Genomic DNA, 461373 nt, shown 5'->3' on the forward strand with positions numbered 1-461373 from the left:
GCGCGACTGGGGCAGACCATCGTCAAGCATGGCACCTTGCTGCCCAAGACACCGGTGTTGGTGTACAACGATGCACGATTGTTGCCTCAGACCTACCAGGGTACGCAGCTGACCAGTACCGATGTCGATGGCCTGACCCTGACCGCCGGCCACCTGGACCGCTTCAAGCAGCGGGACTCCTCGGACAGCACCGGTCTGTTCCTGGATGGTTATGGTGGCGGCGAGTCTGGCGATTTCAACTTTGCCGGGGCCGACTATGCCGTCAGCAAGCAGCTGCGCCTGAGCTATTTCCACGGCCAGCTCGAACACTTCTATCGCCAGGACTATGCCGGCCTGGTACACGACCTGCCGTTGGGTGGAGGGGTGTTCACCACCGACTTGCGCTATTTCAAGAGCCGCGACAGCGGAGCCGCTCATGGCGGCCAGATCGACAATGACATGTTCAGCGGGCAGTTGTCCTATACCCACTCCGGGCACACTGTCGGTGCCGGTTACCAGGTGCTCGACGGCGAGGCAGGGCTGCCGTACATCAGCGGCGCGACGGTTTACTCGTTCAGTAACGTTGGCATAGGCAAGTTCATCGAGGAGGAAGAGAAAACCTGGATGGCGAGCTACGCCTACAACTTTGCAGCGGCCGGTGTGCCCGGGCTGACCTTCATGGCGCGTTACCTGAGCGGGGACAACGGTCGTTCCGGTGAAGCCGGGCTCAGCGAGTGGGAGCGTGATGTGGAGCTTGCCTACGTGGTGCAATCCGGGCCTGTGAAAGGTCTGGGTGTGAAGCTTCGCAACTACGTCTACCGCTCTGACTTTTCCCGAGGGCGCGACAGCAACCGGATCTACCTGACCTACGATATTGCGATCTGGTAATGCGGCCGTGCGAGCATGCATGCCTCGAGGTGCTTGCTCGCACGCGTTTCATGCTTTGGACGGCTGTGGCGCTTTCTTGCCAAGTCGGATCAGCTCATTGGAGAAGCACAGGCCGAAGAGAATCAGCCCGGCCCCCAGGTACAACGTGTCCCGCGGTACTTCATTGAGCACCACGAACGCCAGCAGTGCGGCAAACAGCGGCTCGGTCAGCTCCAGCGCCTGGACTTGCGAGGGTTTCAGGTACTCGATGGCCTTGGTGGTACAGAAGAAGCCGAGGATAGTCGGCAACGCAGCCAGCGCCAGCAATGCCAGGACCGCTCCCGGCGACAGTTCACCAATGATGAACCCATCGGTTGCAGCCGGCATCAGCAGGTAGAGGCTGCCGAAAAACAAGAGTTGCCGAGTGAAATGCAGCCCCCCGGAAACGCCCATGCGCTTCATGGCAACTGAAAATGCACCGTAGCCGCAGCCCCCAGTCGCAGCAAGCATTGCGCCTTGCAGCGTGAAGCCTTGGTCCAGGTCGGCTCCAAAAATCACGGCAATACCAGCTATGGTCAAACCGGCGCCTACTGTCGCATTGGCGGTGATTGGATCCTTGAGGACTATCCGTCCCAGTAATATCGAAGAAATGGAGGCGCTTGCCATCAGGATCACCACGACGCCTGCCGCGGCGTAATGGCTATAGGCCGAAGTCTCAAAGTGGAACAGCACAAAAATGCCGAGAAAGGCGCAAACGGCGGCATGGAACCATTTGGCCGTATGCAGTGGCCGCTTGAGGAACAGTAGCAGTGCTGACAGCAACAGGCAGCCGAGGACTGTTTTTATCAGGGCGATGCTGCTGGAGCTGAATCCACTGTTCATCAATACCTTGCTGAGTACACCGATCGTTGCATTCAGTGCAGCGGCGCAGAGTGCAAAGAGCAAGCCTTTGCTGAAATGAGATTGCATTTATACATTCCTTGTTATTTGGCTTTATGTCTTCGCCCGGTCGACATGGAGGCGATTGCGGCCGGCCTGCTTGGCGATATAGAGCGCCCGGTCGGCGCGCTCAATCAGTGATGGCGCGCTGTCCAGGGCCGTACCTTCGGAGCAGGCGATGCCGATACTGGCGGTTATGTGTCCGAATGGGCTGCCGTTGTGAGGGATGGCTTGCAAGGCCAGGCGCTCGAGCATCAGCCTGGCGACGACGGCCGCTCCATCGTTGTCGGTATCGGGCAGGATTACCGCCATTTCCTCACCCCCGTAGCGTGCCAGCAGGTCGCGAGGGCGGCGAATGCAGGAAGAGAGCAGGGAGGCTATCTGCTGCAGGCAGGCATCGCCCGCCGGATGCCCGTAGGTGTCGTTGTAGGGTTTGAAATGATCGATGTCGATCATCAGCAAAGCCAGCGTGGTGCCATTGCGATGGGCCGTGCGGATTTCCTGAGTCAGCGCTTCGTCAAAGCAGCGCCGGTTGGCAAGCCCCGTGAGCGCATCGTGCATCGCCAGGCTCTCGAGCTGCTGGTTGCTGTCGAGTAGCCGTTGCTGGGTCAGTCGAAGCTCGCTTTCGACCGCATTTCGCCGGCTCATGGCGCGAATCAACAGCCAGCCAATGGCCCCGGTCAGTGCCAGCAGCACAGCGACCACCAGCGTTGACAGCAGCGCCTCGAGCCGCCAGGCCGAGAGTGCCTCCTGCTTGCCCAGCGCGACCGTTGTCACCAAAGGTAGCTTGTCGCTCTTGCGAAACGCATAGAGGCGCTCCACGCCGTCCAGGCTGGAGGTGAACGATGCAGTGCCTGCTGACTGGTCGACGAGATACTTGGTAAAGATGGGCGACTTCGAAAAGTTGCGCCCCATGTCCTGTTCCCGAAACGGGTAGCGCACCAGCATGGAACCGTCGGTATAGGCCAGCCCGATGGCACCCTCATGGCCGACATCGAGTTTGCCGAATAGCTGCAGGAAGTTCTCCACGCCAAGCGTCATGGCGACAACGCCGGCGAATTCGCCATGGTCATCGTTGAACCGCCGGCTGATGGTGATCACCCATTCCTGGTTGACGCGGCTACGGATTGGCAGGCCGATGAAAGGGTCGCGGGACGGGTCGTCACGATGGTGTATGAAAAAGGCGCGGTCGCTGCTGTTGGCACCGACGGGGGTCGGCTGGTTGGACGACATCAGCCAGCGTCCGTCCCTGGCGTAGATCATGATACCGCTCATTGGCGGCATCAATGGTTGCTGGCGCTTGACCAGTTGATCCAGCCGCTCGATCTGCGCAGGTCCCGAGCCCTCGGTTTCCAGGCGCTCGACCAGCCCGAGCAGCAGCATTGAGCTCTGACGGACAATACCTTCCGAATAGGTGGACAATGCCTGGGTCAGGTTAAGGCCATGGACATTGATGTCTTCCAGGGCACGCTCGCGAGAAGCCATGACCTTCCACAGCGTTAGCGAGGCGAGAGAACAACCGATGACCGATAGCAGTAGCACAACGAGGTGGATGTCACGCTTCACGTCAATTCACACGCCTTTTTCCCTAAAGACCAAGTTGAGCGTCGACACGCTTTAGCTAACCGGACGGTCAGAAAGTAACCAATCGGTTCATGTGCAACAATATAACACCGAAGTTGCTGGAATGTTCGACAGAATCACGCGTTCTGTCAGAACCCGTTTGTTATCTTCCGGCAGGATATGCAGAAGTATGAACATGACGATTGGGCAAGTAGCCCTCAACGTAGCGCACCGTCTTTTCCAAAGTTCGCGTCATGTCGGGATGGGCCAACTGATACTTTCGTTCCAGTTGCTGGCTGTCGTTCATGTCGAACCGCTGCGTCTGGATGAAGTTCAGTGACTCCGCGCTGATCGATAATCGGTTGGCCAGTCCTGGAATCGCCAACAGCCACTTCAGCAACCCTATGGGTACATGGCGGCGGGGGGGCTCTATATCCAGCGTTTGTGCCATTTGCTCAAGCATACCCTGCAGGTTCGGCGTGTACTCATACAGCGCCAGGACCTGCCGGTTGACCATTGATGGGTCGAACGCCACGCACGTCATCATCTTTACCAGGTAATCAACGCTGACCAGCGGCAACCAGTGCCTGGCGGAACCGGGGACAGCCTTGAACCGGCCCAGTGCCAGGTTTCTGATGAGGTCCACCAGAGGTTGACCTTCAGGGATATGCCCACTCTCGCTGTGACCACATACCGTAGCAGGATGAACGATCGAGTAATCTGCGCCTACCTCCTGCATGTAACGGATGACTGCGAAATGGGACTCCAGCTTGCTGCCTTCGTAGCCCCCGACACGGCCATATACTGCAGGCCAATTGGTGTTTTCAGGGTGCGCGTTATCAACCCCGATACTTGCAAGATGGGTAAGGTTCTGCAGCATATAACCGCCAGCCATTAGCAAGCGGATACGCTGGCTCGCCGCAAGCCTGGCGACCCTCAGCGCCCCTTGTACGTTGACTGCGCGGGCCTGTTCCATTGTAAGGCCCCAGGTAAACTGCGCCGCGAGGTGAAAGACCACCGCGGCCGAAGTTACGCATTGCCTGTCTGCTTCGCTGAGTCCAAGCCCATCCCTGCTGATGTCTCCTTCAACTGCGTTTAAATAGGCGGGATTACCTCCCAGCTGGCCTACCTGCTCTTTGAGGCGTTCGATGTTTGCAGGGTTGCGCATGAGCACCCAGGTCTTGTGCCCTGTCGCGGTAAGATGGGCCAGCAGATGTTGACCCACAAACCCACTGCCGCCAGTGACGAAGCATTCCACGCTCATATCTGAATCCTTGTCTGGATGATCGGCGCAGGCTAAGGTGTAGAGCCTACTCTACAGTCAAGGAATTTTTATCGTGAATGTCGGAGAGTTGGAGCGCCGGAGTGGGGTGGGCCGCCATACATTGCGTTATTACGAGCAACTCGGGCTTATCGTGGCCCATCGCCAAGCCAACAATTACCGCAGCTACAGCGACCAGACCGTTGTTGACCTGGCCTTTATTCAAAGTGCCCAGAGTGGCGGTTTTTCGCTCGCCGAGATTGGCGACATCCTTGCGGCCAAGCGCGGTAACACGATCGATTGCGCCCAAGGCGCGATGTTGGTAGCCGGCAAGATGGCCGAAATTCAAGCGAAGATCAACACGCTGCAAGCCGCCTATGTGTTTCTGGATGCGGAGCGTGCAAAGCTGGAAGCCAGTGCCATTGCCAACGGTCTGACCATTCCTCGCCCTCTCTCGGTTTAGCATGGCTCGATGCAGTAGCTTGTTTATTCGCAATTATTTCTCATTTACACTTGTGTCTTGTTTTCGAGGCCTACCTCTTATCCAGGATGCATCGTGTCGTTCGATCCCGCCAAACCGTCGCTGCTGTCTACATTGGTCCGTCACTATGACGAGCTGGTGGACCACATTCGCCGACGCTTCGGCGACAGAAGCGTGGCGCGCGATGTAGTGCATGACGTGTGTGTGCAGTTGCTTGAGCGCGGTGAGAAAGAAGACGTCAGAACCCCACTGGCCCTGCTACGAAAAATCTCCCACGACACCGCCGTGAGCCGCTATCGTAGCGATCGCCGCCGAGGCGCCTGGGTAGAGGCAATTTCCGAGCTGCCAGAGGTGGCCTGCCCGGCAGCCACCCCGGTGACCAGGTATGACAGCGCGCGCGAGTTTCAACTGCTCGTCAACGCTATCGCTGATCTCCCACCACGCTGCCAGGCTGTTTTCGTCATGCACAAGATTCACGAAATCCCCCAGGCAGAAGTCGCTGCGCGCCTCGGTATTTCCCTCAAGACTGTGGAAAAGCATCTGCGCCTGGGGTTGGCGGCGTGCAGGCAACGGCTTGGGCGCGATGAGGTGCATCCATGACCAAGCAGCCCGAACAGGTGCCATTGGACGAGGCACTGGGGCGACATCGTGAAGAGCTCAAGCAGCTGTTCCCCATGCCGCCGTCCAGGTCAGCGCCCTCCAAAGCGGTGAAGTCGGCCGGTATCACACTAGCGGTTGCGATCGCCTTTGCGGCCCTGGCGTGGCTGAACCCAGCCTACAAGAGCGAGCGTTTCTCTACCGCCATTGGTGAGCGGCGCGCTGTGCTGCTGAGCGATGGAAGCAAGCTGCTGCTCGACAGTGGCACGCATGTCGATATCAGTTGGCGTCTGCTCAGCCGCGAAGTCGACCTGCGCGCAGGGCAGGTGCTTTTCGATGTGTCCTCGGCCGTGTACCGCCCCTTCGTAGTGTCCGCTGGCATCGCGAAAGTCGAGGTGCTCGGTACGCTGTTCAATGTCCGCCGGCTGGATAACGACGCGGTGCGTGTGACCCTGGCCCGTGGGCGCGTGGACGTCACCGCTGCTGCAGCACAGGCGCCTGTCACCCTGACGCCAGGGCAACAGGTCGACTCGATTGGCGGGCAACTGATGCCGGTTGCAAAGGCTGACGCCTCCAAGGCGATGGCATGGAAAGATGATCGCATCGTGTTCGAGCAGACGCCGCTGGATGAAGCGGTGTCGTTGTTGCGCCACTATCGCAAGGCCCCCATCGAGCTGAGCGACCCAAGCCTGGCCGCACTCAAGGTGACGGGGGTGTTCGAAGCGCGCAATGTCGACCTGCTACTGGATCTGCTCCCCAGCATTCTGCCTGTCGCCGTGCTGCAGGTAGGGGACGGCAGTGTCCGGATTCAACGCAAACCGACAAGAAAATAATTCTCAGGCGCAGGTAGGGTTTCTCGATCCCCATGGCGGCTACTGAAAAAGCCCAACCACAAAAAGGAACTCGAGAAGTGCATTTTCCCCTCCGCAGTCGCCAGCTACGCCTGTCATTGCTTGCCAGTAGCCTGCTCATCGCAATGTCGGCCCAGGGCCGGGAAAAGGTGAACGTGGATCTCCCCGCCGCACCGCTGGGCGATGCCATCAACGCACTCGCACAGCAATCTTCGGTACAGATCATCTTCGCCAGCGATCTTGGTGCAGGCCGAAACGCGCCTGCGGTGAAGGGGCGGTTCACACCCGAGGAAGCACTTCAAACACTGCTCAAGGACAGTGGCTTGCAGGTACAGGCCAAGGATGAGCGCACGTTCGTCATCGTCGCGCAGGGTGCCCCTGCATCAAGTGCTGGAATCCAGAGCGGACCCGTGGAAATGGCGCAGATGGAAATCACCGCCTCGCGCACCAGCAGCAGCCTGGTTTCCGCAACGCGGCAATCCACCATTCTCGAGCATGAACAACTGCAGGAGCTGCGTCAGGGGTCAGAGAGCCTGGCTACGGTACTGGCCAAGGCGGTTCCCGGCATGTCCGACTCCAGCCGCACCGTCACCGAGTATGGCCAGACCCTGCGCGGGCGCAGCATGCTGGTCATGGTCGACGGGGTGCCGCTCAATACCAACCGCGACTCCTCGCGCAACCTGGCCAACATCGACCCGGCACTGATCGAACGGGTCGAAGTCATTCGTGGCAGCAGCGCCATCTACGGCAGCGGCGCCACGGGGGGCATCATCTCCATTACCACACGGCCCGCGGGGGGTGAAAACCGCGCCGAAACCAGCCTGAGCGCGACCTCGCCGCTGACCCGCCTTGGCAGCGATGGCCTGGGGGGGCAGTTCCAGCAATATTTCGCGGGCTCTCAGGGTGCGGTGGACTACTCGTTCGACTTCGGTACCCGCCATATCGGTGCCTCGTACGATGCGCACGGTGACCGGATTGCCCCGGAGCCAAGCCAAGGCGACCTGTTCGATTCGAACATCTACAACATTGGCGGCAAGCTGGGGCTGCACATTGACGAGAACCAGCGAGTGCAGCTTGCAGTCAGCCACTACGATGCCCGCCAGGACACCGATTACGCTACCGACCCAAGCGTCGCGAAACTCCCTGCAGGCTCTGTGCCGGCCAATGCGATCAAGGGCCTGGATCTTGACGAGCAGAACCGCATTCGCAACACGCTGGTGAACCTGGAGTATGAAAATCTCGACATCCTCGGCAGCCGGCTTTCTGCCCAGATGTACTACCGGGACTACTTCACACGCTTCACCCCGTTCGATGCCCGTGCCGTTGCTACCCGCGGCGGCAATGTTGACCAGATCATGCAAAACAGCGAAGTCTTCGGAAGCCGCCTGACCCTGCGCACGCCGATTGGTGACAGCGGCAGTACCGAACTGGTGTGGGGTGGTGACTATAACCAGGAGCGCAGCGACATGCCGCTCGATGTCTTCGACCCGGCGGCTTATGACGCCAGTGGCGGCCTGGTTTTCGACAAGACTGGCAAGCTCACGTACATGCCCCCGCTGAGGACGCGAAGCGCCGGTGCCTTCGCCCAGCTGCAGCATCGCTTCGACGAGCATTGGTCGGTCGACGGCGGCCTGCGCTACGAATACTCCACCGCCGAATTCGATGACTTCGTTCCGTTGTCCGAATCCACGTCTGCCTCCCCGGTGGCGGTGAAGGGTGGCGACATTCATTACGATGCGGTGCTGTCGAACCTGGGCATCGTCTACTCGCCGGTACTTGGCCAGGAAATCTACGCCTCCTTCAGCCAGGGCTTCCAGTTGCCCGACGTGGGCATCCAGCTGCGCAATGCGCGCCGTGGCTTCGACATCGGCGCATCGAACCTGGAGCCGGTCAAGACCAACAACTATGAGCTTGGCTGGCGAGGAGACCTGGGCAGCAACACACTCGGCACCCTGGCACTGTTCTACACCACCTCCAAACTGGGGGATGTGCAAAGTTTCAACAATGGCCTGATTCTGACCCGCACCAAGGAGCGTATCTACGGTGCTGAAGCCAGTGCCGATTGGCTGTCGGACGATGCTGTGTGGGGCGCAGGGGGGAGTGCGACCTGGATGCGCGGACGAGAAAAACCGGACGGTAAAGACTGGCAAGACATGACCGGCTATCGCGTTCCGCCGCTGAAGCTGACCGCCTACGTGCAATACAAGCCGACCCTGGATTGGAGCAACCGCTTGCAAGCCACGTTCTTCGATGCCAAGGACTACAGGCTCGATGGGGTGGACAGCTTTGGTCGACATCAGGTTAGCAGTTATACGACAGTCGACCTGGTCAGCCAGTACCAGATCTCCGCAGACGACAAGGTGAGCGTCGGCATCCAGAACCTGTTCAACCGCGACTACTACCCGCTCTACAGCCAGTTGCTGCGCAATAACAACAACACCAGCCACTTGCCGGCCCCCGGCACGGTATTGACTGCCAGTTACACGCACAATTGGTAAGGTAGTGAAAAACCACCGGGCTCGATGTCGGCCCCGGTGGTCATTGTCATGTTTCACACCAATAGCTGGCCTGTAGGGTAGGGAGTCTACGATGGAACGGTCTTGCACCACTTATTATCTGGAAATGGTCTCGGCATCCGAGCTGAAGGAAAAACCACAGCCTCACGAACTCCAGATCATTGAATGTGAAGTGCCTCAGGCGGAATTCAATCGGTTTCTGTACAAGCTGGTAGGCACACCTTGGGAGTGGGGCGATCTTGACACCTGGGGGATTTCTGACTGGCAGGCACTCGTCGAACAGGATTGCCACCGTACCTGGGTTGCCTATTACCGTGGTGCGATAGCCGGCTATTACGAGCTCTATCGCCCCGATGGCAGTAACGCAGAGATACGCTACTTCGGGCTGGCACCTCAATTCCTGGGGTGTGGCTTCGGCGGAGCGCTCCTGAGTCACGCTGTTCGAGCAGCGTGGGAGTGGAGCGGTACAGAGCGGGTGTGGGTACATACCTGCACCTTCGACCATCCTGCCGCGCTTCTAAATTATCAGGCGCGAGGGTTCCGTATTTTCAAGCAGGAGCAGGTGGTGGAGGCAAGCCAATAAGCCCTTTGTCCTGGAGCCGCATTCGTCTTTGACAGATTTTGGATGTGGCTGACTATTTTAATTTTTCGATATAAAATTCCATTTTTACATTATTTATAGCAATAAATGTTCGCCAGTTGCCGAATTGGTGCTCAATAACGCAATCGAGGTAAGCCAGGTTCTGTGTAAATTGGATCCAATATTTTGGCTTGTCCATCACGGGCAAGTACAAGGTGTTACACAGGCCCAGGAGAAAGCCGCCATGATGCTCAAGGATCCATCAATCAAATATCGCCACTTCGCCACAGTCGACCTGCCAGACCGCCAGTGGCCCAATCAGGTCCAGAAGGTCGCTCCCACCTGGTGCAGCGTCGACATGCGGGACGGTAACCAGGCACTGATCGAGCCGATGAACGCCGAACGCAAGCGTCGATTCTTCGACCTTTTGGTGAAGGTCGGTTTCAAGCAGATCGAGGTTGGCTTCCCGGCAGCATCGCAAACCGATTTCGACTATGTGCGTGAATTGATCGAGAGCGGTCGGATCCCCGAAGATGTGACTATCCAGGTCATGACACAGGCCCGTACACACTTGATCGAGCGTACCTTCGAAGCGCTCAAGGGGGCGCCACGGGCCATCGTTCATGTGTACAACGCAACGGCTCCCGTATTTCGTGATGTGGTGTTCGGCGTGGATCGCACAGGTTGCATCGGCATCGCCACGCAGGCTACCCGGGAGATCAAGGCGCTGATGCAGGCCAATCCGCAGACGCAGTGGACTTACCAGTATTCACCAGAAACCTTCTGCTTCACCGAGCTCGATTTTGGCCTGGAAATTTGCGAAGCGGTGATCGACGTATTCGAACCGTCTCCCACCAACAAGATGATCCTGAACCTGCCTACCACCGTGGAAGTTTCGACCGCCAACGTGTTCGCCGACCAGATCGAATGGTTCTGCCGCCACGTACGCAAGCGCGATAGCGTGATCATCAGTATCCACCCGCACAATGACCGTGGCACAGGTGTGTCTACCGCCGAGCAGGCCTGCCTGGCAGGCGCCGAGCGGGTCGAGGGCACCTTGTTCGGCAATGGTGAGCGCACCGGTAATGTCGATATCCTGACCTTGGCCATGAACCTCTACACCAGTGGCATCAGCCCGGAACTGGATTTCTCTGACATCATCCATGTCCAGCGTGAGGTCGAGTTCTGCAACCAGTTGCCGACCCATCCACGCCATCCCTATGCGGGAGAGCTGGTGTTCACGGCATTTTCCGGCTCTCACCAGGACGCAATCAAGAAGGGCTTCGCCCAACGGCGGAAAAACCCCGACGGTTTCTGGGAGGTGCCGTACCTGCCGATCGACCCGGCCGACATGGGGCGCAGCTACGAGGCAGTCATCCGGGTCAACAGCCAGTCGGGCAAGGGTGGTGTGGCCTATCTCCTGGAGCAGCAGGGTATCGTCCTGCCGCGCCGGTTACAGATGGAGTTCAGCGGCCTGGTGCAGCAGGTCGCCGATAGTGAAGGGAGGGAGATCACCAGCGAAATGATCTTGTCGTGCTTCACCAGAAACTACCTGGAGCAGGGTAATCCCTACGCCTTGCTGCACCCCATGGTCACCACTGACGAAGCCTGCACTTACCTTGACGCTCAACTGCTGGTCGAGGGTGAACGCCTGGCGTTCGCTGGCAAGGGTAATGGCCCAGCGGCCGCACTGGTCCATGCGTTCGCCCAGCAGGGGCTGGTCTTCGATATTGCCGATTACCACGAGCACGCCGTGCGTGATGGTGCTGAGGCCGAAGCCATTGCCTACGTCGAAATACGTGTCAAGAACCAGTTGCTGTTTGGCGTGGGCAGGGACGGCAGCACACTCCAGGCATCACTCAAGGCTGTGGTGAGTGCTGTCTGCCGGGCCACGCGCCTGGGGCTGCTCGATACAGTGAAAAGCACGGTCGCCACGGCTTGAGGGATACTGGCTGGCGCTGCTCGGCGGTGTGGTGACCAATGCTGCTGCGGCCACGGCGAAAAAGGTGAAATGCCAGCTTTGTAACCCTGAACCGCTATTGACCTCGAGTTAACTCAAGGTTTTAGAGTGGCGGCACACTCGCTGCTTGCGCAAACGAACTCGCAAGCACCAGAAATGGACACTCCGACTTCACTGCTGGTTTTCCAGATTATCGGCTTCATCGCCTTGGGCCTGTCGAAGGCTATGACCGATCCAGTGAGGCCTGGAGCAGATCAGGGAAAGAGGAACAGCATGTGAAGACGATGATCGTAGGCGCCAGCAGAGGGCTGGGGCGGGCTTTGCTCGAAGGCCTCGGCAAGCCCGGGGACACGCTGATTGGCGTATCACGCAAACAGCCGAAAGATCTGGCCCTTGCGCCGGGCATCGACCTGTACTGGATCGATGCCGACCTTTCCAAGCCAGTGGCGGCTGTAGCACGGATCGCGGACCGAACACCTGCCGATCTGGACGTACTGATATACAACGTCGGCATCTGGGAAGAGCATGCCTTCAGCGAGCACTATGCATTCTCCGAAGACAGCGACGAATCGATCACCCGGCTGGTCGAGGTGAACGTCACCGCCACGCTGCTCCTTCTCAAACGCCTGATACCCAGATTGCTCGGTGCTCCCCGGCCGCAGTTGATCCTCACCGGCTCGACTTCGGCTCTTCGCCAGAGCGGGCGCCCGGAGGTAGCGTTCGGTGCCTCCAAGTTCGCCCTCAACGGCATGGCTGATGCGCTACGCGAAGGCTTCAGGGATGACAACCTGGCGGTGACCGTGCTTCAGCTGGGTTACCTGAATACCGATGACGCCCTGTCCACGCCATTGATGCAGGCTGCTGCGCGAGGTGAGCGGCGTTGGGTACCGGTACATGATGTGGTCACCATGGTCGATGCGTTGTTGCGCCTGTCAGGGGCTTCATTCGTACGGGAGTTGATCTTGCCCGCGATCGGGGATGAGCGCTTCTGACTCGCCCTGAGTCCGGATAGCAGCTGACGCGTACCAGGGCGCGACAGAATCGACATGCACGTGTTTCTGCTTCCTTGGCAGAAACGGTGTATCAAAGGTACCGCTGAACGGTCAGTGGTTGCCAAACTGCGCACGATACCTCATGGGCGCCAACCCCACGGTCTTGCGAAATGCTGCCCGGAAACTTTCCGCCGAGGCGAACCCGCAGCGTTCGGCGATTTGCTCATTGCTCAATGGGCTGCTTTCCAGCAACTCACGCGCCACGTTCATGCGCACCTGAAGCAGCCAGGTTTTCGGCGTGATGCCTGTCGCTTCGATGAAGCGTCGCAGGAAGGTACGTTCGCTCATCAGTGCCTTCGCTGCCAGCTGCTTGACCGTAAGCGGCCTGCCCACATGCAAGGTCGCCCACTCCAGCACCGCGGCAAGATCATCGCGAGGCTTCTGGGCAACGGGAGCGGGGAAGAACTGTGTTTGCCCTCCGGAACGCTGGGGTGCCATAACCAGGCGACGGGCAACGGTGTTGGCAACCTGGGTACCAAAGTCTCGACTCACCAGGTGCAGGCAGGCATCTATACCGGCAGCGCTGCCTGCCGAGGTAATCAGCTGGCCGCAGTCTACGTAAAGCACGCCAGGGTCAACTTCAATGAGTGGATAGCGTGCCGCGAGTTCGTCCGTATAGCGCCAATGGGTGGTGGCACGCTTGCCGTCCAGAAGGCCCGCAGCCGCGAGCACGAACACCCCCGAACAGATGGAAAGCAGCCGCGCCCCGCGTTGATACGCGGCGCGCAAGGCGTCCAGCAGCAACTGCGGCGGGCGCTCATCGCGGCTACGCCAGCCCGGAATGATGATGGTATGGGCATCAACGAGCGACTCCAAGCCGAACTCGGCAATGACCTGCATGCCACCTGCCGCGTGCATTGGTGCGGGATCGACGGCGACGATGCGATGTGTGTACCAGGCGAATTCGAACTCCGGGCGTGGCAGCCCGAAGATCTCCACGGCAATGCCGAACTCGAAGGTGCACAGCCCGTCATAGGCCAGCACGGCGACCAAACCAGGGTTCGTGAGCATTGGCGGAAAACTACCGGTGACTGTCGAATGCGCCACTGTAGCGATACAGGCGGGCTTCCTACAATGGGCGCACCTTCAACCGAGGAGTGAAATCCATGCCAAGCCTGGTCAGCGAATATCCTGCCGCAAGCCCATCCGATGCCCTGCTTCATTTCAGCCGCCGTCTGGCGTTCGAGACGGATTGTTCGGATGTTGAACGTAGCCAGCGGTCGGGTGATGTCGACTATGTGCTGGTAGATGTAAGGAGCAGCGAGGCGTTTGCGCAGGGCCATGTGCCGGGCGCGATCAATATTCCTGGCCGCACCATCAGCGCAGACCGCATGGCTGACTATGCGCGCCAGACGCTTTTCGTTGTTTATTGCGCAGGGCCGCATTGCAATGGCGTACATCGGGCGGCGGTTCGTTTGGCTGAGCTGGGTTTTCCGGTGAAAGAAATGATTGGCGGGGTTACCGGCTGGCTTGACGAAGGTTTTTCGTTGGTGGGGGTGGACGTTGCCGCACAGGGTAACGGCGTTTCCTGTGCATGTTGAGTCGAGAGGGCACAGTTCGAGCGGCATCACCCGAGGACGTACCCAGCGTGATCGAGGAAAGGCGGCCCGAATGCAGCCGCATCGCCAAGATTTCCATCCACCATGAGGGTCTTATCCGAGCAGGACCAGGGCGACAACGCCCCGGTCCTGATTGCCGCTGTCACTGGAGGTGTTGCCTGATCGCCTGTGCAGCCTGGTCCATCGCACTTCGGGTGCCAGGGACTTCGCCGAGGACATTCAGCAGGCCGAAGTCGTGAATCATCCCGTTGTAGCGTACGGCGGTTACCGGAACACCGGCGGCATTCAACTTGCGGGCATAGGCTTCACCTTCATCACGCAGCACGTCCATTTCAGCAGTTTGTACTAGTGCCGGCGGTAAACCTTTCAGCTGATCCAGGCTGGCACGTAGCGGCGATGCGTGAATGTCGTCGCGCTGCTTCGAATCAGTGGTGTAGTTGTCCCAGAACCACTGCATCATGTTGCGTGTCAGGAAGTGCCCTTCGGCGAATTGGTTGTAGGAACTGTTGTTGAAGTTGGCATCAGTCACGGGCCACAGCAGTGCCTGGAAGCGCAGCTTCGGAGTTCCGGCTTCCTTCGCTTTGATGGCTACTACTGCAGCCATGTTGCCGCCGACGCTGTTGCCAGCCACAGCGAGGCGGCCGCCGTCGACACCAATCTCCTTGCCATGCTCGGCGACCCAGCGGGTGGCGGCGTAAGCCTGGTTGATCGCTGTGGGGAACTTGGCCTCGGGCGATGGCGTGTAATCGACGTAGACCGCTGCCGCACGAGAGCCCACTACCAGGTCGTGGATCAGTCGCTCGTGGGTCGGATAATCGCCCAACACCCATCCACCACCATGGAAGAACATGAACACCGGCAGGTCACCCTTAGCCCCCTCCGGCCGCACTACCCGGATTTCCAGCGGCTGGCCATCGGCCTGGATGGTACGGCGCTCGACCTGAATACCGGACAAGTCGACCTTCACGCTTGCCTGGGCGCCTGTCAGCACTGACCGGGCGTCTTTCGGCGACAAGGTCTCAAGCGGCTTGCCGCCGCCTGCAGCCAGAGCCTGAAGGAAGCCTTGGGTGGTGTGTTCCACGCCCGGGCTACCAGCGGCGAAGGCACTGTTGACAGCCAGAGCCAGCAGGCCGGCGGTGAGGGTACGGGGCAGTTTCATGATTGTGCTCCTAGGGTGTGGGCAGGTGTTCAGTTCTGGTTGGCTGCAAAGTCCGGACGGATGTAGCTCACCTTCTGCTCCTCGCCGTGGCTGTCACGGTAGGTCAGAGTCGCAATGCTGTTTGGGCCGCCGTTGCTGGGTGTGGCCTCCACAGAGACGATTTTGTCGATATCCAGATCCATTCCGTAGTGATACGGAGTTGCGGTCTGCGCAAAAGCACCAACATTGGCGCCGAGCGTAAGGGTGACGATGGCGAATGCTTTGGTAATGGTCATGATCGTTCTCCGGTGTCTCGTAGGTGTGAGCGGTTGCTTCGTACTTGGGGTTAACTTTGCGCGATAATAATTAGTGCGCAAAATATATTTCCGCTATGGTCACGATTGAGTCAGTGCATCAGCGTCGGATAACCGCAGGCTCCGACAGCCAATAATGGGCGCCTTGCTTTGTTCTGGTAGCGCCATCAGAGAGCTCTCGCTGTCCGCCTGGTCGCGCTCGCACCCGACGGGGCCGTCGAATGTGCACCTGAGCAGTACCAAAGGCTCTCCTCACCACCTGGCGTCATCAGCCATGGGCTGGGATAGGGTCCTACAACAGGAGGTCAAACGCTGAGGCCGCCCAGGAATTCATTCCAGGTACCACTGGGGCGCGCGCCTTTAATCGAAGAATTCACCTGATGGTGCTTGACCGGAGAGAACGATCGTTCTACATTGAATCCATGAGCAGACCAACGATAGATCACAGAGCCCAAATCCTGGCCACCGCCGAGAAACTCATCTACGAAAACGGGATTCATGCCACGGGCATGGACCTACTGGTGAAGACCTCTGGCGTGTCAAGGAAGGGTATCTACAACCATTTCGCTACCAAAGATGATGTCGCAGCTGCGGCCTTGAGCGCTCGCGACGTACGCTGGATGCAATGGTTCAGGACCGAATGCGACAAAGCGGCTACACCGTACGATCGAATACTGAGCATGTTTACTGTTTTGAAGGGCTGGTTCGAGACGGATGGTTTCCGCGGCTGTGCGTTCATTAACACGGCAGGCGAGGTAGGGGATCCCGATGACCCCATCCGCCAGATCGCGAAACTGCACAAGCAAAAGCTCTTGGACTATACGCTTGAACTGACTGAACAATTGAACACTGAGCAACCGTTGGTCTTAGCCAGGCAGTTATTTATTTTGATGGAAGGCGCAATCACCACGGCTCGTGTTATGGGTGATTATCACGCTGCTGATAATGCAAAGGAAGTTGCGCAGATGTTGCTGAAAGAGCTTGTGCCCTAAAGCTTGAGCGTCAGAGACGCTACTCACACTTATCTATCCAACTAGGCTGGAGTCACTACCATGTCCAATGCCCAAACTCGCCCGCCACTTCCTCCTTTCACTCGCGAAACAGCGATTGAAAAAGTTCGACTTGCTGAAGATGGCTGGAACAGCCGCGACGCGGAAAAAGTCTCACTTGCCTACACGCTGGATACCAAATGGCGTAACCGCGCTGAGTTTGCTACCAACCGCGAAGAAGCTAAAGGGTTCCTTACCCGCAAGTGGAAAAAAGAGCTGGATTATCGCCTGATCAAAGAGCTCTGGGCGTTCACCGATAATCGCATCGCTGTCCGTTACGCTTACGAGTGGCATGATGATTCCGGTAACTGGTTCCGCTCCTACGGTAACGAGAACTGGGAATTTGAAGCTGATGGTCTGATGCACCGTCGCTTCGCCTGCATAAACGACATGCCTATCAAGGAAAGCGAGCGCAAATTCCACTGGCCGCTGGGCCGCCGCCCAGATGATCATCCCGGGCTGACTGAGTTGGGGCTGTAACTCCGGCTCCACTGTAAATTCTTTCAAACTCAGGGTGCTCGGCTAGGCAGAACGAAATTTAAATTCGATTGCCTACACTGCAGGTAGAGTACGAACGCTTTTAGCATAAGCATAGTTCTTATGATATTCCACGGAAACATAGTTTCGAGGATACGTGCGCCTGCACCTATAGCATCTCTATTAGTTGCAACCGCCTCCATCAAGGCGCGGCAATAGAGTTTAATTTAATGCTGTCGTTAGCAGTGCGATTCAACTTTCACAGATTGATAATTCAAGCGGCCTTGCTATAGGCCCGCGATCCACTGGCACTGGTTTACTCAATTATCCAATTAATCTGGAGGCACCACCATGTCCAATATCCACACTCGCCCACCACTTCCTCCTTTCACTCGCGAAACGGCGATTGAAAAAGTCCGACTGGCAGAAGATGGTTGGAACAGCCGCGACGCGGAGAAAGTTTCGCTCGCCTATACGCTGGATACCAAATGGCGTAACCGCGCTGAGTTTGCTACCAATCGCGAAGAAGCTAAAGGGTTCCTTACCCGCAAGTGGAAAAAAGAGCTGGATTATCGCCTGATCAAAGAGCTCTGGGCCTTTACCGATAACCGTATCGCCGTCCGTTACGCATACGAATGGCATGATGATTCCGGTAACTGGTTCCGCTCCTACGGCAACGAGAACTGGGAATTTGAAGCTGATGGCCTGATGCATCGTCGCTTCGCCTGCGTAAACGACATGCCTATCAAGGAAAGCGAGCGTAAGTTTCACTGGCCACTGGGTCGCCGTCCGGATGACCACCCAGGTCTGACCGAGCTCGGCCTGTAAGTCACCGTCAACCTGATCCTTTTGTCTTAAAGGATCAGGTTTTTTTCGTTCAGAAGCGATTCGTCATCCCTATTGCGGTTTGTGATACACAACAGCGCCGTCGGCGGCTAGAAAGCCAATAGAGGGCTTTCCTCTCCTTCCAGTCTCCGCTTCGTCGGTCAGGCAAAGCGTCATCGTTGCACTTTTCCTTCACCCTTGGGCCCTGTTGCACACGCGCATCCTGCGGTCACGCAAAACCTCACTGATCAAGATCGCTGGATACTTCTTTAGCCAGCTCGAGGAAGACGCGCACCGCCGCGCTCAGAAAGGCGTCTTTGCGCCGCATTAGAACGGCTCGTCGCTCCAAGCGCTCCGGCTCCAACGTGATGGCCACCAGGTCGTCATGGGCCAACGCAATTCTGGCAGGCAATAAGGTCGAAAGATTCGTCCGGCGAACGATCTCGATCACTGCGCCTAGGGCATTGGCCTCCATCTGCACCTTAGGGTTAATCTCATATTTGCGGCAGTAGCGGTCGATTTGCTCGCGAGTGGCAAACTCTGTGCTGAGCAAGACTAAAGACTCAGCACTCAGGCCGTGCGAGGTAATGGAGCGTTCCTCGGCCAGGCGGTGTCTGCGGTTCATAACCAAAGCGAGCGTTTCGTTCAGCAAGGGGATGGCTTCGATGTCCGATGAATGTATTTCATCGAATGCGATGCCTACGTCCAACTCTCCCGCCAACAGCAGCTCCTCGATCCGTTCCTGGGAGATCTCTTTCAGGTTGACGGTGATCTTGGGGTATCTGAGGTGAAATGCCTCGATGAGTGGCCCCACCAGATAGCTCGTAAACGTCGGCGTTACGGCAACACGCAATGAGCCACGGCTGAGGTCGCTGACATCATGTATAGCCCTTTTGGCTTCCTGCAATTCCTGATGCGCACGGCGCGCATAGAGAAGATAGACATCCCCCGCGTCAGTCAAACGCGTGGTGCGGCCTGATCGGTCAAACAACTGGGCTCCCAGGCTCTCTTCCAAGTGCCTTACTTGCTGCGAAAGGGCCGGCTGAGAGACATGCAGCGCCGCTGCAGCCTTCGTGAAACTGAGGTGCTCCGCAACGGCTAGAAAGTACTGGATATGTCGAGCGAGCATGTCTAAGCCCATAAGATAATCGAATCCGACTCATAATAAATGAGACTTTTACCTTATGTCATGCACTGCTTAATCTTTGTCTCACACCCAGCGACATTGAGACAGCAACCATGAAAGCGATCATCGACGGATTTCTGAAGTTTCAAAAAAACGCTTTTCCTGAGCGGGTCAAACTGTTCAAGGACCTTGCCAATCAGCAGGCGCCGAAGGCTCTCTTCATCTCCTGCTCTGATAGCCGGCTGGTGCCTGAATTGGTCACCCAACGCGAGCCAGGCGATCTGTTTGTAATCCGCAACGCCGGCAATATCGTGCCGTCGTATGGGCCAGAGCCGGGTGGCGTTTCGGCTTCGGTCGAATACGCGGTCGCCGGACTCAACGTTGCAGACATCGTGATCTGCGGCCACTCCGACTGCGGCGCGATGACCGCCATCGCCACCTGCAAATGTCTGGATCACATGCCCGCTGTGGCCGGCTGGTTGCGGTACGCCGACTCGGCCAAGGTAGTTAATGAGGCCCGTCATCACGTGGATAAGCGCAGCAAAGTCGCCTCCATGGTGCGCGAGAACGTGATCGCGCAACTGGCCAACATACAGACCCACCCATCCGTTCGCCTGGCTCTCGAAGAAGGCCGCGTGACCCTGCATGGCTGGATCTATGACATCGAGACCGGACGTATCGACGCCTTTGATGGCAGTACCGGCACCTTCGTGTCTCTCGCGGAAAACCCGGAAGTCCACGCCGTTTCCCAGCAAGCCAGGCACGTCGCCTGAAACCTGTACCTGCACCTTTACTTACCCAGGAGATTCACCATGATCCAGACTCAAGCCACCCGCACCGCCCGCCAGGAACTGACCGAAGTTATCATTCTGGCCAAGGCTCGCAAGGACCTGTCCTTTGCGCAGATCGTTGACGGTACCGGCCTGTCCGAGGCCTTTGTCACCGCTGCCTTGCTTGGCCAACATCCGCTGCCTGAAAGCGCCGCGAAGGTCGTAGGCGATAAGCTCGACCTCGATGCTGATCAAGTTGCACTGCTGCAATCGATGCCGATCCGCGGCAGCTTCTTCGACGGAGTGCCGAGCGACCCTACCATCTACCGCTTTTACGAAATGATCTCGGTGTATGGAACCACCCTCAAAGCTCTGGTCCACGAGAAGTTCGGCGACGGCATCATCAGTGCCATCAACTTCAAGCTGGACATCAAGAAGGTCGAAGATCCGGACGGTGGCCATCGCGCTGTGATCACTCTGGACGGCAAGTACCTGCCTACCAAGCCCTTCTGATGTAGCTCAGCCCGGCGCCTGACTGCGCCGGGCCACACCCAATCGTTTATGACGACCGAGCGCCGATTGGATGCTCAGGCCTTCTTACGCCCTCAGTACAGGTGATTACCATGAAACTGTTACTCGTTTTGTTCCTAGGCTGCCTTGGTTCTGTTGCTATGGCCGATGACCAAGGTACTCAAACTGCACAAATTACGGTTGAACCCTATCGCTACTCCCAGAACCTGGATATCGCGCACGTTGTGGCTGTTACGCCGGTGCCCAATGTCTGCGATGTTGTGCCGATGCAACTGACTTACGACGACTCCAAAGGCGAACGGCATATCATGGAGTACCGCATTGTGGGGAATGGGTGTTCTGACAACTGATGCGCCGTCCATACCCCCGCCTGACAGTGAGCTCCTGGGCATTAGGGGCGCTGCGATCGAAGCTTAATGTTCTGCATGGAAGGGAGCCCACTCCGAAGATCGCTGTGGGCTCTCTGGCTTTCGACAGATGGAGATCCGCCCAAGCAAGCTACGAGCCTGCAATCTGACCAAGCTTCGCGTACGCGACATTGCTCATGGGGAGCACTGGCCTTGCAAACTGCTACGCGGAACCCTCGCTCGGCGTCCATGCTGATCGATACGTCGCAGCGAACATCCCGATGGTATTCGCGCGATGTCGCAGGATGATCAGTTTTTGATCTGGCGCAAAGTATTTACCCTCCATCGGCGTACTTTTTTTATTACCAAGACCTTTCCTCGCCACGCCGGAAATTTGCGCTCACCTTCACGTGTGTCAGTGTGTTTTTGATGAGTTTTTGTCTTTTTCATGCTTTCAAGGGAGCCCTATGAAAACCTCATATTTCGTGGCAGCGACAATCCTGGCCGCGTCTGCCATCGCATTTCATGCCAACGCGCAGACCCTCGAAAAGGTTGCCGATAGTAACAAAATCACCGTGTCTTACCGGGAGGCGTCGGTACCTTTCAGCTACTTGATTAGTCCCGGCAAAGCGGTTGGTTTCTCCGTCGATTTGACCGATGCCATCGTTGCTGATGTGCGTAGCAAGCTCAAGAAGCCGAACTTGGAAGTGGTTTACATTCCTGTGTCTTCACAAACCCGCATTCCGTTACTGGTCAACGGCACATACGATCTGGAGTGCGGTTCCACCACTAACAACGCCGTGCGTGGGAAGGACGTGGCTTTTGCAATCAGCCATTTCTACACCGGCACACGCCTATTAACCAAGAAGACCTCCGGCATAAAGAGCTACGCCGATCTTGCAAGGAAAACTGTTGCCAGCACCGCCGGTAGCACGAACGAGAAGGTCCTCCGTCAATACAGTGCCGACCACAATCTAGACGTACAGGTCGTCTTGGGCAAAGACTATGATGACTCCTTGGCGCTGGTTGAGAATGATCGTGCCGTGGCGCTTGCCCTGGACGATGTCCTCCTGTTTGGCCTCATGGCGAACTCCAAAAATCCCGACTCGCTCGAAGTCGTGGGTGATGCGCTGCAAGTAGAACCCTATGGCTGCATGCTTCGAAAAGATGATCCTGAATTCAAGGAATTGGTCGATGGCACCATAACCCGTCTCATGAAGTCGGGTGAATTCGCAAGGCTATACACCAAGTGGTTTCAATCACCGATTCCTCCAAAAGGGATGAATTTGAACATGCCGATGAGCGAACAGCTCAAAGCCAATCTCGAGGCGCGGAGTGACAAACCAGCGCTGTAGAGTTTGAGTGGTTGCGAACGTCTTCTTTGAAGCGCCTACAAGCATTTTGATGCGCGGGATGATGGCTGGACGAAGGTGGTGCTCAAGCCTGCTGCTTGATCCGTACACCGATGCTTCCAGGGAAGGAAGCTCGGCGAGCGAAGGTTTCGCCGTGTGTGCTAACCGGCCCCTGTTTGAAACAAGCCCCGTACCACCTCCCTGATCCAGCGATTCCCGCTGTCTTGCTGGTACCGTGCGTGCCAGTGCTGCTTGACCGTGAAACCTTCCACTGCAAACGGGCAATCGTGCACGTGCAAACCATGCATGTCGGCGAGTGTCTGGCCGATGTGCCGTGGCAACGTAGCCACCAGGTCGGTCGACCCGACAATCATCCCCAACCCCAGAAACGCCGGCAGCTCCAGCATGATCCTGCGTTCGATGCCGGCCCGCGCCAGGCCGGCCTCCAGCAACTTCTGCCCGGTCCCGGCACTGATTTGTACATGCCCCTCGGCCTGGTAACCCGCCACGCTCATGCCGTTGCTCAAACGCGGGTGTAGCGGGTTGCTCAGGCAGACCCAGTCCTGCTCGAACAACACTTGCTGATACATCCCCGCACCCAGCCAGGGCACGAAGCCGATGGCCAAGTCCGCCTCGCCCGACTCCAGCGCGCTCTCGGTATTGCCATCGATGCGTGCAGCTTCCAGGCGAATACCCGGCGCGTGGGTGCGCAGGTGGTTGAGGATGCTGGGCAGCAGGGTGATATGGCTGGCATCACTGACGCACAGGCGAAAGCGCCGCTGCGCCGTGGCCGGAACGAACTGCGGCTCCCAGGTAGTCAGGCGCCGCAGCGATTCCAGCACCTCGCGGCATGGCCCGATCAGCTGGTCTGCCCGCGGGGTTGGCGCCATGCCGCCTGGCGTACGCACGAACAGTGGGTCGTTCAACTCTTCACGCAAGCGCCCCAACCAGATGCTCACGGTAGGTTGGCTCTGGCCGAGCTGTTCAGCACTGCGAGTGACGCTGCGGCATTGGTACAGCACATCGAACAGTTGCAGCAGCTTGGGGTCGGGCAAAGCGTCGAGCGCACTCATTATTGCGAAATCCAATAAGTGTATTGAGTCCATTGTATAGCCGAAATAAGGCTCGCTGCATAAGGTAGTCGCAAACCACAGGAGGTCAGCGATTTGAAAATCTGCATTCTGGGCGCCGGCGCCTTGGGTTGTGCCATTGGTGCGGCCTTGAGCGAAGCGGGGCACGAAACCTGGCTGTTGAACCGTGGCCATGCACATGTCGAGGCGATGAACCTGCACGGGCTGCGGGTGCAGGATGAACGCGGCGAGCGGCAGGTCCGGGTGAAGGCAGCCTGCGACGCGGCAACCGTGGGCGTGGCCGACCTGGTGGTGGTGCTGGTCAAGTCATTCCACACCGGCGAGGCGATTGCCGGGGCCAAGGCGCTGATCGGGCCGCAGACGCTGGTGCTGTCACTGCAGAACGGTCTTGGCCATGAAGACATCCTGGCCGAGGCCGTGGGCCGTGAGCGGGTGCTGGCTGGCAAGACCTACGTCGGTGGCGTGCTGCTGGCGCCGGGTTCGATCCGCGCCGGTGTTGCGGGCAAGCAGACTTTCATCGGCGAGCTCGACGGCCAAAGGACGCTGCGTGTGCAGGCCATCGCCGAGGTCTTCAATGGTGCCGGGCTCGCCACCACGGTCAGTGACAACATTCTCGGCACCATGTGGGACAAGCTGCTGGTCAACGTCGCGACAGGCGCGCTCAGCGGCATCACCAGGCTCGGTTATGGCCAGTTGTACAGCGAGCCGCTGCTGGAAAGCACCGCCAAGGCAGCGGTGGCTGAAGCCATTGCCGTCGCTGAACGAGCAGGCATCCGCCTGAGCCTCACCAGCCCGGATTCTGCATGGCGGCTGGCCGCCGAAGGCCTGCCGGCAAGCTTCCGTACCTCGATGTTGCAGAGCCTGGAAAAGGGTTCGGTCACCGAGATCGATTTCATCAATGGCTCCGTCGTGCGCTGGGGCCAGCGCCATGGCGTGGCCACGCCGGTCAACGCGACCCTGGTGGCCTGCATCAAGGGCATCGAACGCGCCATGGCCGATCAGCAGAAGGGGAGTAATCCATGAGCCAGCCGAAAGCCTACCTTGAACACGTTGCGTTCTGGGTGCGCGACATCCAGTGGCACATCCGCTTTTTCAGCGAGGTGTGTGGCATGACCATGCGTGAAATACAGGGTGACGTCGAGCAGCCTGCACAGTACTGGACCCTTGGTGGCCTGCAGTTCATCCACCAACCGGACTTTGCCGGCCCGGAAGGGCGCATGGCGCACCTGGGCATCATGTGCGAGGACCTCGAAGCCACCCTGGCCGCCGCACAGCGTTTCGGCGTCAGCGAAATGCCCCAGGGCCGCAACTGGCTGCGCCTGCCTGACGGCCTTGCGGTCGAGTTCATTCAGGCATCGCCGGCGAAATGCGTCGCCCAGGCACTGGCCATCGACCCACGTGCAGAGGTGGTGGCATGAGCGTAGTGGAAAGATACTGGGACGATGCCCGCGAAGGCGATGAATGCATCAGCCCCACCTACACGGTGACCCGCGAACGTATCCTGGCCTACGCAGACCTCACCGGCGACCACACCCCGGTGCATGTCGACGAGGCCTACGCCAACGCCAGTCATTTCGGCTGCCTGGTTGCCCACGGCCTGTTCGGCCTGTCGATCGCCGACGGCCTGAAGACCCAGTGCGAATACCGCTTTGTACCGGGCATGTCGCTGGGCTGGACCTGGGACTTCGTGCTGCCGATCAAGGTCGACGATGTGCTGCACGTGCGCATGCGCGTGGGGGCGATGCGCCCGAGCAACAGCCGACCGGGCTGGGGCATCGTGGTCTTGCCGTCGGAGCTGATCAACCAGCACGGCGAAGTCGTGCAGCGTGGCGAGCACCGGCTGATGGTGCCCCGGAGGGTGCAGGCATGAGCCAGGCATTGCCATTGGCAGGTATCCGCGTCATCGACTACAGCCACTTCCTCGCCGGGCCCTATGTGGGCCGCTGCCTGGCAGCACTCGGCGCCGAGGTGATCAAGGTCGAACGGCCGGGCAGCGGCGATGCCGGGCGCCAGCATGCATTTACCCTGGATGAGCAGCAGAGCGGTTACTTCCTGCAGCTGAACATGGGCAAGCAGGGCGTCAGCGTGAACATGAAGGACCCGCGTGGCAAAGCGTTCATGCAACGCCTGACCGACTCGGCCGATGTGTTCATCGAAAACTATCGCCCCGGCGCCCTGGACAAACTGGGCCTGGGCTATGCCGAGCTGTCGGCGCGCAACCCGCGTCTGGTGTACTGCTCCATCTCCGCCTATGGCCATACCGGGCCGGATGCCCACCGCGCCGGTTTCGGGCTGATCGCCGAGGCCAAGAGCGGGATCATGCAGATGGTCGGCGTGCCGGGCGAAGCGCCGCCGTTGCTGCGCATTTCCCTTGGCGACATGTACACCGGCATTCATGCCGTGGCGGCGATCAATGCGGCATTGCTGGGCCGGGTGAACAGTGGTCGCGGCCAGCACATCGACATGGCCCTGTACGACACGCTGGTGTCGATGCATGAATATGCGGTGCAGTGCTACACCTTGTCCGACGGCACTGTCCTGCCCGAGCAGACCGGCCATGACATGCCCACCTCCACCCTGTACGGCGTGTTCCGCGCGGCCGATGGCGACCTGGTAATCGCCGCCCAGGTCGACGATGCCTGGAAGCGCTTTGCCGCGATGCTGGAAGCCAACGGTGGCCCGGCCGGGTTCGGCAGCGACAGCCGCTACCACAACCTCAATGGCCGCAACGCCCATCGCCAGGCGATTCTGGCCGTGGTTCGCGACTGGGTCGGCGCGCGCCAGGTGGCGGATATCCTGCAGTTGCTCGATGACATCGACATCCCCAGCGCCAAGGTGCAGCGCATCGACGAGGTGGTGGCCGACCCGCAGATTCAGGCGCGCAACATGGTCATCGAGCAGCAGCACCCGCGCTACGGCACCTTGCGCCTGCCCAACCTGCCGTTTCGCTTTTCCGACTGCGACACCACGATCCACCAGGTGGCCCCGGACCTCGGTCAGCACAATGCCGAAGTGGCCGCCGGCCTAGGTTTCACCCCTGAAGAAATCACCGCCATGCAGGCAGACGGTGTGCTGTTCACCCACGGAGATGCACGATGAGCGACCGCTATGCAGTGATCGGCCGGCCGATCAACCACACCAAGTCCCCGTTGATTCATGGCCTGTTCGCCCAGGTTGCCGGCCAGTGCCTGGAGTATGGCGCGCTGGAGGGCGAGCTCGAGGGCTTCGAGGCTCAGGTACTGCAGTTTCGCAGTGATGGCGGGTTGGGCATGAACATCACCGCGCCGTTCAAGCTGCGAGCCTTCGAGCTGGCCGACCAGCGCAGCGAGCGCGCCCAGTTGGCGCGGGCGGCCAATGCGTTGAAGTTCGAGGATGGCCGTATCTTTGCCGAAAACTTCGACGGCATCGGCTTGCTGCGGGATATCGAGGAAAACCTCGGTGAGCCGCTGGCCAATCGACGGGTACTGTTGCTCGGCGCCGGTGGCGCGGTACGCGGTGCATTGCTGCCGTTCCTGCAGGCGGGGCCGAGCGAGCTGGTGCTTGCCAACCGTGACATGGCCAAGGCGCTCGCCCTGCGCAACGAACTGGATCATCCAAGGCTGCGCATCAGCCGTTATGAGGAGCTGGAGGGACAGTCCTTCGACATCGTGGTCAACGCCACCTCTGCCAGCCTCACTGGCGAGCTGCCGCCACTGCCTGAAGGCGTGCTGGGCGCGACGCAGCTGGCTTACGAGCTGGCGTATGGCAAAGGCCTTACGCCGTTCCTGCGCATGGCCCAGGCGCAGGGGGTGGTGCGCCTGGCCGACGGTGTCGGCATGTTGGTCGAACAGGCGGCGGAGGCTTTCGCCTGGTGGCGCGGGGTACGGCCAGAAACCCGCGCCGTCATCGATCGCCTGACCATTCCCCTCAAGTAGGATCACGGTCCCTGTGGGAGCGGGCAAGCTGCACATAACCTATTGAATCAGCAGGGCCCCTGTGGGAGCGGCTTTAGCCGCGAACACCGGCGCAGCCGGTCCCATGCTCCGCGTTGGATTCTTCGCGGCTAAAGCCGCTCCCACAGGGTACGCGGTCGCTTTCGAATTGAGTTCTCTACGCGACAGCGCAGCCCACAGGGATCCCTGCCAATCAGTAGGGCGGCGCTGGCAGTTCGGCCAACAGTCTTTTTAGCCCGTCGCTCCACTGCCTGCGTATCTGCTCGTAGTACACATCGTCGCTGGCGATACGCTGGCGTTTCGGTGTTTCCAGGCTGTCCTTCTGATACACCAGCAGGTCCAACGGCATGCCCACCGACAGGTTGCTGCGAATGGTCGAGTCGAACGAGATCAGGCCGCAGCGCAACGCTTCATCGAGTGGCATATGGTAGCCGAGGTTGCGGTCGAGAATCGGCCGCCCGTACTTGCTTTCGCCCAGTTGCAGGAACGGGGTGTCCGGCGTGGCCTGGAAGAAATTGCCCTGCGCATAGACGTTGTATATGCCCATGGGGCCGCCGGCAATCTGGCCGCCGACGATGAACGAACTGCTCAGGTCGATTCCAGCCGAAAGCTTGCTGCGATCACGGCTGACCACCTCGCGCAAGGTGTCGGCGACCAGTACCGTTGCATCGTAGAGCGTCGCAACGTTCAACAGGTGGGGGCCGGGGCCCTTCGTACGTTGCTGGAGCAGGTTCACCACCGATTGCGAGGTCGCCAGGTTGCCAGCGGTCTGCAGGACGATCAGGCGCTCCCCCGGCACGCCGAACACGAACAGCTTGGCAAAGCTGGCGATCTGGTCGATGCCCGCATTGGTGCGTGAGTCGCTGATGAAGACAAGCCCGTCCGCCAGGTGCATGGCGACACAATAGGTCATGCTGTTTCCCTTGTTTTTTTCATGAACGGATGCCGCACCTGTCATTGGCGGTGCACGTGTACGCTGGCCTGCATCGATTCGGCGCCGCCCCCGCGGCGCACGCCCCTGACCGGGCAGGCATCGAGGTAGTCCAGGCCCACTGCCAGCTTCAGGTGGCGTTCTGGCCGGGTCAGGCGGTTGGTGATGTCGAAGCTGTACCAGGCGTCATCGACCCAGGCTTCCGCCCAGGCATGGCTGGCCAGGTGCTGCTCGTCTTCGGTACATAGGTAACCGGACACATAGCGTGCCGGAATACCCAGGCTGCGCGCGCAGGCGAGAAACGCATGGGTATGGTCCTGGCACACCCCGGCAGCGCCGCTGAACGCTTCGATGGCAGTGGTGCCCACCGATGTGGCACCGGGGCTGTATGGCATGTGCTCGGCCAGGCCTTGCATCAGCCCGATCAGCGCTGCCCGGTCACGGTGCTTGCCACAATGTCGGCTGGCGAAGGCCTTGAGTGTGTCATCGGCCTGGGTCAGGTGGCTGCCGCGCAGGAAGGGCAGGGGTGAATGTTCGCCGGCCTCTTGCTCGCGATCCGGGTCGATTTCTACCTGGCCGCTGGCGGTCAGTGCCAGGTGGCCATGGGGTTTGTCCAGGGTCAATACATGCAGGATGTTGCCATACGGGTCGATCTGGCCGTTGACCTTGCAGGGCAGGTCGAGTTGCCATTCAGTGATGCGCTGGCGCTCGCTGCTGCGTGGCGTCAGGCGCAGGAACTGGATGCTGTTGCACACATCGCTTGCATAGCTGTAGGTTGTGTCGTGGCGAATGGACAGTTTCATACGACCTCCAGATAGGAGTGGTGGACCGCCTGGCCCAGTTGATTGATGCGCCCGATGAAGTCGCTCAACCACGGGTGCAACCCTGCTTCGAGTATTTCGTCGATCGCGGTGTAGCGCAGGCGAGCGTTGAGTTCGGCGGCCATGCGCTGGGCGGCGCGCCCGGTGCTGCCCGGCAGGCTGGCAAGGATCTGGTCCAGCTCCTCGATACAGGCATGCAGCGAGCGGGGCACATCGACCCGCAGCAATAGCAGCTCGGACACCGGTCGTGCACTGGGTGCGGCGCGATACAGTTCGTTGAAGGCTTCGTAGGAGGTCAGCGCGCGCAGCAAGGCGCTCCATTGGTAATAGCCGCGGGCAGAATCATCGCTGACTTCCTCGGAGGCCTCCCCGAACATTTCATAGCGTGCATCGAGCAGGCGCAGGGTGTTGTCAGCCCGCTCCAGGAAGGTCCCCAGGCGGATGAAGCTGTAAGCGTCGTTGCGCATGATGGTGCCTGAAGTAGCACCGCGGAACAGGTGCGAGCGTTCCTTGACCCAGTCGCAGAACTGGCTGATGCCATAACGGCCGAGGCCATTGCTGGCAATGTTGCGCATCTCGATCCAGGTAGCGTTGATGTTCTCCCACATGTCGGCAGTGATGCGGCCACGCACTGCGTGGGCATTGGTCCTGGCCGCCTGCAGGCAGCAATAGATGCTGCCGGGGTTGGTCGCATCCAGGGCGAAGAAGTGCAGCATGCGCTCGGTGTCCAGCTCGGTGTGCCGGCGGCGGTAGTCGTCCAGCGTTCCGGATGCCAGCAGTGACATGGCCAGCTCGGCATGGCCGTCGCTGCGGCCAGCCTGGGGCATCAGCGACAGCGAATAACTGACCTCGAGCATGCGCGCAAGGTTTTCTGCACGCTCCAGGTAGCGCGACATCCAGTAAAGGTCGGAAGCAGTTCTCGAAAGCATGGTTCAGTCCTCCACCACCCAGGTGTCCTTGGTACCGCCGCCTTGCGACGAGTTGACCACCAGCGAACCTTCCTGAAGGGCCACGCGGGTAAGGCCGCCTGGCACCAGTCGGGTTTCACTGCCGGACAGCACGAACGGGCGCAAGTCGATGTGGCGCGGTGCGATGCCGCTGTCGACGAAGGTCGGGCATGTGGAAAGGCACAGGGTAGGTTGAGCGATGTAGGCGTGCGGGCGGGCCTTGATGCGGGCGCGGAAGTCCTCGATCTGTGCGCTGGTCGCCGCAGGCCCGACCAACATGCCGTAGCCACCGGAGCCCTGGGTTTCCTTGACCACCAGCTCGGGCAGGTGGGCCAGGACATGGGAAAGCTCTGCAGGCCTGCGGCACTGCCAGGTAGGAACGTTGTTCAAGACCGGCTCTTCGCTCAGATAGAAGCGGATCATGTCGTCGACATAGGGGTAGATCGACTTGTCGTCTGCCACCCCGGTGCCTACCGCATTGGCCAGCACCACGTTGCCAGCGCGGTACACCGAAATCAGCCCCGGCACGCCCAGCATCGAGTCAGGGTTGAACGACAGCGGGTCGAGGTAGTCGTCGTCCAGGCGGCGATAGATCACATCCACCTGTTTTGGACCAGCGGTAGTACGCATGTAGACGTGCTCGTCACGGATGAACAGGTCCGCACCCTCGACCAGTTCGATGCCCATTTCCCGGGCCAGGAAGGCGTGCTCGAAATAGGCACTGTTGAAGCGGCCAGGGGTGAGCAACACGGCAGTGGGGTTGTCCAGTGGGCTGGCGCTCTTGAGCGTGTCCAGCAGCAGGTTGGGGTAGTGGTCGATGGGCGCGATACGCTGTGCGGCGAACAGCTCGGGGAACAGCCGCATCATCATCTTGCGGTCTTCGAGCATGTAGCTGACCCCGCTGGGGGTGCGCAGGTTGTCCTCCAGCACGAAGTAGCTGCCATCCCCGTCACGGACCAGGTCGACGCCAGCGATATGGGCATAGAGCCCGCGGTGCAGGCCCAGGCCCTGCATGGCGATCTGGTAGCCTTCGTTGGCCAGCACTTGTTCCGGCGGGATGATGCCGGCCTTGAGGATGCGCTGGTCGTGGTAGATGTCCTGCAGGAACAGGTTCAACGCCTGAACCCGCTGGATACAGCCGCGCTCGACCATGCGCCATTCGCTGGCGCGAATGCTGCGCGGGATGATGTCAAAGGGGATCAGGCGCTCGGTATCCTCTTTGTCACCGTACAAGGTGAAGGTGATACCGGCGCGGTGAAACAGCAGGTCAGCTTCGCGTCGGCGTTGCTCCAGCAACTCCAGCGGGGTGTTTGCCAACCAGCGGGCGAACTCCTGGTAATGCGGGCGGCAACTTCCGTTCGTATCATACATTTCATTGAAAAATGCCCGGGACATACCCACTCCTTGCCACCGTTGCCGGCAGCTTCATTGCGGTTCATCTACGTGTTTCAGGGTGCGGCCTTGCGGGTCGGTGGGTGTTTTGTCTGCGGTGAGCCTCGAATCCGATCAATTGCTGTGCGTTGTGCACGCAAGAGGCCATTGCAATGAAGGTGCCGAAAGCCGGGCACAGCTCTGGAGTGGCAACAGGCTGGCGGTAACACCTTGAAACTCTTGGGTTTTATTGCTGAATTCGATGACTGCGCCGCATGCAGCCGTGCGGGAACGTCGGGAGGGGGGGGCAGGCGCGCCTCAAAAAAAGGCGCGCTATGCACCGAGCTGCAGCTTTTGCTCCGAATTGGAGCGAGTCCATGGCGAGGCGACACTCCGGCCGCGCAAGCAAGGAGTAGTGCGTTTCGTTCCGAGTGTCAGGTTATGACGCAGTCACCGACGCAGAATGTTCTGGACGTCGCTTGCAGATCGAAAACGGTCACTATCAATCAATGGATTTGGCCATTTCCGATGTTCCAGCCGCGTCGTTCCAGGATGAAAATGCATTTCGTCGAGTGGGCGGAGGAGGAGTCGGCATGATGGACGAATCCTCCTCCTGTAGTCCGTGACGACGATCAGGCTTGTACCGCGTCGGCCCCCCCAGAGAGCACGGATTTTTTGCGTACCGCTTGATAGAGAAGGCTGGACACCATGAAGCCTGCAATGGCCAGCACGCTCATCAGAATGAACACATAGTTGTAGCCCTGTTGACCAGGGAAGTGGTCGAGGATCGCGCCATAGATGACGTAGGCAAACATGCCAGGGGCATAGCCGATCAGGCAACCGATGCCGAAGGCCGAGCCGGTGATGTGCTGGGGAATGCCGACTTCGCCCATGGGTGCCCAGAACACGCCGCGCATCGAGAAAACAATCAGGGCGAAGGATAGGGTGGCCGCCATCCCCGCATAGATGAAGCCCGGGCTTTTAGGAATCAGCATGATCACGGCCATCAGCGGCAATAGCGCCAGAAATGCCCACTTCAGATAACGGCTGGTGCTCTTGAACTGCTTGTCGGCAATGAAACCGCCGGCAGGCCCGCCGAGGATTTTCAGGAAGTATTGATTGATGATGCCGTAGGCGCCTACCAACGCTACTGGCAACCCGTACATTTCCTTGAGGTAGGGGATGAAATAGGTCAGGCCGCAGTAGACGATGTAGACCATGAACACATTGAGGCTGACCAACCAGATACCGGGTACCTTGATAGCCTCCATCAGGTTTGCCAGACCGTTTTTCGGCTTGGTAGCCGATTGCGCATTACCGCCCTTGAGCAGGACCCAGGTCAGGGTGCCAGCCAGAATGTCGATGACCGAGTAGAACAGGATCGCCGATTTCAGGCCGGCTTCCCCCGAGCCCATGGCGACGAACACGCCCAGTGCGGAAAAGGCCACCAGCGTATCAACCACGCCGCGCCCGCCTTCCAGCAGGCCGAACAACCGGCCTTGCTCCTGATCGTCACCCAGATTGCGGATGGCCTTGAGCAGCGATGGCCAGAACAGGCAGTCGGCACAGACGGCCAACAGACTGAACACGATCAGCAAACTGCTGAAGGGCGGAAAGGTCGCCAGGTACAACCCCAGGCTCCCGGTCCCGATCAGGCCGAGGGGGATCAGTTTGCGCGTGTCGTAGCGATCGGCGAGCAGGCCACCAACCACGAACAGTGCAGTCGCGATGATTGCGTTGGCACTCAACAGCATGCCGATTTCAGTGTGGCTCAGGCCCATGAATTCCTGCATGGGGACATAGAAGGCGTCCTTGAGATTCGCCAACTTGTAAATGGTGCCGCCACCAAGGATGAGAATCAGGAATCTGAGCCATTTGGCCTTGTTTTGAGTTGTCATTATTGTTCTCCGGGCGTAATCGGGTCTTCAGGTTCAGGCGTTGGAAGGAGCGGCCAGGGTCAGTTCAGCCAAGGTGCGCAGTTCGCCCAGCAAACCTCGGACATAGGCCACCTGATTGTTCGCCCAGCGGTGTTCGTCGGCCAGCATGCGCTCGAGCGAGTAGCCTTTCGGGAGCGGCGTTTCGCTCATCTCCCGGTAAGCAATGAATGGATCGGCTGCTTCGAGGCTCTGGCGGAAGGCCGGGGCCACGTAGTGATTTTCCTGCTCGAGAATGAACGCGATCACTTGTGGGGTTGCTTCGCCCAGCATCAACAGTTCGAACAGCATGCGGGCGCTGGGCAGATCGTCTTCGTCGCTGCCTTGCAACACGCCGTAATGGCCGAAGCCGTTTTGTTCGGGGACGATGCGTACGCCCTTGAGGTGAGCCTGGCGGATGTGCGGCGCCAGGTTGTGCAGGGCCTGCAGGGGCTGTTCGCAGGCATTGATCATGTTGCCGAAGTCGAACAGGGCATGCAGGCGAGGGTGGTTGACACGGTTGAGCAGCTGCGCAATTTCGCTGCTCTTGAGTTCTTCATGCTGCTCGAAGTCAAAGTACAGATCGTTGGCATCGGCCTGTTGTGCGAGGTAGTGCAGGTCGGTCTCGATCACGTCCATGACCCGCGACAGCGGACCCTCGTAACGTGAGTAGACACGGATGTTGCGCACGCCCAGTGCGTTGGCGATGGCGATCACCTGGTCGACATCCTTTTTCAGCGTGCTGCTGATTTCCAGGTGCACATCCAGCCCCAGCGCCTTGGCCTTGCTGGCAAACGCCTGGAGCTGCTCTGGCGACATCTGGCTCAGGCTGTTTTCCTCGCCGTCGAGCAAGTGCAGGCTCAGGCCTTGCAGTTCGTGGCGATAGGCGAAGTCCAGCATGTCCGCGGGTGTGACACGACCGTGGGTGAGGTTGGTCAGAAGCGGGTAGGCGTGGGCAAACAGGCGCAATTGCCCGAGACGCTCAAGCAGCCGCTGGGCCAGTGCCGCTGTCAGCACTGGAGCAGCCACGTGTTCGACCACCTTGTGGCTCAGCAAGGCGTTGAATCGTTCCTGGATCTTGTTGTTCATTAGAGTTGTTCCTGGTTCAGGCACCGGTCTACCGGCGCAGCCTTTATCGCGCCAGCCAGGAACTCTCGATAGATCCATTATCAATTAATTGATAAGGCCACTTTCCACGCATCAAGTGGTCGGCGGAAGATAACCCAGCGTGCGCAAAGCCTGGGCCAGCTCCTCGACACGCTCCCGGGCCTGCTTTTCAGGCGTGCCGGCAAAGCCGATCAACAGGGCAGGCGGCAGGTCATGCTTGATGCGGTAGTCGCTCAAAGCGTAGGTGTGGATGTTGTGTCGGGCCAGTTGCCGGGCGATTTCAGTGTCACTGAGTTCGGGGGGCAGCCAGGCGATCAGGTGCATGCCAGCATCCGTCGGAGTGATCCTGAAAAAGCTGCCGATCTGCTTTTCAAGTTGTTCGATCAACGCCTGCTGGCGCGCCTTGTACAGTGCACGCATGCGGCGGATGTGCCCCAGGAAGTGGCCTTCGCTCATGAAATCGGCCGTTGTGGCCTGAAGCAGTGTGGGCGGGCTGCGATCCATGACCGCGCGCAGGGTGCAGAAGGGCTCGACCAGAGCCTGCGGCAGAATCACATAGCCCAGTCTCAGTGACGGGAAGAGCACTTTGCTGAACGTGCCGACGTAGATCACTCGGGCCATCTGGTCCATGGCATACAGTGCCGGAAGAAGTCGACCACTGTAGCGAAACTCGCTGTCGCAATCGTCCTCGATGATCCAGCTCTGATGCTTCGCAGCCCAGTCGATGAGTGCCTGGCGCCGCACATAACTCAGGGTGACACCCAAAGGATGCTGACGCGAAGGCGTACAGAATACCAGGCGCGCATCAGGGCACTCGGCAAGGCCTTGCTGGACATCGATCCCCTGTTCATCAATACGCAACGGAATGATCCGGGCCCCCTGGGCTTGCAACGCAATTCGCGCGGCGATGTGCCCAGGGTCTTCCATCCAGACACTGTCCTGCGGATTGAGCAGCAGCATGCCCAGCAGGTTGAATGCTTGCTGCGCGCCGGAAACGATCACTACCTGCCCGGCATTGCAGTCGATACCTCGCGCATCGAAGACATACTCGGCAATCGCTGTGCGAAACGCCTGCAAGCCTTGCAACTCGCCATAACCCAGGATCGCCTTGGTTGGCTTTAGCAAATGACGGTTCATCAGGCGCCGCCAGATTGCTTGCGGAAACCCTTCATAGGTGCTGTGACTAGGCAGGAAGGAGGTCGGCGTCGCCGGATCCCAGTCGGCATAGGACACCCCGCGAAAATGATCGCTGCGCAGCGACAGCATCGACTGGCTCAGTTCGGACAGGCGCGGTGGCTGGCGCGGTTGCTCGTCCTCGATACTCCGGTTTTCCCACTCAGTACCGACATACGTACCTGCACCCGTGCGCGAGGCCAGGAAACCTTCGGCAATCAACTGATCGAAAGCATTGAGGATGGTGATCCGCGACAGCCCCAACTCGATGCTCAAGGTCCGCGTCGACGGCAGGCGCACGCCCCCCTGAATTCTGCCGTTGAGTATCTGTTTGCGAATTTGCAGATACAGTTGACGGTACAGAGGTATGGCACTGGCACGGTCCAGTTCGATAGCCGACAGCAGCAAACCTGTGGGGGATTTCATGACATGCTCGTCTGGTGAAATGGGACTTGACCTGGAAACCGTCAGGCGACGGGGCTTTCAGGGTAGCGAGCGATACCCGATAAGTCATCCGTCCGGCTTTGATGTCCGGTGCAGTTTGATGGCTGGATACTGCAGAAAAGACCGAATAAAGCGTCCGCTTTGGGTCGTTGACGCTCAGTCGCGAATGGCTGCTAACGATCCATTGCGGACACCTGTAACCGGGGCCGCTTCGCGGCCCATCGCCGGCAAGCGCGGCTCCCACAGGTACAGCGCATGCCTGAAAGTTGGTGATATTCCTGTGGGAGCCGGCTTGCCGGCGATGAGGCCGGTACTGACTACAGAGCTTTGGATCAGTGTCTGCCGTGGGTCGTTAGCCGCCATTCGCGGTCGATCGCTTTTGGCCCAAAGCGGACGCTAAAGGATAACTGGTTTCGTAAGCGCGACGCCGCTCCTGTGGGAGCGGGTTTACCCGCGAAGAGGCCGGTGCAGGCGACACAACATGGTGATCACTGCTGATTCGCCGGCCGGTGATAAGTGAGAGGCGCCAACGGAAGTGTTACTGCACATTCCCTTCGCTTGAAACGCTTCCCTGACACCGGTAGTCTTTGCCCGCTGCTGTAAGTCCAGCGGCCGGGTTTGGTCACCCGCAATCATCAAGGCGCACAAGCGCCCGCTCTGCGATACAGTTGGCGCATTTTTTGTGCCCGCTGTTTCGTTTTATGGCGGCTGTGCGTGGGGCGCCTCCGTGCGCGCCGGTTTCCTTGATTCCCGGTTGACCAACCCGCGTACAGTCGCCACCCATTCGTTTGGTCACGTTGTGTGGCGGCTCCAGTGAATCAAGGAGCGACACAATGACAAAAGGCTTACCCGATCCTCCCGTACGCGCCACCACGGCGTCCTCCAGTTTCTCCACGTGCGAATGCAGCCATCCGCCGTTGTTTGCCGTGCGTTCTGGGGTGGACTACGAAGATGCGCTGGTGCATCTGTCCACGCTGCTCAAAGGCGCTTTTGCGACCAATCTCAAGGCACTGGAGCTGGCCAAGGGAACCTGTCGTGATCTGTTGTTGAGCAATGACCATGGGCTGGATTCGGCCAAGGCGGTGGTGGAGGCGTTGCTGGATGGGGTGGAGAGACAGCAACTGGTTGGGCGGAAGACGGTACCGGGTGTCTGACGAGCGTTTGGGCTTTGTTTGACTCAAGCGGCAGCCGTGATTGACCTCGAGGGCCCCTTCGCGGGTGAACCCGCTCCCACAGGTTCAGCGCCAACTCGAAGCCCGCGCAGTATCTGTGGGAGCGGGCGCGCCCGCGAAGCAGGCGACGCGGTGGATGGCACCGGCTTTGCCGGTGTTCGCGGGCAAGCCCGCTCCCACAGGTACCGTGTGATCTCAAGTGCGACGCCGGCCCTGTGGGAGCGGGTTTACCCGCGAAGAATGCGACATGGTGCATGGCACCGGCTATGCCGGTGTTCGCGGGTAAACCCGCTCCCACAATGATCGCCGTTGGGCAAAACGACAGCTATGGGTCGTTATCCGCGGTACGCACCAGAACCGTTATCCAACCTGGCGGTCGTTCACCGCTGGCAGGCCCCCGCGCTGTGCTGACCATAGCCCCGTATCAGGCTCTAGGTTGCCTTTCGCCAACCACCGATCGTCAGCTCCATCGACCTCCAAGCCTGCCGCCCGGTCAACCGGGAGACCCTAGGCCGCGATGGTGAACCAATGGACGTCCTTGCTGACAATGAAATGTCGACCCGTAGTCATGTGGTCGGGCAACTGATCGTGGTGTTTTCCTTGATTCTGCTGCTGGCCTTGTTACTGGGGCTGTTCTCCCTCTACCGCCTCGCCGAGGCGCTGGATGCCCGGCAAGTGCAGCAAAGCCGCTTCTATGCTGAATCCGCCATGGCCCAGTTGCAGAAAAACGACAAGACGTTCCTGCTGACCCATGCCAACTGGCAGGCCGCCTATGATCACTTGGGCGGGCAGGTCGATGCACATTGGGCATACGACGAGGACAACGTCGGCGCCACGCTCTATACCTCCGATGGGTACGAAGGCGTATATGTGCTCGATGACGACGGCACTCGGTACGCAATACTGGACGGTAAGCTCAGCCAGCAGGGCCTGGAGCATCATACTGTCAGTGCTGGCAAGATCCTGCAGGAGGCTCGGCAAGCAGCGCAGCACGATCAGGCGTCGTCAGGCTACCTGGTCTTTCGTGGCCAGCCGGCGGTGTACGTCGCTGCACTGATCCGCCCGCAGACCCAGCCGGCCCGCCCGCCGGGACCAACTGCGGTGTTGGTGTTCATTCGGGTACTATCGCCACAGGTGCTTTTGCCGCTGGGCCAGGCGGCGGGGTTGTCCGGCCTGGCCGTGTACGATTCGGCCGATCAGCGCCAAGGGCGCGGTGCCCTGCCACTCGAAGGCAGCGGCCACGCCTTGACATGGGATATTCCGCAGCCTGGCACCGAACTGATCCAGACGGTTATCGCGCCCTTGGCTATCGCGGTTCTATTCATCGCGATGAGCATGGCATTGTTTGCACGCTATGCGATTCGGGCCAGCACCAGGATCGATCGTAGCCACCGTGCTCTGATGACTTCCCGGGTTGCCCTGCAATCGAGTGAAGAGCGCTTCAAGGCCGTGGCCGAAGCCGCGTCGGACTGGATATGGGAAACTGATGTACTCCTTCGGCTGACCTACCTTTCGGACCGGTTCACCGCACTCACCGGGCACCCGGTCGAGTCGTGGCGACAGCGCCCGATTACCGAGTTGCTGTCGTGTGACACCAGTAACCTGCGGACCTCGCTGCACAGCCTGGCCGCGACAGGCTCTTCCGGCACGCTGCGTTGCCAGTACCAGGACCATCTCGGTCAACAGCGTATCTGAAGGATCGCATCTCGTGCGATCGTGGCCGAGGGCGTCTGTACCGGCTTTCGTGGCACGTGCAGCGACATCACCGACGAAGTGGCCGCCCATGCCCAGATTCAGCACCTGTCTTTGCACGACGCCCTGACCGGCCTGCCTAATCGCAACAAGCTGTTCCGTTTTCTCGAACAATCAACGCCTGGCGCCCAGCTGGCGCTGTTGATGCTGGACCTGGACAACTTCAAGCCCATCAACGACAGCCTTGGGCATCCAGCCGGCGACGCGGTGCTGCTCGAGGTAGCGAGCCGCCTCGGTCAAGCTACCCGTGACAGTGATCTGGTCGCCCGTCTGGGAGGTGATGAATTCATCGTCGTACTTACCCGGCCGGGCGATCACGAAGACATGGACCGGTTCTGCATGCGCGTGATCGAGGCGATCAAGCGCCCCATTCAGGTCGAAGGGCATGTCGTGCAAGTGGGGGTGAGCCTGGGTGTAGTGCTGTCGGCCGAATACCCCGGTACACCGAGCGACCTGATCCGGCACGCCGACGTGGCCCTTTACAGCGCCAAGCAGGCGGGCAAGAACACCTGGCGCTTCTTTTCGGCACAGATGAACGCAGCATTGATGGAGAAACGTGTGCTGGAAAGCGAGTTGCGCGAGGGTATACCGCGTGGCGAACTGGTGCTGCATTTTCAGCCGCGCTTCAAGGTCGATGGGGTCTCGATCGCATCGGCCGAGGCCCTGGTGCGCTGGCAACACCCTCGCTTGGGCCTGCTGCGCCCGGACCGTTTCATTCCACTTGCCGAAGAGTCCGACCTTATCGTGCTGCTTGGCAACTGGGTGCTGCATGACGCCTGCATCAAGGCGCGGGGCTGGCCGCAGGCGGTGATGGTTTCGGTCAACATGTCGCCGGCCCAGTTCAGCCGCAGTGATGTGGTCCGCGACGTCGGTAACGCGTTGCGCGCCACCGGGCTGCCAGCCCACCGCCTGGAGCTGGAAATTACCGAAAACGTCATGCTCAACGATGTCGAAGGCGCACTGCACACCATGCTTGCACTGAAGGAGCTGGGCGTGCGCCTGAACATGGACGACTTCGGGACCGGTTACTCCTCGCTGGGCTACCTGCGTACCTACCCGTTCGACAGCATCAAGATCGACAAGCGCTTCGTGCAGCACCTGGGCAAGAGCGGCAGCGACCGTAGCGTGGTCCAGGCCATCATCAACCTCGGCAATGCAATGGGCATGACGGTGACTGCCGAAGGTGTCGAGACCGCCGAGCAACTGGCCTTGCTCAGCGATGACCAATGCCATGAAGTACAAGGCTTTCTGCTCAGCAAACCGCTGGAAAACGAGGCACTGATGGGGATGATGAAAGACCAGGTGTCGTTAGCGCAATGACGCCTCGCAGAGGAGCGCAGTTTCATTCGGATGCAAACGACGGCCGTTCCGCGAACCATGCCACCGCCAGCTCCTTGAACGCCTCAGCCGAAGGCGTCAACGGATAGCGTTGATCATGCGCCAGCACGATGCTGTGCGCTGGCAATTTCTCCTCGGTCGGCCGACATACCAGCGCTTGACCATCATAACTGCGGTCACCAAATGGCCGGGTGTAGATCAGCGCCACGCCAAACCCGTTGGCGACCAGGCTACGCTGCATCTCGAAGGTGCGCACACGGTGCACAGCGGCGGGCGAAAGATCGTAGAAGCTGAACAGATCCAGCACATGCTGCCAGCTGTGGACCTGATCGGTGACTACCAACGTGTATTCGGATAGCGCTTTGAGGCTGACGCGCGATTCCTTGGCCAACGGGTGATCGGCAGCCAGCAGTACCTGAGCGGTCAGCTGGCACAACTGGGTGCATTGAGTGTTCGGCGGCAGACCCAGATCGTAGGTGATCGCCAGCTCTATCGCACCCTCACTCAGCCGCTTGCCAACATAATCGAAGCTGCCTTCGCGCATATCGACCGTGACCCTCGGGCAGGACTCCTGCATCCGTCGCACGATCTGTGGCAGGCAATAGGGCGCCAGGTCTTCAAAACATCCGACCACCAACTCTCCGACACACTCTCCTGCATTGGCATTGATCTCGGCAAAGGTCCGAGCCTCGCTCAGAACGCGGCGGGCCTGGACCATGACGGTACGCCCGAACGGGGTCAGCGATATGCCGAGGCCACGTTGGCGCACGAAAATCGATTGGCCCAGCACCTCTTCCAATTCGCTGATGGCCGCCGAAATGGAGGGCTGCGAAACATGAAGCTCCATGGCGGCAGTCGTGAGGTTCCCGTGCTTGGCCGCTGCGAGCGCGTAGCGCAGTTGTCGCAGTGTGAACTTCATAGGTTTTTCCGTTGTGATACATCAGGACATATTATTTTATCCTTTTTTGAGGTTGTGAAATATTTCCTCTGTGTAGTGGCAACCGATCACAGGTGCCACGCCGATGCCGATTGCAAGGCTGATCAGCCAGTTTGGCGACCATCTTTGGGCCGGATGCCCTCGACTACTGCAATCCATGTTCTTGTTTGGGAGCGTCACAATGAAAATTACAAAGGCTCTGCTGACCACCACACTATCTTTCGGGCTGCTGGCGGCCGCTGGTGCCAGCCAGGCGGCCGGCTGGTGCGAGTCTGGCAAACCGGTGAAATTCGCCGGATTGAACTGGGAAAGCGGGATGCTGCTCACCGACGTGATGCAGTTCGTGCTGAAAAATGGTTATGGCTGTGAAACCGACAGCCTGCCGGGTAACTCCATCTCCATGGAAAACGCCCTGAGCAGCAACGACATTCAGGTGTTTGCCGAAGAGTGGGTAGGGCGCAGCGAGGTCTGGAACAAGGCGGCGGCCGCCGGCAAGGTCGTTGGCGTCGGCGCGCCGGTCGTTGGCGCAGTCGAAGGCTGGTATGTGCCGCGTTACGTGATCGAAGGCGACCCCAAGCGCAAACTCGAAGCCAAGGCACCGAACCTCAAGACCATCGCCGATCTTGGGCAATACGCCCAGGTATTCAAGGACCCGGAAGAGCCGGACAAGGGGCGCTTCTACAATTGCCCGGCCGGCTGGACCTGCGAGCTGGACAACAGCGAGATGCTCAAGCACTACGGCCTGGAAAGCAGCTACACCAACTTCCGCCCGGGCACCGGCCCGGCACTGGATGCCGCCGTGCTGTCGAGCTACAAGCGTGGCGAGCCGATCCTGTTCTACTACTGGTCGCCGACGCCGCTGATGGGCCTGGTCGACCTGGTCAAGCTGGACGAGAAGCCAGGCGTGGATAAATCCCTGACCATCAAAGTGGGCCTGTCGAAGGCCTTCCACGAGCAGGCGCCGGAACTGGTGGCGGTGCTGGAAAAGGTCAATCTGCCGATCGACCTGCTGAACCAGAACCTGGCGCGCATGAGCAAAGATCGCATCGAGTCGCCGGAACTGGCCAAGTTGTTCCTTAAGGAGCACCCCGAGGTCTGGCACAGCTGGGTCAGCGAAGACGCAGCCAAAAAGGTGGACGCGGCACTCTGAGCGTGTGGGTTCGTCCGGCTCCTGCCGGACAAGGCACGCGACAGTCCGTTTCATGCACTTGCTCGAGAGAATTCCATGTTTCCCAAGAACTTCACGTTTTCCATTGCCGACTGGGTCAATGGCTGGGTCGATGCGCTTGTAACCAACTACGGTGACGTGTTCCGGCACATCTCCGACACCCTGCTGTGGGCCATCGTCAACCTCGAAGGCCTGCTGCGCGCAGTACCCTGGTGGCTGATGCTGGCCATTGTTGCTGGTATCGCCTGGCACGCCACCCGCAAAGTCGTGACCACTGCCGTGATCGTCGGCTTGCTCTTTTTGGTCGGCGCGGTCGGCCTCTGGGACAAGCTGATGCAGACCCTGGCGCTGATGCTGGTCGCAACGCTGATATCGGTCCTGGTCGGCATTCCGCTGGGTGTGCTGTCGGCGCGCAACGATCGCCTTCGGGCGGTGTTGATGCCGCTGCTCGACATCATGCAGACCATGCCCAGCTTCGTGTACCTGATACCGGTGCTGATGCTGTTCGGCCTGGGCAAGGTGCCGGCGATCTTTGCCACCGTCATCTATGCCGCGCCGCCGCTGATTCGCCTGACCGACCTGGGCATTCGCCAGGTGGATGGCGAGGTCATGGAGGCGATCAACGCTTTCGGTGCCAATCGCATGCAACAACTGTTCGGCGTGCAGCTGCCACTGGCGTTGCCGAGCATCATGGCCGGTATCAACCAGACCACCATGATGGCCCTGTCGATGGTGGTCATCGCCTCGATGATCGGTGCCCGCGGCCTGGGTGAAGACGTCCTGGTCGGCATCCAGACCCTGAATGTGGGCCGCGGCCTCGAAGCGGGCCTGGCCATCGTGATTCTGGCGGTCGTGATCGACCGCATTACCCAGGCCTATGGCCGACCACGGCATGGGGTGGGCAAATGAGCGCCAAACAGACAATGAACAAGATCGAAGTCAAGAATGTCTTCAAGATATTCGGTGCTCGCGCCGAAGATGCCCTGAAACTGATCCGCCAGCAAAAAGCCAAGGATCAGGTCCTGGCCGAAACCGGCTGCGTGGTTGGGGTCAACGATCTCTCGTTGTCCATCGGCAGCGGCGAGATCTTCGTGATCATGGGGCTGTCGGGCTCGGGCAAGTCGACCCTGGTGCGCCACTTCAACCGCCTGATCGACCCGACCAGCGGCCAGATCCTGGTCGATGGCGAAGACATTCTGCAGTACGACATGGACGCCCTGCGCGAATTCCGCCGGCACAAGATCAGCATGGTATTCCAGAGCTTCGGCCTGTTGCCGCACCGCAGCGTGCTGGACAACGTCGCCTACGGCCTGAAAGTCCGTGGCGAGAGCAAGGCCAGGTGCGCGGAGCGTGCCCTGCACTGGATCAACACCGTGGGCCTCAAGGGTTACGAAAAGTCGTACCCGCACCAGTTGTCGGGCGGCATGCGTCAGCGCGTCGGCCTGGCCCGCGCCCTGGCAGCCGACACCGACATCATCCTGATGGACGAAGCCTTCAGTGCGCTCGACCCACTGATTCGCGCCGAAATGCAGGACCAGTTGCTGGAGCTGCAGAAGACACTGCACAAGACGATCGTCTTCATCACCCACGACCTGGACGAGGCGGTGCGCATCGGCAACCGGATTGCCATTCTCAAGGACGGTCGCCTGGTGCAGGTCGGCACGCCGAAAGAAATCCTCTACCAGCCTGCGGACGAATATGTAGATCGTTTCGTGCAGCGTCGCGTAGCTTCGCTTTAAGGAACCGGGTGTATGTCGTTTGCCGAAAGAATCATCATCGCCGACGCGCCAGTGCGTTGGCAGGACGTGGTGGCAGTGGCCCGGCATGGCGCGAAGCTTGAGCTGGCCCCATCGGCCTGGGCACGGATCGAGAACGCCCAGGCGATTGTCCAGCGCATCGTTTCCAGCGGTGACCGCGCCTATGGCGTCAACACCGGGCTTGGCGCCTTGTGCAATGTCTCGTTGCAGGACGAACAACTCAGCCAGCTGTCGCACAACACCTTGCTCAGCCATGCCTGTGGCGTGGGTACGGCGCTGTCGGACGAACAGACCCGGGCGATAATGTGCGCGGCGATCATCAATTTCTGCCAGGGCCGTTCCGGCCTGCAGCGCAAGGTGGTCGAGGCGCTGCTGACCTTGCTCAACCAGCACATCACACCGCAGGTGCCGAAGCAGGGGTCGGTGGGGTACCTGACCCACATGGCGCATATCAGCATCAGCTTGCTGGGCGTCGGCCAGGTCAGCTATCGCGGCCAGATCATGCCGGCACAGCAGGCCTTGGCCGAGGTCGGCCTGGCGCCGGTCAAACTGGGTGCCAAGGATGGCCTGTGCCTGGTCAACGGTACCCCTTGCATGACCGGCCTTAGCTGCCTGTCCCTGGACGATGCCACGCGGTTGAGCCAATGGGCGGATGTTATCAGTGCCATGAGCTTCGAGGCCCTGCGCGGCCAGCTCGATGCCTTCGACCCTGAAATCATCGCGATGAAACCGCACCCCGGCATGCAGCGCGTGGGCAGTAACCTGCGGCGCCTGCTCGACGGCAGCGAAATCATTGCCAGCAGCCAAGGCATTCGCACCCAGGACGCGTTGAGCATTCGCTCGATTCCGCAGGTTCATGGCGCCGCCCGCGACCAGCTGGACCACGCTGCGCGGCAGATCGAAACCGAACTCAACTCCACCACCGACAACCCGATGCTGCTGGGTACGCCCGAGTCGTATCGGGTGGTTTCCCAGGCGAATCCGCACGGCCAGTCGGTGGCCATGGCGGCTGACTTGCTGGCCATCGCGGTGGCCGAGATCGGGGCGATTGCCGAGCGTCGTCTCGATCGCCTGATCAACCCGTTGGTCAGCGGTTTGCCGGCTTTCCTGGTCAGCCAGCCGGGAGTTAATTCGGGGATGATGATTGTCCAGTACGTGGCTGCTTCACTGTGTGCAGAAAACCGTCAGCTGGCACAACCGGCAGTCGTCGACAACTACGTCACCTCCGGCCTGCAGGAGGATCATCTGAGCATGGGCACCAATGCCGGGTTGAAGCTGCACCGCGCCCTGGAGAACTGCACGCAGATCCTCGCCATCGAATACCTGTTGGCGGCCCAGGCATTCGAGTTCCTCAAGGAGCAGCGCTTTGGCGCGGGTACCAACGTTGCCTGGCGGTTGTTGCGCGAACGGGTCCCGGCGTATGCCCAGGACCGTTGGCTGGCCCCGGATATCGCCAGCAGCGCATCGATCCTGAAGGATCCGGGCCTGCTTGGCGCTGCATTCCCCGAGCTGCTATGACCAATGCAAGGGCCACTCATGGCTTCGGATCGTGAGGGGCAGGACCTATGCAATCGGGGGGGCAAATGCCCCCTTGATTGCGAACGACCAATAAAACGTTGACTTTGCGCGCGCCCAGGAACATTCATGATTCCAGGGTCATTGATGTTCGAGGTGAGATCATGGCGCAGACCGACGTTCTCATTGTCGGAGCCGGTCCGACCGGGCTGGTTCTTGCTCTTTGGCTCAACAGGCAAGGCGTTGCCGTAAGGATCGTCGACAAGAGCAGTGGTCCTGGCGAAGCTTCTCGCGCAATGGCTGTTCAAGCCCGCACGCTGGAGTTCTATCGCCAGCTCGACCTAGCCGAGCCAGTGATAGAGGCTGGCTATAAAACCCCTGCCATGAACATGTGGGCACGCGGTCGGCACAGGGCGCGTATCCCCTTGGGCGACGCAGGCAGAGAAGTTTCAGCGTATCCCTTCGTGTTGATCTACCCCCAGGACCGCCATGAGCGCCTGCTGGTGCAGCAGCTCCAGTCACTCGGGGTGGATGTGGAACGGCAGACCGAACTGCTGTCCTTCGAGGAGGGTGAAAGCCATGTCACGGCCCTGCTGAAACATGCTGATGGGCGAGAAGAGTCCTTCACTGCGGCTTTTCTGGCGGGGTGCGATGGCGCTCGTTCGCTCGTTCGGCAAGAGATCGGCAGCGGTTTCGATGGCGGCACCTACAAACAGCTTTTCTATGTTGCGGATGTCAGGGTAACGGGCGTCGAGCCGGCAGGCGAGGGGCATATCGCTTTTGATAAATCCGATTTTGTGCTGCTTTTGTGCTATGGCGAAAAGGACCAGTACCGCTTGATTGGCACCGTGCGTGATGAGCGAGCCGAGCATCCTGAACATCTGACGTTCGAGGACGTTGGTCATGATGCCATCAACGGCTTGAACCTCAGGATTACCGCCGTGAACTGGTTTTCCACCTACCGTGTTCACCATCGCGTCGCGGACCATTTCCGCCGTGGCCGGGCGTTTCTGCTCGGTGATGCTGCGCATGTGCATAGCCCGGCGGGAGGGCAGGGCATGAACACCGGCATTCTGGACGCGATCAACCTGGCATGGAAGTTGGCCGCGGTGTTGAAAGGGAAGGCGCCCGACACATTGCTCGACAGCTACCAGATCGAACGCCAGGCATTTGCCCGCACGCTGGTAGAGACAACTGACAAACTGTTCACCTTCGTTACCGCTCAAGGCGGATTTGCCGACTTTGTACGCACTCGCATCGCGCCGATGTTCGCGAGCGTTGCGTACAAGAGCGAAAACGTCCGTGAGTACCTGTTCCGAGTGGTTTCGCAAACCACCCTCGATTACCGCGAAAGCCCGCTGAGCCAAGGCAAGGCCGGTGGCGTTCAGGGCGGTGATCGCCTGCCTTGGCTGCCTGTGGGCACCGAGGACAACTACGCTTCACTGGCAGCCATTCAGTGGCAGGTGCATGTTTACGGCGAAGCCAAGGCCGACTTGTCCCAATGGTGCGCAAGGCACGGTATTGCACTGCATGTTTTCGCTTGGGAGCATGCGTACGAGAAAGCCGGCGTTGCCAGAAATGCTGCTTACCTGTTGCGGCCTGACAACTATGTCGCGCTGGCTGATCCTGAGGGGGAGGCGACCGCCTTGAGTCAGTATTTCGAGGAGCAGGGGATGATGCGATGAGCATCGCATGCCAGATTTGTGCAGGTTGTGGTCGACAGCGCATGAACTATCGATGCCGGGAAATTCTCGGGTACTGCCTAAGATGCGTTAACCACATGCAGCGGAACGATCGGTGGTGGCGCTGAGCATTCTGCTGCACGGATTGAACGTTCAACCGCTGCTTGCCAGTACGAAGCGTGGAAGGGGCGGCTCACTGCTTCGTTGTAGCTTGAAACCGACGCAGAGCGTTTGGTGGCCACTGCGGTTAAATCCAGAAAAAAAGGCCAGGGTGCCGTGCACCCTGGCCGAGCTCATTTCAAGTTAGCGATTTTCGCTGCCACGACCGCCGCCGTGGCTGTTCTGTCCGCCTTTACGTCCAGCCTCAGAGGCGCGTTCTCTGTCGTTGGCAAAATTGCCCCCAGAGCTTTGTCCGCCTTTGCGACCTGCCTCCGACGCCTTCTCACGGTCATTGGCAAAATTGCCTGGATTGTTCTGGGCGGTACCACCTTGGTGGCCACGATTGCTTTGGTTGTCAGCCATGATCTTTCACCTCATGTCGTCACACAGGAAAGTCTGTGTTCAACTCTGACGTCAGGCAGAGGGGCGTTTGCTCTACTGCATTTTGCTCGGCCCGACGGGTTGCGCGAAAGAACCCGTGCGGGCGCCTGTGGTGCAGCAGAGCTTTGTTCGCCAACCTTTGGGAAGGATCGGGCTTGCATCGACTTTGACGGCACGGTCGTTCAGCTCCTGCGTCGTGAATGGGTGATTGCAAAACCTACGATCATTCCAAGCGCCGCTGCGCCGATCAGTAGTGGCGTCTTGTCTTTTGACTTCCTCCAACCCCCGTCGATACTCCTCCTGCCACTCGGCGGCTCAAAGAGGTTGCCAGATGATGTTTCGGCTTTGGGACTGCGGTTTATCCCCCGACGCGTCAGCCACCCCGATAACAGAGGCAGGCCTGGTACCAGGTAACTGGCCAGATGCGCCAGGCGGGCCGTGGCACCGACCGTGGTGTGAGCGCGTGGCGAGATTGCACAGGCCACCATGGCCTTCGCCACAAGTTCGGGATCATATACAGGGCCCGGAGGCGTCAGCGCATGGCCTGTGTAGTTGCCGCCGTCTCGGAAGCCCGGTGTGTCCATGACGGCCGGATAGATATCGCAAACATGGATATCGGGAAACTCCGTCAGTTCCCTCCGCAGCGCCTCGGTCAGGCCGCGCAAGCCGAACTTGCTCGCGGAGTACGCGGCTGCATAGGGTTGGGCCACCCAGCTGCCCAGTGACAGCGTATTGATCAGGATGCCGCTGCCCTGGGCTTTGAAGAGGGGGAGGGCTACGAACGCACCGCGCAGGTAACCCATCAGGTCGGTCTGAATGACCTGCTCGTGGGCCTCCAGCGGTGTTTCCTCGAAATTGCCGACCGCCCCAACGCCGGCGTTGTTGATCCAGATATCGATTCGCCCGTGGCCGAACTCTGCTGCCTGTGCGGCCAGCGCTTGCACCTGGTCGTTGCGGGTGACGTCGGTCGTGATCGCGATGGCATCGGTACCGCAGTCGGTGCATTCATCCAGCACGTCGAACAACGCCTCTTCATCGCGCGCAGCGAGCACCAGGCGAGCACCCTTGCAGGCAAATGCGTGCGCGGCGGCCCGGCCGATACCGCTGGAAGCGCCAGTGATCACCACGACTTTGCCGCGCAGTGGACCTCTGCTCTGAACGCCCCCGCGGGGCGCTTCCTGTTCTGTGCCAGATTTCTTGTGGTCGTCAAGTGGCGCGATCGTTTCGCTGGCCTCGATCCGAGAAAGCTCAAGAGCGGTGCCATCGACCAGGGTCAACCTCAGCCCTTCAATCGTGCCAGCCTCCCGGTTCGGAAACACGGGTTCACCCTCGGCATCCACGCTGTCGTAGATGAAGCGCGTGCCTTCGATCCACCCCACGGCGGTCAAAAGCTCAGGGCCGAGATAATACTTCCCGTCTTGAAAGAAGCCAGGGAACTGATGAGCCCGCTCCACGTTTTCCACGCGATAGCGTTCTCCTGGTTTCATACCTGTCGCTTGATCGATCATTTTGCAAACCCCTGTAGTTGGACCTCGGAAATGCCAGCCTTTGCTGTGCTAGTCAGAAGCAGGCCCGGTGCGCTTGACGCCGCGCGGGCCAGCAACGCTCCGGATACCAACGCGCTCGTTGGCACCTGCCCGGCAGGCGCATCTTTGCGTGTTGGATATGCAGGGGAAGCCAGGGCGGACGGCAAAGTTCAGACCAACAAGTCCGGTGGTACCAAACGGTGCTTCGTTGCATCCGTGTGTCACTGGATGATGTCCTGAACCGCCGCGCCCGTATTTCCGCTGGTTCCTCGGCCCTGGGCAGTAAACGCTGTGCTATCACTACCTGCATGGTTTTCGCCATAGGGGCCCGGGGATTTCATGATGAAGCGCCTTTATTGCCTGCTGTTGATTCTTTTCACCCTGCAGCCCTTGGCCGGGCACGGTATCGACGTTGCAGGCAGTGCCACAGATGGCGTACCCGGTGAACCGGCCGAGCTGACCATCGCCAATCGCAGCATCTTCATCTTCCACGCCACCTTGCTGGGGGAAACGCCGGCGGCGCGGGTGCAACGGGCCACAGCCGTGATCGAAGAGGCATTGCGCGGGACTGATGAGCTGAAGGTCAGCGTCGACCCCATCCTGAATAGCCACCTGGTGCTATTGGGAGAGCGGCGTGCCTTCATCATTGCGCCGCAGGACCTGGGCCTGGCCGGTGGCGATACTCGCGAAGCCGCCGAGCAGGCAGCCGCTATGCTGCGCCTGGTGGTCGACGAGACCGGTCAGGCCCGCAGCCTGCGCTTTCTGCTCAAGGCAGCAGGCTACTCGGTGCTGGCCACGTTGATCTACGTGGTGCTCATCAAGGGCACCAACCTGGCTCGGCGCAGGCTCCAAGGCCTGTTGCCGCAGCTGATGCGCGAGCGCGCCCGGCAGATACGGCTCGGGCAGATGCCGCTGTTGGACATGCAGCTGGTCTACACCGTGATCGAACGCCTGTTGCGGCTGCTGCACTGGGGCGTAGTACTGTTGCTGAGCTACCAGTGGCTGAGCTTCGTGCTGTCGCAATTCCCCTACACCCGGCCTTGGGGGGAAAGCCTCAACGTCCACTTGATCGACCTGTTACGTTATCTGCTCGACGGCATTTTGCAGGCAATTCCCGGCATCGCCGTGGCCATCATCATTTTTTTCATCGCCCGCGGTATCAGTGGCTTCAGTCGGCGCCTGCTGGAGCGCATGGCCCGGCCGGGCACCCTCAAGTGGCTGACCGAGGAAACCCTGCAGCCAACCACACGCCTGACCTCACTTGCCATCTGGCTGTTCGCCCTGGTGATGGCGTACCCGTACCTGCCGGGTTCCGGCACCGACGCCTTCAAGGGGCTGTCAGTGCTGCTCGGTCTGATGATTTCTCTCGGCGCCTCCAGCATTGTCGGGCAGGCGGCAGCGGGCCTGATCCTGACCTATTCACGCACCTTGAAGGCTGGCGAGTATGTGCGGGTAGGTGACCACGAGGGCACGGTGACCGAAGTCGGCATGTTCAACACCACGATCCGCACTGGACTGGGCGAAGTCTTGACCTTGCCCAACTCGATGATCACCGGCTCGGTGACACGCAATTTTTCACGTGTTGTACAGGGGCAGGGCTACATCGTCGATACTGTGGTCACCATCGGTTACGACACGCCGTGGCGCCAAGTGGAGGCGATGCTGGTGGAGGCGGCCAAGCGTACCGACGGCATACTGGAAAAAACCAGGCCGCAGGTGTTTCAGACCGGGCTTTCGGATTTCTACCCCGAGTATCGCCTGGTGGCGCAGGCGGTGCCGAGTGAGCCACGGCCTCGGGCAGAACTGCTGAGCCTGTTGCACGGCAATATTCAGGATGTGTTCAACGAGTACGGGGTGCAGATCATGTCGCCGCATTACCTGGGCGACCCCGCGCAGGAAAAGTGGGTGCCGCACGAGCGCTGGTTCACGGCACCTGCGCGGAAACCTGATGTTGGCCAGCAGGGGGAATAGCGTCATAACCGGCGATCACGGGGTCGCCATGCTGCCGACGGTGCTCCCGAACCCGCGTTGGCCAGGCCGTTGCCTTCCTGGCCGGCTTCGTTGCGGGCACGCCTCTTCAGGTTGCTGATACAACCTCATATCAAAAGCCCCAGCCACATTGCGCCGAGGATGACCAGTTGGCCGGGAACAAGGTATCTCCCGAAGCTGCAGCCGCCGCTACCGAGGGACAGAATACATTTGGTCAATGTATTGCCGGTCAATGCCAGTAAACCGGGTACTACCAGGCCATCTACACCGAGTCTACCGGCAACGACCAGTGAGGCGACCGACGCTGTCGCTACGTGAGCATCGGCCAATCCGCTGATGAAGGCCGCGATTCTGACCCCGTTGTGGCCCAGATGGTGAAGTAGAAATGCACAGAACAAGGCGATTCCGGTCAGCGCGACGGTGATGATCAGGGCTGTGAAGAGATCGAAGGCACCATCGCCCTGATGCGCTGTTGAAGTGCCTTGGTCGCTGCGCCAGGGCGCAAGCAACAAAGTGCCGTAAACCACCGTACCCGCGGTACCGAGCCCGATCGAGGCCACGAAAGGCTTCAACAGGTGTCGGTCGACGATGCCTAGCACCAGGGCGAATTGCGCGATGCTGGCGAGGTTCGACAGTACGGCAGCGGCGGCCAAGGGCCTCACGGCTGTGACTTGCCGACGTGCCTCATGGGCAAGCAGCGCAATGGTTGCCGTGCCGGAGGCGAAACCTGAGGCGATCGCGCTCAGGGGCAAGCCGTAGCGTGGGCCCACCAGACGCATTGCGATATGCCCCAGTGCACCGACGGTCATCAGCAGGACGACCAGCGTACAGATGGTGCGAGGGTTGAGTGCGCCATACGGCCCCATGAACCTGTCCGGTGTCAACGGTAGCACCACCAGCGCTACCGTCAGCAGCATCAAACCATCGCGCAGCTCTTCCTCGCTCAGCTGCTGGAGCACGAAATGGTGCAGCTCGCGGCGCAGTGCCAGCAGCACGGTCAACACCACGCCGACCGCCGTGGCAAGTTCTGGCTCGTCAAGGCTCAGTGCGCCCAGCGTCAGCACCAGTAGCAGAGCGATTTCGCTGGTGACTTCAGGGTCTTTGTCGGCGTGTTTGCGGTAATGCATGCACAGCATCAGAACCAGGCCCAGGCTGGCGACCCCGACCAGCACCGGCCCGGCCAGCAACATGCTGACGTAGCCCAGCAGGGCGGTGATGGCGAAGGTCCTAAGGCCAGCAGCGGCATGATCTTCATTGCGGCCTTTCTTGCGCTCGCGCTCAAGCCCCACCAGCATGCCGATGCCCAGCGCGATGGCACCGTGGCCGACATTCACCGCGTCGAGCATGGCGCCTTCGGGGTGTCCTTGGGGGTGACTTCCGCGCTGCCTTGCTCGAGGGCTATCAAGGCTGGCAAATCGAGTATCTCGACAAGCCTGCCACGCATGCTGACGATGCCCAGCGCGCGCAAGCGGGCGACCGAGCGACACACGGTTTCCAGGCGCAGGCCCAGGTACGAAGCCATGTCTTCCCGGGACATGCGCAGCATGAAGCCGTGGGCAGAGTAACCGCGGCTGACGAAGCGCTGTGACAACCCAACCAGGAAGCTTGCCAGGCGCTGTTCGGCGGTGAGGTTGCACAGCATCAGCACCCGCTCATGCTCACGCACGATTTCTCGGCTCATCAAACGGTTCAGGCTTTGCTGCAGGACGGGAAAGTCACGCGCCAATGCCTGCAGCCGGCGATAGGGGACAGGGCACACCTCGCTGTCTTCCAGGGCAATGGCATCGCATACGTGATGTTCGGTGGCGATGGCGTCGAGCCCAAGTACATCGCCCGGCATCCAGAAATTGATCACCACTCCCTGGCCTTCGGCGCTGTTCAGGCTGGTCTTGAAGCTGCCACAGCGCACGGCATAAAGCGTCGTCAGCGGATCGTTGGCGTTGAACAGCGCGGCGCCTTTGCGAATACGCATGCGCGGGCCGATCAGTGCGCCCAGGCAACTGTTGTCATGCACGGGTAAACCGGTGGGCAGGCACAGCCCGCTGACACGGCACTCTGTGCACAGGGTCGTCAGCGGTTTCAGGTGAATCGGTGTTGCCGGGCTCGACGCTGCAGGTTGGTCGAGCAAGGTCACTTTCAGTAGGCCAGTCATTTTCAGGCCTCCTTCGCGCATCGGAGACCTGCCTGGGCTGCCATCCCTGCATTGGTTTTGCCAACGCTGCCCATACCTGGGCGTGGTGACCAGTCGGCGAGCATGTCCCGCGAGTGGGGCGCGTTGAGGCGCGCATTCAACCGGTCGACAAAGGCTTGCGCTTCGGCGGACGTAACGAAGCTCACCCGGCAGTCGTCCATGCGGACCCACCAGCGGTTCTGCTGAGGGCTATTTTCGACGTAGATGTTCATGGAAGCCTCCAAAAGCATGCATGAGCAAACCAACTGCAAATCCATGCGAAAACGAAGGCATCCCTGCCGGCAACAGGGGTGTTCAGGGCGTGATGGCCATTTTCATCGCACTATCGCGCCGGTTGGCGAACGACCATAGGCGACACTCGATGGTTTTCATGAGCGCCATGGCACGCCTCCGGGGCATTCGATGATTGTTGTTGGTGTAGGGTCAGATTGCGCCGTTAAGGGCCAGGAGCTTTGACCAGCATCAAATTTTCGCCCAGCGGGCGTTGCCGTTTGTCCGCCCAGTGGTTCAGTTGATAAACATCAAATCCGCCAGGTGCGGGTGATGGATGATCCAGGAACACTTCCCAACCGCTGAGGTGCGCCATGGACAACCCGCAAAGACTCCTGCTGATCGCCTCGCCTCTGATGCGGCGCACCCCGGTCTACGACCGTGCGGCTGCGCTGGCCAAGGCCAAGGGCATGGCCCTGCATATCGTTGCTTTCGACTATCTCGAAGGCCTTGCCACGGCGGGCCTGGTCAACGACAAGGCACTGGCTGTGATGCGTGAAGGTTATGTACAGCAACACCGTGGATGGCTGGAAACCCAAGCGCTTTCGATGCGCCGTAACGGGGTCACGGTCACCACCGAAGTGGTATGGGTGCAGCATCCGCTGGACGAGATCCTCGTCCACCTGCGCGAGCAGCCGTTCGCCATGCTGATCAAGGCTTTCGAGCATGAACCCTGGTGGGCGCGGGCGATGTTCACCTCGCTGGACATTCAGTTGCTGCGGGAAACCCGCATCCCCCTGCACCTGGTGCATCAGGCCAGCCACGCGCTGCCGCGCAAGATTCTGGCTGCCGTGGACCTGTCCCGCCCCGAGGACCAGTTTGAGGGGTTCAACGACCAGATCATCAGTGAAGCACTGAAACTGGCATTACAGTGCAACGCCCAGATCGAACTGCTATATGCCTACGACCTGGGGTCCATGTACCTGGACTCAGGCGGCAGCCGCGAGCATTCGTTTCTGTTTGACTCCAACCTCGCCCAGACACTGCACGAGGCGCAAAGCGAGGCATTCCAGGCACTGGCCGAACGTAACGGTATCGGCGCCGAACACCGCCACCTGCGGCTGGGAGACCCGGCCAAGGTGCTTGCGCTGTTCATGGAGAACAATGATATCGATGTGCTGGTCATGGGCAGTTACCACCATCGCGGCATTGGCTGGTTCATCGGTAGCACTGCGGAGCGGGTATTGCATCGGTTGTCCAGCAGCGTGCTGGTGATATCACCAGAGCATTCCCAAGGCTGAGAGACAAGGCCCGAAAGGGCCTTGCTTTCAGGCGTGAAGATCGAGTTCGTGAAGGATTTCGCTGACATCGCCACCCAGGTAGCGGGAGGTGAACCCCAGGGTCTTGGTCAGCCGGTGCATGGCGTAGTTGTTCGCCAGGTCCCTGGAGATCATGCAGTGGAAGCCATTGCGCTTCGCGGCCGCGATCAGGTGCTGCATCAGCAGCCGGCCCAGCCCCTTGCGTTGCCATTCTTCATTTACGGCTACCGCGCATTCGCACTGGAGGCTGCCGGGAACACTGGCATACCGGCTGACCCCGATCTGGCGCAACTGGCCATCTGCATGGACCAGGGCAACGTAGGCTTCGCACTGGTGATGATCCACTGGCATATGCTGCGCATCCAGGCTCGGCACACCGCCACAGAGCCCGGCAATGAAGCGGAAACGCCGGGCCTCGTAGGCGATCGTGCTGAGAAAGCGGCGGTCCCTTTCGCGGTCTTCCTCGCGCAGGGGGCGGATCAGTACGGCAGAGCCATCAGAAAGCTTTTCGATCCAATGCTCGCACGCGTCTGGCTTTTCAGTCTGCTGCCTGTTCATGTCGCCTCCCGGTCACCTGGTCGATGCTTGCCAGAGCTGTTGTACCGTGCTGGGCGGCGCTGATTCTGACAATCGTCAAGTTCCGGCTCGGATGGTGGTTTTCTGATCTGCATCAAGCGCGAACAGGCCTGCTTTCGGACAATCGCCTACATCATCACGCCAGCCGCGCAAGCCCGGAGGTTCGCCATGGGTCAATATCGACAACTGCTGGTGCTGCTCACCGAGCTCGATCCGCATTCGGCCGCGCTGCGCCGGGCCCTGGCGCTGGCGCATGTCAGTGGTGCCAGTGTGCATGTACTGGGCTTGTTCGAACCGACGCAGGAGCACCTGCTGCGCGAAGAGCGATTGAACGAGGCCGATATCCAGCGTCAGTTCGACCACTACGGTTTGCGGCTGGCGGGGTTGGTCGAGCATCACCGTGGCAGCGGCATCGCTCTGACGGTCGACACCTTGCAGGCAGATGACATCCGCAGCCAGGCCATCGACTACATCAGCGAACTGCACCCCGATATGGTCATCAAGGACAGCGAAGTGACGCCAACCATGGTGCGCCTGTTCAGCACGCCCCTGGATTGCGCGTTGATGCGGGGCTTGAAGGGCATCACGCACTTCGTACCGGAGGCGGCGGTGTCGCTGCCCCGGCGCGTGCTGGTCGCCGTGGACACCTCCTTCAGCGAAACCCCCGAGGACCAGGCGTCCTTCAACCGCAGGCTGATTCGTGCCGCGCAGGCGCTGGCACTGCAATGCGATGCACAGCTGCACCTGCTCTCGGCCTACAACCTGGCGGGCGTGTTCGCCTCGGACATGAACGTTACCCAGGCGTGGATCGATGAGATGCGCAATGCCTTGAAAGAGCCGTTCGACACCTTGGCGGATGCCGAGGGGGTCCCGGCCGATTGCCGCCACTTCCTGGAAGGTGGCCCGGTTCAGGTGATTCGCGAGCAAGTCGCTGCGCTGGATATCGACGCGGTGGTCATGGGCGTCGTGCAGCCAAAGGGCCTGGACAAACTGCTCGGCGACACCACTGAACGCATCGTCAGCCGCCCGCCGTGCAGCGTCCTTGCGGTTCACCCTCAAGCGGCCGAAACCTTGGAGCCCTAGCCATGCAACTGACATTCCTCGGTGGTACCGGGACCGTGACGGGCAGCAAGTTCCTGTTGACCCGCGACAGCAGCCGCGTGCTGATCGACTGTGGGCTGTTCCAAGGCTACAAGCAACTGCGCCTGCGCAACTGGGAACCGTTATCGGCGGCGCTGCGCGCGCTCGATGCCGTGGTGCTGACCCACGCCCACCTCGACCACAGCGGTTATCTTCCGGTGCTCGCCAAGGAAGGCTATACCGGGCCGATCTACGCAACACCGGCCACCTGTGCCTTGGCCGAAATCCTGTTGCTCGACAGTGCCCGGCTGCAAGAAGAGCAGGCAGAGCATGCCAACCGGCACGGCTACTCGAAGCATTCGCCGGCACGCCCGCTTTACACCGAACAGGATGCAAAGCGTGCCTTGGCATTGTTGCGCCCTGTGGAGTTGCATCACCCGACCATGATTGCGCCGGGGATGGAGCTGCTGTTGCGCACAGCTGGGCACATACTCGGCGCGGCGACGGTACAGATCAAGGTCGACGGCCAGACCTTGGTCTTCTCTGGCGACCTGGGCCGGCCACAAGACCCGATCATGCGCGCGCCGGAACTGATCAGGACGGCAGACGTGCTGCTGGTGGAGTCCACCTATGGCGATCGCCAGCATCCAAGCGAATCGACCGAGCAGTTTCTGGCCCAGGTCATCAACCAGACTCTCCTGCGCCACGGCATCACCTTGGTGCCCTCATTCGCGGTTGGCCGGGCCCAGTTGCTGATGTATTACCTGTACAAGCTCAAGCGCGATGGCCTGATACCCGACATTCCGGTCTACCTCAACAGCCCGATGGCTACAGACGCAACCACCCTTTACCAGCAGTTCCGGAGCGAGCATCGCCTGACGTTGGCGGAATGCGCCGAAATGTGCAGGGGCACGCATATCATCCGTACCGTCGATGAATCCCGGCATCTGGATCAGCTGCGTGAGCCCGCGGTCATTATCGCCGCCAGTGGCATGGCGACCGGTGGACGAGTCTTGCACCATCTCAAGGCACTGGCACCCAACCCGCGCAACAGCATTCTGTTCTCTGGTTTCCAGGCCGGTGGTACGCGCGGTGCCGACATCGTCGCCGGTGCGCGCAGTGTCCGCCTGCACGGTGAAGACGTGCCTATCCGGGCCCAGGTGCATGCGATGGATAATCTCTCTGCGCACGCCGATGCCGACGAGATCATGGAGTGGTTGCGCGGTTTCGCCCGCCCGCCACGCCAGACCTATGTCATCCACGGTGAGCCGCACGCCGCCGACACGTTGCGGCGGCGGATCAGCATCGAGCTCGGTTGGCAGGTGTACGTACCCGAGTACCACGAAACGGTTGCTATTGACCCAGTGCGCTAGCCTGGGCCGGGAGGCTGTCATGGATACACAAGCAAGGGCGAAACTCCGGGCCTGGATGCATCGGCCACGGGGTAGCCTGGGGTTTATCGTGGCAATCTTCGCACTGCTCGTCGTGATCGCTGCCTACCGGTCGTTGAACCCGAACTGGCGCCTGCCGATGCAACATCCACTTATGCTGCTGGCCTTGCTCGCCCTGTGCGTGGCGTTGGGGTGGGTGGTGCAGCGTGGCGTGAAACGCACGGTAGGCAAGACCATATTCAACGGCCAGGCCACGGGCTGGCAGGCTCGGCTTGCCTTCCTGCGCTCGGTCACCCAGGAGTCGAACGTGCTCTTGGGCATGTTGCTGTTCCTGGCGTTGCTCGCTGGCGGCACGGTTTGGCTGGCGGGGCGCTCGGTGGACCGAATCGTGGAGAATTGCACAGACAGCCTGCAGGCCCGGGTGAACACCCCTGAGGATGAAAAGCTCACGGCATTGGTCGGCAAGCCGGTGTGTACCTGCCTGGCGCAAACGTTTCTGGACCGTAATGGGGTGATACGCCTGGCCTTGTTCGATACGCCGATGCGGGAAGTGAGCGCATACAAGGCGTTGACGGCAGACGATGAACAGCGCTGCCTCGAGCAGTTCGACCTGCTGCCTGAAGAGGCCCGGGCGACGCTGCCTTGAATGGCGGTAGTGCTTGCCAGTAGCTGAAACGACAGGCGCCCGTCGCGGCGCGGGAGGTTTCCATGTCGCATGATCTTGCTCGTCGCACCCTGTACCCCGACCGTGCTGAAGCCGGTCGCTGCCTGGTGGCGTCGTTGAGCCGATATGCCGGACGGGCTGATGTGATCGTGCTCGCCTTGCCACGAGGCGGCGTGCCGGTGGCTTACGAGGTCGCTACCGCCCTCAAGGTTCGCCTTGACCTGCTGGTAGTGCGCAAGCTTGGAATACCGTCGCACCCTGAATATGCCATGGGTGCGATCGCCGGGGGCGGGGTGAAGATTCTCAACGACGATGCACTGCGGGCTTACCCGGTCGATCGCACCTTGCTGGAAAGCGTGGTTGCCAGGGAAACCCAGGAACTGATACGTCGCGAGCGCGCTTATCGAGGTACCCGACCACCGCTTCGGCTCAAGGACCAGACCGTAATCCTGGTTGATGATGGCCTGGCAACCGGGGCCTCGATGATGGCGGCCATTCAGGCGACACGAGCGTTGTCCCCTTTGCGTATCGTAGTCGCGGTGCCAGTCGCGCCACCGGAAACGCTGGAGGCCATGTGGGGCGAAGTGGACGAGGTGGTCTGCCCGCTGGTGCCTGAGCGGATGGTTTCGGTCGGCTACTGGTACCAGGACTTTCCCCAGACGTCGGACGAAGAAGTCATCGCGCTGATGGACAAGGCCGGGCTCGCGGAGTCCTCCAGAGCGCGTGCCGGGGAGGCTGAAGATGACCATGCTCGCTAGTCGCGGCCCCCAAGCCTCTTCTCTTGAGGCTTGCAGGCCGGATATTCAGACACCGAACGGATAGGTTTCGTCTTCCGGTTCGAGGTGCTGTTGTTTCGGTAGTGGCAGGGCGTTGACCGGCTGGGTCTGTTCGATCCAGAGCATGGCATCGAATTGCTCGGCCAGCACTGCTTCGAAGTAATGGCTCAGCCGTTCGCTTTCCGGTCGGTAGATGACGCCGATCGCGCGCTCGAGCAGTGGCATGGACAAGATGCGACGCAACTCCTTGCGCTGTGGGTCTCGCCAGTCGGTCAAAGAAGCCGGTACGCCTGCCAGGCGGAACTGGTGCTCCCAGCTGTCCGACCGCGAAGGGCGGACGTCCTTGATCAGCATGTCGCCATCCCAGTCACTGGCGGCGGCCACTTGACCGCGGTCAGTGGTCATGCCAATCAGCACGGCCTCCCGGCCAAAGGCTTTACGGCACAGTTGGCCGATGTTGAACTGGCCTTTCCAACCCATTTCCGTGGCATCTGCGTTGCCGATGTGGGAATTGTGTGCCCAGACCACGGCTTTGGCGTGTGGTCCGCGATGTTCCAGCAGTGCGCGCAGGGTATCGAACATATGCCGGTCGCGCAGGTTCCAGGAGGCGGTCGAGCCTCGGTAGATCGCGCGGTAATATTGCTCCGCAGCGATGATCACCCGTGCGTTCTGGGTGGCATTGAAGAACGCTTCGTCATTGCGGATCAGGCCCGACAGCTGTTCGGCCAGCATCACATTCAGTTGTTCTACCACAGGCTGCTCGCACGGCATGACGCCACCGCGCTCGACGAAGTGGCCGTACAGGGCCGGGTCATCCTGCCAGGGCGTCAGGCAACCATAACGGTGGCGCGCTTCGCGGGCCAGGTGCGGATCTGCCCGGTCCAGAAAGGCCAGCACTTCATGAATGGAGTTGCGCAGGCTGTAGACGTCCAGGCCTCTGAACTCCACGCGGCGCTCGACGGCCAGCAGGCGGTTGTGTCCATGCAGCCAGTGGGCGAATGCCTTGACCTCGTTGTTGCGCCACATCCAGGTTGGGAAACGGCTGAAAATATGGCGCTTCCATGCCGAATGGGCCAAGCCCCGCACCTACTGGTCGACGTGCCCGGCATCCGGCCAGTCGGCTTCTACGGCCACGATGTTGAAGCCGTGCTGTTCGATCAACCGGCGGGTAATTGCCGCGCGGGCGCGATAGAACTCGCTGGTGCCATGGCTTGCCTCGCCCAGCATCACCACACGGGCGTCGGCGTAGCGGTCGAACAGCGCAGCGAAAGCGGGGGAGTCCAGGTCAGGCAAGGGTTCGGCGAATTGATGCAGCAGGGGGGCGATCTCAGCGCTGTCGACCTGGTATTGCTTGCCGTAGAGCTTTTCCATCAGTTTCCGCGAATTACCGTTCATGGATACCCTCCTCGTGCGGATAGGGCCGGAGGTCGTGGGGCTTGCAGCGGGCGGGGCAGCACGGTGGCTGCCCCAGGCGCTGGCGCAGCGGCGCTTCAGGTCAGGTTGAGGCGATGGATGACCTGGGCCGGATCATCCGGATCGGTAGTGGTGGTGAATCCTGCCGCCTTGGCCAGGTCGCGCATCGCCAGGTTGGCGGCTGAGTCGATCGAGTACATCTGCCGCAGGCCTTTTGCCCGGGCATGATCGGTCAGGTGCTTGAGCAGCAGGCGGCCCAGGCCATGGTGCTGCCAGCTGTCGAGTACTGTCACGGCGCATTCGCATTCATCCTTGCCGGCAATGGCGGCATAACGCGATATGCCCACCTCCTGCAGCTCGCCGTCCACATGGGCGAGGGCGACATAAGCCGCTTGTCGGTCCTGGTCGACCGCCATCAACTGGTCGAGCATCGCCTCACCGGGCTCTTTGATCTGGCACAGGAAGCGAAAATGCCGCGACTGCGGTGACAGCCGTTCGATGAAGGCCCTCTCGCGCTCCCGGTCCTTGGCTTGCAGCGGCCTGATCAGTACATGGGTGCCATTGTCGAGGGCTTCGATCCAATGTTCGCCCGCAGGCTTGGGAAACGAGGGCGCGGTATGTTGACGGGAAGTATCAGCAGAAGCCATGGCAGTATCCTCGTGTGATTGAGATGGGGCGGTTGGGCGCTTGAATTTGCACTCCAGCTAATGCCATTGATGTTTTATTTCCAGCCATTGACTGTTTGAAAGCCATTTTTCTGCAGCTGGAAAGAATATGTTTTCCTCCGACTCCATGTGGTCGTAATATTTTTCGATATAGTCATCGACAGTGTCAGCGATAACTTTCGTGTCTTTTGCCGTAGCCGCTAATGTCTTCAATTGCCCAGCAATGCGCGCAAATGCCTGGTGATCTCGCTCGATATCCAGGATCCGCGGGTGGATCGGCGCCTCCGTGGCCAGCAAGGCTCGCCGAATGATTTCTTCATTCTCATGGTGGTGCCGCTCTGCGTTGCTGTGCAAGGCCTCCAACATTTCGAACAAAAGCTTACAGTCATCAGTGGCATCGGGTTCATGCTTTAGCTTTTTCAGCAACTTCCTGATCTGGCTTATCTTATTGGCCATGTCATGATGATAGGCGTGAAGTTCGTTCAGTAAGGTATTCATGACACATCCTCTTCACGTTACCAGACAATGCAGATTTATAAGGCCCAGGGGCCTTCAGACAGGAACACGGGTTGAAGGCTGTCTAAGTCGAGCATGAGGGCAGCGCATTGGCCTGACTTGATCTTGATCAAGCTTTAGTGGGGCACCACCATGACCCTTGGTCAGTTGCCTCAGAAACCTCGGGCGAAGCGGCTAGCGTTTATAGAGCCCGCAAGAAAAAGCGGAGACATCGTCATGTCAGGCCCTGAAGATATGGGTATAAAGCCCCAGGTAAAGTGCCTTGCGTGCTCTTTGAGCCGACTTTGCCTGCCCGCCAGCCTAAGCGTCGATGAAGTGGAAAAGCTGGAGCGTATCATTCGCCGTAACCGCCCTTTGAAGAAGGGCGAGTATCTGTTCAAGGCCGATGAGCCCATGGGGCATGTGTTTGCCCTGCGCTCAGGGGTCATCAAGAATTTTCTGATTGATTCCGAGGGCAACGAGCGGGTCATCGGCTTCGTTCTGCCGGGCGAAATCTTGGGGCTGGACGCTATCGGGGCAAGTCATTATCGGAGCTATGCGTTGGCGCTGGACGTTTCGCTGGTCTGCTCGATCCGGCTGGACCAGTTGGTTGATCTGTCGGGGCAGATACCCGGATTGCGCTATCAACTGTTGCACATGCTCAGCCTGGGTATTCAAGGCAAGGACGAACACCTGCGCTGCTGCCACGGGCGAGCCGAGCAGCGCCTTTCGCTTTTCCTGTTGGGCATGGCGGCGCGTTATCAAGAAAGAGGTTTGCGTGCAGACGTCCTTAATCTGCCCATGTCGCGAGGAGATATCGCAAACTACCTGGACCTTACCCTGGAAACTGTCTCCCGGCTGTTCAGCCGGTTCAATCAGGCTGGGCTCCTGCAATGCGTTGGCCGGGAAGTCCGACTCATCGATCAACAGGGCCTGCTCAAGCTCAGTCGGATGGAGGAGCCGAATTGAGGGCCTCGAGAATCCTGTCATAACGTTGCACAGGCCCATTCAGAGGAAATTGACAATTCCAGAATGGACGCGACACATGGTCTGCCCGCAACCAGATACGCTGTATCGGGACACCTTTTTGCCAACAGATGCGCGCGGCATGCCTTGCCACCAAGGATGGCGCGCAGCAGTAGACAGTGTCCGGCTTGAAATCCTCCAGCTGTTCAGTCAGTTGACTCCAAACGCTTCTGCTGTTGCGCGGCACCGAGGTAAACGCTGAGATCCATGGCTTACATTCAGCGGGCAGGTGCTCCTGCTCAAAGCTTTCGTGCAACAGCCTCACCTCTACCCAAGGTAGCCAACAGCGAACCTCATCCAGTGTGCAAAGTAGCGCCAAAACCCCCTCGCCGTGAGTGATAGCCAGCAGTCGCACAGTCTGCAAGGGCACCGGCCATGCGCTGCCCAGAGGGCCTGAGTACTCGAGCAGATCTCCGACCTTCAATGCCAGGACGCTGCGGGTGGCGACCATGAACCGACCTGCTGCGCCAGGCATGCTGATGTAGTTGCAGGTCCAGCGCTGGGTTTGATTCGTCAGTTGGCAATACTGGCCTGGCATCGCCTCGCTGCGTTGCGGGTTGCACAGCATCAGGCGAAGGTACTGTATGCCGGGCCCCGGCAATGTTTCCAGCAAACGGACACACTCACTGTCATCCTGGTCCATATGCGTCTCGAACAGGTTTGGGCGGGCCACGTTCCATATAAGCTAAGCCCCTGCGATGGCAACACTTTGATCAGGATCAAACCGACAGAGGATGGTGGCCGCATCCTGATTGATAAAGGTCAAACGGGGGCTTGCCTGCCAGCGCAATATCGAGGCGTCTCCCAGGGAGGCATTACTCATTAGAGGAGGTCGCCATGTCCGAAACAGCGAAGAAAGTACCTGTCACTTCCGCAACCACCCAACCTGCCAAGGCTACGCCGCCAAGTACCGAGCCATCGGACCTGTGGCGCCCATTCCAGCAGTTGCGGCGTCAGATCGACAGCCTGTTCGACGATTTCGGTCGCCGGCCATTGCGCATGCCGTTCAGCCATACCCCGTTCGATGTCGAGCCATTCTGGCGCCGTGAACTGTTCAGCCATGGCATGCCGGCGATGGATATCAGCGAACTGGCCGATGAGTTTCGCATCAGCGCCGAACTGCCGGGTGTGGACGACAAGGACATCGAGATCAAGCTGGTCAATGGCAACGTTGTGATCCGCGGCGAGAAGCAGGAAGAGGTTGACGAAAAACGCAAGGAGTACCACTTGTCAGAGCGGCACTACGGTAGCTTCGAGCGGGTTTTCCAACTACCCCGTGAAGTAGATGCGGAAAAGATTAATGCACAGTTCGCCAAGGGCGTGCTGCTGGTGCATCTGCCCAAGCGTGCAGAAGCGATTCACCCTGAGAAAGTGATTCCTATCAAAAGCAGCAAGTGATTGACCTGACCGATTTCAGGAGCAGGGACGCTCCGTCTTCGCATTCCAAAAAGGTGAAGCATCATGTCCATCGGCAAATACTGCAACCGGGATGTGGTCACTGCGCTCCCCAGCATTTCGATCTTCGCCGCAGCGCGGATGATGAGTCGGTACCACGTCGGTGACCTGGTGCTGGCCGAGCCCGTCGATCGAGACCGTTACCGGCCTATCGGCCTGATCACCGACCGTGACCTTGCGCTGAGGATCATCGCCTGCAACCCTCCTGACCAGGAAGACCTCCAGGCCATCGATGTCCTGCCACGCCCATTGATTACCGCAAACCAGAATGAAGACCTGTTCGATGTGATTCTGAACATGCGACGGGCCAACATCAGGCGGATCCCGGTGGTCGATGACTTTGGCCTGTTGGTCGGCATTGTCACTGCAGACGACCTGGTGGGGCTGTTGGCCGACCACCTGCACGAGCTGACCTTGCTGATCCGTCAGCAGAGCCGACGGGAAGAAGATATCCGCGCCGGGGATATCTGAACGCCTCCACATAAGCGTGCGCGCCATCGACAGAGGGGCGATCATGAACGATTATCCAGGTACCGAGGAACTCGAATGGCTGGATGCCTACTGGCGGGCCGCGAACTACCTTACCGTTGGCCAGATCTATCTCCAGGGCAACCCCTTGCTGGCCACCCCGCTGAAGTTGGCCGACATCAAGCCCCGGTTGCTGGGGCACTGGGGTACATCGCCGGGGCTGAACCTGATCTACACCCATCTGAACCGGCTGATCCGCCATTACGATCTCAACATGCTCTTCGTCACCGGCCCTGGCCATGGCGGCCCGGCCATGGTTGCCCAGGCGTATCTGGATGGTACCTATACCGAGCTGAACCCTGCGATAGAACGCAATGCGCAGGGGATGGCACGGTTGTTTCGTCAGTTTTCATGGCCGTATGGCATTGGCAGCCATGTCGGCCCGCATGTCCCGGGTTCTCTGCACGAGGGTGGCGAGCTTGGCTATGCCCTGGTCCATGCCTATGGCGCTGCCCTGGATAACCCGCAGTTGATCGTGGCCTGCGTCATAGGCGACGGCGAAGCGGAAACCGGCGCGCTGGCCGCAAGTTGGCATTGCAACAAGTTCCTCAATGCCGCGCGCGACGGTGCGGTACTGCCGATCCTGCATCTGAACGGCTACAAGATCGCCAACCCGACGGTGCTGGCGCGGATCAGCGAGGACGAGCTGACCAGCCTGATGTATGGCTATGGCTATGACCCCTATTTTGTCGAGGGCGACGAACCGATGGAAGTTCATCGGGCGTTGGCCAGGACGCTTGATGTGATCTACGAGAAAATCTGCCAGATCCAGCGCCTTGCCCGGCACACCGAATCGGGCGTAGCCATCGACCGGCCGTTGTGGCCAATGCTGGTATTGCGCACCCCCAAAGGCTGGACGGGGCCGAAATTCGTCGATGGGCAGCGGGTAGAAGGGACCTGGCGCTCCCACCAACTGCCCCTGGGTGATCTTCGCAAGCCGCTGCACTTGCAGCAATTGCAGCAATGGCTGGAAAGCTACCGCCCTCATGAGCTGTTCGATGCCCAGGGCGCGTTGTTGCCGGAACTGGCCGCACTGGTCCCGACCGGACGGCGGCGCATGAGCGCAAACCCTCATGCCAATGGCGGGCTGCTGTTGCGGGCGCTCGACCTTCCGCGCTTCAGCGATTACAGCGTGAAGATGGACGCACCTGGACAGGTGCGTGCAGAGGCGACGCGGGTTCTTGGCAGTTACTTGCGCGATGTCATGAAGAACAGCCTGGTGTCCCGCGATTTCCGCCTGTTCGGGCCTGACGAGACGGCGTCCAACCGGCTGGACGCCGTGTTCGAGGCGACCAGCAAGGTCTGGCTGGATCCCCACGGCGTCGAAGATAACCACCTCGGGCCAGACGGCAGGGTAATGGAGATACTCAGCGAACATATATGCGAAGGTTGGCTGGAAGGCTACCTGTTGACCGGTCGGCACGGCCTGTTTTCCTGCTATGAAGCATTCATTCATATCGTCGATTCGATGATCAACCAGCATGCCAAATGGCTCAAGACCGCCGCCGAAGTGCCTTGGCGCAAGCCGATCGCCTCGCTGAACATCCTCCTGACTTCGCATGTCTGGCGCCAGGACCACAACGGCTTCTCGCACCAAGACCCAGGTTTCCTCGACCTTATGGCGAACAAGAAGGCCGATCTTGCGCGCATCTACCTGCCACCGGACGCCAACTGCCTGTTGTCCGTGGCTGACCATTGCTTGCGTAGCCGTGACTACATCAATGTGATCGTTGTCGGAAAACAGCTGGAATGGCAGTGGCTGGATGGGCAGGCGGCGAATCTGCATTGCCAGGCCGGCATTGGGCGTTGGGCATGGGCCAGCCATGACGATGACCTGCCGGAGGTGGTCCTCGCCTGCGCAGGCGATGTGCCGACGCTGGAAGTGTTGGCGGCCGTGACCCTGCTTCGTGATTACGTTGGCGATCTGCGGGTGAGGGTGGTGAACGTGGTTGACCTGATGGCACTGCAATCACCGCAACAGCATCCGCACGGGTTGCCCGACAGTGACTTCAACGCGCTGTTTACCGAAGAGCAGCCGGTGATCTTCGCCTTCCATGGTTATCCTGCCCTGATTCACCGCCTGATCTACAAGCGTGCCAACCCGCAGCGCTTCCATGTGCATGGTTTCCGTGAAGAAGGGGCCACCACCACGCCGTTCGACATGGCAGTCATCAACAACCTCGACCGCTACCAGCTGGTTCTCGATGTGTTCGAACGCGTGCCTCGCCTGCGAGCACAGGTGGAGCAGGCGCGAACCCGCTACTGGTCGACCATGGAAAGGCACAAGCTGTACCTCATCGAGCATGGCGAAGACATGCCTGAGGTTGCGCAATGGCACTGGACGCCACACCCAGACGCCTGAACAGGCGCTATTTGGCTTTCCAGTATTTCTGCATTTCGAGGAACAGGAACGACGCGGTCCAGGTGATCAGCACCAGGCCTGTCAACGCTTGCAGGCCGGTGAGGTACTTCAGATGGCCGTTAGGCGCGATGTCGCCAAAGCCTATCGTGGTGTAGGTAGTGAAGGAAAAGTACACGCAATCCAGGAAGCTGCCGTCGAAGTTGCCACTGAGCGTGCCCCAGCCTTCGGCGTGAATCATCAGGTAATACACCAGGGCGAAACACCAGACCTCCAGCGCATGAGCCAGCAGCGCGCCGAATACGCCTGCTACGATCCGGAATCGGCTCCACAGTTTCAGCCGCGGTAGCCAGTCGTTCAGGCGCAGCAGGCATTCGTAGTGGATGATCACCACCAGGATCACCACCAGCATGTTGATCAATGTGACGGTGAGCATGGTCGGTACTCGGACTGGATCGGAGTGTCATTTGGCCGCATCGACCAGATTATAGGTGGCAGGGTCCTTGGCCACCGGCAGCAGCGCCGGGAATTCTTCCGGGGTGATGGTTTCCCTGGCCAACAACAGGCGTGCCCCAGTGTCCAGGTCGGTGCGTCGTTGCTCGAGCAAGGTCCGGGCACGGGCGTAAGCGTCTTCCAGCAGGCCTCGGATACCCAGGTCGATTTCGCGCGCGGTCTGCTCTGAGTAGTCCTTGCGCTCCTGGCGCAACAACGATTCGCCCAGGTAACTGGCCTGTTGGCGCTCCAGCACTGCCTGGCCCAGTTCCGTGCTCATGCCGAATCGGGTGATCAACTGGCGGGCGATGTCGGTGGCGCGTCCCAGGTCGTCGGCAGCCCCGGTGGACACCTGGCCGAATACCAGGCTTTCGGCGGCTCGTCCGGCCATCAGCACGACGATCCGGTCGCGGAGCATCTGCGCGCTGATCAGGTAGCGGTCATCGGTCGGCCGTTGCAGGGTGAACCCCAGCGAGCCAGCGGCCCTGGGGATGATCGACACCTTGTGCACCGGGTCCATCGCCGGCAGGCTGCTTGCGGCCAGCGCGTGGCCCATCTCATGGTACGCCACGACCTGGCGTTCATCGTCGCGCAGCACGTTGCCCTTGCGCTCCACGCCTGCCACCAGGCGCTCGACGGCAGCGGTGAAGTCCTGCAGCTCGACCCATTGGCTGGCACGTCGGGTGGCGACGATGGCGGCTTCGTTCACCAGGTTGGCCAGGTCGGCGCCGGTCAGGCCGGGGGTGATGTCGGCGATGCGTTCGCAGTCCAGGTCGTTCTTGTAGACGATCTTGTGCAGGTGCACCTTGAGGATCGCCAGGCGACCCTTGCGGTCAGGCCGGTCGATCAGGATCTGCCGGTCGAACCGTCCGGCTCGCAGCAGCGCGGGGTCCAGTATCTCAGGGCGGTTGGTCGCCGCCAGCAGCACGACGCCTTCGCGTGGGTCGAAGCCATCCAGTTCGGCCAGCAGTTGATTGAGCGTCTGTTCCTTCTCGTCATTGCCGCCCAGGCTGCCGAGGCCACGCATCTTGCCCAGGGCGTCCAGTTCGTCGATGAAAATGATGCAGGGCGCGGCGCGTCGGGCCTGGTCGAACAGGTCGCGCACCCGCGCCGCGCCCACGCCGACGAACATCTCGACGAACTCGGACCCGGAGATCGAGAAAAAGGGTACCGCCGCTTCGCCGGCGATCGCCTTGGCCACCAGGGTCTTGCCGGTGCCCGGGGGGCCGACCAGCAATGTGCCCTTGGGCACATGCGCCCCCAGACGGGCATAGAACGCCTGGTTCTTGAGGAAGGACACCACTTCGGTGAGTTCGCCCTTGACGTCGTCTATGCCCGCCACATCGGCGAAGGTGACCTTGATGTCACGCTCGACGTAGACCCGGGCGCGCGACTTCCCCACACCCATCAGACCGCCCAGGCCTTGTTTATCGGTTACCCCACGAAACAGGAAGAACCACAGCGCCAGCATCATTATCAGCGGCATGAGCCAACCCACCATGGCAGCCAGGTTGCTGTCCTCGGCTACTCCGGTGAAGGTCACGCCCGTGCGGCCCAGTTGCTCGCTCAGTTGCGGATCGATCCGCACCGTGGAGAACATCGAGCGGCCTGCGATGGGTTCCTGCAGCTTGCCCAGGATACGGTCGTGTTCGACCCGAAGGTCGCTGACCTTTTGCTGCTCCAGCAATTGCAGGAACTGGCTATAGGAGATGGTCTGCACGGCCGCACGGTCGAATAGGCCGAACTGAATGGCGGCGAGCACGGAAAGCCCGATCGCCAGCAAGTACAGCTTCCAGGGCTGATCTTTGTTCATGACCATATCTCGTGGTGGGCAGCCGGGTCAGGCGATCAACAAGTAGTCTTCGACCTTGCTCACGTCCAGGCAGCGCGCTCGACCAATTTCCGTTCGCGAAGCAAATGCACCTTGGCTTCCAGCCCACCGTTGACGGTGTCGCGCAAATCAAGGTCGTTCGGGTGGTCTTCGCTATTCGTTGGAAAGGTGGGCTGAGATGCCCTCAGCCCATGTTTCTACCCCCAAGCGGTATTACGTGATTGACAAAGGTCAAAACCGGCGCGCTATCGCACGCTGGGCGAGATTGATAAATGTCAGGCTGCGCTGAGTGGCGATGCCGATACTGAGGGTGTCTTGGGCATGCGCGAGGGCACCAACATGCAACGCTATCTGCTTGCCGGATTGTCCAGTCTGCTGCTGGCATCGGCTTCGGGCTGTACCCCTTGGCACGCTGAAGAATACGACGCGCGCCTGGAGTCGGCCGAGAACAACGCGGCTACCGCCCGTTTGCGGGCCGACCAGGTGTGCTACCGCATCGACCTGGTCGAGCAGACCGCCAACGAGGCACTGCGCAGAGCGACCCAGGCCCAGGAACAGGTCCAACAATTGCTGCAGCAGGCCAAGCGCAAGTGACCGCCATGTCACGTCGATGGCTGGACCCAAGCCTGTTGCTGGTCTGCGTCCTGGCCTTGCTGCTCGGAGGGCTGGCCTATGCGGCGCAACGGCCGACCTGGGCTGCGCTGATCTGGGCCGCCGGCAGCGCGATCATGGCAGCGGTGCTGGCGGTGGAAATGGCCCGGCGCCTGGCCAGGCGTGAGGCGGGCATTGACCTGATCGCGCTGATGTCGATTGGCGCGGCCCTGGCCCTTGAGCAGATGCTGGTAGGCGCCGTGGTTGCGCTGATGCTTGCCTCGGGCCGTACATTGGAGACTCTCAGCTTGCGTCACGCCGAGCGCGAGTTGCGGGCACTGATCGACCGGGCCCCTCAGCGGGCCTGGATTCAAGAGCAGGATGGTTTGCGTGAGGTACCGGTGGACGAAGTCCGCGCTGGGCAGAGTGTACTGGTGCGCCTGGGTGAGATCGTGCCGGTGGACGGGTGGTTGCAATCCGAGCAGGCGACCCTGGACGAAGCGGCGCTGACTGGCGAATCGTTACCGGTTACCCGCCATGCCGGTGAGCCGGTGGCCAGTGGGGTGACCAACTCCGGTGCGCCGCTGCTGTTGCTGGCCACGCATACCGCGGCGCAAAGCACCTACGCTGGCATCGTGAAACTGGCCGAAGCGGCACGTCAGTCACGGGCACCTTTCATGCGCCTGGCCGACCGCTATGCGCTGGCGCTGATCCCGCTGACATTGCTCATTGCTGCGCTGGCGTGGTGGGCCAGTGGCGATGTGCAGCGAGTGCTTGCCGTGCTGGTGGTCGCCACGCCTTGCCCGCTGATACTGGCGGTGCCAATTGCCATCATCTCGGGTATTTCGAGGGCTGCACGGCGCAACATACTCGTGCGTGACGGCGAGGTGCTTGAAGCCCTGACCGGCATCCGCCAGGTGTTCCTCGACAAGACCGGTACCTTGACCAGTGGTCATGCCCAGTTGCAGTCGATCGAACTGAAGGGGCAAGGCGCGCCGTTGCAGATGCTGCAGTTGGCCGCTTCGTTAGCCCAGTCATCGACCCATCCGATTGCCCAGGCCATCGTTCATGCTGCCCGCCTGCGCAACCTGACGCTGACCGCGCCCGAGCAGGTGCAGGAAAGCCCCGGCCAGGGGCTTGCCGGGATCGTTCAAGGCAAGGCTGTACGCTTGGGCGCCCTGGCCTATGTGCAGAACGAGAAGGACAATGGCCAGTGGGCACAGGCACGTTTGCAGCAACTGGACTACCTGGCCAACAGCGGCAGTTTCGTGGCGGTTGACGGTGAGTTGAAAGCGGTACTGCGGCTGGCCGATGACTTGCGCCGGGAAACCCCCCAGACACTGCGCCGCCTGCGGGCGCGCGGGATCGAAAAGGTCGTCATGCTCACCGGTGACCGCCCGGAAACGGCGGAAATGGTTGCGCTGGCGGCGGGTATCGATGAGCTTCGCTCGGGGCTCTCGCCAGTCGACAAGATTCGCCTGGTGCAGGACGGCTGCCGCATGGCGCCCTCGCTGATGGTCGGCGATGGCATCAACGATGCGCCAGCATTGGCGGCGGCCGATGTCGGGGTTGCCATGGGCGCTTCTGGCGTCACGGCCTCTGCCCAGGCGGCCGGTGTGGTGTTGCTGGTCGATCGTCTCGATCGATTGGTCGATGCCTTGGATATCGCCCGGTACGCCGTGTACATCGCCCGTCAGGGGGTATGGGTGGGCATGAGCTTGTCGTTGCTGGCCATGCTGGTTGCCGCCGCCGGCTACCTGCCCGCGCTGCTGGGGGCGGTGTTGCAGGAAGGTATCGACCTGTTGATCATCGTCAACGCCTTGCGTGCGCTGGGCCCCTTGACGGCCGGACGACGCAGCGGGCTTGCCGTCGAGGACCTGGATCGGTTGCAGGATGAGCATCGGCAACTCGACGGGTTGCTGACGGAGCTGAGCCAGATGGCCTGCGATTTCGCCAAACGCCCCATCGAGCAGGCGCGGGACGACCTGGGCAAACTGGTCACCGGCCTGCATGACCTTCTGGAGCGCCACGAGCGCGATGACGAGCGTCGTTTGTATCCGCTGCTGAGCCGCTTCATGCAGGGCGAAGATCCGCTCTCGGCGATGAGCCATACCCACCGGGAAATCTTCCGCCTCATCCATCTTCTTTCCTGCATGAGCCAGGATTTCAACCGGGCGGCAGCGAGCCCGAGCCCTGACGACATCCAGCACCAGCTGATACGCCTGGACACCTTGGCCAAGTTGCATTTCGACCAGGAAGAAGCCCTGTACCGGTACCTGGATCAACGCTGAGCGCGGCGTTCAGCGCCCTGTAGGGTTGATAAAAATCAAGCACCCAACACGGTGCAGCGGGATGCTGGCAGCAGTTGTTCTCTGCCCTGGCCTGAACGGGAGGCAATACCATGCCCCACAGCAAAATCCTGTTTCGCTCCGCAGCGCGGGAGAAAATCCTCAGTGGTGCCACCCAGCTCGCCGATGCCGTGCGCGTTACGCTAGGGCCCAAATCGAAATCGGTACTGATGCAAAGCAGTTGGGGTAAACCGACTGTCTGCAACGATGGCGTGACCATCGCCAAACGCGTCTTTCTGCAGGATCCGGAGGAAAACCTCGGCGCACAGATGCTGCGCCAGGCGGCCGAGCGCACTGGTGAAGCGGTGGGTGATGGCACCAGTACCGCAACTGTGCTCGCTCACGCGATCCTGGCCGACGGCGTGCGCAACGTGGTGGCCGGAGCCAGTGCCATCGATCTCAAGCGAGGCCTGGACAAGGGCTTGGCGCTGGTCATCAAATCGTTGCTGGCGCAGTCACGACAGGTCTGCACTGCCAAGGAAAAAGCACAAGTGGCGACGTTGTCAGCGCACAACGATCCGTTGATTGGCCAGTTGGTCGCCGATGCCCTGGAAAAGGTTGGCGTGGAAGGTGTGGTCAGCATCGAGGAATCCAAGACCACCGAAACCAAGGTCGAGATCATGGATGGCATGCGCTTCGACCGAGGCTATGTGTCGCCTTACTTCGTCACCGACACCGAGAAGATGCAGGTCGAACTGACCGATGCCTGTGTCTTGCTATGCGATCACAAGATCGGCGCACTCAACGATCTGCTACCCCTGCTGGAACAGGTGGCGAAAAGCGGTCAGCCGCTGGTGGTTATTGCCGAGGACATCGACGGCGAGGCCCTGACCACGCTGGTAGTCAACCAGATCCGCGGCGTACTGCGCGCGGTGGCGGTGAAGGCTCCTGGGTATGGCGACCGGCGCAAGGAAATACTTCAGGACATCGCGGTGCTCACGGGGGCGACCCTGGTGTCGGCAGAGCTTGGCGTCACGCTCGATCAGTTGCAGCTGTCCCAGCTTGGCCAAGTGCACCGTGCGGTGGTGTTGAAGGACAGCACCGCGTTGATTGGAGGCAGTGGCACGCAGCAAGCGGTGGCTACCCGCGTTGCGCATATCCGCGCCCAGATCGAGGCCAGCACCAGCGATTATGATCGGGAAAAACTGCACGAACGCCTGGCCAGGCTTGCCGGCGGAGTGGCAGTGATACGTGTCGGGGCACCCTCCGAGGCGGAGATGAAAGCGCGCAAGGACGCATTGGACGATGCCCTGGCCGCCACCCGTGCAGCCATCGCCGAAGGCATCGTGCCTGGCGCCGGCCTGGCTTTGCTGAAGACTGTGTCGGTGTTGCTCGCTGAAGAGGCGAACAGCGAAGGCGATATGCGTACGGGCCTGCAGATACTGCGCCGTGCGCTGGAGGCCCCGGCGCGGATGATTGCCGATAATTCCGCGGTGGATGCGGGTGTGGTGGTGGCACGCATGCTCGCCGAAACGGGCAGTATCGGGTTCGACGCGGCGGCCAACACCTATGTCGACCTGTACGAGGCCGGCATCATCGACCCCACCAAAGTGGTGCGCATCGCCCTCGAGAATGCTGTTTCCGTCGCCAGCATCCTGCTGCTGACCGAGGCAACCATGACCGATATCCCGGAAAAACCAGCACCTTTGATGCAACCCCCAATCCCTGAGTGATCAGGCGAACCGATCATTGGAGGCTACCATGAGCCACTATCAACGCCTGTTGCTGATCCTGCGCCCGGCATTGTGCCAGTCCTGTGCCTTGGAACAGGCTGCCGCCCTGGCCAGGTCAAGTTCGGCCAGCCTGCACATAGTGGGTTTGCTGGAGTCGCTGGACAAGCTCAGGTTCCTGGAGACAGGTGACCCTCGGAGCGAGCGGCAGGCTTACCTGCAATCCCAGCAAGACCAGCTTGAGGCTCAGGCCAAGGTGCTACGAGCCTCGGGTGTGCAAGTGACGACGGAAGTCGCCTGGAGCAGCGATCTGCAGGCGGATATTCTCGAACATGCCCTGGAGATGCAGCCGGATGTACTGCTCAAGCAGGTCGAGCACGAGCCGGTGCTCAAGCGGGCCTTCTTTACCCCGTTGGACTGGCAGTTGCTGCGCCATTGCCCGATCCCGGTCTACCTGTTGGGCGCCGCCAGACCGGCCTTGCCTCGCCAGATCGTCGCGGCGGTGGACGTGGCCGATCAATCACCCGAGGGTCAGGCGCGCAATAACAGCATCGTCCAGCAGGCCAATGCGCTGGCCTTGCAGACCGGCGCGCAACTGGACCTGCTGTTCGCCTGTGACCTGACCATGGCCTACATGGGCGACATGGGATATGGCGCCTGGGCTATTGGCGACGTCGGCGAGTCCTTGCGCCACGCCCTGGAGGACGATTTCAAGGCGCTGGCCGACCGCTACGGTGCGCCGGCCGAACGCAGGCACTTCCTGCTGGGCCGCCCGGTCGCGGTGCTGAGTGAATATGTCGAGACCCACCCGGTGGACGTCATCGTCATGGGCAGGCCGCTTGCCCGTGGGCTGGACCGACTGTTCGGCAGCACCACGGAGCATGTGTTGTACCAGATACCCTGCAATATCCTGGCGGTGTAGGGCGATGTCTGGGGTTCATGCTCCCCAGCCCCGGCGGTTGGCAAGCAACTCGGCGACCAGGGCGCTGGTATCGACGATATCCAGCTGCTGCAGGCATCGCACGGGCAGGCGAAAGGGCGCAATGCTATCGGCCACCAGTACCCGTTCGAATACCCCGCTGTCGAATAGCTCGCCACCAGTGGTGAACAGGCCATGGGTGGCAGCGGCCAGCATGCGGCTGGCTCCGGCCTGTCGGCAGGCCTGAGCTGCGCGCAGCAGCGTCTGCCCCGTGCTGATCAGGTCGTCGAACACGATGACAGTGCTACCTGCCACGTCACCCACCAGGTGTTCGCCGCTCAGGCCCGTCTGCTGGCGGTGCTTTTCCATCATGGCCACAGATACCGGGCGCCCGAGCAGGTCCGCCAGAACCTGGCGAAACTGCTCGGCGCGTTTGATGCCGCCAATATCCGGCGACACGACCGTGACTGCCTGCTCACCGAGCAGCGGGGCCAGGTGTTGGGCGAACAGCTCGGTGCATTGCAGGTTCCAGCTCGGGACTCGGTAGGCGTTGTCGAAGGCGCTGGGGTTGTGTACGTCCAGCGCCACCACGCGGTCGACACCGATGCTTTCCATCAGGCAAGCCACATGGCGGGTGATGGTCGCATCCTGAAACTCCACCTTGCGGTCCTTGCGGCCATAACACAGGTAAGGCGTGACTGCTGTCACCTGGCTGGCACCGGCGTCCTTGAGCGCACCACAGAAGAACAGCAACCGGCACAGCTTGTCGTGTGCGCTGTGGTGCGCGTCGCCATAGAGCGAGTGAAAGACGATGACCGATCGACCGTCGACCGATTCGCCAGGCCAGCATTTGTGTTCTCCGTCCTCGTAGTCACGCTCTTCATGTGCTGACAGTGTCCACCCCAGGCGTTGCGCCACGGCATTCCCATAGGCCTGGCTGCCTCGCAGGGCGAACAGTAACGGCGGTGTGTCATTCATGCCCTGCGCTCCATTGGTCGTACATAGCAACATAAGCTGAGTTGGACTGTGGGGTTTGACGTTTATCAAGTCGAGCATAGCCAGCAGGCGGACACTGGGCAGGTCAGAGCATGCCAAGGCCTGCGCACCTATACCCTGCACGGAGAGTACGCCAATGGACAAATACCAGAAAAGCCACAAGGACAAACTGTTCAAGCCACACCCGTTCGACCCCTATGCCACGCCGCTTCGTTCTGGCGGCAGCGCGCGTTGTCCGCAATGTGGCGTTGTCTACCACGGAGGGGAGTGGCACGCCTATGGGGCGATGGGGCCTGGGCCGGTGGATTCGATTGTCTGCCCCGCATGCCGACGTATCGAGGACCGTGCCGCTGCCGGACAAGTGCGGGTGTCGGGCCGTTTTCTGGCAGCGCACGAAGAGGAGATTCGCAAACTCATGCATAACGTGGAGCAACAGGAAAGGCAAAGGCATGTTCTTGAGCGCTTGATAGCCATCGAGTACCAGCAGGATCAACTGGTAGCAACCACCACTGGTACCCACCTGGCCAACCGCATCGGTCATGAGCTGGAGGCCGCCTACGATGGAACTTGCAGCTACCGTTACAGCGACAGCGATGTGTACTTGAGTATCGACTGGCATCGCGACTGAGGTCAGTTCGCCTGGTTTCACTCCAGGGAGAAGGTGAAACCAGGCAGGTGATCGTTCAACCGTGGATCGCCAGAATGCTGGAGTGAACCTTGTACAGGGTTTGCTCTGTAGTACTGCCAACGACCTTGCTCACCCCCTCGTGGTAGAGCGTACCCATCACTACCACATCGAAGCCATGCTTGTTCGCGTAGTCGCTGACCACGTTACGGGCAGCGCCTCGCACCAGGTGCAGATGATCTGGCTTGATGCCGTAGCGGCCGCCGAACGTCGCCATGCGCTCGCGCGCGCGACCAGATATTTCCTCTACCAGCTTGTCAGTCCAGGCCACGGGTGCGGCGGCATAGGCAACGAAGCTGGTGCTGGGTTCATAGGCCTGCAGCAGGTGCAGTTGCGCCTTGCATCGCTGTGCCAGTGCCTGTGCCGATTGCAGGATGTGGTCGTTGAGCCTGTCGATCACCGGGTCGTGCTCGACAAGATCCACGGCGACAAGGATGCGCGCTGGCAGCTTGGTTTCAGCCTGGGCCACCAGGTGCATCGGGATCGGGCAACGGCGCAGCAGTTGCCAGTCCAAGGGGGTGAGCAGGGCACGGCTCAAGGCGGTTTCGTGCCTGATGTCCTTGATCACCATCTCCACCCGGTGCAGTTGGGCCAGCCGGATCAAGTCCTTGAGCGGGTCTTCATCGTCCAGTGTCTCGGCGTAGGCGGTAATGCCCAGTTCGCCCAGCGCCTTCACCTGGTCGGCGAGCCAAGCCTTGCGGTGCTCGGCGTCCTGCTTGCGGGCATTGCTGCGCAGCACCTGGTCCAGGGTGGCCAGGCGTGAGGGCAGTTGACTGAGCACCACGAGGTGCAAGGTGGCGCCTGTCGTACTGGCCAGCGCCTGAGCACGCGTCAGGGCAGGCGAGGGGTGCAGGTCTGGATGGCAGATCAGTAGCAGTCGCGAGTAAGCGTTCATGATGGCCTCCACGGCGATGGCAGCCTCGATGAAGGCCCACCGGTACAGGCCAAGGGTGACGCACTGGGGCTTGATGGCCTTGATATTTATCAAGATTGGCTGAGCGGCAGCTTCGATAATGACAGCGGTGCGGCACCCCATATTCGCGCCAGGAGGTGGCTGATGAGCCCGTACCGCCGGATTCTTCTGGTCATGACCAAGGTCCAGGCCCATGCCGCGATGCATCGGGCCATGGCATTGGCTCGAGCGTCAGGTGCCTTGTTGCACGTACTGGGCATCCACGCCACCACTGAGCCTGGCCTGCCCGAGCCAGGGCAGCAAGCTTCACAACCTTCAGCCGCGTTCGCGCACTTCAGTGCCGGGCTAAAGGCTTTGCTCGACGAGCAGGCGCCCGCAGGGTTGCACACCACCTTCGAAGCGCTGGAAAGCTCCATGGCGCGTGACCTCGTACCGGCGTGCATTGCACGCTTTGCGCCTGACTTGGTGATCAAGGGGCTACCCGCCAGTCCGGTACCTGGCCTGAACGACAAATCCTCGGTTGACCATGTGTTGCTGCATACCAGTAAGGTGCCATTGCTGCTCGTGCCTGCCGAGGCCAGGGCCATGCCCGCGAACATACTGGTGGCCGTGGATGTGGCCAAGGCCGACCTTGCGCAGCAAGCGCTGAACCATGCGCTGGTGGAGGCAGGCCGGCAACTGGCGAGCCCATGCAACGGCCAGGTCCATCTGCTGTCGGTCTACGATCTACCGTTGGCCATGCTGGCCAATCCCGACCTGGCAGCGCCATGGGCGGAGCAAGTGCGCGAGTCACTCCAGCTACCATTCGATGAACTGGCCGATATCCATGGCATTCCCTATGCGCAGCGCCACTTTATCGAAGGTGCGCCGCTGCGCGTCATTCAGTCTCTCGTCCCCACGCTGAAGATCGATGTGGTGGTGGTCGGCGTGGTGCAGCCCAGACGTTGGGCCAAGCTGATCGGCGATACTACCGAACGGCTCGTCAATCATGCCCCGTGCAGCGTTCTGGCAGTCAGGCCCCCGTCAGCCGATTGATTCAGGCGGTATCGCCGGCTCGGCCGTGGCGAATCACTTCCACGCTGAAATCCGCTTCGAAAGGCGGCACATGACATTCGACGATGTCCTGCTCGGCGACTTGCAGGTGTATGCCCACGATGTGTGCATGCACGGGTTGGCGGCAGGCGTGACGGTCAACGAGCACCGCGCTGAGTACCCGTCGCGCCCCAATCTCAGCCAGGTAAGCGCAGGTGCGCAGCAGGGAGTGCCCTTCGTACAGCACGTCATCGACCACCAGCAAGGTGGTTTCGGCCAGATTCAGTTTGGCCAGCTCAGGGTTCTCGGTGAGCTGCGTATGGGCATGCAGGAGGCTGAGGTCGTCGGCGTAGCGCTTGACCTTGATCGGGTAGAGCGGCAGTGGCGCGGCACTTCCGGTCAGTTGCTGCAAGTGCAGTTGCAAGCGCCGTGCCAAAGGCTCACCTCGGCGTTGAATTCCCACCAGTACCAGGGGCTGCGCAGGCATCAGCGCCAGGGCCTGATACGCCATTGTACGCAGCACGCTATCGAGATCTTGTTCGTCATACAGGCGAACGCGTGAGGGAGCGGGGCGGTTCATGATTCTTGTCCGTAGCCGGCCAATGGTCATTGGCAAATTACGCTGCCACCGCCAATTGGACTTGATAAAAGCCAAGCACAGGTCAGTTCCATGACAATGCTTGCGGTCGATGTCGAGGGCATTGGGGCTGGCACCGCCCGATGCGCAGCGGTCTTGCAGGTTAATTACTTCAACTGTTGACCTAAGATAACTTCTGCCGCCTTTGGGATCGCCGCGCCACGGACGCAGTGGTAGCGTTTTTATACAGTCGTGTCGATCACGGTGGGTTGTCATGTATCAGAATCTGGCTGTCCTGGCTGCCTTGCTGGTGCTTTACGCCAACCTGGCCGGCGCGCTCGAATCCAGACCCGTCAACGGGCCGCTGTTGTTCCTGCTGGCGGGCCTGGTGGCCGGCCCGGCCGGGCTCGGGTTACTGAACCTTTCCCTGGACCGCCATGATCTTCGGCTACTGGCCGAGCTTACCCTGGCGATCGTGTTGTTCAGCGATGCTGCCCATGCTGATCTGGCTCAGTTACGCCGCAACCGGAGCCTGCCGCTGCGCCTGCTGGCGATCGGCTTGCCGCTGACCCTGGTCGCCGGTTGGCTAGCTGCGTGGCTGATGTTTCCACGCATGCCCTGGCTGGAAATGGCCCTGTTGTCGACAATCCTGGCCCCCACCGATGCCGCCCTTGGCAAGGCAGTGGTGACCAACCCCCTCGTGCCAGCCAGCGTGCGTGAAAGCCTGAATGTCGAAAGCGGGTTGAACGATGGCATTTGCGTGCCGGTGCTGCTCTTGTTGCTGGCATTGTTGATGGAGAGCCGCTCGACGATGCCTTTTGCCCTGGGGGGATACTTCTTGTTTGAGGAGTTGGGTATCGGCGCACTGACGGGGGCTGTGCTGGCGCTGATGGTGGGAGGGTTGTTGCGTCTTTCGCAGCGCCGCTGCCTGCAGGTGGAGTCTTGGCAACAACTGGTAATGCCCGCCCTGGCGTTGCTGAGTTTCGCCAGTGCCCAGGCAATGGGCGGAAGCGGTTTCATCGCGGCATTCTGCGCAGGATTGCTTACGGGGTACCTGTTCAATCGGGAAACGCAACTGCTGCTCAAGACCGGCGAATCCTGCGGTGAAGCGCTTTCGCTGCTGACCTGGGTGGTGTTCGGTGCCTACGTTGCGCCCAAGGCCTCGCAAATCCTGTCGCCCTCGGTATGGTTCTACGCGCTGCTGAGCCTGTCGCTGGTGCGTATGGTGCCTGTCTGGGTCAGCCTTGCCGGGAGCGAACTGACTGCCGATAGCCGTCTGTTCATTGGCTGGTTCGGGCCGCGTGGTCTAGCGTCTATCGTTTTCGCTGTGCTGGTACTCGATGCACGGTTGCAAGAGGGCAGCACGATCATCGCCACGACTATCGCTTGCGTCGTGCTCAGCGTGGTATTGCACGGCATAAGCGCTGCACCTGGGGCCCGTCGGTTGGGACGCAGCGTTGGAAAGTGACGATCGGTTCTTCGACAGGCTTTCGCGGAGGTTGCCGCCATGCGTGAAAAAGCAAAGAAAATGGGCCTGGTCGGACTGACGACACTGGTCACGGTAAACATGATGGGGTCCGGCATCATCATGCTGCCGGCGAGCATGGCGCAGATCGGCGCTGTCTCGCTGTTGTCCTGGGTGATCACGGCCATAGGCTCGATGGCTATCGCCTACTGTTTCGCGCAATGCGGCATCTACTGCACGCAATCGGGTGGCATGTCTGCCTACAGTGAACAAGCCCATGGCAAGTCTGCTTTCTTTCTGTGCTCCTACCTTTACTTTCTGTCACTGATGATTGGCAACGTGGCCATCGCCATTTCCGCCGTGGGCTACCTCACGCCTTTCATTCCCTGGCTTGGCAGTGGCGGCGGGCCGCTACTGGCAGGAGCGGTGATGTTGATCTGGTTTACCACCTTGTCCAACCTGGGTGGCGCCGAGGTTACCGGTCGTATTGGCGCGGTCAGCGTGTGGGGTGTCATCGTCCCGGTTGCCGGCTTGAGCTTGATCGGCTGGTACTGGTTCAGCCTCGCAACCTTCCAGGACGCCTGGAATCCAGGTCAAATGCCGGTGGCTCAGGCCATAACCAACAGCATTCCACTGACCTTGTGGGCGTTCCTGGGTATGGAATCAGCTGCGCAGAACTCCGACGCGGTGGAAAATCCGAAGCGCAATGTGCCTCTGGCATGCTTGCTCGGCACCCTTGGCGCGGCCGTGATCTATATCCTCTCGACCAGTGTCATCCAGGGCATCGTGCCGAATCCGGAGCTTGCCAACGCCAGCGCGCCCTTCGCCATGGTCTATGCACAGATGTTCAACGACTCCGTCGGCAACGTGATCATGGCATTGGCGGTGATCGCTTGCGTCGGTTCGTTGCTTGGCTGGCAGTTCACCTTGGCTGAAACCGCCAGGGTCACCGCCGGGCAGGGGCTTTTCCCAACGCTGTTTACACGCACCACGGCCCGTGGCGTGCCACTGGCGGGCATGCTGACCTGCGCGGTGCTGCAGAGCCTCATTGCCCTGTCGACGCTCTCGCCCAATGCCAGCGCCCAGTTCAGCAAACTGGTGAACCTGGCTGCCGTGACCAACATCATCCCCTACATCACCTCGCTGACCGGGCTGTTGGTGATCATGTACAAGGCCCAGGTACAGGCAGCCATTATTCGCCGTAACAGCGCAATCATGGTGGTCGCGGTTTGCTATTGCTTCTACGCACTGTACGCCTCGGGCCTGGAAGCCGTATTCGGTGCGGCACTGATCATGGCGCTGGGTTACCTGCTGTTCGGCTTCATTGCCAAACGTTTCGTCAAGGCGCTGGACATGATCGGAGGTGCGCCATGAAGCGCGGATCGAAAGTGACCGGTTGGTGTCTTTTCAGTTTGCTGTCGTGCGCGTCAGCGGACAGCACCGTCGCCGCTGCCGACACGTTGGGCCGGTTACGCCAGGAGCAGGTGCTGAACCTCGGATTCATGGAGGGGTTCGCACCCTTCTCATCAGGCAGCGATCAGGCTCCGGAGGGGTATTCCATCGACCTTTGCCAAGCAGTCGTCGCACGTATTCGGGAATTGCCAGGGCTCGCTGGCTTGCAGGTGCGCTGGCACTCACTGGCAGAGCCAGAGGCTGTTCGGGCCGTGGGCAACGGGCAGGTCGACCTGCTGTGTACACCGATGGTGGAAACCAAAACCAGACGAGGCACGTTGGATTTTTCCATTCCGGTGTTTACCTCCGGCCTCGCGGCTTTGGTCAGGCGCGATGCACCTGCCAGCTTGCTCAGCCCCCTCAGCGGTAGCACGGACAATACCGGCCCGCGCTGGCGCGCGACGATCAATGCAGGGCTGAGCAAGCACAGTTTCGCCGTATTGCGTGGCACCTTGAGCAGCCGCTGGGCCCATGAGCGGATCCGCCAGCTTGGCTTGCAATCCACGCTCGAGGAAGTGTCGACGTACGAGGAGGGGGTGCAACGGGTGGCCGACCGCAAGGTCGACGCGTTCCTCGGAGACAGGGTGGTCCTGCTGGCCCACCAGGCCCGGCAAGCCGAACGCGACCAGCTGTGGGTTCCGGATCACCTGTTCGTCATGAGCCGGGTGGCGTTGTCGATGCCAAGGGGAGATGTTGATTTTCGCTTGTTGGTGGATACCGCCTTGAGCCAGGCCCTCTCGGGCCCGCAAGGTGAGGCGCTGTTCGTTCGCTACCTAGGTCCACAGTCCGCACAGGACCGCTTGCTGCAAAGCCTGTATCCGCTGCCGGACTAGTTGGCGGGGATGGTGATGACTGGTGTTTCCGGCGCGACGCCGGTTTCGGCAAGGGACAAGAGCACAAGGATGAACAGAAACTCGGACTTGGACCTCAGGTCGCGATCGTCTATCCAGAACCAGTGATCGCGATAGCGCACGGCCGTATAGGCATTATCTGGCTTGTGCTCGCTTGAGAAGATACGCACCAGTGGCGCGTCCCACTCGCTGGAAACCACAGGAAGGGCAGGCGCGGGGTTTGCCCGCCCTTCTTGCACATGGATGGGCGGGGCGTCGATGGTGGCGGCAATTTCCGAGAAGATCTCCGACATCGAGCGCGTCAGCAAGGCCACTTCGGAATCGTTCCGCTGCACCGAGCCGAAAGTGAGGTGCAGTACCTCCGCATCGGGTCGAAGGTGCAGCGACTGGCGCACCAACCGGCGATCATTTTCGACGATCTCCGACCTGGAGTCGGCAATCAGCAGCAACTCACTGTCAGCCCCGGCACGTTGACTGATCCGCATACCCAGCTTTTCCGAACGCTGAATCCGTCTAAGTGCATCCAGCACCGCATAGAACTCAGGGTCTGCTGAACGTAAACGAGACGGGGAGGTAGACCTGTTGTACAAGCCGTTTGCAGCACGCGTGGTCAGGTGCAGCACGCGATCGACCGGATAGCCCGCCTGAATCAGCGAGAATATCGCCGCTGGCGAAAGCGGCGTGAGCAGATAGCGGGAAAAGCGTTCACCGGATAGCGGTGTGTAGCTGATGGTAGGGCGATCCGTATAAAGGCCCGAAGCGCCCAATGTCTGGCTGTTACCCTCGGCTGGTGAACCGCTGAACCAACTTGCGGAAAGGTTTACCTGGCTTTGGATGGCCGTGGAACTGATCACCGAAGACACCTCCAGATACACAGGGGCATCGGCGTAGCGCAACTTGACGATGTTCAACAGGGTCTGTTCTTTCCAGGTCGTGGCTATGACGGTCGCGTAATCGCTTCTATCGCGCTCGATAGTAGAGGGGCCGAGCGTGGAACAGGCGGTCAACATCAGTGTGGCCGCGACGAGAGCGGTTCTGTTGAAACGGAAGGAGCTTGAATGCACAGTGGAAACACGATTTTCATTCATCTTCTTGAATCCAGATAAATGCAGTCGGGTCACTCCCGGGCATAGGCCATGGCAGTGCTCAATCGTCTTCCTCGCGAAACGCTTTTATCCTGCCTTTTTTCTCGGCGTTGACCAGCGCCGCGTGGTACCTGGCATTCTGCTCGGCATAAGCCAGGGCAAACTTGCCAAGGGCCTGATCGAAGGCGTCCGACTTGCCGAGATATCCGCTGATCAGTGCTGCGTCCCCTGACTTGGCATGCGCCCGCGCCAATGTCATGCCGCACACCTGCGCATACATGTTCATCTGCTCGAAAGACGCACCTTCCACCGGCAATGACATCTTCATATCGCGCAGTTGTCTGACGAAAAACTGCCGGCCCTTGCTGCTTTCGGTCCAGCCCAGAAAAATGTCGCTGGCGGACTGCGAAAGGCGCTGGCCGGTAACCACGCGCTGACCTTGATTGGCAAATTCGCTCTTGCCGGCATAGGGCGCCAGCACTGATGGGCAGGCTTCCTTGAATTGCAGCAGTAGCGGATGGTTTTCGGCCGAAAAGAACAAGCCAACGAAGCAGAACGTGCCCACGCTGCCGATGCCTACGGCTTTTACTGCAAAGTCCTCGAGGCGATAACGGTCGTAGAGAAATCTGCGCTCGGGTAGCAATGAACTGCGGTAATCCTCAAGAGCCAGCTTCACGCGCTTGGCAAAACCGGCTTCATGGATATGGAACAGGATTGGCGGCTGGTCGACCAAGCGCCGCCTACCGCCCACTTCATCACTGATCTGGGGATACAGGTAGTCCCCAATGCGCGTTCTGGCCCTGGCTATCAACTCTTGCCGCGCTTTGCGGTATTTCATGCTGGGTGCCATGTCGATGATCGCTTGAGCGTCCAAGCGGTCGTACCAGACGTCAAGCGGACTCATCTCCGACAATTCACGCATGCGTTTGCGGTAGGCCTGCACGCAGGCCATGGCCAGTTGTCCTGCCTCCTTATCGTTCAGCCGATTGTCTTGGGCGGCGACGGCAAAACTGACCGCCAACCGTTTGATGTCCCATTCCCAAGGTGCAGGAAGCGTCTCGTCGAAGTCGTTGATATCGAAGATCAGGTTGCGTTCAGGGGTGGCGAACAAGCCAAAGTTGAGCAGGTGGCAATCGCCGCACGCCTGGACGCGTACGCCGGTGCAAGGCAGTGTGGCGAGGTCGCGTGCCATCAGGCCGGCCGAGCCGCGCAAGAAGGTGAATGAACTGCGCAGCATTCGCCCGTAACGCACAGGCACCAGTGCCGGATGTCGGTCACGGTTGGACAGTTCGAGCAAGCCGACAGGATCACGCTGCTTGGGCTTGCATTTCCACGTTGCATGAGCCGCTCGCGGCACGACATCTCGTAGACGTTTGCCGGCCTCCAGTCTCTCCTTGAGCGAGTGAAAATTCTTATCTTCACGGATGTCGTCTATTACCCTGGACAACCGTTTGGTTGAACGCTTCTTGAACTCAGCCATGTCGGCACCTTGGATGAGCAAAGGGTGGGCCCGACCGACAACGGAACTCGTCTGTGATGAATCACTAATGCGGCGTCGAATATTCCCGGACAGCTACTGAAAAGCGTAGCAGTAATTCACTTATCCCAAATTGGCCGTGCAGCTACCAGTCTGTTGAGGCGGGCAGTGGCGTGACAAGGAGCGGTAATTGCCTTCGACACTGTGTTCAATGCTGTTGTGTTGTTGTTTGTCGTGCCTGCGCCGCTGCTGGTTTGCATCAAAGTGGTATTGGCGCGCAGGGCCAGAGGCGCACAAAGAAGCCCTGGCCAACATTGAGCCAGGGCCGCCAATTACCTTCAGGCGATAAGGTCCACTGCAAGTTGGAGGGCTACCCATAACGCCAGGCCAGTGGCGAATGCCAGCGCGATGTTTTCAAACCAGTTGTTGCGGTACGCCTTGCCCAGCAGCGATTTCTGGTTGGACATGATCAGCAGGCCCAGCGAGATCACCGGCAGGCCGATGATGTTCAGCGCGCTGACACCGATGGTAAGGGTCACGAAGTCGGGCATGCCCGGGATCGACCAGACCAGTGGCGTCACCAGGATGAACAACATGAACCACTTGTGCATCGGGTCGTTGTGGAATTCCTTTCCATAGCGTTCGCGCCGTTCGGGCTTCACATGTTGGAAAGCGTCGGTGATCAGCATGGGGAACGCAGTGGTCTTGCCGGAAATGCTGGCGAACAAAGTGGCGAATACGCCTACGAAGAAGATGTACCAGCCGATCGGGCCGAAGAACAGTTCCAACGCCTTGCCCAGGTCGCCGAGCGTTTTCACCTCGATGCCGTTGGGCCGCAGGATTTCCGCGCCGACGATCCAGATCGCCAGGTTGATGACGATACCGACGAATACCGCGAACAGCAGGTCGTTGCGCTGGATGCGTTTGTGTTGCGGGCCGACCCAGCCTTTTTCACGCATGACATAAGGGTGCACGAAGTTGGCTACCGAACCTGCCACGGCACCGATCACCGATACCGCTACCAGCAGAGCGCCGTGAACGCCTTCATCGGCTGGAATGCTGAAGCCGAAGTGAAGGGGCAATCTCAAGAGGGTGGGCCGAGACGACACCGAGAGGCTTCCTCAAATAGTGAGGGAAGGCCGCATTTGTCGCGGCCTTTACTCGTTAGACTTGCGCCTGGCCACCGTCGACGAACAGTTCGGCCCCGTTGACGAAGCTGGCGTCGCTGGACGCCAGGAACAGAGCGGCTTTGGCAATCTCTTCAGGCTCGCCGACGCGCCCCAAGGGAATCTGCGATGCCAGGTAGTCCAGCAGGCCTTGCTGCTGAGCTGCGTCCGGGCCGGCGAGGTCTACCAGACCCGGGGTGCGAGTCGCGCCGGGGCTTATGGTGTTTACCCGGATGTTGCGATCTTTCAGGTCGAGGATCCAGTTACGGGCGAAGGCACGCACTGCAGCCTTGGAGGCCGCGTACACGCTGAATGCGGGTGTGCCCGAGCTGGCCGCAGTGGAACCGGTCAAAATTACCGAAGCGCCTTGGGCCAGAAGTGGCAGCGCTTTCTGAACCGTGAACAGCGTACCTTTGACGTTACGATCAAAAGTGTCGTAGTAGTGCTCTTCAGAAATGTCTCCCAGAGGCAACATCGAGCCACCCCCTGCGTTTGCGAACAACACGTCAATACGCCCGTGCTCTGCAGCGACCTGCTGGTACAGGGCATCGAGTTCGTCCGGCTTGGAAGAATCCACTCGAACCCCGACTGCGCTACCAATCTGTGCGACGGCGTTGTCCAGCTCCGCCTGGCGGCGGCCAGTGATGAATACTCGTGCGCCTTGTTGAGCGAAAAGCTTGGCAGTTGCCAAGCCGATACCCGAAGTTCCGCCAGTCACGATTGCGATTTTGTTTTCAAGCTTGCCAGTCATGATCTTCTCCAGTGTTTGTGATGTTGCGTTGGGAGAAGCGTATCGACGACCGGAAAAAACCAAAATAGAATTGTTGTAAACTCATCGTTGCAGAAATGAAATGAGCAAACTTCCGGATTTTGAAGGGTTGGCGATGTTTGCCAAGGTAGCTGAGGAGGGTTCGTTCGCAGCCGCCGCCAGAGTCATGGGCGTTTCAGTGCCCACAGTTTCCAGGGCGGTAGCACGGCTGGAGGAGCGACTGGGGGGGCGCCTGTTCAACCGCACGTCTCGACAACTTTCATTGACCGAGTTCGGTCAGAGCATGGCGGGCAGGGCTGGGGAAATCTACCGACAGGCCGAAGAGGTGGAAGGCGAGGCGATGGAGCTCTCCGTTCGACCTCGCGGCCTGGTTCGCCTCGCGATCCCCATGTCGTTCGGCTTGAGATGGGTCGCGCCCTTGATGCCCCAACTCATTCGGCAGTATCCAGAGCTCTCGGTAGACCTCCATTTGTCCGACGCTTCGGTCGACCTGATCGCGGATGGTTTTGACGCGGCCTTGAGGATCGCTGCATTACCCGACTCCTCATTGGTGGCTAGAAAACTCTGTGCCGTGACTCAGTTTCTTGTCGCCTCACCGGCCTTCCTCAATCAGCACGGTAGGCCGAAGCACCCCCGAGAGCTGGCAAGTATGCCTTGCCTTAGCTACGCCTACCGTGCTCGGACGCAGGTCTGGAGATTCACTCATGCATCTGGAGTAGAAGAGGATATCGTGCCTACCGGGCCTTTGCGTGTCACTAATTCGGAGGCGATGATCCCAATGTTGCTAGAAGGGATGGCCATCTCTGAACTGCCTGAGTTCATCGCGAGTGAGTACCTGACGGATGGGCGCTTGGAAAGAATCTTGCCGGAGTGGAGTATGACTCGGGGCGGCTTGTATTTCGTGACACCGTCTGCGCGAACCCGGCCAGTGAAGATCAGAGCTGTTTCCGATTTCTTCTTTGAACACTTGTCCGCGCCGACGTGGCGCTGGACGCCCGGGTATGAGTCATCAGGTGATATTCAGCGAGCAGGGCTGTAGTAAGGTTGGTTCATCTACGGAGAATGACATGGGTAGTCAACTTCCAAAGGCCCTGGCCCATGAGAAACGCCGGAATCAGAAAAATTTTCCCGAAAATACCCTTTGATACTCCAGCAGCCTATGGCTGGTGCTTGCCAGCGCCGTAGCGCTTCTTGCGGGATCAGTATCCGCGCTGCTTCTGTTCTCCCTCGATCACGCGACCCAATGGCGTGCAACCCACCGCTGGGCCATCTGGCTGTTGCCTCTGACCGGCTTTGCAGTGGGGCTGGTTTATCACTTGATCGGCAAGCCGGTGAACGCAGGCAATAACCTACTGATCGAATAGATTCACGCCTCGAAGAAAACCGTTCCGCTGCGCATGATGCCTCTGGTTCTTGCGGGCACGGATATATCCCACTTCTGGAACTATCGTGCTGTTTCAAGCAATCGATTTTGTCATTCTACGATCCCTCTCCAAGCACTATTGAGCTGCATAAATCAAAGGTTTCAAGGCCCGTCGGGATTTCTCGCAAAAAGCAATGCTGGCACGTTGACTCTCCCCTTAGGGGGAGACTTTAGACTCCCGGCCCTCGATATATCTGGCCTGAAAACAGCATTTTTTGGCCCGATGAATTTATTCATTCAATGCGGCTTTTGTAGGGAAACAATCAATGAACAATCCCTTGGAATTGGACAGCGTTATCAGCAGTACACAGGAGATTCTTGCGCAGTTGCTGGTGTTGGACCGGGCCGACGTGGCAGAGCACAGCAGTATCGTTGACGACCTCGGCGCCGACTCGCTGGACATCGTCGACCTGAGCTTCCAGCTGGGCCGTCAGTACGGTTGCACCTTGCCGAAAACCAGCGTGCTGGATCACGCGGTAGCGGTGTTCGGCGACGCCACCCGGTTTGTCGAAAAAGGTCGAATCACGCAGGACGGCGTGGCCTTGCTGGAGCAGAGCCTCAGCGCTTATGCGCCGGGCCAGTTGCACGCGGGCATGCAGCCGGGCGATGTCTTCTCGGCCACCACCGTGCGCAACTGGGCGCAGCAATGCCATAACGTTTTCAACTACCTCCCCGAGACCTGCCCTGAGTGTGGCGCGGTGCATGCCCAACTCAATGAACGCAAACAAGTGGTGTGTGGCGGTTGCAGTGCTCGTCTGACCCCTCTGGACGGTGACTCGATCTCGCGTCTGTTGGTTGAGCAGTACGCGGCCGCCCAGTTGAAGGCTTCGGCGTAGGGGTTGCCTTGATGCAGGCCCGAGAGGTTCTGGTCACCGGCTATGGTCTGGTGGCTCCCACGGCACTGGATGCAGCCTCGCTGTTCACGACGATCAGCGAAAACCGTTCCTGCATTCGCCAGCACCCGGCGTTTGTCGAACTGGGCTTTGCGAACCCGGCGGCCGGGTTTATCGATGAGCAACAATGGCAGGTGATCGCTGCGGCCTTTCCGGGCGATCTGCAGACCACCTCCCGCCAGGAATGGCTGGCGCATTACGTGGCCCGTCAGGCGTTGGCCCATGCCGGGTTGGCCGACGGCGCATTTGCCCGGGTCGCCAGCGGTATTTTCGTCGGGGCCAATAAATACTGCATGAGCGGTGATTTGCGGGACGCCAGCCGTTACATGGACGATCAGGGGCGGGTCGATCTTGACCAGTACCTGGATAACCACACCCTCAGCGGTGGGGCGTTCGCCCGGCGGGTTGATCAGCAAACCCGCCATCTCGCCGAATGGCTGGGTGTACGTGACCATATCTCCACACATTCCGATGCCTGTGCCGCTGGCACCATGGCCATCGGCAGCGCCTATCGAGCGATCGCCCGTGGCGAGATCGACCTGGCGTTGTGTGGCGCGGTGGAGTTGATGGCCCATGAATTGTCCTACTACAGCTTTGATGGGCTGGGCGCACTCTGCCAGCGAGTGGACTTTTCCCCACAAGAACAAAGCCGGCCGTTCATGCCAGACCGCTGCGGTTTTGTGCTGAGTGAAGGGGCGGCGCTGTTGGTACTGGAATCCCGCGAGCATGCCGAGCGTCGTCAGGCCCGCTCGCTGGGCCGGGTGCTGGGTTACGCGAACCTGTGCGAGGCAGAGAAAATCACCTCCAGCAGCCGCGATGGCAGCAAGTACGCGGCCTGCATGACCGCGGCCCTGGCCGATGCCGAACTGCCCAGTGCCGCTGTGGACCATGTGAATGCTCACGGTACGTCGACACAAGCCAATGACCGTTGCGAGGCCCTGGGCCTGGCGCAGGTGTTCGGCGAAACCCTGGAGCAGATGACGTTCACCGCCAACAAATCTGCCGTAGGGCATTCGTTGGCCGGCAGTGGTGCCATTGAGGCGGTGCTGTCGTTGATGAGCATTCAGTCGGGAGTGGCCTTGCCGACCCTCAATTTTCAGCCGGAAAAATCCGAATTTCCGGAGTTGAAATTCCTTTGCGAACCGTTGCAGCAACCGATCAATGTCGTGCTCTCAAACTCCTTCGGGTTTGGTGGCGTGAACAGTTCGTTGGTGCTGGGCAGGGCATGACATGACCAGATCCAATTCAACTGCTGTTTATATCACTGCAGCGTCGGTACTCAACGCCGCCGGTACTGAATGTGCGCCTCGTGACAGTCAACCTCAGGCCGCGCAACCGCTGGATTTCGACCCGGCACGCCTGGCCCGTTGTGTCACAGCGCCCGCCTTGCCGGCTGGTGTGTACGACCGCAAATTGTCCCGCAGCCTCGAGCCTCAGGGCGCGCGCCTGCTGTATTGCGCCGGCCGCCTCGCCGAGGCCTTGCGTGAGCTGGAACTGCCCGATGAGCGGATCGCATTGACCGCTGCCATTCCGGAAGTGGATGGCCCCAGCTCGTGCTGGGATGCAGTGCAGGCCATTGGCGCACAACCGGCGGATCTGTTGGCGCAATTCTTTGCCCACACACCGCCGCTGCATGCGCTGATGATGCTCAACAGCAGCGTCATGGCCCACGCGGCTGAGGCCTTGCATTGCAAGGGCCCCATGGGCGGTTTTTGCTCCCAGGGCAATGCAGGACTGGATGCTTTGATGGAAGCCGCCGCCCATCTGAGCGAAGGCCGTGCCGATGCTGCCGTCGTGGTCAGTAGCAGCCCGAATATCACCCCGGCATTGTACCTGCGTGACGCTACACACCCACCTGTGAACCCCGGCCCGTGGGTTTTCGGCGAAGGTGCTGCGGCATTGTTGCTGACGACCAAACCGGACCGCGGTGCTCAATCTGCGTTGCGCATTGCCGGGTTTGCCCGTGGTTACAGCGCGCAACCCGAGCGTGGGCTGGCGGTTGGTCGCGACGTCATCGAGCGTGCTTTGAGCAACGAAAAACTATGCCTCAGCGATGTCGGGCAAGTCGTCGCCGATGCACAGGACCCGCAGATTGCCGCGTTGTTCACCCTATCGGGGCACACCCTCGAACACTCCAGGGCGTTGGTAGGTGACTTGGGCGCCAGCGCCTTGCTCAGCGAAATCGCTGTGACCTGGGCACTGGATTGCAGCCGTTACACGCTGTTGCTCGAACATAGCCGAGGTGGGCATTGGGGCGCGGTGCTGCTGGCCAGAACGTCGTCGGACACAGAGACAATGGAGAGTTACCCATGAGCCCCAGGCGGATCGTGATCACGGGCATGGGCGCCGTCACCGGCTTCGGTTTCGAGTGGCAGTCCATGTGGCAAAGAATGTTGGCCGGCGAGCATTGCATTCGGCCATGGCAACCGGAAGGTGTCGAGGCGGGTGCGTTCCCCGTGCGTTACGCAGCACCCGTGGATATGGGCTTGATGCCGGCACACTTGAAAGACCATCCGGCCTGGGGGTTGTCGCTGGAAAAACGCACCCGTTTTGGTTGGGTCGCGGCCACCCAAGCCATTTCCGACAGTGGCCTGAGCCCCGAACAGTTGCGTGGCGCGGCGGTATTGTCAGCGTCCGGCGCACCTGCTCATCGTTTGCAGGACATGCTGCTCAGCCTGGCGGATGACCCGGCGCAGGCACCGTCCTGGGCTCAGTTGATGGCGCGACAGGCGCAGGTCGATCCTGACAGTTCACTGTTTCAGAGCAACGACCGCCTTGCGCGGGTAATTGCCGATGGCATCGGCAGTGAAGGCCCGGTGATCAATATCAGCAGCGCTTGCGCGGGAGCATCCCAGGCCATCGGCAATGCATTCCAGATGATCCGTCGCGGCGAGGTCGAGCTGGCCATTGCCGGGGGCGCCGATTCGGTGCTGAGCCTGGACACCATGACCGCGCTGTATCTGCTCGGCGCCGCCAGCAGCGAGCAGCGTTGGGGCACCGAACTTTGTCGGCCATTCGACCGCCATCGCAGTGGCTTGATTGCGGGTGAAGGCGGTGGCTTTGTCGTGCTCGAAACCCTCGAGCGGGCGCTCGCCCGAGGGGCAACGCCGTACGCCGAAGTGCTGGGTTTCGGCAGCAGCCTGGATGCCTACAAAATCACCGCACCCGACCCGCAGGGCCGGGGAGCGGTGCTGGCGATGAAGGCGGCCCTGACAGATGCCGGGCTGGAGCCGCAACAGGTCGATCTGATCAATGCCCACGGTACGTCGACACCCCTCAACGATGCCGCCGAAACCCTGGCGATCAAGACCCTGTTCGCCGAGCGCGAACATTATCGGCGGTTGTTGGTGACGGCCAACAAATCCCAGTTCGGCCACCTGATTGCGGCCGCCGGAGCACCCGAATTCATGCTCACGGCCTTGGCCTGCCGGGATGATCGGGTCACGCCGACCCTGAACCTGCATGATGCTGACGAACAATGCGACCTCGACTACTGCGCCCATCAAGCGGTCAAGCGCAAGGTGGACGTTGCCCTGAGCAACTCCTTCGGTTTCGGCGGCCTCAACACTTCACTGGCGCTGGGCAAGTACCGGGAGGCGCCGCGATGAAACAGGCGGTCGCGATTGCCGGTGCGGGTTGCGTGTTGCCCAGCGGCTGGGGTGTCGAATCTTTCTGGGCGGCTGCGAACGAAGGGCGCAGTGCAATTACGGCGCTGAACGCCCGAAGGTTCAGCAGCGAACGCGTGGTGGCGTTCGGGCAAATTCAGGATCAGGACCACCAACGCAGCCGACAAGACCTTGCGCAAAACCTTCAGCGTTACTGCACGCCGGCAGTGATCTGGGGTGTCAGCGCGGTACGTCAGGCGTTGGAAGAGGCAGGCCTGGCCGATGAGCAGGCGGATGTCCGTTTTGGTTTGTATTGCTGTCAGGGCGGCTACACCCATCCGTCTCTGGAGTCCTATGCCGAGTTGTTGCTCGGCTGTCGGCAGGACGGCGTCGCCGACATGGCGGCGTTCGCCAAACGGATCCTGCAAGACCGTGCCCAGGACCCTTTTCTGGTGCTCAAAGGCTTGAGCAACTGCTTGCTCGGTGTCACCAGCCTGGCGCTGAAACTGGTGGGTGAGTGCAACGCCTATATGCAAGGTGTCGCCGGCAACCTGGCAGCCTTGCGTGAGGCTACGGCCGCTTTGCAGGATGGCCGAATCGACGCGGCAATCGTTGTCGGTGCGGGCAGCGAGCTGGATGCCTTGGCGCTGTCCGGGTTGGTCCAGGCGGGGGGCATCAGCGCCAACGGCTCGAACACTCTGCTGCCGTTTGACCTTCGGGGCACCGGCGGCATTGCCGGGGAGGGCGCGGCAGCATTGGTGCTGCGCCGGCGCGAAGACCTGCCGGCCGGCCCTCAGGCGTGCCTCGGCGACATGACGGCCCATGCCACCCTCGGTCGCTTGAGCCTGCCCGACAGCCCAACCGATCTGTTGGTGTGCAGCGGCACCGGCGATGCGCACAAAGACCGCGTGTTGTGCCAGACGCTGGCCCTTGCGCGCGCCTCGCACATCACCAGCGGGTTGGCGATAAACGGCATTCTCAGCGCAGCGCCGAGCCTGGTGGATCTGATGCTTGCGCGTTGCGCATTGCAGGCCCAAAGCGTGCCGCCGATTGCCGGTTTGCAGCAGCCAGTGGCAAACCTGCCGTTCATTCAGGGCGCGCCCCACGCCGCGAGCCTTGAGCATTGCCTGGTGCTGAACCGCGACGACAACGGATTCAGCGCCGCCTATCAAGTGCTCTACAGCGCAAAGGTCACTCAAGACTGACGCTGACTACCGCCTATTTTTACTTTCAGGGATATGACAGTCATGGATTATCGCGATTTCGTTCGGCCCAAATTCGTCGGCCTGCTCCAGGCACTGGGCCTGGAGTGTGAGTTTCAGCGCGCCCTCGGTAGCCAGTTGTTCTACCGCAACCCCAAGGGCGACATGGTCACGGTCACCGACTTTCTCGGCGGTTACGGTGCGGCACTGTTCGGCCACAACGACCCACAGTTTGTCGATCAGCTCTGTGCGCTGCTGCGCAGCGACGTGCCGTTCAACGCACAAATGTCGATCCGCGGTGCGGCCGGGCAATTGGGGCGAGAGCTCAGCGACGCCTTCAATCGCGAACTGAAGAACACCGAACGTTACATTTCGACTTTCTCCAACAGTGGCGCAGAGGCGGTGGAAATCGCCGTCAAGCACGCGGAGTTCCGTCGCCAGAAGAGCCTGCAAAAGCAGTTCGACGACATCGATTTCACCCTGGCCAGCCTGACCGCCAGCGAACGCGCTTATCGCGAGCTGGATGTGGCCGACCTCGACCTGCCTGCAGGTGTCCTGCCAGCCACACTGAACAGCGTGACCTTGCGTCAGGTGGTTGAGGCCGTTCGCCAACACAACCTGGCGCAGCTGCATATCGAACCGGTATTCATCGCCCTGCGCGGCAGCTTCCACGGCAAATTGGTCAATACCGTGCAACTGACCTATGGCCGTCAGTACCGCGCGCCGTTTGCCCGTTTTGGTCTGAACGTCGAGTTCATCGACCCCCAGCAGCCCCATCAGTTGCAGGAATTGCCGGCCCGGCACACGCACCATTGGCTGAGCCTGCAATGGGACGGCGAACACCTGAACGTGCTGAAACTGCCGTTCAGCGCGATTACCGCCGTGTTGATGGAGCCGATTCAGGGTGAAGGCGGTATCAACGAGTTCGCGGCCGAGTTCTACCTGGGGCTGCGCAAGCTGTGTAACGAGCAACAGTGCCCGCTGGTCATCGATGAAGTGCAGTCAGGTTTTGGTCGCGCCGGGACGTTTCTTGCCAGCAGCCAGTTCAACCTGCAAGGCGACTATTACTGCCTGTCCAAGGCCCTCGGCGGCGGCTTGATGAAAATCGCAGCGACGGTGATCCGCAGCAGCCACTACGAAGGCGAGTTCAGCTACATCCACAGCTCGACCTTCGCCGAGGACGATCCGTCCTGCCATATCGCGCTGTCGGCATTGCGCCGGTTGTTCGCCAATGACGACGCGATGCTCAAAGACATACGCACCAAGGGCGCCTACCTCAAAGCCTCGCTCAATGAACTGAAGATGGCCTATCCGGATGTGATCGCCGACGTGCGCGGGCGCGGCTTGCTGGTGGGTTTGGAATTGCACGACCTGAGTGTCAGCAGCTCGCTGGTACAGGCGTCGGCCCAGTACAACGATGCCTTGGGTTACTTGATCGCCGGCTACCTGTTGCAATTCGAAGCGTTGCGGGTAGCACCGTCGGGCAGCAACTCCAACGTGATTCGCCTGGAGCCGCCAGCCTGTATCACCCTGAGCGAAATCGACGGGCTGATCGGTGCCTTGCAACGGGTCTGTGACATGCTGCGCCGTGGCGATGCGTTGCCGTTGGCGGCGGGTATCTGCGCGGACTCGATTCCCGCCGTGCCAGCCCGTCAGGACGATTTTCGGATGGCCGAGCCCGTTGAAAACATCGATGCCAAGGTCGAAGTCGTCGCCCGGGTAGCGTTCATCAACCACCTGATCGATGCCGATATCCTCGGTGACGTCGATCCCTCGCTGGCAGCCCTGAGCCCGGAACAGAAACGCACGTTCATCAACCGCACCAAGCCTGAACGCCGCGCTGCGCCAGTCGGCCCGGTGATCATTCGGTCGCGCCTGGGCATGGCGGTGGAGTTCACGTTGTACCCGCTGTGCATGGATTCGGATGCCATGGCCGAGTACATCCTCAGCGGTGACCTGGACAGCATTCGCGAAGAAGTCGGCAGGCGTGTCACCGATGCCCGCGCCGATGGCTGCAGCATCGCCGGCCTCGGGATGTACACCTCGATCGTCACCAACAATTGTCAGGCGCTGAAGATTGCCGACATGGCGCTGACGTCCGGCAATGCCCTGACCATCGGCATGGGGCTCGAAGCCATCGAGCAAGGCTGTGTACAGCAAGGCCTGGCACTGCGCGAGCAAACCGCTGCCGTTGTTGGTGCCGCCGGTAACGTTGCCTCGACCTATGCCTCGGTGCTGTCCGCCACCGTCGATCACCTGATTCTGATTGGCAGCGGTCGTGACGGCTCGGTTCGGCGCCTGGAGAAAACTGCCCAACTGATTTACGCCGACGCGGCCCGTTCGATCCTCAAGGGCACAGCCGAACACGACCGGTTGGCGCAGCGACTGCTGAGCCTTGATGGTTTTTGTGACTTGTTGCGCTCACATGGACAAAAAGCCGACCTCGGTTTGCACATCGCCCGTCTGGTGGATGAGCGCCTTGGCGCGAACGCCTTCATCACGGTCACCAACGATCTCGACGCCCTCAAGGGCGCACGGGTTGTCCTGTGCGCGGCCAATGCGCCTCAGCCATTCCTCGGCGCCGAACATTTCGCCGAGCGCAGCGTGATTTGCGATATCGCCGTGCCGCTGAACGTTCATCAAGACATGCCGAGCCAACGCGAAGACGTGCTCTACATGCACGGCGGCATCGTCCAGACGCCGTTCGACGACGGCCTGGCGCCCAACGTGCGGGCATACCTGAAAAAAGGTCAGCTGTATGCGTGCATGGCCGAGTCGGTGTTGATGGGCTTGTCTGGCATGAGCCAGCACGGCTCCTACGGCGATATCAGCCGTGAGCAAGTTCAGCAGGTCCGCGCACTGGCCGCGACCCACGGCTTCACCCTCGCGCAATTCAAAACTCAAAACTCGCTTTAAGGAGCGGTCATGACTCAGAAAATAGCCGTCGTGACCGGCGGCAGTCGCGGCATTGGCAAGTCCGTCGTGCTGGCCCTGGCCGGCGCGGGTTATCAGGTTGCCTTCAGTTATGTCCGTGACGAGGCGTCAGCTGCTGCCTTGCAGGCACAGGTCGAAGGGCTCGGCCGGGAGTGCCTGGCTGTGCAGTGTGATGTCAAGGATGCGCAGAGCATTCAGGCGTTTTTTGAACGGGTCGAGCAGCGTTTCGAGCGTATCGACTTGTTGATCAACAACGCCGGTATTACCCGTGACGGTTTGCTCGCCGCGCAATCGTTGAGCGACATCACCGAGGTCATCCAGACCAACCTGATCGGCACGTTGTTGTGCTGTCAGCAGGTGCTGCCCTGCATGATGCGCCAACGCAGCGGGTGCATCGTCAACCTCAGTTCGGTGGCCGCGCAAAAGCCCGGCAAGGGCCAGAGCAACTACGCCGCGGCCAAAGGCGGTGTAGAAGCATTGACGCGCGCACTGGCGGTGGAGTTGGCGCCGCGCAACATCCGGGTCAACGCGGTGGCGCCCGGCATCGTCAGCACCGACATGAGCGAAGCCCTGGTCGGCGCCCATGAGCAGGAAATCCAGTCGCGGCTGTTGATCAAACGGTTCGCCCGGCCTGAAGAAATTGCCGACGCGGTGCTGTATCTGGCCGAGCGCGGCCTGTACGTCACGGGCGAAGTGTTGTCCGTCAACGGCGGATTGAAAATGCTATGAGCCAGGCACGCACGATTGTGATCACCGGCGCGGCCAATGGTATTGGCCGCGCCGTCGCGGAAAGTTTTGCAGCCCAGGCCGAGCACCTTTTGATCTTGCTTGATCGGGATCTGGCAACCTTGCAGAGGTGGGTCACCGAGGGCGAATTTGCCGCTCGCATCGAAACCCATCAAGCGAACATCGCCGATCTGGCCAGCCTGCAACTTCTGTTCAAGGGCCTGGCCAACCGGGTCGGCTTTGTCGATGTGCTGGTCAACAGCGCCGGGGTTTGCGACGAGAACGAGCCCGAAGACCTCGACAACTGGCACAAGGTGATTTCGATCAACCTCAACGGCACCTTTTACGTCACCTCGTTGTGCCTGCCACTGATGGCGGATGGTGGGCGGATCGTCAACATGTCGTCGATCCTCGGCCGAGCGGGCAAGGTCCGCAACACCGCTTACTGCGCCTCCAAGCACGGCATCATCGGCATGACCAAAGCCTTGGCGCTGGACCTGGCGCCACGGCGAATCACCGTCAATGCCATCCTGCCCGCCTGGATCGATACCCCGATGCTGCAAGGCGAATTGGCGGCTCAGGCGCGCATCGCCGGAATCACCCATGAGCAAATCCTGCGCAATGCCAAGAAGAAGTTGCCCCTGCGGCGCTTCATTCAGGGTGACGAAGTGGCGGCCATGGTCCGTTATCTGGCGAGCCCGCAGGCGAGTGGTGTCACAGCGCAAAGCCTGATGATCGACGGCGGTGCCGGGTTGGGAATGTAGCCATGGCTCGACTGGGATTGAACCGCGGCCTTTTGGCCGCGCTGGTCAGCCTCGGCTCGCCGGTAGCGATCGCCGAGTGGTTGCCGGAGCATCATGAAGCGGAGATCGGCGTTGCCACGGCCGTGCGTCTGCACGGTGACGACCAGGTCACGCAAAAGGCCGTGTACCTCAAGTTCAGCCTGGAGGATGCTTGGGACAGCGGCTACTACAAGGCCAAGGGCCGAGCCCGTTACGACTTCCGTTATGACGGCAACAACCCCTACAGTGCGCAAGCCCGGGACGATTACCGGGCGACCGCCGATTGGCGGCACCTTTACTGGGGGCTCTACGTCGGTGACGGCGAGCTGACGGTGGGCTGGCAGCAGGTGGTGTGGGGGCGTGCAGATGAATTACGGGTGCTCGATCAGATCAACCCGCTGGACTATCGCGAGGGGGTGATCGGTCTGTTGGAAGACAGCCGCATCGCGGTGCCGATGATTCGCCTGGTGCAGCCGGTCGCCGAGTGGGAGCTCGAAGCGCTGGTGATCACTGATTTCGTGAAAAACCAGGCGCCGGCCGTCGGCAGCGAGTTCGATGCACCGATCTTTGCCACACCCGATCCGCAGATGTTTGTGGTCGATTCGCGGCCCGGTTATGACGGTCACAGTGGCTTCGGTTATGGCGCCAGTGCCAACGGCCGGATCGGCACGGTGGATGTCAGCTTCGTTGCCCTCAACGCCCGCCAGCAGGACCCGGTTTACGCCGTCGAAGGCCAGACCGAAGAGGGCCTGATTCGCCTCGAACGGCAATTCCCGCGCTATTCCATGGGCGGCGCCAGTGTGGCCATCGATGCCGGCCACAGCATCGTGGTACGCAGTGAAGTCGCCTACTTCGACAATTGGCGCGTCACCAATCCTTACCGCGCTTACGGCAGCGACCAGACGGCGATGACCAAGTCGCTGCTGGGCGTCGATTACCTGTTGCGGGACTGGCTGATCTCGACGCAGTGGCAACATCAGCGGCTGCTCGACTGGCAGCCCGGCATGGTCCAGGACAAACGCGACGACCTGTTCACCGTGTCTGCCGAAGGCTCGCAGTTCCAGGATCGCCTCAAGACCCGCCTGGTTTTCGGCATGTCGCCGCCAGCGCAGGACGACAGTTTCGTTCAGGGGATCTTCACCTACAAACCGGTGGACTGGCTCAAGTTGGGGCTCGAAGTCGATGTGTTCTTCGGCAAGCCCGACCGCCAGTTCGGTGCTTACGCCAACCGCGATCAGGTGCGCTTGTCCGCCGGTTATCTGTTCTGACCACACCGGTCCCGGTGTGCGAACCACTCAAACAATGAAAAGGAAATCGCGATGTTGCCCATCTTCAAGACCCTGACTGTAAGCGCACTGTTGCTGAGCGCCGCTGCCGCCATGGCAGCTGAACCACGCACGGCCGACGACATCATTCGCCAGGCCCGGGACCGCGATGACGGCAAGAGCTTCATGTCCCAGGTGTCCCTGATCCTGATCGACAAGCAAGGTAACAGCCGCATCCGCGAGTTCAGCTACCTGCAAAAGGATTACCCGGACAGCGACAAATTCACCATGTATTTCTCCGCGCCGAGTGATGTGCGTGACGTCGCCTTCCACATCGAAAACCCGCGCGAGGCCCTGGGCCTCGAAGACAGCCAATGGATGTATTTGCCGGTCAGCCGACAGACCCGAAGGATTTCCACCACCGACAAACGCGGGGCGTTCATGGGTAGCGACTACTCCTATGCCGACCTCGACAAGATTCGCGCCGAAGACTATCGCCAAACGCTGGTTGGCGAAGAGCAGTTGCAGGGCCGCGATTGCTACGTGATCGAGCGTGAGCCGGCGACGCCTGCCGTGCTGGCCAAGACCGGCTACAACAAGCTCAAGGTCTGGGTTGACAAGAAGAACTCACTGGTGCTGCGCCAGGACTTCTTCGATGTAAAAGGTGTGATGTTCAAGCAGATGCGCACTCTGAAGACTGAAACCATCGACCAGATCGACAGCATTACCTTCAGCGAAACCGAAGACTTCATCGCCGGTACGCGCTCTCAGCTGCGCTTCAACCAGTTGCAGTACAACGTCGCACTAGACGACCGCCTGTTCACGCAGACCGCGATCAAGCGTGGGCTGAAAGCCGGCGACTTGCCGGAATACACCGTGTCTGCCCGCTAAGCGCCGCTTTCGATTCATCTGGAACCCTCATTCATGGAAAGATACCTGAACTTCGTCGAGCGCTATGCGCGGGCAATTGTGTTCGTGCTGGTGGCGATCACCGCCTACTTCACCTACACCCTCGGCGCGCTGATGTCGGACACCAATCCGTATCTGCTCAAGGACACTCACCCGGCGCGCAAGACGATCATTGATTTGCAGCGCGAGTTCACAGGCACATATGACTCGGTCATGGTGGCGCTGAGCAACCCCGAGAGTGTCTTCAACACCACGTCGCTGAACGCGCAGTTCGAGTTGTCCCAGGCCATACGCCGGCTGATGCTGGCGAACGATGAGGACCGTGTGGAACTGCAGCGCATCGTTGGCCTCCACAGTGGCGACCCCGATGCCCAGGCCTTGCTGGTGCAGATCCTCGCCGAAGGTTTTTCGCAGAACGATTACGCTGCCGCCAAAGCGCTGCGCGACCATGGGATTGCCCGGCACTGGGACAGCCACGACCTGCAGTTCCTGAGCTTTCTTGCCGAGCGGCTCAACCCGATCCAGGAAATGGCCTCGATGGCTGACCTGGAAAACATCAGCTTGAGTGCCGATGGCGAGTTGTGGATCCACAAGACCCTGCACGCCCTGGATATGGACCCGAGCAAGGTCGAAGCGCAGATCATGGGCAACGAGCAGATGGTTGGTGGCGTCGTCTCGGCGGACAAGAAAGTCGCCATGGTCGTCGCCGAACTGGGCACCAAACAGGACGACGCTCAGGCCCAGTTGCGTGCCTATCACCAGGTCCGCGAGATCATCGCGAAGTACCAGGCCGCTCACCCGGAGTTCACCGATGAGGTGTTCATCGCCGGCATGCCGATCTTCATTGCGGCCCAGCAGGAGATCATCGATCACGACCTGGCGATGCTGTTCCCGATCGTGTTCCTGTTGGTGACTTCTCTGCTGGTTTTCTTCTTTCGCAAACCACTTGGCGTGGTGCTGCCGCTGTTCAATATCCTGTTCTGCACCATCTGGACCCTTGGCCTGATGGCGCTGCTGCGTGTACCGATGGACTTGCTCACCAGTGTGTTGCCGGTGTTCCTGTTCACCATCTGTTGTGCCGACGCGATCCACGTCATGGCCGAGTATTACGAACAGCTCAATTCGGGCAAGTCTTTCCGCGAAGCCAACCGAGAAACCCAGCGCCTGATGGTCACGCCCGTCGTTCTGACAACGGTCACGACTATTGCGACGTTCTTGATTTCCACCACCAACAACATTGTCAGCATCCGCAACTTTGGCGTGTTCATGTCCATCGGCCTGACGGCGGCGCTGATCATTTCGTTGCTACTGATCCCGGCGTGGATTTCGATCTGGGGCAAAGATGCCGTCCCGCGCAAAGTGCAACTCAAAGAGTCGCTGATCTCCCACTATCTGGTGGTGTTCTGTGCCTGGCTGATTCGCTGGCGCAAGCCGGTATTGCTGGTGACCCTGCCGTTGTTGGCGATGATGACGGTGTTCACGTTCAAGGTGGATATCGAAGACTCGGGTATTGCCTACTTCAAGAAGGACAGCCCGGTGCGGATGTCCGACGAGTTCATCAACCTGGCCGGGGTCGCGGGTACCTCGCCGGGCTGGATCGCTTTCGACACCAAGACTCCGCGTGGCGCGCTGACCACTGAAACCGTGCAGTTCCTGGAACGTCTGGACCAGTTCATCAGGGCCCAGCCGAACGTGAGTTACACCTATTCGGTGGCGACCTACATCAAGCGCATGAACCTTGTGCTCAACGACATGAACCCTGCTTTCCTGCGGGTGCCGCAGGCGGTGGAGCAGGTGACGGTGGTCGATGATGACGGGAAACCGGAGACCTTCGATGTCGATGGCAACTCGCTCATCGAACAACACATCATGATGTTCGAAAACGGTGGCGGCACCGACTTGCAGAACGTGCTCAATGCCGATTACTCGAAGGCGGTGACGCTGTTCACCATGACCTCCTCTGTGGCGGGCGATTACCAGGCGATGCTCGATAAACTGGACGCCTGGCTGGCGATCAACAAACCGGCCAACCTGCAAGTCACCCATGCCGGTACGCCGTACATATGGACCGGGGTGTTGCAGGAAATCACCCAGGGTCAGGTGCTGAGCTTCTCGCTGGCGTTGCTGGCCGTGACCTTGATGATGATGTTCTGGCTCAAGTCAGTACGCCTGGGCATCCTCGGCATGCTGACGTTGCTGACCACGTCGGTGACGGTGTACGGCAGCATGTACCTGTTGGATATCGAGTTGAACATCGGTACCACACTGGTGACGTTCCTGGTGGTGGGCGTCGTGGATTACGCCGTTCACCTGCTGTCACGGATCAAGATGCTGGTGCAGAAGGGCGCCGAGATCGACGAGGCCATCCTGGCGGCCATGCAGGGCGTCGGGCGTTCGACGGTGGTCAATGTCGTGATCTTCTCGATGGGCTTTGTCGCGCTGCTGTTCTCCGCCTACAAACCCGTCATTGACCTGGGTGTACTGGTGATACTGGCGCTGTCATCCAGTGGCTTCATGACCATTTTGTTGGTCACGCTGATTTCGCCGTGGTTCTTTGCCTCGATTGTGCCGCAGCCAGCAGTGCAAGAGGGCGAGCAGCCGCGGGGTGAGGCTGTGCCAGGCTAAATCGCCGGGGCGCCTGCGTGTTGAAAACGGCACGGGGCGCCATGGCCGTTCAGCGGCGGCGGTGCGGATTCAGCGGGCTTTTTCCAGGTGTTCGAACTGGCATTGCATCTGAGCATCTTTGAGGCTCAGCTCAAACTCGACCAAGCCGTCATGCACTTTCTGCAACGCCTGGATCTGCCCCATCAATTCCTGCTTTTTGTTATCGATGGCCTGCATGGCCAGATCCCAGGGCAGCTCCTGGCCGCGATGATCCTGCAGAATGGCCTGCATTTCCTTGAGCTTGAAACCGAGTTGCTGAGCGCATTTGATGAAGGTCAGCAGCTCTACGCTTTGCTGGCTGTAGATGCGGTACTTGCCTTCGCGTTGCGGGGGGGGCAACAGGCCGATTTCTTCGTAATGTCGAATGCTTTTGACGGTGGTGCCCGACAGCTGGGCGGCTTTGCCGATGTACATGAAAATCCCTTTTTGACGCATCAGAAGCGAAAAGATGTCGCGCGCTCGCACAGGCGCGCGACATCTTTGCACAAGCGTCAGGGGGTTGGAAGCCAGTTTGGACAAGGTGTCGCAGCAGGTAGGCTCGGCTGGGCAGTGCAGGGGCACGGCACGACCGGGGCCGATCAGCGGCTGGCGACTGCCTGGACTTGTTTGAGCCAGGCTTCACGCTGTTCCGGCTTGGAGCCCAATACCGGACCGAAGGTCAGGGTTTTCAGGGGCTTTATGCCGCAGAACTCCAGGGTGGTCTTGCGCATTTGGTGCAGGCCCGGCATGCGATACACCCATCGGTAGTACCACGGCGGCGTGTCCATGGTCACCAAAAGGTGAGCCGTGCGACCCTTGAGCAGCTTATCCGGGAAGGGCGAGCCCTTGCGGTACTTGAAGGCAAAACCGGGCAGAAACACGCGGTCGAAGAACCCCTTGAGCAACGCCGGAATGCCGCCCCACCAGATCGGGTACACAAATGTCAGGTGTTCGGCCCAGGTAATGTCGTTCTGTGCGGCGATCAAATCGGGCTCAAGCAACTGGACCTGGTTATAGCCATCGTGCAAGACCGGATCGAAAACCAGGGTGTCCAGGCGCAGCAAGCGCACCTCATGGCCTGCTTGCGTGGCGGCCTCGACGTAACGTTCGGACACAGCGCCGCAAAAGCTGTCGTTCGAAGGGTGGCCGAGGATTACGAGCATGCGTTTGCTCTTCATGACAAACTCCAGGTAATGAAGTGCCAAGGGTAAAGTCTGCCCCTTACGGTAGAGTCAAGCGTTGCCGGTTAGCGGTAGAGACAAACAGTTCAGCAGCGCTCGGGTGTAGCCCGGCAAACCGTCGAATGAGTGGGCAGGAACGTAATGTTTCAGGGTCCCCGAAGAATATTTGGACAGGGCTCTGGGGCGGCATTTTTGCTTGATGGAAGCAGAAATGTACCCCCAGAAATACCCTTCGATACCCTCATCAGAATGCGCGATCGAGAACGGCGATTTCTGACAGCTTTCGAACAGGCCCTCGCTGGACTTTAGTGTACCTCCACGGTTGTGTGGCCGATAACGGGGCAGGGCTGGGGCCGTTTGGGAATGCTTTCACGAAGGGGTGCTTTCGACCCGAAGCTGCCTTTCGCTGAGGGCAGCAAAGGGAAAAAATATGACACAGCGAAACTTCATCCTAACGGCATTCTATGCAGACTTTGTTGAAGCCATGCAGGGAATGAAGGCCAATGCTCATCTGTGCTTCCGTTATGCGGCCTGTATCGAACAGCGCCAGATTCTAAAATTTGAGATTGGTTACCGATGCGCATATAGCATGGCATAAAGGCGTAGATTCGTGGCTACGCCTAATGCATGGATTAACTAGGGCACAATGTTAGCTCCTGACCAGCGCGATCATTTCGATTTCTACTTCAGCCCCCAGGGGCAGAGCTGCGACACCTATTGCAGCACGAGCGGGATACGGCGCGGCGAAAAACTCAGCCATAACCGAGTTTGCCAGCGCAAAACATGAAAGATCAGTTAAAAAAACGTTTACTTTAACCACGTCTTTCATCTCGGCGCCGGACTCTAAAATAAGCGTCTCGGCATTCTTGAAAGCTTGGCGGATCTGCGCTTCGATGCCCGAAACCAGCTGCATGGTGCTGGCATCCAAAGGCAACTGACCAGAGAGGTACAGCATGTCGCCGGCCTTGACGGCATGAGAATATGCGCCGACGGCTCCAGGTGCGTTTTCTGACACTAAATGCTTTAGCATAAAACCCTCAGATTGGACATGTTTACTATCTTTCATCGCTATATTGAAACTTTGGCATTTCCCAGTGGAAGCGAATAGCCAAAAGCCGGAGAGCAAAACCTCCTAGGAAGGTGAGGAGAATCGCTTGATTATGTGAAAACCCTAAGCAGTCACAGGCGAAGTAGAACCAAGAAGCAACGAATGCAACACCTGCATAGAGCTCACGCCTGAACACCAGTGGAATATCATTGCAAAAGATATCGCGAAGTACGCCACCAAAAACACCTGTCACAACGCCACTCAAGGAAGCAATTAATAATCCATGCCCCATATCGAGAGCGGTCTGGCATCCGATCAAAGTAAAGGCAATAAGGCCAATTGCATCCAGAACCAGAAATAGAGATCTCAAGCGTCTCATTAATGGTGCGATCATGACCGTGAAAAGTGCTGCAATACTGGTGAGAATCAGATACTCGGGGTGTTTCACCCAAGTAAGCGGATAATGACCGAGTAAAATGTCTCGTACCGACCCACCGCCTAGCGCTGTTACACAAGCCACCAGTATTACGCCAAACCAATCCATGCCTCTCCGCCCAGCAGACAACGCCCCTGTCATCGCTTCTGCGGTGATCGCCATTAGATATATGTAAAGAAGCATAGGTAGTACCTGAGTGTTCAGGTGGATAACTCTACCTTCTGACTTCATTCAAAAACATCGACATTCAATAAGCCACGCTTATCACCCTATAAGCACAGAATATTGATTCGTTCTAGGTCGGGGAATAGCCTCTGCCCACCCCTTCGAAACGAATGAAAAAAATGAAAACCCAACCGTTTAAAAGCCTCGTGCCAGCCATTCACCGGGCGTCCACAGTCGTCTTTGACAACTTCGCCGACTTTGCAAACCGTCGCGAGCGTCAGCCTGATGGCTTCAGCTACGGCCTGACCGGAACCCCGACGAACCGTGAGCTGGAGCAGGCAATCTCTAGGCTGCACGGTGCAGCACATACCGTGGCTTTGCCTTCTGGGCAGGCCGCCCTGGTACTTGTCCTGCTGAGCTTCCTGAAGGCTGGCGATCACGTGATCGCACCAGACAACTGCTATGGGCCCACTCGCGAGTTCCTCGCCAACAACATTCGCTCGTTCGGTATCGACGTCACTTTCCTCCCAGATGGATCGCCACAGGCCATCGAGGACTTTGTCAAGCCCAACACCAAGCTGATTCTCGTGGAATCTCCTGGGTCGATCACCATGGAGATGCAGGACGTTCACAGCATCGTGCGGACTGCGAAGAAGCATTCCATCCTCACGCTGATCGATAACTCCTGGGCGAGCCCCCTTAACTTCCAGCCCATTACGCATGGGGTCGACCTGGTTGTCGAGGCGCTTTCGAAGGTAATCAGCGGGCACTCCGACCTCCTGATGGGAAGCGTCACGACCAACGACACAGAGCTCTACAAACGCATGCGTCTGCAGCAAGACCTACTGGGTATGTACGTGAGTCCGGATGATTGCTATCTGACCCTACGGGGCCTGGAGACTTATCCACTGAGGCTCGAGCACCAGAGCAAGAGCACACTCGCTATCGCCAACTGGCTGGAATCCCACCCGCTGGTTGAAAAGGTGTACTACCCGGCATTGGAAAGTGCTGAAGATCACCAGTTGTACAAAACCCTGTTCAACGGCCCAGGATCGCTGTTTTCCTTCTCGCTCAAATCAGACGAGCGTATTGGCAACTTCTTTGATGCCCTTCGCACCTTTGCAATTGGTGCAAGTTGGGGCGGTACACATAGCCTCGCTGCATATTATCCACAGCAAGTTATGGCTGGTCGGCAACACAATAAAATCAACACTTCATTGATTCGGCTATCTATCGGCCTGGAGCCAGTAGATTTGCTCTTGGAGGATTTGGAAAAGGCACTCAATCAAGCTCAGTAAGCTTTACCAAAAAGCTTTGATCATATGACCACAAAAAGAACAAGAGACGACATAAAATGACCGAAATTACGATGCAGGCGGTAAAACCTGAAATCCGTAAGAAAAGCTTCACGAAAGATGATTTTCTTTGGGTTCTCGGCATCTATGGCTGCGCCGTCGGGGGAGGTTCGTTGTTCTGGCCTATCAGCCTTGGGCTGTCGGGCTTTTGGGCAATGCTTATTCTGACGCTAATCGCATTCCCGATTACCTACTACAGCTATCGAGTGCTTTGCCAGTATATTTCAAGTGGTACCGTAATAGCCGAATCCACCAGTAATATCGTCGACACTACGAGGGAATTGCTCGGGGATCGCGCCGTTAGAGTGCTGAGTATTGCGTACTTCATGATGATTTTCCCATCACTTGTCGTCTACGCGATCACCATGTCAAACACCTTCATCGACTTCTTCAATACTCAGCTCGGTATCCCTGGGTTGAACCGCCCGCTGGTCGTAATCGGAGTTACGTTAACGGCGCTTCTGATCGCTCAAGGCAAAACAACCTTCGTTGTTAAAGCCATCGGGCTCATCGTATTCCCGTTCATTTTCTCCCTCATCTTCTTTGGCCTGATGGGTATTCCACACTGGAACACATCGTTCATGGTCACGGCGCATGACTATGGTGGAGTGAGCGGCATCATGGGCTCGGTGTGGTCGTCGTTGCCGATGGTGATCTACGCATTCAGCTTCACACCAATCGTTTCGAGCTTCGTTGCGCACTACAAGAAGCATTATGGCTCTGAAGCTCAGCAGCGAATCGGACGTACCTTGCTGATCGCAATCGTTGTGGTCGTGGTGACTGTGGTGTTCTTTGCATGGAGCTGCATTTTCGCCCTCTCGCCACAGGAACTTCAGGCAGCTCGTGGCGAGAACCTGACAGCCTTGTCCTACATGGCGAGAAAATTTGATAATCCGTGGCTGGCAATCAGCTCCCAGATCATCATCTTCTTCGCAGCCTTGAAGGCGTACCTGGCTCAGTACCTGGCTACCCGAGAAAGCCTGAAGGGCATTGCGAAAAACTACTTCGGCAGCAGCACCGAGTTTGTCGACGGTGGGGTGATGAAGGCCATTATCCTGACGCTGGTCTTCGCGATTACCGTGATCCCCGCCATTCCAAACCTCGACATCATCATGTTGATCAAATACTTCATGGTGCCGGTCAGCGTATTTGTGGTGTACTTCCTGCCACAGTATGCGTTTTACAAGTCGCCAAAACTCCAACACCTGCGAGGCGGATTGGTTAACTACTTCGTACTGACCATCGGCCTGCTTTGTCTGTTCAACGGCGTACAGAATATCATCAAATACCTCCTGCACTAAACCCAGCAAAAGGAAACGGACTTCCTTTTCAATCCAACACGCTGAATCCAAGTAGATTATCCAAGCGCTTGATATCGCCTTCCAATTGGATCCTCAGTAGACGTATCAGCTCCTTTGCTTCCAAAGACAGCCTTGAATCTTTCCGAAAAATCAACTTTGACGTAAAACGCACTTCTTTATCAAGCAACCTTGCTTCTAGTTTGTCAGGCAGGTAGCTAGACGCCACAATAGGATGCGCCAAGCCGACGCCAACGCCTTGAGCCACCAGCTCACAAACCGTCAGGGCATAGGGGGTTTGTACGGCAATATCAAGTTGCTTTGCCGCAGCGCCCATATGTGCTTCAAGCTCTAGGCGCGTGTGATCCTCAGCGTTCATGGCCACGAATGGGTACTTTAGCAAATCAGATGTCGTTAGCTCCTTAACGTGTCCACCTATAAGGCCAGGTGGTGAAACAATTAATCCTCTAGCACTGCAGAAGTTGTACTGCTCACAATCTTTCGTTTCGATTTCGTTTGCAATTATGCCGAAGTCAATCTCACCAGAGTGTACCCGTTGGTAAGCGCTGGCTGAGCTGCATACCTCAAAGAACACCGGCACATCAAACTTCTGACGAAAGCGTGCAATGGCCATTGGAGCCAAGAAATTTCCATACGCGGGATGCACAGCAAGACGTAGACTCGACTTTACACTGCTTTTCAGCGACCGAAGTTTGTGATCAATCATCGCCAAGCCGTTGAAGAAAGTCTCAACCTCCTCCATTAAGGCATGTGCTTCGCGGGTAGGAACCAAACGCCCGCGATTACGCTCAAACAACACAACATCGTACTTGCTTTCAAGCTTCTTTATTTGCTGACTTACAGCTGGCTGGGTAATCTCCAGCATTTTCGAGGCCATGCTTGTACTTCCGGCAAGCATTACGGCACGAAAAACCTCAAGCTCCCGATACATGTTGATTTTCATCGCTCATTCCTTTAAGAGGCGATTACAGTAAACGCTGAATGCATGACAGGGTTGGCGACTCTATAATGGAAAAACATATTAAGCTCAAGCAGCTATCAGTTTTTCAGCGGCATGGCTAATTTTAGGTGAAAAGCAGTTGCTGGGGTTAGTGAAATATTTTCGTGCTGATCAATTTCGGTTCCCTAAACACATAAAAACTTAGTTCGATTGCTAGTCAAAAGTGGTGGAGTACCTCAAGTGAACGGTGGATATTGATCAGGCGTCAGGCATACGGAAGGTTACACACACCTCCAACGTCCGTTATGGGTGAATTCTGGCAGTGCTGAACGGCTGCAATGGGTCAAAAGCGGTCGGACGCGATCAGCTACCTGCGACCTGTAGCCGGTCAGCGGCGACACAGGCGGGGACGTTGTAATCGACCACTCGCTTGACGCTTACCAATACCCTCATAGGTTCTCCAGTCATTGATGTTGGGGCGGCGGGCAGGGGGGCAACGACGGTAGCGCAGTATTGGCGGGTGGGGATCGTCCGTTTCGAGTAGCGGGGTGAATCAGGGGGAGCCGGGCTGGGAGGCGCAGGCATCGAGGTCTTCGAGGAACGCCTGCAGGATGGGTGGGCGCGATACACCGCGGCGGGTGACCACATCGAACGGCGAGCAGAGGTCCAGCAGGCTGGCACCCAGGCGACGCATGTCGCCCGTCTTGATCCATTGCTCGGCGAAGTGCACTGGCAAGAAGCCGATATAGGCGCCGGAAATGATCAGGATCGCCGCTGCCTCGATGTTCTCCACGGTCGCATCGGCCTTGGTGATGCCCAACTGCTCCAGGTCGTACTGCTGCATGTAGCCGCGTACCACGATCCGGCTCTGGCGCACGTCCTCCATCAGCCGACCGTTGCTCGCATTGCTGGCGAACAGCGGGTGGCGCCGGCCACAGTAGAGTCCCAGGGCCTCGTCATACAGCGGCTGGTAGGACAACCCCGCGACCCGCAATGGGAAGTGACCGATGGCCAGGTGCAGCCTTCCGTCGAGCACGCGCTCTTCGAGTTCCGCCGGGGCACCGATATAGATGTGCAGGTGGGCATCGTGCCCACGCGAAACAAAGCGCTGGGTGGTGCGCGGCAGAGGCGAGATGGGGTCGGTCAGGGTGGAGTCGATGATGCCCAGGTTGAGCTTGCCGCTGATGTGCTGCTTGAGCACGTCGGCGTCCATGCAGAAGCTTTCCACGGCACTGAGCAGGCGCAGGGTCGCTTCATGGATGGCCACCCCTTGCTCGGTCAGGCGAAAGCCACTGCGCCCGCGCTGGCAGAGCTTGACCCCCAGGCGGGTTTCCAGGTGCGACATCTGTTCGCTTATGGTCGACTGGCCGGCATTGAGCGCGGCCTGTGCCGCAGAAAAGCCGCCGCACCTGACGATCGTGGTGAATACCCTGAGCAGTTTGAGGTCGACATCGTGCAGCTGGATCACCGTAGCCTCCCGGTCGGGTGTCACATCGCCAGTGCTGATATGAACACCCGTGCATTGTTCTTGTCGCGCAAGCTAACCATGAGTACCTGGCCGCTGCAATGCCTGGTATCGCCGGGTTTAACCACCGGCAGATACTTCGGATAGGGCGATGTATGTATCTGCACTTGCGCATTTTTCCTCGCTGGCACGGTTGCCATAGTGGATCGCAACGGTGGTCGAGCAGTCGCCCCGTCTCCTGAAACAGAACAAGAACTGGAGAAACCAGAACATGGCAAAGCACGGTTACGAGTCCGGCCGCCTGAACCTGCCCTTCGTGGGCCATTGCACGTTTGCCAAGGCCCCGGTGTGCACCGACTGGGCGGCGATCGACGCCGATGTGGCAATCCTCGGTGCGCCCAACGACATGGGCACCCAGTGGCGTTCGGGGGCACGTTTCGGACCCCGCGGCATTCGCGAGGCATCGACCCTGTTCTCCTTCGGCCATGCCGGCGCCTACGACTTCGAGGATGACGCCACCTACCTGACCGAAGACCAGGTCCGCATGGTCGACGTTGGCGATGCCGATATCGTGCACACCGACATGGCCAGCAGCAACGCCAACATCGAGTCGGCGGTGCGGCAGATCCTTGCAGCGGGGGCCATGCCGGTGGTGCTGGGCGGTGACCATTCGGTGCACGCCCCGGTCATCAAGGCGTTCGAAGGCCATGGGCCGATCCATATCGTGCACTTCGATGCCCACCTGGATTTCGTCGACGAGCGCCATGGCGTGCGCTACGGGCACGGCAGCCCGCTGCGCCGCGCTTCGGAGCTGGAACACATTGTCGGCATGACCCAGATGGGCATCCGCAACGTGTCGTCTTCCAACCGCGACGACTACGATGCCGCACGTGAGGCCGGTTCGCAGATCCTGTCGGTACGTGACGTGCGCCGCCTGGGCTGCGCGGGCGTGCTGGCGAAAATCCCCGAAGGCCGCAACTACTACATCACCATCGACATCGACGGCTTCGACCCGTCCATCGCCCCTGGCACCGGCACGCCGAGCCATGGCGGATTCTTGTACTACGAAGTGCTGGAGATCATCCAGGCACTGGCGCAGCGCAGCCACGGCCGGATTGTCGGCATGGACCTGGTCGAAGTGGCCCCGGCCTACGACCCCACCGGCATGACCTCGATCCTCGCCGCGCAACTGCTGATGAACAGCATCGGCTTCATCTTCCACGCGCGCGCCAAAGCCCGCTGACTCGGAGACTGTCCTGTGGACCACAAGGTAAAAGACTACTTGCAGGCCTTTGGTGTATCCGAGGCGACCCAGCACTTTCTCGGCAAACCGCAGCGCATGTTCATTGGCGGCGCCTGGCTCGAGGCCAGCGACGGTGGCAGTGCCGAGGTGCTCGAGCCGTCCACCGAGGGTGTGCTGACGCGCATCCCCATGGCCACTGCGGATGACCTTGATCGTGCCGTGCGCGCAGCACGTGCGCAGTTCGATGGCGGTGCCTGGAGCCAGCTCAAGCCACTGGAGCGCGAGCGCCTTATCCATCGCCTGGCCGACCTGATCGAGACCCACGGCGACGAACTGGCGCAGATCGAAGCCATCGACATGGGCAAGTCGGTCACCCAGGCACGGGCGGTCGATATCCAGGGCACGGTCGATACCCTGCGCTATTTCGCCGGCTGGGCCAGCAAGATCCACGGCCGCACGGTCGAGCCTTCGCTGCCAGGGAACTACCTGGCGTACACGCGCAAGGAGGCGGTGGGGGTGGTCGGTGCCATCGTGCCGTGGAACTTCCCGCTGCAGACCATGGCCTGGAAGCTCGGCGCGGCGCTGGCGACCGGTTGCACGGTGGTGGTCAAGCCGGCAGAGCTGACTTCGTTGTCGGCGCTGCGCTTTGCCGAGCTGGTGCAGGCCTCGGGTATTCCCGACGGGGTGGTAAACATCGTGACCGGGCGCGGCAGCGTGGTCGGCGAGGCGATGTCCCGTCACCCGGGCATCGACAAGCTGAGCTTTACCGGTTCGACACCGGTCGGCTGCTCGGTGGGCAAATCGGCGATGGACCAGATGAAACGCCTGACCCTGGAGCTGGGCGGCAAGTCGCCAGTGCTCGTGTTCGCCGATGCGGACATCGAGGCAGCGGCGCAAGCCGTGGCCAACGGGGTGTTCTTCAACTCCGGGCAGGTGTGCGACGCCGGCACCCGTGCGTATGTCGAACGCAGTGTCTACCCGGCGTTCCTCGAAGCGCTGGCCAGGTACACCGCCACCCTGAAGATCGCCCCGGGCCTGGACCCGGACTGTTTCATAAGCCCCATGGTGTCGCTCCAGCAACAGCAGCGGGTGCTGGACTACATCGCCCTGGGCAAGGCCGAAGGCGCGCAGGTGTACTACGGCGGCGAGCCGCTCGACGGCCCGGGCTTCTTCGTGCAGCCCACGATCTTCGCCAACTGCAGCAACGACATGCGCGTGGTTCGCGAGGAGATCTTCGGCCCGGTGCTGGTGACCCAGCCGTTCGACACCCAGGAACAAGCGCTGGCCCTGGCCAACGATTCGGAGTTCGGCCTGGCGGCGGCGATCTACTCCAACGACCTGGGCAAGGTCCATGGGCTGATTCCGCACCTGCGTGCGGGCACGGTGTACGTCAATGCCCACAGCACCCTGGACCCGTCCATGCCGTTCGGTGGCTACAAGCAGTCGGGCTATGGCAAGGACATGGGCGCAGAACAACTGGAGTTCCTGCTGGAGACCAAGGCGGTCTGGATCACCTTGCCCTGAGGTAACAGGGCCGTCCTGCGCCGCTGAAGGTTGGCGAGCGGCGCAGGTTTATCGAATGCATCGAATTTCAAAAACAAGAACCTGTCGAGGTGATGCCGATGAACAGCCAAGTGGATATCGAGCGAGCGCAAGACCTGGAAAGGCGCTTGCGCGCCTATGAAGAACTGGAGAACAAAGCGCACTGGCCGGGCGCATTGACGGTGGCCGACGTGGTGGCACTGGCCCTGCTGACGCTGGTGATGGTTGCCGGCGCGTACTACCTGGGAGGCCAGCCATGAGTGCTTCCCGCGAGCAAGAATTTCGCCTGAGCGCGGAACGTGGCGACACCCCCTTGCTGCCCAATGAGCGGGTTTGGGGTTTCTGGGGGTTTGCCTACGCCAACTCGGCGCTGGCGGTGGCCACCTGGGTGTTCCTGATCGGCGGCGCCACCGCGCTGTTCGTCGGGCCCTTGCAAGGGATTGCCGCAATCATCATCGGCAACATCATCGGCGTGGTCCTCGCCGCGTCGTCCACCTGCCTGCCGTGTGGCAAGTACGGCGTCGAGCAGTTCACCTTCCTGCGCAGCATGTTCGGCCTCAATGGCAGCCGCCTGGTGTACTTCCTCTCGGTGGTGGTGCTGACCATGGGCTGGCTGGCGGTGCTGGGGCTGATGTGCGGGCGGGCGCTGGACAACCTGGAAACCCTGGTACAGCAGAGCCAGCCCAACGGTGATGGCTGGCTGGTAACCGCGGGAGGCTTGCTGGCCATCGTGCTGGCGGCGCTGGTGGCCATGCGCGGGCCGGACATGATCCGCCGGCTGAGCGCGGTGATCGCGCCCAGCCTGATCCTGATCATGCTGGCACTGATGTACTTCATCTCCGGTCGCTACAGCTTCGACGAACTGCTGGCCATGCCGCCTTTGCAGCCACCGTTCGAGAACCCGCACGTCAACTTCATGGTCGCGGTGGAGATCAACATCGCCGCGGGCTTCTCCTGGTGGCCCTACATCGGCAACCTGTCGCGCCTGTGCAGCAACCAGCGCACGGCCTTCTGGCCCAACCTGGTGGGCATCTTCGCTGCGGCGTCGCTGGGCGAGTCAATCAGCCTGTTCGCCGCCACTACCCTGGGCAGCAGCGACCCTACCGCGTGGATGCGCCTGGCCGGCGGCATGGGGTTCGGCGTCATCGCCCTGAGCTTCCTGGCGCTGGCCAACCTGACCGGCATGGTCAACATCCTCTACACCGCGGTGATCGGCTTGCGCCAGCTGGCCGGCGAGCGCCTGCGCAGCGTGGGCTGGGGGGTACTGATCGGGCTGTTCTGCATCATCCCGGTATTGATCGTGATGTTCCTGCCGGGGATCTACGACGGCTTCTTCATCTTCCTGGTGTGGACATCCGCGCTTAACAGCGCCCTGGCCGGCATCGGCATCGCCGATTATTTCTTTTTGCGCAAGCAGCGCCTGAACCTGCGCCAGCTCTACGCCGAACAGAGCGTATCGCCGTTGCGCTACTGCAAAGGCTTCAACCCCATCGCGCTGCTGGCGCTGGTGGCGGGCTTCGCGATCTATGTGGTGGTGTTCAACCCGCAGACGCTGGCCCATACCGACTTCTTCACCTTCGCCACCGCCTCGCTGCCGTCCTGCCTGCTGGCCGGGCTGGTGCACTACGGCCTGACCCGGCTGCTGGCGGCGCGCCTGGGCTGGGGCGGCTACCCAAAGCGCAATGAACACAACATCCAGGCTGCCGGCCTTCGTGTACAGGACTAGAACCATGACCAAGCGATACGACTACATCATCATCGGCGCAGGCTCTGCTGGCTGCGTCCTGGCCAACCGCTTGAGCGAAGACGCCGGTACCTCGGTGCTGGTCCTGGAGTTCGGCGGCAGCGACCGCAGTGTGCTGATCCAGATGCCCAGTGCCTTCTCGTTGCCGATGAACACCAAGAAGTACAACTGGCGCTACGAGACCGTCGCCGAAGCGCACCTGGACAACCGCCGCCTGCATTGCCCGCGGGGCAAGGTGCTGGGCGGCTCGTCCTCGATCAATGGGCTGGTCTACATCCGTGGCCATGCCTGCGACTTCGATGAATGGGAAAGCCTGGGGGCGAAGAACTGGAGCTACCGTAACTGCCTGCCGTACTTCAAGCGTGCCGAGCAGTACAAGTTTGGCGGTGATGACTACCGCGGCGGCATGGGGCCGCTGGCCACCAACAACGGCAACAACATGCAGAACCCGCTGTACGGCGCCTGGGTCGAGGCCGGTGCCGAAGCCGGCTATATCAAGACCGACGACTGCAACGGCTACATGCAGGAAGGCTTTGGTGCCATGCACATGACGGTCAAGGATGGCGTGCGCTGGTCCACGGCCAACGCCTATCTGCGCCCGGCCATGAGCCGGCCGAACCTGACCGTGATCACCCATGCCATGACCCGGCGCATCCTGCTCGATGGCAAGCGGGCGGTTGGCGTGGAATATGATCACGGCGGCCAGACCCACAAGGTCCTGTGCAACCTCGAGGTGCTGGTGGCGTCCGGCCCGATCGGTTCGCCGCACTTGTTGCAACGCTCCGGCATCGGCCCCGAGGCCGTGCTGAAGAAGGCTGGCATCGAGGTGCGCCACCCCTTGCCTGGGGTGGGCGAGAACCTGCAGGACCACTCGGAAATCTACATCCAGTATGCGTGCAAGGAGCCGGTGACCCTCAACGGCAAGATGAACCTGCTGGGCAAGGCGATGATCGGTCTGCGCTGGTTGCTGTTCAAGGACGGTCTGGGCGCCAGCAACCACTTTGAGGCGGGCGGTTTCATCCGCTCATCCAAGGGCCTGCGCTGGCCGGACATCCAGTTCCACTTCCTGCCGGCGGCCATGCGCTATGACGGCGACAAACCGTTCAAGGGCCATGGTTTCATGGTGCTGACCGGGCCCAACAAGCCCAAGAGCCGCGGCCATGTGCGGGCGCTGTCGGCCGACCCGTACCAACATCCGGAAATCCGCTTCAACTACCTCGAGAGCGAGGAAGACCGGGAGGGCTTCCGCCGCTGTGTGCGGCTGACCCGCGAAATCATCGCCCAGCCGGCCATGGACCGTTTCCGCGGCGAGGAGCTGGCACCCGGGCCGCAGGTGCAGACCGATGAACAGATCGACGCATTCGTGCGCGCCAACATGGAAAGCACCATGCACCCGTGCGGCTCGTGCCGGATGGGCGAGGATGACATGGCAGTGGTCGATTCGACATTGCGTGTGCATGGCCTGCAGGGGCTGCGGGTGATCGACTCCTCAGTGTTCCCGAGCGAGCCCAATGGCAACCTCAACGCGCCGACCATCATGCTGGCCGAACGCGCTGCCGACCTGGTGCGCGGGCGCCAGCCGCTGGCACCGAGCGATGTGCCGGTTGGCCTGGTTGGGGGCTGGGAGGAGCAGCAACGCAGCCGTGCGCCGCTGCGCGAGATGCCTGTCCGCTAAATAGCCGGGCTGACTCGTTCGGTGCAGGAGCGTCCGTGTGTCGCGATAGGGCTGCGCAGCAGCCCCAGGATTTCAGCGCAGAAGCGAACATTGCCGGGGCCGCTTTGCGGCCCTATCGCGACACAAGGCCGCTCCTACAGGGGATCGCGTCAGCCTGGCGGACTGAATGCGCTCCATTGGAATGATTTCGATACAGAATGGGGAGGGGCAGCGCTCAGTGTGCCCGCGGCTGCTTGAACGCCTGAGTGGCACGGTTTTCTGGAGTGACTTCTTTACAGCCACGAAAGCCCTGATTGAATAAAACCCCGCCAACTAGCGCTATTGGCGTTTGGCACAGAGCTTGCTCTCTACCTTGCACGCGATCGGATTTGAAAGTTGTTCATCCGGTCTCGAGGTTTGAACTTGTGACGTTATAAAAACAATTAGACTAGCAAGGTAGAAAACAATGAATAACTTGCCCCACGATCACCGCCCGCCTGATGGTGACGCACACGAACTCAAGCGTAACCTGTCCAACCGCCATATCCAGTTGATCGCCATTGGCGGTGCTATCGGCACCGGCCTGTTCATGGGCTCTGGCAAGACCATCAGCCTGGCGGGGCCCTCCATCATCTTTGTCTACATGATCATCGGCTTCATGCTGTTCTTTGTCATGCGGGCAATGGGCGAACTGTTATTGTCCAACTTGAAGTACAAGTCGTTCATCGATTTCTCGGCTGACCTGCTCGGCCCGTGGGCAGGGTTCTTCACCGGCTGGACCTACTGGTTCTGCTGGATTGTCACCGGTATCGCCGACGTGATCGCCATCTCTGCCTATTCGCAGTTCTGGTTCCCCGACATCCCCTTGTGGATACCGGCGTTGGCGTGTGTCGGCCTGTTGCTCAGCTTGAACCTGATGACGGTGAAGATGTTCGGCGAAATGGAGTTCTGGTTCGCCATGATCAAGATCGTCGCCATCTGCGCGCTGGTCTGCACCGGGTTCTACATGGTGGCGGTGGCTTACCAGTCGCCGGCCGGGCATGCGGCATCGCTGGCCAACCTGTGGAATGACGGTGGCATGTTCCCCCATGGCGCCATGGGCTTCTTTGCCGGCTTCCAGATTGCGGTGTTTGCCTTCGTCGGCATCGAACTGGTGGGGACCACCGCCGCCGAAACCAAGAACCCGGAACGCAACCTGCCACGGGCGATCAACTCGATTCCCTTGCGCATCATTGTCTTCTACGTGCTCGCGCTGGTCGCCATCATGGCCGTCACACCCTGGCGTGAAGTGGTGGCCAACAAGAGCCCCTTCGTCGAGCTGTTCGTACTGGCCGGTCTGCCGGCAGCCGCGGGCATCATCAACTTCGTGGTGCTGACCTCGGCCATGTCGTCGGCCAACAGCGGCGTGTTCTCGACCAGCCGCATGCTTTACGGCCTGGCAGTGGATGGCGATGCGCCTGGCAAGTTCGGTGCGCTGTCCCGCCGCGCGGTACCTTCCAACGGCCTGATCTTTTCCTGTGTGTGCCTGACGGGCGGGGCGCTGGTCATCTACCTGGTGCCGAACATGCTCGAGGCCTTCACGCTGATCACCACGGTGTCGGCACTGCTGTTCATGTTCGTCTGGTCGATCATCCTGCTGTCGTACCTGGCGTACCGCAAGCAGCGTGGCCCGTTGCACCAGGCGTCGATGTACAAGATGCCGGGCGGCACGTTCATGTGCCGGGTGTGCCTGGTGTTCTTCGCCTTCATCCTGGCCTTGCTGGCGCTGGAGGCCGACACCCGCAGCGCGTTGTACTTGATGCCCGCCTGGTTTGCCGTGCTGGGCCTGGCCTATCGATCGATCTGGCGGAAAAGGCAGCAGGCCATGCAGCTGTCATTCGATGCCGATTGATCACCTTATTCACGTTTTGCCCAGGGGGGACGGCGCGCTGCGCTGTCCCCCTGTCGTCTTTTTGCCAAGCAGGGAATCTTTATGAGAATCCACGTCAACTTTGTCGACCGTGTTGGTATCACTCAGGAAATCCTCTCGCTGCTTGGGGCGCGCAACCTCAATCTTGATGCGGTGGAGATGATTCCGCCCAACGTCTACATCGATGCCCCAACCTTGTCCCCGGTGGTGCTGGACGAACTCTACGCTGCCCTGATGGACGTGGACGGCGTGCAGGAGGTGGCGCTGGTCGACTTCCTCCCCGGCCACCGCCGGCGCCTGCAGCTGGAGGCATTGCTGGCGGCGATGAGCGACCCGGTGCTGGCGGTGGACCCTGGCGGTCATGTGCTGCTGGCGAACCCGACCCTGGTCGCCCTGGTGGGGCGCGAGCCGGCCGGTGAGCCGTTGAACAGGTTGTTTGCCGAGCCGGACCTGGCCAAGACCCTGATCGACAAGGGCTTCCGCCTGCCAATGTGCGAGGTGGGCTTTCAGGGCCAGGCCCTGCTGCTGGAGGCCACGCCGATCAGCGGTGGCGCCGATGGCCTGGTGGGTGGCCTGCTGACGTTGTACCCACCCAGCCGCATCGGCGAGCGCCTGGCCTCGCTGCTGCATGACAACAGCGAAGGCTTGGGGGCGTTGCTGGGAGAGTCGGCGGCGCTGCAGGCGCTCAAGGCCCGCCTGCACAAGGTGGCGAGCCTGGAGGCGCCGGTATTGATCCAGGGCGAGACCGGTACGGGCAAGGAACTGGTGGCCCGTGCCTGTCACGCGCTGAGTGCCCGGCGCGATGCCTCGTTCCTGGCGCTGAACTGCGCGGCATTGCCCGAGAGCCTGGCCGAAAGCGAGCTGTTCGGCTACGCCGCCGGTGCCTTCACCGGCGCCCAGCGGGGCGGCAAACCGGGCCTGCTGGAACTGGCCGATGGCGGTACGGTGTTTCTCGATGAAGTGGGCGAGATGTCGCCGTACCTGCAGGCCAAGCTGCTGCGTTTTCTCAATGACGGCAGTTTTCGCCGGGTGGGCGGTGGCAGCGAAGTGCAGGTGAATGTGCGGGTGGTCTGCGCCACCCACCGCAACCTGGAAAACATGGTGATCGAGTGCGGCTTTCGCGAAGACCTCTACTATCGCCTCAATGTGCTCAACCTGCAGGTGCCGCCGCTGCGTGAGCGCGGCAAGGACATCCTGCTGTTGGCCGAGCATTTCCTGCGCCAGGCCTGTGCGCAGATCCAGCGCGCCCCGTGCCGGCTGGCGCTGGCCACCCATCCGCTGCTGCTGGGCAATCGCTGGTCCGGCAATGTGCGCCAGTTGCAGAACGTGATCTTCCGTGCGGCGGCCATCAGCGAAGGGGACGTGATCGACTGCGATGACCTGGAGCTGGCTGGTACCGCCCTGAGCAGCCAGCAAGCCGAGGGGCTGGAGATCGTCAGCCTCGAAGCGGCCGTGCAGGCATTTGAAAAATCCTTGCTGGAAAAGCTGTACACGAGCTACCCCTCGACCCGGCAACTGGCGGTGCGCTTGCAGACTTCGCACACGGCGATCGGCCAGCGTCTGCGCAAGTACGGCATCGCTAGTCGGGGCTCGTAGCCGGCCCGGTGCGAATACGCTCCACTGGAGTGATCATGCTCCAGGCGGGCGTGGTCCCGGGTTCATTGGCCCGTGCTGTCAGGGTTGGCTGCCGGGCCCGGGCCACGGAGCGAATACGCTCCATCGCGCAGGCTTGGGATGGACCGAAATAAAACAGCAAGCCATTGATGTATAAGGGTTTTAAAGAGTTGGCATCACCCTTGCTCTGTATCAGTCAGTCCTGCATCAGGACCTATCTGATAACAAGAGAGGAAGATCCATGAGCATGCTGCGTTTTACTCCTGAACACGAATGGCTGCGTCTGGAAGCGACTGGCGAGTTGACCGTCGGCATCACCAGCTATGCCCAGCAGGCCCTGGGTGACGTGGTGTTCGTGCAACTGCCGGAGCCGGGCGAGTACGGAGAGGGCAACGAAGTCGCGGTGCTCGAGTCGGTCAAGGCCGCCAGCAACATCACCATGCCTTTGCGCGGCACCGTGGTTGCCGTCAACCAGGCCCTGGCCGACGACCCCGAGCTGGTCAACACCTCGCCCATGCAGGACGGCTGGTTCTTCCGCATCCAGGCGGCCAACCCGTCGGAGCTCGACGGCCTGATGGACCAGGACGGCTACGACCGCTTCCTGGCCGACAACGCCTGAGCCAGGGGGCAGAGATGACCAATGCATCCATCCCGCTGGGCACTGACAACGAATTCATCGCCCGCCACATCGGCCCGCGCGAGGGCGATATCGACGCCATGCTGGCGCTGGTCGGCCATGACTCACTGGAAGCCCTGATCGACAGCGTCATCCCCGCCAGCATCAGGGGCACCAGCGTGCTCGAGCTGAGCAAGGGGCAGGGCGAGGCTGAAGCCCTCGCCGCACTCAAGGCCATCGCTGCGAACAACCAGCTGTTCAGCAACCACATCGGCCAGGGCTATTACCCGTGCCACACGCCCACGCCGATCCTGCGCAACCTGCTGGAGAACCCGGCCTGGTACACCGCCTACACGCCATACCAGCCGGAAATCTCCCAGGGCCGCCTGGAGGCGTTGCTGAACTTCCAGACCCTGGTCAGCGACCTCACCGGCATGCAGATCGCCAACGCCTCGTTGCTCGACGAAGCCACCGCCGCCGCCGAGGCCATGACCTTCTGCAAGCGCCTGGCGAAGAACAAGGCCCCGGCGTTCTTCGCGTCCAGCCATTGCCACCCGCAGACCCTCGATGTGCTGCGTACCCGTGCCCAGCCACTGGGTATCGACGTGGTCATCGGTGATGAAGCGTTGCTGGATGGCCAAGCCCTGGACGGTTATTTCGGCCTGTTGCTGCAGTACCCGGCCAGCACTGGTGCCATCACCGACTACCGCGCCCTGGTACAACGCGCCCATGCGGCGGGTGCGCTGGTGGCTGTGGCCGCTGACCTGCTGGCACTGACCTTGCTGACCCCACCGGGTGAGTTCGATGCCGACGTGGTGCTGGGCAGCGCCCAGCGCTTCGGCGTGCCGCTGGGCTTTGGCGGCCCGCATGCGGCGTACTTCGCCACCCGCGATGCGTTCAAGCGCGACATGCCCGGCCGCCTGGTCGGCGTGTCCATCGACCGCTTCGGCAAGCCTGCCCTGCGCCTGGCCATGCAGACCCGCGAGCAACACATCCGCCGCGAAAAGGCCACCAGCAACATCTGCACCGCGCAGGTGCTGCTGGCCAACATCGCCAGCATGTATGCGGTCTACCACGGTCCCCAGGGCCTGGAGCAGATCGCCCGGCGTGTGCACCGGCTGACCGCGATCCTGGTGCAAGGGCTGAAACAGCTCGGGCACAAGGTCGAGCAGGCGCACTTCTTCGACACCATCAGCGTGGTCACCGCGAGGCCTTTGGCCGATGTGCTGGCTGCCGCCAATGCGGCACGCCTGAACCTGCGCCTGATTGACGAACTGCGGGTTGGTGTGTCGCTGGATGAAACCTGCGAACAGGCCAGTGTCGAGGCCCTGTGGCAGGTGTTCGCCGAACCCGGCCAGGCGCTTCCAAGCTTCACCGCGTTGGCCGCCGGCAGCAGCGATTGCCTGCCCGTGCCACTGCTGCGCGCGACCCCGTTCCTGCTACACCCGGTGTTCAACCGCTACCATAGCGAAACCGAACTGATGCGCTACCTGCGCCGCCTGGCCGACAAGGACCTGGCCCTGGACCGCAGCATGATCGCGCTCGGCTCGTGCACCATGAAGCTCAATGCCGCCAGCGAGATGGTCCCGATCACCTGGCCCGAGTTCGGCGCCCTGCACCCATTCGCCCCGGCTGAGCAGTCGCAGGGTTACCGCCAGCTGACCGATGAACTGGAGGCCATGCTCTGCGCGGCCACCGGCTATGACGCCATGTCACTGCAGCCCAATGCCGGTTCCCAGGGGGAGTATGCCGGCCTGCTGGCAATCCGCGCCTACCACGCCAGCCGTGGCGAGGCAGGGCGCGATGTATGCCTGATCCCGTCGTCGGCCCATGGCACCAACCCGGCCACGGCGCAGATGGCCGGCATGCGGGTGGTGGTGGTCAACTGCGACGAGCGTGGCAACGTCGATGTCGCCGACCTGCAGCTCAAGGCCGAGCAGCACAGGACGCAACTGGCTGCGCTGATGATCACCTACCCCTCGACCCACGGCGTGTTCGAAGATGCCATCACCCGCATCTGCGACATCATTCATGAGCACGGCGGCCAGGTGTACCTGGATGGCGCCAACATGAACGCCATGGTCGGCCTGTGCGCCCCGGGCAAGTTCGGTGGCGACGTGTCACACCTGAACCTGCACAAGACCTTCTGTATCCCCCATGGCGGTGGCGGCCCCGGTGTCGGCCCGATTGGCGTCAAGGCGCACCTGGCGCCGTTCCTGCCCGGTCACGCCCATCTGGCGAACCCGCGGGGCGCGGTCAGCGCGGCGCCTTATGGCAGTGCCAGCATCCTGCCAATCACCTGGATGTACATCCGTATGATGGGCGGGGAAGGGCTCAAGCGCGCCTCGCAGCTGGCGATCCTCAATGCCAACTACATCGCCCGCCGCCTGGAGGAACACTACCCGGTGCTGTACACCGGCGAGAACGGACTGGTCGCCCACGAGTGCATCCTCGACCTGCGCCCGCTCAAGGACAGCAGCGGCATCAGCGTCGAGGACGTGGCCAAGCGCCTGATCGACTTCGGCTTCCATGCCCCGACCATGTCCTTCCCGGTGGCTGGCACGCTGATGGTCGAGCCGACCGAGAGTGAGTCCAAGGAAGAACTGGACCGCTTCTGCGCAGCGATGATCTGCATCCGCGAGGAAATCCGCGCCGTGGAAAACGGCACCCTGGACAAGCTCGACAACCCGCTGAAGAACGCCCCGCACACCGCCACCGAGCTGGTGGGCGAATGGCCCCACGGCTATGCCCGGGAGCTGGCGGTGTACCCGCTGGCCGAACTGCGCGACAGCAAGTATTGGCCGCCGGTGGGGCGCGTGGACAACGTCTACGGCGACCGCAACCTGGCCTGTGCCTGCCCGCCGCTGTCGAGCTATCAAGATGCCTGACCCTGCCGGCCCGGACGCTTCCGGGCCGTGCTTGCCGACCGAACAACAAGGAATCTCACCCATGTTCCACAAGAGCCTGACCCTGTCCGATTTCGACCCTGCACTGTCCGCGGCCATCGGCCGTGAAGTGCAGCGCCAGGAAGACCACATCGAGCTGATCGCTTCGGAAAACTACACCAGCCCCCAGGTGATGCAGGCCCAGGGCACCGAACTGACCAACAAGTACGCCGAAGGCTACCCCGGCAAGCGTTACTACGGGGGCTGCGAGCATGTCGACGTGGTCGAGCAGCTGGCCATCGACCGCGCCAAGCAGTTGTTCGGTGCCGGTTATGCCAACGTCCAGCCACACTCGGGCTCCCAGGCCAACGCGGCGGTCTACCTGGCTCTGCTGCAGGCCGGTGATACCTTGTTGGGCATGAGCCTGGCTCATGGTGGCCACCTGACCCACGGGGCCAAGGTGTCGTCCTCGGGCAAGCTGTACAACGCCGTGCAATACGGCATCGATGCCAACGGCCTGATTGACTACGACGAAGTCGAGCGCCTGGCGGTCGAGCACCAGCCGAAGATGATCGTGGCTGGTTTCTCGGCCTACTCGAAGACCCTCGACTTCCCGCGTTTCCGGCAGATCGCCGACAAGGTCGGGGCCTACCTGTTCGTCGACATGGCCCACGTCGCCGGGCTGGTCGCGGCAGGCCTGTACCCCAACCCGCTGCCGTATGCCGATGTGGTCACCACCACCACCCACAAGACCTTGCGCGGGCCGCGTGGCGGCCTGATTCTGGCCAAGGCCGACCCGGAGCTTGAGAAAAAACTCAACTCGGCGGTGTTCCCAGGCGGGCAGGGCGGGCCGCTGATGCACGTGATCGCGGCCAAGGCGGTGTGCTTCAAGGAGGCCCTGGCGCCTGGTTTCAAGGATTACCAGTGCCAAGTCATCAGCAACGCCCAGGCCATGGCGCAGGTGTTCATGCAGCGCGGTTTCGACGTGGTTTCCGGTGGCACCGACAACCATTTGTTCCTGGTCAGCCTGATCCGCCAGGGCATCACCGGCAAGGATGCCGACGCCGCGCTGGGCCGTGCGCACATCACGGTGAACAAGAACGCGGTGCCCAACGACCCGCAGTCGCCGTTCGTGACCTCGGGCCTGCGCATCGGTACCCCGGCAGTGACTACCCGTGGGCTCAAGGAGGCGGAATGCCGCGCCTTGGCGACCTGGATCTGCGACATCCTCGACCATCTCGGTGATGCCGACGTCGAGGCCCAGGTGGCGCGCCAGGTGGCAGCGCTGTGCAAGCTGTTCCCTGTCTATCCGGCCTGACCTCAGGGCTTGGCGGCTGTCGGCAGTGTGCCGGCAGCCCATATCATCGAAGGCCAGGAGCCAGCCATGACCACAGAACAACTGCAACAAACCCCGCTGCACGACCTGCACCTGGCGCTGGGGGCACGCATGGTGCCATTCGCCGGTTATGCCATGCCGGTCCAGTACCCGCTGGGTGTGCTCAAGGAACACCTGCACACCCGTGAACAGGCTGGTCTGTTCGACGTTTCGCACATGGGCCAGATCCGCCTGCGCGGCGCAGAGGCCGCCAGGGCGTTGGAAGCGCTGGTGCCGGTCGACATCATCGACCTGCCGGTGGGCATGCAGCGCTATGCGCTGTTCACCAATGACGATGGCGGCATCCTCGACGACCTGATGGTGGCCAGGCTGGGTGACGACGAGCTGTTGCTGGTGGTCAACGCCGCCTGCAAGGAGCAGGACCTGACCTACATGCGCCAGCACCTGGAAGGTTATTGCGAGGTCGAGTCGTTGTTTGCCAGCCGGGCCTTGCTGGCCCTGCAAGGCCCGGCGGCGGCCAAGGTACTGGCGCGACTGGCGCCCCAGGTTGCCGGCATGACTTTCATGCAGTTCGCCAGTGTGAGGCTGCTGGGTGTCGACTGTTACGTCAGCCGCTCGGGCTATACCGGCGAAGACGGCTACGAAATCTCGGTACCGGTCGAGGCGGCGCCCATGCTTGCCCGTTCGATGCTGGCCGAAGCCGAGGTCCAGCCCATCGGCCTGGGGGCCCGTGATTCGCTACGCCTGGAGGCCGGGCTGTGCCTGTACGGCCATGACATGGCGGTGCACACCACGCCGATTGAGGCCAGCCTGGGCTGGGCGATCTCCAAGGCCCGGCGTGCCGAGGGTGAGCGCGCTGGCGGCTTCCCCGGCGCCGAGCGCATCCTTGCCCAGCAGCACGAAGGCGTGGCCAGCAAGCGCGTGGGCCTGCTGCCTGCAGAGCGCGTGCCGGTGCGTGAAGGGGCAGTGATCATCGATGCTCGGGAGCAGGTGATCGGCCGGGTCACCAGTGGCGGTTTCGGTCCCAGCCTGGGCGCGCCGCTGGCGATGGGCTACCTGCAGAGCGAGCAGGCAGCGCTGGGCACGCAAGTGTTCGCCCAGGTGCGCGGCAAGCACGTGCCGATGCAGGTGGTGCGCACACCGTTCGTGGCGCAACGTTACTACCGTGGCTAAAGGCCAGACTGTCGGAGCATGAGCATGAGTAAAATCCAGACTGCCCCTAAGCACCCGCAGCCCTTGCAGGTCGGGGTGAAACTGCGCGGCGCCGACAAGGTGGCGCGCATCCCGGTGAAAATCCTGCCCACCGAGCAGGTGCCGCGCAAACCCGACTGGATTCGCGTGGAGATTCCCACCACGCCGGAAGTGGCACGGGTCAAGGCCCTGCTGCGCAAACACAAACTGCACAGCGTGTGCGAAGAGGCGTCCTGCCCGAACCTGGGCGAGTGTTTCTCGGGCGGCACGGCGACGTTCATGATCATGGGCGACATCTGTACCCGCCGTTGCCCGTTCTGCGATGTTGGCCATGGCCGGCCTAAACCACTGGATGCCGATGAGCCGACGAACCTTGCCATCGCCATTGCCGACCTTGGCCTGAAGTATGTGGTGATCACCTCGGTGGACCGTGACGACCTGCGCGATGGCGGCGCCCGCCACTTCGCCGATTGCCTGCGCGAGATCCGCAGGCTGTCGCCGGGTATTCAGCTGGAAACCTTGGTGCCGGATTACCGTGGCCGTATGGACGTTGCTCTGGACATCACGGCGCAAGAGCCGCCAGATGTGTTCAACCACAACCTGGAGACCGTGCCGCGCCTGTACCGGGCGGCACGGCCGGGCTCGGACTTCGAGTGGTCGCTGGACCTGCTGGAGCGCTTCAAGCAACGCCTGCCGGCGGTACCGACAAAGTCCGGCCTGATGCTAGGCCTGGGCGAGACCGATGCCGAGGTGGTCGAGGTGATGCAGCGCATGCGTGAGCATCAGGTTGACATGCTGACCCTGGGGCAGTATCTGCAACCGTCTCGCAGCCACCTGCCGGTGCAGCGCTTCGTGCACCCTGACACCTTCGCCATGCTTGCCGAGCAGGCCTTGGCTATGGGGTTCAGAAACGTGGCCTCCGGGCCGCTGGTGCGCTCGTCTTACCACGCTGACCGGCAACTGCAAGCAGTTTAAGGGTTCAGATCACCATCATTCGCGGTAAGTGCCTTTTTGCTTGGCGGCGTGAACCGCGAGTGCATCCATGAGTGGGGGGCGACAAGCAGTCGTAAGGTTCCAGGCCAAGTACACGCAGACGCTCGCGAATTGCCGCCATCTGTGCCGGTGGCGTGCCGCTTTCGATCACCGAGGACACGAAAGCGGCAAATGCCAGGATGAGGCCTTAGTTCACCATCACTTCGTCCAGTGCCTGCTCGAGGGTGCTGACCGTGCGCTCGATATTGTGCAGTTTTTCGAGCCCGAACAGACCGATGCGGAAGGTCTGGAAGTCGGCCGGCTCGTCACATTGCAACGGCACTCCGGCGGCAATCTGCAGGCCGTGCTCGACAAATTTCTTACCGCTCTTGATATCGGCATCATCGGTGTAGCTCACCACTACGCCTGGGGCCTGAAAGCCGGCTGCGGCCACGCTCTTGATGCCTTTGCCGGTCAACATGGCGCGCACCCGATCGCCCAGAGCCTGTTGTTCGCCGCGGATCTTGTCGAAACCGTAGGCTCGCATCTCGTTGATTACTTTGTTAAATCGCGCGAGAGAGTCGCTGGGCATGGTCGCATGATAGGCATGCCCGCCCTGTTCGTAGGCCTGCATGATCTGCAGCCACTTTTTCAGGTCGCAGGCGAAACTGCTACTCTGCGTCTGCTCGATACGCTCCAGGGCCAGAGCACTGAGCATCACCAGGGCGCAGCAAGGGGAGGCGCTCCAGCCTTTCTGTGGAGCGCTGATCAGCAGGTCGACTGCGCACTTTTGCATATCAACCCATATCGTGCCTGAGGCGATGCAGTCGAGCACGAACAGGCCGCCCACCGCATGCACAGCGTCGCCGACGGCCCGCAGGTAATCGTCGGGCAGGATAATCCCGGATGAGGTTTCAACGTGGGGGGCGAAGACAATCTGCGGCTTGTGCGCCTTTATCGCCGCCAGCACTTCGTCCAGAGGGGGCGGAGCGTAGGCAGCCTGGCGACCAGTGTCGACCGGTCGGGCTTTCAGCACCGTGGTGGCCGCCGGGATGTTGCCCATCTCGAGGATCTGGCTCCAGCGATAACTGAACCAGCCGTTGCGTATCACCAGGCATTGCTGACCGGTGGCAAACTGGCGCGCTACCGATTCCATGCCGAATGTACCGCTACCGGGCACTACCGCAACAGCCTGGGCGTTATAGACCTGTTTCAGGGTCTGGGAAATGTTCTTCATCACGCCTTGAAACGTCTGCGACATGTGATTGAGCGAGCGGTCGCTGTACACCACCGAGTACTCGACCAGCCCCTCAGGATCAATGCTGGGATAAAGCTTCGACATGGGTGACTCCTTTGGCAGGGATGTCATTGGTATCGACCCTGTATTTAGCCTTGTCAAATGCCAAGATTGACCGGGACTGATGAAATCCATGTAATACCGCGGCGCCTGCTTCGCGGCTGAAGCCGCTCCCACACGGGGGGCGTGGCGTTCTTGCCGGCCAAGCGTGAAAGCCTTGATCCATAGAGCCTGGGCCATTTGCGCGATGAGGTGTTGGGGATCGTGCTCAGAGGCTGTCCGGATCCCCGAAGAACATCTGAATCCGCGACCGCAACCACCGCTCCGCCGGGTCATTGTCCTGCGCCCCGCGCCAGGCCATGTGCAGTTCGAAACTGCGCACATCCAGCGGCAGATCCTCGGCCCGCAACCCACCCGCCGCGGTCAACGCATCCGCCGTGTAGTCCGGCACCGTAGCGACAATATCGGTGCCCGCCAGCAAGCTCCCCAGCCCGTTGAACTGCGGCACCGCCAGCACCACATGGCGCTTGCGGCCAATCTCTTCCAGCGCCTCGTCGATGAACCCCGACAGGTCCCCGGCAAACGACACCAGCGCATGCGGCCGCGCGCAGAAGTCGTCCAGGGTGATGGCGCCGGGAACGCTGTCGGCGCGCAGCAGTTTCGGCATGCTGCGGCGCAGCACCTTGCGCTTGGCGTTGGCTGGCAGCTCGCTGGTGTAGCTGACCCCCACAGAGATCTCGCCCGAGGCCAGCAGCGTCGGCATCAGCAGGTAATTGACCCGGCGCACCACCAGCACGATACCCGGCGCTTCGGCGCGTATGCGCTTGAGCAGCTGCGGCAGCAGGGCGAATTCGGCGTCGTCCGACAGGCCGATGCGGAACACCGCATTGCTGGTGGCCGGGTCGAATTCGGCGGCGCGGCTGACGGCGGTGGAAATCGAGTCCAGCGCCGGGGACAGCAGGGCGAAGATCTCGTGGGCCCGGGCCGAGGGCTCCATGCTGCGGCCGGTACGCACGAACAGCGGGTCGTCGAACAGGTTGCGCAGGCGTGACAGCGCCGCGCTGATGGCGGGCTGGCCGAGGAACAGTTTTTCCGCGGCACGGGTCACGCTGCGTTCGTGCATCAGCGTTTCGAACACGATCAGCAGGTTGAGGTCTACGCGACGCAGGTCGTTTCGATTCATCGGTGAGCTTCGCCTGAAGTGGGGCAGAGGTGAATCTTAAGGCCAAAGGCTGGTACCCTGCACGGGTTTAGGGGGACCAATCGCAGGGAAAGTCAGGTGCCCAATCGATGACAGGCATGTCGACTATTAATGACCACTGATGGTCTAACCGGCAAAGCCCGGATAAAGTCCGTGGTAATTAGAGGTTCACAAAGGCGAGGTATGCGATGTCCCGCATGATCCGTTTCCACAAGTTCGGCGCTGCCGATGTGCTCCGTTGCGAGGAGCAGGCCGAACCGTCACCTGCTGCCGACGAGGTGCAAATCCGCGTCGAGGCGGTTGGCGTCAGCTGGTATGACGTGCTCTGGCGCCAGAACCTGGCACCGTCCCAGGCACGTCTGCCGGCGGGGATCGGCCACGAGATGGCCGGGGTGGTGACCGCGGTCGGTGAAGGGGTCGAGGATATTGCGGTGGGTGACCGTGTTGCCAGCTTCCCGGCCACCAGTGCCAACGACCACCCGGTGTATGGCGATGTCATCGTGCTGCCGCGTTCGGCCATTACCCGTTATCCGGATGTGCTTACCCCGATCGAGGCCAGCGTGCACTACACGCCGCTGCTGATCGCCTATTTCGCCTACGTCGACCTGGCCCGGGCGAAAGCCGGGCAGACGGCGCTGGTCACCGATGCCAGCCACTGCGCGGGCCCTGCCTTCGTGCAACTGGGCAAGGCCCTGGGGCTGAAGGTGTTCGCCGCCACCAAGGAGCCGGAACAGCGTGAGTACCTGCTGGGCCTGGGCGCCGACAAGGTTATTGTCACCGAAGAGCAGGACCTGCTGCTGCAGGTTGGCAAGTACACCGATGGCCGTGGTGTGGACATGGTCCTGGATGGCATGGGTGGGCCGCAGATGTCGCTGCTCGGCGATGTACTGGCACCGCGCGGCAGCCTGGTGCTGTATGGCCTGCAAGGCGGGAATCAGACGCCATTCCCGGCTTGTGCGGCGTTCCAGAAGAACATCCAGTTCTATGTGCACTGCATCGGCAACTTCACCGGCAAGCCGGAGCTGGGTATCAGCCAGGACCAGGTGGCGCTGCAGCGCGCCTTGCGCGATATCAACCAGTTCACTGCCGACCAGTTGCTGACACCGCAGATCATCAAGGTTTACCCGTTCGAGCAGGTGGTCGAGGCGCATCGCTACATGGACCAATGCCCATGCGGCGGGCGCGTAGTGCTGGACATGGCGCAACACTGACAGCGGTCTGCGTCATCAGGAAGCCCGGGCAGAGTCCCGGGTTTTTTGTGTCTGGTACATCATGATTGATGTTCAAAAAAGGAAATTTCCTACAATAAAAAGAGATGGGGATTATATTTAAGCTATCACCGGAGGTTGGTCGAAATATCCGGCCAAGCTTTTTGCCTTGAATTGTTATTCCCTCGCGGTCAATGTGTTTTCTCACTTCTTCTGAATGGTTTTTTTACCCTGATCTGTATCTTCTATTCGCCTTGCATCCCTCGATAATGGCTCAATGATAGTTTGCGCAAGGAGCGTGGAATGAGCATGGCTATGCCCAGGCCAGGGCGGTGTATGGCAGCGGCGGGGCGTCGCTACGATGCGTTTTTCTCGATGTCTTGGCGACAGTGACTGGTTACGTCATTACTTCCAATTAGTTGTAGGAAATTTCTTCTGGAAAAGTTCAGGGCATGTTGATGTTCAGGTTCTCTGATCAACGTGCGCTGGCTGCATGAAGTTGATGAGGTGATTTCGTGACTGCTATTCACGACCAGGCAATGCACTATATCTACCAGCAAGTACTCGAGCGCTTGCTCAGTCATATGTCACAGGCGCAGCGTGCTTCCTTGCAGTTGCTGATACAACGGCTGCTGGTTGCTGCAGGCGGGCCAGAATACATCGGCACCTACCGCTTGCTGGTGCTGCAAGGCAACGATCACCGCAGCGCCCGGCTGCTGGCGATGCTGCGTGCCGCACAACTGAGTATCGCCCTGCGTGCGCCGGTAACCTTCCAGCTGCGGGTGCTGGTAGTGAGCCTGCCCGTGGCTGACAGTGCCACGCTCGAATGCCATGAGCGCGGCTTCAATGCGCTGTTCTTGCAGGATGACCCGCGGGTGCAACTGCAGATGATCAGGGGGCGTGAAGTAGTACCGTTCAGCCGGCATGCTCCTGCCGCACCCGAGAGCTGGCTGTTGGCGAGGGACGCCATGCTGATGTTCGGTCACCTGGTCGACGCCAGCCCCGAAGCGCTGCTAGGGAGTCGTCTGCACCTGGAGTTGGCGGCCGCGGTGGGCTTTGCGCTGCAGGCCCATACCCCTGCGGATGTATTGATCACCGCCATCCCGGCGTGCCAGCGCCGCCGGTACCTTGCCTGGGCACGGCGCAGCTTGCGCCTGGCAGGGGAGCGGGGTTCGCATGCGGTGCACCAGTGCCTGGCGACGCTGGCACAGGGGCTCAGTCGCCTGCACGGCAGCATCGGGGGCCCATCGAGCGCCCTGGCGGAACCGGCCGTGGGGGCGGCGCCGCAAAACACGCCGGTGCGGTTGATTGCCATTGACGACCTGCTGCCGCCATTGCTCGAAGAACAGCAGCTTGACCTCATGCTCGGTTGCCGCTTCGAGGGGGGCCAGGACGCCCGGCCATTGGCCGCGTTCGTCGAGCCGTTGGCCCCGGCGCAGTTGCAGCAACTGCACGCGCGCAGTCTCGAACCGCAGGCAAGTCGCCCGGCATTGCGGCTGGCTGGCCAGCCGGGCGCCAACAAGCGGCGCGATGTGCATCAACTGCAGTTCGGCAGGGCATACGGCATCAACCAGATCCAACAGGTGTGCCTGCTGTTCAGCCCGTTTGCCAGGCAGGGGAAGAACCTGGAGCGCTTTCTGCAGTGCTGGCATGCCGACATGCTGGTGGCGCTGCCATATCTGCATCGGGCCTTGCAGGGTAAACCCTGCCCTGAAGCGGTGAAAAACTGGCTGGTGAACACCAGCGGCCTGCCGCTGGGGCAACTCAGGTTGATCTATGGCGGGGGCCTGCCGCTGGCCTCCTGGCGCCTGATGAGCCATCTGGCCCGTCGCGATGTACAGCTGAGGTTGCTGCCGCGGCGGGCAGCGGGGCGGCGGCGTGGTCATGCGGGGCCGCCTTGATGGAGCAATCGGGCGCCGGAGAGTTCGCCTATCGCAAGGTCTATCGCTACCTGGAAGCCTTGATCGACCAGGCTCCACGAAGTGGCCCCTGCCGTTTGCCGTCGTTGCGCGAGTTGGCCCGGCGGTTGCGGGTGTCATTGGCCACCGTACAGAGTGCCTACAGCCTGCTGGAAGAGGAGGGCCGCGTGCAATGCCTGCCCAGGTCGGGCTATTACGTACAGGGCGCTGCCAAGGATGCTGCAGCGGCCATGCCCCTGCAGGCCCCCCTGCCGACACAGCCGATGCTGGAGCGAACCCTGCTCAGCCACGAACGGCGCCTGGCACGTCAGCGCACGCACAATGGTGCCCCTTGGGACGCGCCCGGCAGCGCCCGCCTGCGCAATGCCGTCGCAGAACGCTATACCCGTTCCTCCAACCGGTACTGGCGTGCCGAGGACGTTCAGTTGGCTCCGGATGTGCAGGCGTTGCTGGAGACCTTGCTGGCGGCGTTGGCTGTGCAAGGTGGAACCGTGGTGGTGCACTCGCCCTGTTGCTGGCAGGTACTGCGCGCGTTGGCCCGCGCTGGCATGCGAGTGTTGGAGGTACCACTGGATACCTGCGGCAACCCGGACCTGCGCGCCCTGGCCTGGCTACTGGATAGCGAGCCGGTGTGCATGCTCGTGATGCCGTCGTGCCTTGGCATGCCGCAGGGGCGGCTGGTATCACCGCACTATCAGCAGCAGCTTGGCCAGATGCTTGGGCAGCACTCTGTATGGGTGCTGGAAAACGACCTGGACAGTGAGCACTGTTACAGCGGGCCGCCGAATATGCGCCTGCGCGATTGGGTCGACCCCCGCTGGCTATTGGTGATGGGGGCGTTCGATGCCGCAGTGGGGAGCGAGGCGCCCTATGCCTACTTGCTGGGCCATGATGCCGGGCTGGCCAAGGCTTTCGCGGAGCGTGCGTTTCGGCTTGCACCGCTTCGCCTGCAAGCGCTGGCGCACATGTTGGGCAAAGGCGAGATCGAGACGCAACTGGTGCGGCTACGTACGGACCTGCAAAAGCGTATGCAATGCCTGGCGCGTGAGTTGCAGATGCAGTTCGGCCAGCGGGTGGTGTTGGAAATGCCGGAGGGTGGCCGGACACTGTGGGTGCGCTTTCGCCAGCCACTGCCGTGGGCGGATATTGCCGCGTCGTTGGCGGGTTCAGCGCTGCATGCAATGCCGGGCGAGCAGTTCAGCTTGCAGGGGCGCTACCAGCAGTGCCTGGCGATGGCCTGGCTGGGTGATCACCCGGGGGAGCTGCAACAGGCGGTAGAGCGCCTGGCGCAGGTGCTGGAACTGCGCTGTGGCCGGCCCGCCGGCGCTACACCTTGAGCCGCCGGGGTTGCGTTGCAACCCATCGCCGGCAAGCCAGCTCCCACGGGTGCAGCGTTGAACTCAAGGTTGTCGCTGTACCTGTGGGAGCCGGCTTGCCGGCGATTAGGCCCTGGCAGGCAAACGCCTCCTGTCAGCGATTCGCTTGCTCCTGCCCTTGCCGCAAGCGGGTACTGACCAGCGCTGCCATCACCAGCAACGCGGCGATGATCCACAAGCCATTGCGGGTACTGCCGGTGGCCTGCTCGATCAGGCCCATCACCGATGGGCCGACGAAACCGCCAAACAGGCCGCAGGTGGTGACAAAGGCCAGTCCTGCCGCCAGGGCGCTGCCACTCAGGCGGCTGGAAGGGAAGACGAAGATGATCGACTGCACCACGAACAGCATCAGGGCAGTCAGCGAAAACCCGATCAGGCCGATGAACGAGTTGGCCAGCGACGCCAGCAGCAGCCCGGCCGCCATGGTTAGCAGGCCGCCGAACAGCAGGGTGCGGCAACGACTCGGCGAGGTGGCCAGGCGTGGGAAGGTGGCGGCGCCGATGGCGGCAGCAATCCACGGTAAGGCGGTCAGCAGGCCGACCTGGAAGGGCGACAGCGCGCCGTAGGTGCCGATGATGCCCGGCAGGAAGAAAATCACCGTGTAGATGGTGATCTGGTGCACGAAGTACACCACGATCGCCAGCCAGATCTGCCGGTCGCGGAACATCTGCCCCAACTTGCTCTGCTGCGGTGCGGCGGCCCGCTCCGCAGCCAGGCGGCGCTCGATGTCCTCGGCTTCGGCGGCCGACAGCCAGGGCGCCGAGGCCGGGCCATCGGGCAGTTTCTTCCATACCACATAAGCCAGCGCCACTGCCGGCAGGCCCTCGAGCACGAACAGCCATTGCCAGCCGTGCCAGCCCAGCACACCGTCCATTTCCAGCAGGGCACCCCCCAGCGGGCCGCTGAGGATGTTGGCCAGGCACACGCCCAGCAGGAAGTAACCCGTGGCGCGGGCACGCTGTTCACGGTCGAACCAGTAGGTCAGGTACAGCATCACGCCGGGGAACAGGCCCGCTTCGGCGACCCCGAGCAACAGGCGCATGACGTAGAACGAGGTTTCGCCCTGGACGAAGGCCATGCCCGCCGAGAGCAGGCCCCAGGTGATCATGATGCGGGTGATCCAGAAGCGTGCGCCCACCCGATGCATGATCAGGTTGCTGGGTACTTCGGCCAGGGCATAGGTGAGGAAGAACAGGCCGGCGCCCAGGCCATAGGCCGCTGCCGACAGACCGAGGTCGATGCCCATGCTGGCCTTGGCCAGGGCAATGTTGGTCCGGTCAAGGAAGCTCATCACGTAGACAACGATGAGCAGTGGCATCAATTTGCGCAGCAGCAGGCCGTTCAGGCGCTGTTCGGTGGTGGCGGCAGGGGCGGGCGCCGCTGCAGTACCGGTGAGGATTGTCATTGTTTTTTCCCCGTGGAAAGAGCTGGTGGCGTGCCGCGCAAAGGCGGCACTCCCAGGTAGGTGGGTCAGGAACGGTTGATGTCGAGCCACACCGCGCCGTTGGGGTACTGGTAGCGCTCCAGGGTCTCGGCATGCATTTCGATGCTGTAGCCCGGGCGTTGCGGTGGCATGTAGCGCCCGCGGCGGATCACCACCGGGTCGATGAAATGCTCGTGCAGGTGGTCGACGTACTCCAGCACCCGGTTGTGCAGCGAGGCCGACACCGCGATGTAGTCGAACAGGGCAATGTTCTGCACATATTCGCACAGGCCGACACCGCCGCCGTGCGGGCACACCGGTACGTCGTACTTGGCAGCCATCAGCAGCACGATCAGCACTTCGTTCAGGCCACCCAGGCGGGCCGCGTCCAGTTGGCAGAAGTCCAGCGCGCCGGCCTGGAACATCTGCTTGAACATCACCCGGTTGTGGCAATGTTCACCGGTGGCCACGCCAATCGGCGCAATGCGCTGGCGGATGGTGGCGTGCCCGAGGATGTCGTCCGGGCTGGTCGGCTCTTCGATCCACAGTGGTTCGAAGGCGGCCAGGCGGCGCATGTTGGCGACGGATTCCTCGACGCCCCATACCTGGTTGGCATCCATCATCAGGGTGCGCTCCCAGCCAATTTCGTCGCGCAGGATGCTGGCGCGGCGAATGTCTTCCTCCAGGTCCGCACCGATCTTCTGCTTGATGTGGGTCCAGCCATCTTCCACCGCCTCGCGGGCCAGCTTGCGCATCTTTTCTTCGCTGTAGCCCAGCCAGCCCGGCGCGGTGGTGTAGCCGGGGTAGCCTTCGCGCAGCATCTGCGCTTCGCGCTGGGCCTTGCCCGGGGCCTGGCGGCGCAGCAGGGCGATGGCTTCTTCGGGGGTGAGCACATCGGTGACGTAGCTGAAGTCCAGGCAGCGCACCAGTTGCTCGGGCGTCATGTCGGCCAGCAGCTTCCACACCGGCTTGCCTTCGTGCTTGGCCCACAGGTCCCACACGGCATTGATGATGGCGGCAGTGGCCAGGTGGATCACGCCCTTTTCCGGGCCCAGCCAGCGCAACTGGCTGTCGCTGACGGTGAAGCGGTGCCAGAAACCGCCCATGTCGGCCGTGATTTCCTCCAGGGTAAGGCCGACGATCAGCGGCGCCAGCGACTGCACCGCCGCCGCGCAAATCTCGTTGCCTCGGCCGATGGTGAAGGTCAGGCCGTGGCCTTCGAGGGCCTCGGCGTCGGTGTGCAGCACCACATAGGCCGCTGAATAATCGGGGGCGCTGTTCATGGCGTCGGAGCCGTCCAGCGACAGCGAAGTGGGGAAACGAATGTCGCGAACGCTCAGGTGGGTAATACGTATGCTCATGGTCGGCTCTTGTTCTGTTCAAGCACTGGGGGACCTGACTGTAGGTTGTCGAGCGATACAGGCATAATCGCCAAATCTTAACCAGCGATACCGGATTCGATATGTCTCGATTGCCACCCGACAGCGCCCAGGCGCCTGCCAGCCTCGGCGCATTGAAGATCTCCAGCCGGCAGATCACGCTGCTCAACGCCTTGGGCGAGTTCGCTAATCTGCGCCGTGCTGCCGCGGCGATGCACACCACGCAACCGGCAGCGAGCCTGTTGCTGCAACAGCTCGAGGAACGCCTTGGCGTACGCTTGTTCGAGCGTTTGCCACGGGGCATGCAAGCGACGCTGTATGGCGAAGTGATGATCCGCTATGCGCAGAACGCGCTGCATGAGTTCGAGCACGCCCAGGCGCAGATTGCCGAGCTGGCGCGCGGGGCTCAGGGCCTGGTGAGGGTGGGCAGCGTCATGGGCCCGGTGCCGGGTGTGCTGACCAGGGCGGTACTGGCCTACAAGCGCGATCACCCCAAAGTGCGCATTTCCCTGGAGGTTGGCACCAGCGACACCTTGCTGCCGGCCTTGCTGCGTGGCGACTTCGACATGGTGGTGGGGCGCCTGCCGGACCAGAGCGACAGCCAGGAATTGAACATCGAACTGTTCGAAGGCGGTGAGCAGATGCGCGTTATCGCCCGCGCAGGCCACCCGCTGGCCAATGCCACCGGGCTGCAACTGGCCGACCTGGTGGCGTCGACCTGGATACTGCACCCGATCGGCAGCCCGATGCGCCGCCGCGTCGAAAGCGCGCTGCAGGCCGGCGGCATGGTGCAGTCACTGGATATCGTCGAAACTGCCTCGATCCTGGCTACCACCGCCATGCTCGAAGCCTCCGAGATGATTGCGGTGGTGCCCGATGACGTGGCCAAGCATTATGCCCGCTATGGCATGGTCGCCATCCTGCCGGTGGAACTGCCGCTGGCCATGGCCAACCTGGGCGTGCTGACCCTGCGCTCGCGGCCCAACTCGGTTGCCCTGGACACCTTGCTGCACTACCTGCGGGCGCAATAGCCCTGCCTTTTCACTTGCCTGAGGCCCTGCGTCAATGCCGCCGGACATGACCCATTCCAGCTTTTGCAACTGGATCCGCTACAAGCACCTGGTGCTGATCGACACCTTGGCGCGCACCCGCAACATGCACGCCACCGCCACGCGCATGAACCTGAGCCAGCCGGCACTGAGCAAGATGTTGCGTGACCTTGAGGAGCAGTTCGGCTTCGCCCTGTTCGAGCGCCTGCCGCGGAGCATGCCACCCACCGAACTGGGTGAATATGTGGTGCGTTATGCCCAAGGCGCGCTGGCCGAGTCGCAACAGTTCGTCGACCAGGTAAACCGCCTGCGCAATGGCGGGCACGGCTTTATCCGCGTTGGCGGGATCTTTGCCGCCACCGCGCTGGTGTTGCCGCAGGCCATCGCCGCGATCAAGGCGCGCAGCCCGTTGCTGTCGATCGAAGTGGTGGAGCATTCCAGCGATCACTTGTTGACCATGCTGGAGCAGAACAAGCTCGACATCATGATTGGCCGCTTCACCGAAGAACGCTTCAGCCAGCTGTTCGACTTTCAGCCCCTTGAGCCGGAACCGTTCAGCTTGGTGGTCAACAGCGAGCACCCGCTCAACCAGCTGGAAAGCACGCCGCTGACAGCGCTGGGCGACTGGCCGTGGGTGCTGTACCCGGTGGGCACGCCGATCCGCAACCGCCTGGAGCAGGCCTTCCGGATTGCCGGCATTGCCACGCCTGCCGACAGCGTTGAAACCATCTCCATGCCGATGTTCCTGCAATTGCTGCAGGCGGCGCCGATGATCGCCATGTTGCCGCGCTCGATGGTTGCCGCGCAGTTGGCCAGCGGCCAACTCAAAGAATTGCGCAGCCCCTTGCACTTGGCGGCGCTGGAGTACGGCGTAGTTACCCGCAAGGACGAGCCGCTGAGCGCTTCGGCCCGTGCGTTTGTCGAGATTTTGCTGGAGGGCGCGCGGCGCCGTCAGCAGGAACAGAGATAAAGCCCATGGGGCCGCTCCCACAGCGATCGCGCCACCTTGTGGAATTTGAGCAAGACAGTTGCTCCCACAGGGACAGCGCATGGCTTGATGTCAATGCAGTCGGTGTGGGAGCTGGCTTGCCTGCGAAGGGCTGCGCAGCGGCCCCAATGGCCCTCAAAGTGATTGATAAACGCGCTCTGATACCTGCTTTTGATAACCCAAGGTTATCGCACGATCGGATCATCTCATTGGGAATGTTGCCCAAGGCTTCTTACAGTGGTCGCAGCCATAACAAGAAGCCAGCCGCACCGCCCTGAGAGGTCCCATGCAACTGATTGCCAAATCCGGTGACCTTGCCGTCATCCGCCTCAACCCGCTGGACAACGTGCTCATCGCCCGCCAGGCCCTGCCACAAGGCATGCGCCTGGACGCCGAGGCGATTACCGTGCGTCAGCCGATCCCCTCGGGCCACAAGCTCGCTACCGAGCGTGTAGAGCAGGGCCAGCCCCTGCGCCGTTACGGGCAGATCATCGGTTTTGCCTCTCAGGCCATCGACGCCGGCGAACACGTGCATGTGCACAACGTGCAGATGGGCGATTTCGCCCGTGACTACGCCTTCGGTGTCGACACCCGCAGCCAGCCCGGCCGCGAGGCACAGTTCCAGGGCATCGTGCGCACCGATGGCCGGGTCGCCACCCGCAACTACATCGGCATCCTCACCTCGGTGAACTGCTCGGCGACCGTGGCCCGGGCCGTGGCCGACCATTTTCGCCGCGACATCCACCCTGAAGTGCTGGCTGATTACCCGAACATCGACGGCGTTGTGGCGCTGACCCACGGCGCCGGCTGTGCGGTGGACCCCAGCGGTGAAGCCCTGGGCCTGTTGCGCCGCACCCTGGCCGGGTACGCCGTACACCCCAATTTCGCTGCCGTGCTGATCATCGGCCTGGGCTGCGAAACCAACCAGATCGAAAGCCTGCTGGAAACCCAGGGCCTGCAGGCCAGCGCCCAGCTGCGCGCCTTCACCATCCAGGGTATCGGCGGCACCAGCAAAACCATCGCCGCCGGTATCGAGCAGGTCAAGGCGCTGCTGGCCGAGGCCAACCAGGTGCAGCGACAGCCGGTCAGTGCACGGCACCTGGTGGTCGGCCTGCAATGTGGCGGTTCCGATGGCTATTCCGGCATTACCGCCAACCCGGCGTTGGGCAATGCCGTCGACCGTCTGGTGGCCGCCGGCGGCACCGCAATCCTCTCTGAGACCCCGGAAATCTACGGTGCCGAGCACCTGCTCACCCGCCGTGCGGTCAGCCGCGAGGTTGGCGAAAAGCTGGTGGCCCGCATCCGCTGGTGGGAAGACTACTGCCAGCGCATGAACGCCGAGCTGAACAACAACCCCTCGGCCGGCAACAAGGCCGGGGGCCTGACCACCATCCTCGAGAAGTCCCTCGGTGCGGTGGCCAAGGCTGGCTCCAGCAACCTGGTCGATGTGTACCAGTACGCGGAAGCGGTGCACGCCCAGGGCCTGGTATTCATGGATACCCCCGGTTACGACCCGGTTTCGGCCACCGGTCAGGTCGCTGGCGGTGCCAACCTGATTGCCTTCACCACCGGCCGTGGCTCGGCCTACGGCTGCGCCCCGGCGCCGTCGATCAAGCTGGCCACCAACAACCGGGTGTTCGAGCACCAGGAAGAAGACATGGACGTCAATTGCGGCGGTATCGCCGACGGCTCCACCAGCATCGAGGAGCGCGGCGCGTTCATCTTCGAACAGATGCTGCGCATCGCTTCCGGTGAGCGCAGCAAGAGTGAGCTGCACGGCTACGGGCAGAACGAATTCGTGCCCTGGCAGATCGGTGCCGTGACCTGATCGCCAGCCCTGTCCCATTTCCGAGGCAACCGCAATGACTCAAGCCACACATTACAACGTGCAAACGCTCACCACCTTCGTCGAGCGGCTGTTCGAAAAGGCCGGCGCCGACGCCGAAGTCGCCCAGGTAGTGACCCGGGTACTGCTCGAAGGCGAATTGCTGGGCCATCGCACCCATGGCCTGAATCTGGTCAGCCGCTACATCGACGGCATGCTCGGCGGCCAGGTCAAGGCCCGCGCTCAGGTACTGGAGCAGGTGTCGGACAGTGGCATTTCCAGCCTGTTCGATGGCCACTACGTGTTGGGGCCGTACTGCGTCAGCCGTGCTCTGGACTGCGCGGCAAAGGGCGCCACTTTGCAGGGTATCGGTATCGCCGTTGTGCGCCGTGCCGCGCATATCGGCTGCCTGGCAGCCTACCTCAAGCCTTACACCGACCAGGGCCTGGTAGCCATGCTGTATTCCTCGGACCCGTCGGTAGGGCTGGTCTGCGCCCATGGTGGCGTCGACCCGGTGTACACCCCCAACCCGATTGCCGCGGGCATCCCGACCCAGGGCGAGCCGATTCTGCTGGACGTGAGCATGTCCACCGTCACCCTCGGCCTGGTCGGCCAGTGCCGCGACGCCGGCAGCCGCCTGCCGCACCCGGTGCTGGTGAGCAATGACGGGCAACTGAGCGACGACCCGCGCGACTTCTTCACCAGCCCGCAAGGCAGCATCCTGCCCTTGGGTGGCCAGGCTTTCGGCCACAAAGGTTTCGCCCTGGCGCTGCTGGTAGAAGCCCTGACCTCGGGGCTGGCCGGCCATGGCCGCAAGGACGCACCAGACCAGTGGGGTGCCTCGGCCACCGCCGTGGTCATCGACCCGCGTTTCTTCGGCGGCCTGCAAGCGTTCACCGACGAAACCAGCTTCCTCGGCCGGCTGGTCCTGGCCAGCCGGCCACTCGACCCCGAGCGCCCGGTGCGCCTGCCTGGGCAGGCTGGCCTTGCCTTGCGCCGCCAGGCCCTGGAGCAGGGCGCAAGCCTTTCGTCACAGCTGGTGGCCGACCTTGACCGCCTGGCCGGGCAGCTGCAACTGCCGGCACTTTCCCAATGAATGACAGTAAGGGTACACACATGACTGATCGAGCGAACGGCAAGCGACCGCTGCCACTGAATCACGATGCCAGCGCGTTCGACAGCGGCAGTTGGGTAGGGCGGGTCTGGCTGCCGGAGCAGGGCCCTGCGGTGGTACTGGTGAAGGCCGGTGCCGTGCACGACATCAGCGCCCATGTAGCCACCGTCTCGGCCCTGCTGGAGTTGGCCGACCCGGTGGCCTACCTGCGCGGCCTGCCGCTGGCCGAGCCACTGATCGGGCTGCCAGCCTTGCTGGGCAACAGTGACCCGGCCCGACGCGACCCGCGCCAGCCATGGCTGCTGGCACCCATCGACCTGCAGGCGGTGAAGGCCGCTGGGGTGACCTTCGCCACCAGCCTGCTGGAGCGCGTGGTCGAAGAGCAGGCCAAGGGCGACCCGGCCAAGGCCGATGCCATCCGTGACACCCTGGCCAGCCGCATCGGCGCCGACCTGTCGCAGATCGTGCCGGGCTCGGCCCAGGCCGAAGCGCTGCGCAAGGTGCTGGTGGAGCAGGGCCTGTGGTCGCAGTACCTGGAAGTGGGTATTGGCCCGGATGCCGAGGTGTTCACCAAGGCCCAGCCGCTGTCGGCGGTCGGCCACGGCGCCGACATCGGTATCCACCCCAAGTCGAGCTGGAACAACCCCGAGCCGGAAGTAGTGCTCGCGGTGTCGAGTGATGGTCGCATCAAGGGTGCGATGCTCGGCAACGACGTCAACCTGCGCGACTTCGAAGGCCGTAGCGCCTTGCTGCTGTCCAAAGCCAAGGACAACAATGCCTCCACCGCGCTTGGCCCGCTGCTGCGCCTGTTCGACGAAAGCTTCGGCCTGGATGACGTACGCGCCGCCGAGGTGGACTTGCAGGTGGTGGGCGAAGACGGTTTCATCCTCGCCGGCCGCAGCTCCATGCGCCAGATCAGCCGCGACCCGCAGGACCTTGTGCAGCAAACCCTCAACGAGAACCATCAGTACCCCGACGGCCTGGTGCTGTTCCTCGGTACCTTGTTCGCCCCCAAGCAGGACCGCGACCAACCGGGCAACGGCTTCACCCACAAGCCGGGCGATGTGGTGAGCATCAGCAACCCGCAACTGGGTACCCTGTGCAACCGCGTGACCACCAGCGACCTGGCACCGCAGTGGCACTTTGGCCTGCGTGCGCTGATCGACAGCCTCGGCCGACGCGGGCTGCTGGAAGTTGCAACCACCGCGCGCCAGCCTTGAGCGGCGCGCTGCGTCAGGGAGGGCGCAGCTTGAACGAAGGACCGCCAAGGCGCGGACAGCGCGGCAACAATAATAATAAAGGTCATCACATGAACCCTATGAAGAAGTACCAACGCATCACCGTCGTGTTCCTGCTGTTGATCGGCATCGTCAACTACCTGGACCGTAGTGCACTGTCGATCGCCAACACCTCGATCCAGAAAGACATGATGATCAGCCCGTCGCAGATGGGCATCCTGTTGTCGGCGTTCTCCATTGCCTATGCCTTTGCCCAGCTGCCGATGGGCATGATCATCGACCGTCTGGGCAGCAAGATCGCCCTCGGCGCTTCGCTGCTGGGCTGGTCGTTGGCCCAGGCAGCGTTCGGCATGGTCAACAGCTTCGCCGGCTTCATGGGCCTGCGGGTGCTGCTGGGGATTGGCGAGGCGCCTATGTTCCCGTCGGCGGCCAAGGCCCTGTCGGAGTGGTTCGATGCCAATGAACGCGGTACCCCGACCGGCGTGGTCTGGTCCTCGACCTGCCTCGGCCCGTGCCTGGCGCCACCCTTGCTGACGCTGTTCATGGTCAACTTCGGCTGGCGCGGCATGTTCATCATCACCGGTGTGATCGGCGTGGTGCTGGCGCTGTGCTGGCTGACCTTCTACAAAAGCAAGGCACGTTACCTGGCGGAGCTTGCTGCCGAGGGCAAGCCGTTGCCGAGTGGGCAGCAGGTGCCTGCAGCCACTGCACATGCGCCGAAGGCCTCGTACTTCGCCGGCTGGCTCGACCTGTTCAAGCACCGCAGTACCTGGGGCGCGGTGCTCGGCTTCATGGGCGTGATCTACATGCTCTGGCTGCACCTGACCTGGCTGCCTGGCTACTTCGAGCGTGAGCACGGCCTGGACCTGTACAAGACTGCCTGGGTAGTGTCGCTGGCCTATGGCTTTGGCGCAGCGGGCACGATCGTTGCCGGGCGCTTCTGCGACTTGCTGGTCAAGCGCGGCATGAGCGTGCTGGCCAGCCGCAAGTTCAGTGTCATCACCGGCCTGGTGCTGGCGGCGCTGTTCACTTTGCCGCTGTCGTTCGTCACCGGCCTGACCGGTTGCATCATCCTGCTGTGCCTGGCGCTGTTCAGCATCAACATGGCCAGTGCCACCGCCTGGATGATCGTCAACACCATCGTCGACAGCCAGCGCGTGGCCTCGTTTGGCTCGATCCAGAACTTCGGCGGCTACATTGCCGGCTCGGTGGCGCCGATCGTCACCGGCTTCAGCATCCAGTATTCGGGCTCGTTCACCACGGCGTTCATGATCAGTGCGGTAGTGGCGCTGTGTTCGGCGGTGGCCTACTTCCTGCTGCTGCAGGCGCCGATTGGCAGTGCCAAGGTCAAGGCGGCGGAGATAATCGGGGCGACGGAACAGGTGTGAATTCCGGGGGGGGCTTTGCGCCCCAATCGCGACGCAAGGCCGCTCCCACAGATATCGCGCTGGTTTCAGCAGCACTGCAATACCTTGTGGGAGCGGCCTTGCGTCGCGATTGGGCTGCAAAGCAGCCCCCAAGCCGGTAGCCGATTGTTGAGCGACCCACGGCACTTGCCAGGCATACTGGTCTGTATGTATAACCAGTATCCATTCCAGCCGCCTGACCCCAGCCCGTGATCGCCCATTCCGTCGACGACCCGTTCTATTACCTGCACAACTTCCGCCAGGTGCTGCTGTGGGTCGAACAGCGCTACGAAGACCTGCTCGACGATCAGGAACTCGCTTTCATCCACACCTTCAGCCAACTGGACGCCCCGGCGCAGGCCCTGATGGTGCGCATGGTCATGCGCAAGGGCGAGCTGTTTCGCAGCGATCGGCTCGACTATGCCGAAATCGGCGATACCGGGCAGGCCCTGCAACCGTTGCTGGCCCTCGGCTGGGTACGGGAGCCCGCGCAACTGGAATTGGAGCAACTGTTCGCCCTGTTGCGCAAGGACGAATTTGCCCGTTGTTTTGCCCCACAGCTGAGCCGCCCTCGCGCCGCCAAGCATGACCTGCTTGCACAGCTGCAACCTCTGGGCCTGCAAGCCCGTTCACTGGTCGAGTGGTTCCCGGACAGCGGCATGCGCATCCTCCATTGGTGCCTGCAACCCTTGTGCGACCGCATGCGCCTGCTGTTCTTCGGCAACCTGTACCAGGACTGGTCGGACTTCGTCCTCGCCGACCTTGGCTTGTTGCGCTACGAACAGGTGCCGTTCAGCCCCGATTCGCGTGCCCTTCAACAACGTGCCGAAGTCGACCTGGCCATGGCCTTGCACAGTTGCGCCGAGCGCCTTGAGCAAGGCGACGACCCGCAGGCGATCCTGGCAGCCATGCAGGGCCTGCACAGCGACAACCCATGGCTGGCCCGGCGCCATGCGCGCCTGCAATTCGCCTTGGGCCAGCAATGCGAGCGTCTGGGCGACTGGGCGCAGGCCATGGCTGTGTACACGCAGTGCAGCCACGCCCAGGCGCGCATCCGCCAGGTGCGGGTGCTGGAGCGCAGCGAGCAGTGGCACCAAGCCCATGCGCTGGCGCTGCAACTGGCCGCGGCACCGGCCAACGCCCTGGAAGTGCAGGCGCTGGAACGCATGTTGCCACGCCTGGCACGCAAGCTCGGTGGCCCGCCACAGCGGCGCCAGCGTGTCGCGCCGCTGGAACTGATCGAGCTGGAGCTGCCCCGGGAACAGGCAGCGCTGGGCGTGGAGGAGGCGGTACGCCAGTACCTGGCCGAAGCCGGTGGGCCGGTGCATTACGTGGAGAACACGCTGTTCAACAGCCTGTTCGGCCTGCTGTGCTGGGAGGCGATCTTCGCCCCGGTGCCTGGCGCCTTCTTCAACCCATTCCAGGCCGCCCCGCAGGACCTGCACGACGGTGATTTCCAGCAACGCCGCAGTGCTCTGTTCGACCGTTGCCTGGGGCGACTCGACGATGGCAGCCATCACAGCGCGATTCTCGACTGCTACACCGCCAAGCAAGGCCTGCAGTCGCCGTTCGTGTTCTGGTCCGTGCTCAGCGAAGAGTTGCTTGAGCAAGCCCTGGCCTGCCTGCCGGCGGCCCATTTGAAACAGTGCTTCCTGCGCCTGCTGCAGGACATCCGAAACAACCGCGCCGGCATGCCCGACCTGATCCAGTTCTGGCCCGAACAGGGCCGCTACCGCATGGTCGAGGTCAAGGGGCCCGGCGACCGCCTGCAGGACAACCAGCTGCGCTGGCTGGAGTTCTGCCGGGCGCACGGTTTGCCTGTCGCGGTGTGCCATGTACGCTGGAGCGAAACGCCTTGAGCTATAGCGTGGCGGTACGGGCCTTGTGCGAGTTCAGCGCCAAGGTAGGCGACCTGGACCTGCGCTTCACCCCATCACCCACCGCTCAGGAGGGGATCGAAGGGCATCGGCGCGTGGTGGCGCGACGCGCCGCGGGCTACGAGTCGGAAATTACCCTCGAAGGCCAGTTCGAAACCCTGAAAGTGCGTGGCCGCGCCGACGGTTACGACCCCACCTGCAACCGCCTGGAAGAGATCAAGACCCACCGTGGCGACCTGTCGCGCCAGCCGGCCAACCATCGCCAGTTGCACTGGGCGCAGGCCAAGGTCTATGGCTGGTTGATGTGCCAGGCTCGGCAACTGCCGGGCATCGAGGTGGCGCTGGTGTACCTGGACGTGGACAGCGATGGCCAGACGCTGATCAGTGAACACTGCACGGCAGCCGAACTGCAGGCCTTCTTCGAAACCCAGTGCCAACGCTTTCTGGCTTGGGCACAAGAGCAGGAGCAGCGCCTGGCCGAGCGTAACCAGGGCCTGCAAGCGCTGGGCTTCCCCTATCCGGCGTTCCGCCAGGGCCAGCGACAACTGGCGGAAACCCTGTACAAGGCCGTGAGTACCGGCCGTTGCCTGATGGCCCAGGCCAGTACCGGAATTGGCAAGACCCTCGGTACCTTGTTCCCCCTGCTCAAGGCCATGGTGCCGCAGCAACTGGACAAGCTGTTCTTTCTCACCGCCAAGACCCCGGGCCGGGCCCTGGCCCTGGATGCCATGCGCCAGATCACCCATGCCACGCCGCAGCCGGCCTTGCGCACGCTGGAGCTGATCGCCCGCGACAAAGCCTGCGAGCACCCCGACAAGGCCTGCCATGGCGAATCCTGCCCCTTGGCCGCAGGCTTCTACGACCGCCTGCCGGCCGCGCGCGCTGCGGCGGCAGCGTTGCCCATGCTTGACCGCGCCCAGCTGCGCGAAGTGGCATTGGCGCACCAGGTATGCCCGTATTACCTGGGCCAGGAGATGGCGCGCTGGGTAGACGTGCTGGTGGCTGATTACAACTACTACTTCGATGCCCATGCCTTGTTGTTCGGCCTGACCCAGGCCAACCAGTGGCGGGTCGCGGTGCTGGTGGATGAGGCGCACAACCTGGTCGAGCGCGGCCGCGGCATGTACAGCGCCAGCCTCGACCAGGGGCAGTTGCAGGCCCTGCGCCAGAGCAAACCGCCTGGGCTGGTTAGTGCGCTGGACCGGCTGAACCGGCAGTGGAACGCCCTCTACAAGGAGCAGCGCGCGCCGTACCAGGCCAGCGAGTCGCTGCCAGATGCTTTGCTGCGTGCCCTGCAGCAATGCATCGGGCTGATCCAGGAACAAATGAACCAGACGCCTGCGCAAATGGACCCGCAGGTGCTGCAGTTCTTCTACCAGGCGTTGCAGTTCAGCCGGGTTGCAGAGCTTTTCGACGAGCACTTCCTGTTCGACATCAGCCAGCGCCAAGGGCCACGCAAGCGGCGGCTGGCCACCCTGTGCCTGCGCAATGTCACCCCGGCGCGCCTGTTGGGCCCACGCATGCAGGCGGCGCGCAGCGTGACGCTGTTCTCTGCAACCCTGAGTCCACGGCGTTTCTACAGCGACCTGCTGGGCATGCCGGCCGATACCGCCTGGCTGGAAGTGGCCGCGCCGTTTCGCGCCGAACAGCTGGAAGTGCGCATCGCCAGCCAGGTATCCACCCGCTACCAGCAACGCCAGGCTTCGTTGGCGCCGATCGTCGAGCTGATTGCCCGGCAGTACGAGCGGATGCCGGGTAATTACCTGGCGTTCTTCAGCAGTTTCGAGTACCTGCAACAGGTGGCCGGGCTGCTGGCCGAGCGACATGCGCAGATACCCATGTGGGTTCAGGAACCAGGCATGGACGAAGCGGCCCGCCAGGGCTTTCTCGATCGCTTTGTAGCGGATGGCCGTGGGGTGGGCTTTGCGGTGCTGGGTGGTGCATTCGGGGAGGGGGTGGACTTGCCGGGCACACGGCTGATCGGCGCGTTTGTCGCCACCCTCGGGCTACCCCAGGTCAACCCGGTCAACGAGCAGTTCAAGCAGCGCCTGGGGCGGCAGTTTGGTGCGGGGTTCGATTACGCCTATCTCTACCCGGGCGTGCGCAAGGTTATCCAGGCGGCAGGCCGGGTCATCCGGGGCGACCAGGACCGTGGCGTTCTGGTCTTGATCGACGAGCGCTTCGCCGAACCCCGAGTGCAGCAGATGTTCCCGGGGTGGTGGCCGGCGCCGGGAGGTTAACGCGGCCCCGGCGATGGGCCGCAAAGCGGCCCCAATCTAGGCATCAAGGCTAGCCCGGCATACCGTCAGCCCGTGGCCGCAGCAGGATGGGCAGGTAGTGGCGCAGGAACAGCAGCAGCGCCAGGCTCCAGCACACCACCGAAAGGCTCACCCCCAGCGGCGTGAACAGCGGCAGCACCACCCGCGCCAGCGTCGCCAGTTGGATCAAGGCAAAGGCCCAGGCAATGCTGGTCGGCACCTGCAGCGGCCTGCCGGTGTGGCCCAGGCTGACCCGTGCCATCATCGCCAGGATCAAGCCGCTCATGGCGCCCACGGTCAGGGCGTGGGTCACCAGGCTCGGGCCCAGCGCCACCCCGGCATGCCACAGCGCCATGCCCAGGCAGGCAATGGCAATCCAGGCATAGGCCAGATGCAGCGACCACAGCAGGGGCACACGCCACAGGCCGCGGTCATGCCACAAGGCCAGGCGGGCTGTATGCAGGGCAAACAAGGTGCCGAACAGCACGGCCAGGCCGATACGCGGCGTATCGGCCAAACCCGAAGCAAAGGCCAGCGGTACCGCCACGCTCAGCAGCAGGCAGGCCCGGTCCAGCCAGGGGCGGGCAGGGGCCGGTGCCATGTTGCCCAGGCCGCGCCGGGTAAAGAACGGGATCACCCGCCCGCCAAGCACGGTCATCATCGCGGCCACCAGCCACAACCCGGCAAACACCCCGCGGCGCTGCCACAATTCGTCCTGGCGCAGCCAGCCGACCAGGGTCAGCCACTGGCAGGCGGCGATCAACAGCACCAGGCCGACGATCGGGTAGTTGTTACGCAAGCGCCGCTGCACGATCGGCCGTGCCAGCGCCAGCCCCACCAGCGGCAGGAAGCTGCCCTCGATCACTACCAGCACGCTGCCCGGTAGTGGCAGGAACCAGCTCACCCGGCCCAGCAGCCAAAGCAGGAACAAGCCCTGTAGCGCGCGCCCGTTCAAGCCTGGGATGCCGCTCCAGTTCTGCACGGCGGTCAGCAGGAAACCCGCGATGATGGCGGCAGCAAAGCCATAGAGCATTTCGTGGCGGTGCCAGGCGAGCATGCCGCCGGGGGGCGTGGGCTCCAGCGCACCGGCCAGTACGCCGCCCCACAACAGCAAGGCGAGCAGCGCAAACAAACTGCCACCCAGGAAGAATGGGCGGAAACCCAGGCCCCAGACGGCCTGGCGTGGGCGTGAATCGATCGGCTGCACAAGCATGGGCTGACCTTCGTTCGTTCAGTGGGCTCAATTGGGGTAAGATCACGATCCGTGCCAGCTCCGAACCCCTTGTATATCAAGGTGATGGCACTTCTCCGGGTCCGAATGACATGTGTATTCCGCTGTTATTTGGACCTGTTTGTATGTCGTATTGACTTGCTTCAGGGTCTGGCCGGTTCGCCGCTGGCCAACGCTTCGCTACAGGATTCACGTTTTGTCCGACCTCTCGAAAAATCCGCTGCTGCAGTACATGGCCCGCCTGGCCCCATCCAGCCAGCAAACCATGCGCTACATCCTTCAGGACGCCGCCGATCGGCTGGGTTTTGTCGACTGCAATATCGTCGATGTGCCCTGGCATCGGCTCGAGCCCGGCCATGTGATCGCCCTGGTGGCGGCGCTGCGTGCGGATGGTTACGCCCCCAACAGCTCGTCGCTGTACGTCAACGCCATTCGCGGTGTGATGAACGAAGCCTGGCGCCAGGGCCTGATCGATCACGAGCAGTTGCTGCGCATTCGCGAAGTCAAGCCGGCCACCGGCAGCCGCCTGCCGCCGGGGCGCAACCTGCGCCGCAGCCTGATTCGCGAGCTGATGGATGTGTGCGCGGCCGACCCACGGCCGCAGGGTGTGCGTGACGCGGCCATCATCGCCTTGCTGTACGGCACCGGCATGCGCAAGTCGGAATCGGTGGACATCGACCTGGACCAGGTCGACTTCGAGGCGCGCAGCCTGCAGGTGCTGGGCAAAGGCAACCGCCAGTTGATCAAGTACGCCCCGCCATGGGCGTTCGAGAAGTTGCAGGCGTGGCTGGACCTGCGCCGCCAGGACTTGCCCGCAGGGGCCGAAGACGACCCGTTCCTGTTCAACCGCATCCGCCGTGGCAGCCATATCACCCGGGCGCGCATCACCAAGCATGCCATTTACTACATCGCCCGCCAGCGTGGTGCGCAGGTGGGCGTGAAGATCATGCCGCACGACTTCCGTCGCGCGTTCATCACCCGGGTGATCGAAGAGCACGACCTGTCCATTGCCCAGAAGCTGGCGCATCACGCCAATATCCAGACCACCGCCATCTATGACCGGCGTGACGACAACGAACGCCGGCGTGCGGTGGACCGCTTCGATTACTGAGGCCTTGTCGCTGTATAAAGGGCTTGCTCTAACCCTGTGGGAGCGGGTTCACCCGCGAACACGGGCGAAGCCCGTGCCATGCACTGGGTTGGATTCTTCGCGGGTAAACCCGCTCCCACAGAGGCCGTGTCGCAGCATCGGGTAATTTTTGCCTTGAGATCCCAGCACCGAAACAGGGCCGAAGCACGCCCCTGCCTTGTGCGCCATCTCCCTCTATGCCCGATGCCAGAGCGGCCATGGCAAATCCTTCATCTTCGTTCACCTGCGGAGTTGGCCCGCAACCTGCTATATCCAGCCTGCGAATTTGATCGAGTGGTCAGGGCGCGCACGCCATAGCCGTGCGTGCCTGCCACTCTAAACGGCCAGCAGGCCACGGATTTCAGGGGCCGCAGGATGTCGCTCGCGGAGCAGATCGAACAACAACACGACGATGCCGGCTGGAGCGCTCACCTGCAGTTGCGCTTCGTCAAACGCGACAAGGTGACCCGCCTTGGTGCGTGGCGGCATTTCGGACCTCTTTTGGTGCAGCGGCCATTCTATCCCGAAGGTGCACCGTGCCATGTCTACGTGCTGCACCCGCCCGGAGGGATCGTCGCTGGCGACCGCCTGGAGCTGGATATCCAGCTGGAGCCGGGCAGCCACGCGCTGCTGACCATGCCCGGCGCCAGCAAGTTCTACCGCAGCATCGGCCCGACCGCGCGGCTGGTCCAGCGTTTTCACCTGGGCGCCGACAGCACCCTGGAGTGGCTGCCGCAGGACAGCATCTTCTTCTCCGGCGCCCGCGCCAGCCTCGACAGCCGTTTCACCCTCGAAACGGGGGCGCGCCTGCTGGCCTGGGAAACCCTGTGCCTGGGGCGCCCGGTGATGAGCGAACGGTTCGATCACGGAGCCCTCGACAGCCGCTTGCACATCGAACTGCCCGACGAAGTGGGCCTGCACGAGCGCCTGCGCGTCGAAGGCGGGCGCCTGAGCAAGCTTGGCGGGCATCCGCTGCTGGCCACCTTCTGCGCCGCACCCGCCGACCAGGCCGTGCTGGATCTGGTGCGCCCGCTGCTCGACGAGATGGCCAACCCGGCCGGCGCGACCCTGCTCGGGTCGTTGCTGGTGATCCGCGTGCTCGACCATGACAACCAACACCTGCAACGCACCCTGCAACGCCTGTGGCATGTGCTGCGCCCGGCCGTCCTCGGCCTGCCGGCCTGCCCGCCGCGTATCTGGGCCACCTGAGAGAGCGCCATGGAGCTGACCCCGAGAGAGAAAGACAAACTGCTGCTGTTCACCGCCGCGCTGCTGGCGGAGCGGCGCCTGGCCCGTGGCCTGAAACTCAACTACCCGGAAGCGGTGGCGTTGATCAGTGCCGCCGTGCTCGAAGGCGCCCGTGATGGCCGCACCGTCGCCGAGCTGATGAGCCTGGGGCGTGAAGTATTGAGCCGCGAGCAGGTAATGCCTGGCATCGCCGAAATGCTCCACGACGTGCAGGTTGAAGCGACCTTCCCGGATGGCACCAAGCTGGTGACCGTGCATGACCCCATCGTTTGAAATTGCCCAGGAGCCCCGCATGATCCCAGGTGAAATCCAGGTCGCCGCCGGCGACATCGAGCTGAACAGCGGCCGCGCGACAGTAAGCGTCAGCGTGGCCAACCATGGCGACCGGCCGGTGCAGGTCGGCTCGCACTACCACTTTTACGAAGTCAACGAGGCGCTGGTGTTCGAGCGCGCGCCTACGCTGGGCTTTCGTCTGGACATCCCCGCGGGTACCGCCGTGCGCTTCGAGCCTGGTCAGGCGCGTACCGTGCAACTGGTGGCATACGCCGGCAAGCGCGAGGTCTACGGCTTCCAGGGCAAGGTGATGGGCGCGCTGGAGGGCAGGGCATGAGCCGCATTTCCCGCCAGGCCTATGCCGACATGTTCGGCCCCACCGTGGGCGACCGCGTGCGCCTGGCCGACACCGCGCTGTGGGTCGAGGTGGAGCACGACTTCACCATCTATGGCGAAGAGGTAAAGTTCGGTGGCGGCAAGGTCATCCGCGATGGCATGGGGCAGGGCCAGATGCTGGCTGCCGAAGCCATGGACCTGGTACTGACCAATGCCCTGATCATCGACCACTGGGGCATTGTCAAGGCCGATATCGGCATCAAGCACGGGCGTATCGCGGTGATCGGCAAGGCTGGCAACCCCGATGTGCAGCCGGGCGTGAACGTGCCAGTGGGCCCCGGCACCGAGGTGATCGCGGCCGAGGGCAAGATCGTCACCGCCGGTGGTGTCGACTCGCACATCCACTTCATCTGCCCGCAGCAGGTGGACGAGGCGCTAAACAGCGGTGTCACCACCTTCATCGGCGGCGGTACCGGGCCAGCCACCGGCACCAACGCCACCACCTGCACGCCCGGCCCCTGGTACCTGGCGCGCATGCTCCAGGCCGCCGACAGCCTGCCGATCAACATCGGCTTGCTGGGCAAGGGCAACGCCTCGCGGCCGGAAGCGCTGCGCGAGCAGATCGCAGCGGGCGCCGTGGGCCTCAAGCTGCACGAAGACTGGGGTTCGACACCAGCAGCCATCGACTGCTGCCTGGGCGTGGCCGAGGAAATGGACATCCAGGTGGCGATCCACACCGACACCCTCAACGAGTCCGGCTGCATCGAAGACACCCTGTCGGCGATCGGCGACCGCACCATCCACACCTTCCACACCGAGGGTGCTGGTGGCGGTCACGCCCCGGACATCATCCGCGCGGCAGGCCAGGCCAACGTGTTGCCTTCCTCGACCAACCCGACCCTGCCGTACACGGTCAACACCGTGGACGAGCACCTGGACATGCTCATGGTTTGCCACCACCTGGACCCGAGCATCGCCGAAGACGTGGCCTTTGCCGAGTCGCGCATCCGCCGCGAAACCATCGCCGCCGAGGACATTCTCCACGACATGGGCGCCTTTGCCATGACTTCGTCCGACTCCCAGGCCATGGGCCGGGTTGGCGAGGTGGTGCTGCGCACCTGGCAGGTGGCCCACCAGATGAAGCTGCGCCGCGGGCCACTGGCGCCGGACACCAGCTACAGCGACAACTTCCGGGTCAAGCGCTACATCGCCAAGTACACCATCAACCCGGCACTGACCCACGGCATCGGCCACGAAGTGGGCTCGGTGGAAGTTGGCAAACTGGCCGACCTGGTGCTGTGGGCGCCGGCGTTCTTTGCGGTCAAGCCGGCCCTGGTGATCAAGGGCGGAATGATCGTCACCGCGCCCATGGGGGACATCAACGGTTCCATCCCCACGCCGCAACCGGTGCATTACCGCCCGATGTTCGGCGCCCTGGGCGCGGCGCGGCATGCCACGCGCATGACCTTCCTGCCCCAGGCGGCGATGGACCGTGGCCTGGCCGAGGAGTTGAACCTGCGCAGCCTGATCGGCGTGGCCCACGGCTGCCGCCGGGTGCGCAAGCCCGACATGGTCCACAACACTTTGCAGCCGCTGATCGAGGTCGATGCGCAGACCTACCAGGTGCGTGCCGACGGTGAACTGCTGGTCTGCGAACCGGCCCGCGAACTGCCGCTGGCCCAGCGTTACTTCCTGTTCTGAAGGAGCACCGATGATTGTCTTGACCCGCCGTATCACCGAGCCCGGCACGCTGGGCGAAACCGGCACCGTTACCCTGGACGTGGACAGCCGCATCAAGAGCCGCCTGCGGGTGACCCTGGATGATGGTCGCGAGGCCGGGCTGATGCTCGAACGCGGCCACCTGCTGCGCGGAGGCGAACTGCTGGCCGATGCCGAGGGCACCCAGCTGATCCGCGTGCTGGCAGCGCCCGAGGCGGTGTCCACGGTGCGTTGCACCGACCCGCACCTGCTGGCCCGCGCCGCCTATCACCTGGGCAACCGCCATGTACCGCTGCAGATCGAACCCGGCCTGTTGCGCTTCCAGCACGACCACGTGCTGGACGACATGTTGCGTGGCCTGGGCCTGACGGTAGAGGCCGAACAGGCACCGTTCGAGCCTGAAGCGGGCGCCTATCAGAGCGCACCGCACAGCCACAGCCATAGCCACACCCACGGCCACGATCACCCGTTCGTGCGCCTGCCTGCCCATTCCTGAACTGCCTGGAGCAACCGATGAAAAAGACTTTCGCCCTGTTTCTGCTGATGCTGGCTCTGCCTGCCTTCGCCCACCCCGGGCACGACGCCAACCCGCTGCAGGACGGCCTGCTGCACCCGCTGACCGGTCTTGACCACCTGCTGATGCTGCTGGGCACCGGTGTGCTCGCCGCGCTGACCCGGCGCAACCTGACGCTACCCCTGGCAACCCTGGCGGCGATGTTTGGCGGCGCGGTGTGCGGCCACCTGTTCGGCGATGTACTGGGTATGGAAACCCTGATCGCCCTGTCGCTGCTGGTGGCTGCGGGTGCAGTGCTGCTGCCCAGCCGCCAGCTGCTGCTGGCAATGGCCATGCCGGTGTTCGCCCTGTTCCATGGCTGGGCCCATGGCGTGGAAGCCACGCCAAGCGCGTTCTGGCAGTTCAGCGCCGGCTTCGTCACGGTCAGCGGCCTGTTGCTGGCGGCCGGCTTTGCGGTCGGTTGCCTGTTGCGCAGGCATAGCGGCCTGCAGAAGGCCTTTGGCGGCGGCCTGCTGGCCGGCGCCGCGCTGGTACTGGCTGGTTGATGGACAGCGACCTGGCGCTGTTGCGCCTGCTGCAGCTGGCCAGCCCTGGCTTGCCGGTGGGTGGCTTCACCTACTCGCAAGGCCTGGAATGGGCGGTCGAGGCGGGCTGGGTACGGGACGTAGATGGTTTCGCTGCCTGGCAGCGCGAGCAGATCGACGACACCCTGGCCTGCCTCGACTGGCCGGTGCTGGCGCGCTTGTACCACGCCTGCCAGGCCGAGGACGCCGAAGCCTTCTGCCACTGGAGCCGCTTTCTGCTGGCCAACCGTGAAACCGCCGAGCTGCGCCTGGAAGAACAGCAGCGCGGCGCGGCGCTGGCACGGCTGCTGGACGGCTGGCAACTGGGCCAGGCGCCGGCCTGGCGGGCCAGCCTCGAACTCACCCAGCTGGGCGGTATGGCCTGGCTGGCTGCGCATTGGGCGATCCCTCTGCGCCAGTTGGCCCTGGGCCATGGTTTTGCCTGGCTGGAGGGCGCGGTAATGGCCGGGGTCAAGCTGGTGCCGTTCGGCCAGCAGGCCGCCCAGACCTTGCTGCGCGACCTGGGGGCAGGGCTGCCCGCGGCCCTCGACCAGGCACTGGGCCTGGGCGATGACCAGCTTGGCGGCGGCCTGCCGTTGCTGGCCATTGCCTCATCGCGACACGAAACCCAATACACCCGTTTGTTCCGTTCCTGAGGACTGCCTGCATGCAAAGCTATCAACAACCCCTGCGCGTCGGTGTCGGCGGCCCGGTCGGCTCCGGCAAGACGGCGCTGCTCGAAGCCTTGTGCAAGGCCATGCGCGACCATTACCAGATCGCAGTGGTCACCAACGATATCTACACCAAGGAAGACCAGCGCATCCTGACCGAAGCCGGGGCCCTCGAGCCGGAGCGCATCGTCGGCGTGGAAACCGGCGGCTGCCCGCACACGGCGATACGTGAAGACGCCTCGATGAACCTGGCGGCGGTCGAAGCACTGGCGCGCAAATTTGGCAACCTCGAGGTGATCTTTGTCGAAAGCGGCGGTGACAACCTGAGTGCCACCTTCAGCCCTGAGCTGGCCGACCTGACTATCTACGTGATCGACGTGGCCGAAGGCGAGAAGATCCCGCGCAAGGGTGGACCAGGGATTACCAAGTCGGACTTCCTGGTGATCAACAAGACCGACCTGGCGCCCTATGTGGGGGCTTCGCTGGAAGTGATGGAGCGCGATACCCAGCGCATGCGCCCGCAGCGGCCATGGACCTTCAGCAACCTGAAGAAGGGCGAGGGGCTGCAGGCGGTGATCGACTTCATCGTCGAGCGCGGGATGCTGGGTGTGCGCGGGTGATGTAACGGGTTGAACGCAGTCTTGACCATGGCGCAATTCCTGTGGGAGCGGGTTTACCCGCGAACACCGGCGCAGCCGGTGCCACCCACCGCGTTGGCTTCTTCGCGGCTAAAGCCGCTCCCACAGGGATATATGTTGCCTCACGTTATGTATGGCAGCAGTGAGGTTTATCCGGCTGCCCGTCATAACGGTCATGGTGCCGCACCCAGTCCATGGTCCCGGCCTCGTTGCGCCCCAGTGGCGCGATGTCGAGGAAGTTGTAGGTGTTGACCAGGATGTCCAGCCCGCGGGCATAGGTCGAGTAGGTGTGGTACACGCTGCCGTCCTGCTCGCGGTAGAACGCACTCAGCCCGGGAAGCTCGCTTTCATCGCCCTCATATGGCTCATAGTTGTACTGCCGCTGGCCCTCGCTGCCGACGCTGACGCCAAAGTCCTCGTTGAAGCCGCTGCCATGTGACGAATACCAGGGGAACTGCCAGCCCATGCGCCGCCGGAATGCCTGGAACTCGGCATACGGCGCACGCGACACCGCCACCAGCGACACGTCGTGATGGGCCAGGTGCAGGTTGGCGCCGTCAAAGTGGTCGGCCAGGAATGAGCAGCCGTGGCAACCTTCGCTCCAGCCTTCGGCGAACATGAAGTGGTAAACCAGCAGTTGGCTGCGGCCTGCGAACAGGTCGGCCAGGCTCAGTTCGCCGTCCGGTCCCTGGAAGCGATAGTCGTGCTCCACCTTGACCCAGGGCAGGGCGCGACGGGCTGCGGACAGCGCGTCGCGGTGGTGGGTGAAGGCCTTTTCGTGCAGCCACAGCTGCCGGCGGGCCGCCAGCCACTGGCTGCGGGAAACCACCGGGTGCCTGCTTTCGCTCGTGCTCATGGTGTTATCTCCACATTGGGGGGATTCACACACTAGTCGAGCACGGGCGGGTTGAATCGACAGGTCGCGGCGGCCCGGCGATGAGTGGTACCGTTCAGCCCGAATGGGCGATATGCCCTTCGGTCAGCTCATCCGCTGCTTCGTCTTCCCCTGGCAGTGCGGTTATCACACTGAAGTCGCTGATTTCCACCTGGCCACCACCATAGCCCAGCAAATGGAAGGAAAACGCCTTGCGCGCTGTCGGGTTGTCGAAGCTGAACTCCATCTCCAGCGGCTCGTCGGCAGTGACTTTCACTTCGTAAGGCAAGCCCAGCGGTACGTCCTGCTCCAGCTGCTTGGCCTTGAGCTGGATATAGGCTGCGCGCTTGGGGTCCAGTGAACGTACCTTGACCCGTACGCGGGTATGCGAACCCTCGGGCATTTCCAGGTACTGGGCGCCGATCAGGTTGTCGGCCCAGTCATCTTTGATGCGCTTGCGCAGCTGGATCGGCGATGGGCCGCCGAACTGGTAACGCAGGTTGAGCGGTGTCTGCAGCAGGGACTGGTCGAGCACCCCGGCGAGGGCACCGATCTGCTGGCCCAGCAGGTTGTCGCCGGGGCCAAGGTAACGTGCCTGGTCGGTGATGAAGCCCTCGCTGGCGTAACGCCGGCAGCGCTGCTGGAAGTCGCATTCGGTGAACACACCCCGGCCGTCGTGATAGCGCAGCATGCCGTTGGTGTAGGAGATCATTTCACGACCGCTGTCGTAATCGCGGTACAGCGAGCGACCGCCGAGCGCCATGGGGATGGGCAGCGCAAAGTAGTCGAGCAGCGAGGTGGCCAGGTCGATATGGCCGTAGGTGCCCCGCTTGATCCGTGGCAACTGCGCCTGCTCCGGCGCCAGGGTGAGGTTGAAGCCCCAGGACGAGGCCAGGCGCACACCGTCGATGCCGTGGGACTCGTCCGAAGTCACTACCACCAGGGTGTCCTTGAGTACACCCTGGCGTTCGAGGTTGTCGAGAAATGCACCGAGTGCATCGTCCAGGTAGGCGACTGCCGCCTGTTTCGGCGTGTCGTAGCGCTCCATGTACTCGAACGGCGCCGAGTAGGGCTGGTGGGTGCCCACGGTGAGCAGGGTCAGCATCCATGGCTTGTCCTGCTTTTGCAGCTGGCCGACGTAGTCCAGCGCACCCTCGAAGAAGGAGCGATCATCCTTGCCCCAGGGGAAGTCCAGGTAGTTCTTGTTGCGGAACCACTCCTGGCCGTGCACCGAGTCAAAGCCGATGTGCGGCATGATGCGGTCCTTGGCCATGAAGCGCAGGCCGGCACCCTGCAGGTAGTGGGTAGTGAAGCCGGCCTGGCGCAACTGCGCTGGCAGGCAGGCCTGGTTGCGTTCGTTCTGGGTCAGCAGTTCCATGCCCTTGGGCGTGCCGTTGGCCAGCTTGTCATAGTCACCGCAGAGCATCGCGTAAAGGCCACGGATGGTCTGGTGGGTATGCAGCACGTAGTCCGGGGTGTTCATGCCGCGCTCGGCCCACTGGCTGAGCTTTGGCATCAGCTCTTCGTCGAAGCGGCTGTGCAGGGCCTGGCGGTTGGGCCGCAGGTAGGCCCCGGGGATGCCTTCCACGGTGATGATCAGCAGGTTGCGGGCGTTGCCTGGCCCGGCGAGCAGCCGCTGGCCATGCAGGTCGGACTGGGTCAGGCCGGTACTGGCCAGAGGGGTGAAGGTTTGTGTGCGGCCCATCCAGCCTTCGACCTGGCGCTGCAGGTTGCCGGCCCCGGCCGAAAGCAACTGGTGGGTGAGGTTGTATTGCCGCCATTGGTCGGCGTCGGAAGGTACCAGTTGCTGGCTGCCCCAATGGGCGCCAAACAGCAGCAGCGGAATGGCCCAGGCCTTGCGTGGCAGCGGTTGGCTGCGTTGGCTACGGCTGCGCCAGGCGATGGCCAGCCAGCCCAGCAGGCCGGTGCCCATGATCCAGGGCAGCCAGGCATGGGCCAGGCCGCCACCGGTCGAGTTTTCCATGAACTGCGGGTCGAGCAGGTATGTCAGGTCAGCGCTGGTGGGCAAACGGCCGACCGCGCTGACCAGTTCGGCCGAAGCCACCCAGAGGGCCGCCCAGGCCAGCAATACGGGGAGCGCCAACCACCACGGCCGACGGTGCAGCAGCAAGACCAGCAGGCTGCCGAGTGCGAGGTCGGACAGGTAACCGAGCGGGTTGGACCAACCCAGCATGGCGCGCGTACCCAGTGGGATCACCAGTACCAGGGTCGCCAGGGCGACAAGCCGGGTACGTGGGTGGTCTGACAGGTTCTTCACGAAAACATCCCTTTTGCCATTAAATCGTCATGCAACTGTGCTTGATGATAACAGGCCGTGGCATGGAAGGCGGTCCGGGACAAGACTGGTAACCAAAGCCGGGCCCCTTCGCGCGGGCCCGGCCGAGGGCAAGTATCAGAAGTAGTAGGGGAATTTCAGGCTGAAGGAAAAGTCGGGCGCGTCATCGGTCAGACCAATGGACAGGTTGGGCACGATGGTCAGGTTGTCGGTGGCGGCGAAGGTCATGCCGATGTTGAAGTTGGCTGCGTTGTAGTCGCTATTGGAGATCGACTGCCAGTCACCGCCATCCGGCTTTATCTTGCTCTTGCGGGCGAACTGGTCGGACACCGAGAACGACATGCTCATCTTCTCGTTCAGGGCAAAGGCGATACCGCCGCCGATCTGCCAGGAGTCGCCCAGCTTCACGTCGCCGGGCACCTTGCTGTTGACCTGTGGGCTGATGTCGCTGAACGAGTCTTCCATGTTGTAGGTGTACGACAGGCTGCCGAACAGCACGGCCGGGTCGAACGTCTTGACCAGCGAGATGCCCGGCGTGATAGACCAGACGCCGTTGCCGGTCGGCAGGCTTTCCGGTACCGACAGGTTGTCGTTGCCCTCGACCTGGCGCAGTTTGATGCCATACGGGTCTTTGCCGGTCGGTGCCTTTATGCGCAAGGTAGCGACGGCGTCAGGCCAGGTCTCGTCTTCGTCGAGGAACTTGTAGGCGACGCCGACGTTGACGTCGCCAATTTCCGGGTCGCGGGTTACGGTTTCGTCCGAGGTGCTCGCCCCGGCTCCCCCCGCACCGCCGGAAGAATAGGTGGATTCGCGGTACACCACCGGGACGTTGATGTCGAACTGCCAACGCTGGGCGAGGTTGTAGCGGGCAGTCATGTCCAGGGTCCAGTTATCTGCCTTCACCCGGTCAAGGTTGATACTGCCGAGGAAGATCGAGTCCAGTGCCAGGAAGCCGTTGAGCACCAGCGCCCGAGTATCGTAGTGGGTATAGGTGACACCGGTCTCGAAGCTGAACTTGCCGCCGCCGAAGAAGCCGCTGGCCTCGTCATACAGGTTGGACACGCTCTGTGCCGGTTCGGCGTCGGCGGTCAGCGCCTGGCCATAGGAGCTGCCGGTGGTGCCCGGTGCGCCCGATGCCACCGTCTGTGCGCCCTTGACCCCTTCGGCCGGGGACCTGACCAGGCGTTTGGGCGGTGGTGCTGCCGGGGTTTCCTCGACCTGGCGTACGCGCTGCTCCAGCACCATCAGCGCTTGCTGCTGGGCTTCGTAGCGACGTTTCAGTTCCATCAGTTCCTGCTTGAGGGCCTCAACCTGTGGGTCGGAGGCGGCGTAGAGCAATGTGGCCGGGGCCAAAGTGGTCAAACACACAAAAGCTTTGAGCGATAAAGATCGGTGCATGGAATTGCCGTCCCTGCCGACTACTTTTGATGAGACTGAGCGTAGATCAGTATCCGAATGTGCGAAGACCTTTGAGCTGATCGAGGCTACCGTTCAGCGACGCGGCTGTAGGCACGCTTTCACGCATCACCACATTGAGCGTGGTGACGTTGCTCACCCGGTTGCCATTGCCCAGCAGCGTCGAATTCTGCATCAGGCCACCCTGCGCCAGGCGCTGTACGCTGCTGCCCTGGTTGTTGCTGGCATTGATATTGAACTGCACCCCTACGCCGCTGGCAGACACACTCAGCGCACCTGCGCCGTTTTCGCCCGTCAGCGTCTGGCCGTTGGCCAGTGTTTGGCCCTGAGGCTGCACGGCGGGCGCCTGGTTGGCCTTGGAGACATTGATGGCGACATCGTTGTAGGCGGTGTTGTTGTCGCCAGCGGCGCGTACCACCTGGGTAACACCCTCTGTGGTGTTGAGGCCGGCACCGCCCGTGACGGTACCGGTACCTGGTGCGGTGGTTCCAGCTGACGCTGTGCCAGTGCCGCTTTCGTCGATCAACGACACATAGAATTGCGGTTTGATGGTCGACTGCTGAATCTGCATCGTGCTCGTGGCACCGATCACGTCCCCTTTGGCATTCTGCCAGGTGCTGGACATGACAATGCCGAAACTCACGATCCGCCCCGGCATCACGTAGCGGCCACGCAGGGTCGCCAACTCATGGTCCTTCAGCTCGATGGGCTTGAACGTTTCGGCATGGGTGGGAAGGCTGACGGCCAGGCATGCGATCGCGAGCCAGAATGGGTTCTTCATTGGGGTGCTCCCCGGAGCCTCGTGCTCCTTGTCGTTGCAAGAGTCGTTAGAAGAAGTCGCTTTTGATGAAACCGAAGTCCAGCAGCTCTGCATCCTGCACCGGGGTGAAGTTGTTCACCCGGCCCTTGGCGGTCAGCGGCAGGGGCGGGTCGAGCAGGATGTTGTTCTTGTCGTAGCCTTGGCCGATGACGGCGAAGATGATGCCGTTCCAGCCCTTGAGAAAATCTTCGACCTTGTAGCGCTTGTGACCCAGTACCGGGTCACCGATATACACCCAGCCCTTGTCGACCTTCTGCATGACCACGAAGTGCTTGTAGCCGCGCACGTCCATCAGCACCACGACCGGGATGCGCACGCTGTGCAGGGTCTCGGGTGCCACCCGGTAGCCGCGGGCACGCATCCCCAGGCTTTCCACGTAGCGTTTCATGTCGAGCATCGAGAAGCCTTGCGTGCGCACCAGGTCCTGGTCGGCGTGGGCCAGCATGCCTTCGATGATCTGTTGCTCGTCCACATCCAGCCAGTAGGCCTGGCGCAGGATGGTGGCCAGCGCGGCGGCGCCGCAGCTGAAGTCGGTTTTCTGTTGCACCAGGTCGGCGAACTTGCGCTCGCGTATGCTCTGGATGGGCTTGAACACCACAGCGCCGCCCGGCAGGACGGACAGCGGCATTTGTGCAGCTTCGCTCATGCTGGCCAGGCACAGCAAAAACGCCAGGGCAATGATGCGCATGATCGGATGCCTTCCGGTTCTGTTGAAGAAAGGCCCCCCGAAGGGGGCCTCAAGCACAGCGATCAGAACGAGGTGTTGGAGATGGCCAGCGAGTTGCTCTGCTGGTTGCCCACACCGGCTGCCACGTTCACGCCCAGGTTGCCACTGCCGCCATTCACCGAACCACTAAGGGTTGCAGTGTTGGTAACAGGGTTTGCCCAGCCGGTCGGGGTCAGCACTTGGAAGGACACGGTATTGCTCAAGTCGTAGGCACTGCTTTCGCTGTAGCTCTTCGACACGTCGTTCGACGATTGAGACGATTTCTCGCCAGACTTTTCAAACGCCGATTCCGATGCATTGGCATAGGACGACTCGTGAGCCTTCTCATACGAGGAGTCGCGAGACTTCTCGTAGCTCGATTGGCGAGCCTTGTCATACGACGAGTCGAATGCCTTCTCGAACGACTTGTCGTAAGAGCTTTCCCGCGAGTGGTCGACATCCACATTGAGCGATGCATTGAGCGAGGCATCGAAGCTGTCGGTGCGAGTGCGCTCGTGACGGCCGTAATCGGTGGTCGTGGTGCGGGTCGCATCGGCTGCCGCGGCCAAGGAGGCGCTCAGGCTGGCACTGCTGGACGAACTGGAGTTGCCGGCCATCGAACCACTGGCGTTCCAGCTGTTGGAGCCGCTGGCAGTGGAACTGTGCGAGCCGCTGGCGTTCATGCTGCTCGAACCGCTGGAGTTCCAACCACTGGAGCCACTGGAGCTGGCACTTCGCGAGCCGGCCACGCTGAAGCTCGAGGACGAGCTGCGGTCGTCGGTCGAATTGAACGTGCCCTCACGCGAGCTGGAACCGCTCTTGGTGGTGGTGATGGTCAGCGTATCCACCCGGTAGGTGCGGTCGGCGCCGTTGTTCACCGTCAGGCCTGGGCCGTTCTGGTCGGCAGAGGCGGTGGCAGTGGCATTGCCCAGCGGGGCACCGGTGTTGGCGATGGCCATGGTGTTCTTCTGCTGGTTCAGGTCGCCGCCAGCGATGTTGATGCCGACGTTACCCTCCGCACCATCGGCCGAGCCGGCCATGACTGCCGAGTTCTGGGTGGACCAGTTGTCGACACGGTTGTTGTTGCTGAACTGGCGAACGTCAGCGGTGGCTTCGGCGGTGCCGAACACGAAGCTGTTGTCCAGGCTGGACTCGGACGATGCATTGGCAATAGCCGCAGCATTGTCCTGCTGGTTGCCGTTACCGGCTGCCACGTTGACACCCACGTTGCCGCTTGCACCTGTGGCCGAGCTGCTCATTTCGGCTTCGTTGATGGTGCCTTGGTTGGTGATGGTGTTACCCGTGCTGCGTTGGCTGTCCATGGCGTTGGCTGTGGCATACACAGGGATCCGGGTGGGAGGAGGGGTGTGATGCCCGTTATTGTGGTGACCATTGTGGTGCCCGCCACGCCGGTCGTTCTGATCAGCTTGTACAGCAACAGCCATGACCGCAGCAATTGCGAAAACCAGAGGCTTGATTGCCATCGAGGGTTTCATGGTGATTCTCCGTACTTTTAGGTTAAGTGTTGTTCTTAACTGGATGGGTCAATCCGCGACCCGGATGCTCAAGGTGTTGGCCATTCGGTTTCCCACCCCGGCACTCTGGTTCAACTGAATCACTCCACGGCTACCGGTGAAGGCCTGGTCACTGGTGGTGACCTGGCGATTGCCAGTTGAAGTGTCAATCGGACCGGAGTTGTTGAGCAGCGCCACGTTCTGTTGCATGAGGACGCTGTCGTCGATGCTTTGCGGCTGGGCACCGAGACTGATGCTCAGTGCGTTCGCTTGCTGGGTGTTGGCGCCGGCGCTCTGGTTGACCCCCAGGGCGCCGCTACCGTTGCTGAAGGCGTCGCCCTGTATGGTCGAGCGCGCGTCCATCGCGGAAGTTGCGGGGGCGTTCAGCCGTTGGCGGATCTGCGTGGTGGCGCCAGCCTCGGGCCCTGCGGCGAAGGCGCGCGCGTTGGCCTGTTGCTGATGGTCGCCGGCTGCCTGGTTGACCGACAGGTTGCCCTGGTAACGGCTGCCCGAGCTGTCGATGTCGGCGTTGTTGATCACGGGGACCGGGGATTGCGCGAAGGCCGATGTACTGCACAGCGTGACCAGGATCAGCAGCGTGTGCTTCATCTCACTTGCCTCCGGTCAGGATCTGCAGCGGCGCCAGGCCGCGCTGCACACTCGAGTTGACCATGTTCGAGATGCCATTTCCCGAGCCTGTACCGCGGCCACCGGCCAGGTTGGGCAGTTGGGATTGGTTATTGAGGTTGCCGCCCAGGTTGTTGGTCTGCTGGGTAATCAGGGTGCTGATGCCCGCACCGCTGCTGATGTTGGCGAAGTCGCCATCACTCAGTTCGTTGGTTTGCTTGAGGATGTGAGCGGAAGGATTGGCATTGACGGTGGTGGGGTTGGGGTCGGGTCTTAACGGCGGGACCATAGCGTTGCGTGTCTGCACATCACGGGTTATCACGATGATGCCGTTGTCGGCCTGGGCCGTCAGGCTCAACGAACCCAGCACATAGCCCATCAGCAGCAGGTGATAAAGGCGTTTGTCAGTTTTCCTCACGACGGCAACTCCTTCAATGAGCGCTGGCCCTGTTCAGCGATGTGAACGACGGAGCAGAAGGTGTGCCGCTTTCGAGAAGCGGTTTCAGATCAAAAGGTTAAGGTAGGCACCATGACAAGCTGCGGCATATTCTGTCTCAGGGCTGAAACAGGCAGCCGCGAGTGGTGCAGGCAAAGTCAGTGCTGGCCTTGATTGGAAGGGTTTTTGCAAGAGTGTTTCAGCGCCTTGACATTACTTTCGACGCCCCGCAAGACCTCATGTTTTCAGGGGCTTCGCCCCACAAGGGTGTGTCAGTGGGTTAACACTCGGTGGGGCAGGATGGCGTATTGCTATCAATGAGCTTAGCGACTGTTTGCAGTGCCAGCAACTGGCGTTGTGGCCAATTGCCCTCAATTATTTTGTACGCTTGCTCATGCCGTTGCAGCCAGTGCAGGCTGTCGTCGAAAAAGCGCTGGCGGTCGCGCAGTTCGGGCTGGCTGCGCTGGCCATCGGCAACCCAATCCACGCCTTGCGGGCTCAGCAGCAGGTGCAGGTGGTAATGCCGCGCCAGCAACGACTGTTCCAGCCAGGCCGGGCAGTCGCCGAACAGGGCGTGGCTCCAGAGCATGTTGCTGAGCAGGTGAGTGTCGAGAATCAGTAGCGACGGTGCCTGCTCACGGGCCTGGTCTTCCCAGGCCAGCTGACCACGAGCGATGGCAGGGATATCGGCATAGCAGGTGTCGCGGCGTTCCTGATCGATGAAGTGGCGCACGTATTCGGCCACCACCACGCCGCCGAAATGCGCCTGGATCACACCGCTCAGCCAGCTCTTGCCGCTGGATTCCGGGCCGCACAGCACCAGTACTTTCATGGATTGTGCCGCGCTCATGGCTGCACCAACGCCGGGTCACGGCGCCATTCCAGCCAGCCGCGCACGGCAATCAGTGTGAGCACGGCGAAGAAACCGGCGGTGAAGTACAACTGCTGGTGCAGGTACTGGCCCACGTAGACGATATCTACCACTACCCACAGCGGCCAGCACTGCAGGCGCTTCTGCGCCATCCACAGTTGTGCCACCAGGCTGAAGCCGGTCAGGGTGGCGTCCAGCCAGGGCAGGGCGGCGTCGGTCCAGGTTGCCATCGCCGCGCCCAAGGTGGCGCTCAACAGTACCCCGCCGGCCAAACCGACGAGCAATGCCGGGCGCTGCAGGCGGGTGACCTGGCGGGCGTCTTCAGCATGGCCCGGGCGCTTCCATTGCCACCAGCCGTAGACCTGCAGGATGGCATAGGCCAGTTGCAGCAACATGCCGGAGTACAGCTTCACCTCGTAGAACAGCCAGCCATAGATCAGCACCATGACCAGACCAATGGGCCAGCACCAGGCGTTCTGCTTGACCGTGAGCCAGACAGCGGTGACGCCGAGGACGGCGGCGATGAGTTCAAGGCCGGACATCGGCGATCCTTGGAGACTACGAGGAGGGGCGCGATTGTAGCTGGTCGGCCAAAGAAGGTGTAGGGCGTTGGGGCCTTTGGGGCCACTCCCATAGGACTGCACATAACTTTGAGTCAGCAGGGATCCTGTGGGAGCGGCTTTAGCCGCGAACACCGGCGCAGCCGGTGCCAAGCACTGCACTGGGTTCTTCGCGGCTAAAGCCGCTCCCACAGGGTACGCGGATTGCTTGCAATTTCAGTTATCTAGGCGACAGCGCAGCCCAAAGGGCTTGGCCATCTCCCACTGGGGCTTGGCCTTATACGCGGAACTGCCGCAACAACTGCTCCAGCTCTTCGCTCAGCTGCCCCAGCGCCATCCCGGCATCGCTGGACTGCCGCGCCGCATCGGCGGTCTGCTGAGACAACCCGGCAGTATCCAGCACGTTGCGGTTGATCTCTTCTACCACGTGCGACTGCTGCAAGGTGGCGCTGGCGATGGAGGCATTCAACGCCGTGAGGTTGTTCAGTGATTGGTTGATGGCATCCAGGCTGGCACCGGCCTCGCGGGCCTGCTCGACCGTCTGGCGCGAGGCCTCGCTGCTGGTGTCGATGGCTTTGACCGCAGCGTCCGACTGGCTTTGCAGGTGCTCGATCATGGTATGGATCTCGGCAGTCGACTGCGCCGTGCGCTGGGCCAACAGGCGCACCTCGTCGGCGACCACGGCAAAGCCACGGCCCTGCTCTCCGGCCCGCGCCGCCTCGATGGCCGCATTCAACGCCAGCAGGTTGGTCTGTTCGGCGATGGAGCGGATCACATCCAGTACACCACCGATGCGCGTGCTGTGCCCGGCCAGTTCACGGATCACCTGCACGGCCTGGTCGATGGTCAGCGACAGCCGGTCGATCTGCGCCAGGCTGCCGTGAATGGCCTCCTGGCCGTGTGCCACTTGCTGTTGCGCGGTACGCATTTCACCAGCGGCCTGCTCGGCGGTCTTGGCCACGTCTTGCACGGCGTAAGTCACTTCGTTGACCGCAGTGGCCACCTGGTCCATCTGCAGCGACTGTTGGGCGCTGTGCTGCTGCGCGGCACCGGCGTTGTCGCCGACATGCCCGGCGGACCGGGCCAGGGCATGGGCCGCGCCTTGTAACTGGCCGACCACGCCTTGCAGCTTGCCATTGAAGCGGTTGAAGTGCTCGCCCAGGTGGGTGATTTCGTCACGGCCGTGAGTATCCAGGCGTCGAGTCAGGTCGCTTTCTCCACTGGCGATGTTGCCCATGGCCTGCACTGCTTCCTGCAACGGGCGGGCGATGCTGCGCGCAATCAGCATGACCACCAGCGCCATCAGCAGGGCGATGGCCACGCCCACCAGCGAGGCGTCGCGCAACTGGCGGGTGAATTCGGCCTGCACGTCATCGACGTACACGCCTGAGCCGATGATCCAGCCCCAGGGCTTGAACAGCTGGATGTAGGACGTCTTGGCCACCGGCTCGCTGGCACCGGGCTTGGGCCAGCGGTAGTTGACCGGCCCGGCGTCCTGCTGCCGAGCCAGGGCGACCATCTCGTTGAACACGGCAAAGCCGTCGGGGTCGCGGATGGCCGACAGGTCCTGGCCGTCGAGCTTGGGGTTGGCCGGATGCATGATCATCTTCGGCCCCAGGTCGTTGATCCAGAAGTAGTCATCGTGGTCGTAGCGCAGCGCCCGCACCACTTGCAGCGCCTGTTGCTGGGCCGCTTCACGGCTGAGCGTGCCGGCTGCCTCCAGCCCTTGGTAATAGGCCAGCACACCGGCTGCGGTCTGCACCACGTGGCGGGTTTTCTCCGCTTTGGCCTGGTACAGGTCACCGTGGATCTGGCGCAGCATCAGCAGGCCCAATACCACCAGCATGGCCACCGCCACCAAAAGGATCAGCCACAGACGGCGGCTGATAGACATCGATCTCAGGGTTTTCATACCACAGCTCCCGCATTGTTCTTTTTATTCAGGCGCATCCAAGCATGCTTTGCGCGAGGCCCCCACACGACTAATGGCTAAGTGCTATCCATTCAATAGTCTGCAGCAGTTTGTACAAGGTGATTGCGAAGGCGCTCTGCTAGGATTTCGGCCGCGCAAGATGAAACCTTTAGGCGGCGTGAACTTTTCTACTGGCATTACGCCCAACAGTCGCTGTAAAACAGCCGGGCCGCGCGCGGCAATTTCAAGCAAATCAAGAACAAGGGGCCTGCAACGAGCAGTGCTCCATCGGGGGAACGATGGATTTTTGGACTGCCTTCCAGGCAATCATCTTAGGCGTGGTCGAAGGGCTGACGGAGTTTCTGCCAATCTCCAGTACCGGTCACCAGATCATCGTCGCCGACCTGATCGGGTTTGGTGGCGAACGGGCCATGGCTTTCAACATCATCATTCAGCTGGCGGCGATCCTGGCGGTGGTGTGGGAGTTTCGCGGCAAGATCTTCGACGTGGTCTTCGGCCTGACCAGCCAGCCCACGGCGCGGCGTTTCACCGGTAACCTGTTGCTGGCGTTCCTGCCGGCAGTGGTGCTGGGCGTGCTGTTCGCCGACCTGATTCACGAATACCTGTTCAACCCGATCACCGTGGCGGCTGCGCTGGTGGTGGGCGGGGTGATCATGCTCTGGGCCGAGCGCCGCGAGCACCGTGTGGAGGTGGACCACGTGGACGACATGCGCTGGAGCCACGCGCTGAAGATCGGCTTCATCCAGTGCCTGGCGATGATCCCGGGCACTTCGCGCTCCGGTTCGACGATTATCGGTGGCCTGCTGTTCGGCCTGTCGCGCAAGGCAGCGACCGAGTTCTCGTTCTTCCTGGCGATGCCGACCATGGTCGGTGCGGCGGTGTATTCGGGCTACAAGTACCGCGACCTGTTCCAGCCCGGCGACCTGCCGGTATTTGCCATTGGCTTCGTGACCTCGTTCATCTTTGCCATGATTGCCGTGCGTGGCCTGCTCAAGTTCATTGCCAACCACAGCTACGCGGCGTTCGCCTGGTATCGCATTGCCTTTGGCCTGCTGATTCTGGCGACCTGGCAGTTCGGCTGGGTTGACTGGGCGACGGCCCATGGCTGAGGTGGCACGGGGGCAAAGGGTGGAGGGCGTACGTAATGTGCGCCTGAAGCTGCTGCTGTTGGGCCTGCTGTGCCTGCTGCCCGCCCTGGGCGCGGCGCGCATGGCCTGGGTCGACCAAGCCTGGTGGCCGCTGGCGTTGTACCCGGCAATGAGCCTGATCAGCCTGCTGCTGTATTGGCAGGATAAACAGCAGGCGCGTACCCAGGCCTGGCGTACGCCCGAGAAGGTGCTGCATGCCAGTGAGCTGCTGGGCGGCTGGCCTGGTGCACTGCTGGCGCAGCAGCTGTATCGACACAAGACCCGCAAGGTGTCGTACCAGCTGGTGTTCTGGGGGATTGTGCTGGTGCACCAGGTGTTTTGGGCGGACTGGCTGTTTCTTGGCGGGCGGTATCTGCCCTTCAGTTGATATGTGACTGTGCCGGCCCTTTCGCGGGTAAACCCGCTCCTACAGGTACAGCACAAGACTTCAGACCAGTGGAGAACCCTGTGGGAGTGGGTTTACCCGCGAAAGGGCCGGCACAGGGAATTCACAATAGCAACCCCACCTGCAACCGCTTTGGCAACCGCCGCACCACTAGCTGGTGCGAGCGCTGCAACAGATCACACAGCTCCTCACGCCCCATGGGGTAGGGCGATGCCATGCTGATCCACCGCGCCCGTGCCAGATACGGCGCAGGCCGCACCCCCGGGCGGTCGCAGTAGCCAAGAAACAGTTCGTCGGCCACTTTGAACGACAACCCCGCACCCGCCAGGTCGAGCACCGCGAACATCTTGTTGCCCGCCACCGAGAACACCCGGATGCCGCCCCATTTGTAGTCTTCCCGTGCACCCGGCAGGCTCAGGCAGAACGTTGCCACCTGGGCTTCGCTCATGTTTCGCTCAGACATACTTTTCTCCACAGGCCTCGAACGACGCCGCCAGGTGGTCGATCCATACCCGTACCGCAGGCAGCAAGCCGCGCCGGTGCGGGTACACCGCCTGCAGGTAGCCACCCGGCAGCGACCAGTCCGGCAGCAGGCGCACCAGTTCGCCGCGCGCCAGTTCTTCTTCACAGAACATGCTGGGCAGCGCGGTAAACCCGAGGCCTGCCCGTACAGCAGCATTACGTACTACGAAATCATCAATGGCAAGGCGCGGTTCCAGGGCGATTTCCTGCTGTTTGCCGTGGGGGCCGAACAGGCGGAAGTGTACCAGCCGATCCGCCTCGGCAGCGCCCAGCACCGGCAATGATGCCAGTTGGCCCGGTTCGCGGATGTGGTCGGCGAAACCGGGCGCTGCAACCAGTTGCATCTGCGCCTGGCGCAGGCGGCGGGTGACCAGGGCCGGGTCTTCATCGCCCAGGTCGCGTACGCGCAGGGCCACATCGATTCCTTCGGAAATCAGGTCGACCCGGCGGTTGAGCAGCACCATGTCCAGTTGCACCAGCGGGTACTGCGCGAGAAAGCGGCTGATCACATCCGGCAGAAAGGCGTGGGCCAATGCCACCGGGCACGACACCCGCAAGCGCCCGCGCGGTTCGCTGCTCATGCTGGCCACGGCTTCGTCGGCGGCTTCGGCTTCCAGCAGCATGGCCTGGCAGTGGTGCAGGTAGCGCTCGCCCACTGCGGTGAGCTTCAGTTGCCGTGTAGTGCGTTGCAGCAGGCGCGTGCCCAGGCGTTCTTCAAGCTCGGCGATACGCCGCGACAGGCGCGACTTGGGGATGCCCAGCTGGCGGCCGGCTGCGGCGAAACCGCCGGCTTCGACCACGCGGGCGAAGTAGAAAAGATCGTTGAGGTCTTGCATGGGAATGTCTCACTGTTCCACCAGTAGGACAAACTAACGCATTTTTGCTGCCTTATCAGCCATTGTTGATGTCGGTAGGATTCTCCCCATCGTGATCGCCCAATGTCGCGGTCTTCATTCACAGGAGAATCCCATGAAACTGTTGCACATCGATTCGAGCATCCTGGGCGACAATTCCGCCTCCCGCCAACTGAGCCGTGAAGTGGTCGAAGCCTGGAAGGCCGCCGACCCGAGCGTGGAAGTGGTGTACCGCGACCTGGCCGCTGACGCCATCGCCCACTTCTCCGCGGCTACCCTGGTAGCGGCTGGCACCCCGGAAGACATGCGCGACGCAGCCCAGGCCTTCGAAGCCAAGCTGAGCGCGGAAACCCTGGAAGAGTTCCTGGCTGCCGATGCCGTGGTGATTGGTGCGCCGATGTACAACTTCACCGTGCCGACCCAGCTCAAGGCCTGGATCGACCGCGTTGCCGTCGCCGGCAAGACTTTCCGCTACACCGAAGCCGGCCCGGAAGGCCTGTGCGGCAACAAGAAGGTAGTGCTGGTGTCCACCGCCGGTGGCCTGCACGCTGGCCAGCCGACTGGCGCCGGGCATGAGGACTTCCTCAAGGTATTCCTGGGCTTCATCGGCATCACCGACCTGGAAATCGTCCGCGCCCATGGCCTGGCTTATGGCCCTGAGCACCGCAGCCAGGCGATCGATGCTGCCCAGGCGCAGATTGCCAACGAGCTGTTTGCTGCTGCCTGATCCTGCTGTCTTGCGCAAGCTTCAAAGGCTTGCGCGAACTCTGTGGGAGCGGCCTTGTGTCGCGAAAGGGCCGCAAAGCGGCCCCAGAGATCTCGGTGTAAACGCTGACATCCTGGGGCCGCTACGCGGCCCTTTCGCGACACAAGGCCGCTCCCACAATCAACCTCAGGCCACTGGAATAGCCGGGTCAGCCGCTGCTAGCGCCGCAGCACGTTCGGCCGTCGGCGGATAGATCCACACTGTATTGATCTGCGCCTTCAACACCTTGGCTTCGGCCTTGTCCTCCGGTGGCGACACCGTGCGTTCCCACCCTTCGGTATACACCGCCCCCCAGGCCCCAAGGTCCAGGCAGGTCACGTACTTGGGCTGGCTGTAGGTCTTCGGTGCCACGCCAATCAGCTCGGCTGCCGCATTGTTGCCCGCATGACGCCCCAGCGGAATCGCATGCTGGCAGGACATCACCGCATGATTGCCAGCCTCGTCGCAGGCGGCGTAGGCCACATCACCCGCCGCGTACACGGCATCATTGCCTTTCACCTTGAGATTGCCATCGACATGCAAGCGGCCCTGACGGTCGCGCTCGCCACTGATCTGTTCGGTGAGCGGGTTGGCCTTGAAGCCCACGGTCCAGATCACCGTGCTGGCGTCGATGCGCTTGCCGTTGTCCAGCACCACGCCGGCAGAATCGACCGAGGCTACCGTGGCACCACAGATCCACTCCACGCCAAGGGCCTCGGAGGCCTGTTCGATGGCTGGGCGGATGCCGTCACCCAGGGCCGCACCAATCCTCGCGCCACGGTCGACCACCACCACGCGCAATGCCGCGTCCTCGCCGAGGATTTCGCGCAGGCGGGCCGGCAGTTCGGTGGCGGTCTCGATGCCGGTAAAACCTCCACCGGCCACCACCACGGTATTGCGCGCCGGTGTGTCGGGCAGGTTGGCCAGTGACTTCAGGTGGGTTTCCAGGCGCGCGGCGCTGTCGAGCTTGTCGACATCGAACACATGCTCGATGCCGACCATGTCGGGCCGGTTGAGCACGCTGCCGCAGGCCATGATCAGGCGGTCGTAGGGCAGGGTGCATTGGGTTCCGCTGCGGGTGCGATAGCCCACACGGCGGGCCGCTTCATCTATATGAAAGGCCGTGCCCTGCACGAAGCGGACGTTGGCGGCATCGAACAGCTCCTGCAACGGCGCGGCCATGGTATGTACGTCGGGTTCGTAGAAGCGCGGGCGCACATGCAGCTCGGCCTGGGGTGCAAGCAAGGTGACCTCGACATCCTTGCGGCCATGGAGGTCAAGCTGGCGGGCGGCGCTGAGCGCGCTCCACAGGCCGGCAAAGCCCGCGCCTATGATCAGGATCTGCTTCATGGTTGTGCTCCTCTAAAGTTCGGTTAACAAGGTAGACCCTGTTGCTGGATGTTGGGGAGCGAGCATGCTTCAGAATGTTGGCGGCGTGATCACCCAGATCACCACGGCATCGACTTCACCGGGGTTGCCGTAGCGGTGCGGTTCCTGGCTCGAGAAGCTGAAACTGTCCCCTTCACCCAGCTGGAAATGCCGCTCGCCCACCCACAGCTCGAAGCTGCCGCTGAGGATGTAGCCGGCCTCTTCACCGTCGTGGCTGTAGCTCTGTTGGCTGTAGCTGCCCGGAGGGAAGCGCGAATGCAGGATTTCCAGCTGACGGTTGGGCTGGGGCGTGAGCAGTTGATCGACGATACCGTCTTCGTAATGCACGCTCAGGCGGCTGTTGCGTCGTACCACATAGCCCTGGTCTTCGGGCGCAGTGATGGCTTCGCTGGCGAAGAACCACTGGATGGTCACCCCCAGGCTGCGGGCGATGTTGAACAGCGCCGGAATCGATGGATAGGAGAGGTTGCGCTCCAGCTGGCTGATGTAGCCGGCGGTCAGCTCACTGTGCGCGGCCAGCTCCGCCAGGGTCATGCCACGGCGCTTGCGCAGGCCGCGAATGCGGCTGCCGAGAAACTGCGGCGCGGCGCCCCCGGCTTCGCTGGCGGGGGGCTGGGGGAGTTGGCTCATGCATGTCGGTCCATCGTAAAAGCCGCAGTATGTACAGCCTCAGAGCGCCCAGGCAACCGTCAGGCCATCGTGAATCGCTTCTTCGGCGGTACGCGGCGCCAGGCAGTCGCCAATGCGGCGCACCTCGACCAGGCCGGCCAGCTCCGTTGCCAGGCGGTCTTCCGGTTGATGGCCCTGGCACAGTACCAGGGTGTCGATTCCTTCGAAGATCATCGGCTCGCCGCTGGCGGTGTGCTGCAGGTACACCGTGTTGTCGTCGCAGCCATACAGGCGGGCATACGGTGTGATGGGAATACCCAGGCGATGCAGCTCGCCGGCCAGTTGGTCGCGCACGTACAGCGGCAGGCTTTCGCCGCAATGGGTGCCATTGACCGCCAGCTGCACTTGGTGGCCGTCGCGTACCAGGCGTTCGGCGATGCCGGGGCCGATCCAGTCGCAGCGCCAGTCGATCACCAGTACCGAGCGGCCCGGTTTTGCTTCACTGCGCAGTATTTGCCAGGCATCCACCACCTGTAGATCACCGGTGCGCTCGAAGGCCGGCCAGTAGGGGGTGGCACCGGTGGCGGCGATCACCAGGTCGGGGCGTTCCCGTTCGACCAGTGCGCGGTCGACCCGGGTGTTGCGCACCACTTCCACGCCCGCCAGGGCCATTTCCCGTTGCAAGTTGGTGCTGGCGCCACCGAACTCGCTGCGCCGTGGCAGCAACTGGGCCAGCAGCACCTGGCCACCGAGCTGCGGGCCAGCCTCGTACAGCGTGACCTGATGCCCGCGCGCAGCGGCCACGGCGGCGGCTTTCATGCCTGCGGGCCCGCCACCGGCCACGAGGATGCGCTTGGGGCGGGTGGTGGGTGGCAGTTGCTCGTACTGCAACTCGCGGCCAGTCTCCGGTCGCTGGATGCAGGAAATGGGCAGGCCGCGGTGGAAATGGCCGATGCAGGCCTGGTTGCAGGCGATACAGGCACGTACGTCCTCGACCTGGCCATGCTCGGTCTTGTTGGGCATCTGCGGGTCGCATATAAGCGCGCGGGTCATGCCGCAGACGTCGGCCTGGCCACGGGCCAGGATCAGTTCGGCTTCCTGGGGCTGGTTGATACGCCCGGTGACGAACAGCGGGATGCCCAGGTGTTGTTTGAAGGTGCCGGCCTCACGGGCCAGGTAGGCCGGTTGAATGGCCATCGGCGGCACGATATGCACGGCGCCGCCGAGGGACGCCGACGTGCCGGCAACGATGTGCAGGTAGTCGAGCTGGCCTTGCAAGGCAACCGCTGCGGCCAGCGATTCGTCCTCGCTCAGCCCCTGGCTGTCGCGCTCGTCGGCACTGATGCGCAGGCCGATGATGAACTGCTCGTCGGTAGCCGCGCGGACGGCGGCCAGCACTTCGCGCAGGAACCGCAGGCGCTGCTCCAGCTCACCGTTGTAGCCATCCGAGCGCTGGTTTACCCGCGGGTTGAGGAACTGCGCAGGCAGGTAGCCATGGCTGGCCACCACTTCAACGCCATCCAGCCCGGCCTGGTGCAGGCGGCGGGCAGCGCTGGCATAGCCCTGGACGATCTCGTCGATCATCGCCTGGTCCAGCGCGCGCGGCATCACCCGGAAGCGTTCATTGGGTACCGCGGACGCCGAGTAGGCCACCGCCAGCAAGCCGTCCGCCGACTCCATGATCTCCCGCCCGGGGTGGAACAGTTGCGACAGCACCACGGTGCCATGCTCATGGCAGGCCTCGGCAAGCTGGCGGTAGCCGTCGATGCAGGCATCGTCGGTGGCCATCAGCACATGCGAGGTGTAGCGAGCACTGTCATGCACCCCGGCCACCTGCAGCACGATCAGGCCGACGCCACCGGCGGCGCGGGCGCGCTGGTAGGCGATGAGCTTGTCGTTGACCAGGTTGTCGGTAGGCAGGCAGGTGTCGTGTCCGGTGGACATGATGCGGTTCTTCAAGCGTTTGCCGCGGATCTGCAAGGCTTCGAACAGATGAGGGAAGGCGGTCTGCATACAGGCGGCTCCGGTGCGATGTTGTTCTTGTTTTTTTATAAAAGTGTAGCGCCAGTAAAAAATCAACTTGTTTTTTTACTGATCGGCGACTAGGTTTTTCTCACCCTCGTGGCGAGGGCGTGACCTCACAACAACAAGAAAACGGGCCCCTCGGGCACCGGCAGGAGGCAACTACGATGCAGGTATTCCCACGTGTAAGCAGCCTTTGCGCAGCGTTGCTGGCCATGGGCCTGGGCAGTGCGCAAGCGGCACCGCAGATGGTGGTGGTCGGCTATGGTGGTGCCGGCCAGAAAGCTCAGGACGAGGCGATCTTCAAACCGTTCAGTGCCCAGGATGGCAGCAAGCTGATCCAGAGCGAGTACAACGGCGAGATGGCACGGATCCAGGTAATGGCCGACACCGGCAATGTCGACTGGGATGTGGTGCAGATCGAAGGGCCTGACCTGATGCGTGGCTGCGACGAGGGCATCTACGAGCAGCTGGACTGGCAGCGCATGGGCCATGCGGATGAACTGATTGCCGATGCCGCACAGGCCTGCGGCTCGGCCGCGCTGGTATGGAGCGTGGCCATTGCCTATGACCGCAGCAAGCTGGCGCAGGCGCCTGCGTCGTGGGCCGACTTCTGGGATGTGAACAAGTACCCTGGCAAGCGTGGCCTGCGCAAGCGTGCGGTGTACAACCTGGAGTTCGCCCTGATGGCAGATGGGGTGAAGGTCGAGGATGTGTACCAGGTACTGGCCACCCCGGCAGGGGTCGAGCGTGCCTTTGCCAAGCTCAGCGAGCTCAAGCCGTATATCCAGTGGTGGGACGCCGGCGCCCAACCTGCCCAGTGGCTGGCGGCGGGAGATGTGGTGATGACCTCGACCTATAGCGGGCGCATCGCCGTGGCGGCCCAGCAGGGCAGCCCGCTGGCGGTGGTCTGGCCTGGCAGCCTTTATGGCATGGATTACTGGGCGATCATCAAAGGCTCGCGGCATGTCGACCAGGCCAAGCGGCTGATTGCCTACGCCAACCAGCCGGACACCCAGGTGCGTTATGTGCAGCAGATTCCCTATGGGCCGACCAACACCCAGGCGGCGGCGAAGCTAGACTCGTCCCTGGCCAGCTGGGTGCCTACTTCGCCGCAGAACCTGCAGGGGGCGTTGGCGATGAATGTGGAATTCTGGGTCGACCATGGCGAAGAGCTGGAACAGCGCTTCAATGCGTGGGCCAGCAAATAGCGTACTGCAAAGGTATAACGATGATGACCACAACGGAACAAAGCCTGCGCCAGGAGCTGGCCGCCTGCTATCGGCTGATCGCCCATTTCCGCATGAGCGACCTGATCTTCACCCATATTTCCCTGCGCCTGCCGGGGCCGGAGCACCACTTCCTGATCAATCCGTACGGCTTGCTGTTCGATGAGATCACGGCCTCCAGCCTGGTGAAGATCGACCTGCAGGGCCGGCCGGTTGAAGCGACGCCGCACCCGGTCAACCCGGCCGGTTTCGTCATCCACAGCGCCATCCATGCTGCCCGCGAGGATGCCCATTGTGTGTTGCACACCCACACCCGGGCAGGTTGTGCGGTGGCGGCGCTGGAATGTGGGCTGCTACCGCTCAACCAGATGTCCATGGAGTTTTATGGCAAGGTGGCATACCACGCCTATGAAGGGATTGCGCTGGACATGGATGAGCAGCGAAGGCTGGTAGCCGACTTGGGCGAGAAGCCAGTGATGATTCTGCGCAACCATGGCCTGCTGACTACCGGGCGCAGCGTGGCCGAAGCATTCCTGCGCATGTACTACCTGGAAAAGGCCTGCGAGATCCAGTTGGCGGCGCAGAGTGCGGGGCAGGTGATTTTGCCGCCGGCCGAAGTGTGTCGGCATACCGAGCGGCAGTTCAATGATCCGGGACGGGGGTTGAAGCAGGGCGAGCTGGCGGATCCGGATGCGTTGCAGCTGGCATGGGCGGCATTGTTGCGGATGCTGGAAAAGGTTGCACCTGGATACCGGAGCTGACGCGCTCCACCAATCACCTCGGCAACCCTTGCACGATAACAGTCACTGTTGCGCACCTCTGGGCCGCAACTGTGCTGGTCCCTGTCAAAGGAATAGCCTTATGCTGTAACGAAATATGTCTAGAAAGCTTGAAGAAGGATGTCGCAATGCCACTCAAGGATCTGCTCATCGCCCTGGTGGTGATTGTCGCCTGGGGAGTCAACTTCGTGGTCATCAAGGTTGGCCTCGATGGCTTGCCGCCGATGTTGCTGGGGGCATTGCGCTTCTTGTTGGTGGCGTTCCCGGCGATCTTGCTGGTCAAGCGGCCGAAGTTGCCCTGGCGCTGGCTGATCGCCTACGGCGCGACCATTTCGTTGGGCCAGTTCGCTTTCCTGTTCCAGGCCATGTACAGCGGCATGCCGCCAGGGCTGGCCTCGCTGATCCTGCAATCGCAGGCGTTCTTCACCCTCGGCTTCGCCGCGTTGTTCCTCGGCGAGCGGCTGCGCCTGGCCAGCGTACTGGGGCTGCTGGTGGCCGCCAGCGGCCTGGCGCTTATCGGCAGCGAAGACGGCGGCCATGTACCGATGTTGGCGCTGGTACTGACCCTGTGTGCCGGCGCCATGTGGGGCATGGGCAACATCATCACCCGGCGCTTTGGCTCGGTTGACCTGGTGGCGCTGGTTATCTGGGGCGGGCTGATCCCGCCACTGCCGTTCCTTGCGTTGTCCTGGTGGCTGGAGGGGCCGGAGCGCATCGGCCACGCCATTGCCAATATCAGCTGGAGTTCGGTATTGGCCCTGGCTTACCTGGCGTTTGTCGCCACCATGCTCGGCTACAGCCTGTGGAGCAAGTTGCTGTCGCGCCACCCGGCCGGCAAGGTGGCGCCGTTCTCGCTGCTGGTGCCTGTGATAGGCCTGAGTTCGTCGGCGTTGTTGCTGGGCGAGCGTCTGACCGCGACCCAGGGCTGGGGCGCATTGCTGGTGATGGCCGGGTTGCTGGTGAACGTGTTTGGCGCAAGGCTTGGGCGCCGTTTAAGGGCTGTCAGCGCGTAGCCGCTCCCACAAATGCGCGTTGCAAACAGGGTGCTCTGTTAGAATCGGCCTCTTTTGCCAGGCCAATGGAGCGCACCCCATGATCATTTCCACCACCAGCCAGCTCGAAGGCCGCCCGATTGCCGAATACCTGGGTGTGGTCAGCTCCGAATCGGTGCAGGGCATCAATTTCGTGCGCGATTTCTTTGCACGTTTTCGCGACTTCTTCGGCGGGCGTTCGCAAACCCTGGAAAGCGCACTGCGCGAAGCCCGCGAGCAGGCCACCGAAGAACTGAAGGCGCGGGCACGCCAGTTGCAAGCCGATGCGGTAGTGGGAGTGGATTTCGAGATCAGCATGCCGTCGGTACAGGGCGGCATGGTCGTTGTATTTGCTACTGGTACAGCGGTGCGCCTGAAGTAGAGCGTCTGCCGCTGGTCGGGTCCAAGGCTTCGGTCTGGGCGGTCCGCAAATGACCAGCTAGTCTCACTTTCACAGGTCGCGTTTGGTAGAGCAACTGTTCTGGTTGCCGACGCGTCCGCCACTGGAGGGAGACAGGGCATGAGCGAATCCTTTTTCGAAGACCTGAACGACGCGTTCCCGATCAACAGCCAGGTGCGTTGCGGCCAAGCGGCATTTCGCCTGGGCTTCGCCCACATGACGCTGGATGATTCCGAACAGCTCCAGCCTGCACATCTGCAGCGCAGCAAAAAAGGCCGCTTCATGCCGCGGGTTCCGCTCAGGAAGTGATCCCGCTCCAGCACAACCCCGCCGAATGGCGGGGTTTTTATTGCCATTTCTTGATCCGCCTCATGGCATTGCCGGGTTGCGCTCGCAGGATGGCCAAGGCTGTGGTTTTCTTGCGCGGCATTCCAGCAACGGAGGATTGAATGCTCATGCGAGTCAGGGAAGAGACCTATTGGCAATGGGCCGACGCACAGCTGCACAGCCGCTGCCACGACGAAGCACTCAGTGACGGCACCACGCTCGACGTGCAGGTGCGCCTGTCGCGCCTGGGGGCGACCCAACTGTTTTTGGGGTTGTACGCCGGTGATGGGCGAGCGTTGCTGGAGGAGTATTACCCCGCACGCCCAGGGGAGACCATGACCCGCGCCCTGGTGTGGGGTGTAGACCGCGCCCGGGCGATGGCAACCGGCGCCTTGCCGCTGCCGGAACCCCGCAGCCAGCGGCGCCAGGCATGAAAAAGCCCGGCCTGTGCGGGCCGGGCTCTGGTAAAGGTGGGAACCCTCAGTTGAGCGGTTCGATCACCTTGACTGACTGCTGCTCACGGGCAGCGGGCCATTCTTGTTGCAGGGTCTGCAGAACGCGGCCGACGAACTCGGTGTCGGCGGCGGCCTTCTTGCCGACGTAGCCTTGGCCACGGCGGTAGACCTTGAAGCGGGCACGCATGCTGGGTAGGTGCTCTTCGAATTCATCTTCGACGGTGTTCGGTGGCAGGCGGTCGAGGCGCACTTCACCGGTCTGGCTTACCCACAGCAGATGGTCGTCAAGGCTGTCCTTGCGTACGGCGAACAGCTGGGCCAATTGGTCGATAGTCGGATTGTTGTTCAAGTTCATCATAAAGCCCCCATTACCCATTCGTAGGTGATTTTTCACAGTTGGCGCTACTACGGTGTAGCGCACTACCAAGGCTGCTACAGCAGCATCGCAACAGGGGCTTTCTCACGCTGCCTTTTGGACAGTTTCCCTCTCCACGGACGGCCTGCGTTACCGCGCAGGCCGTCTGGAACACCCTTGCCACCGCTCCCGATCAGGGAGACGGCTTCATCATGCCCAAGGGCGATGAACGGCGTCAACCATTTTGTAGTGAATATTTTTCCTCACTACATTGTGTCGTTTTGTTCGACAATCGCTGCCCGCACTACAGCCCGGAGAGAATGTCGAAGGCTGCGCGCACCCGGGCTTCGTTCGGGTAGTTTCGGTTGGCCAGCAACACCACGGCCAGTTGTTCGGCGGGCACGAACGCGGCGTAGGCGCCGAATCCATTGGTCGAGCCGGTCTTGTTGTACCAGGCTGCCGGCAGCGGCGGCAGGGCTGGTTGCAAGCGTGTGGTTGCCTGCGGTTCACGGATTAGCTGCGGGCCGTTGCCATCGATCAGTGTGGCCAGCGTGACCGGGTAGGGGTAACGCTCCCAGCCCAGGCCCTGGGTCATGGCGCCGACCTGGAAGTAGCCCCGCTGGGTGATGGCCGTGGCTTGTGCCAGCGCCGGTGGCAACCCCTCCGGCTGCATGTGGAGGCGCACATAGCGCAGCAGGTCGCTGGCGCTGGTCTTGATGCCGTAGGCTTCGTCGGCGTAAGGGCCGGGGCCGACACGCACCGGCTTGTCGGCACTGTCGTAACCTTGGGCATACAACCCCTGGGCGCTGGCCGGGACCTGCAGATAGGTGTTTCGCAGGCCCATCTGTATCAGCAGGCCCTCGCTCATCAGCGTGGAAAACGGCTGATGCTGCGCGCGGGCGGCCAGGTCACCGAACAAGCCCAGGCTGGGGTTCGAGTAGCAGCGCTGGGTGCCGGGTTTGGCGCGGGGTTGCCAGTGACGGAAGAAATCGACCACCTGCTGCGGCGTCTGCACCGCATCCGGGAACTGCAACGGCAGGCAGTCGGCACTATAGGCGCCCAGCTCCAGCACGCTTGCGTCGCCGATGGGGGCGCCGGCAAGGGCCGGGTGATAGCGCTTGGCCGGGGCATCGAGGTCCAGCTTGCCTTCGGCACTGGCCAGTGCGGCCAGGGTGGCGGTGTAGGTCTTGCTCAGCGAACCGATCTCGAACAGCGTGTCGCGGCTGACCGGCACATTGTCGGCCTTGCTGGCCACGCCATAGCTGAAGTAGTGCGCGTGGTTGCGAGCATAGATGGCCACGGCCATACCGGTGATGCCTTGCTCCTGCATGAGCGGGCGGATGATCTGGTCGACCTTGGCCTGCAACTGGTCGTCGGCCTGGGCGGCACTGTAGCCCAGGGTGAGAGTGATGGCGGCTGCAAGTGCAGCCAGGCGGGAGAGGGGCATGAGCGGGTCCTGTGCTGGAGCGTGTCCGTTGAGCGACACCGGTGGGGGTTCCGGCGTTAGCGGCGAAAAACCGAAGACCTTATCGTCTGCCCTTGCACAATGACAAGACGGAAACTGTGATGAAGTATTTGCGCATGTTATTCGACAATTTCACCCTGGCCTTGCTCGGGGTGGTGCTGATTGCCACCGTGCTGCCTTGCTCGGGCGACGGCGCGGTGTATTTTGGTTGGCTGACCAACCTGGCCATCGGCCTGCTGTTCTTCCTGCACGGCGCCAAGCTGTCGCGCGAGGCGATCATCGCCGGAGCGGGGCACTGGCGCCTGCACTTGCTGGTGTTCTCCTGCACCTTCGTGCTGTTCCCGCTGCTGGGCCTGGCGTTCAAGCCACTGTTCGTGCCGCTGGTGGGCAACGAACTTTACCTGGGCGTGCTCTACCTGTGTGCCTTGCCGGCTACCGTGCAGTCGGCCATCGCCTTCACTTCGCTGGCGCGTGGTAACGTGCCGGCGGCCATTTGCAGTGCGGCGGCATCCAGCCTGCTGGGTATCTTCCTCACGCCGTTGCTGGTAATGATGTTGCTGGGGGCCAGCGGTGATACTGGTTCTGGTCTGGATGCGGTGCTGAAGATCACCCTGCAGCTGCTGGTGCCGTTCGTGGCCGGGCAGGTCGCCCGGCGCTGGATCGGTGCCTGGGTCAAGCGCAATGCGCGCTGGCTCAAGGTGGTGGACCAGGGTTCGATCCTGCTGGTGGTCTACACCGCGTTCAGCGAGGCGGTGGTCACCGGGCTGTGGCACACGGTATCGCCGCAGCACCTGGCCGGGTTGTTTGCCGTGTGCGGAATCTTGTTGGCGGTGGTGTTGTACGGTACCCGGCTGCTCGGCAAGCTGGCGGGCTTTGACCTGGAGGACCGCATTACCATCCTGTTCGCCGGTTCGAAGAAGAGCCTGGCCACCGGGGTGCCAATGGCGCAGGTGCTGTTCGTCGGCAGTGGCATTGGCGCGATGATCCTGCCGCTGATGCTGTTCCACCAGATTCAGCTGATGGTCTGTGCGGTGCTGGCGCAGCGTTATGCCAGCCGTGAGCAGGTGGCTGAAGAAGCTTCGGCGGCGTCCTGACACCTGGTTTGGCCACTGATGCGGTCGCCGCTCCTACACGGCGACCGCGCAATGACCAGAAATTATCTGGCCTGCCCTGAACCACGCTCGCGCAGCGCCTTGCCTACCTCGGCCTCGATCTTGTAGGCCGGCGCTTCCAGGTCGTCGTAGTTGCGCGTGTAGCGCCGGGCGAACTCTTCCACACCCAGCTGCTGATACTGCTGCACATGCTTGAGCTCATGTGCCCACAACGCCACGTTGTCCTCGGCATCGGCGGGGCGGCGGAAAATGATCGTGTCGATCAGCGTCACGGCGTTCACATCGGGGTTCTGCAGCAGCGCATTGGCCGCGCTCATTTGCTGTTCGTCACCCACCCGGAAGCGCGCCGCGTCGAGCACGGCAAAGTCGTACCAAGGTTCGAGTTGCGCACGGATATGCAACGGGATCGGCTCGACGCCGCTGGCGGTGGCTTCGTCGCGGGCCTGCTGCAAGGCGTAGGTCAGACTGGACGAAGCCAGTACTTCCACGTCCTTGAAAATCTGCCCGGCCTGGCCGGGGTCGATGGGCGCACAGAAACATCCCATCAGGCACACCTGGTATTGCCCTGGCGGGCAGGCCTGTTCGGCGAGTGCAGGCAAGCTCATCAGTAGCCCCAGCAGTAGACTAATCCGCTTCATGCAGGGCCTTCTCGACAAAGTGGCGGCTGGCGTCCAGTACCTGCGACTGCACGCTTTCCGTGGCCAGCATGCGCCCGACCAGCAAGGCACCGACGCACTGGCTGATCAGCACCCAGGCCAATTCGCTGTCTTCCAGGGTCGCGCTCCAGGCCTGGTGCAGCTCCAACAGCCAATGCTCGGCCACTGCACGCACCGGTGCTTCGGCCCGGGCAATCTCCACCCCCAATGGCGGCAGCGGGCAGCCACCTTCGGCATTGTGCAGGTGGGCCAGGCTCAGGTACTGCTGCAGGCAACGGCCCAGGCGTTCGCGACTGGCGCCCTGGTTGGTCAGGCGCGCCAGCGGGCTGTTGCACAATTCCTGCCGCACTACCTCGGTGAACAGGTCATCCTTGGACGGGAAGTGGTTGTAGAAGGCTCCGCCGGTCAGGCCGATCGCCTTCATCAGCCCGGCTACGCCGGTGCTGGAAAAGCCCCCGCGTTTGGCCAGCGCGCCGCTGCTGGCCAGCAGCCGCTCGCGGGTTTGCTGTTTGTGTTCGTTGGTGTAACGCATTCATTTGCCTCTGCAGGCGGGCTTGACGGTGGCGGCGATCATAACATAGCGTTCGTTTACTAAACGATCATTTACTAATAGAGGCTGGCATGACAGAACAACAAAAAGTGGTGCTCGTGATTGGCGCGGGGGATGCTACCGGCGGCGAGATCGCCAAGCGCTTTGCCCGCGAGGGCTACATTGCCTGTGTTACCCGGCGCCAGGCTGACAAGTTGCAGCCGCTGCTGGACGAAATCCGTGCTGCCGGCGGCCAGGCCCACGGGTTTGGCTCCGATGCGCGCAAGGAGGAGGAGGTGGCGGCGCTGGTCGAAACCATCGAGCGTGATATCGGCCCGATCGAAGCGTTTGTGTTCAATATCGGTGCCAATGTGCCCTGTAGCATTCTTGAGGAAACCCCGCGCAAGTACTTCAAGATCTGGGAGATGGCCTGTTTTGCCGGTTTCCTCACCGCCCAGGCGGTGGCCCGGCGCATGATCCAGCGCGAGCGTGGCACCATCCTGTTCACCGGCGCCACCGCTGGCACTCGTGGCGCGGCGGGCTTTGCGGCATTCGCCGGGGCCAAGCACGCTTTGCGCGCCCTGGCCCAGAGCATGGCGCGCGAGCTGGGGCCGCGGAACATCCATGTCGCCCACGTGGTGGTTGACGGGGCCATCGACACCGCCTTCATCCGTGACACTTTCCCCGAGCGCTACGCCCTCAAGGGCCAGGATGGCATCCTCGACCCGGCCCACATCGCCGACAGCTACTGGTTCCTGCATGCCCAGCCCCGCGACGCCTGGACCTTCGAGCTGGACCTGCGCCCCTGGATGGAACGTTGGTAAGCCCCTTTCACCGAGCAAGGACCGTAACCACATGAACAAGACTGTCGATTTCTTTTTTGACCTGGGCAGCCCGGCCAGCTATCTGGCCTGGACTCAACTGCCTGGGCTGTGTGCCCGCCAGGGTGCCACGCTGCGTTACCGGCCGATGCTGCTGGGCGGAGTTTTCCAGGCTACCGGTAATGCTTCGCCGGTGATGATCCCGGCCAAGGGCCGTTACATGTTCACCGACCTGGCGCGCTTCGCCGAGCGCTACGGGGTACCGTTCGGGTTGCCGCCGGGGTTCCCGGTCAATACCTTGACCCTGATGCGCGGGGCAATGGGCACCCAGCTGCGTTCGCCGGAGCGGTTCGAGGCGTTGCTGGCGGTGCTGTTCAATGGGCTGTTTGCGCAGCGCCGCAACCTGGGCGATAACGCCGTCCTCGACGACACGCTGAGCCAAGGCGGCTTCGACCCGCAGGCATTTCGCGCGCTGGCGGGTGATGACGAGGTGAAGGCCGCGCTCAGGCACGCGACCGAAGCTGCAGTGGAGCGCGGGGTGTTCGGCGCGCCGACCTGTTTTGTCGGTGACGAGATGTTCTTCGGGCAGGACCGTTTGGACTTTGTCGAAGAGGCCCTGCGTCAGGGCGCCGGCAGCCCTACCTGAAGGCGCCTCTCCCACAGGGTTGGCGCGTTTCCTGTGGGAGCGGCTTCAGCCGCGAACACCGGCAAAGCCGGTGCCATCTCCATGCATAAAGCAGTCAGAAGTTCGCCGGGGTGTTGGCGCTGATGATTTCGGCCTCGTCCGGGCCGATGTTCTTGAAACTGTGCGGCAGGGTAGTGGGGATGTAGTAACCGTCGCCCGAGTTGAGCACGCTTACCTGGCCATCGACCCACAACTCGACGGTGCCGCGTGTGACCAGGCCACACTCCTCACCCTCGGCATGTACGATCGGCTCGCCCGAATCGGCACCCGGTGCATACAGTTCACGCAGCATGCGCATCTGCCGGCCTTCGACGCTGGCGCCAACCAGCAGCATGCGCAGGCCGTTGCGGCCCAGATCTGGCTGCTCGCCGCCACGGAACACGTAGCGCTCTTCGCGCACCGGCTCGTCGAAACTGAAGAACTCCGCCAGGCTCATCGGAATGCCTTCGAGCAGTTTTTTCAGGGAGCTGACCGAAGGGCTGACGCGATTCTGCTCGATCTGCGAGATCGTCGAATTGGTCAGCCCGCTGCGGCGGGCCAGTTCCCGTTGGGAGAGGTTGTTGCGTTCACGCACCAGTTTGAGTCGCGTCCCCGTGTCCATAGCCGCCTTGTAATCAGAGGTGTCAATAATAATGAGCGATGCGCATTAAAACACACTCTGCGCGCTTGCGCGCTGTGCTTGTCAGGCCCGCTGATCGCGCGGCATCGGCCATGACCCGACCAGCAGCAACAGCGCCGCCACCGCCAGGAATGGCAAGCGAGGATCGACGGCATATACCAAGGTGCCGGCCAGCGGCCCGATCACTGCACCCATGCCCTGGGCAGCACCGATGGACCCGGCCGTGGCGCCTTGCTCGGAGGCGTGCATGGCATTGGCCGCCAGCGCCGAAAACGCCGGGAAGACAAAGCCCATGCCCGCCGCCGCGACAAAGTAGCAAGCCCAAAGCCATGGCGCCGTGGTGGCCAGCGAGCCGCAGGCAAAGCCCAGGGCCGAAACCGTGGCGCCGACCCGGATCATCTTCAACGGCGGCCATTCCAGCTGGCGCAGCAGCATCTGCGCCAGGATCAGTGCAACGCCTACCGTGGTCAGGGCGATGCCGGCAGCCTGGGCAGCCTCGGCAGGGCCCAAATGCAGGCGGTCGAGGGCAAAGAAACCGACGATGATCTGCGATACCGTGACGCTGAGCATGGCGCTGAACGCCACCAGCAAAGGCCGGCGCAGGCGTGGGTCGTTCAGGCGCACCGGGCTGGGAGCATGGCTGTGCGGCAGCGCCTGCGGCTTCAGGGTGAACAGCAGGACCAGAAAGGCACTGGCCGGCAGCAGCGACATGATATGGAACGGCAGGCTCAGGCTATGCCGCGCCAGCAGCGCTGCCAGCGCCGGCCCCACCACCAGGCCGACGGCGTTGGCCGCCCCCAGCGAGGCCATGGCCCGGGCCCGGCGTTGCGGTTCGACATGGTCGGCGATCAGCGCATTGCAGCCCACCGGGATGGCAGCATAGAAGGCGCCGATACAGCCGCGCGCGACCATCAGGCCGATGAAGGCCAGGGTCGCCCCCGGTAGCCAGCGCAGCGCACCTTCTACGAACAGGCACAGCAGCCAGTAGGCCAGGGTGAAGCCGGCGCTGCCCAGCAGCAGGATGCGCCGACGGCCCAGACGGTCTGCGGCGCGCCCCCAAGGCCGGGCCAGCAGCACCCAGACCACGCCCGCCACGGTCACGGCGGCACCGGCTTGCCAGGTGGCCATGCCGAGCTGGCGGGCGATCGGGCCGATCAGGGCGACGAAGGCCATCATCGACATGGTGCAGGCCATGTTGGCCAGCAGCAGGGGGCGCAAGTCCAGGGTACTGGCGGGTGCGAGTGTGGCAGGATCCTTTGCGACATTCATAGGGCAGTCCAGGGCGGTACGGCAAATAGAAAGCCGATCTTGTTGGGAATCGTTATCGGTGTCGAGCCCCCGGGCTGCCGAGCGTCATTGGCTGCGGCGCAGCGGGCCAGGCCACATGCTACGCAACACGCCATCGCGGCGCACCCACGCGTGCATCAAGGCCGCACCCACATGCACCAGCACCGTGGCGAACAGCAAGTAGCCAGCCCAGCCATGGGCCTGGCGCAGCACTGCATACAGTTGCAGGTCATGGGGGGCAATGGCCGGCAAGCCCAGCGGGCGGGGGTAGCCACCGGCCGAAAGCATGGCCCAGCCCAGCAGCGGCATGGCAAGCATCAGTCCGTAGAGCACCAGGTGCGAAGCCCCGGCGGCCCAGCGTTGCAGTGCAGGCAGGTCGCGCGGCAGGGCTGGGTGGGGCAGGGCCAGGCGAACGGCGATGCGCAGCAGCACCAGCACCAGCAGGGCCAGGCCGGTTGCCTTGTGCAACCCGATCAGCACGGGGTGGCGCGGCGACAGGTCGGCGACCATGCTCACACCGATGAACAACATGGCCAGGATCAGCACGGCCATCAGCCAGTGCAACAGGCGGGCGAGGGGGTGGAAGGCGTCGGTTTTCATGGGTGGGCTCCGGTGTCGAGCGATTCGCGGCTGCGGCGGTTGAAGGATTCCGAGTAGGCGGCTGAACGGGTGGCGAGAATCGGGTCGGCAGAGGCCTGGATGCCCCGGGGTAGAATCAGCGGGTCGAAGTTGATGTCGCGGCAGGCCCCTTGCTCGGGGCCGTCGACCTGTTCCAGTACCAGCGTGCCGGCGTCCACGCTGCGCCGGTCGGCAGGCCACGGGCTGGCAGGGTCGTCCACTGCATCGCCGGGTTCCGCCAGTACCAGGCGCAGCGTCCAGCGCAGCGGGCCCTGGGCCAGCCGTTGCTGCAGGTCGTGCTGCAGGAACTGTTTGTCATCGACTTGGGCAGGCAGGGCGGCAAACGCTGTCTGCGGCTCCAGTTGCCAACGCACGGGGTGGGACGCGCCGCTTGCGTCGATCAGGCGGAAGGCGTTGATGCTGTGGTACTGCGTGCTGGCGAAGCTGTTGCTGGGCTTGTACCCCGCCGCCCATTGGCGAAACGCCGCGCTTTCCGGGTGGGCGGCGAAAAACGCCTGCAGTTTGCCCGGGTCCGGTTTGCCGGTGGCCGGGTCGGGTGCCCCCGCCAGTACCTGTTCATAGAAGGCTTGTGGCGTGCTTACCGCCAGCACCGGCGGGTTGTTCATGCCGGTACGCCAGACTTGCCCGTCGTCGGTGCTCAACTCGATGGCCAGGCTGCGCACCGGTATGCCGGTATCCGGCGCGAACGGGTTGGCGCCGCCGATGGCGAAGCGGCCGATCACTGGCACCCGCGGCTGGCTGAACGCCCGCGCCGTGGACAGGCTGACGGCCTGCCCGCTGGGCTGGAAGTAGCCGCTGACGCACAGGCCCTTGGCGTGGTTCTTACGGTAACCCGGGTAATGCCCGGCCTGGGCTTCGAAGGTGTCGATGATGCGTTGTGGGGTCAGGCGGGTATCGCCAACCCAGCCGGCGGCATAGGCAAAGGCGGCGCCCGCGCCCAGCATCACGACGCCGATGGCGGCCAGGCGCAGGGCCTTGGCCGGGCCGTGCAGGGGTGAGTTCATGGTCATTGTCCGGTTCAGTGAAGGTGCCGGTACGACGGCGCAGGGAAAAACTTATTCCCTTGCCGGGAATAGATTTTCCTCGCAGGCGTCTGCCTCTTACACTGACAACCCCAGAGGCCGGGACCTTGCCATGCATGATCTGGACGACCACCAGTGGCGCGAGCTGCTGGCCCGCCTGCGCCGCTTTGCCGTGTGGCTGACCCGCGAGCCGGGCAGCGCCGACGACCTGGTACAGGCCACGGTCGAGCGGGCCTTGAGCCGGCGCGACCAGCAACGTGATGCCGATGCCCTGCGGGCCTGGCTGTTCACCATCCTTTATCGGCTGTTCCTCGATGGAAAGCGCCGCGAGCGCCTGCACGCGCGATGGCTGTCCTGGTTCGGCCGCGGCGAGCGCGATGACGAGCCGGTTGGTGGCAACCTCGAGGCCATTGTCCTGGCCCAGGCCGACCTGCAGGCTTTCGCCCGGCTCACGGCAGAACAGCGTGCGTTGTTGCTGCTGGTCAGCATTGAAGGTTTGAGCTACAAGGAGGCCGCCCAGGCCCTGGGCATCCCAATCGGCACTGTGATGTCGCGCCTGTCACGCGCCCGCAATGCCTTGCGCGAACTGACCGAGGGCAGCCCCCAGCCCCCGGCCTTGCGGAGACTGAAATGACGCGCCTGATCCCCAGCGAAGACGAACTGCACGCTTATGTCGACGAGCGCCTGGAGCCTGCGCGCCGGGCCGAGGTTCAAGCCTGGCTGGCGGCCAACCCGCAGGCTGCGGCCAAGGTCGAGGGTTGGCGTGCCGACGCCCGCCGCCTGCGTACGGCGCTGGCCGGGTTTGGCGAAGTGCCGGTGCAGCTGGACCTGGGGCAGTTGCGCAGGCAAGTGCGCCAACGCCGCCAGCGCCGCTGGGCCACGGCGGCGGTGCTGCTGCTGGCGTTTGGCGTAGGTGGCCTGGGAGGTTGGCAGGTGCGCGATGCGACCTTGGCGCGTGCCGAGCTGCCAATGGCCGATGCCGTCCAGGCGCACCGCTTGTTTGCCGGTAGCCAGACGTTGGATATCCAGGCCAGCGACCCAGGCCAGTTGCGCGACTGGCTGGGGCGCCACTTCAGCCGCGTTGGCCACTTGCCGGACCTGGCGGGCTACGGCTTCAAACCGGTGGGCGCGCGCCTGCTAAGCAACGAGCAGGGGCCGGCGGCATTGCTGGTGTTCGAGGATGGCAAGGGCCAGCGCATCAGCCTGTTCCTGCGCTCACCAGGTGATCATTATCGGCGCATGCCGGACGGGCAGCGCGTGGACGGGCAGCTGGAGGCGCGGTACTGGTCGCATGGGGCCTACAACTTTGCTCTGGTCAGCGCGGTGGACGATTTGCGTGGGGCGGGGGTGGGGGAGGCGTTGCGCTTGGGTTTGTGAGCCCGCTCTCGCCGGAATCGCGCGTGGATGCTGTGGTGATCCTGTGGGAGCGGGCGCGCCCGCGAAGAGGCCTCGCCAGGCCACACATTCCTGCCATTTTCCCCTGCTCACTCGCCCAACCGCTGCTCACGCGACGGCGGGTAGCCAAAGTAAGCCGCATAGCATTTGCTGAAGTGCGACACCGAAACAAACCCGCAGGCCACTGCCACCTCCATCACCGACAGGTCGGAATACTGCAGTAGGCGGCGGCTTTTGGTGACGCGCAACTCCATGTAGTAACGCCGCGGCGAAGTGCCCAGCTGGGCCTGGAACAGGCGGTCGATCTGTCGGCGCGAGCGCCCGCTGTAGGCGGCCAACTGGTCGAGGCTGAGGGTTTCCTCGAGGTTGTTCTCCATCAGCTCGACGATGGTGCGCAGGTGCAGGCTCATGGACTTCTTCGCGCCCGGGCCGACCTGACGATAGCGGGCACCGGAGAACGACAGGATCTCCTCGACGCCTTCGGCCAGGCCGTCGCCATACAGCCGGCGCACCAGGCCGAGCATCAGCTCCATGGCACCATTGGGGCTGGCAGCGCTGAGGCGGTCGCGGTCGAGAGTGAAGCTGGCTGGGGTGATCCGCGTCTGCGGGCTGCGCTCGGACAGGCTGGCGCGTTGCTCGGGGTGGATACTGCAGCCATAGTCGTCCAGCACCCCTGCGCGGCCGAGGAACCACGCGCCGTTCCACAAGCCGCCCAGGGCCATGCCGTGGGCCGCGCAATCGCCCAGCAGGCGGTCAAGCTCGGGGTACTTCAATGGCGTGCGCAGGCCGCCACAGATCACCAGCAGGTCCAACTCCTTCAGGGCCTCGGCGGATAACTCGGTAGCCACCAACTCCAACCCCAGGTCGCTGAGCACGCGGTCGCCTGCAAGCGACAGTGGGGTGAATCGAAAGCTGTCGGCGCGCAGCAGGTTGGCCGTGACCAGCACGTCCATGGCCACGGTGAAGCTGGCCATGGAGAAGTGTTCGAGCAATACGAAATCGACCCGATAGGGGGCTTGGGCATTGGCGCTGGTGGACTTCAGCCGCAGCATGTTGCTGGTACTGGTCTTCTTGCTGAACTGGCGTGGCGTGGGCACTCTGGACTCCGCTTCCTGGCTGGCCTTGAGAGTGTGGCGGGTGGCCGGGGGAAAGACAATCTCCCGGGTGGCCGTGTCGTATTCCAGGTCGTGTTCAGGCAACCTGTCTGGCTTGGCCCGTTGCCGCTATGCTGATGCTCCTGTCACTGAGGATACCTTGATGAAGTACGCCGCTGCCCTGTTGCTTTGCCTGATGCCATTGTTGGCCAATGCCCTGGAGCAGGGCGACAAGCTCGCCCCGTGGACGCTGCTCGACCAGTACGACCAGGCCTATAGTCTCGCCGCCGGCACGCACATCCTGCTGGTGGCGCGCGACATGGATGGTGCAAAGCTGGTGAAGGCGGCGTTGGCCGAACAGCCCAAGGGTTACCTGGAGGCGCGCGATGCGGTGTTCGTTGCCGACATCCAGCGCATGCCGGCGCTGATCAGCAAGCTGTTCGCCATCCCCGCCATGCGCGATTACAACTACCGCGTACTGCTCGACCGCGACGGGCGCGTGGCCAGCCGTTATCCAGGGCAGGATGGCCAGGTGCAGTGGTTGCAACTGGAGCAGGGCAAGCTGGTGAGCCAGCGGGCATTTGCCGATGCACCGGCGTTGAAGGCGGCGTTGGAAGCTGCACCACGGCATTGAGAGCTGTCACTGCTCCCTGTAGGAGTGGTGCCATGCCGCCAGCCAAATCAATCTGAACCCTCGGCAGCCTCTGCAACCCAACCCATTACATGCCAAATGGGAGAGCGCTCATGGAAATCGGAACGATCTGGATCATCGTCGCGGCCTTTGTAATCCTGCTGGAAATCTGGGCCATCTGGCACATCATCGGCAGTGACCGGCGCGCCGAGCGCAAGATGCTGTGGATCGTCTTCGTGGTCTACGCACCGTTCCCCGGCTTGCTGTTCTGGGCCTGGCGCGGGCCTCGGGCGGTGAAGGGCAGGGCGGTACTGCAGGAAAAATGATGGAGAACGGCCTCAGGCGCGGGGGCGCCTGAGGCCGTCGATGTTCACTTGGGCAGGATATCGAAGCGAATGGCTGACCCCAGCCCGTCCACCATCAGGCAACCGTAGAACTTCACGGTCGACAGCACACACAGATGCTTGAGCGCTTCATGGATGTAATCGTGAAGCAGCTTTTCGGCATCGCGCCTGCGGTCTGCGAGCGTGGTGCTGCTGAGAGTGATCACCCCGAGCAAGGTGGTTTCAATGTGTTCGACGGTGTCCAGGCCAATTTTTTCGCGCAGGTGCAGGCGCGCCTTTGCCGCATCGTCTTCATTTCGTGCGGTTTTGGGCTTGATGGTATAAGCCAGCTGAAAATCATATTTGCTCATCGCTTTATCCTTGATACGTGCAGGCCTCCATGCCGGGCCTCGCAATCTAGCGCCTGGCAGCCACCGCGCATACAAACGCGTGGTTCACGCAAGCCAGCGCGCTGTGCGAAACGTCCTACGCAGGCAAGCCCGTTTTTACGATGCATGCTTGACCTCGAGTTAACTCAAGGTTCGATACTCCGTCCCTCTTCCAACTGATCGAGGGTTTACCGTGAGCCATTCAACCGCGTTCCAGCTGAGCAACCCCGAAGGCCTGTACGACCCCAGCGGCAATGCCTACTCTCATGTCGCCGAGGTTCATGCCGATAGCCGCCTGTTGTTCATCGCCGGCCAGGGCGGGGAGGACCGCAACGGGCAGCTGTCGCCGCTGTTCGCCGAGCAGGCGCGCCAGGCACTGGCCAACCTTGAGATTGCCCTGGCGTCGAAAGGCGCCAGCTTGGCCCATGTGTTCAAGCTGACCCTGCTGATCGTCGAGCATTCCGAAATGCGACTGCATGAATGGGTAGCCGAGGCTGACAGGGCCTGGGGCCGTTGCATGAAACCGACCTGCACGCTGATACCGGTACCCCGGTTGGCGCTGGACGGCATGCTGGTGGAGATCGAGGCAGTGGCGGCTGTATAGGTCCGGGCGATTCGGTGGTGGCGGCAGATAAGCGCTATGTTGTATATCGGTGCTGGCCCAACCAGCACGGCCGCTATAACAACAATTGACCTCAAAGGTGACCACACCATGAGCACCGGCACCACCACGCTTGCCGACCCCAAGGCTCGGGCCTGGATCTGGCCGGCACTTTTCAGCCTGGTGGCCTTCGCTGCCAACTCGGTATTCTGCCGGCTCGCGCTGAAGGATGGGGCCATCGACCCAGCCTCCTTCACCGTGGTGCGCCTGGCCAGTGGTGCACTGTTCCTGCTGCTGTTGATCCGCCTGCGAAAACCCGCGCTTGCCATGGGGGGTAGCTGGCGCGGCGGCTTGGCCCTGTTCCTCTATGCATTCCTGTTTTCTGCGGCATATCTGCAACTGGGCGCAGGCGCGGGTGCGTTGCTGCTGTTCGGCGCGGTGCAGATCACCATGTTCGGCTTCGCCTGGTACAAAGGCGAACAAATCACCGCGCGGATGCTGCTGGGCATGCTGATCGCCTTCGTCGGCCTGCTGGTGCTGCTGTTGCCCGGTACTGCGGCGCCACCTTTTGCCAGCGCCTTGCTGATGGCCCTGTCTGGCGTGGCCTGGGGCGTTTACACGCTGCTGGGCAAAGGTTCACCCAGGCCGCTGGCCGACACTGCCGGCAATTTCACCCGGAGCCTGCCGTGCCTGGTGCTGCTGGCGCCGATGCTGTTGCTGGGCGCCGACTTGCACCTGAGCCCGCTCGGCGTGCTGTATGCGCTGGGTTCTGGTGTGCTGGCGTCCGGTGCTGGCTATGCCGTGTGGTACGGCGTGGTCAGGCAAGTCAGCGCGCAGCAGGCGGCGACCATGCAGCTCAGCGTCCCGGTGATCGCGGCGTTGGGCGGGGTTGGCCTGATCGGCGAGCCATTGTCGTTGCGCTTGCTGGTGGCCTGCGTGGTGGTGCTGGGCGGTATCGCCCTGGCGCTGGCGTCGCGCCGTTAAAAGAAACGGCGTTGCGCCTTGAGCGTGACCATGCTGTCGCAATAGGTGTTGATGCCCGAATACGCATCACACCCGCCACCACTGAGGTTTGAGTTGCTGTAGACCAGGTTCAGGTCGATGCCGAGCCAAGGCCGGGATAGTTCCAGCGACCAATCGGAAAAGGCATTCACCTCGCTGCCATCACCAATGGTGAATGGCGTACCTAGGCGGTGATGGGCGAGCTTGACGCTCAGGTCGACATCAAACAGCGGCAGTTGGCCGAAGTCGGCGAATAGCGTGGCGGTGCGGTTGTCGGGATTGTCGCGCAGCGCTCCACCGAAACGGCTGCCCAGCACCGAAACACCACCGTACAGGGCATAGCTGTCGGGGCCCGCAACGTTTGGCTGACTATAATGGATCAACCCCACCTCGTAGCCCAGGCTACTGTCGAACCGGTGCTTGTAGCCCAGGTAACTGTCCAGCCGCAGGGTGGAGTCGGGCGTCACGCCCATGCTCGGGGCGTACTGGCCAAGGTACCAGCCGCTGGGGTGGCTGAAGTCGAGGCCACCGTGGAACGCACCGATGGCGCTGGGCGATATCAGCCCCTGGGCCATACTGCGTGAGGGGGTGGTGCCGAGTGTAAAGTCGAAGTCGCCCAGTTCGCGTTTGATCTGTTGGGCCAGCAGCATGGGGCTGAACAGCAGGGCAGCACTCAGCAACAGAAGGGGCCTGGTCATGGTCTCCGTCCTGGAAGGCTTGCGGTTGAGCGGTAAAGCATACCTGTGCAGATAACGTGAGGGAACCGCCGGCTAGCCCATTCAGCCTTTGGTCGAACGGTCGGCGTCTGCAGCTTCGGTCACCACGGGCAGGTTGCCGGCACGCTGGATTACCCGCCGTTGCTGCTCGTAATCTTCCAGCGACAGGCCACGGCGTTGCAAGGCTTCCAGTTGCAGTTGACGGGTTTCTTCGGCGGTGTAGGGACGCAGTTCGGGGTGGCTGGCACAGCCGCTGGTGATGGCGATGGCAATGACGGCAAGGGTGGCGGACAGCAGGCGGGCCAAGGTGTTCATCAGATAGCTCCAGGGGCCGGTGTGGTGGGCGGCGAGTCGATGGAGCTAGGTTATTCGGCCATGTCGTTCGGCAGAAATTGCCATTCTCGATAGTGACTATCGATGGTTCCTGGGAGGGTGCGATGGGGCAAGACGAGCAACCGCGAAAATGGGGCGTGCTGGAACCGATCGACCGGATCACCGAAGTCATCTTCGGCCTGTTGATGGCGATGACCTTCATCGGCTCGCTGAGCGTGGCCACGGCAGGGCGCGAAGACGCGCGGCTGATGCTGATTGCCGCACTCGGCTGCAACCTGGCCTGGGGCCTGGCCGATGCCGTCATCTACCTGCTGCGTACCTGGACCGAACGTACCCGCAGCCGGACCTTGCTGGCCCGCTTGCAAGCAGGTGATATCAACCAGGGGCGCAGGCTGATTGCCGATACGCTGCCAGAGCGCATCGGCCTGGCACTGGATGAAGACGGGCTGGAGATGCTGCGTGGGCGCATGCTGCGTGATGCTGGCCGCCCGCTGCCGGCACGCCTGGGGCTGGATGATTTCAAGGCGGCGCTGGCCACTTTCCTGCTGGTGGTACTGGCAACTTTCCCGATGGTCATTCCGTTCCTGCTGATCGAGACCACCGGTACGGCCATCCGTGTATCGAACCTGGTCGCCCTGGCCATGCTCTTCCTTGCGGGCTGGCTGCTGGCACGCTATTCCGGTGGCCGCGCCCTGTTGACCGGCGTGGTTCTGGCGGTAGTCGGGGCGTTGCTGATCGTGGCGATCATCGCCTTGGGCGGTTGAGCACCGCCCGCTCAGTATTTCATGTCGCGGGCGCGCTCACGGCCTTGCTGTGGATACGGCCTTGTGCATGCGCCGGCCTCTTCGCGGGCACGCCCGCTCCCACAGGATCACCACAGGTTTGAACATTGTGGAGTACCTGTGGGAGCGGGCGTGCCCGCGAAAGGGCCGGTACAGTCAATTACAGATCTCAACCCAGCCCTGACATAGATTCAAAAGCAGCAACCACCCCACCCTTAGAGCGCGAAAAGTTTGCGCCCCCGTATCTGGCCAAAAGCAGCGCCATTGCTACCCTTAACCCACGCGGCCTGATCTCACGGAGAGATGCGATGCGCATGCCATTGTCAGCGGTCCTGTCGGTGATCCTGTATCTGAGTGCCACGCCCGGCCTGGTGCTGGCAGAGGATGTACCGGCCCCCGACCCGGCACCACAAACCGACACGGTCGCGGCCAAGGACCCGGTGTTCACCCAGGAGCAACTGGATCAGATGCTGGCACCCATCGCGCTGTACCCCGATGCGCTGCTGGCACAGGTATTGATGGCCTCCACTTACCCGGGGCAGGTGAGCGAAGCTGTGACCTGGTCCAAGGCCAACCCCAAGGCCACCGGCGACGATGCCGTCAAGAAGGTGGCGAACCAGCCCTGGGACCCGAGTGTACAGGCGCTGGTGGCCTTCCCGCAGGTACTGGCGACCCTGGGGCAAGACCCGGTCTGGGTGCAGCGCCTGGGTGACGCCTTCCTTGCGCAGCCCGACGATGTCATGGGCGGCGTGCAGCGCCTGCGCCACCAGGCCCAGGCCGCCGGCAACCTGCAGAGCAACCAGTACCAGAACGTGACCGTGCAGACCGCCCCGGCACCGGCCTCCAGCGGTAGCAGTACCCAGGTGGTTACGGCCAGTAGCCCGCCCACCACCATCATCATCGAGCCAGCCGACCCGCAAGTGGTGTACGTGCCCAGCTACAACCCGACCACCAGCTACGGCACCTGGGCCTACCCGGCCTCGCCGCCGGTGTATTACCCGCCACCGCCCATGTATTACCCTGGTTCTGCACTGGTGGCGGGCCTGGCCTTCGGTACCGGCGTGGCGATCGTAGCCTCGCTGTGGGGCGACTGTGACTGGGGCAACAACGACATCGACATCGACGTCAACCGCTACAACAACATCAACGCCAACAACCGCATCACCAACAACCAGAACAAATGGCAGCACAACGCCGCCAACCGCGACGGCGTGCCCTACCGCGACTCTCGCAGCCGCCAGCAGTACGGTCGCCAGCTGGACGGTGCCACCCAGCGTACTGCCTTCCGCGGTGACGACACCCAACGCGCCCAGGCGCGGGACAAGGCCCGGGCGTCGATGGACCGGGCCGGCATCGAACGTCCGGCCACCAGCAACCGCCAGGCACGCCAGCAGATGCGCGAGGCGCAGGCAGGCAATTCGGTCGGCAACCGCATGCAGCCTCGTAGCGACAACCCCAGGGCAACCGACCGTCGACAGGAAACCCGCAACACCCAGGCTCGCCAGCAGAACAGCCAGGTGAACCAGCGCAGGCAGGGCGAAGGCCAGGGGCGGCAGCTGGCACAAAATCGGCCTTCCAATACCGCTGGCCGCGCGCGTAACAATGCCTTCGACGGCGTCCGTTCACCCTCGCGCACCAGCGTGCAGGCCAGCCGTGGCCGCACCAGCCAGTCGTTCGCCCAGCGACCGAGCGCATCACGTGCCGCCGGGCACCAGATTTCCCGGCCCAGTGCGCCCGCACGCCGCGGGGGAGGTGGCCGTCGATGAACCGTCAAATGATAGCGGCACTGGTAATCGCAGCCGGTATGACATGGTCATCCCTGGCCGCTGCGCAGGAAGCCTTCCCGACACCGGAGAAGGCCGTGGAATCCTTTGTTGCGGCGCTGGGCGAGGAGAAACCTGATGAAGCCCGCCTGGCCCGGTTGCTGGGTGATGACTGGCGTGCCTACATACCGCGCGGTGGTGTGCAACGCAGTGATGTGGACACGTTCCTTGCGCAGTATCGCGCGCAGCACAGCATCAACCTGTCGGGTACAAACAAGGCCATCCTTGCGGTGGGCAGTGATCACTGGACGTTGCCTATTCCGTTGACCAAAGGCGACCAGGGTTGGCGTTTCGACCTCAAGGCCGGCAGCGCCGAAATCCGCGCCCGGCGCATTGGCCGCAACGAGCTGGGTGCCATGCAGTCGATGCTGGCCTATCACGATGCGCAAATGGAGTACGCCACCCAGGACCACAACGGCAACGGTGCGCTGGAATACGCGCAGAAGATATTCAGCGAGCCCGGCAAGCATGACGGGCTGTACTGGGACGACGATGGCGATGGCCAGGTCAGCCCGCTGGGCCCGTTGTTCGGCCAGGACCGGGTTGGCGACGACTGGTATGGCTACCACTTTCGTATCCTCGATGCACAGGGCCCATCCGCCCCTGGCGGTGCCTACAGTTACCTGATCGGCAACCAGATGAGCCGTGGCTTCGCCATGGTTGCCTGGCCGGCCAGGTACGATGACACCGGGGTGATGAGCTTCATGATCAGCCATGACGGCGAGGTGTTCGAGAAAGACCTCGGGCCGCACGGTGACAAGCTGGCCAAGGAGATGAAACGCTTCGATCCGGATGACAGTTGGAAGGTGGTGGATGTACCGACGGGGGATTGAGCCGCTCGTATCACCCACCCCCTTTCAGGGGGCTGTTCTCGATTCCAGATCCATCTCTGACGGCCAGTTTACCTTCGGTGCCAAACGCAGGGCGAACTCACACCAGAGCACATCGTTGTGGTCTTTGGGTTCGCCTGGTGGTGGCAGGGCTGAGGGGCCTTCCTGCATGTAGGTGCAGATGTAGGCCCAGGCATGTTCATTGGCGCCCATCGTGACCAGAGGAAAACGGTCGATGACATTGTTTGTGCCTGGTGCAACGATGGAGAGTGTGACACCCCATTTGAAAATTAACCCACCGTTTGGCAGTGCGCCGGTTTGGGACCAGCGCTCGGCGCGGACTTGGGACCAGTCGTAACTGACCGGCACGACCTTGCCTTTGTCGAAGGGGTTCCACCATTGATGCTTGAAGTTGTAGGCGTAGATTTTATTACGGGCCCGGTTGAATCGAATGGGCAGGTCTCGGGGCGCTGAGAGGTCTGCCCGGAACAGGACAACGGTGCACCATGCTGACAATGAGAGCATGATAATTTCCTGAAGAACACTTTCTATGTCCGTTGGGTCCGTATGCCTGATCACCCAAGGAAGGTCAACCAGGATCGAAATCAGAAAGATAAGTGCCAATATCGAAACGATCCCACGATACGCCATTGCTGAGCGACAAATCTCGAGGTAAATATCATCTTGAAAGTTCGGCGTGTGGGGAGCCAAGCCAGGTTCTAGAATCGGTGCATCGAAGGGCGATGGCAAGTCTTCTTGCCAGCCAGTGCAGGGTGGGATCAGTCTTGGGCGGCTCATTGATTTTTGCTCTTGTTGGTGCGTATCTCATTCTCTATTAATACAATCTGAGCGAGTGTTGTTTTGTCGTCTTTGTCAGGCCAGAAGTTTAGGGTGAATTCTATTGCCTGGATGGTGTGGTGGTCGGACAATGGCAGCGCTCCTTGAATGGTGAGGGCTTTAGTCATTGGGTCGACCTTTGCGAGTGGCTGCATATCGGGTGGTCTGGAGAAGAGCTTATTGGTCGCTCTGTCTTGAGCTTGCAGTTTCAACGGCGAGGAACTGTCTGCGGACAGTACAGCTAATTCACTACCTCTAGGTCCGTGGTACAGGCTTAAGCTCCACTCGTAATGCGACAGGTGCTGATTGAAATTTGGAATGCGAATAAAGAAAATCAGGCCGACGCTTGCCGGGACCGCATTACCATCACTGGTAAATATCGTTGACGCATTTTCTTTGTGGATGGAGTGATTGATTTCGAATTGGATTTGAATCGAGACCTCCGCCTCCAAACCGAGGAGGGACGCATTGAGGGCGGCAATGGCCGCGTCCATATCGGCGTTGGTCATCCATTGGCGATGTGATTCCGGTAACCCCCACTTGGCATTTCTGGCCCAAATCTGCGTTGCTGATGATTCTTTGTGCTTGGCTGAAGTTGCAAGCAGATAGGCTGCTATGCCCAAGGTGATGCTTATGCCTATCGGGCCAAGTAAAGCGCTGGAGCCAAATGCGGCCCAGACGCCAAATGCTGCGGCCCCGAATGAAGTGGCACTTGCGAACCGGTAGAGGCGAGCTGCAGAGCCATCTCCCACTCTCTCGGATCTAAGGTTTGCATACCTGTACTGAACCGCATCCATGACACCAGCAAGCGCAGAAATCCCCGAGCCGAATCTGGCAATACCGGTTCCCAATGAGATTGTTGTCACCGTCCCCGGCCACGGTATCTTCGGACGCACAAGCGCAACAACCAGTCCCGCCGCTTCGACGCTGGCACCCAACAACCCAAGCGAAGAAGACCAGATCGCCGCAAGCGCCTCCGGGTTGTCCTGATGCGTCTCTTGCAACGCTCGATAGTTCTTGCCCAGGCTGTCCTGATGGAACCACATGCTGCCCAAGGCAAATAGCAGCCCGACGCTTCCGCTACTCGCTGCAGCATCCCGCAGGCTGCGCATGGCATCGCTTGCCACGCTTTGCGCGGCCGTAGAACTGATCTTCAAACCACCCGTAACCTGCGCACGCAGCGTACCCGCACCAATCGCAACATTGCGTACCAGCGCCCCGACGCCACCGGCTGCACCCTCGCGCAACTGCACCAACCGCGCCTGCAAACTCTCGGCGCTTTCGAGCGTCCAGAGCATCACCTCGATCATCTGGCTACGGTTACCCGCTGCCGCAATATTGATCGCGCCACTCAGCACCATGGCCCGCACCTTGCGGCCCAGGGGATCACGGAACTGCTTGTCTACCTGCTGTAGAAACGCATCGGTCCGCGCCTCCAGGGCTTCATTGAGCAGGCTCATGTATTCGCCCACTGTCAGCGACACCCGCAGCGGCGTTACCTGCTGCCCGGCGAACAGGGCAAACGCCGAGCGATGCACATGGCCGATCAGGGTCTTGGTCCGTTCACTGATGTGCTGGCTGAGCGCATTCCCTGCGCTGTTGGTCGCGGCCAGCAACTGGCCAACGGCATCCTGTATCGGCTTGATCATCAGCAGTTGGCCATCGGCGGTCCCGGCGATGCCCTTGATGATGTCGTACACCTTGCCGAAGTCGTCCCCGGACAGCGCGCTGGCCACCTGCTGCATCAGCTTCTGGTTCTTGGCCAGCAGTGCTTGGTAAAGCAGGCTGCGGTCGTCTTCCAGCAGCTGCTGCCAGATATGCTGGGTGATCCCGAGCGGCTGACCCTCCTGAGGCAAGGTTTCAGTGGGCCCGCCGGCCAGGCAGGCGGCCATCATCTGGATGAAGTACTCCACCGAAACGGGGGAGGTCGCGTCATAGTCGTAGTAGCCGATCTGCTGAAACGCCCGCTTGGCATAGTGCCGCGCATACAGATCGCCAACCTGGTCGATCATCGACTGCCAGTTTTTCAGTTCGCGGTCGTAATCGGCCTGGAACGCCGCGCGGGCGCTTTCGTCGTAACGCTCTTCCAGCCGCTCGCGGGCGTCCTGCTGCTTGCGCGCGGTGTTGCGTTCGGCCTGCGCGTCGATGTCCACCGGCGGCAGATACGCCTTGGCCGCGATCGGGCTGTCGTTCCACTGCTCGATCTGCCGGGCTTCCCGCTGCGCGTCCTCGGCACCCTGCACGGCCGCCATGGCCGCGTGCAATTCGCGGATGCCCAGCAGTGCTTGCGAGGTGAAGTATTCGAAGTGCCGCTGCGGCTGGGCCCGCCATTCCTGCAGGGCTTGCACCCAGCCAGTGCGTTGCGCGTTGAGCTCCATGACCATGCCGACCGGGTCGGGTAGCGTCAGCGCCAGCAGGCCATTGGGCAGTTGTTCCTGCTCGATGACATTGCGCACATGCGTGCGGGTTTCATGCCAGCGGCCCAGGCGGCTGTAAAAGCCATGAGCGCTGGTAAACCTGGCAGAGGAAAAGGTGGAAAACTCCAGGACCTGTTCCAGGCCGAAGCGGAAGCTGTCGGTCATTGCGATGCCGAGGCTGGCAGGGTCGTTGCGTGCGGTGTTCAGGTCCACCTCGACGAAGCGGGCGAGGGTGCCCGGGTCGCTGTTGGCGATGCCTTGCCGATAGCGGTCGAGTACCGCTCGGGGCCAAGGGTCGTTGGCGAAGGCGATCCAGGCCTTGCGGTAGAGCAGGGTATCGATGTTGATGAACGAGGCAATCACATCGTGGCCTTCGGTGGCGCATACCTTGGGTAACGACCTGGGTGGCCCCAAGGGCATCTGCGACACCGGAAAGCGCTGCAAGGTACCTTCCGCCGCCACCTCGTAGGCCTGCCAGATTTCCTGGTCGAGCAGTACGTAGACATAACCCTGGCGCAGGAGGCGCAACTGGTCGGTGTGCATCGGGTGGAAGATGATTTCGCTATCGTCTGCCAGGCGATAGGGGCGCCCTGTGTCCGGGCGTGGGGCGTAGGCCTCGCGCAGCAGCAGAATCGGCAGGCCGGAGCGTTCGCAGGCATTGCAGGTGCCGTAGGTGTTGGGGATCTCTTCCTGCATGGCGATGTGGATGGCTTTGCTGATGCTCATCAGGAGTTCCTTTCCAGTGATTTGACGCAACGGCCAAAACACTAGCGAGGAACGCCTTCGCGGGGGAGCAATGGGCTTCCTAAAACGTTGTAGGATTTTTCGCTTTAGTCCCCCTATAGGAGCGGCCTTGTGTCGCGACTGCTGCGCAGGAGCCCCAGGATCTTGCCGGCAATAAAAGTCTATTGCCCCAACATCTGCCGCACTAGCCACTGCCCTGCCGGCCCGAGCGCGCGCCGGCTCGACCAGGCCACGTCCATGTCTACCCGTCGCGGATACCCGGCCACCTGCAACTCCACCAGCCCACTGCCAAACCGTGCCACCAGTGCCCTGGGCAGCTCGGCCCAGCCGAACCCGCGCACGGCGAACTCCAGCAGGGTGAGGTAGTCCGGTGCCGACCAGGCTTGGCCACGACCGTGGTGCAGGCTGGGAGCATAGGTCTTGATATACAGCTGCCGGACGTTCTCCAGGTGCTGCGTCTGCACCTGGGGCAAAGCCGCCAACGGATGCCCGCTGGCCACGTACACCCCAAACTCTGCCTGCTCGGGCAAGCGTGCCACGGCAACGTCAGCGGGGTAGCTGGGCTGGGTGGCAAGAATGCCGACGTGTGCCAGGCCCTGCTGGATCAGCTCGATCACATCGGCATCTTCCGATGGGCCGCAGCGCAGCTCGGTATGCGGGTAGTGCTGGGCGAAGCGGGCCATCACCGCGCCCTGGAAGGTCACGCTGTAGCTGTCCGACATCACCACCGAGACCAGTGCCTCGATGTTTTCCGCCAGCCGCACCGCCAGGGCATCGAGCTGGGCGCTGGCATCGAGTATCGCCTCGACATGGCTCAGCACCTGCCGCCCAGCTTCGTTCAGCGTGGGGTGGCGACCGCCACGCTCGAACAACGGGCAACCCACATCGGCCTCGAAATTGGCGATAGCAATGCTGATGGTGGACTGGCTCTTGCGCAACTTGCGCGCCGCAGCGGAAAACGAACCCAGCGATGCGGCTTCGACAAAGGCGACCAGAGCTTCGGGTGAGTAGCGCATGATATTGATAAAACCGATGGTAGCTATGTCGCGAGTATCAGTTCTATCAAAGAAAATAGGAAGCACGACTCACGCAATGGATGGAATCTGCAATGAAAAACGTTTCTTTCACCGAACGCCTGGTCCACGCCGTCGGTTATGAAGTGTTCGCCGTGCTGCTGTGTGCGCCGCTGTTGTCCTGGATCATGGGCAAGTCGCTGGCGACGGCGGGGGCGCTGGCGGTGACCCTGTCGGTGATCGCCATGCTGTGGAACATGGTCTACAACGCACTGGTCGATCGCTACGTGCGGGTCGAGCGCATCCACTGGAAGGCCAGCGCTCGCTTTGCACACGGCCTGGGCTTCGAAGCCGGGCTGGTGGTGTGGTGCCTGCCGGTGGCGGCGTGGATGCTGGAAATTTCGTTGCTGCAGGCGTTCATGGTGGAGTTGGGCTTCTTCGTGATCATCTTGCCCTACACCGTGCTGTACAACTGGGCCTTCGACAAAGCCCGGCACCTGCTGATGCAGCGTCGCCTTGCATGAAAACTACCAGCCTGCGCTGCTCCTCGATTTGTGCATTGCGCGGATATCCTGGGGCTGCTTCGCAGCCCTTTCGCGACACAAGGCCGCTCCTACAGGGATGGCGTAGGCTTCAGGCTTGCGCTGTACCTGTGGAAGCGGCTTTAGCCGCGAACACCGGCGCAGCCGGTGCCATCCTATAGTTGACCGCGTTTGCCCATAAAAAAACGGGGCATGCCATCGCTGGCATGCCCCGTTTTTCAAACCGTTAAAGCGCCTCAGGCAACCTTGACGATCCAGCCAGCCGGTGCTTCCACGTCACCGCTCTGGATACCGGTCAGCTCGTTGTAGAGCTTCTGGGTAACCGGGCCGACCTTTTCCAGGTCGTGGAACACGTGCAGCTTGCCGTTGTACTCGATGCCGCCGATCGGGGTGATCACCGCAGCGGTACCGCAGGCGCCGGCTTCGATGAAACGGTCCAGCTTGTTGATTTCCACATCGCCTTCGATCACGGTCAGGCCCAGGCGCGATTGCGCCAGTTCCATCAGCGACAGGCGGGTGATGCCTGGCAGCACCGAAGCCGATTTCGGGGTGACGAACTCGTTGTTGGCGGTGATGCCGAAGAAGTTGGCCGAACCGACTTCCTCGATCTTGGTGTGGGTCAGCGGGTCGAGGTAGATGGCGTCGGCGAAGTTGGCTTTCTTCGCTTCTGCACCCGGCTGCAGGCTGGCGGCGTAGTTGCCACCGACCTTGGCCGCGCCGGTGCCTTGCGGGGCTGCGCGGTCGAAGCTGGAGATCTGGAAGTTGTGCGGCTTCATGCCGCCCTTGAAGTACGAGCCAACCGGGATGGCGAAGATCGAGAAGATGAACTCGGGGGCGGTGCGCACGCCAATGTTGTCACCGGTGCCGATCACGAACGGGCGCAGGTAGAGGGCGCCTTTACCATGCGGTGGCACGAACTTCTCGTTGGCCTTGACCACTTGCTTGCACGCCTCGATGAACACATCGGTCGGCACCTGCGGCATCAGCAGGCGGGCGCAGCTGCGCTGCATGCGGGCGGCGTTCTGGTCCGGGCGGAACAGGTTGATCGAACCGTCCTTGCAACGGTAGGCCTTGAGGCCCTCGAAGCACTGCTGGCCGTAGTGCAGGGCAGTGGAGCCTTCACTGATGTGCAGTACGTTGTCTTCGGTCAGGGTGCCCTTGTCCCACTCGCCATTGCGCCATACGGACAGGTAGCGTTTGTCGGTCTTGATGTAGTCGAAACCCAGCTTGTCCCAATTAATGCTTTCGTTGCTCATGACACCCTCATTGTCTTGCAAGTGCCCGATTGCTCGGGCTGCTGTTATATGCGCACCACGCCACCATAATACATCCGTGGCAGATCGGGAACGGCCTGTCACGAATTGATAGCCTGCAATGCATTTATTGTGGCTTCTACAAGTGCAGGTATTCGTCCAGCGCCAGCCGGTCGAGCAGTACCTGGTCGTGGGACGCCACCACCAGCGCCCCGCGAAACTGCCCGAGCATGTGCTCCAGTGCGGCCAGCGACGGCAGGTCCAGGTGGTTGCCGGGTTCGTCCAGCAGCAACAGGTCGAGCGGCCGTTCGCGGTACAGCACGGCGGCCAGTGCTGCCTTCATTCGTTCACCGCCGCTGAGCAGGCCGCTGGGCAGTTCGATGCGGGCCGCATCCAGGCCAAGTTGTGCCAGGCGGCTGCGCAAGTCGCCCTGGGCCAATGTCGGGTTTGCCTGGTGCAGGTGGTCGAGCACGCTGGTATGGCCTGGTAGTGCGCTGCAGTGCTGGTCGAGCAGGGCGGTTTCACCACTGAGGCGCAGGCTGTCGGGCGGTGCTGGCAACTCGCCGTTCATCAGCTTGAGCAGGGTGGACTTGCCACTGCCATTGGCGCCGACCAGGCCCACCCGCTGGCCCAGGCACAAGCGCAGGTTCAATGGTTTGCGCGTGCCGCGGGGTAGGTGCAGCGCCTGCAAGGCCAGCACTTCGCGGCCCGGATGGCGCTGCGGCGTGGGTGCATGCAGGGTAATGGCGCTGTCCTGCTCGACTTCGCGAGCGGCGTCACGCACTTTGCCCTGCAGCGCCTGCCGGGCGTCGCGATGGTCGCGGCACTGCTTGCCCGCAGTGGCCTGGCTGCGTTCCTGCTGGCGGTCGACCAGGATCTTGGCCTGGTTGGCGTGCCTGGCGTTGCGCCCGGCGCGGGCTTGATGACGTTCCAGGTCCTCGCGCTGGCGCTGCAGTTCGCGCGCCTGGCGTTGCTGCTCCTGTTTCAGCCGGGCAAGTTGCTGTTGGGCCAGCGCCGTCTGGCTGGCTTTCTGGGCCGAATAGAAGCTGTAGTTGCCGCCATAGGCCTGCAAGCCCAGGCTGGACAATTCGACGATGCGCGTCATGTGCGCGAGCAGTTTGCGATCATGGCTGATCACCAGCAAGCCCCGGTCCCAGGCTTCGATCATGCTCAGCAGTTGGGCGCGGGCGTTGCTGTCCAGGTGATTGCTCGGTTCGTCGAGGATCAGGTAGTCCGCTTCGCTGAGCCAGGCGCCGACCAGCGCCACGCGCATGGCCTGGCCACCGCTCAGGCTGTGGGCGGGCTGGTGCCAGTCGAGCTGGCCCAGGCCGTGGCGTTGCAGGTGCCCCTGCAATTGCTCGCGGATATCCCAGCGTTCGCCGACGGTGTCGAAGTCACTGGGTGCGACGCTGCCTTGCTCGATGCGCTCCAGCGCAGCGAGCACCGCGCCCACCTGGGCCAGGTCGGCGACCGTGGCGCTGTGCTCGATCACCTGCTGGTCCAGAAGATGGATGCGCCCAAGGCGCCGACACTGGCCGCTGCTTGGTTCGCGCTGGCCGGCAAGTACCTGCCCGAGCAGGCTCTTGCCCACACCGTTGCGCCCGACCAGGCCGGTGCGGCGTTGGTCGAAGGTTTCGCTGAGGTTGGTAAATAACAGCCTGCCGTCAGGCAAGGCCAAGGAGACGCTGTCCAGCGTCAGGATCGACGTGTTCGTCATGCACAACTCCACAAATGCCGCGACATCTCCGGAGCGAACCGGAGGCTGAAGACAGGCCGTCGAAGGGACGGCGGCATCAATGGCGCATTGGACGAACACCTCGTGACAGGGGAATGCGTAGCCTAACGGATAGAGGCATCGTTGTCGCGGAAAAACAGATTCCGCGAGTGCGCCGCGTGCCCTGTAGGAGCGGGTTCACCCGCGAAACAGGCGACGCGGTGGATGGCACGGGCTTCGCCCGTGTTCGCGGTTAAACCCGCTGCCACATGGTCGGCGTCGCCCTTAAAGCGTGCACTGGACCTGTAGGACCGTGCATGCCCCTGGTTCAGCGCCCCATCAAGCGCCTGGTCCAGTCGCCCCCGTGGCTCTGCTGGCAGGCCTCTTCACTGTCAAACCGCACATGCCAGGCCGGATGATCCAGCTGAACGCCGGCCTGCTCCAGCGCAAGGCCTGTCAGCGCCAGCATGCGCACCTTCGCGTCGCCCGCCACGGCGGCGGCCTTGTCGGCCTCTCGCTCGAACACCCAGGTAATACGCAGGCTGGCCGGAAAGTCCTCGGGCGCGAGACGATGGGTAAGCCAGCTGAAACCGACGATCTGCGCCTTGGCGGTTTCGCAGGCTTCGGTCAGGCAAACCACCAGTTCACGCTCCAGGCGTGCCATATCGCGCTTGTTCAGGGGTTTCACCGGTGGGCCTCGCTGCTCAAAGCCACCACTGTAACGCAGTTGCGCCACTTGCTGTCGGCCAGCCCGACAGCAATGGTTGACCACCCGCCAGCCACTGCGTAGCCTTGCCACTTCGAGGTTCTTCGGCCAGGCCGAAGCTAAGACGGGAACGCGGTACAAGCCGCGGCTGCCCCCGCAACTGTAAGCACCGACAACGGATCGACACAGCCACTGCGCCCGCGCGCGGGAAGGCGTCATCCCGCCAGCCCGCTGCACCAGCGGGCACATGGAACGGTGCGAGCCAGGAGACCTGCCTCGTCACGTTTTCGACTTTCAACCGGGCGGGGTGATCCGGTGGCGAACAAGCCCGGCCGGCCTGGCCTGCGGCTGTCGTCCTGCATGCCCGCGCCAATCTGCCAAGGGCAATGCGACATGAAAACACTGGCCAAGCTCCCCGTCACCATCGTCACCGGCTTCCTCGGCTCGGGCAAGACTACCTTGCTGCGCCACATGCTCGACAACGCCCAGGGCCGCCGCATTGCGGTAATCGTCAACGAGTTCGGCGAGCTGGGCATCGACGGCGAAATCCTCAAGCAGTGCAGCATCGGTTGCACCGAGGAAGAAGCCACCGGCCGCGTCTACGAACTGGCCAACGGCTGCCTGTGCTGCACCGTGCAGGAAGAGTTCTTCCCGGTGATACGCGAGTTGGTGGCACGCCGTGGCGACCTGGACCATATCCTCATCGAAACCAGCGGCCTGGCGCTGCCCAAACCGCTGGTGCAAGCCTTCCAGTGGCCGGAAATCCGCAATGCCTGCACCGTCGACGCGGTGATCACTGTGGTCGACAGCCCTGCGGTGGCCGCCGGTACCTTCGCCGCCTACCCGGACCAGGTCGATGCCCAGCGCAAGCTCGACCCCAACCTGGACCACGAGTCGCCACTGCACGAACTGTTCGCCGACCAGTTGGCCAGCGCCGACCTGGTGGTGCTGAACAAGGCCGACCTGATCGACGCCGAAGGCCTGGCCAAGGTCCGCACCGAGGTGGCCGAAGAACTGCCTCCGGCGGTCAAGGTTGTCGAGGCCAGCAGCGGCAAGCTGCCGCTGGAGGTGCTGCTGGGTGTGGGCGCCGAGTCCGAGGCGCACATCGATGGTCGCCGTACCCACCATGATTCCCACCATGACGGTGATGACCATGACGATCATGACCACGACGCCTTCGACTCCATCTCCATCGACCTGCCCGAAGCCGACGAAAGCCTGCTGCTCGATGCCCTGACCCAGCTGGTGGTGGAGTTCGGCATCCTGCGCGCCAAAGGCTTCGCTGCCATCCCGGGCAAACCGATGCGCCTGCTGGTGCAAGGCGTGGGTACCCGTTTCGACAAGCACTTCGACCGCGCCTGGCGCGCCGACGAGCCGCGCATCACACGCCTGGTGCTGATTGGCCAGGACCTTGACGCCGCCCAGCTGGAAGCGCGCCTGCGCCAGGCACTGGGCGCCTGACCCATGCACCTGCTGCGGACCCAGCCCGGCGGCTTCGTGCCGGATGACAGCATTGCCGACCTCGGCCAGACGCCCGCCGAGCTGGTGATTCTCTGCAGCGGCGATTCGCACCTGGCATTGCTCGCCGATACCGCCGAGCAATTGCCCGAGGATTACCCCAGCCTGCGCCTGGCCAACCCGATGCAGGTCCAGAACCATGCCTCGGTCGACCTGTACGTCGACCAGGTGCTGCGCCATGCCAAGGTCATCCTGGTGTCGCTGCACGGTGGCGTCGGCTACTGGCGCTATGGCGTCGAGCAGTTGGTCGAGCTGGCCGGACGTGGCGTGCAGCTGATCCTGGTGCCGGGTGACGACCGCCCGGACCCGGAGCTGACCAGCCTGGGCAGTGTCAGCGGCGAGCAGGCCGAACGCCTCTGGCACTACTTGCGCCAGGGCGGCAAGGCCAATGCCATCAACCTGTTCAACTGCCTGGCCAGCCAGTGGCTGGGCCGCGACTATGCCTGGGACGAGCCGCAGCCGCTGCCGCGCACTGCCGTGTATCACCCGGCCAAGGGCAGCGCCACGCTGGAGGATTGGTACACGCAGTGGCACCCCGAGCAGCCGGTGGCACCACTGTTGTTCTACCGCTCGCACCTGCAGGCGGCCAACACCGCGTTCATCGATGTGTTCTGCCAGCGCCTGCAGGCGGCCGGGCTCAACCCATTGCCGATCGCCGTGGCCAGCCTCAAGGAAAGCGCCTGCCTGGAACAGGTCGAAGCCTGGCTGGACGAGGTGGGGGCCGAAGTGCTGGTCAACACCACCGGCTTTGCCCTGTCCAGCCCCGAGCGCCCCAACCTGCGCCCGTTCCGTCGCGACATCCCGGTGCTGCAGGCCATCTGCGCGCAAGACAACCAGCCCGGCTGGGAAGCCAGCGAGCAGGGCCTGGGGGCGCGTGATCTGGCCATGCACATTGCCTTGCCAGAACTGGACGGGCGCATCATCACCCGCCCGGTCAGTTTCAAGGACATGGCCTGGCGCAGCGAGCGCAGCCAGTCCGACGTGGTCTGCTACCGCGCCCACCCCGAGCGCATGGACTTTGTCGCCGAACTGGCCCGCCGCTGGGTCGAACTGGCGCGCCTGCCAAATACGCAAAAGCGCGTGGCCCTGGTGCTGGCCAACTACCCGACCCGGGATGGCCGCATTGGCAACGGCGTTGGCCTGGACACGCCAGCGGCCGCGCTGAACATCCTCAAGGCCCTGCAGGCCGAAGGCTATCCGCTGGCCGACTTGCCGGGCAGCGGCACGCAGCTGATCCATCAGTTGCTCGGTGGCGTGACCAACGACCTCGACCATCTGGACCTGCGCCCCTGCGCGCAGAGCCTGAGCCTGGCCGACTACCAGGCTGCCTTCGAGCGCCTGCCAGAGGCAAACCGCCAGGCCGTGCTGGAACGCTGGGGGCCGCCGCAGCAGGACCCGATGTACCGCAGTGGCCGGCTGATGGTGGCCGGCCTGCGCTTTGGCTTGACCTTTGTCGGCATCCAGCCGGCGCGCGGTTACCAGGTGGACCCCAGCGCGGTGTACCACGACCCGGACCTGGTACCGCCGCACGGCTATCTGGCATTTCACTTCTGGCTGCGCCATGCCTTTGCCGCCGACGCGGTGATCCATGTCGGCAAGCACGGCAACCTCGAATGGCTGCCCGGCAAGGGCGTCGGGTTGTCGGCGCAGTGCTGGCCGGACGCCTTGCTCGGCCCGCTGCCGAACATCTATCCGTTCATCGTCAACGACCCGGGCGAGGGCGCCCAGGCCAAGCGCCGCACCCAGGCAGTGATCATCGACCACCTGATGCCGCCGCTGACCCGTGCCGAAACCTATGGCCCGTTGCGCCACCTGGAGCAATTGGCCGACGAGTTCTACGAAGCGCAGCTGCTCGACCCGCGGCGCGCTCGCGAGTTGCAGCGCGACATTCTCGAACTGGTCAAGGCCAACCACATCGACCGCGAACTGCAGCTGGAAGGCCAACTGGACGATGCCGCCGTGTGGCTGCCACGCCTGGATACCTACCTGTGCGACCTGAAGGAATCGCAGATTCGCGATGGCCTGCATGTGTTCGGCCAGTCCCCGGAAGGCCGGCTGCGGCTGGATACCTTGCTGGCGCTGTTACGGGTCGAGCGTGGCGACGGTCGCGGTGGCAATGCCAGCCTGTTGCGGGCCCTGGCCAAGGCGCTGGTGCCAGGCTTCGATCCGCTCGATTGCGAACTTGGCCAGCCGTGGCAAGGGCCACGCCCGGACCAACTGCAGGCCATGAGCAGCGAGCCTTGGCGCACCTGTGGCGATACCCGCGAACGCCTCGAACTGTTGGCGCTGCAGTTGATCGACCAGGCGCTGTGCGGCACCGTGCATTTACCTGCCCAGAGCGAATGGCAGCCGGTGCACGATGTGGTACGGACGCTGCGAGAATCGGTGGCACCCAGCCTGGACGCCTGCGGCAGCGCCGAAATGGATGGCCTGCTGGCGGCGCTGGCCGGGCGTTTCGTGCCCGCCGGCCCCAGTGGCGCACCCAGTCGTGGTCGCCTGGACGTGCTGCCCACCGGTCGCAACTTCTATACCGTGGACGTGCGCAACCTGCCCACCACCACCGCCTGGCGCCTGGGCTTCGCCTCCGCCAACCTAATCCTGGAGCGCCATCTGCAGGACCACGGCGATCACCTGCGCCAGCTCGGTCTTTCGGTGTGGGGCACGGCAACCATGCGTACCGGCGGTGATGACATCGCCCAGGCCATGGCGCTGATGGGCGTGCGTCCGGTGTGGGCCACGGGCAGCCAGCGGGTAGACGATTTCGAGATCCTGCCACTCAGCCTGCTCGACCGCCCGCGGGTGGATGTGACCTTGCGCGTTTCCGGCTTTTTCCGTGATGCCTTCGGCAACCTCATCCGCCTGTTCGATGCCGCAGTGCAGGCCGTGGCCGCGCTGGATGAGCCCGACGATCTCAACCCCCTGGCCGCCCGCGTGCGTAGCGAGCGTGCCGCGCTGCAGGCGCAGGGCGTGGACGCCGAGCAGGCCGCGCGCCAGGCTGGCTGGAGGGTGTTCGGTGCCAAACCAGGGGCCTACGGCGCGGGGGTGCAGAACGCCATCGACGGGCGCCTGTGGCACAGCCGCGACGACCTGGCCGAGGTCTACCTCAATCACGGCGGCTATGCCTACGGCGCCAGCGACGACGGAACCCCGGCCCGAGCCCAGTTCACCCAGCGCCTGGCCAAGGTGCAGGCGGTGCTGCAGAACCAGGACAACCACGAACACGACCTGCTCGATTCCAACGACTATTACCAGTTCCAGGGTGGCATGCTGGCGGCGTCGGAAACCTTGTCCGGTGCGGCAGTTGCCAGTTATCACGGCGACCATAGCCAGGCCGACCGGCCGCGCATCCGTACCCTCAAGGAAGAGCTGAACCGGGTCATCCGCGCCCGGGCGCTGAACCCGAAATGGATCGACGGGGCCAAGCGCCACGGCTACAAGGGCGCCTTCGAGATGGCGGCGACGGTCGACAACCTGTTCGCCTTCGACGCCACCACGGAACTGATCGACGACCATCATTACCAGGCGCTGGCCGATGCCTACGTGCTCGACCCGGCGACCCGCGACTTCATGCGCGAGCACAACCCCGAGGCCCTGCGCGACCTTACCGAGCGTTTGCTGGAGGCCCAGCAGCGCGGTCTGTGGCAGGCACCGGGTGACTACCGCGAGGCCCTCGAGGAACAACTGCTCGACGGCGAGGAACAGGCTTGAAATGAGTGAACCCGTGCAATTTCCACTGGCAGCCGTGGTCGGTGCCGATGACCTGAAACTGGCGCTGTGCCTGACCGCAATCGACCCGAAGATCGGCGGCGTGCTGATCGAGGGGCCACGTGGCATGGCCAAGAGTACTCTGGCCCGTGGCTTGGCCGACCTGCTCGGTGAGGGCCCGTTCGTGACCCTGCCACTGGGCGCCAGCGAAGAGCGGCTGGTCGGCACCCTCGACCTGGATGCCGCACTGGGGCAGGGCAAGGCGCAGTTCTCCCCAGGGGTACTGGCCCAGGCCGATGGTGGCGTGCTGTATGTCGATGAGGTCAACCTGCTGCCCGACACCCTCGTCGACCTGTTGCTCGATGTGGCGGCCAGTGGCACCAACCGTATCGAGCGCGACGGCATCTCGCACCGGCACAGTGCCCGCTTCGTACTGATCGGCACCATGAACCCGGAGGAGGGCGAACTCCGCCCGCAGTTGCTCGACCGCTTTGGCCTCAATGTGGCTCTGGAAGGCTTGCCCGAACCTGAGGCGCGCCAACAGATCATTCGCCGCCGTCTGGCCTTCGACAGCGACCCGCAGGCCTTTTGCGCGCAATGGGCCGAGGCCCAGGCGCAATTGCGCGAGCGCTGCCAGGCGGCGCGTCAGGCCCTGGCCGGCATTGCCCTGGACGACCAGGCACTGGCCTGGATCACCGAACGCTGCTATGCCGCTGGGGTCGACGGGTTGCGCGCCGATCTGGTCTGGCTGCGCGCCGCACGCGCCCACTGTGCGTGGCGTGGTGGCGAGGCCATCGAGGAGGCCGATGTCGATGCAGTGGCCGAGTTCGCCTTGCGCCATCGCCGCCGCGTTTCGCCCCAGGCCAACCCGCCTGCGGCGCCGCAGCAGCCTGAACAGCAACCCGGTCGACAAGACGCGGGCAACCCTGGCGAACAGGGCGGGCAGGGCGACTGGGGCGCAATGCCGGCGCAGCCTGTGGCCAGCGGCGCTCGCCGCGAGGTGCCGAACTGGGCAAAAAAGCCCTGAGCATCCCCCAGTCACCTGCCAAAGGGGCGGATGCCAACGCAGGCGCAGGTAAGCAATACGGTGCCAGCCGAGGCCGGGCGCGCAGTGCTGCGGCCGGGCGGGTGGCCTGGTTGCCGACCCTGCTCAAGGGGCGGCCACGCCAGCGCCAGGACCTGTGCTGGCAGCAACGCCAAGCCAGGCCCGCAGAACTGTGGCTGGTAATCGTCGATGCTTCGGCCTCGACCCGTCGCCACCAGGCGTTGGCGCAAACCAAAGGGCTGCTGGCGGCGCTATTCGACCAAGCCTACCGCCAACGTGCCCGGTTGGCCCTGCTTACCGCCAGCGGGCGCTCACCGCAGTGGCAGCGCCACGGCCTGAAGGCCTCGGCCGCCTTGCAACCGTGGCTGCAAGCCTTGGGAGCTGGTGGTGGCACGCCGTTGATCGCTGCACTGGAGCAGGCTCGGCACTGGTTGCAGGATCGGCAACGGGCCCACCCCGAAGAAGCGTTACGCTGCCTGGTGTTCACCGACGGTCGCCTGCAACACTGGAATACCGTGCAGCCGATGCCGTGCGCCACTCTGTTGGTGGACATGGAACTGGCGCCGGTGCGCCTGGGCCGTGCGCAGCGCCTGGCGCAGCAACTTCAGGCGGATTACCAGCACCTGCAACAGTTCAGGTTGGTGGATTGAAAAAGCACCGGTGCGACACTATGCCGCAATAAGAAAAAGTTGCCAGAACAGCAACCCGGAAGTTGTACAAGTGCGTGGCGACGCACGCACTTGGTTTGCCGGCCGATATTATTTCGGCATTGACCACGGCTGCAGGTCGTAACCTTTTTCGCACAGCTCGGCGCGCACTTCCTCGATCAGGCTGGCCCACTGGGCCGGGTCGGAATAGATGCGCGAAGACACTTGCTTGCTGCCGATGCGGGTGCTGGTCCGGTCGATCACTGCCAGGCTCAGTTCACCAGTACCGTTGGGTGCATCCCAGGCTACGCACTGGAAAGGTTCGAAGGCGTGGTCGGCAATCAGCAGTGCTTCGTTGACACGGAGCGGGGCATTCATGGTTCGGTCTCTCTATGGTCCCAAACATCCAGTTAAAGTCCGCGTTGCTTCGAAGTCGCCTCGGTTATCGCGAAGTGCAGCGCGGGGTTATGTGTACTGATGCTCGTTGTCCGGGGGCGAGTCACACATTGGTTGTAAAAAATTTTGCCAGGGTCGAATCCGTTCTTGCCCATGCCGCCATGTGATGTCGATAAAGTGCGAAAATTCCCGTCACGCATTGTAAAAAAATGATTCGGCAGACAGACGGTACTGGGAACCGTCAACTTAGTTGCTACTGTTAATCGGGCGCCACAACTTACTGTTTTATTTCAAAAAACTGAAAACTGGCGCCAAGGATTGGTCATGCAGCAGCCTGCCGCCCAACGCCGTTTGCTCATCGTCGACCCCTGCGATGACTGCCATCGTTTGTTACCCGGATTGCGCAGCGCAGGCTGGGATGTGCACAGCTGCATGCTCGGCGCCGCGTTGGATCACCCTTGCGATGTGGGCCTGTTGCGCTTGCAGGCGTCACACCTGAGGCGCCCGGACGGGGTCAAGGACTTGATCAAACGCAGCAACACCGAATGGATTGCCGTGCTCAGCGCCGAACAACTGCGTATGCCGGCCGTCGGCGATTTTGTTTGTGAATGGTTCTTTGACTTCCACACCTTGCCGTTCGACGTTTCCCGCGTTCAGGTCACGCTGGGTCGGGCCTTCGGAATGGCGCGCCTGCGCGGCAAAGGGATGGCGAGGGTGGATGAAGCAAGCCACGAACTGCTCGGTGATAGCCGCCCGATCCGCGAACTGCGCAAGCTGCTGGGCAAGCTGGCGCCCACTGAATCGCCGGTGCTGATCTGTGGAGAAAGCGGCACCGGCAAGGAACTGGTGGCCCGCACCCTGCATCGCCAGTCGCAACGCAGCGAGCAACCGTTCATTGCCATCAACTGCGGGGCAATCCCCGAGCACCTGATCCAGTCGGAACTGTTCGGCCATGAAAAGGGCGCTTTCACGGGTGCTCATCAGCGCAAGGCCGGGCGCATCGAAGCGGCTAATGGTGGCACGCTGTTTCTCGACGAAATTGGCGATTTGCCGCTGGAGTTGCAGGCCAACCTGCTGCGCTTTCTGCAGGAAAAGCACATCGAGCGCGTGGGGGGCAGCCAGCCGATCCCGGTGGATGTCAGGGTGCTGGCGGCTACCCACGTGGACCTGGAAAGGGCCATCGAGCAAGGGCGCTTTCGCGAAGACCTGTATTATCGCCTGAACGTGTTGCAGGTGGTGACCGCACCATTGCGAGACCGGCATGGCGACCTGTCGATGCTGGCCAGTCATTTTGCCCATTTCTACAGTCTTGAAACCGGGCGTCGACCGCGCTCGTTCAGCGAGCATGCCCTGGCGGCCATGGGCCGGCATGACTGGCCGGGCAATGTCCGCGAGTTGGCCAACCGGGTAAGGCGCGGGCTGGTGCTCGCAGAAGGCCGGCAAATCGAGGCACAGGACCTTGGGTTGCAGCCCCTGGACCAGGTACAGCAACCGCTGGGCACGCTGGAAGAGTACAAGCACCGAGCCGAGCGTCAGGCGCTGTGCGATGTACTCAGCCGGCACAGTGACAACATGAGTGTGGCGGCCAAGGTGCTAGGTATATCGCGGCCGACTTTCTATCGGTTGCTGCACAAGCACCAGATTCGCTGAGCAGCAGCCCTCGGCCGTGCCCGAGCCTTGTGGGAGCAGGCATGCCCGCGAAGCAGGCGCTGCGGTGGATGGCACCAGCTACGCCGGTATTCGCGGGTAAACCCGCTCCCACAAGAGGCCGTGTTATTCGTCCAGGTCTGCCGCTGCATGCCGCTCCGGCACCTGGCTGGCCTCATCCCCCCAGGTCCGGTTCACCCGTGTGCCACGCTGCACCGCCGGGCGCAAGGCAATCTCCTCGGCCCAGCGCTGCACATGCTTGTACTCGTCCACCGCCAGGAACTCCGCCGCGCCATACAGGTTGCCGCGCACCAGCTGGCCATACCAAGGCCACACGGCAATGTCGGCGATGCTGTATTCCTCGCCGCCCAGGTAGCGGCTTTCGGCCAGGCGCCGGTCGAGCACATCCAGCTGACGTTTGGCTTCCATGGTGAAGCGGTTGATCGCGTACTCGAACTTTTCTGGCGCATACACATAGAAGTGGCCAAAGCCCCCGCCCAGGTATGGCGCCGCGCCCATTTGCCAGAACAGCCAGTTCAGGCTTTCGGTGCGTGCAGCTGGCGCTTTCGGCAGCAAGGCATCGAACTTTTCCGCCAGGTACAGCAGGATCGAACCCGACTCGAACACCCGCACCGGCGGCTCGACGCTGCGGTCGAGCAGGGCGGGGATCTTCGAGTTGGGGTTTACCTGGACAAAGCCGCTGGAGAATTGGTCGCCCTCGCCAATGCGGATCAACCAGGCATCGTACTCGGCACCAAGGTGGCCCAGGGCAAGCAGCTCTTCGAGGGCGATGGTGACCTTCACGCCATTGGGCGTGGCCAGGGAGTACAGCTGCAGCGGGTGCTTACCCTGGGGCAGGTCCTTGTCGTGAGTCGGGCCGGCAACCGGGCGGTTGATGCTGGCGAACTGGCCACCGGACGCGGCGTCGTTGCGCCAGACCTTGGGTGGCACGTAGACGGGCTTGCTCATGCGTGAATCTCCTTAAATGGCGCGAAACGGTCACGTAGAGACGTGGACCTGCATCTATGCCACGGGTTCGACGAAAAGCGCAAATGCATAGGGCGGGGGCGTGAAGTGCATGACTTCGGTTTCATTCAGGTTTCATCCTGTGCAGCCCAGGCCGGTTCTATGCTGGGCTATCTCTTCGCCCTGCAAGGAACCGCCGGCCGATGACTCACTCTCGCTGCATGCTGGCACTGGCCCTGCTCGGTAGCCTTCTGGCCCATGCCGAGGCCGCACCCTGGGTTGCCGGCCTGCATCACATGACGTTGGCCGACCCGGTCGACGCCCGGCCCATGCAGGCGCTGGCGTTCTACCCGGCCATTGGCAAGACCCGCAGCAGCCGGATAGACGGCTACCCGGTCGACGTGAGTGAAGAGGCGCCGGTAGCATTGGGCCAGTTCCCATTGCTGGTGCTGTCCCACGGCAATACCGGCAGCCCGCTGGCCTTGCACTACCTGGCGACGTCGCTGGCGCGCCAGGGTTTTATCGTGGTGGCGGTGGTGCACCCCGGCGACAACGCCCGCGACCACAGCCGCCTGGGCACCCTGAGCAACCTGTACGGCCGGCCGCTGCAAGTGAGTGCCGCAATTACGGCCGCCCGCGATGATGCCTTGCTGGGGCCTTACCTGAACGGTGGCAAGGTTGGGGTGATCGGCTACTCGGCCGGTGGTGAAACTGCCTTGATCCTCTCAGGCGCGCGCCCGGATCTGGACCGCCTGCGCAAGTACTGCCTGGAGCGCCCTGACGACGCCGACGCCTGCAAGACCCACGGTGTACTGATTGCCGACCGCAGCGAGCTGGTGCCAGAGGCCGACCAACGGGTGGGGGCCGTGATGCTGATGGCACCTCTCAGCCTGCTGTTCGGGCGCCATGCCCTGGCCGGGGTGCAGGTGCCGGCGCTGATCTACAGTGGCGACAGCGACCAGCTGGTGGCGGTGGACCGCAACGCCGAAGCCCTGGCCCGCAAATTGCCGGTCACACCGGACTATCGCCTGCTGGCCGGCGCCGGGCACTTCGTGTTCATGGCCCATTGCGATGCCGAGCAGTCCGTGCGGATGCCGGCGCTGTGCAAGGACGCCGCAGGCGTGGACCGCCGGCACATCCACCATTCCCTGCAGCAGGAAGCCGCGGTGTTCTTCAGCCAGGCGTTGGGCGCGCCGGAGCCGGCCGAGCGTTCAGCCGCGAGTGGCGCGCCGCGCCAGCAACAGCGTTAGGCCGACACCGGCCAGGGCGAGCAGGGCGGCCACACAGAAGATCGAGGCATAGCCCAGATGTGCGGCCACTGCGCCCATCACCGGCCCGGCGATGGCCAGGGCCATGTCGAAGAACACGGCGTAGGCCCCCAGCCCTGCACCACGGCTACTGCTGGGTACCTGCTTGATCGCTTCAACCCCCAGCGCCGGGTACACCAGCGATAGCCCGAAACCGGTAAGCCCGGCACCGATCAGCGCCCACGGCGGCGACGGTGCCAGCCACAGCAGGCTCAGGCCGAGCACTTCGGTGGCCATGCACGCGACCGCCACGTTGTAGCCACCAAAGCGGTTGACCGCATTGACGAACAGCAGCCGGGAAATGATGAAACACACGCCAAACGCACTCAGGCACCAGGCTGCGCCCACCCAGCCGCGCTCCAGGTAATACAGGGTGACGAAGGTGGTCAGGGTACCGTAGCCGATAGAGGCAAGGGTCAGGCCCAGACCGCACGGTGCAACCCGGCCGAAGGCCGACCAGAAAGGCAGGCGTTCGCCGCGCACCACCACCACGTCCGGCCGCTTGCGCAGTACCAGCAGGGCAGATACCGCCAGCACCAGCAATGCCGGCCCCAGCACGCTGAAGTCCAGCCCGTCGACGGCCAATACACCCAAGGGGGCACCAATGGCGATGGCGCCATAGGAGGCGATACCGTTCCACGAAATCACCCTGGCAGTGTGTTCGGGCCCGACCTGGCCGATGCCCCAGCTCAGCGTGGCCACGCCGATCAGCCCTTGGGCGACGCCCAGCAGCAGGCGCCCGCCGAGCAACAGCGCCAGGCTCAGCAGCGGTAGCGTCAGGGTCCAGGCTGAGAGCAGGGTCAACACCCCGCAGCCGGCAATCCCCAGCAAACCGAAGCGAATGGCCTGCTTGCCCCCCAGGGTATCGGCCACGCGCCCGGCAAACGGGCGGCTGAGTAGCGTGGCCAGGTATTGCAGGCCAATGGTCAGCCCGGCGACCACCGCGCCAAACCCCAGCTGGTCGTGCACATGGCTGGGCAGCACGGCGATCGGCAGGCCGATGCAGAGGAAGGCGATGAAGGTGTAGAAAACGATCGACAGGATCTGCAGGGTGATTTGCAGCGTGTTACTGGCGGGGGCGGGTTGTTGCGCGGTCATGGGCTCGTTCGCGGGCGGGCGGTTGGGCGTGGCCCCATCATGGCCGTTGCGCGAAGGAAATGAAAGCAGGCTAACGAATTAATCGTCGGGCAGTGCCAGCCCGTGGGATCGGCGGTGAATTCTTCGCGGGCGAGCCCGCTCCTGCAGGATGTGCATAGGCCTCAAATGCTACGCAGCCCCTGTGGGAGCGGGCATGCCCGCGAAGAGGCCGGCCCAGCCATACAAGATGGCCAAGCCGCCCCATCAATCAGACCAGCACACCCTGGCTACGCAGGTAATCGTCATTCGCGGGCTCGCCCGCTCCCACAGGATTTGCATAGGCCTCAAGTGCTACGCAGCCCCTGTGGGAGCGGGTTTACCCGCGAAGAGGCCGGCCCAGCCATACAAGATGGCCAGGCCGCTCCATCAATCAGACCAGCACACCCTGGCTACGCAGGTAATCGTCGTAGGTACCGCTGAAGTCCACCACGCCATCAGCCGACAGCTCGATGATGCGCGTGGCCAGCGAAGACACGAACTCACGGTCATGGCTGACGAACAGCAGGGTGCCCGGGTAGTTCTCCAGCGCCAGGTTCAGCGCTTCGATCGATTCCATGTCCAGGTGGTTGGTCGGCTCGTCCATCACCAGCACGTTCGGCTTCTGCAGGATCAGCTTGCCGAACAGCATGCGGCCTTGCTCACCACCGGAAATCACCTTCACCGACTTGAGGATCTCGTCGTTGGAGAACAACATGCGCCCGAGGGTGCCGCGGATCACCTGCTCGCCGGAGGTCCACTGGCCCATCCAGTCGAACAGGGTCATGTCGTCTTCGAAGTCGTGGGCGTGGTCCTGGGCGTAGTAGCCCACTTCGGCGCTGTCGGTCCACTTCACTTCACCCTTGTCCGGGGTCATTTCACCGACCAGGGTGCGCAGCAGGGTGGTCTTGCCGATACCGTTGGGGCCGATGATCGCCACGCGCTCGCCAGCCTCGATGGTAAAGCCCAGGTCCTTGAACAGCACCTTGTCGTCGAAGGCCTTGGCCATTTTTTCGACGGTAACAGCCTGGCGGTGCAGTTTCTTGGTCTGCTCGAAGCGGATGAACGGGCTCACCCGGCTCGACGGCTTGACCTCGGCCAGCTGGATCTTGTCGATCTGCTTGGCCCGCGAGGTGGCCTGCTTGGCCTTGGAGGCGTTGGCCGAGAAGCGGCTGACGAAGGTCTGCAGTTCGGCGATCTGGGCTTTCTTCTTGGCGTTGTCCGACAGCAGCTGCTCGCGGGCCTGGGTGGCAGCGGTCATGTACTCGTCGTAGTTGCCCGGGAACACGCGCAGCTCGCCGTAGTCCAGGTCGGCCATGTGGGTGCAGACACTGTTGAGGAAGTGCCGGTCGTGGGAAATGATCACCATGGTGCTGTTGCGCGCGGTGAGGATGTTCTCCAGCCAGCGGATGGTGTTGATGTCCAGGTGGTTGGTCGGCTCGTCGAGCAGCAGTACGTCCGGGTCCGAGAACAGCGCCTGGGCCAGCAGGACACGCAGCTTCCAGCCCGGAGCCACCTCGCTCATCGGGCCGAAGTGCTGTTCCAGCGGAATACCCAGGCCCAGCAGCAGTTCACCGGCGCGTGATTCGGCGGTGTAGCCGTCCATCTCGGCGAATTCGGTTTCCAGTTCGGCGACGGCCATGCCGTCTTCCTCGGTCATTTCCGGCAGCGAGTAGATGCGATCGCGCTCGGCCTTGACCTTCCACAGCTGGCCGTGGCCCATGATCACCGTGTCGATCACGGTGAATTCCTCGTAGGCGAACTGGTCCTGGCGCAGCTTGCCCAGGCGCGTGTTCGGCTCGAGCATGACCTGGCCGCCGGACGGCTCCAGGTCACCGCCGAGGATCTTCATGAAGGTCGACTTGCCGCAACCGTTGGCGCCGATCAGGCCGTAGCGGTTGCCGTTGTTGAATTTGACGGAAACGTTTTCGAACAGCGGCTTGGAGCCGAACTGCATGGTGATGTTGGCGGTGGAGATCAAAGGGCTTACCTATCAGTCACTTACAGAGCTGGCTTTCAACCTGATACCGATTTGATACCAATCTTGAGTTTTTCCAGCTCGCTCCAGTCGGAGCTTGAGTTGAGCCAACGGGCATACGTCGACAGCAGCATTTGGACGCTGTGACCCAGCTGTTGGGCGATAAATGCGGGGTTGAGGCCGGACATTAAGCATATTGTCGCATAGGTGTGCCGGCAGTTATATGGGGGACGCCGCCGAATACCCAGCTCATTCAGCACCGGCACCCACTGTTTGTGCAGATCGGAGGTCTGTTTCACGTGCTCGGCGTTCTTCGACGGCGGGAACAAGAATGGTGTTTCGGTCACCGCTCCCTTCCCATGCCGGCGACGGTCCGCGTATTCCCTGGCGAACTGAATCGCGCGCAAGGCCCGGTCATTCAGCAGCACGAAGCGATCCCTGCCTGTTTTCGTCCTTTCCTCCACCTCGCCCAAGGCGACGGTCCTCTTTACGTGCACAGTCCTCTTTTCCATATCGATCACATCCCAGCGCACTGCCAAGGCCTCCGACAAGCGGAGGCCGGTGAAGAACATAAACTCGAACAGCGCGGCATAGATAAGGCTCGGCCAATGCTTGTGTTCGTAGAGCTTGTCGATGATGGTGTTGGCTTCGGCCAGGGTGAACGGGTCGATCTCCTTATTCCGGCGCTGATTCGCGAATCCAAAGACGGCATCGGCCGCGTTGCGCGGATCGTCAAAGACCTCAAGGACTTTTCGCGAGTAGAGACCAGCCATGACTGGCAAGTGGCAGACTTGCATCAAGGCATAGAGTCAACTCTGAACATTGTTGCCAGCGAACTCAGGCACAAGGCGGACCTTGTCAAGGATTACAGCCCATTGCCGCCGGTCGAATGCCTACCTTCACAGATCAATCAGGTAATCATGAATCTGCTGGTCAATGCCACCCAGGCGATGGGGGCCGAGCGTGGCAGAATTACCCTGCGAACCGGTGCCAGTGACAAGTGGGTATGGATCGAAGTCGCAGACAATGGTTGTGGCATTCCTGGCGAAAGCCTGCAAAAGATCTTCGATCCGTTCTACACGACGAAGCCCATCGGCCAGGGCACCGGGCTGGGATTGTCACTTTCGTACGGAATCATCAAGCGTCATGGTGGCGAGATCCGCGTAGACAGCGAGGTGGGAGTCGGTACGACATTCAGGGTCGAACTGCCCATCCATCAGGCTCGGTCGGCCTGAGCCCGCTCCGAGCACACCAGGGAAGTGGAATGCAAATTGCTGTGACCCCTTGGTGCATCGTTCATGCGGAGTACGCAGAAATGACTCAGAATGACCGCTACTACATGATCTTCGTTGTGGTTGCTGTGCTGGTTCTGGATCTAGCAGCGACATTTGTGTTTCTGAAGGTCATCGCCTGACCCCCGTTTGTGGGTCCGGTTGTACCCGAAATCGGGGACATCGGCAGAGTGAACCCGGCCCAGGCTGGCCTGTCTGGCACTTTTCCACTGATCCATGAACGTAGGTTATCTTCGCGAGGAAAACCCGCCCGGAAGCCGATATAGCAAACAAGCCTATTGCCCGGCTAACGTCGAGCAGTACCATGAGCGAACAAAAACCAAAAAAAGGCATGCGGCTTGGCAACACTTTCCCAAGTTACTCGATGGGGCAGCAGGAGCGTGTCGCGTGAAAAGTCCAAGATCGGTAGCAGGCGCAATACTGATGTCCACTTTCGCCACTCTGTTCATGGCAGGCTGCGCACATGAGCCCGATGTGCGTCAGGGCCATGGGTATGCGGCCGGGGCCACTGAAAGAAGTACGCCGGCGTACCTGGGGTGCGTCAAAAGCGAACTTCAAGGTAATGTGAAAACGTACCAGGTCGATGGCGATAACTCGGTCAGGCTGTTCGTTGATAGCACCGACCCCGACACGGCGGGTGGCCTGGTCGAAGTGCGGGGCACGGGGACCCAGCGCCAGTTCGCGGCCTATCAACGTGATGCCTGGTACGACCATGGCAGGCTGCTGGATGCCGCGCTGATGTGTTCGAAAGCGTGATCATCTGACCCCTTATACAAAAGGCCCGCCCTCGAGAGCGGGCTTTTTGCATTTGCCGACCCCAGCCGCAATAATCCGCTCATTTGAAGGAGAACACCAAGTTGGAAGAAAGAAGCGTTGTTGCTGAGATGTTCATTGGGATGCCGACGCATTTCTGGGTGTTGCCCGTTGCCGGCCTGATCGCCTGGTTCGGCCTGAAATGGGCCGAACAATCCGGTAGCCGCGCCAGCACATTGCGGATCGTGACCTACCTTCTGCTCATTGCGTTGGCGGTATTGCCCAATGGTTTTTATGCGCTGTTTCCCCCTTCGTCCGACATGCCCGAGCTGTTGTTGAATCGTGAGCCGCTGCCCAACTACGAGGGGCGCTTTTACCTGGATGCGTTTTACGTGTTCAGTGGGTGGGCACTGAGCAAGGTGGCCAAACTCAAGTTCAACTAGAGCGAACACGAGATTCCATTTCCGATCAAGAGATCAATTGCGACTGGCGTTTTCGCCAAAGTTGGAGCGCTCCCAAGGCATTTTGCCCCGGATGGCAGCAGCATCAGCGGTACTGCCGAGCCGAACAGGCGGCAACCGGTTCCTGCGCGGCAAGAAAGTACTGCCGATCATCCCCGGCATGGTTGCCGAGATGGATATCCTCAGCGGCAAGCGCAGCCAAGGCCCGTCTCTACTGAGCTGGAGCGTCAGGCCATCAGTACGGATGCCAGTAGCTTTATTGCCGACGTGCGGTGATGGCCGGCACTGTAGGCCAACACTATGTCGCGGCAGTACCTTGGTTCTTCGGCCAGAACCAGGGCGTTTGGCGATTGCTCCAGCAATGACGGCCATTGCGGGACCAAGGAAACGCCTTGCCCCAGGGACACCAGCAGGCTGATGGCCTCGAGTGCATCCAGGTCGCAAGCCACGTTGGGTGCGAGGCCCAGATCGTCCAGATAGCGCTGGGTTATCAGGCCTCCCCAGGAGTCGACGGCATACCGGATATAGGGCCCAGTGGCCAGCATTGCGTGTGCTTCAGCGCGGGAGGCTGTGGCAGGTGCCAACAAGCACAGCGGTTCGCTGCGCAACGTGAGCATTCTCAACGATTTTGCTGTCTTGAAGGGTGGCGTAACCAGAATTGCCGCATCCAGTTCCTGATTGATCAGCTTGTCATGGAGCAATTTGGAGTCACCGGGCGTGATGGTGAGCTTGAGGTTGGGCGCGGAGGATGACAAATGCTCCAGTGCTGCCGGTACAAGGCCGGTGAGTGCAGTTGATATGGCGCCAATGCGCAGTTCCCCGGTCAGCGTGTCGGCGTTCAGGTCATTCCTGAGCTGACTGGCATGTTCGACAATGCAACGTATCCGTGGCATCAATACCAGCAGCTTGTCTGTCGGCCTGATCGCATGTGCCTCTCTATTGAAGAGTGCACAGCCCAGGTGTTTCTCCATATTGCGAATACGCAAACTTATTGCAGCGGCTGAAACATTTGCTTTCTTTGCCGCACCCGCAATGGAGCCGCATTCGACAACGGATATGAGGCTTTCCAGATTTTGAATGTCCATAAGTAATGCTTATGCTCAGGCCAAGTGTCAGTTGGTGTACATGGATGCCGGGCGGTGTGAGGATAGTGGCTCTGTTCGAGGAGTACCATCATGTTGACACCCTTTCATGTTGCTTATCATGTCAGCGATCTGGACGTGGCAAGAAAATTCTATAAAGAAGTTCTTGGTTGCGTCGAGGGACGTAGCACTGAGACCTGGGTAGACTTCGAGTTTTTTGGTCACCAGATATCTCTGCATGTGGGCAAGCCCTTTGAAACCAGCCGCACTGGCAAGGTCGGCCCACACCTTGTATTGATGCCTCATATCGGAGTGATATTGCCTCTGGAGCGATGGCAGGCCTTGGCTAAGCGCCTTGAAATTCTGGGCGTGCAGTTCGAAATCCCGCCGGTTGTTCGTTTTGAGGGTGAGCCTGGCGAACAAAGGACAATGTTTTTCCTGGATCCCAGTGGTAACCCGATCGAGATCAAGGGGTTCAAAAACTTTCGTGCAATCTTTGCTTCCTAGTGTTTTATAAAAACAGAGATCAATCCCGTGAGAATAAAAATAAATCTAATCACGCAAATTGCAATTGGTCTGGCTTTCGGTATATGCGTTGGCCTGCTATTGAATCATTTTCCAGATTACAAGGGCTGGTGGATCGAGCAAGCGCTGCAACCGGCGGGTGATGCGTTCATAAAACTGATGAAAATGATCATCGTGCCGCTGGTGTTTTCCTGCATGGTGGTAGGCATAGCCGGCTCCGGCAAGCGCGCCCTGGGGCGGGTGGGAACAAAGAGCCTTGTCTATTTCTTTGCCGTGACCGGGGTCGCAATCATTTTCGGCTTGTTGGTCGGTAACGTGCTCCAGCCAGGCGCCGGTGCGGGGTTCGCCGTTACACCGGCGAGTGGGGCAGTGCCTCCTGTGCAAAATGCTTCGGCAGGGCTCGGCAAGGTACTGTTGGGCATCATTCCTGATAATGTAGTGGCGGCAATGGCGGAGGCTAAGCTGTTATCGGTACTGTTCTTCGCAATCTTGTTCGGGGTGGCACTGTCTACGCTGGATGAACCCAGGAAACAGCCGTTGGTTGCAGTGCTGCAGACGGTAGTGGATACCATGTTCAAGGTCACTCATATGGTCATGGCCTACTCACCGATCGGCATCTTTGCCCTGATAGCTGTCACGGTGTCGACCTTCGGGATTGATTCACTGCTGCCGTTGGCAAAACTGATAGCCATTACTTATGTGGCGGTACTGTTCTTTGCAATTGTCGTGCTGGGCCTTGTTGCCAGGGCTGTTGGCGAGAATATCTTCGAGATCATCAAGGCCTTCAAGGGTGAATTGATACTGGCGTTCAGCAGCGCGAGTTCTGCCACCGTCATGCCGCAATTGATGGCCAAGACCGAAGCACGGGGTGTACCGCGTACGATCACTTCGCTGGTGATCCCGTTGGGCTATTCATTCAACCTGGATGGCGCGTCGCTGTTTGCGGGCCTGGGTACGCTGTTTATCGCGCAGGCCTACAATATTGAACTGGCCTTGGCAGACCAGGTTATGTTGGTCTTCATCATGGTATTGACGTCCAAAGGCGCTGCCGGAGTGCCCGGGTTCATGTTTGTCATTCTCACCGCAACCCTGACGGCGGCAGGTTTGCCTTTGGAAGGCGTGGCCTTGATTGCAGGGGTGTATCGATTGATGGACATGCCCGTTACGGCACTGAACGTACTCGGCAATGCGCTGGCGCCGATAGTGGTCGCAAAATGGGAAAGCCGCGCTGGAACATTACCGGCTGATGTCGTGGTTATGGAGCAATCATCTCGATAGCAGATGGGCAGGCTCGTTCAGCCAGGCGTTTGGAACGGGAATTGCTGCATCCCTGAAAACCTGCTCATTTGGGGATACGGCCATGTTTCCAGAAGATCTGTACTTCATGTTTCTCTACGCCGTTGCCGTGTTGGCTCTCGATGTGGCAGCCATCATGCTCTATCGGAGTGCCAAGCCCTGACCCGGGTTCGGGGACTTCCACCCTGAACCGGGTTTTGGTCTACAGTGCTGGGACGTCTTCCGTGTAAGGAAACAGCTATGGCAAAGCGTCGATGGGCAGTTATCGCTACCTCGATTGCGCTGGCAGTGGGGCCGGCGCTCACTTATGCCGACCCGGGTAATGGTAAAGGGCAGGGCCACGGCAAGGACAAGGGGCAGCATGGTCAAGGTCACGGGGGCTCGTATGGTGGGCCGTCGATAAACCGCGGCGATGTGCTTGGCATTCTTGACGGGCACCGCAGCTACTGGAGCGCAGGGCCGGCGCTGCCCCCGGGCATTCAGAAGAACCTGGCCCGTGGCAAACCACTGCCGCCGGGTATCGCCAAGAAGCTGGATGGCAGGCTGCTGGGGCAGTTGCCTCATTACGATGGCTATGAATGGATGCAGGCGGGTGCGGACCTGATCCTGGTGGCAGTTGCTACGGGGATCATCTACGAAGTGTTGAACGGCGCACTGGATTGACGTCAGGCGCAGGTGTCAGCGAGCGCCGTCAATTGCAGGAGCGGCCTTGTGTCGCGATGGGCTGCAAAGCAGCCCCCGGCAGGCGACGCGGTGGTTGGCACCGGCTGCGCCGGTGTTCGCGGGTAAACCCGCTCCCACAGGTACAGCGCATGCTTTCGGCAGGTGGGGTCCTTGTGGGAGCGGGCATGCCCGCGAAGCAGGCGACGCGGTGGTTGGCACCGGCTGCGCCGGTGTTCGCGGGCGTGCCCGCTCCCACAGGTATGGCGCATTCTTTCGGCTGATGGGGTCCCTGTGGGAGCGGGTTCACCCGCGAAGCAGGCGACGCGGTGGCTGATACCGGCTACGCCAGTGTTCTCGATAGCGCCCGTTTCTCCAAAATCAGGAGTTTTCCTGCACGTTCAGTACTGAACCCTTATCGTCCGTCGCCAGCAAGCCGCTGGAGTGGGTGCCTTCAGTTTGCAGTTCGGCGAGTGGCACATCTGTAGTACGGAAAATACTGCGACCTTGTTCACCAACCGTCAGAGAGATCAGTTTTCCATTCTGATAGAAGAATTGCGTTCTGTTGGTGTTCTTTTGCATGGTTAGTGCTCCGAAGGCTATTGGCAGATGCACTTTCCCAGCCTTCACTCACCCAGGCTACTGGCAGAAATATCAGGCGGGCCTGTGCTGCGAGACTTTGGTTGATTGGTAAGCCAATACAACCCCCGATAGAATGCAGCGTATCCTTGATGGCTAATCGCAAATGTCTATGCTTCGTATCTTTCTCTTCGCCGTGCTGGTCACCGGTGTTGCCGGCTGCGCAACCCCTGGCAAACCCACTGCCAGCAAACTGACTCACAAATCGCCCCAGCAATACGCCGCTTGCGTACTACCCAAATGGCAAGCACTGGCGCCTCAAGCCACGCAGAAATCGATCGCCCACGGCTATCGGCTAACGGCACCCAGCCCCGTGGCATCCGATGATGTGCTGGACGTAGTCGATTCCCACGAGGGTAGCCGCGCGACCTTCTACAAGGGCAGCTTCCTGTCTGGCGACAAATTGCGCCAGGCTGCCAGGGAATGCCTGGACTGACTCAGTAACCCGATCCGCTAGAGCCGCCCATGCTGGGCAGGCGGGCCCTGCGCTGAGCATTGCTCCACTCGGCGCAGGTCATGAAAGCGGTATTGTCCACTTTGCCGGTGCCGTCGAAACTTACGCTGTAGGGCTGCCGGTTGTCGGCCTTGGTCAGCATGTAGTCGAAACAGGTGCCGGGCACCACGGTGCGTTCGATCTCGGCATCGGGCTTGCCGCCTACCTGCATGACCTGGTCTCTGCTCATGCCGTTGGTGACTTTCGCCACCAGCGGCTGGTCGTGGTACAGCGTGGAGTTGAACGAGCAGGCGGAAAGCGCTGCCATTGCAAGGATCAGCGCGTGAAAGGGTTTGTTCATGGCAGTGCTCCGGTAGAGGACGCCGACCGGCGATATCAATTCGCTCGGCTTTCAATCATACGCCTGCACTGCCTCACCCGCAGTAACGTGCCCCCATGTGGGAGCGGCTTTAGTCGCGAACACCGGCGCAGCCGGTGCCATGCACCGCGTTGCATGCTTCGCGGCTAAAGCCGCTCCCACAGGGTCCGCGGACTGCTTGCGAATTCAGTTCTCTACGTGGAAGCGCAGCCCAAAGGGCTGGGCGATCTCCCACAGGGATCGAGCAAGGCTATTGCTTGCGCGATCAGCCTGCATCACCGCGCTTGTTCATCTGCTCACACTGCGTCTGCGCAGCCGTCCTGCTTGGATAACTGGGTTTGAGCCGCTCCTTCGCTTGGTTATCGTAGATGTCGAAACCCCCACATACGGTAGCGGCGTAATAGCGGCTACCCACGCGGAACGACTCCTTTTCGATCGGCACAGCGGGAACGATAACGAATCTTGGTTGCATTTTTCGTGCCTCCCCAGGCAGAGACTTAAGTATTAGTCTGACCATTGGCAAGCATCAAGGAGGCTCATGAATAAAACACGGTTTTCGTGATCGGCAGGTTGACGCTCGTACTGTCATCAAATGAAAACCCGCTGTCGTCCGATGCGAAGCACCCCACACACCAAGGGCATACAGTCCAATTACCCAGAACTGACGCCATGCGTCCAGATCGATGATTGGAGAGACAAGCATGTCCAAAGTCGTACGTTTCCATCAGACCGGTGGCCCCGAGGTGCTGCGCTACGAGGACGCCGAGGTCGGCGAGCCCGGCCCGGGGCAGGTGCGTTTGCGCCAGGTGGCTGTGGGCCTGAACTACGCCGATACCTATTTCCGCAACGGCACCTACCCGATCCCGCTGCCCAACGGCATCGGCGTGGAAGCGGCCGGGGTGGTCGAGGCGCTGGGCGAGGGTGTGACCCAGGTGGCAGTCGGTGACCGGGTCACCTACACCGGCTTCCTCAACACCCTGGGCGCCTATTGCACCGAGCGCCTGATCCCCGCGGCCGCGCTGATCAAGCTGCCCGATACCATCGCCTTCGAAACCGCCGCTGCCATGACCATGCGCGGCCTGACCTCGGCCTATCTGCTGCGTCGGCTGCATGACTTCAAACCCGGCGACAGCGTGCTGCTGCATGCCGCTGCTGGCGGGGTCGGCCTGATCGTCGCGCAGTGGGCGCAGCTGCTGGGGCTTAACGTGATCGGCACGGTGTCCACCGAGGCCAAGGCCGAAGTGGCCCGCGCCCATGGCTGCAACCACGTCATCAACTACAGCGTCGAGGACGTTGCCACGCGCGTGCGTGAGCTGACCGACGGGGTGGGGGTGAACGTGGTGTTCGACAGCGTTGGCAAGAACACCTTCATGGGCTCGCTCGATTCGCTCAAGCGCCGCGGCCTGATGGTTTGCGTCGGCACGGCGTCAGGCACCATCCCGCCGTTCGACCCGCAATTGCTGGCGATCAAGGGCTCGCTGCAGCTCACCCGCCCGGCACTGGCCGACTTCATCGCCGACCCGGCGGAAAAGGCCGACCTGGCCGGTGAGCTGTTCGATCACGTCGGCAGCGGGCGCATCCGTATCGAGATCAACCAGCACTACGCACTGCAGGATGCCGTCCAGGCCCACCGTGACCTGGAAGCGCGCAAGACCACCGGCTCGTCGATCTTCGTCATCTGAAGAGGGCAACAGCATGCACATCGAACAACTGACCTGCGCGATCGGTGCCGAGGTAAGTGGGGTCAACCTGGCCGACGCGATCCACGACGACGACCTGTTCGCCCAGCTTCGCGCGCAGTTGCTCCGGCACCGTGTGCTGTTCCTGCGCGACCAGCACTTCAGCCGCGCCGAACACGTGGCGTTCGCCCGCCGCTTCGGCGACCTGGAGGACCACCCGGTGGCCGGCAGCGACCCGGAGCATCCGGGCCTGGTACAGATCTACAAGCGCCCGGACCAGCCCAACGACCGCTATGAAAATGCCTGGCACACCGACGCCACCTGGCGCGAGGCCCCGCCGATGGGCTGTGTGCTGCGCTGCATCGAATGCCCGCCCGTGGGCGGCGACACGATGTGGGCGAACATGGTGCTGGCCTATGAAAACCTGCCAGGCGATGTGAAGGCCAAGATCGAAGGCCTGCGCGCCCGCCACAGCATCGAGGCGAGCTTTGGCGCTGCCATGCCGCTGGAAAAGCGCCTGGCGCTGAAGGCGCAGTTCCCCGATGCCGAGCACCCGGTTGTGCGCACCCACCCGGAAACCGGCGAGCAGGTGCTGTTCGTCAACGCCTTCACCACCCATTTCAGCAACTACCACACCCCGCAGCGGGTGCGCTTCGGCCAGGACGCCAACCCCGGCGCCAGCGACCTGCTGCGCTACCTCATCAGCCAGGCCTACCTGCCGGAGTACCAGGTGCGCTGGCGCTGGAAGCCCAACAGCGTGGCGATCTGGGACAACCGCAGCACACAGCATTACGCCGTCATGGACTACCCGCCGTGCCATCGCAAGATGGAGCGCGCCGGGATCAAGGGCAGCCCCACGTTCTGAGTTCGTCGCCGTCGCTGGCGGCAACCGCACAATAACAATAGCGAGGACTACAGCATGCAATTCTTCGACGATTCGTTGCACCCGGAAAACATGGAAAAGGTGGTGATCACCGTGGCCCCCTATGGCCCGGAGTGGATGCCCGAAGACTTCCCTGAAGACATTCCCCTGACCATGGACGAGCAGGTGCAGAAGGCTGTCGACTGCTTTGATGCAGGTGCCACCGTACTGCACCTGCACGTGCGCGAACTGGACGGCAAGGGCTCCAAGCGCCTGTCCAAGTTCAACGAGCTGATCGCCGGGGTGCGCGAAGCGGTGCCGGACATGATCATCCAGGTTGGCGGATCGATTTCCTTCGCCCCGGAAAGCGAGGGCGAGGCGGCCAAGTGGCTGTCGGACGACACCCGGCACATGCTCGCCGAGCTGACGCCGCGCCCCGACCAGGTGACCGTGGCCATCAACACCACGCAGATGAACATCATGGAGTTGCTGTACCCCGAGTACCTGGAAGGCACCTCGCTGGCCAGCCCGGCGATTCATGCCGCCTACAGCGAAATGACCGTGCCGGCCGGCCCAGCCTGGGTCCGCGAGCACCTGCGCCGCCTGCGGGCCAGCAACATCCAGCCGCATTTCCAGCTGACCGGCATGCATGCCCTGGAGACGCTCGAGCGCATCGTGCGTCGCGGTGACTACATGGGCCCGCTGAACCTGACCTGGATCGGCATTGGCGGCGGTTTCGACGGCCCCAACCCGTTTAACTTCTTCAACTTCATCCACCGCGCGCCGGACGGCTGCACCCTGACCGCCGAATCGTTGCTGAAGAACGTGCTTCCGTTCAACACCATGGCCCTGGCCATGGGCTTGCACCCACGCTGCGGCAACGAAGACACCATCATCGACCAGCATGGCAAGCGCTTCACCTCGGTGCAGCAGATCCAGCAGACCGTGCGTGTGGCCCATGAGCTGGGCCGCGAGATTGCCAGCGGCAAGGAAGCACGCGCCATTTATCGCATCGGGCAGCAGTACGACAGCATCGAGCAGACCCTTGAGGCCAACGGCATGGCGCCGAATCGCCAGCCGGGTGTGAAGGGCGTGCCGCAGCGCGGCTGATACAGCAGGGTGCCACGGTCTTGATGCTTTTTGTGGGAGCGGCCTTGTGTCGCGAAAGGGCTGCGGAGCAGCCCCAGCAATTACTGCTCTGTCGCTGATTTCTGGGGCTGCTCCGCAGCCCTTTCGCGACACAAGGCCGCTCCCACAGCGACCGAACAAGGTTTTGCAGTAGTTCATAACAACAAGAACAACCTCACGCCCTACATCCCAAGGAGGCAACATGGCCACCTATCTCGCCAGTGCCGAAGATTCCGGCACCGACACCGCCCACAGCGTCCCTCGGCGCTATGCCTGGGTGGTCTTCGCCCTGACCTTTGGCCTGTTGATCTCCGACTACATGTCGCGCCAGGTGCTCAATGCGGTTTTCCCGCTGCTCAAGGGCGAATGGGCATTGAGCGACAGCCAGCTCGGCCTGCTCAGCGGTATCGTCGCGCTGATGGTCGGCCTGCTGACCTTCCCGCTGTCGCTGCTGGCCGACCGCTTCGGCCGGGTGCGCAGCCTGGTGCTGATGGCAGTACTGTGGAGCCTGGCCACCCTCGGCTGCGCCCTGGCGGAAAACTACCCGCAAATGTTCGTCGCGCGGTTTCTGGTGGGGGTGGGCGAGGCTGCCTACGGCAGTGTCGGCATCGCCGTGGTGGTCGCCGTGTTCCCCCGCGATATGCGCTCGACCCTGGCCGGCGCGTTCATGGCCGGTGGCATGTTCGGCTCGGTGCTGGGCATGGCCCTGGGCGGAGTACTGGCCCAGCACCTGGGCTGGCGCTGGGCATTTGCCGGCATGGCGCTGTTCGGCCTGGTGCTGGCGATGCTGTACCCGATTATCGTCAAGGAGGCGCGTATTGCGCCTCGATGCGCGCAGCAGTCGCAAGGCAAGGCCAGCCGCCCGCTGCGCACCCTGTACAGCAGCCGTTCGGTCATAGCGGCCTACGTCGGCAGCGGGCTGCAGCTGTTCGTCGGCGGCACCGTGATCGTGTGGATGCCAAGCTACCTGAACCGCTATTACGCCATGGGCACCGACCGCGCCGGGGCGATTGCCGCAGTCATCGTGCTGTGCAGCGGCATCGGCATGATCCTCTGCGCCATGCTCTGCGACCGCCTCGGGCGGCAGCGCCCGGACCGCAAGATCAGCCTTGCCATCGCCTACTGCCTGGGTAGTTGCGCGCTGTTGTCCATCGCCTTCGCACTGCCGGCCGGCACCGCCCAACTGGTACTCATCTGCCTGGGCATGATGATCGCCGCCGGCACCAACGGCCCGTCCAGCGCCATGGTCGCCAACCTCACCCACGCCTCGGTGCACGGCACCGCGTTTGCCACCCTGACCCTGGCCAACAACCTGTTGGGCCTGGCGACCGGGCCGCTGATCACCGGGCGCGTTTCCGACCTGATCGGCTTGCATGCCGCCTTCCAGCTGGTACCGCTGATGAGCATCGGCGCGGCGGCAGTGTTTTTCCTTGCCAAACGTCATTACCACCGCGACATGGAGCGTCTGCATGCACCGGCAGGCGACGCTGCCGCACCCCGGGAGTTGAAACCGTGAAACAGCTGTTGTCCGTCGAAGTGTTCTTCGATTTCGTCTGCCCCTGGTGCCTGATTGGCCAGCGACACCTGCAGGCCGCGCTCTTGCACTTGCAGCGTGAACAACCGCAAGTGCAGGTACAACTGCAATGGCGAGGTGTGCAGTTGTTGCCGGGCTTGCCAGCCAGTGGCGTGCCGTTCCATGCCTTCTATCTGCAACGCCTGGGCAGCGAGGAAGCGGTACGTGAGCGCCAGGCCCAGGTGCGCGCCGCTGCCCGCGTGGTGGGCGAGGACATCGACTTCTCGCGTATTCGCCGCATGCCCAACACCGGCAATGCCCATCGGCTGCTGCAACGTGCTGCTCAGTTGCTCGAAGCAGGGCAACTGGAAGCCTTGCTGGCACAGCTGTTCATCGCCTATTTCCACCAGGGGCGCGACCTGGGGGATAGCCGCACCTTGCTCGACATCGCGCAGTGCTGCGGGCTGGAAGCCGCGCAGGTTGTCGACTGCCTGCGTGACGACGGCAGCCCGTTCCTCGATGGGGCAGGGCGCGCCGGCAGTGCAGTGCCTCGTTTTCGTTTCAATCAAGGGCCGCTCATTGCAGGTGCGCAGCCTGCCGAGGTGCTGTATGCGGCCATGACCGAAGCGCTGCAAGAGGTTGAGAGGGCATGACCCGGCGCATTGCATTGGCCCTCCATCAGGTGCCGGAGCGTGACGGCCGTGTGCTGTTAGCCTGCGAAGGGCGCAGCGTGGCGCTGTTCAACGTTGCCGACTCGCTCTATGCCATTGACGACAGCTGCCCGCACCAGGGCGCGTCGTTGTGTGGCGGCCGGCTGGAAGGCCGTGTCATCCAGTGCTGCGCGCACGGCCTGCGCTTTGACCTGGCCAGCGGCTACCTGGTCAATTCCAAGGCCTTGAAGGTTGCCAGCTACCCGGTCGAGCAGCAGGGCGGGCAGGTTTACATCGTGTTTGACTGTGAGGAAGCGGGGCAATGAATACACTGGCACTTGGCGCTACCCATCAGCGTATCCGCACCCTCGCCCCGGGGGTGGTGGTCAGCCTCATCGTCGGTGCGGCCGCCAGTTTCCTCAGTGAGCATTACGCAGCGCCGGTCATGCTGTTTGCCTTGTTATTGGGGATGGCGCTGAACTTTCTCGCGGTCGACGGCCCCTGCAAAGCCGGTATCGAGTTTACCGCCCGCACGGTACTGCGCCTGGGCGTGGCGTTGCTTGGCATGCGCATCACCCTGGACCAGATCGCCAGCCTGGGCTGGAAGCCCGTGGCCCTGGTCGTGACCCTGGTGGTGGTGACCATCCTGGTTTCGGTGGTGGTGGCCAAGGCGCTGGGGTTTTCACGGCTGTTCGGCATGCTCACCGGCGGTGCCACGGCCATTTGCGGTGCCTCGGCGGCGCTGGCGCTGGCAGCTGCCTTGCCCCAGCACCCGCGCAAGGAGCATGCAACGCTGTTCACCGTGATCGGCGTGTCGGCGCTGTCGACTTTGGCGATGATCCTCTACCCGATGATTGCCCAGTGGCTGCACCTGTCCCCAGCCCAGGCTGGGGTGTTCCTCGGTGCGACCATCCACGACGTGGCGCAGGTGGTGGGCGCGGGCTACAGCATGTCTACCGAGACCGGCGACATCGCCACCGTGGTCAAGCTGATGCGGGTGGCCATGCTGTTGCCGGTCATTGTCTGCGCGGCCATGATCACCCGGCGCCAGGGCCTCGAAGCAGGCGGGCAGCGGCCGCCCTTGTTGCCTTGGTTCGCGGTCGGCTTCCTGCTGCTGGCGTGCGTCAACAGCACAGGCTGGGTACCCGCCGCGGTGCAGGGTGGTATCAACGACCTGTCGCGCGGCTGCCTGGTGGTGGCGATCAGTGCCCTGGGCATGAAAACCCAACTCAAGGCGCTGGCCTCGGTCGGGGTGAAACCCATTGCGTTGATGGTGGGGGAGAGCGTGTTTCTTGTGCTTTTGGTGCTGGCGTTGATGCACTGGGGCCTTTAGAAAGTGACCGTGGGTGACAACACTCCGCGGCGCCTGCTTCGCGGGCATGCCCGCTCCCACAGGGCTCGCGCATGGCTTGAGGTCAATACGGTCGAGGTGGGAGCTGGCTTGCCGGCGATGGGCTGCATGGCAGGCCCAATGGGTCAGCCCGCTGTGCCCGCCAACTGGCAGGCGGCATGCCGAACTGGGCGATAAACCAGCGGGTGAACGAGCTGGGCATCGAATAACCCAGCATGTCGGCGATACGCCCCAGCGAATAGCCGGGGTTTTCCAGGTAGCGCATCACCAGGTCACGGCGCACGCTGTTGATCAGGTCCTTGAAGGTCAACCCGCTTTCTTCCAGGCGCCGCTGCAGGGTGCGCACGTTCATGCCCTGGGTCTGTGCCACCTGTTCGATGGTGGCGCGGCCCATGGGCAGCAGCAGGTAGATGGTCTTGCGCAACTCCAGCTCCAGGGACGGCGAGCCGCCCGCCGGCAGGCTGTCCAGATAGCGCTGCGCCAGGCGCGCCATGGCCTCGTTGGCCTGCGGGCTGGCGCTGTCGAGGTCGGCGGCCGGGCAGACAATACCGTTGAACTCGCTGCCGAACACCAGCGTGCAGCCAAAAATGCGCCGGTGGGTGGCCAGGTCGGCGGGAGGCGCGTGGGTGAAGTTGGCGCTGATCGGGTGCCAATGCGCACCTAGCAGCGCCGCGCACAGGCGCATCATCACGCCGATCGCCAGCTCGGTGGCCTGGCGGCTGCAGGGCGCGCGTTCGTTGATCACCTCCTCACGGATGACCACGGTCTTGCCGGCTTCCTCGATATGAATGGCCAGGGCGTCATTGAGCAGGTGACGGTACTGCACGATCACCTGCAGTGCATCACGCAGGGTGCGTTGGTGGCTGAGCAACAGGCTTATTTCGCCGAAGTCCGACAGTTGCCGCAACTCGGCCATGCGCAGGCCGAAGCTTTCGCAGCGGGTGGCGCTGGCGGAGGCTTCCAGCAAAGCGATGACGCTGGCAACCGGAATACGCCGATTGGGGTCTTCGAGCAACGCGGCGCTGAGGCCAACCTGTGCCAACAGCGCATGGGGATTGAGGCCCAGGTGGCGGGACACCTCAAGGTAATTGGTCAAGCTGGCGGCACGGACTAGGGCAGGCATCTTTGGTTGTTTTCCATGCGGTTTTTTGTTTTTGGGTATGCCGACATGCGTTTTGTGTTTTATAGCCTGCGTGTCATGAATTGAAAAGCAAAGCCCTGTCTTGGCCATTGTCATCAAATGAAAAGCCCCTGACGCCCAATGTGAAGCACCCGGTGGGTGGGCTGTTTACTGTGAACCTCAAGAGCTACACCGCACACGAGGTTCACCGTGGAAAAACTGCAAACCACTGCCACCGTGCTGATCGTCCCCGGCCTGCGCGACCATGTTGCCGAACACTGGCAGACCCTGCTCGCAGGCCGCCTGGCCAAGGTGCGCAGCGTGCCGCCACTGCAGGTCGACGGCCTGAGCTGCACAGCCCGGGTCGAGGCGATCCAGCGCGAACTGGACCAGATCGATGGTGAGGTGATCCTGGTGGCGCACAGCGCTGGCGTACTGATGGTCGCCCACTGGGCGGCGCGCTACCGGCGGCCGATCAAGGGTGCATTGTTGGCGGCGCCGCCCGACCTGAACGCGCCATGGCCGGCCCACTACCCAAGCCCGGCCAGCCTGGCCGAGCACGGCTGGTCGCCATTGCCCCAGGCGCCGCTACCGTTCCCCAGCATTGTCGCGGCCAGCAGCAACGACCACCTGGCCAGCTTTGCCGCAGCCAGCGCCCTGGCCCATGGCTGGGGTAGCGAACTGGTCGCACTGGGGGCCGTCGGCCACCTCAACCCGGCCTCCGGCTTCGGCCCCTGGCCGCAGGCCGAGGCGTTCATCCAGCGACTGGACCAGCCCAACCTGCAATAGCGCATGGACGCCCCAGCCACGCTCGCAAAAGACGGGCGGCGAAAAAAACAATAACAATACGTGGAGCCATCGTAATGCCAGAACACCGCATTTACCGTGCTGTGAAACCACAGTGCTGCCTGCTTGCCTGCGCCATCGGCCTGCTCACGCTGCCCGCCGCCCAGGCGTTCGAAGTCGATACCGGTAATGAAAACTGGGCCGTGCGCTTCGACAACACCGTCAAGTACAACTACGGCGTGCGCACCGAAAGCGCCGACAAGCGCATGCTGGGCACGCCCAACAGCAACGACGGTGACTACAACTTCCGCAAGGCCGGCACCAACATCACCAACCGGGTCGACCTGCTGACCGAACTGGATGTGGTCTACCAGGGCAACACCGGGTTCCGCGTCAGCACCGCCAGCTGGTACGACAAGGCCTATGACAACACCGGCTCCAATAGCAACCCGTTCGTCAACGGCAACGGTGACCAGTCCGGCATCAACCCCAGCCTCAATGGCTTGCCTGGCACTGGTGTGCCGTTGGGCAGCCCGCGCCTGAGCAACTACGCCCAGCGTTACTACAGCGGCCCGTCCGGTGAAGTGCTGGATGCCTTCGTGTTCTTCAGCCGGGAAGTCGGCGAGGCCTCGCAGGTCAGCGCCAAGCTGGGCCAGCACAACCTGTTCTGGGGTGAAACCCTGCTCAACCCGGTGCACTCGTTGAGCTACGGCCAGTCGGGCCTCGACCTGGCCAAGCTGGCCGCCTCGCCGGGCACCGAGGCCAAGGAGCTGTTCGTGCCGCGCAACCAGCTGTCGACCTCGTTCCTGGTCAACTCTGAACTGACCCTGGGCGCCCAGTACTTCTTCGACTGGGACGCCGCCCGCCTGCCCGAAGCCGGTACCTATTATGGCGGCTCGGACGTGGTAGGCGAGGGCGCCCAAAGCTTCCTGCTCGGCCACACTGGTACCCCGGGGCTGATCCCGGTGCGCGGTGCGCTGACCACCATCCGCCGTGGCCATGACCTGAACCCAGGCAAGAGCGGCGACTGGGGCATCATGGCCAAGTGGTCGCCGGAGTGGCTGGGCGGCACTCTCGGTTTCTACTACCGCAAGACCTCCGAGATCCTCCCGCAGGCCTGGCTCGACGCGCGCGGCATGACCGTCGCCAACGGCCCGTTCGGCAACCCGCCGGGCAGCCGCCAAGGCGCAGTCGGCAACCTGTACAACTCGCTGCAAAGCACTACCTACCAGTTCGCCTACTCCGGCGACATCGACATCTATGGCCTGAGCCTGTCCAAGGATGTGGGCGGCATCAGTGTCGGCAGCGACCTGAACATCCGCCACAACATGCCGCTGGCGAGCATCCCGGCAATCGTCAGCGCCCCCGGCCAGGGTGGCCTGGGCGGCGGCTTCGGCCTGCTGCCGGCACGCCTGCCCAGCAGCGGGGTGATCTACGACGTGCCCAAGGATGGCGACGGCCTGAGCGCCACCGGCGACACCTTGCACTGGACCTTGAACGGCCTGATGACCATTGGCGATACGCCGCTGTTCGATTCGGCAACCCTGCTTGGCGAGCTGTTCTACAGCAACCTGCTCAAGCTCGATAGCCACAACGAGGCCTTGTACAAGGGCAAGAGCAGCTACCGCGGCATCGACAAGGCCACCCGCGACAACTGGGGCATCGCGGTCAACTTCACCCCTACCTGGTACCAGGTGCTGCCGGGCATGGACCTGAGCATGCCGCTGTCGGTCAACGTCGGCCTCGACGGCGTGTCGCCGGTGCAGGGCGGTGGCGCCGAGAACACCGGCAACTATGCGGTGGGCGTGAGCGCCGCGATCTACAACCAGTACTTCATCGACCTCAAGTACGTCGACAGTTTCGGTGAGACCAAGGCCTGCAAGGACGGCCAGACCGACGGCAGCACCCCCAACGCCCTGGACGGCGAACAGGATTACACCTGCTACGGCGGCGGCTACGCCTCCTTCTCCGGCGGTGGTGCCACCACCGAGGACCGTGGCGCCCTGTACCTGACCGTCAAGACGACCTTCTGAGTCATGTTTCCTACAGCCTACACAGGAAGACAACCATCATGAATTTCGTACGTACCCTGCTGGCCTCGTGCCTGTCGCTGGCCGCCCTGAATGCTGCCCAGGCCGCCGTTTCCACTGACCAGGCCGCGCGCCTGGGCACCAGCCTGACCGCCATCGGCGCGGAAAAGGCCGGCAATGCCGATGGCTCCATCCCGGCCTACCAGGGCGGCCTGCTGACGCCGCCAGCCAGCTACCAGAGCGGCGCCAGCATGCGTCCCGACCCGTTCGCCAGCGACAAGCCGCTGCTGGTCATCGATGGCAAGAACGCCGAGCAGTACAAGGGCCAGCTGACTGCCACCACCCTGGAACTGCTCAAGCGCTACCCCAGCTACCGCGTCGATGTATACCCGACCCACCGTAGCGTAGCGCTGCCGCAAGCGGTACTGGACAACACCCGCAAGAACGCCACTGCCGCCAACAGCAAGGAGGGCGGTACGGCGGTGGACAACGTGCTGCCGGGTATCCCGTTCCCCATTCCGCAGAACGGCGCCGAGGCCATGTGGAACTTCCTGCTGCGCTATCAGGGCGTGAGCATGGCTGCCAAGTACGACTCGTGGAACGTCGACGCTGCCGGCAAGCCATCGCTGTCGACCACCGGCCAGGCCAATATCAGCTACCCGATCTACGAGGACATGACGAAGCCGATCGGTGCCAAGGACACTTACTACCAGATGAAACTGGTGTACACCGGGCCCGCACGCCGTGCAGGCGAAGCGATGATGCTGCGCGATGCCGCCAACCCGCTGGTGCAGCCACGCAGTGCCTGGCAGTACCTGCCGGGCCAGCGCCGGGTCAAGCTGGCACCGAACCTCGCCTACGACACGCCCAACCCGGGCACTTCGGGTTCGGGTACCTACGATGACGTGTTCGTCTTCAACGGTGCGCTGGACCGCTACGACTGGACCCTGGTCGGCAAGCAGGAAATGTACGTGCCGTACAACACCTACCAGCTGACCTACAACACCGACGTCAAGCAGGTGATCACCCCCAATCACCTGGCGCCACAGTTCGTGCGTTGGGAGAAGCACCGGGTGTGGGTGGTGGAAGGCAAGCTCAAGGACGGTGCGCGCCATATCTACCACAAGCGCCGCTTCTACCTCGACGAAGACAGCTGGATCGCCCTGGCCTCGGACCAGTACGACGCCCGTGGCCAGCTGTACCGCGGCTCGTTCGCCTTCCTCACCCAGAGCTATGACAAGCAGACCCCGGACGCCACGCCGTTCATGATCTACGACCTGATCGGCGGCACCTATAACCTCAATGGCGTGGTCGGTGCCTACGGCGGCATCCGCTATATCGACCCACTGTCGAAAACCCAGTGGTCGCCCGAGTCGCTGGCCGGCAACGGCATTCGCTGAACGCACGGAGCAGAGGTGGCAATGTCTGTCTTCAAACGATGCAGCGTGGTGGTTCTGGCTTTGGCCGCGCTGCAGGGCGCGGCCCAGGCTGCGCCCTTCACCGATGTGCTGGACCTGCCCGCCAGGCCCAGCGCCCTGGTCGCCAGCAGCGCCTTGCGCGATGTCACCCTGGCCGGCCAGCGCCTGGTCGCGGTGGGCCCGCGAGGGCACATCCTGTACTCCGACGATCACGGCGCGCACTGGCAGCAGGCCCAGGTGCCGGTCAGCGCCGACCTGAATGCTGTGAGCTTCGCCACGCCCGAACTGGGCTGGGCGGTTGGCCACGATGGCGTGGTGCTGCACAGCCGCGATGGCGGCGTGCACTGGCAAAAGCAGCTGGATGGCCGGGCACTGGCCGAACAACTGCCGGGCACGGGTAGCGACAATGCCTTGCTCGACGTGTGGTTCAGCGATGCCCGCAATGGCTATGCGGTCGGCGTGTTCAACCTGCTGTTGCGCACCGTTGATGGCGGCGAGCACTGGCAGCCTTGGCTCGACCACAGCGATAACCCGCAAGGCCTGCACCTGACCAGCTTGGCCGCGGTAGGTGACGAGCTGTACATCACCGGCGAGCAAGGCCTGCTGCTGAAGCAGGACGGTGAGCGCTTCAGCCGTGTCGAGACACCCTACGCCGGCACACTGTTCGGTGCTGTCGGCAAGCCTGGCGTACTGGTGGTCTACGGCCTGCGTGGGCATGCCTACCGCAGCACCGATGGCGGCCGGCAGTGGCAACCGGTCAGCACGGGTGTGAACACCAGCCTCACCGCCGCCGGTGTCGACCGTGACGGCCAGCTATGGCTGGCCAGCCAGGCCGGCGACCTGCTGCTCAGCCGGGATGATGGCGCCAGCTTCAGCCCGGTGCCGCAAAGCGCCCGTGGCCCGGTGACCGCGCTCGCCACCGATACCGGCAACGGCCTGGTACTGGTCGGCGAGCGGGGCGTGCGCAACCAGCCCGGTAACCCCACGCTGCACCCATAACAAGAGAAGACCCTGATGGCCGCTACCCGCCAAGACACCCTGCCGGTAATCCGCAACCTCGACGATTTCGACCCACGCTCGGGCAATTGCCTGGAGCGCCTGGTGTTCAACCATCGCCTGCCGTTCCTGCTGTGCATGCTATTGGCGACCCTGGTGCTGGGCTACATGGCGCTGACCCGCCTGGAGCTGCGCCCCAGTTTCGACAAGATGCTGCCGCAGAGCCACCCCTACATCCAGAACTACCTGGAAAACCGCCCATCACTGCGTGGCCTGGGCAACGCGGTGCGGGTGGTGGTGGAGAACACCCAGGGCGACATCTTCGACCCGGGCTACCTGCAGACCCTGCGCCACATCAACGACGAGCTGTTCCTCAGCCAGGGCGTGGACCGGGCCTGGGTTAAGTCGCTGTGGAGCCCGGCGGTGCGCTGGACCGAGGTGACCGAGGAGGGCTTCCAGGGTGGCCCGGTAATGCCCGACGGCTACCAGGGCGCTGCGGGTGACATCGAGCAACTGCGGCAGAACATCGAGCGCGCCAACATCGTCGGCAGCCTGGTGGCGCGCGACTTCAAGTCGAGCATGCTGGTCGTGCCGCTGCTCGACCAGGATTCGGCTACCGGCAAAGGCCTCGACTACCACGCCTTCTCGCAGAAGCTCGAACAACTGCGCAGCCAGTACCAGGCCAGCGGCCAGTACCGCATCCATGTGATCGGCTTCGCCAAGCTGATGGGCGACCTGATCGACGGGCTGATCCAGGTGATGGCGTTCTTCGCCCTGGCGGTGCTGACCAGCCTGCTGATCATCTACTGCTACACCCGTTGCGTGCGCAGCACCCTGCTGGTGGTGCTGTGTTCGCTGACCGCGGTGGTGTGGCAGCTGGGCATCGTCGCCTGGCTGGGCTACGCCATCGACCCGTATTCGATCCTGGTGCCATTCCTGATCTTTGCCATCGGCGTATCCCACGCGGCGCAGAAGATGAACGGCATCCTTCAGGACATCGGCCGTGGCACCCACCGCCAGGTGGCAGCGCGCTATACCTTCCGCCGCCTGTTCGTGGCCGGGGTGACTGCGTTGCTGGCGGATGCGGTGGGCTTTGCCGTGCTGATGCTGATCGACATCCCGGTGATCCAGGACCTGGCCATCACCGCCAGCATCGGCGTGGCGGTGCTGATCTTCACCTCGCTGCTGCTGATGCCGGTGGCGCTGTCTTATGTTGGTGTTGGCCACAAGGCTGCCGAGCGGGCCCTGCATATCGACGCCCGCGCAGCCCAGCACCGAGGTTTCGGCCGGCTGTGGGACCTGCTCGACCGCTTCACCGAACGCAAATGGGCCAGCGTCGCACTGCTGGTGGCGCTGGCCCTGGGCGCCCTTGGCATCTGGGGCAGCCTGCAACTGAAAATCGGCGACCTCGACAGCGGTGCCCCCGAACTGCGCGCCGACTCCCGCTACAACCTCGACAACGCCTACATCACCCAGCACTACGCGCTGTCCAGCGACACCTTCGCGGTCATGGTCAAGACCGCGCCGGAAGGCTGCCTGCAATACCAGACGCTGGTGCTTGCCGACCGCCTGGCCTGGGAGCTGCAGCAATTGCCGGGTGTGCAGACCACCGTGTCGCTGGCCAATGCCGTGCGCCAGATCACCGCCGGCACCTATGAAGGCAACCCGCGCCTGAACAGCCTGCAGCGCAACCAGGACGTGCTCAACTACGCCGCCCAGCAGGCCTCGGTCAACGCCCCCGAGCTGTTCAACAACGACTGCTCGCTGATGCCGGTAATCGCCTACCTCAAGGACCACCGCGCCGACACCCTAGCCCAGGTGGCCGCCGTGGCCGAGCGTTTTGCGCAGGCCAACAGCAGCGCCGAACAGCAGTTCCTGCTGGCCGCCGGCAGCGCCGGCATCGAGGCCGCCACCAACGTGGTGGTCCGCGAGGCCAACCACCGCATGCTGTTGCTGGTGTACCTGGCGGTCACGCTGTTCTGCCTGTTCACCTTCCGTAGCTGGCGCGCGACGCTGGTGGCGATCCTGCCGCTGATGCTCACCTCGGTGCTGTGCGAAGCGCTGATGGTAGCCATGGGCATTGGCGTCAAGGTCGCCACATTGCCGGTGATCGCCCTGGGCGTAGGTATTGGCGTGGACTACGCGCTGTACCTGCTCAGCGTGCAACTGCACTACCAGCGCGCCGGGTTGAGCCTGGCCCAGGCCTACCAGAAAGCCGTGGCCTTCACCGGCCGGGTGGTCGGGCTGGTCGGCATTACCCTGGCGGCCGGTGTGGTCGGCTGGGCCTGGTCGCCGATCAAGTTCCAGGCCGACATGGGCCTGCTGCTGACCTTCATGTTCCTGTGGAACATGCTCGGTGCGCTGGTGTTGATCCCCGCCTTGTCGCATTTCCTCCTGCGTGGCCAGGCCGCCCCGGCGCCTGCCGAGGCCCCGGCCACGTCGCTTCCGCAAACCCAAGAAACCGAGTGTTCGCCTCATGTCTGATTACCTTCCGCCACTGCGCGACATGGATTTTCTGTTCAACGAAGTGTTCGACATCCCGGCCTGGTGGGCGCAAACGCCCGCGCTGGCCGAGCAGGTCGATGGCGACACAGCCCGGGCCGTGCTCGAACAGGCCGGCCGGCTGATTGCCGAGGTGGTGGCGCCGCTCAACCGCAGTGGCGACGAGCAGGGCTGCCGCTGGGAGGCCGGCCAGGTATACACCCCCGATGGCTTCGCCGACGCCTACCGGGCATTTGCCGCGGATGGCTGGGTGGGTGTGGCCGGTGCCCCGGAATATGGGGGCATGGGCATGCCGAAAGTGATCGGTGCCCAGCTCGAAGAAATGCTCAATGCCGCCAACCTGTCGTTCGGCCTGTACCCGATGCTCACGGCCGGAGCCTGCCTGGCGCTGCTCAACCATGCCAGCGAGCCGTTGAAGGCGCTGTACCTGCCGCCCATGTACCAAGGGCGCTGGACCGGTTCGATGTGCCTGACCGAGCCGCACGCTGGCACCGACCTGGGCCTGATTCGCACCCGTGCCGAGCCGGTTGCCGATGGCCGCTATCGCATCAGCGGGACCAAGATCTTCATCACTGGCGGTGAGCAGGACCTGACCGAGAACATCATCCACCTGGTGCTGGCGCGGCTGCCGGATGCGCCAGCCGGGCCCAAAGGCATCTCGCTGTTCCTGGTGCCCAAGGTGCTGGTTGACGCCGACGGCGTGCTGGGCGAGGCCAATGCGGTGAGTTGCGGGTCGATCGAGCACAAGATGGGCATCAAGGCCTCGGCCACCTGTGTGATGAACTTCGACGGTGCAATCGGCTACCTGGTCGGCGAGCCGAACAAGGGCCTCAACGCGATGTTCACCATGATGAATTACGAGCGCCTTGGCGTAGGTATCCAGGGCCTGGCCCTGGGCGAACGCTCCTACCAGGGCGCCATTGCCTATGCCCGTGATCGCCAGCAGGGCCGTGCGCCGACGGGGGCCGAAGCGCCGGGGCAAGCCGCTGACCCGATCGTCGTCCACCCGGATGTGCGGCGCATGCTGCTGACCATGAAAGCGCTGAACGAAGGCGGGCGGGCCTTCTCTACCTATGTGGCACTGCAGCTGGACCTGGCCAAATACAGCGAGGCCCCGGTCGCACGCGCCCAGGCCGAGGCCAAGGTGGCATTGCTCACGCCAGTGGCCAAGGCCTTCCTAACCGACATGGGGCTGGAAACCACCGTGCACGGCCAGCAGGTGCTGGGCGGTCATGGCTATATCCGCGAATGGGGCCAGGAGCAGTTGATCCGCGACTGCCGCATTACCCAGATCTACGAAGGCACCAATGGCATCCAGGCCCTCGACCTGGTGGGGCGTAAACTGTTTGCCGATGGCGGCCAGGCCTATCGCAGCGTGTCCGATGAAATTACTGCCTTTGTCGAGACGCTGCCCGCGGCGTGCGCCGAGTTCGGCGCGCCGCTGCTGGCTGCCGTGCGCAACCTCGACGAGCTGACCGCCTGGTTGCTCGATCGGGCCCAGGGCAACCCGCGTGAGCTGGGCGCGGCGGCGGTGGAGTACCTGCAGGTGTTTGGCTACACCTTCTACGCCTACCTGTGGGCACGCATGGCCGTGGTTTGCCAGTGTCATGCGGCTCCCGAGCCGTTCCACCTGAGCAAGCTGGGCACTGCGCGTTTCTACTTTGCCCGCCTGCTGCCACGCATTCATTCGCTGAGCGCCAGCGTCAGGGCCGGTAGCGACAGCCTGTACCTGCTCGAGGCCGGGCAACTGTGAAGGCCGCCGACATGATCACCACTCGCATCATGCCTGCGGCCGAGCAGGCCTACGCCTATCCGCTGCTGATCAAGCGTCTGCTGCTGTCGGGCGTGCGCTACCAGCCCAACCAGGAAATCGTCTACGCCGACAAGCTGCGCTACACCTACACCACGCTGCTCGAACGCATCCAGCGGCTGGCCAATGTGCTGACCGCCGCCGGGGTCAAGCCTGGCGACACCGTGGCCTTGCTCGACTGGGACAGCCATCGGGCCCTTGAATGCTTCTTCGCCGTACCGATGCTGGGTGCGGTGCTGCACACGGTAAACGTACGGCTGTCCACCGAGCAGGTGCGCTACACCATGAACCATGCCGAGGACCGCCTGGTACTGGTGCATGACGACTTCCTTCCGTTGATGGCGCAACTGCGCGATGACTTGCCGACGGTCGAGGGTTTCATTCGCCTCAGCGAAGGCGGCCCGGCAACGCAAGATGTGCCGTTGCTGGGTGAGTACGAAGCGCTGCTGGCGGCTGCCGAGCCACAGTTCGAATTCGCCGATTTCGACGAGCACTCACTGGCCACGCTGTTCTACACCAGCGGTACCACCGGCAACCCCAAGGGCGTGTACTTCAGCCACCGGCAACTGGTGCTGCATACCCTGGTCGAGCAGGGCACCCTGGCTGCCTGCGGCGAGGTGCCGCTGCTGCGCAGCGGCGACGTGTACATGCCCATTACGCCGATGTTCCATGTGCATGCCTGGGGCGTGCCCTATGTGGCCACGGCACTGGGCATCAAGCAGGTCTACCCGGGGCGCTACGAGCCCAACCGCCTGGTGCGCCTGTACCGCGACGAGGGCGTGACGTTCTCTCATTGCGTGCCCACGGTGCTGCAGATGATGCTCGACAGCGAGGAAGGGCGCCGCGCCGACCTGAGCGGTTGGAAGATGCTGCTGGGCGGCAGCGCCCTGACCCTGGGCCTGGCGCAGCGTGCCAGCGAGCGCGGCATCAGCGTGCATTGTGGCTACGGCATGTCGGAAAGCTGCCCGCTGCTCAGCATCACCCACCTGAGCGCCGAGCTGCTGGCACTGCCCATGGCGCAACAACTGCCGCTGCGTATCGATGCTGGCGTGCCGATCGCCCTGGTGGACCTGCGCATCGTCGACGCTGAAGGCATTGATGTGCCCCGCGACGGCGAGAGCCTGGGTGAAATCGTGGTGCGTGCACCGTGGCTGACCCAGGGCTATCTGCACGAACCGGAGCAGGGTGCCGCGTTGTGGCTGGGGGGCTGGATGCATACTGGCGACCTGGCCTGCATCGACCCTGCGGGTGTGGTGCGCATTCGTGACCGGATCAAGGATGTGATCAAGACCGGAGGCGAGTGGGTCAGCTCGGTGGCGCTGGAAAACCTGATCAGCCAGCATCCGGCAGTCGCTTCGGTGGCAGTGATCGGCATCCCGGACCCGCAGTGGGGTGAGCAACCCTTGGCCTTGGTGGTCCGTTGTGACGGAATGCAGTTCGACCAGGCGGCATTGGCAGGGCATCTGCAGCCGTTTGTCGACAGCGGGCACCTGAACAAATGGGCGATACCGCGGCAGTTGCGTTGCGTGGAGGAGATCCCCAAGACCAGCGTTGGCAAAATCGACAAGAAGCGGATCCGCCAGGCATTTCTCTGAATGCAGGCAGCGCCGGCTGATGGCACCGGCTACGCCGGTGTTCGCGGGCGCGCCCGCTCCTACAGGTATGGCGTATTCCTTCAGCTGGTGGGGCCCCTGTGGGAGCGGGCATGCCCGCGAAGCAGGCGACGCGGTGGATGGCACCGGCTGCGCCGGTGTTCGCGGGTAAACCCGCTCCCACAGGTACAGCGTATTCCTTCAGCTGGTGGGGCCCCTGTGGGAGCGGGTTCACCCGCGAAGCAGGCGACGCGGTGGAGGGCACCGGCTACGCCGGTGTTCGCGGGCGCGCCCGCTCTTACAGGTATGGCGTATTCCTTCAGCTGATGGGGTCCCTGTGGGAGCGGGCATGCCCGCGAAGCAGGCGACGCGGTGGATGGCACCGGCTGCGCCGGTGTTCGCGGGTAAACCCGCTCCTACAGGTATGGCGTATTCCTTCAGCTGATGGGGTCCCTGTGGGAGCGGGCATGTTCTGCGAAGCAGGCGACGCGGTGGAGGGCACTCTGGTCCGGGCAATATGCCGACGCCGATGTTCCGCTTGCGTGATTGCCTGAGCAAGAAAGCGGATGCAGGCAGAACTGGGGATGCGTACAGTAGGTTGATCGCAACCTGGCAGGAGCCTGCTTATGTCCAGCGCATTCACCTTCATGCAGTCACCCGTCGGCACCTTGACCCTGGTAGCCCGTGGCGAGTGCCTGACAGCCGTACTGTGGGAAGAGGAGCGGGAAAACCGCGTGCGCCTTGGTGCCCTGCACCGTGATGACCAGTGCCCGGTACTGCTGGAAACCGCTCGCCAGCTCGGCGAGTACTTTGCCGGCAAGCGCCAGCGCTTCGACCTGGCGCTGGATTTTGCCGGTACCGAATTCCAGCGTCAGGTGTGGGCTGCGCTGTTGGCGATTCCGTTCGGCGAAACCCGCAGCTACAGCGACATCGCCCGACAGATCGGCAACCCCAGCGCGGTGCGTGCGGTAGGCGCCGCCAATGGCCGCAACCCGATTTCGATCATCGCCCCGTGTCATCGGGTAATCGGTGCATCTGGCAGCCTGACCGGCTTTGCCGGTGGCCTTGCGGCAAAGCAGTACCTGCTGGCGCTGGAAGGCCGGCAAAGCCTGGCATTGGACCTGTAGATGTCAGCAGAACCAGCTGGCGGCCAGGCAGACCAGCAGGGCCAACGCCGAGCCGGCCATCAGGGTGTACTGCCGATGGGCCCGGCGCGCATGTGGCTTGACTGCACGCAGATATTCGCCGGGTGTCGGCGCATCAGGCCGGTGGCGCAAACCCTCGGCTACATCGGCCAGTTGCCCATGGATGAGCAGCCCCGTCAGGTAATAGGTACAGGCGTAGCTCAGCAATGCCAGGAACAGATAGATCATGACGGGTGCGGGGCCAAGGACACCGCCATGGCACTGGCGCTGGCGGTGTTCAGCACGATCAGCCCTTCGCTGTGGTCGTCCAGGCTGGCCAGCAAGCGCCCCTGGCTGTCCCACGCCGCCGAGCCGCCAGCGCCGATGAAGGTGTCGGCCGGCCCCACGCAGTTGGCCAGCAACACTGCCATGCCCAGCTCTCGAGCCACCTCGGAGTAGTGCAAGTAACCCTCGCGAATGCCCTTGGCAGTTTTCGCCACACTGACCAGGTACAGGTCGGCGCCGTGTTCCCGCGCGGCTGCCGCATGCGCCATGAACATCGATTCGTAGCAGATCGCAGGCGCTACCCGGTGCGCGCCCACCTGCAGCAGCAAGGCTTGATCGCCTGGGGTGAACCAGGGCAGTTCATCATCATGCAGGCGCCGCTTGGCATAGGCCTGGCGCGGTACACCGGGGCTGAGGATTGGCATGCCGATACGAATGCCATCAGGGGTCGGCAGTGGCAGGCCCGCTGCGACAGTGATACCAAACCGGTCGCAGGCTGCCTGCAGCGGGTCCAGCCGTGCCGAACTGACTGGCAGGGCGGCCTGGCGCGCTAGGGTTGGCTCATAGCCGGTCAGCGACAGTTCGGGAAATACCACCAGTTCGGCACCAAGGGCCGCGGCCTGTTCGATGCAGGCCAGGTGGCGTTCGAGGTTGGCTTGCACATCGCCCTTGAGCGACGCCAGTTGCACGGCGCACAACTTCATGAAAAACCCTTCCCTGGTTCAGGTTGAAGGGCCGAGCATACTACCGGCACCAACGCCTGTACCAGTGAAGGGATTTTCAGGATGCCGGGTGGACGGCGAAACGCTGGCGGAACCAGTCGTCGAGCATGGCCTTTTCGGCATACAGGCGGTCGCTGCTGCTCGTGACCCGGCCCGGGCGGCTGAGGTACATCTTGTCGCTGACCCTTTCCTGCGCCTGCTGGTCGGGTTTGCCCGGTTGGCTGAGGGTGTAGCTGAGGTCGATGGTCGGCCAGGTGATTTCGCGCATGAAGCGTACATCGTAGGCCTGGCTGTGCCAGGGCTCGAAACGCCCGGCCAGGTCGATGTCGCGAATGTCGATGACCAGTTGCTGGCCAGGTTGCAGGTAGCGTTGGCCAAGCTTCTGCAGGTACTGGGTCAGGGTTTTCATCACATAGGCGTCGGCGCCACGCTCGTACCCGTGGCTGTCGAGGCTGGCATCGCGGAATTTTTCCGGATGGTCGAAACGTACCTCGACCTGCGCGGCCGGGGCACCTTGTGCCATGCTGTCCAGAGACAGCGCCATGAGCACGGCACACACGAGGGCGGTACGCATGATGCACCTCCGGGGCAGATTGTGTGTGCCTCCATTTTACCCCTGGCATGGCGGCACCAGCAGAGGAAGATTGTAATGGCACGGTTTCGGCGTCTGATTGCCAACCTGCGTGGGCGTGACCTGGCGGTGGGCGATATCCATGGTCACTTCCAGCGCCTGCAGCAATGCCTGGATGGGGTGGGGTTCGATCCGGCCGTGGACCGCCTGTTCAGTGTTGGGGACCTGGTCGACCGTGGCCCGGACAGCGAGGCGGCGCTGGATTGGCTGGCGCAGCCCTGGTTCCATGCCGTGCAAGGTAATCATGAGGCCCTGGCGATTACCCGCGTGCGCGGCGGGCGGCTCGATCTGGACATGTATCGCGCCGCCGGGGGGGGCTGGTTTCTGGACCTGCCGAGGGCTCGGCAGTTACGTTTCGTCGAGCGCTTCGAGCAGCTGCCGATCGCGATAGAGGTTGAAAGCGCGGCCGGCCTGGTAGGCCTGCTACATGCCGACAGCCCGTACGCCGACTGGACGGTGTTGAGGACCTGGCTGGAACTGGATGACGACCCGCAGGTACGGGAGGTGTGCCAATGGTCGCGGCGGCGCCTGAAGGTAGGCGATACCGCGCCCGTGCAGGGCCTGCGTGCCTTGTTGGTGGGCCACACACCGGTGCTGGAGGCCAAGCTGCTTGGCAACGTCTGGCACCTGGACACTGGCGGCTGGGCCAGTGGCCATTTCACCTTGATGGACATGCGCACCCTGCAACTGGTCAGCCCCAGGCCAGGTGAAACAACAGTGCCATAGCCAATAGCACCAGCATGGCCCCGGAGGCCCGTTCCAGCCAGGGCAGGCTGCGGGCGAAGCGCCGCAGCACCAGCGAGTTGCCGATGGCCACGGCAACCAGCAAGTCCCACAGCAGCACAATGCTGAACATCCACAGGGCACAGGTTGCTTTCCAGGCAAAGCTGGCGCTGGCGACCATGCTGACCAGGCTGGCATAGAACAGCGCATTCTTGGGGTTGAGGATGCCGGACAGGAACCCCATGCCCAATCCCCGCCACCACCCATGGGCGGTCTGTTTGCCAGCGACTGTGCCCAGGCTGGTTTGCCCGGCATGGCGCAGGAACAGGGTGCCGATGTACAGCAGGTAGCCGGCGCCGGCCAGTTGCAGGGCGGTGAACAGCAGGCTGCCTTCCTGCAGCACCGACAAACCGGTGAAAGCCATGGCGATGAACACGCCATTGGCCAGGGCGATACCCAGGCAGGCGCCGCTCGCGACGCGCCAGCCAGCGTTGACCGAAGTGCGTGCGACCAGGAAGAAGTCCGGGCCGGGAGAGAGCAGGGCGAGGAAGTGGGCGAGGGCGATGATCAGGAACTGTTGCATTGGGGTGAGGCTGCTCTGGCGGAAAAGCCTGACTCTGCCCTTCGGCGCTCATGCCGTATTGAACAATATTGCAGGCCCATTGCCGGGGCTGCTGCGCAGCCCTTTCGCGACACAAGGCCGCTCCCACATTGAACGGCGTACGCAGCACCTTGTGGGAGCGGCCTTGTGTCGCGAAAGGGGCGCACAGCGCCCCCATGGTCTCAGAGGCTGTGCAAGTCCCGATACTGCCCCGGTGTCACCCCCACATGGGCCTTGAACACCCGCTGGAAATGGCTTTGGTCGGCAAAACCGAGCCGATAGGCCACCTCCGCCAGGGCCTGCCCTTCACCCAACAATTGGCGCCCACGGTTGACCCGTGCATTGAGCAGGTAGGCATGCGGCGTAAACCCGGTGGCCGCGCGAAATGCGCGAATCAACTGGTAGCGCCCAAGCCCGGCCTCCCGCGCGAGTACCGCCAGGCTCAACTGCGCCGGGTCCTGGCCTTCGATGTGCGCAATCAGCCCACTCAACGCGGTCGCCCCCAGGGCCGGTGCCGGTGCCAGCGGCGCGTGCCTGGCAAAGTCCAGGTCACCCAGAAAGGCAATCAGCGCGGCATCCTTCTCACCATTGCTGGCGTTGGAAAACAGCAGACTGTTCAGTTCGCAGAACTGCCGATACACCTCCGGCACCTGGCAGATACGTGCCGGCTCGCCGGGCCCGGCACCATCCAGCCCGGACTCCAGGTGCAGCTGTGCCAGCCAGTCGGCATCCACATGCAGCATCTGGTAGCTCCACGCCTGCCCGGGCTCGGGGTTGCAGGCATGTACCCGGCGGGCCGGGACCAGCACCAGAGTGCCAGGCGTCAGGCGTTGCTGGCCGTTGCCGGCACCGGTGAAATGACTGTGGCCGGCATCCACCACACCGATGGAAAACGTTGGGTGGCTGTGGGCCTTGTAGCAGGCGCGGCTATGGCAGGCGCGGCGGCTTTCGACATGCGGCAGGGCCGGGTCGCGCCACAGCGCGGCATGGGAACGGGGCATCACAGGGTCCTCGATATGCCCGGCAGCTTATCAGGCGCCGCGCACCCATACAGTTTTTTCCACTGGCTGTAACTTGACCACCAGGCCAGCTAACCGCCGAAATAGGCGCCTGTTGCCAAAGGAAAACGATAATGGACCTTTCAAGCCTGCTGCTTTTCATCCCCGCCTGTTTCGCCCTGAACATGGCGCCGGGGCCGAACAACCTGCTGTCGCTGCACAATGCCAGCCGTTACGGCCTGCGTACGGCCTGCGTGGCCGGTGGCGGGCGCATCGTCGCCTTCAGCGGCATGATCGCCCTGGCGGCGATGGGCCTGGCAGTGGTGCTGCATACCAGCGAATACCTGTTCCTGGCCATCAAATTGGCGGGGGCGGCCTACCTGTTCTATATCGCCTGGCAACTGTGGCGGGCACCGGTGGGCGAGGCCGCGGTTGCAGGTGATCAGCCACACGGCACCTGGCGTCTGGTACGCCAGGAGTTCTGGATGGCTGCTGGTAATCCGAAGGCTATCCTGATCTTCACCGCGTTCCTGCCGCAGTTCGTTTCGGTCGGCAGTACCACTCCGGTGAGCGAGCAGTTCCTCTGGCTGGGTGCGTTGTTCCTGTTGCTGGAATGGGCCGCGATCGCCATCTACGCCGGCCTGGGGGCGTACATGCAGCGCTGGTTCAGCCAGCCCGGCCCACGCCGGCTGTTCAACCGGGTCAGCGCCTCATTGCTGGGCTGCGCCGGCCTCGGGCTGCTGGCTGCGCGGCGCTAGAACTGCCAGCGCAGGCCCAGGTTCACGCCGCTGGCTTCCTGCTGGCGGCTGTCCAGGTTGGCGGTGTACTGCACGCCGCCATGCAGGCTCAGCGCTTCGTTGACCTGCGCTACCACGCCGCTTTCAAGTTGCACCGAGGTATAGCGGTAATCGGTCTTGATCTTGTCGACGCCATCGAAGGTCAAGGTGTCGCGGCCACCGTCGCCATGCCACAGGTTGACTTGCGCATAGGGTTGCAACAGGCGGTCGCTGCTGCCTTTGAAGGCCCCCTCGAGCCGAACCCCCAGTCGGCCGGTCAGCTCGACCTGGGCGTCGTGGCTGATGTGGGAGACGCTATCGCTGGCGCTGTCGAGCGAGACTTTTTGCGCGATCACCTGAGCCTGCGGCTCCAGTACCCAGCGTTCGGACAGGGCGATGGGATAGCCGGATTCCAGTGATGCGGTCCAGGCGTGGCCGTCGATGTTCAGCTTGTCACCACGGTCCGAACGCGCCCGGCCATCTAGGTTGGTGTACTGCAGCGCGGCGTCGAGGTAGCCGCCTTGCGGTCCGACCAGCGTCCAGTAGGCGCCGACGCTGCCGCCATCAAGCTCCAGGTCACCGACGCTGCGGTTCTCCACGGCGAGGGCGAAGCCTTTGACGTCGGCGTCCAGACGGCTATGGCTGACGTAGATACCGATGTGCTGGCGATAACCGCTGTCGCCAACCTTGGCATACAGGTCCTGGCCCACCTTGAAGCCGTACAGGTCGCCATCCAGGCTCGGGCTGACCGTGCCGCTCCATTGCTGACGTAACGCGCCGCCATAGGCCTGGCCCCAACTGGCGGGCACGGCGCCGTCACCCTGCAGCAGCTGCTGGTCGCCCTGACGCTGGTGGAACGTGCCCAAGGCCTGGCGGGCGATGATCGCGGCGCCCCTCGGCGCAGTGGCGTACAGCGGGACTTCAGGCCGGTACAGCGGCAGGCTCTCGCCTTGGATCGGGGCAGGCAGCTCGACCTGGCCGGGCGCCGGGGCCGCGACAGGCGGGGTAGCGGCGGGTGCGATGACCACTGGCTCGCCCGGTTGCGTTGGCTGTGTCGGCTCGCCCGGTTCCGGCGCAGGGGCCGGAGCGGGTGGCGCAACCAGGGTGGAGCGCAGGTACCAGCTGTTTTCACTGCCTGCAGTCACGCCGCCCTTGAACAACCGGTAGTCGTAGGCGCCGGCTGAAAGGGTCTGGGTCTGGACAAATGCGGTGGCCGTGCTGACCGCGCCGTCACGCGCTTCAACGACTTGAATACCGTTTTGCGCCGTCGCCGCGCCAGCGCCGTTGAGGTTGTTGATGAGCAGCTGGGTAGAGCCGCCAATCGCACCACGGCTGACCACCAGGCGATCGGAGGCGGCGCCGTCGCCGGCCAGCATGCTGTTCAGTCGCAGGGTGCCGTTGTTGCCGGTGTAGTTGCCCTGGATGGTCAGGCGGCCCTGAGCGTCGTTGCCACGGCTCAGGTCTATGGTGCCGGCGTTTACCACGGACGCCTTGTTGCCATTCTGGATGCTGACGATGCTGCCGTGGCGACTTGTCAGTGTGCTGGTCGCGTCGACTTGCAGGGTACCGGTGCCCGTGGCTGCGGCTATCGGTTTCTGATCGGAGCCCAGGTCACCCAGGGCCAAGCTGTCGTTCAGGGTCAACTGGCTGCCCTGGTTCAGGTTGATGGACTCCCAGTTGACATACAAGGCACCCTGACCGACCTTGGCTTGCTGAAACGTCAGGGTATCCGTGCCCGTACCACCGTCCAACAGCACTGTTGAACTGCTCAAGTCGAGTGTGCTGACGGTGGCCGTGTCATTGTCGGCGCCCATGTCGACTTTCTTGCCGATCTTTCCGCTCGTCCAGTTGAAGTTATCGTCGCCCTGGCCGGCACGTATCTCGCCTTTGAGATTGACGCCTTCGACATTGATCTTGTCTTTGCCGCTGCTGGTACTGAGATCTCTCCCGATGGTGCCGCCAGCCAGGATGTAAGTATCGTTGCCAAGGCCGCTGACCACGTTGCCAACAACGATGGTTTCCACACCAAGGTTTTCGGACATTTCAAGGAAGTTATCAGCCATCTTGAGGTCGATGCTGCCAATGCTGCCACCCTTGAATCGGGCCGTATCGCCATCTTCGAAGGCACCCTTGATGGTCCCCTTGGTCATGAGGAAATCGTCCATGGCACCGCCTTGATTGAGCGACCCTAGTTCGCCACCAGACATGTTGAACGTGTCCTGCCCCTCGCCTTGTTGCAACGATGTGACCTTGCCGCCGGTGATGATGAACTGATCTGCAGCTGGCGTCTGAACGATGGCGCCCAGGTCCTCGCCTGCTGCAACGGTCAGGGATTGGGCATGAGACAGCAAAGGCAAAGTCAGCAGAGGGAGTGCGGCAGGCAAAAGCAGGCGAGGGCAGCGCATAGGCAGGTCTCCATTAGAGGGGCCACTGCCTGAGTTGTATGTTTTGTACGGTAGGGGGACAACTGGCAAAAATGTCAGGTGGCCCGGGGCTATCAGTCGCGGTAGAACGTCTGCACCAGGTGATAGCCGAACTTGCTCTTGATCGGCCCGTGCACCACGCGCAGGGGCTTCTTGAAGATCACCTGGTCGATGGCGCCGACCATCTGCCCGGGGCGGATTTCACCCAGGTCGCCGCCACGCTTGCCCGAAGGGCAGGTGGAGAACTTTTTTGCGAGCACGTCGAAAGCCTCGCCATTGGCGATGCGCTGCTTGAGCTTTTCGGCTTCGTCAGCGGTCTTGACCAGGATGTGGCGGGCTTGGGCTTTCATGGGGTACCTGTGCTTCGGGGCGAAAAAGGTCGGCATTATGCCTGATCGAGTCGAGTGGAGGCCATTGTGGGAGCGGCCTTGCGTCGCGAAAGGGCCGCAAAGCGGCCCCAGAAATCTATGCTTCGCTGCTGAAATCCCGGGGCTGCTTTGCAGCCCTTTCGCGACGCAAGGCCGCTCCCACAATGACGGTGAATACCTTCTTTATGGGGTGCGCAACTCCTCGCGATCCCGGAACTGCTCCAGCGCCTCGGGGTTGGCCAGGGCGTCGGTGTTCTTCACCGGCAAACCATGCACCACATTGCGAATCGCCAACTCCACCAGCTTGCCGCTGATGGTACGCGGGATGTCATCGACCTGGGCGATCACCGCCGGTACATGGCGGGGCGTGGTGAACTGGCGGATCACCTGGCGGATGTGCTGGCGCAGGGCCTCATCCAGCTGCAGGCCGTCACGCAGGCGAACGAACAGCACCACCCGCACATCGCCTTGCCAGTCCTGGCCGATGGCCACGCTTTCCAGCACCTGCTCGACCTTTTCCACCTGGCGGTAGATCTCCGCCGTGCCAATGCGCACGCCACCGGGGTTGAGCACGGCATCGGAGCGGCCATGAATCACCAGCCCACCGTCGGCACGCTGTTCGGCGTAGTCGCCCTGGGCCCACACCCCCGGGAACTGGCTGAAGTAGGCGTCGTGATAGCGGCTGCCGTCCGTGTCCTTCCAGAACCCCAGCGGCATGGACGGGAAGTTGCGCGTGCACACCAGCTCGCCTTTTTCGCCCAGCACCGGCTGGCCATGCTCGTTCCACACCTCCACCGCCATGCCCAGGCCCTTGCACTGGATCTCGCCACGGCGCACTGGAAGGGTCGGGTTGCCCAGCACGAAGCAAGAGACGATATCGGTACCGCCGGACATCGACGCCAGGCACAGGTCGGCCTTGATCTTGCGGTACACGTAGTCGTAGCTGTGTGGCGACAGTGGCGAGCCGGTGGACAGTAGCAGGCGCAAGCGCGCCAGGCGGTGGCTTGCCGCAGGCTCCAGGCCCGCCTGCTCCAGCGCCGCCAGGTACTTGGCGCTGGTACCGAAGGCCTGGATATCCTCGGCGTCGATCAGGTCCAGCAGCCGCTCGGGGCCGGGATGGAAGGGCGAGCCGTCATACAGCACCAGCGTGGCGCCCACCGCCAGGCCGCTGACCAGCCAGTTCCACATCATCCAGCCGCAAGTGGTGTAGTAGAACAGTACGTCATCGGCTTTCAGGTCATTGTGCAGGCCATGTTCCTTCAGGTGCTGCAACAACACGCCGCCAGCGCGGTGGACAATGCATTTGGGCACGCCGGTGGTGCCGCTGGAATACAGGATGTACAGCGGGTGGTCGAAGGGCAGCGGGGTGAAGCGGGGCTCGCCGCCGGGCTGATAGAACTCGTCCCACAGGCTGACATTGGCGGCCTGGAATTCGTCGACACGCGTTCCGCTACGGGTGTGGGGGACCACGATCAGCTGTTCCAGCCCGGGCAGCTGCGCGCACACCTGGTTGACCTTGTCCACCTGGTCGATGGCTTTGCCGGCGTACTGGTACCCGGCGCAGGCGATCAGCAGCTTGGGCTCGATCTGACCGAAGCGGTCGATGATGCCGTGCACGCCAAACTCGGGCGAGGAGCTGGACCACACCGCACCGAGGCTGGTGCAGGCAAGCATGGCGACCAGTGTCTGCCAGGTATTGGGCATGATGGCGGCTACGCGGTCGCCGGGGCCGATGCCGGCGGCCTTCAAGGCTGTTTGCAGGCCGGCCACCTGGGCGGCCAGCTGGGCATGGGTGAACAGCTGACGCTGGCCGTCTTCGCGCACAGCGACCAGGGCCGGGCGGTCGTCACGGCGGCGCAGCAGGTGTTCGGCAAAGTTGAGGGTGGCGTTGGCGAACCACTGGGCATCGGGCATCTGCGGCCCTTCGCTGAGCACCTGGCTTGGCGGGTTATGCCAGTGAACGTGGAAGTAGTCGGCAACGGTTTGCCAGAAGGCAGGGCGCTGCTCGATGCTCCAGCGGTGCAGCGCGTGGTAGTCGTCGAGTTGCAGGTTGTAACGCAGGTTGACCCGGCGGCGGAAGGCATCCATCCGGCTGGCCTCGATCTGCGCCGTGGAGGGGCGCCAGAGCACATCGTTCATGCCGAACCTCCAGATGATCATTTGGATTCGAGGGCGCCTTCGCGGGCTCGCCCGCTCCCACAGGTACAGCGTAGATGTCCAGCCTGGTGATAGCCTGTGGGAGCGGGCGTGCCCGCGAAGAAGCCCCCAGCAGGGGCTTGCGCGTTACTCTACTTTAGCCTTTTGCACGTCCTGCGACGCGGTCCAGACGCGGTAGCGCACTTCGACGTCCTTGGGCACATACACCACCACCGGCAGCTTGCTGTTGTAGCGCAGCATGAAGCCTTCACCGACCACTGGCACGAAGGCCTCGGTCTTCTTGCCATCGGGGCAGGCCATCAGTGTGCTGGCCGGGCCGCTGACCTTGTCCAGGCGGTAGTAGCTGTAGCCCCAGCCTTCCAGGGTACGTTCCTCCAGGCTGCCGCCCAGGCGCTGGCGATTGCAGTCAACCTTCAGGGTCTTGCCGGCGAGGATTTCCAGTTGATAGGCCGACTCATCAGCCTGGGCCGGCAGGTGGATGACCTGCCGGGTGAAGCCTTTTTCCGCCTCGGGGTAGGGCGCGACGTCCTTCAGGCTGGCTGCCATCGCGGGTGCGGCGGCAGCCAGGGTCAGGGCAAGAATCGCGGTCATCGGGGTTGGGCGCATAGGGCCTCCTTGCAGATAAACAAATGCAAGACCGCCGCCAGGCCCAGGCCGCCCGTCACTGGGCCAACCAGCCACCATCGACGTTCCAGGCGGCACCGCGAACCTGGCTACCGGCCTCGCTGCACAGGAATAGTACCAGCTCACCCAGGTGCTCGGGGGTGACGAAGGCCAGCGACGGTTGTTTTTCTGCCAGCAGATCGTGCTGCGCTTGCAGCGGATCGCCACCGTTGGCAGCACGATCGTCGATCTGCTTCTGCACCAGCGGGGTCAACACCCAGCCAGGGCAGATGGCATTGCAGGTGACGTTGCTGGTGGCGGTTTCCAGGCCCACCACCTTGGTCAGGCCGACCACGCCGTGCTTGGCCGCCACATAGGCCGCCTTGCCGGTAGAGCCGACCAGGCCGTGCACGGAAGCGATGTTGATGATGCGCCCCCAATTGCGCGTGCGCATGCCGGGCAGGGCCAGTCGCGTAGCGTGGAACACGGCCGACAGGTTGAGGGCGATGATCTTGTCCCAGCTTTCCAGCGGGAACTGTTCCACTGGCGCCACGTGCTGGATACCGGCGTTGTTGACCAGAATGTCGACGTCGCCGAACTCGCGCGCGGCCACGGCGAACAGCGCTTCGATCTGGGCCACGTCCGAGAGGTCGGCCGGGTGATGGACTACCTTCACCCCGTGCCGGGCGATCTCCGCCAGCGCCGGTGCAGGGTCGCCGAAGCCGTTGAGCACGATGTTGGCGCCTGCGCGAGCCAGTACCTGGGCAATGCCCAGGCCGATGCCGCTGGTGGAACCGGTGACGAGTGCGGTCTTGCCTTTGAGGGTCATGCAAAACTCCTTAGACGATGCCGGTGGCGTAGAACGTGGCGATGACCACGAACACCGCCAGGGTCTTGATCAGGGTAATACCGAAAATGTCCTTGTAGGCCTCGCGGTGGGTCAGCCCGGTCACGGCCAGCAGGGTGATGACCGCACCGTTGTGCGGCAGGGTGTCCATGCCACCGCTGGCCATGGCGGCCACGCGGTGCAGTACTTCGAGCGGTATGTTGGCGGCATTGGCGGCGGCGATGAAGGTGTCGCCCATGGCCGCCAGGGCGATGCTCATGCCGCCCGAGGCAGAGCCGGTGATGCCGGCCAGCAAGGTCACGGTAATCGCTTCGTTGACCAGTGGGTTGGGGATGCCGCGCAGGGCGTCGGCCAATACCAGGAAGCCCGGCAGCGAGGCGATCACCGCGCCAAAGCCGTATTCCGAGGCGGTGTTCATGGCCGCCAGCAAGGCGCCGCCCACGGCGCTTTTGGTGCCTTCGGCCAGGCGGGTGCGGATGGCGCCGAAGGCACACACCAGCACCATCAGGATGCCCACCAGCAACGCCGCCTGCACCGCCCAGATGGCAGTGAGCTTGGCCACATCGCTTTGCACCGGTGCGCTCATGCCGGGCAGTTGCAGGCTGTGACTTGGGCCGTACCACTGCGGGATCCAGTGGGTGAACAGCAGGTTCATCACCCCCACCAGCAGCAGCGGTGACAGGGCCAGCCAAGGGTTGGGCAGCGCCAGGTCGGCAGCGGTCTCCGGTTCGTTGCGCAAATCGCTGCCATAGCCTTCACCGGCGCGCTGGGCCTTGTTGCGCTGGCGCTGCAGGTAGGCCATGCCGGCGCAGAACACGAACAATGTGCCGATCAGGCCCAGCCATGGCGCGGCCCAGGCGGTGGTGTTGAAGAAGGTGCTGGGGATGATGTTCTGGATCTGCGGGGTGCCGGGCAGGGCATCCATGGTGAACGAGAACGCGCCCAGGGCGATGGTTGCCGGAATCAGGCGTTTGGGGATATTGCTCTGGCGGAACATCTCGGCGGCGAACGGGTACACCGCGAACACCACCACGAACAGCGAAACGCCGCCGTAGGTGAGCAGCGCGCAGACCAGCACGATCACCAGCATCGCCTGGCGGGTGCCGAGCACGCGGATGGCGGCGGCGACGATCGAGCGCGAGAAACCGGACAGCTCGATCAGCTTGCCGAACACGGCGCCCAGCAGGAACACCGGGAAGTAGAGCTTGATGAAACCGACCATTTTCTCCATGAACACCCCGGTGAATGCGGGGGCCACGGCGGACGGGTCGGTGAGCAGTACCGCACCGAGGGCGGCGATGGGGGCGAAGAGGATTACGCTGTAGCCGCGGTAGGCAGCCAGCATCAGCAGGGCCAGAGCGGCGAGGGCGATGAGCACGGTCATCGGGGTGGGTCTCCTGGGTGAGTCTTGTTTTTATCGGTGAGCAGGAGATAGCGGGAATCGTGCCAGTTTTTAACTCACTGATTTATATAGGTATTTTGTTTTCTTCTGAATTTTTGTCTCTGTCTTGAGATTTTGGGGCCGCTTTGCGGCCCCTCGCGACACAAGGCCGCTCCTACATGTGCACCGCGATCTCCTGCAGGAGCGGCCTTGTGTCGCGATCGAGGGCAAAGCCCTCGCGACAGTCTCGAAATGGAAACAAAAGTCTCCACTCAGAGACCGAGCGCTACCATCTTCTTATACAGCGTTGACCGCCCCAGTCCTAACGCCGACGCAGCTTCCGGCACATTTCCCCCATGTTCGGCCAGTGCCCCAACAATCAGCTCGCGCTCAAATGCCTCACAGGCCTCACGGTAAGTCTGCCGCATAGGTTCACCCGCCACCGGGCTCAACGGCCCCAATGCCGCCCGAAGATCCGCCACCCCCAGCCGCGGCTGATCCGCCAGCAGCGTGGCCCGCTCCAGCACATTGCGCAGCTCGCGAATGTTTCCCGGCCATGCATGCCGCGCCAGTAGCTGCTGCGCTTCGGCCTCCAGCTCATACTGGCTGCCCAGTTCGCCCAGGATGGCCTCGCACAGCGCCGGCAGGTCCTCCAGCCGTTGCCGCAGTGGTGGCACCTCGATCGGCAGCACATTCAGCCGGTAATACAGGTCGGCGCGGAATGCCCCTCGGGCGATGGCGGCCTGCAGGTCGATGGAAGTGGCGGCAATGATGCGCACATCACTGCGCAGCATCTGGTTCGAGCCTACCGGCTCGTATTCCTTTTCCTGCAACACCCGCAGCAGCTTGCTCTGCAGGGCCAGCGGCATGTCGCCGATCTCGTCGAGGAACAGCGTGCCGCCTTCGGCCAGTTGCAGCTTGCCGGTGCGGCCCTTGCGGTCGGCGCCGGTAAAGGCGCCGGGGGCGGTGCCGAAGAATTCGGCTTCCAGCAGTGTTTCGGGGATCGCCGCACTGTTGATGCTGACAAACGCCTTGTGCGCCCGCGCCGACGCCGCATGGATGGCATGGGCCAGCAGTTCCTTGCCGGTGCCGGTTTCGCCCAGCAGCAACACCGGCGAATCACTGCTCGCGCCACGCCGGGCGCGGCGCTTGGCCTCCAGGCTGGCGGCGCTGCTGCCGACGAACTGGGCGAAGCTGTACTTGGCCTGGCGAGCGCGCAACTGCGAGCGGGTCGAGGCCAGTTCCTGCTGCATGCTGGAGTAGCGTTTGAGCAGCGGCGACAGGCTGCGCAATTCATCGAACAGGGCAAAGCCGATGGCACCGATCAGCGCGCCCTGGTCGTCGTGGATGGGCAGGCGCATCACTACCAGCGGCTCGTTAGGGGTATCGAGCATGTCCAGCAGGATTGGCCGGCCATTGTTCACTACTTCGCGCATCAGGCTGCCCGGGATCACCGCCTCGCATGGCTGGCCGATGGCACTGGCGGCGTCGGCCAGGCCAAAGCGCCGGGCGTAGCGCTCGTTCATCCAGACGATGCGCGCCTGGCGGTCGACGATTACCGTGCCCTCGCTGGACTGCTCGATAATCTCGAACAGCGAGCGGATCGCCAGTTGCCGTACCTGGGGGTAGTCCTTGAGGCTGTCGCTGTCGTGCATGGGTAGAAATCCTGAAATCTGTAAAAGCAGGGCCGGCCTCTTCGCGGGTAAACCCGCTCCCACAGGTACCCCACAGCCTCAGGATTTGTGGTGACCCTGTGGGAGCGGGTTTACCCGCGAAGAGGCCAGACCTGAAAACCTATCCCCTGGGGTCGAACGCCTCGCGCAAGGCATCCCCGATAAACACCAGCAGCGACAGAATCACCGCCAGGGCAAAGAATGCGGTAAAGCCCAGCCACGGCGCCTCCAGGTGCTGTTTGCCCTGGGTCACCAGCTCTCCCAGCGAAGCGTTCCCGGCCGGCATGCCGAACCCGAGAAAATCCAGCGCAGTCAGGGTGGTGATCGCCCCGGTCAGCATGAATGGCACATAGGTCAGGGTCGCATTCATGGCATTGGGCAGGATGTGCCGCAGCATTACCTGGCTGTCTGGCAACCCCAACGCTCGGGCGGCCTTGACGTACTCCAGGTTGCGACCGCGCAGGAACTCTGCGCGCACCACGTCGACCAGCGTCAGCCAGGAGAACAGCGCCATGATCCCCAGCAGCCACCAGAAGTCCGGCTCGACGAACCCGCTGAGGATGATCAGCAGGTACAGCACCGGCAACCCCGACCACACCTCAAGCAGGCGCTGGCCGACCAGGTCGACCCAACCACCGTGGTAGCCCTGCAGGGCCCCGGCCGCCACCCCGATCAGCACGCTGACCACGGTCAGGGCGAAGGCGAACAGCAAGGATACCCGCGTGCCATATAGCACCCGGGCCAGCACGTCGCGGCCCTGGTCGTCGGTACCCAGCCAGTTGCTCGCGCTCGGCGGGCTGGGGGTGGGCACCTGCAGGTCGTAGTTGGGGGTATCGGCGCTGAACGGGATGGGGGCGAACAGCATCCAGCCACCTTGCTGCTCGATCAACTGGCGTACATAGGCGCTGCGGTAGTCTGGCTGGAACGGCAGCTGGCCGCCGAACTGCTGCTCGGTGTAACGCTTGAGCGCTGGCACGTACAGGTCGCCCTTGTAGCCCAGCAGCAGCGGTTTGTCGTTGGCCACCAGCTCGGCGCACAGGCTCAGCAGCAAAAGGGCGGTGAACAGCCACAGCGAAACCCAGCCCAGGCGGTTACGGCGAAAGCGTTGCAGGCGGCGACGCGAGATCGGCGAAAGCATCAGTGTGCCCTCGCGTCGAAGTCGATACGCGGGTCGAGCAGGGTGTACGACAGGTCACCGATCAGGCGGATCAGCAGGCCCGCCAGGGTGAAGATGAACAGCGTGCCGAACACCACCGGGTAATCCCGCGATACGGCCGCCTCGTAACTCATGCGGCCCAGGCCATCGAGCGAGAAGATCACCTCGATCAGCAAAGAGCCGGCGAAGAACACCGTGATCAATGCCTGCGGCAACCCGGCTACCACCAGCAGCATGGCATTGCGCAGCACGTGGCCATACAGCACCCGGCGTTCGCTCAGGCCCTTGGCTCGGGCGGTAACCACGTATTGCCGGGAAATCTCGTCGAGGAAGGCGTTCTTGGTCAGCAGCGTCAGGGTGGCGAAGCCGCCGATCACCAGGGCGCCGACCGGCAGCACCAGGTGCCAGAAGTAGTCGGCGACCTTGCCCAGCAGGCTGAGCTCGTCGAAGTTGTCCGAGACCAGGCCGCGCACCGGGAACCAGCTGAGCGAGGTGCCGCCGGCGAACAGCACGATCAGCAACAGGGCGAACAGGAACGAGGGCAGGGCATAGCCGACCACGATCAGTGCACTGCTCCAGGCATCGAAGCGGCTGCCATGGCGCACCGCCTTGCGGATGCCCAGCGGGATCGACACCAGGTAGGTGATCAGCGTGGCCCAGAAGCCCAGCGACAGGGTTACCGGCAACTTGTCGAGGATCAGGTCGGTGACCTTGGCGCCGCGGAAGAAGCTGTTGCCGAAGTCCAGCCGGGCGTACTGGCCCAGCATCAGCCACAGGCGCTCGGGGGCGGACTTGTCGAAGCCGTACTGGCGTTTGATCTCCTCGATCAGTTTCGGGTCCAGGCCACGGGTAGCACGTGACTCGCCGTGCACCACCTCGGCCCGGGCACCGGGAGCGCCACCGCCGATACCTTGCAGGCGTGCCACCGCCTGCTCCACCGGGCCTCCCGGTGCGGCCTGGACGATCAGGAAGTTGACCAACAGGATCGCCAGCAGGGTCGGGACGATCAGCAGCAGACGGCGCAGTATGTAAGTGGTCATGGCGAGGATTTCCGGCGGTCGGCCATTTGCGCGTTGGTCAGCGCGGCAGGGCTGACTTCCCACCAGGTGTCCAGGCCTTCGTCATAGGCAGCCTGGACCTTGGGCAGGCCGAAGCGGTTCCACCAGACAGTGGAGCTGCCCGGTGGGTAGTAGTTGGGGATCCAGTAGTAGTTCCATTGCAGCACCCGGTCCAGGGCATGGGCGTGGTACAGCATGTCGGCCTGGGTGTCGGCGCGCACCAGGCCGTCGATCAGGCGGTCCACGGCAGGGTCCTGCAGCACCATCAGGTTGTTCGACCCAGGGTCGTGGGCCGCCGCCGAACCGAAATAGTTGTACAGCTCGGCGCCAGGCGACAGGGTGACCGGGTAGCCGGTGACGATCATGTCGTAGTCACGTGCCATCAGGCGGTTGACGTACTGGGCCGAATCGACGTTGCGGATGTCCAGGGTCACGCCAATCTGGGCCAGGTTGCGCTTCCACGGCAGCAGCAGGCGCTCCATGCCTGCCTGGCCGTTGAGGAAGGTGAACGCCAGCGGCGTGCCCTGGCTGTTCACCAGGCGGTCGCCTTCGGGGCGCCAGCCGGCTTGTTCGAGCAGCGCCAGTGCCTGCAGCTGCTGCTTGCGGATGATCCCCGAACCATCGGTGACCGGGGCGGTGAACACGGTGCTGAAGACTTCGTCCGGCACCTTGCCGCGCAACGGTTCGAGCAGTTTCAACTCGCCGGCATCCGGCAGTTGGCGGGCGGCCAGCGGGGTATTGGAGAACACGCTCTGCTGGCGGATGTACATGTTGCGCATCATCTGCCGGTTGCTCCACTCGTAGTCCCACAGCATGCCCAGCGCCTGGCGCACGCGACGGTCATTGAACTGCGGCCGGTCGAGGTTGAACACGAAGCCTTGGGCCACCTGCGGTTTGGCCGGGCCCAGGTGGGCGCGCTGCAGGCGGCCGTCGTCCAGTTGCGCGCCGTTGTAGCCCAGGGTGTAGGCGGTGGCGGAGAATTCGCGGTTGTAGTCGTAGCCGCCGCCTTTGAGCACCTGCCGCGCCACTTCGGTATCACCGAAGTACTCGATGCGCAGCTTGTCGAAATTGTAGCGGCCACGGCTGACCGGCAGATCGCGCGCCCACCAGTTGGCGTCGCGCTGGAAGGTGATGCTGCGGCCGTTGTCGATGCGCCCGATACGGTACGGCCCGCTGCCGACCGGCTTGTCGAAGCCGGCGCCGTTGGCAAAATCGCGCTGCTGCCAGTCGTGTTCGGGCAGAACCGGCAGGCTGGCGAGGTCCAGTGGCAGGGTGCGGCCGTGGTCAGGCTTGAAGTCGAAGCGCACGCTGTGTGGGCTTTCCACCACGACGGCGGCAACATCGGCGAACTGGGTGCGATACCTCAGGCTGCCCTTGCTCATCAGCAGCTCGAAGGTAAAGCGTACGTCCTCGGCGCGCACCGGCTTGCCGTCGGCGAAGGTGGCACGCGGGTCGATCTCGAACCGCAGCCAGGCATCCTCCGGGCCGCGCTCCATGCGCCGGGCGATCAGGCCGTAGACGGTGTAGGGTTCATCGAACGAGCGCACGGCCAGTGGCGCGTACAGCAGGCCATCGACCTCGCTGACACCGATGCCTTTGTCGATGTACGGCAGGATATGGTCGAACTGGCCAATCTCGATGGCCGAGCGGCGCAGGATGCCGCCTTTGGGGGCGTCGGGGTTGACGTAGTCGAAATGCTGGAAGCTGGCGCTGTAACGGGGGGCTTCGCCGTAGACGGTGAGGGCGTGGGTGGGTGCAGCCTGGCTATTGAAGGAAAAACAAAGCAGAAAAAGGTAACACAGGGCCTGTGGGAGCGGGTTCACCCGCGAATGCGTCCGTTCACGCAACGTCGTTGCCTGATCTGGCGATTTCGCGGGTGAACCCGCTCCCACAGGGGACATGAGCAGCTACTGGCTACTTAGTCCTGGCGGCTGGTCACTTCCAGCAGGTGGTAGCCGAACTGGGTCTTGACCGGGCCTTGCACGGTATTGACCGGGGCGCTGAACACCACGGTGTCGAACTCCTTGACCATCTGGCCCGGGCCGAACGAGCCCAAGTCACCGCCCTGGCGGCTGGACGGGCAGGTGGAGTTGGCTTTGGCGATTTCAGCGAAGTCGGCGCCTGCTTCGATCTGGGCTTTCAGTTCGTTGCATTTCTCTTCGCTGCTGACCAGGATGTGGCGGGCGGTTGCACGGGCCATGGGTACTGCTCCTTGGGGTAAAAAAGGCAAGCCTAGCGCACTTGTCCAGGGTATGTCTCGCCAGGCTTGCGTCCCGCTACCTAGAGTTTTTGTGCCGCCTCGCGCAACAGGGTTTCGGTCGAGGCCCAACCCAGGCAACCGTCGGTGATCGACACGCCGTATTTCAGCGCGCCCTTGCCCAGCGCCTGGCAGCCGTCGAACAGGTGCCCTTCGATCATCACGCCGACGATCGAGCGGTCGCCGGCCAGGCGCTGCTCCAGCACATCGTTGAAAACGGCCGGCTGACGCGCCGGGTCCTTGCCGCTGTTGGCATGGCTGCAATCGACCATGATCCGCGCCTGCAACCCGGCCTTGGCCAGCGCCTGGCGGGCCATGGCGATGCTGTTGGCGTCGAAGTTCGGGCCCTTGTGGCCGCCGCGCAGCACCAGGTGGGTGTCCGGGTTGCCCAAGGTCTCGATGATGGCCGGGTAGCCCTGCGCATCCATGCCGAAGTGGCGGTGCGAGTGGGCGGCGCTACGCATGGCGTCGCTGGCGATGGCGATGCCGCCGTCGGTGCCGTTCTTGAAGCCGACCGGCAGCTCCAGGCCACTGACCATTTCGCGGTGGATCTGCGACTCGGTGGTGCGCGCGCCAATCGCGGCCCAGGCCAGAAGGTCATCGAAGTAGCCGGCGACCATTGGCTGCAGCAGTTCGGTGGCAACCGGCAGGCCGCGTTCGATCATGTTCAGCATCAGCCCGCGGGACAGGGCGATGCCGGCGTGCATGTCGTCGCTGCCATCGAGGTGCGGGTCGTAGGCCAGGCCCTTCCAGCCGACCGTGGTGCGGGGTTTTTCGACGTAGGCGCGCATCACCAGCAGCAGCTTGTCGTCGACTTCGCGGCTGAGGGCGGCCAGGCGGTCGGCGTATTCCAGGGCCGAGCGCGGGTCGTGGATCGAGCACGGGCCAACGATCACCAGCAGGCGCTGGTCGCGGCCTTCGAGGATGTCGCGGATGGCCTGGCGGTGGGCATGGACTTGCTGGGTAAGTTCACTGGACAGCGGCATTTGCTGCTTGAGCAGGTGCGGGCTGGGCAGGCGCTGGCTGACGGTGGTGTTGGCTGCTTGCGGCTGGGTCAGGGCGAGGCTGGAAGCGTGCATGGCATTTTTTCCCTGGGCGGACGGCGGGTTCTGGCCCGCGTCGTCGGCCCTATCGAGGTGTTCGACAAATCGTTGAATTCGTATTGGCTGCTGCATTGCCACCTGTGGAAGACCGAACGGAGGCGGCAGGCTGGCCCGAACGGGATTGGCTAAATCGCCAGGCGTAGGTGTTTGCGTAGTAATAAGTGGCGTAGTTCATGAATCTGTCCTCAATGTGAATCGGTGTTGTTCAAAGGCCTGAAAAGCAAAACCCCCGGTCGGGGAGCCGACCGGGGGTTTGAGTATTCTCATGTTCGGCGGCCCCTCGAAGGTGGGCGCCGTGTGGGTATCGGCGCCTAGTGGCTAAACCAATACCCAAAGTAATAGCTGGCAGGTGCCACGCAGCCGGCAACGGCCAGCACAGGGCGCAGGGTGCGACCGGTGTGGTTGGCGTGGTTGCGGGTGTGTTTCGGCATGTTGCTCTCCAGTGAATGAGCCCGAGCTTACTTCAGTTCGACTGGGCCATTCAATGGATAAATGCTATGGGGGTGTTTAATTGTTCCGGTACGGCCAGGCTCAGTGGCCATAGCGCCCGACCAGGCTCTGCGCCCCCAGCGCGTGGCCTTGCAGCAGTTGCAGCAAGCCGCTGCGATCCAGGCCTTCGGGCAGGGTACCCAATGGCAGGTCGGTGGCGATCAGCGTCAGCGCGTAGTGGTGCGGGTTGTCGCCGGCGGGTGGACAGGGGCCGCGGTAGCTGAGCGTGCCCCGCGAGTTGCGCCCCACGGTCACGCCTTGCCCGGTCAGCCCGGCGACGCCTTCCTTCAGCCCATCCTGGGCCGGGTCGATGTTGTAGGCGATCCAGTGGACCACGCCAATACCCTTGCCGCCGTCCGGATCGAACATGATCAGTGCCAGCGACTGAGTGCCTGCGGGGAGGTTGTCCCAGCTCAGTTGCGGGGTGCGCTCTTCGCCAGCACCACAGGCCGGGTCCGGGCCAACCTGCTGCAAGGCGATCACGCCGCCATCGGTGAACGACGATGAGCTGATCGACAGCGCGCCCTGGCTGCCAGCGACGGCCAAGGCGCTGCAAGGCAGCAGGGCGGCGAGCAGCCAGGGTTTGAGGTTCATGGTGAATCCTTGGCAGGGCGTTCCGGCGCAGTGTAGCCCAGGCCGGCCTCAATGGCTGTTCTGGTCCTCGGCGGTGCCACCGGTGTGCCCGGCGCCGGAGCCGGTTGCTTCGCCGGTGCTGTTCGAGCCACCAGCGGCGCCGTCGGCGGCATCGCTGTTGCTGCCGGTGTCGCTGCTGTCATTGGTTTTGCTGCTGCCTGGGCTGTTTACGCTGCTGTCTTCACCGGCGGTCTTGCCACCGTGCTGGTCGGTTTGCGGGCGGCTGTCGGTGGCTGTGTCGGTGGCGGCGAAGCTGGTGCCAGTGACGCTGGCCAGGGCAAGGGCAAGGCACAGTGAGAGTGGGCGAATGCGGATCATGGAACGTCTCCTTTGCGGATGATCTGTCATTCGTTGGGCTGGGGGCGGGGAGTGGGGTGCCGTCTGGGCGACGGATGGTCATTGTTGCGGGCTGCTGTGCAGCCCGCTCGATTGCAAGGGGGCCGCGCAGGCCCCGAGGAAGGCGATCAGCGGCAGTTGCCCGCCTTGCGATAACCCGCTGCCTGCGCCTCACCCTCTGTGGCGAAGGTGACCTGGTTCTTCGCGGTAACCTGGGTATAGCCCGGGCAACCAACGGAAAGGTGATAGACATGGCTGTTGCGGTTGCCAAGCACCGCGCCCACCGACCCGGCACTGGCCAGGCTCGGCTTGGATTCGGGCTTGGCGGCCTTTTCTGGCACCGCCTGCACCACGCCACTGCCGACCGGCTTGTAGTTGGCGGTCCATTTGCGTTCCCCGGTCACGAAGGGGTTGGCATGCCCCATGATCGCGGCAATGCGCCGGTCACGCTCTTTCTCCCAGGCCGACACCGGGTGCTGTTTGTCCCAGGCCATCAGCAACTGCTGCTGTTGGCGCGACATGCTCAGCTTGTAACGGTCGTACATGTAGAAGGTGGTGCGGGCGACCAGGCCTTTCACTTCGTCGCGTGGTTCGGCAGCACGCTGCACGAAGTCCACCTTGGTGGTGCACTGCCCGTATTGCCCTGCATTGCCAGCAACCATGCCGTAGTTGAAATTGCTGCGATCACCGTTTACCTCGCCCACTGCCGGGTACAGGTTGAACAGGTCGGCCTCCATGGCGCGGAACACCGGGTCGTCATCCACGCAATGCTCGCGGCCGCCATTCTTCCAGCACTGGCGCTGGTTGCCGAAGGTGTAGGCCGGCACGATGTGTTCCCATTCGGTGCGTTCGGCGCGGTTCTGCTGCTTGCGGGTCTGGTAGCCGCACGAGGCGGCATCGATACGCCCGCCAGACTTGCCCACCCAGGCCCATTTGCAACCGCAGTACAGGTCGCCCATGGCACTGCTGGCCTGGTCCATGTACACCTTCTGCTTGGCCACCACCTTGGCCTCGGTGAAGGTTGCCGGCGGGCTGGCCAGGGCAGGGAGGGTGAAGGAAAACAGTAAGGATACGGCGTAAAGCAGTGATTTCATGGGAAAAACATATTTCAGGTTGGGGCATGCATTGTAATCATTTCCTTGGGGCTGGCCAGCTCACTGATCCACACTAGTGGGCGGCGCGGGTCGTCGCTGCCCATGAAAATTTCAGGCATTGTGCGGTCTCTGTGGGAGCTGGCTTGCCGGCGATGGGCTGCATGGCAGCCCCCTTCACGCTATCTGTCAGGCCTCAACCTTAGTGCCCACCCTTCATCCGCCGTGCCACCAGGTAGATCCCCAGCCCGACCAGCGCCGTAGCCGCGCCGATGTACCCGGTGCTGGTCCAGCCCATACCCGCGGTAATCGCCATGCCACCCAGCCACGGCCCCAGCGCATTGGCCAGGTTGAACGCCGCATGGTTGGACGCCGCCGCCAGGCTTGGCGCTTCATGGGCAATGTCCATCAGGCGGATCTGCAACGGCGCCGCCAGGGCAATCATGGTGCCGACCAGGCCAATGCCCAGCAGCAGGCTCCACAGCGCCTGGGCGGCAAAGCTGAAGAACAGCAGCACGGCAATCGACCACACCAGCACCAGCCCGACGGCGCGGAACTGCAGGCGGTCGAACAGCTTGCCACCGGCGATGTTGCCGACGATGCCGCCGACGCCGAATGCCGCCAGGCCGAATGGAATCCACTGCGGCGACACCTGGGTCACCTGCAACATGGTCGGCGCCAGGTAGCTGAACACACAGAACATGCCGGCAAAGCCGATCGAGGCGATGCCCAGCGCCATCCAGACTTGCGGCAGGGTGAAGGCTTGCAGTTCCTTGCGCGGGTCGCTGCGCACTTCATCGTGGCGCTGGGGCACGAAGCGCCAGACCAGGGCGATGGTGCACAGGGCGATCGCGCCGACCAGCACGAACGCCGAGCGCCAGCCGAAGTACTGGCCCAGCAAGGTGGCAACCGGGTTGCCGAGCAACATGGCCACGGTCAGCCCCATCATCACCCGGGCCACGGCCCCCGCCCGCTGGTCCTTGGCCACCATGCTCGACGCCACTACCGCCGCGATGCCGAAGTAGGCGCCATGGGGCAGGCCGCTGATGAAGCGGAAGGCGACCAGGCCTCCGAACGAGGGGGCAAAGGCGGTAGCCAGGTTGCCTATGGCATACAGCGCCATCAACAGCAGCAGCATGTGCTTGCGCAACAGCCTGGCACCGATGATCGCCAGTGTCGGGGCGCCAACCATCACCCCCAGCGCATAGGCGCTGATGGCATGGCCCACCTGGGGCTCGCTCAATTGCAGATTGCTGGCGATATCGGGCATCAGGCCCATGATGGCGAACTCGCCGGTGCCAATGGCAAAGCTGCCCAGTGCCATGGCGGCTTCCATCTTCGCGACGGTACTTTTGCTAGGGAGAGGGGGTAATTCCTGAACTGACATCTGGATCCTTGTGAAACATGCTGAAACGTTCAAGGCGGGATCATAGTCAACTCGCGATAGTGACGTCGAGCAGGGTGGAGTCAGCGCTCCAGGTAATGAGTCTGCGCGGCAAAATCGATGAAGCGCTTGCTGGCCAGCGACAGATATTCCCCCGAGCGCCAGCACAAGCGGAAGCTCATCTGCTGCGCTGGCTGGAACGGTACGCCGACGATGCCCGGTGTGCGCTGTTGCACCGAGCGCAGCAGGGTCGCCACGCCCATGTTGTCCAGCGCGGCCTGTACCACCAGCGATACGAAGTTGCTTTGCAGCGCTACCCGGTAGGTGATGCCATGTTCGGCAAAGAACGCATCCAGCAGGTGGCGCTGGACGAAGGTGCGATCGAATACCACCATGTCGGTATTGCGCAGGTCCTCGGCCGTGAGGAAGGCCTTGCCGGCATAGGGATGGTCAGGGTGCATACACGCCAGCATCTCGTCGCTGCCCAGCAGGATCGATTCTTTGTCGGGTGGCACGCGCCGGGACTCGAGCAACGCCAGGTCGATTTCCCGTTGTTCCAGGCGATGGCCGATGTCCTCGGCACTGCCTTCGAACACGGTCATGCCAATACCCGGGTACAGCTGGCGGAAGGCGTTCATCAGGCCGGGCACATAGTGCAGGCCGAACATCGGCGGGATACCCAGGCGCACTTCGCCGCGCTTCAGGTCGGCCATGTCGCGCAGTTCTTGCCGGGCCACATCCATTTCGCGCAGGGCCGAAGCGATACGTGGCAGGAAGCGTTCGCCCTCGGCCGTCAGTATCACTTTGCGCGTGGTGCGGTTGAACAGGGTGACGCCCAGTTCTTCTTCCAGGCGGGTAACGGCCATGCTAAGTGCCGGCTGGGCGATATGCAGGTGCTGCGCGGCTTTGGTGAAGCTGCCTTGGCGCACGATCTCGACGCAGCAGCGCAATGCCTTGAGGTTCATTGAGGGGGGTTACCGTTCATAACAAACTGTGATGCCAAGCATCATAACAATATATTTATTATTATTAACCAGAGGGCCTACGATGCGCGCCACTGAGACATCCTGCAACATCTCAGTCACGCAGCTTAATAAATCTGCAATCCCACAAAGATTTTGAGGTAGTACCCCAAATGGCCAAGGCCGCCGATGTCGTTGTGCAATGCCTGGAAAACGAAGGTGTCGAGTATGTGTTCGGCATTCCTGGTGAGGAAAACCTCGACCTGCTCGAATCGCTGCGCAAGTCGAAGATCAAGCTGGTACTTACCCGTCACGAGCAGTCCGCAGGTTTCATGGCTGCCACCTATGGTCGCCTGACCGGCAAGACCGGCGTCAGCCTGTCGACCCTCGGCCCTGGCGCCACCAACCTGGTCACCGCCAGCGCCTACGCCTACCTGGGCGGCATGCCGATGATGATGATCACCGGCCAGAAGCCGATCAAGAAGTCCAAGCAGGGCCGTTTCCAGATCATCGACGTGTGCGGCATGATGGACCCCATCACCAAGTACACCCACCAGTTCGCCTCCGCTGACAACATCCCTTCGCGCATGCGCGAAGCCTTCCGCCTGGCTGAAGAAGAAAAGCCGGGTGCCGTGCACCTGGAGCTGCCGGAAGACATCGCCGCCGAGCAGACCGACGCACTGCCGATCCCGCCAAGCCTGCACCGCCGTCCGCTGGCCGAGCACGTGGCGATCGACGCAGCCGTACAAAAGCTGCTGAACGCCCGCAACCCGATCCTGGTGATCGGCGCCGGCGCCAACCGCAAGATGACCGCGAAGGTCCTCAAGCAGCTGATCGACAAGACCGGTATCCCGTTCATCACCACCCAGATGGGCAAAGGTGTGGTCGACGAGCGTCACCCGCGCTTCCTGGGCAACGCCGCACTGTCGTCGGGTGACTTCGTGCACCGCGCCGTCGAAGCCGCCGACCTGATCGTCAACATCGGCCACGACGTGATCGAGAAGCCGCCGTTCTTCATGGTCCGTGGCGGCACCGAGGTCATCCACATCAACTTCCGCTCCGCCGAAGTCGATGCCGTGTACTTCCCGCAGGTTGAAGTGATCGGCGACATCGCCAACGCCGTATGGCAGATCAGCGAAGCGCTGAACGACACTTCGCACTGGGACTTCACCCGCCTGATGGCGATCCGTGAAGCCAACGAAGCACAGATCGCCGAAGGTGCTGACGACAACCGCTTCCCGGTCTACCCGCAGCGCATGGTCGCCGACATCCGTCGCGTGCTGCCGTCCGAAGGTATCGTTGCCCTGGACAACGGCATCTACAAGATCTGGTTCGCTCGTAACTACAAGGCGCACAAGCCGAACACCGTGCTGTTGGACAACGCCCTGGCAACCATGGGCGCCGGCCTGCCATCGGCCATGGCCGCGCACCTGGTGCACCCGGACCGCCCGGTGATCTCGGTTTGCGGCGACGGCGGCTTCATGATGAACAGCCAGGAGCTGGAAACTGCGGTACGCCTGGGCATGCACATCACCGTGGTGATCCTGCGTGACGATGGCTACGGCATGATCCGCTGGAAGCAGGCGAACATGGGCTTCACCGATTTCGGCCTGGACTACGGCAACCCGGACTTCGTCAAGTACGCCGAAGCCTACGGTGCCAACGGCCACCGCGTGGAAAGCGCCGAAGGCCTGCTGCCGCTGCTGGAGCACTGCATCAAGACCCCGGGCGTGCACGTGATCGACTGCCCGGTCGATTACAGCGAGAACGACCGCATCCTCAATAGCGAGCTGCGTGAGCGCGCGCTGGCGGTGTAAGGCCTGACAGGATCGGCGCCACCTCAAGGCTGGCGCCGATCCGACCTGCCTCAGAATCCGCAACCGCAAACACCGGCGCCGCCGGTGCCATCCAGAGCATCGCTCAAAGCGCCGTATCGACCTGAGTGGACAGCTCAGGCTTCCTCGAAGTGCATCTCCGGGGGCTTGCGCTTGAAACCACGGGTAATCACCGTCAGGTAGAGCACGCCGAGGCAGAGCCAGCCTGCCCCCAGGTAGATCGCCAGGTGATCAAGACTTGCCATCAGCCACAACGTGGATGCAAAGCCCACCAAGGGGAACGCGAGATACATCAGTAGCGCGTTCGCACCACGCTGCTGCATGGCGACCCAGTAGTGGAAGATTACCGCCAGGTTGACCAGGCTGAACGCGAGAAATGCACCGAAGTTGATGAACGAGGTGGAGGTCGTCACGTCCATGCGCAAGGCAAGCAGGGCGACCACCCCGCACAGGATGATGCTGGGCACCGGCGTGCTGAAGCGTTCGCTCAACCTTCCGAAGAATGACCTGGGCAGCACTCCGTCACGCCCCATCGCATACAGCAGCCGGGAGGCGCTGGCTTGCGCCGACAGGCCAGAAGTGAACTGGCCGACGATCAGCCCCAGCAGGAAGATGCTGACGAAGATGTCGCCACCGATGTTCTGGGCGATTTCATAAGCCGCCGCGTCGGCGTTGGCAAAGTCGGTGGACGGGTGAGCGAGCTGAACGAAGTAGCTGCAGGCGATGAACAGCCCGCCACCGATCAGGGTGATCAGCAGGATGGCTTTCGGGATGTTCTTGCGTGGTTCCTTGGTTTCTTCGGTCAGGGTACTGACCGCGTCGAAGCCCAGGAATGAATAGCAGGCAATCGCCGCACCGCTCATGATCAGCGGCAACTGGGTGCCTTCCTTGTAGAACGGCTCGAGTGTCCACAGTGGTACCGTGGGGTCGCCCCAGACATAGTGCACCGCCAGTGCAACGAACGCCGCCAGCACCAGCAGCTGAATGAACATCAACAGGCCATTGACGGTCTTGGCCAGCCGCAGGCCGATTACATTGATCGTTGTTGTGATGCCGATGAATGCCAACACCCAAATGGCTTGTGGCACGCCCGGGAACGCCGAGTGCAGATAGGCCGCGCCAATGAGCCAGATCGCCATGGGCAGGAACAGGTAGTCGAGCAACACCGCCCAACCGGTGATGAAGCCCAGCTGTGGGCTGATCGATTTGCGCACGTAGGTATAGGCGGACCCGGCGACCGGGAAGGCGCGCGCCATGTGGCCGTAGCTCAAGGCTGTAAAGAGCATGGCGATGGCTGCAGCGAGGTAGGCTGCAGGTACCCTCCCTCCCGTGGTCTCGGCCAGGATACCGAATGTGCCCAGGACGATGATGGGGGTCATGTAGGCGATGCCGAAAAGCACCACCGAGCCCAGCGAAAGCGTTCGCTTGAGTGTGGCCATTACTGCTTGCTCCAGCTTGTGATTGTTATTCAGAGTCGAACACGCTGCCGTCCCTGGCGGCCTTGCATTCCAGTAATAGAGCCTGGAAGGGTGGAATTTTCAGGAGGGGATGATCAGTTCGCGAAGACCGTTGGCGTGCTCGACCTGTTCACCCGGCAGCTGGATGCGGCGCTGGGCGATGTAGGTGTAATCGCGCCGTGACTGCTGCAGTTGGTCCATGGCCAGCTCGACGGTTATCCGGCACTCGCCACGGCCGGCTTCGCACAGCAACTGGCCGTACGGGTCGACGACGGCACTGCCGCCGGCGAAGACCAGGCCGCCATCACCATCACCCACGCGGTTGACCATGACCGCAAAGGCCTGGTTTTCCATGGCGCGTGCGGTGATGGCGGTTCTGTGGGTGGGCCCGTACGGGTCCATGTTGCCGTTGGTGATGATGATCAGTTCTGCGCCCAGCTGCCCCAGGGCACGGGCGGTTTCCGGGAATTCGATGTCAAAGCAGATCAGCAGGCCGACACGGATGCCTTTGAACAGGGCTGTCGCAAAACGGTCGCCTGGGGTGAAAACCCCGCAGTCCGATGCCCAAAGGTGGGTTTTGCGATAGGTGAGCGCTACGCCTTCAGGCGTGACCAGCACGGTGGTGTTGTAGAAACGGCCGTCGTCTGCGGCTTCGGCCATCCCGACGACTACGGCAACATTCTGCGCTTGTGCGGCCTGTTGGACTGCCGTGATGCTCGGGCCATCCAGTGGCTCGGCGATGCGGCCGATGTTTTCTTCGGTTGGGAAGCCCATCAGCTGGGTTTCCGGGAAGACCAGCAGATCGGTATCGGCGCCGCAGTTGCCGATCGCTTCGATGGTGCGCTGCAGGTTGTACGCGGTATCGCCATCGCGACCGGCCAGTTGGACAAGCTCTACCTTCATTTCCAATCCTCGACTAACAGCTTCGACCGCCATGCCCTGGCGGCATGGGGTGTAAAAAACGATCCCGGTACAGGTTCGCTCAGCGTAAGCTAGCCCGGATTATGGGGTGGTCATCATGGCGGGGGGTATTACGCCCACGTGGTAACCCAACAGGGGTAGAGGATGAATTTTACGCTGCACGACATCGCCTGGCACCGCTCGGTAGGCCAATTGATCGAAACCCTCGACAAGGACCACTTCTGGACAGCCTTGGTGCGGTTGCTGAACGAGTACGTTGCCTGCGACAGCTGGGTTGCGCTGCTGTTTTCCGCAGGGCGCCCGCAGGTGTTCGCCGAGTGCCCCAGTGCAGACGGCAACCCTGACCCGCTGTTCCAGGACTACCTGAAGGGCTTGTACCTGCTGGACCCTTTCTACGTGGCTAGCCGAGAGGCTGCGGTGTCCGGCCTGGTGCGCCTGGCGGATGTGGCCCCTGAGTGTTTCGAGCAGACGGACTACTACCAGCGCTATTTCCGACTTAACGTGGTTGCCGATGAAATTCAGTTCAACGTGCAGCTGGATGCGCAGCGCACGCTGTGCCTGTCGTTGGGTAGCAAGCGCCGGTTCAGCATCGAACAGGTCACCCTGCTGGAACTGTTGCGGCCATGGGTCACTGCGCTGATGCGCCAGCGGATGACGTTCGAGCGGGAGTTGCTGGAAGAGGCCACCAAACCTGCGCCGCACTGGCAAAGCCGCATGGAGGACAGGGTCGAGCAGATGGAGTCGCCGCTGACCGGGCGTGAGCTGGAGGTGGGGCGGCTGATGCTGAGCGGGTGTTCCAGCAAAGAAATTGCGCGCAAGCTTGAAATCTCCGTGGAGACAGTGAAAGTGCACCGCAAGCATATGTACAGCAAGTTGGGTATCAAATCGCAGTCGGAGCTTTTTTCGCTGTTTCTTCAGGCCCAGCTGGGTTGAATCAGGCTAGCTGTATGGCTCCACTGGCTTGTGATGAATACTGTGGCACCCAGGCCTGCGCTGCATCTTCAGATTCGACTGGTAATTAAAAATGACCCGCCCGCTGTTTGTTTCCATCGATGGGCCCAAGGGCACCGGCAAGACCACGCTTCTGGAGGCGGTTACCAAGGCCTTGCGGGCTGACAACAAGAAAGTGATCCGGCTTTGCGAGAAAAAAAGCGACCCCTACCGGGGGGAAACCATGGCCCTTGTCAATCAACTGGTCAGAAACCCCTCCCGGGACCTGGAATTGAGGGTATGCGAGCGCTTCGCCGAAAGCCGTGCCTGGATTTCCCGACACGTGCTGCCCAGGCAGCCAGCGGGCAGCATCATCCTGATCGATCGCTGGTACCCTTCTGATGCCGCATTTCGCCGCAGCGTGGCGTTCGACGAGATCCTGCGCCTGAACCTCGAGCGAAATGTGCAAGTGCCCGATTTGCATGTCGGGGTCGTCACGGCCCCCGATACTTCATGGGCAAGAGCCGCGGCAAGGACGCGCGGGCTGGGCAGTACGGTGATCCATAGCCTGGTTGAGCAGGTTGCCTGTACCGAAGCGTTCGAGCGTGCGGTTGCGGAACACGGCTGGGTATTGTGCCGTAATGAAGGGGCCATCGAGGATGCAACGCGGCAGATAGTGGCCGAGATCGATGGCGTGCTTCGACCACGCCATCGACCGCAGTGCGATCAGTGCTGAAACAACAGCAAGTACTGGTTACTGCTTCATGGGCATATCCATCATCGACGACTGCTGATCCATCATCTTCATCATCATGTCCATCATTCCGTCGCCCATACCCATGCCACCCTTGGCTCCCGACATTCCCATGCCCGAACCCATGCAGCCCGCAGCATGTTGCTGGTGCAGCATGGCCATGCTCTCCTTCATTGTCTTCATGCCCTCGCGCATGGCGGCCTGGCGCTCGGCAGGGGTCTTCGCGGCTGCGGCTTTGTCATGAGCAACCTGCATCTTGTGCATTTGCTCGCTCATCGCCTTGTGCATGGGCGACTCGGAAGTTGTACTGGCGGCTGGGGCGCTGGTGGAGGCGTCGCCAGCCTGATTTTTGGCTTCGGCATGCGCCATGAATGCACTACCGGCCAGAACAACAGCAAGAACCAACTTCAATTGCGTTTGCATGGCGAACTCCACTTTTATGGATATATACGACGTGCGTCGAGGCCTTGGTATGCCTGGATGATTGCAGTCTAGGCGGCCATCTGGTCGCGAATTTGACCTGCATCAAACAAGTGCAGCTTCATGTACTTTGAATAGGCTGGCTAATCTCATTGAAGTTGTCGGCATAGGGTCGTGGTATTTTTCAGCTTTCTTACTGAACCGTTAATTGTTCTCTTGTTCATGTTCCGGGAGAAATACGATGGCAATTGATTGGCTGGCCTTTACACCATGGTCCGCGCTGGCTGGTGGTGTGTTGATCGGGCTGGGGGCTGGGCTGTTCGCGGTGGTGAATGGCCGTATTGCAGGAATCAGTGGTTTGCTCGGTTCGATGCTGCAGCGAGGCGGGGAAGGGCGCAGAGAAAAGCTTGCCTTTCTTTTGGGGCTGCTGGCAGCCCCGTTGCTTTGGGGGATATTTGCCACGCTGCCGTCAGCCCGTTTCACCACGGCATCCTGGACACTCATCGCAGCGGGCCTGCTGGTAGGGCTCGGCACCCGCTACGGCAGCGGTTGCACCAGCGGCCACGGCGTCTGTGGCCTGTCGCGCCTGTCACCCCGTTCGGCGGTGGCAACGCTGTGCTTCATGGCTACCGGTTTTGCCACGGTGTATGTGGTCCGCCATCTCGTACAAGGGGCCTGACATGCCAGTGTTCAGTGGTTTCATCGCCGGGCTGCTGTTCGGCGTGGGGTTGTTGCTTGCAGGCATGGCCGACCCTGCCAAGGTGCTCGGTTTCCTCGACATTGCCGGGCAATGGGACCCTTCATTGGCGCTGGTGATGATCGGGGCGATTGCCGCAGCATGGATACCGATGCGCTGGGCGAGCGGTCATCCAACGGCCCTGCTGGGTGGGGCGATGCAATTGCCTGGCCGACGCGATGTGGACCGCCGCCTTATCGGCGGCAGCCTGGTATTCGGCATTGGCTGGGGGCTTGCGGGCATCTGCCCGGGGCCGGCCCTGGTGCTGCTGCCTGCAGGGTACTGGCAGGCCTGGCTGTTCGTCGCTGCGATGCTGGTTGGCATGGGGTTGTTCCAGTGGCTTGAGGCGCGTCGTGGTAGCTGACATCCAACTTTCCAGGCCAGACCGCTGTATGTACGCACCTTGGTGGATGCTGCATCATGCCTGGCCATTTACCGCCCCACGGAGAAAACGATGATCAAGACCGGCGAAACACTGCCCGACGTAACGCTTTACCAGTACAGCAACGGCGAGGGCGGCTGTGCAATCGGCCCGAACGCGTTTTCCCTGCACGAGCGCTGCAAGCAGAAAAAAGTGGTGATCTTCGGCTTGCCTGGTGCCTTCACGCCTACCTGTTCGCAGCGGCATGTACCGGGCTACGTGGCCGCGGCCCAGGACCTGTTCGCTGCCGGGGTTGCCGAAATTCTCTGTGTTTCGGTCAATGATGCATTCGTCATGAATGCCTGGGGCGCGAGCCTGCAGGTGGGCGAGGCGGTCAGGATGATTGGCGATGGCAATGGTGAATTCAACGAGGCGCTGGGCCTGATCCAGGACCTATCGGCACGCGGCATGGGTCGGCGTTCGCAACGCTATGCCATGTTGGTCGACGACTTGGTGGTCAGGCACATTGCGGTCGAAGCACCCGGCAAGTTCGAGTGCAGCGACGCTGCGAGCATGTTGGCCTTGCTGCGTTAGTTCGTGAGCACTGAAGGCATGCGCTGTCTCGCTGAAAACTGAGCATGCGGGTGTTTCGCGTACCGCTGGGGAGCGGGTTTACCCGCGAAGAATCCAATGCGGTGCTTGGCACCGGCTTCGCCGGTGTTCGCGGGTGAACCCGCTCCCACAGGGCCCTGCTAAATCAATGATTCATGTGTTGTTCTATGAGAACGGGTACTAAATAGGCCCATCAACCTCCGCTGGGCGCCTCACTCCGGGATGGCTTCAACTGAACCCCCTCCCAACGGGCAATCACCAGTGGTGCGATTGCATTGCCTAGCACGTTCAGCGTGGTAGTCCCGCTTTCAATCACTCGGAAGATGCCTGCGCTACGATCGCTCGTCATTTGGTGGGCGCCAGGTCGACCGCTTCATTGCCCTGGTTCACCCTTCAAACGTTGCCTTGAGCGTGCAGGTTACGCTCTTGGTCCAGCTGATTGTCGAGGCGGCTGTTCAATGCCACTGACAACCTGAACCGGCGCCCCCGGTTCAGGTTTGGCACGCCAGCGACGGCTACGCGGCAAAGTCGGTAGAGAGCGACAGGTCCCGCCACTGGGCCAGCTCTTGCTCTACCGCGCTGTTCTTGGCCTCGATGCGCGCGACGGCATCGCTGCCCAGCGCCAGGCGCAGTGGCGGGTTCGCTGCATTGACCAGGGCCAGCAGGGCTTCGGCCAGCTTCGCAGGGTTGCCGGGCTGGGCATGGTTGGCCGCCTCGGCGTGGTGGCGCATGACGCCGACGGTGGCTGCGTAGTCAGGCAGCTCCAAGGCTGTCTTCACCAGCGATTGGTCATCCAGGAAGTCGGTACGGAAGAAGCCCGGCTCGACCACGGTCACCTTGATCCCCAAGGGGGCCAGCTCCTGATGCATCGCTTCGCTGATGCCTTCGACCGCGAACTTGGTCGAACCGTACACCCCCCAGCCCGTGTAGGCCTGGTAGCCGCCGAGCGACGAGATGTTGATCACGTGGCCGCTGCGTTGGCGACGCATGTGGGGCAGTACGGCGCGGGTTACGTTGAGCAGCCCGAAAACGTTGGTGGCGAACAGCCGTTCGGTTTCGCTGGCGCTGGTTTCTTCTACCGCGCCGAGCACGCCATAACCGGCATTGTTGACCAGCACGTCGATTTGCCCGAAATGCTTGATGCCAGCAGCGACCGCCGCATGGGCGTCCTCTTCGCGGGTCACATCCAGGCGCACGGCCAGCAGGTTCGGGTGCCGGCCAAGGCGAGCCTCGATGGCTTCCGGGTTACGCGCCGTTGCGATGACGGCGTCACCCGCTGCCAGGGCCTGTTGGGCGATCAGGGTGCCGAAACCGCGGGAAGCGCCAGTAATGAGCCAGGTACGCATGTCAACTCCTCCTGTATCCGACCCTGCACCATGCGAGCCTTCTCGATGAGTTGAGCGAACTTTAAAATCTGCGGATTGCTGTGATAATCCCATGAATATTACATAGGCCTTTGAGTAGCTTTCAGTAATGAAGCCAACCAGCACCGCCGATCTGTCCCTGTTCCTGTGCATTGCCCGCCACCTGAACTTCAGCCGCGCGGCAGTCGAGCTGGGCCTTACGCCCTCGGCCCTGAGCCATGCGCTGCGGGCTCTGGAAACCCGTCTTGATGTTCGCCTGTTCAACCGCACCACGCGCAGTGTGGCGCTTACCGAGGCCGGGGAGCGTCTTTACCAGAGGCTGCAACCGGCCTTTCGGGACATCGCCGACGCGCTGGAGGACCTCAACAACTTCCGCGACAAACCGTCAGGCAACCTGCGTATCACTGCCGGGCGCGCCGCAGTAGAGCTCGCGCTACTGCCACTGGCCAATCGCTTTCTGCTGGCGTATCCGGATATACGCCTGGAAATCGTCAGTGACGATGCGCTGGTGGACATGGTGGGCACCGGCTTTGACGCTGGCGTGCGCCTGGGGGAGCGACTCCAGGCGGACATGGTTTCGCTGCCCATCGGCCCTTACCTTCGTTCGGTGGTGGTAGCGGCGCCCGCGTTTTTTGATCGATATCCTGTTCCACAGCACCCGCAAGACTTGAAGCAACTACCTTGCATCGGGCACCGCTTCCCTGGTGGCGCACTTTATCGATGGGAGTTCGAGCGCGGGGGTGTGCAACTGGAGGTCGATGTCCAGGGGCCCTTGGTATTGGGTGACGTCAGCCTGATGCTGGCGCCTGCCTTGCAAGGGCTCGGCCTGGCCTACGTGTTCGAAGACATGGCCAAGGAGCACCTGGAGCGTGGCCATTTGCAGCAGGTGCTGGAGGACTGGTGTCACTACTACCCGGGGCTGTATCTGTACTACCCGAGCCGCCGCCAGGTGCCTGCGGCGTTGAGGGCCTTCATCGAGTTCGTACGGGAGCAGCGCTAGCGTGAGCGTGGCTTTTGGAGGCAGGTAGGGAAGGGCTAAACTGGCGCCAGTTCCAGACGTTCGCTTTTCCGCCGCTGCCTGCATACCCCGGAGGTAACTCATGGCTTCTGCACCTGAAAGGCTCTTTTTCGAGGACTTGCAAGTAGGTGAGTCCTTCATGAGCGGCTCGTATGAAATGACCCAGGAGGGGATCATGAGTTTCGCCTCGGAGTTCGACCCCCAGCCATTCCATACGGACCCCGATGCTGCCCAAGAAACCTTTTTTGCTGGGCTGGCTGCTAGCGGCTGGCATACCTGCGCAGTCACGATGCGGTTGTTGGTAGAGAGTGTTCCAGTGGCTGGAGGGCTCATCGGCGCCGGCAGCGAAATCAGCTGGCCAAGGGCCGTGCGACCAGGTGACCTGTTGCGAGTGACCACAACCATAAGGGAGCTTGCCGCGTCGAAGTCCAAGCCTGACCGGGGCTTCGCTGTCCTTGAGAGCATCACGCTCAATCAGGACGATGCCGTATGCCAAACCACTGTTTCAAGGGTATTGGTGTTTCGCCGGGCAGATGTGTAAGGCCCCGAACTGTCCACATCATTCAATGCTCATGGGCATGCGAGTGAACGGTCAGGGCACCCGGCACCTTGGTCCGTTCGAGCCCGCCGTGGTCCAGCCACCGAAGCGTCTGCTCATAGGCCCGCTCCAGCAACGACTCGGTCTGGTCGAAGTTGAATACCGAGACATCGACCGGGCACAAGGGCGGAACGATATGCAGGCTGGTGAGCGTGCGGAAGTGTTCGATGTCACTCACAAGCTGGCGCATGCTCATCAGGTTGACAGTGTGCAAGGCCAGGGCGACAAGGCCGCGGGGCGGTTGAGTCAAGGCGCAGCTGAGCCCGGTGGGGATTACCACGACATTGCTGGCGCCCAGCGCTACGGCTGTCGAAATAGGCGTGTTGCTTGCCACACCGCCATCCACCAGGAACTGGCCGCCGATCTGCACGCAAGGGAACACCAGCGGTATCGCGGCGCTGGCCAGTAGCGCCTGCTCGAGCTCGCCATTGGACAGCACTGTCTCGGCACCACTTAGCAGGTCGGTGGTGACGATATGCAGGGGCAGTTTCGCATCCTCGATGCGATGGATCGGCAGCGCCTTGCCAAGCAATCGATGCAAGGCCGCTGGTTGCAGCAGGAAACCACGACGTTTGAGCAGGCCTCGGCAGGTATCGAGCCAGGACAAGGGAAAGATGTCGGTTCTGCTCAGGCCTCGCCAGAATTCGGCGAGAGTCTCGACACCCTGAGCGTTGGGCCTCGCTGCAAAGTAGGCACCGTTGATGGCGCCTACCGAGGCGCCAACCACCCTGTCGAACTGGACTTCGGCTTCGACCAGAGCCCGCAGCATCCCCACCTGGACCGCACCCAGACTGCCGCCGCCAGCGAACACGATTGCGGTTTGCGTAGGCATGATTGCTGTCTCTGCGCAGACGTGTGTCGACTGAGTGTAGTTGGCCGGGTGCCGGCGGGGCTGGTTGCTACCAGTGCCGCGCACATCTCATTTCTTGCCCGGCAATACCGAACCGAGAACTTGCCTGGCCGTCTGCACGATGACCCCAGCCTGGTCCGGGTCGCCCTTGAGCAGGCTGCTGGCGAACTTCTTCGCCTGTTCAAGCTTGATGTGCGGCGGCAAGGGAGGTACGTCCGGATCGGTCTTGAACTCGATCAACACCGGCCGGTCAGCCGCCAGGGCTCGCTCCCAGGCGCCGGCAATGTCTTCTTCGCGTTCCACATAGATGCCTTGCAAACCGATGGAGATGGCGAACAGGTGGTAGGGCACATCAGGAATCGCCTGTGAGGCCTCGAACTTGGGGTCGCCCTCCATTACCCGTTGTTCCCAGGTCACCTGGTTGAGGTCTTCGTTGTTGAACACCGCGCAGATCCACTGGGGGTTTTCCCACAGGCGCCAGTACTTGGCGACGGTGATCAGCTCGGCCAGGTTGTTCATCTGCATCGCCCCGTCACCCACCAATGCCACCACGCTGCGCTGCGGATGGGCGAACTTGGCGGCGATGGCATAGGGTACCGCCGCGCCCATGCTGGCCAGGCCACCGGACAACGAACACTGCATGCCCTGGCGTATCTGCAGGTCGCGGGCAAACCAGTTGGCGCAGGACCCGGAGTCGCTGGTGACGATGGCGTGGTCGGGCAGGCGAGGGGAGAGTTCGTGCACCACGCGCTGGGGGTTGATCGGGTCGGCCTTGACCAAGGCGCGTTTCTGCAGGGTCTTGTCCCAGTCTGCGCGCCAGCCTTCAACCTTGTCGCGCCAACGGCGCTCGGTCTTGTGTTCGAGCAATGGCAGCAGTGCCCGCAGCGTTTCGCTGGCGTCACCGACCAGGTTGACCTCCATGGGGTAGCGCAGGCTGAGCATGTCTGGCTGCAAATCGATCTGCACGCCACGGGCCTGGCCTTCCTCAGGCAGGAACTCGGCGTAGGGGAAGCCGGAACCGATCATCAGCAAGGTGTCGCATTCGCTCATCAACCGATAACTCGGTTCGGTACCTAGCAGCCCGATGGCGCCGGTGACCCAGGGCAGGTCGTCTGCCACTACGGCCTTGCCCAGCAGCGCCTTGGCCACGCCTGCACCAAGCGTTTCAGCTACCGCGATCACCTGCTCGGTGGCTTGCAGTGCACCGGCTCCGACCAGGATCGCCACTTTTCGTCCAGCGTTGAGTACCTCGGCGGCACGTTGCAGGTCCTGCTCGAAAGGCACCACCCTGGGCCTGCTGTAGCCGATGCCGGAATGCACCGTGCCATGGGCTTTCGGTGGTTCGTGGTAGGGCAGGTCCTGCAGGTCGTTGGGCAGGATGATGGCGGTGACCCGGCGTTCGCCGACGGCGGTACGTACGGCGCGATCGAGCAAGTGGCGCACCTGTTCCGGGGTCGAAGCCTGCTGCACGAAGGCACCTGCGACGTCCTTGAACATCGACAGCAGGTCCAGCTCCTGCTGGTAATGCCCGCCAAGCGCTGCTCGCGCCTGCTGACCGACGATGGCCAGCACCGGCTGGTGATCCATGCGCGCGTCATACAGGCCGGTAAGCAGATGTGAAGCGCCGGGGCCGGAGGTGGCAATGCACACGCCCAATTCGCCGGTGAACTTGGCATGGGCGCTGGCCATGAAGGCTGCCATTTCCTCGTGGCGTGTCTGGATGAACTGGATCTTGCCCTCGGCCCGGCTCAACGCCCCAAATACCCCATTGATGCCGTCGCCGGGGTAACCGAAGATGCGCCGCACCCCCCATTGATACAAGCGCTCCACCAGAAAGTCGCCTACCGTGCTGGTCATTGCCTTCTCCCGTCCTGTGACCGATAGGGGTCTGGACTTGGCGCGGATCGGGAAAGTTTCAAACGTGTGCGCACTGGTCTACCGACTGGAACCTTGCATGAGCCATCGGGTTCGCAAGTGAACGGACAACAGGATCAGGACGCTCGACATGAATGCGACAGACACTGCTGGTGCAACCGTGCAGACCTTGTATTTCAAGGACGACGGTGCAACGCCGAACAGCCATTTCCCGGTATTGCTGTACCGCTTGCAACTCAACCCGTCGCAAGACTGCGCCAGTGCCTTCGAGGCGCTGTTCACCGCACACCAGTGGGTGCCGCTGTGGCGCGGTGGGATCTTCGATTACCATCACTTTCACCCCAATGCTCATGAAGTTCTGGGCATCGCATGCGGCCGGGCGCGGGTGACGCTGGGCGGTGAAGCGGGGCAGACCATAAGCGTGAAGTGCGGCGACGTACTGGTACTGCCGGCAGGAACTGGCCATCGCTGCGTCGAGAGCAGCGATGATTTTCTGGTGGTCGGCGCCTATCCCAAGGGGCAGGAAAACTACGATATCCAGCGCCCAGAAAGCGCAGCGCACCAGCAGACGCTGGCGCGAATCGCCTCCGTGCCCGGCCCCGCACAAGACCCGGTCAACGGCACGCGTGGTGCCCTGATGGCGGCCTGGCGCTGAGTGCCTGAGCCGGTCGTCGCCCCTGCTGAACGGCTGCACTCAAGCCAGGATCAATCGAGCTGAGTCGCCCGATTTCATTCAGCCAGCAGGAGTTACAGCGATGGCCCAGTACCTGTACCTGATCAGCTACATCCTCGACAACCAACCCGGCACCTGCGAATTGCGCAGCGACCAGGAAGACCTTAGCCGCGAAGCAGCGCGCGATTACCTCCAAGGCCTGCACCGCAACGAAGCGTCATCTTTCACTGACGTGCAGGTGCAACGTCTGGAGCACGACCATGAGCCAGGCACGTCGCCGGGGCATTATCAGCAACCGTGAAGAGGTGAGGGCTGGCAGATGAAAAGAAGAGGTGAAACCTATAGAAAGTGGTGCGACCCGATCCTGCACCATCAAACCCATGAGGAAACGCTCGGCACCGGCACTTGCCTGGAAGTGCAGACGCGCTTGTCACGCACAGGCGCCACGCAGTTGTTCATTGGCGTCTATCGCACTGACGGTTCGGTGCTGTGCGAACGGATCTATGACCAACGCGCGGGGGAAACCATGAGGCGTGCGTTGCTGTGGGGTGTGGGGTATGCCCGGCGCGTCGCGGGTGAGGGCGAGGCGTTGCGTGGCGAACCGGCCGGTAGCTGATGATTTATCTGGGTTGCGCTGGCTGGAGCCTGTCGAGCCGTTACGCCGAGGCATTTGCGCAGCCCGGCAGCCACCTGCAACGCTACGCCACCCGCTTCAATGCGGTGGAAATCAACAGTTCCTTCTACCGGCCCCATCGCCCGGAAACCTATGCCCGTTGGGCTGCGTCCGTACCAGAGCATTTCCGCTTTGCGGTGAAGGTGCCCAAGGTCATCAGCCATGAGCAGCGGCTCTGCGGGTGCGAGGACGCGCTGGACAGGTTTCTTGCTCAATGCGGGCAGTTGGGCGACCGCCTGGGTTGCCTGCTGGTACAACTGCCGCCATCGCTTGGCCATGCCCCCCAGCATGCGCGACGTTTCTTCGAAAGCCTGCGGCAACGGTATGACGGGCCGGTAGCGCTGGAGCCCAGGCACGCCAGCTGGCAATCGGCTCAGCCGATGCTGGTCGATTTGCGCATCGCCCAGGTTGCCGCGAGCCCGTCGCGCTTCGTTACCGATGCGCAACCGGGAGGTTGGCCGGGGCTGGTCTACTGGCGCCTGCATGGCGAACCGAGGATCTACCACAGCGAGTATCCCGACGAATATCTGCAGCGTCTGGCTGAACACTTGCGGTACAGCCTTGCCGCCGGAGTGCCCACCTGGTGCATTTTCGACAACACCGCCTCCGGTGCTGCGATAGCCAATGCACTGGCTCTGGAGCGGCATTTGCGCTGAGGAAGTGATGGAAGCATGGCGATGGAAAAGAGCGATGACCAACCAGTCAAAATTAATGAATCTTTTTACACGTTGCTCGCTCCATTAGTCTGAATTGGTGAAGGAGAGTGCAATGGCTGGACAGCAGTTGTATGTGATCGAGTACGAGCTTCATGGGGAATTTCGCACCTTCATCATCCGGCTCGAGCGTATGGACAACGCCGAAGCCTGGCACTGGGCAAGTTGCGATGCCGGCGTGGGTATCATTCCACGGTTCGGCCAGCACAAGATCAAGAAGGTCAGCCGGCCGATGGCTGAGCGCTACGGCATCAACAATGTGCGCTGGCGGGTATCGGGCGACGGGCCGGAATTCGTCGCACCGACCATTGATGTAAAGAAGTTCTCCAATAGCGGTACCGGCAATACCTGAAGCTTGTTGTGCGCAAGCCTGCCTGAAATCTTCAGGCAGGCTTGCGCTCATGGGTTCGCTTCCCAAGTTTCGAGGCATCACCACTCTCACTTTCAGGAGCCAGTACGTGCCGCAAATCATCACTCCAGGCACCCCTGAACACGAGATCAGCGAGCGGAACGCCCGCATGTTCGGCTCGCCAAAGGAACGCCTGGATTTCTACCGCCGTGAAATCCAGTACGAGACCAGCATCCTTGCCAACCGCACTGACGCCTATCTAGCTGCCCAGTCGTTTCTGGTGATCGCCTTCGTGTCGTCAATGAGTAACCTCAACCAGAGCTGGGGCGAGATGTTCACGCTGGTGGTTCCCCCGTTTCTTGCCTTGCTGGGCGTATTGAGTTCACTCAATGCCTGGCCGGGTATTCGCGCGGCCTACAAGATCATCGAGCATTGGCAAGTGAAACAGAGCCACCTGCTGCGCAGCGAGCCATTGATGGGGCTGGCGTATGACGAATCGCCATTGTTCAGTGAGGCGGAAATTTCAGAGGCCGGGCACCGTAAGTCGTTGTTGTTTTCGCTGCGTACGCCTTGGATATTCCTGGTCTTCTGGATGGTTCTCGGTATCTACGCGGTCTTCATCCAGCTGGCGTGAGCAGCACAGCTGCACCCCCTTACAAGGCGGTGCTGCGATCGTTGTCGACGCTGATTACCGCCACATGCAAAGCCTCTGCTCCGGTACCAGCAACCAAGATTGATTGCGCTATTTTCTTTGGTCCTCTGGACAAATGTCATAGATCACAAACGCTGAACTCCTGCCACCTCACCTGCGTCCCTCGAATGAATGCCCCAATAAAAGCGGCACTCACCCAACAATCAGCTTCGAGGGCGAAACGATGGACAAGACCAATCAAAGTTCGACATCTCCACCCGGTAGCACCCAGGAGCATGCCTTTATCGACGACGCCGGTGCGCTGCTTGGCGAGGCCAGGCACAAAGGCAGCGAGCAGTTCGAACATTACCGCGATAACGCAGCCGATCAGCTTGATTCGCTCGAGGAAGGTGCGCGTTCGGCGGCAGCTGCACTGCAAGGCAAGGACAGTCTCGGGCTGTCGCAGTACCTGAACCAGGCAGCAGAGTGCGTGGGTGAGTTCGCCGAACAGGTACGCCATGAAAGTGCCGAAAGCCTGCTGCAGCGTGGTGCTCAGTTGGCCAGGAGCAACCCGGCGCTATTCCTGGCCGGTAGCGTCGCCATCGGGTTTGCCGTATCGCGTTTCATGCGAGCCAGCACCAGCCATGAGTCCACCACCCCTGCGTCGTCCGGTGATTGGCAACAGTCCCACCCCGCGCAGCCAGTGCCTGATCGTGGTAGCGACGTATCCACCCGTGAACCTTTCACCCCAGTCGACCCAGTCGGCCCTGGTGCAGGCACGCCGGTCAGTGGCAGCCCGTTCGAACGCGATCCTCTCAAAGGAGGTGAATGATGAACAAAGAACCCTTGCATACCACCCCGAGCTTGCACACGGCGGAAGACGACGCCGTCGGTGTTGGCGGTTTGTTGCGCCAGCTGATGCGGGAAGTACCGGACCTGTTCACCAAGGAGCTGGCGCTGGCCAAGGCAGAGCTGCAGCAGAACCTCGCCACCCTCAAGGCCGGCACGGCTGCGGTGGCAGCGGGTGCGATCGTGATGCTGGCGGGCTTCGTCATCCTGTTGCTGGCGGCAGTCTACGCCTTGGCGACGGTGCTCGAACCCTGGCTGGCAGCCCTGATCGTGGGCGCGGTCACCTTGGTAATCGGGTTCATCATGTTGCAGTCGGGCAAGAAACGGTTCGAACCCACGCACCTGGCCCCTGACCGTACCTTGCATGCCATGCAGCAGGACAAGGACACGCTGAAGAGGAAACTGCCATGACCACTTCCTTCGAACATGAAGCGCACAAAGACCCTGACTTGCTCGAGCAGGAAATCAACGCCAAGCGCGAGCACATCAGCGATCTGGTGGACGCCCTCGAACAGCGCCTGAGCCCGGGCCAGATGGTCGACCGGGTCCTGGCCTATGCCAAGGGCAATGGCGGCGAGTTCTTCGAGAACCTTGGCACCACCCTCAAGAACAACCCCGTACCCGCAACCCTGACGGTATTGGGCCTGGCCTGGCTGGGCCTGAACCAGAACCGCCCCTTCAACCCCGGGCCTGCGCACCATGGGCCTGGGTTGGGCGAAAAGCTCGGCGACGCGGTGGACACGGTGAAGGGCGCTTTCGCGCAGGCGGGGGAGGCAGTGCACGACGCCAGCCAGAAGGTGCGCATGAAAGCCCATGACATGCGCGATCGGGCCAGCGACCTTGGCAGCGGCGCCCGCGACTCCGTGGGGGCTTCCGCGGATACCCTGCGCCATTCGGCACACAAGGCCGCAGATCAGGCCACGGCACTGAAGGGCCAGTTCGATCACCTGCTTCAGGAGCAACCTCTGGTATTGGCCGCTTTGGGCATAGCACTGGGTGCGACATTGGGGGCCGCATTACCCACTACCCGCAAGGAAGACCAGCTGATGGGCGCCAGCAGTGATCGTTTGACCGACACACTCAAGGCCAAGGGCCGCGAGGTGAAGGCGTCGGTCGAAGAGTCGTTCGATCAGGTGGGTGGTAAAGCGTCTACACAGGCAGAGCGCAAGCCCGGAAACTCCGACCTTTCCTCAGGGTTGGGCTTCAATTCCTGATCCCGCTGGATGTGCGTCGCCGGCCCCTCTGCCTGCGCAGAGGGCTGGCGGCTCATCACGAATGTTGTAGGCCCAGGCTGGGAATGGCTGCGCAATGTCGCTACGCTTTGGCCCACGCGCCAGGTCAAGAATTCGCCACAGTGAAGAAAACAGTTCGGTTTGATGATCTTCAGGTCTTCGTCACAACAGCCTTTGCCGGCAGCTTCTCGGCAGCGGCCAGGTTGTTGGATATTTCACCGGCCTTGGCCAGCGGGGCTGTCCAGCGACTGGAAAGCAGCCTGGGTGCCAGGTTGTTCGTGCGCTCCACGAGGCGTTTGCGGCTCTCGGATGATGGCGAGCGATATCTGCCCCATGCCCGTCAGGCCTTGGACGCACTGGACGCCGGTGAGGTGGCGCTGACCGAAGGGAGAGATGAGATCGCGGGTACACTTCGCCTGTCCATCCCTTCGGATATTGGCAGGAATCTGCTGCTGCCCTGGCTCGACGATTTCCAGCGGTTGAACCCCAAGGTGACGCTGCAACTGCGGGTCAGCGATCAGGTGGCCGACCTTGTCGGCCAGCAACTGGATGCGAGTATCAGGTATGGGCAACTGGCAGACTCCAGCCTAGTTTCACTGATGCTCGCCCCAGGGAATCGCAGAACGGTCTGCGCCTCACCTCGTTACTTGGCACGACATGGGGCGCCAGACGCTCTGGAAGACCTGGGCAGGCATAATTGCCTGCGCTATGTGATGGGCGAGCAGACTTACGAGCGATGGAGCTTCCATTTGCCCGATGGAATCAAGACCGTCCAGGTTACAGGCGACCGCTTGAGCGATGACGCCGATGTCGTTCGGCGCTGGGGTGTTGAAGGATTGGGGATCGTTTACAAATCCAGGCTGGACGTTCTGGCGGACATACGCGCTGGGCGGCTGGTCGAGTTGTTTCCTTGGGATTACGGCCAACCTGCGCCGTTGCAACTGGTGTGCGCTCATCGAACCTCGCTCACACCTGCTGTGCAGGTGCTCAGAGCGTTTCTGGCGGAGCGATTCGAGCAGCTCATCGCTGCTGATGGATAAGCTGACGGGGCTCATGGCCCCGCCTTGGTTACCTTGACTGGATGAATGCTCAGAAGCCTTCCAGGACAATCTTGCCTTTTGCCTTGCCGCTTTCGATCAGGGCATGGGCGCGTTTGAGGTTGCTGGCATTGATGCTGCCGAAGTGCTCGCCAACGGTGGTCTTGATGACCCCTTCGTCGACCAGCGCCGAGACTTTCTCCAGCAGATGGTGCTGCTTGATCATGTCCTCGGTCTGGTACAGCGAGCGGGTGAACATCAGCTCCCAGTGCACCGACAGCGATTTGCGCTTGAACGGCACGACATCAAGATGCTCAGGGTCATCGATCAGCGCGAGCTTGCCCTGTGGGCGCAGGACTTCGACGATCTGCGCGAGGTACGCATCGGTGTGAGTCAGGCTGATCACGTAATCCACTGGGTTGAGCTGGAGTTGCTCCAGTTGCAGGGCAAAGGATGCCGAATGGTCGATGACGTGATGTGCTCCGAGTTCGCTGACCCAGGCCTGGGTTTCAGGCCGTGACGCGGTACCGATCACCTTGAGCTGGGTACGCTTGCGTGCAAGCTGTACCAGGATCGAACCAACCCCGCCGCCGGCACCGATGATCAGCAGGCTCTTGCCAGCGCCGCCATTTTCCTCAACACCCAGGCGGTCGAACAGCAGCTCCCAGGCGGTGATGGACGTCAGCGGCAAGGCTGCGGCACTGGCATTGTCCAGAGTACGAGGCTTGTGCCCGACGATGCGTTCGTCGACCAGGTGAAATTCGCTGTAAGTGCCCGGGCGGTCGATCGCGCCGGCGTAGAACACTTCATCGCCAGGCTGGAACAACGACACCTCGGCGCCGACCTCGCGAACGACGCCCACGGCATCCCATCCCAACACCTGGGGATGGGCGCCGCTGCGGCTGGCTCTGACCTTGGTATCGACCGGGTTTACTGCGATAGCTTTGACTTCCACCAACAGGTCCCTGGCGCCGGGCGTGGGTTTGGGCAGTTCGTGCTCGTACAACGATCGGGAATCCTGGATCGGGAGGCCGGGGGTGTCGTAGACGATTGCTTTCATTGGGATGTGACCTTTCAGGTAAACAGTGGTAACAGGCTAATCGTGTCGGCCCCCCTGAAAAACCGGGCTATTGCCGGAACACTTTCCGCGTTTCGCTGAAAATCGGCTAGCTGCCGCCCGGGTTGAAAGGGCTCCCTTGGACCGGGCGGCAGCAATCGGCAGCCTTGTGGTGGAACGTTGCCAACAGACTGCGCAACGTTGTCGGGATTCGGGAATTGGGTCAGGCAACAGGGATCGGGTTCTCAACCAGCGCCAGGTTGAACTGGTGAATCAGTTCGTGTTCGTTCAGGCCCTGGTTGGCTCGCAGCGGGACGACACGATCCACCAGGACTTCCGTGGTTGCGGATTCGAGCTTGACCAAGGTTTCCTGGATAAAATCATCCAGCGGCATGGCGCGCTCATCACCGCTCTTGTGAATCAGATCGGTGTCCACCCAAGGGGGCGCAATTTCCAGTACCTTGACGCTGGTGTCACGCAGGCTGAACCGTTGCGACAGTGAGTAGGAGTGGATGGCGGCCTTGGTCGCCGAATACAACGCGGTGGCCGCTAGCGGCAGGTAGGCCAGAACCGAACTGTTATTGATGATGCAAGCATCCGGTTGGCGCTTGAGGTGCTCGACGAAGGCCGCGCTGACGCGCACCGGGCCGAGCAGGTTGGTCTGCAGCAGGCTCACTGCTTGTTCGTCGTCGAGGTCCCCGGAAGCCGGATTGTCGAACGGCATGACGCCGGCATTGTTGATGATCACGTTCAATGCAGGATGGCGGCGGATCACATCCTGGGCCACCTCCTTGATCTGCTGCGGATCATTGATGTCCAGGCGCACTGTATCGATCCCCGGGTTGGCCTGGGCGATTTCATCCAACAGTGCCTGACGGCGCCCCGCAACGATCACTTTATTGCCACGTTGGTGGAATGCCTCGGCCAGGGCGCGGCCGATGCCTGAGGTACCGCCGGTAATGAAAATGGTGTTTGCGCTAAGTTTCATGATCCGTCTCCTTGCATTGTTCAGTTGGCGTTGTAGCGAGGGGCAAGCTGATTGCTGGACAACTGGCCGAACAGGGCTTGCCGGCTGGCCTCGTAGCGTTCGAAGGACTTCAGGTCATGCATCGAGGGGATAGAGATCAGTACCTCGTCGTCAAAGTCCTGCAGGGCACCGTCCACCAGGTCCTGGGCCGACATCACGATGCCCGGATCAAGGTTTTCGACCGGCAAGCCGCCGATCTGCCAGAAGTCGGTGGCGGTGGCTCCTGGCAGCACTGCCTGGATCCTTATGCCTTTGTCCGCAAGCTCCTTGTGCAGGGACTGGGTAAAGGCGGTGACATACGCCTTGCTGCCACCGTACACACCATTGAGCAGCTCCGGCGCCAGGCTGACAACGGACGAGATGTTGATCACGGCGCCTTGCGCACGGGCGACAAATCCGGGGATGGCCGCGTAGGTGAGGCGGGTGAGGGCGGTGACGTTGAGGGTGATCATTTCAGCCATGCGCTCGACATCACTTTCCAGCAGGCTGGTGTGGGTGCCTATGCCTGCGTTGTTCACCAGCAGGCTGATACTGGCGTCCTCGCGCAATTTCCGCTCTACCTTGGCCAGGTCATCTGTGTTTGCCAGGTCTGCCGGAAACACCTCCACGTTCTGCCGGGTTTCCGTAGTCAGCCGGCTGGCCAGCGTATTGAGGCGCTCCCGGTTGCGGGCCACCAGCACCAGGTCGTAACCCCGACGCGCCAAGCGTTCTGCGTAGATCGAGCCGATGCCGGTAGAGGCGCCAGTGATGAGGGCAGTGCCTTTGAATTGCTGCTTCATGGTCATGCTCCGTTGTTGGATGTGGAGCCCATGATGCAGAAGGTCGTCTTTGTCTTAAACGACACATATGGTACGTTTTCAGGACATCTAATGTGGAGCTCCAACCATGCACCGGGTCGGCTATCTCATCACCGAAGGTTTCCAGATCATGTCGCTGGCGACGCAGGCCGTGTTCGAGTTCGCGAACATTGTCGCGGGCGAAACGGTTTACAAGATCCAGAATTTTTCCATCGGCGGCGGCACGGTGCGTTCTTCCCTGGGCATGTACATGGACACGCTGCCGTTGGGCGCTCCTGGTCTGGCTGATACCTGGATGATCACGGGAACCCTGACGCCGCTGACTCCGCCAGGCGAGGAAGTGCTGGCCAGCGTCAGAGGCTTTGTCGATGGCGCTCGACGCACTGCCGGTCTGTGCACCGGCTGTTTCGTGTTGGCCCAGGCAGGCGTGCTGGACAACCGGCGGGCCACGACACATTGGGCCTATGCGAAAAAGTTGCGTGAACTGCACCCGAAGATCGAAGTGGAAGAAGACCGAATCTTCATTGTGGACGGGCAGATCTGGACGTCCGCCGGGATGACCGCCGCCCTGGACATGGCACTGGGTATGGTGGAAAAAGACCTGGGAACCGAGATGGCCAGGTCAGTGGCACGCAAGCTGGTGATGCATCAGCGGCGCTCCGGAGGGCAATCGCAGCATTCCGAGTTGCTGGCGCTTTCGCCGAAGTCTGATCGGATACAAAACGCCCTGGATTACGCACGCAAGCATTTGAGCCGTCCACTTAGTGTCGAAGAGCTCGCCGAGTCCGTGCATTTGAGCCCCCGACAATTTACCCGCGTATTCACTGCCGAGACAGGTCAGTCACCTGCCAAGGCTGTGGAAAGCCTGCGTCTTGAGGCTGCCCGCCTGATGATCGAGCAGAGTCGCCACAGCCTGGATGTGGTGGCGAAGGAAACCGGGTTCAGGGACCGGCGGCACATGCGGGAGGTGTTCATTCGTGGTTTTGGTGTCCCGCCTCAAGCCGTGCGAAGAGATGCCCGGCGGGTCGTATTGGTTGAATGACAACGCACGCAGCCCGGTGGATGTGCGCTTTCTGGCTCTGATCCACTACACAGGAAGCAGGTGTTCTCGTTCAAGCAACTCGATGTTTGATGGCTTGACCCGAACTTCGTGAAGCTCTGGGGCAGTGAACCAGCGGCACTCGACTATCTCGTGATCTGCAGCAGGCTTTGCTCCCGCTTCAACAGGCAGCTGATAGAGGTAGTGCTCCTCACCTGCGAGCACGTAATGGTTGAGGAATCGAGCACCATTGAAGGGTAGGCAAGTTTCCTCCATCAGCTCGCGCTGCGCTGTATCCAGGTGGTGCTCGCCTGGGTCAATCTTCCCGCCTGGCAACGCCCATTCAGCGCCTTGCTTGCGCACGAAAAGGATGCGCCCTGCTTGCAGGCAAATGACAGTCGAGTGTCGTTCTCTGGCGTTGTTCATCATGCCCCTCCCGGACCATGGAGGTGGCATCAGGGCAGCAATCACCCTGATGCCCGCTGCTGATTATCAGCGCTCTTTATCCCACTGCTGCTGATCATCTGCCTGGTTTTGCTGACCACCCATGCGGTCCTTGTCTTGCAGGTTCTGGTTCTGCTTGTCGGTTGAACCCTGGCCGCCCTGGCTGCCCGTATCACGGGAACGTTCCCAGTCCTTGTTCATCTTGTCCTCAGGTTTTTGGCCGGATTGGCTGCCACCTTGCTGCTGACCGGGCATCCGCCCCCCCGAACCTTGGCCGCCTTGCTGGCCAGCCCCGGCAGTATTGTTGCCCATGCCGGTGTCAGCATTGCCCTGGTTGCCACCTTTGTCTTGATTGTTTGCCATGATCGCTTACCTCGGGTCAGACACAGGAAGGTCTGTGTGTACTGTTATGACCGAGGCCCGTTCGCGCGGTATGCAAGGAATATTTGGCTAGCTGACTAAACGCATGAATTTCAGGGGTACGAGATTTTGGTGTGCGGGCAGGAAGGTGCCTGAAGGGCAGCGCCATCTGCGAAACCCTGTTCGGGGCGATCGGTGATCGCCCCTTTTGCGGTTCAGGGGCGGTCCTTGAGGGTTTCGAAGGCTTTGACGCTTTTGATCAGGCTTTTGTTGCTGGCGGAGCCGGCACTGTTGAACAGGAAAGAGAAATCCGAGGCCAATGACGGGCTGCCGGCAATCGTCGCGTATTGATGGCACTGATTGCAGTCATCACCCTGCACGTAGGTCTCCATGGTGGTGTTGGCCACTGGTACGTTGCCCTGGCTGATGAACGGCCCGTACGACAGCGGCACTTGCGCGTTGGCGCCCGGTTCCGGGCTGGGCGGATTGGGGGCGAGGGTCCAGAGTACGTTGATCAGCTTGTAGTACTGGAACACCGACTTGCCTTGGGTGTGCTGCGCGAAGTTGGCTTGTACCGCGCTGTTGAGGGCCTGCAGGTCGCCGGGCACGGGGTGTTCGCGGGTGGTCTGTACCGGCTGGTCGCGTGGGAAGAGATCGGTGCAGTCCTTGTCGGGATGCGTTTGCTTGCACTGGATACGGGCTTGGTTCGGTGTGCACTCGGGGCCGTCGCCACAGTCAGGGTTGTTGAAGGCGAACCCGTTCGGCGGGGTTTGTTGCGGCGGGACCTGGGCCGGTTCGGGCACGTTGTCCACCTGCTCGAAGGTGGTCCAGATGAAGTTGGGCGAAGCCTGGGTCTTGTTGATGATATGCAGGCCCACCAGCCCCACCACCTCCTGGGTACACTCCAGCGTGTCGGGGCGTTTGAGCCAGGCGACGGTAGTCAGGTAGCGCCCGAACAGCTCGGGTTTGCCGGTCAGAACCCGCCAGGCGGCCTTGAGCTCGATCGCGCCCAGTTGCTCCTGTGGCACTGGGGAGGTTGGCAGTGAGCGCATCGGTTCGCCGATGGGCAGCGACAGGCCCTCCGGTGTCTGGCCGTCGAGGTTTTGCGCGACCTTCAACTGGTTGGCAGCGTCGTAGAGCCCCTTGTCGACGATGTAGTCGAACTCGGCCTTGCCCACCTTGCGTTCGAAAAACACCAGCTTGCCCGCCTGGTCCGTCAGCCAGCCGCCGGACGCCTCCATGACCGGGTCGGGAATGGACGCAAGTGTCCCGGTCGACAGGTGGAAACCGTGCAAGGCATTGATCGCGCCTTCGGAGGTGGCGTTCATGAACTTGCGTGCGCCCACCTTGAGCGCCTTGAGGCTACCCTGGGTGCTGCAGCCGGACGGCACCAGGGTTTGCACACCCCAGCCGGTAGGCGTGGGTGCGCCGGGCAGGAAGATGTCGTTGGCGTCCTTGTAGCTGGCCCATACCGGGGCCACGCTCATGGGCTGACCCGGTGCGGAGGGGACCCCGAACTGCGCCAGCGTGCTCTGCATGTCGGGTTCACCCGCAAGGCTGGCGGTGGCCGGCCAACCGGGGTTCACCGGCCAGTTCAAGGCAATGAACAATTGCCAGCCAAAGCAGTTCATGAACGCCTGGCTGGTGGCATTGAAGTTGTTGACCGGCAGGAATCCCCCGCTAGCCGGGTTGAACACCAATTGCTGCTGTACACAGGTATCGGCGTCCGACAGCGTGGCCGCCGTGGCAAGTTGCGGGGTCGACAGGCACAGTAGAATGCCGCACAGCAGCGACAGAAGACTCAAGCGTGACCTGGGCATCATTGCGCTCCTTGCAAGCTGTGAAGCCGCACCCGAAGGTGCGGCGGTAGAAGGGCGTAAGTGGCGTAAGTGGCGTGGCTCAGGCGCCAGGCACCAGCGCCAGGCCAGATTCCCAAGGGTGGTCTGTCGCGCTCACGTTCACATCTTCACCCGGGTTGAGGGCACGCACTGCCACCAGGCCGGGTGCTGCGGAGGGGCTGACCGTGATGGTCAGAATGTAGGCCTGGGTGCCGCCCGAGTTGGTCTGGCCAGGAATGGCCGATGCGTCGGGCAGGTACTGGGTGACCTGCGCCGTCACCCCGGGGTTGGAGAATTGCACCCTTGCATTCTGCGCCGTGGTAGTCGGGTCGGCACCTTGCACCACCAGCACGAACTGGTTGCTGCTACCCGGTGCAAGCCAGGCGGGCAGGTCGGTGGGGGATTGCCCGTAGAACAGGTCCAGCGGCAGCAGTTGCACTGGCCAGGGTTGCAGGCCGGCCACCCGGTCCTGCACGCATGGGAACGCTTGAGGCGTGGTGCTGAGCGGCTTGACGGTGACGCTCAGGCCGACCAGCAGTTGTTGGGCGATGACCCACACATAGTTGACCTTCTGGTTGTTGATGGTGATGTCATTGATCGAGAAACCAGCGCTTTCCGGCACCTCGAACACCGCCTGCAGGATCTGGTCGGAACCATTGGCGGCCGACTTCGCCGTACCGCGCGTGATGCGCCAGTACTGGCTCACGTCCTGGCCTTGCGGGCCCTTCCAGGCGCTGAAATCGGTGGGCTGCTGCAAGTACAGGCCAATGGGGTTGGTCAGCGACAGTCGGTTGTTCACCGCCGTGGTATTGGCCATGAAACCGATGTGCGGATCAGAGTTGCGATAGTTTTGCCCGTACTGCGCGCAGCAGATCAACGACTGGGCGTTCTGGCTGCTGCTCACCGGGCGCAGGATGGTGGCGGCGGCGGCCAGGTACACCTCGGCGCTGAGGGTATTGGGGCCGGAGGTCAGGTGCATCGCACCGCCGTACTGGCCGGGTACACAGGCCGTTCCGGCGTTCCATTTGTTGACGGTGTCATAGGCCGGCTTGCCGGTGGTGGGGTCGATGACCGGGTCGCCGGCTTTGCCGGTCGGGCAGTCGACGGCGTAGCGCAGGTACAGGTCTTCGAGTTGCACGTTCGGGTCGATGTAGTCGCGATACAGGCCCAGTACTGCGTTCGGGTCGATGCGCCACATGGTCAGGAAGTACGCGGGGTTTTCGCAGGTGAAGGTGATCTTGCGCATGTTGCCGTTGGCATCGCGTACGATCGACCACTCGCAGTACTCGTCGAGCCAGCCCCGCGGGCCGGAAGGCGAGAACGCCGTGTATTTGCCGTTCCAGTCGATGCTCGGGCAGCGCTTGGCCGGCAGTTGCAGCACGGTACCTTGCTTGTTGGGGTCGTAGAGCATGTAGAGGGTGTTGTCGAGGGTGATCTGGCCGTGGTCGGTCAATTCCATCACCTGGTCCAGGGTCATGGCCTTGCCACCCAGCTGGGGAATGACCGCCGCACCGTTGTTGTAGAAGAACGTCCAGAGCCGGTTGGGGAAGGGCGCCCAGGTGATCGCCGGGGCGGTCACGTCGCCGAAACCTTCCACCAGCGGGTTGTAGTAACCCGAGCGGGGGGCGTCGTTCAGGCCCGACCAGGGGTTGCCGATGATCGACGATTCGGTCCAGCCGGTGAGGTTGTTGTTCCAGTCGGTTTCAAACTGCGGCAACTGGTCTTCCAGGCCCAGCTTGTTGTAGTCCTTGGGGGCTTGGCCGGCGGGAGAGGTGAACTGCTTGAAGGGCGTGCTCATGTCGGTTCTCCTGATGTGCGTGAGGTGGAAGCAGAGCAGCAGCCGGCGACCGGGGGCGGGCCGGCGAGGGTCTGGCGCGGGTCGTCCCACACCAGTTGGGCGATGAAACCGGGCAGCGTCGTGTATTCGTCAGGCGTCAGCACGCGGCCGCTGTCGAGGTGGGTCACCACCAGCGACAACTGCACCGCGTCGCCGCGGGCAAGGCCCAGCGCAGCGGCGTTGCGGGCCGCATTCAGTGCGCGGGACACGCCGTGGGTGATGCATCGGCCCTTGTCGTCCACCAGCCCCATGCCGATACGGCTGAAGCGCCCCACGTAATGGGGGTTGTCGGCGCTGATGTGCTGCGTGGCAGCGTCGGGCTGGTCGAGAAAGACATCGATCAGATAGGTGTCATGGGTGCAGCGCACGTGATCGAACACCACCCACGGCCCGGGCCCTGCGGCGTTGCCCGCGGCAGGCCCGGCTGTTGCGCTGTGCTTGCAGCAGGCGCCGGTGGCCGCCTTGGGCGCGCCGAATTGTGGGGCCACCGGCACGCCGTAGTCGTAGCCGATGTGCCGGCTGTCCTGGGCCATGTCGCCGATGGTGGTGTAGCGCCAGGCGTCGGCGCTGGTGAATGTGAGCTGCGTGGCATCGTGACCGGAGAACGGCTGGAGCAGGCACTGCGTGGTGAATTGCGCCCCGGGGTTGGCCCTGATCCATACCTCGAGCATGCGATCGATGTTGGCGTGGTAGGAGCAGAACACCGGGTCGAAGGCGGTGTAGGCGTTGTCGGCCATGTCACCGCCGATCCAGCCGTGATAGTTGTCGTGGGGTTGCTCGTACAGGCCGTCGAAGTTGAGGGCACGGTTGGGGTACAGGCTGTCCTTCTGGGGCGGGTCGAACACCGGGATGTTGGCCCACGGATAACCGGGCACGCCCTGTGGTTGGCTGAAGGTGGTGAACTTCAGGGCATCCACCACCTGTTGCTGGAAAATCCGGCTCATGCCGAACAAACGGGTGCGCTCCGAACGCGAGTCGTCACCGTGGGTGTAGAACAACCGGTCGCGCTGCACATACCGGCAGTCCACCCCTTTGACCGCACCGCTGGCGCACACTTTCGAACAACCATCCTTGGCGGCCGCGTAGCGCAGGGGGTTGGGCCGGGTTTCGCCGGTGTGGGGGTGCACATAGGTTTCATCGAGAAAAGCCTGGGGCAGGCCGGCCTGGGGGCTGCCGTCGACGCTGGCGTCTTCGGCCATCCAGTCCCAATAGGGAATGGCACAGTCGATCAGTTGTTCCAGATACAACAGGTAGGCCCGGTGCCAGAGGGCAAACGCCTCCTGATAATGCAGGCACCAGTTGGTGTGGATGTAGGCGTAACGTTGCCAGGGCGAACCACTGTCGGGGTCGCCCACCTGCATTACATCGTCCAGGCGGGCGCGGTACAGGTTCAGTTCCTCAAGGGTCAGGGCGCGGATGTCCTTTCTCACCCGCCTGACTGATTGGGGCAGGTCGGGTGGTGGGATGCGCTCGGCCAGATCGAAGGGAGAATCGGCGTTCAGGCGCCAGCCCTGGTTGACCCACAACCTGAAGGTTTCCAGCGCATCGATCGGCCAGAACTGTTGCTGGTCGAGGGTCAGCGGCATGTTTCGCGAGGCCAGGTGCTGGTAGATGGTTTCTGACCAGGTTTTGACCGAGCCCGGGTCGTCCAGGTAGACGAAATAGGCGTTCATGCACCCGGTCCAGGAGGCTGCCACGGCCGCGCGCTGCGCAGCAGGAATCCAGTAGGGAGCGGTAAAAAGGCCGTGGATGTCCGCGGTCCATGTCGGTTTCGCGATGATCATAAGGTCCCTCTCATGCGCCCCGCAGGCCATATTCGGCCGGGCTGCTAAGCTCAGTTGATGGTAAAGAGCTGGCGCGCAGGGAATCGTGCAAATTGGCGCGTCCTTGCGGCGGATTCATTGCAGTTTTTCAGGGAAGACACGTGAAAAATGACAGACGCCATGGATCTGAAGATTCTGGGAAAGCTGCAAAAGGATTGCAGCCAGAATCTGGAGTTGCTCAGCGACAGCGTTGGGCTGTCTTCCACCAGTTGCTACCGGCGTATCAGGCGCCTGGAGAGCGCAGGCATCATCAAGGCCAAGGTCGCGATACTGGACGAGCGCAAGCTTGGCATTCAGGTGACTGCCTTCTTTCTGGTGAAGCTGGACCGCGACAGCAACGACATTGACCGCAAGATGCAGCACATCCTGGCCAGCCACCCGGAGATTCAGGACTGTTACCTGATGACGGGCGAGTTCGATTTCGTGATGGTTGCCAAGTTTCGCGATGCCACCGAGTACACCGACTATATCTACCGGTTTCTCGACACTTACCGGGATATTCCGATTCGCACTTATTCCTCGACGCTGGTGGTGCGTACGGTGAAGAAATCATATGAATTGCCGCTGGGAGGAGGGTTGCAGCAGGCTGTCGATGCCTGACAAAGCTAGCGCGGTACCCTGAACCGCTCGTGATACTCAGCATTTATTCAGAGGTAGATTGCTGCCGTTGCGTCGGAAGAGTACAGATGTGCTCCTTGATTGAGCAAAGGCTCAGTTTGAGTGGACGCTTGTCGCTGCCAGGCCTGCGGCGATATTCCCTCGGCCTTCACGAATGTGCGGCAAAAGTGGGACTGATCGCAGAAACCGCACTCCAGTGCGATCTCAGCGAGCATCATTCCCGAGCCCCCCAGTAGCTCCTTGCTTTTGCGCAACCGTTGTTCACGCATCCACTGTTGCGGGGGCACGTGCATGGTATCCCTGAACATTCGTGTGAAATGGCTACGCGACAACGAGCAGGCTTGGGCGACTTCCGTAACGGTTATGCCAGTGTCCAGGTTCTCCAGCATTAACCTCTTGGCAGTCGTGACCTGCCAGGGCTTGAGGAGCCCGGTCGTTTTCAGTGCGACAGTCGCCAGCACAGTGCAGTGATCACTGTTCATACAGATCCATCAATCAGTGAAATGGGCACGTTTAGAGTGGGCAGGGCAGGCCACTGCAGCCTCGGGCGGGCTACAGACGATAACGCTCGATTCGATGGCCTGGCTCAGCCAGCCGGCGTACCCATCAGCGGGTCAATGAACAGCCCCTGGATGCAGGGGCTGGCAATGGTCAGACAGCGGCAGCAACCGGGGCCAGGGTTGGGCCGTGCTGAACGCGCTCTGGTGCTTTGTGCACCATGGTGTAGGCATAGTCGACACCCATGCCGTAGGCGCCGGAGTGTTCTTTCACCAGTGCCATGACGGCATCGTAGGTGTCGCGGTTTTTCCAGTCGCGTTGCCACTCCAGCAGCACTTGTTGCCAGGTCACCGGAACCACGCCTGCCTGAATCATGCGCTGCATGGCGTAATCGTGGGCTTCCTTGGTGGTGCCACCGGAGGCGTCGGCAACCATGTAGATTTCATAGCCGGCATCGTTCATCGCCGACAGCGCGAAGGTGGTGTTGCACACCTCCGTCCACAGGCCGGAAACGATGATCTTGTTGCGCCCGTTTTTCTTCAGCGCGTCACGCACCTTCTGGTCATCCCAGGAGTTCATGGAGGTTCGCTCCAGCAGCGGAGCGTCGGGGAAGACGGCGAGCAGTTCGGGGTAGGTGTGCCCAGAGAAGCTTTCAGTCTCGACCGTCGTGATGGTGGTGGGCACATTGAAGATCCTGGCTGCCTTGGCCAGGCCCACGGTGTTGTTCTTCAGCGTCTGGCGGTCGATGCTCTGAACGCCGAAGGCCATCTGTGGCTGCTGATCGATGAAGATCAGCTGGCTGTTGAATGGGGTCAGTACTTCAGTTTTCGGATTGTTCATTTGTGTTCCCTGTCACCTGGATGATGGTCATCGCACAAGTCACGGCGCCTGTTTTCTGCAGGCTGTGCTGAGGCACTGGATGACGTCCTCAGTGATGCCCGTTGCTTGAGTCCGAGAACAAGATAGCCAATCGCAGAACGAAGCGGTGGCGCACTTTTGCGCTCTCAAAGGCGCATTAATGCGCCCTTCGTTTGTTCATCCTGTTGCTAGTATTCGCACGCAAACGCGGGTCTACCTGATCCGGTTTACGCCAGGAGAAAGCGATGGCAGCTTCACAACCACTCAACAAACAAACCGCTTATTGGGGCGTTCCGTGGGAGAATTCTTACGGGTATCCGCAGGCACGGCGGGTAGGGGACGAGATCTACGTATCGGGCCAGTTCAATCATGACGAAGAAGGCAACCTGGTCGCGCCGGCACCCTTGGATCGTGACGGCAGGCCCTGTGATTTCTCTTCGATGGGGGATCAGATGCGCGCCGCCTACGACAATATTGCCAAGCTGCTCGCGCTATACGGGGCGACGCTTGAAGATGTCGTGGAAGAGACGCTGTACGTGCTGGACATGGACGCGGCCTTTGCCGTGGTCGGCAAGGTGCGCAAGGCCGCCTACGGCACGGAACGGCCTCAATGCGCCAGCAACATCATCGGCGTATCGAGGCTTGCCCAGCGCCCACAGCTGATCGAAATCGCCTGCAAAGCGGTACTTGGCTCACGCGCTGAGTGACTTGCACTCCCGGTTTCGCTCTATGTGACCGGGAGTACCAGTTGGCCCTCGATCAACGGCTTCTGGTTGGCAACGGCAGCTGCACAGAACGTCATGAATGCTTTGACCCGCCACGATTTGCGGATGTCCTGGTGCGTCAGCAGCCACAGCTCATCCTGCAGCTCCGGCACCACCGGGCCGACGCGTTCAAGCCCTGGCGTGATATCACCCAGCATGCAGGGCAAAAATCCCACCCCCAGGCCCGCCGCGATTGCAGCACTTGCCGCCGCAACCGAATCGGTGCGGTACGAGATGCACTCGGCTGCGACCCTGTTTTCGACATAGCTCGTTGCCTTGAGCCCGCGTAGCGCTGCGGAATAGGAAACCCATGCCTGGCCTTCAGTGAACAGAGGAGTAGGCGATGTGTGGTTGCTGCTGCCGTAGGGAGCCCAGGCGATTGTGGCCAGTTTGCGGCCCACCAGGCTTTCGGCGGGTTTCCTGGTCGCTCGAACCGCAATATCCGATTCGTCTCGCGCAAGGCTCAGTGATTCGTTGCCCACCAGCACCTCAATCGTGATGCCTTCATTGAGGGCCTTGAAGTCCGCGATGATGGGGGTGAGGAAGTAAAGCAGCAGTGAGTCGCTGGTGGTGATACGAAGCTTTCCGAGTGGCCCCTGGCCGGCACGTGAGACACGCCGCGTCACGCTGACAATGTCCAGCTCCACGCGCTCGGCGAGGGCACGCAATTCCGCGCCCTCGATGGTGAGCAGATAGCCTGATTTGCGGTGATCGAACAAGGCTACGCCAAGTGTTTTTTCAACCTGGGAGACCCTGCGGGAGACGGTGGACACGTTGATGCCGAGCTTCTTGGCTGTGGCAGCGCGATTGCCACACTCACTGAGCGTTTTGATGATCCGCAGGTCGTCCCAGGAGAGCTGGTTGGCAGCCTCGCCCACGTTCCATTTCACGTCCTTGGGGGCAACTGGGGTAATTGGGACATTTCCAGGTAACGACTTCACGAAATCCGTTCCAGATCAGATTGCGACGATCATACGAGAAGGGGCTGCGTGAACCAAGTATCAGCATGAAGGCGAAGGAGGGGGCTTCGGTCGTCCCTTCATGCGCACATCGACACTTGTCGGCGTTATCCTGAATAGTGAGTCCAGGAGCCTTTGGGGAACTGCCCATGCGCAAGTTGACACTGTTGTTCGCGATCGCTGCATTTGCGGGTTGCCAGGCGCCGATGCCCAGTGCCAACCCACAGATGGCATGGGTCGATCTCTCGACACCATTCCCGAATGACCGTGTGCTGTTGGCCGAACGCCTGGATAAACAACGCCTGCGTGATGGGCGCTTCTTTGAGGTCAGCCCCGGCAGCCATGAATTGGTCGTCAGGTTCGACTACGAAGTAAATGGTGGCGGTGGCATCAGCCTGATGGGAGGTACCACGGTAAGGCAATGCTACCTGACCATCGACTATGAGCATTTCAAGGCTGGGCAGCGCTACGTGCTCGAGGCCCGCTCCATGGCCATGACGCCAGAGGCGAGGCTTTATGATGCGAAGGGAGAGATTGTGGCAGAGGTTAGGGAATTCTATTGCCTGATGTGATGGTGCTGCGTACATCAATGACTGGCATGGTTGCTTGGGGCCCCTGGATAATGGAGGGGAATCACAAGGGCCATGCCATGCTGACCATCTCTAATAATGTGCACCTGCCAGACGCCGAAATCGAACTGACATACATCCGCGCGCAAGGCGCAGGCGGGCAGAATGTCAACAAGGTGTCCAGCGCCGTGCATCTGCGCTTCGACATCACTGCCTCGTCGCTACCCGAGTTTTACAAGGAGCGGTTGTTGGCGCTGCGTGACAATCGCATCACCGGCGACGGCGTGTTGATCATCAAGGCACAACAATACCGCACACAGGAGCAGAACCGTGCGGATGCACTGGCGCGCCTTGCCGAGTTGATCATCAATGCCGGCAAGACCGAGAAGAAACGCCGTCCCACCAAGCCAACCCTCGGCTCGAAGACCCGTCGCCTCGAAGGAAAAGCCAGGCGCAGCACTGTCAAGGCGGGGCGGGGCAAGGTGGAGTTCTAGGCACTGGATGAAAGAGATGTCGCGAACGCTGCCTGGAATAAGTCAGCTCGACCATGGCGGTGTAACCGCCCCAACGCCACGGTTCTGCATGTTGAGGGCAGTGGTCATCGCTTAACAGGCGGTTGACCAAGGCACTGCGTGCTACTTGTGAAGCTTGTAGTGGTCTACTAACCCCGGACACCTTTTTAGGCGAAAATGGTCGCCACACAGAGGTGTTCGATGAGCAGACAACGACGTACTTTCACCCCCGAATTCAAGCGCGAGGCAGCCGGCCTGGTGCTCGACCAGGGCTATAGCCTTACTGAAGCCGCCCGGTCGCTCGACTTGGTTGAATCGGCGCTTCGCCGCTGGGTGAATCAACTCCAGTCAGAACGTGGCGGTGCTACGCCAACGAGCAAGGCGCTGACCCCCGAGCAGCAGAAGATCCAAGAGTTGGAAGCTCGGATCAACCGGCTGGAACGGGAGAAATCGATTTTAAAAAAGGCTACCGCGCTCTTGATGGCCGAGGAACACGAGCGCTCGCGTTGATTGATCAGCTCCGCCGCGAGGAGCCTGTCGAATTACTCTGCTCGGTGTTTGAAGTCACTCGCTCGTGTTACTACACGCATTGCCATAAACGGCGATCTCCGGACGTTGCGCGACTGGCACTGCGCGTTCGGGTTAACGAGCTATTTACACAGAGCCGTAGTGCCGCAGGTAGTCGAACCATCATGTGCATGATGCGCGAAGAAGGCATTCAGATCGGCCGCTTCAAGGTGCGCAAGTTGATGCGCGAAATGAAGCTGATCAGTAAGCAACCGGGCTCACATGCCTACAAGAAGGCCACAGTGGAGCGCCCTGACATCCCGAATGTGCTGGAGCGCGCATTCGATGTCACGGCACCGAATCAAGTATGGTGCGGCGACATCACGTACGTGTGGGCTCAAGGTCAGTGGCACTATGTGGCGGCAGTTATCGACCTGTTTGCACGGCGCATGGTGGGATGGGCGTTTTCACCTAAACCGGACAGTGAGTTGGTCATCAAAGCGCTGGACATGGTGTACGAGCACCGCGAGCGGCCGCAGAATGTACTGTTTCACAGTGATCAGGGCAGCCAGTATGGCAGCCGAGCTTTTCGTCAGCGGTTGTGGCGTTACCGCTTCAAGCAAAGTATGAGCCGCAGAGGTAATTGCTTGGACAATGCGCCTATTGATCGTTTGTTCCGCAGCCTGAAAACGGAGTGGGTGCCAAGTGTGGGCTACATGAGTGCTGCGCAGGCACAGCAGGACATCGGCAGGTTTCTGATGCAGCGCTACAACTGGGAGCGACCGCATCAGTTCAACGGTGGGTTACCTCCGGCGATTGCCGAGGAAAAACTTAATCCGGTGTCCGGGATTAGTTGACCACTACATAGGGACGCTCGTTTGCGAGCGGATATCTGTCACTGAAGGAGCTGTCAGCATGGAGTTAACTGAACGTAGCGAGTCTGAGGTTTTTGCTGATCTTGTCGCGCTCACGGCACAGCCTGGGTACGTGTACGCGATCGCACAGATCTGCCACCGAGACAATCTGGTCGCGTACCAGGATGAGTACACTGCCGATGACCTGAGCGACCTTTACGCTCCCGAGCGCCTTATCAGGACGGAGATCAACACGTTGCTTGGGCTGATGATGCGCCAGCCGCTCGACCTCACCCTGCCTGAACCCGGCCAAATTCAAATCTATGTCGAACGCAGCGATGAACTGATGGCCGAACTGCATGATGCCATGAGTGGCTCAATGTTCGAGTCGTTGATGGGCAAAGCTGAAAGCGGAGCAACACCCGAGGACGTTTGGAAAGGCTCGATGATGCGGGAGCCGATTTTCTATGGCTCTGAGTCCGCCTACAGCTTTCAGTATCGTGACTTTTTCGTGGAAAAACACAGCTGTGATGATGCCTGGCTTGAACAGAACAAGGGCTTCACCAGTCGGCAGGCACAGCAGGTCGCCCGGGCAATGTGTTCAAGCATGGATGCTCGTGCTTCCGAACTGTATCAGGGAGGGGCGCGCGCCAAGCCTGCTGCCGATGAGCTTTTGGCTCATTTCGAGTTCTCAGCAGAGCAAGTCAGTCAGAAGACCGGTTTAAACATTGGCATCGTACAAGCCGTATTTGATGCCTTGACGTTCACCGGCGACAATTCTACGTTCCAGGAACTGGGTGATTTCAATAGCGTTGCCGCCACGCCGTTGCTGTCAACGGGGCGCGGGTCAGTACTGCTTTTCATGCATTACTCGATCTATGAGGCGCTCTATGAGTCCCCGTTCTTCTGGATGAACGCTGACCCCCTTTACCGGCAACAGGCGTCCGATAATCGAGGCGCATTTGTAGAGGAGTTCGCTCACAGACGGTTGAAGGCTGTCTTCGGCGCCGCGAATGTCTTCACAAACGTTAACCTGATAAAAAAAGATGTCGTCGCGGAGGCGGACGTTCTGGTGATCTTCGGTGATCGAATGATCATCGTTCAGGCTAAAGCGAAGAAGCTCACCTTGGCAGCTCGTAAGGGCCATGATGGTCAGCTTAAGCGGGATTTCGCGGCAGCAATCCAAAAAGCGTCTGATCAAGCTTGGGAGTGCGCCACCGCTATCCTCTCCGGACAATGCCGGATGGTTGATGACAAGGGGAGGGAGATTACTCCACCCCAGGCAATCAAGGAGATCTATCCGTTCTGCGTGGTTTCAGACCATTACCCCGCGCTCGCATTCCAAGCCAGCCAGTACCTCAATTACCAGAAAACCGAGGTCGTCCAGCCGCCTCTGGTAATGGACGTCTTCCTGCTGGATGTTATGACGGAAATGCTTGATACACCGCTGCGCTTGCTCAGTTATGTGCGACTTCGAGCTAAGGCGGTCAAATCGGTCATGACGAGCCACGAATTGACAGCGTTGGCTTACCATCTACACCAAAACCTCTGGCTTGATCCGGATGTCAGCTTGATTTCGCTGCATGACTCGATCGCGGGTGATTTGGATGTCGCCATGACGGTCAGGCGAGAAGGGTTGCTAGGCAAGCGAACACCACCCGGCATTCTGACGCACATGCAGGGGACGTTGTACGAACGGCTAATCATGCAAATCGAGCGTCGTACCGATGCAGGTGTGCTGGAGCTTGGCTTTGAACTGTTGTCCATGAATGACCGGTCATGCCAGAGCATTCACGACGGACTGGCGGGCATCACGGCCTTGGCGACGAAAGATGGCAAACGGCATGATTTCACCCTTGTCGTTGACGAGGGTAAGACCGGTATCACGTTCCATTGCAATCCGAATCCAGGTTCATCAGCGATTAATGACCTGCAGCTGCACTGTCAGAAGCGCAAATACGTTCAGCGGGCAACGGCGTGGTATGGCGTGTCGCTAAGCCCCGCAGGTGATATTCAATTTGGCTTGACCTTCAACGCTCCTTGGGTTCGTTCCGACGCGATGGACGAACTCACCAAAGGCATGAAATCCCCTATGCGCATGGGCGCAGTCATCAAGACTCTGGAAAGAGGGTTGCGCGAAGAACAGCCAGGCCGCAATGATCCGTGCTTCTGCGGGAGCGGGAAGAAGTACAAGAAATGCTGCTTGCCCTGAACCCAAGGCATAGGGGGCACTGTGTGTCCCCTATGCAATAGGGCTAGCGAGCCACAAGCCCTTCATGACACTGCAAAACTGAACTCTGCTTGTTGGCCCGATGAGGCGTGGGGAAACTGAGGCTTACGAGGTACTCGGGTTGAAATGCCTTGCATTGCCTTTTCCAGACCCGGCAGACCGCCATTACGCTCAAGGCCCTCGACTTCTGCGCGAAGCTGAGTAATTAGGTCTACTACAGGGCTTTCCGTTTCCGCGCTCAGGGTGAGGGCCAACAGAGTAAGCGGGCTCATGCCTAGACGTTGGCTAACCAGGTCTAGCTTGTCCAAAGTAATGCTGCTCTTGGCGTCTTCGAGCTTCGACAGATAAGTGCGACTGGCGTCTCCAAAGTCGCGTTGCGAAATATTTCGCTTGATTCGAATGGCTTTGAGGACTGTCGCAAACGACGTTTTCAGCGTCATAGGCTGTACCTGTGCTTACCCAATTTTATGCCCTCTGTCATTCTTAATTCGCGGCTCAACCGCAGTTGATGGCTGCACGCAAGCCCCGCCCCAGAGGGTACATCACACTATCATGGGATTTCAGACCCAACGTACTTGAGCTTCGGGTCAGCCGACATTTCGATGTGAAGGCGCCATCATATCAAGGTGCTGTTTATGCATACAGCTCATGCAGTTATTCTCCCGGGGAGAACATTTGTACTCAATCCTATGAACGCGTTTTGAGAGTGAGCTCGTGGTCATGGGCGAGGAACTGAGCACCAGTCGCGAGAAGATCGCGACGTTGGTGAACCCGATCTGCTCCAGCGGAATGTGAACAAGCCGAACCACTCCCATGATTCCTTCCTTTGATTTGTAGAGGTCAATGAAACCGTGCACCTCACGATGGCGGCATTGTGACGCCATTGGATTAGGTGAACAGGAGGAGAGGAACATGATCACCGGTCAGTCCCTCAGATCGATGGGACGAATCATCATCGAAGCACGTGGTGCTAACGAACTGATGTTCATTGCTCGTCGCGAGCGTATCGCCCCTGAGCGCCAAGCAGCGCTGGGGCTCGACCTGCTGGTACAAGAAGGTGACGCCATTCAGCCATCTGGGGTGGGTAGGGTCACTGAGTACAACGCACGTGGACGGGAGATCAAGCTCAAGGATCTGCCTCTCGTGACGAAGCACATACCCATGTACCGCAGTTGGCTGGACTGGCATGGCTATCCGCACTCGGGCATTCAAGTACATGCACGTAACGTCTACCAGGTCGACTTCCAGCCGCCGCCTGGAGAGGATCTGGCGCTGCGAGTGATCGATGGAGAAGCATACATAGCAACACGCCTTTTCCAGATCACGGACAATCCCCTCGTGATCCTGCACCTGGCCAACCTTATGCTTGAGTGCTTCGGCGGATTCGAAATTTTCGACAACCAGCGCCAGCAGATTGCCCACGTGCCTGTAAGGCAGCTCCATTGGGAACTGTTGCCACAGGGACGGTACCCCTGGAACGTTACCTCAGGGATTGTGGAGCCGTACCTGCAGCATCTCAATGCGTCCGAGAAAGGCGTTGTCGAGTATCGCATGCGCGAGATCACCAGCTATGAGCCGGATTTTGTCGCCACAGGTCGAGGAGGGTACCAAGGCTATTTCGTGTACGGGTTCACCGATCGCAACCTGTACCTCCTGGAGAGTATTGGGCCTGCCCCGTGACAACGGACGCCAAGAAGCGATACTTACATGCTATCTTGGAGGTTGTCACGGGGCAGGCCCATATTTACCTCAACAATGCCACCTACGGTTTCGGCACTGATTGGCAGGAACTGTCGGGCCTAACGAAGGCGGAAATCCTCAACGGCGGACATGAGCATAACCGGATCATCCACGACCAACATTGGGATGGCAGGGTTAGACGGTTGATGCGGCCAGGTGAAGAGTTCGCGCGTTTCTAAACGCTGGTTGAGCGTGGGCAGAGGGGGCATGCCTATCACTAGAGAGCATGCCCGACACGTTCGTTTCGGCGGGGTCAAAGGTTCAACTGATCCACAAGAACGCCCAAACCCGCAAGACGCAGGCGAACTGCTGTCTTGGAGACCTTGAAGTGATGGCTCAGATTGCCTACCACGAGCTTGAAATTGCCGTAGTTAACCGCTTGCTTATCAACGTACAAAATCCCGTGGCCTCGATTGCGTATACCGTAAATTTTGGCAATCAGGTCGAATCGCTCCAGTAAGGCACGGCGCGGCAGCAAAAGGTAGGACGCAAATGTGTTGGCCTGCCACTCCAGTCGCTCAACGTCGCTACCCGGGATGCGGCTGCTAGATACAATCTCCAGGTCATCTGGGCGCACCTCTTCACGCTGCAGGTACTGCCCGTGGCCAAGAAAAAAATGACCCAATTCATGAGCCAATGTGAACCGGGCGGTTGGGGATTCACGATCCTGTGTGTAAATATTGATCTGTGGCGGGTGGAAGGATATCCGGCCTAGCGCTGATCTGGACTCATCCTTGAAATGAACAATCAGCCCGCTGATCTGCTGTTCATGCGCGATCAATGAATGGAGATCCACACTGCCACCCAGGTACCCTGCAGCCTCTAAGATTGCTTGCGTACGCTCCTCGATCGCCGTCTTCGAAATAAACGCGACACGTTCCTTTCCGGGCTGGCGCCGAACAACCAGCTTTTCAAGGCCTGCCAGTTTATCCTTAAGCCCATGCATGAAGTCCTGCATCACGCCTTGCCAAGCATTGGTGAAACCGATGGGCGTTGAAGCGTAAGCGGTGTATGCCGAGGGCTGGAACTGGGGCTCAACCATCCCGTGCTCAATCTCTGCACACTGCCTGGCGGTCAAGTTGAGAGCACGCATTAGAAGGGGGCGTGACAGCTCCCACTTAAACCCCTGCTCATCGAAATGCCGGACTACAGCCACGCCTTTATTTTTTGCAAGCCTGAACGCTCCGGCTTGGAACGCGCTGGCCGATGCAAACACTCCCTTTACGTTGGCACCTGTGACTTGGCCGATTTTCGAGCAAAACTCCTCAATATCATTGACGGGAATCGTGCTTTCGTAATGCTTGCACTCAATGAGTACAATCAGTGAAGGCTCATCCAGCTCCGGACGCTTAACCTCAATGGAAATGTCGAAGACGATAAAGTCCTCGCGGTCACGTGAGTAGTATTTCTTCTTCCTGAAAATCTGACTGAATTTCGGGGAGAGCCACAGATCACCTTGCTCCAGTTCGTGTTTCAGGTACTCGTAGACCCTCTCCTCGAAAAGGTCGCCCTTCGCGTACGTGCTGAGCTTTTCAGATTCCATCGGGTGAGAAGGCATATTCATGGGGCAGGCTATTCGAGGTGGGGCACTATGGCAGAAGAAGGCCCAGAGCACGTTACGCCTGGATGCAGTATGAAACGAGTGTGCTTACGATAGCGAAAAGCCATGATCGATCCAAGTATTTAATACATGTCCTGAGCCGTTGAGCATCCCGGGGCCGAGGCTGCGAGCAAAATGATGGGGGCTGGGGCAAGGGTGCCTTGGCCACGTTCGGGCGATTGGCACCGACATCTTGGAGGTAGTAGTTCAAGAACTGGGTGACGATTCTGATCTCGCGCTTCCAAACATTTTTCTCGATCTCATTTTCGGAGCCAGACGTACGCGACAACTTAAATGGCAGCCAGGCCGGATTTATGGCCCAATCCCGAAACTCATGCTGGGCGTCGGAGATGAAGCGTGCCTGCACGCCAGGAGTGCACCATCGTGGATCTGGCTTGGCAATGAAATCCGCGTAGCGAATGAAATCATCACGAGTCAAGTCGATCATCCGCGCAGCTACCTGAGCATTAACAGGTAGCTGTGTTTCCTGACTCGGCCACCAATAAGCGTATGGGGCGAAAATGGGGAATGGGATGAATGGCCGCATATCTGGACATCAACCGAGCTACTATTAAAGGATGTCTATTAGGTTTAGCAGATAAGTAGACGGTCATCCAAGGCTAGGCTATGGATAGCGAGCTGAACGGAGGTTTGTGAAACCGATTGAAGGCAGGAGGGACAGGTGACGATGGGTAAGTGGTTGATTTTTCACGAACGGGGTTTTGTGAAAATCTCAACGGAGGTTAGTGAAAGCGGACACCAATATGAACGGGCACTTCCAAATACGTCATTTAACATAATGCTCATTATGCGCTAGCCTATATTTGGTCACCAGACCACGAGTGAGGCACTTTGGGACCAGGGAAAGCTCCCTGGTCGATTTGATCTTCCCGCTCTGATCGATCGCTGGCCCACCAGCGCGGTCGTCAATCCGGTACCTCTGTCCGTGGTGCCTGCGATGCAAAAACGAAATCAGACCTTCGCACCTCAAGCGTCAGGCCAGCCATGTGCTTTCAGATTTGCGCGCAGGCCAGGAGCTTTCGGCATCACCGCACTTACTGTTCAGCCTTGCCCATCCCATTTCCATCCGCTGCCATTTGGAACGCAACGCGTGCGCATCCTCATTCCATGCCTCGTGTATGGATTGCAGGCTACGGCGATCAGTTCACATGATCGGCCTTATCGTTCAGCTCCCTGAATCCAGTCGCGCACCAACCGTTCACGTTGTTCATCAGATAACGCCGGCCTGCTGCAGGCCAAAGTTTACCTTGATCATGAAGTAGCGACCGTCTGCTGGCTTCTTCGCGGGAAAGCCCTGCACCCGCATGTAGAACGCAAGCTTGAGGTTAACGCGGTACCTGTGGGAGCGGCGCCGCGCCGGCTTCTTCACGGTGAACCCTCCCAAAAGTACAACACAAGCTTCAGGTTCACACGATAACTATGGGAGCGGCTTCAGCCGCGGACTGACTGGCATGCGACTACTGACGATACCGGGACAGCACCCTGCGGAACACTACGTTTGCGCCTAATATGCAAATAAATTATAACTATGCTAAATATTCATTTAGAGTAGTTATATTAAAGCACCCACCTACCTGAGCATCCGCACCGAACTGGTCGCATCACAGGCCATATCCAGGTCTTCTCCTGAGAGGATTTGCGCGTAATGATCCTTTAACTCCTGCTCCCAGCTCGCCACTTCTTCAAGCAAATGCTCGGCTTGATCCCGTGTCAGTGCAAAGTGCGTATGGTGGCTGAGCAGATTGCTCCGGCTGACCTGGCTGCCCTCCCGGCCAATCGCCATGGCCAAGGCCTTCGCGGGCCCCTCATCAAGCATCGGCAATACGTCGTACATCGGTGAAAGCCGCCACTTCCCGCCAACCCAGACCACTGCATGGTTGCGCGGATGGTCGTCGGAGTTGCCTGCCAGGGCGTTGTAGCACATGCGTTTGAACAGCTCCTGCAGGTCGCCATCCGGCACTCCCCGCCGACGCATCTCGTCTGCCACGGCGGCATAGCGCCAATCCCTGTGGTGCGGGCCATCCCACTCCGAGTCGAGCAAAGTCAGAGCACTGAGCATCGGTATGCGCCTAGCGCCCTCGGCAATGGGCGTGCGGTCAAAGCGCTCGACCAGCAATGTAGATGGGTTTTCAGCATGCAGCGCGGTCCGGGCCACGTTAATACCCTTCCCCGCCGCAAATGTCATACAGGCGTACTCAATCGTCGGTAGGTCGTAGTGGTCAAACCGATCGCGTGGTTTAGCCAGAATGAGCATCCCTTTGTCCTGAAGGGTGCGTTTCGGTCGTGCGCCACCCAACGCAGAGCGTTGCTGCCGCACATTCAGCGTAGCGGCGGATTCACTGTCGAGCTGCCCGTCATATACCGTTTCACAAGCGGCAACGAATCTTGCCAGACCCATCAGGTTCGGTACCGCACCCCCGCCAATGCCTTCGGCAGGAGTTGTGGCGCTGCCTGCCATCAGGTTGCCGACGCGATCGTTGTTTGGTGATTTGAGCAGAAAGTCGATTGTGCCCAGGTCTTGCCCGTAAGCCCGGTGCAGCAGTCGCTCCCCCCAGCCGTCAGGCATGGCATCATTGATGAAGCCAGGTATGCCGCGGTTCTTGGTAATGCCGGAGTAGGCTTCGGCGCGCAGAGGGTAATTGATCGGGTCAGGTATCCAGCCGCCACGCGCCACCTGGTCTGGGGCATACAGGAACTCGCCCACCTTACCTTTCAGCGTTAGCCGCCCAAGAGTCATGACTTCGCCCGTTTCCGGGTGCTCCATATAGATGTACGCGCGAGACATCAGAACTCCTCGGGCTTGGGCTTCGCCAGCCGTACACGCTTGGCCGCGATGCCCTGATGCGCGTCGTGGCCTCGGGTGAAGCGTGTGATCTGTGAGCTTTTTTCCAGGCCCTCCAGCGACGAGAACACCGTATCACTGATACCAAGTCGCCACAGCACCAGCATGAACGACCGTAGGTCCACTAGCTCGGAGCCGCTCTCGATCTTGCGCAGGGTATGCGCTGAAACATCGATAGCTGCCTTGAGGTCAGCCTGGCGCAGGCCTAGCGCCAGGCGCCGGGCCTTGACCAACAACCCGATTTTACTGAGTGTGTCGGCACATGCGACGGGAAAGTAGTCCGGCATAAGGCTTACCATGGTTAACATTAATCAATTTAAAGTTAACCATATCATACATTACGCAGGGCTTTCCCAAACCTAATGTCTATATGGGTTTACCTTATAAAGGGTAAGGCTCACTATGGTTGACATTATTTTTCAAATCAGCCCGCCAAAACGCCTGTAAAAGCCTTCATTCACATCCGGCAACGGCCCATCAGCCGTCTCCAGCGCTACATTCAGCCATTCTTCCGCCTTGGCAAACACCAGCCGATAGAGGTTACGGCACAACTGTCGCGCGGCCCTTCCCTCCCAATCCCCAGGCAGCAGCTCGTCCGGCAGTTGCGGGTCACGCAGCAGCAGCCGACGGTATTCGTGAATCAGCAGCGTACGCGCCAGGAAGCAATCCTGCGCATCAAGTTGTTGCTGCTCTTTCAAACCTTGCCAGAGCGGCCTGAACAGCTGGATGAACTCGCTGTACTGCTGCCCCAGTTCGTCGATGCGCCAGCTTTCCCTCACCTGGGCACGCATGGCCTTGGATGCCAGCACTTCCTGGGTGTGGGTTTCGAAGACGATGCTGTAGTCGCTCGCCTCCAGGTCACGCAAGGTGGCGGCCAGGTCGGCGCGGTCTGCCCGTGGGCAGCCCAGTAGGTTCGGCGCCATGGTCCCGAAGCCCTGCCACTCCAACTCTTCACGCAAAGCCTTGCGCTTGCCGGCCTCCAGTTGCGAGAGCAAAACCAGTGTCCAGGCACCGTCCCAGGCTGGCTGGCTGGGGCTGTAGACCCGCTTGAAGGCCTTCTCGAAACGTCGGCGGCCGGTACCTGTCAGGCTGTAGTAGCTGCGGCGGCCAACCTTTTCGGCAGTGAGCCAGCCTTCCTTGGTAAGGCGGAAGATCGATGTGCGGATCAGGCGCTCGTTGATGCCGATCGGCTCCAGCAGGTTGATCAGGCTACCCAGCCAGACGGTTCCGCCGTGGGGCTCGATGGCGTCGCCGTACAAAGTGATGATCAGGGAACTGGCGCGGATCGGCGTCTGCTCCTGGAAGCGGGTGATCAGGTTGTTCAGTGGGGCGAGATTGCTCATGGGCGAACTGTGCGCGGTTAAAGCACCGACTATACCTGCGCGGCGGGCCGCCTGACCATTGCGTGACGCTGCCAGGCTCATGCCGATGCCTGGCCTTTGGGCCTGACGCCGGTGTCTTCCATGCGTGGGCGCTCGGGCTCGACCTCGGTCAGTGGCGGGGATTCGACCATGCTGTTCATGCAGCGTTGCGCCAGGTGCTGATACTCCGACGTGCCACGTTGCTTCCAGGCCAGTTCCTGTTCGGTCAGTGGGCGCTTGACCTGAGCTGGCGAGCCCATCACCAGGCTTTGTGCCGCACATTCGAAACCCGCCTTGACGAATGCCGTGGCCGCGACGATGCAGCGCGGTGCCACATGGGCGCCATCCATCACCACCGCGTTCATGCCGATCAAGGCGTCTTCACCGACGCGGCAGCCGTGCAGCACGGCGCCATGCCCAACATGCCCGTCGCGTTCGACCACCGTATCGCCACCCGGGAAACCATGCATCACGCAGGTGTCCTGCAGGTTGGCCCCCTCCTCCAGCACGATACGGCCGAAATCCCCCCTTAGTGATGCCAGTGGGCCGACGTAGCAACGAGGGCCGACGATGACATCTCCAATCAGCACGGCGCTGGGGTGCACGTAGGCTGTCGGATGAACTACGGGCGTCAGGCCGTCCAGTCGATAGCAAGGCATGGCAAAGCTCCTGAAATGATTTCAAATGCGCCTTGATCTTGTATCACAATCTTGTGATGCGTCAATCGCCATGGTCGTGTATCGCTTTTGCTGGGGTCATAGCGCTCCATTAAAATCAGCTTAATTCGTTGATTACAATGTGATGAAGCGATTCAACATCATAAAACCCTTTGCTGAGGCAGGTGTCACCCCTGCAAAAAGAGATACATGAAACAATTTTGAATGTTGCTTTTTTGTATCGCGTAATGCATATACTGGTTCCACCTGGACGTGACCCCCGCATCACGCCCCTGCAAACAATTCCAAGAAATGCCGGCCCCACGATGTGCCGTGCGTGCAGCCAGAGGAACCCGACATGCCGCGATATCTCGATGTGCAGGCGCCTGAACAGGGCGTCCAGCTCATTACCCTGCAACGGCCCGAGGCGCTCAACGCCCTGTGCACCGAGCTACTGGCAGAGCTGGCCGCAGCGCTGGAAGCGGCCGGGCAAGACGAACAGACCCGCGCGGTGGTCATCACCGGCAGCCGCAAGGCATTCGCCGCAGGCGCCGATATCCGCGAGATGGCCGAGCGCGACCTGGTCGGCATCCTCAACGACCCCCGGGTGGCCCACTGGCAAAGCATCGCCGCCTTCGCCAAGCCACTGATCGCCGCCGTCAACGGCTACGCCCTGGGTGGCGGCTGCGAACTGGTGATGTGTGCCGACATCGTCATCGCCGGCAGCGACGCCCGTTTCGGCCAGCCGGAAATCAACCTCGGCATCATCCCCGGTGCCGGTGGCACCCAACGCCTGCTGCGGGCAGTAGGCAAGCCGCTGGCCATGCAAATGGTGCTGACCGGTGAAGCCATCACCGCCCCTCATGCATTGCAGGCCGGGCTGGTCAGCGAAATCACCCAGCCGGAACTCACCGTAGAACGCGCCCTGCACATCGCCCGCGGCATCGCCGCCAAGGCCCCGCTGGCAGTGCGCCTGGCCAAGGAAGCGTTGCTCAAGGCCGGCGATACCGACCTGGCCAGCGGCCTGCGCTTCGAACGCCATGCCTTCACCTTGCTGGCCGGCACCGCCGACCGCGACGAAGGTATCCGTGCCTTCCAGGAAAAACGCCAGGCCCGCTTCCAGGGCCGCTGATCATCTTTCCCTCGACTGACGGAGCGAGTCTGTCATGACTTTCCAGCACATCCTGTTTTCCATCGAGGACGGCGTCGCCCTCCTCTCGTTGAATCGCCCCGAGCAGCTGAACAGCTTCAATACCGCCATGCACCTGGAAGTGCGCGAGGCGCTCAAGCAAGTACGCCAGAGCAGCGAAGCCCGGGTGTTGTTGCTGACTGCCGAAGGCCGGGGTTTCTGCGCCGGCCAGGACCTGTCCGACCGCAACGTCGCCCCGGGCGCCGAGATGCCGGACCTGGGCGAATCGATCGACAAGTTCTACAACCCGCTGGTGCGCACCCTGCGCGACCTGCCGCTGCCGGTGGTCTGTGCAGTGAACGGCGTGGCAGCCGGCGCCGGTGCCAACATCCCGCTGGCCTGCGACCTGGTGCTGGCGGCCCGCTCGGCCAGCTTCATCCAGGCCTTCTGCAAGATCGGCCTGGTACCCGACTCCGGCGGCACCTGGCTGCTGCCGCGCCTGGTCGGCATGGCACGGGCCAAGGCTCTGGCCATGCTGGGCGAGCGCCTGGGCGCCGAACAGGCTCAGCAATGGGGGCTGATCCACCGCGTGGTGGACGATGCCGCGCTGCGTGACGAAGCCCTCACCCTCGCCCGCCAGCTCGCCACCCAGCCCACTTACGGCCTGGCCCTGATCAAGCGCAGCCTGAACGCCAGCTTCGACAACGGTTTCGATGAGCAGCTGGAGCTGGAGCGCGACCTGCAGCGCCTAGCCGGGCGCAGCGAGGACTATCGCGAAGGCGTGAGTGCCTTCATGAACAAGCGCACGCCGGCATTCAAGGGGCGTTGATCATGAGCGCACTCGCAAGCAATGCCCAGGTGGCGGTGATCGGTGCAGGCGCCATGGGCGCAGGCATCGCCCAGGTTGCGGCCCAGGCCGGCCACCCGGTAAAGCTCTACGACAACCGCCCGGGCGCTGCCGCCCAGACGGTGGCCGGCATAGACCGGCAACTTGCCCGCCTGGTGGAAAAAGGCAAGATGCAGGCTACCGAACGGGAAGCCATAAGCGCCCGGCTGTGCCCGGTAGACGCCCTCGAAGCCCTGGCCGATGCTCATCTGGTGATCGAGGCCATCGTCGAGAACCTGCAGGTCAAGCAGGCGCTGTTCAGCCAGCTGGAAGCCTTGTGCGCCACCGACTGCATCCTCGCCAGCAACACTTCGTCGCTGTCCATCACCAGCCTCGCCGCCGGGCTGCAACGCCCGCACCAGGTGGTTGGCATGCACTTCTTCAACCCGGCGCCGCTGATGGCCCTGGTCGAAGTGGTCTCGGGCCTGGCCACCGCCCCGGCTGTTGCCGCGTGCATTCATGCCACCGCCCAGGCCTGGGGCAAGCAGCCGGTGCACACGCGCTCCACGCCGGGCTTCATCGTCAACCGTGTGGCGCGGCCGTTCTACGCCGAAAGCCTGCGCCTGCTGCAGGAAGGCGCAGCCGATTGCGCCAGCCTCGATGCGCTGCTGCGTGATGCCGGTGGCTTCCGCATGGGCGCGTTCGAACTCACCGACCTGATCGGCCACGATGTCAATTACGCCGTTACCTGTTCGGTCTTCGATGCGTTCTATGGCGACTTCCGCTTCCAGCCTTCGCTGGTGCAAAAAGAACTGGTGGACGCGGGCCGCCTCGGGCGCAAGACCGGCCAAGGCTTCTATAGCTATGCCGAAGGCGCCGAACGCCCGCAGCCAGCCGAACTGCATAGCCCCGCCATAGTCGATGCCTGCGTCGTCGAAGGCGACCTGGGGGTGATGCAGCCGCTGGTCGAACGCCTGCGCCAAAGCGGCGTCGCCGTGACCCAGCGCGCCGGCAGCGGCCTGATCCAGGTGGGCGATGCCACCCTGGCGCTGTCCGATGGCCGCCTGGCCAGCCAGCGCGCCCGGGAAGACGGCCTGCGCAACCTGGTGCTGCTCGACCTTGCCTTGGACTACACCACCGCCACCCGCCTCGCCATCAGCTGGTCGGCCGACACCAGCGACAACGCTCGCGACCAGGCGGTGGCCTTGCTGCGGCGTGCCGGCCTGAAGGTAACGGCGGTCGCCGACCTGCCCGGCCTGGTGGTGCTGCGTACCGTGGCGATGCTCGCCAACGAGGCCGCCGATGCCGTGCTGCAAGGTGTCGGCAGCGCCGCCGACATCGACCTGGCCATGCGCGCCGGCGTCAACTACCCCTGCGGCCCGCTGGCCTGGGCCGCGAACCTCGGCATCCCCCACACCCTGCGCGTGCTCGACAACCTGCAGCGCAGCTACGGCGAGAGCCGCTACCGCCCTTCCCTGCTGTTACGCCGCTGCGAAGCCAAAGGAGGCACCCTGCATGACTGAAGTCGAACTGGCACAAGCCTGTGCCGAGGCCATGTACGCCCGCGACCAGGCCACCCAGGGCCTGGGCATCCGCCTGCTGGAAGCCGGCCCGGGCCAGGCATGCCTGCGCATGCCGGTACGCGCCGACATGATCCAGGGGCATGGCACCTGCCATGGCGGCTTCCTGTTCGCCCTGGCCGACTCGGCATTTGCCTTCGCCTGCAACAGCCACGACCAGGCCACCGTCGCCCTGGGCTGCAGCATCGACTACCTGGCCCCGGCGCTGCGCGATGACGTGCTTACCGCCTGCGCCAGCGAGGTCAGCCGCAAGGGCCGCACCGGCCTGTACCACGTCCGCATCGAGAACCAGCGCGGTGAGCTGGTGGCGATGTTCCATGGCAAATCCTACAAAGTGCGCGGCACCGTGCTGGCGCAGGAGACGCAAGATGACTGAACACACTCAAGCCGATGCCTTGATCATCGACGCCGTGCGCACCCCCATCGGCCGTTATGCCGGCGCCTTGAGCGGCGTGCGCGCCGATGACCTGGCCGCTATCCCGCTCAAGGCCCTGATCCAGCGCCACCCCGAACTGGACTGGAAAGCCATCGACGACGTCATCCTCGGCTGTGCCAACCAGGCTGGCGAGGACAACCGCAACGTCGCGCACATGGCCAGCTTGCTGGCCGGGTTGCCGATCGAAGTGCCGGGCACCACCATCAACCGCCTGTGTGGCTCCGGCCTGGATGCCATCGGCAATGCAGCCCGCGCCCTGCGCTGCGGCGAAGCCGGGCTGATGCTGGCCGGCGGCGTGGAGTCGATGTCACGCGCGCCGTTCGTCATGGGCAAGTCGGAGCAGGCGTTCGGCCGTGCGGCCGAACTGTTCGACACCACCATCGGCTGGCGTTTCGTCAACCCGCTGATGAAGGCGGCCTTCGGCACCGACTCGATGCCGGAAACGGCCGAGAACGTTGCGCAGCAGTTTGGTATTTCCCGCGCCGACCAGGACGCCTTTGCCCTGCGTAGCCAGCACAAGGCCGCTGCCGCCCAGGCACGCGGGCGCCTGGCACGGGAAATCGTGCCGGTCGAGATCCCGCAGCGCAAAGGGCCGGCCAAAGTGGTCGAGCACGACGAACATCCCCGCGGCGACACCACCCTGGAGCAACTGGCCAGGCTGGGTACCCCGTTCCGCGACGGCGGCAGCGTCACCGCCGGCAATGCCTCCGGGGTCAACGATGGTGCCTGCGCCCTGCTGCTCGCCAGCAGCGCCGCCGCCCGCCGTCATGGCCTGAAGGCTCGCGGCCGCATCGTCGGCATGGCGGTGGCCGGGGTCGAACCACGGCTGATGGGCATCGGCCCGGTACCAGCTACCCGCAAGGTGCTGGAGCTTGTCGGGCTGTCGCTGGCCGACATGGACGTCATCGAACTCAACGAGGCTTTTGCCGCCCAGGGCCTTGCGGTACTGCGCGAGCTCGGCCTGGCCGACGACGACGCGCGGGTCAACCGCAACGGCGGTGCCATCGCCCTTGGCCACCCATTGGGCATGAGCGGTGCACGCCTGGTCACCACCGCGTTGCACGAGCTGGAAGAAACCGCCGGACGCTACGCCCTGTGCACCATGTGCATCGGCGTTGGCCAAGGCATCGCGATGGTCATCGAACGCCTCTGAGCAGCTCAGACCATCGGCTTGTTACCGAACCGAACGCAGCCGTATATGCTGCTTCCATGACACTCACCACGCGGCCTGCAACCGGTACCGCGCGGCGTACAAGAACAATTCGAGTGAAGCCATGAACATGTACCATGATGCCGATCGTGCCCTGCTGGACCCGATGGAAACCGCCAGTGTCGACGCCCTGCGCCAGCACCAGCTGGAGCGCCTGCGCTGGAGCCTGAAGCACGCCTACGACAACGTACCGCTGTACCGCCAGCGCTTTGCCGAGTGCGGTGCCCACCCCGACGACCTCAAGTGCCTGGAAGACCTGGCGAAGTTCCCCTTCACCGGCAAGAACGACCTGCGCGACAACTACCCCTACGGCATGTTCGCCGTGCCCCAGCAAGAGGTGGTGCGCCTGCACGCCTCCAGTGGCACCACCGGCAAGCCGACGGTGGTGGGCTACACCCAGAACGACATCGACACCTGGGCCAATGTGGTCGCCCGCTCGATCCGCGCCGCGGGTGGGCGCAAGGGGGACAAGGTGCATGTCTCCTACGGCTACGGCCTGTTCACCGGCGGGCTTGGCGCGCATTACGGTGCCGAGCGTCTGGGCTGCACGGTGATCCCCATGTCCGGTGGCCAGACCGAGAAGCAGGTGCAGCTGATTCGCGACTTCCAGCCCGACATCATCATGGTCACCCCCTCCTACATGCTCAACCTGGCCGACGAGATCGAGCGCCAGGGCATCGACCCGCAAGACCTCAAGCTGCGCCTGGGCATATTCGGCGCAGAGCCGTGGACCGACGAGCTGCGCCGCTCTATCGAGCAACGGCTGGGCATCGATGCCCTCGACATTTATGGCCTGTCGGAAATCATGGGGCCTGGAGTGGCGATGGAGTGCCTCGAAACCAAGGATGGCCCGACCATCTGGGAGGACCATTTCTACCCCGAGATCATCGACCCGGTCACCGGTGCGGTGCTGCCGGACGGCCAACTGGGCGAACTGGTGTTCACCTCACTGAGCAAGGAAGCGTTGCCCATGGTGCGCTACCGCACCCGCGACCTCACTCGCCTGCTGCCCGGTACCGCCAGGCCAATGCGGCGGATCGGCAAGATCACCGGCCGCAGCGATGACATGCTGATCATTCGCGGGGTCAACGTGTTCCCGACCCAGATCGAGGAGCAGGTGCTAAAAATAAAACAGCTTTCCGAGCTTTATGAGATTCATCTGTATCGCAATGGCAACCTGGATAGCGTCGAGGTGCATGTGGAACTGCGTGCGGAGTGTCAGCACCTCGATGAAGGCCAGCGCAAGCTGTTGACCGGGGAGCTGACCAAGCAGATCAAGACCTATATCGGCATCAGCACCCAGGTGCGCCTGCAGCCCTGCGGCACGCTCAAGCGTTCCGAGGGCAAGGCCTGCCACGTGTACGACAAACGGTTGGCCAGCTGATTCATTCGGCTGCCTTTTCGGCCCCGGCATCGTCCGGGGCTTTTTTTTGGCTGGCCTCTTCGCGGGTAAACCCGCTCCCACAGGAATTGCATGATGCCTGGGGGCTGCACATGACCTGTGGGAGCGGGTTTACCCGCGAAAGGGCCGCCAATGTGATACACAAATCTTATTCGATACACATAAAACTGTTTGACGTTATGTTTTGTATCGCTTACAAATGACTCATGCCTTAGCAGGAGTCGGAACACATGTACGCACAGCTAGTGGAAACCGGAGTCAAGCGCGTCAAGTCGCTGGAAGAGATGTCGCCCGAGGAGCGCAACTTCCAGGAAAAGATCGACGCCGAAATCAAGATCGAAGCCAAGAACTGGATGCCCGAGGCCTACCGCCAGACCCTGATCCGGCAGATCTCCCAGCACGCCCACTCGGAAATCGTCGGCATGCTGCCCGAAGGCAACTGGGTCACCCGTGCCCCCAGCCTCAAGCGCAAGCTGCAGCTGATGGCCAAGATCCAGGACGAAGCCGGCCACGGCCTGTACCTGTACAGCGCCATGGAAACCCTGGGCGCCGACCGTGACGAAGAAATCGCCAAGCTGCACAGCGGCAAGGCCAAGTACTCGAGCATCTTCAACTACCCCACCCTCAGCTGGGCCGACATGGGCGCAGTGGGCTGGCTGGTGGACGGCGCCGCCATCGTCAACCAGGTGGTGCTGCAGCGCACCTCCTACGGCCCCTATTCACGCGCGATGATCCGCATCTGCAAGGAAGAGAGCTTCCACCAGCGCCAGGGCTACGAAATCCTCCTGACCATGATGCGCCACGGCACCCAGGCCCAGCGGGACATGGTCCAGGATGCGATCAACCGCCTGTGGTGGCCGGCACTGATGATGTTCGGCCCCAGCGACGAGCATTCCCCCAACAGCGCCCAGTCCATGGCCTGGAAGATCAAGCGCCAGACCAACGATGAACTGCGCCAGCGCTTCATCGACCAGACCGTGCCGCAGCTCGAACTGCTCGGCTGCACCGCCCCCGACCCCGAACTGAAGTGGAACGCCGAGCGCGGTCACTACGACTTCGGCGAAATCCAGTGGGACGAGTTCTACGAAGTGATCAAGGGCAATGGCCCGTGCAACCAGGAACGTGTCGCCACCCGGCGCAAGGCCATCGAGGACGGCGCCTGGGTACGCGAGGCCGCCGTGGCCTACGCGCGCAAGCAACAGAACAAGAACGCCGCCTGAGCGGCGATTGATGCGGAGATCGAAAATGTCTGTCTGGACCCTCTACGAAGTGTTCGTGCGCAGCAAGCACGGCCTTAACCACAAGCATGTCGGCAGCGTGCACGCCGCCGATGCCGCCATGGCCATCGAAAACGCCCGCGAGCTGTACACCCGCCGCAGCGAAGGCGTCAGCCTGTGGGTGGTGCCCTCGGCACTGATCACCGCCTCTTCCCCGGACGAGAAAGACCCGCTGTTCGCCCCTGCGGACGACAAGGTCTACCGCCATGCCAGCTTCTACGAACTGCCCGACGAAGTCGGACACATGTGAGGTTGGCCATGCACAACGAAACCCTTGTCCCCTACCTGCTGCTGCTCGGCGACAGTGCCCTGGTGCAGGGCCAGCGCCTCTGCGAATGGTGTGGCCGCGCCCCGGCCATCGAAGAAGAACTGGCCCTGATGAACGTCGGCCTCGACCTGGTAGGCCAGGCGCGCAACTGGCTGGAGTACGCCGCCGAGCTGCTCGATGATGGCCGTGACGCCGACGCCCTGGCCTTCCGCCGTGACGAGCGCGCCTATCGCAACCTGTTGCTGGTCGAGCAGCCCAACGGCGATTTCGCCGTGACCATGACCAAGCAGTTCTTCTATGACGCCTGGCATTTCGCCGTGCTTCAGGGGCTGGTCGGCTCGAACGACGAGCGTATCGCCGGTATCGCCGCCAAGGCCCTGAAGGAAGTCACCTACCACCTGCGCCGCTCCAGCGAGTGGGTGCAACGCCTGGGCGGTGGCACCGAAGAAAGCCGCCAACGCATGCTCGCGGCCATCCCGGCACTGTGGCGCTTCACCGTCGAACTGGCCGCCGGTAGCGACCATGAAGTGCACCTGGCGCAAGCGGGTATCGCCGCCGACCCCGCTGCCGTCGGCGCGGCCTGGCTCAAGCAGGTTGGCGAGACCTTCGCTTCGGTCGAATTGCCGTTGCCCAAGGCCGCCAGCCACTTCTACCTGGACGGCCGCAAAGGCCTGCACACCGAGCACCTGGGCCTGCTGCTGGCCGAGATGCAGTTCCTGCCAAGGGCGTACCCCGATGCAACCTGGTGAGCTGATTGCCGGCGACCGTGGCGCCCGCGCGCCACGCGGCGATGACCTGGCCCGGGCCTGGGCGGTACTGGCCCAGGTCATGGACCCGGAAGTGCCCGTGGTCAGCGTGGTCGACCTGGGCATCGTGCGCGACCTCGACTGGCGCGCCGGGCACCTGCACCTGGTCGTCACACCGACCTACTCCGGCTGCCCTGCCACCGAGGTGATCGAAGGGGATATCCGCCAGGCGCTGGAGCAGGCCGGCTTCCCCGCGCCGCTGCTCGAGCGCCGGCTGACCCCGGCCTGGAGCACCGACTGGATCAGCGAACTGGGCCGCGAGCGCCTGCGCGCCTATGGCATCGCCCCGCCACAGGGCAGCGCCAGCAAACGCAGCCTGCTCGGCGAAGCGCCGCAGGTGTGCTGCCCGCAGTGCGGCAGCGCCCATACCGAATTGCTCAGCCAGTTCGGTTCCACGGCTTGCAAGGCGCTTTACCGCTGCCGCGAGTGCCTGGAGCCGTTCGACTATTTCAAATGCATTTGAGCCGTGGAGAACGCCATGAGCCAGTTTCACAGCCTGACCATCAAGCAAGTGCGCAACGAGACCCGCGATGCGGTGTCGATTGCCTTCGACGTGCCCGAGCACCTGCAGGCGCAGTTCCGTTTCACCCAGGGCCAGTATCTGGTCATGCGCACCCACCTGGATAACGAAGAAGTCCGCCGTTCCTATTCCATCTGCAGCGCCGTGCAGGATGGCGAACTGCGTGTGGCGGTAAAACGCGTGCCAGGCGGGCGCTTCTCGTCATTTGCCAACGACGTGCTCAAGGCAGGCCAGCAACTGGAAGTGATGCCGCCGTCGGGCAGCTTCTTCGTGCCACTGGAACCGGCCCGCCAGGGCAACTACCTGGGCGTGGCTGCCGGCAGCGGCATCACGCCGATCCTGTCGATCATCGCCACTACCTTGGCCAGCGAGCCGCACAGCCGCTTCACCCTGCTGTACGGCAACCGCTCCAGCTCTGGCGCACTGTTCCGCGACAAGCTGGAAGACCTGAAGAACCGTTACCTCGACCGCCTGAACCTGATTTTCGTGTTCAGCCGCGAGCAGCAGGATGTCGACCTGTACAACGGCCGCATCGATGCCGACAAGTGCGGCCAGTTGTTCTCGCGCTGGATGGACGTTGCCAACCTGGACGCTGCATTCATCTGCGGCCCACAGGCGATGACCGAGACGGTGCGCGACAGCCTGCAGGCCAATGGCCTGGCCAAGGACCGTATCCATTTCGAGCTGTTCGCCGCAGCCGGCAGCGAAGCCCGCCGGGAGGCCCGCGAGGCGGCGCGCCAGGTGGATTCGGCGCTCAGTCACATCACCGTGATCAGCGACGGCCGCGCGCTTACCTTCGACCTGCCACGCAATACCCAGAACGTGCTGGACGCCGGCAATGCAATCGGCGCCGAACTGCCGTACTCGTGCAAGGCCGGCGTGTGCTCGACCTGCAAGTGCCGGGTAATCGAGGGCGAGGTGGAGATGGACAGCAACCATGCCCTGGAGGACTACGAAGTGGCGGCCGGGTATGTGCTGTCGTGCCAGACCTACCCGGTGAGCGACAAGGTGGTGCTCGATTTCGACCAGCTCTGAGACCGCGTCGCCTGCTTCGCGGGTGAACCCGCTCCCACAGGGACTGCACAAGACCTGAGAGCAGCGCCCTACCTGTGGGAGCGGGTTCACCCGCGAAGAGGCCATCAGCAACACCGCAACACCCGCGTGACCTCAACAAAACAATTACAACACCCAGAGATCGCAACCCATGACACCCGAACGCATCGAAAGCATCGCCAACCACCCCGACTTCCAGCACCTGGTGCAGCGCAAACGCCGCCTCAACGGCAGCCTGACCCTGGCCATGCTGGTGATCTACTACGGCTTCGTCCTGCTGGTGGCGTTTTCCCCCAGCACCCTCGGCCAGTCCCTCAGCGGTGGCGTGACCACCGTTGGCATGCTGGTGGGGGTGCTGATGGTACTGCTGTCCTTCGCCTTGACCGGCATCTACGTGCACCGCGCCAACAACGTGCTCGACCCGCTCAACGACAAGGTCAAGCAGGAGTGCGCACAATGAACTGGACTGCCATCTCGATGTTCATGGTGTTCGTCTGCTTCACCCTGCTGGTCACCCGCTGGGCTGCCATGCGCACGCGCTCGGCCAGCGATTTCTACACCGCCGGCGGGGGCCTGACCGGCATGCAGAACGGCTTGGCGATCGCCGGCGACATGATCAGCGCCGCCTCGTTCCTGGGCATTTCGGCAATGATGTTCATGAACGGCTATGACGGCCTGCTGTATGCCCTGGGCGTACTGGCCGGCTGGCCGATCATCCTGTTCCTGATCGCCGAGCGCCTGCGCAACCTGGGCAAGTACACCTTCGCCGACGTGGTCAGCTACCGCCTGGCGCAAACCCCGGTGCGCCTGACCTCGGCCTTCGGCACCCTGGTGGTGGCGCTGATGTACCTGGTGGCACAGATGGTCGGTGCCGGCAAGCTGATCGAACTGCTGTTCGGCATCAGCTACCTGTACGCGGTGATGCTGGTCGGTGTGCTGATGGTCGCCTACGTCACCTTCGGCGGCATGCTCGCCACCACCTGGGTGCAGATCATCAAGGCGGTGATGCTGCTGTCGGGTACCAGCTTCATGGCCTTCATGGTGCTCAAGCATTTCGGCTTCAGCACCGAAGCGATGTTCGCCAGCGCCGTGGCCGTGCATGCCAAGGGCCAGGCGATCATGGCCCCGGGCGGCCTGCTGTCCAACCCGGTGGATGCCATTTCCCTGGGCCTGGGCATGATGTTCGGTACTGCCGGCCTGCCGCATATCCTGATGCGCTTCTTCACCGTCAGCGATGCCAAGGAAGCGCGCAAGAGCGTGTTCTATGCCACCGGGTTCATCGGTTACTTCTACCTGCTGCTGATCGTCATCGGCTTTGGTGCGATCGTCATGGTCGGCACCGAACCGTCCTACCGTGATGCCACCGGCGCCATTATCGGCGGCGGCAACATGGTCGCCGTGCACCTTGCCCAGGCCGTAGGTGGCAATCTGTTCCTCGGCTTCATCTCCGCCGTGGCCTTCGCCACCATCCTGGCAGTGGTCGCGGGCCTGGCGCTGTCCGGTGCATCGGCGGTTTCCCACGACCTGTATGCCTGCGTGGTGCGCCAGGGCAAGGCTAGCGAGCAGGAGGAAATGCGCGTGTCGCGTATCGCCACGCTGCTGATCGGCCTGCTGGCGGTCATCCTCGGGCTGATGTTCGAGTCGCAGAACATCGCCTTCCTCTCGGGGCTGGTGCTGGCCGTGGCCGCCTCGGTCAACTTCCCGGTGCTGCTGCTTTCGATGTTCTGGAAAGGCCTGACCACCCGCGGCGCAGTGTGCGGCAGCATGGCCGGCCTGGTTTCGGCGGTGCTGCTGGTGGTACTGGGCCCGGCGGTGTGGGTCAACGTGCTGCATCACGAAGCGGCGCTGTTCCCCTACAGCAACCCGGCACTGTTCTCCATGAGCCTGGCCTTCCTCGGCGCCTGGGTGTTCTCGGTCACTGACAGCTCCGAACGCGCCAACCAGGAACGTGGCCGCTACCTGGCCCAGTTCATCCGTTCCATGACCGGAATCGGCGCCGCCGGCGCCAGCAAGCACTGACTCTCAGGGAAGAACAACCATGTCGGGTAAAACAACAACAATGAACCGCACGCACTTCATTTCGGCCGCCTGGCTGGCGACCCTCGCCTTGCCGATGCCGGCGATGGCAGACTTCATCGGCGACAGCCACGCTCGGTTGGAGCTGCGCAACCATTACCTCAACCGCGACTTCCGCCAAAGCAATGCACCGCAGGCCAAGGCCGAGGAATGGGGCCAGGGCTTTACCGCCAAGCTGGAGTCGGGCTTCACCGAAGGCCCGGTCGGCTTTGGTGTCGACGCCATGGGCCAACTGGGCATCAAGCTCGACTCCAGCCGCGACCGGCGCAATACCGGCCTGCTGCCTTTCGGCCCGAACAGCCATGAACCGGTCGACGACTACAGCGAACTGGGCCTGACCGGCAAGGTGCGGGTGGCCAAGAGCACCCTGCGCCTGGGGACCTTGCAACCGATCCTGCCGGTGGTGGTGTACAACGACACCCGCCTGCTGGCCTCCACCTTCCAGGGTGGCCTGCTCACCAGCCAGGACCTGGCCGGCCTGACCTTCAACGCCGGCCGCCTGACCAAGGCCAACCTGCGTGATTCCTCGGGCCGCGACGACATCGGCTACGGCGCCGCCAGCAGCGACCACCTGGACTTCGGCGGCGGCAGCTACGCCATCACCCCGCAAACCAGCGTCAGTTACTACTACGCCAAGCTCGAAGACATCTACCGCCAGCAGTTCGTCGGCCTGATCGATACTCGCCCGCTGGGCGAAGGCCTGAGCCTGCGCACCGACCTGCGCTACTTCGACAGCCGCAACGACGGCGCCGAGCGTGCCGGCAACATCGACAACCGCAACTTCAACGCCATGTTCACCCTTGGCGTACGGGCCCACAAGTTCACCGCCGCCTGGCAGCAGATGTCCGGCGACAGTGCCTTCCCGTTCGTGAACGGCGGCGACCCGTTCACCGTCAACCTGGTCACCTACAACACCTTCACCCGCGCCGGGCTGGACTCGTGGCAGGTGCGCTACGACTACGACTTCGTCGCCATGGGTATCCCCGGCCTGAGCTTCATGACCCGCTACACCGATGGCCGCCACGCCGAAACCGCCACTGTCAGCAACGGCCGTGAGCGTGAGCGCGACACCGACATCACCTATGTCATCCAGAGCGGCCCGTTCAAGGACGTCAGCCTGCGCTGGCGCAACGTCACCTTCCGTTCCGGCAATGGCCTGACCAACGCCGTGGACGAAAACCGCCTGATCATCGGCTACACCGTGGCGCTGTGGTAACAGCGCCCCCCTCTACATTGGAGAACAGCATGTCTGCCGCCCCTACCCTGCAAAGCTTCATCGCCGGCCGCTGGCTTGGCCAGCACGGCGCCCAGGCCCTGCGTAGCGCCCTGGATGGCCACGTCCTGGCCTACAGCCACGAAGAGCGCCCGGACTTCGCCGAAGCCGTGGACTTTGCCCGCGCCCGTGGCCTGGCCACGCTGATGGCCATGGACTTCCAGCAACGCGCTGCCCGCCTGAAGGCACTGGCCCTGTACCTGGCCGAGCGCAAGGAGCAGCTCTACGCCCTGTCCCACCACAGCGGTGCCACCCGTGCCGACAGCTGGATCGACATCGAAGGCGGCAACGCCACGCTGTTCTCCTATGCGGGCATCGGCAGCCGTGAACTGCCGTCGGGCAATCTGGTGCACGAAGGCCCGGCCATCCCGCTGGGCAAGCAAGGCCATTTCGCCGGCAGCCACATCCTGGTGCCGCGCGCCGGCGTGGCGGTGCACATCAACGCCTTCAACTTCCCCATCTGGGGCATGCTGGAGAAGTTCGCCCCGACCTTCCTGGCCGGCATGCCGTGCATCGTCAAGCCGGCGACCTCGACCAGCTACCTGACCGAGGCCGTGGTGCGGCTGATGAATGCATCCGGGCTATTGCCCGAAGGCAGCCTGCAGCTGGTGATCGGCAGCACCGGCGACCTGCTCGACCGCCTGCAAGGCCAGGACGTGGTGACCTTCACCGGTTCCGCCGACACCGCCGCCAAGTTGCGCGTCACGCCGAACCTGGTGCGCAACTCGGTGCCGTTCACCGCCGAAGCCGATTCGCTCAACTGCGCCATCCTCGGCCCGGACGTGACCCCGGACAGCGAAGAGTTCGACCTGTATATCAAGGAGGTGGTCCGCGAAATGACCACCAAGGCCGGCCAGAAATGCACCGCCATCCGCCGCGCCATCGTACCGGCCAGGCACATCGACGCGGTTGCCACGCGCCTGCGCGAGCGGCTGGCCAAGGTGGTTGTCGGTGACCCGTCGCTGGAAGGCGTGCGCATGGGCGCCCTGGCCTCCCACGACCAGCAGCACGATGTGGCCGAGCGAGTGCGCAGCCTGCTGCAGAGCTGCGACCAGCTGTTCGGTGCCAGCGATGGCTTTGCGCCGCGTGGCGAGGGCGTGGCCGAGGGCGCGTTCTTTGCTCCGACCTTGCTGCAGGCCCGTGACCCGCATGCCGAAGGCGGTGCCCACGATATCGAAGCGTTCGGCCCGGTCAGCACGCTGATGGCCTATGACGACCTCGATGAAGCCCTGGCGCTGGCCGCGCGGGGCAAAGGCAGCCTGGTGGCGACCCTGGTTACCGCCGACCGCAGCGTGGCAGCCAAGGCCATTCCAGTGGCTGCCGCCTGGCACGGCCGCCTGCTGGTACTCGACAGCGAAGCGGCCAAGGAATCCTCCGGGCATGGCTCGCCATTGCCGCAACTTAAGCACGGCGGCCCGGGCCGCGCTGGTGGTGGTGAAGAGCTGGGTGGCCTGCGTGCCGTCAAGCATTACCTGCAGCGTGCCGCAGTACAGGGTTCGCCGAGCATGCTGACGGCGGTAACCGGCGAATACGTGCGCGGTGGCGAAGTGATCGAAACCGAAGTACACCCGTTCCGCCGCTATTTCGAGCAGTTGCGCATCGGCGAGTCGCTGCTCACCCACCGGCGCACCGTGACCGAAGCCGACCTGGTCAACTTCGGTTGCCTGTCGGGTGACCATTTCTACATGCACTTCGACGAGATCGCCGCCAAGGAATCGCAGTTCGGCAAGCGCATCGCCCACGGCTATTTCGTGTTGTCGGCAGCGGCCGGGCTGTTCGTCTCCCCGGGTGCAGGCCCGGTACTGGCCAACTACGGCCTGGATACCCTGCGTTTCATCAACCCGGTCGGCATCGGCGACACCATCCAGGCGCGCCTGACCTGCAAGCGCAAGATCGACCAGGGCAAGACCAGCCCGCTGGGCCAGCCCCAGGGCGTGGTGGCGTGGGATGTGGAGGTGACCAACCAGCTGGGCGAGCTGGTCGCCAGCTACGACATTCTCACCCTGGTGCTGAAACAGCCCTGACAGTGCCGTTGGTCAGGGGCGGTGGATATCCAACCGACCGCCCCTGGCTGTTGCCGCTCTCATTCAATGAGGGGTGGTCAATGGCTTCGCCTCTCACTCCTGTATTGGGCCCGCCTGATCGCGGGCCTTTTTTTCATCGAGAGCGAGGGTTGCGAGATGAAAGAGTTTACTGCGATGGGTGGCGGCAGCGCACAGGATGACTGGCCGGAGCTCGAGCCGGACCGGCGCAATGACCGGGCAGATGACCCGGATGCCGACCCCAATGTGACTGAAGACGAAGAAAACCGCCCGGGCGTACCGGCCAGCGACCCCGAGTCCGGTGCCTGACCGTCATGCAGACGGTCTGCGCGATCCCCTGTGGGAGATTGCCCAGCCCTTTGGGTCGCGCTTTCGCACAGATAACTGAATTCGCAAGCGATCCTCGTACCCTGTGGGAGCGGCTTTAGCCGCGAAGAATCCAACGCGGTGCATGGCACCGGCTGCGCCGGTGTTCGCGGCTAAAGCCGCTCCCACAGAGGATCGTGCCAACTTTTAGAATTTGAGCAGGATATTTGTTCCCGCACGGATTGTGCAGTCGGGGAATCACATTGTCGCCGCAGACTGGTTCGGCTTGCCGCCGGATACCCGCCAGCTCACCGCGGTAATCCCGTAGCGCTCGGCCATCGGCCTGCTGACTTTCCTGATTTTTTCGCGCCCGAACTTCGGAATGATGCCGATGCCCGCATCACAACTTGCCCAATGCCAGGCCTCGGCGTTGTCCAGCGTCTCCAGACGGATGATGAAACTGCGCGGCTTGCCATGCAGTTGGTAATCGATGATGTACAGCTGTGGGCCAGGCATCGCAGGGGCCTCCTCTTCTCCATGGATGACACCCTGATTGATCGGGGTACGGCCAGAAGATTCAAAAAAATGTCGAGCAACAGGTACCAAAGGCCATTGCAGCCTCGGTACACAGGAGGTGGCCGGCACCCGGCACTGCGGGTACCGGGTGCCCAGAAGCATTCAACTCACTGTTGGCGGCCCCCGCCGTGGCTGTTCTGGCCGCCCTTGCGACCGGCCTCCGATGCCCGTTGGCGGTCGTTGGCGAAGTTGCCGCCAGAAGCCTGCCCACCCTTATGCCCCGCGCGGGAGGCCCGTTCCCGGTCATTGGCAAAATTGCCAGGGTTGGTTTCCTTGGTGCCGCCGCGCTGGCTGGTTCGCTCTTGATCCTGCGCCATGTGGTATCTCCTTGCGATGGATTGGCTGCTCGCATGGATGTTTGCCATGCCTTGGTTCCGAGCCGCCGATCACAGACTTTGCTCAATGGTTTTGCCAGCAACTGACCAACGGCACCAAACGTGTGTCGGCAAAAGGTTCGGGCGGCGGATGCAGGCGGGTCGCACTTTCCTTCGCAAGCAGAGGTCTCAATAGCATGGCGACGGCCTATAATCCCGCCACACACACGCCCGATGATGCTGCTGAGGGCTGAACGTTCCGGTCTGCACAAGGCTCCGTCCATGAAGTCGTCCCCCAAGCAACCTGCCTCGCCCCAAAACCCGGCACTCAGCACCAGCCACCTGGATTTCCCGGTGGTGGGCATCGGTGCATCGGCAGGCGGCCTGGAGGCGATCTGTACGCTGTTCCGGCAAATGCCCAGCGATTGCGGCATGGCCTTCGTCGTGGTCCTGCACCTGTCCCCCGACCACCAGAGCGTCGCCGACCGCATCATCCAGGACACCACGCAAATGCCGGTGCGCCAGGTGACCGAGCCGGTGCCGATCGAGCGTAACCATATCTACGTGATTTCACCGGCCAATCGCCTGTCCACCAACGACGGCTACCTGCGGGTGACCCCGGCCAACCGGCGCCGTGGCGACCACGTGGCCATCGACCTGTTTTTCCGTGACCTGGCTGACGTGCACAAGGACCACGCCTTCTGCGTGGTGTTGTCCGGTACCGGTGCCGATGGCGCCGTGGGCCTGTCGCGGATCAAGGAGCAAGGCGGTGTGACCCTGGCGCAGACACCGGACGACGCCCAGTACGACAGCATGCCCCGTGCCGCCATCGAGACCGGCATGGTCGACCTGGTGCTGCCGGCGGCAGAAATGCCGCAGAAGCTGCTGGAGCTGTGGCGCAATGCCCGCCAGGTCCGGCTCCCGGAAATCGAGGACGACACCCTGCCTCCGGCCTTGGGCACCCGTGTCGGCGATGCCCAGGCCAGCGAGCCGATGCTCGAAGAGATCCTGCTGCAGTTGCGCAGCAATACCGGCCACGACTTCCAGCACTACAAGCGCGCCACGGTACTGCGACGCATCGAGCGCCGCCTGCATGTGACCGGCCAGGCAGACCTGGCGGCCTACCTGCATTACCTGGAACAGCACCCAGCGGAATCCCGGGCGTTGCTGGCCGACATGCTGATTGGCGTGACCAATTTCTTCCGCGACCGCGAAGCCTTCGAAGCCCTGGAGCGCCATGTGCTGCCGCAGCTGGTCTGCGAACGCGACCCGGCCGAGGGCGCGGACGAGATACGCGTGTGGTCGGCCGGCTGCTCCACCGGCGAAGAGGCGTACAGCCTGGCCATGCTGGTTTGCGAGCAGCTGGCACTGGAGCAGCGCTCACACAAGGTGCAGGTTTTCGCCACCGACCTGGACGAACGCGCCATCGGCATCGCCCGCAGTGGCTCATACCCCGAGGCGATCGTCACCGACGTGCCGCCCAGCCGGCTGCGCCAGTTCTTCGTCAAGGAAGACCAGCATTACCGGGTGCGCAAAGAGGTTCGCGAAAAGGTGCTGTTCGCCCGGCACAACCTGCTGTCGGACCCACCGTTCTCGCAGATCGACCTGATTGTCTGCCGTAACCTGCTGATCTACCTGGACCGCGAGGTGCAGCGTGACATCCTGCAGATGTTCCACTTTGCCCTGCGCCCGGGTGGCTACCTGTTCCTCGGTTCGTCGGAGTCGGCCGACGTGGCCAATGAACTGTTCGCCCCGGTGGACAAGCGCAATCGCATTTTCCGCGCACTCGATGCCAGCAATACCGGCCGCCGTTCCGGCCGTCAGCTGCCCGGCACTTCTGCCGCCGGCAGGCCCCAGGAAGCGCTGGCCAAGGCCAAGCCGGGGCGCAAGCCATCGTTCGCCGACCTGCACTACCGCGCCCTGGCGCGTCGCATGCCGCCCAGCCTGATCGTCGATATCGATGGCAATATCCTGCACATGAGCGAAGGCGTGGGGCGTTTCCTGCAAGTGGCCGGTGGCGAACCGAGCCGCAGCTTGCTCAACCTGGTGCTGCCGCCCCTGCGCCTGGCCCTGCGCAGCACCTTGTTCCAGGCGCGCCAGGGGACCGAGGCGGTCACCTCGCGCCCTGTCGACCTGGCGGAAACCATGGGCAAGCTGCAGGTGGAAATCACCGTGCAGCCGTACAGAGACGACCTCAGCGGTAGCGATTGCCTGCTGGTGGTATTCGAGGAGCGCGCGCCTGATCCGTCCCTGCCGATGCCTGGTGTCATCCGCCAGACCGACAGCATGGTCTTGCACAACCTCGAGCGCGAACTGCAGCGTACCCGCCTGCAACTGCAGGAAACCATCGAGCAGTCAGAGGTCTCCAGCGAGGAACTGACGGCTTCCAACGAAGAGATGCAGGCCATCAACGAGGAGTTGCGGTCGGCCAGCGAAGAGCTGGAAACCAGCAAGGAAGAGCTGCAGTCGATCAACGAGGAGTTGCTCACGGTCAACTACGAGCTGAAGAACAAGGTCGAGGAAACCGACAAGGTCAACGACTACCTCAGCAACCTGATCGCCTGCACCGAGATCGCCACGGTGTTCGTCGACCGCAACTTGCATATCCGTTGGTTCACGCCGCGCGCCACCGACCTGTTCAACATGCTGCCGGTCGATACCGGCCGTTCCCTGCTCGACATCACCCACCGCCTGGATTACCCGGCTCTTGCCGACGATGCCCGCGCCGTGGCTCAGGGCGAGGCCATCATCGAGCGTGAAATCGGCGGCCAGGGCGATCACTGGTACCTGGCGCGCCTGCTGCCCTACCGCTCCAGCGAACAGAAAATCGACGGCACGGTGCTGACCTTCATCGACATCAGTAGCAGCCATGCCGCCGAAGAGCGCGTGCGCCTGGGCGAAGAGCGCCTGAGCAAGCAGCTGGCCGAGACGCAGAGTACCAGCCACATGAAGGACGAGTTCTTCGCCGTCATGTCCCATGAACTCAAGCACCCGCTCAACCTGATACAGCTCAATGCCGAAATCCTGCGCCGCCTGCCGTCGCTGCGGAACATCAGTGCAGCGAGCAAAGCCGTGGGTACCATCTGCGACGCGGTAACCAGCCAGGCGCGGATCATCGACGACCTGCTGGATGTGGCGCGCATTCGGACCGGCAAGCTTAAGCTCAAGACCGGACCTGTGGATCTGCTCGCCCTCCTGCAGGGCATCCACGATGTGGTGGTGAGCGAGCAACGCCCCTGCCCGGTTCGCCTGGAGCTGCCCGCCGACACCCTGCCGGTGATGATCGAAGGTGACGTTACCCGTCTGGAGCAGATCATCTGGAACCTGCTCAACAACGCGCTGAAGTTCAGCCCAGCGGGCAATGAGATACGCCTGGTGCTGAGCCACGACGAAGACCACGCGCGGCTGCAGGTGATCGACCATGGCGTAGGCCTGAGCCACGACAGCCTCGAGCACATCTTCGACCTGTTCAGCCAGGCTACGCCGCAACAGGCCAGCCACAGCCGCGAGGGCCTGGGCATCGGCCTGTCGCTGGTACGGCAACTGGTCGAGGCGCATGGCGGTACCGTACGCGCCAAGTCACCGGGGCTTGGCCTGGGCTGCACCTTTGAGGTCACCCTGCCACTTTGCGATACGCAACTCCCGCAGCGTGAGCAAGGCTCGGAGCCACTGAGCGAGGGCCGCCTTAATGGAATTCGCGTGTTGCTGGTGGACGACTCCGTAGAAGTGCTGGCGGTAATGCAGGAGCTGCTGGAAATGGAGAGCGCCACTGTCAATGCCTTCAGCAAGCCACGTGAGGCCCTGGACGCCGCTGCGGGTGAGGAATACGACATCATCCTGTCCGACATCGGCATGCCGGTGATGGACGGCCATGCGTTGATCAAGGCCCTGCGTGGCTACGTGCACCTGCGCCATACCCCGGCCATCGCCCTGACCGGTTATGGCGCCAGTGCCGACCAGTACAAGTCGCGCCAGTCGGGCTTCGACCGGCACCTGAGCAAGCCGGTGGGCTATGACGAGCTGGTGGAGGCCATCGAGGCGCTAAGCGGCTCGGTGCCCTACTGACCGTTGGTCGCTTTCAACGCAACGTTCATTGCCGCCGGGGGCCGAATCTACATGGAATGAGGGATTCGCCCGGGAGCCTGAATGAAACCAGTCAAGCATCGCGCAACGATCATCTGTCGGCATGGCAAACAAACCCATAAATGGCTGTGGGTGAGAAAGCCCAACGCCGCCTGGACCCTGCCCGGCGGCAAGATAGAGCCCGGCGAGACGCCAATACAGGCAGCGGAGCGTGAATTGCTTGAGGAAACCGGGTTGCAGGCAGAATCGCTGACCTTGTTGATGCGCCATGAAGCGGCAGAGCGCATGCATTATGTGTTCGAAGCGGAGTTCGCCGGCGCCCCGCATCCCAAGGCGCTGCATGAAATTGCCGATTGCCGGTTCGCTCACCCGGACCACGTGCCCATGCTCAAGGACGAGATCAAGCTGCTGATCCGCTCGTTGCTGGCGTGTGACCGGGCAATGGCAGCGTCGGTCAGATAGATCTTCTTGACCTGTGCCGGCCCTTTCGCGGGTGAACCCGCTCCCACAGGTTCGGTGGAATGCCTGTGGGAGCGGGTTCACCCGCGAAAGGGCCGGCACAGGAATCAGCTAGGCATGCACACTCCACTGACACGCCTCCACCTCGATCGGCATCTCGTCTATGGCATGGATCATCCCGTTCGCCAGGGCCTCCCGGGGCCCGAGTATCCGCGGGTAGGCCATCAGATACCGTGGTACATCCAGCACCTCGTCCGCCCCTTCGGTCCGCTCGGCGACGATTTGCCCGTACAGCCGCAGGTCATAATCCAGGCTCATCGCATATTCAGCCATGCGTGAGTGGTCGACCGAGCCATGCAAGGTCCAGTGGAAAGGATGAAACAGGAACTTGCTGTAACTGCATGCCGTGCGCCGTTCCCCGGCCAGGAAGATGATGTTGCCCATGGATTCCACCGTGCCCAGGTTGTGGGTATGCACCTCGACCGGTAACGCCCGCAGAAAGTTGTACAAGGTAAACCCGTAGCTGCACTCGCCGCCCATGGTGGCGATGTTCAGTTGCAGGACGTCGGCGCCCTGCTGCAACGCCCGCGAACAGGTGTTGATCAGGTTGCCGCAGGTGGATGAATTGATAGGCCCGGTGAAGTGGACGATATGTCTGGCCATGCTTGCCTCCAGTGTTGGCAGGTCATTCCTTGGTTGAATGCGCATCGTCACCCTGCCCGGCCATCTGCCGGTATTGCTTGCGCAGGGCATGCAGCTCGGCCGGATCCATGTCTTCAAGGTCCAGCAGCGCCTTGTGCGCCTTTTGGGTGGTGCGCAACAGCTCATCGATCTTGATGTGCAGTTCGTCGTTGTCGCGGTTCTGGGTGTTCTGGATCAGGAACACCATGAGGAAGGTGATGATGGTGGTCGAGGTGTTGATCACCAGTTGCCAGGTGTCGTTGAAGCCGAACAGCGGCCCGGTCACTGCCCAGATCAGGATCAGCAGGCAGGCGATGCCGAAGGTCAGCGGGCGGCCGGCCCAATTGGCCAGCCATTGGGCGAAACGGTCGAATTTCATCCTGGTGCCCTTCCTCGTAGCAGGTATGCGGTGGAAACGCCGCGGGCCGCAAAGTTCCACGCCGCATCAGCCTTTTCCGTTGGTCAACCGTGCTGAACCCTGGCCGCTGTTCACCAGTCGCACCTTCAGAGTGACCGAACAAGGACTGGCAATGAGGAAGGCAGCGTGAGCGATATCCGCATCGGCATCTCCGGTTGGCGCTACGGCCCGTGGCGCAAGGATTTTTACCCGAAGGGCCTACCCCAGGACGACGAACTGGCGTTCGCTTCGCGGGCGGTCAACAGCATTGAAATCAACGGCTCGTTCTACAGCCTGCAAACACCCGAACGCTACCAGGGCTGGCATGACCAGACGCCGCCCGGCTTCGTGTTCGCGGTAAAAGCCCCGCGCTACATCACCCATGTACGCCGGCTCAAGGACATCGAAGAAGCAGTGGCCAATTTTTTCGCTTCCGGGCCGCTGCTGCTCGGCAAGAAGCTCGGGCCATTCCTGTGGCAGTTTCCACCCAACATGAAGTTCGACGAGGCCCGCTTCGCCCGTTTTCTCGAACTGTTGCCGCACAGTCGCAAGGCTGCCCGCGAATGCGCGCAGGGGTGTGCGCAACGGCTGCGGGACAACGGCAGCACCGATATCAAGGGCAACGCTCGGCTGCGCCACGCTGTGGAGATCCGCAACGAAAGCTTTTTGTGCGAAGCCTTCATCAAGCTGCTGCGCAAGCACCGGGTAGCGCTGGTCGTGGCCGACAGCGCCGGGAAATGGCCGTATGTCGAAGACCTTACCGCCGACTTCGTGTACATGCGCCTGCATGGCGATGTCGAGCTGTACAGCAGTGGCTATACCGCCCAGGCGCTGCGGCGCTGGAAGCAGCGCATCCAGCACTGGAGCCAGGGCCGCCAGGCCGACGATGCCCAGCTGGTGGTACCTGGGCCGCCACCACGGCGCGCTGCCCGGGACGTCTACTGCTATTTCGACAACGACCAGAAAGTCCATGCGCCTTATGACGCCCGGCGCCTGTTGCAGAAGCTGTCGCTTGACCATGAACTGATGACCGAGCCTGGCGTGGTGCCGGAGGTGACCCTGTGAACAGGACCCTGCCTGCCCCGCACGGCATCATCGACAAGATCACCGCCGTGCGTCGGCTGAATGTGCTGACGTTGAACGTGCACAAGGGCTTCACCTTCTTCAATCGGCGCTTCATCCTGCCCGAGTTGCGCGAAGCCGTGCGCGCCACCGGCGCCGACCTGGTGTTCCTGCAGGAGGTGCACGGCAGCCACCAGCAACATGCCCTGCGCCACCCGGCCTGGCCGGATACGCCACAGTACGAGTTCCTGGCCGACAGCATGTGGCCGCAGTTCGCCTACGGCCGCAATGCGGTGTACCCCCATGGGGACCACGGCAATGCGCTGCTGTCGAAATTCCCCATCAGCCGCTTCGACAACCTGGATGTCTCGGTGCAGGGCAACGAGCAGCGCGGGCTGCTGCATTGCCAGCTGGAGGTGCCGGGCCATGACCACGTGCATGCGGTGTGCGTGCACCTCGGCCTGCGCGAGGCCCATCGGCAACGCCAGGTAAAGCTGCTGCTGGACCTGCTCGACAGCCTGCCGCCCAAGGCGCCGGTAATCATCGCCGGCGATTTCAACGATTGGCGGCTGAAGGCCGATGCCGTGCTGAGCGAACACCTGGTAGAGGCCTTCGGCGAACATTTCGGCACCCCGGCGCGCAGTTTTCCGGCGCGTCTGCCGCTGTTGCGCCTGGACCGCATCTACCTGCGCAATGCCATGCCCGGCACGGCCCAGGTGCTGTCCAAGTACCCGTGGTCGCACCTTTCCGACCACGCCCCTCTGGCTGCGGAGATCAAACTGTGAACCGACCCTGGGTAGACGGCAACAGCGTGCAGTTGCTGATCAATGGCGAGCAATACTACCCCCGCGTGTTCGAGGCCATGGCCCAGGCACGGGAGGAAATCCTGCTGGAGACCTTCATCATTTTCGATGACAAGGTTGGGCAGCAGTTGCAGCAGGTGCTGATCGATGCCGCCCAACGCGGCGTGCGTGTCGAAGTGGCCGTGGATGGATACGGCACGGCCGATCTGCCCGACTCCTTCATTGCGGCCATGACCGATGCCGGGGTCAGTTTCCACGCCTTCGACCCTCAGCCAAGGCTGGTGGGCATGCGCACCAACCTGTTCCGGCGCCTGCACCGCAAGATCGTGGTCGTCGATGGCGAGCGGGCCTTCATTGGCGGCATCAACTACAGCGCCGACCACCTGGGCGACTTTGGTGCCATGGCCAAGCAGGACTATGCCGTGGAAGTCGCCGGCCCGGTGGTGGCGCAGGTGCATGCCGCCAGCAAGCGCTTGATGTCGCCGGTGCTGCAGCCGCCCAGCGCGGTACGGCCGCTGACCGAGCCTGCCGGTACCTGCAGCGCCGTGCTGGTCGAGCGCGACAACGGGGTGCGCAGCACCGATATCGAAGCCCACTACCTGCAGGCGTTTCGCAGCGCCCGGCAGCGCATCGTGGTGGCCAACGCGTATTTCTTCCCGGGCTACCGGTTGATGCGTGAACTGCGCAATGCGTCCCGGCGTGGCGTGGAGGTGCGGCTGATCCTGCAGGGCCAGCCAGACATGCGCTGGGTGCGGGCGCTGTCGCGGCTGTTGTACAACTACCTGCTGCGCGATGGTGTGGCCATTCACGAGTATTGCCAGCGGCCGCTGCACGGCAAGGTGGCGCTGGTGGACGATGAGTGGGCCACGGTCGGCTCCAGCAACCTGGACCCGCTCAGCCTGTCGTTCAACCTGGAAGCGAACCTGTTCATCCGTGACCGTGCCTTCAACCAGCAGCTCAACCAGCACCTGCAGCAGCTGGCCCACGAACAATGCAAGCCGGTCACCCTGGAACGCATGGTTCGCGGATACTGGTGGCGGGCGCCGTTGATATTCGTGTGCTTCCACGTGATCCGCCATTTCCCGCGGATTGCCGGCTGGTTCCCGGCGCACCGCCAGCACCTGCGCTCGGTGCAGCCGGAGGCCGAGGCACAGGGTGACTACCACGAGGGCCAAACCTGATGGCGCGTAAGAACTGGCAAACCTGGGGCAAGCGGCTGTTCACCCTGGCATTCCTGATCCTGATCCCTGCGCTATTGTACCTGCTGGCGCGCAACCTGGACTGGAACGAGGTGCGCCAGTCGTTGCTGGCCTACAAGCCCGGCACTCTGGCCATAGGCCTGGCGCTGGCCGGGTGCAGTTACCTGACGTTCGCCAGCTACGACCTGCTGGCCCGAGCCTACACCGGCCACCACCTGCCGGCACGCCAGGTTTTGCCAGTGGCTTTCGTGTGCTATGCCTTCAACCTCAACTTCACCACCTGGGTGGGTGGCGTTGCCTTGCGCTACCGGCTGTACAGCCGCCTGGGCCTGGACACGGCTACCATCACCCGCATCCTCACCCTGGGCCTGCTGACCAACTGGATGGGCTACATGCTGCTGGCTGGCACCGTGTTCGCCTTGCGCCTGGTCGAGCTGCCCGCCAACTGGGCGGTCGGTGCCAGCGGCCTGCAACTGATCGGCGTGGTGTTGCTGGCGATTGCCGCTGGCTACCTGCTGGCCTGTGGCTTCGCCAAAAAGCGCACCTGGCGCTGGCGCGACCATGAGGTAACGCTGCCGTCGCTGCGCCTGGCGCTGTGCCAGGTGGTACTGGGTGCCAGCAACTGGGCGCTGATGGCGCTGCTGATCTTCTGGTTGCTGCCTGGCGAAGCCTTTTACCCGTCGATTCTTGGCATCCTGCTGATCAGCTGCGTTGCTGGTGTGGTTGCGCATATCCCGGCCGGGCTGGGTGTGCTGGAAACGGTGTTCCTGGCCCTGCTGCATGGGCAGCTTGCCCAGGGCACGCTGGTGGCGGCCCTGCTGGGCTACCGCACGCTGTACTACCTGGTGCCGCTGTTGCTGGCGGTGCTTGTCTACCTGATCCTCGAGAAACGCGCCAAGGCCATGCGCCGGCGCGACAAGCCTGCCTAGACCTGACAAGGGCCATTGGCCCGGGAGGTGGCAAATGCGTGGCGCTGTCTTGAAGCCGATGTTGATACTGATGATGGCCAGCCTGCTCAGCGGCCAGGCCCTGGCCGAAGCCTGCAACGTGCTCACTCGCTCCTCCAGCGAGGCGGTAACGCCGGTGGAGCGACACAGCTGCTACAGCTACAGCAACCTGCCCGCCGAAGCGATCAACTGGTCGTGCAGCAATGAGAGCAAGGACATGCTCAACAGCGAAAAGCACAAGGTCGCGCGCTGTGCCGATGGCAGCGTTGGCAGTTGCATCGCGCCATTGACCCAGGAGGCATTGGCCAACCCCAAGGCAACTGGCGGTGACAAGCCGTCGTTGCCCAAGGATGCGCGGGTAATCACCTACTACTACGACACTCCCAGCCTGGGCCAGGCCCGCACCGATTGCGAGCGTAGCAACGGCATCTGGCAGACTCACTGATTCTGCAGGCTCGCGCGCTGCTTTTTGTGGGAGCGGCCTTGCGTCGCGAAAGGGCCGCAGCGCGGCCCCAGGATTTCAGCTTCGCACGGAAAATTGCCGGGGCCGCTTTGCGGCCCTTTCGCGACACAAGGCCGCTCCCACAGGATCATCACAGCCCTATAGACCTATGCAGAACCTATGGGACGGCGATGTTTCAGGGCGAGATCGGGTCACTCGCCGGGAAAGTCTCGTCCAGCGCATTGTCCACGGCACTTTCCTTGGTTTTTTCCCCGCAGTGGCAATCCGGCATCCGGCACGGCTCGCCATTGCGATGCCCGTTGGCACAGGCCTCGCAGCAATACACCTTGCCTTCGAGCCGCAAGGCATTGGCATCCACGGTGCAGGAACAATCTGCACAGGCACAACGCAACTCGTTCATGGCTTGCTCTCCTCGTCATCGATCACATCATCGGTCCACGGTTCGCCATCAAGCGGTGCGGAGCGGGCCAGTTCGGCTTCGTCCAGGCCTATGCCGCCGCCAATCTCATTGGCCTCTACCCGCCTAAGGGTCTTGTCTGCAGGGCCACCGCTGCCACCGGGTTCGTGCGGGTCACGGGCACCGGTCTCGTCCAGCAAGGTGTCCGGGCTCAGGTCGTCGTAGGTGACGTTGTCCTCGTGCAGGCTGTCGCTCAACGCCTCGCCGCCAGTCATGCCGCTTTCGGCCACGCGCCGGGGCGGGAACTCGCGGGCCACGTCCGCGGCCGGTCGCTCGTCACCCGCACGCCCCTCGCGCTCGTCCAGGCGCTCGTCGAAGTCCAGTTCATGCACGCTGCCCATGCGGTCTTCGGTGTCGTCGATTTCAGTGGGGGTATAGGGCTTCGGTTTATCTGTTCGGGCCATGTGCGTTCTCCGTCAGGTGGCTTCATTCGGTCGACTGCACTTGCTGTTTGAAGATTCAGAGTTTTTTTGAACTACCGCCCGGGCCGTTGCCTCCCAGATTAGAGACTGCGAATCGCCCGGAGCCCGCCATGGCCAAGCCCCTGCAGGAATATGCGCGCAAGCGCGACTTCAATGCCACGCCCGAGCCCAGCGGCAAGCGCAGCCGTGGCAAGCGGGCCCACGCGCTGCAGTTCTGCATCCAGAAGCACGATGCCAGCCACCTGCACTACGACTTCCGCCTGGAACTCGATGGCACGCTGAAAAGCTGGGCCATCCCCAAAGGGCCGTCGCTGGACCCCAAGGTGCGCCGCCTGGCCGTGCACGTGGAGGACCACCCGCTGGACTACGCCGACTTCGAAGGCCATATCCCCGAAGGGCATTACGGCGCGGGCGACGTGATCGTCTGGGACCGGGGCATCTGGGAGCCCGAAGGTGATGCGCATGAGGCCTATGCCAAGGGCAAACTGCGTTTCCGCCTGCAAGGCGAAAAGCTCGGCGGTGTATGGAACCTGTTCCGCACCCACCTGGCCGGCAAGAAGGAGCAGTGGATGCTGGTCAAGTCGCACGACAGCCAGGCGCGCAGCGAAGCCGACTACAGCATCGTCGACGCCCAGCCCGACAGCGTGCTCAGCGACCGCACGCTGGTGCCGCGCAAGCCGACAGCAAAAAAGGCCGCCGCGCCACGTCGCAAAGCCGCCAGCAAAGGCCGGAAGGTGCCGTTGCCGGCGCAGCTGCAGCCACAACTGGCGACCTTGGTCGACTCCCCGCCCAGTGGCGACTGGCGCTACGAGGTCAAGTTCGACGGTTACCGCATCCTTGCCCGCATCGACGGTGATGACGTGCGCCTGTTCACCCGCAATGGCCATGACTGGAGCGGCAAGATGCCCAGGCAGGTTGCCGCTTTGCGCGCGCTGGGCCTCGATTCGGCCTGGCTCGATGGCGAGGTGGTGGTGGCTGGCGAAAACGGCGCGGCGGACTTCCAGGCGTTGCAGAACGCTTTCGACACCGAGCATGACGAGCACATCACCTATTACCTGTTCGACCTGCCCTTCCTGGGCAGCCAGGACCTGCGCCAGTTACCGCTGCAGGACCGGCGCGACACCTTGCAGCGCTTGCTGGAACACAACGAATCGGACGTACTCAAGTACTCCGCCGACTTTGACCAGCCGGTCGAATCCCTGCTCGACAGCGCCTGCCGGCTGCAACTCGAAGGCCTGATCGGCAAGCGCGTCGACAGCCCCTACAGCGGCCGCCGCAGCCCCGACTGGATCAAGCTCAAGTGCAAGCAGCGCCAGGAGTTCGTAATCGTCGGCTACACCGACCCCAAAGGCAGCCGCAGCGGCTTTGGTGCCCTGCTGCTGGCCTTGCACGACAACGACAGCGGCGAGTTGCGCTATGCCGGCAAGGTCGGCACCGGCTTCAGTACAACCACGCTGGCCAGCATCCATGCCCGGCTCAAACCATTGGAAACCGCCAAGCCGGCCCTGCCCAAACCGCCCACCGGGGCCGAAGCCCGGGGCGTGCATTGGCTGAAACCGCAACTGCTGGCCGAAGTCGCCTATGCCCAGATGACCCGTGACGGCATCGTGCGCCACTCGGTGTTCCACGGCCTGCGCGATGACAAACCGGCTACCGCCATCGACCTGGAGCGCAGCATGCCCGCCAAGACCCTGCCCAAGCGCAAGCAAGCCAAGGCCCCCGAGGCTTTGGGCGAGCTGCGCCTGACCCACCCCGAGCGGGTGGTCGACGCCACCAGCGGCGTTACCAAGCGCGAGGTCGCCGAGTACTACGCCGCAGTCAGCCAATGGATATTGCCCCAGCTCAAGAATCGCCCGGTGGCGCTGGTACGTGCACCGGACGGGCTGGCCGGGGAGCTGTTCTTCCAGAAGAACGCCGGCCAGTTGCATCTGCCCAACGTGCTCAGCTATGACAAGGCCGAGGCCGGCCAGGCGGCGATGGTCATCAATCGCGCCGACACCTTGATCGGCGCAGTGCAGATGAACATGCTCGAACTGCACACCTGGAACGCCACGGACAAAGACTTCGACAAGCCCGACCGCTTCGTCCTCGACCTTGACCCGGACCCGGCACTGCCGTGGAAGGCCATGCTGGAAGCCACCCAACTGGCCCTCACCTTGCTGGATGAACTGGGCCTGAAGGTGTTTCTCAAGACCAGTGGCGGCAAAGGCATGCACCTGGTAGTGCCCCTGACCCGGCGTGCCAGCTGGGATGAAGTCAAGGCATTCAGCCACGGCATCGTCGATTACCTGGCCAGGTTGTTCCCCGACAGGCTCAGTGCCGTGTCCGGGCCCAAAAATCGCATCGGGCGCATCTTCATCGACTACCTGCGCAACGGCAAGGGGGCTACCACCGCCTGCGCGTATACCCTGCGCGCCCGCGAAGGCCTGCCGGTATCCGTGCCGATCTGGCGCGAGGAACTGCCGCAACTCAAGGGCGCCAACCAGTGGAACATCGGCAATGTGCTTGAACGACTGGGCGATGTCGACGACCCCTGGGCCGATTATGGCAAGACCAGGCAATCGATCACCGTGGGCATGCGCAAGCAGCTGGGGCTGGCCTGATGACGGCTTGCCTGCAGCGCTACGCCCGCAATGCCTCACCAAGGAGCCGAGCCCATGAGCATTGTCCAGGATTTTGACCTGACCAACCTCGATCGCCTGTTGCGAGCCTTCGGCGAGCGGCAGCAACCGCTCAACCTCGATACCCAGTTGCCGCAGCTGATTCAGGCACTGCAAGCCGACCACCTCGACCTGCTGCCCCTGCCCGGCCAGGGCAATACGCTACGGCGCTGGCAAACCCTCGCCCGGGTGGCAGGCTGTGACCTGGCCTTGGCCAAGCTGTACGAGGGCCACACCGACGCGTTGGCGATCCTTGCCGAATGCGCGGCTGCACACCACGCTGCCGAGGGTATATGGGGCGTGTGGGCCGCCGAACCGCCGGATGCCCGCGCCTGCATTGTCGCCCGTGATGGCGACCAGGTCCGCCTGGAGGGTCGCAAGGCCTGGTGTTCGGGCGCACTGCAGATCGACCGGGCGCTGGTCACGGCCTGGGACCAGCATGACCAACCCCAGCTGGTGGCCATCGAACTGTCCCATCCCAGCCAGGGCCTTGTCATAGACCGCTGGCAGGCCATTGGCATGGCCACCACCGCCAGTGTCGAAGTCGAGTTCAACCACACCCCTGGCATCGCCATCGGCCGCCCCGGGCAATACTTGTCACGCCCCGGCTTCTGGCATGGCGGTGCTGGCATTGCAGCCTGCTGGTACGGCGCCGCCGAGGCGTTGGCCGATTACCTGCGCGAACACTGCCGCAACCCCCGCCCCGACCCACATGCCGACGCTCACCTGGGCGCAGTCGACGCCGCCTTGTACGGCGCCAGGGCGGCACTGCGCGAATGCGCGGCATGGATCGACCGCCAGCCAGGCGCAGACGCCAGCTTCGAAGTGCGCCGCACCCGCGCCCAGGTGGAACAGGCCGTTGAACAGGTGATTCACCACGTTGGCCGGGCGCTGGGCGCCACTCCTTTCTGCCGTGACAACCACTTTGCCCGGCTGAGTGCCGACTTGCCGGTGTTCCTGCGCCAGAGCCATGCCGAGCGCGACCTGGCGGCGCTCGGGGAGCAATTGGCAAAACAGCCGGCGGGAGTCTGGCAACTATGAGCGAGAACCTGATCCAGGCGAACAGCGGTACACCGTGGGCGGACTGGCAGCAGGCCGCGCACCTGGCCAGGGCCACCTGGATCACCCCTCAGCAATTGTGCCCGCCGGGCCGCCGCCTGGTGCTGCTGGCACCGCACCCCGATGACGAGATTCTCATGGCCGGCGGGCTGCTGGCGGGCTTCCACGGCCGGGAAGACGACCTGGTGTTGATCTCCGCCACCGATGGTGAAGCCAGCCACCCTGGCTCTACCCACTGGAGCGAACGCCGCCTGCGCCGGCAAAGGCCATTGGAGAGCCACCATGCCCTGCAACAGCTTGACCTAGACCTCGGCCGCCTGGACTGGCGACGGCTCCACCTCAAGGACGGCGCGTTGCCACGTGACGAGGCATTTCTGCTCAACCACCTGAGCCAGTTGCTCAGGCCTGACGACCTGCTGATGGCTACCTGGAGCGGCGATGGCCACTGTGACCACGAAGCCGTAGGCCGGGCTGCCGCGCAGGCGGCCCGGATGCGCAAGGCGCAATGCCTGGAAGTACCCGTGTGGGCGTGGCACTGGGCACGACCGGACGACCCGCGTCTGCCGTGGCCGCGTGCCCACCGCATTCAGCTGGACGAGGCCCGCCTGGCCCGCAAGCGCAAGGCCCTGGCCGCCCATGTCAGCCAACTCGAACCGGACGGCCAGCGCCCGCCCGTACTGCCGCCGAACTTGCTGGATTGTCTGCTGCAACCTTTCGAACTGGTGTTCCTGTAAATGGAGTTGTCATGAGCCTCGACCCACAGTATTTCGCCGACCTGTACGCCACCAGTGAAGACCCTTGGGCCTTTCGCACCCGCTGGTACGAAAAGCGCAAGCGCGAGCTGGTCATGGCCTGCCTGCCGCGCCAGTGCTACCAGCGCGTGTTCGAGCCCGCTTGCGCCAATGGCGAGCTCAGCGCCTTGCTGGCCGAGCGTTGTGCCAACCTGGTGTGCCAGGACCTGGACCCTACTGCGGTAGCGCTGGCCGGTGAACGCTTGGCTGGGCTGCGCAATGTCTCGGTGGAACTGGCGCGGCTGCCGGCGGACTGGCCAGGTGGGCGTTTCGACCTGATCGTGCTGAGCGAGGTGGGTTACTACCTAGACCCGACCGACTGGTTGCAGGTGATCGAACAGTCGGTGGCCAGCCTGACCTACGACGGCGGGCTGCTGGCCTGCCACTGGAAGCATCCCATCGTCGGCTGCCCGCAGGACGGGCGTGAAGTGCACCGCATGCTGGCCCGGCACCTTCCGCTGTATCTGCAGTTCCAGCATGACGAGGCGGACTTCTTGCTGGAGTACTGGTCCTCTCAGCCCAGCGTGGTCGACCTCGATGAGACCTGCCCATGATTGCCGTGGTGATCCCGGCCCACAATGAGGCCCGGCGCCTTGGGCGCTGCCTGCGGGCAGTACAGGCTGCCGCCCTGCAGGCGCAGCAGGCGGGGCACCAGGTGGAGGTGCTGGTGGTGCTGGACCGCTGCAGCGATGGCAGCGCCGCCGTGGCAAGGCGGTTCGGTGTACAGGTGCTGACCGTGGATGCCGGCAACGTCGGTATGGCCCGCCGGGTGGGCGCGGCATACATGCTCGAGCGCGGCGCGCAGTGGCTGGCGTGCACCGATGCCGACAGCAGGGTGCCGGCGCACTGGCTGCTGTCGCAACTGGCCTGCAGGGCCGAGGTAGTGTGCGGCACGGTGCACGTCGAGTACTGGCAACCCTGGCAGACAGCGGCCTTGCGCAAGCTGTACCACAGCCGTTACCAGGCACATGAAGGGCATCGGCATGTGCATGGGGCCAATCTGGGAGTGTGTGCCGACGCCTATGATCGCGTGGGCGGCTTCCAGCCACTGGCGGCGCATGAGGATGTGCAACTGGTCAGCGACCTGCAGGCCAGTGGTGCGCAGATCGTATGGACCGCCAGGCACAGCGTGGCCACCAGCAGCCGGCGCGACAGCCGCGCCCGCGAAGGGTTTGGTGATTATCTGGCGGGGTTGCAGACTCAGATCTGATGCTGGTTTGCAGGCGGCGCGTACCCTGTGGTAGCAACTGTCTTGCTCAAATTCTAAAAGTTGGCGCGATCCCTGTGGGAGCGGCCTTGTGTCGCGAAAGGGCTGCAAAGCAGCCCCAGCAATTTCAACTGTTGCGCATCAATCCTGGGGCCGCGTTGCGGCCCTTTTGCGACACAAGGCCGCTCCCACAGGTACAGCGACAACCTCGAGAGCAACGCTGTACCTGTGGGAGCGGCTTTAGCCGCGAAGAATTCAACGCGGTGCATGGCACCGGCTGCGCCGGTGTTCGCGGCTAAAGCCGCTCCCACAGGGGGCCGCGTTATGTACAGTTCCATGCGAGCTGGCTTGCGGGGACGATCTCTTTCACGACGCCTTGCGTGTCTTCTTCGCCGGCTTCTTGCCACCGAGGCTGCGCTTGAGCAGTTCGGTGAGGTCGAGGATGTCCGCGCCTTTCCCTGCTTCCGTCGCCTCGCCCTTCTCCACGGTCTCGATCTTGCCCTTGCTGGCCTTTTCTTCCACCAGGTCCATGATGGTCTGGCGAAAGGCATCGTGGTAATCCGCAGGCTTCCACTGCCCGCTCATGTCTTCGACCAACCGCTTGGCCATGTCCAGTTCGCGCTTGTCCACCTTGGCCTCGGTGACGCTGCTGTCCAGCTCCAGCGTTTCCAGCCCACGCACTTCTTCAGGCCAGCGCAAGGTGATCATCACCAGTGCATCATCCAGCGGCCGCAACAACGCCAGGTGCTGGCGGGTGTGCAGCACCACCGTGGCCAGCGCCACCTTGCCGGTCTTCGCCAGGGTTTCGCGCAGCAAGGCGTATACCTTGCCGCCACGGCGGTCGGGGGTAAGGTAATACGGCGTGTCGAAGTGCTGCAGCGGGATCTCGCCAGCCTCCACGAAGGAGAAGATATCGATCGTCTGGGTCGCCTCGGGCCGGGCCTTGCGGATTTCCTCCTCGCTGATCACCACATAGCGGCCCTTCTCGAACTCGACGCCCTTGACGATGTTGTCCTTGTCGATTTCCTTGCCAGTGACCTTGTTCACCCGCTTGTAGCCGACCGGCTCCATGCTGCGCTTGTCGAGCCAGTCGAAATCGACCCGCTCGGTGCGCACCGCGGTATTGAGGGCCACGGGGATATGCACGAGACCGAAACTGATGGCGCCTTTCCAGATTGCCCTAGCCATTGAAGGTGCTCCCAGGGTTGCCTGCCAATACCTGAATCGACTGCAACGGGCGGCGAAGGTTTAGCCGCCCCGCCCTACGGCAGCGGGTTGCCGCCGGTCACGCCGAACACCTCGCCGGTGATGTAGCTGGACTCCTGGCTGGCCAGCAACACATACACCGGCGCACACTCTGCGGGTTGCCCCGGTCGCTTCATCGGCGTTTGTGCGCCGAACTCGGGGATTTTCTCCGGCGGTTGGCCGCCACTGGGCTGCAACACGGTCCAGATGGGCCCCGGGGCCACGGCATTGACCCTGATGCCGCGCTCGATCACCTGCTTGGCCAAGGCCTTGGTGAAGGCGACGATCGCGGCCTTGGTGGTGGCATAGTCGAGCAAGGTGGCCGAAGGCTGGTAGGACTGGATCGAGGCGGTATTGATGATTGTCGCCCCCGCCGGCATCAGCGGAACAGCTGCCTGGCACAGCCAGAACAGCGCGTAGACGTTGGTTTTCAGGGTGTGATCGAACTGTTCGTGGCTGATCTGGCTGATGTCCTTGCGCGCCTCCTGCTTGCCGGCGACGTTGACCAGGATGTCCAGCCCGCCAAGTTGCTCATGGGCCTGGTCGACCAGTTCCTTGCAGAAGTGCTCATCCTTCAGGTCACCGGCAATTGCCACCACCTTGCGGCCTTCGGCTTCAATCAGCTTGATGACTTCGCGGGCATCGGGTTGCTCGATGGGCATGTAGTTGAGGGCAATGTCGGCACCCTCACGGGCAAAGGCGATGGCCACTGCACGGCCGATGCCCGAATCCGCACCGGTGATCAGCGCCTTGCGCCCTGCCAGGCGGCCAAAACCCTTGTAGGTGGTTTCGCCGTGGTCTGGCTCGGGCTGCATGTTGGCATCCAGCCCCGGTGCTGGTTGGCCTTGGGCCGGGAATGGTGGATGCGGGTACTGGGTCAGCGGGTTCTGCATGCTGAACTGGTCGTGGGGTTTGTTAGGCATGGGGGCGTCTCCTCTGGTGTACCGGTGTTGGCCCATTCGCGGGCTTGCCCGCGAAGGCCGTCCTACCGTTTTCGAGGAGAGCCCTCATCGATGGTTTTTTTCGACTGGCCCAAACACCGACCAGCGGTCACACCGGGCTAAACAGCACCCGCCTGAAGGCCTCGGCAGCCAGGTGCACCTGTACCGCCCAGTCCTGCGCCGCATCACTGCCGGCATCATCGGAAATGTACTTCAGGCACACGAACGGGATGCCTTCGCTGCGTGCGATCAGCGCCAGCACGTAGGCTTCCATGTCGACCACGTCATAGGGTGCATCGCCATGGTTGATCTCGAAGCTGTCACCACTGCCGCAGGTCTCCAGGGCCAGGCCGGGGATCTGCGCGCCATGCTCCAGCACCAGCGGGATGTCCGACAGAGGCGTCTGGTAGCGGGCGAAACCCAGCGGGGTCACATCCATGTCGCGCTGCACGAAGCGGGTGCAGCACACCACCTCGCCCTTGCCATGGCGCTGGCTGCCGGCCGAGCCGAGGTTGACGATCAGCCTGGGCCGGCGCGCAGCAATGGCCTTGGTCAGGGCGATGGCGGCATTGACCTTGCCGATGCCGGTGAACACGGTGTTGACGTCAGCGAATACATCGCCGGCCTCGGCTTCGAGGGCGAAGACAAACAACGTGTCGTCCAGGGAAATGTCGGGGAATTGCTTGATCAGCATCATGGCGCAGGTGGTTCCGGGTGGCTGCGAAAGGCGCGGCCATTTTCGGTCAACCCCGGCTAATTGCAAGCCCCGGCGGCCACCACGGCTCGTAATGCCTGCGCCCTGCCCAAGCCTGCAGCGCTGGCCTGGGCCAGGCATTGCAGCTGCTGGTCGGCATGGGTGCCATCGCGCAGCAGGCGCTGTGCATGCAGGAAGGCGCGTTCGGCGTCTACAGTGTCGATCGGCAACTGTTCCTGCAACTGGGCCAACCAACCTGCGGCCGTGACCGGCTGCTGCTCATGCAGACCAATGAACTCGCCCTGGCGCCCATGGCGCATGGCGCGCCAGTAGTTTTCCTGGGTGATCCAGCGCTGCTCGCGGTTGCAGGCGGACGAGTCGTGCCGGTACACGATGCTGTGCTCGACCAGGTGACGAAATAGCGCGGCGATGCACAGCGCGTCCTCCAGCCGCGGGCAGCCATCGCAGATGCGCAGTTCGACCGTCGGGAAGCGCCGTGAAGGCCGGATCGCCCACCAGAAGTCGCCATCCGCGGCCAGCGACCCTGTGCGTTGCAGCAATGCACGGTAGCGCTCGTAGGCAGCCCAGTCCGGCAACGGCTCGGGCAAACCCATGTGCGGCCACTCCCCGCAAATTACCCGCCGGTAGCTCATGTAGCCGGTGCACTGGCCTGCCCACAGCGGGGATGACGTGCTCAGCACCAGCAACAGAGGCAGCCAGCCCAGAACACGGTTGATCAATTGGATGCGGTCGCAACCTGGCGGTACGCCCACGTGAACATGCAGGCCGTTGAGCAGGCTGCGCCGCGCCACATGCCGGTAGTCAGCGAACAGTTGCTGGTAATGCGCAGGGGTTGCAGGTTTCTGACGCAGCCAGGCGGCATTGGGGTGGCTTGCCGCGCCGTACAGGCCCATGCCCTCTTCGGCCAGCGCTGTGTTCAGCCGCTGGCGGCTGTGCTGGAAGAACTCGCGTGCCTCGAACAGGTTGGCGAACACCGGCGAGGCCACCTCGATCTGGCTGCGGAACATTTCCTGGGCAAAATGCTGGCCCAGCGCCTTGCGACAACGCCCGAGCACGGCTGGCGAAGGTGTGGCTGGCACCTGCCCCGTGTTCAGGTTCACCAGCAGGTATTCTTCCTCGATGCCGAACGTGCAGGGTCGGGCCATGCTGCCTCAGCTGTTGCGGGTGACTGTGAGCACCACCGCGGCGATGCGCTCGACCTGCTCGTAACCGGGTTCGTTCAGTTGCTCGCCAAACACGTCCGGGTCGATTTCCCGATACACCCAGGACCATTCCGGGCCTGCCAGGCGCAGGCGAATGGCTTCGAGCAAGGCATCACGGCCTTCGCTTATCGCCACGCCGGTATACAACAATAGCGAGCCCCCCGAGCCGAGCCGCTCGCAAGCTTGCTCGACGATACGCAGCGAAAGCTGCGCGCCGAGCGAACCACCGCCATGCCGATAGGTACGTTGGCAGGCATCCAGCATGTACGGCGGGTTGGCAACGATAAGGTCGAACAGCCCGGTAATGCCGTCGAGCACGTCACTGGGTTCCACGGAAACATTGCTCAAGCCCGCCAATGCCGCGTTGATCGCGGTATAACGCAGCGCGAGCGGGTTGATATCCACGGCGCTGACCTGGGCATGGGGCGCCGCGCGGGCGATCAGCAAGGCGCCGACACCCGTGCCGCACCCGATATCCACGGCATGCTCGACACGCTTGGGGATGCGTTGCAGGTGATCGTGAATCACTTGGGCGAAACGGTAACTGTCGGGGCCGAGAAACACTGCGTCGGTTTCCTCGGTGGGGTAAGCAGAGTGCAGCAGCAGCAGGTCGTCGATCGTGGACCAGCGCACGGTGCTGATCAGCAGTTCTCCGTGCTGCTTGAGCACCTGGGCCCGCCGCATCTGGTCCAGCTCATCGGCAGAAACCAATGACGAACGGAACGGGCGGCTCCAGCCGAACACATCGCGCACTGTCCTGGCTTGCCCGGCTTCCGGGCGCGCATTCACGCGAGCATGGGTTGCCGGGGTGACACAGGTGAAGCGGTAGCCGTCGGCGCGCAGGCGCCTGCCCAATTGCAGCATTGCCTGGTCAGCCTGGATTTGTTGTGGATCGAGCAGCATCAGCGGGTTACCTCCTGATTCAGGCCGGTAGCACGCAAGTAGCGCCGGGTGGCCAGCAACCCTTCCGGTGTCGCATGACGGTTACCGGACATCGTGTCGATCAACGTCTGGATATCGGCGTCCGGGGCAGGAGTCGCGAGCGTATCATCCGATTCCACCTTCACCTCCCAGCTGCCGGGCAGCACGCGACGCCCGCGGGCTTGCAAGCCTGCAGCGATCCAGTCGTGCCATAGCTGTTTTTCATACGCCGTGAACACGCCATACATCGGTGCCGAGGGGCCATCGATGAGTCCCCACCAGCGGCTGTTGGCGGGTGCTTCACCACGGCGGATCCAGCCCTGTGCCTGCAAGGCTTGCAGAAACGCGGGCATGGCACCGGGCTCGGCCAGCCATTGGTTGACGGTGCGTTTTTGCAAGCGGCAATGGTCGGAATGCATGAATTGGCCAAAATTGCGCTTGCGCTCCAGTGCCGACAGCAGCTCGGATTCAAGATCGAAGCTGCTGATCAGGCTGGGTGTATCAAGCCCCAGGTCATTCAAGCGGTACCCGCTGCGCACCCGCTGGTAGAACTGACCAGCGTCGTCGACCGGGCAGAATTGGCGTAGCGCCTGGATGGACAGATGCGCATGCCCGCTGGCCGCGTTGTCGATGGTCACATGGAGCTGGAAATAATGGCCATCGATGCCCACTTCCGCCAGTTCGTAAGTGGTAATCAGCAAATGCAACGGTGGTTGTTCATAGCCCAGGTTGTAGCCGATCAGCTCGGGAAGAAAATCATCGCCATGGCGCCCCAATGCCAACTGCAAGGCACCTTGCAGGTAACGCTGGTCGTCCAATTCAGGCAGGCCCAGGCAACCCAGCCGGCTCAACAGCCGTTGGTAGATCAGCACATGGTTGCAGCGCGGATCACCGCCACCCAGTTCTTCCAAGTAGGTGCGAATCAGGCCGTGATAGCGCGGATCGCCCCAGTGACGCAAGGTGCTGTGCAGCCATGCCCCGTCCACTGCCTTGGTGGGCGCCACTTGTTGCAGGAACCACAACGCCTGGGCGCGGTTGGCAAAGTAGCGCCGAGGTGCGCCTTGGCGGCGTTGTTCGAGGTAACCGGCATAGGCTTCGGCCACCTGGCTTGCATGGCCAGCGCTCCAGGCTTCCAGCTGAGCAGGATCGGCAGGCAGGTCATCCGGCAAACGCTGCGCGCGTGCCAATTGTTCGCTCAGCCAGGCTTTGCTCGTGGTGTCGTGGCTCACGAGCAGCTTGTGGTAACGCTCCTTCAGGCTTGGCCCAGTTGCCGAAGCCGGTATCACCGCGCCGGTCTTGCGGGTCATTACCGTCATGCCGTAGTCCTTGTCCGCGTTTTATTGGCTGGGTTTCTGCCCGGGCATCGGTTCAGGGGCCGGCGCCGGTTGGGTAGCGGGTTTGTCGCCGGGTTGCTGCATCTGCAGCGAAGGTTTGCTTTGGTCGGCATCCTTTGCCGGGTGGTCGTTGTCCCGGTCGAAACAGCCACCCAGCAAGCCAAGCGTGCCCACCAGCGCTATCAGGGGGATCAATCGCATGGGGTTCTCCTCATGTGCAGAATCGCAGTGCCCGATCACCCGGGCACTGCGTAGGCTCACTTACGAACGGCCGCCCTTGCGGCCCGATTCGCTGGTACGGCCACCACCGGATTGCTGGCCGCCCTTGCGCCCAGCTTCGGAGGCTTTTTCGCGGTCATTGGCAAAGTTGCCCGGGTTCTTGTTGCCACCCTGGCTGCCTTGCTGGTTGCCGGTGCGGCTGTTCTCTTTGTTGGCCATGGTCTTAAACCTCGTATGACTTCGGAATGCACGGCATTACCCGCCGTACACCTGTTGGGAGTTCGGTCATTTCGGCGGATTCGGTTTAATGCGAAGCGTTCGGACCAGCGGCATTAAATAAGCGGCATCAGCATATTTGGCGCGCCTGTCAGTCGCGCGATGTGCTTTCCAGGCGTGCCTGTCGCCTTCCCAGCACCCCGCCGGTCAGCGCCCAACCCAAGGCAATCAACGTACCGATCAACATCGCCAGTTGCGGATACTCGCCCATCACGTCCAGCGCGCGTTTGAGCCAACCACTCAACGCATCACCGCCGCGGTAAACCACGGTGTCGATGAAGTTCTTGGCCTTGTACTTGTCCTCGACGGGCAGCACGGTGAACAGCATCTCCCGCCCCGGCCGCACCAGCGCGTACTCACCCGCCCGACGCACCACCATCACCACCACGAACCCGGCGAACATCGGGGCCAGTGCCAGCCACAGGAAGCCCGCAGCCATCACCAGCGGCACCGCCACCAGCAGCACGCCCACCCCCAGCCGGCGTGCCAGGCGACCGGTGAGGAACACCTGGGTGAGGATGGCCAGGGCCTGTACCACGCTGTCGATCAGGCCGAACACCTGGGTTTGCCGGGTACGGTCGGTGAAGGTTTGGCTGACGATGCGTGCCTGCTCGAAATACAGGAAGGTGCTGACACTGGCGAGCAACACCACGAACAGGGCAATGCCCAACAGGTAGGGCGAGCGCAGTACGGCAGTGGCACCGGCAAACGGGTTGCCGCCCAGTGGCCGGGAATCCACCCGCTCGGCTTGCGCCGGTAGAAGGTTGAGCTTTCGCCAGCGTTGCAAGTACAACGTAGCGCCAATGCTGCCCAAAAGAAGCGCTGCGGCCAGCAACAGCAAGCCGGCATGGCCCAGCGGCGCTACCAGCAGCGTGCCCAGGATGGGGCCGCTGAGTCCACCCAGGCTGGCCCCGGCCGCCAGCAGGCCGAACAGGCGCTTGCCTTGTGCGGTGGAAAACAGGTCGGCGAGCACGCTCCAGGCCAGCGAGATGCTCAGCAGGTTGAACACCGACAACCAGATGTAGAAGGCCCGCGCCGCCCATGAAGCTTCCGGATTGCGGGCAAACAGCACGGCGAACAGCAGCAGGTTGCTGGCGAAAAAGCCGTAGGTACATGGCAGGATGTACCGGCGCTGCACCTTGGAGGCCAGCCAGCCAAACAACGGCAGGCACGCCAGGGTGGCGACGAAAGTGCCGGTGAACAGCCATTGCAGGTTGTCCACGCCACCGGCGACGCCCATGGTTTCGCGCACCGGGCGCAGCATGAAATAGCCAGTGAACAACAGGTAGAACAGCAGCAAACCGGCGATCACCGCCGGCCCTTCGCCGGGCTGGATGTTCAGCCCCTGGTCCAGGCGCCGCCGCCAGGCTGCCATGGTGTCAGGCAAACTGCTTGATCAGCGCCTGTTGCTGCGCCAGGGTCAGCAACGGCCCGTGCCCGGCCTTGAGCTGGTCAAGTTGGCGCTCGGGCCGGCTGGTCGCGGGGATGACCGTGGTCACCGCCGGGTGACTGATGGCGAACTTGAGAAACAGCTGCGCCCAGCTGCCGACACCCGCCTCTGCGGCCCAGCCGGGCAAGGCCTGGTCCTTCACCCGGGCGAACAGGCGGCCATCGTCGAACGCCCGGTTGACCAGCACGGCGACGCCCTTGTCCTGGCACAGCGGCAGCAGTTCGCGGGCGGCGTCGGGGGCATTGACCGAGTAGTTGATCTGGATGAAGTCCAGCGGCTCGCTGCGCACGATGCGGGCTACCTCGTCCTGGCCACTGTTCAGGTAATGGGTGATGCCGACATAGCGGGTCTTGCCCTGCTGCTTCAATTCGCGGGCATAAGGCAGCTGGGTCTGCCAGTCGCGCAGGTTGTGGATCTGCAGCAAGTCGACCTTGTCGGTGCGCAGGCTCGCGAGGCTGCCGGCCCATTGCGCTTCGGCGTCTGCCCGGCTGTCGGCGGCGATCTTGGTGGCAATGAAGCATTGCCGGTGCCAGCCGCCCTCTTCCAGCAGCTGGCCGAGAATGCTGTCGGCGCCGCCGTAGTTGGGCGAGGTGTCGATAACCCGGCCACCGCCTTCGAAGAACGCCTGCAGTACAACTTTCAGCTGCTGGTACTGGGCAGAACCGGCTTGCACTTCGAAACTGCCGGAGGTACCGGCGCCGATCGCCGGCAGCGCTTCACCGGTGCTCGGCACTTGGCGGGTCAGCAAACCCGCCGGGGCAGCGGCGTGCAACCAGGGGCTGGCGGCCAGCAAGCCCAAAGTGGCACCCGCACGTAGGACATCACGACGTGCGTACATGGAAAAGCTCCCGTCATGAAGCGGAAACTTTCAAGGCTAGCCGCTGCCCCCGGCTGCGTCCGGTGTTTCTGTATCTGGATGTTTAGCGATCAGGCTTGCAGCAACAGGCTCAGGTCGACACCCGTCTCGCTCATCGGCGGACACCAGTAGTATCCACCGGTCAGTGGCCGGCTGAAGCGGTACAGGCCGTCGATGATGCCGTCCTCCAGGCCGCTCATGCGCCGCAGCTGCACCTCGAACGCATCGAAGCTGTGGCCCAGGGCCACGAAGGCCAGGCCAGCGCCCCGTTGGTCTGCCCAGGCCACCGAACGACGGACCATGAACGCTTCTGGTTCGAAACTTTCCTGGGCCGTGCGCTTGACGTGGGCGGACTCGGGGGCGTCGTCGAGCTCTTCGTTGTCGCTAAGGCGCCGGCCGATGATGTTGTCCTGGTCAGCCTGGGGCAGCGACTTGAAGTACTCCAGGTCGTGCTTCCACAGCTGGAACGCGGCAAAGCTGGAGCCATCGGCGCCAATTGCCGCCTGCACGGCCTCTTCGTCCACCGGGTTTTCGGTGCCGTCCTCATAGCCGGTCAGGTCATGGCCGCCACGGTGCAGGAAGCCATCGACGCTGTCGGCCAGGCGCAGGGCCGGAGCCAATGCCAGCTCAAGGGCCTGGGCCCGCAGCAGCAGGTCACCGCGCTCGTCGCCACGCAGCCACAGCCACAGGGCGTGTTGGGTGCTGGGGTTCTCCACGGCAGCATCCAGCTGGGGGAAGGCGCGCAAGCCAGGTACGTCACGGCCCAGGGCCTTGGCCAGCGGGGCGCCGACACCCAGGATCAACTGTTCGCCATCGACCTGCGGCAGCAAGGCATCCAGGGCGGCAGGCAGGGCCTCGGGCGACTGCAGGGAGAAGAACAGGTGACGGGCGTGGGCCGGCACCGGGGTGGCAAGCAGACCTTGCTGGAACGGCATGACAGGCTAATCCTCGGTAAAAACAGGAATGCTACTGCGCCTGCAGGCCTGCTGCAACGCGGCATACAGCCTCGCTGGCCGCTGCGCTTGGTAACAAACGGTTACCAAGGGCTGGCGTTTTGCGATTAGCTATCAATCAGGGCCGACCTACACTCCACCGGATCCTTCGCCCGAGAGACCGCCCATGACCGCCTCCCCTTTGCTCACCGCTTTTCTGCCGCTGGCCCTGGGCATCATCATGCTCGGTCTCGGGTTATCGCTGACCCTGGCCGACTTCGCCCGCGTGGTGAAGTACCCCAAGCCGGTGGTGGTAGGCCTGGTTTGCCAGATCCTGCTGCTGCCGCTGGTGTGCTTCCTGATCGCCAACGGGTTTGGCCTGGAGTCGGCGCTGGCGGTGGGGCTGATGTTGCTGGCCGCCTCGCCGGGCGGTACCACGGCCAACCTGTTCAGCCACCTGGCCCATGGCGATGTGGCATTGAATATCACCCTGACGGCAGTCAACTCGCTGATCGCGATCCTGACCATGCCACTGTTGGTGAACCTGTCGCTGAGCTGGTTCATGGCATCGGACCAGGCCATACCGCTGCAGTTTGCCAAGGTGATGCAGGTGTTTGCCATCGTCCTGCTGCCGGTGGCGCTGGGCATGCTGGTTCGCCGCTTTGCACCCGCCTTCGCCGCGCGCATGGAGAAGCCGATGAAGCTGGTGGCTGCGTTGTTCCTGGCGTTCACCATCGTCCTGGCGCTGGCCAAGGACTGGCAGACCGTGGTTGCCTACGCGCCGGTGGTGGGCCTGGCCGCGCTGCTGTTCAACCTGCTGAGCCTGAGCGTGGGCTACTGGGTACCGCGCCTGCTGAACATTCCCAAGCGCCAGGCGATTGCGATCGGCATGGAGATCGGCATCCATAACGGCACCTTGGCGATTGCCCTGGCATTGAGCCCTTCGCTGCTGAACAACGCCACCATGGCAGTGCCGGCGGCGCTGTACAGCCTTATCATGTTCTTCACCGCGGCGGCGTTTGGCTGGTGGGTGAGCCGCGGGCATGTGGTGGCGCAGCCCAAGGGTGAAACGGTGAATTGAGGGCCTTTCCACGTACCCTGTGGGAGCGGGTTTACCCGCGAAGAATCCAACTCGGTGCATGGCACCGGCTGCGCCGGTGTTCGCGGCTGAAGCCGCTCCCACAGGGTCCCTGCTGACTCAATGAGTCATGTGCAGTTGCATCATCGTGGGCTGCTCTGCCAGTCGCTGTCACAACTGGCTGCGCTTGTGCCGCAACTGCTGTTTCAACACCTTCAACGGCGGTGCATAGAAGAACCCGAACGACACACTCCCCGTTCTCCCCTTCACCGCATGATGCAACCGATGTGCGCGGTGCAGGCGCTTGAGGTAGCGGTTGACCGGCCGTAGCTTGCGTGGCCAATGCCGATGAAAGAACCCGTCGTGGGCCACGACATACAGCACGCCGTACCCCGCCACGCCGCCACCTACCCACTGCAAGGGCGCAAAACCACCCTTGCCCAGAGCCATCAGCAGCGTGGCGATCAGCCCCAGGGCTACCAGGTACAGGTCATTGGTTTCGAGCATGCCCAGTTGCGGCTCATGGTGCGAGCGGTGCAACCACCAGCCCCAGCCATGCATGATGTACTTGTGAGCCAGCGTGCCAACGCCCTCCATGGCCACCAGGGTGCCGAACAGTACGGCGAGATTGAACAGCATGGAACGGTCCGGGGGATGGCAAGGGAAGGCGCAAGGGTACCGATTGCCCGCGTTTTTTTCCATGCAGGCGTGACCGGTTGCGGGCCCTTGCGGATGAAGCCATTGTCATGTTTTTGCCCTTGACCTGGCCTGCCACGGGGCGTAACGTCCGCGGCGCAATTTTGCATCCCTGAACAGGAGACCTGCATTGGACAGTAGCCCCAGTCGCATGCGACAGGCCCACGTGGCGCGCTAGTCCGGCAGTGTCCTGCACTGTCTGGCCGGCCTGGCAAGACGGTGGTTTCTTGTAATCCCCCTCTTCTTCCTCCCCCTTCGTGGTCCTGCGCATTTTCTGGTTTTTCAACCGCGCCAGCTGATGGCGTTCTTGCGGGCGTGTGCCCGTGGAAGAGGTTTGCTATGGATTGGAAAGTATTTCTGCTGCGTGTCAGCATCGCCCTGCTGCTGGGGGCGCTGATCGGTGCCGAACGTCAACTGCGCCAGCGCCTGACCGGGCTGCGCACCAATGCACTGGTCAGCACCGGTGCCTGCCTGTTCGTGCTGATGACCCAGGCGGTGCCGGGCATGGCGCCCACCGATGCGTCGCGTATCGCCGCGTACGTGGTATCGGGCATCGGTTTTCTGGGTGGCGGCGTGATCATGCGTGACGGGTTCAACGTACGTGGCCTGAACACTGCCGCCACGTTGTGGTGCACGGCCGCAGTCGGCGTGCTGTGCAGCCTCGGGCTGCTGCTGGAAGCGACGCTGGGTAGCCTGGTGGTGCTGTGTGCCAACATCCTGTTGCGCGACATTGCCCAGCGCCTGGACCGCCAGGAAGTGGTGCCGGCCAGCGAGGTGGAGCAGCACTTCGAGGTGCGCATCGTCTGCCGCGCCGAGGACGAGATCCAGGTCCGCAGCCTGATGTTGCACAGCCTGGGCGACCCGCAGCTGCGCCTGCAGTCACTGCACAGCGAAGACCTGGCGAACCCCGCACGCCTGGAAGTGCGCGCCGAACTGCTCGGCACCGCGCAGGCACCAGCGCAACTGGAACGGTTGGTCAGCCGGGTCAGCCTGGAGAAAGGTGTAAGCTCGGTGCGCTGGCAATTGCAGCCGCAGGTGCTGGCGGCAGACTAGAACGAAAGGACTTCATCATGCGCATTCGCCCTACCCTTGAGCAAGACATTCAATGGCTGCCGGGCGTCGAACGCTCGGCGGCCCAGGCCTTTGCCGCCCGGCCGGCGCTGGCATGGCTGGCGCAAGGAGATGTGATGGACTGCGGCACCCATCAGGCATTTGTCGAAGCTGGCGGGAGCTGGGTGGCCGAGGGGCCGGATGGGCGCATTCTGGGGTTTGCCTGTGCCCGGTTCGAGGATCAGGCGCTGCATCTTCATGAAATTTCGGTGCGCCGGGAGGCCCAGGGGCAAGGTGTCGGGCGCAAGCTGCTGCAGCAGGTGGCCGATGCGGCGCGCCAGGCGGGGGCGCGGGAGCTGACCTTGACCACCTTTGCCGATGTTCCATGGAATGCGCCGTTCTATGCGCAGTTGGGGTTCGAGGTGATCGGTGAGGGGCTGCTGGATGCACGCTTGCAGCAGATTCTGGCCGATGAGCTTGCCCATGGGCTTGAGGGCCGTTGTGCGATGCGCCTTGGCTTAGATATTTAGACCCCGGGGCTGCTTTGCAGCCCATCGCCGGCAAGCCAGCTCCCACCTTGACCGCATCGGCCTCGAGCCATGCGCTATCCCCTGTGGGAGCTGGCTTGCCGGCGATGGGGCCGGTACAGGCAACCGAGGGTCTTTATTCATCTACGCCCACCACTGCACGTTCTGCCAGGCAATACCCATCCCGCCCCTTACGCTTGGCCTGGTACAGCGCCGCATCCGCTGCCGCCATCAGGCGCTCGGCCGTCATCCCCTCCCGCGCCAGGTCACCCACGGCAATCCCCGCACTGCACGACACCCGCCCCAGTGGGCTACCTGCATGCTCCAGCATCTGACGCCGCAACAGCTGTTGCACTTCCTGCACCAGCAGCTCCGCCCCGCGGGCATCGGTATCGGGGAGCAGCAGTGTGAACTCCTCGCCCCCATAGCGCACAGCCAGGTCGGCCGGCCGCTTCAGTGCCTGCTGCAGCACCTCGGCAAAGCGCCGCAGGCACTGGTCGCCCGCTGGGTGCCCGTAACGGTCGTTGTAGGCCTTGAAGTAATCCAGGTCGAGCATCACCAGCGCCAGCGAGTAGCCCTGGCGTCGTGCCCGACGCAGCTCCGGCTCGAACACTGCGTCCAGCCGCCTGCGGTTACCCAAGCCGGTCAGGCTGTCGGTCAGTGCCAGGGCCTTGAGGGTCTGGTGTGCCTGGTGCAGCGCCCGCTCGATGACAATACGCTCGCGTAACTGGCGCAACACCACACCACCAAACGCTGCCAGCCCCACCAGCAACAGCAGCAACACTGCCACCGACTTGATCGCATCGTGCCGCCAGGGCGCGACGATCGATTCCCGCGACAAGCCGGCCTCCACCACCAACGGGTAGCTGGCCAGCGCGCGATAGCCATACAGCCGTGGCGTACCGTCCACCACGGCGACCGCCTCGGCCACCCCTTCGCTTGCATGCGGCAGGTACTTGCGGAAGATCTCGCTGCTGCTAAGGCTGCGGCCAATCACCTGTTCGACGAACGGCCGCCGTACCAGAATAGTGCCGTCGCGCTTGGCCAGTACCAGCGCGCCGCGTTCGTCGATCTTGAAGTCGCCGTAGTAGCGTACGAACCAGTCCACCTTGATGGTGCCCAGCAACACCCCGGCGAAGCTGCCATCGGCGTATTGCAGGCGCCGCGAAATGGGGATGATCAGGTCGCCAGTAGAACGGCTGCGCACCACCGAGCCGATGTGGACCCTGCGGTCGGTATGCTCGCGGTGGTAGATGAAGTAGTCGCGGTCGGCATTGTTGGCATTGGGCGGGACTACCGCCTGGTCGGTAACGATCCAGCTGCCATCCGGGCCATACACGAACAACCCGTGCAACTGCGGCATGATGCTTTTCTGCTGGACCAGCAAGGTATGCAGGCGCGGCCGGTCGATGTGCTCGAAGCCGTCGCCTTCCAGGCGCTCGGCCAGAGCCGCGGTAATTGCGTCGACCTGGCGGATGGCATCTTCCGCATGCTGCGCCGTGGCCCGGGCCAGATTGGAGACCATGTTCTCGGCATTGGTGAAGGCGTGCCGGTAGTCGCGCCAGATGCGCCAACCTTCCACCACGACGAAGGCGAGCATCACCACCAGCATGAACGCGAGTACCAGGCGGAACAGCGCCACGGCCCGGCCCTCGCCGGTTATCGCGAAGAGCCCGTCCTCATCCTGTTTCCTGGCTGCGCACATTGAAATCCCTAGCCTTACCGCGTTCGCCGCGTTTCACTATAGTTCAGCATCACCTGAGCGCAGCCGACCAGGAAAAAGATTAAACCTTTGCTCCCCATTCACCCTCAACCGTACGCGACACTGAGGTCGCGCCACGGTTTAAGGAGTGAAGCATGAGCAGTCTTTTCATCAAGCGTGTCGGTTTTTCCATGGTGTTGGGCTTGGCATCGGTGCAGGCAATGGCGGCGAGTTCCGATGACTTCGTCGAAGCGGCCACCGAGGCCGGTATTGCCGAAGTGGTCACCGGCAAGCTGGCTCTGGAAAAAACTCAGAATGCCGAAATCAAGACCTTTGCCCAGCAGATGGTCAGCGACCACACCAAGGCCAATCAGAAACTCGGCGACATCGCTCGCAAGCTCGACATCTCCGTACCCGATGAGGCGGCAATAACCGACAAGGTCAAGAAAATGATCCTGGAATGGCGAGAGGAGTCGTTTGACAAGTCTTACGTCAACAACCAGGTCGACGCTCACGAAAAGGCGGTGGAGTTGTTCAAGAAGGAAGCCGCATCTTCCGACAAGGCTGAATTGAAGGCCTTTGCCAGCGAAACCCTGCCCAAGCTCGAACAGCATCTGGAGCATGCCAAGGCGCTTCAGGCCAAACACGGCAAGTGAGGCCCGCCATGAGTAACGATGCATTGAAAGCCGAAGTGCTGACTCGCCTGTTGCACGCTCACCCCCAGGGGCTGGGCAAGGAAGTGCTGGACAACTACCGGGGCGAGAAAGCCGTGGCCGGCATGCTCAAGACCCTGCAGGAGGCCGGTTTGATCCAGGAGGGGAGCCCGCAGAATTCGGAAAAAATCGTACGCTAACAGTTCAAGCGTCCCGGCCACGCCTGACTGTAGCTTGTTGACTGGTCAATCTGTCTCGCGGGTAAAGCGATAGAACAAGTTCGGCTCGCTGACCACGTACAAATACCCTTCATCGTCGATGGTTACGCCTTCGGCTTGGGGTATACCTTTCAGCAAACCAGCAAACCCCCTCGCCAAGGAGCGGAAACTCACCACCTTGCCCTCGTCGGTCATTTCAATCAGCAGTTTCGACTCGTCGCTGAGCAGGATCAGATGGCCGCTCTGTTGATCGAATACAACCGAAGACAAGTCAGTGGCAAACACCTTGTCTTTTACTAGGTTGGACATGTCGCGGACGTGCAGGGAAACGCCTCCTTCCAGGCTGGCACGAAGGCCGCTCACTTCCAGTAATTGCCGGGGGTCACGCTCCTTGGTCACAAACAAACGATCACCTTTTAGGTCGTAGGCGAGCCCTTCAAGGCCTTTGTTGTCCTCCTTGCCAAGCGCCAAGGTTAGCGCTGAATACTGGTCTAGGCTCAATGGTCGATCAGGAGAAAGCTTACCGTATTCGTCGATGGGGATATCCACGATAACCAGGCTCTGCCGCCGCTCTTCGGCAATGACCAGTTGACCGTTGCCGGCATAGGACACCGCTTCCACGTCGTGGAAGCCATCCAGGCTGTAACGTCGCTCCACGTCACCGTCACGACTGAGGGCCAGCAGCTCGTTCGGGCCATTGGTAACCGCCCACAGCAGATTTAGGTCAGGATCGAAGGTCAGGCCCGAAAGGTTGTTGTCCACACCGGGAACCGCCTTAGCATCCAGCTCAACCCGATAGCCAGGCAGCCACACAGAGCGCTCCTGCCAATCGTCTGTGTGCCAGTGGGTCTTGATCCAAAAGTACAGACGATCATCAAGGTGATGAGTACGTACTTGGAATACGGTGAGCAACACAAGGCATACAAGCGCCCACATCCAAACACTTACTTTCCGTGTTCGGCCCAGCCAGTTTTTAGCCATCAAATACATTAGAAGCCTCGTTAAATCAGACTGACGCCACGAGCCGTGATGGTTTCAACCCGACTCGGCGCGGCTGGCACAGGTGATACACAACGGCGTGGCCGGATCGAACTCCAGACGGCCCGAGGCGATCAACTCGCCGCATTGGTTACACCAGCCATAGTCGCCCTCGTGCCAGCGCTTGAGGGCCAGTTGGAGACGGACACGTTCATGCCGTGCACGACTGCGGATCGCATCGTTCATCGCTTGTTGCTGGAGTGCGTCCATTCTCGATAGACGCCCCACCTTGCTTTGATCCAGCTCTACCGATTGCGAGCGAGACTCAGCGTCTCCCAGCAATCGATCCAGCTCGGCAGCCCGCTGTTCCAGTAGGGTCTTGAAATGGGCAAGATCGAGGGCGTCGTCCAGGCTCATTAGCGCAGCAGTAACAGCGGACTGGTGGTGGTACGGAGCATGCTGGTAGTGGTGCTGCCGACCAGGAACTGCCGGATACGTGAGTGTCCATAAGCCCCCATCACTAGCAGATCGATGCCATGCTCTTTCTGATAGGCGTGCAGGGTACGTTCTATTTCACCGCTCCGAGTCTCAGCGCGAACGGTAAATCCGGCGTTGATCAGCACTTTCTGCGCCCAGTCCAGCTGCGCGGACGCTTCGTCGTTCACGGGCCCAACCATGACCAGATGGATCGGCAGCCCCTTCAGCAGCGGGCTGGCTGCCAGCATCTCCACACCCTTGCGGGTTGTAGCGCCGCCATCGAATGCCAGCATCGCGCTCTTGGGCTTTTGGAAGTTGGCCGGGGTGACCAGGATTGGCCGGTGCATGATACGAATAACGCTTTCCAGCTGGCTTCCGACATGCTGACTCAGACCGCCACTAGACTCGCCCTGGCGACCGATAACCAGCAAGCGCGTTTCACTTTGCAGCTCTTGCAAGCTCTCCAGTAAATCGCCATGTCGCTGCTTGGACTCCGGTGCGCGCACACCATCATTCACGGCCCGTTCTTTCGCGGCTGCAAGCATGATTCGCCCTTGTTCAAGGGCCAACTTGCCGCGCTGTTCATCCAGGGAAGCAAGCTCATCAAGCAGGTGCTCGCGGCTGCCAAGGCCAATGTTGCCACTCAAATCTGCTGCAACCGGATACTGGCGCTGATCCAGCACATGCAGGAAGGTCAGCGGCGCTTCCAGGCTCAGACTGGCCCAGGCCGCGTAGTCGCAAACAGCTGGAGCCGAGGTGGAACCGTCGATACAGGCAATTAGGGGTCGTTTGCGGGAGAGGGCGAAATCCTACGCTAAGGCTTTGGCCAACGATATTCTCCGGTAAGATTGATGTGTTCCGAGGGGATAGGAGAAGTCGCTTGATATCTAGTATGACGTCTGTCGCACCTGCTTGATCGCGGCCGCGATAGCTAGATCGCGTTGCTCCTCTTCTCCATCCGCGTTCCAAGCTGCGGAAAGGCACCCATAAGCGTACGCCTGGTCGAGCAGGCGACGCGGATCGACGTCCAGCGCACGAGAGAATGCGTCCGCCATCTGTGCAATGCGTCTGGGATCGAGACAAAGGTCGTCTCTGTCAGCCGGATCGTAGAACATATTGGCGGCGCCAAAGCCCACTTCACCGACCAGACCGACGGGATCTATCACCAGCCAGCCGCGACTGGAGAACATGATGTTTTCATGATGCAGATCGCCATGTAGCCCACGCAGTTCCGAGGCATTGCTCATCATTTGATCGGCTATAATCGCCGCGTGGACGTAGTCAGTTTGACAACCTGCGTTTTGATCATCGCGCGCCCGCTGAAACAAAGCTGCAAAGCGATCCCGGATCGGGAGAAGGGCAGAAGGCAGGGGTTCCTCAGATGCGGCATACAGCTTCGCCATTAGTTCCGCTGCAATTTCGGTCGCCTGGTAGTCGCCGTGCTCGGCAACGATGTGAGAGAGCATTCGCTCCCCGGCATATTCGAGCAACATCAGATTGTTCTCACGACCGAGCAACCGGACTGCTCCCCTCCCATTGCGCCATACCAGATAGTCGGCCCCGCGCAGTTCATCAGCAATGTCTTCTATAGGTTTCAATCCCTTGACGATTGCAGGAGTCCCGTCTGGCAATGAAACTTTCCAAACGAGGCTGGAAAAGGTGTCCGCAATGAGAACAGGTTGCGAAACGTGCCAATGAGCAGGAAAAACAGGCGGCATGAACATCAACCCCAAGTCAGAGGGTCCAATCGCAGATAGAAGGCAAGGCGTTCGCGGTCGGGGGCTTCGATCCCCAATACATTGAATAGGACAGCGAAGGCGCGCTCTGCTTCATCTGGCGCTGCCCAGTTCTCTTCGGCGTTAGCAATCATGAGTGCCAAATCGGCATAGCGATCTGCTGTTCCGAGCCGCCCAAGGTCGATCAGACCCGTGCATTGAAGAGTTTTAGGGTCCACCATGAAGTTCGGCATGCAGGGATCACCATGGCAAACAACCATATCGGTGCGCTCTTGGTCGAGCCGCACCGGTAGCTCTCGTTCGACACGAGCCAAAAGATCGAGCTGCGGCGTACTCTTGTCCTCGTCCGGTAAGAAGTCGGGATTGACGGCATTGCGGGACACCACATCAACGGCGCGTCCGAACATTCGCGACAGCCTGCGCTCAAACGGACATTGATCAACCAATAGGCTGTGAACAGCGCCAAGTTGCTGCCCCATTGACGGCCACGCTTTGAGCAAATCCGCTCCAGACAGATCAGCCGCCGGTACTCCCGGAATTGCCGTTATCACCAAGCATGCACCCTCCTGTTCCTCCTGCCAGTTGATCACCTCGGGGCAAGCCACACCTCGACCTTTGAGCCAAATGAGGCGGTCACGCTCTCCAGCGAGCTCACCGCGGCGGGAAGCAGGTGCGATTTTCGCGAAGGCATGCCCGTCACCACGTCGAAAAACAAAATCACCAGATTCTCCGCCTCTGACAGGCAACCAGTCAGAATGCGATTCACCAAAAAAAATATTAGTTCGATTCAATGGAGGTTCCTTCAGTTTTCTGATGAAGCGCGGAGGTGGCTCAACCTGCGAAAAGAAACGAGTTGCTACGTAAGTCCGAGAACATGCTTTCCATGGTCTCTGAGCTCGCCTTTGGGACCGACATATCGGTAGAGAGTGACGCGCTCGATGCCGAGTTCCTTGCAGAGATCGGAAACTGAAGTATCGCGCTGGGCCATGGCGGCTTGCGCGAGACGCACCTGAGCTTTGGTGAGCGCGAATTTTCGTCCGCCCTTGCGACCGCGCGCTCTCGCGGAGGCGAGACCCGCCATGGTGCGCTCTCGGATCAGATCCCGCTCGAACTCGGCTAAGGTGGCGAAGATTCCGAACACCATGCGACCGGACGCAGTCGTGGTGTCGATCTGAGCGCCCTTTCCAGTCAGAACCCGCAGGCCGATCTTGCGGTCTGACAGCTCCTTCACCGTGTTGACCAGATGGGCAAGCGATCGTCCGAGGCGATCGAGCTTCCAGACCACCAGCACATCGCCGTCACGCAATGACTTGAGGCAGGCAGTCAAGCCAGGGCGATCATCACGACCGCCGGAAGCAAGATCATCATAGATATTGTCCCGTTCGACACCTGCGGCGCGCAAGGCGTCGTGCTGCAGGTCGAGAGACTGCGAGCCATCGGCTTTGGAGACGCGGGCATATCCGATCAGCATGTATCACAAACGTTGGTTTGAGGCGGCGCTTCGGCCACGATTGCATTGACCTCTGGAAATGTATCTCAACCAGCTTCATAAATAAAGCGTCTTGAACGCTATCAGATTTTGAAAAAGGAACATGTATGCCGCGTCGCGTCACTCTAACCGATCGGCAGAAAGACGCGCTGTTGCGCTTGCCGACTTCACAGACGGATTTGCTCAAGCACTATACGCTGAGTGATGAAGACCTTGGGCATATCAGGCTGCGTCGGCGCGCTCACAACAGGTTCGGCTTCGCCCTGCAATTGTGTGTCCTGCGCTATCCCGGCCGGGTGCTGGCTCCAGGCGAACTGATCCCTGCAGAGGTCATCGAATTTATCGGAGCGCAGCTTGGCCTGGGTGCCGACGATCTCGTAGACTATGCTGCCCGCGAGGAAACACGGCACGAGCATCTTGCCGAGTTACGGGGGCTCTACGGCTTCCGCACCTTCTCCGGACGTGGTGCGAGGGAGCTGAAGGAATGGTTGTTCCGAGAAGCCGAGATGGCGGTGTCGAACGAGGATATCGCCCGTCGCTTCGTAGCCGAGTGCCGACGCACCCGCACTGTCCTTCCCGCGACATCCACGATCGAGCGGCTTTGTGCCGCGGCTCTCGTCGATGCCGAGCGACGCATCGAGACGAGGATCGCCAGTCGGCTGCCTATGCCGATCCGAGAACAGTTGCTGGCATTGCTCGAGGAGACGGCTGATGATCGGGTGACCCGTTTTGTGTGGCTGCGCCAGTTCGAGCCTGGCTCGAACTCTTCGTCGGCCAACCGGCTGCTCGACCGGCTCGAATATCTGCAACGCGTCGATCTCCCCGAGGATCTGCTTGCCGGCGTTCCTGCCCATCGGGTGACTCGTCTGCGCAGGCAGGGTGAACGGTATTATGCCGACGGCATGCGCGATCTCCCGGAGGACAGGCGGCTTGCGATCTTGGCTGTTTGCGTCTCGGAATGGCAGGCGATGTTGGCCGACGCAGTGGTCGAAACCCACGACCGGATCGTCGGCCGTCTCTACCGTGCTTCGGAGCGTATTTGCCATGCAAAGGTCGCAGACGAAGCGGGGGTGGTGCGTGACACCCTGAAATCCTTCGCCGAGATCGGGGGCGCCCTGGTCGATGCACAGGATGATGGCCAGCCGCTGGGCGATGTCATCGCGAGTGGGTCAGGGTGGGACGGCTTAAAAACCCTTGTTGCAATGGCAATCAGGCTGACCGCCACCATGGCCGACGATCCGCTCAATCATGTGCTCGACGGTTATCACCGCTTCCGCCGATTCACTCCACGCATGTTGCGCCTGCTCGATCTGCGAGCTGCGCCCGTTGCACTGCCGCTTCTGGAAGCGGTGACGGTCCTTCGTACCGGTTTGAACGATGCCGCGATGACCAGCTTCTTGCGGCCCAGCTCGAAATGGCATCGCCACCTTCGGGCCCAGAGGGCTGGCGACGCTCGCCTATGGGAGATCGCGGTGCTGTTCCATCTGCGCGATGCGTTCCGCTCCGGAGATGTCTGGCTTACTAGGTCCCGGCGCTATGGCGATCTGAAACACGCACTCGTTCCGGCACAAGCCATCGCGGAAGGCGGTCGTCTCGCTGTGCCATTGCGGCCGGAGGAATGGCTGGCAGACCGGCAAGCTCGCCTCGACATGCGGTTGCGCGAGCTTGGCCGTGCCGCTCGCGCAGGCACGATCCCGGGCGGGTCGATTGAGAACGGCGTTCTGCATATCGAGAAACTCGAAGCCGCCGCGCCGACAGGCGCCGAAGATCTGGTGCTCGATCTCTACAAGCAGATCCCGCCCACGCGCATCACCGATCTCCTGCTGGAGGTGGATGCGGCGACCGGCTTCACCGAAGCGTTCACCCATCTGCGCACAGGAGCACCCTGCGCTGACCGGATCGGGCTAATGAACGTTATCTTGGCGGAAGGGATCAACCTCGGCTTGCGCAAAATGGCGGATGCGACAAACACCCACACCTTCTGGGAATTGATCCGCATTGGACGGTGGCATGTCGAGGGCGAAGCCTATGACCGGGCGCTGGCCATGGTGGTCGAGGCACAGGCAGCGTTACCCATGGCCCGGTTCTGGGGCATGGGCACGTCGGCTTCGAGCGACGGACAGTTCTTCGTCGCTACAGAGCAAGGTGAGGCCATGAACCTGGTCAACGCGAAATATGGCAATACCCCGGGCCTGAAAGCCTATAGCCACGTCTCCGACCAATATGCGCCGTTCGCAACCCAGGTGATTCCTGCAACGGCAAGCGAAGCGGCTTACATCCTCGATGGCCTGCTGATGAACGATGCTGGACGCCATATCCGCGAGCAGTTCACCGACACGGGCGGCTTCACCGATCACGTCTTTGCCGCATGTGCCATTCTCGGCTACCGGTTCGCTCCGCGCATCCGCGACCTGCCATCCAAACGGCTCTACGCGTTCAATCCGTCGGCCGCCCCGGCGCACCTGCGAGCGTTGATCGGCGGAAAGGTCAACCAAGCCATGATCGAGCGCAATTGGCCCGACATCCTGCGCATCGCCGCCACCATTGCTGCCGGGACCGTCGCGCCAAGCCAGATTCTGCGGAAACTCGCCTCCTATCCGCGGCAGAACGAGCTCGCGACAGCCCTGCGGGAAGTCGGTCGCGTCGAGCGCACCCTGTTCATGATCGACTGGATTCTGGATGCCGAACTCCAACGGCGTGCCCAGATCGGGCTCAACAAAGGCGAAGCTCATCATGCGCTGAAGCGGGCAATCAGCTTCCACCGCCGCGGTGAAATCCGCGACCGTTCCGCCGAAGGCCAGCATTACCGCATCGCCGGCATGAATCTGCTCGCCGCCATCATCATCTTCTGGAACACCATGAAGCTCGGCGAGGTCGTTGCAAACCAGAAACGCGATGGAAAGCTGCTATCGCCCGATCTCTTGGCCCATGTTTCGCCGCTCGGATGGGAACACATCAATCTCACCGGAGAATATCGCTGGCCAAAGCCTTAGCGTAGGATTCCGCCCCCTCCCGCAAACGACCCCAATTACGTGGGTCATTGTTGTTCTCCTTCTCAGTGGCCCATGAGTTGATCAATGGCGTCAGGTTTATCGTGAACACCAAAGCGATCCACGATAGTGGCGCTGGCCTCGTTTAAGCCCAGCACTTCGACTTCAGTACCTTCACGGCGGAACTTAATGACTACCTTGTCCAGGGCTGCAACAGCGGTGATATCCCAGAAGTGTGCACGATTCAGGTCGATGGTTACCTTGTTCAGGGCTTCCTTGAAGTCGAAGGCTGCGACGAACTTGTCAGCCGAGCTGAAGAACACCTGACCGGTGACGTTATAGCTACGATGCTCGCCGGCTTCGTCCAGCGAAGAACTGATCGCCATGTAATGGCCAACCTTGTTGGCGAAGAACATCGCAGCCAGTAGCACGCCGGCTAACACGCCGAAGGCCAGGTTGTGGGTGGCCACCACGACCACCACGGTGACGACCATGACAATGTTGGTCGACAACGGATGCTTCTTCAGGTTGCGCAGCGAATCCCAACTGAAGGTGCCGATGGACACCATGATCATCACTGCCACCAGCGCAGCCATTGGGATCTGCTTCAGCCAGTCGCCGAGGAAAACCACCATCAGCAGCAGAAATACGCCTGCGGCAAGAGACGACAGGCGAGAACGACCGCCGGATTTCACGTTAATGATCGACTGACCAATCATCGCGCAGCCAGCCATACCGCCGATCAGACCCGAAGCAATGTTGGCCACGCCCTGGCCCTTGCACTCGCGGTTCTTGTCACTCGGGGTGTCGGTCAGGTCGTCGACAATGGTCGCGGTCATCATCGACTCCAACAGACCGACCACAGCCAGTGCTGCCGAATAAGGAAAGATGATGGCCAGCGTCTCGAATGTCAGCGGCACATCAGGCCAGAGGAAGATCGGTAGCGTATCCGGCAGTTCACCCATATCACCGACCGTGCGGATATCCAGACCAACCGACATGGCGACGGCGGTCAGCACGATGATGCACACCAGCGGCGATGGGATGAGCTTGCCGATCTTGGGGACATAGGGGAACAGATAGATGATGCCGAGGCCTGCGGCTGTCATGGCGTAGACGTGCCAGGTGACATTAGTCAGCTCGGGCAGCTGAGCCATGAAAATCAGGATCGCCAGTGCATTGACAAAACCGGTCACCACCGAGCGCGAGACGAAGCGCATCAGCGATCCGAGCTTCAGGTAGCCAGCAGCAATTTGTAGCACGCCACATAGCAGCGTGGCGGCCAGCAGATATTCAAGACCATGGTTCTTGACCAGAGTCACCATCAGCAGTGCCATGGCACCCGTTGCGGCCGAAATCATGCCTGGGCGGCCACCGACAAAGGCGATCACCACAGCGATACAGAAAGAGGCGTAAAGGCCGACCTTAGGGTCAACGCCAGCAATGATCGAGAAGGCGATGGCTTCAGGGATTAGGGCCAGTGCGACCACAAGACCGGCGAGGATGTCGCCACGGATGTTGGATAACCAGGTTTGTTTTAACGAGTGGAGCATCAGAATTCCCAAGGCAATGGATCGCGCAGCACAGCATGGCGCAGGCCAAGTGCAGCTGGTCGATACGAGGTCAAATGTCGGATGTAGAGGAGCTGTGGCGGGTGTTAAAACCTAAAGCACAGCAGAAAGCGACCGCTGGCAGAGCAAGCAGTCACAGATGATGCGGGGGGGCGAAGCGCTATGGCGGCGTAGGCAGCCAGATCATGTTTTGCAGGGTAAGCATGAGGTCTTATCGAGTGTCTTTAGTAACTCAATGGCCGCAACAGTCTACAGGAAGAGGGCAATTTCTGCGAGTCACCCCCGGACTAGGGCGTCCTGTTTGGATGTCAGCCTGAGCTATACCCTAACTGTGTCATTTTCAGAAGACGACTGCACCAGTTGATTGGGCGTAATGGCTGTTGTGCAGCCAGCTCCTGACAGTTCAATATCAGAAGTGATCTGCACCAATCTCGACTATGCTCAATACTCGTGTGCACCAAAGCGAGGTGAGCATGGCGACGGAGGCTCTGTTGCAAAGATTGGCGGCAGTCAGAGGTAGGCTGTCGCTCTGCGCCGATCAGGCGGCTGCTGCGAAATGGTGGTTGAGCATGCCCATGGCCTCCGTCAGCGCCGAGGGCCCAATGCCAAAAGCTCTCTCCACAAGGCGCACCTCGCCCCTGATGCCGGGCTGCAGGCACCAGGGGCGAGCCTGTCCTTTGCGCAGGGCTCGCATGACTTCGAATCCCTTGATCGTGGCATAGGCCGTGGGGATCGATTTGAAACCGCGCACCGGCTTGATCAGTATCTTGAGCTTTCCGTGATCGGCCTCGATCACGTTATTGAGATACTTCACCTGCCGGTGGGCCGTCTCCCGGTCCAGCTTTCCTTCGCGCTTCAATTCGGTGATCGCTGCACCATAGCTCGGCGCTTTGTCGGTATTGAGCGTGGCAGGCTTTTCCCAGTGCTTCAGGCCTCGCAGGGCCTTGCCCAGGAACCGCTTCGCTGCCTTGGCGCTGCGGGTCGGCGACAGGTAGAAATCGATCGTGTCGCCCCGCTTGTCGACTGCCCGGTACAGGTAGGTCCACTTGCCCCGCACCTTGACGTAGGTTTCATCCAGGCGCCAGCTCGGATCAAAGCCACGCCGCCAGAACCAGCGCAGCCGCTTCTCCATCTCCGGGGCGTAGCACTGGACCCAGCGATAGATCGTCGTATGGTCGACCGAAATGCCGCGTTCCGCCAGCATTTCCTCAAGGTCGCGATAGCTGATCGGATAGCGACAATACCAGCGCACCGCCCACAGGATCACATCACCCTGGAAATGGCGCCACTTGAAATCCGTCATCGTTCCGTCCGTCCAATCTCCGCCAAGCATGCTCAAGCTTCACGATTTTTGCAACAGAGCCCACACGAGTATTGAGCATAGTCGAGATTGGTGCAGATCACTTCTGATATTGAACTGTCAGGAGCTGGCTGCACAACAGCCATTACGCCCAATCAACTGGTGCAGTCGTCTTCTGAAAATGACATTTGGTATCTCTCATAAACGGATGTTTTTGAGAGAACTATCTTCGGCCTTCACACGCACGAAAGGCGGCGAAGCTCCGCCGTTAATCCGTCCGCCGGAGATCTCGCCCAGGCAGGCTGAAGGCCGAGCAAGCCTGACAGGCCCGAAAAGCCCGGCACGGGCGTCGGCGGCGATGACGGCGGCGGCATTATCCAGGGTTGATGATGGAAGTGGAGGATATCGACAACCTCTCGCGCAACCAAGACATCGCGGTCGGACTGCAAGTGATCTTGAAGCCACGGGCCCGTCCCACCCCGACATGGACCTCGATGCCCGAACGGACGTTAGATTTCGAGTTCTAGGCGTTCTGCGATGAAGGTTGGATCCCAGCCGGGATTGAAAGTGTCGACGTGGGTGAATCCGAGCCGCTCGTATAGGCCACGCAGGTTCGGGTGGCAGTCGAGCCGCAGCTTGGCGCACCCCTGCGTTCGCGCGGCATGGCGGCAAGCCTCGATCAGCGCGGAGCTGACACCCCGGCCCGCATGTGTCCGTCGCACCGCGAGCTTGTGCAGATATGCGGCCTCCCCCTTGAGGGCGTCGGGCCAGAACTCGGGATCCTCGGCCGACAAGGTGCAACAGCCGACGATGCCGTCGCTGCAACTCGCGACTAGGAGCTCGGATCTCAGGACGAAGGTCTCCGCGAATGTCCGGTCGATCCGCGCGACGTCCCAGGCGGGCGTTCCCTTGGCGGACATCCACGCCGCAGCGTCGTGCATCAGCCGCACAACCTCGTCGATATCACCCGAGCAGGCGACCCGAACGTTCGGAGGCTCCTCGCTGTCCATTCGCTCCCCTGGCGCGGTATGAACCGCCGCCTCATAGTGCAGTTTGATCCTGACGAGCCCAGCATGTCTGCGCCCACCTTCGCGGAACCTGACCAGGGTCCGCTAGCGGGCGGCCGGAAGGTGAATGCTAGGCATGATCTAACCCTCGGTCTCTGGCGTCGCGACTGCGAAATTTCGCGAGGGTTTCCGAGAAGGTGATTGCGCTTCGCAGATCTCCAGGCGCGTGGGTGCGGACGTAGTCAGCGCCATTGCCGATCGCGTGAAGTTCCGCCGCAAGGCTCGCTGGACCCAGATCCTTTACAGGAAGGCCAACGGTGGCGCCCAAGAAGGATTTCCGCGACACCGAGACCAATAGCGGAAGCCCCAACGCCGACTTCAGCTTTTGAAGGTTCGACAGCACGTGCAGCGATGTTTCCGGTGCGGGGCTCAAGAAAAATCCCATCCCCGGATCGAGGATGAGCCGGTCGGCAGCGACCCCGCTCCGTCGCAAGGCGGAAACCCGCGCCTCGAAGAACCGCACAATCTCGTCGAGCGCGTCTTCGGGTCGAAGGTGACCGGTGCGGGTGGCGATGCCATCCCGCTGCGCTGAGTGCATAACCACCAGCCTGCAGTCCGCCTCAGCAATATCGGGATAGAGCGCAGGGTCAGGAAATCCTTGGATATCGTTCAGGTAGCCCACGCCGCGCTTGAGCGCATAGCGCTGGGTTTCCGGTTGGAAGCTGTCGATTGAAACACGGTGCATCTGATCGGACAGGGCGTCTAAGAGCGGCGCAATACGTCTGATCTCATCGGCCGGCGATACAGGCCTCGCGTCCGGATGGCTGGCGGCCGGTCCGACATCCACGACGTCTGATCCGACTCGCAGCATTTCGATCGCCGCGGTGACAGCGCCGGCGGGGTCTAGCCGCCGGCTCTCATCGAAGAAGGAGTCCTCGGTGAGATTCAGAATGCCGAACACCGTCACCATGGCGTCGGCCTCCGCAGCGACTTCCACGATGGGGATCGGGCGAGCAAAAAGGCAGCAATTATGAGCCCCATACCTACAAAGCCCCACGCATCAAGCTTTTGCCCATGAAGCAACCAGGCAATGGCTGTAATTATGACGACGCCGAGTCCCGACCAGACTGCATAAGCAACACCGACAGGGATGGATTTCAGAACCAGAGAAAGAAAATAAAATGCGATGCCATAACCGATTATGACAACGGCGGAAGGGGCAAGCTTAGTAAAGCCCTCGCTAGATTTTAATGCGGATGTTGCGATTACTTCGCCAACTATTGCGATAACAAGAAAAAGCCAGCCTTTCATGATATATCTCCCAATTTGTGTAGGGCTTATTATGCACGCTTAAAAATAATAAAAGCAGACTTGACCTGATAGTTTGGCTGTGAGCAATTATGTGCTTAGTGCATCTAACGCCGGAGTTAAGCCGCCGCGCGTAGCGCGGTCGGCTTGAACGAATTGTTAGACATCATTTACCAACTGACTTGATGATCTCGCCTTTCACAAAGCGAATAAATTCTTCCAAGTGATCTGCGCGTGAGGCCAAGTGATCTTCTTTTTGTCCCAGATAAGCTTGCTTAGCTTCAAGTAAGACGGGCTGATACTGGGCAGGTAGGCGTTTTATTGCCCAGTCGGCAGCGACATCCTTCGGCGCGATTTTGCCGGTTATTGCGCTGTACCAAATGCGGGACAACGTAAGCACTACATTTCGCTCATCGCCGGCCCAGTCGGGCTGCGAGTTCCATAGCTTCAAGGTTTCCCTCAGCGCCTCGAATAGATCCTGTTCAGGAACCGGGTCAAAGAATTCCTCCGCTGCCGGACCTACCAAGGCAACGCTATGTTCTCTTGCTTTTGTAAGCAGGATAGCTAGATCAATGTCGATCATGGCTGGCTCGAAGATACCCGCAAGAATGTCATTGCGCTGCCATTCTCCAAATTGCAGCTCGCGCTTAGCCGGATAACGCCACGGGATGATGTCGTCATGCACGACAAGGGTGACTTCTATAGCGCGGAGCGTCTCGCTCTCGCCAGGGAAAGCCGAAGCCTCCATAAGGTCATTGAGCAATGCTCGCCGCGTCGTTTCATCAAGCTTTACGGCCACAGTAACCAACAAATCAATATCGCTGTATGGCTTCAGGCCGCCATCCACTGCGGAGCCGTACAAATGCACGGCCAGCAACGTTGATTCCAGATGGCGCTCAATGACGCTTAGCACCTCTGATAGTTGGTTCGAAATTTCGATGGTCACCGCTACCCTCATGATGTCTAACTTTGTTTTAGGGCGACTGCCCTGCTGCGTAACATCGTTGCTGCTCCATAACATCAAACATCGACCCACGGCGTAACGCGCTTGCTGCTTGGATGCCCGAGGCATAGACTGTACAAAAAAACAGTCATAACAAGCCATGAAAACCGCCACTGCGCCGTTACCACCGCTGCGTTCGGTCAAGGTTCTGGACCAGTTGCGTGAGCGCATACGCTACTTGCATTACAGTTTACGAACCGAACAGGCTTATGTCCACTGGGTTCGTGCCTTCATCCGTTTCCACGGTGTGCGTCACCCGGCAACCTTGGGCAGCAGCGAAGTCGAGGCATTTCTGTCCTGGCTGGCGAACGAGCGCAAGGTTTCGGTCTCCACGCATCGTCAGGCATTGGCGGCCTTGCTGTTCTTCTACGGCAAGGTGCTGTGCACGGATCTGCCCTGGCTTCAGGAGATCGGAAGACCTCGGCCGTCGCGGCGCTTGCCGGTGGTGCTGACCCCGGATGAAGTGGTTCGCATCCTCGGTTTTCTGGAAGGCGAGCATCGTTTGTTCGCCCAGCTTCTGTATGGAACGGGCATGCGGATCAGTGAGGGTTTGCAACTGCGGGTCAAGGATCTGGATTTCGATCACGGCACGATCATCGTGCGGGAGGGCAAGGGCTCCAAGGATCGGGCCTTGATGTTACCCGAGAGCTTGGCACCCAGCCTGCGCGAGCAGCTGTCGCGTGCACGGGCATGGTGGCTGAAGGACCAGGCCGAGGGCCGCAGCGGCGTTGCGCTTCCCGACGCCCTTGAGCGGAAGTATCCGCGCGCCGGGCATTCCTGGCCGTGGTTCTGGGTTTTTGCGCAGCACACGCATTCGACCGATCCACGGAGCGGTGTCGTGCGTCGCCATCACATGTATGACCAGACCTTTCAGCGCGCCTTCAAACGTGCCGTAGAAGGCACTGTTGCAAAGTTAGCGATGAGGCAGCCTTTTGTCTTATTCAAAGGCCTTACATTTCAAAAACTCTGCTTACCAGGCGCATTTCGCCCAGGGGATCACCATAATAAAATGCTGAGGCCTGGCCTTTGCGTAGTGCACGCATCACCTCAATACCTTTGATGGTGGCGTAAGCCGTCTTCATGGATTTAAATCCCAGCGTGGCGCCGATTATCCGTTTCAGTTTGCCATGATCGCATTCAATCACGTTGTTCCGGTACTTAATCTGTCGGTGTTCAACGTCAGACGGGCACCGGCCTTCGCGTTTGAGCAGAGCAAGCGCGCGACCATAGGCGGGCGCTTTATCCGTGTTGATGAATCGCGGGATCTGCCACTTCTTCACGTTGTTGAGGATTTTACCCAGAAACCGGTATGCAGCTTTGCTGTTACGACGGGAGGAGAGATAAAAATCGACAGTGCGGCCCCGGCTGTCGACGGCCCGGTACAGATACGCCCAGCGGCCATTGACCTTCACGTAGGTTTCATCCATGTGCCACGGGCAAAGATCGGAAGGGTTACGCCAGTACCAGCGCAGCCGTTTTTCCATTTCAGGCGCATAACGCTGAACCCAGCGGTAAATCGTGGAGTGATCGACATTCACTCCGCGTTCAGCCAGCATCTCCTGCAGCTCACGGTAACTGATGCCGTATTTGCAGTACCAGCGTACGGCCCACAGAATGATGTCACGCTGAAAATGCCGGCCTTTGAATGGGTTCATGTGCAGCTCCATCAGCAAAAGGGGATGATAAGTTTATCACCACCGACTATTTGCAACAGTGCCCATAGGCTTCATCAGCGCCTGACTGGCGAGCACGATTCCGGCCCTAGCCGCAGGATCGCGCAGGACGACCTAGTTACGAACCAGGCCGAGTGTTCCTGACATCCATCGGCACCATAGTTCTGCTTATCCGGCACGCGCGCGTCAGGGGTGTGGTGAACTACAAAGCAGACCCGTTGAGGTTATCAGTTCGATGCACAATCAGCAGCGCATAAAATATGCACAAGAACAGGAGCACCCTTCGCATTAAGCTGTGGTGGTAACAAGTAGTGCCGGGCTACCATCAGCGAGCATGATGCGCTCCCACAGCATTCGCCTTGGCAGTATGGAAGTTCCTCGCTCCAGTTCGGGCCGGTATCCACCTCGAGTGACCCCAGCCGCCCCTCATGCCAACCGAGCCCATTAAGCGCAGAGTCGGCCGCAACTATCTCGGGGACGCATAAACACGCAGCGATTTACCAAGGAGTTCGGCTAGGTCAATCCGCAATTCCCTTTGCCTGGCCGGAGATGCCGCGAGCAAACAATGTGTCCGGTCGCTACCAGATGGACTTTGTGGGCGGAGGATTGCACCAGACGCTTCAGCGCAGCGTCGTACGATGAATCGGAAGGCCCGGTAAGCAATTGAAGAACCGCTGACCACCTCCCATCCGACAATGCAAGGGTGCCCCGCTCCCAGCGCGACACGGTTGCCTGATCCACACCCATTAATTCAGCTAGGTGACTTTGCTTCATATGACGAAGCAACCGCGCCCTCCGCACCTGCCGCCCCCTGTCATTCGTCAACATTCTTCAGCACCTCAATGTCGTTCGTAGTGAGCCTCATTTTTTCAAGACCGCCGATGATGAGAGCCAGGCCTCGCTCGAATGCCGCGTCCGGACCGCCTTCGTAGACGATTTTCATCGCGCTCTGTAGGCGCGCCGGCATCGTAGACGCTGAGGTGGTCAACTGATCTTCGCCCCGCTCCTCGGCGTCTGCCTCGCTAGCTTGCTGCTCAAGAACAGCGCCGACGGTGAAGTAGCTGATTGCCATCAACGCATAGGTCGCGTCACCTGCCGAAAAGCCAGCATCGCAAAGGAAGCGAAGCTGCGCGTCGGCTTTTTCCATCTGCGGCGCGGCTGGCCGCGTCCCGGCATGAATACGCGCGCCATCGCGATAAGCGAGCAACGCCCGTCGAAAACTGCATGCATTGCCCTTCAGGAACGAACGCCAGTCGTCGTCATCCCTTGGCGTCGAATGCGTGTGATTTATCGTCAGCATGGCTTCGGCAAGTGCGTCGAGCAACGCACGCTTGTTCTTGAAATGCCAGTAGAGCGCTGGCTGTTGCACCCCGAGGCGCTCAGCCAGTCGGCGCGTCGTTAGACCTTCCATGCCCACGTCGTTAAGCAGTTCGAGCGCGGTTCGGATCACGGCCTCGCGTTGGAGCTTGTTCATTCGCGAATTCTCATGTTTGACAGCTTATCATCGATAAGCTTTAATGCGGTAGTTTATCACAGTTAAATTGCTAACGCAGTCAGGCACCGTGTATGAAATCTAACAATGCGCTCATCGTCATCCTCGGCACCGTCACCCTGGATGCTGTAGGCATAGGCTTGGTTATGCCGGTACTGCCGGGCCTCTTGCGGGATATCGTCCATTCCGACAGCATCGCCAGTCACTATGGCGTGCTGCTAGCGCTATATGCGTTGATGCAATTTCTATGCGCACCCGTTCTCGGAGCACTGTCCGACCGCTTTGGCCGCCGCCCAGTCCTGCTCGCTTCGCTACTTGGAGCCACTATCGACTACGCGATCATGGCGACCACACCCGTCCTGTGGATCCTCTACGCCGGACGCATCGTGGCCGGCATCACCGGCGCCACAGGTGCGGTTGCTGGCGCCTATATCGCCGACATCACCGATGGGGAAGATCGGGCTCGCCACTTCGGGCTCATGAGCGCTTGTTTCGGCGTGGGTATGGTGGCAGGCCCCGTGGCCGGGGGACTGTTGGGCGCCATCTCCTTGCATGCACCATTCCTTGCGGCGGCGGTGCTCAACGGCCTCAACCTACTACTGGGCTGCTTCCTAATGCAGGAGTCGCATAAGGGAGAGCGTCGACCGATGCCCTTGAGAGCCTTCAACCCAGTCAGCTCCTTCCGGTGGGCGCGGGGCATGACTATCGTCGCCGCACTTATGACTGTCTTCTTTATCATGCAACTCGTAGGACAGGTGCCGGCAGCGCTCTGGGTCATTTTCGGCGAGGACCGCTTTCGCTGGAGCGCGACGATGATCGGCCTGTCGCTTGCGGTATTCGGAATCTTGCACGCCCTCGCTCAAGCCTTCGTCACTGGTCCCGCCACCAAACGTTTCGGCGAGAAGCAGGCCATTATCGCCGGCATGGCGGCCGACGCGCTGGGCTACGTCTTGCTGGCGTTCGCGACGCGAGGCTGGATGGCCTTCCCCATTATGATTCTTCTCGCTTCCGGCGGCATCGGGATGCCCGCGTTGCAGGCCATGCTGTCCAGGCAGGTAGATGACGACCATCAGGGACAGCTTCAAGGATCGCTCGCGGCTCTTACCAGCCTAACTTCGATCATTGGACCGCTGATCGTCACGGCGATTTATGCCGCCTCGGCGAGCACATGGAACGGGTTGGCATGGATTGTAGGCGCCGCCCTATACCTTGTCTGCCTCCCCGCGTTGCGTCGCGGTGCATGGAGCCGGGCCACCTCGACCTGAATGGAAGCCGGCGGCACCTCGCTAACGGATTCACCACTCCAAGAATTGGAGCCAATCAATTCTTGCGGAGAACTGTGAATGCGCAAACCAACCCTTGGCAGAACATATCCATCGCGTCCGCCATCTCCAGCAGCCGCACGCGGCGCATCTCGGGCAGCGTTGGGTCCTGGCCACGGGTGCGCATGATCGTGCTCCTGTCGTTGAGGACCCGGCTAGGCTGGCGGGGTTGCCTTACTGGTTAGCAGAATGAATCACCGATACGCGAGCGAACGTGAAGCGACTGCTGCTGCAAAACGTCTGCGACCTGAGCAACAACATGAATGGTCTTCGGTTTCCGTGTTTCGTAAAGTCTGGAAACGCGGAAGTCCCCTACGTGCTGCTGAAGTTGCCCGCAACAGAGAGTGGAACCAACCGGTGATACCACGATACTATGACTGAGAGTCAACGCCATGAGCGGCCTCATTTCTTATTCTGAGTTACAACAGTCCGCACCGCTGCCGGTAGCTATTGACTATCCGGCTGCACTAGCCCTGCGTCAGATGGCTCTGATCCAAGGCAAACTGCCAAAATATCTGCTGGCACCGGAAGTCAGCGCCCTGCACCATTATGTTCCGGATCTGCATCGCAGGATGCTGCTGGCTACCCTGTGGAACACCTACATCTGTATTAACGAAGCGCTGGCATTGACCCTGAGTGATTTTTCTCTGGTGCCGCCTTATCACTGTTGAAGGCCACCGCTCATCACGCGTTTGCTGACATTGAGCCCTGCCGGCCGATCGGCCTGAGACTCTCAGCACAGGAGACGGCGGGTGACGAGCGTATACTTTTTCGACGCTTGGTTGCGGTCGCGCTAGGCGTGGCCGCCGACGAACCCGCTGGTGTCGCCCTTGCGGAGCAGCGCAAGGCGGACCTTGCCACGACATCCCCTCGCCCGCCGATCGTCTAAATTCGTCGAGGTTAAGAAATTCCCGCTCCGGCGAGGCCATCACCATCACCGGCGTCAGGTAGTGGACATGGCAGCAGCGCACGCAGGGGCACTGTTGCAAAGTTAGCGATGAGGCAGCCTTTTGTCTTATTCAAAGGCCTTACATTTCAAAAACTCTGCTTACCAGGCGCATTTCGCCCAGGGGATCACCATAATAAAATGCTGAGGCCTGGCCTTTGCGTAGTGCACGCATCACCTCAATACCTTTGATGGTGGCGTAAGCCGTCTTCATGGATTTAAATCCCAGCGTGGCGCCGATTATCCGTTTCAGTTTGCCATGATCGCATTCAATCACGTTGTTCCGGTACTTAATCTGTCGGTGTTCAACGTCAGACGGGCACCGGCCTTCGCGTTTGAGCAGAGCAAGCGCGCGACCATAGGCGGGCGCTTTATCCGTGTTGATGAATCGCGGGATCTGCCACTTCTTCACGTTGTTGAGGATTTTACCCAGAAACCGGTATGCAGCTTTGCTGTTACGACGGGAGGAGAGATAAAAATCGACAGTGCGGCCCCGGCTGTCGACGGCCCGGTACAGATACGCCCAGCGGCCATTGACCTTCACGTAGGTTTCATCCATGTGCCACGGGCAAAGATCGGAAGGGTTACGCCAGTACCAGCGCAGCCGTTTTTCCATTTCAGGCGCATAACGCTGAACCCAGCGGTAAATCGTGGAGTGATCGACATTCACTCCGCGTTCAGCCAGCATCTCCTGCAGCTCACGGTAACTGATGCCGTATTTGCAGTACCAGCGTACGGCCCACAGAATGATGTCACGCTGAAAATGCCGGCCTTTGAATGGGTTCATGTGCAGCTCCATCAGCAAAAGGGGATGATAAGTTTATCACCACCGACTATTTGCAACAGTGCCCCGTAGAACAAGCAGGCATCACGAAGCCCGCCACACCGCACACCCTCCGCCACTCGTTCGCGACGGCCTTGCTCCGCAGCGGTTACGACATTCGAACCGTGCAGGATCTGCTCGGCCATTCCGACGTCTCTACGACGATGATTTACACGCATGTGCTGAAAGTTGGCGGTGCCGGAGTGCGCTCACCGCTTGATGCGCTGCCGCCCCTCACTAGTGAGAGGTAGGGCAGCGCAAGTCAATCCTGGCGGATTCACTACCCCTGCGCGAAGGCCATCGGTGCCGCATCGAACGGCCGGTTGCGGAAAGTCCTCCCTGCGTCCGCTGATGGCCGGCAGCAGCCCGTCGTTGCCTGATGGATCCAACCCCTCCGCTGCTATAGTGCAGTCGGCTTCTGACGTTCAGTGCAGCCGTCTTCTGAAAACGACAAACTGGATGTCAGGCAAGGCGCATCACGCCGTCAGAATAGAGTCCGCTTTCACATTCTTTGACACATGCTTGCCAAGGTCATAGATTTCAGCCTGACAAATTCAAGGCTTCGGGCGCAATGGAACCAAAAACCAACGCAAGCCCTGCCGCCCATCCAGCCCATGGAGGCATCTTGCAGGGACAACGCATCGGTTACGTCCGGGTCAGCAGCTTCGACCAGAACCCGGAACGCCAACTTGAACAGGTCGAGGTCGGCAAGCTGTTCACCGACAAAGCCTCGGGCAAGGACACCCAGCGTCCCCAGCTGGAGGCCATGCTCGGTTTCGTTCGCGAAGGCGACACCGTGGTGGTGCACAGCATGGATCGCCTGGCACGAAACCTCGATGATTTGCGCCGCCTGGTGCAGAAGCTGACCCAGCGCGGTGTGCGCATCGAGTTCTTGAAGGAAGGCCTGGTGTTCACCGGCGAGGACTCGCCGATGGCCAACCTGATGCTGTCGGTCATGGGGGCCTTTGCCGAGTTTGAGCGCGCCCTGATTCGCGAGCGGCAGCGCGAGGGCATCGCCCTGGCCAAGCAGCGCGGTGCCTACCGGGGCCGCAAGAAAGCCCTCTCCGACGAGCAAGCCATCACGCTGCGGCAGCGGGCCGCTGCGGGCGAGCCGAAGGCGCAGCTCGCCCGCGAGTTCGGCATCAGCCGAGAAACCCTCTATCAGTACCTTCGCAAGGACGACTGAACCATGCCGCGTCGCTCGATTCTCTCGGCTACGGAGCGCGACACCTTGCTTGCGTTGCCGGAAAGCCAGGATGACCTGATCCGCTACTACACCTTCAACGACTCCGACCTGTCGCTGATCCGCCAGCGGCGCGGCGACGCCAACCGCCTGGGCTTCGCGGTGCAGCTCAGCCTGCTGCGCTACCCCGGCTATGCGTTGGGCACCGACAGCGAGCCGCCCGAGCCGGTCATCCAGTGGGTGGCCAAGCAAGTTCAGGCCGACCCGGCGAGTTGGTTGAAGTACGGCGAACGCGACGTGACTCGCCGCGAGCACGCCCAGGAACTGCGCACCTACCTACAACTGGCCCCGTTCGGCCTGTCCGACTTCCGCGCCCTGGTGCGCGAGCTGACCGAGTTGGCCCAGCAGACCGACAAGGGCTTACTGCTGGCCGGTCAGGCCCTGGAGAGCCTGCGACAGAAGCGGCGCATTCTGCCGGCGTTGAGCGTAATTGATCGAGCTTGTTCGGAGGCCATTGCGCGGGCCAATCGCCGAGTCTACCGCGCCCTGGTCGAACCACTCACGGACTCGCATCGGGCCAAGCTGGACGAGCTGTTGAAGCTCAAGGCCGGCAGCAGCATCACCTGGTTGACCTGGCTGCGACAGGCACCGCTGAAACCGAACTCCCGCCACATGCTCGAACACATCGAGCGGCTGAAGACATTTCAGCTGGTGGACTTGCCCGAAGGCCTGGGCCGACACATCCACCAGAACCGCCTGCTCAAGCTGGCCCGCGAGGGTGGGCAGATGACGCCCAAAGACCTCGGCAAGTTCGAGCCGCAGCGACGCTACGCGACCCTGGCCGCCGTGGTGCTGGAGAGCACCGCGACGGTGATTGATGAGTTGGTCGATCTGCACGACCGTATCCTGGTCAAGCTGTTCAGCAGCGCGAAGCACAAGCATCAGCAGCAGTTCCAGAAGCAGGGCAAGGCGATCAACGACAAGGTGCGCCTGTACTCGAAGATCGGCCAGGCTCTGCTGGAAGCCAAGGAAAGCGGTAGCGATCCCTATGCCGCCATTGAGGCGGTGATTCCCTGGGACGAGTTCACCGAGAGCGTCAGCGAGGCCGAGCTGCTGGCCCGGCCGGAAGGCTTCGACCATCTGCACCTGGTCGGCGAGAACTTCGCCACTCTGCGCCGTTACACGCCGGCCTTGCTGGAGGTGCTGGAACTGCGCGCTGCCCCGGCTGCGCAAGGCGTGCTGGCAGCCGTGCAGACCCTGAGCGAGATGAACGCCTACAACCTGCGCAAGGTGCCGGCCGATGCGCCCACCGCCTTCATCAAGCCGCGCTGGAAGCCGCTAGTGATAACCCCGGAAGGCCTCGACCGGCGCTTCTACGAAATCTGCGCCCTGTCCGAGCTGAAGAACGCGCTGCGCTCCGGTGACATCTGGGTCAAGGGCTCGCGGCAGTTCCGCGACTTCGACGACTACCTGCTGCCGGCAGAGAGGTTCGCCGCGCTCAAGCATGCGCAGGCTCTGCCCCTGGCGATCAACCCGAACAGCAACCAGTACCTGGAAGAGCGCTTGCAGCTGCTGGACGAGCAGCTGGCCACCGTCACCCGCCTGGCCAAGGACAACGAGCTGCCCGATGCCATCCTCACCGAGTCCGGGCTGAAGATCACCCCGCTGGATTCCGCGGTGCCCAATACCGCGCAGGCGCTGATCGACCAGACCAGCCATTTGCTGCCGCGCATCAAGATCACCGAACTGCTGATGGACGTGGACGACTGGACGGGCTTCAGCCGCCACTTCACACACCTGAAGGACGGTGCCGAGGCCAAAGACCGGACATTGCTGCTGTCAGCGATCCTGGGCGATGCAATCAACCTCGGGCTGACCAAGATGGCCGAGTCGAGCCCCGGCCTGACCTACGCCAAGCTGTCCTGGCTGCAAGCCTGGCACATCCGAGACGAAACCTACTCGGCGGCCCTGGCCGAGCTGGTCAACCACCAGTACCGTCATACCTTCGCCGCTCACTGGGGCGACGGCACGACCTCTTCTTCCGATGGCCAGCGCTTCCGGGCGGGTGGTCGAGGCGAAAGCACCGGCCACGTCAACCCGAAGTACGGCAGCGAGCCGGGGCGGCTGTTCTACACCCACATCTCCGACCAGTACGCACCGTTCAGCACCCGCGTGGTGAATGTCGGCGTGCGCGACTCTACCTATGTGCTCGACGGTCTGCTGTACCACGAGTCCGACTTGCGGATCGAGGAGCACTACACTGACACGGCTGGCTTCACCGATCATGTCTTCGCCCTGATGCACCTGCTGGGCTTCCGCTTCGCACCGCGCATCCGCGACCTCGGAGAAACCAAGCTGTATGTTCCGAATAGCGTCCAGGACTACCCGACATTGCGCCCAATGGTTGGCGGCACCCTGAACATCAAGCACGTCCGCGCCCATTGGGACGACATCCTGCGCCTGGCCAGCTCGATCAAGCAGGGCACGGTCACCGCCTCGCTGATGCTGCGCAAGCTCGGCAGCTATCCGCGCCAGAACGGCCTGGCCGTGGCCCTGCGCGAGCTGGGCCGGATCGAGCGCACGCTTTTCATCCTCGATTGGTTGCAAAGCGTCGAGCTGCGCCGGCGCGTGCATGCTGGACTGAACAAGGGCGAAGCCCGCAACTCCCTGGCCAGGGCGGTGTTCTTCAACCGCCTCGGCGAGATCAGGGATCGGAGCTTCGAGCAGCAGCGCTACCGGGCCAGTGGCCTCAACCTGGTGACGGCCGCCATCGTGTTGTGGAACACGGTGTACTTGGAGCGCGCCACCCAGGCGATGGGCGATGCGGGGAAGTCGGTGGATGGTGAGCTGCTGCAATACCTGTCGCCGCTGGGGTGGGAGCACATCAATCTGACCGGCGATTATGTCTGGCGGCAGAGCCGCAGGCTGGAGGACGGGAAGTTTCGGCCGCTAAGGCTGCCCGGAAAACCTTAGCGTACGATTTTTTCCGTTTTCTCTATTCGCCCCCAGGATGGCAGCGTGGCGGTGAGCAGCGACCACCAGATCAGCGTGAACTACCCCATCAAACTCTCGGCTGCGGGCGTGGAGGCAGCCAGGCAGGCAGAGTCCTGAGTCAAGCGAGCGTAGCTTGCCTGGCAAAGGCCTCGAGACAGCGTGCCCCAAGCAGTACCGTGTTGATCGCGGGGGCCGCTGAGCGGCCCTTAGCGACAAATGCCACCTTCACGGGGATTTTTCGACGTCCCGCGGTGGCTTGGCAGGTCCTTGAGGGTCGACTTGCGGATCCTCCACATCTGGCGAATCGGGGTCGAAACCCAAGTCCTGGCGTTTGTTCGCCTTCTCGGACGAATGGGGCCCTTGGGGATGTTTTTCTGGCTGTTGTGGTTCAGGCATGAGGCTTTCTCCGGTGAGTGTCTAGGGAAGAAACCACCGGCCGGGAAAAGTTTGATTAATCTACAGCTAGCCGGGCTCGGCATTGAACCAACGCTTCATCACGTTGCTTCAGCTGCTCCTCGAGCTGCTGCAGTTGACGAGCCTGCTCCGTGCACAAGTCGCGCCTGGCCTCGAGGCTCTGTGCCTGCACATCCAGCTGCCGACGCATTTCCTCGCTTGCACCCTGCGCCTGGGCCAGGATCGTGCGCAAGCCCTGGATCTGTGCATCACGCTGCTCCAGCAACTCGTCCTGCGCCCTGCAGGCGCTGGCGGCCTGGCGATGCTCACCCAGCAAGCGCTCGTTGTCGCGGTGCAGGCGGGTCAGCTCGTCCTGCTTGACGATCATGCCTTGCTGCAGTTGACGCACCTCCACCTGCAACTGTTGCAGCTGCGCTTCGTGGCGGCGCTGCTCCTGTTCACGCTGTTCGCGGCTGGCGTTGCGGTAGTGCTCCAGCGCGTCGCGGGCATGACGGTGCTTGTCTTCCAGTGATTTTACCTGCTCCTCCTTGTCGGCCAGGCGCACCTGCAACTCGCCCAGCGACTGGTTGAGGCTGGCACTGCGCAGCTGTTCGGCCTGCAGGGTGCTTTGGGTGGAAAGCAGTTTTTCCGATTCGGCGGCCAGTGCGGCCACATCGATCTGATGCTGTTGGTGCGCCGCAGCCAGTGCCTGCTGGGCAATGGCCAGTTGTGCCTCCAGCTGTTCGCGCTGTCGTGTGAAGGCGCTTTCCGCCTGCTCGATCTTCAGGTCGGCCTCGTCCTGCAACTGGGTTGCCAGTTGCCCGACCATTCGGCTCAGCACGTCACTCAGCGCAATGCCACCCTCGGAAGCCACGGGTTGCTGGCCGTTCAACTCTTTCAGGTAGCGGTGAATCGTGGTCTTGGAGCCGGTGTTGCCCAGCTCGATACGTATCGCATCGATGCTGGGGTTCTCGCCCCGGGCAATCAGCGCCTGACGTGCCTGCTGCACTACAACCTTGTTTATACCGCCCCGGGCCATGCTTGCTCCTACGATTTTGTACCGTGTTATGTACCATGTAATTACATACCGATTATGAAGGCAAGCCATTGCCCGAGCAAACATTTCCTATGGTGGAATAATCACGGCTTATCGCATGTGAATGGTTCCTGGGAGCTGTGCGCGGGCATAAACCAGTACGCCAGACAGCAAAGCGCCCCGCTCGGCTTCAAGCCGGCGGGGCGCTGCAGAATGCTGAAGCAGGAGCGTCAGCTGTAGTGTTCAACCCTGGCAGGTGTTCTACGCATGAGCACCTTGCCGTTGCGTACCGACACCAGCGCATGCCCCTGGCTGCGCACCATTTCGTAATCGTCCGGCGCAGACAGCAGCAACAGGTTGGCCGGCCGCCCCACTTCGATGCCGTAACGCTCGCCCAGGTTCAGGGTGCGGGCGCTGTTGTCGGTGATCAGGTCCAGGCAGCGCTGCAGGTCTTCGTAGCCAAGCATGTGGCAGATGTGCAGGCCGGCCTCCAGAATACGCAGGATGTTGCCATTGCCCAGCGGGTACCAAGGGTCGACGATGGAATCCTGGCCAAAGCACACGTTCATCCCGGCCCGGTCGAGTTCGGCCACGCGGGTGACGCCGCGGCGTTTCGGGTAGTTGTCGAAACGCCCTTGCAGGTGAATGCTCTCGGTCGGGCAAGATACGAAATTGATACCCGACTGCTTGAGCAGGCGGAACAGCTTGTAGCAGTAGGCATTGTCGTACGAGCCCATGGCCACGGTATGGCTGGCTGTCACCCGGGCGCCCATGTCGCGCACCCGCGCCTCTTCGGCCAGCACTTCGAGAAAGCGCGACTGCGGGTCGTCGGTCTCGTCGCAATGCACATCCACCAGGCAGCCGGTACGTTCGGCCAGGTCCATCAGGAACTTGACCGACGACACGCCCTGGTCGCGGGTGTTCTCGAAGTGTGGAATGCCGCCGACCACGTCGGCACCGATGGCCACCGCTTCGGTCATCAGCGCCCGGCCGTTGGCGTACGACTCGATACCCTCCTGGGGGAAGGCGACGATCTGCAGGTCGAGCAGGTGGCGCACTTCGTCACGCACTTCGACCATGGCCTTTAGCGCAGTCAGGGTGGGGTCGGTGACATCGACATGGGTACGCACATGCTGGATGCCATGATCCACCAGCATGCCGATGGTCTTCTTTGCGCGGTTCTTGATGTCGTCGTGGGTGGTGATTGCCTTGCGCTCGGCCCAGCGCTCGATGCCTTCGAACAGGGTCCCGCTCATGTTCCACTGCGGCTCGCCGGCGGTCAGCGTGGCGTCCAGGTGGATGTGCGGTTCGATAAAGGGCGCCACCACCAGGTTCTGCCCGGCATCCAGGTCATCGGCAGCGCGCGCCGCCACCCCTTCGGCCTGGGGCACGATGGCGGCGATGCGTTCGCCGTTGAGTTCGATGCGAAACAGGCCGGACCTGCCGCGCAGGCGTGCGTTGATGATGTTCATGATGCTTCTCCCTGGGCTTTGCGGGTGGCCCTACCAGCATATTGGCCTAAATCTCATCTACCCGGTTAGCGCGGACCTTTGTAGGAGCGGCCTTGTGTCGCGAAAGGGCTGCGAAGCAGCCCCAGGATTTCAGCGCAGAAGCACAAATTGCTGGGGCTGCTTCGCAGCCCTTTCGCGACACAAGGCCGCTCCTACAAGAGTCCGCGCAGGGCCATGCAGTGCGTTATTGGCTAGCCAACCCCATCTGCCAGAAGTCCGCCTCCAGGCTGGACGCCTGGCCGAAGATCTCCACCAGCTCGGCAAACCGTTGCTCGGTCATGCTCCGCGCTGCCAGCTCGTCCAGATGCTTGCGCGCCGCTGTGGCGACACCCTGGTAGCCCTCGCCGGCATACTCGGCGATCCACTCGCGGTACGGGTGATTGCTCAGATCGCCAATGCGCTCGGACAACGCCCGGCCAATCTCGGCATAACCGATCACGCAAGGCGCCAGCGCCACATGCAACTCCAGCAGGTCACCCGCGGCACCGCAGTCCAGCACATAGCGGGTATAGGCAACCGTGGCCTGGTGTTCGGGCGCGGCCTCGATATCGGCCTGCGTCAGGCCCCAGCGCGCGCACAGGCGCAAGTGCAGTTCGGTTTCATCCAGAATCGCCGCCAGCCCGGCCTGCGCGGCGCGGATGTCGGCCGGTCGACGGCTCTTGTAGGCAGCCAGTGCCCAGGCGCGGGCGAACTGGATGAGGAACAGGTAATCCTGTACCAGGTAGGTGCGGAAGGCGGCTTCGCTCAACGTACCCTCGCCCATCTGGCGCACGAATTCGTGGTCGACGTAGCTGTTCCACTGCGGCGTGGCGGCAGCCTTGAGGCGGTCGAAGATATCCATGCTCATTTGTCCTCCGGGTAGACGGCATCGAAGAAGGCCAGCTCCAGCGCCACGGTGCGCTGGTAGAAGTCACCCGCCAGCACGGCGTCCTGCGGGCCGACGCGGTCGAGTTCGGCTTGCAGGAAGGCAACGAAGTCCTGGAATGCCGGGTTGTCGTGCAGGGTGATCCATTCAGCGTGGACGAAGTTGTCCGGCATTGGCTTTGGCGCCTTCAACGCCCAGTCCAGGTACAGGCCTTCGGCGACGTTGAGCACCGCCAGCGCGGCCGCATAGGACCGGGTGGCCGCCGCTTCGCGCATGATCGCCTTGAAGCCTGCGGTCGGGACGGTGTCGGCTGGTTCGCTGCGTTGTGCGGGGCTTACCCCCAAGGCCTCGAAGGCGCGCAGGAAGTAGGTGTTCTCGTCACTGGAGATCATCCCGGCAAAGCGCCCGAAGCGCAGGCGCGCCTCGAAGGTGTCGGCGGTGGCGATGGCCGCGCCCAGCAAGGTCAGGAAGCTGTCGAGGAAGCGATGGTCCTGCACCAGGTAGTCGACCATGATCGGGTCCGGCAGGCTGCCGTCGCACAATTGGGTGACGAAGCGGTGGCCAACGGCCGCCGACCAGGTCGGCTCGCTGCGGCGGCGCAGGGACTGGCTGAAGCGTTCGGTCATGTTGCTGTCCTTGATGGGGGTGACAGCGAGACCGCGGTGATTGGCATGGACGGGCCTCGCAGTGAGGCCGGCAAAAAGGCAGGTTTCAAGTCCCAATCCCTTCGCCGGCATGATCCGGATCAGGTTCGAAGGGTCACCGCGCTGCAGCATCCAGCGGTTTCTCAGCCCGGTGCCGGGCTCCCCTTGGTGGCGCTCAGGTATACCCCAGGGCGCCGCGGCTGTCACCACCCAATCTGTGGGCAATGGGTGACCCACTAGTGGGGGCCCTCACCCATTTTTGACGCCGTGGCATTTAGCGCGCATCAGGCGCCACAAGGATTTATTTAGAAACATATTCCTCGTATTTGGGTTGGCACACCCGTTGCTCCAGCCCCGGAAACGGGCAAATAGCCATGACGGCGCAAACGAGGCGCAAGGCAATGAAAACACCTGCCATGATCCACCCTGCAAGGCATGCATTCCAGCTGTCCACCGTCGCTACGCTGATGCTCGGCCTTGGGCTGGTCACGGCGACAGCGGCGCCCATGGACGACAACAGCATGCCCCCGCCGACCGACCCGTCGGCCTACACTGATCAGCCGGCTGACCCGACCCAGCCCTTGCTGGACCTCTATAGCATGCCAGAGGCGAATCAAGGCTCACTCGAACTGACCGATGGCGTGTACGGTGACCGCAACACGGTAAGCGCAAACAACGTGTTGCCACCGGCCCTGCAAACCGGGGAAAAATACCCCACCAATGGCAAGCCAAGCCCGCTGTTCGGCGCGTTGCCGTTTACCCAGCAGTTACTGCTATTCGAGGAATTCGGCACGGAAAGGCTCGACCCCACGCTGCCGCCGCCCACTCTGACCTTCCCGGTGCCGACCCTGGGCGCGGCACCAGCGCAGGACCCCAACGTGGTGGCCCGCAGCGGCCCCAGCGGTACAGCCCTGGAAGCCTTCCTCAAACAGCCGGGCCTGTACCCCTTCCCGACCCAGTATTCCAACGTGCTCGACCGCAACCCATGGAAGGCGCAGATCGAGATGTTCCTCAACCGCCAACCGGTCGGTTCGCCTGCGGAAGGCCGGCCACCAGGAAAAGGTTGGTCGCACCAGCGCTGGAACGAGTTCTACCCGCAGGCGGGGTTCAAGACCGCCCAGGCCGGTGCGCGCATCAACCTCGGCCTGCGTGACCGCAAGCAGCTGCACAACTATGCAGTTGGCGAGTTCGCCCCGGGCGGCCTGTACTACCAGACTTCCGATATCCCGAACACACTGGGCACCACCAAGGGCATCGACACCCGCTTCCACCCGAAGATGCCGCTGCAAAACCACAAGTCGCTATGGACCTTCGACGGCACCTTCCCGCCCAAGCTGCTGATGGTGCGCTATGGCCAGCCGATCCTGATGCGCCATTACAACGCCCTGCCGATCGACCCTGCAGCTAACAACGGCTTTGGTCTGCACACCCTCTCCACCCACGAGCACAACGGCCATTCGCCGGCCGAGAGCGACGGCTATGCCAATGCCTACTTCTTCCCCGGCCAGTATTACGACTACCGTTGGCCGTTGCAGCTGGCCGGCTACGACACCATCAACACCCGCGCCCAGGACCCGCGTGCGGCGTTCCCCTGCTCACCGGGTGAAACCCTGTTCGTCAATGACGCCTCGCCAGGCCTGAAAACCTGCCAGAACGGCAGCATCAAGATTCGTGGTGACTGGCGCGAAACCATGAGCACCCACTGGTTCCACGACCACATGCTGGATTTCACGGCGCAGAACGTCTACAAAGGCAACGCCGTGATGATGAACTACTACAGCGCCCTGGACCGCGGCAACGAGGCCCTGCAGGATGGCGTCAACCTGCGTTTCCCCAGTGGCTCGGGCATGCCGTGGGGTAACCGCGACTACGACGTCAACCTGGTGATCGCCGACAAGGCCTGGGATGCCAACGGCCAGCTGTGGTTCAACCCGTTCAACACCGATGGCTTCCTCGGCGACCAGATCCTGGTCAACTGGCAGTACCGGCCAACGCTCAAGGTACGCGCGCGCAGCTACCGCTTCCGTATCCTCAATGGCTCGGTGTCGCGCTACCTGAAGCTTGCCGTCGTGCGGGAGATCGCCGGCAACAGCGGCGAGTTCAAAGGCCCTACCGGCTCCAACCTTTCATACGCGCGGGTACCGTTCCACATGATCGCCAACGACGGCAACATCATGGAACACACCGTGCCGTTCGACGGCACCATGGACCTCAACGGTGACGGCAACCTGCAGGACAACAACGGCGTCCTGCCGCTGCAGGGTATCGCCGAACGCTACGACATCATCATCAACTTCGCCAAACACGGCATCAAGATCGGCGACAAGCTGTACCTTGTCAACCTGGAGGAACATCAGAGCGGCAAGGGCCCGGAGGGTGCCATTGCCCTGGCCGATGTGCTGTCGGAAAAATACAAGGCGGTGATCAAGCAGACCAGCAACGGGCCTGAGTGGGACAACGGCGACCCGGCGATCGGCAAGTTCATGCAGTTCGTGGTTCAGCCCTACAGCGGCCAGGACCTGAGCATGGACCCGGTTGCCTATGAACCGGCCAAGCCGGGCAAGGCCGAAGGCCTGAAAATGCTGCCGCTGCCGATAGACCGTAATTCGGCCACCGACCAGGCCAAGCTCAAGGATGCCCGCCATCGCGAGTTCATCTTCGGCCGCTCGGACGGTACCGACACCCAGCCCTGGACCATCAAGACAGATGGCAGCTTTGGCTACTCCATGGACCCACGTCGCATCAACGCGGCGCCACAGTTGACCCAGCAGTCTACCGACGGCGGTTTCAGCGGCGACGGTACCCTGGAAGTATGGAAGATCATCAATGGTGGCAATGGCTGGAGTCACCCGGTGCATGTGCACTTCGAGGAAGGGGTGATCCTCAGTCGCGACGGCAAGGCCCCGCCAGAATGGGAAAAATGGGCACGCAAGGACGTGTATCGCATAGGTCCGGATACCGACTCGTCCAAAGAGGTGGAAATGGCCATCCGCTTCCGCGAATTCGCCGGTACCTACATGGAACATTGCCACAACACCCAGCATGAAGACTCGTCGATGCTGCTGCGCTGGGACCTGGAACACCCAGGCCAGTTCCAGGTGATGCCGACCCCACTACCGGGTTGGGATGGCGTGGAGTACGTGGCTTCGGTTGGGCTGCCGACCTTCCGCACCGAAGGCCATGATAACGACGAGCCGACCAACAAACCGCCGGTTGCGGCCAACGACAGCGCGGCTACCACGGCCGGCAAGCAGATCACCTTGAACGTGCTGGCCAACGACACCGACCCGGAAAACAACCTGCCGTTGACCGTAGTCGGCCTCAGCCAGCCGGACTCCGGCCAGGGCACTACCAGTACCGACGGCAGCACGGTCACCTACGTCCCACCGGCCACGGTAACCACAGCGTTCACCGCCAGCTTCAACTACACGGCTCGTGACGCCAAGGGCGCCGAATCGGTGGCCCCGGCCACGGTCAGCATTGCGGTGAGCCCGGCAGCGGCGGTCGACCAGATCCAGGTCACCAGTGCCACGGTGCAGGTGCGCAGCGGCAACCGCTTTACCTGGGACATTTCGGGCACCACCACGGTGGCCACCGGCAACAGCATCACCGTGACTGCGGCAACCACCAGTGGCCCGCTGCTGCTGGGTACGGCCACGCTGAGTACCACTACCAGCGGCGCCCGTTGGCGCTTGTCGACCACAACCACCGGCAGCGGCCCGGCCACACCGGCGACCGTGACCGTGAAATCGGCGCTGGGGCAGAGCGTGACGGCGCCGGTCAGCATCAGGTAACCGAAAAGCGGGGGCTGCCATGCAGCCCCCGCTACCGTTTTCGACGAGGACCGCATCATGTCCGGCTCATGGCGTTTCCTGCTGGTGCTCTCGCTGTTCGCCGCCAGTATCCCGTTCTGGCCGTTGCAACCACAGCAACCCGTGGCCGGGGAAGCTGCAACTCCCTGGGGCGCAAACTACTTCCCCAACATCCCGCTGCTCACCCAGGACGGTGAAAAGGTGCATTTCTTCGACGACCTGATCAAGGACAAGGTGGTCGCCATCAACTTCATCTTCACCGGCTGCTCCGACTCCTGCCCGGTGGAAACCGCGCGCCTGCGTCAGGTGCAGAAAATCCTCGGTGACCGGGTCGGCAAGGACATCTTCCTCTACTCCATCAGCATCGACCCCTACAACGACACCCCCGCCACCCTCAAGCGCTACGCCGAAAAGTTTGGTATCGGCCCCGGCTGGACGCTGCTCACCGGCGAGCCGGCCGATATCGAACAATTGCGCCGCAGCCTGGGCCTGTACATCGATGGCCTGGAAAACGGCCGCTCCAAGGACCACAACCTGAGCCTGATCATCGGCAACCAGGCCACCGGCCGCTGGATGAAGGCCTCGCCCTTCGAAAACCCGTACATTCTCGCCGACCGCCTGGGCAACAGCCTGCACAACTGGAAACAGGCCAGTGCCATGGCCAATGACTACGCCCAGGCTCCCGAGGTGCGCGCACCCAGCAGTGGCGAGCAACTCTTCCGTACCCGCTGCTCGTCCTGCCACACCCTGGGCAATGCCGAGCCCGGACAACCCGGCATCGGCCCCGACCTGCTCGGCGTGACCCGCCAGCGTGATGCCAACTGGCTGACCCGCTGGCTGAAGGAGCCCGACCAGATGCTGGCCCAGAAAGACCCCCTGGCCATGCTGCTGTACGAACAATACAACCGCGTGGCCATGCCCAACATGCGCCTGGGCGATACCGAAGTCAGCGCGCTGATGAGTTACATGGAGGAAGAAACTGCGCGCCTGCAGACGCCGCTGGCCGATAAGGGAAATCCTTAAAGGCAATTGGCCACCAGTCATTAGGCTGTCATCTTACTGTCGTATTTTTCGACCATCACCCAGGGTTGGGAACTATCAGCAGTGATTCGCCGTTCGCTTTCATCCGCCAGCCTTCTGCGGCTGCTGATCCTGATGCTCTGTGCAGCCACCCTGGCCTTTGTCTGGGGGCTGCATGTTTCGCAGAAGGTTGCCGCCCGCCAGGACACGCTGTCGGCCAAGGCCGCCGAGCACCTGAACCTGGCCAGTATCGTTGGCGAAAGCCTGCGCCAGTTGGTGGATCGCGCCCAGGCCGTGGGCCGGGTCGCCCAGGACGACATGAAGATGCTGAGCCAGGGCAGCGTCAGCCTGGCGCGCATGCTTGCCGAAGACCCGGTATTCAAGCGCATGAGCCTGTACGACCGGCAAGGCCGGCTGTTGTCGGCCAGCCATGCCGACGAGGCCGCCGAGCTGCCCGAAGACTGGCTGCGCCAGCTGCAGCGGCACGTTGCCCGCTACGGTTTCAAACCGTTCCTGCCCAGCGTGCAGCCCCCCGGGCAAGCGACCACCGTGCCCAACTGGCACCTGCCCTTCCTGCTGCCGCTGACCAACCCGCCGGGTCGCGAAATCGACAATATCCTGGTGGTGCAGCTGGACATCGGCTACCTGGCGGTGCTGCTGCAGCACATCGACCTGGGCGGCAGCGGGCTGGTGCGCCTGCTGCAGGATGACGGCCTGGAGCGGGTGCGCATCGATAGCAGCGGCGTGGTGGCCGGTGACGCACTGCTGCCCGGGCTGCCGGACAGCGGCAGTGAAGCAGGCATGCTGACCCAGTACGCGGCCGGCGCCCCCTACCAGAGCCTGTACCGACGCCTGCCCGAGCGGGGTTTCAGCGTGGTGGTCAGCCAGCGCCAGGACGAAATCCTCGCGCCCTCGACGCTGGCCTATTCCCGGCAGTTCTGGTTGAACCTGAGCATGACCCTGATGATCCTCGCCAGCCTGCTGTGGACCTTGCGCCTGTTGCGCAAGCGCCAGGAGGCCTTCAGCGCGCTGGAACAGGCGCAGCAGGTCAACCAGCAGTTGATCGACCGCCTCGAGGACGAACACCGGCGCAGCAGCCATGCCGCGGCCACCGACCACCTCAGCGGCCTGCACAACCGCCGCCAGTTCGTCGAGGTGGCCGGCCAGGTGCTGACCCGGCAACGCGGCAAGCGCCGGCTGATGGCGATCCTGTTCATCGACATGGACCGCTTCAAGTCGATCAACGACTCGCTCGGGCACAAGATCGGCGACCTGCTGCTGCAGGCCGTTGCCGGGCGTATCCAGCGCCTGCTGGAGCCCGGCGACGAGGCTTCGCGCTTTGGTGGCGACGAGTTCGTGGTGCTGCTGGCCGGCGAGCGCAGCGAGGAGCAGATCAATGCCTGGGTCCGCGTACTGGTGCAGAAGCTGTCGGCCACCTACGCGCTGGACGGCCAGGAGGTCAACACCAGCCCCAGCGTAGGCGTGAGTATCTGCCCGCGCGACGGCCAGGACATCGACAGCCTGATCCGCAGTGCCGATGCCGCGATGTACTCGGCCAAGCAGGCCGGGCGTGCGCAGTACCGTTTCTTCGACCCATCGCTGAACCTGGCCGACATCCACGCCTTCACCCTCGAACAGGCCTTCGGCAGCGCCCTGGCCGAGCGCCAGTTCGTGCTGCACTACCAGCCACAGATCCGCCTCGACACCCAGCAGGTGCTGGGCTACGAAGCGCTGGTGCGTTGGGACCACCCCGAGTTCGGCCTGCTGTACCCTGACCGGTTCATTGACCTGGCCGAACGCAGCGGCTTCATTGTCGAGCTGGGCTGGGAGGTGTTGCGCCTGGCCTGCGAGGCCCTGTCGGGTTGGGACGCCCAAGGCCGGAAGACGCGGCTGGCGGTCAATGTATCTGCGCTGCAGCTACGCCAGGCAGACTTCGCTGCACGGCTACTGAGCGAACTGCAGCAGTACGCCATCGCCCCGCAGCGGCTGGAGCTGGAAATCACCGAAACCACCATCCTAGACCCCGAAGGCACGGCGGTGGCGCACCTGCACACTCTTCGCGACGCCGGGCTGGGCATCAGCCTGGACGATTTCGGCCGCGGCTACGCCGGTTTTGCCCACCTGCATTCGCTGCCGCTGAGCAAGCTGAAGATCGACCGCTCACTGATTGCGCCGCTGTCCAACAGCCACGACGACAGCCCGATCGTATCGTCCACCATCATCCTTGCCAAACGCCTGGGCCTGGAAGTGGTGGCCGAAGGCGTGGAAACCCGCGAACAAGTGGTGTGCCTGAAGCTTGCCGGCTGCGATATCGCCCAGGGCTACCACTTCAGCCGGCCGCTGTCGCCGGCGCAGCTGCGTGACTACCCGCTCTTCAACGGTGTCGAGGACAAGGCCTGCGTGTAACGCAAGCCAGATTGGGGCTGCGAAGCAGCCCCCGACAATCCCGCCAGCATCGCAGGTAGGACAGGCAATCCATTTCGGTTTATCGTGTGCCCATCATCCACTCGCCCCCGCACCATGACCGACATCGAGCGCTACCTCCGCGCCGCCACCCGTGACAACACCCGGCGCAGCTACCAGGCCGCCATCGAGCATTTCGAAACCCACTGGGGCGGTTTTCTCCCGGCCACGGCCGAGAGCATCGCCCGCTACCTGGCCGACCACGCCGACCAGCATGCCGTCAGTACCCTGCGCCAGCGCCTGGCGGCGCTCAGCCAATGGCACGTCGCCCAAGGTTTCCCCGACCCGACCAAGGCGCCGCTGGTGCGCCAGGTGCTGCGCGGCATCCGCACCTTGCACCCGACACCGCCCAGGCAGGCGGCGCCGCTGTTGCTGCAGCACCTGCAAAGCGCAGTGCAATGCTTCGAAGAAGAAGCCCGCCAGGCCCGCGAACAGCATGACCTGGCCACCCTGCGCCGGGCGCGTCGCGACGCTGCGCTGCTGTTGCTGGGCTTCTGGCGCGGTTTTCGGGGTGATGAACTGGCACGCCTGCGCGTGGAGCACATCCAGGCCGAGGCCGGCGTCGGCATCACCCTGTTCCTGCCGCGCAGCAAGGGCGACCGCGAAGCCCTGGGCGTACAGCATCGCACCCCGGCCCTCAAGGCCTTGTGCCCGGTCACGGCCTACCTGCAATGGCTGGAAGTCGCCGGCATCGCCCATGGGCCGGTGTTCCGCAAGCTCGACCGCTGGGGCAACCTCGGCGACACCGCGCTCAACAGCAACAGCCTGGTCGGCCTGCTGCGGCGCATGCTGGAGCGCGCCGGGGTACCGGCGGCGCTGTATACCGGGCACTCGCTGCGCCGAGGTTTTGCCACCTGGGCCACGGCCAACGGTTGGGAGCTGAAGGCGCTGATGAGCTATGTGGGCTGGAAAGACGCGAAGTCGGCGTTGCGCTACATCGACGCGGCGCAGCGCTTTGGCGAACTGGCCGTGCTACCGGCCAGCCAGGCGCAAAAGCTTATTCCTTGAAGGTGTGACGGGCGATGCCGCCAATTTCCGGGTTGATGGCATACAGGTCGCCAGCGTCGGGGTAATGCTGCAAGTCTTCGGCACTCATGCCCAAGCGCGCGGTGCTGATGAACAAGGTATTCATCCCCTCCCCACCGAAGCAGCAACTGGTGGGGCACGGCACTGGCATCAGTACCTGGTCGGTGAGGTGGCCATGGCGGTCATAGCGTAACAGGCAACTGCCATGGTACTGACACACCCACAGGCCGCCGTCACGGTCCAGCGCAAGGCCGTCCGGCCGCCCCAGTTCGGCAGGGGTTTCGGCAAACAGAGTGACCGCGCCAAGCCGGCCTTCGGCCAGGTAACTGGCGCGGTAGATCGAGCGCGCCGCCGAGTCCACGAAGTACACCGTATGGCCGTCCTGCGACCAGGCCAGGCCGGTGGGCAACGCCATGTCGTCGTGGATCACCTGATCATTCAACTGCCCGTCAAAGCGGAACAGTGCCCCGGTGTTGCCGCTCAGGGCATCGTCCATCAGCCCGGTCACGAATCGGCCCTGCGGGTCGCAGGCGCCGTCGTTGAAACGGTAGGTCGACCGCGGGTGAACCGACACCGAATGCCGGCGCACCTTGCGCAGCGATACGTCGAAGATGGCCACGCTGGCGTCTTCGGTGAAAATCAGGTTGCCCTGGTCGGTCAGCGCCAGCGCACCAATGCGTGCCGCGGATTCGTACAGGCACTCGGCCTGGCCATCAGGCATCAGGCGGTTGATCCGCCCGCCAGAGATATCGACGAAGTACAACGCGCCGCTGCCTTCATCCCAGACCAGGCTTTCGCCCAGGTCGGCGCGGGTGCTGGCGACGTTGACTGGCACGTAGCGGCAGGCCTTGAGGCGGTTGCGCAACTCGCCCACCTCCGCCAGCGTCATGGAACAGGCCAGTCCCAGGCCCTGTGCGGCATCGGTAAACACCGCAACGTTATCGTGGAAAGGCTCTGTGACGGGCATTTGCTGGCTACCTTCGATTCTCCTTTCTACGATAACAACAAAAAAATCAATGACCAAGCGCGGGGTGCGGCAGACTGCAGCGGTCGATCAAGTTCGCGTTGCGCAGCGCCACAGCCGCCCGATATCACAAGCCCGCGCCCGCAGCAGCTCAGCAGCATTGGCACAAGCCTGCTCCAGGCTCATCGGCCCGCTGGCCAAGGCAAAGGCAGCGTCGACGCCATGGGCATACAGCTGCTGGTAGCCTTCACCCAAGGTCCCGGCCAGCACCACCACCGGCACCCCATGGCGCTTGGCAACCCGAGCCACCCCCATCGGCGTCTTGCCACGCAAGGTCTGGGCGTCGAAGCGCCCTTCGCCGGTCACTACCAGGTCTGCACCTTGCACCAAGGCATCCAGGCCGGCCAGTTCGGCCACCACTTCCACCCCAGGGCGGAATTGCGCGCCCATGAAGGCCCGGGCTGCGAACCCCATGCCGCCAGCAGCGCCACAGCCTGGGTAGTCCCGCACATCCTCACCCAGCAGTTGCGCACAATGGTCGGCAAAATGCCCCAGGGCCTGGTCCAGCGCCTGCACCTGCTGTGGGTTGGCGCCCTTCTGCGGGCCGAAGATCGCCGATGCGCCGTTGGCGCCACACAGCGGGTTGTCGACGTCTGCCGCGACTTCGAACTGCACCTCGGCCAGGCGCGGGTCAAGGTCGCTGGCATCGATGCGGGCCAGCTTGGCCAAGGCCAGGCCGCCCTCTTCCAGCGCTTGCCCGTGGGCGTCCAGCAGGCGCAGGCCCAGCGCCCGCAACATGCCGCTGCCCGCGTCGTTGGTGGCGCTGCCGCCAATGGCCAGCACTACCCTTTGCGCGCCGGCGGCCAGGGCGGCGGCAATCAGCTCGCCGGTACCCCAGGTGCTGCTGCGGCAGGCATCGCGCTGGCCAGTGGGCACCAGTTGCAGGCCACTGGCCTGGGCCATTTCGATGATCGCCGTGCGGCTTTGCGGCAGCCAGCCCCAGCCCGCCTCCACGCTTTGCCCCAACGGCCCGCGTACCGTCTGACGACGCAGCTCGCCGTGGCTGGCGGCAAGAATCGCATCCATGGTGCCTTCGCCACCGTCGGCCATCGGGCACTCGACCAACTCGGCCTCCGGCCAGGCCTCGGCCAGGCCCGCCGCGATGGCGCGGGCGACACCGGCGGCGTCGAGGCTGTCCTTGAACGAGTCGGGGGCAATGACGATCTTCATGGGGTTTCTCCTGTCCTGATGAGCGGCATGCTGACAGGTGGCTGCCAAGGTGGCCTCGGTCAAATGCACAAAACGCCGGGCGGGTTGTTTGGGCAGATGCCTTTCACCTGCACTGGCCCTATCGCCGGCAAGCCAGCTCCCACAGGTTCGACACAGGCCTGAGAGCAGCATGCATCCTGTGGGAGCTGGCTTGCCGGCGATAGGGCCGGTGCAGGCTGCCCTTCAGTCGGCAGGCAGCAGCTGCAACCCCAGGTACAGGCTAAGCATCCCTTCCATGCGCAGCGGGTCGACCTCGCCCAGCTCGGCAATCCGATCCAGGCGGTAGCGCAAGCTGTTGCGGTGGATGCCCAGGGCATCGGCACAGGCCTGGCTCTGGCCGTCATGGGCACACCAGGCGCGCAGGGTGGTGAGCAATTGCCCGCTGCTGTCCTTGCTGCGAATACGTTGCAACGGCTCCAGCAATTCATCCAGCGCATCGTCGTTGCGGTGCCGCCACAGCAATGCCGGCAACCGGTAGCGCTGCAGGCTGAGCAAGCGCTCGCCGGGCAGTACCTCGCGCCCATAGGCCAACAGGTCGCGCACCCGGCGATAACCCCGGCGCAGTTGCTCCAGGCTTTGCGCGACACTGCCCAGGGCCAGCCGCTCCACGTCCCAGCCATGGCGCTGCAGGCGTTCCAGCAGGCGAGTTTCGTCCAACGCCACACCTGCCGGGCGACACCACAACAACGACTGACGGGCCGGGCTTACGCACCAACTGTCCGGGTAGCGGCTCATCAACCATGCCGCCAGGGTTTCGGCGGCTGGCCCCGAGGCCAGCTCGAACAGGCACGGTACCCGCGGCAGCTGGGGCTTGAGGCCCAGTTGCCGGGCCTCGTCGAGCAACCGGGGAGAATCGCCGCTGCCGCCCAGCAACAGGGCCAGCAAATCGTCACAGCGCTGGCGTCGCCATTGCTGGTCGGCCTGCAAATGGCGCTGGGCCAGCAGCATTTCGGCGGTCATGCGCACCAGCTCGCCATAGGTGCGCACTTGCTGCGGGTCACCGGTCAGGCCGAGTACGCCCATCAATCGGCCATCCAGCATCAGCGGCAGGTTCACCCCGGGCTGCACGCCCTTGAGGCACTTGGCAGCGTCCGTATCCAGTTCGACGATGCGGCCGTTGGCCAGCACCAGTTGCGCACCCTCGTGGCGGGTGTTGATACGCTCAGGTTCGCCACTGCCGAGGATCAACCCTTGGCTGTCCATGACATTGACGTTGCATGGCAGAATGGCCATCGCGCGGTCAACGATATCCTGCGCCAGGTCATGGTCGAGTTCGAACATTGAGCGGTCCTTTGGGTGTCAGGGATTTGGGCTCGGGCACAGCAGCCCGGTGCAAGTGCTGTGCAAAAGCACAAAGACAGGCACGCCGCAGTCCCCGAGACTCGTCAGGGCGAGCGCCGGAACAGGCGACGCGGCGACAACCATAACAACAGAGAACCCGATCATGGCATACAGCCCCGCCCCTGACCAAGGCACGGACATCACCCGCAACGCGCTGTACCGGCGCATCACCCTGCGGCTGATTCCGTTCATTTTCATCTGCTACCTGTTCAACTACCTGGACCGCGTCAACGTCGGCTTTGCCAAGCTGCAGATGCTCGACGCCCTGAAGTTCAGCGAAACGGTGTACGGCCTTGGCGCCGGCATCTTCTTCATCGGCTACGTGCTCTGCGGCCTGCCGAGCAACCTGGCGCTCAACCGCTTCGGCCCGCGGCGCTGGATCGCGCTGATGATGATCGCCTGGGGCAGCCTCTCCACCTGCCTGCTGTTCGTCACCACGCCCACCGAGTTCTACGCCTTGCGCCTGTTGACCGGCGCCGCCGAAGCCGGCTTCTTCCCGGGCGTGGTGCTGTACCTTTCGCGCTGGTTCCCGGCGGCCCGCCGCGGCCGTATCATGGCGCTGTTCATGTCGGCGATCCCGGTATCGGGCCTGCTCGGCGGGCCGTTCTCCGGCTGGATCCTCCAACACTTCGCCGCCGGCCAGCACGGCCTGGCCGGCTGGCAATGGATGTTCCTGATCCAGGGTCTGCCGACCGTTGCCCTGGGTGTACTGGCGGTGTTCCTGCTCAGTGACGGCTACCAGAAAGCCGCCTGGCTGAGCCCGGCCGAACGTCAGCTGATCGCCGCCGACCTGGACGCCGATGCCGCGAGCAAGCCGAGAACCACCGGCGACGGCGTGCTCGCCGTGCTGACCAACCCGCTGATCTGGACCTTCGGCTTTGTCTACTTCTGCATCCAGAGCGGTGTGTATGCGATCAACTTCTGGCTGCCGTCGATCATCAAGAACATGGGCTTCGACAACCCGCTGCTGATCGGCTGGCTCAGCGCCATCCCGTACCTGCTGGCCGGCGTGTTCATGATCCTCTGCGGGCGTTCTGCCGACCTGCGCAACGAGCGCCGCTGGCATCTTGTGGTGCCGATGCTGATGGGCGCCATCGGCCTGCTGATCGCGGTGAACTTCGCCGGCAACCCGACCATTGCCATCCTCGGCCTGTCGATCGCCACCATGGGCGCGCTCACGGGCCTGCCGATGTTCTGGCCGATGCCCACCGCGCTGCTCAGCGCCGGCGCGGCTGTCGCGGGTCTGGCGATCATCAACTCGGTGGGCCAGATGGCCGGCTTCCTCAGCCCGTACCTGGTCGGTTTCATCAAGGACCAGACCGGCTCGACCGATGCTGCGCTGTATTCGCTGGCGGCGTTGATCGTGCTGGGTAGCCTGGTGGCCTTGCGGGTTACCCGGGCTGGTGCGCTGAGTACTGCAAGGGCCAGTTGAGGCATTCGCGGGTAAACCCGCTCCCACAGGATCACCACCAACTCGAAGATGGTGGGATCCATGTGGGAGCGGGTTTACCCGCGAAGAGGCCCGCCCAGGCCACACACAATCCACACCCTCCACCGATCGTCAGCTCAACGCATCCCCTCCCCAGCCCAGGCGTCAAATGGTTCCAAAGGTCCCTTTGGAGAACCCCCATGACCCAGCACGCTGTGGCTCGCCTGGCCCAACTCGACGAACACCGCCCCCTGCGCGTCCAGGCCGGCAGCGAGGAGATCATCCTCATCCGCCAGGGCGACCAAGTGCGCGCCTACCAGGGCAACTGCCCCCACGAAGGCGCGCCACTCAATGAAGGCGTGGTGTGCGGCGGCCTGCTGGTGTGCCCCTGGCACAAGGCCGCGTTCGCCGTGGACGAGGGCGCGGTCTGCGAGCCGCCGGCCCTGGCCGACCTGCGCCGCTACAAAACCTGGGTCAAGGGCGACGAGGTCTGGGTCGACGACCAACCCCTGCCCAGAACCGAGCCGCCCCGCCACAGCGACGCCCGCTGTTTCGTGGTGGTCGGCGCTGGTGCCGCGGGCAGTGCCGCAGTTTCCACCCTGCTGGCCCATGGCTTTGCCGGCCGCCTGGTCTGGATCGATCAGGAGCGCCAACCAGCCTACGATCGTACTTCCCTGAGCAAATTCGTGATCGCCGGGCAGATGCCGCCCGATGAAGTACCGGCCCTGCTCGAGCCCGATGCTCTGCGCAAGGGCCAGCTGGAGCGCAAGCATGGCAAGGTGCGCACCCTGAACACCCAGAAACGCCAGGTCACCCTGGCCGACGGCCAGCAGATCGACTACGACGCCTGCCTGCTGGCCACCGGCGGCAAGGCGCTGCGGCCCGATATCCCCGGCGTCGACCTGCCTGGGGTATTTACCCTGCGTTCACGGGAGGATGCCGCGCACCTGCTGGATGCTGCCGAGCCCGGCCAGCCGGCAGTGATCGTCGGCGATGGCTTCATCGGCCTGGAAGCCGCGTCGGCCTTGCGCAAGTACGGCGTGCAGGTGCACCTGATCACCCGCCATGAGGTCCCCCTGGCCCGGCAACTGGGCGAGCGCATTGGCCGTAGCATCCGCGAGTTGCACGAACGCAAGGGGGTCACCTTCCACGGCCCTACCGAGGTCGAACGGATCGAGGGCCAGGACAAGGTCGAGGCCGTGCTGCTGGCCAACGGTGAGCGGCTACAGACGCCATTGGTGCTGCTGGGCACCGGGGTAAGACCTGCGACCGCGTTCATTCAGGGCGTGCTGCTGACCGAGGACAAGTCAGTGCAAGTGGACGCCGAAATGCGCGCCGCAGATGGCCTGTGGGCCGCGGGGGATATCGCCACCTTCCCCCTCAGCGGGCGCCCGGTGCGTATCGAGCACTGGCGGCTGGCCCAGCAACATGGAGTGATCGCCGCCGCCAACATGCTCGGCGAGCAGCGCCGCTACGCCGACGTACCGTTCTTCTGGACCTATCAGCACGGCCGCACCTACGACGTACTGGGCCACGCGCGGGACTGGAACCGTATAGAGTTCGTCGGCGAGCCGGAAAAAGGCGACTTCATTGCCTTGCAATGCGTGGATGAGCGGGTCGAGGCAGTTGTCGCCAAGGGCTATTCCGATGCCATGGCGACGCTGTCGCAACGCCTGAAGCGTCCGTTGACCTTGCAGGAGGCCTTGGCGCTGATCGGTTGAGGCTGCCTTTCATTGCGCCCCGGTTGTGTGTAAAACGGGTAGATCAGCCGACCGCACAAGGACCCAAGCGCATGATCTACCGCCCCCTCGGCCACAGTGGCCTGCAGGTTTCCGCCCTTACCCTGGGCAGCATGATGTTCGGCGAGCAGACCAGCACCGAGGACGCCCTGCGCATCATCGACAAGGCCTGGGACCAGGGCATCAACTTCATCGACACTGCAGACGTGTACAACGCCGGACGCGCGGAGGAAATCGTCGGCGAAGCGGTGGCCCGCCATCGCCATGACTGGATCGTGGCCAGCAAGGTCGGCTTTGGCCCGGCTGATGGCCTTCCCAACCGCAGCGGCCTGTCGCGCAAGCACATCTTCAATGCCCTCGATGCCACGCTGACGCGCATGGACATGGACTACCTGGATATCTACTACCTGCACCGCGAAGACCACAAGGTGCCGCTGGAAGAAACCGTGCAGGCCATCGGCGACCTGCTGCGCCAAGGCAAGATCCGCTACTGGGGCGTGTCCAACTTCCGCGGCTGGCGCATCGCCGAGGCGTGCCACATTGCCGAGCGCCTGGGCGTGCCCAGGCCGGTGGTGAGCCAGCCGCTGTACAACATCGTCAATCGCCAGGCCGAACCGGAGCAGCTTACAGCTGCGGCCGCCCATGGCCTGGGCGTGGTGCCATTCAGCCCGCTCGCGCGGGGCGTGCTCAGCGGCAAATATGCGCCGGGGGCGGTGCCGGATGCCGGTAGCCGTGCCGGGCGCCAGGACAAGCGCATCATGGAGGTGGAATGGCGCCAGGAGTCGCTGGCCATTGCCCGGCAGATCCAGGCCTATGTGGAAGCCAAGGGCGTGGGTATCGTCGAGTTCGCGATTGCCTGGGTACTGAACAATCGGCTGGTCAGTTCGGCGATTGTCGGGCCGCGGACGGAAGAACAGTGGGATACCTATGGCGGGGCGCTGGCAGTGAAGATCACGGCGGAGGATGAAGCGTTCATTGATTCGCTGGTCACACCAGGGCATGCGTCGACGCCGGGGTTCAATGATGTGGCGCATTTTGTTAGCGGCAGAATTACCGTGCATTAACACTTGTCAACACACGCGTGGCATCGAGCAGCAGTCACAAGGCGCGGCCTAGTATTTCTGCCAGTTGTCCACCAGTGCTGCTCTGCATAGGGTGAGGTCACTCACTTGAACGGGGCGTAGCCATGTCATCCACCGCCGTCACTGACCGTTTTTTCTATCAACAGGACCGTTTGGTGTCCAGGTATCGCGACAAACACGCAAGGTTGCTATACGCCGAGAAGCTGCTTGCGCAGCTGGACGCCAGAACGGATGAACATTCAATGCTGCTGCAGACCGATTCGAACGGATCGGTGCTGAATGTGCGGGGGCAACAGCGTATTCGTGCTTACACGCCTTACGGTTTTTCTCCTGATGATTCGGGGAAGGTACTCGCAGGCTTCAATGGCGAGTATCTGGATGTCGTGACGCTCGGCTATCCGCTTGGGCAAGCCAAACGGTTTTATCTCGCCAGGGCAAGATTCAACAGTCCCGACCCATTGAGCCCGTTCGGGGAAGGGGGAACCAATTGCTATACCTACTGCGAAGGTGACCCTGTGAATTTCGCCGATCCGACAGGGTTGCGCAGGTTTTATGTTTCTTCTCCGCCAAGACTTCCTTCAGGACGTCCTTCAACACTTTTTTCAAGACTGGTTTCAAGAATTTCTCCAAACCGAAACTCTGCGCGAGGTGGCAGTAATCCGCCACCAAGTTCGTCGTTGAACATCTCCAACCAGTCCAGCCATCAGTCAGCCCACAGAGGCCACCAAGCTGCAGGAGCGCGTCCGCAAGAAACTGAATTGAGACGAATAGGTTCAGGAGGGGAAAGTCCTGCAAACCTCAATGAGAGGGAGAGTTTTAACCTCAGTCAGGCGTGGAATCGACCAGGCACTATCATGCAAAATCTCCAGATCGCGATCTATCTTCCCTACAGCATCGCCAGAAGGTATCCAGCGATATCCATTCTTGCAGTTATCGGTATTGTCGGAGGTATAACAGCTGCAGTACTTCTTACAAGGAAGAACTGACTGAAGATTGGCTGCCAGTCTCTATCACCATGGGGAGCCCAATGCCGGGCTCCCGGTCCCCCTTTCCCCAGTCACCCCGGTATCGTGCGCACCATTGGTTTTCTATCCGCGAACTGGCCAAGCGCAACCTTGCCTACCTGCACCTGTCCGAACCGGACTGGGCCGGTGGCAAGCCGCTGCGTGACGAATTCCGCCAAGCGATTCGTGCGGTCTACCCGGGGGTGATCATTGCTGCCGGTGCCTACACCGCCGAGAAAGGTGAAGACCTGATCGGGCGTGGCTTGATCGATGCCGTAGCGTTCGGGCCCTGCTTCATTGCCAACCCGGACCTTGTAGAGCGGCTGCGGGTGCAGGCGCCGTTGAATGCGCACCGGGCGCAGTTCGATTATGCCAATGGGGCTGAGGGGTATACGGATTATCCGTTCCTCAAGCAGCCTTGATGCTGAAAAAGGGAGCTCATGGGCTCCCTTTTTGTTGCCGGTGCCCGCGAAGAGGCCTGTAGGCTTAGCTCAGTTCAGCCAGGGCCTGCGCGGCATAGGCATGCGAACGCTGCCGTGCCAGCGGGTCGTGGATGCGGCAGTCGATCATCAGTTCATCCGCACCGGTCTGCTCGATCAGGGTGCGCAACCCTTCCCTTACCCGCTCCGGCCCGCCGGCCACGGTGCAGGCCATCACCTGCTCGAGTACCTCGCGCTCATGGCCCGGCAGGCTCTCGACATACCCCTCCTGCGGCTTGGGCAACAGGCCGAAGCGCCCGACATGCAAGTCCAGCATCCACTTGCGATGGGAGCTGGCCAGATAATCCGCCTCGGCATCGCTGTCGGCGGCGAACAGGTTCATGCCCACCATCACATACGGCTTGGCCAGTTGTGCCGAAGGCTGGAAGTTGGCCCGGTAATGGGCAATGGCCTGCAGCAGGTAGCGCGGGGCAAAGTGCGAGGCGAAGGCATAGGGCAGGCCCAGTTTCGCTGCCAGGTCGGCACCGAACAGGCTGGAGCCGAGAATCCACACCGGTATGTCATGCTTGCCAGGCACGCCGCGTACCCGCCGTTTGCCATTGTCAGCCAGGTAGTCGCGCAGTTCGGCGATGTCCTGGCTGAAGTCGCGCTCTGGCGCAGCACCACGCAAGGCGCGCACGGTAGGCCCGGAGCTGCCCGGCGCACGGCCGAGGCCCAGGTCGATGCGGCCAGGGTGCAGGGTGTCGAGCGTACCGAACTGCTCGGCCACAACAAGCGGCGCGTGGTTGGGCAGCATGATGCCACCGGCGCCAACGCGGATATGCCGGGTGGCGTTGGCGATTTCGTTGATGACCAGTGACGTGGCGGCCGAGCCGATGCCCGGCATGTCGTGGTGCTCGGCGATCCAGTAGCGGCTGTAGTGCTGTTGCTCGACATGGCGCGCCAGTTGGCGGGACTCTTCGATCGCGTCGGCGAAGGTCTTGCCTTCGCCGATCATGACCAGGTCCAGTACGGACAGTGCAGTCATGGGGTCTCCACAGGGATTATCAGTGACTGCCAGTTTCCCTGCTGCGCAGCCAGTGATAAACCCGGCTTCAGGCCCGGCATAGGGGCCTGCCATTCCCCAATCAGTCTTCCCAGGGCACGCCCGGTTCCCAGCTGGCTACCAGCAGGTCAATGAAGCCGCGTACCCGTGGCGACAGGTGGCGCTTGCTTGGGTAGACGATGCGAATCGGGTCCGCCGGTGGCCGATAGGCTTGCAGCACCTCCACCAGGGTGCCGTCGCGCAGGTCGTCGCCGGTGATGTAGGTGGGCAGGTGAACCAGCCCGAAACCCGCCCGGGCGCCGGCGAGCATCGCCTCGGAGCTGTCGATGTTCAGCCGCCCGGGGTCTTCGCACAGGTGCAGTCCCGCTTCGGTATGAAAGCGCCACGGCATGACCTTTTCGCCGGCCAGGAAGGCGATCTTGTCATGGCCGTAGAGGTCGCCGGGCACCTGTGGTACGCCGCGTTCGTCCAGGTATGCGGGCGAGGCGCAGGTGACGAACTGCTGCCAGGCCACCGTACGGGTCAAGAGTTGCGAGTCTTCCTTCGGTACACCGATACGCACCGCAACGTCGATACCCTCCTCGACCAGGTCGACGAAACGGTCGGTGAAGCGTATATCCGCGCGCAGCTCGGGCCACTGCTTCAGGTAACGGTCGAGAATCGGCAGCACATGGCGCTGGCCGAACGACAGGGGTGCTGTCAGGCGCAGGGTGCCGGTGGGCTTGCCACGGCGCTGGGCCATGGTGCTTTCCACCTCGTCCAGGTCATCCAGAATCTGCCGCCAGCGCTCGTAGGCCACCAGGCCCTCGTCGGTCAGGCTCAGCTTGCGCGTGGTGCGGTTGAGCAAGCGCACGGCCATGCGCGCCTCCAGGCGAGCGATGCTCTTGCCCACCGCCGAGCGCGTCAGGCCCAAGGTGGCGGCGGCGGCGGTAAAACTACCGGCCCTCGCGGCGCTGACGAAGGCGGCGATGTCGCCGAAGCGGTTGGGTTCCATGGGTGGTTCCTGAGTCTGGTGCGGCTGGTTTAGATAGGTATGGATTTGTGAAATGCAAGCAGGGCTGTCGAGAGCGATCAAGCGAAGACCTTGATCACCAGTAAATGCACCGGATAGAACAGGTAACCCCAACGCCCCACCGCAGGCACCCGCCAACCCTCCTGACGCAGCAACGACCACCCGAGCGGAATCGCCAAGGCCGCGGCCATCAGCGTCAGCACGGTAAACGGCGCCAACAGATGCTCCTGCAACCAGCTGTTGGTCAGGTTCCCCCCCATGGCCAACAGGCAGGGCAACAACCAGGCCGCCCCTTCCTTGCGCCGGGCCATCAACCAGGCGCCCGGCAGCATCACCCCCGGCAGCCCGTACATCAGCTGTTCGCTGAACAGCCACCCTGCAAGCAGACCGGCAAAGCCAAGCACGCGCGCCGAAATCAACGGATGATGCACACCCCAGGCAACCAGCAACCCCAACACCAGGGTCGGCATCACGCTGAATGTTGAAGAACCACTGTCCAGCCAACGGTACGCAGGTTCCGACAGCACCGCGAACACCAGCATCAGCCCCAGATAACGCAGGTTGCCGCGGGTATAGAGCGTCCCGCACCTGGTGCGCGCCACATTCACCGCAATCGCCAGGCAAAACAGTGGAAACGCCAACCGGCCAACCACGAACAAGCCATCGGCATCAGGCCACAGAAAACGCAGGTGGTCGGCGACCATGGTCAGCATCGCCGTCCACTTGACCAGGTCCAGCCCGGCTGAACGCACGCCTCAGCGCCCGCGCTCGCCTGTGGCAGGCCCCAGGTAGCGATCGGTCCAGGCGGCCAGCGGCAAAGGTGGCTGCTGCTCGACGATCCGTCGCCAGATCAGCACCAGGTCGTCGCCATTGAACGCCGCCCTTGGCCCGGCACCCTCCCACAGCGACGGCACATCGGTAATCCAGTGCCCCTGGCTGTCTCGGTGGGCCATGTTGAAGCGGAACGTGTAGTTACCCGGGATGCCCATGCGCAGGTCGCTGACCACCAGCGCATCGCCGACCTGGTCGTAGCGCAGCCAGTCATCGGTGAACCAGCGCAAGCGCTGGTGCAACGGGTGCCCGGCCAGCGCTTGCGCCAGTTGAAGATTACGCGGCAAACGTTGCATTTCTGGCGGGTGCTGGTCGAACCCGCTGCTGATGCCTTCGTAGTAATCGCCATCCGGGGTCTTGGCCAGCACCCGCCAGACCAGGCTGTTGAACGCTATCGGCACGGCACGCACCTGGCTGACGGCGATGCCTTGGCGGTCGAGGGCAGCCTGGAACCGCTGCTCGGCCGCCATGCGTCCGGCCAGGCCGAACCCCAGGTAGGCTGCGCTGAAGAGCAAGGCCAAGGTCATTAGCTGCACCGCCTTGCTTGTCAGCCCCTTTATGCTTGCGTAGATCACCGCGGCCAGCAGTGGCACGGTGTAGACCGGGTCGATGATGAACACCGCCGCCCAGCTTTCCGGGGTGGCCTGCAAGGGCCAGAACAACTGCGTGCCGTAGACCGTGAAGGCGTCGAGCAACGGGTGGGTGACCAGCACCAGCCAGAACGCCAGGAACAGCCTGGGCAAGGTATAGCCTTTGCCTGGCCAGCATTTGTTGACCAGCCAGGCCAGCAGCAAGGCCAGGCCGGTGAGCACGAACAAGGAATGAGAAAAGCCGCGGTGGTAGGTCATCTGCGACACCGGGTCGGCGTAGCGGATGATCACGTCCAGGTCGGGAAGCGTGCCCAGCGCCGCACCATACAACAGCGAGCGGCGGCCCTGGATGCGGCCGAGCACGGTACCTTGCAAGGCCGCGCCGAGTACGGCCTGGGTGATGGAGTCCAAGGGTGGCATTCCTGAAAAGGTGGTTTCCAGAAGCTACCTTCATCCCGCCCTGATGCGCAATTCCCTTGGTTATGGGCTTTCATTATGGGAGATGGCCCAGCCCTTTGGGCTGCGCTGTCGCGTAGATAACTGACATTGCAAGCACTCCGCATACCCTATGGGAGCGGCTTTAGCCGCGAAGAATCCAACGCGGTGCATGGCACCGGCTGCGCCGGTGTTCGCGGCTAAAGCCGCTCCCACAAAGGTCCCGCTGGCAACCTGTGGATGCGTCAGAACAACTGCCAGGTGTACACCAGCGTCAGACGGTTCTCGTCGATGTCGCTGCGGTAGTTGGACCGGGCCATGGCATTGCGCACCCGGATCCCCAGCCCCTTCAGCACACCGCCCTGCACCGCATAACCGATGTCCAGGTCGCGCTCGCGGTCGCGCCCTTCGTAACCCAGCCCGGTATCGACATTGTTACCGGTTATGTAGCGCACGGTCGCGGTCAGCCCCGGCACGCCCATGGCCGCGAAGTTGTAGTCGTAGCGCACCTGGTACGAGCGTTCGTCGGTGTAGGCGAACTCATAGGTCGGTACTTCGTTACCCAGCGGCGAGATGTTGGCGAACACCCGTGGGAAAGGGCTGTCGCCATAAATGCCCTGGTAGCCGGCATGGAAGCTGTGCCCGCCATGCCGGGCAGTGAACATCGAAAAGAACGCCTGGTTGTCGATATTGCCGAGCAACGCATCGCCGTCCTCGCGCGCGGTGAAATACCCCAGGTTGGCACTGAGCACCCAGTTGCCCAGGGGCTTGCTGTGCTTGAGGCCGACAAAGCCCTGTTCGTAAATGTCCTCAAGCTGCCCATACCACAGGCTGACGCTGCTCTGGTTGGCATTGAACACATAGTCCCCGCCCAGGTAGTTGAAGGCGTCGCTTTCTACCTGGCGGATCGGCACATGGCCGAGCATGGCGTTCATCTTGCCGTCGCCGCCTTCGTTGCGCAGGTGGGTGCTTTTCAGGTGCCCGGCCTGCACGGTCAGGCCGTCGATTTCCGCCGAGCTCAGGCTGGCGCCCTGGTAGGTCGGTGGCAACAGGCGGATGTCGCTGAAGGTCAGCACCGGCAGGTTGGGTTGCAGTTCGCCGACGCGCAATTCGGTTTTGGACAGCCGGGCCTTGAAGGTGGGCGCCAGGCGGCTGTATTCGTCGGCGGCGCGGCCATCGCCGTGCACCGGCAGCAACCCGGTGTTGGTGCGGTCTGGGCTGCTGTCGAGCTTGATGCCCAGCAGGCCCAGGGCATCAATGCCAAAGCCGACCGTGCCCGGGGTGTAGCCCGACTTGAAGTCGAGGATGAAGCCCTGGGCCCACTCCTCGGCCTTGGATTGCCGGTTTGCCCCGACGATGTCGGAGAAGTCGCGGCTGAAGTAGTAGTTACGGGCACTCAGGGTGGCCTTCGAATCTTCGAAGAAGCCGCCTTCGGCGGCCAGCAACGGTTGGCTGAGCAAAGTCAGGCCCAGGGCGACGCAAGGGGTGTGGTTCATTCCGAAGCTCTCTTGATCTTGTTTTTATGGGTAAAGCGTTGGAAGCACGGCGGTTCATGGGGTACGGCGCAGCACCTCGCGGGCACGTGGCTGGCGCAGCCTCAGCAACCCATGGCTCAGCAGGCCGAACAGCAGGCCCCAGAACGCTGCCGACAGGCCCAGGAAGGCCACCCCCGAAGCGGTGACCAGAAAAGTGAACAGCCCGGCATCGCGCTCGTTTGGTTCCGCCAGGCTGCGGGCCAGGGCTTCGCTGATGGCGCCATACAGGGCCAGCCCGGCCAGGGCGGCGATCAGGGCGGCGGGGAATGCTGCAAACAGCGACATCAGCGTGGCCCCGGCGATCCCCAGCAGCAGGTACAGCGCACTGCCAGCAACCGCCGCGACATAGCGCCGCCGTGGGTTTTCATGGGCCTCATGACCGGTGCACAGGCTGGCGGTGACCGCCGCCAGGTTCAGCCCGTGGCAACCGAACGGCGCCAGCGCGGCACCGGCCAGGGCGCTAGCGCTGATGATCGGGCTGGCCGGCGTGGGGTAGCCGGCGTTGCGCAGTACTGCCATGCCCGGCATGAACTGCCCGGTAAGGGCCACCAGCACCAGCGGCAGTGCCAAGCTGAATACCGCTGCCAGGCTGAACTGCGGGGTGACCCACTGCGGCGACGCCAGTTCCAGCACCAATGCCTCGCTGCGAAACGCCCCGCTGGCCACGGTCACCAGCGTGCCCACGCACAGCACCGCCGCCACGGCGTAGCGCGGCTGCACCCGGCGCATCAGCACGTAGGTGACGAACATCGCCAGTACCAGCAGCGGTTGCACCGGCAAGGCGCGGAACACCTCGATGCCGAAGCTGAACAGGATGCCGGCCTGCATGCCGGCGGCGATGGAGCCCGGCAGCCGCGCGATGATGCGGTCGAAGGCCCCGCTGATGCCGATCAGCAGCAGGACCAGGTTGGCTACCAGGTAGGCGCCAACGGCCTGTTCCAGGCCCAGTTGCGGCAAGGCGGTGACCAGCAGCGCCGAGCCAGGGATCGACCAGGCGATCACCACCGGCACCCGGTAGCGCAGGCTGAGCAGCGCGCCGAGTACGGCACTGCCCATGGACACTGCCCAGACCCAGGAGGACAGTTGCCGATGGGACAGGCCGGCGGCTTCTGCGGCGTGGAAGATGATCACCAAGGGGCCTGCGTAGGAGATCATCGTGGCGATGCAGCCGGCGACGATGGCGGACAGCGAACTGTCCTTGATCAGGGTTTTCATGGCACCTCTCGCAAGGCATCTGGCCGGGCTAGGTGACCGGCTCTTGTTCTTGTGTTGCCTTCTTCGCGGGTAAACCCGCTCCCACAGGGACTACACAGGTTCCAGCATTTGCGCCGTACCTGTGGGAGCGGGTTCACCCGCGAAGAAGCCAACTGGGTGGATCAGGCCTCTTGCAAAGCCCGCGGCCGCCCACTGCGCTGCTCATCGGCACCGCCCCGGGCCTGCTGCAACTGGAAGTCGAATTTCAACTCGGCATGTCGCCCCGCCTCGCCCTCGACGAACACCACCTCGCCCACCAGCCCATCCCGCGTGGCATAGGCAAAGTCATCCCACAGGTATTTGTCTCCGGCCAGGTTGATCTGCGTGGTCAGGTGTCGGTACCCCGGTGCCGAGATGAAGAAGTGCACATGCGCCGGACGCTGGCCGTGACGGCCGAGCAGGTCCAGGCACTCCTGGGTCGGCCCCTGTGGATCGCAGCCATACCCGGACGGCACGATGGAGCGCGCGCGGTAACGGCCTTCGCCATCGGTGATGATGCGCCGACGCAGGTTGTACTCGGACTGGCTCTGGTCGAAGAACGAATAGGTGCCACGGGTATTGGCATGCCACAGGTCAACCGTGGCCCCAGGCAACGGCCGTCCTTGTGGGTCGAGCACCTGGCCCTCGAGGTACATCGGCGTGGCCACGCCCTCCTCGCTACCGTCATCCATGCGTACTTCACCTTCGGCGATCGGCGCGCCGGCCACGTACAGCGGGCCTTCGATGGTGCGTGGAGTGCCGCCGACAAGGCCTGCCTGCTGGTCCTTGGCATCCTGCAGCAGGTCGAGGAAGTGCTCGATGCCCAACCCAGCCACCAGCAACCCGGCCTCGCCGCGGCCACCCAGGCGGTTGAGGTAGTCGACGGCATGCCAGAACTCGTCTTCGCTGATTTCCAGGTCTTCGATCAGCCGCGCGGTGTCTTGCAGCACGCGTTGCACGATGCGCTTAAGGCGCGGGCTGCCGGCATCGTTGCCAAAGCCTGCGGCCTCTTCGAAGAACTGCTGTACCTCGGCAGTGTGGGAAATTTTCACGGTCATGGTGGTTTACCTCATGTTGTTTTTCTGAAGTTACGCCTGTGCCGCAACCGCCTGGGCGTGCCGACGGCCGCTGGCCAGGTGCACGGCCATGGCCAGCGCGGCAATTGCGCCAGGGATGGCGAAAGCAATGAAATTGAGCTGCAGGGGCAGGTTGATGCCCATCAGCGCACCACCCAGCAGCGGGCCGACGATGGCGCCGTTGCGGCCGATGCCCGAGGCCCAGCCCAGCCCGGTGGAACGCACCGATAGCCCGTACAGCTGGGCGGCGCCGGCATACAGCAGGATCTGCGTGCCGATGGTGGTGGCGCCGGCAATGAAGATCAGCAGGTACAGCACCGGCATCGAGCTGTTGACGCCCAGCAGGCTGATCGACAGCGCGGCGGCGATGAAGAACGCCACTTTGACTTTGACCAGGCTGTAACGGTCGCCCAGCCAGCCACCGAGAATCGCCCCGGCCATGCCACCGAAGTTCAGCGCCAGCAGGAACGACAGGCTCGAGCCCAGGCTGTAGCCGGCGTTGGCCATCAGCTTCGGCAGCCAGGAGCTGAGCGCGTAGACCATCAGCAGGCAGCAGAAGAACGCCAGCCACAGCGCCAGGGTGCGAATGGCCAGGCCGTTGCGAAACAGTTCCAGCACCGAAGCCCCGCTGCCTTTGCGGTCGGCCGCCTGCAGCACATCGTCCGCCTGCACGTCGCAATCCGGGTCCAGCCGCTTGAGCAGCTTGCGGGCCTCGTCGGTACGGCCCTGGCGTACCAGGAAACCGATCGATTCAGGAAGGTAGTACAGGATTACCGGCAACAACAGTAGTGGCACCGCTGCGGCGAAGAACATCGATTCCCAGCCGAAACGCGGCAGCATGAAGATGCCGACACCCGCCGAGAGCATGCCGCCCAGCGAGTAGCCGCTGAACATGATCGCTACCAGCGTGCTGCGCAGGCGCTTGGGCGCGTACTCGTTCATCAGTGCCACGGCGTTGGGCATCAGGCCGCCACAGCCCAGGCCGGCAATGAAGCGGTAGATGCCGAACTCGCTCGGGCTGCTGGCAAACCCGTTGAGGATGGTTGCCCCGGAGAACAAGGCAAAACAGATGGCGATGCCCTTCTTGCGCCCGATGCGGTCGGCCAGGCTGCCGAACGCCAGGGCGCCGAACATCATGCCGAACAGCGCATAGCTGCCCAGTGCACCCGCCTGCAACGGGGTCAGGCCCCACTCTTTCATGATGACCGGCAGTACCACGCCGTAGATGAACAGGTCATAGCCGTCGAAGATCAGCAGCAGGCCGCACCAGGCCATGACCATCCAGTGGAACGGGGTAAAGCGCGCATTATCGATGATCGGGTGTACGTCAAGGGTTCGCATGGCATCTGTCGCTCTTGTTTTTGTTGTGGAAGAAAGCTTTTTGCCTTGGGGTGTCGCTCAGCCGAGGTCGCCGCCCCCTACCGGCAAGGTCACGCCGGTGATGTACGAGGCTTCGTCGGAAGCCAGGAACAGGATTGCGCCCACCTGCTCGTCGATGCTGCCGTAGCGGTGCATCAGGCTGCTGTCGAGGGTCTGGTCGACGATCTGCTGGTACCAGTGCTTTTCCTGTTCGGTCTGCTCGGCACTATTGCGCGGCACGCGCCGGGGTGGTGCTTCGGTGCCGCCGGGAGCAGTGGCGTTGACCCGGATGCCCCGGCCGGCGGTTTCGAAGGCCAGGCACGCAGTCAGCGCGTTGACGCCGCCCTTGGCCGCGCCATAGGGCACGCGGTTGACGCCACGGGTGGCGATGGACGAGACGTTGACGATGGCGCCGCTGCCACGTTCGAGCATGTATGGCAGTGCGGCATGGCAGCACCACAGGGTGGGGAACAGCGAACGGCGTACTTCGGCTTCGATCTGGTCCACTTCGTAGTGTTCGAAGGGCTTGGCCCAGATGGTGCCGCCAACGTTGTTGACCAGGATGTCGAGGCGGCCGAACGCTTCAACCGCGTTGGCCATGACCCTGGCGCAGTCACCATATTGTTCCAGGTCGGCGGTGAGGGTGAGCATGCCCTCGCTGGCCAGTTCGTGAACCAGTTCGGAGCGGTCTACCGCAATCACTTGCGCGCCTTCGGCCTTGAGCCGCCAGCACACGCCACGGCCGATGCCCTGGGCGGCACCGGTGACCAGGGCGACCTTGCCTTGGAATCGGTTGTTCATATGCAAATCTCCGCTAGCCCGCGGTCCCTGTGGGAGCGGGTTTACCCGCGAATGCGTCCGACAAGACAAAACCGCTGTACCTGCCGGCCTCTTCGCGGGTGAACCCGCTCCCACAGAAGCGGTGTTATGTTCGGATGAAGGGAATCAGGCCGCCGCCGCGAACTTCTCGTAATAGAAGTTCGCCGGTGTAATGCCCTGCTCGCGCACGTACTGGCTCACCGCCTCGACCATCGGTGGCGGGCCGCACAGGTACACATCCACATCGCCATCGTTGAGGTGGCGCGGTTCGATGTGCTGGGTCACGTAGCCCTTCTGCGGGTACTGGCTGTCGGGGTTGGCCACGCAGGCACTGAAGGTGAAGTTGGGGATGCGCGCCGCCAGCGCCTGCAGGCGGTCGAGTTCGACCAGGTCGAAGTCGTTGGTCACGCCGTAGATCAGGTGCAGTGGGTGCTCGCTGCCCTGCTCGGCGATCTTCTCCAGCATCGCCGTGAACGGCGCCAGGCCGGTACCACCGGCCAGCAGCAACAGCGGGCGCTGGATCGGCCGCAGGTAGAAGCTGCCCAGCGGCCCGGCCAGGGTCATGCTGTCGCCGGCCTTGGCCAGGTTGGTCAGGAAACTGCTCATCAACCCACCCGGCACGTTGCGGATCAGGAAGCTGACCTCGCCGTCCTTCTGCAGCGAGCTGAACGAATAGGCTCGGCTCTGCTCGCTGCCCGGCACCTTGAGGTTGACATATTGCCCCGGCAGGAAGGCCAGGCGGCTGAGGGATTCACCCTTGATCGACAGGGCAATGGTGCTGGCCGACAGTTGGCGGACATCACTGATGGCGGCCTCGAAACTGGCCTGTTCGGTCTTGCACAGCTGCGACGAGGCCGGGATGCGGATGACGCAGTCGCTCTCGGCGCGCATCTGGCAGGTCAGTACGTAACCTTCGGCGATTTCATCTTCGCTCAGGGCATCTTCGATGAAGTTGTCGCCCAGGTCGTAGCGGCCGGACTCGGCCTTGCACTTGCAGGTACCGCAGGCGCCGTCGCGGCAGTCCAGCGGGATGTTGATGCCCTGGCGGTAGGCGGCGTCGGCCACGGTTTCATGGCCGGTGGCCTCGATGAAGCGGGTAACCCCGTCTTCGAAATTCAGTGCGATCTGGTAGCTCATGTTGCACCTCGCGGGCGAGCCGGGCCACGGCACGTCGCAGGACGCACCGGGCAGTGCTCGCAAAACCCTGGATCAGATGTGGTAGATGTCGATGACCTGGCGAACGTAGTCGTTCTTCAGCACCACTTTCTTGGCCTTGATCAGCGGCTGCTCGCCGCGCAGGTCGAGGGTGTAGAAGCTGGTGCCGAAGTAACTGTCGGTGGTCTTGTAGCGGAAGCTCAGGGTGTGCCAGTTGAAGCGCACCTGGCAGCTGCCCTCGCCCTGCTCGACGATCTCGATGTTGCTGATGTTGTGCGAGGTGCGGGTGTCGGGCACGGTCGCACTGGAGCGCTCGGTCTTGATGCGGAACACCCGGTCTTCCAGGCCGCCTCGGTTGCCGTACCAGATCAGCGAGATTTCGCTTTGTGGGTCTTCGGTGAGGGTGTCGTCATCGTCCCAGCTCGGCATCCAGAAGGTGCAATCGCTGGCGTACATTTCCAGCCACTGATCCCACTGGGCGTCATCCAGGTAACGCGCTTCGCGGAAAAGGAAGTCGCGCACGGTTGCATACAGGCTCATTGCACGGCCTCCACGGGGATCAGTTGCTGTTCATCCTTCAAGGCCTGGATCATGGTTTCCTGCCAGTACTTGTGCTGCAGCACGAACAGGCCTTCGTCCTCGGTGCGTACGCCCGACAGCAGCGGCTTGAGTTCGATTTCCCGGGCCGCCTCGTCGGCGCCTTCCACCCAGTGTTCAGCGCCGCGGGACATGTCATTCCAGCCGGTACCGCCGCCGTAGCCGGTCTGGCACGAGCGGAACTCTTCCAGGTCGTCGGGGGTGGCCATGCCGCTGACGTTGAAGAAGTCTTCGTACTGGCGAATGCGCTTGGCGCGGGCATCGGCGCTCTCGCCTTTCGGTGCGATGCAGTAGATGGTGATTTCGGTCTTGTTCACCGAAATCGGCCGGGCGATGCGGATCTGCGAGCTGAACTGGTCCATCAGGTACACGTTCGGGTACAGGCACAGGTTGCGCGAGTTCTCGATCATCCAGTCGGCACGGGCCTGGCCGAAGTCGGCGGCCAGTTGGTCGCGGCGCTCGTAGGCCGGGCGGTCCTCGGGGTTGGCCCAGCGGGTCCACAGCAGCAGGTGGCCGTGGTCGAAGGAGTAGAAGCCCCCGCCCTGCTTGGCCCAGGCGCCAGCGCTCATGGTCTTGATCTCGTCACCCGCCTCGCGCTGCTTGCGCTGGTTCTGGGTGGCGGCATAGTTCCAGTGCACGGAGCTGACGTGGTAGCCGTCGGCGCCGTTCTCGGCGGTGAGCTTCCAGTTGCCTTCGTAGATGTACGAACTGGCGCCGCGCAGCACTTCCAGGCCTTCCGGCGACTGGTCGACGATCATGTCGATGATCTTGGCCGACTCGCCCAGGTGCTCGACCAACGGCTTGACGTCGGCCTTCAGGCTGCCGAACAGGAAGCCACGGTACGACTCGAAGCGTGCCACCTTGGTCAGGTCGTGGGAGCCGTCGCAGTTGAAGCTGGCGGGGTAGCCGGCGTTGCTTGGGTCTTTGACCTTGAGCAGCTTGCCGCTGTTGTTGAAGGTCCAGCCGTGGAACGGGCAGGTGTAGCTGGAGCGGTTGCCGCGCTTGTGCCGACAGAGCATGGCGCCGCGGTGGCTGCAGGCGTTGAGGAAGGCATTGAGTTCACCGTCCTTGTTGCGCGCGATGAAAATCGGCTGGCGCCCCATGGTCAGGGTGAGGAAGTCGTTTTTCTCGGGTATCTGGCTTTCATGGGCCAGGTAGATCCAGTTGCCCTCGAAGATGTGTTTCATCTCCAGGTCGAACAGGCGTGGGTCGGTGAACATCTCGCGCTTGCAGCGGTAGATGCCCTTTTCACGGTCGTCCTCGAGCAAGGCATTGAGGTAGTCGAATCCCAGGGACATGGCCAGGGTCTCCCTTGTTATTGTTTAGACCTGGTCAGGTTAGGGAGACGGCTGGCGGGGGACTATCCGGATTGTGCAGAGCGTTATCCAGTTTGCACAAATTTGCCGTGACTTTGCAAAAGCTAGCATTGACGGCCAGGGTCAGCTTCGAATTTGCTTCTGTAGCGATTGAAGATACTTATCAGCTTCAGCAAGCTTAGTGGCCATTTTAATATTAAGCTCGGACGGATTCTCCTGGACTCTTCTGCGATAAACCGCGGCGTGCCTGCTCACAGCTGCGATATTCAAATCCAAGTTTGGATCCATCACGGGCAGACCCTCACTAAGCCTGTGGACCGTATAACCAAACTTTCGCCCATATTGCTCAGTTATAAAGCCTCTAATTTCGACCTCTGGTTTTGTTTCAGAAATCCGTTGGTTATGTTGTTTTAACTTCTTATCCATGGATGCATTTAAAAAATTTTGGTCCAGCGATCGGCGTTTTTGCAGGGGGCGAAGTTCTACCAGTACAGGAATTTTTGAGCCACGATTCCTTCGGGGAGACAATGCTCTGAGGAAGCGGCTACCTATCCACGACCGACCACTGGGGTCACTCCGATTAATGGGATCGCCCCCACAATAGCTGTAGGCGTTCAGCCCTCCCTCATCATGTGGGCTAAGTGTGTCAGGAGAATTGAACCGCATGCAGATGGGGCTATACGTACGATGACCGTTTCCTAAATGATAGCCTTCGATTGGTCGGTCTTTCCGCTGGCTGTTAAATCGCAATACAGAAGCGCATAACTTGTCACTATCATACCCATACAGTGTGTACTACAAGGAACACAGCTCGCCGCCTTCCAGATATTGTGCTATCGACCCTAGTATATCTGTCCCGTACAATGCGACCTGATGACCATCCCGCTGAGCCAATACACGCCCCGTAGCACGCATTAAGGCCGCCTCCCCCGAACTGCTATGTTTGACAAGCGTAAGGCCTTCCGCAGAATAGAAATACAATTGTTGCTGTAACTTCGCCATGATTGCCACCACTTACCGGTAAAGAGTAAATCGTGGTGTGGGCTCAAAGCACTCGCAACTGGCAAAAATGCTAGGTCCGATGACCAAACGCTATCATTCGCGCCGCTTGAACGTCTGCGAAGGCAGCTCACCAAACTGCTGCCGGTACACCTCCGAGAACCGCCCCAGATGCAGGAATCCGTAATCCAGGGCCAGCTCGGTCACACTACGTACGCCACAAGTCGGGTCGCTCAGGCACGCATGCACCCGCTCCAGCTTACGCTGGCGCACGTAATGCTTTGGCGTGATGCCCAAGTGCTGGTCAAACAACGCATACAACGAGCGCAAGCTCATGCAGGCCTGCTCTGCCAGTACCTCAGCCGACAACTCCAGCTTCAGGTTGCGCTCGATGTAGTCAAGAATGCGCTCAAGCCCCGCTTGCGGCCCGCTCAGGCATTCGCGACGGATATTGGTACTCATCAGGGTCAGCAGCTTGCTGGCGACGATCTGGCTGTAGTGGCCCTGCACCCTGGGCAGCGAATCGCTCACCTCTGCTTCCTGGCAGACCATGGCCAGCAGGTTGACGAACCCGTCCAGCTCGTCCAGCCGGTAATGGTTGCGCAAGAACCGCACCCCGCCCTCGGGTCGGTGCCAGCGCTGTTCGTCGCAGATCGAGTCCAGTAGCCGGGTCGGCACCTTGAGGATGAATTTCTCGCAGTCTTCCGAGTAAGTCAGGTCAACCGGGTCGTCGGGGTTGATCAACAACAGTTCGCCCGGCACCAGGTGGTGCTCGCGCTTGTGCCCACGCCACAGGCAGTTGCCGTTGAGCAGCACCTGCAGGTGGTAGATGGTTTCCAGTGCCGGCGAGGTAACGCGCACGCTGCCACCGTAGCTGATGCGGCACAGGTCCAGCTCAGCGAACTTGCGGTGGCTGAGGCTGGCTTGCGGATGAGTGGTGCGGGACAAACCGATGCAATGCTGGCCTACGTGCTGGTTGACATAATCGGACACAGCATAAGGGTCGGCGTGATGAAACACGCTACTGCGCTCGCTCAGCAGGCGGCTTTCCATAGGCAAGGTTACCCGGATCGTTATTGTTCTGGTTGCCGCATCCTACGGCCCGGCGGGCTGTGGTTGCGGTCGTCACGGTCATTCTATCGAGCCGGCTGCGAGTCGCGGGGGCAGGCGACAACCGGTGGATGGGCACACTTAAGCAAAAAGGCGGGGGTTGGGCAATGCGACCTTGGGAATGGATGGGCGGATAGCGAACAGTAAGGACAGGTCAGTGTTCGTTTATCGAACGGCTCAGGCAACCCGGCACCGCTCACTTCACTGCACCGGCAGGAAGTTCATCAACAGCAGGCTTTGCGCATAATTCAACCCAATTCGTCGATAACGCTCATCCAGCAACTCCGCCAGCAAGTCCAGCCGTGCCACGATCTTGCCGAACTCCACGGCAAAACTCAGGTTGCTGCCCTCTTCCGAGATTTCGTTGGAGAACAACAGCAGCACACCATTGGCATCCTGCCGCTGGCTCAACATCCAGGTGGCCTTCTCGATATTGCGCGCCGCGTTGTTGACGAACAGCGGGTCGATGGTATCGGTCATGTAGAACTCGGTACGGCCGCCGTGCGCGGTAATCAGCATGCTGCCGATGGCGTAAATGAACGCACCGACCCGGTCACCGCGAAACTCGGGGCTCAGGGCGTAGCTCAAGGCTGCCAGGTCGCGACGGTTGCCTAGTTGTGGCAAGGGCTGGCGTTGCTCGATGGCGATACGGATCTGCCGCTCGGCAGTGGCAGCGTCAACGTAGCCGGACAGCTTCCACTGGTTGGGGTTGCGCAGGTACAGCTTGTTCATCAGCAGGTACAAGCTCTGCAGGTTGTCGCGCATGGACAGCGTGGCCAGGCGGTCGACGCTGGTCTGGAACAGTTCGCTGGGCTTGCCGTTGCCGAACTGCTCGAGCACGTCGCGGCCCTGCTGTTGGGTGCAGGCGCACAGGCATGTGAGGGCGCCTGCCATTAGCAGGCGGGGGAAGAATTTTGGCTTGCTTGCAACCATCGGCACCGGGTCGATATTCGGCGGCCGCACCGTGGATCAGTGTGGCCTGGCCATGCATAGAGCCCGGAAATTGGAAAAAGTGCGGTGATCGGGGGTTTTGGATACCTGCGCCGGCCTCTTCGCGGGTAAACCCGCTCCCACAAGATCACCACATATCTTGAATACTGCGCAGTACCTGTGGGAGCGGGTTTACCCGCGAAGAGGCCGGCCCAGGCAACACATGAATCACATGGCGTGACGCAACATCTCCACCACCTGCGCATGCAGCGCCGGGTCGCCACAGGCCACCACGCACCCGCCATTCTGTGCGCTGCTGCCATCCCACGCCGTGATCACCCCGCCCGCCCCTTCGATGATCGGCATCAGCGCCTGCACGTCATATGGCTGCAGGCTCGCCTCGACAATCACGTCGACGAACCCGGAAGCCAGCATGCAATAGGCATAGCAATCGCCACCGTAACGCATCAGGCGCGCCTTGCCGGCAACGGCCTCGAACGCAGCCTTGCGCGCGGCGGTATCGAACATGTCCGGCGTGGTGCACATCAACGTGGCCGAGGCCAGGTCGGCACAGGCACGGGTCTTCAACGGCGCACCGCTGTGCCAGGCGCCTTCCGGCGTTCCGACAAAGCGTTCGCCGGTGAACGGCTGGTTCATCACCCCGACCACCGGGCGGGTGCCGTCGTTCAGCGCAATCAGCGTGCCCCACAGCGGCAGGCCGGTGATGAAGGCGCGGGTGCCGTCGATCGGGTCGAGCACCCAGGTCAGCGGGCTGCTGCCGACTGCCACGCCGGCTTCTTCACCGAGGATGCCGTGGTCGGGATAGCGGGCCTGGATCAGCTCGCGCATGGCATCCTCGGCTGCCTTGTCGGCCACGGTCACCGGGTCGTACAGGCGCCCACCCTTGTCCTCGACGTCCAGGCTGGCGCGAAAGTATGGCTTGATCGCCACGGCAGCGGCATCGGCCAGCTGCTCGGCAAAGGCGCGGAATTCGCCGATCTGTTCAGCACTCAGGGACATGGGGCGGGCCTCGTGAAAATGATGGGGCCCGCATCATACCCGACACGCCGTGCCGCGCCAGCCTCCACCAGGCTGCTCATGCGCCCTGCGCGGTCTAGACTGAACAAGACCAGATCACCGGGGGGCTGCCACACGTGGAGGTGTGAGATGAGCCAGTTCAAGCGTCTGTTCGTCATGCTCGGCCCGCAGATGCGCCACACGCCAGCGCTGCAACGCGCTGCGGCGCTGGCGGAATCCAGCGGTGCGTTGCTGGATATCAACGTGTTCGTCGACGATGTAGACACCTTCGGTTTGATGAGCGATAGCCGCGAGCGGGAACGGCTGCTCAGTGACAACCGCCAATGGCTGGCGGACGAAGCCGAGCAACTTGCCAACGCCGGCCTGGATGTATCTACCGAACTGCTGCTGACCCGCGACCCGCTGAGCAGTGTGCTGGAACGGGTCGAGCGCCTGGGCTGCGACCTGCTGATCAAGGATGTGCAGCACGAACCGGTGCTCAAGCGCCTGCTGGTAACGCCACTGGACTGGCAGTTGCTGAAGGACAGCCCGGTCGCCGTGCACCTAGTCAGCGATATCCGCCTGCCCCTGCCCCGGCAGATTGCCGCCGCGGTGGACCTGAACAGCCATGGCGCAGGCGAGCATCTGGATGAGCAGGTGATCCGCTGCGCCCATGCCCTGGCCCTGCAGTGCAATGCCGAACTGCACCTGCTGCATGTGTGCGACGCGGCCAAGACACACATTGCCGACTTCGGCGCTGGCACGGTGACCATGCCCGGCTTCGATGTCAGCGTGCGCACCGCGCAGCGGGCGGCGTTCAACCGGCTGGGCGACCACCACCAGATCCCGCTGGAGCGCAGGCACTTTCTGGAAGGGGCCGCGATCAAGGCGATTGCCCAGTTCGTCGGCCACAGCCGGGCGGATGTGATCGTGATGGGCAGCCACCGGCATGATGCCATGCAGACGTTCCTGGGCGGGACCACGGCGCATGTGCTGGAACATCCGCTGTGCAATGTGTTGGCGATCAAGGCGGTTCGGTGAGTGCTGGTATACCTGCACCGGCCTCTTCGCGGGTAAACCCGCTCCCACAGGAATTCCACTGACCTCAGGCTTGGTGAAACCCCTGTGGGAGCGGGTTTACCCGCGAAGAAGCCAACACGGATTCTACCCTTGGCATCTGGTACACCAGTGCCACATAAAAAGAATGCATTTGATAATGATTCGTAGTAGTTTCTCGGCGCTTGCCCACCCTACCCTCAGCGCCCTACTCCAGGATCGTACCGTCGATGCGTCGCACGTTCGTTTCGCTTTGTGTGCTTCATGCTGTCTCTCCGCTGACCTTTGCCGAGCCTGAACCGCTCAGCGAACCCACCCAGATCGAACTCCAGGCCCTGAACATCACCAGCAGCGCCGACAGCGAACGTGCCGATGGCCCGGTCGAGGGCTACAAGGCTACCCGCTCGGCCAGCGCCACTCGCACCGACACTGCCCTGCACGAAACCCCGCAATCGGTCAGCGTGGTGCCCAAGGATGTACTGGAAGACACAGGCGCCACGCGTCTGCAGGACGGCCTGGACTACGCCGGCGGCGTCGGCCGCGCCAACAACTTCGGCGGCCAGGGCCTGACCACCTTCACCGTGCGTGGCTTCACCACCGGCGAGTTCTACCGCAACGGTTTCCCGATCAACCGCGGCTACCCCAACGCCCCCGACGCCAACACCGTCGAACGCCTGGAAGTGATCCGTGGCCCGGCCAGCAGCCTGTACGGCCGTGGCGACCCAGGCGGCACCTTCAACGTGGTCAGCAAGCAGCCGCTGCCAGAGTCGAAAGTCACCCTGGGAAGCCAGTTCGATGACCAGGGCATGCACCGCGCTACCCTGGACGCCACCGGGCCGCTGAACCAGGACGGCTCGCTGGCCTACCGCCTGAACCTGCTGGGTGAAGGCGGCGAAAGCTTCCGTGACGATGTGGAAAGCGAGCGCTATGACGTGGCGCCTGTAGTCAGCTGGCAGGTCAACGACAGCACGAAGATCGTCTTCGAGGGCGACTTCATGCGCAACAACCACCCGCTGGACCGTGGCCTGACCCGCCTGCCCGGCCAGCTCGGCACAGCTTCGCGCGACACCAACATCTGGGAAAAGGGCAGCGACAACCTGCTGCACAACGACAACAACATGGCCCAGTTGCGTTTCGAGCACCTGCTCAACGACAACTGGACGCTGGGCGGTGGCATGCAGTGGCTCGACGGCTCGCTCAAGGGCAACGCCGTGGAGGCCAACGCATTGCAGGCTGACGGTCGCACGCTGGGGCGCAACTTCAACTACCGCAAACTGGAGTGGACCGACCGCGACTACCAGCTCAACCTCACCGGCCACTTCGACACCGGCGGCTACGCTCATACACTGCTGACGGGCATCGAGTACGAAGACTACGACTACAACTCGATCATCCAGCGCTCGGCCAGCGGTGCCGATAAGTACCCGATTGACATCTTCGACCCGGTACTGGGCCAGCCACGCCCTGCCCTGACCCGCACCACCACCCATGACAAGGAAAACCTGAAGACCTGGGCGGCATTCATCCAGGACCAAGTGGCCCTGACCGAGCGACTGAAGGCGCTGGCGGGTGTGCGCTTCGAGCGCTTTGAGCACGATTACGACGACAAGCTGCCGACCAACCGCGACTTCAGCAAGGGCGAAAACGGCGTCACCCCACGCTTCGGCCTGATCTACGACCTGACCGATACGGTTGCGGTCTATGCCAACACCGCGCGCTCGTTCAAGCCCAACACCGGCACGCCAAGCGGAGGCGGAGGCTTCGACCCGGAGAAAGGCAAGTCCTACGAACTGGGTGTGAAATGGGAGGCACTCGACCGCCAGCTGAGCATCGACGCGGCGATCTATCACATCGTCAAGGAGAACGTCCTGGCGCGCGACCCGAACGACCCCACCGGTACCTACAGTATTGCGGCCGGCGAAGTGCGCAGCCGTGGCCTGGACATCAACATCGCCGGCAACCTGACGCCGGAGTGGCGCGTGATCGGTGGTTATGCCTACGTGGACGCGGAAGTGACCCAGGATACGACCCTGCCCAAGGGCACACGCCTGGCCAACATCCCGCGCAACAGCTTCAGCCTGCTGAACACCTACGAGTTCCAGGATGGCCTGGCCAAGGGGCTGGGGTTGGGGGTTGGGGTGAAGTACGTGGATGATCGCGCCGGTCAGACGGCAGCTACGACCTACACCATGGAGCGCTACAGCGTGGTGGACCTGCTGAGCTTCTACAAGGTCAACGAACACGTGCGGCTGAACCTGGACGTGAAGAACGTGTTCAACAAGGGCTATGACGAAGGCGCTTTCAACAACTACGTCTACCCGGGTGCGCCGCGGACGGTGCAGGCTTGGGTTTCGTATACCTTCTGAATTGCCGGGGCTGCTTCGCAGCCCTTTCGCGACACAAGGCCGCTCCCACAGAAGTTACGCGCATACCTGTGGGAGCGGCCTTGTGTCGCGAAAGGGCCGCAAAGCGGCCCCCGGCCTCAGAACCCTTTGCTGTAGAACAACGAGTACGATTCGATGCCGTCGTTAGGCTGCTTGAGCCCCGCGTTGGAGTAATGCATCGCGCGGATCCCCACCTTCTGCTCCCCCGGCAGTTTCAGGCCGAAGCCGATGCGGTCTTCGAAGTTGACCGACGAGCCCAGGCGCTGGTCGCCCACGTCGGTCTTGGAAAACGCCGCCAAACCAATGCCGGCCTCGATATACGGGGTGTAAGTAAAACCGCTGAACTCGTAGGTGAATACCGGGCTGAACGACAGTGAGTGTGCACCACTGGCCTCACCGCCTTCCCAATAGGTGTAGGCCGCATCCCAGTATCCGGTCAGATGACCGGCGCTGCTTTCCAGCCATTTCTTGTCCCAGTCGAACGACAGGCCAATACGGTAGGTCATGTCACCTTGGCCAGTGGCGCCAACGGCGCCGCTCACCTGCGCTGCCTGGGCCAGATTCGCCCCGGCAAAGGCCAGCACTGCAGCAGCCAGCGAAGCTGCTAGACGGGTTTTCATCAATGACTTCTCCTAATGGTCTACACGGCAAGCGGAGGCTTGGGCCCCTCGATCTTATGTGGTGACCGGATACATCCAGACCGGTCACAGGAAGTAATACTTTTCTGATTATCGTCCAGATAAACAGAAAGTTGAAAGTGAATTGCCACCATTGGCTAATACCCTGCGCCAGCATCTGCCATGCCGAGCAGCAGCACTCAGTCGTATTCCGCTTCTTCGTGCTCGCCCAACAGGCGCCTTTGCCTGGGTGTGGCTTCCTCCAGTACCTGCGGGTTGAAACGCCAGTTCAGGTATGGCGAAAACTTCTGCGCGACCATGCGCCGGCCATAGTGCACTTGCAGCATGTCGCGCTGGCGTGATTGGGTGCAGTTGGCCCCGCCGCTATGCCAGACATCGCTGCGAAACACCAGCGCGTCCCCGGCCTTGCACAGCACCGGCTGGGCCTCTCGGCCCTGCCAGTGTTGCTCGCCAGCCTGCGGTGGCCGTGCCGCGCGGTGGCTGCCGGGCACAATCCAGGTCGGCCCGATGTGATGGTCGATATCGCTGAGGTACAGCTGCGCAGTCAGGATCTGCGGGGGCTGGGTGAAGTCGCCGCGCTCGCTGAGCCAGTCGGGCAACTGCATGGGCAAATGGTCCAGGTGCAGGGCCATGCCGGTGTAGCCCGGGTGGCTGCGCCAGGCAGTCTGGCCGATCACATGGCAGTCGGCGCCCAATGCCGCTTCGGCCAGGGCAATCAGCGGCGGCAGGTCGAGAAAGGGTAACCACAGCGGGTTGCGGTTGAACACGCACTTGTAGTGTTCCAGCAGCCCTTGGTAATCCCAGTGGATGGGCTGCAGGTCATCGATGGCGCAGCGCAGCAAGGCGATACGCAAGGGTTCGAGCACACCGGGGAGCAAAACATAGCCCCGCTCGTCCAACATCTCCAGCTGAAGATCCAGGCTCATGGCGATGTGCTCCTTAGCAGGCAGGAGCACATCCGTACTCCTGCCCGTTTTTCCATCAACGCCAGTTCAGGTTCACGGTGGTGGGGGTCTTGCCATTCACGGTCACCAATTGCTGCACCGTCTCACCCTGGGCGTTGCCAGTCACTTTGTATTTGCCGGGAGGCAACTGCACATACAGCAGCGGCCCGGCATCCGTAAGACTGAGCACGGGCTGGCCCTGTGCATTCTGGATGTCGACGGTAGCACCGCTCTGGAACTTGCCTTCCGGGCCGGTGGAGAGTTCTACGTGCAGGTCATAGCCCGGGGTCTTGCGCAGGGCGTTGGCTTCATCCTGGCCGATGCCGCCTTGCAGGTAGCGGACGCCGTTCTGCTCCTGCTGTTGCAGTTGCACGGCCTGCATGTCGATGGGGGCATTGTGGTCGGAGGCGGCCGCCAGGGTCCATGGCAGCGCCAGAACGATCAGCAGCGCCGCGCCGAGGGCATAGTGATGGTTACGCATGATACGACCCTCCTTTCGAGGATGGCTTACCTATTATCAGATCCTTCGGGCGTAACGGCGTTCGTGCTGATGCATGGTCGTCTTGATGAAATTTGCATCAATGGTATGGATGTTGCGCTGGAACATCAGGTTGCGCGCCCTTCCTCGAGCAGTTTCACGAACATGCTCAAACTGCGCGATACCGTGCCCCGGCGCCACACCAGCCAGGTTTTGAGGTAACGGAAGTCCTCCGACATCGGCCAGGCACTGACGGTGCTGCAACCGGGCATGTTGTCGAGCATGCTGCGCGGCATCATGGCCAGGCCGGCGCCGGCGCTGACGCAGGCCAGCATGCCGTGGTACGACTCCATTTCGTGGATCTTGCCCGGTACCGCCTGGTCCTGCACGAACCAGTTCTCGAAGTGATGCCGGTATGAACAGTTGGCGCGGAAGGCGTAGATGCTTTCGCCGTTGACGTCCTGGGCGCGGGTTACCGGGGCGTGGTTGAGCGGCGCGATGACCATCATTTCTTCCTCGAACACCGGCATGCCCTCCAGCGTCGGGTGCAGCACCGGGCCGTCGACGAACGCCGCTACCAGGCGCCCCGACAGCACGCCTTCGAGCATGGTCCCGGAAGGCCCGGTGGACAGGTCCAGGTCGACCTTGGGGTAACGCTGGTTATAGGCCGCCAGCAAGGCCGGAATGCGCACCGCCGCCGTGCTTTCCAGCGACCCCAGGGCGAAAGTGCCCTGCGGGTCTTCACCGGCCACTGTCAGCCGCGCCTCGTGCACCAGGTCAAGGATGCGCCGGGTGTACTCGAGGAAGTTCCAGCCTGCGGGGGAAAGGCGCAGGCGGCTCTTTTCACGTATGAAAAGCTCCACGCCCAAGTCCTCCTCCAGTTGCTTGATACGCGTGGTCAGGTTCGACGGCACCCGGTGGATATGCTGCGCAGCGGCACTGATGCTGCCCTGCTCTGCCACGGCCTTGAAGATCTCGAGTTGCACCAGGTCCACAGCCATTCTCCAAACGTGAATGTTTCGCTCATTATTATTCAGTTTTCATTAAAGCCATAGCCCACTAGTCTGGCGTCACGGATCAATTACAACGAGAGTGTCCCGCCATGAGTGCGATCAGCAGCCTGACCCACGCCATCTCCCTCGACCCGTACAGCGGCGAGCAGATCGGCGCCTACCCGTTCGACACCGACGCCGCACTGGAAGCGGCGCTGCAACGCGCCAAGGTTGGCTACCGCCAGTGGCGCCAGGTGTCGCTGGGTCAGCGCAGCGAGTACCTGCTTGCCTTGGCCAGCACCCTCGAAACCAAGGCCGAAGCCTTCGCGCAAATGATCAGCCGCGAAATCGGCAAGCCTGTCGCCCAGGCCCGTGGTGAAGTCAGCAAGTGCGTCGGCCTGTGCCGCTGGTACGCCGAACACGGCCCGGCCATGCTCGCCCCCGAGCCGACCCAGGTCGAGAAAGCCCGCATCGAATACCGCCCGTTGGGCCCGATCCTGGCGGTGATGCCTTGGAACTTCCCGGTCTGGCAGGTACTGCGTGGCGCCGTGCCGGCAATCCTGGCCGGCAATACCTACGTACTCAAGCACGCGCCGAACGTGATGGGCAGCGCCTACCTGCTGGGCGAGCTGTTCAAGGATGCCGGCCTGCCGGAAGGCGTGTTCGAAGTGCTCAACGTGACGCCGGACGGTGTCACTCGCGCCATCAACGACCCACGCATCGCCGCGGTGACCCTGACCGGCAGCGTGCGTGCCGGCATGGCGATTGGTGCGCAAGCCGGCGCGGCGCTGAAGAAGTGCGTGCTGGAGCTGGGCGGTTCCGACCCGTTCATCGTGCTGGCCGACGCGGACCTGGATGCCGCCGTCAAGGCTGCGGTGATCGGCCGTTACCAGAACACCGGCCAGGTCTGCGCTGCCGCCAAGCGCCTGATCGTCGAGGAAAGCATCGTTGACGAATTCACCCGCAAGTTCGTCGAGGCCACTCGCGAGCTGAAGGTCGGCAACCCGCTGGAAGAAGGTACCTACATCGGCCCTATGGCCCGTTACGACCTGCGCGACGAGCTGGATGGCCAGGTCCAGGCGACCATCGCCGAAGGCGCCACCCTGCTGCTGGGCGGCCACAAGGTCGATGGCGTGGCCAACTTCTACGCGCCGACCGTGTTCGCCAACGTCACCCCGCAGATGACTGCGTTCAAGCAGGAACTGTTCGGGCCGGTGGCTGCGATCATCAGCGCACGTGATGCGGAGCATGCGGTGGAGCTGGCCAACGACAGCGAATTCGGCCTGGCCTCGACCATCTACACCGCCGACTACGCGCTGGCCGAACGCATGACCGCGGCGCTGGATACCGGCGGCGTGTTCATCAACGGCTATTGCGCTTCCGACCCCCGCGTGGCGTTTGGCGGGGTGAAGAAGAGCGGCTTCGGGCGTGAACTGTCGCACTTTGGTGTGCGTGAGTTCACCAATGCCCAGACTGTGTGGCTGGACCGTAACTGATCCGATGCTTAGGGGCCGCATTGCGGCCCTGTGGGAGCGGGTTTACCCGCGAATCAGGCGACACGGTGCCCGGCACCGGCTTCGCCGGTGTTCGCGGATGAACCCGCTCTCATAGAACTGCACATAACTCATTGAATTAGCAGGGACCCTGTGGGAGCGGCTTTAGCCGCGAACACCGGCGCAGCCGGTGCCATGCACCGCGTTGGATTCTTCGCGGCTAAAGCCGCTCCCACAGGGTACGAGGATCGCTTGCGAATTCAGTTATCTGGGCTGGGCAATCTCCCACAGGGACTTTGAAGGGCTGAAAAAGCAGCCCGAGGGGCCTCAATCCCGAATCTGGTCCTTGACCCAGTCCAGCATCCCCCCCGGCACGATCAGTTCATGCCGGGCCCGCGAACAGGCGGTATACAACCCCGCCAGCATCCGCGCCCGTTCATTGCGGTTCCCCGCTACCTGCGGCGCTACCATCAGCTCCGGCGACACCATCACCCGGGCGAACTCCATGTTCTTCACATCGCGCACCCGCCCCAGGAACAGTTTGGGCGCCTTGTCCCAGCGGTAACGGCTCTTGGCCCTGGCAAAGTGCTCCGGTGTGTAGCCCTTGCGCAGCATGTTGGCCACGGCGACGAATGCCTTGTCGTCACCCTTGTCCTGCTCCAGCGCCTGCCAGCTGGCATAGCGGAACAGCATCGGGTGACGCGGCCGGGTGCCATGGCGGTACAACTCGATGCAGTCTTCAACGAACAGCTCGAAGTCCTTGCGCGCGCTTTTCAGCAGCACGAACGGCACGCCCTGGTGGGTCAGGCGCTGGAACCAGCCAAACAGGCCCCATTCATCGTCGACGATCAGCGCCGTAGGCTGTTCCGGCACCGTTACCGCATCGAAAAAGCTGACCCGGGTGTAGTGCTCGGCGCTGCCACTGAAGGCCGCCTGGATCGCCGCCGGGTGGGCATTGATCAGCGGGTTCAGCACGTTGTCCATCGCCGGTCCGGCCCGCAGTGAGTGGTCGATATAACGCTGGCGGATAAAGCCGCCATGGTGCGCGCTGAGGCCGTTGAGGTTCTGCAGCTCGTCACCCAGGGCAATGATCGACTGCGGGCTGCGGTCGAGCACGGCAAGCATCGGTGCCGACAGCTCGTGGGCCTCGTCGACGATGACATGGGTGTAGCGGCTGTCGATCACATGACCGGTCAGCGACAGCAGTTTGACCCGATGGTAATCGCGCACCGGCAACTGGATTTCCCGTGCCGACGGGCGAATCAGCTCCTGCCAGTACAGGCGTGCCTTTTCCAGCAACACTTCCTGGTCCAGCGGCGTGGTACCCGGCCCAGCCCATGGCAGGTGCTGCAACTGCAGCTGGGTGTCGGCGCTGTGGCAGAACGTGCGTACCGCGCGGATGCACAAGGCAACCACATCGCGCGCGGCGAGCGGGCCGATGTCGGGGATGGCCAGCCAACGTACCACCTGCGCATCCTGCGGGCGCCACGACAGCTTGGTGCGATACGGGTCGCGCAGGCGCCAGCCATTGCTGGTGAGGTCGCGGTTGAGCAGCTCGTCGGCCAGCTGGCCGAAGGTCAGCGCGGTGTAGGCGGCGGCGTCCTTGACCCGCGCCTGCAGGGCGCGCAGCTGGCCTTCGGTCAAGGCCAGCAACAGCGTGCGCTGGGGCTCGAGCAGGCGGGCGAACTGGTGAATCAGGAAGGTCTTGCCGGTGCCGGCAAAGCCCTGCACCGCCACCGACTCATCGATACCACTGAGGAATTCGCGCAGCAGGCGGTTCTGTTGGTCGCTGAGCATCAGGTCGCTGGCCAGGGAAGGCAGGTACACCGGGTGCAGCGGGGTTGCCCGCTGGCGGTAGCTGTCGGCGAACTGGAAGTTCCACTGGCCCTCGGCGTCCAGCAGCTCGTCGGCCTGGTACTCCACCTCGGTCGACAGCAGCGCGATCCCGTTTTCGCCCAGCATGCCCAGGCCCATGGCGAAGGCTTCGCGATCGAAGTGCTGCGCCACCTGGCCCTGGAAGCGCCCCGGTGCGGCGCTTTCGACCTCGTTGGCAATGCGCACGATTTCGGCAAAGCGGCGTTCCTGCGCATCCGCCGAGGCGGTGGCGGGCTGGCGCGGCAGGTTCTGCACGAACAGCACAGCGGCGGCGTCGAGCACGCTGGCGGTGGTGAAGAAGTCGGTGGTGGGCTCGCTGGCGAGGCGGTCGGCCTGGTCGCTGGGCAAAGGCAGGTAGAACATCGGCACCTCGGGTGGAATCAGGGCGGCACGATAGCAATTTTTGCTGTGGAATGCTGGGTTGAGTATTGCCTGGGCCGGCCTCTTCGCGGGTGAACCCGCTCCCACAGGGACCTCACATGCCTGGCACTGAGGTAATCCTGTAAGAGCAGCTATACCACCAAGCTACACCACCAAATTCAGCCCCTGCCCCGCTTCAAGGTCTCGCTGGGAAACTCCTTGAACAACTGCCGGTAACTCTCTGAAAATCTTCCCAAATGCCAGAACGACCAACGCATCGCCACCTCGGCCACGGTCACGCCATCGCCACGCAACAGATCGCGCCGCGCACCGTTCAGCCGGCGCAGGCGCAACCAGTGCGCCGGCGGCATTCCGGTAAACGCTTTGAAGGCCTGTTGCAACTGACGCAAAGAAACCCCGGCAGCATCCGCCAGCTCCACCAGGTTCAGCGTCTCCTCCGGGCAGTCGGCCGCCCATTCGCTTACCCGGCGCATGATCGCCCGTTCCTCGTCACGCCGGCCCAACGCCACGCCCTGCAGGCGCTGGCAGGCGTTGTCGAGGATGAACAGGCAGTCCTCCAGCAGCTGCTCCGCCAGGGCCTGCCCCTGCAGCGGGCAATCCGCCTGGCCCAGGCGGGTCAATGTCGCGCTCAGCCAGCTGCCGAACAGCGCGTTCTGCCCGCTGCCCAGCGGCACCATGAACAACCCTTCCAGGCGTTGCGGGTCAAGCCCATGGCGGGCCAGGAAGGCCTGGTCGAACACGACCGCCACTTCCTGGTAGTTCTCTGGCGTGATCCAGATGTTCCGGCTCTGTTCGTTCAGCAGGTACAGGCTGTTCTCGCTGCGGTCGAAGCAGAACGCCAGCGAACCGCTCGGCGCGCGGAAAAACTGCTCCACCCGGGTGTTCAGCCGCTCCTCGTACACCTCCACCCCGTCCAGCCCCAGGCAACGCAGCTCACCGCTGAAATGCCCGGGCGACATCTGCCGGTACTGCTGCTGCCAGCCAGGGGTGGCACGTACTTGTTCGGTTACGTCGGTGGTGTGGTAAGCCTGGACTTGCAGGGCATTGGCGGTTGTCACGCTCGGTCCTAGTCGCACTCTTTTGGTGCATTCATTGCCGGAGAAAGTGGATAGATCAGCCTTGCGGGCTGCGACCAAGATAGTCTCCAGCGCGTCACCTGGGAAGCGGGACGCCTTCGAAACCCTGGAACGGTTTACGCTGGCACGCCTGCTCCCACACCAAAACCCAACCAAGAGGTCTGTATGAACGCCCCCTTCGATCAGCTGTCCGCCTGGCTGAAAGAACACCGTATCACCGAAGTCGAATGCGTGATCAGCGACCTGACCGGCATCGCCCGCGGCAAGATCGCACCCACCGCCAAGTTTCTCCACGAGCGTGGCATGCGTCTGCCCGAGAGCGTGCTGCTGCAGACGGTCACCGGCGACTATGTCGACGATGACATCTACTATAACCTGCTCGATGCCGCCGACATCGACATGGTCTGCCGCCCAGACCCGAGCGCCGTGTACCAGATCCCGTGGGCGATCGAGCCGACCGCGATCGTTATCCACGACACCTTCGACAAGCAAGGCAACCCCATCGAACTGTCGCCGCGCAACGTGCTGAAGAAAGTGCTCAAGCTTTATGCAGACAAAGGCTGGCAGCCGATCGTGGCACCGGAGATGGAGTTCTACCTGACCCAGCGCTGCGAAGACCCGGACTTGCCGCTGCAAGTGCCGCTGGGGCGTTCCGGCCGTGCCGAAAGCGGCCGCCAGTCGTTCTCGATCGATGCCGCCAACGAGTTCGATCCGCTGTTCGAAGACGTCTACGACTGGTGCGAGATCCAGGGCCTGGACCTGGACACGCTGATCCATGAAGACGGCCCGGCGCAGATGGAGATCAACTTCCGCCATGGCGACGCCCTGGACCTGGCCGACCAGATCACCGTGTTCAAGCGCACCATGCGTGAAGCCGCGCTCAAGCACAACGTGGCCGCCACCTTCATGGCCAAGCCGATCACCGACGAGCCCGGCAGTGCCATGCACCTGCACCAGAGCGTGGTCGACATCGCCACCGGCAAGCCGATCTTCGCCAATGAAGACGGCAGCATGAGCCAGCTGTTCCTGTACCACATCGGCGGTTTGCAGAAGTACATCCCCAAGCTGCTGCCGATGTTCGCGCCCAACGTCAACTCGTTCCGCCGCTTCCTGCCGGACACCTCGGCACCAGTGAACGTCGAGTGGGGTGAGGAAAACCGTACCGCCGGGCTGCGCGTACCCACCTCAAGCCCCGAGGCAATGCGCGTGGAAAACCGCCTGCCGGGCGCCGACGCCAACCCGTACCTGGCCATCGCCGCCAGCCTTCTGTGCGGCTACCTGGGCATGGTCGAGCGCATCGAGCCCAGCGCACCTGTGCAGGGCCGTGCCTACGAGCGGCGCAACCTGCGCCTGCCGATCACCATCGAGGACGCGCTGCAGCACATGGAAGACTGCGAGACCGTGCAGCAGTACCTGGGCAAGCAATTCGTCCAGGGTTATGTGGCGGTCAAGCGTGCCGAGCACGAGAACTACAAGCGGGTTATCAGTTCGTGGGAGCGTGAATTCCTGATGCTGAGCGTCTGACCTTTTCGCGGTACCTGTGGGAGCGGGTTTACCCGCGAATGCTGTGGTGCATTCAACGACGAATTCGCGGGTAAACCCGCTCCCACAGGGCACGAGCCCTTGCACCGAACTCGAAGAACAATACCAACGAGGTGTCCCCATGCGTCATCTGCAAGCCCTGATCCCCGCCGCATTCACCCTGCTGTTCGCCACCACTACCCAGGCCACTCCCTCGGTCAGCGTGTACAACTGGACCGACTACATCGGTGACACCACCGTGGCCGACTTCCAGGCCAGCAGCGGGATCAAGGTGGTCTATGACGTGTTCGACTCCAACGAAACACTGGAAGGCAAGCTGCTGGCCGGGCGCACCGGCTATGACGTAGTGGTGCCATCCAACCACTTCCTCGCACGCCAGGCACAGGCGGGTGCCTTCCTGCCGCTGGACCGCAGCAAGCTGCCGAACTGGCAGCACCTGGACCCCAAGCTGCTCAAGCAACTTGAACAGAACGACCCGGGCAACCAGTACGCCGTACCCTACCTGTGGGGTACCAACGGCATCGGCTACAACATCGACAAGGTCAAGGCGGCCCTGGGCGTCGACCATATCGATTCATGGGCGGTGCTGTTCGAACCCGAGAACCTGAAAAAGCTCAAGCAATGCGGCGTGGCGTTCATGGACTCGCCCGATGAACTGTTCCCGGCCGTGCTCAACTACCTGGGCATGAACCCGCGCAGCGAAAAACCGGCCGACTACGCCAAGGCGGAAGCCCGCCTGCTCGAACTGCGCCCCTATATCACCTACTTCCACTCCTCCAAGTACGTTTCCGACCTGGCCAATGGCGATGTCTGCGTGGCCTTCGGCTACTCCGGCGACGTGTTCCAGGCCGCCAACCGCGCCGTGGAAGCGAAGAACGGGGTAAAGATCGCCTACAGCATTCCCAAGGAAGGCAGCAACCTGTGGTTCGACCTGCTGGCCATCCCCAAGGACGCCAACAACCCCGAACAAGCCCTGGCGTTCATCAACTACCTGCTCGACCCCAAGGTGATCGCCAAGGTCAGCGCCACGGTCGGATATGCCAATGCAAACCCCGATGCCCAGGCCTACATGGACGCATCGCTGGTAAACAACCCTGAGATCTACCCACCCCAGGACGTGCTGGACAAGCTGTACATCTCCAGCACGCCGAGCCCGAAGATCATGCGTGTCATGACTCGCTCCTGGAGCAAGATCAAGTCCAACCGCTGAGTCGAGAACGCCCATGTCTTCTACTACCCAACACACCGCTTCGTACTATGCCGCCACGGCACGCGATGCAGCGCCCTATCCCAGCCTGGACGGCGAACTGAGCGCCGATGTGTGCGTGGTCGGCGGCGGGCTGACCGGGGTCAATACCGCCCTGGAACTGGCCGAGCGCGGGCTCTCGGTGGTGCTGCTTGAAGGCCGGCGCATCGGCTGGGGCGCCAGCGGCCGCAACGGCGGCCAGCTGATTCGCGGCATCGGCCATGACGTCAACGGCTTTGCCCGGCATGTCGGCCAGGACGGCGTGCACTACCTGAAACAAGCCGGCATCGATTCGGTAGCGCTGGTGGCCAGCCGCATCGCCCGGTACGGCATTGCCTGCGACCTGCGCTGGGGCTTCTGCGAACTGGCCAACACCCCTGCGCAGTTCGCCGCCTTCAAGGACGAACAGGACGATCTCGACGCACTCGGCTATCGCCCTGAAACCCGCCTGGTCAGTGCCGACCGGCTGCATGAAATCGTTGCCAGCGACCAATACGCCGGCGGCCTGGTAGACATGGGCTCGGGCCACCTGCACCCGCTTGATCTGGTCCAGGGCGAAGCCCGCGCCGCCCATGGCTTGGGCGTACGCATCTTCGAGCAGAGTCCGGTGTTGCGCATCGAGCATGGCCCCCGCGTGACCCTGCACACGGCTCGTGGCAAGGTGCGGGCAGGCAGCCTGGTGCTGGGCTGCAACGCACATCTCGATGAACTGGAGCCACGCCTGAGCGGCAAGGTGCTGCCGGCCGGCAGCTACGTGGTGGCTACCGAACCATTGCCCGAGTCACTGGCCAGCAGCCTGATCCCGCAGAACATGGCGCTGTGCGACCAGAAAGTCGGCCTGGACTACTACCGCCTCACGGCAGACCGGCGCCTGCTGTTCGGCGGCGCCTGCCACTATTCCGGTCGCGACCCCAAGGACATCGCCGCCTACATGCGGCCCAAGGTGCTGAAGGTGTTCCCGCAGCTGGCCAACGTGCGTATCGACTACCAGTGGGGCGGCATGATCGGCATCACCGCCAACCGCTTCCCCCAAGTCGGGCGCCTCAGCCAGCACCCCAATGTTTACTACGCCCAGGGCTATTCCGGGCATGGGCTGAACGTGACGCACTGGACAGCGAAACTGCTGGCCGAAAGCATCGCGCTCGGCCACAGCCAGGGGCTGGACGTGTTCAGCGCCGTGCCACACCTGACCTTCCCCGGCGGCAAGGCACTACGCTCGCCGCTGCTGGCGCTGGGGATGTTGTGGTATCGATTGCGGGAGGTGCTGGGTTGAGTTCGCCACGAGCTTTGCGGCGCTCGGTCTCACAGGCGCAGAAAAACTCAAGACAAACCCTTCCACCCCCTCCAACTTTCTACCATTTCACAATCGATTGAACCTACCCACTGGCCAACTGCCCCGCACCTGCTAGCGTTGTTCTGGCCGACCTATCATGGATGCATCTTCATCATGAAATCATTGCCCCGCATTACCCTGTTGTGCGCCGCACTGCTAACCATGGCCGCCTGCTCCAGCAATCGCGTGGACCCGAAGGACTACTCCGGCTTCCTCAAGGATTACAGCCGGCTGCAGGAAGCCAAGAGCCCGTCGGGTGACCCGGTGATGCGCTGGATCGACCCCAAGGTCAACGTCAACCAGTACAGCCAGGTGTTCATCGAGCCCAGCCAGTTCTACCCCAAGCCGCAGCCGACGCCGGTCATCTCGGCGCAGACGCTGCAGGAAATCACCCGCTACTTCAACGAAGCGCTGCGCCGTGAAATGGGCAGCGTGGTACCGCTGGCCAAGGGCCCCGGCCCGGGCGTGATCGTGGTGCGCCCGGCCATCACTGCGGTGTCCACCAGCAACGAGGGTCTCAAGCCTTATGAGGTCATCCCTATCGCGCTGATTTCAGCCGGTGTGAACACCGCCATGGGCGGCCGTGACCAAGAGGTGGATGTCGGCGTGGAAGCTGCGTTCCTCGATGGTGCCAGTCAGAAAGTGCTGGCCCAGGTCGTGCGCAAGGGCACGGGGCAGGATCTGGAGAACAAGACCACGCAACTGACCCTGAATGACGTCAAGCCGGTGCTGGATGGCTGGGCCAAGGACATGCGCGCGAGCTTCCTGGAAGCGAAGCAGAAAGCCCGCTGATACCGACCGGACACGGAACCTGTGGGAGCGGCCTTGTGTCGCGAAAGGGCCGCAGAGCGGCCCCGGGATCTCAGCTCAGGCGTATGAATGGGGCTGCTTCGCAGCCCTTTCGCGACACAAGGCCGCTCCCCCAAGACCGCGCTGACCGTTGCGGTGACTCAGCACTCGACGAAGGCAACGGCCAGGCCGCCGCGCGAAGTCTCCTTGTAGTTGGCATGCATGTCCGCCCCGGTATCACGCATGGTGCGGATCACCCGGTCGAGCGAGATGAAGTGCTCGCCATCCCCTCTCAACGCCATCTGCACGGCGTTGATCGCTTTCACCGCAGCAATCGCGTTGCGCTCGATACACGGCACCTGCACCAAGCCGCCGACAGGGTCGCAGGTCAGCCCAAGGTTATGCTCCAGGGCAATCTCGGCGGCATTTTCCAGCTGCGGCGGCGTAGCGCCCAGCACCTGGGCAAGGCCGGCAGCGGCCATCGAACAGGCCGAACCTACCTCGCCCTGGCAACCAACCTCGGCCCCGGAAATCGACGCATTCTTCTTGCACAGGATACCGACCGCCGCTGCCGCCAGCAGGAAGTCCACCACGTCCGCGTCGCACGCCCCCGGGTTGAACTTCATGTAGTAATGCAGCACCGCCGGGATGATGCCGGCAGCACCATTGGTAGGTGCTGTGACCATGCGCCCGCCGGCGGCATTCTCTTCATTCACCGCAAGGGCGAACAAGTTGACCCATTCCATGGCACTGAGGGTGGAGCCGATCACGTTGGGCTTGCCCAGCTCCTGCAGGCTGCGATGCAGCCGCGCCGCACGGCGCTTGACGTGCAACCCGCCCGGCAGGATGCCTTCATTACGCAGGCCATTGTCGACGCATTCACGCATGGCACCCCAGATCCGCAGCAGGCCCTCGCGTACCTCGGCCTCAGGGCGCCAGGCGCATTCGTTGGCCATCATCAGCTGCGCCACACTCAAGCCATGGCTCTTGCACAAGGCCAGCAATTGCGCAGCGCTGTCGAACTCGTACGGCAGCACCACCGCGTTCGCTTCGAGCGCTGGCGCGTCGATCTCGGCTTGCTCGACGATAAAACCACCGCCCACCGAATAGTAGGTCTGGCGCAACAGGCTGCCCTGCCCGTCCATGGCTTCCAGGCTCATGGCATTGGGGTGATACGGCAGGTTCTCGTCGAGCAGCAGCATGTCGCGGCTGTACTCGAACGCCAGCGGGTGGCTGCCATCGAGCATCAGGCAGTGCTCCTGCATCACCTGGCCAATGCGCGACTCGATGGTGGCCGGGTCGATGCGGTCCGGCCACTGGCCCATCAGGCCGAGCAGGCAGGCGCGATCGGTCGCATGGCCAACCCCGGTTGCCGACAGCGACCCGTACAACCGCACCTCGACACGGCTTGCCTGGGCCAGCAGCCCCTGTTCGCGCAGGGCCTGGGCAAAGGTAGCCGCCGCCCGCATCGGGCCGACGGTGTGGGAACTGGACGGCCCGATGCCGATTTTGAAAAGGTCGAAAACACTGATAGCCATGCTAATGCCTGACCGTGCCCGGGTATGAAGCCGCAGCGCGGTTATCTGGAGAAATTGAGCGATATTGCGATTTTGCGCGATACTGCCGCGCTGGCTCACGGATGACCAACGAAACTTCCTAAGCAAGGCTTTAGTGGTACTAAACGATGCGACGACAACTCAATGGCCAGACGTTCGTCTGGCTACACGTGTTCGCCTGTGCGGCCCGGCACTTGTCCTTCACCCGCTGTGCCGAAGAGCTGCACATTACCCCGGGCGCCGTCAGCCAACAGATGCGCCAGTTGGAGGAACGCCTGGGCTACCAGCTGTTCCTGCGTCGGGCACGTGGTGTGGAACTGAGCGCCGAAGGGCAACGCCTGGCACAGACGGTGACCGAAGCCTACGGCAGCATCGAAGCCGAACTGCTGCGCCTGGATGCAGGTGAGATCCGCGGCACCTTGCGCCTGCGCTCGATCCCGTCGTTCCTGGCCAAATGGCTCACGCCTCGCCTTCCGCGTTTTCAACAACGCTACCCGGACATCGAGTTGCGTCTGGTGGCCGAAGACAGTGCCCAGGCGTTGACACCGGGCGATTTCGACCTGGCCATCGACCTGAACGATGGCAGCTACCCCGGCATGCTCTCGACACCACTGCTGGACGAGCAGATCTTCCCCGTGTGCTCCCCCACCTTGCTGCGCGGGCGCCCGCCGCTGCACGGGCCGGCAGATCTTGTGCACTACCCGCTGCTGCACGACATTACGGCCTGGCGCGGCAGTTCGGAATATGCCGAATGGGAGTTCTACCTGGAGGGCATCGGCGCCGCCGGCCTGGATGTGCGGCGCGGGCATACCTTCAACCGCAACCACCTGACCATCGAGGCGGCGATTGCCGGCATTGGCGTGGCGATCGCCCGACGCACGCTGCTCAACGACGAACTGGAGCGCGGCGCACTGATCGTGCCGTTCGGGGTGCCTATCGCCAATCACAAGCGCTATGTAGTGCATTACCCACCGGGCGGGCTGAACCAGCCGGGGGCGCGGGCGGTGCATGACTGGCTGGTGGAGGAAGCGCGGGGGTTCAGGGAGTTGCACCCGCTGAACAAAGACTAGGCCAGCCAATTGCGCTTGCACGCTGCAAATGACTCATTGAATTGGCAGGGACCCTGTGGGAGCGGCTTTAGCCGCGAACACCGGCGCAGCCGGTGCCATGCACCGCGTTGGATTCTTCGCGGGTAAACCCGCTCCCACAGGGTGCGCAGAGCGCTTGCGAGATTTGTGCGTCAGTAGGCCTGCTTGCCGGTAAACGCATTCAACGTGCGCACCAGGATGACGAAATCCAGCCACAGCGACCAGTTGTTGATGTACTCGATGTCCGAGTCCACCCGCTGGATCATCTGCTCGATATCCCTGGTTTCGCCCCTGAACCCACGTACCTGCGCCAGGCCGGTCATGCCAGGCTTGATATTGTGGCGAGCGAAGTAGTCGACGATGTCCTGCGAATACAACGTGTCATGCTGCAACGCATGCGGCCGCGGCCCTACCAGCGACATCTCCCCGGTCAGCACATTGAACAACTGCGGCAGTTCATCGAGGCTGGTGCGGCGGATAAAGGCGCCGACCCGGGTCAGCCGTGGGTCATCCCTCTGCGCCTGCTTCACCACGCCATCTTCCGGCTGGTGGACATGCATGCTCCTGAACTTCCAGATACGGAACGCTTCCCCCGTCCAGCCGGTGCGCTCCTGACGGAAGAAAACCGGGCCGCGGCTATCGAGCTTGATGGCCAGCGCAACGGCCAGCAACACCGGCGATGCCAGCAGCAGGATCAGCGCCGCCAACACCCTGTCCTCGAGGTTCTTCAAGAACAGGCTCATGCCCGTCAGCGGTGTTTCCGACAAGGTCAGCACAGGTATGCCGGCAATTTCCCGCACACTGTGATTGATCAGGCGCAACGAGAAGATATCCGGTACCCAGTTCACCGCGATGCACTTGTCGAGCAACTTGAAATACACATCGTTGATGACCTCGGAACCGCCCAGCGGGGTCACCAGGTACACTGTGCGAATGCCATGGCGGGCCACGATATCGTCGAGCTCGGCAACATGCCCGAGCACCGGCATGCGCTGCTTTCCTTCGGCACTTTCGCGCCCCGGCTCATCGGCATTGTCGATCAGCACGCAACCCAGCACGCGTTCGCCGAACCAGGGGTTGTTGCTGATTTTCTGATACAGGAAGTTGGCCAGATCACCGGCACCAATGATCAGGGCGTTGTCCAGGCGTGCATGGGCGGTGAAGCGCTTTTGCAATTCGCGCACGGCAAAGTGCAGGAACAACTGGGCGATGTAGCCAATGATGAACAACTGCACGACCAGCAGTCGCGAATAGGTTTCGCTCTGTTTGGCCAGGAAGGCCATGACCACCAGGAAGCAAAAAGTTGCCGACCAGGCCTTGAACAGCCGGAAAGCCTTGATGGAAAGCCCGACGTTGGTACGGTAGATCGCATAGTGATCGTAGATGACTGCCAGTGCGCCAACCAGCAACAGCAGCATGATCACGTAATCGGAAGTGATGTAGCCAAACTGGTCGTAGATCAGGTACCAGGCAATGCCGATGACTGCAATTCCATCGAGGCCGGCCTGAATAGCGTTACTTACGCTGCTTCTTCTCTGCAATAAGGAACGACTGCTTCTGGGCTCTAAGACCATTTCAGACCTCATCAATTTGCGTGCAGCAAATGCCTTCCACCAACAAGCAAGCCTTGACAACGGCTCATGCAAAGCCCGTGGAGCAAAATCCTGCAGCCGCAAGCCATTGATCAAACTGTAGCAGCCATCCGCCATCAGCGTACCCGGAATCACCGCTCGGGCGGATTCTGACGCTCATACGGTGTGCCTGGCCGTCCCCCGTCGCAGCGGAACAGCAGGGTACGCACCAGGAACAACGGGTTGCCCACAACATAACGAATGAACAAACGCTTCGGCTCGCGCAACAGCCGGTATAGCCACTCCCCACCCAACCGCCGCAACCACTCGGGCGCCCGGCTGACCTTGCCGCCGAGAAAATCCAGGATCGCGCCGCCACACACGATCAGGCACGGCCCCCCAGCTGCCGCCAGCCTTGCGGCCACAACCTCCTGCCTGGGCATTCCCATGCCCAGCACGATCAGCTCAGGTTGCAACTCCCTGGCCAGTTGCAGGTAGGTATCGACGCTGGCAAAGCCATCGTGGACCGACACCGGTACCACCCCGAACGTGGCTGTGCTTCGTTGCACGGCCTGGTCCAGGTACGGCTGTCGGGTGCCCCAGAACGCAACTCGCCGCCCGCGGTAGGCAGCCAGAAGCCGAGGAATGAAGTCGGTGCCATTCATGTTGAGCCCTGGCTCAAGCCCCAGCCGGCGATACAGGATCGCCAGGCCGGAACCATCGCGCAGCAGTACGTCGGCCGCCGACAATGCTTGGTGGCAGGCGCCATCACGAACCACCAGGTTCATTGCATGGGCATTGACGAAGCCCAGCACGGTCGCGGCTTTCGGGACGCTGAGCCTGTCCAGCAGGCGCTGCGCGGCAGTGGCATCCGGCACCACTTCGAGCTTGCCGACAAGGGTGTTCCAGCGTTCTTGCCAATGAGCCATCAGTCTTCATCCCGTTTCGAACGTACCCATTCAACCTGTCGCTTGATCAGGAACCGCAGATACAAGGGGAGCTTCCTTGCGGCGTAGAACGGCGCGTACAGCAGCACGGAGAACGGGATCAGTTCACGACAGAAACGCGCCCAGGCCACTGCGACGGCAAGGCCGAGCAATGCCAGCGCGCAAAGGGCGATCCACGCAGGTGCCGCCAGGCCGAACAGCAGGTACGCCAGCCAGGCCACCAGGTTTAGGCCGAGCAAGGCCAGCACCAGCAACGCCAGCGGCGGCACCAGCAGGTCCAGGGTCATGGCCAGCAAGCTGCCGTTACGCTGGGTGATTGCCGCCAGCACACGCTTGGGCGCATCGGCCAGCATCAGGCTCAGGTGCCCATGTTCCCAGCGGGTGCGCTGGCTGCCCAGGCCTTGCTGGCTGGCAGGGAACCGGCTGCTGACTACGGCCTCGGGGCAGAACACTGGCGGCTTGCCCTGCTGGCACAGGTCCAGGCCCAGCTTCACATCCTCCACCAGGTGCCCGTTGGCCAGGTCGATCAAGGCCAGGTCACGCCAGCCGAATGCCATGCCGGCGCCCATCAGCTGGCATGGCAGGTCCAGCCGCGCCCATCCACGCGGGCGCACCAGGTTCTTGACCCGCCAGGCGAACTCGGCAACCTGCACTGTCAACCCAGCCCCTGCCGGTGCGTACATCAGGTACAGCGCCTGCACCGGGCGAGCGACTTCGCGGTAGCGCCGCGCCAGGCGCTCGATCGCCCCCTCGCCCACCTGGCAGTCGGCATCCACCACGATCACCACCTCGGGCGGCTGGTCGGCCAGGTGGCGCACGCCAAAGTCCAAGGCGTAGCCCTTGCCGCGCAACCGTGCATCGTGGCGCTCCACCACTTCGGCACCCGCCTCGCGCGCCAGTTGCGCGGTGTCGTCAGTGCAGTTGTCCGCCACCACCAGCAAGCGGTCGCCAGGCCGCAACTGCGGGGCAATGCTCGCCAGCGTGGCACCAATTATCGAAGCCTCGTCGTGAGCTGGCACCAGCACTGCCACCTGCGGACGGGCGGTGTTGCCCATCGGCTGCGCGCGTGCAGGCAAGCAGGCCATCAGCACCTGCACCAACAGCAGCAGCACCGGCAACAGGACGATGGCCGCCAGCATGCCCAGTATCCAAGCCAATACACTCATCATGCGGATGCCTTGAAATAGCTGGCCAGCCTGGCCGCCTCGGTATCGATGTCATGCCGTTGCAGCACACGCTGGCGTGCCGCCTCGCCCATGCGCTGCAGCACTTCGGCAGGTTGTGCCAGGCAATCGGCCATGGCCGCTGCCAGCTCGTCCACGGCGCCGGCAGGGAACAACCAGCCGTTTTCGCCCGGCCGCACCAGCTCGGGAATGCCTGCCACATAGGTGGTCAGCACTGGCCTGCGCAAGGCCATCGCCTCCATGATCACCACCGGCAAACCTTCGGCAAAGCTGGGCAGCACCAGCGCACGCGCCGCCAGGATTTCCTCGCGCACCTGTGCGCTGCTGATCCAGCCGGTGATGCGCACCTGCTGCTGCAAGCCATGCCGGGCGATCAACGCCTCGACCTGGCCACGCATTTCACCGTCGCCGGCCAGCACCAGTTCGAAGGCGATCGACCGGGCGACCAGTACTCGCGCGGCCTCGAGCAGCAGCAGCTGGCCTTTCTGTTCGCACAGGCGGCCGACGCACACCAGGCGCGGCGCCGTGGGCACGCCAACCGGCGCCACCTCATGGAAACTGCGCTCGAGGCCGCAATGCACCACCTTCACCTTGGCCCAGTGGTCGTGTGCCACCCAGCGAAACAACTGGCTGCGCCCGTACGAGCTGACCGCCGCGACAAATGCGGCACGCCGCACCTTCTCGCCCATGTGCAGAAACTGCGGCTTGTCGAACTCCTCCGGCCCGTGCACGGTAAAGCTGTAGGCCGGCCCGCCCAGCACATTGGCCAGCATCACCACCTCGGTGGAATTGGTGCCGAAATGTGCATGCACATGTCTTGCCTCGCCAGCCTGCAACCATTGCAGTACCTGGCAGGCCTCGGCCAGGTAGACCAGGTGGTAGGGCCAGGCGCGGTCGGCCCGCAAGCCAACGCGCATGGCCAACTGCAGCGCCCGGAAGAACCGGCGCGGCTGTGCTCGCAGCACTTGCCAGGCCGGTGCCAGCAA

At 62.2% G+C, this 461373-nt stretch carries 427 protein-coding genes, 14 pseudogenes and 2 riboswitches (2 of these 443 only partly in view); of the genes and pseudogenes, 231 read left to right on the forward strand and 210 right to left on the reverse strand.

Going from position 1 to position 461373, the window contains the following annotated elements; all coding sequences use genetic code 11:
- A protein-coding gene (locus QN085_RS11260; protein ID WP_015270083.1) for an OprD family porin crosses the window boundary here: on the forward strand, positions 1–867 show its 3' portion. It extends 387 nt beyond the left edge of the window; only the last 867 of its 1254 coding nucleotides appear in the window; its start codon lies beyond the left edge, outside the window; it ends in the stop codon at positions 865–867.
- Between the two features lie 48 nt (positions 868–915).
- Here the strand turns inward: QN085_RS11260 and QN085_RS11265 are convergent, their stop codons facing one another.
- The 3 genes from QN085_RS11265 to QN085_RS11275 form a co-directional block, all read right to left on the reverse strand.
- On the reverse strand, positions 916–1815 hold the full coding sequence (locus tag QN085_RS11265) for a DMT family transporter (protein WP_023660554.1): 900 nt from the start codon (positions 1813–1815) through the stop codon (positions 916–918).
- Between the two features lie 24 nt (positions 1816–1839).
- On the reverse strand, positions 1840–3351 hold the full coding sequence (locus tag QN085_RS11270; RefSeq protein WP_023660555.1) for a sensor domain-containing diguanylate cyclase: 1512 nt from the start codon (positions 3349–3351) through the stop codon (positions 1840–1842).
- Positions 3352–3511: 160 nt separating this feature from the next.
- Positions 3512–4612 carry an SDR family oxidoreductase gene (locus QN085_RS11275; RefSeq protein ID WP_023660556.1) on the reverse strand — a complete coding sequence of 367 codons (1101 nt, stop codon included), beginning with the start codon at positions 4610–4612 and terminating at the stop codon, positions 3512–3514.
- Between the two features lie 73 nt (positions 4613–4685).
- On the opposite strand from QN085_RS11275, the gene QN085_RS11280 reads away from it, so the two are divergent.
- The 7 genes from QN085_RS11280 (at position 4686) to QN085_RS11310 (ending at position 12586) form a co-directional block, all read left to right on the forward strand.
- Positions 4686–5072 (forward strand): MerR family transcriptional regulator, encoded by a 387-nt coding sequence (locus tag QN085_RS11280; RefSeq protein WP_023660557.1) that lies wholly within the window; start codon positions 4686–4688, stop codon positions 5070–5072.
- Between the two features lie 93 nt (positions 5073–5165).
- A complete protein-coding gene (locus tag QN085_RS11285; RefSeq protein WP_015270088.1) occupies positions 5166–5690 on the forward strand; it encodes an RNA polymerase sigma factor in 525 nt (174 codons plus the stop codon).
- Positions 5687–6520, forward strand: coding sequence for a FecR family protein (locus QN085_RS11290; protein WP_013972240.1), 834 nt, complete (start codon positions 5687–5689; stop codon positions 6518–6520). The genes QN085_RS11285 and QN085_RS11290 overlap by 4 nt, the downstream gene beginning before the upstream one ends.
- A 77-nt stretch (positions 6521–6597) precedes the next feature.
- Positions 6598–9036, forward strand: a complete 2439-nt coding sequence (locus QN085_RS11295; RefSeq protein WP_031324216.1) for a TonB-dependent receptor — start codon at positions 6598–6600, stop codon at positions 9034–9036.
- 91 nt (positions 9037–9127) lie between these two features.
- Positions 9128–9637 carry a GNAT family N-acetyltransferase gene (locus QN085_RS11300; protein WP_023660559.1) on the forward strand — a complete coding sequence of 170 codons (510 nt, stop codon included), beginning with the start codon at positions 9128–9130 and terminating at the stop codon, positions 9635–9637.
- A gap of 241 nt (positions 9638–9878) precedes the next feature.
- Positions 9879–11576, forward strand: a complete 1698-nt coding sequence (gene leuA, locus QN085_RS11305) for a 2-isopropylmalate synthase (RefSeq protein ID WP_023660560.1) — start codon at positions 9879–9881, stop codon at positions 11574–11576.
- 293 nt (positions 11577–11869) lie between these two features.
- On the forward strand, positions 11870–12586 hold the full coding sequence (locus QN085_RS11310) for an SDR family NAD(P)-dependent oxidoreductase (protein ID WP_023660562.1): 717 nt from the start codon (positions 11870–11872) through the stop codon (positions 12584–12586).
- A 111-nt stretch (positions 12587–12697) separates the two neighbouring features.
- On the opposite strand, the gene ftrA is transcribed toward QN085_RS11310, so the two are convergent.
- Entirely contained in the window at positions 12698–13657 is a 960-nt protein-coding gene (gene ftrA, locus QN085_RS11315; RefSeq protein ID WP_023660563.1) for a transcriptional regulator FtrA, read from the reverse strand.
- A gap of 95 nt (positions 13658–13752) precedes the next feature.
- On the opposite strand from ftrA, the gene QN085_RS11320 reads away from it, so the two are divergent.
- Positions 13753–14187: a rhodanese-like domain-containing protein gene (locus QN085_RS11320; RefSeq protein ID WP_031324217.1), complete on the forward strand. Its 435-nt coding sequence runs from the start codon at positions 13753–13755 to the stop codon at positions 14185–14187.
- Positions 14188–14347: 160 nt separating this feature from the next.
- Here QN085_RS11320 and QN085_RS11325 read toward each other — a convergent pair whose 3' ends face one another.
- Both QN085_RS11325 and QN085_RS11330 read right to left on the reverse strand, forming a co-directional pair.
- The gene (locus QN085_RS11325) at positions 14348–15364 is read right to left on the reverse strand and encodes an alpha/beta hydrolase (protein ID WP_023660565.1); all 1017 of its coding nucleotides are present in this window, start codon (positions 15362–15364) and stop codon (positions 14348–14350) included.
- A gap of 29 nt (positions 15365–15393) precedes the next feature.
- Positions 15394–15639 (reverse strand): DUF2790 domain-containing protein, encoded by a 246-nt coding sequence (locus QN085_RS11330; RefSeq protein ID WP_003256777.1) that lies wholly within the window; start codon positions 15637–15639, stop codon positions 15394–15396.
- Between the two features lie 440 nt (positions 15640–16079).
- Between QN085_RS11330 and QN085_RS11335 the strand changes: the two genes are divergently transcribed.
- The 3 genes from QN085_RS11335 to QN085_RS11345 all read left to right on the forward strand — a co-directional run bounded on the left by QN085_RS11335 (position 16080) and on the right by QN085_RS11345 (position 18011).
- Positions 16080–16649 carry a TetR/AcrR family transcriptional regulator gene (locus QN085_RS11335; protein ID WP_031324219.1) on the forward strand — a complete coding sequence of 190 codons (570 nt, stop codon included), beginning with the start codon at positions 16080–16082 and terminating at the stop codon, positions 16647–16649.
- A 60-nt stretch (positions 16650–16709) separates the two neighbouring features.
- Positions 16710–17186, forward strand: a complete 477-nt coding sequence (locus tag QN085_RS11340; RefSeq protein ID WP_023660567.1) for a nuclear transport factor 2 family protein — start codon at positions 16710–16712, stop codon at positions 17184–17186.
- A 348-nt stretch (positions 17187–17534) separates the two neighbouring features.
- A complete protein-coding gene (locus QN085_RS11345; RefSeq protein ID WP_023660568.1) occupies positions 17535–18011 on the forward strand; it encodes a nuclear transport factor 2 family protein in 477 nt (158 codons plus the stop codon).
- Positions 18012–18249: 238 nt separating this feature from the next.
- Here QN085_RS11345 and cynR read toward each other — a convergent pair whose 3' ends face one another.
- The gene (gene cynR, locus QN085_RS11350) at positions 18250–19137 is read right to left on the reverse strand and encodes a transcriptional regulator CynR (RefSeq protein ID WP_031324220.1); all 888 of its coding nucleotides are present in this window, start codon (positions 19135–19137) and stop codon (positions 18250–18252) included.
- A 110-nt stretch (positions 19138–19247) separates the two neighbouring features.
- On the opposite strand from cynR, the gene QN085_RS11355 reads away from it, so the two are divergent.
- The 4 genes from QN085_RS11355 (at position 19248) to QN085_RS11370 (ending at position 22137) form a co-directional block, all read left to right on the forward strand.
- Positions 19248–19907, forward strand: a complete 660-nt coding sequence (locus QN085_RS11355; RefSeq protein WP_023660570.1) for a carbonic anhydrase — start codon at positions 19248–19250, stop codon at positions 19905–19907.
- 39 nt (positions 19908–19946) lie between these two features.
- The gene (gene cynS, locus QN085_RS11360) at positions 19947–20417 is read left to right on the forward strand and encodes a cyanase (RefSeq protein ID WP_003256785.1); all 471 of its coding nucleotides are present in this window, start codon (positions 19947–19949) and stop codon (positions 20415–20417) included.
- A gap of 110 nt (positions 20418–20527) precedes the next feature.
- Positions 20528–20785, forward strand: a complete 258-nt coding sequence (locus tag QN085_RS11365; protein WP_023660571.1) for a DUF2790 domain-containing protein — start codon at positions 20528–20530, stop codon at positions 20783–20785.
- A 464-nt stretch (positions 20786–21249) separates the two neighbouring features.
- Complete coding sequence (locus QN085_RS11370) at positions 21250–22137, forward strand: transporter substrate-binding domain-containing protein (RefSeq protein WP_031324222.1); 888 nt, start codon at positions 21250–21252, stop codon at positions 22135–22137.
- A 158-nt stretch (positions 22138–22295) separates the two neighbouring features.
- Here the strand turns inward: QN085_RS11370 and QN085_RS11375 are convergent, their stop codons facing one another.
- Positions 22296–23207 carry a LysR family transcriptional regulator gene (locus QN085_RS11375; RefSeq protein ID WP_015270098.1) on the reverse strand — a complete coding sequence of 304 codons (912 nt, stop codon included), beginning with the start codon at positions 23205–23207 and terminating at the stop codon, positions 22296–22298.
- A 93-nt stretch (positions 23208–23300) separates the two neighbouring features.
- Here QN085_RS11375 and QN085_RS11380 point away from each other — a divergent pair, with 93 nt between their 5' ends.
- Genes QN085_RS11380 through aroE form a run of 5 tightly spaced genes read left to right on the forward strand, consistent with a single transcriptional unit; the run spans position 23301 to position 27139 of the window.
- Positions 23301–24248 (forward strand): ketopantoate reductase family protein, encoded by a 948-nt coding sequence (locus tag QN085_RS11380; RefSeq protein WP_023660573.1) that lies wholly within the window; start codon positions 23301–23303, stop codon positions 24246–24248.
- Positions 24245–24643 (forward strand): VOC family protein, encoded by a 399-nt coding sequence (locus QN085_RS11385; RefSeq protein WP_015270100.1) that lies wholly within the window; start codon positions 24245–24247, stop codon positions 24641–24643. Before QN085_RS11380 ends, QN085_RS11385 begins: the two co-directional genes overlap by 4 nt.
- On the forward strand, positions 24640–25095 hold the full coding sequence (locus QN085_RS11390; protein ID WP_003256790.1) for a MaoC family dehydratase: 456 nt from the start codon (positions 24640–24642) through the stop codon (positions 25093–25095). The genes QN085_RS11385 and QN085_RS11390 overlap by 4 nt, the downstream gene beginning before the upstream one ends.
- Positions 25092–26324 carry a CaiB/BaiF CoA transferase family protein gene (locus QN085_RS11395; protein ID WP_041506070.1) on the forward strand — a complete coding sequence of 411 codons (1233 nt, stop codon included), beginning with the start codon at positions 25092–25094 and terminating at the stop codon, positions 26322–26324. Before QN085_RS11390 ends, QN085_RS11395 begins: the two co-directional genes overlap by 4 nt.
- Positions 26321–27139 (forward strand): shikimate dehydrogenase, encoded by an 819-nt coding sequence (gene aroE, locus QN085_RS11400; RefSeq protein WP_023660574.1) that lies wholly within the window; start codon positions 26321–26323, stop codon positions 27137–27139. The genes QN085_RS11395 and aroE overlap by 4 nt, the downstream gene beginning before the upstream one ends.
- Before the next feature lie 211 nt (positions 27140–27350).
- On the opposite strand, the gene QN085_RS11405 is transcribed toward aroE, so the two are convergent.
- The 7 genes from QN085_RS11405 to pdxR all read right to left on the reverse strand — a co-directional run bounded on the left by QN085_RS11405 (position 27351) and on the right by pdxR (position 35846).
- On the reverse strand, positions 27351–28070 hold the full coding sequence (locus QN085_RS11405; protein WP_015270103.1) for a proteasome-type protease: 720 nt from the start codon (positions 28068–28070) through the stop codon (positions 27351–27353).
- A 41-nt stretch (positions 28071–28111) separates the two neighbouring features.
- Positions 28112–28891, reverse strand: a complete 780-nt coding sequence (locus QN085_RS11410; protein WP_023660575.1) for a transglutaminase family protein — start codon at positions 28889–28891, stop codon at positions 28112–28114.
- Positions 28888–29838 (reverse strand): alpha-E domain-containing protein, encoded by a 951-nt coding sequence (locus QN085_RS11415; protein WP_015270105.1) that lies wholly within the window; start codon positions 29836–29838, stop codon positions 28888–28890. The genes QN085_RS11410 and QN085_RS11415 overlap by 4 nt, the downstream gene beginning before the upstream one ends.
- Positions 29839–29841: 3 nt before the next feature.
- Positions 29842–31251 (reverse strand): circularly permuted type 2 ATP-grasp protein, encoded by a 1410-nt coding sequence (locus QN085_RS11420; protein WP_015270106.1) that lies wholly within the window; start codon positions 31249–31251, stop codon positions 29842–29844.
- A 608-nt stretch (positions 31252–31859) separates the two neighbouring features.
- The gene (locus tag QN085_RS11425) at positions 31860–33125 is read right to left on the reverse strand and encodes an MFS transporter (RefSeq protein ID WP_023660577.1); all 1266 of its coding nucleotides are present in this window, start codon (positions 33123–33125) and stop codon (positions 31860–31862) included.
- Positions 33126–33158: 33 nt separating this feature from the next.
- Positions 33159–34229: a sugar phosphate isomerase/epimerase family protein gene (locus QN085_RS11430; RefSeq protein WP_023660578.1), complete on the reverse strand. Its 1071-nt coding sequence runs from the start codon at positions 34227–34229 to the stop codon at positions 33159–33161.
- A gap of 111 nt (positions 34230–34340) precedes the next feature.
- Positions 34341–35846 (reverse strand): MocR-like pyridoxine biosynthesis transcription factor PdxR, encoded by a 1506-nt coding sequence (gene pdxR, locus QN085_RS11435; RefSeq protein ID WP_023660579.1) that lies wholly within the window; start codon positions 35844–35846, stop codon positions 34341–34343.
- A 935-nt stretch (positions 35847–36781) separates the two neighbouring features.
- Here pdxR and QN085_RS11440 point away from each other — a divergent pair.
- A complete protein-coding gene (locus tag QN085_RS11440; protein ID WP_015270586.1) occupies positions 36782–37018 on the forward strand; it encodes a hypothetical protein in 237 nt (78 codons plus the stop codon).
- A gap of 546 nt (positions 37019–37564) precedes the next feature.
- Positions 37565–40108: pseudogene (locus QN085_RS11445) on the forward strand (bifunctional diguanylate cyclase/phosphodiesterase).
- Between the two features lie 22 nt (positions 40109–40130).
- On the opposite strand, the gene QN085_RS11450 reads toward QN085_RS11445, so the two are convergent.
- Positions 40131–41045, reverse strand: coding sequence for a LysR family transcriptional regulator (locus QN085_RS11450; protein WP_023661491.1), 915 nt, complete (start codon positions 41043–41045; stop codon positions 40131–40133).
- 199 nt (positions 41046–41244) lie between these two features.
- Between QN085_RS11450 and QN085_RS11455 the strand changes: the two genes are divergently transcribed.
- The 5 genes from QN085_RS11455 to QN085_RS11475 all read left to right on the forward strand — a co-directional run bounded on the left by QN085_RS11455 (position 41245) and on the right by QN085_RS11475 (position 47188).
- Complete coding sequence (locus QN085_RS11455; protein WP_015270114.1) at positions 41245–42213, forward strand: ABC transporter substrate-binding protein; 969 nt, start codon at positions 41245–41247, stop codon at positions 42211–42213.
- 75 nt (positions 42214–42288) lie between these two features.
- Positions 42289–43140: an ABC transporter permease gene (locus QN085_RS11460; protein WP_015270115.1), complete on the forward strand. Its 852-nt coding sequence runs from the start codon at positions 42289–42291 to the stop codon at positions 43138–43140.
- Complete coding sequence (locus QN085_RS11465; protein WP_023661493.1) at positions 43137–43970, forward strand: quaternary amine ABC transporter ATP-binding protein; 834 nt, start codon at positions 43137–43139, stop codon at positions 43968–43970. The genes QN085_RS11460 and QN085_RS11465 overlap by 4 nt, the downstream gene beginning before the upstream one ends.
- 12 nt (positions 43971–43982) lie before the next feature.
- The gene (gene hutH / locus QN085_RS11470; RefSeq protein ID WP_023661494.1) at positions 43983–45506 is read left to right on the forward strand and encodes a histidine ammonia-lyase; all 1524 of its coding nucleotides are present in this window, start codon (positions 43983–43985) and stop codon (positions 45504–45506) included.
- A 161-nt stretch (positions 45507–45667) separates the two neighbouring features.
- Entirely contained in the window at positions 45668–47188 is a 1521-nt protein-coding gene (locus QN085_RS11475; protein ID WP_023661495.1) for an FAD-dependent monooxygenase, read from the forward strand.
- A gap of 300 nt (positions 47189–47488) precedes the next feature.
- On the opposite strand, the gene QN085_RS11480 is transcribed toward QN085_RS11475, so the two are convergent.
- Together QN085_RS11480 and QN085_RS11485 are read right to left on the reverse strand one after the other, a co-directional pair.
- On the reverse strand, positions 47489–47707 hold the full coding sequence (locus tag QN085_RS11480; RefSeq protein ID WP_003256807.1) for a con-10 family general stress protein: 219 nt from the start codon (positions 47705–47707) through the stop codon (positions 47489–47491).
- A 200-nt stretch (positions 47708–47907) separates the two neighbouring features.
- Positions 47908–49233 (reverse strand): SDR family oxidoreductase, encoded by a 1326-nt coding sequence (locus tag QN085_RS11485; protein ID WP_023661497.1) that lies wholly within the window; start codon positions 49231–49233, stop codon positions 47908–47910.
- A 360-nt stretch (positions 49234–49593) separates the two neighbouring features.
- Between QN085_RS11485 and QN085_RS11490 the strand changes: the two genes are divergently transcribed.
- Positions 49594–51222 carry a mechanosensitive ion channel family protein gene (locus QN085_RS11490; protein ID WP_285691287.1) on the forward strand — a complete coding sequence of 543 codons (1629 nt, stop codon included), beginning with the start codon at positions 49594–49596 and terminating at the stop codon, positions 51220–51222.
- A 125-nt stretch (positions 51223–51347) separates the two neighbouring features.
- Here QN085_RS11490 and QN085_RS11495 read toward each other — a convergent pair whose 3' ends face one another.
- The 3 genes from QN085_RS11495 to QN085_RS11505 are packed head-to-tail and all read right to left on the reverse strand — an operon-like array spanning position 51348 to position 53643.
- Positions 51348–52586: an MgtC/SapB family protein gene (locus tag QN085_RS11495; RefSeq protein ID WP_285690909.1), complete on the reverse strand. Its 1239-nt coding sequence runs from the start codon at positions 52584–52586 to the stop codon at positions 51348–51350.
- On the reverse strand, positions 52571–53392 hold the full coding sequence (locus tag QN085_RS11500) for a helix-turn-helix domain-containing protein (protein WP_023661500.1): 822 nt from the start codon (positions 53390–53392) through the stop codon (positions 52571–52573). Before QN085_RS11500 ends, QN085_RS11495 begins: the two co-directional genes overlap by 16 nt.
- 2 nt (positions 53393–53394) lie before the next feature.
- On the reverse strand, positions 53395–53643 hold the full coding sequence (locus QN085_RS11505; protein WP_031324572.1) for a hypothetical protein: 249 nt from the start codon (positions 53641–53643) through the stop codon (positions 53395–53397).
- Between the two features lie 372 nt (positions 53644–54015).
- Here QN085_RS11505 and QN085_RS11510 point away from each other — a divergent pair, with 372 nt between their 5' ends.
- Positions 54016–54942 (forward strand): universal stress protein, encoded by a 927-nt coding sequence (locus QN085_RS11510; protein ID WP_023661502.1) that lies wholly within the window; start codon positions 54016–54018, stop codon positions 54940–54942.
- Positions 54943–54969: 27 nt separating this feature from the next.
- Here QN085_RS11510 and QN085_RS11515 read toward each other — a convergent pair whose 3' ends face one another.
- A complete protein-coding gene (locus QN085_RS11515; RefSeq protein WP_023661503.1) occupies positions 54970–55518 on the reverse strand; it encodes a GNAT family N-acetyltransferase in 549 nt (182 codons plus the stop codon).
- Positions 55519–55704: 186 nt separating this feature from the next.
- Here QN085_RS11515 and QN085_RS11520 point away from each other — a divergent pair, with 186 nt between their 5' ends.
- From QN085_RS11520 to QN085_RS11535, 4 genes are all read left to right on the forward strand, one after another.
- Positions 55705–56619, forward strand: a complete 915-nt coding sequence (locus tag QN085_RS11520; RefSeq protein ID WP_031324573.1) for a universal stress protein — start codon at positions 55705–55707, stop codon at positions 56617–56619.
- Between the two features lie 2 nt (positions 56620–56621).
- Positions 56622–57989 (forward strand): MBL fold metallo-hydrolase RNA specificity domain-containing protein, encoded by a 1368-nt coding sequence (locus QN085_RS11525; protein WP_023661504.1) that lies wholly within the window; start codon positions 56622–56624, stop codon positions 57987–57989.
- Between the two features lie 55 nt (positions 57990–58044).
- The gene (locus QN085_RS11530) at positions 58045–58653 is read left to right on the forward strand and encodes a hypothetical protein (protein ID WP_023661505.1); all 609 of its coding nucleotides are present in this window, start codon (positions 58045–58047) and stop codon (positions 58651–58653) included.
- A gap of 62 nt (positions 58654–58715) precedes the next feature.
- The gene (locus QN085_RS11535; protein ID WP_003256832.1) at positions 58716–59429 is read left to right on the forward strand and encodes a phosphoribosyltransferase; all 714 of its coding nucleotides are present in this window, start codon (positions 58716–58718) and stop codon (positions 59427–59429) included.
- 45 nt (positions 59430–59474) lie between these two features.
- Here QN085_RS11535 and QN085_RS11540 read toward each other — a convergent pair.
- The 3 genes and pseudogenes from QN085_RS11540 to QN085_RS11550 all read right to left on the reverse strand — a co-directional run bounded on the left by QN085_RS11540 (position 59475) and on the right by QN085_RS11550 (position 62023).
- Positions 59475–60842, reverse strand: a pseudogene (locus tag QN085_RS11540) (erythromycin esterase family protein).
- A gap of 95 nt (positions 60843–60937) precedes the next feature.
- The gene (locus tag QN085_RS11545; RefSeq protein ID WP_015270127.1) at positions 60938–61507 is read right to left on the reverse strand and encodes a GNAT family N-acetyltransferase; all 570 of its coding nucleotides are present in this window, start codon (positions 61505–61507) and stop codon (positions 60938–60940) included.
- 57 nt (positions 61508–61564) lie between these two features.
- The gene (locus QN085_RS11550; protein ID WP_023663333.1) at positions 61565–62023 is read right to left on the reverse strand and encodes a hemerythrin domain-containing protein; all 459 of its coding nucleotides are present in this window, start codon (positions 62021–62023) and stop codon (positions 61565–61567) included.
- Between the two features lie 234 nt (positions 62024–62257).
- On the opposite strand from QN085_RS11550, the gene QN085_RS11555 reads away from it, so the two are divergent.
- Positions 62258–62989 (forward strand): helix-turn-helix domain-containing protein, encoded by a 732-nt coding sequence (locus QN085_RS11555; protein WP_023663332.1) that lies wholly within the window; start codon positions 62258–62260, stop codon positions 62987–62989.
- On the opposite strand, the gene QN085_RS11560 is transcribed toward QN085_RS11555, so the two are convergent.
- Positions 62964–63689 (reverse strand): ferredoxin reductase domain-containing protein, encoded by a 726-nt coding sequence (locus QN085_RS11560; protein ID WP_023663331.1) that lies wholly within the window; start codon positions 63687–63689, stop codon positions 62964–62966. The two genes, QN085_RS11555 and QN085_RS11560, sit on opposite strands and share 26 nt — an antisense overlap.
- 194 nt (positions 63690–63883) lie before the next feature.
- On the opposite strand from QN085_RS11560, the gene QN085_RS11565 reads away from it, so the two are divergent.
- The 3 genes from QN085_RS11565 to QN085_RS11575 all read left to right on the forward strand — a co-directional run bounded on the left by QN085_RS11565 (position 63884) and on the right by QN085_RS11575 (position 67391).
- The gene (locus tag QN085_RS11565; protein ID WP_023663330.1) at positions 63884–64444 is read left to right on the forward strand and encodes an Hsp20/alpha crystallin family protein; all 561 of its coding nucleotides are present in this window, start codon (positions 63884–63886) and stop codon (positions 64442–64444) included.
- A gap of 63 nt (positions 64445–64507) precedes the next feature.
- Positions 64508–64972 (forward strand): CBS domain-containing protein, encoded by a 465-nt coding sequence (locus QN085_RS11570; RefSeq protein ID WP_003256840.1) that lies wholly within the window; start codon positions 64508–64510, stop codon positions 64970–64972.
- A gap of 43 nt (positions 64973–65015) precedes the next feature.
- Positions 65016–67391, forward strand: coding sequence for a phosphoketolase family protein (locus QN085_RS11575; RefSeq protein ID WP_023663329.1), 2376 nt, complete (start codon positions 65016–65018; stop codon positions 67389–67391).
- Positions 67392–67398: 7 nt separating this feature from the next.
- Here QN085_RS11575 and QN085_RS11580 read toward each other — a convergent pair whose 3' ends face one another.
- On the reverse strand, positions 67399–67824 hold the full coding sequence (locus QN085_RS11580; RefSeq protein ID WP_003256841.1) for a potassium channel family protein: 426 nt from the start codon (positions 67822–67824) through the stop codon (positions 67399–67401).
- Positions 67825–67851: 27 nt separating this feature from the next.
- Entirely contained in the window at positions 67852–69693 is a 1842-nt protein-coding gene (gene ftsH / locus QN085_RS11585; protein WP_041506069.1) for an ATP-dependent zinc metalloprotease FtsH, read from the reverse strand.
- A gap of 357 nt (positions 69694–70050) precedes the next feature.
- Here ftsH and QN085_RS11590 point away from each other — a divergent pair, with 357 nt between their 5' ends.
- The 4 genes from QN085_RS11590 (at position 70051) to QN085_RS11605 (ending at position 75242) form a co-directional block, all read left to right on the forward strand.
- On the forward strand, positions 70051–70305 hold the full coding sequence (locus tag QN085_RS11590) for a hypothetical protein (RefSeq protein WP_024086880.1): 255 nt from the start codon (positions 70051–70053) through the stop codon (positions 70303–70305).
- Positions 70306–70310: 5 nt separating this feature from the next.
- Entirely contained in the window at positions 70311–72593 is a 2283-nt protein-coding gene (locus tag QN085_RS11595; protein WP_196183904.1) for a heavy metal translocating P-type ATPase, read from the forward strand.
- 110 nt (positions 72594–72703) lie between these two features.
- On the forward strand, positions 72704–74323 hold the full coding sequence (gene groL, locus QN085_RS11600; RefSeq protein WP_023662711.1) for a chaperonin GroEL: 1620 nt from the start codon (positions 72704–72706) through the stop codon (positions 74321–74323).
- Between the two features lie 28 nt (positions 74324–74351).
- Positions 74352–75242, forward strand: a complete 891-nt coding sequence (locus QN085_RS11605; protein WP_023662712.1) for a universal stress protein — start codon at positions 74352–74354, stop codon at positions 75240–75242.
- Positions 75243–75257: 15 nt separating this feature from the next.
- Here the strand turns inward: QN085_RS11605 and QN085_RS11610 are convergent, their stop codons facing one another.
- Entirely contained in the window at positions 75258–76217 is a 960-nt protein-coding gene (locus QN085_RS11610) for a ribose-phosphate diphosphokinase (protein WP_023662713.1), read from the reverse strand.
- Between the two features lie 154 nt (positions 76218–76371).
- Between QN085_RS11610 and QN085_RS11615 the strand changes: the two genes are divergently transcribed.
- On the forward strand, positions 76372–76863 hold the full coding sequence (locus QN085_RS11615) for a BCAM0308 family protein (RefSeq protein WP_023662714.1): 492 nt from the start codon (positions 76372–76374) through the stop codon (positions 76861–76863).
- 55 nt (positions 76864–76918) lie between these two features.
- On the opposite strand, the gene QN085_RS11620 is transcribed toward QN085_RS11615, so the two are convergent.
- The gene (locus QN085_RS11620; protein ID WP_031325551.1) at positions 76919–77908 is read right to left on the reverse strand and encodes a universal stress protein; all 990 of its coding nucleotides are present in this window, start codon (positions 77906–77908) and stop codon (positions 76919–76921) included.
- A gap of 69 nt (positions 77909–77977) precedes the next feature.
- Here QN085_RS11620 and QN085_RS11625 point away from each other — a divergent pair, with 69 nt between their 5' ends.
- Positions 77978–78868, forward strand: a complete 891-nt coding sequence (locus tag QN085_RS11625; RefSeq protein WP_023662716.1) for a universal stress protein — start codon at positions 77978–77980, stop codon at positions 78866–78868.
- Between the two features lies 1 nt (position 78869).
- On the opposite strand, the gene QN085_RS11630 is transcribed toward QN085_RS11625, so the two are convergent.
- The gene (locus tag QN085_RS11630; RefSeq protein WP_023662717.1) at positions 78870–79445 is read right to left on the reverse strand and encodes a phosphoribosyltransferase family protein; all 576 of its coding nucleotides are present in this window, start codon (positions 79443–79445) and stop codon (positions 78870–78872) included.
- Between the two features lie 271 nt (positions 79446–79716).
- On the opposite strand from QN085_RS11630, the gene QN085_RS11635 reads away from it, so the two are divergent.
- From QN085_RS11635 to QN085_RS11645, 3 genes are read left to right on the forward strand one after another with little or no spacing between them, the layout of a single operon-like run.
- Entirely contained in the window at positions 79717–80910 is a 1194-nt protein-coding gene (locus QN085_RS11635) for a cation:proton antiporter (protein WP_023662718.1), read from the forward strand.
- 39 nt (positions 80911–80949) lie between these two features.
- Entirely contained in the window at positions 80950–82281 is a 1332-nt protein-coding gene (potE, locus tag QN085_RS11640; RefSeq protein WP_023662719.1) for a putrescine-ornithine antiporter, read from the forward strand.
- Positions 82278–83192, forward strand: a complete 915-nt coding sequence (locus tag QN085_RS11645; protein ID WP_023662720.1) for a transporter substrate-binding domain-containing protein — start codon at positions 82278–82280, stop codon at positions 83190–83192. The genes potE and QN085_RS11645 overlap by 4 nt, the downstream gene beginning before the upstream one ends.
- Here the strand turns inward: QN085_RS11645 and QN085_RS11650 are convergent.
- The 4 genes and pseudogenes from QN085_RS11650 to QN085_RS11665 form a co-directional block, all read right to left on the reverse strand.
- Positions 83189–84298, reverse strand: a complete 1110-nt coding sequence (locus QN085_RS11650) for a hypothetical protein (protein WP_052484808.1) — start codon at positions 84296–84298, stop codon at positions 83189–83191. The two genes, QN085_RS11645 and QN085_RS11650, sit on opposite strands and share 4 nt — an antisense overlap.
- A gap of 58 nt (positions 84299–84356) precedes the next feature.
- Complete coding sequence (locus QN085_RS11655) at positions 84357–85775, reverse strand: DUF2252 domain-containing protein (protein ID WP_082041844.1); 1419 nt, start codon at positions 85773–85775, stop codon at positions 84357–84359.
- Between the two features lie 335 nt (positions 85776–86110).
- Positions 86111–86839: pseudogene (locus tag QN085_RS11660) on the reverse strand (NRAMP family divalent metal transporter); the annotation flags it as partial.
- A gap of 97 nt (positions 86840–86936) precedes the next feature.
- Positions 86937–87689 carry an SDR family NAD(P)-dependent oxidoreductase gene (locus tag QN085_RS11665; protein WP_023662722.1) on the reverse strand — a complete coding sequence of 251 codons (753 nt, stop codon included), beginning with the start codon at positions 87687–87689 and terminating at the stop codon, positions 86937–86939.
- Between the two features lie 100 nt (positions 87690–87789).
- Here QN085_RS11665 and QN085_RS11670 point away from each other — a divergent pair, with 100 nt between their 5' ends.
- From QN085_RS11670 to QN085_RS11730, 13 genes are all read left to right on the forward strand, one after another.
- A complete protein-coding gene (locus QN085_RS11670) occupies positions 87790–88746 on the forward strand; it encodes a LysR family transcriptional regulator (protein ID WP_023662723.1) in 957 nt (318 codons plus the stop codon).
- A 127-nt stretch (positions 88747–88873) separates the two neighbouring features.
- Positions 88874–89071, forward strand: coding sequence for a hypothetical protein (locus QN085_RS11675; protein ID WP_023662724.1), 198 nt, complete (start codon positions 88874–88876; stop codon positions 89069–89071).
- Between the two features lie 325 nt (positions 89072–89396).
- Positions 89397–89966 carry an acyl carrier protein gene (locus QN085_RS11680; protein WP_023662725.1) on the forward strand — a complete coding sequence of 190 codons (570 nt, stop codon included), beginning with the start codon at positions 89397–89399 and terminating at the stop codon, positions 89964–89966.
- Positions 89967–89977: 11 nt separating this feature from the next.
- Positions 89978–91252, forward strand: coding sequence for a beta-ketoacyl-[acyl-carrier-protein] synthase family protein (locus QN085_RS11685; RefSeq protein WP_031325560.1), 1275 nt, complete (start codon positions 89978–89980; stop codon positions 91250–91252).
- A gap of 157 nt (positions 91253–91409) precedes the next feature.
- The gene (locus QN085_RS11690) at positions 91410–92336 is read left to right on the forward strand and encodes a beta-ketoacyl-[acyl-carrier-protein] synthase family protein (protein WP_169774764.1); all 927 of its coding nucleotides are present in this window, start codon (positions 91410–91412) and stop codon (positions 92334–92336) included.
- Positions 92333–93631 carry a beta-ketoacyl-[acyl-carrier-protein] synthase family protein gene (locus QN085_RS11695; protein ID WP_285690921.1) on the forward strand — a complete coding sequence of 433 codons (1299 nt, stop codon included), beginning with the start codon at positions 92333–92335 and terminating at the stop codon, positions 93629–93631. The genes QN085_RS11690 and QN085_RS11695 overlap by 4 nt, the downstream gene beginning before the upstream one ends.
- Complete coding sequence (locus tag QN085_RS11700) at positions 93628–94833, forward strand: beta-ketoacyl synthase N-terminal-like domain-containing protein (RefSeq protein WP_023662729.1); 1206 nt, start codon at positions 93628–93630, stop codon at positions 94831–94833. Before QN085_RS11695 ends, QN085_RS11700 begins: the two co-directional genes overlap by 4 nt.
- A 42-nt stretch (positions 94834–94875) precedes the next feature.
- A complete protein-coding gene (locus tag QN085_RS11705; RefSeq protein ID WP_031325564.1) occupies positions 94876–97746 on the forward strand; it encodes an aminotransferase class III-fold pyridoxal phosphate-dependent enzyme in 2871 nt (956 codons plus the stop codon).
- A 9-nt stretch (positions 97747–97755) separates the two neighbouring features.
- A complete protein-coding gene (locus QN085_RS11710) occupies positions 97756–98493 on the forward strand; it encodes an SDR family NAD(P)-dependent oxidoreductase (RefSeq protein WP_023662731.1) in 738 nt (245 codons plus the stop codon).
- Positions 98490–99254 (forward strand): SDR family NAD(P)-dependent oxidoreductase, encoded by a 765-nt coding sequence (locus tag QN085_RS11715; RefSeq protein ID WP_023662732.1) that lies wholly within the window; start codon positions 98490–98492, stop codon positions 99252–99254. Before QN085_RS11710 ends, QN085_RS11715 begins: the two co-directional genes overlap by 4 nt.
- Before the next feature lie 2 nt (positions 99255–99256).
- Complete coding sequence (locus QN085_RS11720; RefSeq protein ID WP_023662733.1) at positions 99257–100540, forward strand: DUF1302 family protein; 1284 nt, start codon at positions 99257–99259, stop codon at positions 100538–100540.
- A gap of 51 nt (positions 100541–100591) precedes the next feature.
- On the forward strand, positions 100592–101428 hold the full coding sequence (locus QN085_RS11725) for an outer membrane lipoprotein-sorting protein (protein WP_023662734.1): 837 nt from the start codon (positions 100592–100594) through the stop codon (positions 101426–101428).
- A 33-nt stretch (positions 101429–101461) separates the two neighbouring features.
- Entirely contained in the window at positions 101462–104071 is a 2610-nt protein-coding gene (locus tag QN085_RS11730; protein WP_041506068.1) for an efflux RND transporter permease subunit, read from the forward strand.
- 69 nt (positions 104072–104140) lie between these two features.
- On the opposite strand, the gene QN085_RS11735 is transcribed toward QN085_RS11730, so the two are convergent.
- From QN085_RS11735 to QN085_RS11750, 4 genes are all read right to left on the reverse strand, one after another.
- Complete coding sequence (locus QN085_RS11735; protein ID WP_003256870.1) at positions 104141–104524, reverse strand: MerR family transcriptional regulator; 384 nt, start codon at positions 104522–104524, stop codon at positions 104141–104143.
- Positions 104525–104688: 164 nt separating this feature from the next.
- Entirely contained in the window at positions 104689–105267 is a 579-nt protein-coding gene (locus QN085_RS11740) for an NAD(P)H-dependent oxidoreductase (protein WP_024086893.1), read from the reverse strand.
- A 652-nt stretch (positions 105268–105919) separates the two neighbouring features.
- Positions 105920–106300, reverse strand: a complete 381-nt coding sequence (locus QN085_RS11745; protein ID WP_023662738.1) for a Rid family detoxifying hydrolase — start codon at positions 106298–106300, stop codon at positions 105920–105922.
- A gap of 25 nt (positions 106301–106325) precedes the next feature.
- The gene (locus QN085_RS11750; RefSeq protein WP_023662739.1) at positions 106326–106937 is read right to left on the reverse strand and encodes a trimeric intracellular cation channel family protein; all 612 of its coding nucleotides are present in this window, start codon (positions 106935–106937) and stop codon (positions 106326–106328) included.
- Positions 106938–107098: 161 nt separating this feature from the next.
- Between QN085_RS11750 and QN085_RS11755 the strand changes: the two genes are divergently transcribed.
- Both QN085_RS11755 and QN085_RS11760 read left to right on the forward strand, forming a co-directional pair.
- A complete protein-coding gene (locus QN085_RS11755) occupies positions 107099–108217 on the forward strand; it encodes a trans-sulfuration enzyme family protein (protein WP_023662740.1) in 1119 nt (372 codons plus the stop codon).
- A 56-nt stretch (positions 108218–108273) separates the two neighbouring features.
- Entirely contained in the window at positions 108274–109575 is a 1302-nt protein-coding gene (locus QN085_RS11760; protein WP_023662741.1) for an SLC5/6 family protein, read from the forward strand.
- 28 nt (positions 109576–109603) lie between these two features.
- Here the strand turns inward: QN085_RS11760 and QN085_RS11765 are convergent, their stop codons facing one another.
- Positions 109604–110536, reverse strand: coding sequence for a LysR family transcriptional regulator (locus QN085_RS11765; protein WP_023662742.1), 933 nt, complete (start codon positions 110534–110536; stop codon positions 109604–109606).
- 550 nt (positions 110537–111086) lie between these two features.
- Positions 111087–112001, reverse strand: coding sequence for a LysR family transcriptional regulator (locus QN085_RS11770; protein ID WP_023662743.1), 915 nt, complete (start codon positions 111999–112001; stop codon positions 111087–111089).
- Positions 112002–112269: 268 nt separating this feature from the next.
- Between QN085_RS11770 and speB the strand changes: the two genes are divergently transcribed.
- The 12 genes from speB (at position 112270) to lipA (ending at position 128707) form a co-directional block, all read left to right on the forward strand.
- Positions 112270–113241, forward strand: coding sequence for an agmatinase (gene speB / locus QN085_RS11775; protein ID WP_023662744.1), 972 nt, complete (start codon positions 112270–112272; stop codon positions 113239–113241).
- A 15-nt stretch (positions 113242–113256) separates the two neighbouring features.
- Positions 113257–114765, forward strand: coding sequence for an aldehyde dehydrogenase family protein (locus QN085_RS11780; protein ID WP_023662745.1), 1509 nt, complete (start codon positions 113257–113259; stop codon positions 114763–114765).
- A gap of 98 nt (positions 114766–114863) precedes the next feature.
- Positions 114864–115043 carry a hypothetical protein gene (locus QN085_RS11785; RefSeq protein WP_031325569.1) on the forward strand — a complete coding sequence of 60 codons (180 nt, stop codon included), beginning with the start codon at positions 114864–114866 and terminating at the stop codon, positions 115041–115043.
- Positions 115040–116509 carry a purine-cytosine permease family protein gene (locus QN085_RS11790; RefSeq protein ID WP_023662747.1) on the forward strand — a complete coding sequence of 490 codons (1470 nt, stop codon included), beginning with the start codon at positions 115040–115042 and terminating at the stop codon, positions 116507–116509. The genes QN085_RS11785 and QN085_RS11790 overlap by 4 nt, the downstream gene beginning before the upstream one ends.
- A 4-nt stretch (positions 116510–116513) precedes the next feature.
- Positions 116514–118202 carry a choline dehydrogenase gene (betA, locus tag QN085_RS11795; RefSeq protein ID WP_041506064.1) on the forward strand — a complete coding sequence of 563 codons (1689 nt, stop codon included), beginning with the start codon at positions 116514–116516 and terminating at the stop codon, positions 118200–118202.
- Between the two features lie 445 nt (positions 118203–118647).
- Positions 118648–120072 (forward strand): D-serine/D-alanine/glycine transporter, encoded by a 1425-nt coding sequence (gene cycA / locus QN085_RS11800; RefSeq protein ID WP_023662748.1) that lies wholly within the window; start codon positions 118648–118650, stop codon positions 120070–120072.
- 81 nt (positions 120073–120153) lie between these two features.
- Positions 120154–121686 (forward strand): transcriptional regulator GcsR, encoded by a 1533-nt coding sequence (gcsR, locus tag QN085_RS11805; RefSeq protein ID WP_041506063.1) that lies wholly within the window; start codon positions 120154–120156, stop codon positions 121684–121686.
- Between the two features lie 259 nt (positions 121687–121945).
- Positions 121946–122323 (forward strand): glycine cleavage system protein GcvH, encoded by a 378-nt coding sequence (gene gcvH / locus QN085_RS11810; RefSeq protein WP_023663082.1) that lies wholly within the window; start codon positions 121946–121948, stop codon positions 122321–122323.
- 14 nt (positions 122324–122337) lie between these two features.
- Positions 122338–125208, forward strand: a complete 2871-nt coding sequence (gcvP, locus tag QN085_RS11815) for an aminomethyl-transferring glycine dehydrogenase (RefSeq protein WP_041506062.1) — start codon at positions 122338–122340, stop codon at positions 125206–125208.
- Positions 125209–125269: 61 nt separating this feature from the next.
- Positions 125270–126523: a serine hydroxymethyltransferase gene (gene glyA / locus QN085_RS11820; protein ID WP_023663494.1), complete on the forward strand. Its 1254-nt coding sequence runs from the start codon at positions 125270–125272 to the stop codon at positions 126521–126523.
- A gap of 66 nt (positions 126524–126589) precedes the next feature.
- Positions 126590–127714 (forward strand): glycine cleavage system aminomethyltransferase GcvT, encoded by a 1125-nt coding sequence (gcvT, locus tag QN085_RS11825; RefSeq protein ID WP_041506061.1) that lies wholly within the window; start codon positions 126590–126592, stop codon positions 127712–127714.
- 24 nt (positions 127715–127738) lie between these two features.
- Positions 127739–128707: a lipoyl synthase gene (gene lipA / locus QN085_RS11830; RefSeq protein WP_405047067.1), complete on the forward strand. Its 969-nt coding sequence runs from the start codon at positions 127739–127741 to the stop codon at positions 128705–128707.
- A gap of 15 nt (positions 128708–128722) precedes the next feature.
- Here lipA and QN085_RS11835 read toward each other — a convergent pair.
- From QN085_RS11835 to QN085_RS11845, 3 genes and pseudogenes are all read right to left on the reverse strand, one after another.
- Positions 128723–128897, reverse strand: a pseudogene (locus QN085_RS11835) (S-(hydroxymethyl)glutathione synthase); the annotation flags it as partial.
- Between the two features lie 15 nt (positions 128898–128912).
- Positions 128913–130046 carry an aminotransferase class V-fold PLP-dependent enzyme gene (locus QN085_RS11840; protein ID WP_023663316.1) on the reverse strand — a complete coding sequence of 378 codons (1134 nt, stop codon included), beginning with the start codon at positions 130044–130046 and terminating at the stop codon, positions 128913–128915.
- A 223-nt stretch (positions 130047–130269) separates the two neighbouring features.
- Positions 130270–131184 (reverse strand): LysR family transcriptional regulator, encoded by a 915-nt coding sequence (locus tag QN085_RS11845; protein WP_013972367.1) that lies wholly within the window; start codon positions 131182–131184, stop codon positions 130270–130272.
- 206 nt (positions 131185–131390) lie between these two features.
- Between QN085_RS11845 and QN085_RS11850 the strand changes: the two genes are divergently transcribed.
- From QN085_RS11850 to QN085_RS11860, 3 genes are all read left to right on the forward strand, one after another.
- The gene (locus tag QN085_RS11850) at positions 131391–132413 is read left to right on the forward strand and encodes a zinc-dependent alcohol dehydrogenase family protein (RefSeq protein WP_015270146.1); all 1023 of its coding nucleotides are present in this window, start codon (positions 131391–131393) and stop codon (positions 132411–132413) included.
- Between the two features lie 512 nt (positions 132414–132925).
- Entirely contained in the window at positions 132926–134311 is a 1386-nt protein-coding gene (locus tag QN085_RS11855) for a hypothetical protein (protein ID WP_013972369.1), read from the forward strand.
- On the forward strand, positions 134311–135666 hold the full coding sequence (locus QN085_RS11860; protein WP_023662941.1) for an aminotransferase class I/II-fold pyridoxal phosphate-dependent enzyme: 1356 nt from the start codon (positions 134311–134313) through the stop codon (positions 135664–135666). The genes QN085_RS11855 and QN085_RS11860 overlap by 1 nt, the downstream gene beginning before the upstream one ends.
- Before the next feature lie 133 nt (positions 135667–135799).
- Here QN085_RS11860 and QN085_RS11865 read toward each other — a convergent pair whose 3' ends face one another.
- A complete protein-coding gene (locus QN085_RS11865; RefSeq protein ID WP_041506060.1) occupies positions 135800–137110 on the reverse strand; it encodes an MFS transporter in 1311 nt (436 codons plus the stop codon).
- A 65-nt stretch (positions 137111–137175) separates the two neighbouring features.
- Positions 137176–138489, reverse strand: coding sequence for an L-fuconate dehydratase (locus QN085_RS11870; protein WP_023663021.1), 1314 nt, complete (start codon positions 138487–138489; stop codon positions 137176–137178).
- A gap of 101 nt (positions 138490–138590) precedes the next feature.
- Here QN085_RS11870 and QN085_RS11875 point away from each other — a divergent pair, with 101 nt between their 5' ends.
- From QN085_RS11875 to QN085_RS11910, 8 genes are all read left to right on the forward strand, one after another.
- On the forward strand, positions 138591–139538 hold the full coding sequence (locus tag QN085_RS11875) for a LysR family transcriptional regulator (protein ID WP_023663020.1): 948 nt from the start codon (positions 138591–138593) through the stop codon (positions 139536–139538).
- Positions 139539–139572: 34 nt separating this feature from the next.
- Positions 139573–140526, forward strand: coding sequence for a LysR family transcriptional regulator (locus QN085_RS11880; RefSeq protein WP_023663019.1), 954 nt, complete (start codon positions 139573–139575; stop codon positions 140524–140526).
- Positions 140527–140830: 304 nt separating this feature from the next.
- Positions 140831–142372 carry a UxaA family hydrolase gene (locus QN085_RS11885; protein ID WP_013972439.1) on the forward strand — a complete coding sequence of 514 codons (1542 nt, stop codon included), beginning with the start codon at positions 140831–140833 and terminating at the stop codon, positions 142370–142372.
- Positions 142373–142406: 34 nt separating this feature from the next.
- On the forward strand, positions 142407–143465 hold the full coding sequence (locus tag QN085_RS11890) for an Ldh family oxidoreductase (RefSeq protein WP_013972440.1): 1059 nt from the start codon (positions 142407–142409) through the stop codon (positions 143463–143465).
- 20 nt (positions 143466–143485) lie between these two features.
- Complete coding sequence (locus QN085_RS11895) at positions 143486–144703, forward strand: fumarylacetoacetate hydrolase family protein (RefSeq protein ID WP_041506059.1); 1218 nt, start codon at positions 143486–143488, stop codon at positions 144701–144703.
- 98 nt (positions 144704–144801) lie between these two features.
- Positions 144802–146109: an MFS transporter gene (locus tag QN085_RS11900; protein ID WP_013972442.1), complete on the forward strand. Its 1308-nt coding sequence runs from the start codon at positions 144802–144804 to the stop codon at positions 146107–146109.
- A 227-nt stretch (positions 146110–146336) separates the two neighbouring features.
- Positions 146337–147986, forward strand: a complete 1650-nt coding sequence (locus tag QN085_RS11905; protein ID WP_041506058.1) for a VRR-NUC domain-containing protein — start codon at positions 146337–146339, stop codon at positions 147984–147986.
- Complete coding sequence (locus tag QN085_RS11910; protein WP_041506057.1) at positions 147983–150244, forward strand: ATP-dependent DNA helicase; 2262 nt, start codon at positions 147983–147985, stop codon at positions 150242–150244. The genes QN085_RS11905 and QN085_RS11910 overlap by 4 nt, the downstream gene beginning before the upstream one ends.
- Before the next feature lie 49 nt (positions 150245–150293).
- Here the strand turns inward: QN085_RS11910 and QN085_RS11915 are convergent, their stop codons facing one another.
- Entirely contained in the window at positions 150294–151475 is a 1182-nt protein-coding gene (locus QN085_RS11915; RefSeq protein ID WP_038409578.1) for an NnrS family protein, read from the reverse strand.
- 214 nt (positions 151476–151689) lie between these two features.
- Here QN085_RS11915 and QN085_RS11920 point away from each other — a divergent pair, with 214 nt between their 5' ends.
- The 9 genes from QN085_RS11920 to ureG all read left to right on the forward strand — a co-directional run bounded on the left by QN085_RS11920 (position 151690) and on the right by ureG (position 158566).
- Positions 151690–152604: a site-specific integrase gene (locus tag QN085_RS11920; protein ID WP_015270152.1), complete on the forward strand. Its 915-nt coding sequence runs from the start codon at positions 151690–151692 to the stop codon at positions 152602–152604.
- Between the two features lie 393 nt (positions 152605–152997).
- Positions 152998–153831, forward strand: a complete 834-nt coding sequence (locus tag QN085_RS11925) for an urease accessory protein UreD (protein WP_013972447.1) — start codon at positions 152998–153000, stop codon at positions 153829–153831.
- Positions 153832–153840: 9 nt separating this feature from the next.
- Positions 153841–154143 carry an urease subunit gamma gene (locus QN085_RS11930; protein WP_003256923.1) on the forward strand — a complete coding sequence of 101 codons (303 nt, stop codon included), beginning with the start codon at positions 153841–153843 and terminating at the stop codon, positions 154141–154143.
- A 19-nt stretch (positions 154144–154162) separates the two neighbouring features.
- The gene (locus tag QN085_RS11935) at positions 154163–154480 is read left to right on the forward strand and encodes an urease subunit beta (RefSeq protein WP_015270155.1); all 318 of its coding nucleotides are present in this window, start codon (positions 154163–154165) and stop codon (positions 154478–154480) included.
- Positions 154477–156180 carry an urease subunit alpha gene (gene ureC, locus QN085_RS11940; protein WP_013972449.1) on the forward strand — a complete coding sequence of 568 codons (1704 nt, stop codon included), beginning with the start codon at positions 154477–154479 and terminating at the stop codon, positions 156178–156180. Before QN085_RS11935 ends, ureC begins: the two co-directional genes overlap by 4 nt.
- A gap of 10 nt (positions 156181–156190) precedes the next feature.
- The gene (ureE, locus tag QN085_RS11945; protein ID WP_024087024.1) at positions 156191–156694 is read left to right on the forward strand and encodes an urease accessory protein UreE; all 504 of its coding nucleotides are present in this window, start codon (positions 156191–156193) and stop codon (positions 156692–156694) included.
- Positions 156695–156711: 17 nt separating this feature from the next.
- On the forward strand, positions 156712–157257 hold the full coding sequence (locus QN085_RS11950; RefSeq protein ID WP_023663411.1) for a HupE/UreJ family protein: 546 nt from the start codon (positions 156712–156714) through the stop codon (positions 157255–157257).
- On the forward strand, positions 157257–157931 hold the full coding sequence (locus QN085_RS11955; RefSeq protein ID WP_013972452.1) for an urease accessory protein UreF: 675 nt from the start codon (positions 157257–157259) through the stop codon (positions 157929–157931). The genes QN085_RS11950 and QN085_RS11955 overlap by 1 nt, the downstream gene beginning before the upstream one ends.
- An 11-nt stretch (positions 157932–157942) precedes the next feature.
- Positions 157943–158566 (forward strand): urease accessory protein UreG, encoded by a 624-nt coding sequence (gene ureG, locus QN085_RS11960; RefSeq protein WP_010953755.1) that lies wholly within the window; start codon positions 157943–157945, stop codon positions 158564–158566.
- A 145-nt stretch (positions 158567–158711) separates the two neighbouring features.
- Here ureG and QN085_RS11965 read toward each other — a convergent pair whose 3' ends face one another.
- The 12 genes and pseudogenes from QN085_RS11965 to mcpP (QN085_RS25980) form a co-directional block, all read right to left on the reverse strand.
- Entirely contained in the window at positions 158712–159440 is a 729-nt protein-coding gene (locus QN085_RS11965; RefSeq protein ID WP_023660795.1) for a DUF899 domain-containing protein, read from the reverse strand.
- A 94-nt stretch (positions 159441–159534) separates the two neighbouring features.
- Positions 159535–161736 (reverse strand): LTA synthase family protein, encoded by a 2202-nt coding sequence (locus tag QN085_RS11970; RefSeq protein WP_024087026.1) that lies wholly within the window; start codon positions 161734–161736, stop codon positions 159535–159537.
- Between the two features lie 135 nt (positions 161737–161871).
- On the reverse strand, positions 161872–163152 hold the full coding sequence (fapF, locus tag QN085_RS11975; protein ID WP_024087027.1) for a fibril amyloid transporter FapF: 1281 nt from the start codon (positions 163150–163152) through the stop codon (positions 161872–161874).
- 46 nt (positions 163153–163198) lie between these two features.
- Positions 163199–163951, reverse strand: coding sequence for a fibril amyloid subunit FapE (gene fapE / locus QN085_RS11980; RefSeq protein WP_023660798.1), 753 nt, complete (start codon positions 163949–163951; stop codon positions 163199–163201).
- A 46-nt stretch (positions 163952–163997) separates the two neighbouring features.
- The gene (gene fapD / locus QN085_RS11985) at positions 163998–164678 is read right to left on the reverse strand and encodes a fibril amyloid maturation endopeptidase FapD (protein ID WP_013972457.1); all 681 of its coding nucleotides are present in this window, start codon (positions 164676–164678) and stop codon (positions 163998–164000) included.
- Positions 164679–164740: 62 nt separating this feature from the next.
- Positions 164741–166192, reverse strand: coding sequence for an amyloid-like fimbrin subunit FapC (gene fapC / locus QN085_RS11990; protein WP_031324312.1), 1452 nt, complete (start codon positions 166190–166192; stop codon positions 164741–164743).
- A gap of 48 nt (positions 166193–166240) precedes the next feature.
- Positions 166241–166819: a fibril amyloid subunit FapB gene (gene fapB, locus QN085_RS11995; protein WP_041506056.1), complete on the reverse strand. Its 579-nt coding sequence runs from the start codon at positions 166817–166819 to the stop codon at positions 166241–166243.
- 1 nt (position 166820) lies between these two features.
- Positions 166821–167255, reverse strand: a complete 435-nt coding sequence (gene fapA / locus QN085_RS12000; RefSeq protein ID WP_013972460.1) for a functional amyloid chaperone FapA — start codon at positions 167253–167255, stop codon at positions 166821–166823.
- 298 nt (positions 167256–167553) lie between these two features.
- Positions 167554–168123, reverse strand: a complete 570-nt coding sequence (locus QN085_RS12005) for an AAA family ATPase (RefSeq protein WP_013972461.1) — start codon at positions 168121–168123, stop codon at positions 167554–167556.
- A complete protein-coding gene (pnuC, locus tag QN085_RS12010; RefSeq protein ID WP_013972462.1) occupies positions 168120–168686 on the reverse strand; it encodes a nicotinamide riboside transporter PnuC in 567 nt (188 codons plus the stop codon). Before pnuC ends, QN085_RS12005 begins: the two co-directional genes overlap by 4 nt.
- A 295-nt stretch (positions 168687–168981) precedes the next feature.
- Positions 168982–169497, reverse strand: a pseudogene (gene mcpP, locus QN085_RS25975) (methyl-accepting chemotaxis protein McpP); the annotation flags it as partial.
- 405 nt (positions 169498–169902) lie between these two features.
- A pseudogene (gene mcpP / locus QN085_RS25980) lies at positions 169903–170616 on the reverse strand (methyl-accepting chemotaxis protein McpP); the annotation flags it as partial.
- Positions 170617–170915: 299 nt separating this feature from the next.
- On the opposite strand from mcpP (QN085_RS25980), the gene QN085_RS12020 reads away from it, so the two are divergent.
- Together QN085_RS12020 and QN085_RS12025 are read left to right on the forward strand one after the other, a co-directional pair.
- The gene (locus QN085_RS12020) at positions 170916–171746 is read left to right on the forward strand and encodes an undecaprenyl-diphosphate phosphatase (protein ID WP_003258998.1); all 831 of its coding nucleotides are present in this window, start codon (positions 170916–170918) and stop codon (positions 171744–171746) included.
- Positions 171739–172152 carry a DUF1294 domain-containing protein gene (locus QN085_RS12025; protein ID WP_023660800.1) on the forward strand — a complete coding sequence of 138 codons (414 nt, stop codon included), beginning with the start codon at positions 171739–171741 and terminating at the stop codon, positions 172150–172152. Before QN085_RS12020 ends, QN085_RS12025 begins: the two co-directional genes overlap by 8 nt.
- 121 nt (positions 172153–172273) lie before the next feature.
- Here the strand turns inward: QN085_RS12025 and QN085_RS12030 are convergent, their stop codons facing one another.
- Both QN085_RS12030 and QN085_RS12035 read right to left on the reverse strand, forming a co-directional pair.
- Positions 172274–172633, reverse strand: a complete 360-nt coding sequence (locus tag QN085_RS12030) for an MmcQ/YjbR family DNA-binding protein (RefSeq protein WP_023660801.1) — start codon at positions 172631–172633, stop codon at positions 172274–172276.
- Complete coding sequence (locus tag QN085_RS12035) at positions 172626–173528, reverse strand: LysR substrate-binding domain-containing protein (protein WP_013972466.1); 903 nt, start codon at positions 173526–173528, stop codon at positions 172626–172628. The genes QN085_RS12030 and QN085_RS12035 overlap by 8 nt, the downstream gene beginning before the upstream one ends.
- A gap of 133 nt (positions 173529–173661) precedes the next feature.
- Here QN085_RS12035 and QN085_RS12040 point away from each other — a divergent pair, with 133 nt between their 5' ends.
- Positions 173662–174273: an FMN-dependent NADH-azoreductase gene (locus tag QN085_RS12040; RefSeq protein ID WP_003258995.1), complete on the forward strand. Its 612-nt coding sequence runs from the start codon at positions 173662–173664 to the stop codon at positions 174271–174273.
- Positions 174274–174438: 165 nt separating this feature from the next.
- Here QN085_RS12040 and QN085_RS12045 read toward each other — a convergent pair whose 3' ends face one another.
- From QN085_RS12045 to QN085_RS12055, 3 genes are all read right to left on the reverse strand, one after another.
- Positions 174439–175641 carry an NAD(P)/FAD-dependent oxidoreductase gene (locus QN085_RS12045; protein ID WP_023660802.1) on the reverse strand — a complete coding sequence of 401 codons (1203 nt, stop codon included), beginning with the start codon at positions 175639–175641 and terminating at the stop codon, positions 174439–174441.
- 69 nt (positions 175642–175710) lie between these two features.
- Positions 175711–176310, reverse strand: coding sequence for a helix-turn-helix domain-containing protein (locus QN085_RS12050; protein WP_015270174.1), 600 nt, complete (start codon positions 176308–176310; stop codon positions 175711–175713).
- Between the two features lie 39 nt (positions 176311–176349).
- Positions 176350–178302, reverse strand: a complete 1953-nt coding sequence (locus QN085_RS12055) for an oxidoreductase (RefSeq protein ID WP_013972469.1) — start codon at positions 178300–178302, stop codon at positions 176350–176352.
- A 176-nt stretch (positions 178303–178478) separates the two neighbouring features.
- On the opposite strand from QN085_RS12055, the gene QN085_RS12060 reads away from it, so the two are divergent.
- The 6 genes from QN085_RS12060 (at position 178479) to QN085_RS12085 (ending at position 182511) form a co-directional block, all read left to right on the forward strand.
- Positions 178479–179522, forward strand: coding sequence for an ABC transporter substrate-binding protein (locus QN085_RS12060; protein ID WP_013972470.1), 1044 nt, complete (start codon positions 178479–178481; stop codon positions 179520–179522).
- A gap of 23 nt (positions 179523–179545) precedes the next feature.
- Positions 179546–180301, forward strand: a complete 756-nt coding sequence (locus QN085_RS12065; protein WP_024087032.1) for a class II aldolase/adducin family protein — start codon at positions 179546–179548, stop codon at positions 180299–180301.
- Between the two features lie 146 nt (positions 180302–180447).
- The gene (locus QN085_RS12070) at positions 180448–181332 is read left to right on the forward strand and encodes an EamA family transporter (protein ID WP_023663280.1); all 885 of its coding nucleotides are present in this window, start codon (positions 180448–180450) and stop codon (positions 181330–181332) included.
- 79 nt (positions 181333–181411) lie between these two features.
- Positions 181412–181732, forward strand: a complete 321-nt coding sequence (locus tag QN085_RS12075; RefSeq protein WP_003258990.1) for a YbjQ family protein — start codon at positions 181412–181414, stop codon at positions 181730–181732.
- Between the two features lie 138 nt (positions 181733–181870).
- Positions 181871–182059, forward strand: a complete 189-nt coding sequence (locus QN085_RS12080; RefSeq protein ID WP_023663279.1) for a hypothetical protein — start codon at positions 181871–181873, stop codon at positions 182057–182059.
- Between the two features lie 140 nt (positions 182060–182199).
- Entirely contained in the window at positions 182200–182511 is a 312-nt protein-coding gene (locus QN085_RS12085) for a hypothetical protein (protein ID WP_023663278.1), read from the forward strand.
- Positions 182512–182557: 46 nt separating this feature from the next.
- Here QN085_RS12085 and QN085_RS12090 read toward each other — a convergent pair whose 3' ends face one another.
- Complete coding sequence (locus QN085_RS12090) at positions 182558–182890, reverse strand: hypothetical protein (RefSeq protein ID WP_013972474.1); 333 nt, start codon at positions 182888–182890, stop codon at positions 182558–182560.
- Between the two features lie 301 nt (positions 182891–183191).
- Positions 183192–184334 carry a class C beta-lactamase gene (ampC, locus tag QN085_RS12095; protein ID WP_023663276.1) on the reverse strand — a complete coding sequence of 381 codons (1143 nt, stop codon included), beginning with the start codon at positions 184332–184334 and terminating at the stop codon, positions 183192–183194.
- A gap of 119 nt (positions 184335–184453) precedes the next feature.
- Here ampC and QN085_RS12100 point away from each other — a divergent pair, with 119 nt between their 5' ends.
- Entirely contained in the window at positions 184454–185446 is a 993-nt protein-coding gene (locus tag QN085_RS12100) for a bile acid:sodium symporter family protein (RefSeq protein ID WP_023663275.1), read from the forward strand.
- A gap of 62 nt (positions 185447–185508) precedes the next feature.
- Here QN085_RS12100 and QN085_RS12105 read toward each other — a convergent pair whose 3' ends face one another.
- Complete coding sequence (locus QN085_RS12105) at positions 185509–186102, reverse strand: eCIS core domain-containing protein (RefSeq protein ID WP_024087033.1); 594 nt, start codon at positions 186100–186102, stop codon at positions 185509–185511.
- Positions 186089–186652, reverse strand: a complete 564-nt coding sequence (locus QN085_RS12110; RefSeq protein WP_013972477.1) for a TetR/AcrR family transcriptional regulator — start codon at positions 186650–186652, stop codon at positions 186089–186091. Before QN085_RS12110 ends, QN085_RS12105 begins: the two co-directional genes overlap by 14 nt.
- An 89-nt stretch (positions 186653–186741) precedes the next feature.
- On the opposite strand from QN085_RS12110, the gene QN085_RS12115 reads away from it, so the two are divergent.
- Positions 186742–187473, forward strand: coding sequence for an SDR family oxidoreductase (locus QN085_RS12115; RefSeq protein ID WP_041506055.1), 732 nt, complete (start codon positions 186742–186744; stop codon positions 187471–187473).
- A gap of 31 nt (positions 187474–187504) precedes the next feature.
- Positions 187505–188116, forward strand: coding sequence for a 2-hydroxychromene-2-carboxylate isomerase (locus QN085_RS12120; protein ID WP_023663027.1), 612 nt, complete (start codon positions 187505–187507; stop codon positions 188114–188116).
- A gap of 94 nt (positions 188117–188210) precedes the next feature.
- On the opposite strand, the gene QN085_RS12125 is transcribed toward QN085_RS12120, so the two are convergent.
- From QN085_RS12125 to QN085_RS12140, 4 genes are all read right to left on the reverse strand, one after another.
- Complete coding sequence (locus QN085_RS12125) at positions 188211–188756, reverse strand: cupin domain-containing protein (RefSeq protein WP_003248033.1); 546 nt, start codon at positions 188754–188756, stop codon at positions 188211–188213.
- A gap of 81 nt (positions 188757–188837) precedes the next feature.
- Positions 188838–190043 (reverse strand): MFS transporter, encoded by a 1206-nt coding sequence (locus QN085_RS12130; protein ID WP_041506054.1) that lies wholly within the window; start codon positions 190041–190043, stop codon positions 188838–188840.
- An 84-nt stretch (positions 190044–190127) separates the two neighbouring features.
- A complete protein-coding gene (locus tag QN085_RS12135; RefSeq protein ID WP_015270187.1) occupies positions 190128–190661 on the reverse strand; it encodes a cytochrome b in 534 nt (177 codons plus the stop codon).
- Positions 190658–191710, reverse strand: coding sequence for a catalase family peroxidase (locus tag QN085_RS12140; RefSeq protein WP_285691004.1), 1053 nt, complete (start codon positions 191708–191710; stop codon positions 190658–190660). Before QN085_RS12140 ends, QN085_RS12135 begins: the two co-directional genes overlap by 4 nt.
- A 124-nt stretch (positions 191711–191834) precedes the next feature.
- Here QN085_RS12140 and QN085_RS12145 point away from each other — a divergent pair, with 124 nt between their 5' ends.
- Together QN085_RS12145 and QN085_RS12150 are read left to right on the forward strand one after the other, a co-directional pair.
- Entirely contained in the window at positions 191835–192356 is a 522-nt protein-coding gene (locus tag QN085_RS12145) for a sigma-70 family RNA polymerase sigma factor (protein WP_013972484.1), read from the forward strand.
- Complete coding sequence (locus QN085_RS12150; protein ID WP_038409606.1) at positions 192353–193099, forward strand: anti-sigma factor family protein; 747 nt, start codon at positions 192353–192355, stop codon at positions 193097–193099. The genes QN085_RS12145 and QN085_RS12150 overlap by 4 nt, the downstream gene beginning before the upstream one ends.
- 107 nt (positions 193100–193206) lie before the next feature.
- On the opposite strand, the gene QN085_RS12155 is transcribed toward QN085_RS12150, so the two are convergent.
- Positions 193207–194214, reverse strand: a complete 1008-nt coding sequence (locus tag QN085_RS12155) for a GlxA family transcriptional regulator (protein WP_013972486.1) — start codon at positions 194212–194214, stop codon at positions 193207–193209.
- A 160-nt stretch (positions 194215–194374) separates the two neighbouring features.
- Between QN085_RS12155 and QN085_RS12160 the strand changes: the two genes are divergently transcribed.
- Positions 194375–194845, forward strand: coding sequence for a hypothetical protein (locus QN085_RS12160; RefSeq protein WP_013972487.1), 471 nt, complete (start codon positions 194375–194377; stop codon positions 194843–194845).
- A 110-nt stretch (positions 194846–194955) separates the two neighbouring features.
- A complete protein-coding gene (locus QN085_RS12165; RefSeq protein ID WP_013972488.1) occupies positions 194956–195168 on the forward strand; it encodes a PLDc N-terminal domain-containing protein in 213 nt (70 codons plus the stop codon).
- A gap of 44 nt (positions 195169–195212) precedes the next feature.
- Here QN085_RS12165 and QN085_RS12170 read toward each other — a convergent pair whose 3' ends face one another.
- Positions 195213–195536 (reverse strand): hypothetical protein, encoded by a 324-nt coding sequence (locus tag QN085_RS12170; protein ID WP_013972489.1) that lies wholly within the window; start codon positions 195534–195536, stop codon positions 195213–195215.
- Between the two features lie 211 nt (positions 195537–195747).
- On the opposite strand from QN085_RS12170, the gene QN085_RS12175 reads away from it, so the two are divergent.
- Positions 195748–196158 (forward strand): RidA family protein, encoded by a 411-nt coding sequence (locus QN085_RS12175; protein ID WP_023663024.1) that lies wholly within the window; start codon positions 195748–195750, stop codon positions 196156–196158.
- A 108-nt stretch (positions 196159–196266) separates the two neighbouring features.
- Positions 196267–197139, forward strand: coding sequence for a DMT family transporter (locus QN085_RS12180; protein WP_038409607.1), 873 nt, complete (start codon positions 196267–196269; stop codon positions 197137–197139).
- Here the strand turns inward: QN085_RS12180 and QN085_RS12185 are convergent.
- A complete protein-coding gene (locus QN085_RS12185) occupies positions 197136–197855 on the reverse strand; it encodes a TorF family putative porin (protein ID WP_023663023.1) in 720 nt (239 codons plus the stop codon). The genes QN085_RS12180 and QN085_RS12185 overlap by 4 nt on opposite strands.
- A gap of 81 nt (positions 197856–197936) precedes the next feature.
- Entirely contained in the window at positions 197937–198188 is a 252-nt protein-coding gene (locus tag QN085_RS12190; protein WP_013972493.1) for a hypothetical protein, read from the reverse strand.
- A 122-nt stretch (positions 198189–198310) separates the two neighbouring features.
- On the opposite strand from QN085_RS12190, the gene QN085_RS12195 reads away from it, so the two are divergent.
- From QN085_RS12195 to QN085_RS12205, 3 genes are all read left to right on the forward strand, one after another.
- Positions 198311–198970 (forward strand): VIT1/CCC1 transporter family protein, encoded by a 660-nt coding sequence (locus QN085_RS12195; RefSeq protein ID WP_013972494.1) that lies wholly within the window; start codon positions 198311–198313, stop codon positions 198968–198970.
- Between the two features lie 326 nt (positions 198971–199296).
- Positions 199297–200754, forward strand: coding sequence for a DUF3300 domain-containing protein (locus QN085_RS12200; protein ID WP_013972495.1), 1458 nt, complete (start codon positions 199297–199299; stop codon positions 200752–200754).
- Positions 200751–201644, forward strand: coding sequence for a DUF2950 domain-containing protein (locus QN085_RS12205; RefSeq protein WP_023660937.1), 894 nt, complete (start codon positions 200751–200753; stop codon positions 201642–201644). The genes QN085_RS12200 and QN085_RS12205 overlap by 4 nt, the downstream gene beginning before the upstream one ends.
- Positions 201645–201668: 24 nt before the next feature.
- On the opposite strand, the gene QN085_RS12210 is transcribed toward QN085_RS12205, so the two are convergent.
- From QN085_RS12210 to QN085_RS12220, 3 genes are all read right to left on the reverse strand, one after another.
- Positions 201669–202439 (reverse strand): DUF6708 domain-containing protein, encoded by a 771-nt coding sequence (locus tag QN085_RS12210; protein ID WP_230397110.1) that lies wholly within the window; start codon positions 202437–202439, stop codon positions 201669–201671.
- Positions 202436–205621, reverse strand: coding sequence for a T6SS effector BTH_I2691 family protein (locus QN085_RS12215; RefSeq protein WP_041506051.1), 3186 nt, complete (start codon positions 205619–205621; stop codon positions 202436–202438). Before QN085_RS12215 ends, QN085_RS12210 begins: the two co-directional genes overlap by 4 nt.
- A 179-nt stretch (positions 205622–205800) precedes the next feature.
- Positions 205801–206655, reverse strand: a complete 855-nt coding sequence (locus QN085_RS12220) for a LysR family transcriptional regulator (protein ID WP_013972498.1) — start codon at positions 206653–206655, stop codon at positions 205801–205803.
- A 92-nt stretch (positions 206656–206747) separates the two neighbouring features.
- Here QN085_RS12220 and QN085_RS12225 point away from each other — a divergent pair, with 92 nt between their 5' ends.
- Entirely contained in the window at positions 206748–207176 is a 429-nt protein-coding gene (locus QN085_RS12225) for a multidrug/biocide efflux PACE transporter (protein WP_024087038.1), read from the forward strand.
- A gap of 254 nt (positions 207177–207430) precedes the next feature.
- Here QN085_RS12225 and QN085_RS12230 read toward each other — a convergent pair whose 3' ends face one another.
- The 3 genes from QN085_RS12230 to QN085_RS12240 form a co-directional block, all read right to left on the reverse strand.
- On the reverse strand, positions 207431–208450 hold the full coding sequence (locus tag QN085_RS12230; RefSeq protein ID WP_013972500.1) for a branched-chain amino acid aminotransferase: 1020 nt from the start codon (positions 208448–208450) through the stop codon (positions 207431–207433).
- A gap of 136 nt (positions 208451–208586) precedes the next feature.
- Entirely contained in the window at positions 208587–210164 is a 1578-nt protein-coding gene (locus QN085_RS12235) for an ATP-binding cassette domain-containing protein (protein ID WP_041506050.1), read from the reverse strand.
- A 325-nt stretch (positions 210165–210489) separates the two neighbouring features.
- Positions 210490–210849: a hypothetical protein gene (locus QN085_RS12240; protein WP_024087040.1), complete on the reverse strand. Its 360-nt coding sequence runs from the start codon at positions 210847–210849 to the stop codon at positions 210490–210492.
- A 98-nt stretch (positions 210850–210947) separates the two neighbouring features.
- Positions 210948–211160: riboswitch (cobalamin riboswitch) on the forward strand.
- A 100-nt stretch (positions 211161–211260) separates the two neighbouring features.
- Here QN085_RS12240 and cobW point away from each other — a divergent pair.
- The 4 genes from cobW to QN085_RS12260 all read left to right on the forward strand — a co-directional run bounded on the left by cobW (position 211261) and on the right by QN085_RS12260 (position 217785).
- Entirely contained in the window at positions 211261–212328 is a 1068-nt protein-coding gene (gene cobW, locus QN085_RS12245; protein ID WP_041506049.1) for a cobalamin biosynthesis protein CobW, read from the forward strand.
- Between the two features lie 3 nt (positions 212329–212331).
- Positions 212332–216093: a cobaltochelatase subunit CobN gene (cobN, locus tag QN085_RS12250; RefSeq protein ID WP_013972503.1), complete on the forward strand. Its 3762-nt coding sequence runs from the start codon at positions 212332–212334 to the stop codon at positions 216091–216093.
- A 1-nt stretch (position 216094) separates the two neighbouring features.
- Complete coding sequence (locus QN085_RS12255) at positions 216095–217117, forward strand: magnesium chelatase ATPase subunit I (RefSeq protein WP_015270206.1); 1023 nt, start codon at positions 216095–216097, stop codon at positions 217115–217117.
- 101 nt (positions 217118–217218) lie between these two features.
- The gene (locus tag QN085_RS12260; RefSeq protein ID WP_013972505.1) at positions 217219–217785 is read left to right on the forward strand and encodes a vWA domain-containing protein; all 567 of its coding nucleotides are present in this window, start codon (positions 217219–217221) and stop codon (positions 217783–217785) included.
- A 108-nt stretch (positions 217786–217893) separates the two neighbouring features.
- Here QN085_RS12260 and QN085_RS12265 read toward each other — a convergent pair whose 3' ends face one another.
- Positions 217894–218160, reverse strand: a complete 267-nt coding sequence (locus QN085_RS12265; RefSeq protein ID WP_013972506.1) for a hypothetical protein — start codon at positions 218158–218160, stop codon at positions 217894–217896.
- A gap of 342 nt (positions 218161–218502) precedes the next feature.
- Here QN085_RS12265 and QN085_RS12270 point away from each other — a divergent pair, with 342 nt between their 5' ends.
- Positions 218503–219828 (forward strand): sigma-54 dependent transcriptional regulator, encoded by a 1326-nt coding sequence (locus QN085_RS12270; protein WP_013972507.1) that lies wholly within the window; start codon positions 218503–218505, stop codon positions 219826–219828.
- A gap of 123 nt (positions 219829–219951) precedes the next feature.
- Here the strand turns inward: QN085_RS12270 and yghU are convergent, their stop codons facing one another.
- Positions 219952–220794 carry a glutathione-dependent disulfide-bond oxidoreductase gene (gene yghU, locus QN085_RS12275; RefSeq protein ID WP_023662617.1) on the reverse strand — a complete coding sequence of 281 codons (843 nt, stop codon included), beginning with the start codon at positions 220792–220794 and terminating at the stop codon, positions 219952–219954.
- A gap of 200 nt (positions 220795–220994) precedes the next feature.
- On the opposite strand from yghU, the gene QN085_RS12280 reads away from it, so the two are divergent.
- On the forward strand, positions 220995–222041 hold the full coding sequence (locus tag QN085_RS12280) for an alpha/beta hydrolase family protein (RefSeq protein WP_041506048.1): 1047 nt from the start codon (positions 220995–220997) through the stop codon (positions 222039–222041).
- On the opposite strand, the gene QN085_RS12285 is transcribed toward QN085_RS12280, so the two are convergent.
- From QN085_RS12285 to QN085_RS12295, 3 genes and pseudogenes are all read right to left on the reverse strand, one after another.
- Positions 222003–223196 carry an MFS transporter gene (locus QN085_RS12285; RefSeq protein ID WP_013972510.1) on the reverse strand — a complete coding sequence of 398 codons (1194 nt, stop codon included), beginning with the start codon at positions 223194–223196 and terminating at the stop codon, positions 222003–222005. The two genes, QN085_RS12280 and QN085_RS12285, sit on opposite strands and share 39 nt — an antisense overlap.
- Before the next feature lie 409 nt (positions 223197–223605).
- The gene (locus QN085_RS12290; protein ID WP_013972511.1) at positions 223606–225192 is read right to left on the reverse strand and encodes an ABC-F family ATPase; all 1587 of its coding nucleotides are present in this window, start codon (positions 225190–225192) and stop codon (positions 223606–223608) included.
- Between the two features lie 35 nt (positions 225193–225227).
- Positions 225228–225878, reverse strand: a pseudogene (locus QN085_RS12295) (tyrosine-type recombinase/integrase); the annotation flags it as partial.
- Here QN085_RS12295 and QN085_RS12300 point away from each other — a divergent pair.
- The 5 genes and pseudogenes from QN085_RS12300 to QN085_RS25985 form a co-directional block, all read left to right on the forward strand.
- A pseudogene (locus QN085_RS12300) lies at positions 225867–226424 on the forward strand (sensor histidine kinase); the annotation flags it as partial. The pseudogenes QN085_RS12295 and QN085_RS12300 sit on opposite strands and share 12 nt — an antisense overlap.
- Before the next feature lie 29 nt (positions 226425–226453).
- Positions 226454–226603: a hypothetical protein gene (locus QN085_RS12305; protein WP_023660898.1), complete on the forward strand. Its 150-nt coding sequence runs from the start codon at positions 226454–226456 to the stop codon at positions 226601–226603.
- A 301-nt stretch (positions 226604–226904) separates the two neighbouring features.
- Positions 226905–227237 carry a hypothetical protein gene (locus tag QN085_RS12310; RefSeq protein WP_044039752.1) on the forward strand — a complete coding sequence of 111 codons (333 nt, stop codon included), beginning with the start codon at positions 226905–226907 and terminating at the stop codon, positions 227235–227237.
- 128 nt (positions 227238–227365) lie between these two features.
- Positions 227366–227677, forward strand: a complete 312-nt coding sequence (locus QN085_RS12315) for a hypothetical protein (RefSeq protein WP_024087046.1) — start codon at positions 227366–227368, stop codon at positions 227675–227677.
- A 121-nt stretch (positions 227678–227798) separates the two neighbouring features.
- Positions 227799–227939, forward strand: a pseudogene (locus tag QN085_RS25985) (hemolysin D); the annotation flags it as partial.
- Here QN085_RS25985 and QN085_RS12320 read toward each other — a convergent pair.
- On the reverse strand, positions 227923–228780 hold the full coding sequence (locus tag QN085_RS12320) for a LysR family transcriptional regulator (RefSeq protein ID WP_013972521.1): 858 nt from the start codon (positions 228778–228780) through the stop codon (positions 227923–227925). The pseudogene QN085_RS25985 and the gene QN085_RS12320 sit on opposite strands and share 17 nt — an antisense overlap.
- Positions 228781–228870: 90 nt before the next feature.
- On the opposite strand from QN085_RS12320, the gene QN085_RS12325 reads away from it, so the two are divergent.
- The 3 genes from QN085_RS12325 to QN085_RS12335 all read left to right on the forward strand — a co-directional run bounded on the left by QN085_RS12325 (position 228871) and on the right by QN085_RS12335 (position 231261).
- A complete protein-coding gene (locus QN085_RS12325) occupies positions 228871–229284 on the forward strand; it encodes a VOC family protein (protein WP_023660900.1) in 414 nt (137 codons plus the stop codon).
- A gap of 27 nt (positions 229285–229311) precedes the next feature.
- A complete protein-coding gene (locus QN085_RS12330) occupies positions 229312–230580 on the forward strand; it encodes a cation:dicarboxylate symporter family transporter (RefSeq protein WP_023660901.1) in 1269 nt (422 codons plus the stop codon).
- A 258-nt stretch (positions 230581–230838) separates the two neighbouring features.
- Positions 230839–231261: an anti-virulence regulator CigR family protein gene (locus QN085_RS12335; protein WP_013972524.1), complete on the forward strand. Its 423-nt coding sequence runs from the start codon at positions 230839–230841 to the stop codon at positions 231259–231261.
- Between the two features lie 378 nt (positions 231262–231639).
- Here QN085_RS12335 and QN085_RS12340 read toward each other — a convergent pair whose 3' ends face one another.
- Positions 231640–231840, reverse strand: coding sequence for a hypothetical protein (locus QN085_RS12340; RefSeq protein WP_023660903.1), 201 nt, complete (start codon positions 231838–231840; stop codon positions 231640–231642).
- A 163-nt stretch (positions 231841–232003) separates the two neighbouring features.
- On the opposite strand from QN085_RS12340, the gene QN085_RS12345 reads away from it, so the two are divergent.
- Positions 232004–232333: a hypothetical protein gene (locus tag QN085_RS12345; RefSeq protein ID WP_023660904.1), complete on the forward strand. Its 330-nt coding sequence runs from the start codon at positions 232004–232006 to the stop codon at positions 232331–232333.
- A gap of 1 nt (position 232334) precedes the next feature.
- Here the strand turns inward: QN085_RS12345 and osmE are convergent, their stop codons facing one another.
- Entirely contained in the window at positions 232335–232691 is a 357-nt protein-coding gene (gene osmE, locus QN085_RS12350; RefSeq protein WP_013972527.1) for an osmotically-inducible lipoprotein OsmE, read from the reverse strand.
- Between the two features lie 283 nt (positions 232692–232974).
- A complete protein-coding gene (locus QN085_RS12355; RefSeq protein ID WP_003258802.1) occupies positions 232975–233181 on the reverse strand; it encodes a hypothetical protein in 207 nt (68 codons plus the stop codon).
- A gap of 229 nt (positions 233182–233410) precedes the next feature.
- Between QN085_RS12355 and QN085_RS12360 the strand changes: the two genes are divergently transcribed.
- From QN085_RS12360 to QN085_RS12390, 7 genes are all read left to right on the forward strand, one after another.
- A complete protein-coding gene (locus QN085_RS12360) occupies positions 233411–234391 on the forward strand; it encodes a quinone oxidoreductase family protein (protein WP_013972529.1) in 981 nt (326 codons plus the stop codon).
- A gap of 13 nt (positions 234392–234404) precedes the next feature.
- A complete protein-coding gene (locus tag QN085_RS12365) occupies positions 234405–235253 on the forward strand; it encodes a TauD/TfdA dioxygenase family protein (protein WP_013972530.1) in 849 nt (282 codons plus the stop codon).
- 54 nt (positions 235254–235307) lie between these two features.
- The gene (locus tag QN085_RS12370) at positions 235308–236360 is read left to right on the forward strand and encodes a beta-keto acid cleavage family enzyme (protein WP_013972531.1); all 1053 of its coding nucleotides are present in this window, start codon (positions 235308–235310) and stop codon (positions 236358–236360) included.
- 220 nt (positions 236361–236580) lie between these two features.
- On the forward strand, positions 236581–237894 hold the full coding sequence (locus tag QN085_RS12375; protein ID WP_024087050.1) for an MFS transporter: 1314 nt from the start codon (positions 236581–236583) through the stop codon (positions 237892–237894).
- A complete protein-coding gene (locus tag QN085_RS12380; RefSeq protein ID WP_023660906.1) occupies positions 237891–238544 on the forward strand; it encodes a DsbA family oxidoreductase in 654 nt (217 codons plus the stop codon). Before QN085_RS12375 ends, QN085_RS12380 begins: the two co-directional genes overlap by 4 nt.
- Complete coding sequence (locus QN085_RS12385) at positions 238541–238867, forward strand: Rieske (2Fe-2S) protein (protein ID WP_023660907.1); 327 nt, start codon at positions 238541–238543, stop codon at positions 238865–238867. The genes QN085_RS12380 and QN085_RS12385 overlap by 4 nt, the downstream gene beginning before the upstream one ends.
- A complete protein-coding gene (locus QN085_RS12390) occupies positions 238864–239874 on the forward strand; it encodes a YeiH family protein (protein WP_023660908.1) in 1011 nt (336 codons plus the stop codon). Before QN085_RS12385 ends, QN085_RS12390 begins: the two co-directional genes overlap by 4 nt.
- 82 nt (positions 239875–239956) lie before the next feature.
- On the opposite strand, the gene QN085_RS12395 is transcribed toward QN085_RS12390, so the two are convergent.
- The gene (locus QN085_RS12395; protein WP_038409617.1) at positions 239957–241015 is read right to left on the reverse strand and encodes an AraC family transcriptional regulator; all 1059 of its coding nucleotides are present in this window, start codon (positions 241013–241015) and stop codon (positions 239957–239959) included.
- A 207-nt stretch (positions 241016–241222) separates the two neighbouring features.
- Here QN085_RS12395 and QN085_RS12400 point away from each other — a divergent pair, with 207 nt between their 5' ends.
- The 8 genes from QN085_RS12400 (at position 241223) to QN085_RS12435 (ending at position 253273) form a co-directional block, all read left to right on the forward strand.
- Positions 241223–241801, forward strand: coding sequence for an RBBP9/YdeN family alpha/beta hydrolase (locus tag QN085_RS12400; protein ID WP_013972537.1), 579 nt, complete (start codon positions 241223–241225; stop codon positions 241799–241801).
- Positions 241802–241875: 74 nt separating this feature from the next.
- Complete coding sequence (locus QN085_RS12405) at positions 241876–243831, forward strand: DUF1302 domain-containing protein (RefSeq protein ID WP_285691048.1); 1956 nt, start codon at positions 241876–241878, stop codon at positions 243829–243831.
- Between the two features lie 38 nt (positions 243832–243869).
- Positions 243870–245228 (forward strand): DUF1329 domain-containing protein, encoded by a 1359-nt coding sequence (locus tag QN085_RS12410; protein ID WP_013972539.1) that lies wholly within the window; start codon positions 243870–243872, stop codon positions 245226–245228.
- 21 nt (positions 245229–245249) lie between these two features.
- Positions 245250–246245: a WD40/YVTN/BNR-like repeat-containing protein gene (locus QN085_RS12415; RefSeq protein ID WP_024087052.1), complete on the forward strand. Its 996-nt coding sequence runs from the start codon at positions 245250–245252 to the stop codon at positions 246243–246245.
- Positions 246246–246260: 15 nt separating this feature from the next.
- Positions 246261–248726 carry an efflux RND transporter permease subunit gene (locus QN085_RS12420; protein ID WP_023663321.1) on the forward strand — a complete coding sequence of 822 codons (2466 nt, stop codon included), beginning with the start codon at positions 246261–246263 and terminating at the stop codon, positions 248724–248726.
- The gene (locus tag QN085_RS12425) at positions 248719–250497 is read left to right on the forward strand and encodes an acyl-CoA dehydrogenase C-terminal domain-containing protein (protein ID WP_013972542.1); all 1779 of its coding nucleotides are present in this window, start codon (positions 248719–248721) and stop codon (positions 250495–250497) included. Before QN085_RS12420 ends, QN085_RS12425 begins: the two co-directional genes overlap by 8 nt.
- Positions 250498–250508: 11 nt before the next feature.
- Entirely contained in the window at positions 250509–252149 is a 1641-nt protein-coding gene (locus QN085_RS12430) for a fatty acid--CoA ligase (RefSeq protein ID WP_031325645.1), read from the forward strand.
- Between the two features lie 623 nt (positions 252150–252772).
- Entirely contained in the window at positions 252773–253273 is a 501-nt protein-coding gene (locus tag QN085_RS12435; protein ID WP_003258793.1) for a methylated-DNA--[protein]-cysteine S-methyltransferase, read from the forward strand.
- Positions 253274–253276: 3 nt separating this feature from the next.
- Here QN085_RS12435 and QN085_RS12440 read toward each other — a convergent pair whose 3' ends face one another.
- The 3 genes from QN085_RS12440 to QN085_RS12450 all read right to left on the reverse strand — a co-directional run bounded on the left by QN085_RS12440 (position 253277) and on the right by QN085_RS12450 (position 254851).
- On the reverse strand, positions 253277–253519 hold the full coding sequence (locus QN085_RS12440; RefSeq protein ID WP_013972544.1) for a hypothetical protein: 243 nt from the start codon (positions 253517–253519) through the stop codon (positions 253277–253279).
- Positions 253516–254259: a carbon-nitrogen hydrolase family protein gene (locus QN085_RS12445; RefSeq protein ID WP_013972545.1), complete on the reverse strand. Its 744-nt coding sequence runs from the start codon at positions 254257–254259 to the stop codon at positions 253516–253518. The genes QN085_RS12440 and QN085_RS12445 overlap by 4 nt, the downstream gene beginning before the upstream one ends.
- Before the next feature lie 76 nt (positions 254260–254335).
- Positions 254336–254851: a DUF3016 domain-containing protein gene (locus QN085_RS12450; RefSeq protein WP_015270245.1), complete on the reverse strand. Its 516-nt coding sequence runs from the start codon at positions 254849–254851 to the stop codon at positions 254336–254338.
- Positions 254852–254926: 75 nt separating this feature from the next.
- Here QN085_RS12450 and QN085_RS12455 point away from each other — a divergent pair, with 75 nt between their 5' ends.
- Entirely contained in the window at positions 254927–255634 is a 708-nt protein-coding gene (locus QN085_RS12455; RefSeq protein ID WP_013972547.1) for a metallophosphoesterase, read from the forward strand.
- On the opposite strand, the gene QN085_RS12460 is transcribed toward QN085_RS12455, so the two are convergent.
- A complete protein-coding gene (locus tag QN085_RS12460) occupies positions 255600–256214 on the reverse strand; it encodes a LysE family translocator (protein ID WP_013972548.1) in 615 nt (204 codons plus the stop codon). The two genes, QN085_RS12455 and QN085_RS12460, sit on opposite strands and share 35 nt — an antisense overlap.
- A gap of 200 nt (positions 256215–256414) precedes the next feature.
- A complete protein-coding gene (locus tag QN085_RS12465; protein ID WP_024087055.1) occupies positions 256415–257233 on the reverse strand; it encodes an AraC family transcriptional regulator in 819 nt (272 codons plus the stop codon).
- Positions 257234–257364: 131 nt separating this feature from the next.
- On the opposite strand from QN085_RS12465, the gene QN085_RS12470 reads away from it, so the two are divergent.
- Positions 257365–257988: a LysE family translocator gene (locus tag QN085_RS12470; protein ID WP_013972550.1), complete on the forward strand. Its 624-nt coding sequence runs from the start codon at positions 257365–257367 to the stop codon at positions 257986–257988.
- On the opposite strand, the gene QN085_RS12475 is transcribed toward QN085_RS12470, so the two are convergent.
- From QN085_RS12475 to QN085_RS12555, 17 genes are all read right to left on the reverse strand, one after another.
- Positions 257985–260411 (reverse strand): autotransporter family protein, encoded by a 2427-nt coding sequence (locus QN085_RS12475; protein WP_041505979.1) that lies wholly within the window; start codon positions 260409–260411, stop codon positions 257985–257987. The two genes, QN085_RS12470 and QN085_RS12475, sit on opposite strands and share 4 nt — an antisense overlap.
- A gap of 92 nt (positions 260412–260503) precedes the next feature.
- A complete protein-coding gene (locus QN085_RS12480; RefSeq protein ID WP_013972552.1) occupies positions 260504–260779 on the reverse strand; it encodes a peptidylprolyl isomerase in 276 nt (91 codons plus the stop codon).
- Positions 260780–260980: 201 nt separating this feature from the next.
- Entirely contained in the window at positions 260981–262936 is a 1956-nt protein-coding gene (locus QN085_RS12485) for an acetoacetate--CoA ligase (protein WP_031324340.1), read from the reverse strand.
- Between the two features lie 144 nt (positions 262937–263080).
- Positions 263081–263560 carry a serine protease inhibitor ecotin gene (eco, locus tag QN085_RS12490; RefSeq protein WP_015270251.1) on the reverse strand — a complete coding sequence of 160 codons (480 nt, stop codon included), beginning with the start codon at positions 263558–263560 and terminating at the stop codon, positions 263081–263083.
- Between the two features lie 55 nt (positions 263561–263615).
- Positions 263616–264386, reverse strand: a complete 771-nt coding sequence (hbdH, locus tag QN085_RS12495) for a 3-hydroxybutyrate dehydrogenase (protein WP_023660865.1) — start codon at positions 264384–264386, stop codon at positions 263616–263618.
- A gap of 10 nt (positions 264387–264396) precedes the next feature.
- Complete coding sequence (locus QN085_RS12500) at positions 264397–265788, reverse strand: GntP family permease (RefSeq protein ID WP_023660864.1); 1392 nt, start codon at positions 265786–265788, stop codon at positions 264397–264399.
- 269 nt (positions 265789–266057) lie between these two features.
- Positions 266058–267440 carry a sigma-54 interaction domain-containing protein gene (locus QN085_RS12505; protein WP_024087102.1) on the reverse strand — a complete coding sequence of 461 codons (1383 nt, stop codon included), beginning with the start codon at positions 267438–267440 and terminating at the stop codon, positions 266058–266060.
- Positions 267441–267579: 139 nt separating this feature from the next.
- Positions 267580–268596, reverse strand: coding sequence for an ABC transporter permease (locus tag QN085_RS12510; protein WP_024087103.1), 1017 nt, complete (start codon positions 268594–268596; stop codon positions 267580–267582).
- Complete coding sequence (locus QN085_RS12515) at positions 268596–269654, reverse strand: microcin C ABC transporter permease YejB (RefSeq protein WP_013972559.1); 1059 nt, start codon at positions 269652–269654, stop codon at positions 268596–268598. Before QN085_RS12515 ends, QN085_RS12510 begins: the two co-directional genes overlap by 1 nt.
- Positions 269651–271579 (reverse strand): extracellular solute-binding protein, encoded by a 1929-nt coding sequence (locus QN085_RS12520; RefSeq protein WP_041505978.1) that lies wholly within the window; start codon positions 271577–271579, stop codon positions 269651–269653. Before QN085_RS12520 ends, QN085_RS12515 begins: the two co-directional genes overlap by 4 nt.
- 11 nt (positions 271580–271590) lie before the next feature.
- Positions 271591–271872, reverse strand: coding sequence for a peptidylprolyl isomerase (locus QN085_RS12525; protein WP_003258780.1), 282 nt, complete (start codon positions 271870–271872; stop codon positions 271591–271593).
- 80 nt (positions 271873–271952) lie between these two features.
- On the reverse strand, positions 271953–273008 hold the full coding sequence (locus tag QN085_RS12530; protein WP_023660862.1) for a 3-deoxy-7-phosphoheptulonate synthase: 1056 nt from the start codon (positions 273006–273008) through the stop codon (positions 271953–271955).
- A 555-nt stretch (positions 273009–273563) separates the two neighbouring features.
- Positions 273564–274115, reverse strand: a complete 552-nt coding sequence (locus QN085_RS12535; protein ID WP_013972562.1) for a YbhB/YbcL family Raf kinase inhibitor-like protein — start codon at positions 274113–274115, stop codon at positions 273564–273566.
- 48 nt (positions 274116–274163) lie between these two features.
- Positions 274164–274472: a hypothetical protein gene (locus tag QN085_RS12540; RefSeq protein WP_023660861.1), complete on the reverse strand. Its 309-nt coding sequence runs from the start codon at positions 274470–274472 to the stop codon at positions 274164–274166.
- A gap of 146 nt (positions 274473–274618) precedes the next feature.
- Positions 274619–275584 carry an endonuclease gene (locus tag QN085_RS12545; protein WP_023660860.1) on the reverse strand — a complete coding sequence of 322 codons (966 nt, stop codon included), beginning with the start codon at positions 275582–275584 and terminating at the stop codon, positions 274619–274621.
- A 199-nt stretch (positions 275585–275783) separates the two neighbouring features.
- Positions 275784–276968, reverse strand: a complete 1185-nt coding sequence (locus QN085_RS12550) for an MFS transporter (RefSeq protein WP_023660858.1) — start codon at positions 276966–276968, stop codon at positions 275784–275786.
- 80 nt (positions 276969–277048) lie between these two features.
- A complete protein-coding gene (locus QN085_RS12555) occupies positions 277049–277930 on the reverse strand; it encodes a LysR family transcriptional regulator (RefSeq protein WP_013972566.1) in 882 nt (293 codons plus the stop codon).
- 170 nt (positions 277931–278100) lie between these two features.
- On the opposite strand from QN085_RS12555, the gene QN085_RS12560 reads away from it, so the two are divergent.
- Positions 278101–279744, forward strand: coding sequence for an acetolactate synthase large subunit (locus QN085_RS12560; protein WP_013972567.1), 1644 nt, complete (start codon positions 278101–278103; stop codon positions 279742–279744).
- A gap of 134 nt (positions 279745–279878) precedes the next feature.
- Here the strand turns inward: QN085_RS12560 and QN085_RS12565 are convergent, their stop codons facing one another.
- Together QN085_RS12565 and QN085_RS12570 are read right to left on the reverse strand one after the other, a co-directional pair.
- Positions 279879–281201, reverse strand: coding sequence for an APC family permease (locus QN085_RS12565; RefSeq protein ID WP_013972568.1), 1323 nt, complete (start codon positions 281199–281201; stop codon positions 279879–279881).
- A 99-nt stretch (positions 281202–281300) separates the two neighbouring features.
- Positions 281301–282122 carry a carbon-nitrogen hydrolase family protein gene (locus tag QN085_RS12570; RefSeq protein WP_024087107.1) on the reverse strand — a complete coding sequence of 274 codons (822 nt, stop codon included), beginning with the start codon at positions 282120–282122 and terminating at the stop codon, positions 281301–281303.
- Between the two features lie 162 nt (positions 282123–282284).
- Between QN085_RS12570 and QN085_RS12575 the strand changes: the two genes are divergently transcribed.
- Both QN085_RS12575 and QN085_RS12580 read left to right on the forward strand, forming a co-directional pair.
- Positions 282285–283073: a helix-turn-helix transcriptional regulator gene (locus QN085_RS12575; RefSeq protein WP_013972570.1), complete on the forward strand. Its 789-nt coding sequence runs from the start codon at positions 282285–282287 to the stop codon at positions 283071–283073.
- Between the two features lie 91 nt (positions 283074–283164).
- Positions 283165–283806: a dTMP kinase gene (locus tag QN085_RS12580; RefSeq protein ID WP_013972571.1), complete on the forward strand. Its 642-nt coding sequence runs from the start codon at positions 283165–283167 to the stop codon at positions 283804–283806.
- A gap of 18 nt (positions 283807–283824) precedes the next feature.
- On the opposite strand, the gene QN085_RS12585 is transcribed toward QN085_RS12580, so the two are convergent.
- On the reverse strand, positions 283825–284247 hold the full coding sequence (locus QN085_RS12585; RefSeq protein ID WP_024087108.1) for a hypothetical protein: 423 nt from the start codon (positions 284245–284247) through the stop codon (positions 283825–283827).
- A 238-nt stretch (positions 284248–284485) separates the two neighbouring features.
- Here QN085_RS12585 and QN085_RS12590 point away from each other — a divergent pair, with 238 nt between their 5' ends.
- The 3 genes from QN085_RS12590 (at position 284486) to QN085_RS12600 (ending at position 285935) form a co-directional block, all read left to right on the forward strand.
- Positions 284486–284923, forward strand: a complete 438-nt coding sequence (locus tag QN085_RS12590; protein WP_003258763.1) for a YeeE/YedE family protein — start codon at positions 284486–284488, stop codon at positions 284921–284923.
- A gap of 1 nt (position 284924) precedes the next feature.
- Positions 284925–285344: a DUF6691 family protein gene (locus QN085_RS12595; RefSeq protein ID WP_024087109.1), complete on the forward strand. Its 420-nt coding sequence runs from the start codon at positions 284925–284927 to the stop codon at positions 285342–285344.
- 90 nt (positions 285345–285434) lie between these two features.
- The gene (locus tag QN085_RS12600; RefSeq protein WP_023662316.1) at positions 285435–285935 is read left to right on the forward strand and encodes a peroxiredoxin; all 501 of its coding nucleotides are present in this window, start codon (positions 285435–285437) and stop codon (positions 285933–285935) included.
- 533 nt (positions 285936–286468) lie between these two features.
- Here QN085_RS12600 and QN085_RS12605 read toward each other — a convergent pair.
- Positions 286469–287299, reverse strand: a complete 831-nt coding sequence (locus tag QN085_RS12605; RefSeq protein WP_024087110.1) for an oxidoreductase — start codon at positions 287297–287299, stop codon at positions 286469–286471.
- A 127-nt stretch (positions 287300–287426) separates the two neighbouring features.
- Here QN085_RS12605 and QN085_RS12610 point away from each other — a divergent pair, with 127 nt between their 5' ends.
- Both QN085_RS12610 and QN085_RS12615 read left to right on the forward strand, forming a co-directional pair.
- The gene (locus QN085_RS12610; RefSeq protein WP_013972578.1) at positions 287427–288317 is read left to right on the forward strand and encodes a LysR family transcriptional regulator; all 891 of its coding nucleotides are present in this window, start codon (positions 287427–287429) and stop codon (positions 288315–288317) included.
- A 100-nt stretch (positions 288318–288417) separates the two neighbouring features.
- Positions 288418–288876 (forward strand): MaoC family dehydratase, encoded by a 459-nt coding sequence (locus QN085_RS12615; RefSeq protein WP_023663529.1) that lies wholly within the window; start codon positions 288418–288420, stop codon positions 288874–288876.
- Between the two features lie 22 nt (positions 288877–288898).
- Here QN085_RS12615 and QN085_RS12620 read toward each other — a convergent pair whose 3' ends face one another.
- A complete protein-coding gene (locus tag QN085_RS12620) occupies positions 288899–289765 on the reverse strand; it encodes a patatin-like phospholipase family protein (protein ID WP_023663530.1) in 867 nt (288 codons plus the stop codon).
- 87 nt (positions 289766–289852) lie between these two features.
- Positions 289853–291640, reverse strand: coding sequence for a thiamine pyrophosphate-requiring protein (locus QN085_RS12625; protein WP_023663531.1), 1788 nt, complete (start codon positions 291638–291640; stop codon positions 289853–289855).
- A 148-nt stretch (positions 291641–291788) separates the two neighbouring features.
- Between QN085_RS12625 and QN085_RS12630 the strand changes: the two genes are divergently transcribed.
- The 10 genes from QN085_RS12630 to QN085_RS12675 all read left to right on the forward strand — a co-directional run bounded on the left by QN085_RS12630 (position 291789) and on the right by QN085_RS12675 (position 297818).
- A complete protein-coding gene (locus QN085_RS12630) occupies positions 291789–292313 on the forward strand; it encodes a cupin domain-containing protein (RefSeq protein ID WP_041505977.1) in 525 nt (174 codons plus the stop codon).
- Between the two features lie 100 nt (positions 292314–292413).
- Positions 292414–292632, forward strand: a complete 219-nt coding sequence (locus QN085_RS12635) for a hypothetical protein (RefSeq protein ID WP_013972583.1) — start codon at positions 292414–292416, stop codon at positions 292630–292632.
- An 18-nt stretch (positions 292633–292650) separates the two neighbouring features.
- Complete coding sequence (locus tag QN085_RS12640) at positions 292651–292947, forward strand: hypothetical protein (protein WP_013972584.1); 297 nt, start codon at positions 292651–292653, stop codon at positions 292945–292947.
- The gene (locus QN085_RS12645; RefSeq protein WP_023663293.1) at positions 292947–293660 is read left to right on the forward strand and encodes a DUF72 domain-containing protein; all 714 of its coding nucleotides are present in this window, start codon (positions 292947–292949) and stop codon (positions 293658–293660) included. The genes QN085_RS12640 and QN085_RS12645 overlap by 1 nt, the downstream gene beginning before the upstream one ends.
- A 112-nt stretch (positions 293661–293772) precedes the next feature.
- On the forward strand, positions 293773–294069 hold the full coding sequence (locus QN085_RS12650) for a DUF6555 family protein (protein ID WP_024087113.1): 297 nt from the start codon (positions 293773–293775) through the stop codon (positions 294067–294069).
- Positions 294070–294175: 106 nt separating this feature from the next.
- The gene (locus tag QN085_RS12655) at positions 294176–294700 is read left to right on the forward strand and encodes a hypothetical protein (protein WP_013972586.1); all 525 of its coding nucleotides are present in this window, start codon (positions 294176–294178) and stop codon (positions 294698–294700) included.
- A 241-nt stretch (positions 294701–294941) separates the two neighbouring features.
- Complete coding sequence (locus QN085_RS12660; protein ID WP_013972587.1) at positions 294942–295529, forward strand: hypothetical protein; 588 nt, start codon at positions 294942–294944, stop codon at positions 295527–295529.
- On the forward strand, positions 295529–295957 hold the full coding sequence (locus tag QN085_RS12665) for a phage holin family protein (protein WP_024087114.1): 429 nt from the start codon (positions 295529–295531) through the stop codon (positions 295955–295957). Before QN085_RS12660 ends, QN085_RS12665 begins: the two co-directional genes overlap by 1 nt.
- Positions 295954–296760: a DUF3618 domain-containing protein gene (locus QN085_RS12670; protein ID WP_285691102.1), complete on the forward strand. Its 807-nt coding sequence runs from the start codon at positions 295954–295956 to the stop codon at positions 296758–296760. Before QN085_RS12665 ends, QN085_RS12670 begins: the two co-directional genes overlap by 4 nt.
- 83 nt (positions 296761–296843) lie before the next feature.
- Positions 296844–297818, forward strand: coding sequence for a LysR family transcriptional regulator (locus tag QN085_RS12675; RefSeq protein WP_013972590.1), 975 nt, complete (start codon positions 296844–296846; stop codon positions 297816–297818).
- A gap of 49 nt (positions 297819–297867) precedes the next feature.
- Here QN085_RS12675 and QN085_RS12680 read toward each other — a convergent pair whose 3' ends face one another.
- From QN085_RS12680 to QN085_RS12690, 3 genes are all read right to left on the reverse strand, one after another.
- Positions 297868–298875 (reverse strand): zinc-binding alcohol dehydrogenase family protein, encoded by a 1008-nt coding sequence (locus QN085_RS12680; protein ID WP_013972591.1) that lies wholly within the window; start codon positions 298873–298875, stop codon positions 297868–297870.
- A 220-nt stretch (positions 298876–299095) separates the two neighbouring features.
- The gene (locus QN085_RS12685; RefSeq protein ID WP_015270282.1) at positions 299096–299860 is read right to left on the reverse strand and encodes an SDR family oxidoreductase; all 765 of its coding nucleotides are present in this window, start codon (positions 299858–299860) and stop codon (positions 299096–299098) included.
- A 20-nt stretch (positions 299861–299880) separates the two neighbouring features.
- Positions 299881–300678 (reverse strand): SDR family NAD(P)-dependent oxidoreductase, encoded by a 798-nt coding sequence (locus QN085_RS12690; RefSeq protein ID WP_015270283.1) that lies wholly within the window; start codon positions 300676–300678, stop codon positions 299881–299883.
- 106 nt (positions 300679–300784) lie between these two features.
- Here QN085_RS12690 and QN085_RS12695 point away from each other — a divergent pair, with 106 nt between their 5' ends.
- On the forward strand, positions 300785–301738 hold the full coding sequence (locus QN085_RS12695) for a GlxA family transcriptional regulator (RefSeq protein WP_023663297.1): 954 nt from the start codon (positions 300785–300787) through the stop codon (positions 301736–301738).
- A gap of 45 nt (positions 301739–301783) precedes the next feature.
- On the opposite strand, the gene QN085_RS12700 is transcribed toward QN085_RS12695, so the two are convergent.
- The 5 genes from QN085_RS12700 to QN085_RS12720 form a co-directional block, all read right to left on the reverse strand.
- Complete coding sequence (locus QN085_RS12700; RefSeq protein ID WP_024087115.1) at positions 301784–302161, reverse strand: NUDIX domain-containing protein; 378 nt, start codon at positions 302159–302161, stop codon at positions 301784–301786.
- Between the two features lie 66 nt (positions 302162–302227).
- On the reverse strand, positions 302228–302542 hold the full coding sequence (locus QN085_RS12705) for a hypothetical protein (RefSeq protein WP_023663299.1): 315 nt from the start codon (positions 302540–302542) through the stop codon (positions 302228–302230).
- A 212-nt stretch (positions 302543–302754) separates the two neighbouring features.
- Entirely contained in the window at positions 302755–304359 is a 1605-nt protein-coding gene (locus tag QN085_RS12710; RefSeq protein ID WP_031325781.1) for a hypothetical protein, read from the reverse strand.
- Positions 304360–304438: 79 nt separating this feature from the next.
- On the reverse strand, positions 304439–306175 hold the full coding sequence (locus QN085_RS12715) for a DUF8225 domain-containing protein (RefSeq protein WP_023663301.1): 1737 nt from the start codon (positions 306173–306175) through the stop codon (positions 304439–304441).
- Entirely contained in the window at positions 306172–307998 is a 1827-nt protein-coding gene (locus tag QN085_RS12720; RefSeq protein ID WP_169774827.1) for a tyrosinase family protein, read from the reverse strand. The genes QN085_RS12715 and QN085_RS12720 overlap by 4 nt, the downstream gene beginning before the upstream one ends.
- Positions 307999–308157: 159 nt before the next feature.
- Here QN085_RS12720 and QN085_RS12725 point away from each other — a divergent pair, with 159 nt between their 5' ends.
- The gene (locus QN085_RS12725; protein ID WP_003258733.1) at positions 308158–308637 is read left to right on the forward strand and encodes an Lrp/AsnC family transcriptional regulator; all 480 of its coding nucleotides are present in this window, start codon (positions 308158–308160) and stop codon (positions 308635–308637) included.
- 47 nt (positions 308638–308684) lie between these two features.
- Here the strand turns inward: QN085_RS12725 and QN085_RS12730 are convergent, their stop codons facing one another.
- Together QN085_RS12730 and QN085_RS12735 are read right to left on the reverse strand one after the other, a co-directional pair.
- On the reverse strand, positions 308685–309137 hold the full coding sequence (locus QN085_RS12730) for a helix-turn-helix domain-containing protein (protein WP_013972600.1): 453 nt from the start codon (positions 309135–309137) through the stop codon (positions 308685–308687).
- A 169-nt stretch (positions 309138–309306) separates the two neighbouring features.
- Positions 309307–309993 carry a hydrolase gene (locus QN085_RS12735; protein WP_013972601.1) on the reverse strand — a complete coding sequence of 229 codons (687 nt, stop codon included), beginning with the start codon at positions 309991–309993 and terminating at the stop codon, positions 309307–309309.
- Positions 309994–310256: 263 nt separating this feature from the next.
- On the opposite strand from QN085_RS12735, the gene QN085_RS12740 reads away from it, so the two are divergent.
- Entirely contained in the window at positions 310257–310718 is a 462-nt protein-coding gene (locus QN085_RS12740) for a Rid family hydrolase (protein ID WP_023663225.1), read from the forward strand.
- Between the two features lie 20 nt (positions 310719–310738).
- Here the strand turns inward: QN085_RS12740 and QN085_RS12745 are convergent, their stop codons facing one another.
- Positions 310739–311665 carry a LysR family transcriptional regulator gene (locus QN085_RS12745; protein ID WP_023663224.1) on the reverse strand — a complete coding sequence of 309 codons (927 nt, stop codon included), beginning with the start codon at positions 311663–311665 and terminating at the stop codon, positions 310739–310741.
- A gap of 218 nt (positions 311666–311883) precedes the next feature.
- On the opposite strand from QN085_RS12745, the gene QN085_RS12750 reads away from it, so the two are divergent.
- From QN085_RS12750 to QN085_RS12765, 4 genes are all read left to right on the forward strand, one after another.
- The gene (locus QN085_RS12750) at positions 311884–312306 is read left to right on the forward strand and encodes a PA0061/PA0062 family lipoprotein (RefSeq protein WP_023663223.1); all 423 of its coding nucleotides are present in this window, start codon (positions 311884–311886) and stop codon (positions 312304–312306) included.
- 77 nt (positions 312307–312383) lie between these two features.
- Entirely contained in the window at positions 312384–312797 is a 414-nt protein-coding gene (gene arfB, locus QN085_RS12755; RefSeq protein WP_015270295.1) for an alternative ribosome rescue aminoacyl-tRNA hydrolase ArfB, read from the forward strand.
- Between the two features lie 219 nt (positions 312798–313016).
- A protein-coding gene (locus QN085_RS12760) for an IS3 family transposase (RefSeq protein WP_096010231.1) occupies positions 313017–314179 on the forward strand; the annotation gives its coding sequence in 2 pieces (ribosomal slippage) (positions 313017–313272 and positions 313272–314179; 1164 coding nt in all).
- A 58-nt stretch (positions 314180–314237) separates the two neighbouring features.
- A complete protein-coding gene (locus QN085_RS12765; protein ID WP_023663220.1) occupies positions 314238–316388 on the forward strand; it encodes a nuclease-related domain-containing protein in 2151 nt (716 codons plus the stop codon).
- A 62-nt stretch (positions 316389–316450) separates the two neighbouring features.
- On the opposite strand, the gene QN085_RS12770 is transcribed toward QN085_RS12765, so the two are convergent.
- Positions 316451–316846, reverse strand: a complete 396-nt coding sequence (locus QN085_RS12770; RefSeq protein WP_023663219.1) for a helix-turn-helix domain-containing protein — start codon at positions 316844–316846, stop codon at positions 316451–316453.
- 472 nt (positions 316847–317318) lie between these two features.
- Here QN085_RS12770 and QN085_RS12775 point away from each other — a divergent pair, with 472 nt between their 5' ends.
- Positions 317319–318086 (forward strand): hypothetical protein, encoded by a 768-nt coding sequence (locus QN085_RS12775; RefSeq protein WP_023663217.1) that lies wholly within the window; start codon positions 317319–317321, stop codon positions 318084–318086.
- A 313-nt stretch (positions 318087–318399) separates the two neighbouring features.
- Here the strand turns inward: QN085_RS12775 and QN085_RS12780 are convergent, their stop codons facing one another.
- From QN085_RS12780 to paaY, 7 genes are all read right to left on the reverse strand, one after another.
- Positions 318400–319710, reverse strand: a complete 1311-nt coding sequence (locus QN085_RS12780) for an ImmA/IrrE family metallo-endopeptidase (protein WP_230397002.1) — start codon at positions 319708–319710, stop codon at positions 318400–318402.
- Positions 319711–319762: 52 nt separating this feature from the next.
- Positions 319763–320194 carry a hypothetical protein gene (locus tag QN085_RS12785; protein ID WP_023663214.1) on the reverse strand — a complete coding sequence of 144 codons (432 nt, stop codon included), beginning with the start codon at positions 320192–320194 and terminating at the stop codon, positions 319763–319765.
- Between the two features lie 783 nt (positions 320195–320977).
- On the reverse strand, positions 320978–321136 hold the full coding sequence (locus QN085_RS12790) for a hypothetical protein (protein WP_155418799.1): 159 nt from the start codon (positions 321134–321136) through the stop codon (positions 320978–320980).
- Between the two features lie 201 nt (positions 321137–321337).
- Positions 321338–322552, reverse strand: a complete 1215-nt coding sequence (locus QN085_RS12795) for a type II toxin-antitoxin system HipA family toxin (RefSeq protein ID WP_023663235.1) — start codon at positions 322550–322552, stop codon at positions 321338–321340.
- Positions 322552–322896: a helix-turn-helix domain-containing protein gene (locus QN085_RS12800; protein ID WP_013972604.1), complete on the reverse strand. Its 345-nt coding sequence runs from the start codon at positions 322894–322896 to the stop codon at positions 322552–322554. Before QN085_RS12800 ends, QN085_RS12795 begins: the two co-directional genes overlap by 1 nt.
- 132 nt (positions 322897–323028) lie before the next feature.
- Positions 323029–323952 (reverse strand): phenylacetic acid degradation operon negative regulatory protein PaaX, encoded by a 924-nt coding sequence (gene paaX / locus QN085_RS12805; RefSeq protein ID WP_285691128.1) that lies wholly within the window; start codon positions 323950–323952, stop codon positions 323029–323031.
- A gap of 77 nt (positions 323953–324029) precedes the next feature.
- Positions 324030–324629 (reverse strand): phenylacetic acid degradation protein PaaY, encoded by a 600-nt coding sequence (gene paaY, locus QN085_RS12810; RefSeq protein WP_023663237.1) that lies wholly within the window; start codon positions 324627–324629, stop codon positions 324030–324032.
- Between the two features lie 355 nt (positions 324630–324984).
- Between paaY and paaF the strand changes: the two genes are divergently transcribed.
- From paaF to QN085_RS12890, 16 genes and pseudogenes are all read left to right on the forward strand, one after another.
- Positions 324985–325758 (forward strand): 2,3-dehydroadipyl-CoA hydratase PaaF, encoded by a 774-nt coding sequence (paaF, locus tag QN085_RS12815; protein ID WP_023663238.1) that lies wholly within the window; start codon positions 324985–324987, stop codon positions 325756–325758.
- 34 nt (positions 325759–325792) lie between these two features.
- The gene (paaG, locus tag QN085_RS12820; protein WP_013972608.1) at positions 325793–326584 is read left to right on the forward strand and encodes a 2-(1,2-epoxy-1,2-dihydrophenyl)acetyl-CoA isomerase PaaG; all 792 of its coding nucleotides are present in this window, start codon (positions 325793–325795) and stop codon (positions 326582–326584) included.
- Between the two features lie 2 nt (positions 326585–326586).
- A complete protein-coding gene (paaH, locus tag QN085_RS12825; protein WP_024087125.1) occupies positions 326587–328104 on the forward strand; it encodes a 3-hydroxyacyl-CoA dehydrogenase PaaH in 1518 nt (505 codons plus the stop codon).
- Entirely contained in the window at positions 328097–328537 is a 441-nt protein-coding gene (paaI, locus tag QN085_RS12830) for a hydroxyphenylacetyl-CoA thioesterase PaaI (protein WP_023663508.1), read from the forward strand. Before paaH ends, paaI begins: the two co-directional genes overlap by 8 nt.
- Positions 328530–329750 (forward strand): 3-oxoadipyl-CoA thiolase, encoded by a 1221-nt coding sequence (gene pcaF, locus QN085_RS12835; RefSeq protein ID WP_013972611.1) that lies wholly within the window; start codon positions 328530–328532, stop codon positions 329748–329750. Before paaI ends, pcaF begins: the two co-directional genes overlap by 8 nt.
- Positions 329751–329871: 121 nt before the next feature.
- Positions 329872–331191: a phenylacetate--CoA ligase PaaK gene (gene paaK / locus QN085_RS12840; protein ID WP_013972612.1), complete on the forward strand. Its 1320-nt coding sequence runs from the start codon at positions 329872–329874 to the stop codon at positions 331189–331191.
- Positions 331192–331439: 248 nt separating this feature from the next.
- Positions 331440–332429, forward strand: coding sequence for a 1,2-phenylacetyl-CoA epoxidase subunit PaaA (gene paaA, locus QN085_RS12845; protein WP_015270325.1), 990 nt, complete (start codon positions 331440–331442; stop codon positions 332427–332429).
- Positions 332430–332454: 25 nt separating this feature from the next.
- Complete coding sequence (paaB, locus tag QN085_RS12850) at positions 332455–332736, forward strand: 1,2-phenylacetyl-CoA epoxidase subunit PaaB (protein WP_013972614.1); 282 nt, start codon at positions 332455–332457, stop codon at positions 332734–332736.
- An 8-nt stretch (positions 332737–332744) separates the two neighbouring features.
- Positions 332745–333503 carry a 1,2-phenylacetyl-CoA epoxidase subunit PaaC gene (paaC, locus tag QN085_RS12855; protein WP_024087127.1) on the forward strand — a complete coding sequence of 253 codons (759 nt, stop codon included), beginning with the start codon at positions 332745–332747 and terminating at the stop codon, positions 333501–333503.
- Positions 333490–334023, forward strand: coding sequence for a 1,2-phenylacetyl-CoA epoxidase subunit PaaD (paaD, locus tag QN085_RS12860; RefSeq protein WP_024087128.1), 534 nt, complete (start codon positions 333490–333492; stop codon positions 334021–334023). The genes paaC and paaD overlap by 14 nt, the downstream gene beginning before the upstream one ends.
- Before the next feature lie 15 nt (positions 334024–334038).
- A complete protein-coding gene (gene paaE, locus QN085_RS12865) occupies positions 334039–335115 on the forward strand; it encodes a 1,2-phenylacetyl-CoA epoxidase subunit PaaE (protein ID WP_024087129.1) in 1077 nt (358 codons plus the stop codon).
- Between the two features lie 169 nt (positions 335116–335284).
- Complete coding sequence (locus QN085_RS12870) at positions 335285–335593, forward strand: DUF485 domain-containing protein (protein WP_004376242.1); 309 nt, start codon at positions 335285–335287, stop codon at positions 335591–335593.
- Positions 335584–337152: pseudogene (locus QN085_RS12875) on the forward strand (cation acetate symporter); the annotation flags it as partial. The gene QN085_RS12870 and the pseudogene QN085_RS12875, both read left to right, overlap by 10 nt.
- Before the next feature lie 40 nt (positions 337153–337192).
- Positions 337193–338425, forward strand: a complete 1233-nt coding sequence (locus QN085_RS12880; RefSeq protein WP_031324467.1) for an OprD family porin — start codon at positions 337193–337195, stop codon at positions 338423–338425.
- A 29-nt stretch (positions 338426–338454) separates the two neighbouring features.
- Entirely contained in the window at positions 338455–340506 is a 2052-nt protein-coding gene (gene paaZ, locus QN085_RS12885) for a phenylacetic acid degradation bifunctional protein PaaZ (RefSeq protein WP_023661130.1), read from the forward strand.
- 156 nt (positions 340507–340662) lie between these two features.
- Positions 340663–340833, forward strand: coding sequence for a hypothetical protein (locus QN085_RS12890; RefSeq protein WP_156155236.1), 171 nt, complete (start codon positions 340663–340665; stop codon positions 340831–340833).
- 255 nt (positions 340834–341088) lie between these two features.
- Here the strand turns inward: QN085_RS12890 and QN085_RS12895 are convergent, their stop codons facing one another.
- Together QN085_RS12895 and QN085_RS12900 are read right to left on the reverse strand one after the other, a co-directional pair.
- Complete coding sequence (locus QN085_RS12895) at positions 341089–341346, reverse strand: DUF6555 family protein (protein WP_013972621.1); 258 nt, start codon at positions 341344–341346, stop codon at positions 341089–341091.
- A 167-nt stretch (positions 341347–341513) separates the two neighbouring features.
- Positions 341514–341723: a con-10 family general stress protein gene (locus QN085_RS12900; RefSeq protein ID WP_003259459.1), complete on the reverse strand. Its 210-nt coding sequence runs from the start codon at positions 341721–341723 to the stop codon at positions 341514–341516.
- Positions 341724–342002: 279 nt separating this feature from the next.
- Between QN085_RS12900 and QN085_RS12905 the strand changes: the two genes are divergently transcribed.
- Both QN085_RS12905 and QN085_RS12910 read left to right on the forward strand, forming a co-directional pair.
- Entirely contained in the window at positions 342003–345785 is a 3783-nt protein-coding gene (locus QN085_RS12905) for a CheR family methyltransferase (RefSeq protein WP_023661128.1), read from the forward strand.
- Between the two features lie 81 nt (positions 345786–345866).
- Positions 345867–346265 carry an NUDIX hydrolase gene (locus QN085_RS12910; RefSeq protein WP_031324466.1) on the forward strand — a complete coding sequence of 133 codons (399 nt, stop codon included), beginning with the start codon at positions 345867–345869 and terminating at the stop codon, positions 346263–346265.
- 108 nt (positions 346266–346373) lie between these two features.
- Here QN085_RS12910 and QN085_RS12915 read toward each other — a convergent pair whose 3' ends face one another.
- Positions 346374–346925 carry an ATP-dependent Clp protease proteolytic subunit gene (locus QN085_RS12915; protein ID WP_031324465.1) on the reverse strand — a complete coding sequence of 184 codons (552 nt, stop codon included), beginning with the start codon at positions 346923–346925 and terminating at the stop codon, positions 346374–346376.
- Positions 346926–346947: 22 nt separating this feature from the next.
- Positions 346948–347322 (reverse strand): low affinity iron permease family protein, encoded by a 375-nt coding sequence (locus QN085_RS12920; protein WP_003259456.1) that lies wholly within the window; start codon positions 347320–347322, stop codon positions 346948–346950.
- Positions 347323–347487: 165 nt separating this feature from the next.
- Between QN085_RS12920 and QN085_RS12925 the strand changes: the two genes are divergently transcribed.
- From QN085_RS12925 to QN085_RS12945, 5 genes are read left to right on the forward strand one after another with little or no spacing between them, the layout of a single operon-like run.
- Entirely contained in the window at positions 347488–348405 is a 918-nt protein-coding gene (locus QN085_RS12925; RefSeq protein WP_023661126.1) for a DUF72 domain-containing protein, read from the forward strand.
- Positions 348402–349187: an endonuclease/exonuclease/phosphatase family protein gene (locus QN085_RS12930; protein ID WP_023661125.1), complete on the forward strand. Its 786-nt coding sequence runs from the start codon at positions 348402–348404 to the stop codon at positions 349185–349187. Before QN085_RS12925 ends, QN085_RS12930 begins: the two co-directional genes overlap by 4 nt.
- Positions 349184–350386 carry a cardiolipin synthase ClsB gene (clsB, locus tag QN085_RS12935; RefSeq protein ID WP_013972627.1) on the forward strand — a complete coding sequence of 401 codons (1203 nt, stop codon included), beginning with the start codon at positions 349184–349186 and terminating at the stop codon, positions 350384–350386. Before QN085_RS12930 ends, clsB begins: the two co-directional genes overlap by 4 nt.
- Positions 350386–351333 carry a lysylphosphatidylglycerol synthase domain-containing protein gene (locus tag QN085_RS12940; RefSeq protein WP_013972628.1) on the forward strand — a complete coding sequence of 316 codons (948 nt, stop codon included), beginning with the start codon at positions 350386–350388 and terminating at the stop codon, positions 351331–351333. Before clsB ends, QN085_RS12940 begins: the two co-directional genes overlap by 1 nt.
- A 34-nt stretch (positions 351334–351367) precedes the next feature.
- Entirely contained in the window at positions 351368–351796 is a 429-nt protein-coding gene (locus QN085_RS12945) for a hypothetical protein (protein WP_023661124.1), read from the forward strand.
- A 193-nt stretch (positions 351797–351989) separates the two neighbouring features.
- On the opposite strand, the gene QN085_RS12950 is transcribed toward QN085_RS12945, so the two are convergent.
- A complete protein-coding gene (locus QN085_RS12950) occupies positions 351990–352214 on the reverse strand; it encodes a metallothionein (protein WP_023661123.1) in 225 nt (74 codons plus the stop codon).
- Entirely contained in the window at positions 352211–352675 is a 465-nt protein-coding gene (locus QN085_RS12955; protein WP_038409647.1) for a hypothetical protein, read from the reverse strand. The genes QN085_RS12950 and QN085_RS12955 overlap by 4 nt, the downstream gene beginning before the upstream one ends.
- A 128-nt stretch (positions 352676–352803) precedes the next feature.
- On the opposite strand from QN085_RS12955, the gene ligD reads away from it, so the two are divergent.
- The 5 genes from ligD to QN085_RS12980 are packed head-to-tail and all read left to right on the forward strand — an operon-like array spanning position 352804 to position 358413.
- Positions 352804–355296, forward strand: a complete 2493-nt coding sequence (gene ligD, locus QN085_RS12960; protein WP_024087138.1) for a DNA ligase D — start codon at positions 352804–352806, stop codon at positions 355294–355296.
- A 54-nt stretch (positions 355297–355350) separates the two neighbouring features.
- Positions 355351–356394, forward strand: coding sequence for an acyl-CoA dehydrogenase family protein (locus QN085_RS12965; RefSeq protein WP_024087139.1), 1044 nt, complete (start codon positions 355351–355353; stop codon positions 356392–356394).
- Positions 356391–357146 (forward strand): PIG-L deacetylase family protein, encoded by a 756-nt coding sequence (locus QN085_RS12970; RefSeq protein ID WP_013972634.1) that lies wholly within the window; start codon positions 356391–356393, stop codon positions 357144–357146. The genes QN085_RS12965 and QN085_RS12970 overlap by 4 nt, the downstream gene beginning before the upstream one ends.
- 11 nt (positions 357147–357157) lie before the next feature.
- Entirely contained in the window at positions 357158–357757 is a 600-nt protein-coding gene (locus QN085_RS12975) for a class I SAM-dependent methyltransferase (RefSeq protein WP_024087140.1), read from the forward strand.
- The gene (locus tag QN085_RS12980; protein WP_013972636.1) at positions 357754–358413 is read left to right on the forward strand and encodes a glycosyltransferase family 2 protein; all 660 of its coding nucleotides are present in this window, start codon (positions 357754–357756) and stop codon (positions 358411–358413) included. Before QN085_RS12975 ends, QN085_RS12980 begins: the two co-directional genes overlap by 4 nt.
- Positions 358414–358776: 363 nt before the next feature.
- Here the strand turns inward: QN085_RS12980 and ku are convergent, their stop codons facing one another.
- From ku to QN085_RS13035, 11 genes and pseudogenes are all read right to left on the reverse strand, one after another.
- Entirely contained in the window at positions 358777–359598 is an 822-nt protein-coding gene (ku, locus tag QN085_RS12985) for a non-homologous end joining protein Ku (RefSeq protein ID WP_015270347.1), read from the reverse strand.
- A gap of 74 nt (positions 359599–359672) precedes the next feature.
- The gene (locus QN085_RS12990) at positions 359673–360578 is read right to left on the reverse strand and encodes an SDR family oxidoreductase (protein ID WP_023661553.1); all 906 of its coding nucleotides are present in this window, start codon (positions 360576–360578) and stop codon (positions 359673–359675) included.
- A 127-nt stretch (positions 360579–360705) separates the two neighbouring features.
- A complete protein-coding gene (locus tag QN085_RS12995; RefSeq protein ID WP_023661554.1) occupies positions 360706–361293 on the reverse strand; it encodes a 5'-methylthioadenosine/S-adenosylhomocysteine nucleosidase family protein in 588 nt (195 codons plus the stop codon).
- 56 nt (positions 361294–361349) lie between these two features.
- Complete coding sequence (locus tag QN085_RS13000; protein ID WP_023661555.1) at positions 361350–362456, reverse strand: carboxylate-amine ligase; 1107 nt, start codon at positions 362454–362456, stop codon at positions 361350–361352.
- Between the two features lie 6 nt (positions 362457–362462).
- Positions 362463–363416, reverse strand: coding sequence for a N5-glutamine methyltransferase family protein (locus tag QN085_RS13005; RefSeq protein ID WP_023661556.1), 954 nt, complete (start codon positions 363414–363416; stop codon positions 362463–362465).
- Positions 363416–364750 (reverse strand): iron-containing redox enzyme family protein, encoded by a 1335-nt coding sequence (locus tag QN085_RS13010; protein WP_024087141.1) that lies wholly within the window; start codon positions 364748–364750, stop codon positions 363416–363418. The genes QN085_RS13005 and QN085_RS13010 overlap by 1 nt, the downstream gene beginning before the upstream one ends.
- 21 nt (positions 364751–364771) lie before the next feature.
- Positions 364772–364969: a hypothetical protein gene (locus tag QN085_RS13015; RefSeq protein ID WP_023661558.1), complete on the reverse strand. Its 198-nt coding sequence runs from the start codon at positions 364967–364969 to the stop codon at positions 364772–364774.
- Between the two features lie 60 nt (positions 364970–365029).
- A pseudogene (locus QN085_RS13020) lies at positions 365030–365149 on the reverse strand (con-10 family general stress protein); the annotation flags it as partial.
- A gap of 205 nt (positions 365150–365354) precedes the next feature.
- A complete protein-coding gene (locus tag QN085_RS13025; RefSeq protein ID WP_024087142.1) occupies positions 365355–366638 on the reverse strand; it encodes an NTP/NDP exchange transporter in 1284 nt (427 codons plus the stop codon).
- Between the two features lie 4 nt (positions 366639–366642).
- Positions 366643–367551, reverse strand: coding sequence for an aldo/keto reductase (locus QN085_RS13030; RefSeq protein WP_023663102.1), 909 nt, complete (start codon positions 367549–367551; stop codon positions 366643–366645).
- A gap of 89 nt (positions 367552–367640) precedes the next feature.
- Positions 367641–368504, reverse strand: coding sequence for a Dyp-type peroxidase (locus QN085_RS13035; RefSeq protein ID WP_013972645.1), 864 nt, complete (start codon positions 368502–368504; stop codon positions 367641–367643).
- 184 nt (positions 368505–368688) lie between these two features.
- Between QN085_RS13035 and QN085_RS13040 the strand changes: the two genes are divergently transcribed.
- Positions 368689–369582, forward strand: a complete 894-nt coding sequence (locus QN085_RS13040) for a bile acid:sodium symporter family protein (protein ID WP_023661652.1) — start codon at positions 368689–368691, stop codon at positions 369580–369582.
- A 168-nt stretch (positions 369583–369750) separates the two neighbouring features.
- Here QN085_RS13040 and QN085_RS13045 read toward each other — a convergent pair whose 3' ends face one another.
- On the reverse strand, positions 369751–370218 hold the full coding sequence (locus QN085_RS13045; RefSeq protein WP_023661653.1) for a sterol desaturase family protein: 468 nt from the start codon (positions 370216–370218) through the stop codon (positions 369751–369753).
- A 396-nt stretch (positions 370219–370614) separates the two neighbouring features.
- Between QN085_RS13045 and QN085_RS13050 the strand changes: the two genes are divergently transcribed.
- Both QN085_RS13050 and QN085_RS13055 read left to right on the forward strand, forming a co-directional pair.
- The gene (locus QN085_RS13050; protein ID WP_013972648.1) at positions 370615–371328 is read left to right on the forward strand and encodes an MgtC/SapB family protein; all 714 of its coding nucleotides are present in this window, start codon (positions 370615–370617) and stop codon (positions 371326–371328) included.
- Positions 371329–371345: 17 nt separating this feature from the next.
- Entirely contained in the window at positions 371346–371855 is a 510-nt protein-coding gene (locus QN085_RS13055) for a GNAT family N-acetyltransferase (RefSeq protein ID WP_023661654.1), read from the forward strand.
- Between the two features lie 133 nt (positions 371856–371988).
- Here the strand turns inward: QN085_RS13055 and QN085_RS13060 are convergent, their stop codons facing one another.
- Positions 371989–373557 carry a sensor domain-containing diguanylate cyclase gene (locus QN085_RS13060; protein ID WP_023661655.1) on the reverse strand — a complete coding sequence of 523 codons (1569 nt, stop codon included), beginning with the start codon at positions 373555–373557 and terminating at the stop codon, positions 371989–371991.
- Positions 373558–373709: 152 nt separating this feature from the next.
- Between QN085_RS13060 and QN085_RS13065 the strand changes: the two genes are divergently transcribed.
- Positions 373710–374210 carry a DUF4142 domain-containing protein gene (locus tag QN085_RS13065; RefSeq protein ID WP_013972651.1) on the forward strand — a complete coding sequence of 167 codons (501 nt, stop codon included), beginning with the start codon at positions 373710–373712 and terminating at the stop codon, positions 374208–374210.
- Positions 374211–374218: 8 nt separating this feature from the next.
- Entirely contained in the window at positions 374219–374407 is a 189-nt protein-coding gene (locus QN085_RS13070) for a hypothetical protein (protein ID WP_285691390.1), read from the forward strand.
- A gap of 45 nt (positions 374408–374452) precedes the next feature.
- Here the strand turns inward: QN085_RS13070 and QN085_RS13075 are convergent, their stop codons facing one another.
- From QN085_RS13075 to QN085_RS13100, 6 genes are all read right to left on the reverse strand, one after another.
- The gene (locus QN085_RS13075) at positions 374453–375415 is read right to left on the reverse strand and encodes an SdiA-regulated domain-containing protein (protein ID WP_010794530.1); all 963 of its coding nucleotides are present in this window, start codon (positions 375413–375415) and stop codon (positions 374453–374455) included.
- 45 nt (positions 375416–375460) lie between these two features.
- Complete coding sequence (locus QN085_RS13080; RefSeq protein ID WP_003090764.1) at positions 375461–375820, reverse strand: TraR/DksA family transcriptional regulator; 360 nt, start codon at positions 375818–375820, stop codon at positions 375461–375463.
- Positions 375820–376659, reverse strand: a complete 840-nt coding sequence (locus tag QN085_RS13085) for a universal stress protein (RefSeq protein WP_026014172.1) — start codon at positions 376657–376659, stop codon at positions 375820–375822. The genes QN085_RS13080 and QN085_RS13085 overlap by 1 nt, the downstream gene beginning before the upstream one ends.
- 108 nt (positions 376660–376767) lie before the next feature.
- Positions 376768–377604 carry an aminoglycoside O-phosphotransferase APH(6)-Id gene (locus QN085_RS13090; RefSeq protein WP_000480968.1) on the reverse strand — a complete coding sequence of 279 codons (837 nt, stop codon included), beginning with the start codon at positions 377602–377604 and terminating at the stop codon, positions 376768–376770.
- Positions 377604–378407: an aminoglycoside O-phosphotransferase APH(3'')-Ib gene (gene aph(3'')-Ib, locus QN085_RS13095; RefSeq protein ID WP_010794532.1), complete on the reverse strand. Its 804-nt coding sequence runs from the start codon at positions 378405–378407 to the stop codon at positions 377604–377606. Before aph(3'')-Ib ends, QN085_RS13090 begins: the two co-directional genes overlap by 1 nt.
- 65 nt (positions 378408–378472) lie before the next feature.
- Positions 378473–379087, reverse strand: a complete 615-nt coding sequence (locus QN085_RS13100) for a recombinase family protein (RefSeq protein ID WP_000904906.1) — start codon at positions 379085–379087, stop codon at positions 378473–378475.
- Between the two features lie 125 nt (positions 379088–379212).
- Between QN085_RS13100 and QN085_RS13105 the strand changes: the two genes are divergently transcribed.
- Entirely contained in the window at positions 379213–382098 is a 2886-nt protein-coding gene (locus QN085_RS13105; RefSeq protein ID WP_010794533.1) for a Tn3 family transposase, read from the forward strand.
- Between the two features lie 62 nt (positions 382099–382160).
- Here the strand turns inward: QN085_RS13105 and QN085_RS13110 are convergent, their stop codons facing one another.
- From QN085_RS13110 to QN085_RS13145, 6 genes are all read right to left on the reverse strand, one after another.
- Positions 382161–383648 carry a SulP family inorganic anion transporter gene (locus QN085_RS13110; RefSeq protein WP_003090759.1) on the reverse strand — a complete coding sequence of 496 codons (1488 nt, stop codon included), beginning with the start codon at positions 383646–383648 and terminating at the stop codon, positions 382161–382163.
- A gap of 556 nt (positions 383649–384204) precedes the next feature.
- Complete coding sequence (locus QN085_RS13120; protein WP_001389365.1) at positions 384205–384969, reverse strand: IS6-like element IS6100 family transposase; 765 nt, start codon at positions 384967–384969, stop codon at positions 384205–384207.
- Positions 384970–385475: 506 nt separating this feature from the next.
- Complete coding sequence (locus QN085_RS13130; protein ID WP_000376623.1) at positions 385476–385976, reverse strand: GNAT family N-acetyltransferase; 501 nt, start codon at positions 385974–385976, stop codon at positions 385476–385478.
- A gap of 127 nt (positions 385977–386103) precedes the next feature.
- The gene (gene sul1, locus QN085_RS13135; RefSeq protein WP_000259031.1) at positions 386104–386943 is read right to left on the reverse strand and encodes a sulfonamide-resistant dihydropteroate synthase Sul1; all 840 of its coding nucleotides are present in this window, start codon (positions 386941–386943) and stop codon (positions 386104–386106) included.
- Positions 386937–387284 (reverse strand): quaternary ammonium compound efflux SMR transporter QacE delta 1, encoded by a 348-nt coding sequence (locus tag QN085_RS13140; RefSeq protein ID WP_000679427.1) that lies wholly within the window; start codon positions 387282–387284, stop codon positions 386937–386939. Before QN085_RS13140 ends, sul1 begins: the two co-directional genes overlap by 7 nt.
- Before the next feature lie 163 nt (positions 387285–387447).
- Entirely contained in the window at positions 387448–388239 is a 792-nt protein-coding gene (locus QN085_RS13145) for an ANT(3'')-Ia family aminoglycoside nucleotidyltransferase AadA2 (RefSeq protein ID WP_001261740.1), read from the reverse strand.
- 145 nt (positions 388240–388384) lie between these two features.
- On the opposite strand from QN085_RS13145, the pseudogene intI1 reads away from it, so the two are divergent.
- Positions 388385–389182: pseudogene (intI1, locus tag QN085_RS13150) on the forward strand (class 1 integron integrase IntI1); the annotation flags it as partial.
- A gap of 52 nt (positions 389183–389234) precedes the next feature.
- Here intI1 and QN085_RS13155 read toward each other — a convergent pair.
- The 3 genes from QN085_RS13155 to tetR(C) form a co-directional block, all read right to left on the reverse strand.
- A complete protein-coding gene (locus QN085_RS13155; RefSeq protein WP_001067855.1) occupies positions 389235–389939 on the reverse strand; it encodes an IS6-like element IS26 family transposase in 705 nt (234 codons plus the stop codon).
- 531 nt (positions 389940–390470) lie between these two features.
- Positions 390471–390785: a helix-turn-helix domain-containing protein gene (locus QN085_RS25850; RefSeq protein ID WP_061342203.1), complete on the reverse strand. Its 315-nt coding sequence runs from the start codon at positions 390783–390785 to the stop codon at positions 390471–390473.
- The gene (tetR(C), locus tag QN085_RS13160) at positions 390772–391431 is read right to left on the reverse strand and encodes a tetracycline resistance transcriptional repressor TetR(C) (RefSeq protein WP_001038045.1); all 660 of its coding nucleotides are present in this window, start codon (positions 391429–391431) and stop codon (positions 390772–390774) included. The genes QN085_RS25850 and tetR(C) overlap by 14 nt, the downstream gene beginning before the upstream one ends.
- A gap of 92 nt (positions 391432–391523) precedes the next feature.
- Here tetR(C) and tet(C) point away from each other — a divergent pair, with 92 nt between their 5' ends.
- A complete protein-coding gene (tet(C), locus tag QN085_RS13165; protein ID WP_001297013.1) occupies positions 391524–392714 on the forward strand; it encodes a tetracycline efflux MFS transporter Tet(C) in 1191 nt (396 codons plus the stop codon).
- A 55-nt stretch (positions 392715–392769) separates the two neighbouring features.
- On the opposite strand, the gene QN085_RS25855 is transcribed toward tet(C), so the two are convergent.
- Positions 392770–392898 (reverse strand): type VI secretion protein, encoded by a 129-nt coding sequence (locus QN085_RS25855; RefSeq protein WP_001260374.1) that lies wholly within the window; start codon positions 392896–392898, stop codon positions 392770–392772.
- Between the two features lie 265 nt (positions 392899–393163).
- On the opposite strand from QN085_RS25855, the gene QN085_RS13175 reads away from it, so the two are divergent.
- On the forward strand, positions 393164–393442 hold the full coding sequence (locus tag QN085_RS13175; RefSeq protein WP_000015696.1) for a site-specific integrase: 279 nt from the start codon (positions 393164–393166) through the stop codon (positions 393440–393442).
- Positions 393443–393799: 357 nt separating this feature from the next.
- Here QN085_RS13175 and QN085_RS13180 read toward each other — a convergent pair whose 3' ends face one another.
- Entirely contained in the window at positions 393800–394504 is a 705-nt protein-coding gene (locus QN085_RS13180; RefSeq protein ID WP_001067855.1) for an IS6-like element IS26 family transposase, read from the reverse strand.
- Positions 394505–394569: 65 nt separating this feature from the next.
- Between QN085_RS13180 and QN085_RS13185 the strand changes: the two are divergent.
- The 3 genes and pseudogenes from QN085_RS13185 to QN085_RS13195 form a co-directional block, all read left to right on the forward strand.
- Positions 394570–394791 (forward strand): annotated as a pseudogene (locus QN085_RS13185) (tyrosine-type recombinase/integrase); the annotation flags it as partial.
- Positions 394792–395165: 374 nt separating this feature from the next.
- Complete coding sequence (locus QN085_RS13190) at positions 395166–395726, forward strand: recombinase family protein (RefSeq protein ID WP_003090771.1); 561 nt, start codon at positions 395166–395168, stop codon at positions 395724–395726.
- A 3-nt stretch (positions 395727–395729) separates the two neighbouring features.
- Entirely contained in the window at positions 395730–398696 is a 2967-nt protein-coding gene (locus QN085_RS13195) for a Tn3 family transposase (protein ID WP_003090772.1), read from the forward strand.
- A gap of 246 nt (positions 398697–398942) precedes the next feature.
- Here the strand turns inward: QN085_RS13195 and QN085_RS13200 are convergent, their stop codons facing one another.
- The 5 genes from QN085_RS13200 to QN085_RS13220 all read right to left on the reverse strand — a co-directional run bounded on the left by QN085_RS13200 (position 398943) and on the right by QN085_RS13220 (position 403148).
- Entirely contained in the window at positions 398943–399113 is a 171-nt protein-coding gene (locus tag QN085_RS13200) for a DUF6021 family protein (RefSeq protein ID WP_230397094.1), read from the reverse strand.
- Between the two features lie 55 nt (positions 399114–399168).
- Positions 399169–400149: a DNA-binding protein gene (locus QN085_RS13205; protein WP_023661657.1), complete on the reverse strand. Its 981-nt coding sequence runs from the start codon at positions 400147–400149 to the stop codon at positions 399169–399171.
- A gap of 227 nt (positions 400150–400376) precedes the next feature.
- Positions 400377–401618: a cytosine deaminase gene (gene codA, locus QN085_RS13210; protein ID WP_023661658.1), complete on the reverse strand. Its 1242-nt coding sequence runs from the start codon at positions 401616–401618 to the stop codon at positions 400377–400379.
- A 223-nt stretch (positions 401619–401841) separates the two neighbouring features.
- On the reverse strand, positions 401842–402504 hold the full coding sequence (gene tenA / locus QN085_RS13215) for a thiaminase II (RefSeq protein WP_013972655.1): 663 nt from the start codon (positions 402502–402504) through the stop codon (positions 401842–401844).
- Positions 402501–403148 carry a TenA family protein gene (locus QN085_RS13220; RefSeq protein ID WP_024087147.1) on the reverse strand — a complete coding sequence of 216 codons (648 nt, stop codon included), beginning with the start codon at positions 403146–403148 and terminating at the stop codon, positions 402501–402503. Before QN085_RS13220 ends, tenA begins: the two co-directional genes overlap by 4 nt.
- Before the next feature lie 79 nt (positions 403149–403227).
- A riboswitch (TPP riboswitch) is annotated at positions 403228–403342 on the reverse strand.
- 225 nt (positions 403343–403567) lie between these two features.
- Here QN085_RS13220 and QN085_RS13225 point away from each other — a divergent pair.
- The 4 genes from QN085_RS13225 (at position 403568) to QN085_RS13240 (ending at position 411469) form a co-directional block, all read left to right on the forward strand.
- The gene (locus QN085_RS13225) at positions 403568–406960 is read left to right on the forward strand and encodes an Ig-like domain-containing protein (protein WP_031325775.1); all 3393 of its coding nucleotides are present in this window, start codon (positions 403568–403570) and stop codon (positions 406958–406960) included.
- Positions 406961–407017: 57 nt separating this feature from the next.
- On the forward strand, positions 407018–408001 hold the full coding sequence (locus QN085_RS13230; RefSeq protein ID WP_023663263.1) for an SCO family protein: 984 nt from the start codon (positions 407018–407020) through the stop codon (positions 407999–408001).
- Positions 408002–408082: 81 nt separating this feature from the next.
- The gene (locus QN085_RS13235; RefSeq protein WP_013972659.1) at positions 408083–410404 is read left to right on the forward strand and encodes a putative bifunctional diguanylate cyclase/phosphodiesterase; all 2322 of its coding nucleotides are present in this window, start codon (positions 408083–408085) and stop codon (positions 410402–410404) included.
- A gap of 114 nt (positions 410405–410518) precedes the next feature.
- On the forward strand, positions 410519–411469 hold the full coding sequence (locus QN085_RS13240) for a site-specific integrase (RefSeq protein WP_013972660.1): 951 nt from the start codon (positions 410519–410521) through the stop codon (positions 411467–411469).
- Here QN085_RS13240 and QN085_RS13245 read toward each other — a convergent pair.
- The 3 genes from QN085_RS13245 to QN085_RS13255 form a co-directional block, all read right to left on the reverse strand.
- On the reverse strand, positions 411459–412376 hold the full coding sequence (locus tag QN085_RS13245) for an SMP-30/gluconolactonase/LRE family protein (protein ID WP_230397105.1): 918 nt from the start codon (positions 412374–412376) through the stop codon (positions 411459–411461). The two genes, QN085_RS13240 and QN085_RS13245, sit on opposite strands and share 11 nt — an antisense overlap.
- 165 nt (positions 412377–412541) lie before the next feature.
- The gene (locus tag QN085_RS13250) at positions 412542–413681 is read right to left on the reverse strand and encodes a glycerate kinase (protein WP_013972662.1); all 1140 of its coding nucleotides are present in this window, start codon (positions 413679–413681) and stop codon (positions 412542–412544) included.
- 222 nt (positions 413682–413903) lie between these two features.
- Complete coding sequence (locus QN085_RS13255) at positions 413904–415001, reverse strand: sugar diacid recognition domain-containing protein (protein WP_013972663.1); 1098 nt, start codon at positions 414999–415001, stop codon at positions 413904–413906.
- A 163-nt stretch (positions 415002–415164) separates the two neighbouring features.
- Between QN085_RS13255 and QN085_RS13260 the strand changes: the two genes are divergently transcribed.
- The 5 genes and pseudogenes from QN085_RS13260 to QN085_RS13280 all read left to right on the forward strand — a co-directional run.
- On the forward strand, positions 415165–416493 hold the full coding sequence (locus tag QN085_RS13260; RefSeq protein ID WP_023661989.1) for an MFS transporter: 1329 nt from the start codon (positions 415165–415167) through the stop codon (positions 416491–416493).
- A gap of 197 nt (positions 416494–416690) precedes the next feature.
- Positions 416691–418211: an FAD-dependent oxidoreductase gene (locus QN085_RS13265; RefSeq protein ID WP_024087151.1), complete on the forward strand. Its 1521-nt coding sequence runs from the start codon at positions 416691–416693 to the stop codon at positions 418209–418211.
- Between the two features lie 71 nt (positions 418212–418282).
- Positions 418283–419293 carry an aldo/keto reductase gene (locus QN085_RS13270; protein WP_013972666.1) on the forward strand — a complete coding sequence of 337 codons (1011 nt, stop codon included), beginning with the start codon at positions 418283–418285 and terminating at the stop codon, positions 419291–419293.
- 122 nt (positions 419294–419415) lie between these two features.
- Complete coding sequence (locus QN085_RS13275; protein ID WP_080563782.1) at positions 419416–420297, forward strand: RHS repeat-associated core domain-containing protein; 882 nt, start codon at positions 419416–419418, stop codon at positions 420295–420297.
- Positions 420298–420395: 98 nt separating this feature from the next.
- A pseudogene (locus tag QN085_RS13280) lies at positions 420396–420737 on the forward strand (oxidoreductase); the annotation flags it as partial.
- 64 nt (positions 420738–420801) lie between these two features.
- Here QN085_RS13280 and QN085_RS13285 read toward each other — a convergent pair.
- From QN085_RS13285 to hisN, 16 genes are all read right to left on the reverse strand, one after another.
- Entirely contained in the window at positions 420802–421782 is a 981-nt protein-coding gene (locus QN085_RS13285) for an LLM class flavin-dependent oxidoreductase (RefSeq protein ID WP_013972668.1), read from the reverse strand.
- A 100-nt stretch (positions 421783–421882) separates the two neighbouring features.
- Positions 421883–422794: a LysR family transcriptional regulator gene (locus tag QN085_RS13290; protein ID WP_013972669.1), complete on the reverse strand. Its 912-nt coding sequence runs from the start codon at positions 422792–422794 to the stop codon at positions 421883–421885.
- A gap of 77 nt (positions 422795–422871) precedes the next feature.
- Positions 422872–423564, reverse strand: a complete 693-nt coding sequence (locus tag QN085_RS13295; RefSeq protein WP_013972670.1) for a TraX family protein — start codon at positions 423562–423564, stop codon at positions 422872–422874.
- 3 nt (positions 423565–423567) lie between these two features.
- A complete protein-coding gene (locus tag QN085_RS13300; protein ID WP_041505920.1) occupies positions 423568–424644 on the reverse strand; it encodes a metal-dependent hydrolase in 1077 nt (358 codons plus the stop codon).
- Between the two features lie 269 nt (positions 424645–424913).
- Entirely contained in the window at positions 424914–426164 is a 1251-nt protein-coding gene (locus tag QN085_RS13305) for an OprD family porin (protein WP_013972672.1), read from the reverse strand.
- Between the two features lie 54 nt (positions 426165–426218).
- Complete coding sequence (locus QN085_RS13310) at positions 426219–427418, reverse strand: benzoate/H(+) symporter BenE family transporter (protein WP_013972673.1); 1200 nt, start codon at positions 427416–427418, stop codon at positions 426219–426221.
- A gap of 161 nt (positions 427419–427579) precedes the next feature.
- Positions 427580–428494 (reverse strand): catechol 1,2-dioxygenase, encoded by a 915-nt coding sequence (gene catA, locus QN085_RS13315; protein ID WP_023661753.1) that lies wholly within the window; start codon positions 428492–428494, stop codon positions 427580–427582.
- A gap of 30 nt (positions 428495–428524) precedes the next feature.
- Positions 428525–429853: an MFS transporter gene (locus tag QN085_RS13320; RefSeq protein ID WP_013972675.1), complete on the reverse strand. Its 1329-nt coding sequence runs from the start codon at positions 429851–429853 to the stop codon at positions 428525–428527.
- A gap of 57 nt (positions 429854–429910) precedes the next feature.
- Positions 429911–430672 (reverse strand): 1,6-dihydroxycyclohexa-2,4-diene-1-carboxylate dehydrogenase, encoded by a 762-nt coding sequence (locus QN085_RS13325; protein ID WP_013972676.1) that lies wholly within the window; start codon positions 430670–430672, stop codon positions 429911–429913.
- 144 nt (positions 430673–430816) lie between these two features.
- Positions 430817–431827 (reverse strand): benzoate 1,2-dioxygenase electron transfer component BenC, encoded by a 1011-nt coding sequence (gene benC, locus QN085_RS13330; RefSeq protein ID WP_013972677.1) that lies wholly within the window; start codon positions 431825–431827, stop codon positions 430817–430819.
- Between the two features lie 72 nt (positions 431828–431899).
- Positions 431900–432385 carry a benzoate 1,2-dioxygenase small subunit gene (benB, locus tag QN085_RS13335; protein WP_013972678.1) on the reverse strand — a complete coding sequence of 162 codons (486 nt, stop codon included), beginning with the start codon at positions 432383–432385 and terminating at the stop codon, positions 431900–431902.
- Positions 432382–433740 (reverse strand): benzoate 1,2-dioxygenase large subunit, encoded by a 1359-nt coding sequence (gene benA / locus QN085_RS13340; RefSeq protein ID WP_013972679.1) that lies wholly within the window; start codon positions 433738–433740, stop codon positions 432382–432384. Before benA ends, benB begins: the two co-directional genes overlap by 4 nt.
- A gap of 141 nt (positions 433741–433881) precedes the next feature.
- Positions 433882–434508 (reverse strand): RHS repeat-associated core domain-containing protein, encoded by a 627-nt coding sequence (locus QN085_RS13345; RefSeq protein ID WP_178119460.1) that lies wholly within the window; start codon positions 434506–434508, stop codon positions 433882–433884.
- A gap of 345 nt (positions 434509–434853) precedes the next feature.
- Positions 434854–435810 carry a benABC operon transcriptional activator BenR gene (gene benR, locus QN085_RS13350; RefSeq protein ID WP_013972680.1) on the reverse strand — a complete coding sequence of 319 codons (957 nt, stop codon included), beginning with the start codon at positions 435808–435810 and terminating at the stop codon, positions 434854–434856.
- A gap of 258 nt (positions 435811–436068) precedes the next feature.
- Complete coding sequence (locus QN085_RS13355) at positions 436069–436800, reverse strand: hypothetical protein (RefSeq protein WP_024087153.1); 732 nt, start codon at positions 436798–436800, stop codon at positions 436069–436071.
- A 225-nt stretch (positions 436801–437025) separates the two neighbouring features.
- On the reverse strand, positions 437026–437817 hold the full coding sequence (gene hisN / locus QN085_RS13360) for a histidinol-phosphatase (RefSeq protein ID WP_013972682.1): 792 nt from the start codon (positions 437815–437817) through the stop codon (positions 437026–437028).
- A gap of 147 nt (positions 437818–437964) precedes the next feature.
- Between hisN and QN085_RS13365 the strand changes: the two genes are divergently transcribed.
- Together QN085_RS13365 and QN085_RS13370 are read left to right on the forward strand one after the other, a co-directional pair.
- The gene (locus QN085_RS13365; RefSeq protein WP_013972683.1) at positions 437965–438855 is read left to right on the forward strand and encodes a universal stress protein; all 891 of its coding nucleotides are present in this window, start codon (positions 437965–437967) and stop codon (positions 438853–438855) included.
- 245 nt (positions 438856–439100) lie between these two features.
- Positions 439101–441236: a TonB-dependent siderophore receptor gene (locus tag QN085_RS13370; protein WP_285686689.1), complete on the forward strand. Its 2136-nt coding sequence runs from the start codon at positions 439101–439103 to the stop codon at positions 441234–441236.
- Between the two features lie 116 nt (positions 441237–441352).
- On the opposite strand, the gene QN085_RS13375 is transcribed toward QN085_RS13370, so the two are convergent.
- The 4 genes from QN085_RS13375 to ptrR form a co-directional block, all read right to left on the reverse strand.
- Positions 441353–441874, reverse strand: coding sequence for an acyloxyacyl hydrolase (locus QN085_RS13375; protein WP_013972685.1), 522 nt, complete (start codon positions 441872–441874; stop codon positions 441353–441355).
- Positions 441875–442071: 197 nt separating this feature from the next.
- Entirely contained in the window at positions 442072–442818 is a 747-nt protein-coding gene (locus QN085_RS13380) for a phytanoyl-CoA dioxygenase family protein (protein WP_013972686.1), read from the reverse strand.
- A gap of 55 nt (positions 442819–442873) precedes the next feature.
- Positions 442874–443317 (reverse strand): carboxypeptidase regulatory-like domain-containing protein, encoded by a 444-nt coding sequence (locus QN085_RS13385; protein ID WP_285686693.1) that lies wholly within the window; start codon positions 443315–443317, stop codon positions 442874–442876.
- Between the two features lie 125 nt (positions 443318–443442).
- Positions 443443–444309 (reverse strand): putrescine utilization regulator PtrR, encoded by an 867-nt coding sequence (gene ptrR, locus QN085_RS13390; protein ID WP_013972688.1) that lies wholly within the window; start codon positions 444307–444309, stop codon positions 443443–443445.
- 107 nt (positions 444310–444416) lie between these two features.
- On the opposite strand from ptrR, the gene QN085_RS13395 reads away from it, so the two are divergent.
- Complete coding sequence (locus QN085_RS13395) at positions 444417–445802, forward strand: aldehyde dehydrogenase family protein (protein ID WP_013972689.1); 1386 nt, start codon at positions 444417–444419, stop codon at positions 445800–445802.
- A 324-nt stretch (positions 445803–446126) separates the two neighbouring features.
- Here the strand turns inward: QN085_RS13395 and QN085_RS13400 are convergent, their stop codons facing one another.
- Both QN085_RS13400 and QN085_RS13405 read right to left on the reverse strand, forming a co-directional pair.
- Positions 446127–448037, reverse strand: a complete 1911-nt coding sequence (locus QN085_RS13400; protein WP_041505919.1) for a DEAD/DEAH box helicase — start codon at positions 448035–448037, stop codon at positions 446127–446129.
- A gap of 176 nt (positions 448038–448213) precedes the next feature.
- Complete coding sequence (locus tag QN085_RS13405) at positions 448214–449113, reverse strand: helix-turn-helix domain-containing protein (RefSeq protein ID WP_013972692.1); 900 nt, start codon at positions 449111–449113, stop codon at positions 448214–448216.
- A gap of 183 nt (positions 449114–449296) precedes the next feature.
- Here QN085_RS13405 and QN085_RS13410 point away from each other — a divergent pair, with 183 nt between their 5' ends.
- The 4 genes from QN085_RS13410 to QN085_RS13425 all read left to right on the forward strand — a co-directional run bounded on the left by QN085_RS13410 (position 449297) and on the right by QN085_RS13425 (position 454044).
- Complete coding sequence (locus QN085_RS13410; protein ID WP_013972693.1) at positions 449297–450655, forward strand: glutamine synthetase family protein; 1359 nt, start codon at positions 449297–449299, stop codon at positions 450653–450655.
- 139 nt (positions 450656–450794) lie between these two features.
- Positions 450795–451883, forward strand: a complete 1089-nt coding sequence (locus QN085_RS13415; protein WP_024087156.1) for a polyamine ABC transporter substrate-binding protein — start codon at positions 450795–450797, stop codon at positions 451881–451883.
- 13 nt (positions 451884–451896) lie between these two features.
- Positions 451897–453192, forward strand: coding sequence for an NAD(P)/FAD-dependent oxidoreductase (locus QN085_RS13420; protein WP_013972695.1), 1296 nt, complete (start codon positions 451897–451899; stop codon positions 453190–453192).
- 174 nt (positions 453193–453366) lie between these two features.
- The gene (locus tag QN085_RS13425; protein ID WP_024087157.1) at positions 453367–454044 is read left to right on the forward strand and encodes a DUF3313 domain-containing protein; all 678 of its coding nucleotides are present in this window, start codon (positions 453367–453369) and stop codon (positions 454042–454044) included.
- A gap of 158 nt (positions 454045–454202) precedes the next feature.
- Here QN085_RS13425 and QN085_RS13430 read toward each other — a convergent pair whose 3' ends face one another.
- Positions 454203–455579: an L-serine ammonia-lyase gene (locus tag QN085_RS13430; RefSeq protein WP_013972697.1), complete on the reverse strand. Its 1377-nt coding sequence runs from the start codon at positions 455577–455579 to the stop codon at positions 454203–454205.
- A 146-nt stretch (positions 455580–455725) separates the two neighbouring features.
- On the opposite strand from QN085_RS13430, the gene QN085_RS13435 reads away from it, so the two are divergent.
- Positions 455726–456667, forward strand: a complete 942-nt coding sequence (locus QN085_RS13435) for a LysR substrate-binding domain-containing protein (protein WP_013972698.1) — start codon at positions 455726–455728, stop codon at positions 456665–456667.
- Positions 456668–456837: 170 nt separating this feature from the next.
- Here the strand turns inward: QN085_RS13435 and QN085_RS13440 are convergent, their stop codons facing one another.
- From QN085_RS13440 to QN085_RS13455, 4 genes are all read right to left on the reverse strand, one after another.
- Positions 456838–458259 carry an undecaprenyl-phosphate glucose phosphotransferase gene (locus QN085_RS13440; RefSeq protein ID WP_024087158.1) on the reverse strand — a complete coding sequence of 474 codons (1422 nt, stop codon included), beginning with the start codon at positions 458257–458259 and terminating at the stop codon, positions 456838–456840.
- Between the two features lie 149 nt (positions 458260–458408).
- Positions 458409–459185 (reverse strand): WecB/TagA/CpsF family glycosyltransferase, encoded by a 777-nt coding sequence (locus QN085_RS13445; RefSeq protein ID WP_013972700.1) that lies wholly within the window; start codon positions 459183–459185, stop codon positions 458409–458411.
- On the reverse strand, positions 459185–460372 hold the full coding sequence (locus tag QN085_RS13450; RefSeq protein ID WP_023660601.1) for a glycosyltransferase family 2 protein: 1188 nt from the start codon (positions 460370–460372) through the stop codon (positions 459185–459187). Before QN085_RS13450 ends, QN085_RS13445 begins: the two co-directional genes overlap by 1 nt.
- A protein-coding gene (locus QN085_RS13455) for a glycosyltransferase (RefSeq protein WP_023660600.1) crosses the window boundary here: on the reverse strand, positions 460369–461373 show its 3' portion. It continues 198 nt past the right edge of the window; only the last 1005 of its 1203 coding nucleotides appear in the window; the start codon falls outside the window, past its right edge — the gene reads right to left on this strand; it ends in the stop codon at positions 460369–460371. Before QN085_RS13455 ends, QN085_RS13450 begins: the two co-directional genes overlap by 4 nt.

The sequence above is a fragment of the Pseudomonas sp. M2(2023) genome (genome assembly GCF_030263955.1).
GTDB classification, from domain to species: domain Bacteria; phylum Pseudomonadota; class Gammaproteobacteria; order Pseudomonadales; family Pseudomonadaceae; genus Aquipseudomonas; species Aquipseudomonas asiatica.

Coding starts and splice junctions, on each gene's coding strand:
- QN085_RS11265 (WP_023660554.1), bottom strand. CDS start 1,815: ATGCAATCTCATTTCAGCAAAGGCTTGCTCTTTGCACTCTGCGCCGCT.
- QN085_RS11275 (WP_023660556.1), bottom strand. CDS start 4,612: ATGAGCGTGGAATGCTTCGTCACTGGCGGCAGTGGGTTTGTGGGTCAA.
- QN085_RS11290 (WP_013972240.1), top strand. CDS start 5,687: ATGACCAAGCAGCCCGAACAGGTGCCATTGGACGAGGCACTGGGGCGA.
- QN085_RS11300 (WP_023660559.1), top strand. CDS start 9,128: ATGGAACGGTCTTGCACCACTTATTATCTGGAAATGGTCTCGGCATCC.
- leuA (WP_023660560.1), top strand. CDS start 9,879: ATGATGCTCAAGGATCCATCAATCAAATATCGCCACTTCGCCACAGTC.
- ftrA (WP_023660563.1), bottom strand. CDS start 13,657: ATGCTCACGAACCCTGGTTTGGTCGCCGTGCTGGCCTATGACGGGCTG.
- QN085_RS11320 (WP_031324217.1), top strand. CDS start 13,753: ATGCCAAGCCTGGTCAGCGAATATCCTGCCGCAAGCCCATCCGATGCC.
- QN085_RS11325 (WP_023660565.1), bottom strand. CDS start 15,364: ATGAAACTGCCCCGTACCCTCACCGCCGGCCTGCTGGCTCTGGCTGTC.
- QN085_RS11330 (WP_003256777.1), bottom strand. CDS start 15,639: ATGACCATTACCAAAGCATTCGCCATCGTCACCCTTACGCTCGGCGCC.
- QN085_RS11335 (WP_031324219.1), top strand. CDS start 16,080: ATGAGCAGACCAACGATAGATCACAGAGCCCAAATCCTGGCCACCGCC.
- QN085_RS11340 (WP_023660567.1), top strand. CDS start 16,710: ATGTCCAATGCCCAAACTCGCCCGCCACTTCCTCCTTTCACTCGCGAA.
- QN085_RS11345 (WP_023660568.1), top strand. CDS start 17,535: ATGTCCAATATCCACACTCGCCCACCACTTCCTCCTTTCACTCGCGAA.
- cynR (WP_031324220.1), bottom strand. CDS start 19,137: ATGCTCGCTCGACATATCCAGTACTTTCTAGCCGTTGCGGAGCACCTC.
- QN085_RS11355 (WP_023660570.1), top strand. CDS start 19,248: ATGAAAGCGATCATCGACGGATTTCTGAAGTTTCAAAAAAACGCTTTT.
- cynS (WP_003256785.1), top strand. CDS start 19,947: ATGATCCAGACTCAAGCCACCCGCACCGCCCGCCAGGAACTGACCGAA.
- QN085_RS11365 (WP_023660571.1), top strand. CDS start 20,528: ATGAAACTGTTACTCGTTTTGTTCCTAGGCTGCCTTGGTTCTGTTGCT.
- QN085_RS11370 (WP_031324222.1), top strand. CDS start 21,250: ATGAAAACCTCATATTTCGTGGCAGCGACAATCCTGGCCGCGTCTGCC.
- QN085_RS11375 (WP_015270098.1), bottom strand. CDS start 23,207: ATGAGTGCGCTCGACGCTTTGCCCGACCCCAAGCTGCTGCAACTGTTC.
- QN085_RS11385 (WP_015270100.1), top strand. CDS start 24,245: ATGAGCCAGCCGAAAGCCTACCTTGAACACGTTGCGTTCTGGGTGCGC.
- QN085_RS11390 (WP_003256790.1), top strand. CDS start 24,640: ATGAGCGTAGTGGAAAGATACTGGGACGATGCCCGCGAAGGCGATGAA.
- QN085_RS11395 (WP_041506070.1), top strand. CDS start 25,092: ATGAGCCAGGCATTGCCATTGGCAGGTATCCGCGTCATCGACTACAGC.
- aroE (WP_023660574.1), top strand. CDS start 26,321: ATGAGCGACCGCTATGCAGTGATCGGCCGGCCGATCAACCACACCAAG.
- QN085_RS11405 (WP_015270103.1), bottom strand. CDS start 28,070: ATGACCTATTGTGTCGCCATGCACCTGGCGGACGGGCTTGTCTTCATC.
- QN085_RS11410 (WP_023660575.1), bottom strand. CDS start 28,891: ATGAAACTGTCCATTCGCCACGACACAACCTACAGCTATGCAAGCGAT.
- QN085_RS11415 (WP_015270105.1), bottom strand. CDS start 29,838: ATGCTTTCGAGAACTGCTTCCGACCTTTACTGGATGTCGCGCTACCTG.
- QN085_RS11420 (WP_015270106.1), bottom strand. CDS start 31,251: ATGTCCCGGGCATTTTTCAATGAAATGTATGATACGAACGGAAGTTGC.
- QN085_RS11425 (WP_023660577.1), bottom strand. CDS start 33,125: ATGACAACTCAAAACAAGGCCAAATGGCTCAGATTCCTGATTCTCATC.
- QN085_RS11430 (WP_023660578.1), bottom strand. CDS start 34,229: ATGAACAACAAGATCCAGGAACGATTCAACGCCTTGCTGAGCCACAAG.
- pdxR (WP_023660579.1), bottom strand. CDS start 35,846: ATGAAATCCCCCACAGGTTTGCTGCTGTCGGCTATCGAACTGGACCGT.
- QN085_RS11450 (WP_023661491.1), bottom strand. CDS start 41,045: ATGAAGTTCACACTGCGACAACTGCGCTACGCGCTCGCAGCGGCCAAG.
- QN085_RS11455 (WP_015270114.1), top strand. CDS start 41,245: ATGAAAATTACAAAGGCTCTGCTGACCACCACACTATCTTTCGGGCTG.
- QN085_RS11460 (WP_015270115.1), top strand. CDS start 42,289: ATGTTTCCCAAGAACTTCACGTTTTCCATTGCCGACTGGGTCAATGGC.
- QN085_RS11465 (WP_023661493.1), top strand. CDS start 43,137: ATGAGCGCCAAACAGACAATGAACAAGATCGAAGTCAAGAATGTCTTC.
- hutH (WP_023661494.1), top strand. CDS start 43,983: ATGTCGTTTGCCGAAAGAATCATCATCGCCGACGCGCCAGTGCGTTGG.
- QN085_RS11475 (WP_023661495.1), top strand. CDS start 45,668: ATGGCGCAGACCGACGTTCTCATTGTCGGAGCCGGTCCGACCGGGCTG.
- QN085_RS11480 (WP_003256807.1), bottom strand. CDS start 47,707: ATGGCTGACAACCAAAGCAATCGTGGCCACCAAGGTGGTACCGCCCAG.
- QN085_RS11485 (WP_023661497.1), bottom strand. CDS start 49,233: ATGATCGATCAAGCGACAGGTATGAAACCAGGAGAACGCTATCGCGTG.
- QN085_RS11490 (WP_285691287.1), top strand. CDS start 49,594: ATGAAGCGCCTTTATTGCCTGCTGTTGATTCTTTTCACCCTGCAGCCC.
- QN085_RS11495 (WP_285690909.1), bottom strand. CDS start 52,586: ATGCTCGACGCGGTGAATGTCGGCCACGGTGCCATCGCGCTGGGCATC.
- QN085_RS11500 (WP_023661500.1), bottom strand. CDS start 53,392: ATGACTGGCCTACTGAAAGTGACCTTGCTCGACCAACCTGCAGCGTCG.
- QN085_RS11505 (WP_031324572.1), bottom strand. CDS start 53,643: ATGAACATCTACGTCGAAAATAGCCCTCAGCAGAACCGCTGGTGGGTC.
- QN085_RS11510 (WP_023661502.1), top strand. CDS start 54,016: ATGGACAACCCGCAAAGACTCCTGCTGATCGCCTCGCCTCTGATGCGG.
- QN085_RS11515 (WP_023661503.1), bottom strand. CDS start 55,518: ATGAACAGGCAGCAGACTGAAAAGCCAGACGCGTGCGAGCATTGGATC.
- QN085_RS11520 (WP_031324573.1), top strand. CDS start 55,705: ATGGGTCAATATCGACAACTGCTGGTGCTGCTCACCGAGCTCGATCCG.
- QN085_RS11525 (WP_023661504.1), top strand. CDS start 56,622: ATGCAACTGACATTCCTCGGTGGTACCGGGACCGTGACGGGCAGCAAG.
- QN085_RS11530 (WP_023661505.1), top strand. CDS start 58,045: ATGCATCGGCCACGGGGTAGCCTGGGGTTTATCGTGGCAATCTTCGCA.
- QN085_RS11535 (WP_003256832.1), top strand. CDS start 58,716: ATGTCGCATGATCTTGCTCGTCGCACCCTGTACCCCGACCGTGCTGAA.
- QN085_RS11545 (WP_015270127.1), bottom strand. CDS start 61,507: ATGGCTTCTGCTGATACTTCCCGTCAACATACCGCGCCCTCGTTTCCC.
- QN085_RS11550 (WP_023663333.1), bottom strand. CDS start 62,023: ATGAATACCTTACTGAACGAACTTCACGCCTATCATCATGACATGGCC.
- QN085_RS11555 (WP_023663332.1), top strand. CDS start 62,258: ATGTCAGGCCCTGAAGATATGGGTATAAAGCCCCAGGTAAAGTGCCTT.
- QN085_RS11560 (WP_023663331.1), bottom strand. CDS start 63,689: ATGGACCAGGATGACAGTGAGTGTGTCCGTTTGCTGGAAACATTGCCG.
- QN085_RS11565 (WP_023663330.1), top strand. CDS start 63,884: ATGTCCGAAACAGCGAAGAAAGTACCTGTCACTTCCGCAACCACCCAA.
- QN085_RS11570 (WP_003256840.1), top strand. CDS start 64,508: ATGTCCATCGGCAAATACTGCAACCGGGATGTGGTCACTGCGCTCCCC.
- QN085_RS11575 (WP_023663329.1), top strand. CDS start 65,016: ATGAACGATTATCCAGGTACCGAGGAACTCGAATGGCTGGATGCCTAC.
- QN085_RS11580 (WP_003256841.1), bottom strand. CDS start 67,824: ATGCTCACCGTCACATTGATCAACATGCTGGTGGTGATCCTGGTGGTG.
- ftsH (WP_041506069.1), bottom strand. CDS start 69,693: ATGAACAAAGATCAGCCCTGGAAGCTGTACTTGCTGGCGATCGGGCTT.
- QN085_RS11590 (WP_024086880.1), top strand. CDS start 70,051: ATGCAACGCTATCTGCTTGCCGGATTGTCCAGTCTGCTGCTGGCATCG.
- QN085_RS11595 (WP_196183904.1), top strand. CDS start 70,311: ATGTCACGTCGATGGCTGGACCCAAGCCTGTTGCTGGTCTGCGTCCTG.
- groL (WP_023662711.1), top strand. CDS start 72,704: ATGCCCCACAGCAAAATCCTGTTTCGCTCCGCAGCGCGGGAGAAAATC.
- QN085_RS11605 (WP_023662712.1), top strand. CDS start 74,352: ATGAGCCACTATCAACGCCTGTTGCTGATCCTGCGCCCGGCATTGTGC.
- QN085_RS11610 (WP_023662713.1), bottom strand. CDS start 76,217: ATGAATGACACACCGCCGTTACTGTTCGCCCTGCGAGGCAGCCAGGCC.
- QN085_RS11615 (WP_023662714.1), top strand. CDS start 76,372: ATGGACAAATACCAGAAAAGCCACAAGGACAAACTGTTCAAGCCACAC.
- QN085_RS11625 (WP_023662716.1), top strand. CDS start 77,978: ATGAGCCCGTACCGCCGGATTCTTCTGGTCATGACCAAGGTCCAGGCC.
- QN085_RS11630 (WP_023662717.1), bottom strand. CDS start 79,445: ATGAACCGCCCCGCTCCCTCACGCGTTCGCCTGTATGACGAACAAGAT.
- QN085_RS11635 (WP_023662718.1), top strand. CDS start 79,717: ATGTATCAGAATCTGGCTGTCCTGGCTGCCTTGCTGGTGCTTTACGCC.
- potE (WP_023662719.1), top strand. CDS start 80,950: ATGCGTGAAAAAGCAAAGAAAATGGGCCTGGTCGGACTGACGACACTG.
- QN085_RS11645 (WP_023662720.1), top strand. CDS start 82,278: ATGAAGCGCGGATCGAAAGTGACCGGTTGGTGTCTTTTCAGTTTGCTG.
- QN085_RS11650 (WP_052484808.1), bottom strand. CDS start 84,298: ATGAATGAAAATCGTGTTTCCACTGTGCATTCAAGCTCCTTCCGTTTC.
- QN085_RS11655 (WP_082041844.1), bottom strand. CDS start 85,775: ATGGCTGAGTTCAAGAAGCGTTCAACCAAACGGTTGTCCAGGGTAATA.
- QN085_RS11665 (WP_023662722.1), bottom strand. CDS start 87,689: ATGACTGGCAAGCTTGAAAACAAAATCGCAATCGTGACTGGCGGAACT.
- QN085_RS11670 (WP_023662723.1), top strand. CDS start 87,790: ATGAGCAAACTTCCGGATTTTGAAGGGTTGGCGATGTTTGCCAAGGTA.
- QN085_RS11680 (WP_023662725.1), top strand. CDS start 89,397: ATGAACAATCCCTTGGAATTGGACAGCGTTATCAGCAGTACACAGGAG.
- QN085_RS11685 (WP_031325560.1), top strand. CDS start 89,978: ATGCAGGCCCGAGAGGTTCTGGTCACCGGCTATGGTCTGGTGGCTCCC.
- QN085_RS11695 (WP_285690921.1), top strand. CDS start 92,333: ATGAGCCCCAGGCGGATCGTGATCACGGGCATGGGCGCCGTCACCGGC.
- QN085_RS11700 (WP_023662729.1), top strand. CDS start 93,628: ATGAAACAGGCGGTCGCGATTGCCGGTGCGGGTTGCGTGTTGCCCAGC.
- QN085_RS11705 (WP_031325564.1), top strand. CDS start 94,876: ATGGATTATCGCGATTTCGTTCGGCCCAAATTCGTCGGCCTGCTCCAG.
- QN085_RS11710 (WP_023662731.1), top strand. CDS start 97,756: ATGACTCAGAAAATAGCCGTCGTGACCGGCGGCAGTCGCGGCATTGGC.
- QN085_RS11715 (WP_023662732.1), top strand. CDS start 98,490: ATGAGCCAGGCACGCACGATTGTGATCACCGGCGCGGCCAATGGTATT.
- QN085_RS11720 (WP_023662733.1), top strand. CDS start 99,257: ATGGCTCGACTGGGATTGAACCGCGGCCTTTTGGCCGCGCTGGTCAGC.
- QN085_RS11725 (WP_023662734.1), top strand. CDS start 100,592: ATGTTGCCCATCTTCAAGACCCTGACTGTAAGCGCACTGTTGCTGAGC.
- QN085_RS11730 (WP_041506068.1), top strand. CDS start 101,462: ATGGAAAGATACCTGAACTTCGTCGAGCGCTATGCGCGGGCAATTGTG.
- QN085_RS11735 (WP_003256870.1), bottom strand. CDS start 104,524: ATGTACATCGGCAAAGCCGCCCAGCTGTCGGGCACCACCGTCAAAAGC.
- QN085_RS11740 (WP_024086893.1), bottom strand. CDS start 105,267: ATGAAGAGCAAACGCATGCTCGTAATCCTCGGCCACCCTTCGAACGAC.
- QN085_RS11745 (WP_023662738.1), bottom strand. CDS start 106,300: ATGCTAAAGCATTTAGTGTCAGAAAACGCACCTGGAGCCGTCGGCGCA.
- QN085_RS11750 (WP_023662739.1), bottom strand. CDS start 106,937: ATGCTTCTTTACATATATCTAATGGCGATCACCGCAGAAGCGATGACA.
- QN085_RS11755 (WP_023662740.1), top strand. CDS start 107,099: ATGAAAACCCAACCGTTTAAAAGCCTCGTGCCAGCCATTCACCGGGCG.
- QN085_RS11760 (WP_023662741.1), top strand. CDS start 108,274: ATGACCGAAATTACGATGCAGGCGGTAAAACCTGAAATCCGTAAGAAA.
- QN085_RS11765 (WP_023662742.1), bottom strand. CDS start 110,536: ATGAAAATCAACATGTATCGGGAGCTTGAGGTTTTTCGTGCCGTAATG.
- speB (WP_023662744.1), top strand. CDS start 112,270: ATGGCAAAGCACGGTTACGAGTCCGGCCGCCTGAACCTGCCCTTCGTG.
- QN085_RS11785 (WP_031325569.1), top strand. CDS start 114,864: ATGAACAGCCAAGTGGATATCGAGCGAGCGCAAGACCTGGAAAGGCGC.
- QN085_RS11790 (WP_023662747.1), top strand. CDS start 115,040: ATGAGTGCTTCCCGCGAGCAAGAATTTCGCCTGAGCGCGGAACGTGGC.
- betA (WP_041506064.1), top strand. CDS start 116,514: ATGACCAAGCGATACGACTACATCATCATCGGCGCAGGCTCTGCTGGC.
- cycA (WP_023662748.1), top strand. CDS start 118,648: ATGAATAACTTGCCCCACGATCACCGCCCGCCTGATGGTGACGCACAC.
- gcsR (WP_041506063.1), top strand. CDS start 120,154: ATGAGAATCCACGTCAACTTTGTCGACCGTGTTGGTATCACTCAGGAA.
- gcvH (WP_023663082.1), top strand. CDS start 121,946: ATGAGCATGCTGCGTTTTACTCCTGAACACGAATGGCTGCGTCTGGAA.
- gcvP (WP_041506062.1), top strand. CDS start 122,338: ATGACCAATGCATCCATCCCGCTGGGCACTGACAACGAATTCATCGCC.
- glyA (WP_023663494.1), top strand. CDS start 125,270: ATGTTCCACAAGAGCCTGACCCTGTCCGATTTCGACCCTGCACTGTCC.
- gcvT (WP_041506061.1), top strand. CDS start 126,590: ATGACCACAGAACAACTGCAACAAACCCCGCTGCACGACCTGCACCTG.
- lipA (WP_405047067.1), top strand. CDS start 127,739: ATGAGTAAAATCCAGACTGCCCCTAAGCACCCGCAGCCCTTGCAGGTC.
- QN085_RS11840 (WP_023663316.1), bottom strand. CDS start 130,046: ATGTCGAAGCTTTATCCCAGCATTGATCCTGAGGGGCTGGTCGAGTAC.
- QN085_RS11845 (WP_013972367.1), bottom strand. CDS start 131,184: ATGAATCGAAACGACCTGCGTCGCGTAGACCTCAACCTGCTGATCGTG.
- QN085_RS11850 (WP_015270146.1), top strand. CDS start 131,391: ATGTCCCGCATGATCCGTTTCCACAAGTTCGGCGCTGCCGATGTGCTC.
- QN085_RS11860 (WP_023662941.1), top strand. CDS start 134,311: ATGGAGCAATCGGGCGCCGGAGAGTTCGCCTATCGCAAGGTCTATCGC.
- QN085_RS11865 (WP_041506060.1), bottom strand. CDS start 137,110: ATGACAATCCTCACCGGTACTGCAGCGGCGCCCGCCCCTGCCGCCACC.
- QN085_RS11870 (WP_023663021.1), bottom strand. CDS start 138,489: ATGAGCATACGTATTACCCACCTGAGCGTTCGCGACATTCGTTTCCCC.
- QN085_RS11875 (WP_023663020.1), top strand. CDS start 138,591: ATGTCTCGATTGCCACCCGACAGCGCCCAGGCGCCTGCCAGCCTCGGC.
- QN085_RS11880 (WP_023663019.1), top strand. CDS start 139,573: ATGCCGCCGGACATGACCCATTCCAGCTTTTGCAACTGGATCCGCTAC.
- QN085_RS11885 (WP_013972439.1), top strand. CDS start 140,831: ATGCAACTGATTGCCAAATCCGGTGACCTTGCCGTCATCCGCCTCAAC.
- QN085_RS11890 (WP_013972440.1), top strand. CDS start 142,407: ATGACTCAAGCCACACATTACAACGTGCAAACGCTCACCACCTTCGTC.
- QN085_RS11895 (WP_041506059.1), top strand. CDS start 143,486: ATGACTGATCGAGCGAACGGCAAGCGACCGCTGCCACTGAATCACGAT.
- QN085_RS11900 (WP_013972442.1), top strand. CDS start 144,802: ATGAAGAAGTACCAACGCATCACCGTCGTGTTCCTGCTGTTGATCGGC.
- QN085_RS11915 (WP_038409578.1), bottom strand. CDS start 151,475: ATGCTTGTGCAGCCGATCGATTCACGCCCACGCCAGGCCGTCTGGGGC.
- QN085_RS11925 (WP_013972447.1), top strand. CDS start 152,998: ATGTCGCTCGCGGAGCAGATCGAACAACAACACGACGATGCCGGCTGG.
- QN085_RS11930 (WP_003256923.1), top strand. CDS start 153,841: ATGGAGCTGACCCCGAGAGAGAAAGACAAACTGCTGCTGTTCACCGCC.
- QN085_RS11935 (WP_015270155.1), top strand. CDS start 154,163: ATGATCCCAGGTGAAATCCAGGTCGCCGCCGGCGACATCGAGCTGAAC.
- ureC (WP_013972449.1), top strand. CDS start 154,477: ATGAGCCGCATTTCCCGCCAGGCCTATGCCGACATGTTCGGCCCCACC.
- ureE (WP_024087024.1), top strand. CDS start 156,191: ATGATTGTCTTGACCCGCCGTATCACCGAGCCCGGCACGCTGGGCGAA.
- QN085_RS11950 (WP_023663411.1), top strand. CDS start 156,712: ATGAAAAAGACTTTCGCCCTGTTTCTGCTGATGCTGGCTCTGCCTGCC.
- QN085_RS11955 (WP_013972452.1), top strand. CDS start 157,257: ATGGACAGCGACCTGGCGCTGTTGCGCCTGCTGCAGCTGGCCAGCCCT.
- ureG (WP_010953755.1), top strand. CDS start 157,943: ATGCAAAGCTATCAACAACCCCTGCGCGTCGGTGTCGGCGGCCCGGTC.
- QN085_RS11965 (WP_023660795.1), bottom strand. CDS start 159,440: ATGAGCACGAGCGAAAGCAGGCACCCGGTGGTTTCCCGCAGCCAGTGG.
- fapF (WP_024087027.1), bottom strand. CDS start 163,152: ATGCACCGATCTTTATCGCTCAAAGCTTTTGTGTGTTTGACCACTTTG.
- fapE (WP_023660798.1), bottom strand. CDS start 163,951: ATGAAGAACCCATTCTGGCTCGCGATCGCATGCCTGGCCGTCAGCCTT.
- fapD (WP_013972457.1), bottom strand. CDS start 164,678: ATGCGCATCATTGCCCTGGCGTTTTTGCTGTGCCTGGCCAGCATGAGC.
- fapC (WP_031324312.1), bottom strand. CDS start 166,192: ATGAAACCCTCGATGGCAATCAAGCCTCTGGTTTTCGCAATTGCTGCG.
- fapB (WP_041506056.1), bottom strand. CDS start 166,819: ATGAAGCACACGCTGCTGATCCTGGTCACGCTGTGCAGTACATCGGCC.
- QN085_RS12005 (WP_013972461.1), bottom strand. CDS start 168,123: ATGAGCGCGGCACAATCCATGAAAGTACTGGTGCTGTGCGGCCCGGAA.
- pnuC (WP_013972462.1), bottom strand. CDS start 168,686: ATGTCCGGCCTTGAACTCATCGCCGCCGTCCTCGGCGTCACCGCTGTC.
- QN085_RS12020 (WP_003258998.1), top strand. CDS start 170,916: ATGGATTTTTGGACTGCCTTCCAGGCAATCATCTTAGGCGTGGTCGAA.
- QN085_RS12025 (WP_023660800.1), top strand. CDS start 171,739: ATGGCTGAGGTGGCACGGGGGCAAAGGGTGGAGGGCGTACGTAATGTG.
- QN085_RS12030 (WP_023660801.1), bottom strand. CDS start 172,633: ATGTCTGAGCGAAACATGAGCGAAGCCCAGGTGGCAACGTTCTGCCTG.
- QN085_RS12035 (WP_013972466.1), bottom strand. CDS start 173,528: ATGCAAGACCTCAACGATCTTTTCTACTTCGCCCGCGTGGTCGAAGCC.
- QN085_RS12040 (WP_003258995.1), top strand. CDS start 173,662: ATGAAACTGTTGCACATCGATTCGAGCATCCTGGGCGACAATTCCGCC.
- QN085_RS12045 (WP_023660802.1), bottom strand. CDS start 175,641: ATGAAGCAGATCCTGATCATAGGCGCGGGCTTTGCCGGCCTGTGGAGC.
- QN085_RS12050 (WP_015270174.1), bottom strand. CDS start 176,310: ATGAGCCAACTCCCCCAGCCCCCCGCCAGCGAAGCCGGGGGCGCCGCG.
- QN085_RS12055 (WP_013972469.1), bottom strand. CDS start 178,302: ATGCAGACCGCCTTCCCTCATCTGTTCGAAGCCTTGCAGATCCGCGGC.
- QN085_RS12060 (WP_013972470.1), top strand. CDS start 178,479: ATGCAGGTATTCCCACGTGTAAGCAGCCTTTGCGCAGCGTTGCTGGCC.
- QN085_RS12065 (WP_024087032.1), top strand. CDS start 179,546: ATGACCACAACGGAACAAAGCCTGCGCCAGGAGCTGGCCGCCTGCTAT.
- QN085_RS12070 (WP_023663280.1), top strand. CDS start 180,448: ATGCCACTCAAGGATCTGCTCATCGCCCTGGTGGTGATTGTCGCCTGG.
- QN085_RS12075 (WP_003258990.1), top strand. CDS start 181,412: ATGATCATTTCCACCACCAGCCAGCTCGAAGGCCGCCCGATTGCCGAA.
- QN085_RS12080 (WP_023663279.1), top strand. CDS start 181,871: ATGAGCGAATCCTTTTTCGAAGACCTGAACGACGCGTTCCCGATCAAC.
- QN085_RS12085 (WP_023663278.1), top strand. CDS start 182,200: ATGCTCATGCGAGTCAGGGAAGAGACCTATTGGCAATGGGCCGACGCA.
- QN085_RS12090 (WP_013972474.1), bottom strand. CDS start 182,890: ATGATGAACTTGAACAACAATCCGACTATCGACCAATTGGCCCAGCTG.
- ampC (WP_023663276.1), bottom strand. CDS start 184,334: ATGCCCCTCTCCCGCCTGGCTGCACTTGCAGCCGCCATCACTCTCACC.
- QN085_RS12100 (WP_023663275.1), top strand. CDS start 184,454: ATGAAGTATTTGCGCATGTTATTCGACAATTTCACCCTGGCCTTGCTC.
- QN085_RS12105 (WP_024087033.1), bottom strand. CDS start 186,102: ATGAAGCGGATTAGTCTACTGCTGGGGCTACTGATGAGCTTGCCTGCA.
- QN085_RS12110 (WP_013972477.1), bottom strand. CDS start 186,652: ATGCGTTACACCAACGAACACAAACAGCAAACCCGCGAGCGGCTGCTG.
- QN085_RS12115 (WP_041506055.1), top strand. CDS start 186,742: ATGACAGAACAACAAAAAGTGGTGCTCGTGATTGGCGCGGGGGATGCT.
- QN085_RS12120 (WP_023663027.1), top strand. CDS start 187,505: ATGAACAAGACTGTCGATTTCTTTTTTGACCTGGGCAGCCCGGCCAGC.
- QN085_RS12125 (WP_003248033.1), bottom strand. CDS start 188,756: ATGGACACGGGGACGCGACTCAAACTGGTGCGTGAACGCAACAACCTC.
- QN085_RS12130 (WP_041506054.1), bottom strand. CDS start 190,043: ATGAATGTCGCAAAGGATCCTGCCACACTCGCACCCGCCAGTACCCTG.
- QN085_RS12135 (WP_015270187.1), bottom strand. CDS start 190,661: ATGAAAACCGACGCCTTCCACCCCCTCGCCCGCCTGTTGCACTGGCTG.
- QN085_RS12140 (WP_285691004.1), bottom strand. CDS start 191,710: ATGACCATGAACTCACCCCTGCACGGCCCGGCCAAGGCCCTGCGCCTG.
- QN085_RS12145 (WP_013972484.1), top strand. CDS start 191,835: ATGCATGATCTGGACGACCACCAGTGGCGCGAGCTGCTGGCCCGCCTG.
- QN085_RS12150 (WP_038409606.1), top strand. CDS start 192,353: ATGACGCGCCTGATCCCCAGCGAAGACGAACTGCACGCTTATGTCGAC.
- QN085_RS12160 (WP_013972487.1), top strand. CDS start 194,375: ATGAAGTACGCCGCTGCCCTGTTGCTTTGCCTGATGCCATTGTTGGCC.
- QN085_RS12165 (WP_013972488.1), top strand. CDS start 194,956: ATGGAAATCGGAACGATCTGGATCATCGTCGCGGCCTTTGTAATCCTG.
- QN085_RS12170 (WP_013972489.1), bottom strand. CDS start 195,536: ATGAGCAAATATGATTTTCAGCTGGCTTATACCATCAAGCCCAAAACC.
- QN085_RS12180 (WP_038409607.1), top strand. CDS start 196,267: ATGAGCACCGGCACCACCACGCTTGCCGACCCCAAGGCTCGGGCCTGG.
- QN085_RS12185 (WP_023663023.1), bottom strand. CDS start 197,855: ATGACCAGGCCCCTTCTGTTGCTGAGTGCTGCCCTGCTGTTCAGCCCC.
- QN085_RS12190 (WP_013972493.1), bottom strand. CDS start 198,188: ATGAACACCTTGGCCCGCCTGCTGTCCGCCACCCTTGCCGTCATTGCC.
- QN085_RS12195 (WP_013972494.1), top strand. CDS start 198,311: ATGGGGCAAGACGAGCAACCGCGAAAATGGGGCGTGCTGGAACCGATC.
- QN085_RS12200 (WP_013972495.1), top strand. CDS start 199,297: ATGCGCATGCCATTGTCAGCGGTCCTGTCGGTGATCCTGTATCTGAGT.
- QN085_RS12205 (WP_023660937.1), top strand. CDS start 200,751: ATGAACCGTCAAATGATAGCGGCACTGGTAATCGCAGCCGGTATGACA.
- QN085_RS12210 (WP_230397110.1), bottom strand. CDS start 202,439: ATGAGCCGCCCAAGACTGATCCCACCCTGCACTGGCTGGCAAGAAGAC.
- QN085_RS12215 (WP_041506051.1), bottom strand. CDS start 205,621: ATGAGCATCAGCAAAGCCATCCACATCGCCATGCAGGAAGAGATCCCC.
- QN085_RS12220 (WP_013972498.1), bottom strand. CDS start 206,655: ATGCGCTACTCACCCGAAGCTCTGGTCGCCTTTGTCGAAGCCGCATCG.
- QN085_RS12225 (WP_024087038.1), top strand. CDS start 206,748: ATGAAAAACGTTTCTTTCACCGAACGCCTGGTCCACGCCGTCGGTTAT.
- QN085_RS12230 (WP_013972500.1), bottom strand. CDS start 208,450: ATGAGCAACGAAAGCATTAATTGGGACAAGCTGGGTTTCGACTACATC.
- QN085_RS12235 (WP_041506050.1), bottom strand. CDS start 210,164: ATGACGAACACGTCGATCCTGACGCTGGACAGCGTCTCCTTGGCCTTG.
- cobW (WP_041506049.1), top strand. CDS start 211,261: ATGAAAACACTGGCCAAGCTCCCCGTCACCATCGTCACCGGCTTCCTC.
- cobN (WP_013972503.1), top strand. CDS start 212,332: ATGCACCTGCTGCGGACCCAGCCCGGCGGCTTCGTGCCGGATGACAGC.
- QN085_RS12255 (WP_015270206.1), top strand. CDS start 216,095: ATGAGTGAACCCGTGCAATTTCCACTGGCAGCCGTGGTCGGTGCCGAT.
- QN085_RS12265 (WP_013972506.1), bottom strand. CDS start 218,160: ATGAATGCCCCGCTCCGTGTCAACGAAGCACTGCTGATTGCCGACCAC.
- QN085_RS12270 (WP_013972507.1), top strand. CDS start 218,503: ATGCAGCAGCCTGCCGCCCAACGCCGTTTGCTCATCGTCGACCCCTGC.
- yghU (WP_023662617.1), bottom strand. CDS start 220,794: ATGAGCAAGCCCGTCTACGTGCCACCCAAGGTCTGGCGCAACGACGCC.
- QN085_RS12280 (WP_041506048.1), top strand. CDS start 220,995: ATGACTCACTCTCGCTGCATGCTGGCACTGGCCCTGCTCGGTAGCCTT.
- QN085_RS12285 (WP_013972510.1), bottom strand. CDS start 223,196: ATGACCGCGCAACAACCCGCCCCCGCCAGTAACACGCTGCAAATCACC.
- QN085_RS12305 (WP_023660898.1), top strand. CDS start 226,454: ATGCAAATTGCTGTGACCCCTTGGTGCATCGTTCATGCGGAGTACGCA.
- QN085_RS12310 (WP_044039752.1), top strand. CDS start 226,905: ATGTCCACTTTCGCCACTCTGTTCATGGCAGGCTGCGCACATGAGCCC.
- QN085_RS12315 (WP_024087046.1), top strand. CDS start 227,366: ATGTTCATTGGGATGCCGACGCATTTCTGGGTGTTGCCCGTTGCCGGC.
- QN085_RS12320 (WP_013972521.1), bottom strand. CDS start 228,780: ATGGACATTCAAAATCTGGAAAGCCTCATATCCGTTGTCGAATGCGGC.
- QN085_RS12325 (WP_023660900.1), top strand. CDS start 228,871: ATGTTGACACCCTTTCATGTTGCTTATCATGTCAGCGATCTGGACGTG.
- QN085_RS12335 (WP_013972524.1), top strand. CDS start 230,839: ATGGCAAAGCGTCGATGGGCAGTTATCGCTACCTCGATTGCGCTGGCA.
- QN085_RS12340 (WP_023660903.1), bottom strand. CDS start 231,840: ATGCAAAAGAACACCAACAGAACGCAATTCTTCTATCAGAATGGAAAA.
- QN085_RS12345 (WP_023660904.1), top strand. CDS start 232,004: ATGTCTATGCTTCGTATCTTTCTCTTCGCCGTGCTGGTCACCGGTGTT.
- osmE (WP_013972527.1), bottom strand. CDS start 232,691: ATGAACAAACCCTTTCACGCGCTGATCCTTGCAATGGCAGCGCTTTCC.
- QN085_RS12355 (WP_003258802.1), bottom strand. CDS start 233,181: ATGCAACCAAGATTCGTTATCGTTCCCGCTGTGCCGATCGAAAAGGAG.
- QN085_RS12360 (WP_013972529.1), top strand. CDS start 233,411: ATGTCCAAAGTCGTACGTTTCCATCAGACCGGTGGCCCCGAGGTGCTG.
- QN085_RS12365 (WP_013972530.1), top strand. CDS start 234,405: ATGCACATCGAACAACTGACCTGCGCGATCGGTGCCGAGGTAAGTGGG.
- QN085_RS12370 (WP_013972531.1), top strand. CDS start 235,308: ATGCAATTCTTCGACGATTCGTTGCACCCGGAAAACATGGAAAAGGTG.
- QN085_RS12375 (WP_024087050.1), top strand. CDS start 236,581: ATGGCCACCTATCTCGCCAGTGCCGAAGATTCCGGCACCGACACCGCC.
- QN085_RS12385 (WP_023660907.1), top strand. CDS start 238,541: ATGACCCGGCGCATTGCATTGGCCCTCCATCAGGTGCCGGAGCGTGAC.
- QN085_RS12390 (WP_023660908.1), top strand. CDS start 238,864: ATGAATACACTGGCACTTGGCGCTACCCATCAGCGTATCCGCACCCTC.
- QN085_RS12395 (WP_038409617.1), bottom strand. CDS start 241,015: ATGCCTGCCCTAGTCCGTGCCGCCAGCTTGACCAATTACCTTGAGGTG.
- QN085_RS12405 (WP_285691048.1), top strand. CDS start 241,876: ATGCCAGAACACCGCATTTACCGTGCTGTGAAACCACAGTGCTGCCTG.
- QN085_RS12410 (WP_013972539.1), top strand. CDS start 243,870: ATGAATTTCGTACGTACCCTGCTGGCCTCGTGCCTGTCGCTGGCCGCC.
- QN085_RS12415 (WP_024087052.1), top strand. CDS start 245,250: ATGTCTGTCTTCAAACGATGCAGCGTGGTGGTTCTGGCTTTGGCCGCG.
- QN085_RS12420 (WP_023663321.1), top strand. CDS start 246,261: ATGGCCGCTACCCGCCAAGACACCCTGCCGGTAATCCGCAACCTCGAC.
- QN085_RS12425 (WP_013972542.1), top strand. CDS start 248,719: ATGTCTGATTACCTTCCGCCACTGCGCGACATGGATTTTCTGTTCAAC.
- QN085_RS12430 (WP_031325645.1), top strand. CDS start 250,509: ATGATCACCACTCGCATCATGCCTGCGGCCGAGCAGGCCTACGCCTAT.
- QN085_RS12435 (WP_003258793.1), top strand. CDS start 252,773: ATGTCCAGCGCATTCACCTTCATGCAGTCACCCGTCGGCACCTTGACC.
- QN085_RS12440 (WP_013972544.1), bottom strand. CDS start 253,519: ATGATCTATCTGTTCCTGGCATTGCTGAGCTACGCCTGTACCTATTAC.
- QN085_RS12445 (WP_013972545.1), bottom strand. CDS start 254,259: ATGAAGTTGTGCGCCGTGCAACTGGCGTCGCTCAAGGGCGATGTGCAA.
- QN085_RS12450 (WP_015270245.1), bottom strand. CDS start 254,851: ATGCGTACCGCCCTCGTGTGTGCCGTGCTCATGGCGCTGTCTCTGGAC.
- QN085_RS12455 (WP_013972547.1), top strand. CDS start 254,927: ATGGCACGGTTTCGGCGTCTGATTGCCAACCTGCGTGGGCGTGACCTG.
- QN085_RS12460 (WP_013972548.1), bottom strand. CDS start 256,214: ATGCAACAGTTCCTGATCATCGCCCTCGCCCACTTCCTCGCCCTGCTC.
- QN085_RS12465 (WP_024087055.1), bottom strand. CDS start 257,233: ATGCCCCGTTCCCATGCCGCGCTGTGGCGCGACCCGGCCCTGCCGCAT.
- QN085_RS12470 (WP_013972550.1), top strand. CDS start 257,365: ATGGACCTTTCAAGCCTGCTGCTTTTCATCCCCGCCTGTTTCGCCCTG.
- QN085_RS12475 (WP_041505979.1), bottom strand. CDS start 260,411: ATGCGCTGCCCTCGCCTGCTTTTGCCTGCCGCACTCCCTCTGCTGACT.
- QN085_RS12480 (WP_013972552.1), bottom strand. CDS start 260,779: ATGAAAGCCCAAGCCCGCCACATCCTGGTCAAGACCGCTGACGAAGCC.
- QN085_RS12485 (WP_031324340.1), bottom strand. CDS start 262,936: ATGAACGATGTGCTCTGGCGCCCCTCCACGGCGCAGATCGAGGCCAGC.
- eco (WP_015270251.1), bottom strand. CDS start 263,560: ATGCGCCCAACCCCGATGACCGCGATTCTTGCCCTGACCCTGGCTGCC.
- hbdH (WP_023660865.1), bottom strand. CDS start 264,386: ATGACCCTCAAAGGCAAGACCGCACTCGTCACCGGTTCCACCAGCGGC.
- QN085_RS12500 (WP_023660864.1), bottom strand. CDS start 265,788: ATGACCGTGCTCATCGCCCTCGCCGCTCTGGCCCTGCTGATGCTGGCT.
- QN085_RS12505 (WP_024087102.1), bottom strand. CDS start 267,440: ATGCACGACAGCGACAGCCTCAAGGACTACCCCCAGGTACGGCAACTG.
- QN085_RS12510 (WP_024087103.1), bottom strand. CDS start 268,596: ATGCTTTCGCCGATCTCGCGTCGCCGCCTGCAACGCTTTCGCCGTAAC.
- QN085_RS12515 (WP_013972559.1), bottom strand. CDS start 269,654: ATGACCACTTACATACTGCGCCGTCTGCTGCTGATCGTCCCGACCCTG.
- QN085_RS12525 (WP_003258780.1), bottom strand. CDS start 271,872: ATGGCCCGTGCAACCGCCCGCCACATCCTGGTCAGCAGCGAAGAGAAA.
- QN085_RS12530 (WP_023660862.1), bottom strand. CDS start 273,008: ATGCACGCTTCCAGCCTCGCCCTGACCCAGCCGCAAGCAGCCAACACC.
- QN085_RS12535 (WP_013972562.1), bottom strand. CDS start 274,115: ATGAACCTCAAACCCTGGCTGCTCGCCGCCCTGCTGCCTTGCAGCGCC.
- QN085_RS12540 (WP_023660861.1), bottom strand. CDS start 274,472: ATGATCCGCATTCGCCCACTCTCACTGTGCCTTGCCCTTGCCCTGGCC.
- QN085_RS12545 (WP_023660860.1), bottom strand. CDS start 275,584: ATGAAATCACTGCTTTACGCCGTATCCTTACTGTTTTCCTTCACCCTC.
- QN085_RS12550 (WP_023660858.1), bottom strand. CDS start 276,968: ATGTCAGTTCAGGAATTACCCCCTCTCCCTAGCAAAAGTACCGTCGCG.
- QN085_RS12555 (WP_013972566.1), bottom strand. CDS start 277,930: ATGAACCTCAAGGCATTGCGCTGCTGCGTCGAGATCGTGCGCCAAGGC.
- QN085_RS12560 (WP_013972567.1), top strand. CDS start 278,101: ATGGCCAAGGCCGCCGATGTCGTTGTGCAATGCCTGGAAAACGAAGGT.
- QN085_RS12565 (WP_013972568.1), bottom strand. CDS start 281,201: ATGGCCACACTCAAGCGAACGCTTTCGCTGGGCTCGGTGGTGCTTTTC.
- QN085_RS12570 (WP_024087107.1), bottom strand. CDS start 282,122: ATGAAGGTAGAGCTTGTCCAACTGGCCGGTCGCGATGGCGATACCGCG.
- QN085_RS12575 (WP_013972570.1), top strand. CDS start 282,285: ATGAATTTTACGCTGCACGACATCGCCTGGCACCGCTCGGTAGGCCAA.
- QN085_RS12580 (WP_013972571.1), top strand. CDS start 283,165: ATGACCCGCCCGCTGTTTGTTTCCATCGATGGGCCCAAGGGCACCGGC.
- QN085_RS12585 (WP_024087108.1), bottom strand. CDS start 284,247: ATGCAAACGCAATTGAAGTTGGTTCTTGCTGTTGTTCTGGCCGGTAGT.
- QN085_RS12590 (WP_003258763.1), top strand. CDS start 284,486: ATGGCAATTGATTGGCTGGCCTTTACACCATGGTCCGCGCTGGCTGGT.
- QN085_RS12595 (WP_024087109.1), top strand. CDS start 284,925: ATGCCAGTGTTCAGTGGTTTCATCGCCGGGCTGCTGTTCGGCGTGGGG.
- QN085_RS12600 (WP_023662316.1), top strand. CDS start 285,435: ATGATCAAGACCGGCGAAACACTGCCCGACGTAACGCTTTACCAGTAC.
- QN085_RS12605 (WP_024087110.1), bottom strand. CDS start 287,299: ATGCGTACCTGGCTCATTACTGGCGCTTCCCGCGGTTTCGGCACCCTG.
- QN085_RS12610 (WP_013972578.1), top strand. CDS start 287,427: ATGAAGCCAACCAGCACCGCCGATCTGTCCCTGTTCCTGTGCATTGCC.
- QN085_RS12615 (WP_023663529.1), top strand. CDS start 288,418: ATGGCTTCTGCACCTGAAAGGCTCTTTTTCGAGGACTTGCAAGTAGGT.
- QN085_RS12620 (WP_023663530.1), bottom strand. CDS start 289,765: ATGCCTACGCAAACCGCAATCGTGTTCGCTGGCGGCGGCAGTCTGGGT.
- QN085_RS12625 (WP_023663531.1), bottom strand. CDS start 291,640: ATGACCAGCACGGTAGGCGACTTTCTGGTGGAGCGCTTGTATCAATGG.
- QN085_RS12630 (WP_041505977.1), top strand. CDS start 291,789: ATGAATGCGACAGACACTGCTGGTGCAACCGTGCAGACCTTGTATTTC.
- QN085_RS12635 (WP_013972583.1), top strand. CDS start 292,414: ATGGCCCAGTACCTGTACCTGATCAGCTACATCCTCGACAACCAACCC.
- QN085_RS12640 (WP_013972584.1), top strand. CDS start 292,651: ATGAAAAGAAGAGGTGAAACCTATAGAAAGTGGTGCGACCCGATCCTG.
- QN085_RS12645 (WP_023663293.1), top strand. CDS start 292,947: ATGATTTATCTGGGTTGCGCTGGCTGGAGCCTGTCGAGCCGTTACGCC.
- QN085_RS12650 (WP_024087113.1), top strand. CDS start 293,773: ATGGCTGGACAGCAGTTGTATGTGATCGAGTACGAGCTTCATGGGGAA.
- QN085_RS12660 (WP_013972587.1), top strand. CDS start 294,942: ATGGACAAGACCAATCAAAGTTCGACATCTCCACCCGGTAGCACCCAG.
- QN085_RS12665 (WP_024087114.1), top strand. CDS start 295,529: ATGAACAAAGAACCCTTGCATACCACCCCGAGCTTGCACACGGCGGAA.
- QN085_RS12670 (WP_285691102.1), top strand. CDS start 295,954: ATGACCACTTCCTTCGAACATGAAGCGCACAAAGACCCTGACTTGCTC.
- QN085_RS12675 (WP_013972590.1), top strand. CDS start 296,844: ATGGCTGCGCAATGTCGCTACGCTTTGGCCCACGCGCCAGGTCAAGAA.
- QN085_RS12680 (WP_013972591.1), bottom strand. CDS start 298,875: ATGAAAGCAATCGTCTACGACACCCCCGGCCTCCCGATCCAGGATTCC.
- QN085_RS12685 (WP_015270282.1), bottom strand. CDS start 299,860: ATGAAACTTAGCGCAAACACCATTTTCATTACCGGCGGTACCTCAGGC.
- QN085_RS12690 (WP_015270283.1), bottom strand. CDS start 300,678: ATGAAGCAGCAATTCAAAGGCACTGCCCTCATCACTGGCGCCTCTACC.
- QN085_RS12695 (WP_023663297.1), top strand. CDS start 300,785: ATGCACCGGGTCGGCTATCTCATCACCGAAGGTTTCCAGATCATGTCG.
- QN085_RS12700 (WP_024087115.1), bottom strand. CDS start 302,161: ATGAACAACGCCAGAGAACGACACTCGACTGTCATTTGCCTGCAAGCA.
- QN085_RS12705 (WP_023663299.1), bottom strand. CDS start 302,542: ATGGCAAACAATCAAGACAAAGGTGGCAACCAGGGCAATGCTGACACC.
- QN085_RS12710 (WP_031325781.1), bottom strand. CDS start 304,359: ATGCCCAGGTCACGCTTGAGTCTTCTGTCGCTGCTGTGCGGCATTCTA.
- QN085_RS12715 (WP_023663301.1), bottom strand. CDS start 306,175: ATGAGCACGCCCTTCAAGCAGTTCACCTCTCCCGCCGGCCAAGCCCCC.
- QN085_RS12720 (WP_169774827.1), bottom strand. CDS start 307,998: ATGATCATCGCGAAACCGACATGGACCGCGGACATCCACGGCCTTTTT.
- QN085_RS12725 (WP_003258733.1), top strand. CDS start 308,158: ATGGATCTGAAGATTCTGGGAAAGCTGCAAAAGGATTGCAGCCAGAAT.
- QN085_RS12730 (WP_013972600.1), bottom strand. CDS start 309,137: ATGAACAGTGATCACTGCACTGTGCTGGCGACTGTCGCACTGAAAACG.
- QN085_RS12735 (WP_013972601.1), bottom strand. CDS start 309,993: ATGAACAATCCGAAAACTGAAGTACTGACCCCATTCAACAGCCAGCTG.
- QN085_RS12740 (WP_023663225.1), top strand. CDS start 310,257: ATGGCAGCTTCACAACCACTCAACAAACAAACCGCTTATTGGGGCGTT.
- QN085_RS12750 (WP_023663223.1), top strand. CDS start 311,884: ATGCGCAAGTTGACACTGTTGTTCGCGATCGCTGCATTTGCGGGTTGC.
- arfB (WP_015270295.1), top strand. CDS start 312,384: ATGCTGACCATCTCTAATAATGTGCACCTGCCAGACGCCGAAATCGAA.
- QN085_RS12765 (WP_023663220.1), top strand. CDS start 314,238: ATGGAGTTAACTGAACGTAGCGAGTCTGAGGTTTTTGCTGATCTTGTC.
- QN085_RS12770 (WP_023663219.1), bottom strand. CDS start 316,846: ATGACGCTGAAAACGTCGTTTGCGACAGTCCTCAAAGCCATTCGAATC.
- QN085_RS12775 (WP_023663217.1), top strand. CDS start 317,319: ATGATCACCGGTCAGTCCCTCAGATCGATGGGACGAATCATCATCGAA.
- QN085_RS12780 (WP_230397002.1), bottom strand. CDS start 319,710: ATGAATATGCCTTCTCACCCGATGGAATCTGAAAAGCTCAGCACGTAC.
- QN085_RS12785 (WP_023663214.1), bottom strand. CDS start 320,194: ATGATCGACTTGACTCGTGATGATTTCATTCGCTACGCGGATTTCATT.
- QN085_RS12795 (WP_023663235.1), bottom strand. CDS start 322,552: ATGTCTCGCGCGTACATCTATATGGAGCACCCGGAAACGGGCGAAGTC.
- QN085_RS12800 (WP_013972604.1), bottom strand. CDS start 322,896: ATGCCGGACTACTTTCCCGTCGCATGTGCCGACACACTCAGTAAAATC.
- paaX (WP_285691128.1), bottom strand. CDS start 323,952: ATGAGCAATCTCGCCCCACTGAACAACCTGATCACCCGCTTCCAGGAG.
- paaY (WP_023663237.1), bottom strand. CDS start 324,629: ATGCCTTGCTATCGACTGGACGGCCTGACGCCCGTAGTTCATCCGACA.
- paaF (WP_023663238.1), top strand. CDS start 324,985: ATGCCGCGATATCTCGATGTGCAGGCGCCTGAACAGGGCGTCCAGCTC.
- paaG (WP_013972608.1), top strand. CDS start 325,793: ATGACTTTCCAGCACATCCTGTTTTCCATCGAGGACGGCGTCGCCCTC.
- paaH (WP_024087125.1), top strand. CDS start 326,587: ATGAGCGCACTCGCAAGCAATGCCCAGGTGGCGGTGATCGGTGCAGGC.
- paaI (WP_023663508.1), top strand. CDS start 328,097: ATGACTGAAGTCGAACTGGCACAAGCCTGTGCCGAGGCCATGTACGCC.
- pcaF (WP_013972611.1), top strand. CDS start 328,530: ATGACTGAACACACTCAAGCCGATGCCTTGATCATCGACGCCGTGCGC.
- paaK (WP_013972612.1), top strand. CDS start 329,872: ATGAACATGTACCATGATGCCGATCGTGCCCTGCTGGACCCGATGGAA.
- paaA (WP_015270325.1), top strand. CDS start 331,440: ATGTACGCACAGCTAGTGGAAACCGGAGTCAAGCGCGTCAAGTCGCTG.
- paaB (WP_013972614.1), top strand. CDS start 332,455: ATGTCTGTCTGGACCCTCTACGAAGTGTTCGTGCGCAGCAAGCACGGC.
- paaC (WP_024087127.1), top strand. CDS start 332,745: ATGCACAACGAAACCCTTGTCCCCTACCTGCTGCTGCTCGGCGACAGT.
- paaD (WP_024087128.1), top strand. CDS start 333,490: ATGCAACCTGGTGAGCTGATTGCCGGCGACCGTGGCGCCCGCGCGCCA.
- paaE (WP_024087129.1), top strand. CDS start 334,039: ATGAGCCAGTTTCACAGCCTGACCATCAAGCAAGTGCGCAACGAGACC.
- QN085_RS12870 (WP_004376242.1), top strand. CDS start 335,285: ATGACACCCGAACGCATCGAAAGCATCGCCAACCACCCCGACTTCCAG.
- QN085_RS12880 (WP_031324467.1), top strand. CDS start 337,193: ATGAACCGCACGCACTTCATTTCGGCCGCCTGGCTGGCGACCCTCGCC.
- paaZ (WP_023661130.1), top strand. CDS start 338,455: ATGTCTGCCGCCCCTACCCTGCAAAGCTTCATCGCCGGCCGCTGGCTT.
- QN085_RS12890 (WP_156155236.1), top strand. CDS start 340,663: ATGAAAGAGTTTACTGCGATGGGTGGCGGCAGCGCACAGGATGACTGG.
- QN085_RS12895 (WP_013972621.1), bottom strand. CDS start 341,346: ATGCCTGGCCCACAGCTGTACATCATCGATTACCAACTGCATGGCAAG.
- QN085_RS12900 (WP_003259459.1), bottom strand. CDS start 341,723: ATGGCGCAGGATCAAGAGCGAACCAGCCAGCGCGGCGGCACCAAGGAA.
- QN085_RS12905 (WP_023661128.1), top strand. CDS start 342,003: ATGAAGTCGTCCCCCAAGCAACCTGCCTCGCCCCAAAACCCGGCACTC.
- QN085_RS12910 (WP_031324466.1), top strand. CDS start 345,867: ATGAAACCAGTCAAGCATCGCGCAACGATCATCTGTCGGCATGGCAAA.
- QN085_RS12915 (WP_031324465.1), bottom strand. CDS start 346,925: ATGGCCAGACATATCGTCCACTTCACCGGGCCTATCAATTCATCCACC.
- QN085_RS12920 (WP_003259456.1), bottom strand. CDS start 347,322: ATGAAATTCGACCGTTTCGCCCAATGGCTGGCCAATTGGGCCGGCCGC.
- QN085_RS12940 (WP_013972628.1), top strand. CDS start 350,386: ATGGCGCGTAAGAACTGGCAAACCTGGGGCAAGCGGCTGTTCACCCTG.
- QN085_RS12945 (WP_023661124.1), top strand. CDS start 351,368: ATGCGTGGCGCTGTCTTGAAGCCGATGTTGATACTGATGATGGCCAGC.
- QN085_RS12950 (WP_023661123.1), bottom strand. CDS start 352,214: ATGAACGAGTTGCGTTGTGCCTGTGCAGATTGTTCCTGCACCGTGGAT.
- QN085_RS12955 (WP_038409647.1), bottom strand. CDS start 352,675: ATGGCCCGAACAGATAAACCGAAGCCCTATACCCCCACTGAAATCGAC.
- ligD (WP_024087138.1), top strand. CDS start 352,804: ATGGCCAAGCCCCTGCAGGAATATGCGCGCAAGCGCGACTTCAATGCC.
- QN085_RS12965 (WP_024087139.1), top strand. CDS start 355,351: ATGAGCATTGTCCAGGATTTTGACCTGACCAACCTCGATCGCCTGTTG.
- QN085_RS12970 (WP_013972634.1), top strand. CDS start 356,391: ATGAGCGAGAACCTGATCCAGGCGAACAGCGGTACACCGTGGGCGGAC.
- QN085_RS12975 (WP_024087140.1), top strand. CDS start 357,158: ATGAGCCTCGACCCACAGTATTTCGCCGACCTGTACGCCACCAGTGAA.
- QN085_RS12980 (WP_013972636.1), top strand. CDS start 357,754: ATGATTGCCGTGGTGATCCCGGCCCACAATGAGGCCCGGCGCCTTGGG.
- ku (WP_015270347.1), bottom strand. CDS start 359,598: ATGGCTAGGGCAATCTGGAAAGGCGCCATCAGTTTCGGTCTCGTGCAT.
- QN085_RS12990 (WP_023661553.1), bottom strand. CDS start 360,578: ATGCCTAACAAACCCCACGACCAGTTCAGCATGCAGAACCCGCTGACC.
- QN085_RS12995 (WP_023661554.1), bottom strand. CDS start 361,293: ATGATGCTGATCAAGCAATTCCCCGACATTTCCCTGGACGACACGTTG.
- QN085_RS13000 (WP_023661555.1), bottom strand. CDS start 362,456: ATGGCCCGACCCTGCACGTTCGGCATCGAGGAAGAATACCTGCTGGTG.
- QN085_RS13005 (WP_023661556.1), bottom strand. CDS start 363,416: ATGCTGCTCGATCCACAACAAATCCAGGCTGACCAGGCAATGCTGCAA.
- QN085_RS13010 (WP_024087141.1), bottom strand. CDS start 364,750: ATGACGGTAATGACCCGCAAGACCGGCGCGGTGATACCGGCTTCGGCA.
- QN085_RS13015 (WP_023661558.1), bottom strand. CDS start 364,969: ATGCGATTGATCCCCCTGATAGCGCTGGTGGGCACGCTTGGCTTGCTG.
- QN085_RS13025 (WP_024087142.1), bottom strand. CDS start 366,638: ATGGCAGCCTGGCGGCGGCGCCTGGACCAGGGGCTGAACATCCAGCCC.
- QN085_RS13030 (WP_023663102.1), bottom strand. CDS start 367,551: ATGTACGCACGTCGTGATGTCCTACGTGCGGGTGCCACTTTGGGCTTG.
- QN085_RS13035 (WP_013972645.1), bottom strand. CDS start 368,504: ATGCCGTTCCAGCAAGGTCTGCTTGCCACCCCGGTGCCGGCCCACGCC.
- QN085_RS13040 (WP_023661652.1), top strand. CDS start 368,689: ATGACCGCCTCCCCTTTGCTCACCGCTTTTCTGCCGCTGGCCCTGGGC.
- QN085_RS13045 (WP_023661653.1), bottom strand. CDS start 370,218: ATGCTGTTCAATCTCGCCGTACTGTTCGGCACCCTGGTGGCCATGGAG.
- QN085_RS13050 (WP_013972648.1), top strand. CDS start 370,615: ATGGATTGGAAAGTATTTCTGCTGCGTGTCAGCATCGCCCTGCTGCTG.
- QN085_RS13055 (WP_023661654.1), top strand. CDS start 371,346: ATGCGCATTCGCCCTACCCTTGAGCAAGACATTCAATGGCTGCCGGGC.
- QN085_RS13060 (WP_023661655.1), bottom strand. CDS start 373,557: ATGTGCGCAGCCAGGAAACAGGATGAGGACGGGCTCTTCGCGATAACC.
- QN085_RS13065 (WP_013972651.1), top strand. CDS start 373,710: ATGAGCAGTCTTTTCATCAAGCGTGTCGGTTTTTCCATGGTGTTGGGC.
- QN085_RS13070 (WP_285691390.1), top strand. CDS start 374,219: ATGAGTAACGATGCATTGAAAGCCGAAGTGCTGACTCGCCTGTTGCAC.
- QN085_RS13075 (WP_010794530.1), bottom strand. CDS start 375,415: ATGTATTTGATGGCTAAAAACTGGCTGGGCCGAACACGGAAAGTAAGT.
- QN085_RS13080 (WP_003090764.1), bottom strand. CDS start 375,820: ATGAGCCTGGACGACGCCCTCGATCTTGCCCATTTCAAGACCCTACTG.
- QN085_RS13090 (WP_000480968.1), bottom strand. CDS start 377,604: ATGTTCATGCCGCCTGTTTTTCCTGCTCATTGGCACGTTTCGCAACCT.
- QN085_RS13100 (WP_000904906.1), bottom strand. CDS start 379,087: ATGCTGATCGGATATGCCCGCGTCTCCAAAGCCGATGGCTCGCAGTCT.
- QN085_RS13105 (WP_010794533.1), top strand. CDS start 379,213: ATGCCGCGTCGCGTCACTCTAACCGATCGGCAGAAAGACGCGCTGTTG.
- QN085_RS13110 (WP_003090759.1), bottom strand. CDS start 383,648: ATGCTCCACTCGTTAAAACAAACCTGGTTATCCAACATCCGTGGCGAC.
- QN085_RS13120 (WP_001389365.1), bottom strand. CDS start 384,969: ATGACGGATTTCAAGTGGCGCCATTTCCAGGGTGATGTGATCCTGTGG.
- QN085_RS13130 (WP_000376623.1), bottom strand. CDS start 385,976: ATGGACAGCGAGGAGCCTCCGAACGTTCGGGTCGCCTGCTCGGGTGAT.
- sul1 (WP_000259031.1), bottom strand. CDS start 386,943: ATGGTGACGGTGTTCGGCATTCTGAATCTCACCGAGGACTCCTTCTTC.
- QN085_RS13140 (WP_000679427.1), bottom strand. CDS start 387,284: ATGAAAGGCTGGCTTTTTCTTGTTATCGCAATAGTTGGCGAAGTAATC.
- QN085_RS13145 (WP_001261740.1), bottom strand. CDS start 388,239: ATGAGGGTAGCGGTGACCATCGAAATTTCGAACCAACTATCAGAGGTG.
- QN085_RS13155 (WP_001067855.1), bottom strand. CDS start 389,939: ATGAACCCATTCAAAGGCCGGCATTTTCAGCGTGACATCATTCTGTGG.
- QN085_RS25850 (WP_061342203.1), bottom strand. CDS start 390,785: ATGTTGACGAATGACAGGGGGCGGCAGGTGCGGAGGGCGCGGTTGCTT.
- QN085_RS25855 (WP_001260374.1), bottom strand. CDS start 392,898: ATGCGCACCCGTGGCCAGGACCCAACGCTGCCCGAGATGCGCCGCGTG.
- QN085_RS13175 (WP_000015696.1), top strand. CDS start 393,164: ATGAGCGGCCTCATTTCTTATTCTGAGTTACAACAGTCCGCACCGCTG.
- QN085_RS13180 (WP_001067855.1), bottom strand. CDS start 394,504: ATGAACCCATTCAAAGGCCGGCATTTTCAGCGTGACATCATTCTGTGG.
- QN085_RS13195 (WP_003090772.1), top strand. CDS start 395,730: ATGCCGCGTCGCTCGATTCTCTCGGCTACGGAGCGCGACACCTTGCTT.
- QN085_RS13200 (WP_230397094.1), bottom strand. CDS start 399,113: ATGCCTGAACCACAACAGCCAGAAAAACATCCCCAAGGGCCCCATTCG.
- QN085_RS13205 (WP_023661657.1), bottom strand. CDS start 400,149: ATGGCCCGGGGCGGTATAAACAAGGTTGTAGTGCAGCAGGCACGTCAG.
- codA (WP_023661658.1), bottom strand. CDS start 401,618: ATGAACATCATCAACGCACGCCTGCGCGGCAGGTCCGGCCTGTTTCGC.
- tenA (WP_013972655.1), bottom strand. CDS start 402,504: ATGAGCATGGATATCTTCGACCGCCTCAAGGCTGCCGCCACGCCGCAG.
- QN085_RS13220 (WP_024087147.1), bottom strand. CDS start 403,148: ATGACCGAACGCTTCAGCCAGTCCCTGCGCCGCCGCAGCGAGCCGACC.
- QN085_RS13225 (WP_031325775.1), top strand. CDS start 403,568: ATGAAAACACCTGCCATGATCCACCCTGCAAGGCATGCATTCCAGCTG.
- QN085_RS13230 (WP_023663263.1), top strand. CDS start 407,018: ATGTCCGGCTCATGGCGTTTCCTGCTGGTGCTCTCGCTGTTCGCCGCC.
- QN085_RS13240 (WP_013972660.1), top strand. CDS start 410,519: ATGACCGACATCGAGCGCTACCTCCGCGCCGCCACCCGTGACAACACC.
- QN085_RS13245 (WP_230397105.1), bottom strand. CDS start 412,376: ATGACGCTGGCGGAGGTGGGCGAGTTGCGCAACCGCCTCAAGGCCTGC.
- QN085_RS13250 (WP_013972662.1), bottom strand. CDS start 413,681: ATGAAGATCGTCATTGCCCCCGACTCGTTCAAGGACAGCCTCGACGCC.
- QN085_RS13255 (WP_013972663.1), bottom strand. CDS start 415,001: ATGTTCGAACTCGACCATGACCTGGCGCAGGATATCGTTGACCGCGCG.
- QN085_RS13260 (WP_023661989.1), top strand. CDS start 415,165: ATGGCATACAGCCCCGCCCCTGACCAAGGCACGGACATCACCCGCAAC.
- QN085_RS13265 (WP_024087151.1), top strand. CDS start 416,691: ATGACCCAGCACGCTGTGGCTCGCCTGGCCCAACTCGACGAACACCGC.
- QN085_RS13270 (WP_013972666.1), top strand. CDS start 418,283: ATGATCTACCGCCCCCTCGGCCACAGTGGCCTGCAGGTTTCCGCCCTT.
- QN085_RS13275 (WP_080563782.1), top strand. CDS start 419,416: ATGTCATCCACCGCCGTCACTGACCGTTTTTTCTATCAACAGGACCGT.
- QN085_RS13285 (WP_013972668.1), bottom strand. CDS start 421,782: ATGACTGCACTGTCCGTACTGGACCTGGTCATGATCGGCGAAGGCAAG.
- QN085_RS13290 (WP_013972669.1), bottom strand. CDS start 422,794: ATGGAACCCAACCGCTTCGGCGACATCGCCGCCTTCGTCAGCGCCGCG.
- QN085_RS13305 (WP_013972672.1), bottom strand. CDS start 426,164: ATGAACCACACCCCTTGCGTCGCCCTGGGCCTGACTTTGCTCAGCCAA.
- QN085_RS13310 (WP_013972673.1), bottom strand. CDS start 427,418: ATGAAAACCCTGATCAAGGACAGTTCGCTGTCCGCCATCGTCGCCGGC.
- catA (WP_023661753.1), bottom strand. CDS start 428,494: ATGACCGTGAAAATTTCCCACACTGCCGAGGTACAGCAGTTCTTCGAA.
- QN085_RS13320 (WP_013972675.1), bottom strand. CDS start 429,853: ATGCGAACCCTTGACGTACACCCGATCATCGATAATGCGCGCTTTACC.
- QN085_RS13325 (WP_013972676.1), bottom strand. CDS start 430,672: ATGAACAACCGATTCCAAGGCAAGGTCGCCCTGGTCACCGGTGCCGCC.
- benC (WP_013972677.1), bottom strand. CDS start 431,827: ATGAGCTACCAGATCGCACTGAATTTCGAAGACGGGGTTACCCGCTTC.
- benB (WP_013972678.1), bottom strand. CDS start 432,385: ATGAGCCTGTATGCAACCGTGCGCGACTTCCTTTTCCGCGAAGCGCGT.
- benA (WP_013972679.1), bottom strand. CDS start 433,740: ATGTCCCTGGGATTCGACTACCTCAATGCCTTGCTCGAGGACGACCGT.
- benR (WP_013972680.1), bottom strand. CDS start 435,810: ATGGAAAGCCGCCTGCTGAGCGAGCGCAGTAGCGTGTTTCATCACGCC.
- QN085_RS13355 (WP_024087153.1), bottom strand. CDS start 436,800: ATGGTTGCAAGCAAGCCAAAATTCTTCCCCCGCCTGCTAATGGCAGGC.
- hisN (WP_013972682.1), bottom strand. CDS start 437,817: ATGTCCCTGAGTGCTGAACAGATCGGCGAATTCCGCGCCTTTGCCGAG.
- QN085_RS13365 (WP_013972683.1), top strand. CDS start 437,965: ATGAGCCAGTTCAAGCGTCTGTTCGTCATGCTCGGCCCGCAGATGCGC.
- QN085_RS13370 (WP_285686689.1), top strand. CDS start 439,101: ATGCGTCGCACGTTCGTTTCGCTTTGTGTGCTTCATGCTGTCTCTCCG.
- QN085_RS13375 (WP_013972685.1), bottom strand. CDS start 441,874: ATGAAAACCCGTCTAGCAGCTTCGCTGGCTGCTGCAGTGCTGGCCTTT.
- QN085_RS13380 (WP_013972686.1), bottom strand. CDS start 442,818: ATGAGCCTGGATCTTCAGCTGGAGATGTTGGACGAGCGGGGCTATGTT.
- QN085_RS13385 (WP_285686693.1), bottom strand. CDS start 443,317: ATGCGTAACCATCACTATGCCCTCGGCGCGGCGCTGCTGATCGTTCTG.
- QN085_RS13395 (WP_013972689.1), top strand. CDS start 444,417: ATGAGTGCGATCAGCAGCCTGACCCACGCCATCTCCCTCGACCCGTAC.
- QN085_RS13400 (WP_041505919.1), bottom strand. CDS start 448,037: ATGTTCTACCTGCCTTTGCCCAGCGACCAGGCCGACCGCCTCGCCAGC.
- QN085_RS13410 (WP_013972693.1), top strand. CDS start 449,297: ATGAACGCCCCCTTCGATCAGCTGTCCGCCTGGCTGAAAGAACACCGT.
- QN085_RS13415 (WP_024087156.1), top strand. CDS start 450,795: ATGCGTCATCTGCAAGCCCTGATCCCCGCCGCATTCACCCTGCTGTTC.
- QN085_RS13420 (WP_013972695.1), top strand. CDS start 451,897: ATGTCTTCTACTACCCAACACACCGCTTCGTACTATGCCGCCACGGCA.
- QN085_RS13425 (WP_024087157.1), top strand. CDS start 453,367: ATGAAATCATTGCCCCGCATTACCCTGTTGTGCGCCGCACTGCTAACC.
- QN085_RS13430 (WP_013972697.1), bottom strand. CDS start 455,579: ATGGCTATCAGTGTTTTCGACCTTTTCAAAATCGGCATCGGGCCGTCC.
- QN085_RS13435 (WP_013972698.1), top strand. CDS start 455,726: ATGCGACGACAACTCAATGGCCAGACGTTCGTCTGGCTACACGTGTTC.
- QN085_RS13440 (WP_024087158.1), bottom strand. CDS start 458,259: ATGGTCTTAGAGCCCAGAAGCAGTCGTTCCTTATTGCAGAGAAGAAGC.
- QN085_RS13445 (WP_013972700.1), bottom strand. CDS start 459,185: ATGGCTCATTGGCAAGAACGCTGGAACACCCTTGTCGGCAAGCTCGAA.
- QN085_RS13450 (WP_023660601.1), bottom strand. CDS start 460,372: ATGATGAGTGTATTGGCTTGGATACTGGGCATGCTGGCGGCCATCGTC.